Source organism: Pseudomonas sp. NMS19W (assembly GCF_051554255.1).
In the GTDB taxonomy this organism is placed as follows: Bacteria; Pseudomonadota; Gammaproteobacteria; order Pseudomonadales; family Pseudomonadaceae; genus Aquipseudomonas; species Aquipseudomonas kribbensis.
Genome location: NZ_CP136718.1, coordinates 2961969 through 3423341, shown reverse-complemented (window position 1 = coordinate 3423341; position 461373 = coordinate 2961969). Strand labels below are relative to the sequence as shown.

General features: G+C 60.2%; 366 protein-coding genes, 4 tRNA genes, 40 pseudogenes and 2 riboswitches (2 of these 412 running past the window's edge). Of the genes and pseudogenes, 195 read left to right on the top strand and 215 right to left on the bottom strand.

Annotated elements, in window-relative coordinates; translation table 11 throughout:
• The 3 genes in view from R1A29_RS15465 to R1A29_RS15455 are tightly spaced (each overlapping or abutting the next) and all read left to right on the top strand, a layout consistent with a single transcriptional unit that may run on beyond the window.
• Positions 1-14: the end of an ABC transporter ATP-binding protein gene (locus R1A29_RS15465; protein ID WP_438298803.1), read on the top strand. It extends 835 nt beyond the left edge of the window; 14 of the gene's 849 nt are visible here — the last part of the coding sequence; its start codon lies off the left edge, out of view; it ends in the stop codon at positions 12-14.
• Positions 11-973, top strand: a complete 963-nt coding sequence (locus R1A29_RS15460) for a HEAT repeat domain-containing protein (protein ID WP_438298802.1) — start codon at positions 11-13, stop codon at positions 971-973. The genes R1A29_RS15465 and R1A29_RS15460 overlap by 4 nt, the downstream gene beginning before the upstream one ends.
• Positions 970-1248 carry a DUF971 domain-containing protein gene (locus R1A29_RS15455; RefSeq protein WP_408984912.1) on the top strand — a complete coding sequence of 93 codons (279 nt, stop codon included), beginning with the start codon at positions 970-972 and terminating at the stop codon, positions 1246-1248. The genes R1A29_RS15460 and R1A29_RS15455 overlap by 4 nt, the downstream gene beginning before the upstream one ends.
• A 54-nt stretch (positions 1249-1302) precedes the next feature.
• On the opposite strand, the gene R1A29_RS15450 is transcribed toward R1A29_RS15455, so the two are convergent.
• A complete protein-coding gene (locus R1A29_RS15450; protein WP_438298801.1) occupies positions 1303-3057 on the bottom strand; it encodes an amidohydrolase in 1755 nt (584 codons plus the stop codon).
• Positions 3058-3160: 103 nt separating this feature from the next.
• Here R1A29_RS15450 and R1A29_RS15445 point away from each other — a divergent pair, with 103 nt between their 5' ends.
• From R1A29_RS15445 to R1A29_RS15410, 8 genes and pseudogenes are all read left to right on the top strand, one after another.
• The gene (locus R1A29_RS15445) at positions 3161-4078 is read left to right on the top strand and encodes a LysR substrate-binding domain-containing protein (protein ID WP_438298800.1); all 918 of its coding nucleotides are present in this window, start codon (positions 3161-3163) and stop codon (positions 4076-4078) included.
• A 38-nt stretch (positions 4079-4116) separates the two neighbouring features.
• Positions 4117-4733, top strand: a pseudogene (gene lexA / locus R1A29_RS15440) (transcriptional repressor LexA).
• Positions 4733-5350, top strand: a complete 618-nt coding sequence (gene imuA, locus R1A29_RS15435; RefSeq protein WP_438298799.1) for a translesion DNA synthesis-associated protein ImuA — start codon at positions 4733-4735, stop codon at positions 5348-5350. Before lexA ends, imuA begins: the two are co-directional and overlap by 1 nt.
• A gap of 7 nt (positions 5351-5357) precedes the next feature.
• The gene (locus tag R1A29_RS15430; RefSeq protein WP_438298798.1) at positions 5358-6773 is read left to right on the top strand and encodes a Y-family DNA polymerase; all 1416 of its coding nucleotides are present in this window, start codon (positions 5358-5360) and stop codon (positions 6771-6773) included.
• Positions 6770-9847, top strand: coding sequence for an error-prone DNA polymerase (locus tag R1A29_RS15425; protein ID WP_438298797.1), 3078 nt, complete (start codon positions 6770-6772; stop codon positions 9845-9847). Before R1A29_RS15430 ends, R1A29_RS15425 begins: the two co-directional genes overlap by 4 nt.
• Before the next feature lie 185 nt (positions 9848-10032).
• The gene (locus R1A29_RS15420) at positions 10033-10719 is read left to right on the top strand and encodes a CsgG/HfaB family protein (protein ID WP_167748751.1); all 687 of its coding nucleotides are present in this window, start codon (positions 10033-10035) and stop codon (positions 10717-10719) included.
• A gap of 29 nt (positions 10720-10748) precedes the next feature.
• On the top strand, positions 10749-11111 hold the full coding sequence (locus R1A29_RS15415) for a DUF4810 domain-containing protein (RefSeq protein ID WP_085710128.1): 363 nt from the start codon (positions 10749-10751) through the stop codon (positions 11109-11111).
• Positions 11108-11767, top strand: coding sequence for a DUF799 domain-containing protein (locus R1A29_RS15410; RefSeq protein WP_192551849.1), 660 nt, complete (start codon positions 11108-11110; stop codon positions 11765-11767). Before R1A29_RS15415 ends, R1A29_RS15410 begins: the two co-directional genes overlap by 4 nt.
• Before the next feature lie 38 nt (positions 11768-11805).
• Here the strand turns inward: R1A29_RS15410 and R1A29_RS15405 are convergent, their stop codons facing one another.
• The 7 genes from R1A29_RS15405 to R1A29_RS15375 form a co-directional block, all read right to left on the bottom strand.
• Positions 11806-12465 carry a flavin reductase family protein gene (locus R1A29_RS15405; RefSeq protein WP_114883506.1) on the bottom strand — a complete coding sequence of 220 codons (660 nt, stop codon included), beginning with the start codon at positions 12463-12465 and terminating at the stop codon, positions 11806-11808.
• An 11-nt stretch (positions 12466-12476) separates the two neighbouring features.
• The gene (locus R1A29_RS15400) at positions 12477-13964 is read right to left on the bottom strand and encodes an amidohydrolase family protein (protein ID WP_438298796.1); all 1488 of its coding nucleotides are present in this window, start codon (positions 13962-13964) and stop codon (positions 12477-12479) included.
• Positions 13961-15157: an amidohydrolase family protein gene (locus R1A29_RS15395; protein WP_438298795.1), complete on the bottom strand. Its 1197-nt coding sequence runs from the start codon at positions 15155-15157 to the stop codon at positions 13961-13963. The genes R1A29_RS15400 and R1A29_RS15395 overlap by 4 nt, the downstream gene beginning before the upstream one ends.
• A 259-nt stretch (positions 15158-15416) precedes the next feature.
• Entirely contained in the window at positions 15417-16469 is a 1053-nt protein-coding gene (locus R1A29_RS15390) for an extracellular solute-binding protein (RefSeq protein WP_114883500.1), read from the bottom strand.
• Between the two features lie 15 nt (positions 16470-16484).
• The gene (locus R1A29_RS15385; protein ID WP_438298794.1) at positions 16485-17273 is read right to left on the bottom strand and encodes an ABC transporter permease; all 789 of its coding nucleotides are present in this window, start codon (positions 17271-17273) and stop codon (positions 16485-16487) included.
• The gene (locus R1A29_RS15380) at positions 17270-18187 is read right to left on the bottom strand and encodes an ABC transporter permease (RefSeq protein WP_085710121.1); all 918 of its coding nucleotides are present in this window, start codon (positions 18185-18187) and stop codon (positions 17270-17272) included. The genes R1A29_RS15385 and R1A29_RS15380 overlap by 4 nt, the downstream gene beginning before the upstream one ends.
• A gap of 1 nt (position 18188) precedes the next feature.
• Positions 18189-19274, bottom strand: a complete 1086-nt coding sequence (locus R1A29_RS15375; RefSeq protein ID WP_248741851.1) for an ABC transporter ATP-binding protein — start codon at positions 19272-19274, stop codon at positions 18189-18191.
• A 139-nt stretch (positions 19275-19413) separates the two neighbouring features.
• Between R1A29_RS15375 and R1A29_RS15370 the strand changes: the two genes are divergently transcribed.
• The 3 genes and pseudogenes from R1A29_RS15370 to R1A29_RS15360 all read left to right on the top strand — a co-directional run bounded on the left by R1A29_RS15370 (position 19414) and on the right by R1A29_RS15360 (position 25006).
• Entirely contained in the window at positions 19414-20103 is a 690-nt protein-coding gene (locus R1A29_RS15370) for a GntR family transcriptional regulator (protein ID WP_085710119.1), read from the top strand.
• Between the two features lie 132 nt (positions 20104-20235).
• Positions 20236-22346 (top strand): annotated as a pseudogene (locus R1A29_RS15365) (ATP-binding protein).
• 29 nt (positions 22347-22375) lie between these two features.
• On the top strand, positions 22376-25006 hold the full coding sequence (locus tag R1A29_RS15360; protein ID WP_438298793.1) for an excinuclease ABC subunit A: 2631 nt from the start codon (positions 22376-22378) through the stop codon (positions 25004-25006).
• Between the two features lie 95 nt (positions 25007-25101).
• Here R1A29_RS15360 and R1A29_RS15355 read toward each other — a convergent pair whose 3' ends face one another.
• From R1A29_RS15355 to R1A29_RS15325, 7 genes and pseudogenes are all read right to left on the bottom strand, one after another.
• Positions 25102-27045, bottom strand: coding sequence for a response regulator (locus R1A29_RS15355; RefSeq protein WP_438298792.1), 1944 nt, complete (start codon positions 27043-27045; stop codon positions 25102-25104).
• On the bottom strand, positions 27035-27910 hold the full coding sequence (locus tag R1A29_RS15350) for a sensor histidine kinase (protein WP_438298791.1): 876 nt from the start codon (positions 27908-27910) through the stop codon (positions 27035-27037). Before R1A29_RS15350 ends, R1A29_RS15355 begins: the two co-directional genes overlap by 11 nt.
• The gene (locus tag R1A29_RS15345) at positions 27903-28913 is read right to left on the bottom strand and encodes an ATP-binding protein (RefSeq protein ID WP_438302052.1); all 1011 of its coding nucleotides are present in this window, start codon (positions 28911-28913) and stop codon (positions 27903-27905) included. Before R1A29_RS15345 ends, R1A29_RS15350 begins: the two co-directional genes overlap by 8 nt.
• A complete protein-coding gene (locus R1A29_RS15340) occupies positions 28910-29314 on the bottom strand; it encodes an anti-sigma regulatory factor (protein WP_085710114.1) in 405 nt (134 codons plus the stop codon). The genes R1A29_RS15345 and R1A29_RS15340 overlap by 4 nt, the downstream gene beginning before the upstream one ends.
• The gene (locus tag R1A29_RS15335; RefSeq protein WP_007959463.1) at positions 29311-29673 is read right to left on the bottom strand and encodes an STAS domain-containing protein; all 363 of its coding nucleotides are present in this window, start codon (positions 29671-29673) and stop codon (positions 29311-29313) included. The genes R1A29_RS15340 and R1A29_RS15335 overlap by 4 nt, the downstream gene beginning before the upstream one ends.
• Positions 29674-29676: 3 nt before the next feature.
• Complete coding sequence (locus R1A29_RS15330; RefSeq protein ID WP_438298790.1) at positions 29677-30528, bottom strand: STAS domain-containing protein; 852 nt, start codon at positions 30526-30528, stop codon at positions 29677-29679.
• A 239-nt stretch (positions 30529-30767) separates the two neighbouring features.
• Positions 30768-31288, bottom strand: a pseudogene (locus tag R1A29_RS15325) (DUF4142 domain-containing protein).
• A 205-nt stretch (positions 31289-31493) separates the two neighbouring features.
• On the opposite strand from R1A29_RS15325, the gene R1A29_RS15320 reads away from it, so the two are divergent.
• Positions 31494-31736 (top strand): YdcH family protein, encoded by a 243-nt coding sequence (locus R1A29_RS15320; RefSeq protein WP_085710111.1) that lies wholly within the window; start codon positions 31494-31496, stop codon positions 31734-31736.
• A gap of 313 nt (positions 31737-32049) precedes the next feature.
• Here R1A29_RS15320 and R1A29_RS15315 read toward each other — a convergent pair whose 3' ends face one another.
• The 4 genes from R1A29_RS15315 to R1A29_RS15300 form a co-directional block, all read right to left on the bottom strand.
• A complete protein-coding gene (locus tag R1A29_RS15315; protein WP_438302051.1) occupies positions 32050-33066 on the bottom strand; it encodes an SMP-30/gluconolactonase/LRE family protein in 1017 nt (338 codons plus the stop codon).
• A 56-nt stretch (positions 33067-33122) separates the two neighbouring features.
• A complete protein-coding gene (locus tag R1A29_RS15310; protein ID WP_438298789.1) occupies positions 33123-34268 on the bottom strand; it encodes a sterol desaturase/SRPBCC family protein in 1146 nt (381 codons plus the stop codon).
• A gap of 109 nt (positions 34269-34377) precedes the next feature.
• On the bottom strand, positions 34378-35241 hold the full coding sequence (locus R1A29_RS15305; protein ID WP_085710108.1) for a LysR family transcriptional regulator: 864 nt from the start codon (positions 35239-35241) through the stop codon (positions 34378-34380).
• A 253-nt stretch (positions 35242-35494) separates the two neighbouring features.
• Positions 35495-37213 (bottom strand): hydrogenase maturation protein, encoded by a 1719-nt coding sequence (locus R1A29_RS15300; RefSeq protein ID WP_438298788.1) that lies wholly within the window; start codon positions 37211-37213, stop codon positions 35495-35497.
• Positions 37214-37511: 298 nt separating this feature from the next.
• Here R1A29_RS15300 and R1A29_RS15295 point away from each other — a divergent pair, with 298 nt between their 5' ends.
• The 10 genes and pseudogenes from R1A29_RS15295 to R1A29_RS15250 all read left to right on the top strand — a co-directional run bounded on the left by R1A29_RS15295 (position 37512) and on the right by R1A29_RS15250 (position 51612).
• Positions 37512-38018: a sigma-70 family RNA polymerase sigma factor gene (locus R1A29_RS15295; protein ID WP_085710106.1), complete on the top strand. Its 507-nt coding sequence runs from the start codon at positions 37512-37514 to the stop codon at positions 38016-38018.
• Entirely contained in the window at positions 38015-38965 is a 951-nt protein-coding gene (locus R1A29_RS15290; RefSeq protein ID WP_438298787.1) for a FecR domain-containing protein, read from the top strand. Before R1A29_RS15295 ends, R1A29_RS15290 begins: the two co-directional genes overlap by 4 nt.
• A gap of 91 nt (positions 38966-39056) precedes the next feature.
• Positions 39057-41977 (top strand): annotated as a pseudogene (locus tag R1A29_RS15285) (TonB-dependent receptor domain-containing protein).
• Positions 41978-42226: 249 nt separating this feature from the next.
• A complete protein-coding gene (locus R1A29_RS15280) occupies positions 42227-42718 on the top strand; it encodes an antitoxin Xre/MbcA/ParS toxin-binding domain-containing protein (RefSeq protein WP_438302050.1) in 492 nt (163 codons plus the stop codon).
• Positions 42715-43218, top strand: a complete 504-nt coding sequence (locus R1A29_RS15275; RefSeq protein ID WP_438298786.1) for an RES family NAD+ phosphorylase — start codon at positions 42715-42717, stop codon at positions 43216-43218. Before R1A29_RS15280 ends, R1A29_RS15275 begins: the two co-directional genes overlap by 4 nt.
• Positions 43219-43334: 116 nt before the next feature.
• Positions 43335-45989, top strand: coding sequence for a TonB-dependent receptor (locus R1A29_RS15270; protein ID WP_438298785.1), 2655 nt, complete (start codon positions 43335-43337; stop codon positions 45987-45989).
• A gap of 114 nt (positions 45990-46103) precedes the next feature.
• Entirely contained in the window at positions 46104-47954 is a 1851-nt protein-coding gene (locus tag R1A29_RS15265; protein ID WP_438298784.1) for an extracellular solute-binding protein, read from the top strand.
• The gene (locus R1A29_RS15260; protein WP_438298783.1) at positions 47941-49005 is read left to right on the top strand and encodes a microcin C ABC transporter permease YejB; all 1065 of its coding nucleotides are present in this window, start codon (positions 47941-47943) and stop codon (positions 49003-49005) included. Before R1A29_RS15265 ends, R1A29_RS15260 begins: the two co-directional genes overlap by 14 nt.
• On the top strand, positions 49005-50027 hold the full coding sequence (locus R1A29_RS15255; protein WP_438298782.1) for an ABC transporter permease: 1023 nt from the start codon (positions 49005-49007) through the stop codon (positions 50025-50027). The genes R1A29_RS15260 and R1A29_RS15255 overlap by 1 nt, the downstream gene beginning before the upstream one ends.
• Before the next feature lies 1 nt (position 50028).
• Positions 50029-51612 (top strand): ABC transporter ATP-binding protein, encoded by a 1584-nt coding sequence (locus R1A29_RS15250; protein WP_438298781.1) that lies wholly within the window; start codon positions 50029-50031, stop codon positions 51610-51612.
• A gap of 52 nt (positions 51613-51664) precedes the next feature.
• Here the strand turns inward: R1A29_RS15250 and R1A29_RS15245 are convergent, their stop codons facing one another.
• Together R1A29_RS15245 and R1A29_RS15240 are read right to left on the bottom strand one after the other, a co-directional pair.
• Positions 51665-51982, bottom strand: a complete 318-nt coding sequence (locus tag R1A29_RS15245; protein ID WP_438298780.1) for an SCP2 sterol-binding domain-containing protein — start codon at positions 51980-51982, stop codon at positions 51665-51667.
• 48 nt (positions 51983-52030) lie between these two features.
• Positions 52031-52741 (bottom strand): histidine phosphatase family protein, encoded by a 711-nt coding sequence (locus R1A29_RS15240; RefSeq protein ID WP_438298779.1) that lies wholly within the window; start codon positions 52739-52741, stop codon positions 52031-52033.
• Positions 52742-52947: 206 nt separating this feature from the next.
• Here R1A29_RS15240 and sohB point away from each other — a divergent pair, with 206 nt between their 5' ends.
• Together sohB and R1A29_RS15230 are read left to right on the top strand one after the other, a co-directional pair.
• On the top strand, positions 52948-53970 hold the full coding sequence (gene sohB / locus R1A29_RS15235; RefSeq protein ID WP_438298778.1) for a protease SohB: 1023 nt from the start codon (positions 52948-52950) through the stop codon (positions 53968-53970).
• A 191-nt stretch (positions 53971-54161) separates the two neighbouring features.
• Positions 54162-59033, top strand: coding sequence for an NEL-type E3 ubiquitin ligase domain-containing protein (locus R1A29_RS15230; RefSeq protein ID WP_438298777.1), 4872 nt, complete (start codon positions 54162-54164; stop codon positions 59031-59033).
• Between the two features lie 20 nt (positions 59034-59053).
• On the opposite strand, the gene R1A29_RS15225 is transcribed toward R1A29_RS15230, so the two are convergent.
• Both R1A29_RS15225 and R1A29_RS15220 read right to left on the bottom strand, forming a co-directional pair.
• Complete coding sequence (locus R1A29_RS15225; protein WP_085730747.1) at positions 59054-59548, bottom strand: DUF934 domain-containing protein; 495 nt, start codon at positions 59546-59548, stop codon at positions 59054-59056.
• Complete coding sequence (locus tag R1A29_RS15220; protein ID WP_114883458.1) at positions 59532-61190, bottom strand: nitrite/sulfite reductase; 1659 nt, start codon at positions 61188-61190, stop codon at positions 59532-59534. Before R1A29_RS15220 ends, R1A29_RS15225 begins: the two co-directional genes overlap by 17 nt.
• 525 nt (positions 61191-61715) lie before the next feature.
• Between R1A29_RS15220 and R1A29_RS15215 the strand changes: the two genes are divergently transcribed.
• Entirely contained in the window at positions 61716-62789 is a 1074-nt protein-coding gene (locus R1A29_RS15215) for an ABC transporter substrate-binding protein (RefSeq protein ID WP_438298776.1), read from the top strand.
• A gap of 6 nt (positions 62790-62795) precedes the next feature.
• On the opposite strand, the gene R1A29_RS15210 is transcribed toward R1A29_RS15215, so the two are convergent.
• Positions 62796-63014: a DUF2970 domain-containing protein gene (locus R1A29_RS15210; RefSeq protein ID WP_438298775.1), complete on the bottom strand. Its 219-nt coding sequence runs from the start codon at positions 63012-63014 to the stop codon at positions 62796-62798.
• A gap of 99 nt (positions 63015-63113) precedes the next feature.
• Positions 63114-66823 (bottom strand): annotated as a pseudogene (gene metH, locus R1A29_RS15205) (methionine synthase).
• A 157-nt stretch (positions 66824-66980) separates the two neighbouring features.
• Here metH and R1A29_RS15200 point away from each other — a divergent pair.
• From R1A29_RS15200 to nfuA, 3 genes are all read left to right on the top strand, one after another.
• Positions 66981-69275, top strand: coding sequence for a fatty acid cis/trans isomerase (locus R1A29_RS15200; RefSeq protein ID WP_438298774.1), 2295 nt, complete (start codon positions 66981-66983; stop codon positions 69273-69275).
• Between the two features lie 97 nt (positions 69276-69372).
• On the top strand, positions 69373-70374 hold the full coding sequence (locus R1A29_RS15195; RefSeq protein ID WP_438298773.1) for an acyltransferase family protein: 1002 nt from the start codon (positions 69373-69375) through the stop codon (positions 70372-70374).
• Between the two features lie 89 nt (positions 70375-70463).
• Positions 70464-71048 carry a Fe-S biogenesis protein NfuA gene (gene nfuA / locus R1A29_RS15190; RefSeq protein ID WP_007959519.1) on the top strand — a complete coding sequence of 195 codons (585 nt, stop codon included), beginning with the start codon at positions 70464-70466 and terminating at the stop codon, positions 71046-71048.
• 51 nt (positions 71049-71099) lie between these two features.
• On the opposite strand, the gene cobM is transcribed toward nfuA, so the two are convergent.
• The 4 genes from cobM to R1A29_RS15170 form a co-directional block, all read right to left on the bottom strand.
• A complete protein-coding gene (gene cobM, locus R1A29_RS15185) occupies positions 71100-71846 on the bottom strand; it encodes a precorrin-4 C(11)-methyltransferase (RefSeq protein ID WP_438298772.1) in 747 nt (248 codons plus the stop codon).
• Between the two features lie 91 nt (positions 71847-71937).
• Positions 71938-72351, bottom strand: coding sequence for a cobalamin biosynthesis protein (locus R1A29_RS15180; protein WP_438298771.1), 414 nt, complete (start codon positions 72349-72351; stop codon positions 71938-71940).
• Positions 72348-73049 (bottom strand): CbtA family protein, encoded by a 702-nt coding sequence (locus tag R1A29_RS15175; RefSeq protein WP_114883447.1) that lies wholly within the window; start codon positions 73047-73049, stop codon positions 72348-72350. Before R1A29_RS15175 ends, R1A29_RS15180 begins: the two co-directional genes overlap by 4 nt.
• A gap of 11 nt (positions 73050-73060) precedes the next feature.
• Positions 73061-73258, bottom strand: coding sequence for a CbtB domain-containing protein (locus tag R1A29_RS15170; RefSeq protein WP_016983301.1), 198 nt, complete (start codon positions 73256-73258; stop codon positions 73061-73063).
• 121 nt (positions 73259-73379) lie between these two features.
• A riboswitch (cobalamin riboswitch) is annotated at positions 73380-73600 on the bottom strand.
• Between the two features lie 876 nt (positions 73601-74476).
• Positions 74477-74686, top strand: a riboswitch (cobalamin riboswitch).
• Positions 74687-74785: 99 nt separating this feature from the next.
• Between R1A29_RS15170 and cobW the strand changes: the two genes are divergently transcribed.
• The 5 genes from cobW to R1A29_RS15145 are packed head-to-tail and all read left to right on the top strand — an operon-like array spanning position 74786 to position 82989.
• A complete protein-coding gene (gene cobW / locus R1A29_RS15165) occupies positions 74786-75859 on the top strand; it encodes a cobalamin biosynthesis protein CobW (protein ID WP_438298770.1) in 1074 nt (357 codons plus the stop codon).
• A gap of 3 nt (positions 75860-75862) precedes the next feature.
• Positions 75863-79636, top strand: coding sequence for a cobaltochelatase subunit CobN (cobN, locus tag R1A29_RS15160; protein WP_438298769.1), 3774 nt, complete (start codon positions 75863-75865; stop codon positions 79634-79636).
• 2 nt (positions 79637-79638) lie between these two features.
• The gene (locus R1A29_RS15155) at positions 79639-80640 is read left to right on the top strand and encodes an ATP-binding protein (RefSeq protein WP_438298768.1); all 1002 of its coding nucleotides are present in this window, start codon (positions 79639-79641) and stop codon (positions 80638-80640) included.
• On the top strand, positions 80622-81305 hold the full coding sequence (locus R1A29_RS15150) for a vWA domain-containing protein (RefSeq protein ID WP_438302049.1): 684 nt from the start codon (positions 80622-80624) through the stop codon (positions 81303-81305). The genes R1A29_RS15155 and R1A29_RS15150 overlap by 19 nt, the downstream gene beginning before the upstream one ends.
• Positions 81306-81345: 40 nt before the next feature.
• On the top strand, positions 81346-82989 hold the full coding sequence (locus R1A29_RS15145; protein ID WP_438298767.1) for a phospholipase D-like domain-containing protein: 1644 nt from the start codon (positions 81346-81348) through the stop codon (positions 82987-82989).
• Positions 82990-82992: 3 nt separating this feature from the next.
• Here the strand turns inward: R1A29_RS15145 and R1A29_RS15140 are convergent, their stop codons facing one another.
• Positions 82993-84216, bottom strand: coding sequence for an NADH:flavin oxidoreductase/NADH oxidase family protein (locus R1A29_RS15140; RefSeq protein ID WP_438298766.1), 1224 nt, complete (start codon positions 84214-84216; stop codon positions 82993-82995).
• Positions 84217-84295: 79 nt separating this feature from the next.
• On the opposite strand from R1A29_RS15140, the gene R1A29_RS15135 reads away from it, so the two are divergent.
• Both R1A29_RS15135 and R1A29_RS15130 read left to right on the top strand, forming a co-directional pair.
• A complete protein-coding gene (locus R1A29_RS15135; RefSeq protein ID WP_085710079.1) occupies positions 84296-84706 on the top strand; it encodes a MerR family transcriptional regulator in 411 nt (136 codons plus the stop codon).
• Between the two features lie 295 nt (positions 84707-85001).
• On the top strand, positions 85002-86558 hold the full coding sequence (locus tag R1A29_RS15130; RefSeq protein WP_438298765.1) for a TerC family protein: 1557 nt from the start codon (positions 85002-85004) through the stop codon (positions 86556-86558).
• A gap of 5 nt (positions 86559-86563) precedes the next feature.
• On the opposite strand, the gene R1A29_RS15125 is transcribed toward R1A29_RS15130, so the two are convergent.
• The 6 genes and pseudogenes from R1A29_RS15125 to R1A29_RS15100 form a co-directional block, all read right to left on the bottom strand.
• Positions 86564-87640, bottom strand: a complete 1077-nt coding sequence (locus R1A29_RS15125) for a diguanylate cyclase domain-containing protein (RefSeq protein WP_432216793.1) — start codon at positions 87638-87640, stop codon at positions 86564-86566.
• A complete protein-coding gene (locus R1A29_RS15120; RefSeq protein ID WP_438298764.1) occupies positions 87624-88502 on the bottom strand; it encodes a DUF4434 family protein in 879 nt (292 codons plus the stop codon). The genes R1A29_RS15125 and R1A29_RS15120 overlap by 17 nt, the downstream gene beginning before the upstream one ends.
• Positions 88502-91661, bottom strand: a pseudogene (locus tag R1A29_RS15115) (NfrA family protein). Before R1A29_RS15115 ends, R1A29_RS15120 begins: the two are co-directional and overlap by 1 nt.
• A complete protein-coding gene (gene nfrB / locus R1A29_RS15110) occupies positions 91658-93832 on the bottom strand; it encodes a cyclic di-3',5'-guanylate-activated glycosyltransferase NfrB (protein ID WP_085710074.1) in 2175 nt (724 codons plus the stop codon). The pseudogene R1A29_RS15115 and the gene nfrB overlap by 4 nt, the downstream one beginning before the upstream one ends.
• Entirely contained in the window at positions 93829-94983 is a 1155-nt protein-coding gene (gene wecB / locus R1A29_RS15105) for a non-hydrolyzing UDP-N-acetylglucosamine 2-epimerase (RefSeq protein WP_248740611.1), read from the bottom strand. The genes nfrB and wecB overlap by 4 nt, the downstream gene beginning before the upstream one ends.
• A 176-nt stretch (positions 94984-95159) precedes the next feature.
• Positions 95160-95591: a thioredoxin family protein gene (locus R1A29_RS15100; RefSeq protein WP_438298763.1), complete on the bottom strand. Its 432-nt coding sequence runs from the start codon at positions 95589-95591 to the stop codon at positions 95160-95162.
• A gap of 314 nt (positions 95592-95905) precedes the next feature.
• Here R1A29_RS15100 and R1A29_RS15095 point away from each other — a divergent pair.
• The 5 genes and pseudogenes from R1A29_RS15095 to R1A29_RS15075 form a co-directional block, all read left to right on the top strand.
• A pseudogene (locus R1A29_RS15095) lies at positions 95906-96021 on the top strand (plasmid stabilization protein); the annotation flags it as partial.
• A 35-nt stretch (positions 96022-96056) separates the two neighbouring features.
• Positions 96057-96617, top strand: coding sequence for a CDP-diacylglycerol--glycerol-3-phosphate 3-phosphatidyltransferase (gene pgsA, locus R1A29_RS15090; protein ID WP_207986219.1), 561 nt, complete (start codon positions 96057-96059; stop codon positions 96615-96617).
• Between the two features lie 60 nt (positions 96618-96677).
• Positions 96678-96753: transfer RNA gene (locus R1A29_RS15085), tRNA-Gly, on the top strand.
• A gap of 47 nt (positions 96754-96800) precedes the next feature.
• A tRNA-Cys gene (locus tag R1A29_RS15080) sits at positions 96801-96874 on the top strand.
• A 195-nt stretch (positions 96875-97069) separates the two neighbouring features.
• Positions 97070-97156: transfer RNA gene (locus tag R1A29_RS15075), tRNA-Leu, on the top strand.
• A gap of 278 nt (positions 97157-97434) precedes the next feature.
• Here the strand turns inward: R1A29_RS15075 and R1A29_RS15070 are convergent.
• A complete protein-coding gene (locus tag R1A29_RS15070) occupies positions 97435-97773 on the bottom strand; it encodes a YceK/YidQ family lipoprotein (protein ID WP_438298762.1) in 339 nt (112 codons plus the stop codon).
• Positions 97774-98010: 237 nt separating this feature from the next.
• Positions 98011-98913, bottom strand: a complete 903-nt coding sequence (locus tag R1A29_RS15065) for a LysR family transcriptional regulator (RefSeq protein WP_438298761.1) — start codon at positions 98911-98913, stop codon at positions 98011-98013.
• Positions 98914-99036: 123 nt separating this feature from the next.
• Between R1A29_RS15065 and R1A29_RS15060 the strand changes: the two genes are divergently transcribed.
• Positions 99037-100455 carry an aldehyde dehydrogenase family protein gene (locus tag R1A29_RS15060; RefSeq protein ID WP_438298760.1) on the top strand — a complete coding sequence of 473 codons (1419 nt, stop codon included), beginning with the start codon at positions 99037-99039 and terminating at the stop codon, positions 100453-100455.
• 141 nt (positions 100456-100596) lie between these two features.
• Here the strand turns inward: R1A29_RS15060 and R1A29_RS15055 are convergent, their stop codons facing one another.
• From R1A29_RS15055 to R1A29_RS15000, 12 genes and pseudogenes are all read right to left on the bottom strand, one after another.
• On the bottom strand, positions 100597-101436 hold the full coding sequence (locus tag R1A29_RS15055; protein WP_438302048.1) for an NAD(P)H-binding protein: 840 nt from the start codon (positions 101434-101436) through the stop codon (positions 100597-100599).
• Positions 101437-101556: 120 nt separating this feature from the next.
• Positions 101557-102179, bottom strand: a pseudogene (locus tag R1A29_RS15050) (TetR family transcriptional regulator).
• A 150-nt stretch (positions 102180-102329) separates the two neighbouring features.
• Positions 102330-102613, bottom strand: a pseudogene (locus R1A29_RS15045) (hypothetical protein).
• 86 nt (positions 102614-102699) lie between these two features.
• Positions 102700-102930: a hypothetical protein gene (locus R1A29_RS15040; protein ID WP_085710047.1), complete on the bottom strand. Its 231-nt coding sequence runs from the start codon at positions 102928-102930 to the stop codon at positions 102700-102702.
• A gap of 120 nt (positions 102931-103050) precedes the next feature.
• Positions 103051-103281: a hypothetical protein gene (locus R1A29_RS15035; protein WP_438298759.1), complete on the bottom strand. Its 231-nt coding sequence runs from the start codon at positions 103279-103281 to the stop codon at positions 103051-103053.
• Between the two features lie 71 nt (positions 103282-103352).
• Positions 103353-104990, bottom strand: a complete 1638-nt coding sequence (locus R1A29_RS15030; RefSeq protein WP_438298758.1) for an ATP-binding cassette domain-containing protein — start codon at positions 104988-104990, stop codon at positions 103353-103355.
• A gap of 144 nt (positions 104991-105134) precedes the next feature.
• On the bottom strand, positions 105135-106163 hold the full coding sequence (locus tag R1A29_RS15025; RefSeq protein ID WP_438298757.1) for a DNA topoisomerase IB: 1029 nt from the start codon (positions 106161-106163) through the stop codon (positions 105135-105137).
• 72 nt (positions 106164-106235) lie between these two features.
• Positions 106236-107315 (bottom strand): molybdenum ABC transporter ATP-binding protein, encoded by a 1080-nt coding sequence (gene modC / locus R1A29_RS15020; RefSeq protein WP_438298756.1) that lies wholly within the window; start codon positions 107313-107315, stop codon positions 106236-106238.
• A gap of 3 nt (positions 107316-107318) precedes the next feature.
• Positions 107319-107999 carry a molybdate ABC transporter permease subunit gene (gene modB, locus R1A29_RS15015; protein ID WP_085710042.1) on the bottom strand — a complete coding sequence of 227 codons (681 nt, stop codon included), beginning with the start codon at positions 107997-107999 and terminating at the stop codon, positions 107319-107321.
• Positions 108000-108767 carry a molybdate ABC transporter substrate-binding protein gene (gene modA / locus R1A29_RS15010; RefSeq protein WP_114883351.1) on the bottom strand — a complete coding sequence of 256 codons (768 nt, stop codon included), beginning with the start codon at positions 108765-108767 and terminating at the stop codon, positions 108000-108002.
• Positions 108768-108943: 176 nt separating this feature from the next.
• The gene (locus tag R1A29_RS15005; protein ID WP_438298755.1) at positions 108944-110005 is read right to left on the bottom strand and encodes an NAD(P)H-dependent flavin oxidoreductase; all 1062 of its coding nucleotides are present in this window, start codon (positions 110003-110005) and stop codon (positions 108944-108946) included.
• Positions 110006-110113: 108 nt separating this feature from the next.
• Complete coding sequence (locus R1A29_RS15000) at positions 110114-112603, bottom strand: autotransporter (RefSeq protein WP_438298754.1); 2490 nt, start codon at positions 112601-112603, stop codon at positions 110114-110116.
• Between the two features lie 179 nt (positions 112604-112782).
• Between R1A29_RS15000 and acuI the strand changes: the two genes are divergently transcribed.
• Positions 112783-113766, top strand: a complete 984-nt coding sequence (gene acuI, locus R1A29_RS14995; protein ID WP_438298753.1) for an acrylyl-CoA reductase (NADPH) — start codon at positions 112783-112785, stop codon at positions 113764-113766.
• Between the two features lie 61 nt (positions 113767-113827).
• The gene (locus R1A29_RS14990) at positions 113828-114286 is read left to right on the top strand and encodes a GyrI-like domain-containing protein (protein ID WP_438298752.1); all 459 of its coding nucleotides are present in this window, start codon (positions 113828-113830) and stop codon (positions 114284-114286) included.
• Here R1A29_RS14990 and ada read toward each other — a convergent pair.
• The 5 genes from ada to R1A29_RS14965 form a co-directional block, all read right to left on the bottom strand.
• Complete coding sequence (ada, locus tag R1A29_RS14985; RefSeq protein WP_438298751.1) at positions 114283-115350, bottom strand: bifunctional DNA-binding transcriptional regulator/O6-methylguanine-DNA methyltransferase Ada; 1068 nt, start codon at positions 115348-115350, stop codon at positions 114283-114285. The genes R1A29_RS14990 and ada overlap by 4 nt on opposite strands.
• Positions 115351-115438: 88 nt before the next feature.
• Positions 115439-116095 (bottom strand): DNA oxidative demethylase AlkB, encoded by a 657-nt coding sequence (alkB, locus tag R1A29_RS14980; protein ID WP_438298750.1) that lies wholly within the window; start codon positions 116093-116095, stop codon positions 115439-115441.
• Between the two features lie 5 nt (positions 116096-116100).
• The gene (locus tag R1A29_RS14975; RefSeq protein WP_438298749.1) at positions 116101-116814 is read right to left on the bottom strand and encodes a 2OG-Fe(II) oxygenase; all 714 of its coding nucleotides are present in this window, start codon (positions 116812-116814) and stop codon (positions 116101-116103) included.
• Between the two features lie 91 nt (positions 116815-116905).
• Positions 116906-117082: a hypothetical protein gene (locus R1A29_RS14970; RefSeq protein ID WP_158593095.1), complete on the bottom strand. Its 177-nt coding sequence runs from the start codon at positions 117080-117082 to the stop codon at positions 116906-116908.
• A 28-nt stretch (positions 117083-117110) separates the two neighbouring features.
• A complete protein-coding gene (locus R1A29_RS14965; protein WP_039768744.1) occupies positions 117111-117413 on the bottom strand; it encodes a DUF1883 domain-containing protein in 303 nt (100 codons plus the stop codon).
• Between the two features lie 212 nt (positions 117414-117625).
• On the opposite strand from R1A29_RS14965, the gene R1A29_RS14960 reads away from it, so the two are divergent.
• Positions 117626-117982 carry a hypothetical protein gene (locus R1A29_RS14960; RefSeq protein WP_114883336.1) on the top strand — a complete coding sequence of 119 codons (357 nt, stop codon included), beginning with the start codon at positions 117626-117628 and terminating at the stop codon, positions 117980-117982.
• A 72-nt stretch (positions 117983-118054) separates the two neighbouring features.
• Entirely contained in the window at positions 118055-118285 is a 231-nt protein-coding gene (locus tag R1A29_RS14955; protein WP_438298748.1) for a hypothetical protein, read from the top strand.
• Between the two features lie 3 nt (positions 118286-118288).
• Here R1A29_RS14955 and R1A29_RS14950 read toward each other — a convergent pair whose 3' ends face one another.
• On the bottom strand, positions 118289-118585 hold the full coding sequence (locus R1A29_RS14950; protein ID WP_085710031.1) for a hypothetical protein: 297 nt from the start codon (positions 118583-118585) through the stop codon (positions 118289-118291).
• A gap of 139 nt (positions 118586-118724) precedes the next feature.
• Positions 118725-118913 (bottom strand): hypothetical protein, encoded by a 189-nt coding sequence (locus tag R1A29_RS14945; RefSeq protein WP_085710030.1) that lies wholly within the window; start codon positions 118911-118913, stop codon positions 118725-118727.
• A gap of 247 nt (positions 118914-119160) precedes the next feature.
• On the opposite strand from R1A29_RS14945, the gene galU reads away from it, so the two are divergent.
• Both galU and gorA read left to right on the top strand, forming a co-directional pair.
• Positions 119161-120000 carry a UTP--glucose-1-phosphate uridylyltransferase GalU gene (galU, locus tag R1A29_RS14940; RefSeq protein WP_085710029.1) on the top strand — a complete coding sequence of 280 codons (840 nt, stop codon included), beginning with the start codon at positions 119161-119163 and terminating at the stop codon, positions 119998-120000.
• 129 nt (positions 120001-120129) lie between these two features.
• The gene (gene gorA / locus R1A29_RS14935; protein WP_438298747.1) at positions 120130-121488 is read left to right on the top strand and encodes a glutathione-disulfide reductase; all 1359 of its coding nucleotides are present in this window, start codon (positions 120130-120132) and stop codon (positions 121486-121488) included.
• On the opposite strand, the gene R1A29_RS14930 is transcribed toward gorA, so the two are convergent.
• On the bottom strand, positions 121485-122489 hold the full coding sequence (locus R1A29_RS14930; RefSeq protein WP_438298746.1) for a DNA-binding protein: 1005 nt from the start codon (positions 122487-122489) through the stop codon (positions 121485-121487). The two genes, gorA and R1A29_RS14930, sit on opposite strands and share 4 nt — an antisense overlap.
• A 177-nt stretch (positions 122490-122666) precedes the next feature.
• Between R1A29_RS14930 and R1A29_RS14925 the strand changes: the two genes are divergently transcribed.
• The 3 genes and pseudogenes from R1A29_RS14925 (at position 122667) to ahpF (ending at position 125997) form a co-directional block, all read left to right on the top strand.
• Positions 122667-123605, top strand: a complete 939-nt coding sequence (locus R1A29_RS14925; RefSeq protein WP_438298745.1) for a site-specific integrase — start codon at positions 122667-122669, stop codon at positions 123603-123605.
• Positions 123606-123741: 136 nt separating this feature from the next.
• Complete coding sequence (gene ahpC, locus R1A29_RS14920) at positions 123742-124305, top strand: alkyl hydroperoxide reductase subunit C (RefSeq protein WP_003224621.1); 564 nt, start codon at positions 123742-123744, stop codon at positions 124303-124305.
• Positions 124306-124435: 130 nt separating this feature from the next.
• Positions 124436-125997 (top strand): annotated as a pseudogene (gene ahpF, locus R1A29_RS14915) (alkyl hydroperoxide reductase subunit F).
• Positions 125998-126056: 59 nt separating this feature from the next.
• On the opposite strand, the gene gloA reads toward ahpF, so the two are convergent.
• A complete protein-coding gene (gene gloA, locus R1A29_RS14910; protein ID WP_438298744.1) occupies positions 126057-126578 on the bottom strand; it encodes a lactoylglutathione lyase in 522 nt (173 codons plus the stop codon).
• Positions 126579-126720: 142 nt separating this feature from the next.
• Here gloA and R1A29_RS14905 point away from each other — a divergent pair, with 142 nt between their 5' ends.
• Positions 126721-127239, top strand: coding sequence for a DUF4946 domain-containing protein (locus R1A29_RS14905; protein ID WP_438298743.1), 519 nt, complete (start codon positions 126721-126723; stop codon positions 127237-127239).
• A 209-nt stretch (positions 127240-127448) separates the two neighbouring features.
• Here the strand turns inward: R1A29_RS14905 and R1A29_RS14900 are convergent, their stop codons facing one another.
• The 3 genes and pseudogenes from R1A29_RS14900 to R1A29_RS14890 form a co-directional block, all read right to left on the bottom strand.
• A complete protein-coding gene (locus R1A29_RS14900; protein WP_438298742.1) occupies positions 127449-127814 on the bottom strand; it encodes a histone-like nucleoid-structuring protein, MvaT/MvaU family in 366 nt (121 codons plus the stop codon).
• 235 nt (positions 127815-128049) lie between these two features.
• Positions 128050-129585, bottom strand: a complete 1536-nt coding sequence (locus R1A29_RS14895; protein ID WP_438298741.1) for an EAL domain-containing protein — start codon at positions 129583-129585, stop codon at positions 128050-128052.
• 115 nt (positions 129586-129700) lie between these two features.
• A pseudogene (locus tag R1A29_RS14890) lies at positions 129701-130574 on the bottom strand (LysR family transcriptional regulator).
• A gap of 77 nt (positions 130575-130651) precedes the next feature.
• On the opposite strand from R1A29_RS14890, the pseudogene R1A29_RS14885 reads away from it, so the two are divergent.
• Positions 130652-131598, top strand: a pseudogene (locus R1A29_RS14885) (DMT family transporter).
• Between the two features lie 246 nt (positions 131599-131844).
• Positions 131845-132921, top strand: a complete 1077-nt coding sequence (gene hppD, locus R1A29_RS14880; RefSeq protein ID WP_438298740.1) for a 4-hydroxyphenylpyruvate dioxygenase — start codon at positions 131845-131847, stop codon at positions 132919-132921.
• 67 nt (positions 132922-132988) lie between these two features.
• Here the strand turns inward: hppD and rarD are convergent, their stop codons facing one another.
• From rarD to R1A29_RS14865, 3 genes are all read right to left on the bottom strand, one after another.
• On the bottom strand, positions 132989-133870 hold the full coding sequence (gene rarD, locus R1A29_RS14875) for an EamA family transporter RarD (protein WP_438298739.1): 882 nt from the start codon (positions 133868-133870) through the stop codon (positions 132989-132991).
• 286 nt (positions 133871-134156) lie between these two features.
• The gene (locus R1A29_RS14870; protein ID WP_438298738.1) at positions 134157-135170 is read right to left on the bottom strand and encodes an aldo/keto reductase; all 1014 of its coding nucleotides are present in this window, start codon (positions 135168-135170) and stop codon (positions 134157-134159) included.
• 69 nt (positions 135171-135239) lie between these two features.
• Entirely contained in the window at positions 135240-136139 is a 900-nt protein-coding gene (locus tag R1A29_RS14865) for a LysR family transcriptional regulator (protein WP_438298737.1), read from the bottom strand.
• Between the two features lie 97 nt (positions 136140-136236).
• Here R1A29_RS14865 and R1A29_RS14860 point away from each other — a divergent pair, with 97 nt between their 5' ends.
• Both R1A29_RS14860 and R1A29_RS14855 read left to right on the top strand, forming a co-directional pair.
• Entirely contained in the window at positions 136237-136599 is a 363-nt protein-coding gene (locus tag R1A29_RS14860) for a hypothetical protein (protein ID WP_438298736.1), read from the top strand.
• Between the two features lie 550 nt (positions 136600-137149).
• Complete coding sequence (locus R1A29_RS14855; protein ID WP_438298735.1) at positions 137150-137509, top strand: DUF6124 family protein; 360 nt, start codon at positions 137150-137152, stop codon at positions 137507-137509.
• A 276-nt stretch (positions 137510-137785) separates the two neighbouring features.
• Here the strand turns inward: R1A29_RS14855 and R1A29_RS14850 are convergent, their stop codons facing one another.
• Complete coding sequence (locus tag R1A29_RS14850) at positions 137786-139096, bottom strand: MFS transporter (RefSeq protein ID WP_438298734.1); 1311 nt, start codon at positions 139094-139096, stop codon at positions 137786-137788.
• A gap of 170 nt (positions 139097-139266) precedes the next feature.
• Between R1A29_RS14850 and R1A29_RS14845 the strand changes: the two genes are divergently transcribed.
• The 5 genes from R1A29_RS14845 (at position 139267) to R1A29_RS14825 (ending at position 144702) form a co-directional block, all read left to right on the top strand.
• On the top strand, positions 139267-140391 hold the full coding sequence (locus R1A29_RS14845; protein WP_039768706.1) for a sugar diacid recognition domain-containing protein: 1125 nt from the start codon (positions 139267-139269) through the stop codon (positions 140389-140391).
• A gap of 91 nt (positions 140392-140482) precedes the next feature.
• A complete protein-coding gene (locus tag R1A29_RS14840; protein WP_438298733.1) occupies positions 140483-141622 on the top strand; it encodes a glycerate kinase in 1140 nt (379 codons plus the stop codon).
• 224 nt (positions 141623-141846) lie between these two features.
• Entirely contained in the window at positions 141847-142596 is a 750-nt protein-coding gene (locus tag R1A29_RS14835) for an MCP four helix bundle domain-containing protein (protein WP_438298732.1), read from the top strand.
• Complete coding sequence (locus R1A29_RS14830; RefSeq protein WP_438298731.1) at positions 142511-143473, top strand: methyl-accepting chemotaxis protein; 963 nt, start codon at positions 142511-142513, stop codon at positions 143471-143473. Before R1A29_RS14835 ends, R1A29_RS14830 begins: the two co-directional genes overlap by 86 nt.
• A gap of 41 nt (positions 143474-143514) precedes the next feature.
• Positions 143515-144702 carry a pyridoxal phosphate-dependent aminotransferase gene (locus R1A29_RS14825; protein WP_438298730.1) on the top strand — a complete coding sequence of 396 codons (1188 nt, stop codon included), beginning with the start codon at positions 143515-143517 and terminating at the stop codon, positions 144700-144702.
• 6 nt (positions 144703-144708) lie between these two features.
• Here R1A29_RS14825 and R1A29_RS14820 read toward each other — a convergent pair whose 3' ends face one another.
• The 5 genes from R1A29_RS14820 to R1A29_RS14800 all read right to left on the bottom strand — a co-directional run bounded on the left by R1A29_RS14820 (position 144709) and on the right by R1A29_RS14800 (position 149874).
• A complete protein-coding gene (locus tag R1A29_RS14820; protein ID WP_438298729.1) occupies positions 144709-145674 on the bottom strand; it encodes a 2-hydroxyacid dehydrogenase in 966 nt (321 codons plus the stop codon).
• Positions 145675-145695: 21 nt separating this feature from the next.
• On the bottom strand, positions 145696-146994 hold the full coding sequence (locus tag R1A29_RS14815; protein ID WP_085710007.1) for an MFS transporter: 1299 nt from the start codon (positions 146992-146994) through the stop codon (positions 145696-145698).
• Positions 146995-147058: 64 nt separating this feature from the next.
• On the bottom strand, positions 147059-148009 hold the full coding sequence (locus tag R1A29_RS14810; protein WP_438298728.1) for a sugar kinase: 951 nt from the start codon (positions 148007-148009) through the stop codon (positions 147059-147061).
• Positions 148002-148784, bottom strand: a complete 783-nt coding sequence (locus R1A29_RS14805; RefSeq protein WP_438298727.1) for a sugar phosphate isomerase/epimerase family protein — start codon at positions 148782-148784, stop codon at positions 148002-148004. Before R1A29_RS14805 ends, R1A29_RS14810 begins: the two co-directional genes overlap by 8 nt.
• A gap of 64 nt (positions 148785-148848) precedes the next feature.
• Positions 148849-149874 (bottom strand): LacI family DNA-binding transcriptional regulator, encoded by a 1026-nt coding sequence (locus R1A29_RS14800; RefSeq protein WP_438298726.1) that lies wholly within the window; start codon positions 149872-149874, stop codon positions 148849-148851.
• Between the two features lie 202 nt (positions 149875-150076).
• On the opposite strand from R1A29_RS14800, the gene R1A29_RS14795 reads away from it, so the two are divergent.
• Together R1A29_RS14795 and R1A29_RS14790 are read left to right on the top strand one after the other, a co-directional pair.
• Positions 150077-152929: a hypothetical protein gene (locus tag R1A29_RS14795; protein WP_438298725.1), complete on the top strand. Its 2853-nt coding sequence runs from the start codon at positions 150077-150079 to the stop codon at positions 152927-152929.
• 127 nt (positions 152930-153056) lie between these two features.
• A complete protein-coding gene (locus R1A29_RS14790; protein WP_438298724.1) occupies positions 153057-155381 on the top strand; it encodes an autotransporter outer membrane beta-barrel domain-containing protein in 2325 nt (774 codons plus the stop codon).
• A 77-nt stretch (positions 155382-155458) separates the two neighbouring features.
• On the opposite strand, the gene R1A29_RS14785 is transcribed toward R1A29_RS14790, so the two are convergent.
• The 4 genes and pseudogenes from R1A29_RS14785 to R1A29_RS14770 all read right to left on the bottom strand — a co-directional run bounded on the left by R1A29_RS14785 (position 155459) and on the right by R1A29_RS14770 (position 161121).
• A complete protein-coding gene (locus tag R1A29_RS14785; protein WP_438298723.1) occupies positions 155459-155965 on the bottom strand; it encodes a hypothetical protein in 507 nt (168 codons plus the stop codon).
• 168 nt (positions 155966-156133) lie between these two features.
• On the bottom strand, positions 156134-156775 hold the full coding sequence (locus R1A29_RS14780; RefSeq protein ID WP_438298722.1) for a DUF1345 domain-containing protein: 642 nt from the start codon (positions 156773-156775) through the stop codon (positions 156134-156136).
• A gap of 75 nt (positions 156776-156850) precedes the next feature.
• Positions 156851-159949 carry a multidrug efflux RND transporter permease subunit gene (locus R1A29_RS14775; RefSeq protein WP_438298721.1) on the bottom strand — a complete coding sequence of 1033 codons (3099 nt, stop codon included), beginning with the start codon at positions 159947-159949 and terminating at the stop codon, positions 156851-156853.
• Positions 159950-159964: 15 nt separating this feature from the next.
• Positions 159965-161121 (bottom strand): annotated as a pseudogene (locus R1A29_RS14770) (efflux RND transporter periplasmic adaptor subunit).
• A gap of 262 nt (positions 161122-161383) precedes the next feature.
• On the opposite strand from R1A29_RS14770, the gene R1A29_RS14765 reads away from it, so the two are divergent.
• Positions 161384-162085, top strand: coding sequence for a response regulator transcription factor (locus R1A29_RS14765; protein ID WP_007960391.1), 702 nt, complete (start codon positions 161384-161386; stop codon positions 162083-162085).
• 4 nt (positions 162086-162089) lie between these two features.
• Positions 162090-163392 (top strand): annotated as a pseudogene (locus tag R1A29_RS14760) (ATP-binding protein).
• A gap of 40 nt (positions 163393-163432) precedes the next feature.
• Here R1A29_RS14760 and pncA read toward each other — a convergent pair.
• The 4 genes from pncA to R1A29_RS14740 all read right to left on the bottom strand — a co-directional run bounded on the left by pncA (position 163433) and on the right by R1A29_RS14740 (position 165946).
• Positions 163433-164059, bottom strand: a complete 627-nt coding sequence (gene pncA, locus R1A29_RS14755) for a bifunctional nicotinamidase/pyrazinamidase (protein WP_438298720.1) — start codon at positions 164057-164059, stop codon at positions 163433-163435.
• A gap of 50 nt (positions 164060-164109) precedes the next feature.
• Positions 164110-164868 (bottom strand): anti-sigma factor family protein, encoded by a 759-nt coding sequence (locus R1A29_RS14750; RefSeq protein WP_438298719.1) that lies wholly within the window; start codon positions 164866-164868, stop codon positions 164110-164112.
• Positions 164865-165350 (bottom strand): RNA polymerase sigma factor, encoded by a 486-nt coding sequence (locus R1A29_RS14745; protein ID WP_114886697.1) that lies wholly within the window; start codon positions 165348-165350, stop codon positions 164865-164867. Before R1A29_RS14745 ends, R1A29_RS14750 begins: the two co-directional genes overlap by 4 nt.
• A gap of 62 nt (positions 165351-165412) precedes the next feature.
• On the bottom strand, positions 165413-165946 hold the full coding sequence (locus R1A29_RS14740; RefSeq protein ID WP_192551796.1) for a tetratricopeptide repeat protein: 534 nt from the start codon (positions 165944-165946) through the stop codon (positions 165413-165415).
• 158 nt (positions 165947-166104) lie between these two features.
• Between R1A29_RS14740 and R1A29_RS14735 the strand changes: the two genes are divergently transcribed.
• The 3 genes and pseudogenes from R1A29_RS14735 (at position 166105) to nudC (ending at position 168608) form a co-directional block, all read left to right on the top strand.
• On the top strand, positions 166105-166878 hold the full coding sequence (locus R1A29_RS14735) for a methyltransferase domain-containing protein (RefSeq protein WP_438298718.1): 774 nt from the start codon (positions 166105-166107) through the stop codon (positions 166876-166878).
• Positions 166879-166960: 82 nt separating this feature from the next.
• The gene (locus R1A29_RS14730; RefSeq protein WP_438298717.1) at positions 166961-167773 is read left to right on the top strand and encodes a crotonase/enoyl-CoA hydratase family protein; all 813 of its coding nucleotides are present in this window, start codon (positions 166961-166963) and stop codon (positions 167771-167773) included.
• Positions 167774-167779: 6 nt separating this feature from the next.
• Positions 167780-168608 (top strand): annotated as a pseudogene (nudC, locus tag R1A29_RS14725) (NAD(+) diphosphatase).
• Here nudC and R1A29_RS14720 read toward each other — a convergent pair.
• From R1A29_RS14720 to R1A29_RS14705, 4 genes are all read right to left on the bottom strand, one after another.
• The gene (locus R1A29_RS14720; protein ID WP_119428211.1) at positions 168576-169355 is read right to left on the bottom strand and encodes a TSUP family transporter; all 780 of its coding nucleotides are present in this window, start codon (positions 169353-169355) and stop codon (positions 168576-168578) included. The pseudogene nudC and the gene R1A29_RS14720 sit on opposite strands and share 33 nt — an antisense overlap.
• 108 nt (positions 169356-169463) lie before the next feature.
• Complete coding sequence (locus R1A29_RS14715; RefSeq protein WP_438298716.1) at positions 169464-169985, bottom strand: hypothetical protein; 522 nt, start codon at positions 169983-169985, stop codon at positions 169464-169466.
• A 212-nt stretch (positions 169986-170197) separates the two neighbouring features.
• Entirely contained in the window at positions 170198-170677 is a 480-nt protein-coding gene (locus R1A29_RS14710; protein ID WP_438298715.1) for a DUF1348 family protein, read from the bottom strand.
• Positions 170678-170729: 52 nt separating this feature from the next.
• Positions 170730-171296 (bottom strand): TetR/AcrR family transcriptional regulator, encoded by a 567-nt coding sequence (locus tag R1A29_RS14705; protein WP_438298714.1) that lies wholly within the window; start codon positions 171294-171296, stop codon positions 170730-170732.
• A gap of 205 nt (positions 171297-171501) precedes the next feature.
• On the opposite strand from R1A29_RS14705, the pseudogene pssA reads away from it, so the two are divergent.
• Positions 171502-172846, top strand: a pseudogene (gene pssA, locus R1A29_RS14700) (CDP-diacylglycerol--serine O-phosphatidyltransferase).
• 63 nt (positions 172847-172909) lie between these two features.
• Here pssA and efeO (R1A29_RS14695) read toward each other — a convergent pair.
• From efeO (R1A29_RS14695) to efeU, 4 genes are read right to left on the bottom strand one after another with little or no spacing between them, the layout of a single operon-like run.
• Entirely contained in the window at positions 172910-173734 is an 825-nt protein-coding gene (gene efeO / locus R1A29_RS14695) for an iron uptake system protein EfeO (RefSeq protein ID WP_085709988.1), read from the bottom strand.
• A 21-nt stretch (positions 173735-173755) separates the two neighbouring features.
• Complete coding sequence (gene efeB / locus R1A29_RS14690) at positions 173756-175054, bottom strand: iron uptake transporter deferrochelatase/peroxidase subunit (protein ID WP_438298713.1); 1299 nt, start codon at positions 175052-175054, stop codon at positions 173756-173758.
• 17 nt (positions 175055-175071) lie between these two features.
• On the bottom strand, positions 175072-176271 hold the full coding sequence (gene efeO / locus R1A29_RS14685; RefSeq protein WP_438298712.1) for an iron uptake system protein EfeO: 1200 nt from the start codon (positions 176269-176271) through the stop codon (positions 175072-175074).
• An 8-nt stretch (positions 176272-176279) separates the two neighbouring features.
• The gene (gene efeU / locus R1A29_RS14680) at positions 176280-177128 is read right to left on the bottom strand and encodes an iron uptake transporter permease EfeU (protein WP_248739800.1); all 849 of its coding nucleotides are present in this window, start codon (positions 177126-177128) and stop codon (positions 176280-176282) included.
• 216 nt (positions 177129-177344) lie between these two features.
• Here efeU and R1A29_RS14675 point away from each other — a divergent pair, with 216 nt between their 5' ends.
• The 6 genes from R1A29_RS14675 to R1A29_RS14650 all read left to right on the top strand — a co-directional run bounded on the left by R1A29_RS14675 (position 177345) and on the right by R1A29_RS14650 (position 184083).
• Positions 177345-178361, top strand: a complete 1017-nt coding sequence (locus R1A29_RS14675) for an AraC family transcriptional regulator (RefSeq protein WP_438298711.1) — start codon at positions 177345-177347, stop codon at positions 178359-178361.
• 141 nt (positions 178362-178502) lie between these two features.
• Positions 178503-180167 (top strand): AMP-binding protein, encoded by a 1665-nt coding sequence (locus R1A29_RS14670; RefSeq protein ID WP_438298709.1) that lies wholly within the window; start codon positions 178503-178505, stop codon positions 180165-180167.
• 15 nt (positions 180168-180182) lie between these two features.
• Entirely contained in the window at positions 180183-180944 is a 762-nt protein-coding gene (locus R1A29_RS14665; RefSeq protein ID WP_438298708.1) for an SDR family NAD(P)-dependent oxidoreductase, read from the top strand.
• 12 nt (positions 180945-180956) lie between these two features.
• Positions 180957-182147: an acetyl-CoA C-acyltransferase gene (locus R1A29_RS14660; RefSeq protein WP_438298707.1), complete on the top strand. Its 1191-nt coding sequence runs from the start codon at positions 180957-180959 to the stop codon at positions 182145-182147.
• Between the two features lie 20 nt (positions 182148-182167).
• Complete coding sequence (locus R1A29_RS14655; RefSeq protein ID WP_438298706.1) at positions 182168-183295, top strand: acyl-CoA dehydrogenase; 1128 nt, start codon at positions 182168-182170, stop codon at positions 183293-183295.
• A gap of 14 nt (positions 183296-183309) precedes the next feature.
• Positions 183310-184083, top strand: coding sequence for an enoyl-CoA hydratase (locus R1A29_RS14650; RefSeq protein WP_438298705.1), 774 nt, complete (start codon positions 183310-183312; stop codon positions 184081-184083).
• A gap of 225 nt (positions 184084-184308) precedes the next feature.
• Here the strand turns inward: R1A29_RS14650 and R1A29_RS14645 are convergent, their stop codons facing one another.
• The 12 genes and pseudogenes from R1A29_RS14645 to argH form a co-directional block, all read right to left on the bottom strand.
• A complete protein-coding gene (locus R1A29_RS14645) occupies positions 184309-185460 on the bottom strand; it encodes an acyl-CoA dehydrogenase family protein (RefSeq protein WP_438298704.1) in 1152 nt (383 codons plus the stop codon).
• A 3-nt stretch (positions 185461-185463) separates the two neighbouring features.
• Positions 185464-186570 carry an enoyl-CoA hydratase/isomerase family protein gene (locus R1A29_RS14640; RefSeq protein ID WP_438298703.1) on the bottom strand — a complete coding sequence of 369 codons (1107 nt, stop codon included), beginning with the start codon at positions 186568-186570 and terminating at the stop codon, positions 185464-185466.
• A 283-nt stretch (positions 186571-186853) separates the two neighbouring features.
• A complete protein-coding gene (locus R1A29_RS14635; RefSeq protein WP_438298702.1) occupies positions 186854-187216 on the bottom strand; it encodes a hypothetical protein in 363 nt (120 codons plus the stop codon).
• Positions 187217-187532: 316 nt separating this feature from the next.
• Positions 187533-188219, bottom strand: coding sequence for an HPP family protein (locus R1A29_RS14630; protein WP_438298701.1), 687 nt, complete (start codon positions 188217-188219; stop codon positions 187533-187535).
• Between the two features lie 158 nt (positions 188220-188377).
• The gene (locus tag R1A29_RS14625) at positions 188378-189556 is read right to left on the bottom strand and encodes an MFS transporter (protein WP_438298700.1); all 1179 of its coding nucleotides are present in this window, start codon (positions 189554-189556) and stop codon (positions 188378-188380) included.
• Positions 189557-189572: 16 nt separating this feature from the next.
• Positions 189573-190925 (bottom strand): MmgE/PrpD family protein, encoded by a 1353-nt coding sequence (locus tag R1A29_RS14620; protein WP_438298699.1) that lies wholly within the window; start codon positions 190923-190925, stop codon positions 189573-189575.
• 5 nt (positions 190926-190930) lie between these two features.
• Positions 190931-191812, bottom strand: a complete 882-nt coding sequence (locus R1A29_RS14615; protein ID WP_438298698.1) for a polysaccharide deacetylase family protein — start codon at positions 191810-191812, stop codon at positions 190931-190933.
• The gene (locus tag R1A29_RS14610; protein ID WP_432216701.1) at positions 191805-192653 is read right to left on the bottom strand and encodes a polysaccharide deacetylase family protein; all 849 of its coding nucleotides are present in this window, start codon (positions 192651-192653) and stop codon (positions 191805-191807) included. The genes R1A29_RS14615 and R1A29_RS14610 overlap by 8 nt, the downstream gene beginning before the upstream one ends.
• 249 nt (positions 192654-192902) lie before the next feature.
• Entirely contained in the window at positions 192903-193727 is an 825-nt protein-coding gene (locus R1A29_RS14605; protein ID WP_438298697.1) for an ABC transporter substrate-binding protein, read from the bottom strand.
• Positions 193728-193766: 39 nt separating this feature from the next.
• Entirely contained in the window at positions 193767-194531 is a 765-nt protein-coding gene (locus tag R1A29_RS14600; RefSeq protein ID WP_438298696.1) for an amino acid ABC transporter ATP-binding protein, read from the bottom strand.
• A 20-nt stretch (positions 194532-194551) separates the two neighbouring features.
• Positions 194552-195429 (bottom strand): annotated as a pseudogene (locus tag R1A29_RS14595) (amino acid ABC transporter permease).
• Positions 195430-195490: 61 nt separating this feature from the next.
• A complete protein-coding gene (gene argH, locus R1A29_RS14590) occupies positions 195491-196918 on the bottom strand; it encodes an argininosuccinate lyase (RefSeq protein WP_438298695.1) in 1428 nt (475 codons plus the stop codon).
• Positions 196919-197215: 297 nt separating this feature from the next.
• Here argH and R1A29_RS14585 point away from each other — a divergent pair, with 297 nt between their 5' ends.
• The gene (locus tag R1A29_RS14585; RefSeq protein ID WP_438301997.1) at positions 197216-198181 is read left to right on the top strand and encodes a LysR family transcriptional regulator; all 966 of its coding nucleotides are present in this window, start codon (positions 197216-197218) and stop codon (positions 198179-198181) included.
• A gap of 1 nt (position 198182) precedes the next feature.
• Here the strand turns inward: R1A29_RS14585 and R1A29_RS14580 are convergent, their stop codons facing one another.
• The 10 genes and pseudogenes from R1A29_RS14580 to arnB form a co-directional block, all read right to left on the bottom strand.
• Positions 198183-198701, bottom strand: a complete 519-nt coding sequence (locus R1A29_RS14580; protein ID WP_438301996.1) for a GNAT family N-acetyltransferase — start codon at positions 198699-198701, stop codon at positions 198183-198185.
• 62 nt (positions 198702-198763) lie between these two features.
• Positions 198764-200362 (bottom strand): ArnT family glycosyltransferase, encoded by a 1599-nt coding sequence (locus R1A29_RS14575; RefSeq protein WP_438302047.1) that lies wholly within the window; start codon positions 200360-200362, stop codon positions 198764-198766.
• Positions 200357-201738, bottom strand: a pseudogene (locus R1A29_RS14570) (UDP-glucose dehydrogenase family protein); the annotation flags it as partial. The gene R1A29_RS14575 and the pseudogene R1A29_RS14570, both read right to left, overlap by 6 nt.
• A complete protein-coding gene (arnF, locus tag R1A29_RS14565; protein ID WP_438301995.1) occupies positions 201735-202148 on the bottom strand; it encodes a 4-amino-4-deoxy-L-arabinose-phosphoundecaprenol flippase subunit ArnF in 414 nt (137 codons plus the stop codon). The gene arnF and the pseudogene R1A29_RS14570, both read right to left, overlap by 4 nt.
• Positions 202145-202489 carry a 4-amino-4-deoxy-L-arabinose-phosphoundecaprenol flippase subunit ArnE gene (arnE, locus tag R1A29_RS14560; RefSeq protein ID WP_065257283.1) on the bottom strand — a complete coding sequence of 115 codons (345 nt, stop codon included), beginning with the start codon at positions 202487-202489 and terminating at the stop codon, positions 202145-202147. The genes arnF and arnE overlap by 4 nt, the downstream gene beginning before the upstream one ends.
• Positions 202486-204135 (bottom strand): lipid IV(A) 4-amino-4-deoxy-L-arabinosyltransferase, encoded by a 1650-nt coding sequence (arnT, locus tag R1A29_RS14555; RefSeq protein WP_438301994.1) that lies wholly within the window; start codon positions 204133-204135, stop codon positions 202486-202488. The genes arnE and arnT (R1A29_RS14555) overlap by 4 nt, the downstream gene beginning before the upstream one ends.
• Complete coding sequence (gene arnD / locus R1A29_RS14550) at positions 204132-205016, bottom strand: 4-deoxy-4-formamido-L-arabinose-phosphoundecaprenol deformylase (RefSeq protein WP_085709968.1); 885 nt, start codon at positions 205014-205016, stop codon at positions 204132-204134. Before arnD ends, arnT (R1A29_RS14555) begins: the two co-directional genes overlap by 4 nt.
• Complete coding sequence (gene arnA, locus R1A29_RS14545) at positions 205016-207007, bottom strand: bifunctional UDP-4-amino-4-deoxy-L-arabinose formyltransferase/UDP-glucuronic acid oxidase ArnA (RefSeq protein ID WP_438301993.1); 1992 nt, start codon at positions 207005-207007, stop codon at positions 205016-205018. The genes arnD and arnA overlap by 1 nt, the downstream gene beginning before the upstream one ends.
• The gene (gene arnC, locus R1A29_RS14540; protein ID WP_114883231.1) at positions 207004-208026 is read right to left on the bottom strand and encodes an undecaprenyl-phosphate 4-deoxy-4-formamido-L-arabinose transferase; all 1023 of its coding nucleotides are present in this window, start codon (positions 208024-208026) and stop codon (positions 207004-207006) included. Before arnC ends, arnA begins: the two co-directional genes overlap by 4 nt.
• A complete protein-coding gene (gene arnB / locus R1A29_RS14535; RefSeq protein ID WP_438301992.1) occupies positions 208023-209171 on the bottom strand; it encodes a UDP-4-amino-4-deoxy-L-arabinose aminotransferase in 1149 nt (382 codons plus the stop codon). The genes arnC and arnB overlap by 4 nt, the downstream gene beginning before the upstream one ends.
• 373 nt (positions 209172-209544) lie before the next feature.
• Here arnB and R1A29_RS14530 point away from each other — a divergent pair, with 373 nt between their 5' ends.
• Positions 209545-210483 carry a site-specific integrase gene (locus tag R1A29_RS14530; protein WP_346428903.1) on the top strand — a complete coding sequence of 313 codons (939 nt, stop codon included), beginning with the start codon at positions 209545-209547 and terminating at the stop codon, positions 210481-210483.
• A 7-nt stretch (positions 210484-210490) separates the two neighbouring features.
• Here R1A29_RS14530 and R1A29_RS14525 read toward each other — a convergent pair whose 3' ends face one another.
• The 6 genes from R1A29_RS14525 to R1A29_RS14500 form a co-directional block, all read right to left on the bottom strand.
• Complete coding sequence (locus tag R1A29_RS14525; RefSeq protein WP_438301991.1) at positions 210491-211549, bottom strand: ABC transporter ATP-binding protein; 1059 nt, start codon at positions 211547-211549, stop codon at positions 210491-210493.
• Positions 211546-213141: an ABC transporter permease gene (locus tag R1A29_RS14520; RefSeq protein ID WP_438301990.1), complete on the bottom strand. Its 1596-nt coding sequence runs from the start codon at positions 213139-213141 to the stop codon at positions 211546-211548. Before R1A29_RS14520 ends, R1A29_RS14525 begins: the two co-directional genes overlap by 4 nt.
• A gap of 3 nt (positions 213142-213144) precedes the next feature.
• The gene (locus R1A29_RS14515) at positions 213145-214158 is read right to left on the bottom strand and encodes an iron ABC transporter substrate-binding protein (protein WP_085709962.1); all 1014 of its coding nucleotides are present in this window, start codon (positions 214156-214158) and stop codon (positions 213145-213147) included.
• A 202-nt stretch (positions 214159-214360) separates the two neighbouring features.
• A complete protein-coding gene (locus R1A29_RS14510) occupies positions 214361-215890 on the bottom strand; it encodes an ArnT family glycosyltransferase (RefSeq protein ID WP_438301989.1) in 1530 nt (509 codons plus the stop codon).
• Positions 215887-217599, bottom strand: a complete 1713-nt coding sequence (arnT, locus tag R1A29_RS14505) for a lipid IV(A) 4-amino-4-deoxy-L-arabinosyltransferase (RefSeq protein ID WP_438301988.1) — start codon at positions 217597-217599, stop codon at positions 215887-215889. The genes R1A29_RS14510 and arnT (R1A29_RS14505) overlap by 4 nt, the downstream gene beginning before the upstream one ends.
• A 293-nt stretch (positions 217600-217892) precedes the next feature.
• The gene (locus R1A29_RS14500) at positions 217893-218546 is read right to left on the bottom strand and encodes a histidine phosphatase family protein (protein ID WP_438301987.1); all 654 of its coding nucleotides are present in this window, start codon (positions 218544-218546) and stop codon (positions 217893-217895) included.
• Between the two features lie 315 nt (positions 218547-218861).
• Here R1A29_RS14500 and R1A29_RS14495 point away from each other — a divergent pair, with 315 nt between their 5' ends.
• A complete protein-coding gene (locus tag R1A29_RS14495; RefSeq protein WP_085709958.1) occupies positions 218862-220172 on the top strand; it encodes a sensor histidine kinase in 1311 nt (436 codons plus the stop codon).
• Here the strand turns inward: R1A29_RS14495 and R1A29_RS14490 are convergent.
• From R1A29_RS14490 to R1A29_RS14470, 5 genes are all read right to left on the bottom strand, one after another.
• Positions 220133-220681 carry a PqiC family protein gene (locus R1A29_RS14490; protein WP_438301986.1) on the bottom strand — a complete coding sequence of 183 codons (549 nt, stop codon included), beginning with the start codon at positions 220679-220681 and terminating at the stop codon, positions 220133-220135. The genes R1A29_RS14495 and R1A29_RS14490 overlap by 40 nt on opposite strands.
• A gap of 16 nt (positions 220682-220697) precedes the next feature.
• Complete coding sequence (locus tag R1A29_RS14485) at positions 220698-222353, bottom strand: PqiB family protein (RefSeq protein ID WP_085709956.1); 1656 nt, start codon at positions 222351-222353, stop codon at positions 220698-220700.
• 96 nt (positions 222354-222449) lie between these two features.
• On the bottom strand, positions 222450-223751 hold the full coding sequence (locus tag R1A29_RS14480; protein WP_438301985.1) for an NAD(P)/FAD-dependent oxidoreductase: 1302 nt from the start codon (positions 223749-223751) through the stop codon (positions 222450-222452).
• Entirely contained in the window at positions 223748-224836 is a 1089-nt protein-coding gene (locus R1A29_RS14475) for a polyamine ABC transporter substrate-binding protein (protein ID WP_438301984.1), read from the bottom strand. Before R1A29_RS14475 ends, R1A29_RS14480 begins: the two co-directional genes overlap by 4 nt.
• 90 nt (positions 224837-224926) lie before the next feature.
• A complete protein-coding gene (locus R1A29_RS14470; protein ID WP_065257395.1) occupies positions 224927-226285 on the bottom strand; it encodes a glutamine synthetase family protein in 1359 nt (452 codons plus the stop codon).
• 162 nt (positions 226286-226447) lie between these two features.
• On the opposite strand from R1A29_RS14470, the gene R1A29_RS14465 reads away from it, so the two are divergent.
• The 4 genes from R1A29_RS14465 to R1A29_RS14450 all read left to right on the top strand — a co-directional run bounded on the left by R1A29_RS14465 (position 226448) and on the right by R1A29_RS14450 (position 230929).
• A complete protein-coding gene (locus R1A29_RS14465; RefSeq protein ID WP_438301982.1) occupies positions 226448-227353 on the top strand; it encodes a helix-turn-helix domain-containing protein in 906 nt (301 codons plus the stop codon).
• Between the two features lie 270 nt (positions 227354-227623).
• Entirely contained in the window at positions 227624-228823 is a 1200-nt protein-coding gene (locus R1A29_RS14460) for an alpha-xenorhabdolysin family binary toxin subunit A (protein WP_438301981.1), read from the top strand.
• A 28-nt stretch (positions 228824-228851) separates the two neighbouring features.
• A complete protein-coding gene (locus R1A29_RS14455) occupies positions 228852-229895 on the top strand; it encodes an alpha-xenorhabdolysin family binary toxin subunit B (protein WP_438301980.1) in 1044 nt (347 codons plus the stop codon).
• Between the two features lie 188 nt (positions 229896-230083).
• Positions 230084-230929, top strand: a complete 846-nt coding sequence (locus R1A29_RS14450) for a hypothetical protein (RefSeq protein ID WP_438301979.1) — start codon at positions 230084-230086, stop codon at positions 230927-230929.
• Positions 230930-230942: 13 nt separating this feature from the next.
• Here R1A29_RS14450 and R1A29_RS14445 read toward each other — a convergent pair whose 3' ends face one another.
• A complete protein-coding gene (locus tag R1A29_RS14445) occupies positions 230943-231689 on the bottom strand; it encodes an anti-sigma factor family protein (protein WP_438301978.1) in 747 nt (248 codons plus the stop codon).
• Positions 231682-232194, bottom strand: a complete 513-nt coding sequence (locus R1A29_RS14440) for a sigma-70 family RNA polymerase sigma factor (RefSeq protein WP_438301976.1) — start codon at positions 232192-232194, stop codon at positions 231682-231684. Before R1A29_RS14440 ends, R1A29_RS14445 begins: the two co-directional genes overlap by 8 nt.
• A 154-nt stretch (positions 232195-232348) precedes the next feature.
• Here R1A29_RS14440 and R1A29_RS14435 point away from each other — a divergent pair, with 154 nt between their 5' ends.
• Positions 232349-233320, top strand: a complete 972-nt coding sequence (locus R1A29_RS14435) for a metallophosphoesterase family protein (RefSeq protein ID WP_432216676.1) — start codon at positions 232349-232351, stop codon at positions 233318-233320.
• A 14-nt stretch (positions 233321-233334) separates the two neighbouring features.
• Complete coding sequence (locus R1A29_RS14430) at positions 233335-233643, top strand: cupredoxin domain-containing protein (protein WP_438301975.1); 309 nt, start codon at positions 233335-233337, stop codon at positions 233641-233643.
• Between the two features lie 46 nt (positions 233644-233689).
• On the opposite strand, the gene R1A29_RS14425 is transcribed toward R1A29_RS14430, so the two are convergent.
• The 12 genes and pseudogenes from R1A29_RS14425 to R1A29_RS14370 form a co-directional block, all read right to left on the bottom strand.
• Positions 233690-234739 carry a hypothetical protein gene (locus R1A29_RS14425; RefSeq protein WP_438301974.1) on the bottom strand — a complete coding sequence of 350 codons (1050 nt, stop codon included), beginning with the start codon at positions 234737-234739 and terminating at the stop codon, positions 233690-233692.
• A gap of 30 nt (positions 234740-234769) precedes the next feature.
• Positions 234770-236586, bottom strand: a pseudogene (locus R1A29_RS14420) (hypothetical protein).
• Between the two features lie 3 nt (positions 236587-236589).
• Positions 236590-237882, bottom strand: a complete 1293-nt coding sequence (locus R1A29_RS14415) for a hypothetical protein (RefSeq protein WP_438301973.1) — start codon at positions 237880-237882, stop codon at positions 236590-236592.
• Between the two features lie 19 nt (positions 237883-237901).
• Positions 237902-238822 (bottom strand): hypothetical protein, encoded by a 921-nt coding sequence (locus R1A29_RS14410; RefSeq protein WP_438301972.1) that lies wholly within the window; start codon positions 238820-238822, stop codon positions 237902-237904.
• Positions 238823-238888: 66 nt separating this feature from the next.
• Positions 238889-241267, bottom strand: coding sequence for a hypothetical protein (locus R1A29_RS14405; protein ID WP_438301971.1), 2379 nt, complete (start codon positions 241265-241267; stop codon positions 238889-238891).
• Between the two features lie 10 nt (positions 241268-241277).
• Positions 241278-242420, bottom strand: coding sequence for a hypothetical protein (locus R1A29_RS14400; protein WP_438301970.1), 1143 nt, complete (start codon positions 242418-242420; stop codon positions 241278-241280).
• On the bottom strand, positions 242399-243844 hold the full coding sequence (locus R1A29_RS14395; RefSeq protein ID WP_438301969.1) for an alkaline phosphatase family protein: 1446 nt from the start codon (positions 243842-243844) through the stop codon (positions 242399-242401). The genes R1A29_RS14400 and R1A29_RS14395 overlap by 22 nt, the downstream gene beginning before the upstream one ends.
• Positions 243834-245066 (bottom strand): metabolite traffic protein EboE, encoded by a 1233-nt coding sequence (gene eboE / locus R1A29_RS14390; protein WP_438301968.1) that lies wholly within the window; start codon positions 245064-245066, stop codon positions 243834-243836. The genes R1A29_RS14395 and eboE overlap by 11 nt, the downstream gene beginning before the upstream one ends.
• On the bottom strand, positions 245063-245947 hold the full coding sequence (locus R1A29_RS14385; RefSeq protein ID WP_438301967.1) for a TatD family hydrolase: 885 nt from the start codon (positions 245945-245947) through the stop codon (positions 245063-245065). Before R1A29_RS14385 ends, eboE begins: the two co-directional genes overlap by 4 nt.
• 36 nt (positions 245948-245983) lie before the next feature.
• Complete coding sequence (locus R1A29_RS14380) at positions 245984-246739, bottom strand: EboA domain-containing protein (protein WP_438301966.1); 756 nt, start codon at positions 246737-246739, stop codon at positions 245984-245986.
• Complete coding sequence (locus R1A29_RS14375) at positions 246736-247626, bottom strand: UbiA family prenyltransferase (protein WP_438301965.1); 891 nt, start codon at positions 247624-247626, stop codon at positions 246736-246738. Before R1A29_RS14375 ends, R1A29_RS14380 begins: the two co-directional genes overlap by 4 nt.
• Positions 247623-249497 (bottom strand): 3-dehydroquinate synthase, encoded by a 1875-nt coding sequence (locus tag R1A29_RS14370; RefSeq protein WP_438301964.1) that lies wholly within the window; start codon positions 249495-249497, stop codon positions 247623-247625. Before R1A29_RS14370 ends, R1A29_RS14375 begins: the two co-directional genes overlap by 4 nt.
• Before the next feature lie 636 nt (positions 249498-250133).
• Here R1A29_RS14370 and R1A29_RS14365 point away from each other — a divergent pair.
• Genes R1A29_RS14365 through R1A29_RS14340 form a run of 6 tightly spaced genes read left to right on the top strand, consistent with a single transcriptional unit; the run spans position 250134 to position 255336 of the window.
• Complete coding sequence (locus R1A29_RS14365) at positions 250134-251306, top strand: acyl-CoA dehydrogenase family protein (protein ID WP_438301963.1); 1173 nt, start codon at positions 250134-250136, stop codon at positions 251304-251306.
• Complete coding sequence (locus R1A29_RS14360; protein WP_438301962.1) at positions 251303-252496, top strand: acyl-CoA dehydrogenase family protein; 1194 nt, start codon at positions 251303-251305, stop codon at positions 252494-252496. The genes R1A29_RS14365 and R1A29_RS14360 overlap by 4 nt, the downstream gene beginning before the upstream one ends.
• A gap of 14 nt (positions 252497-252510) precedes the next feature.
• The gene (locus R1A29_RS14355) at positions 252511-253293 is read left to right on the top strand and encodes an SDR family oxidoreductase (RefSeq protein ID WP_438301961.1); all 783 of its coding nucleotides are present in this window, start codon (positions 252511-252513) and stop codon (positions 253291-253293) included.
• Between the two features lies 1 nt (position 253294).
• On the top strand, positions 253295-253783 hold the full coding sequence (locus R1A29_RS14350; RefSeq protein ID WP_438301960.1) for a MaoC family dehydratase: 489 nt from the start codon (positions 253295-253297) through the stop codon (positions 253781-253783).
• A complete protein-coding gene (locus R1A29_RS14345) occupies positions 253780-254982 on the top strand; it encodes an acetyl-CoA C-acyltransferase (protein ID WP_438301959.1) in 1203 nt (400 codons plus the stop codon). The genes R1A29_RS14350 and R1A29_RS14345 overlap by 4 nt, the downstream gene beginning before the upstream one ends.
• Positions 254983-255336: a nuclear transport factor 2 family protein gene (locus R1A29_RS14340; protein ID WP_438301958.1), complete on the top strand. Its 354-nt coding sequence runs from the start codon at positions 254983-254985 to the stop codon at positions 255334-255336.
• 71 nt (positions 255337-255407) lie between these two features.
• Here the strand turns inward: R1A29_RS14340 and R1A29_RS14335 are convergent, their stop codons facing one another.
• Together R1A29_RS14335 and R1A29_RS14330 are read right to left on the bottom strand one after the other, a co-directional pair.
• On the bottom strand, positions 255408-255863 hold the full coding sequence (locus R1A29_RS14335; protein ID WP_438301957.1) for an SRPBCC family protein: 456 nt from the start codon (positions 255861-255863) through the stop codon (positions 255408-255410).
• Positions 255864-255886: 23 nt separating this feature from the next.
• A pseudogene (locus R1A29_RS14330) lies at positions 255887-256659 on the bottom strand (SDR family oxidoreductase).
• Between the two features lie 162 nt (positions 256660-256821).
• Here R1A29_RS14330 and R1A29_RS14325 point away from each other — a divergent pair.
• Genes R1A29_RS14325 through dmpG (R1A29_RS14310) form a run of 4 tightly spaced genes read left to right on the top strand, consistent with a single transcriptional unit; the run spans position 256822 to position 260427 of the window.
• Positions 256822-257664, top strand: a complete 843-nt coding sequence (locus R1A29_RS14325) for an alpha/beta fold hydrolase (RefSeq protein WP_438301956.1) — start codon at positions 256822-256824, stop codon at positions 257662-257664.
• A complete protein-coding gene (locus R1A29_RS14320; protein ID WP_438301955.1) occupies positions 257661-258452 on the top strand; it encodes a fumarylacetoacetate hydrolase family protein in 792 nt (263 codons plus the stop codon). The genes R1A29_RS14325 and R1A29_RS14320 overlap by 4 nt, the downstream gene beginning before the upstream one ends.
• Positions 258453-258470: 18 nt before the next feature.
• Positions 258471-259379 carry an acetaldehyde dehydrogenase (acetylating) gene (locus R1A29_RS14315; protein ID WP_085709925.1) on the top strand — a complete coding sequence of 303 codons (909 nt, stop codon included), beginning with the start codon at positions 258471-258473 and terminating at the stop codon, positions 259377-259379.
• 13 nt (positions 259380-259392) lie between these two features.
• Positions 259393-260427, top strand: a complete 1035-nt coding sequence (gene dmpG, locus R1A29_RS14310; RefSeq protein WP_248739751.1) for a 4-hydroxy-2-oxovalerate aldolase — start codon at positions 259393-259395, stop codon at positions 260425-260427.
• A 79-nt stretch (positions 260428-260506) separates the two neighbouring features.
• Here dmpG (R1A29_RS14310) and R1A29_RS14305 read toward each other — a convergent pair whose 3' ends face one another.
• The 3 genes from R1A29_RS14305 to R1A29_RS14295 form a co-directional block, all read right to left on the bottom strand.
• Positions 260507-260674, bottom strand: a complete 168-nt coding sequence (locus R1A29_RS14305) for a hypothetical protein (RefSeq protein ID WP_167748764.1) — start codon at positions 260672-260674, stop codon at positions 260507-260509.
• Positions 260675-260803: 129 nt separating this feature from the next.
• Positions 260804-261934: a helix-turn-helix transcriptional regulator gene (locus R1A29_RS14300; RefSeq protein WP_114883150.1), complete on the bottom strand. Its 1131-nt coding sequence runs from the start codon at positions 261932-261934 to the stop codon at positions 260804-260806.
• A 132-nt stretch (positions 261935-262066) separates the two neighbouring features.
• Entirely contained in the window at positions 262067-263110 is a 1044-nt protein-coding gene (locus R1A29_RS14295; RefSeq protein WP_438301954.1) for a Rieske 2Fe-2S domain-containing protein, read from the bottom strand.
• A gap of 143 nt (positions 263111-263253) precedes the next feature.
• Between R1A29_RS14295 and R1A29_RS14290 the strand changes: the two genes are divergently transcribed.
• Genes R1A29_RS14290 through R1A29_RS14280 form a run of 3 tightly spaced genes read left to right on the top strand, consistent with a single transcriptional unit; the run spans position 263254 to position 266115 of the window.
• Positions 263254-264093 carry an SDR family NAD(P)-dependent oxidoreductase gene (locus tag R1A29_RS14290; RefSeq protein ID WP_438301953.1) on the top strand — a complete coding sequence of 280 codons (840 nt, stop codon included), beginning with the start codon at positions 263254-263256 and terminating at the stop codon, positions 264091-264093.
• A complete protein-coding gene (locus tag R1A29_RS14285) occupies positions 264080-265006 on the top strand; it encodes an alpha/beta hydrolase (protein ID WP_438301952.1) in 927 nt (308 codons plus the stop codon). Before R1A29_RS14290 ends, R1A29_RS14285 begins: the two co-directional genes overlap by 14 nt.
• Entirely contained in the window at positions 265003-266115 is a 1113-nt protein-coding gene (locus R1A29_RS14280) for a 3,4-dihydroxy-2-butanone-4-phosphate synthase (protein ID WP_438301951.1), read from the top strand. The genes R1A29_RS14285 and R1A29_RS14280 overlap by 4 nt, the downstream gene beginning before the upstream one ends.
• 46 nt (positions 266116-266161) lie before the next feature.
• On the opposite strand, the gene surE is transcribed toward R1A29_RS14280, so the two are convergent.
• The 3 genes from surE to R1A29_RS14265 form a co-directional block, all read right to left on the bottom strand.
• Complete coding sequence (surE, locus tag R1A29_RS14275; protein WP_438301950.1) at positions 266162-267112, bottom strand: 5'/3'-nucleotidase SurE; 951 nt, start codon at positions 267110-267112, stop codon at positions 266162-266164.
• A gap of 75 nt (positions 267113-267187) precedes the next feature.
• Positions 267188-268567, bottom strand: a complete 1380-nt coding sequence (locus tag R1A29_RS14270) for a DUF1329 domain-containing protein (protein ID WP_085709917.1) — start codon at positions 268565-268567, stop codon at positions 267188-267190.
• Positions 268568-268590: 23 nt separating this feature from the next.
• A complete protein-coding gene (locus R1A29_RS14265) occupies positions 268591-270168 on the bottom strand; it encodes a DUF1302 domain-containing protein (protein WP_085709916.1) in 1578 nt (525 codons plus the stop codon).
• A gap of 273 nt (positions 270169-270441) precedes the next feature.
• On the opposite strand from R1A29_RS14265, the pseudogene R1A29_RS14260 reads away from it, so the two are divergent.
• Positions 270442-272186: pseudogene (locus R1A29_RS14260) on the top strand (FAD-dependent oxidoreductase).
• On the top strand, positions 272183-273052 hold the full coding sequence (locus tag R1A29_RS14255) for an SDR family NAD(P)-dependent oxidoreductase (RefSeq protein WP_438301949.1): 870 nt from the start codon (positions 272183-272185) through the stop codon (positions 273050-273052). The pseudogene R1A29_RS14260 and the gene R1A29_RS14255 overlap by 4 nt, the downstream one beginning before the upstream one ends.
• Positions 273053-273091: 39 nt before the next feature.
• Here R1A29_RS14255 and R1A29_RS14250 read toward each other — a convergent pair whose 3' ends face one another.
• The 6 genes from R1A29_RS14250 to R1A29_RS14225 form a co-directional block, all read right to left on the bottom strand.
• Positions 273092-274663, bottom strand: coding sequence for a FadD3 family acyl-CoA ligase (locus R1A29_RS14250; RefSeq protein ID WP_438301948.1), 1572 nt, complete (start codon positions 274661-274663; stop codon positions 273092-273094).
• 70 nt (positions 274664-274733) lie between these two features.
• The gene (locus R1A29_RS14245; RefSeq protein ID WP_305832900.1) at positions 274734-275480 is read right to left on the bottom strand and encodes an SDR family NAD(P)-dependent oxidoreductase; all 747 of its coding nucleotides are present in this window, start codon (positions 275478-275480) and stop codon (positions 274734-274736) included.
• Between the two features lie 100 nt (positions 275481-275580).
• Complete coding sequence (locus R1A29_RS14240) at positions 275581-276666, bottom strand: 2Fe-2S iron-sulfur cluster-binding protein (protein WP_438301947.1); 1086 nt, start codon at positions 276664-276666, stop codon at positions 275581-275583.
• A 13-nt stretch (positions 276667-276679) separates the two neighbouring features.
• The gene (locus R1A29_RS14235) at positions 276680-277435 is read right to left on the bottom strand and encodes a glucose 1-dehydrogenase (protein WP_438301946.1); all 756 of its coding nucleotides are present in this window, start codon (positions 277433-277435) and stop codon (positions 276680-276682) included.
• Complete coding sequence (locus R1A29_RS14230) at positions 277423-279102, bottom strand: FAD-binding protein (protein ID WP_438301945.1); 1680 nt, start codon at positions 279100-279102, stop codon at positions 277423-277425. Before R1A29_RS14230 ends, R1A29_RS14235 begins: the two co-directional genes overlap by 13 nt.
• Positions 279103-279111: 9 nt before the next feature.
• Positions 279112-279627, bottom strand: coding sequence for a flavin reductase family protein (locus R1A29_RS14225; protein ID WP_438301944.1), 516 nt, complete (start codon positions 279625-279627; stop codon positions 279112-279114).
• Positions 279628-279884: 257 nt separating this feature from the next.
• Here R1A29_RS14225 and R1A29_RS14220 point away from each other — a divergent pair, with 257 nt between their 5' ends.
• The 21 genes and pseudogenes from R1A29_RS14220 to R1A29_RS14120 all read left to right on the top strand — a co-directional run bounded on the left by R1A29_RS14220 (position 279885) and on the right by R1A29_RS14120 (position 303252).
• Positions 279885-281069 carry a flavin-dependent monooxygenase gene (locus R1A29_RS14220; RefSeq protein WP_438301943.1) on the top strand — a complete coding sequence of 395 codons (1185 nt, stop codon included), beginning with the start codon at positions 279885-279887 and terminating at the stop codon, positions 281067-281069.
• A gap of 124 nt (positions 281070-281193) precedes the next feature.
• Positions 281194-282315: an LLM class flavin-dependent oxidoreductase gene (locus R1A29_RS14215; protein WP_438301942.1), complete on the top strand. Its 1122-nt coding sequence runs from the start codon at positions 281194-281196 to the stop codon at positions 282313-282315.
• 402 nt (positions 282316-282717) lie between these two features.
• On the top strand, positions 282718-283614 hold the full coding sequence (locus R1A29_RS14210) for a VOC family protein (protein WP_438301941.1): 897 nt from the start codon (positions 282718-282720) through the stop codon (positions 283612-283614).
• 11 nt (positions 283615-283625) lie between these two features.
• Positions 283626-284507, top strand: a complete 882-nt coding sequence (locus R1A29_RS14205; RefSeq protein ID WP_438301940.1) for a CoA transferase subunit A — start codon at positions 283626-283628, stop codon at positions 284505-284507.
• A gap of 13 nt (positions 284508-284520) precedes the next feature.
• Positions 284521-285315, top strand: coding sequence for a CoA-transferase subunit beta (locus R1A29_RS14200; protein ID WP_438301939.1), 795 nt, complete (start codon positions 284521-284523; stop codon positions 285313-285315).
• A 24-nt stretch (positions 285316-285339) separates the two neighbouring features.
• Entirely contained in the window at positions 285340-286212 is an 873-nt protein-coding gene (locus R1A29_RS14195) for an enoyl-CoA hydratase (protein ID WP_438301938.1), read from the top strand.
• Between the two features lie 2 nt (positions 286213-286214).
• On the top strand, positions 286215-287282 hold the full coding sequence (locus R1A29_RS14190) for an NAD(P)H-dependent flavin oxidoreductase (protein WP_438301937.1): 1068 nt from the start codon (positions 286215-286217) through the stop codon (positions 287280-287282).
• A gap of 11 nt (positions 287283-287293) precedes the next feature.
• Positions 287294-288049: an enoyl-CoA hydratase family protein gene (locus R1A29_RS14185; protein WP_438301936.1), complete on the top strand. Its 756-nt coding sequence runs from the start codon at positions 287294-287296 to the stop codon at positions 288047-288049.
• A gap of 10 nt (positions 288050-288059) precedes the next feature.
• Entirely contained in the window at positions 288060-289226 is a 1167-nt protein-coding gene (locus R1A29_RS14180; protein WP_438301935.1) for an acyl-CoA dehydrogenase family protein, read from the top strand.
• Positions 289227-289236: 10 nt separating this feature from the next.
• On the top strand, positions 289237-290292 hold the full coding sequence (locus tag R1A29_RS14175; protein WP_438301934.1) for an acyl-CoA dehydrogenase family protein: 1056 nt from the start codon (positions 289237-289239) through the stop codon (positions 290290-290292).
• A gap of 24 nt (positions 290293-290316) precedes the next feature.
• Positions 290317-291465, top strand: a complete 1149-nt coding sequence (locus R1A29_RS14170) for an acetyl-CoA C-acetyltransferase (protein WP_438301933.1) — start codon at positions 290317-290319, stop codon at positions 291463-291465.
• A 25-nt stretch (positions 291466-291490) separates the two neighbouring features.
• Complete coding sequence (locus R1A29_RS14165; RefSeq protein ID WP_438301932.1) at positions 291491-292366, top strand: SDR family oxidoreductase; 876 nt, start codon at positions 291491-291493, stop codon at positions 292364-292366.
• 281 nt (positions 292367-292647) lie between these two features.
• Positions 292648-293316 carry a GntR family transcriptional regulator gene (locus tag R1A29_RS14160; protein WP_085709896.1) on the top strand — a complete coding sequence of 223 codons (669 nt, stop codon included), beginning with the start codon at positions 292648-292650 and terminating at the stop codon, positions 293314-293316.
• 79 nt (positions 293317-293395) lie between these two features.
• Positions 293396-294202: an ABC transporter substrate-binding protein gene (locus R1A29_RS14155; RefSeq protein WP_438301931.1), complete on the top strand. Its 807-nt coding sequence runs from the start codon at positions 293396-293398 to the stop codon at positions 294200-294202.
• Positions 294203-294213: 11 nt separating this feature from the next.
• Positions 294214-294987, top strand: a complete 774-nt coding sequence (locus R1A29_RS14150) for an amino acid ABC transporter permease (protein ID WP_438301930.1) — start codon at positions 294214-294216, stop codon at positions 294985-294987.
• Between the two features lie 2 nt (positions 294988-294989).
• Positions 294990-295768: pseudogene (locus R1A29_RS14145) on the top strand (amino acid ABC transporter ATP-binding protein).
• Between the two features lie 20 nt (positions 295769-295788).
• Positions 295789-296880, top strand: coding sequence for a polyamine ABC transporter substrate-binding protein (locus tag R1A29_RS14140; RefSeq protein ID WP_438301929.1), 1092 nt, complete (start codon positions 295789-295791; stop codon positions 296878-296880).
• Between the two features lie 25 nt (positions 296881-296905).
• Positions 296906-298515, top strand: a pseudogene (locus R1A29_RS14135) (gamma-glutamyltransferase family protein).
• Between the two features lie 118 nt (positions 298516-298633).
• Positions 298634-299149: a cupin domain-containing protein gene (locus R1A29_RS14130; RefSeq protein WP_438301928.1), complete on the top strand. Its 516-nt coding sequence runs from the start codon at positions 298634-298636 to the stop codon at positions 299147-299149.
• Between the two features lie 263 nt (positions 299150-299412).
• A complete protein-coding gene (locus tag R1A29_RS14125; protein ID WP_438301927.1) occupies positions 299413-301260 on the top strand; it encodes a Mu transposase C-terminal domain-containing protein in 1848 nt (615 codons plus the stop codon).
• A gap of 21 nt (positions 301261-301281) precedes the next feature.
• Positions 301282-303252, top strand: a complete 1971-nt coding sequence (locus tag R1A29_RS14120) for a TniB family NTP-binding protein (protein WP_438301926.1) — start codon at positions 301282-301284, stop codon at positions 303250-303252.
• Positions 303253-303351: 99 nt separating this feature from the next.
• On the opposite strand, the gene R1A29_RS14115 is transcribed toward R1A29_RS14120, so the two are convergent.
• Positions 303352-303768, bottom strand: a complete 417-nt coding sequence (locus R1A29_RS14115; protein ID WP_438301925.1) for a hypothetical protein — start codon at positions 303766-303768, stop codon at positions 303352-303354.
• A 91-nt stretch (positions 303769-303859) separates the two neighbouring features.
• On the opposite strand from R1A29_RS14115, the gene R1A29_RS14110 reads away from it, so the two are divergent.
• On the top strand, positions 303860-304111 hold the full coding sequence (locus R1A29_RS14110; protein ID WP_438301924.1) for a helix-turn-helix domain-containing protein: 252 nt from the start codon (positions 303860-303862) through the stop codon (positions 304109-304111).
• Positions 304112-304257: 146 nt separating this feature from the next.
• On the opposite strand, the pseudogene R1A29_RS14105 reads toward R1A29_RS14110, so the two are convergent.
• Positions 304258-305345 (bottom strand): annotated as a pseudogene (locus R1A29_RS14105) (site-specific integrase).
• A gap of 78 nt (positions 305346-305423) precedes the next feature.
• On the opposite strand from R1A29_RS14105, the pseudogene R1A29_RS14100 reads away from it, so the two are divergent.
• Positions 305424-306295: pseudogene (locus tag R1A29_RS14100) on the top strand (DNA-binding protein).
• A 205-nt stretch (positions 306296-306500) separates the two neighbouring features.
• On the opposite strand, the gene R1A29_RS14095 reads toward R1A29_RS14100, so the two are convergent.
• The 3 genes from R1A29_RS14095 to R1A29_RS14085 form a co-directional block, all read right to left on the bottom strand.
• Positions 306501-306929: a response regulator gene (locus R1A29_RS14095; protein WP_438301923.1), complete on the bottom strand. Its 429-nt coding sequence runs from the start codon at positions 306927-306929 to the stop codon at positions 306501-306503.
• A 431-nt stretch (positions 306930-307360) separates the two neighbouring features.
• Positions 307361-307678, bottom strand: coding sequence for a hypothetical protein (locus R1A29_RS14090; protein WP_262195810.1), 318 nt, complete (start codon positions 307676-307678; stop codon positions 307361-307363).
• 80 nt (positions 307679-307758) lie between these two features.
• A complete protein-coding gene (locus R1A29_RS14085) occupies positions 307759-308616 on the bottom strand; it encodes an SDR family oxidoreductase (RefSeq protein ID WP_438301922.1) in 858 nt (285 codons plus the stop codon).
• Between the two features lie 673 nt (positions 308617-309289).
• Here R1A29_RS14085 and R1A29_RS14080 point away from each other — a divergent pair.
• Entirely contained in the window at positions 309290-309577 is a 288-nt protein-coding gene (locus R1A29_RS14080) for a hypothetical protein (RefSeq protein WP_438301921.1), read from the top strand.
• Between the two features lie 39 nt (positions 309578-309616).
• On the opposite strand, the gene R1A29_RS14075 is transcribed toward R1A29_RS14080, so the two are convergent.
• The 3 genes from R1A29_RS14075 to R1A29_RS14065 form a co-directional block, all read right to left on the bottom strand.
• Complete coding sequence (locus R1A29_RS14075; RefSeq protein WP_438301920.1) at positions 309617-309853, bottom strand: hypothetical protein; 237 nt, start codon at positions 309851-309853, stop codon at positions 309617-309619.
• 262 nt (positions 309854-310115) lie between these two features.
• A complete protein-coding gene (locus R1A29_RS14070) occupies positions 310116-310364 on the bottom strand; it encodes a DUF6555 family protein (protein ID WP_085709512.1) in 249 nt (82 codons plus the stop codon).
• A 414-nt stretch (positions 310365-310778) separates the two neighbouring features.
• Entirely contained in the window at positions 310779-310964 is a 186-nt protein-coding gene (locus R1A29_RS14065) for a hypothetical protein (RefSeq protein ID WP_438301919.1), read from the bottom strand.
• Positions 310965-311762: 798 nt separating this feature from the next.
• Here R1A29_RS14065 and R1A29_RS14060 point away from each other — a divergent pair.
• Positions 311763-311981, top strand: coding sequence for a hypothetical protein (locus R1A29_RS14060; RefSeq protein ID WP_085709514.1), 219 nt, complete (start codon positions 311763-311765; stop codon positions 311979-311981).
• A 240-nt stretch (positions 311982-312221) separates the two neighbouring features.
• On the opposite strand, the pseudogene R1A29_RS14055 reads toward R1A29_RS14060, so the two are convergent.
• Positions 312222-312745, bottom strand: a pseudogene (locus tag R1A29_RS14055) (hypothetical protein).
• A gap of 190 nt (positions 312746-312935) precedes the next feature.
• Here R1A29_RS14055 and R1A29_RS14050 point away from each other — a divergent pair.
• The 9 genes and pseudogenes from R1A29_RS14050 (at position 312936) to cydB (ending at position 321317) form a co-directional block, all read left to right on the top strand.
• Positions 312936-314305: pseudogene (locus R1A29_RS14050) on the top strand (iron-containing redox enzyme family protein).
• A gap of 16 nt (positions 314306-314321) precedes the next feature.
• Positions 314322-315259: pseudogene (locus R1A29_RS14045) on the top strand (methyltransferase).
• Positions 315260-315378: 119 nt separating this feature from the next.
• Positions 315379-315603, top strand: a complete 225-nt coding sequence (locus R1A29_RS14040; protein WP_438301918.1) for a hypothetical protein — start codon at positions 315379-315381, stop codon at positions 315601-315603.
• Positions 315604-315791: 188 nt separating this feature from the next.
• Positions 315792-316915 (top strand): annotated as a pseudogene (locus R1A29_RS14035) (sensor histidine kinase).
• Positions 316916-317325: 410 nt separating this feature from the next.
• On the top strand, positions 317326-317574 hold the full coding sequence (locus tag R1A29_RS14030; protein ID WP_438301917.1) for a DUF6555 family protein: 249 nt from the start codon (positions 317326-317328) through the stop codon (positions 317572-317574).
• 3 nt (positions 317575-317577) lie between these two features.
• Complete coding sequence (locus R1A29_RS14025) at positions 317578-317817, top strand: hypothetical protein (RefSeq protein ID WP_438301916.1); 240 nt, start codon at positions 317578-317580, stop codon at positions 317815-317817.
• A 410-nt stretch (positions 317818-318227) separates the two neighbouring features.
• A pseudogene (locus tag R1A29_RS14020) lies at positions 318228-318604 on the top strand (Rho termination factor N-terminal domain-containing protein).
• Between the two features lie 322 nt (positions 318605-318926).
• Positions 318927-320300 (top strand): cytochrome ubiquinol oxidase subunit I, encoded by a 1374-nt coding sequence (locus R1A29_RS14015; protein WP_438301915.1) that lies wholly within the window; start codon positions 318927-318929, stop codon positions 320298-320300.
• Between the two features lie 15 nt (positions 320301-320315).
• Positions 320316-321317: a cytochrome d ubiquinol oxidase subunit II gene (gene cydB, locus R1A29_RS14010; protein WP_438302046.1), complete on the top strand. Its 1002-nt coding sequence runs from the start codon at positions 320316-320318 to the stop codon at positions 321315-321317.
• On the opposite strand, the gene R1A29_RS14005 is transcribed toward cydB, so the two are convergent.
• Both R1A29_RS14005 and R1A29_RS14000 read right to left on the bottom strand, forming a co-directional pair.
• A complete protein-coding gene (locus tag R1A29_RS14005) occupies positions 321299-321832 on the bottom strand; it encodes a cupin (protein WP_438301914.1) in 534 nt (177 codons plus the stop codon). The genes cydB and R1A29_RS14005 overlap by 19 nt on opposite strands.
• A 51-nt stretch (positions 321833-321883) precedes the next feature.
• Positions 321884-322360, bottom strand: a complete 477-nt coding sequence (locus R1A29_RS14000) for a hemerythrin domain-containing protein (RefSeq protein ID WP_423204015.1) — start codon at positions 322358-322360, stop codon at positions 321884-321886.
• 281 nt (positions 322361-322641) lie between these two features.
• Here R1A29_RS14000 and R1A29_RS13995 point away from each other — a divergent pair.
• The 5 genes and pseudogenes from R1A29_RS13995 to R1A29_RS13975 all read left to right on the top strand — a co-directional run bounded on the left by R1A29_RS13995 (position 322642) and on the right by R1A29_RS13975 (position 327597).
• A pseudogene (locus tag R1A29_RS13995) lies at positions 322642-324430 on the top strand (thiamine pyrophosphate-requiring protein).
• Between the two features lie 20 nt (positions 324431-324450).
• Positions 324451-324882: a DNA methylase gene (locus tag R1A29_RS13990; RefSeq protein WP_438301913.1), complete on the top strand. Its 432-nt coding sequence runs from the start codon at positions 324451-324453 to the stop codon at positions 324880-324882.
• Positions 324879-325603, top strand: a pseudogene (locus tag R1A29_RS13985) (DUF72 domain-containing protein). Before R1A29_RS13990 ends, R1A29_RS13985 begins: the two are co-directional and overlap by 4 nt.
• A gap of 140 nt (positions 325604-325743) precedes the next feature.
• Positions 325744-326883 carry a glutathione-independent formaldehyde dehydrogenase gene (locus tag R1A29_RS13980; RefSeq protein ID WP_438301912.1) on the top strand — a complete coding sequence of 380 codons (1140 nt, stop codon included), beginning with the start codon at positions 325744-325746 and terminating at the stop codon, positions 326881-326883.
• Between the two features lie 303 nt (positions 326884-327186).
• On the top strand, positions 327187-327597 hold the full coding sequence (locus R1A29_RS13975; protein ID WP_438301911.1) for a hypothetical protein: 411 nt from the start codon (positions 327187-327189) through the stop codon (positions 327595-327597).
• A gap of 73 nt (positions 327598-327670) precedes the next feature.
• Here R1A29_RS13975 and R1A29_RS13970 read toward each other — a convergent pair whose 3' ends face one another.
• Positions 327671-328240 (bottom strand): DJ-1/PfpI family protein, encoded by a 570-nt coding sequence (locus R1A29_RS13970; RefSeq protein ID WP_438301910.1) that lies wholly within the window; start codon positions 328238-328240, stop codon positions 327671-327673.
• A 209-nt stretch (positions 328241-328449) separates the two neighbouring features.
• On the opposite strand from R1A29_RS13970, the gene R1A29_RS13965 reads away from it, so the two are divergent.
• Positions 328450-329250 (top strand): GNAT family N-acetyltransferase, encoded by an 801-nt coding sequence (locus R1A29_RS13965; RefSeq protein WP_438301909.1) that lies wholly within the window; start codon positions 328450-328452, stop codon positions 329248-329250.
• Between the two features lie 247 nt (positions 329251-329497).
• Positions 329498-329809 carry a hypothetical protein gene (locus tag R1A29_RS13960; RefSeq protein ID WP_438301908.1) on the top strand — a complete coding sequence of 104 codons (312 nt, stop codon included), beginning with the start codon at positions 329498-329500 and terminating at the stop codon, positions 329807-329809.
• A gap of 240 nt (positions 329810-330049) precedes the next feature.
• Here the strand turns inward: R1A29_RS13960 and R1A29_RS13955 are convergent.
• A pseudogene (locus R1A29_RS13955) lies at positions 330050-330670 on the bottom strand (tyrosine-type recombinase/integrase).
• A gap of 277 nt (positions 330671-330947) precedes the next feature.
• Here R1A29_RS13955 and R1A29_RS13950 point away from each other — a divergent pair.
• From R1A29_RS13950 to R1A29_RS13935, 4 genes are all read left to right on the top strand, one after another.
• On the top strand, positions 330948-331319 hold the full coding sequence (locus tag R1A29_RS13950; protein WP_438301907.1) for an NUDIX domain-containing protein: 372 nt from the start codon (positions 330948-330950) through the stop codon (positions 331317-331319).
• Between the two features lie 103 nt (positions 331320-331422).
• Entirely contained in the window at positions 331423-332043 is a 621-nt protein-coding gene (locus R1A29_RS13945; RefSeq protein WP_438301906.1) for a tyrosine-type recombinase/integrase, read from the top strand.
• Positions 332044-332382: 339 nt separating this feature from the next.
• On the top strand, positions 332383-332991 hold the full coding sequence (locus R1A29_RS13940) for a PIN-like domain-containing protein (protein ID WP_438301905.1): 609 nt from the start codon (positions 332383-332385) through the stop codon (positions 332989-332991).
• A complete protein-coding gene (locus R1A29_RS13935) occupies positions 332949-333626 on the top strand; it encodes a PIN-like domain-containing protein (RefSeq protein WP_438301904.1) in 678 nt (225 codons plus the stop codon). The genes R1A29_RS13940 and R1A29_RS13935 overlap by 43 nt, the downstream gene beginning before the upstream one ends.
• 170 nt (positions 333627-333796) lie before the next feature.
• On the opposite strand, the gene R1A29_RS13930 is transcribed toward R1A29_RS13935, so the two are convergent.
• From R1A29_RS13930 to R1A29_RS13920, 3 genes are all read right to left on the bottom strand, one after another.
• Positions 333797-334498, bottom strand: coding sequence for a DUF2290 domain-containing protein (locus tag R1A29_RS13930; RefSeq protein WP_438301903.1), 702 nt, complete (start codon positions 334496-334498; stop codon positions 333797-333799).
• Positions 334491-336626 (bottom strand): DEAD/DEAH box helicase, encoded by a 2136-nt coding sequence (locus tag R1A29_RS13925; protein WP_438301902.1) that lies wholly within the window; start codon positions 336624-336626, stop codon positions 334491-334493. Before R1A29_RS13925 ends, R1A29_RS13930 begins: the two co-directional genes overlap by 8 nt.
• Positions 336627-337191: 565 nt before the next feature.
• The gene (locus tag R1A29_RS13920; RefSeq protein WP_438301901.1) at positions 337192-338160 is read right to left on the bottom strand and encodes an alpha/beta hydrolase; all 969 of its coding nucleotides are present in this window, start codon (positions 338158-338160) and stop codon (positions 337192-337194) included.
• A 74-nt stretch (positions 338161-338234) separates the two neighbouring features.
• Here R1A29_RS13920 and R1A29_RS13915 point away from each other — a divergent pair, with 74 nt between their 5' ends.
• The 8 genes from R1A29_RS13915 (at position 338235) to R1A29_RS13880 (ending at position 344635) form a co-directional block, all read left to right on the top strand.
• Positions 338235-338897: a TetR/AcrR family transcriptional regulator gene (locus R1A29_RS13915; RefSeq protein ID WP_438301900.1), complete on the top strand. Its 663-nt coding sequence runs from the start codon at positions 338235-338237 to the stop codon at positions 338895-338897.
• An 83-nt stretch (positions 338898-338980) separates the two neighbouring features.
• On the top strand, positions 338981-339244 hold the full coding sequence (locus R1A29_RS13910) for an acyl-CoA dehydrogenase family protein (protein WP_438301899.1): 264 nt from the start codon (positions 338981-338983) through the stop codon (positions 339242-339244).
• Between the two features lie 126 nt (positions 339245-339370).
• Positions 339371-340285 carry an AraC family transcriptional regulator N-terminal domain-containing protein gene (locus R1A29_RS13905; protein ID WP_438301898.1) on the top strand — a complete coding sequence of 305 codons (915 nt, stop codon included), beginning with the start codon at positions 339371-339373 and terminating at the stop codon, positions 340283-340285.
• 308 nt (positions 340286-340593) lie between these two features.
• On the top strand, positions 340594-341493 hold the full coding sequence (locus tag R1A29_RS13900) for an alpha/beta hydrolase (RefSeq protein WP_438301897.1): 900 nt from the start codon (positions 340594-340596) through the stop codon (positions 341491-341493).
• 65 nt (positions 341494-341558) lie between these two features.
• Entirely contained in the window at positions 341559-342497 is a 939-nt protein-coding gene (locus R1A29_RS13895; protein WP_438301896.1) for an alpha/beta hydrolase, read from the top strand.
• Positions 342494-343408, top strand: a complete 915-nt coding sequence (locus tag R1A29_RS13890) for an AraC family transcriptional regulator N-terminal domain-containing protein (protein WP_438301895.1) — start codon at positions 342494-342496, stop codon at positions 343406-343408. The genes R1A29_RS13895 and R1A29_RS13890 overlap by 4 nt, the downstream gene beginning before the upstream one ends.
• Positions 343409-343463: 55 nt before the next feature.
• Positions 343464-344006, top strand: a complete 543-nt coding sequence (locus tag R1A29_RS13885) for a hypothetical protein (protein WP_438301894.1) — start codon at positions 343464-343466, stop codon at positions 344004-344006.
• Complete coding sequence (locus R1A29_RS13880; protein ID WP_438302045.1) at positions 343895-344635, top strand: hypothetical protein; 741 nt, start codon at positions 343895-343897, stop codon at positions 344633-344635. The genes R1A29_RS13885 and R1A29_RS13880 overlap by 112 nt, the downstream gene beginning before the upstream one ends.
• Before the next feature lie 115 nt (positions 344636-344750).
• Here the strand turns inward: R1A29_RS13880 and R1A29_RS13875 are convergent.
• A pseudogene (locus R1A29_RS13875) lies at positions 344751-344861 on the bottom strand (4-hydroxy-2-oxovalerate aldolase); the annotation flags it as partial.
• Positions 344862-344866: 5 nt separating this feature from the next.
• Here R1A29_RS13875 and R1A29_RS13870 point away from each other — a divergent pair.
• Positions 344867-345118 carry a diguanylate cyclase domain-containing protein gene (locus R1A29_RS13870; RefSeq protein ID WP_438301893.1) on the top strand — a complete coding sequence of 84 codons (252 nt, stop codon included), beginning with the start codon at positions 344867-344869 and terminating at the stop codon, positions 345116-345118.
• Positions 345119-346362: 1244 nt separating this feature from the next.
• Here R1A29_RS13870 and R1A29_RS13865 read toward each other — a convergent pair.
• Positions 346363-347151: a DNA-binding transcriptional regulator gene (locus R1A29_RS13865; RefSeq protein WP_438301892.1), complete on the bottom strand. Its 789-nt coding sequence runs from the start codon at positions 347149-347151 to the stop codon at positions 346363-346365.
• Between the two features lie 135 nt (positions 347152-347286).
• Here R1A29_RS13865 and R1A29_RS13860 point away from each other — a divergent pair, with 135 nt between their 5' ends.
• The 12 genes and pseudogenes from R1A29_RS13860 (at position 347287) to R1A29_RS13805 (ending at position 359662) form a co-directional block, all read left to right on the top strand.
• Entirely contained in the window at positions 347287-347595 is a 309-nt protein-coding gene (locus tag R1A29_RS13860; protein ID WP_438301891.1) for an FAD-dependent monooxygenase, read from the top strand.
• A 37-nt stretch (positions 347596-347632) separates the two neighbouring features.
• Positions 347633-348946 carry a bifunctional 3-(3-hydroxy-phenyl)propionate/3-hydroxycinnamic acid hydroxylase gene (locus tag R1A29_RS13855; RefSeq protein WP_438301890.1) on the top strand — a complete coding sequence of 438 codons (1314 nt, stop codon included), beginning with the start codon at positions 347633-347635 and terminating at the stop codon, positions 348944-348946.
• Position 348947: 1 nt separating this feature from the next.
• Complete coding sequence (gene mhpB, locus R1A29_RS13850; protein ID WP_438301889.1) at positions 348948-349901, top strand: 3-carboxyethylcatechol 2,3-dioxygenase; 954 nt, start codon at positions 348948-348950, stop codon at positions 349899-349901.
• A gap of 16 nt (positions 349902-349917) precedes the next feature.
• A complete protein-coding gene (locus R1A29_RS13845; protein ID WP_114883079.1) occupies positions 349918-350796 on the top strand; it encodes an alpha/beta fold hydrolase in 879 nt (292 codons plus the stop codon).
• 14 nt (positions 350797-350810) lie between these two features.
• Entirely contained in the window at positions 350811-351599 is a 789-nt protein-coding gene (gene mhpD / locus R1A29_RS13840; RefSeq protein ID WP_438301888.1) for a 2-keto-4-pentenoate hydratase, read from the top strand.
• Positions 351600-351611: 12 nt separating this feature from the next.
• Positions 351612-352547, top strand: coding sequence for an acetaldehyde dehydrogenase (acetylating) (locus R1A29_RS13835; RefSeq protein WP_438301887.1), 936 nt, complete (start codon positions 351612-351614; stop codon positions 352545-352547).
• Between the two features lie 10 nt (positions 352548-352557).
• Positions 352558-353568, top strand: a complete 1011-nt coding sequence (dmpG, locus tag R1A29_RS13830) for a 4-hydroxy-2-oxovalerate aldolase (RefSeq protein ID WP_134826865.1) — start codon at positions 352558-352560, stop codon at positions 353566-353568.
• 84 nt (positions 353569-353652) lie between these two features.
• Positions 353653-354861, top strand: coding sequence for a 3-(3-hydroxy-phenyl)propionate transporter MhpT (gene mhpT / locus R1A29_RS13825; RefSeq protein WP_438301886.1), 1209 nt, complete (start codon positions 353653-353655; stop codon positions 354859-354861).
• A gap of 100 nt (positions 354862-354961) precedes the next feature.
• Positions 354962-356017 (top strand): amidohydrolase family protein, encoded by a 1056-nt coding sequence (locus R1A29_RS13820; RefSeq protein WP_438301885.1) that lies wholly within the window; start codon positions 354962-354964, stop codon positions 356015-356017.
• A gap of 91 nt (positions 356018-356108) precedes the next feature.
• Positions 356109-357361: pseudogene (locus tag R1A29_RS13815) on the top strand (OprD family porin).
• Between the two features lie 211 nt (positions 357362-357572).
• The gene (locus R1A29_RS13810) at positions 357573-358643 is read left to right on the top strand and encodes a VOC family protein (RefSeq protein WP_438301884.1); all 1071 of its coding nucleotides are present in this window, start codon (positions 357573-357575) and stop codon (positions 358641-358643) included.
• A gap of 65 nt (positions 358644-358708) precedes the next feature.
• Complete coding sequence (locus R1A29_RS13805; RefSeq protein WP_438301883.1) at positions 358709-359662, top strand: fumarylacetoacetate hydrolase family protein; 954 nt, start codon at positions 358709-358711, stop codon at positions 359660-359662.
• Here R1A29_RS13805 and R1A29_RS13800 read toward each other — a convergent pair.
• Positions 359663-360957: pseudogene (locus R1A29_RS13800) on the bottom strand (OmpP1/FadL family transporter).
• 112 nt (positions 360958-361069) lie between these two features.
• Positions 361070-362143 (bottom strand): amidohydrolase family protein, encoded by a 1074-nt coding sequence (locus tag R1A29_RS13795; RefSeq protein ID WP_438301882.1) that lies wholly within the window; start codon positions 362141-362143, stop codon positions 361070-361072.
• A 195-nt stretch (positions 362144-362338) separates the two neighbouring features.
• Here R1A29_RS13795 and R1A29_RS13790 point away from each other — a divergent pair, with 195 nt between their 5' ends.
• The 7 genes from R1A29_RS13790 to dmpG (R1A29_RS13760) all read left to right on the top strand — a co-directional run bounded on the left by R1A29_RS13790 (position 362339) and on the right by dmpG (R1A29_RS13760) (position 369585).
• Positions 362339-362944 (top strand): TetR/AcrR family transcriptional regulator, encoded by a 606-nt coding sequence (locus R1A29_RS13790; RefSeq protein ID WP_438302044.1) that lies wholly within the window; start codon positions 362339-362341, stop codon positions 362942-362944.
• 168 nt (positions 362945-363112) lie between these two features.
• Positions 363113-363982, top strand: coding sequence for an alpha/beta fold hydrolase (locus R1A29_RS13785; RefSeq protein ID WP_438301881.1), 870 nt, complete (start codon positions 363113-363115; stop codon positions 363980-363982).
• Between the two features lie 9 nt (positions 363983-363991).
• On the top strand, positions 363992-365002 hold the full coding sequence (locus R1A29_RS13780; RefSeq protein ID WP_438301880.1) for a VOC family protein: 1011 nt from the start codon (positions 363992-363994) through the stop codon (positions 365000-365002).
• A gap of 13 nt (positions 365003-365015) precedes the next feature.
• On the top strand, positions 365016-366767 hold the full coding sequence (locus R1A29_RS13775; protein ID WP_438301879.1) for a bifunctional 3-(3-hydroxy-phenyl)propionate/3-hydroxycinnamic acid hydroxylase: 1752 nt from the start codon (positions 365016-365018) through the stop codon (positions 366765-366767).
• Entirely contained in the window at positions 366764-367555 is a 792-nt protein-coding gene (locus R1A29_RS13770) for a 2-keto-4-pentenoate hydratase (RefSeq protein WP_438301878.1), read from the top strand. Before R1A29_RS13775 ends, R1A29_RS13770 begins: the two co-directional genes overlap by 4 nt.
• 58 nt (positions 367556-367613) lie before the next feature.
• Positions 367614-368555: an acetaldehyde dehydrogenase (acetylating) gene (locus tag R1A29_RS13765; protein WP_438301877.1), complete on the top strand. Its 942-nt coding sequence runs from the start codon at positions 367614-367616 to the stop codon at positions 368553-368555.
• Positions 368556-368565: 10 nt separating this feature from the next.
• Complete coding sequence (dmpG, locus tag R1A29_RS13760; RefSeq protein ID WP_438301876.1) at positions 368566-369585, top strand: 4-hydroxy-2-oxovalerate aldolase; 1020 nt, start codon at positions 368566-368568, stop codon at positions 369583-369585.
• 176 nt (positions 369586-369761) lie between these two features.
• Here the strand turns inward: dmpG (R1A29_RS13760) and R1A29_RS13755 are convergent, their stop codons facing one another.
• Positions 369762-370421, bottom strand: a complete 660-nt coding sequence (locus tag R1A29_RS13755) for a carbonic anhydrase (protein WP_085709845.1) — start codon at positions 370419-370421, stop codon at positions 369762-369764.
• Positions 370422-370636: 215 nt separating this feature from the next.
• Here R1A29_RS13755 and R1A29_RS13750 point away from each other — a divergent pair, with 215 nt between their 5' ends.
• The gene (locus tag R1A29_RS13750) at positions 370637-371203 is read left to right on the top strand and encodes a TetR/AcrR family transcriptional regulator (RefSeq protein ID WP_438301875.1); all 567 of its coding nucleotides are present in this window, start codon (positions 370637-370639) and stop codon (positions 371201-371203) included.
• An 81-nt stretch (positions 371204-371284) separates the two neighbouring features.
• Here the strand turns inward: R1A29_RS13750 and R1A29_RS13745 are convergent, their stop codons facing one another.
• The 3 genes from R1A29_RS13745 to R1A29_RS13735 are packed head-to-tail and all read right to left on the bottom strand — an operon-like array spanning position 371285 to position 377009.
• Positions 371285-372688, bottom strand: coding sequence for an efflux transporter outer membrane subunit (locus R1A29_RS13745; RefSeq protein WP_438301874.1), 1404 nt, complete (start codon positions 372686-372688; stop codon positions 371285-371287).
• Positions 372689-372692: 4 nt separating this feature from the next.
• On the bottom strand, positions 372693-375824 hold the full coding sequence (locus tag R1A29_RS13740; RefSeq protein WP_438301873.1) for a multidrug efflux RND transporter permease subunit: 3132 nt from the start codon (positions 375822-375824) through the stop codon (positions 372693-372695).
• Between the two features lie 27 nt (positions 375825-375851).
• The gene (locus R1A29_RS13735; protein ID WP_438301872.1) at positions 375852-377009 is read right to left on the bottom strand and encodes a MexC family multidrug efflux RND transporter periplasmic adaptor subunit; all 1158 of its coding nucleotides are present in this window, start codon (positions 377007-377009) and stop codon (positions 375852-375854) included.
• A 118-nt stretch (positions 377010-377127) separates the two neighbouring features.
• Here R1A29_RS13735 and R1A29_RS13730 point away from each other — a divergent pair, with 118 nt between their 5' ends.
• A complete protein-coding gene (locus R1A29_RS13730) occupies positions 377128-377694 on the top strand; it encodes a TetR/AcrR family transcriptional regulator (RefSeq protein WP_438301871.1) in 567 nt (188 codons plus the stop codon).
• On the opposite strand, the gene R1A29_RS13725 is transcribed toward R1A29_RS13730, so the two are convergent.
• Positions 377695-378306 (bottom strand): dTMP kinase, encoded by a 612-nt coding sequence (locus R1A29_RS13725; protein ID WP_438301870.1) that lies wholly within the window; start codon positions 378304-378306, stop codon positions 377695-377697. It abuts the gene before it with no gap.
• Positions 378307-378455: 149 nt separating this feature from the next.
• Here R1A29_RS13725 and R1A29_RS13720 point away from each other — a divergent pair.
• The 3 genes and pseudogenes from R1A29_RS13720 to R1A29_RS13710 all read left to right on the top strand — a co-directional run bounded on the left by R1A29_RS13720 (position 378456) and on the right by R1A29_RS13710 (position 383637).
• A pseudogene (locus R1A29_RS13720) lies at positions 378456-379590 on the top strand (aminotransferase class V-fold PLP-dependent enzyme).
• A 271-nt stretch (positions 379591-379861) separates the two neighbouring features.
• Positions 379862-382267 (top strand): glucose/quinate/shikimate family membrane-bound PQQ-dependent dehydrogenase, encoded by a 2406-nt coding sequence (locus R1A29_RS13715; protein ID WP_438301869.1) that lies wholly within the window; start codon positions 379862-379864, stop codon positions 382265-382267.
• Positions 382268-382350: 83 nt separating this feature from the next.
• A complete protein-coding gene (locus tag R1A29_RS13710; RefSeq protein ID WP_438301868.1) occupies positions 382351-383637 on the top strand; it encodes a carbohydrate porin in 1287 nt (428 codons plus the stop codon).
• Positions 383638-383648: 11 nt separating this feature from the next.
• Here the strand turns inward: R1A29_RS13710 and R1A29_RS13705 are convergent, their stop codons facing one another.
• Positions 383649-384329, bottom strand: a complete 681-nt coding sequence (locus R1A29_RS13705) for a DUF3313 domain-containing protein (protein WP_438301867.1) — start codon at positions 384327-384329, stop codon at positions 383649-383651.
• Positions 384329-384655 (bottom strand): hypothetical protein, encoded by a 327-nt coding sequence (locus R1A29_RS13700; protein ID WP_438301866.1) that lies wholly within the window; start codon positions 384653-384655, stop codon positions 384329-384331. The genes R1A29_RS13705 and R1A29_RS13700 overlap by 1 nt, the downstream gene beginning before the upstream one ends.
• 146 nt (positions 384656-384801) lie before the next feature.
• Between R1A29_RS13700 and R1A29_RS13695 the strand changes: the two genes are divergently transcribed.
• The 3 genes from R1A29_RS13695 (at position 384802) to R1A29_RS13685 (ending at position 388233) form a co-directional block, all read left to right on the top strand.
• Positions 384802-385527 (top strand): response regulator, encoded by a 726-nt coding sequence (locus tag R1A29_RS13695; RefSeq protein ID WP_438301865.1) that lies wholly within the window; start codon positions 384802-384804, stop codon positions 385525-385527.
• On the top strand, positions 385524-386858 hold the full coding sequence (locus R1A29_RS13690) for an ATP-binding protein (protein WP_438301864.1): 1335 nt from the start codon (positions 385524-385526) through the stop codon (positions 386856-386858). Before R1A29_RS13695 ends, R1A29_RS13690 begins: the two co-directional genes overlap by 4 nt.
• A gap of 79 nt (positions 386859-386937) precedes the next feature.
• A complete protein-coding gene (locus tag R1A29_RS13685) occupies positions 386938-388233 on the top strand; it encodes an OprD family porin (RefSeq protein WP_438301863.1) in 1296 nt (431 codons plus the stop codon).
• A gap of 10 nt (positions 388234-388243) precedes the next feature.
• Here R1A29_RS13685 and R1A29_RS13680 read toward each other — a convergent pair.
• The 7 genes and pseudogenes from R1A29_RS13680 to fdnG form a co-directional block, all read right to left on the bottom strand.
• Positions 388244-388339, bottom strand: a tRNA-Sec gene (locus R1A29_RS13680).
• A 6-nt stretch (positions 388340-388345) separates the two neighbouring features.
• Positions 388346-390265: a selenocysteine-specific translation elongation factor gene (gene selB, locus R1A29_RS13675; protein WP_438302043.1), complete on the bottom strand. Its 1920-nt coding sequence runs from the start codon at positions 390263-390265 to the stop codon at positions 388346-388348.
• Positions 390262-391671: an L-seryl-tRNA(Sec) selenium transferase gene (gene selA / locus R1A29_RS13670; protein WP_438301862.1), complete on the bottom strand. Its 1410-nt coding sequence runs from the start codon at positions 391669-391671 to the stop codon at positions 390262-390264. The genes selB and selA overlap by 4 nt, the downstream gene beginning before the upstream one ends.
• A gap of 48 nt (positions 391672-391719) precedes the next feature.
• Entirely contained in the window at positions 391720-392646 is a 927-nt protein-coding gene (gene fdhE, locus R1A29_RS13665; RefSeq protein ID WP_438301861.1) for a formate dehydrogenase accessory protein FdhE, read from the bottom strand.
• A gap of 3 nt (positions 392647-392649) precedes the next feature.
• Positions 392650-393303 (bottom strand): formate dehydrogenase subunit gamma, encoded by a 654-nt coding sequence (locus R1A29_RS13660; RefSeq protein WP_114882931.1) that lies wholly within the window; start codon positions 393301-393303, stop codon positions 392650-392652.
• Positions 393300-394235, bottom strand: coding sequence for a formate dehydrogenase subunit beta (fdxH, locus tag R1A29_RS13655; protein WP_438301860.1), 936 nt, complete (start codon positions 394233-394235; stop codon positions 393300-393302). The genes R1A29_RS13660 and fdxH overlap by 4 nt, the downstream gene beginning before the upstream one ends.
• A pseudogene (gene fdnG, locus R1A29_RS13650) lies at positions 394236-397302 on the bottom strand (formate dehydrogenase-N subunit alpha).
• A gap of 219 nt (positions 397303-397521) precedes the next feature.
• Here fdnG and R1A29_RS13645 point away from each other — a divergent pair.
• Both R1A29_RS13645 and R1A29_RS13640 read left to right on the top strand, forming a co-directional pair.
• The gene (locus tag R1A29_RS13645; RefSeq protein ID WP_438301859.1) at positions 397522-398676 is read left to right on the top strand and encodes a MalY/PatB family protein; all 1155 of its coding nucleotides are present in this window, start codon (positions 397522-397524) and stop codon (positions 398674-398676) included.
• A 141-nt stretch (positions 398677-398817) separates the two neighbouring features.
• The gene (locus tag R1A29_RS13640; RefSeq protein ID WP_438301858.1) at positions 398818-400161 is read left to right on the top strand and encodes a cation:proton antiporter; all 1344 of its coding nucleotides are present in this window, start codon (positions 398818-398820) and stop codon (positions 400159-400161) included.
• Positions 400162-400163: 2 nt separating this feature from the next.
• Here R1A29_RS13640 and R1A29_RS13635 read toward each other — a convergent pair whose 3' ends face one another.
• Genes R1A29_RS13635 through R1A29_RS13625 form a run of 3 tightly spaced genes read right to left on the bottom strand, consistent with a single transcriptional unit; the run spans position 400164 to position 406061 of the window.
• On the bottom strand, positions 400164-402083 hold the full coding sequence (locus R1A29_RS13635; protein ID WP_438301857.1) for a PAS domain S-box protein: 1920 nt from the start codon (positions 402081-402083) through the stop codon (positions 400164-400166).
• Between the two features lie 10 nt (positions 402084-402093).
• Positions 402094-404412 (bottom strand): ATP-dependent DNA helicase, encoded by a 2319-nt coding sequence (locus R1A29_RS13630; protein WP_438301856.1) that lies wholly within the window; start codon positions 404410-404412, stop codon positions 402094-402096.
• Positions 404409-406061: a VRR-NUC domain-containing protein gene (locus R1A29_RS13625; protein ID WP_438301855.1), complete on the bottom strand. Its 1653-nt coding sequence runs from the start codon at positions 406059-406061 to the stop codon at positions 404409-404411. Before R1A29_RS13625 ends, R1A29_RS13630 begins: the two co-directional genes overlap by 4 nt.
• Positions 406062-406259: 198 nt before the next feature.
• Between R1A29_RS13625 and R1A29_RS13620 the strand changes: the two genes are divergently transcribed.
• Positions 406260-406484, top strand: a complete 225-nt coding sequence (locus R1A29_RS13620; RefSeq protein WP_085709821.1) for a YgdI/YgdR family lipoprotein — start codon at positions 406260-406262, stop codon at positions 406482-406484.
• Positions 406485-406541: 57 nt separating this feature from the next.
• On the opposite strand, the gene R1A29_RS13615 is transcribed toward R1A29_RS13620, so the two are convergent.
• The 14 genes from R1A29_RS13615 to R1A29_RS13550 form a co-directional block, all read right to left on the bottom strand.
• Complete coding sequence (locus R1A29_RS13615) at positions 406542-406916, bottom strand: hypothetical protein (RefSeq protein WP_085709820.1); 375 nt, start codon at positions 406914-406916, stop codon at positions 406542-406544.
• A 163-nt stretch (positions 406917-407079) separates the two neighbouring features.
• Complete coding sequence (locus tag R1A29_RS13610; RefSeq protein ID WP_438301854.1) at positions 407080-408933, bottom strand: polyurethane esterase; 1854 nt, start codon at positions 408931-408933, stop codon at positions 407080-407082.
• 150 nt (positions 408934-409083) lie between these two features.
• Positions 409084-410772 (bottom strand): polyurethane esterase, encoded by a 1689-nt coding sequence (locus R1A29_RS13605; RefSeq protein ID WP_438301853.1) that lies wholly within the window; start codon positions 410770-410772, stop codon positions 409084-409086.
• A 57-nt stretch (positions 410773-410829) separates the two neighbouring features.
• Positions 410830-413916, bottom strand: a complete 3087-nt coding sequence (locus R1A29_RS13600) for an autotransporter domain-containing protein (protein ID WP_438301852.1) — start codon at positions 413914-413916, stop codon at positions 410830-410832.
• A gap of 91 nt (positions 413917-414007) precedes the next feature.
• Positions 414008-416959: an autotransporter serine peptidase EprS gene (gene eprS / locus R1A29_RS13595; protein WP_438301851.1), complete on the bottom strand. Its 2952-nt coding sequence runs from the start codon at positions 416957-416959 to the stop codon at positions 414008-414010.
• A gap of 330 nt (positions 416960-417289) precedes the next feature.
• Positions 417290-418651 (bottom strand): TolC family outer membrane protein, encoded by a 1362-nt coding sequence (locus R1A29_RS13590; protein ID WP_438301850.1) that lies wholly within the window; start codon positions 418649-418651, stop codon positions 417290-417292.
• A 2-nt stretch (positions 418652-418653) separates the two neighbouring features.
• A complete protein-coding gene (locus R1A29_RS13585; RefSeq protein WP_438301849.1) occupies positions 418654-420003 on the bottom strand; it encodes an HlyD family type I secretion periplasmic adaptor subunit in 1350 nt (449 codons plus the stop codon).
• Positions 420000-421787: a type I secretion system permease/ATPase gene (locus R1A29_RS13580; protein ID WP_119426346.1), complete on the bottom strand. Its 1788-nt coding sequence runs from the start codon at positions 421785-421787 to the stop codon at positions 420000-420002. Before R1A29_RS13580 ends, R1A29_RS13585 begins: the two co-directional genes overlap by 4 nt.
• A gap of 204 nt (positions 421788-421991) precedes the next feature.
• Complete coding sequence (locus tag R1A29_RS13575; protein WP_438301848.1) at positions 421992-422420, bottom strand: AprI/Inh family metalloprotease inhibitor; 429 nt, start codon at positions 422418-422420, stop codon at positions 421992-421994.
• A gap of 93 nt (positions 422421-422513) precedes the next feature.
• Positions 422514-423971, bottom strand: coding sequence for a serralysin family metalloprotease (locus tag R1A29_RS13570; protein ID WP_438301847.1), 1458 nt, complete (start codon positions 423969-423971; stop codon positions 422514-422516).
• 403 nt (positions 423972-424374) lie between these two features.
• Positions 424375-425460: a polyamine ABC transporter substrate-binding protein gene (locus tag R1A29_RS13565; RefSeq protein WP_438301846.1), complete on the bottom strand. Its 1086-nt coding sequence runs from the start codon at positions 425458-425460 to the stop codon at positions 424375-424377.
• A 56-nt stretch (positions 425461-425516) separates the two neighbouring features.
• Positions 425517-425861 (bottom strand): cupin domain-containing protein, encoded by a 345-nt coding sequence (locus R1A29_RS13560; RefSeq protein WP_085709811.1) that lies wholly within the window; start codon positions 425859-425861, stop codon positions 425517-425519.
• 29 nt (positions 425862-425890) lie between these two features.
• Entirely contained in the window at positions 425891-427297 is a 1407-nt protein-coding gene (locus R1A29_RS13555; RefSeq protein ID WP_438301845.1) for an NAD(P)/FAD-dependent oxidoreductase, read from the bottom strand.
• A 51-nt stretch (positions 427298-427348) separates the two neighbouring features.
• Positions 427349-428164: a helix-turn-helix domain-containing protein gene (locus tag R1A29_RS13550; protein WP_438301844.1), complete on the bottom strand. Its 816-nt coding sequence runs from the start codon at positions 428162-428164 to the stop codon at positions 427349-427351.
• Positions 428165-428428: 264 nt separating this feature from the next.
• Here R1A29_RS13550 and R1A29_RS13545 point away from each other — a divergent pair, with 264 nt between their 5' ends.
• On the top strand, positions 428429-428701 hold the full coding sequence (locus R1A29_RS13545; protein ID WP_122605514.1) for a DUF1652 domain-containing protein: 273 nt from the start codon (positions 428429-428431) through the stop codon (positions 428699-428701).
• Positions 428702-428758: 57 nt separating this feature from the next.
• On the opposite strand, the gene R1A29_RS13540 is transcribed toward R1A29_RS13545, so the two are convergent.
• Positions 428759-431233: a UvrD-helicase domain-containing protein gene (locus R1A29_RS13540; RefSeq protein ID WP_438301843.1), complete on the bottom strand. Its 2475-nt coding sequence runs from the start codon at positions 431231-431233 to the stop codon at positions 428759-428761.
• A gap of 279 nt (positions 431234-431512) precedes the next feature.
• Here R1A29_RS13540 and R1A29_RS13535 point away from each other — a divergent pair, with 279 nt between their 5' ends.
• Complete coding sequence (locus R1A29_RS13535; RefSeq protein WP_134826788.1) at positions 431513-432208, top strand: pirin family protein; 696 nt, start codon at positions 431513-431515, stop codon at positions 432206-432208.
• 61 nt (positions 432209-432269) lie between these two features.
• Here the strand turns inward: R1A29_RS13535 and pgm are convergent, their stop codons facing one another.
• From pgm to R1A29_RS13515, 4 genes and pseudogenes are all read right to left on the bottom strand, one after another.
• Positions 432270-433916: a phosphoglucomutase (alpha-D-glucose-1,6-bisphosphate-dependent) gene (gene pgm / locus R1A29_RS13530; protein ID WP_085709807.1), complete on the bottom strand. Its 1647-nt coding sequence runs from the start codon at positions 433914-433916 to the stop codon at positions 432270-432272.
• 109 nt (positions 433917-434025) lie between these two features.
• Positions 434026-435426, bottom strand: coding sequence for a PLP-dependent aminotransferase family protein (locus tag R1A29_RS13525; protein ID WP_438301842.1), 1401 nt, complete (start codon positions 435424-435426; stop codon positions 434026-434028).
• Positions 435427-435475: 49 nt separating this feature from the next.
• Complete coding sequence (locus tag R1A29_RS13520; protein WP_438301841.1) at positions 435476-436930, bottom strand: hypothetical protein; 1455 nt, start codon at positions 436928-436930, stop codon at positions 435476-435478.
• Between the two features lie 546 nt (positions 436931-437476).
• A pseudogene (locus R1A29_RS13515) lies at positions 437477-438500 on the bottom strand (zinc-dependent alcohol dehydrogenase family protein).
• A gap of 270 nt (positions 438501-438770) precedes the next feature.
• Here R1A29_RS13515 and R1A29_RS13510 point away from each other — a divergent pair.
• A complete protein-coding gene (locus R1A29_RS13510; protein ID WP_085709803.1) occupies positions 438771-439685 on the top strand; it encodes a LysR family transcriptional regulator in 915 nt (304 codons plus the stop codon).
• A gap of 48 nt (positions 439686-439733) precedes the next feature.
• On the opposite strand, the gene R1A29_RS13505 is transcribed toward R1A29_RS13510, so the two are convergent.
• The 3 genes from R1A29_RS13505 to R1A29_RS13495 all read right to left on the bottom strand — a co-directional run bounded on the left by R1A29_RS13505 (position 439734) and on the right by R1A29_RS13495 (position 441676).
• Positions 439734-440918 (bottom strand): sugar transporter, encoded by a 1185-nt coding sequence (locus R1A29_RS13505; protein ID WP_438301840.1) that lies wholly within the window; start codon positions 440916-440918, stop codon positions 439734-439736.
• Between the two features lie 150 nt (positions 440919-441068).
• A complete protein-coding gene (locus R1A29_RS13500) occupies positions 441069-441353 on the bottom strand; it encodes a hypothetical protein (protein WP_438301839.1) in 285 nt (94 codons plus the stop codon).
• 44 nt (positions 441354-441397) lie between these two features.
• On the bottom strand, positions 441398-441676 hold the full coding sequence (locus tag R1A29_RS13495; RefSeq protein ID WP_438301838.1) for a hypothetical protein: 279 nt from the start codon (positions 441674-441676) through the stop codon (positions 441398-441400).
• Positions 441677-441865: 189 nt separating this feature from the next.
• Here R1A29_RS13495 and R1A29_RS13490 point away from each other — a divergent pair, with 189 nt between their 5' ends.
• From R1A29_RS13490 to R1A29_RS13475, 4 genes and pseudogenes are all read left to right on the top strand, one after another.
• Positions 441866-442792, top strand: coding sequence for an HTH-type transcriptional regulator ArgP (locus R1A29_RS13490; RefSeq protein ID WP_438301837.1), 927 nt, complete (start codon positions 441866-441868; stop codon positions 442790-442792).
• A 192-nt stretch (positions 442793-442984) separates the two neighbouring features.
• Positions 442985-444238, top strand: coding sequence for a multidrug efflux RND transporter periplasmic adaptor subunit MexE (mexE, locus tag R1A29_RS13485; RefSeq protein ID WP_085709792.1), 1254 nt, complete (start codon positions 442985-442987; stop codon positions 444236-444238).
• Positions 444239-444253: 15 nt separating this feature from the next.
• A pseudogene (locus R1A29_RS13480) lies at positions 444254-447443 on the top strand (efflux RND transporter permease subunit).
• Positions 447440-448861: an efflux transporter outer membrane subunit gene (locus R1A29_RS13475; RefSeq protein ID WP_438301836.1), complete on the top strand. Its 1422-nt coding sequence runs from the start codon at positions 447440-447442 to the stop codon at positions 448859-448861. Before R1A29_RS13480 ends, R1A29_RS13475 begins: the two are co-directional and overlap by 4 nt.
• Before the next feature lie 58 nt (positions 448862-448919).
• Here R1A29_RS13475 and R1A29_RS13470 read toward each other — a convergent pair whose 3' ends face one another.
• The 3 genes from R1A29_RS13470 to R1A29_RS13460 are packed head-to-tail and all read right to left on the bottom strand — an operon-like array spanning position 448920 to position 452230.
• Positions 448920-449900: an HlyD family efflux transporter periplasmic adaptor subunit gene (locus tag R1A29_RS13470; protein WP_438301835.1), complete on the bottom strand. Its 981-nt coding sequence runs from the start codon at positions 449898-449900 to the stop codon at positions 448920-448922.
• 4 nt (positions 449901-449904) lie between these two features.
• Positions 449905-450105 (bottom strand): DUF1656 domain-containing protein, encoded by a 201-nt coding sequence (locus R1A29_RS13465; protein WP_096820375.1) that lies wholly within the window; start codon positions 450103-450105, stop codon positions 449905-449907.
• A complete protein-coding gene (locus R1A29_RS13460; RefSeq protein ID WP_438301834.1) occupies positions 450095-452230 on the bottom strand; it encodes an FUSC family protein in 2136 nt (711 codons plus the stop codon). The genes R1A29_RS13465 and R1A29_RS13460 overlap by 11 nt, the downstream gene beginning before the upstream one ends.
• 191 nt (positions 452231-452421) lie before the next feature.
• On the opposite strand from R1A29_RS13460, the gene R1A29_RS13455 reads away from it, so the two are divergent.
• The 3 genes from R1A29_RS13455 (at position 452422) to R1A29_RS13445 (ending at position 456786) form a co-directional block, all read left to right on the top strand.
• Positions 452422-453477, top strand: coding sequence for a tetratricopeptide repeat protein (locus tag R1A29_RS13455; RefSeq protein WP_438301833.1), 1056 nt, complete (start codon positions 452422-452424; stop codon positions 453475-453477).
• A 139-nt stretch (positions 453478-453616) separates the two neighbouring features.
• Positions 453617-455119, top strand: coding sequence for an ATPase domain-containing protein (locus R1A29_RS13450; RefSeq protein ID WP_438301832.1), 1503 nt, complete (start codon positions 453617-453619; stop codon positions 455117-455119).
• Positions 455116-456786 (top strand): ATP-binding protein, encoded by a 1671-nt coding sequence (locus R1A29_RS13445; RefSeq protein WP_438301831.1) that lies wholly within the window; start codon positions 455116-455118, stop codon positions 456784-456786. Before R1A29_RS13450 ends, R1A29_RS13445 begins: the two co-directional genes overlap by 4 nt.
• A 13-nt stretch (positions 456787-456799) precedes the next feature.
• On the opposite strand, the gene R1A29_RS13440 is transcribed toward R1A29_RS13445, so the two are convergent.
• The 5 genes in view from R1A29_RS13440 to R1A29_RS13420 are tightly spaced (at most 44 nt apart) and all read right to left on the bottom strand, a layout consistent with a single transcriptional unit that may run on beyond the window.
• Positions 456800-457177, bottom strand: a complete 378-nt coding sequence (locus tag R1A29_RS13440) for a response regulator (protein ID WP_007954537.1) — start codon at positions 457175-457177, stop codon at positions 456800-456802.
• Positions 457178-457221: 44 nt separating this feature from the next.
• Positions 457222-458436 carry a hybrid sensor histidine kinase/response regulator gene (locus R1A29_RS13435; RefSeq protein ID WP_305833009.1) on the bottom strand — a complete coding sequence of 405 codons (1215 nt, stop codon included), beginning with the start codon at positions 458434-458436 and terminating at the stop codon, positions 457222-457224.
• A complete protein-coding gene (locus tag R1A29_RS13430; protein ID WP_085709783.1) occupies positions 458430-459023 on the bottom strand; it encodes a chemotaxis protein CheB in 594 nt (197 codons plus the stop codon). Before R1A29_RS13430 ends, R1A29_RS13435 begins: the two co-directional genes overlap by 7 nt.
• A complete protein-coding gene (locus R1A29_RS13425) occupies positions 459020-459853 on the bottom strand; it encodes a CheR family methyltransferase (RefSeq protein WP_085709782.1) in 834 nt (277 codons plus the stop codon). Before R1A29_RS13425 ends, R1A29_RS13430 begins: the two co-directional genes overlap by 4 nt.
• Positions 459853-461373, bottom strand: the 3' portion of a protein-coding gene (locus R1A29_RS13420) for a response regulator (RefSeq protein ID WP_438301830.1). Its footprint extends 1965 nt past the window's final position; the window shows 1521 of its 3486 coding nt (coding positions 1966-3486); the start codon falls outside the window, past its right edge; its stop codon occupies positions 459853-459855. Before R1A29_RS13420 ends, R1A29_RS13425 begins: the two co-directional genes overlap by 1 nt.

The window sequence follows — 461373 nt, the reverse complement described above, 5'->3', positions numbered from 1 at the left end:
GATTTGCCCTGTGACCTCATTTTTTGCTGTGACCGATAACGACGACATTCTCGCCCTGCAACCACGTCTGACGGCCGATGACGCAGGGGTGCGCAGGATTGCCCTGATCGACTTGGCTGACCTAGAAGAACCGGACGGTCTGCTTTGGTTGGTCGAGCGCTTGGCCGAAGACCCTGCCGAAGAGGTGCGTGCCGAAGCGGCGCGTCTATTGGAAGCCTGGGAAGACGAACCGGTGGTGGAAGCGCTGTGCCAGGCGCTGACGGATCCGTCGCCGGCGGTGCAGGCCGCCGCTGCGCAGAGCCTGAGCCTGCTCAAGACCGAAGCGGCGGGCAGGGTGATTTTGCCGTGGACGGCTCATGCCGAAACCAGCGTGCGGATTGCCGCGTTCCGGGCCTTGCGCGAGTTGCGTTTTCCCGGCGCCGCATCCGCCGCCATTCGAGCGTTAAGCGATGCCGACGCCAGTGTGCGCCGCGAAGCCGTGGGTGTGCTCGGCTGGCTCAAACAACTCGACGCACTGCCAGCCTTGGCCCGCTTGGCGAGTGATGATCCGGACACCGAAGTACGCCGCGCCGCCACCGGTGCCTTGGGTCTGGCGAGTGGCGCAGATGTGCTGCCGGCCTTGCGTCAGGCTTTGCAGGACGACGCCTGGCAAGTGCGCGAAGAGGCCGCGACCACCCTCGGCAAAGTCGGCCACACCGATGCAGGTCCGGCCCTGATCGAAGCCTTGGGCGACGACTACTGGCAGGTTCGCCTGCGCGCCACTCGCAGCCTCGGCCGTTTGCGTTACGTGCCGGCCCTCGACGCCCTGATCGACACCCTCGGTCATCGCATCAGCAACCTGCGCAAGGAAGCCGCGCTGGCGCTGGGCGAGTTGAATGATCGCGGCGCCGTGGCCGCGTTGCAGGCCGCGCAGGACGACGGCGACCCGGAAGTGCGCAAAGCCGTGCGAATTGCCTTGAGTCAGCTGCAATGAATCCGCTGGCGATCGGCAATTCCCAAAGTGAGCACCGCTTGCGGCTGAGCTGGCCGGATGGCCGCGAGCAATTGCTCGACCATGCCGAACTGCGCCGCCAGTGCCCGTGCTCGCAATGCCGGGCGTTTCGCCTGCGGGGTTCGGCTCCGCTGGTGGATGATCGAGTGCGGGTGATCGAACTCAACCAGCAGGGTTACGGACTGCAACTGGTGTTCAGCGATGGTCATCAGCGCGGGATCTACCCGTGGCAGTACCTGGCACAACTCAATACTTGAGGACACCACGTCCCCTGTGGGAGCTGGCTGGCTCCCACAGGGAAAACAGTTCGGCTAGAGGGTAGGGGCGTAGACCTGACGACCACCGAACCAGGTCTGCAGCACCTTCGTGTCATGCAGGGCCTTGTCGTCGACGCTGAACACGTCGCGGTCGAGCACGATGAAATCCGCCTGTTTGCCGGGGCTCAGCGAGCCGATCTGTTGCTCCAGCCCGATGGTCCGCGCCGCGTTGGCGGTGTAGGCGTAGAACATGGTTTCGCGGTCCAGGCGTTCGTCGGCGTTGAGCACGCCCAACGGTCCGGTGCGGGTGATGGCCTGGGCGATGGCGTTGAACGGGTTCGGCGAAGACACCGGCCAGTCGCTGGCGCCGGCAATCGTCGCGCCCTGCTTGAGCAGTGAGTGCGCCGGGTATTGATAACGGAAGGCGAGGGCGCTGACGTACGGCTTGATCATGTCGGTGGTGTAGTCGTCGGCGCTGGCCCAGAGCAGTTGCATCGAGGCGATCACGTTCAGCGGCTTGAAGCGGGCGAACTCCTTCGGATTGACCATTTGCAGGTGGGTGATCGAGTGCGTCACGCCGCTCTGCCGATCCTTGCGTGCCTGGGCGATGCCGTTCAGTGATTCGCGCACGGCGCGGTCGCCGATGGCGTGGATGTGCACCAGCCAGCCGCGCTGGTCGATGGCGCTGACCAGTTCGCCGAAGTGCTGCGGATCGATCAGCAACTCGCCCTGTTTGTGCGAGTTGCTGTAGGGATCGATCATCGCCGCGCTCTGGGCCGGGTACTCGATCACACCATCGGCGAAGATCTTGATTCCCGGAAGCGTCAGATTGGGGATGCCCTGGAACTGCTGGCGAACCTTGTCGAGGGTGTCGAGGTCGGCCGGGACGCTTTTCGGGTTGGCCACCAGCAGCGCAGCAACGTGGGCGGTCATGCCGCCGCTGTCCGACAGGGCTTTATAGGCCGGCAACACGCCGACGGTTTTCTCGGTGGGCTTGAGGGCGAACACCGGCTCGCCCGGCGCGGCGTTGGCGGCCGGATCCATCCACGCGGTGATGCCAAGGCTGTTGTTGAAGCGCACCGCGGATTGCGCAGCCTTGAGCAGGTCGGCAGGGCTCGGCACCGGCATTTTCGAGGCGACCCGATCCCAACCGGCGTCGACCACAAAGCCGTTCGGCTCACCGTTGGGCAGTTTGCCGAGGGTGTCTTTTTCCGCGTCCGGCAGGGTTTTCAGCAGCGCGGCGTCGATTCCCGCACGTTTGAGCATCACGTTGTTGGCCCACGCGGTGTGGTGATCGCTGCCGGTGAACACCACCGGCACGTCGGCCCATTCGCCGTGGTTGAAGATTTTGCCCAGCGCTTCAGCCTTGGCCCAGTACGCCGAACTCATACCGGCCACGCTCAACACGTCGCCATGCCGGGCCTTGCCGTCGTCACGCCAGCCGCGCAGGCGCTTTTCCAGTTCGTCGAGTTCGACCACCTCGTCTTCCATGTTGGCCGAGACCATTTCCAGTCCGCCGAAAATCGCGTGGGAATGGCTGTCGATCAGGCCGGGCATCAGCACCTGGCCTTTAAGGTCGATGACTTGGGTGCCGGGCTCGATCAAAGCTTTGATCTGCGCATCCGTGCCGACTTTCAGCACCTTGCCGTTCTCCACGGCCAGCGCCTGAACCTGTGGTTGAGCGCGGTCGGCGGTGAAAATCTTGCCGTTGAGCAGCACCAGATCGGTGGCGGCCATGGCTTCCATCGAGGCAAAACTCACAGCGGCGATCAACAGGTTTTTGCTGAAATGCGGGATGAATCTTTTCATTGAACATTTCCTTGTTATTGCGTCTGATGGCCAGATTAGTGGCTGCCAACGCCCGACAGAACGCCTCCCTCACGAAAAACGTTTTTGCCTGAATGGAAAAAGCATGGACAAGCTGGGTGCACTGAAAATGTTCGTGGTCACTGCGCAGCTCGGCAGTTTCAGCCGCGCTGCCGAGCAACTGGGCAAGACCCCGTCGGCCCTGACCAAAGCGGTCAATCATCTGGAATCCGAACTTGGCGCGCGGCTGTTCGAGCGCAGCACGCGGCGGATTCTGCTGACGGAAATCGGCCGGCTCTATCTGGAAACCGCACGGCAGGTATTGCAACGGCTGGACGAAGCCAGCGAGGAAATCGAGCAGTTGCAGCACGGCCTGCGCGGCAGCCTGAAAATCACCGCGCCGCTGGCCTACGGTCAGGCGTTTCTCGATCAGGTGTGTGACGGCTTTTTGCAGCAATACCCGCAGATCAGCCTGCAAGTGGATTTGTGCGACGAGTTCGTCAATCTGCTGGAAAGCGGCTACGACCTGGCGCTGCGCGAGGGTCATGACGATTTACCGGGGCTGATTGCCCGGGTGGTTGGCAGCAATCGTCTGGCGCTGTGCGGCAGCCCCGAATACCTGGCGCGCAAGGGCTTGCCGGTCACGCCGCAAACCCTCGACCAGCATGAGTGGCTGTTGTACCGGCATCCATTGCTCAGCCGCGAATTCTGGTGGGCCGAGCGCGACGGCCAGCGCCTGAGCCTGGCGCAACCGGCGGCGCCGTTGTTGCGCAGCGACAATTACGACCTGCTGCTGTCCAGCGCTTTGGCCGGGCGCGGCTTGCTGCACACGCCGTTGTGGAGCGCCGCGCCGTACATTGCCGACGGACGACTGGTGCGGGTCATGGCTGATTACGAGATCGACCCGGACAGTTTCGGTCCGCACATTCTGGCGGTGTACCCGAGTCATCGGCGGGCGACGGCCAAGGTTGTGGCGTTTATTGACTACATCGCAGGGTTTCTGGCGGAGCGCGGTTTGAGCTGACTGGCGGTGCTTGTCAGGAAATTCCCACAAGAGTACAAATGTACTCCATGACGACTCTGACTCCCCGCCGTACCGCCATCCTGACCTTTATCCGCGAACGCATCGCCGAACATGGTCAGCCCCAAGCCTCGCTGAAATCAGCGAGGCTTTTGGTTTTGCCTCCCGCAGCGTGGCGCGCAAGCATGTGCTGGCGCTCACCGAAGCCGGGTTCATCGAGGTCAATCCGCATCAGGCCCGGGGTATTCGCCTGCTCGGGCAACCGCCGCGACCGGAACTGCTCGACGTGCCGGTGCTCGGCCGGGTGGCCGCCGGTGCACCCATCGGCGCCGACGTCGACATCCACAATCGGCTGATGCTCGATCCCGCGCTGTTCTCCCGCACGCCCGACTATATGTTGCGGGTTCAGGGCGACTCGATGATCGAGGACGGCATTCTCGACGGCGATCTGGTCGGCGTACGCCGCAACCCCGAGGCGCTCAACGGCCAGATCGTGGTGGCGCGGCTCGACGGCGAAGTCACCATCAAACGCTTCGAGCGGGTCGGCGATGAGGTTCGCCTGTTGCCGCGCAACCCGGCGTACCAGCCGATTGTGGTGCGTGACGATCAGGATCTGGCCATCGAAGGCGTGTTCTGCGGTCTGGTGAGGCAAGGCTGATGGGTGCCGTCGTTGCGCTGGATACGCTGTTCAATGGCGGCCAGGTCTGGAAGGGCCGGCCTGCGCCACCGACCGCCAGCCCGCAACCCACCGGGCATGCGGCGCTGGACGCCGCCTTGCCCAGTGGTGGCTGGCCGGAAGCGGCGCTGAGCGAAATCCTTTTGGCCGGGCCCGGTGTGGGCGAATTGCAACTGGTGTGGCCAACGTTGGCGCGGTTGTCGGCGGCGGGCGAGCGCATCGTGCTGGTGGCGCCGCCGTTCGTGCCGTACCCGCAGGCCTGGGCCAATGCCGGGGTCGATCTGCGGCAGTTGTCGGTGATCCAGGCCAGCGAACGCGATGCGTTGTGGGCGGCGGAACAATGCCTGCGCTCGGGCAGTTGCGGCGCGGTGCTGTGCTGGCCACGCAAGGCCGACGACCGCGCCTTGCGCCGTTTGCAGGTGGCGGCGGAAACCGGCCAGACCCTGGCGTTCGCGTGGCGGCCATTGAGCGAGGCGGTCAACCCGTCGCCAGCGGCGCTGCGCATTGCCATCGATGCCCGCCCGGCGCAATTGCGCGTGCTCAAATGCCGGGGCGGTCTGGCGCGCACTGCACCGATTGCCTTCGCCGTGGGGCATTGAGGTCGCCATGCGCTGGGTTTGCATTCTGTTCCCGCAATTGGCCCTCGACGCCGTGCTGCGTCAGCGCCCCGATCCCGAGCAACCCCTGGCGCTGCTCAGCGGCCCGGCCCAGCGCCGGGTGCTCCAAGCGGTCAATTCGGCGGCGCGGGCGCTGGGCTTGCGTCCGGGGCAGTCGATGACCGCTGCGCAGGCCATGAGCAAAGGGTTCGCCACCGTCGATTACGACGCCGCCGAGGTCGAACACTGGCAGCAGTTTCTCGCCGCCTGGGCCTATCGCTTCAGCGCCCAGGTCAGTGTGCATTACCCACGTACCGTGGTGTTTGAGATCGAATCGAGCCTCGGGCTGTTCGGTTCCTGGGCGCAGTTCGAAGCGCGATTACGTACTGAGCTGACGGAGCTGGGCTTTCGCCACCGCATCGTCGCCGCGCCCAACCCGGTGGCGGCGCGAGTGTTGGCCAACGCCTATGACGGACTGGTGGTGCCGGATGGTGAAGCCTTGCGCCATCACCTCGGTCAACTGCCGGTCGACCGTGTCGGACTTGATCCGGGCGTGGCCACGGCGCTGTCGCGCATGGGCCTGCGCCACCTCCATCAGGTGCAGAGCCTGCCGCGTCAGGCCCTGGCCCGGCGTTTCGAGGCGCCGATGCTCAAGCATCTGGATACGCTGTTCGGCGCACGGCCACTGGCGCTGGCGTTCTACCTGCCACCGGATCGCTTCGATGTGCGCATCGAACTCAATTTCGACGTGCAGTCCCATCAGGCGCTGCTGTTTCCCTTGCGCCGCCTGACCTCCGATCTGTCGGCGTTCTTGTGCGGGCGCGACAGCGGCGTGCAGCGCTTCGATCTGCACCTGGAGCACGCCGGGTTGCCGGACACGCTGATCAAGGTCGGTCTGCTCAGCGCCGAGCGCGACCCGGCGATGCTCTTCGAGCTGGCCCGTGGTCGATTGGAGCAGGTGCAGGTCGAGGCCCCGGTGCGCGGTTTTCGTCTGCGGGCCGAAGATCTGCCGAGTTTCGTGCCGCAGTTTCAGGAACTGTTCGACGACCGTCCGCAGCAGACCTTGCCTTGGGAGCAGCTGCGTGAGCGCTTGCGCGCGCGGCTGGGGGATGAGGCGGTGCAGGGCCTGCGCTTCCAGGCCGATCATCGCCCGGAGTGCGCGTGGCAGAACGTCGATGACAAGCAGCCTTGTGCTGCGCTGCCCGGCGTACAGCGTCCGGGCTGGTTGCTGGGTGAGCCGCAGTCCGTGCCCGAAGGCTCTGCGCGCATCCTCATGGGCCCGGAACGCATCGAGTCCGGCTGGTGGGACGGTGACGACGTGCGCCGCGACTATTACCTGATCCAGAACCGTGCCGGCCAGCAAGGCTGGGCGTACCGGGCAGTGGGTGAGGGTGGCCCGTTGTGGCTGCAGGGCTGGTTCGCATGAACGAGGGTTATGCCGAGCTGCACTGCCTGTCGAACTTCAGTTTTCAGCGCGGTGCGTCCAGTGCGCTGGAGCTGTTCCAGCGGGCGAAGAAGCATGGCTATCAGGCGCTGGCGATCACCGATGAATGCACCCTCGCCGGGATCGTTCGTGCCTGGCAGGCGGCGAAGTCCGTGGAGCTGCCGCTGATCATCGGCAGCGAGATCCGCATCGAGAACGGCCCGAAACTGGTGTTGCTGGTCGAGAACATCGAGGGTTATCAGGCCCTGTGCGGCTTGATCACTCAGGCCCGACGGCGCACGCAGAAAGGCCAGTATCAGGTGCTGCGCGAGGACTTCAGCGAATCGTTGCCGGGGTTGCTGGTGCTGTGGGTGCCGGATACGGTCGATGAAGTGGAAGAGGGCCGCTGGCTGAAACAGACGTTCGGCGAGCGGCTGTGGCTGACGGTGCAGTTGCATCGCGGGCAGAACGATCAGCAACGGCTGGCCGCACTGCTGAGTCTGGCAGATGAACTGCAGATTCCGGCCGTGGCCAGCGGCGATGTGCACATGCATGCCCGTGGCCGCCGGGCCTTGCAGGACACCATGACCGCGATCCGTCATCACGTCCCGGTGGCCGAAGCCGGGTTGCGCCTGCACCCCAATGGCGAGCGGCATCTGCGCAGCCTCGATGTGTTGAGCGAGTTGTATCCGCAGACCTTGCTGGAAGAGTCCGTGAAGCTGGCCCGGCGCTGCACGTTCGACCTTGGCCAGTTGCGTTATCAGTATCCGAAAGAGTTGGTGCCGGAAGAGCACAACGCCAGTTCCTGGCTGCGTCATTTGACCGAACAAGGCATCGCCTGGCGCTGGCCGAAAGGCGCACAGCCCAAGGTGCTCAAACAGATCGACGATGAGCTGGAGCTGATTGCCGAGCTCGGCTACGAGAGCTACTTCCTCACCGTGCACGACGTGGTGCGTTACGCCCGGGAGCAGAAAATCCTCTGTCAGGGCCGCGGGTCGGCGGCCAACTCGGCGGTGTGTTTTGCCCTGGGCATCACCGAGATCGACCCGGATCACACCACGCTGCTGTTCGAACGTTTCATGTCGAGGGAGCGCAACGAGCCGCCGGACATCGACGTGGATTTCGAGCACGAGCGCCGGGAGGAAGTCCTGCAATACGTGTTTCGTCGTTATGGCCGCCGTCGTGCGGCGCTGACGGCGGTGGTCAGCACCTATCACGCTGCCGGCGCGGTGCGCGATGTGGCCAAGGCGTTGGGCTTGCCGCCGGACCAGATCAACGCGCTGGCCGACTGCTGCGGCCACTGGAGCGATGAAACACCGCCCGTGGAGCGCCTGCGCGAAAACGGCTTCGACCCGGACAGCTCGATCCTGCACCGGGTGCTGAGCCTGACCGGGCAACTGATCGGCTTCCCCCGGCACCTGTCGCAGCATCCCGGCGGTTTCGTGATTTCCGAGCAGCCGCTGGACACCCTGGTGCCGGTGGAAAACGCCGCCATGGCCGACCGCACCATCATCCAGTGGGACAAGGATGACCTCGACGCCGTCGGGCTGCTCAAGGTGGATATCCTTGCCCTCGGCATGCTCAGTGCGATTCGCCGCTGTTTCGACCTGCTGCGCCGTCATCGCAACCAGGATCTGAGCCTGGCCACCATCCCGGCTGACGATCGCCCGACCTACGACATGATCAGCCGCGCCGACACCATCGGTGTGTTCCAGATCGAGTCCCGGGCGCAGATGTCGATGCTGCCGCGCCTGCGCCCGCAAAACTTCTACGATCTGGTGATCGAGGTGGCCATCGTCCGGCCGGGGCCGATCCAGGGCGGGATGGTGCACCCGTATTTGCGCCGGCGGAACAAAGAAGAAAAGGAAACCTATCCGTCGCCGGAGCTGGAGGTGGTGCTCAAACGCACCCTTGGCGTGCCGCTGTTTCAGGAGCAGGTGATGCAGATCGCCATTGTCGCTGCCGACTACAGCCCCGGGGAGGCCGATCAGTTGCGGCGCTCCATGGCCGCGTGGAAACGTCACGGCGGGCTGGAACCGCACAAGGAACGGCTGGCGGCCGGCATGAAGAAAAACGGCTACAGCCCGGAATTTGCCGCGCAGATCTTCGAGCAGATCAAGGGCTTCGGCAGTTACGGTTTTCCCGAGTCCCACGCCGCCAGTTTTGCCTTGCTGACCTATGCCAGTTGCTGGCTCAAGTGCCACGAACCGGCGGCGTTCGCCTGTGCGCTGATCAACAGCTGGCCGATGGGTTTCTACAGCCCGGATCAGATTCTTCAGGACGCGCGCCGGCATCATTTGCAGATCCGCCCGGTGGACGTACGCGCCAGCGACTGGGATTGCAGCCTGGAGCCGATCACCGGCGAGCAACCGGCGATTCGCATGGGCCTGCGCATGATCAAGGGTTTTCGCGAAGAGGATGCGCGGAGCATTGAAAAGGCTCGGGCGAGGGGCGCGTTTGCCGATGTCGCTGATCTGGGCGAACGGGCCGGGCTCGACAGTCGGGCCCAGGCGTTGCTGGCGGATGCCGGGGCGTTACGTGGGCTGGCCGGTCACCGCCATCGGGCACGCTGGGAGGTGGCCGGGGTGCAGAAGCAGCTCGGGTTGTTTGCCGGGTTGCCGAGTCAGGAGGAGCCCGATGTGCGGCTGCCCACACCGAGTGTCAGCGAAGATCTGTTCACCGACTACGCCACCCTCGGCACCACGCTGGGGCCGCACCCGCTGACGTTGTTGCGCGACGAGTTGCGGGCGCGGCGCTGTCGCAGTTCCCGGGAGTTGCTGGAGGTCGAGCACGGGCGACCGGTCAGCGTGGCGGGGCTGGTGACCGGACGACAGCGCCCGGCCACTGCCAGCGGCGTGACCTTCGTGACCCTGGAAGACGAGTTCGGCAACGTCAACGTGGTGGTCTGGCGCGATCTGGCCGAGCGTCAGCGCCAGGTGCTGGTCGGCTCGCAACTGCTCAAGGTCGATGGCCGCTGGGAGCGCGAAGGCGAGGTCCGGCATCTGATTGCCGGACGCTTGAGCGATCTCAGCCCGTTGCTCAACGGGATTCGGGTGCAAAGCCGCGATTTCCACTGAGCCTGCTGCTCGTTCCCACGCAGAGCGTGGGAACGAGCAGCAGTTGATTCGCAAGCCAATTCACTGGCGTCAAAAAAACCTGTCATCACTGATGGCACTTTGGCATAATGCCGGCCCTTTCCCGATCCCTCACGATTTTTGCCGTGCCGGGACACATCATTTTTCAGAAGGAATGCACAGTGAGAATGATCTCCCGGATGTTGGTCTCGGGCGTTGCGATTGCCGTCCTCGGCACCCTGGCCGGCTCGCTTTCCGGTTGCGCCACCGAAAGCTCCCGCGCACTGCCGGTGGCCAAGGTGGAAAGCGCCACTCAAGCCTGGACCGGTGTCCGTATCCCGATGGCCGTGGGCAAGTTCGACAACCGTTCGAGCTACATGCGCGGGATCTTCTCCGACGGCGTCGACCGTCTCGGCGGCCAGGCCAAGACCATCCTGATCACTCATTTGCAGCAGACCAACCGTTTCTCCGTGCTCGACCGCGACAACATGGGCGAGATCCAGCAGGAAGCGGCGATCAAGGGCCAGGCCCAGCGTCTGAAAGGCGCCGATTACGTGGTCACCGGTGACGTCACCGAGTTCGGCCGCAAAGAGACCGGCGATCATCAGCTGTTCGGCATTCTCGGCCGTGGCAAGACTCAGGTCGCCTACGCCAAGGTCAACCTGAACATCGTCAACATCAGCACTTCCGAAGTGGTGTATTCGACCCAGGGCGCCGGCGAATACGCCTTGTCCAACCGCGAAATCATCGGCTTCGGCGGCACCGCTGCCTATGACTCCACCCTCAACGGCAAAGTCCTCGATCTGGCCATGCGCGAAGCGATCAATCGCCTGGTCGATGGCATGAACGCCGGTGCCTGGAAACCGGGCAACTGATAGACGCCCATCGCAAGGAGCAACACACCATGAATCTGTCCCTGTCTCGGTCGCTGATGGCCTTGACCGCCAGCGCCTTGCTGGCCGGTTGCAGCAGCCCGCAAACCCTGTACCAGTGGGAAGGCTACCAGCCACAAGTCTACGAATACTTCAAAAGCGAAACGCCGAAAGAGGCCCAGGCCGAAGCGCTGGAAGCCGATCTGCAGAAGATCCGCGCCAGTGGCAAGCCTGTACCGCCGGGTTACCACGCACATCTCGGTCTGCTGTACCTGAGCATGGGCAAGGACGATCAGATGGTGCAGCAACTGCGCACTGAGAAGACTCTGTTCCCCGAGTCCGGCACTTACATGGACTTCTTGCTCAAGAACGCCAAGACCGGAGACGCCAAATGATCTCCCGTGCCTTGAAACTGCTGGCCGCCGGCCTGGCGCTGACCGTTCTCGGTGGCTGCGTCGCACCGAAAACCGTGGACTATTCGGCGTACAAGCAAGCGCGTCCGAAGTCCATTCTGGTACTGCCGCCGCTGAACACCTCGCCGGACGTCAAGGCGTCCTACAGCCTGTTGTCGCAAGTGACGTTCCCGCTGGCCGAGGCCGGTTACTACGTGCTGCCGATTACCCTGGTCGACGAGACGTTCCGCCAGAACGGCCTGACCACGCCGGATGATATCCATCAGGCGCCGGTCAACAAGCTGCAGGAAATCTTCGGTGCCGACGCGGCGCTGTACATCACCGTCAGCGAGTACGGTACGCGCTACATGGTGATCAGTAGCGAAACCGCCGTCACCGCCAGCGCCAAACTGGTGGACCTGAAAACCGGTGCCACCCTGTGGACCGGTGCGGCCCGGGCGTCGAGCGAAGAGGGTGGCAACAACAGTGGCGGCGGCCTGATCGGCGCGCTGATCACCGCGGCGGTGAAACAGATCGTCAACAGCTCCACCGATGCCGGCTACCCGATTGCCGGTGTGGCCAGCAATCGTCTGCTGTCGGCCGGACATCCGGCAGGCCTGCTGTACGGGCCACGGTCGCCGAAGTACGGCACTGACTGATCGACCTGTCACGGCGGCCCACCTCGGTGGGCCGCTTTTTATTTGCCAGGCCAGAACCGCTCGCCACCCCCCGGTGCCTCCGTCCACGCTTGCAACGAGCGGGTCGGCAGGTCGAAGTAATCCCGGGTCCGCGCATAACCATGGCCGCCCATGCGCCCGATCGCATCCAGCCCCAATTGATCGATGTACAGGGTTTTCGGGTCGATCAACTCGTCGCGCACGTGCGCCATCAACACCTCGCCAAAAATGATCTCCCGCGACTGACCGATGTTCAGCGCCATCATCCGCCGGCATTCCAGCGCCACCGGTGCTTCACCGATTCGCGGGCATTTGACCGAGGTGCCGGGGATCGCCGTCAGGCCGGCAGCGGTCAGTTCATCGAAGCCCGGCGCGAACGGAACGGCGCAGACGTTCATGGCTTCCACCAGTGCATCGTTGACGATGTTGACGGTGAATTCCTGGTTCATCTGGATATTGCGAGTGGTGTCCTTGGGGCTCTGGTCGCCGTAGTTTTCGACGCCGAGCGCGAGAATGGGCGGGTCCGCTGACAGCGCGTTGAAGAAGCTGAACGGCGCCGCATTGACCCGGCCTTCGCCGTCGATGGTGGTGACCAGGGCAATCGGGCGCGGTACCACACTGCCGATCAGGATCTTGTACTTTTCCCGTGGGCTCAGTTGGCTGAAATCGAAGCTGTGCATGGCAGAAATCTCTAAGGAAGTGGATCGATGGCGCTCAACGGCGCCTCGGCGCTGTAGTCGTCGGCGAAGGGAATGGCTGGCCGGAACAGGGTTTTCCAGTCCGGTCGGCCAAAGGCCCGGTAGCTGTGGCTGCGCATGAGTTTTTCGTATTGACGTTGGGCCTGGCGTTGCAGGGCCGGGTAATCGACGCCGTTGACCTGACCGTCGTGCATCACGCAGCGACCGTCGATGTAACTGGCGATGCAGTCGTCGCCGCGCCCGGCCAGCAGCAGGTTTTTCAGTGGATCGAACAGCGGGCCCAGATGCAGGCCGCGCAGGCTGAATACGGTGATGTCGGCTTTGGCGCCGGGTGCCAGGCGACCGAGGTCGTCACGGCCCAGCGCCTCGGCACCGCCGAGGGTCGCGGCGTTGTAGAGGTCGAGGCTGCTGGTCAGCGCCGGGCCGCCCTCCATCAATCGGGCGATGTTCAAACCGTGGCGCATGTTGGCCAGCAAGTCCGCCGGCCAGGTGTCGGTGCCGAGGGCGAAGTTGATGCCCTTGGCGCGATAGCGGCCGAACGAATTCAACGCCTCGCCGTCGCGGGCGAACACCAGCGGGCAGTGCACCAGACTCGCGCCGCCGTCGATGACCCGTTGCAGATCGTCATCGCCCGAGGTGTAGATGCCGTGGGGCAACAGGCTGCGTGGGCTGAGCAGGTCGAGTTGCTGCAACCAGCCCAGCGGAGAAGCACCGCGCAATTGCTCGACCATCGCCACTTCACCGGGCGCCTGACAGCAGTGCAGACGCATCGGTGCGTTCAATTCGCGGCTCAGGGCGGATGTGCGTTGCAGCAGCGCCGGGGTGCAGGTCTGGATGCGATCCGGCAGCAGTGCGCCGCGAATCCGTCCGCCATGGGCACCGTCGTAATCCTTGAAAAACCGTTCGGCCGCGTCCAGTCCAGCCAGGCCCCGAGCCTCATCCCAGTGGTGGGCGAGGGTGCCGTCGGCGCGCCAGTAACTCATGCCGCTCATGTAGCAGGGGCCAAGGTACGTGCGCAGCCCCAGTTCGCCCGCCACGTCGGCGACGGCGGCGAACTCGTCGTAGCTCTCCGCCCATTCGCGGTAGTACATCGAGGTGATCGGCATCGCCGTGGTGATGCCGTTGCGGATCAACTGGGTGAAGGCGTAGCGGTATTTGAAGACTTCTTCTTCCGGGCTGAACGACTCACGCGGGCCAGCCGCCAGATACTCTGCCGACCACATCCGGCCCATGGCGCGTTCATCGCCGTTGTCCAGGGTCAGCACCGTGGAGTCGAGGTCGCCGAGGGCGTCGAGGTCGATGAAGCCGGGGCCGATCAGCGCATTGCCGTAGTCGATCCACTGATCCACCGGCCCTTGGTAACCGCGCCCGACAAACTCGATTCGCGAGCCGGCAAACACCACTTCGCCGTCGCGCCACAGCACATGTTGCGTGCCGTCGAAACCGACCACGCAACCGGCCTTCAGGCCGATCCGTTTCACAGACGGCTGCCCAGCAAGCGACCGCCGCTGGCGATCAGTTCACCGCCGCGATAGACCTGACGCACTGGCCGCGCGACCACGGCTTCACCGAGGGTTTCGACCGGCATCAACAGAAAGTCCGCAGGCTTGCCGATGTCGAAGCCGTAACCTTCGACCCCCAACGCGCGGGCACCATTGACCGTCGCCGCCTCGAACGCCGCCGCCAGTTCATCGTCCTTGCCCAGGTCGAAACGGAACGCCAGCAACATCGCCCGTTCCAGCATGTCGCCGTTGCCCATCGGCGACCACGCATCGCGGATGCCGTCGGAGCCGAGGCACACGTTGACGCCAGTCTCGCGCAACGCCAGGAATGGCGGAACGGCACAGTCGGCCGGCGCCGAACTCATCAGCGAAATGCCAAGTGCAGCGAGGCGTTCGGCGACGGGTCTGACCTGGCTCCACGGCAGCATGCCGAGGCAATAGGCGTGGCTGATCATCACCCGGTTTTGCAGGTTGAAGCGCTCGGTGTAATCGGCGATCCGCGCAATCTGCCACAGACCCAGTTCGCCCTTGTCGTGCAGGTGAATATCGACGCCACGCTGAAATTCGCGGGCCAGTTTGAATACGAAATCCAGTTGCGCAATCGGGTCGTTGTCGATGCCGCAGGGGTCGAGCCCACCGACGTTCTCCACGCCCAGGGCCATGGCTTCACGCATCAGCTCGGCGGTGCCGGGGCGGCTGATCAGACCGGTTTGCGGGAACACCACCAGTTGCAGGTCGATCAGGTCGTTGTAGCGTTCGCGCAGTTGCTGCATGGCTTCGACATGACGCAGGCCGAATTCCGGGTCGATGTCGACGTGGCAACGCATGGTCAGCGAACCCCGGGCGATGCAGTTTTCCAGCAGCGCGCCGGCGCGTTCGGCAATCGGCGCTTTCACTTCGCGCAACACGCGGCGCTCGTTGCTGATGTAGTCCTTGAGCGTCGGGCCGGCGCTGTTCGGGCGCCAGGGTTGGCCGTACAGGGTCTTGTCGAGGTGGACGTGGCTTTCAACCAACGGGGCGGTGAGTAGCTGGTTCTGGCCGTCGATATCGGTGGCGGCCAATGGAGCATTGGAGGCCGGGCGGCGTTGGGTGAACTTGCCGTTTTCGATCAGCAGGTCTTCGGCGGGGGCGCCGTAAGGGCGGATGTTTCTGAGCCAGCGGGGGGCAGTCATTGGAACCTCGTTTGTTCTTTAAATTTTTCCCTCACCCTGGCCCTCTCCCGGAGGGAGAGGGGACCGAGTGGGGGATATTGATGAGCTACGCCGACCTGAACGAATGGCTCTGAATCCATAATCGACCAGGTCTTTCAGGTCGGCGGACAACGCAAGACAACTCAGTCAGTCCCCTCTCCCTCTGGGAGAGGGTTAGGGTGAGGGGCTCTTCCGGGTCGAACTGGGTGGTCGGCGTTCAGATAAAACCAGCGATCCACGATCAACCCTTAAGCTTCGACCAAATCCGATCCTGCAGCTCCCGCGCCTTATTGCTGCATTCCTTCTCCGGCCGCAGCCGCGAGGCGTATTCCTCGGGCATGTTGATCGCGTCCATGACTTTCCATTTCGCATCCAGCAACTGATCGCTCTGAATGCCGTTGGCATAGGCAATCGCGTTGGACACGGCAGCGGCGTTTTCGGGCTTCATCATCCAGTCGATGAAGATCTTCGCGTTGCCCGGATGCGGCGCGCTTTTCGGTACGGCGAAGTTGTCCTGGAACATCGCCACGCCTTCACGCGGGTACACGTACTTGATGGTGTTCTTCTGCAAGGTGGCGCGGGCCGTCGAGCCGTTCCAGTTCTGCATCATGATCACTTCGCCCGAGGCCATTCGGTCGACGGTGTTGTCGGAGCTGTACATCTTCAAAAACGGTTTCTGCTTTTGCAGCAGCTCGAGGATGCGCTTGGCGTCCTGCGGGTTTTCCGTGCATTCGTCGACATTCAGGTAATGGCTCGCGGCGTTGATCACGCTGCTGGAGGTGTCGAGGGCGGCGAGCTGGCCTTGCAGTTCCTTGCGTGGTTCGAAGAACTCTTTCCACGAATCGTCGAGCTTGCCCCCCGGCACCCGGGCGCTGTCATAGGAGAATCCGGTGGTGCCCCACAGGTAAGGTGCCGAATATTTGCGGCCCGGATCGAAGCTCGGGTCGCGGAACGGTCCTTTGACGTACTGGAAATTGCTCAGGGTCGGGGTGTCGATTTCCAGCAGCAGATCCTGCTTGATCAGCGTCTGCATGATCGACTGCGACGGCACGATCACGTCATACGCCGCGCCGCCGGCCTGCAATTTGGCGAGCAGGGTTTCGTTGCTGTCGTAGCCGTCCATGGTGACCTTGATCCCGGTCTCCTTTTCGAACTTGGCCAGCAGGTCCACCGGGTAGTAATCGGTCCAGTTGTAAAAGAACAATTCCTTGGGCTCGGCGGCGTGGGCGCCGAACGCGGTGAAACAACTCAGGGCCAGACCGGATACTGCCAGACGCATGTTTTTGACTTTCATGAGCGCGCTCCAGGTTTATTGTTGTTTGCCGCGTTGGCCGAGCCAGAAGGCCAGCACCACGAGAACGATGGAAATCACCAGCATCAGGGTCGAGATCGCGTTGATCTCGGGCGTCACACCGGCCTTGATCGCCGAGAAGATGTACACCGGCAACGTGGTCGAACCGGGGCCGGCGACGAAGAAGGTCATGATGAAATCGTCGAGACTGACCACGAACGCCAGCACCGAACCGGACAACACCGCCGGCCACAACAGCGGCAAGGTCACGCGACGGAACACTTGCCACGGGTTGGCGTACAAGTCGTTGGCGGCCTCCAGCAGGCTCTTGTCCAGATCGTTGAGCCGTGCGCGGATCGGCAGGTAGGCAAACGGAATGCAGAAGCCGATGTGCGCGACGATCACCGTCATTAGCCCGAGCTTGATCCCCAGCGCCATGAACAGCAGCAGGGTCGCCACGGCGGTGACGATCTCCGGCAGGATCAGCGGCAGGTTGATTCCGCCCTCGACCATTTTCTGTCCGAAGAACGGCCGGTAGGTCGCCAATGCAGCGAGCAGCGCAATCGCCGTGGCGCACACGGTGGCGATGGTCGCGACGATGATCGAGTTCAGCGCCGCGGTCTGTATCGACGGGTTGGCCAGGATCCGCCCGTACCAGGCGAACGAAAACTCGGTCCACACCGTCGCCGAGCGGTTGGCGTTGAAGCTGTAGACGATCAACACCAGGATCGGCACGTACAGATAGGCGAGGATCAGCAGGCTGATTTCCCGGGTCGCCGGGAGTTTTTTCAGGTGTAGAGAGATCATGCTTTCGCTCCCCGGTTCAGGGTTTTCGCCGCACTGCGGCTGTAGAGGGCGTAGAGCACCAGCGACAACAGCAGAATCCCCAGCAGCAGGAACGACAGCGAACTGCCCAGCGGCCAGTTGCGTGCGGTGCCGAACTGCTGCTGGATCAGGTTGCCGATCATCAGGGTCTTGCCGCCGCCAAGGATCGCCGGCGTGATGAAGGCGCCGAGGCTCGGCACGAACACCAGCAACGCACCGGCAATCACCCCGGGCATCGACAGCGGCAGGATGATCCGGCGCAGCGCATGCCAGCGGTTGGCGCCCAGGTCATAGGCGGCTTCCACCAGACGCCAGTCGAGTTTTTCCAGGGTCGAGTAGATCGGCAAAATCATGAACGGCAGGAAGCTGTAGACCAGACCGACGCTGACGGCGAAGTCGTTGTAGAGCAGGGTGATGCCGCCGGCGCTCGGGAACAGCGCGTTGAGGCTCTGGGCGACCCAGCCCTGTTCGCGCAGGATGATCAGCCACGCGTAGTTGCGGATCAGCAGGTTGGTCCAGAACGGGATGGTGATGAGCAACACCATCAGGTTGCGCCGGCGCGGGGTCAGGCTCGACATCCACAAGGCCACCGGAAAGCCGAACAGGAAACACAACAGCGTGGTGCCGCCGGCCTGGAACACCGAGCGCAACAGCGCCTGGGCGTAGACCCAGTTCAGTTCCAGTTCGCCGTCGAAACCTTCCTGGAAAAACAGCTGCACGTAACTCTGCAGTTGCCATTGGGCCTGCCAGTCGACGCCGCCGTAGGTGTTGCGCGGCAGCAGGCTGATGTAACCCATGATCCCCAGCGGTATGGCGATCAGGGCAAGCAGGGTCAACACCACCGGGCTGAGCAACAGCGCGCGGTTGAGGGAGGGGGAAGTGCTGCTGACGCTCATCTCAGGCCTCCATCAACAGGCAGGCCTGGGGCGGCAGGTGCACCGCCACGGGTTCACCGACCGCGCGACACGCGCTCAGGCCTTCGTTGTTTTCCCGCAGCATGACTTTGATGTCGTTGTTCAGTCGGCACTGGTACAGGGTCGCGGTGCCGACATACAGCACGGCCTCGATCACCCCGCGCAGATGATGCGGCTGGTCCGCCGTGACCAGTTGCGAACGCTCGGGACGAAACGCCAGTTGCACGCTGCTGCCATTCACACCTTGGGGCGGGCAGGGGATTTCCACCGGCATGCCGTTGGGCACGAAGAGGTTCTGGTTGTGCTCGCCGCGCTTGAGCTGGCCGGGAAGAAAGTTGATGTCGCCGATGAACTGGGCGACGAAACGGTGCTGCGGACGCTCATAAATGTCAGTCGGGGTACCGATCTGCAGGATCTTGCCGGCAGACATAACCGCAATCCGGTCGGACAGGGTCAGGGCTTCTTCCTGATCGTGGGTGACGAAAATGAAGGTGATCCCGGCTTCCTGCTGCACGCGTTTGAGTTCGACCTGCATTTCCTTGCGCAGCTTCAGGTCCAGCGCCGACAGCGGCTCGTCGAGCAACAGCACTTTCGGCTTCGGCGCCAAGGCCCGGGCCAGAGCCACGCGCTGTTGCTGGCCACCGGACAGTTCCGCCGGTTTGCGCCCAGCCAGGTGCTCCATTTGCACCAGCGCGAGCATCTCGTCGACCCGTCCGGGAATCGTCTTGCGATCAAGACCCTGCATCTCGAGGCCGAAGGCGATATTCTGCGCGACACTCATGTGCGGAAACAGCGCGTAACTCTGGAACACTGTATTGACCCGACGCTTGAACGGCGGCAGGTGATTGACCGTTTCGCCCGCCAGACGGATCTCGCCGTCGCTGACGTGTTCGAAACCGGCGATGGTGCGCAGCAAGGTGGTTTTGCCGCAGCCCGAGGGGCCGAGCAGGGTGAAGAACTCATTGTCGGCGATGTTCACCGAGACATTGTCGAGGGCTGGCGCGAGGCCGGGATCGTCGGAGTACCGTTTGGAGACATTACGCACTTCAATTGCTATTGGTTGACCCATAATGGTGCAATCCTCTAATTATTGTATGCAATATATGAATGCAATTTAGAAATACCCGGATTAATCTGCTTGTGCAACCCCCATTTCCCTGGCTGAGTCTTTCGCCGGGTCGCGTTGCCAGCATCGAAGGAGCTTTCAAATGACCGAAAAGAAAACGGAAACCACGGTCGACCGCGTCTACCAAGGGGTTTACGAGGCGATCAGCAAGCGTTCGCTGCGTCCGGGAATGAAACTGGGCGAGGCGTCGCTGGCGGAATTGTTCAATGTCAGCCGCACGTCGGTTCGCGCCGCGCTCAAGCAACTGGAGGCCGACGGACTGGTCACCACCGAGCCCAATAAAGGTGCGTCGGTGTCGCTGCCCAGCGATGAAGAGATCCGTTCGCTGTTCGAAACCCGGCGCCTGATCGAGATCGGCATCGTCACCGAACTGTGCCGGCGCAAGGACTCCGCCGCGATGCAGGACCTGCGCGAGCATTTGTTGCTGGAAGATGAAGCCCATGCAGCCGGCGACCACGAGCGGCTGATTCACCTGCTCGGCGAGTTCCACCTCAAACTGGCTCGCAGCCTGAACAACCCGGTGCTGCTCGACTGGTTCCAGAAGCTGATTTCCCGCGCCTCGCTGTACGCCGCCGCGCTGGATGACGACAGCCACGAAGCCTGCCGCGACGACGAGCACCTGCGGTTGATCGAGTACATCGAGGCCGGCAATCAGAGCGCTGCAATCGAACTGACCTGCATGCATCTGGACGGCATTCAGAAGGCGATTCTCGACGTGGCTGCGAAGCTCAAGACCGGCTACCACCCGCTCAAACACCTGATCGAAGTCTGAGCGTCGGGCAAGGGTGAAATCGGCTATACCTCTAATGAAACCATCGTTGCCCGGTGCGCTCGAAACAGACGGGCGCGACGCTTGACCGCGCAGCGATTGAACCGGATCAACCACAAGGCGTTGAAGCAGCCAATGCAGTTTTTATCCGATAGCCATGGGTGTGACGGCTGGCAAGGCGAGATGGCCGGGCGAATCCGTGCGTTCGACTGGAGCGGCACGGATCTGGGCCCCCTCGAAACCTGGCCGGCCAGCCTGTGCAACACGGTACAACTGATGCTCGCCTCGCCGTTGCCGATGGTCATGCTCTGGGGCCACGCCGGTTACATGATCTACAACGATGCCTATTCGCGGTTTGCCGGCGGGCGTCATCCGTACCTGCTCGGTGTACCGGTGGAGCTGGGCTGGCCGGAAGTCGCCGACTTCAACCGGCATGTGGTCGACACCTGTCTGGCGGGCGGCACCCTGGAATATCGCAACAAGGATCTGGTACTGCTGCGCGACGGCGTGCCCGAAGATGTCTGGCTCGACCTTTATTACAGCCCGGTGGCCAACGACGCCGGGGTTCCGGCAGGTGTCATGGCGATGGTGGTGGAAACCACCGAACTGGTGCTGTCCGAACGCCTGCGCCAGGCTGCCGAAGACGCCTATCGCGCCGACAACGAGCGAGTGCGCCTGGCGTTGAATGCCGGGGCATTGCTCGGTTCGTTTGTCTGGGACGTGAGAAACAACGTGCTGTCGGCGGACGAGCGCTTCGCCCGGACCTTTTCCTTCCCCCGGATCAGGACCTGACCAACCTGCCGCAGCATATTGCCGAGGCGCACATTCATCCCGATGACCGTCCCTGGGTGCAGGAGTGCGTCGAAAACTCGGTGCGCACCGGCGAGCCCTACAACGCCGAGTACCGGGTGATCCGCGCCGACGGCAGCCATCTGTGGGTGCTGGCCAGCGGCTGTTGCGAGTTTGATGAACGGGGCCAGCCGCACCGTTTCCCCGGCGTACTGATTGACATCCATGAACGCAAGACCGCTGAAGAGTCCCTGCTCAAATTCACCCGCAACCTTGAGCAGCGCGTGGCTGATGAAGTGGAAGCACGCCTCAACGCCGAAGAGCAATTGCGCCAGTCGCAGAAGCTCGAAGCCATCGGCGGCCTCACCGGCGGCGTGGCTCACGACTTCAACAATCTGCTGCAAGTGATCGCCGGCAACCTGCACCTTCTGGCGCGGCACGAGCCGAACAATGCCAATGTGCAACGCCGGGTCAGCGCTTCGCTGGCGGCGGTGGAGCGCGGCGCCAAGCTGTCCTCGCAACTGCTGGCGTTCGCCCGCCGTCAGCCGCTGTCGCCGGCGGTGTGCGATCCACGGCAAATCTTCGAAGGCGTCGGCGAATTGCTGCAACGGGCACTGGGGGAAACCATTCAGATTGACGTGCAGTTGCCCGTAGAACCGTGGCACATCAACGTCGATCGCAATCAACTGGAAAACGCCATTCTCAATCTGGCGATCAATGCCCGGGATGCCATGAAAGGCGAGGGCACCATCGTCCTCGGCGCCGCCAACACGTCGCTGGACCGGGCGTTCTGCGCCGGCAAGGGCATCGTGCCGGGGGATTTCGTGCGGGTCTCGGTCAGTGACAGCGGCGTCGGCATTGCCCCGCATATGCTGGAGCAGGTGTTCGAACCGTTCTTCACCACCAAGGCCGATGGCCAGGGCACGGGCCTGGGCTTGAGCATGGTGTTCGGCTTCGTCAAACAGAGCGGCGGGCATGTCGAGATCGACAGCCAGATCGGCGAGGGCACGCGGGTGCAACTGTATTTCCCGCGCAGTTTGCGGCCGCTGATCAATGAGACCCCTGGCGTGCGCCGTCAGCAGGCCGGTGGCAACGAAACCATTCTGGTGGTCGAGGACAACGAAGCCGTGCGCACTTCGGCGGTGGAGCTGTTGCGCGAAGAAGGCTATCGGGTATTGATCGCCGGGAATGGCGACGCGGCCATGCAGATGTTGCTGGAGGGCGCCCGGGTCGACCTGATCTTCACCGACGTGGTCATGCCCGGGCTGATCAAAAGCTCCGATCTCGCCGCCTGGGCCAAGGTGCAAATGCCGCCGGTGGCGGTGCTGTTCACCTCCGGCCACACCCGCGACATCATCTCGCGCAATCATCAGCTCAGCCCCGACACCCATTTGCTCGGCAAGCCTTACGGGCCCGAGGCGTTGTTGCAGATGATCCGCTCCGTGCTCAGTGCCTGAGCTTCGAATCCCCTGACCAAGGCTGGCCAATGACTTCCAAGCGCAGCTCAAATTCCGCCGCCGGCATGGTTCGCGTGCGCGGCGCCCGTGAACACAACCTGAAGAACGTTGATGTCGACATCCCCCGGGATGCGCTGGTGGTGTTCACCGGCGTGTCCGGGTCGGGCAAGTCGTCGCTGGCGTTCTCCACCTTGTATGCCGAAGCGCAGCGCCGCTATTTTGAATCGGTAGCGCCCTACGCGCGGCGGCTGATCGATCAAGTCGGCGTGCCGGACGTCGACTCTATCGACGGTCTGCCACCGGCAGTGGCGCTGCAACAGCAACGCGGCACACCGAGTACGCGCTCGTCGGTGGGCAGCGTGACCACGCTGTCGAGCCTGATCCGCATGCTGTATTCCCGCGCCGGCAGTTATCCGCCGGGCCAGCCGATGCTTTACGCCGAGGATTTCTCTCCGAATACGCCACAAGGTGCCTGCCCCGATTGTCACGGGCTCGGCCGGGTCTATGAAGTGACCGAAGCGTTGATGGTGCCTGATCCCGAGCTCACCATCCGCCAGCGCGCCGTGGCCTCTTGGCCGCTGGCCTGGCAGGGGCAGAACCTGCGCGACATCCTGGTGACCATGGGCATCGACGTCGATATTCCATGGCGCAAACTGCCGAAAAAGCAGCGCGACTGGATCCTCTTCACCGAGGAAACGCCCACTGTTCCGGTGTACGCCGGGCTGACGCCGGAAGAAACCCGCGTCGCCCTCGAACGCAAGATGGAACCGAGCTATCAGGGCACGTTCACCGGCGCCCGACGCTACATCCTGCATACGTTTACCCATTCGCAAAGTGCGCTGATGAAGAAGCGCGTTTCGCAGTTCATGCTCGGCAGCCTGTGCCCGTTGTGCGATGGCAAGCGCCTCAAGCGCGAGGCGCTGTCGGTGACGTTTGCCGGGCATGACATCGGCGAGTTGTCGCGGATGCCGCTGCTGCAAGTCGCCGAAGTCTTGAAACCGGTGGCGGACGCGAGCTGGCTGGAACACGCCGATGAAACCGGCGAAACCCTGACCCACAACCAGACCCGCGAAGCCCGCCAGCAACGCGTGGCCCATGGCGCCAGCGGTCACGCCAGCGCGCCAGACGTGCACCATACGCCCAACCTGTCGCTGGAAAAACGCCTGGCGGCGCAGCGCATTGCCGAGGACTTGCTGGAGCGGGTCAGCACCCTGACCGATCTCGGTCTCGGTTATCTGGCACTGGAACGCAGTACGCCGACTCTCTCGTCCGGGGAGTTGCAGCGCCTGCGCCTGGCCACGCAACTGGGCTCGCAACTGTTTGGTGTGATTTACGTGCTTGATGAACCCTCCGCCGGTTTGCACCCGGCTGACGGCGAGGCGCTGTTCGAAGCCTTGCAGCGGCTCAAGGCAGACGGCAACAGTGTGTTTGTGGTCGAGCACGATCTGGAAACCATGCGCCGTGCCGACTGGTTGATCGATGTCGGCCCGGCGGCGGGTGAAAAGGGCGGGCAGATTCTCTATAGCGGCCCGCCTGCCGGGCTGGCGTCCATCGATCAGTCGCAGACCCGGGCCTATCTGTTCGCCGAGCAACAGCGGTCAGCGCGAACTGCGCGCAAACCGTCGGGCTGGTTGAAGCTCGAGGGCGTCACGCGCAACAACCTGAATAACCTCAGCGTCGAGTTTCCGTTGGGCTGCTTTACCTCGGTGACCGGGGTCTCGGGTTCGGGCAAGTCGAGTCTGGTCAGTCAGGCGCTGCTGGAGCTGGTCGGGGCACAGCTCGGTCGCAGCAGTGACGCCGAGCCGGAAGAGCTCAATTTGGAAGACGATACCCCGACTGCAAGCACAGGCCAGGTCAGCGCAGGGCTGGAGTCGATCAAGCGTCTGGTGCAGGTCGATCAGAAACCCATCGGCCGCACACCTCGTTCCAATCTGGCGACCTACACCGGGCTGTTCGACAACGTGCGCAAGCTGTTCGCCGCCACCCCTCAGGCGCAAGAGGCGGGCTACGACGCCGGACAGTTTTCCTTCAACGTCGCCAAGGGCCGTTGCCCGACCTGCGAAGGCGAGGGGTTTGTCAGTGTCGAGTTGCTGTTCATGCCCAGCGTCTATGCGCCGTGCCCGACCTGCCACGGCGCGCGTTACAACCCCGAGACGCTTGCGATTCAGTGGCAGGGGTTGAGCATTGCTCAGGTGCTGCAATTGACCGTGGACGAGGCGGTGACGGTATTTGCGGAACAACCGGCGATCCGCCGCTCACTGGAAGTGCTGCGCGATATCGGCCTCGGTTATCTGCGCCTCGGACAACCGGCGACCGAGCTGTCCGGGGGCGAGGCACAGCGGATCAAGCTCGCCACCGAACTGCAGCGCAACCAGCGCGGCGCGACGTTGTACGTGCTGGACGAGCCCACTACCGGGCTGCACCCGCGAGACGTCGACCGCTTGCTGGAGCAACTGGACAATCTGGTGAGCGCAGGGCACACGGTGATTGTGGTCGAGCACGAAATGCGCGTGGTGGCGCAGAGCGACTGGGTGATCGACATTGGTCCGGGCGCTGGAGATCAGGGCGGCAGGATTGTTGTGGCCGGTACACCGCAGAAAGTGGCGGCGAGCAAGAAAAGCCGGACTGCGCCGTTTCTTGCCCGTGCTCTCAGCCGCTAGGCGTAGCGCCTCGAATATTGTCATCGCCAGCAGGCTGGCTCCCACAGGTTTCTGGTGCTTCATGTGGGAGCCAGCCTGCTGGCGATAGCGGTGTATCAGGCGCCGTCGAGCGTGCGGCGCACCTTGTCCAGCAGTTCGCTGATCTGGAACGGTTTGACCAGCATTTCCATACCGGCCCCGAGGAACACCTGACGGTTGATCGCGGTTTCCGCGTAGCCGGTCATGAACAGGATCGGCAGTCCGTCGCGCCAGCCCCGGGCGACGTCTGCCAGTTCACGGCCGCTCATGCGCGGCAGGCCGACGTCGGTCAGCAGCAGATTGATCGACGGATCGTTCTGCAGGCGCTCCAGCGCGGTTTCAATATCGCCGGCCTGGGTGCAGCGGTAACCGGCGTCTTCCAGCACTTCTGTAACGAACAACCGCACCGACGGCATGTCCTCGACAATCAGCACATGCTCGCCGGAACCTTGCGGATCCACCGCTGGTGGCACCAGATCGGCGGCCGTCGGGTCGCTGGTGGCCGGCAGCATGATGGTCACTTCGGTGCCGCGCCGGGCGACGCTGCGGATGTGCGCATCGCCGCCGGACTGCCGGGCGAAACCATAAATCGTCGACAATCCCAAGCCGGTGCCCTGGCCCAATGGTTTGGTGGTGAAAAACGGGTCGAACACCTTGTCGATCAAACTGTGTTCGATGCCGGTGCCGTCGTCGCGCACCGACAGTGCCACGTAAGAGCCATCGGTCAGATTCGGGTCGCCATGGGAGTACGCCGCATAGGTGCTGACCCAGATATTGCCGCCCTGAGGCAAGGCATCCCGGGCATTGATGACCAGATTGAGCACGGCGCTTTCCAGTTGGATCGGATCGACCAGGGCGATGGCCGGTTTGGTGGTCAGCTCAAGCTTGAGGGCGATGCGTTCGCCGATGGTGCGCACCAGCAATTCTTCGAGCGAACGCACGTGATCGTTGATGTCCACCGGCCGGGTGTCCAGCGGCTGTTGCCGGGCGAAGGCCAACAGGCGATGGGTCAGCGATGCGGCGCTCATCGCCGAATTCAGCGCGGCATCGGCGTAGAACTGCACCTTGTCGAGACGGGCGTCGGCGACGCGTTTCTGGATCAGTTCCAGGCTGGTGATGATCCCGGTCAGCAGGTTGTTGAAGTCATGGGCGATGCCGCCGGTGAGTTTGCCCAGCGCGTCCATTTTCTGCACTTGCAGCAGTTGCGCTTCGGCGCGTACCCGGTCGGCGACTTCCTTGGCCAGTTGCGTGGTGGTGTCGTCCAGTCGCGCCAGGTGCGAGCGTTCGCGGTGACGGTGTTCGGTGACGTCTTCGACGAACACCAGGCTCAGTTCCGGCGTACGGTACGGGGAAATCTGCCACTGGGTTTCGCGGATTTCGCCCTGCACGCGCATGTTCAGCGTGCCTTTCCAGCGCTCGCCATCCACCAGTCGCAGACGCAATTCCTTGAGGATGGCGCCCTGATCTTCGGCAAAACACTCGTCGAGGATCTGCGCGTCACGGTTGTCCTGGATCAGTTGGGCAAAGGCGTGGTTGCACTCGTGGACTTTCAGGGTTGCATCGATGACCGCAATCGGCGCCGAGACATTGACGAAAATTTCCCGGAAGCGCGCCTCGCTTTCGCGCAGGGCGTTTTCCGTGTCGCGCACCCGCAGCAGAGTGCGCAGGGTTGCCAGCAGCACGTCCGGGTCCACCGGGTGAATCAGGTAGGCGTCGGCCCCGGCGTCGAGGCCGGTGATGATGTCGCCGGTCTGGATCGACGCCGCCGACACATGGATCACCGGGAGCAGGGCTGTGCCGGGATCGGCGCGCAGTTCACGGACAATATCGAAGCCGCTCATGTCCGGCAGGTTGACGTCGAGAATCAGCGCATCCAGTGCCTCGCCGGCGATCAGCGCCAGGCCTTCGCCGCCGGTGCCGGCCTCCAGCACTTCGTAGCCGTGGCGCTCCAGACGCCGGCGCAGGGCGTAGCGGGTGGCGACGTTGTCGTCGACGATCAACAGGCGGATGTCATGTTTCATCGACGTTCTCCAGAGCGATCGCCAACGGGATGATCACAAAAAAGGTCGAGCCGACTCCCGGTGCGCTTTCCACGCCGACTTCGCCGCCCAGCAGCTCCGCAAAACGCTTGCACAGGGATAATCCGAGCCCGGTGCCGCGCAGGCGTTTTTGCAGCGGCGAATCGACCTGGGAGAAGTCTTCGAACAGGGTGCCGTGCAACTCCGCAGCGATGCCGATGCCGGTGTCGCTGACGGCGAAACGCACCTTGTCCTGGCCTTCAAGCCGTGCCGAGACACGGACCTCGCCGCGAGTGGTGAACTTCAGCGAGTTGGAAATGAAATTGCGCAGGATCTGCGCGAGCTTCTTGTCGTCGGTGTACAGGCGCGGCAGGCCCACCGGTTCTTCGAAAATCAGGTCCACTGCGGAGGCGTCGACAATTGGCCGGAACATCCCGCGCAACGCCGCGAACAGGTCGAACATGTCGAACCACGCCGGGGAAATGGTGATGCGTCCGGCCTCGATCTTCGCCAGATCGAGCAGGTCATCGACCATGTCGCTGAGTTCCCGGGCGGCGCTGCTGACGAACGCCACCTGCTTGTGTTGCTCAGGGCTGAGCGGGCCGTCGAGTTCGTCGGCCAGCAGGCTGTTGATGCTCAGGATCGAACCCAGCGGGGTGCGGAATTCGTGGCTCATGTACGACAGGAAGCGGCTTTTCAGGTCCGAGGCCTGGCGCAGTTGTTCGGCCTGGGTGTCGAGCTCGGCGTACAGGGCGAGGACGCCCTGATTGGTTTCGTCGAGTTCTTCGCGCAGCGCGGCGGTTTCGCTCTGCAACTGGGCGATCAACGCGCTCTGTTCTGCGCTGCTCAAGGTCGGGGACTCAGCCATGGGCGGCCTCCAGGGCAACGACCAGCACCGTTACATCGTCGCGGCCGCGACAGAAGTCGCGGTGCAGGACGGTGGCTATCACGGCGGGATGGCGATGCACCAGGCCGGGGTAGTCTTGAAGGTTCCAACGGGACTGCAAGCCGTCGCTGTACATGATCAATAGATGTCCATTCACGTGAGCATAGTCAAAGGGCCGGGCTTTCCGGTACTGGCCGCCGACGATCCCCGGGTGCGAGGCCAGTCCACGGGATTTGTCGGCGCTGACGAGGCTGGCGCCGATGTTGCCGATACCGGCGAAGCTCAGGCTGTCGCGCTCGGCATGGAACTGCGCAAACGCGACGGCACCGCCCCGAGTGCCGATCATTTCCCGGTGCAGGTCTTCCATCAGCATCTCCGGAGCGGCGAAGGGATCCAGGGCGAAGGCTTTCTCTCCGGCCCGGGCCGCGCGTTCGGCGTCCTCGCCGTGGCCCAGACCGTCAACGATCAGCGCGCTGATACTGTTGCGATCAACCGCCAGATGCCAGACATCACCGCATGCCGGGTCGTTGTGCAATGAGTGCTGGCTGACGCCGTAGCGCAGGTCCGGCGTCTGGTCATTGCGTGGATAAAGGCGTGCGAGCAGCACCGCGCCACGGGCATCGGCATGCACGTCGAAGACCTCGGTCTGCCGCGCCACCGCGCCCAGTCCGATGCCCTGGGTGCCGCCGGTGGAAAAGCCGTCCATCATGCAGGCCTCCAGATCGAAACCCTTCGCCCGATCCACCGCCAGCATCTCGATGCCGAATCCGTTGGCGCGGGGCAGGGCACGCAGGTGCAACTCGCCGACACCGGCGTGCTTGAGCACATTGCTCGCCAGTTCCGTGGCCACCAGCGCCACCCGCCCGGCATCACGTTCATCGAAGCCGTGAGATTCGGCGAGTTGCTGCGCTGTGCGCCGTGCATGGCCGATCTGACTGTTGTCTTCGATCAGCAAGACCTGGGTCAACGACCCGCTGATATTCATGTCCATCGGGTGATCGTTATTCGGGTGCCTTTGCCGGGTGCGGTGTCCAGTTCGAACTCGTCCACCAGCCGCTTGGCGCCGGTCAGGCCCAGGCCCAGACCGCTGCCGGACGTCCAGCCATCGGTCATCGCCAGTTTGATGTCGGGAATGCCCGGGCCTTCATCGCGGAAGGTCAGGCGCAGGCCGACCTTGTGGTTGTCGTCGAGGATCTGCCAGTCCATGTCGCCACCCCCGCCATACACCATGGTGTTGCGCGCCAGCTCGCTGACGGCGGTCACCAGTTTGGTCAGGTCGATCAGGCGCATGCCGCACTCGGTTGCCAGTTTGCGCGCCAGTTGCCGGGCGAGCACCACGTCCTGCTCGATGTTGATCGGTTGCGTACCGCTGCTGCGCACCGTCATTGCTGGCGTACTCGTTCCTGCAGCAGTTTCATGCCGCGCTCGACATTCAGCGCGGTACTGACGCCGGGCAGGTTGAGGCCGAGTTCGACGAGGGTGATCGCCACGGCCGGCTGCATGCCCACCAGCATGGTTTCGGCGTCCATGATTTTCGACAGGCCGGAGATCGTGCCGATCATCCGGCCGATGAACGAATCGACCATGTCCAGCGCCGAGATGTCGATCAACACTCCGCGCGCCGAGGTCTTGCTGATGCGCTCGGACAGATCGTCCTGCAGGGTGAGGGCGAGCTGGTCATGCATGTCGACCTGGATGGTCACCAGCAGGAAGTCGCCCATCTGGAGAATCGGGATACGTTCCATCGCTTAAACCGTCTTGGCGAGAGTGATACCCAGGCGGGTCAGGGCCAGCTTCAAGGCGTCAGCCAGGTTGGCCTTGGTCACCACGCCTTGCAGGTCCAGACCAAGGTGCACGATGGTCTGGGCAATCTGCGGCCGCACACCGCTGATGATGCAGTCGGCGCCCATCAGGCGGATCGCGGTCACGGTCTTGAGCAGGTGCTGGGCCACGAGGGTGTCGACCGTTGGCACGCCGGTGATGTCGATGATGGCGATTTCCGAACCGGTGTCGACGATGCGTTGCAGCAGCGATTCCATCACCACCTGGGTGCGTTGCGAGTCGAGGGTGCCGATCATCGGCAGCGCGAGGACGCCGTCCCACAACTTGACCACCGGGGTGGACAGCTCCAGCAGTTCCTCTTGCTGACGTTTGATCACCGCTTCACGGGATTTCTGGAAGGTGCGGATGGTATGCAGGCCGAAAGCGTCGAGCAGTTCGGAGATTTCCCAGAGCTGTTCGGCGAGCAGGGCCGGTTGATCCTGGTAATGGTTTTGCAGCAAGGCAAACAGCGGGCCTTTGAGCGAGAAAATGAAACTGGCGGTCTGTTGCGAGTCCTGACCGAGCAGGGCACGGCTGTGGGAGAGTTTTTCGAGGAACTGGCGGGTGGCCTCCCAGCCGGGGGCGGCAATGTTGGTTCCGCTGTCGCTTTCCAGCCCCGTGACCACCAGTTGCAGGAATTCGCTGGTCTGTTGCTGTATGTCGTGTTCCTTGAGATTGCGGGAGGCGCCGCTGGCCTGCAGTCCGTTGATCCATTCGCCCAGCAGTTGTGCCTGTTTGTTTTTCATCGCATCGAGTGTGCTGTTCTGCAGTGCTGCCATGTGCGTCGTGCTCCATTGCGAATTGGGGGCCGGCTCTTCGGAAAATGACCGGCGCGAAGTGAATGACCCTGGCCGTTCGAAATAGTTGTTCGTTCCTGTGAGGATATTTTTGATCCGGCGCAAGGAATACCCCGTTAACTCTAGTTGGCGTGGCCGGTGACGCCGATCTTTCGCACTTTTGAATGCCCAATAAAAAGAGGCCGCGTCCAGTGGAGGCGGCCTCTTGGCTTGCTTTGCGGTTATTTGGAAGGGTGTTTGGCCTGCAGTTCCTTGGCGGCTGCCAGGTGTTTTTCCAGGCCGGGCAGCATTTTCTGGGCGAAGCCCTTGAGTTCGGTGGCGCCTTTGACCTGGTCGTCGGTCACGGTGTTGGCTTCTTTCTTGAACAGCTCGATGGCTTCTTCGTGGGCTTTCACCTGATTGTTGGCGTAGGCGGCGTCGAAGGACTCGTCGCGCATGTCGAGGATCTTCTCCTTGGCCTGTTTCACGAGGGTGGTGGAATCCGGAACCTTGATGTCGTGGGCCTGGGCAATGGCCGCCAGTTCATCGTTGGCCTTGCTGTGGTCGGTGATCATCATGTTGGCGAAATCCTTGATGTCCGCCGACTGGCTTTTTTCAGGGCCAGGCGGCTGGTTTCGATCTCGGCGATGCCGCCGGCCGCCGCGTTATCGACAAAACTGTTGGAGGTCGCGGCGAAGGCGCTGCCCATGCCGGTACTCAGTGCGATGGCGAGGGCGAGATGACGCAGGTTGAATCCGTCCATTGGTGTTTCTCCACGCAGATGTTTTGGGGGTGTTACTCAATGGAGGGAAGCCTGCGGCGTAAGGTTTTATCGTATTTGCCTCAGGGCGACGAACGGCCACCGCTGGTCTGACAGGTGGTCGACAGAAGGGTACAACCAAGGCCATTCTGGTAATGGCTGACGCAATCGGTCGCGTCGGCTGCCGATCAATTGACGGAGGTGTTCCATGCCGGTGACCCATGACCTGTATCAGGACTTGAAGCTTACGAAGGAAGAGATCCAGCAACGACGCACCGAGGATCCACATCTGGACGCACTGATCAACAAGTACTCCCAGGCGGACGCCGAGGTCGTCAAGGCCGAGACGGCAGCCTCGGATGCGCCCAGTGATGACGCACTGAAAAAACTCAAAGAGAAACGCTTGCAGGTCAAAGACAAGATCGTCGAGCAATTGCAGGCTCGAACCTGACCGTCAGTCGCGCCATCGACCTTCGGGGGTGGCACGACTGGAACGACAGCCACGACGGGCACCTCGAATGTACAGAGTCTTCACTTAGCGACTCTTTGCGAGGTGCCTTATGAACAAACCCAGATTCCCCAGTGAAGAGCAGGGTGCATTCGACCCGGTTCCCACTCATCCCGAGCCGAACAGTCCGGCGCATACCGTCCGCCATCCGGAACAAAAGCGGAAGGACGACGAGGTACCGGAGGATGAAGACCCGGACAAATTCGATCGGTCCAGCAATTGACCGTCCGCCATCACCGGCAAGTCGATACGGTATTCACTTCAAGGCTGTATCCAGCGGCATCCGCGCCATGTGCGTGGCCTTCAGCGAGCCGAAATACAACCAGTCGCCATATTCGCGCGCCGTGGTGATCGGCGAGTAATTGCCGTCGCTCGCATCCTGCAAGTTCGCGATGACCTTGCCGTCCAGATCCAGCCCCAGCACAAACCCGCGTTTCTCCACCGGTTTGGGCACGACGGTCATCGCCCGCACGATCATCTTGCGCACGAACGGGTGTCCGGCGGTGCCATCGAGCAGCGGATTGCGCGGCGTGTACAGCGCCACCCAGAAACGGTTCCGGCCATTGAATGCAAGGTTGTCCGGCAGCCCCGGCAGGTTGTCGATGAACAGGTCATGGGTGCCGGCCTTCGGCCCGGTCAGCCAGTAGCGGCTGATGCGGTAGGCGCCGGTTTCGTTGACCAGCACATAGGCGTCTTCCGGGCCGAGGGTCACGCCGTTGGCGAACTCCAGCTTGTCGAGCAGGACGCTGGTCTTGCCGCTCTGAAAGTCATAGCGCAGCAGGCGCCCGTCACCGCCGTGCTCGATGATCGCCTCGCCGTCATGACCGTAGCCCCAGCGACTGCTGGCATCGCTGAAGTAGGCGTAATGCCCGGACTTGTCGATGGCCACATCGTCGGTGAAACCGAACTTCAGGCCATTGGCTTCAGTGGTCAGCGCGGTCAGCCGTCCTTGGGCATCAAGGGACAGCAAGCCCTTGACCCCGTCAGCAATCACCAGCAAACCGTTGGGGTGCCGCGCCAGACCCAGCGGACGCCCGCCGGTATCGGCAAGTACCTGACGCTGCTGGCCGTCGAGGCTGGTCCGCAGCAGGCGCCCGTCATGCAGGCCGGTGATCAGAAAGTCCTCTTCCAGCAGCAGCGCTTCAGGGCCTTCGATATCGCCCGGGCCGACCTGTTTCGCGCTTTTGAGGCGTTGATTGTCCGCGTAGACCCCTTCGGTCAGCGACGGCGCTGTTTGCGGCTTCCACGCCACGGGCTCGACTTTGGTCGGCATCAGCAACAGGAAGGCCAGAATTAGAATCACCAGCAGCAGGATCAGATGGCGCAGCTTCACACGTGAGCCCCCGCGAGTGCCAGATGCCGGGTCGCCGTATCGCGCAAGGCCAGCATCGAGGCCGCCGACTCACGTTCGATGCGGCGTTTGAGCAACAGCTGATTGGCGATGCGCATGCCCAGGCTTTCGAAGCGGTAATCCAGCGTGCGCACGAATCGCGTGCCATCGTTATGAGCCGAGCATTCGTAGGTCAGATGCAATGACAATCCATGATCGCCCTGTGCCCGGGCACACCAGCGTCGCCCCGGCAGGTACTCGGTGACTTCCCAGCTCAAATGCCCTTCGCGGCCACCGGCATGAATGTCTTCCTCGAAACGCGCGCCGGCATGCAACGGGCCGGCGGGACCGTCGATTTTCAGCGAAGACGGATGCCACTCCGGCCAGCGGCTGACAGTGGCGGCGTAGGCGAGGACGGCAATCGGCTCGCCGGCGATGTCGATCGGATGCTGCATGCGGGTCATGGGCGTTCTCGAATCGGTGAGGGGGACGGGTTCCGGCTCCCAGTAGAGGGTGCCGAACAGGTAATCCATCAACGGCAGGACGATGTTGAAATTGCGCTCCTGCATGCGTTCACGACGGTGATGCAATTCGTGCAGACGACGCATCTGGCGAATCCACGGCAGGCGGCTCAGCGGATGCTTTTCCGGCAAGTGCTCGCAGGCGTGAAACACCTCATAGGTCAAATAACCCAGCACCATGCAGCCGCCGAACAGACCGGTGACGTTGGCGTTGACCTGTGCGAACAGCCACCACAGGGGCAGGGTGATCACCAGCGTGTGCACCACGATCAGCCATGCCGGAAACAGGATCACCCGCCAGTCGCGGGCGCTGTCCCAGGTCATGTGGCCGGGGGTGAAGAAACTGTGATGGTCGCCGGCATGGCGGGCGTAGAACATCTTGGCGAAGGCTTTCTTGTGATGCCCGAGGTGGCGGTGCACCACGTACACGCCGAAATTGAAGAACAGCAAGGTCAGCGGCACCGCCAGCCATTCCAGCGGACGCACCTGCTGCACGCTGCTCCAGAACGCGCCGATGGCCAATACGCCGAACAGCAGCACGAAGGCACCGTGCAGCCACGGGTTGTACAGCGGATGAATCGCCGCGCGATAGCGGCTGCGAAATGCCTCGGTGGTCTGCCTCACTGCGGTCACCTGCGGATATTGTCGTTATCCCGGCAGATTAGCCGATCCCGCCGTTTGTGCAGGGTCTACCTTGAGGTCACAACTGCCATGCTCCGGTGCATAGCGGTCGTCAGCTCAACGGGTTCCAGCGCTGGGACCAGTCGTCGTCGGCCTTGATCACTTCGCGCAGCAAATCGAACGCCTGTTGCAGGGTCGCCGAATCACGGTCGCGGGAATAGACGAGGTAGGTCGGATAGCCGAATTCCGGGGCTTTGGTCACGACTTCCAGGGCGCCGCTTTCCAGGTAGGTGCGAACGACACGGGTGCGGAAGTAGCCGCTGCCGCCGTTCTCCAGAATATATTGCAGGGCCAGCGGGCCGAGGTTGAAGCTCAGGGCGGCCTTGGCTTTTTCCGGCAGTGCAGCATCGTGCTGACGGCGGAAATCGGTGCCCCAGTCGATGTATACGTAGGGAGCGGGGCGGTTGGGTGTCCGGACCAGAATCAGTTTCTCTTCCAGCACTTGCTCGACCTGCAGGCCCGGCCAGTATTCCGGCTGATAGACCAGCGCGGCGTCGAGCACACCGAGTTCCAGTTGACGCAGCAGGTTCTCACCGTCGCGGATGTCCATGCGCAGGGCATGGCTGGGGATTTTCTCACGCAGTTCGGCGGCCCAGCTGAGCATCAACGGGTTGCACAGGCTGACTTCGCCACCGATGTGCAGCACGTTGTCGTAGCCCTCGGGCAGCGGCAGGTCACGGCGTGCGGCTTCCCAGGTCTGCACCAGCTGATTGGCGTAGACCACGAACGCCTCGCCATTGGCAGTCAGCCGCGCACCGGCGCGGTTGCGCACGAACAGCGTGCTGCCCAACTGGCTTTCGAGTTTTTGGACGCGGGCGGTGATCGCAGTCTGGGTGACGAACAGCTTTTCCGCCGCTGCCGCGAGGCTGCCGTGGCGGACGATTTCCAGAAAGGTGCGGGCGAGGTCGATGTCCATGGGGGCGCCGGTGTCTGAGGTGCCCGCATTGTAAGTCAAAAGCCCCCTCACCCAAGCCCTCCCGAAACGTCGGACCGCCCGGAGGGAGAGGGGACTAACCGAGTTGTCTTGCGCTATACGCCGACCTGAAAGACCGAGTCGATTTTGGATTCAAAGCAAATCTTTCAGGTCGGCGTACTTCTTCAATATCCCCCGATCGGTTCCCTCTCCTGGGGGAGAGGGCTAGGGTGAGGGGGAAAGCAGGCGCCGCCGATCAACCGGCCAACTCAGCCTCCCGAACCCGCGCCCAATCCTCCACCAACCGCGCCGGCGTACAGCAAGTCTTGCGCTTGTAAACAAAATTCCGGCACTTCTCGGCAAACTGATTACGGTTGTACAGCATGTCTTCCTGCATCTCTTGCAGCTCGCTTTCGCGGCATTGGCGGATCAGCTCATGATCGACCCGCAGCTTGCGTTCACGCACCGCCGCATACGTCGGATCGGTCAGTACCGAATTGGCCCGTTGCAGCAACCACAAACCAAACTCGTCCGGGCAACGCGGACCGATTTCCTGGATCATGCCCAGTTGCAGCGCCTGGGCAGCGCTGACCGGCAGACAGGCCTGGGTCAGTTGTTCGGCCATGGCCGGGCCGACGGCGCGGGGCAGGCTGTAGGTCCAGTATTCCGAGCCGTACAGCCCCATGCTTTTGTAATGCGGGTTGAGCACGATGTCGGCGCGGGCGAACACGATGTCAGCCGCCAGGGCGAGCATCACACCACCGGCACCGGCATTACCGGTGACCCCGCTGACCACCAGTTGCCGTGCGCTGAGCAACTCTGCGCAGACATCGTCGATGGCCTGGATATTGGCCCAGGCCTCGGCGCCCGGATCTTCGGCAGCCTGAATCACATTCAAATGCACACCGTTGGAAAAACTGCCGCGTCCGCCCTTGACCAGCAACACTTGTGTGTCGCGGGACTTGGCCCAGCGCAGCGCCTCGACCATGCGTTGGCACTGCTCGGTGCTCATGGCGCCGTTATAGAACTCCAGTGTCAGCTCGCCGACCCGCCCGGACTCGCGATAGCGGATCGGCTGATAGGCCTCATCGCTGAATGGTGCGTTGGCAATCGACCAGTCCAGCACCGGCACTTGGGACAGTTGCCCGGCCAGCACATGCCGCGCCGGACGCTTGAAGGTTTCCTCGCCCGATTGCGGTTTGCGCCGCAGCGAGCCGATCCACAGGCTGTGATCACCGGTGGCCACCAGCACCGCATCGTCGTGTACCGCAAGGATTTCGCCGGGGATGCCGGTGCGCTGATCAAGGTGCGCGTCATACACGTAATACTGGCCGCCCGCGAGGCTGGCGAGCACGCCGGGCTGACCGTCCGCGGCGTCGATGCAGCGTTTGATGAAGCGCGAGCAGTCGTGCCAGCTGAAGGTGCGGTCGTCCTGTTTCATGTTTGGTTGCAGGCAGCCGCGAACCTTGGGATCGGTGTAATCCAGGGGCACCGGGACGAAGCCGTCGATGAATTTTTCCACCACTTCGCGGATGCAACGGATCGCCGCGTCGCTGACACGGCCGTTGTACAGCTCGGATTTGCGCAGGCCTGCCGGCAGGTTGAATTCGCAGGTGGCCCAGACCGGGCCGGCGTCCATTTCTTCCACCGCTTGCAGCGCGGTTACGCCCCAGGTTGGCAGCTCGCGCATGATCGCCCAGTCCAGCGCGCTGGCGCCGCGATCACCGACGATGCCGGGGTGAATGATCACCACCGGGCGTTGCGGATTGCTCCATAGCGCATGGGGCACACGGTCCTTGAGGAACGGGCAGATCACCAGGTCAGCGCCGCTGTTTTCGATCTGCTCGCACACGGCGGCTTCATCGGTGAACAGCACCACGCTCGGCGAATGGCCCGCCTGACGCAGGTCCAGCCAGGCACGTTGGGTCAGACCGTTGAACGCCGAAGACAAAAGAATGATGTTGAGTGATCGCATGATTGCTCTTCCTTGAAAGGTCAGCCGCAGGCTCCCGGTGAGCCGTCCGTGGCTATCGATGGAGGCGCAAGGTTAGAGAGAGGCGCGGGGGGCACCACTGATCGAGATCAACGTTGTGTCAGCCAATGTTGCCGTGGCGACAAAGCGTCTTATGCTCAATGGTTTGCATATCCTGATTTTTTATTGCTTCAAATGTCCGCGACGCTATTGCACAGTCGCAGCCCTGATCAACGCCGGACGATCCCGGCGTATCCATGGATTTTCGCAGCGGGTGGAGCCCGTTTTCAGGGAGTAAGGCATGGGGAGTCACAACCCGCATTACCAGCTCATCGGGCAAATGTTCCAAAAGGACTACCGATGGTTATGCGCCGCCGTCAGCCGTACCCTCGGCTGCCCGCACAGCGCCCAGGACATAGCTTCGGAAACTTTTCTGCGGGTGCTGGCATTGCCCGATCCGCTGGCCATTCGCGAACCTCGCGCACTGCTGACCACAATTGCCCGGCGTCTGGTCTACGAAGGCTGGCGCCGTCAGGATCTGGAACGCGCCTATCTGCAAAGCCTGGCGCTGGCGCCGGAGCCGGTGCATCCGTCGCCGGAGGAACGGGAACTGGTGATCGAAGCGCTGCTGGCGGTGGATCGCTTGCTCAACGGCTTGTCAGCGAAGGCCAAGGCTGCGTTTCTCTACCATCAGCTCGATGGCCTGACCTACAGCGAAATCGGCGAACGCCTCGGCGTCTCCACCAGTCGGGTGCAGCAGTACATGGTCGAAGCCTTCAAACGTTGCTATCAGGCGATGCAAGCATGAGACCGGACGAAACGCTGATCGATGAGGCAGCGCAATGGATGGCGTTGTTGCAATCGGGGGATGTCAGCCTGCAAGAGCGCGCAGCCTTCGACGCCTGGTGTGCAGCGGACCCACGGCATCAGCAGATCATCGAGCAAATGGGCGGCGGGCTGAATCTGTTGCGCCATGCGAACCTGCGCGGTTTGCCCCGTGAGAGTGTGCTGCACAGCCTGAATGCGCCCTCCAGCAGCCGTCGTCGGTTCATCAGCGGCAGCCTGAGCGTGCTCGGCCTCGCGGTGCTGGCCGGGCTGCTCGGGCGACGTTATGGCTGGTTGCCCGAGGCCGGCGAGTTGTCGACCGGAACAGGCGAGCGACGTGAATTCACGCTGGAAGATGGCAGCACCTTGATGCTGAACGCCCGCAGCCGCGTGGTGCCGCTGTTCGACAGCGCAGAGCGTCTGCTGGCCCTGCGCAGCGGGGAACTGCTGATCGATGTCGCGAAAAATCCGGCCCGGCCGTTTGTGGTCGAGACCGGACACGGACGGATGCGCGCCCTCGGTACGAAATTCCTGGTGCAGCGCGCTGAGGATTCGACGCGGCTGGTGATGCTGCATTCGCAGGTCGAAGTGGTCACTGCCGGCGGCGCGCGGCAAGTGGTGGAGGCGGGCGAAAGCCTGTTGTTCAACGAACGGGAAATCCTCGCGCTGGAGCGCAGCAAGGGACAGGAAAGCGCCTGGGTCCAGGGACGTCTTGAAGTGCGCGACCGCCCCTTGAGCGAAGTCATCGATAGCCTGCGCAGCTATCGTCGCGGGATTCTGCACCTCAGCCCCGAAGTCGCGGGTCTGCGCCTCAGCGGCCTCTATCCGCTGGACGACAGCGACCGCACCTTGCAGCTGCTCGAACGCTCGCTGCCGATCCGCGTGACCTGGCACAACCCGTACTGGGTCAGCATCGAAGCGCGGTTATAAAACCATAACTTCCCGGTCTATCCGCCCCCCTATAAAAAGCGCCGGCCCGCTGCTCATTCCCTGCAGACGCCTTCAACAGGGAAGCCCCTCGATGTTCTCATTCAAACAACAATCAACCCGTCTGACGCTGGCCGCCGCGCTGGCGATGGGCATCGTTCCTTCGGCCGTTCTGGCGCAAGACGCCGCCACTCAGGTGTTCACTTTCGACATCGCCCCAGGTGCGCTCGACGAGGTGCTGCTGGACATTTCGCGCCAGACAGGCGTGCCGATTTCCTTCAGCCAGAATCTGGTGCAGGGCAAGCGCAGCAGTGCGGTACGCGGCGCATTGGGAGGCCGGCAAGCGGTGGAAAAGGCATTGCTCGGCAGCGGTCTGCAAGTGGAGCAGGGCACTCAAGGCCTGAGCATTCGTCAGGCTGATGCCCCTAGCGTCGCACCGGTCAAGGCTGCCGCCGTGGCGCCCGCCAGCAGCGCCGATTACCGCATGGAAAAGGTCACGGTCACCGGCTCGCGCATCGCCCGCGCCCAGTCCGATGGGGCGACACCGGTCAACGTCATCACCCATGAGGAAATGGAAGCGCGGGGCTACAAGAACGTCTACGACGCCCTCGCCACGCAAACCCAGAACACCGGCATGACCCAGGGCGAAGACTACGGCAACACCTGGCAACCGGCCGCCAGCGCCCTCAACCTGCGGGGTCTTGGTCCGAATCACACACTGGTGCTGATCAATGGCCGGCGGGTCGCCGATTACCCGACTCCGTACGACGGCAAGGTCAACTTCACCAACCTGGCGAACATCCCCTCGGCGATCATCGACCGCATCGAAATCCTCAGCAGCGGCGCCTCGGCGATCTACGGTTCGGATGCGATTGCCGGGGTGGTGAACATCATCCTCAAGGACAAGATGAACGGCGTCGACGTCAACCTCAAGGGCGGCACCAGCGAGCGCGGTGGCGGTGACAATCAACGGTTGCAGATCAGCGGCGGCGGCAGTTGGGGTGACTTCGACGGCCTGTTCGGGCTTGAGCTGACCAATCGCGATCCGATCTGGGCCGATGACCGTGGCTTCATGCAGAGCGGGCCGTTGACGGATGTCGGTTATCGTCGCGACCTGAGCAACAACCGTTATCTGGGACCGGGCTGCGGTGCTTATCAAGGCACGTTCGATAACAAACTGTTCAACAACGGCGGGCGCTGCCGCACTGATCAGATGTACAACGATTACTGGACGATCCAGACGCAAAAAGAAAACTACGACGGTTACACCCGCGGCACCTGGCATTTCAGCGAAAGCGGTCAGGTGTTCGCCGACTTGATGTATGGCCTCGATCACATCCAGAACAACACCCGTGGCCCGACCTTCACGTCGCCGGACTTCATCAACCAGAACAGCGGCAATCTGGAGCGTTGGTATCGGCGTTTCGGTGAAGAGGAAATCGGCGGGCGCACCAGCAACAACAGCAAATGGCGCGACACCTCATGGACCGGCACGCTGGGGCTTTCGGACAAGATCGCCGACACCAGCTGGCACTATGATCTGGCGGCCAATCGCTCGGAATATAAAAGCGTGCGCACCACACGCTATACGCCGCTGTCGTCGATCCAGGATTTCTACTTGGGCCCGCAGCTCGGCACACGCGGCGGCTACCCGGTGTTCTCTCCAGATGCTTCACGTCTTGATCGACCGCTCACACCGCAGGAATGGCAGCAGTTTCGCGGTGACCTGACCCAGAGCAGCAAGTCGGTTTCCACCAGCTACAACGCCTCGGTCAATGGCGATCTGTTTGACCTGCCAGCTGGCCCGGTCGGATTTGCCGGCGTACTGGAAGCGGGCAAACAGGAATACCGCATCGACCCTGACGACCATCTCAACGATGGCAGTTTTTATGGCGTGACACCGGCGCAAAGCTCAGGGGTTCGCGCAAGCGCTATGCGGCGGGTGGCGAGTTCAGTATTCCGGTCACTGACACTGTGCTGGCGACAGCGGCGGGGCGTTGGGACCAATACAAATTCAGCGGCCGCACCGAGCAGCAGAAAACCTACAACCTCGGCCTGGAATGGCGGCCGATCACCAGCCTGTTGCTGCGAGGCAGTTACGGCACCAGTTTCCGCGCGCCGGACCTGAATTACATCTACCAGTCCGACAGCAACGGCTACTACCCGGCACAGATCGACTACTACGGTTGCAGTCAGGGCGTGGAGGGCGCCTGTGATCGTGGGCGGGTCGATTACACCCAGAGCGGCACGGCGGACCTGGCATCCGAACGCGGAAAGTCCTGGACGTACGGGTTTGTCTGGTCGCCGTCGCGCAACTTTGATTTCTCCACTGACTTCTGGCGGGTGGAAATCGACGACCTGCTGACCACTGTCGACGAAAACCGCCTGTTGCAGGAAGAGAACGAATGCCGCAACGGCACTCAGGACATCAACTCGGCCAACTGCCAATCGACACTTGCACGCGTCGATCGCAATCCCGGCAATGCCGCCATCGATCCCAATCAGTTGCAGCGGGTGCGGGTCAACGCGATCAACGCCGCCAGCGAGCGGGTCAGCGGTCTGGACTTCAAGAGCAACATTCGCTGGGGCGCCGGGCAGTACGGAGCGTTCAGTTCGGCACTTGGCTACACCCTGGTGCTGTCGCATTTTTACAAGGAATCCGACGAAGCTCCGACCCAGGACTTGCGCACTTCGCGCAGCAACTACGACTGGCGCAGCAAGGTCAACGCCAGCCTGACCTGGGATTATCAGAAGGCCACGGCGACCCTGATGGGCATCCGTTATGGCTCTGTCACCAACGGCGCGGGCGATGGCCGCCTGTCACCGTGGACGGTGTTCAATGCCAGTGCGCGCTATCGCTTGAACGACCGGGCAAGCGTCGGGCTGACCGTGAACAACGTACTCAATCAGGTCAAGCATGACGACTCGGCAGGCTGGCCGTATTACCCCACCGGCAACTACGACCCGTATGGGCGGCAGTGGTGGCTGGATGTGAGTTATCACTTCGGGGGATGAGACTTTTCGCCCGGAACGTCCTACGGAAACAAGCGGGTCTTGCGTGAAAACGAGGATATTTCCGACGACTTTTTCAGGTTGGTCGTCGGAAGCGTGATCTATAGCATCGGCTGTGACATTGAAGTCGTAAACGGCTTGGACGTTCAGGCCTCTGATAATGGATGGATCATGCGTACTGCACACCTCGAATACGAAACGCCTGCTTATTCCACCTGCCATCAATGGCGCGCTGATCGTGCCAGATGCCCCATGGAGGACGTCGCGTTGCCCAGTGCAAAGGTACCCCGGTTGACGGGTTTGAAGAAGGTCGCGGGCAAACCTGTCGAATTGCTCGTACATGGCCGGAACATCGGTGATGACGCCATGTTGATCGTTCACCTTACGAATGAAGGCTTTGAGTTGAAAGACGTCGTCGACATGCTTTCAACCTCCGAGCTTTATCAGCAAGGCGACGTGGTCAAACTCATCACTGGCAAGTCGGTCAGAACGATCCGGCGACTGCTGAAGGAGGATGAACCGATACGGCTTGACCCACAGCAGAGCGTCATCGCCTACCAATTTGCTCTGGTGCTGGAGTTGGCTATTCGGGCCTTCGGGGGGCAACCACGGGCGGAGGACTGGATGCAGAAACCCTCTACCTATTTTCACGGCCATGTGCCGCTGGAATTGACCCTGCATCCATTGGGTTTTCAGATGGTGGAGCAGTATCTGATGCAGCTGATCTACGGGGTTTACCCATGAACCCCTTGCCGTGGGACAAGCATTGGTATGCCTGGCGGCTGGATCCCGAGGTTTACGGAGGTACGTGGGACAGCGGGATCGGATCGAAGCTGAAAGGCGGTCGATGGAATATACCCGGACGACGCGTCGTCTACGCGTCAGTCGATCCGTCGTCGGCCATTCTGGAGGTGGCAGCCAACCGCAGTTTCGATGCTCTGGACCGCGAGCCTTATGTTTTGACGTGTTTTGAAGTCGTCAACAATGCGAAGGTAAAAATCGTGCAGCCTGAAGAGGTACCGAACCCTTACTGGCTGAGCCCTGCACAGCCTTCACCCAATCAGCAATTGTTTGCCGACGCGTTGCTGGCCGAGCACCCGTTTGTACTGATTCCCTCGGCGGCAACCCGGCATTCGTGGAACCTGCTGGTGAGCTGCGATTTGGCGGAGGGGCAGTTCAGGATGGTCTCGCAGGAGCGGTTCGGGCTGGATACCCGTTTGCTCAAGGAGATGGTTTTGAGTTGATGAGTGGGCTTATCTATTTGCATAACCTCATCACCCAACGGTCTAAACCGCGCCCTATAAATCCCTGTTGGTCATCGCACATCCCTGCATAAACCAAAACGCAGGGATGGCTGTTCATGATTCGATTTTCACCCGTTAAATCTCCGTTGAGCCTGGCCTTGCTGCTGGCGATCAACACATTGCCGGCGATTGCCGCCGACAGCAGTGCCACAGAACCGACCACTCAACTGCAACGGGTCGAAGTGACCGGCACTGCGATCCGCCGGGTCGATGCCGAAACGGCGGTACCGGTCACCATCCTTCGGGTGGAAGAATTGCAGAAGCAGGGTGTGACGACGACTGAAGAGCTGGTCAACCGCATCTCTGCCAACCAGTCCTCCGTAGGTTCAGGCCGTTCGGTGGGTTCGAGCAGCGGCGGGGCTTCTTATGCCGACCTGCGTGGTATCGGGCCGAACAAGACGCTGGTGCTGCTCAACGGCCGTCGCTTGAGCAACAACGCGACCAACGCCATCAATGGCTCGGGTGTGGATCTCAACACCATTCCGTTCGCCGCCATCGATCGGGTTGAAGTGCTGCGCGATGGCGCTTCGGCGTTGTACGGCACCGATGCCATCGGCGGGGTGATCAACTTCATCACCAAGACCAGCCTCACCGAGGGTCAGATCAGTACGAGTTACGATACGCCGACGCACTCCGGTGGCGGTGAAAGCCGCAACTTCAGCGGCAGCTGGGGGTTCGGTGATTTGCAGGACGATCGCTTCAACGTCTTCGGCGTCGTGAGCTACGACAAGCAGCAACGGCTGGCCGCTGAAGATCGTGGTTACACCTACAACTATCAGCCGGGGCGCGGGCTCGATTACACCTCCGGTACGGCGTCGCCCGCCAACTGGAGCCAGGGCAGTAACGCTACCAATCCATTGGCGGGGGCAGGCTGCAACGCGCCGGGACTGTTGTCGCGCAACGGAATCTGCCGCCAGAGTCTGTGGAATTACCTGGACCTGGTGCCGGAAACCGAGAAGACCTCGGCTTTCGCCAAAGCCACCGGCAAGCTGTCGGACGATCACAACGTCAGCCTCGAATATTTCTGGGCGCGCAACGAAAACCGCACCCAGATCGGTCCCGGCACCCTGATGGGTAATCAGGTCAATCCCGGCACGGCGTTTTATCCGGGCAACGGCATCACCCCCGGGCCGAGCGGTTTTGCCCTTGATCCGACGCAACCGGTGGACGTGAACTGGCGTGAAACGGCGGTCGGCGCCCGCCGCCACGAAGACGACAACACCGGTCAGCGCCTGCTGCTGAGTTTCGACGGCACGCTGGTTGGGTGGGATTACAACCTTGGCGCTTCGTACAACCAGAACAAAGTGGTTAACACGATCCGCAGTGGCTACGTGAATGACCGCGCCGTCAGCCAGGGGATCGCCAATGGCGTGATCAACCCGTTCGGGCCGCAGACGGCTGCCGGTTCGGCATTGCTGGCGGCCAACGCGGTGGACGGTGATTACGCAACTGCCGTGGGGCGGGTGAAGGCGATTGACGGCCGTGTCAGCCGCGAGATCGGCGACTGGTTCGGCGCCGGTCCATCGGCATTGGCGCTGGGCGGCGAGTACCGCAAGGAAGACTTCCATCAGGATTTCGCTGCGTTTGCCGGTGATGTGCAGAGCCTCGGCGTGGACCCCAATGGCAGCGTGTCAGGGGATCGCAGCGTCTCGGCGCAATATGCCGAGGTCAATGTGCCGGTGCTCGACAGCCTGGAGTTGTCCGCTGCCGTGCGGCATGACAAGTACAGCGATTTCGGCAGCACGACCAACCCGAAATACTCGTTCCGTTTCCAGCCGTTCAAGGAACTGGTGGTGCGCGGCGCGTATAGCGAAGGTTTCCGCGCACCGTCGCTGTATGAACTCTATAACCCGAATTTCACCACTTTCACCAACGCCAACTACAACGACCCGCGCCTGTGTGCCGGTGGCAATCCGAGCAATGGCGGGATCGCCAACCGCGACTGCGCCCAGCAGTTCAACCGGACCACGGGCGGCAACATGGACCTGAGCCCGGAAACCGCGCGCAACGTCACTGTCGGTTTCGTTTATCAGCCGTTCGATCGCCTGACCACCGGGCTGGATTTCTGGTGGATCAGCATCGCCAACCAGATCGCCGAGTTCCCCGAGTCCGCAGTGTTCGAGAACCCGGAACTGTATCCGGAGCGCTTGATCCGTAAGCCTGACGGCTCCATCGATCACGTCGTTACCGGTCTGGCCAACCTGGGGAAGATCAAGACCAACGGCGTCGACGTGAGCTTCGACTATCGCCTGCCGAGCACGCCATACGGTGATTTCGGCATCGGCCTGCAAGGCACCTACGTCAGCCGTTACGAGTATCAGCAGCAGCTCAAGGGCGATTTCATCGACAAGCTCGGAGATTTTCGCGGGGGTGACTTCGCGTCGGCCGGCGCGGTGGCCCGCTGGCGTCACAGCCTGACCGGCAGCTGGAATTACGGCCCGTTCGGCGCGAGCCTGACCAACCGCTACACCAGCGGTTATCACGACTCGGACCGCGAGACCCACGACTACGTTGGCTCCTACAACGTCTGGGACGTGGCCGGCACCTACACCTGGCGCAAGACCCTGGCAGTGACGCTGGGGGTAAAAAACCTGTTCGATCGCGAGCCGCCATTCAGTAACCAGACCTACACCTTTCAGAGCGGCTACGACCCGAAATACGGCGACCCGTTCGGGCGAACGCTGTACACGCGGCTCAACTACAAGTTCTGAGAATGACCAGACATGGCCGGTTTTAGTAACCCATCGTTCTAAAACCGACCCTATAAAAAGTGCCCGCCTGTTGCACAACACAATCAGGCAGGCACGCGGTTAAAGGATCTGCCCATGTTTTCCAGACTCACTTTGCTGGGCGTGTGTCTTCTGCTGAGCCCGACGATATTTGCGCAGCCTCAGCATGCCCTCACGGTCTACGGCGAAGCCCCGAAGTACGCCCCGGACTTCCAGCACCTGGCCTACGCCAATCCGGATGCGCCCAAGGGCGGCAGCCTGCGGCGTTCTTCGCTGGAAAGCGGTCCGTTCGATCACCTGATTCCCTACATCGACAAAGGCACCGGCGTCGCCGAAATCGACGGCTGGCTTTATGCGCCGCTGGCTTATCGCAGCAAGGACGAGCCTTACAGCGTCTACGGTCTGGTGGCGCAGCGGATGGAGCTGGATGCGGATCGACGCTGGGTACGTTTCTATCTCAATCCGCAAGCGCGTTTTGAAGACGGTACGCCGATCACCGCCGAGGACGTGCGCTACACCTTCGAGCTGTTCACCACTCAGGGCAGCCTTAAGTACCGGCAGCAGTTTCGCGATGTCGCCGAGGTGCAGGTCGAGTCGCCAACTCAGGTGCGCTTCGTCTTCAAGAACAACGACAGCCGCACCTTGCCGCTGGATCTGGCAGTGCTGCCTGTTTTACCTGAGCACTGGTGGCGTACCCGGGACTTTGCCGAAGGCGCCGGTTTTGAGATTCCGCCCGGCAGCGGTCCTTATCGGGTGAGCGCAGTGGATGCCGGTCGCAGTGTGAAATTTCAACGGGTCAAGGACTGGTGGGGCAAGGATCTGCCGGTCACTCGTGGGCTCTACAACTTCGATCAGTTGAGTGTGGAGTTCTTCGCCGACACCGACGTGTCGCGACAAGTGCTCAAGGCCGGCGGCTTCGATTACAACCGCGAATTCTCCGCCACCAGTTACACCATCGGTTATGCCGGCGCAGCGCTGGAGCAGGGCAAGTTGTTGCGTGAACACCTCGCACCCGGCGCGGCTCAAGGTGCCCAGGGTTTCGTGTTCAACCTGCAGAAGCCGATGTTTCAGGATCGCCGGGTGCGGCAGGCGATTGCCATGCTCTGGGATTTCGAATGGAGCAACCGGCAGATGATGCGCAGCATGTACCTGCGCCAACGCAGTTACTTTTCCCATAGCGCGCTGTCGGCCACTGAGTTGCCGGACGCCGAAGAACTGAAAATCCTCGAGCCCTGGCGCGGCAAGATCCCCGATGAGGTGTTCAACCAAGTGTTCGAAGCGCCGCGCACCGACGGCAGCGGCAACATTCGCGCGCAACAGTTGCAGGCGTTGAAACTGCTGGCGGCCGCCGGCTGGAAACCCCGGGGCGATCAACTGGTCAACGCTGCCGGCGAGCCGCTGCAATTCACTTTTCTCAACGGCCAGAAAGGCTTCGAGCGCCTGCTGCTGCCGTTCAAACGCAATCTGGCGCAGATCGGCATCGGCTTCGATATCCGTCAGGTCGACACCGCGCAATACACCAACCGGGTGCGCAGTCGCGATTACGACATGATCGTCGTCGGTTATCCGGTGAGCCAGGCGCCGGGCCGTGAAATGTTCAATTACTTCGGCTCCGACGGCGCCGATGATCCGGGCTCCAACAATTACATGGTGCTGCGTGATCCGGCGGTGGATGCGTTGCTCGAAGGCGTGGTACAGGCCGACAGTCGTGAAAGCCTCTTGCGCCATGCTCGTGCCCTGGATCGGGTGCTGCAGTGGGGCTATTACTGGATTCCCAACTATTACCCGCCGGGCATTTCCACGGTGTGGTGGAACCGTTTTGGCCGGCCGGCGATTGCGCCGCTGTATGACGCCGGTCTCGACACCTGGTGGGAAATCAGCCCTACGGCATTGACCGCCACACAGGTACAAAAACAGCAAAAGGAGTTCGCCCATGTGGGGTTATAGCCTGCGGCGTCTGCTGCTGATCGTGCCGACCCTGTTGGCGATTCTGCTGGTGAATTTCGTGATCGTGCAGGCCGCGCCCGGTGGACCGGTGGAGCAGGCCATCGCCCGATTGCAGGGGATCGGCGTCGGCGGAGCGGTGGGTGCCAGCCATGTCGAAACCATTGGCGGCGAGTCCCGCGCGACCCGTGGTCTGGACCCGAAACTGGTGGCCGATATCGAGCGCCAGTACGGTTTCGACAAACCCGCCAGCGAGCGCCTGTGGCTGATGCTCAAGAGCTACGCGCAACTGGATTTCGGCAAGAGCTTCTTCCGTGGCGCGACGGTCACTGAACTGATCTGGCAGAAACTCCCGGTGACCTTGTCGTTGGGGCTGTGGGCGACGCTGATCACCTACCTGGTGTCGATCCCGCTGGGCATCCGCAAGGCCGTGCACAACGGATCGGCGTTCGATGTCTGGAGCAGCGCGGCGATCATCATCGGTTATGCGATGCCGGGGTTTCTGTTTGCGCTGCTGTTGATCGTGGTCTTTGCCGGTGGTACCGCGCTGGACTGGTTTCCGGTGCGGGGTCTGGTTTCGGATAACTTCGCCGAGCTGACGCCATGGGGCAAGGTGGCCGATTACTTCTGGCATCTGGTGTTGCCGATCAGCGCGCTGGTGATCGGTGGTTTCGCGACGCTGACGATCCTGACCAAGAACAGTTTTCTCAACGAAATCTCGCGACTGTATGTGGTCACGGCCCGGGCCAAGGGACTGAGCGAGCGGCAGGTGTTGTACGGGCATGTGTTTCGCAATGCGATGCTGCTGGTGGTCGCCGGGTTGCCCCAGGCTCTGGTGACGGTGTTCTTCGGCGGTTCGTTGCTGATCGAGGTGATCTTCTCCCTCGACGGCCTCGGACGCCTGAGCTACGAAGCGGCGGTGTCGCGGGATTACCCGGTGGTGTTCGGTTCGCTGTTCATCTTCACCCTGTTCGGGCTCTTGATAAAACTGCTGGGCGACCTGTGCTACACGCTGGTCGATCCGCGTATCGACTTTACGGCGAGGGCTGCCTGATGCTGACACTTTCTCCCATCGGGCAGCGCCGCTGGGCGCGGTTCAAGACTCATCGTCGCGGCTGGTGGTCATTGTGGCTGTTTCTCGCACTCTTCGGATTGAGCCTTGGAGGTGAACTGATCGCCAACGACAAACCTTTGCTGGTGACGTTTAAAGGTGAATGGTTCTTTCCGGCCTTCAAGCGTTACACCGAGCAGGACTTCGGCGGCGAGCTGCCGTTCCAGCCTGACTATCGCAGCGCCCAGGTGCGTGAACTGATCGAGGGGCAGGGCGGGCGAATGTGGTTTGCGCCGATCCCGTTCGGTTTCGACACGGTCAACTACGACCTCACGGAACCCGCACCGAGCCCGCCCTCCGGCGACAACTGGCTGGGTACCGATGATCAGGCGCGGGATGTACTGGCGCGGGTGATTTTCGGCACCCGGGTGTCGCTGCTGTTTGCCTTGGCACTGACCGCCACCAGTGCGCTTATCGGTATCGCCGCCGGCGCCTTACAGGGTTATTACGGCGGTTGGGTCGATCTGTTCGGGCAGCGTTTGCTGGAGGTCTGGTCGGGGCTGCCGGTGCTGTATCTGCTGATCATTCTGTCCGGGTTCGTCGAACCGAATTTCTGGTGGCTGTTGGGGATCATGGCGCTGTTTTCCTGGCTGAGCCTGGTTGACGTGGTGCGTGCCGAGTTCCTGCGCAGCCGTGGGCTTGAGTACGTGAAAGCCGCGCGGGCGCTGGGTGTCGGCGATGCGCAAGTGATTGTTCGGCACATCCTGCCCAATGCAATGAGTGCGACGCTGACGTACCTGCCGTTCATTCTTACCGGGGCGATTGCGACCTTGTCGGCACTGGATTTTCTCGGCTTCGGCATGCCGGCGGGCAGCGCTTCGCTGGGGGAGTTGATCGGTCAGGGCAAGACCAATCTGCAAGCGCCGTGGCTGGGCCTGACGGCATTTTTTGCACTGGCTCTGATTCTTTCATTGCTCGTCTTCATCGGCGAAGCCTGCCGTGATGCCTTCGACCCGAGGACTTGATATGCGTGAACATTTGATTGAAATACGCGACCTTCGGGTCGCCTTCAAAGGCCAGGAAGTGGTCCACGGCATCGACCTCGACATCCGCCCGGGCGAATGCCTGGCGCTGGTGGGCGAGTCCGGTTCCGGCAAGTCGGTGACGGCCCACAGCATCCTGCAACTGCTCGACCCGAACATCACGCGAATCGATGGCAGCATTCGCTATGAGGGCGAAGAGTTGCTCGGCGTGCATGAGCGTTATCTGCGGCAATTGCGCGGCAACCGTATCGCGATGATCTTTCAGGAGCCGATGAGTTCGCTGAACCCGTTGCATAGCATCGAGCGGCAACTGGGCGAAAGTCTGGCGCTGCACAAAGGCCTGGCCGGGGCTGCGGCGCGGGAACGGATTCTGGAGTTGCTGGAGCTGGTGGGCATTCAACACCCCCGCGAACGCTTGAAGGCTTACCCCCATCAGCTTTCCGGCGGGCAACGGCAACGGGTGATGATCGCCATGGCGCTGGCGTGTGAGCCTCAGTTATTGATCGCTGATGAACCGACCACCGCCTTCGACGTTACCGTGCAGCGCAAAATCCTGCTGTTACTCAAAGAGTTGCAACAACGTCTAGGGATGGCGTTGCTGATCATCAGCCATGACTTGAATCTGGTGCGCACCATCGCCCAGCGGGTGGCGGTGATGCGCGCCGGCAAGATCGTCGAACAAGCGACTTGCGAGCAGTTATTCCGGGCGCCGCAGCATCCCTACAGCATCGAACTGCTCAATGCCGAGCCTGGCGGCGTGGCGCTGCACAGGGTCGGTACGGAGGATCTGCTGCAAGTGCGCGATCTCAATGTGCGCTTTCGACTCAGCGGTGGCTGGCTGCGCCGCAAGTCCTGGCTGCACGCGGTCAACGGCATTGACCTGAGCCTGCAACGTGGCCGGACCCTGGGAATCGTCGGTGAATCCGGTTCGGGAAAATCCACCCTCGGGCAGGCGATCCTGCGTCTGATCGATGCCGAGGGCAGTATCCGCTTCGAGGGTGAAGCGCTGGAACAGTTGAGTGGCAAACAACTGAGGCCGCTGCGCAAGCGCCTGCAAGTGGTGTTTCAGGACCCGTTCGGCAGTCTCAGTCCGCGCTTGTGCGTGGAGCAGATCATCGCCGAGGGTTTGCAGGTTCACAGTGACTTGAACGCGCAGGAACGCGAGCAGGCCGTGATCGATGTTATGCGGGATGTGGGACTCGACCCGGCGACACGTCATCGCTATCCCCACGAGTTTTCCGGCGGGCAGCGGCAACGCATCGCCATCGCCCGGGCGCTGGTGCTCAAGCCGGATTTGATCCTGCTGGACGAACCCACTTCGGCACTGGATCGCACCGTACAGAAACAGATTGTCGCGCTGTTGCGCCGGTTACAGGAGGAACACGGTCTGACGTATCTGTTCATCAGCCATGATCTGGCGGTGGTGCGCGCGCTGGCACACGATCTGATCGTGATGAAGGACGGCGAAGTGGTAGAGCGAGGGGAAACAGACGCGCTGTTCGGCTCGGCGCGGCATCCGTATACACAGGAGTTGTTGGCAGCGTCGTTTGCCGGTTTAAGCGCCTGAAACGACAAATCCCGCCATAGGGGCGGGATTTGTTCGCAGTCTGGCTGCCGACTTACGCCGGGAAAAGCTCGGACAGTTTCATCGACAGCATCATGTCGCCTTCAACGCGCAGCTTGCCGCCCATGAAGGCCTGCATGCCGTCGGTTTCGCCGCTGACGATGCCTTTCAGGGTTTCGCTGTCCAGCACCAGTGTGCAGTTGGCGTCGGCGTTTTCGCCTTCCTGGATGTCGCAAGTGCCGTCTTTGACGATCAGAGCGTAGTGCTTGTCTTCGTCAGTGATGTTGAAACCGAAGACCAGATCCAGGCCGACAGCAGCGGCTGGGTTGAACTTGGCTTGCATTGCTTTTACGGCATCAGCTACGGAGGTCATGGTTCGATCCTTTTTGGTTGATTGCAGCAGGGTCACAGTAATCCGGACTCAGCGGAAAGTGATGAGTTCCGGGGCCTTCAGCAGTTGCAGGTGTGCATGGCTGTTGAAGGAAGCCAGAGCCACCTCGCGACCGCGGAACTTCAGCTGGTTGAGCGAGGTGTTGACGATTTGCCAGTTCAGTTCAAAGGCCTGTCGGGCAGGCATTTGCGTGATCAGGTGGAGCAGGGCGGTGATGGTGCCACCAGAGGTGAACACCGCGATTTTCTGGGTGTTGTCAGCCTGATCGAGAATGCGGTTCAACCCGGCCTGGACTCGTTCGACGAACCCCAGCCAGCTTTCCAGACCGGGCGTGTCGTAGGTGCCGGCCAGCCAGCGTTCGATGATCAGGGCAAAGATGCGCTGGAACTCGCCACGGTTCTGTGCGGCGTTGCGCAAGATGTCCAGTGCTTCGGGCTCTTCGGGCAGCATGGCCGGGAGCAGGGCGCGGATCACGGCGTCGGCGTCGAACTCGTTGAAGGCCGGGTCGATTTCCAGAGCAGGAACCGGCAGACCGGCAGCGGCGAACTGTTCCAGTGCGCTGTTGGCCGTGTGCTGCTGGCGGCGCAGATCGCCTGACAGGCAACGGTCGAAGCTGACGCCGAGTTCGGCGAGGTGGCGGCCGAGGATCTCTGCCTGGCGCACACCCGTCGGCGACAGGACGTCATAGTCGTCTGCACCGAAGGAGGCCTGGCCATGTCGAATCAAGTAGATACTGCCCACGTCCGCGTCATCCCGGTACGTTGAAGGTTATCGCGAGGTTATGGGGATGATGGAGAGCTGTCAATGAAAAAACATACGCTTGTTTGAAATGCCCGTTACAGGGCTGTTTCCAGAGGTTTCACGGCTGGCCGACGAGGCGGTGCATGGGTATGCTGGAGTCATCCCCGCGCGCGTTTTTCAACGGCGCATCGTTTGAAGGAGTCACTGTGGAGTTTTTGACTGAATACGCCAGCTTCCTGGCCAAAACCGTCACACTGGTCATCGCCATTCTGGTGGTGCTGGCCAGTTTCGCTGCGTTGCGCAGCAAGGGCCGGCGCAAAGCCGCGGGCCAGCTGCAGGTCAGCAAGCTCAACGATTTCTATAAAGGCTTGCGTGAACGCCTGGAGCAAAGCCTGCTCGACAAGGATCAGCTCAAGGCGTTGCGCAAGGGCGAGGCCAAATCCGAGAAAAAACAGAAGAAGCACCCCGAAAGCAAACCCCGGGTGTTCGTCCTGGATTTCGACGGCGACATCAAGGCCTCCGCTACCGAGAGCCTGCGCCACGAAATCACTGCCTTGCTGACCCTGGCCACACCGAAGGACGAAGTCGTCCTGCGTCTGGAAAGCGGTGGCGGCATGGTGCACAGCTACGGTCTGGCGTCGTCGCAACTGGCACGTATCCGTGAAGCCGGCGTGCCATTGACCGTGTGCATCGACAAGGTGGCGGCCAGCGGCGGCTACATGATGGCGTGCATCGGCGAGAAGATCATCAGCGCGCCGTTCGCGATTCTCGGCTCCATCGGCGTTGTCGCGCAGTTGCCCAACGTTAATCGTCTGCTGAAAAAGCATGATATCGACTTCGAAGTGCTGACCGCCGGCGAATACAAACGCACCCTGACCGTGTTCGGCGAAAACACCGAGAAGGGCCGGGAGAAATTCCAGGAAGACCTGGACATTACCCATCAGTTGTTCAAGAACTTCGTCGCCCGATATCGCCCGCAGCTGGCGATCGACGAAGTCGCCACCGGTGAAGTCTGGCTTGGCCTCGCGGCGCTGGAAAAACAGCTGGTGGACGAACTCAAGACCAGCGACGAATACCTGGCGGAGCGGGCGAAAAAATCCGAGGTCTATCACCTGCACTACGCCGAGCGCAAAAGCCTGCAGGAGCGCATCGGCATGGCGGCCAGCGGTTCGGTGGACCGTCTGTTGCTGAGCTGGTGGAGCCGTTTGACCCAGCAACGTTTCTGGTAACGGGTTTTACGCTCGTGCGGCTATGCCGTGCGGGCGTATATCAACCTTGATACGCACACCTGTCCTATATATCTATTTCATTGTCTTGCATTGTTGTTTGATTGAATCTGAAAGCATCAGTTATTCGTGCTGTTTTCGAGTGTGGCTGCACCTTAGTCTGAGTGTTCCTATTCAGATCAGGGGTGTCGAACATGGATGTCGAAAACCGTCTTGAAGCAATGCCTGAAATGACGCCGGCCGAACAAGGCGTTTTCTTTGATTTACTCAAACAACAGATACCCTCCTGGCTGCTCAATGCACCAGTCGATGGTCGGAATGTTCTCTATAACAGTCTGAAATCCAGCTTTCAGTCTCGACAGATTCTTCTCGAACAGTTACAGGCACTGAAATCCCCCGAACGCTTTTGTGCGCCGTTACTTGCCAAAGCCATGTCAGACAGGCTGGGCGAACCATTCGAAGTCGCAGGCGCGGTGTTTCAGCATGTGCGTTCTACGTCGAGCCTATTGGGCTTGCGCAAGAAACTGACATTGCCTGTCGGCCGGGATCTGTTGACCGCAGCCTGCGAGAACTTCGAGCTGTCCGAAACGCTGCCCGGCAATTACCACGAGTTTTCGCTGCTCTACATTCCGGAGCAGGTAACGGGGAAAACGAGTCGCGTGCTGGCAATCAGGCCTCACGAGTTCGCCATCTTGTGTCGGGATCTCGATCTTGGGAAACAGTACCGGAAACATATAGAGACATTGTTTGGCGATGGCGCACGACCTGCAACTTTGCTTGATGCCTCCGTTGCCTGTTTTCGTGATCGATTTGAAGTCGATCGGCATATTGCATATTTACGCAGGCATATCAGTGTCAGTGTTTATCAAAGACTCAAATCGGTTGCAGTTTCGCAGCCTGGCGAGAATGCACTTGAATATCAGGATATTGAAATACTTGGCGTCACGCTGAGAGGACCTATGTTTATCGGTTCGATCATGGTGTCCGCAGGCGACGTTGATCGTTGCGTCGTTTACATACCGGAGGACCCTGATCACCCGTTGAAAGAGTACGCATCCTTTCTCGACTTTGAGATCAGCTTGAGCAAGCGCTTGAAAGACGCCGGTTTCCGAAGTTTTTTCATGCGCTTCGTCACGCTGCGGGATCGTCCGTCATTTCTCAGGGGCATCGATGTGCGACTGCTGAATGTCGGGCCGCTCCATCTTCCTTTCGATACCCCGTATTTGCCGCTTACGGTCGCGTACCCGGAAGGTAAAGCGAAAACGGAGCTCTTTCTTGCCCTCTTCGAACATCGGGCCGAACAGGTCCGGGCCGACGCCAGAGTGCTGGTCGTGTCCACGGACGATGAAGATGAAAAAACACGTCAGCAAAGGCTCGAGACCTATGAGTCCATCGGCGTCAATACATTGTTGTTCCTGGCCTCCTTTGTGCCGGTTCTTGGAGAGGTCATGTGTGCCGTGGCCGGCCTGCAGCTGCTCAATGAGGTTTACGAGGGCATCGACAGCTGGGCGCATGGCGATCAGGAGAGCGCGACGGATTACCTGTTCGACACCCTTGAAAACCTGATAGTCATGGCGGCCTTTTCGGCAGGCAGCGCAGTCGCAGGCAGAGCCTATCGAAGTGTCCGGACGTCAAGTTTCGTACAGGGACTGAGGCAGGTACCGATTGGCTGGATGTCCCGAAGGCTCTGGAATCCCGATGTGTCGGCATTGCGCATGCCCGAGAGCCTGCTTGATCGACTTCCGGCCGATGAGCGAGGCCTGATCTTGCACGACCACCACCGGTTACTGAAATTGGGCAGCCACGTCTATACGGTGCAACCTGTGCCAGGCAGCGGGCTGTGGGAAATCGGCAATCTGCAGGCATCGGCGCGTTACCGGCCCCCACTTGAGACCAACGGGGTCGGCGCCTGGCGTCATCACGGTGAAACACCGCAGGACTGGAGCTTGCTCACGCTGTTTCGTCGTACGGGGTATCGCGAAGAGGCGATACCGGATGCCCGAGCCCTGCAGATTCTCGCTGCCAGCAACGTCGACGAATCGGCGATGCGGCAGGCGATTATCAGCCGCAGCAGACCCATGGCGATACTGACGGACACTGTGCGCCGCTTTCAGGCCGACACCGAGGCCGGGCATTTCATGGCTTCGGTCGCGTCACCTTTGTCTGCGCAACAGGCAGACGCCGATCTGCAGTTGTATTTGCTGACCTCAGCGGGGCACTGGCCGCAGGACCTGGCGATTGTTGTCACTGACGCTCAGGATATCGAGGTCGCACGGTATGGGGATCTCAATGCCTCTCGATCTGTCACGGTAAAACAGGAGGCGCTTCGAAAAGCAGAGTTCTATTCGCCGTTGCTGGCTGCACTTGGCGAGCGCGAACGCTTGCATCTGCTGGGGGAGGCGACCGAAGACCCGGACCTGCAAGGCACATTGCTGGCCGAGCACCTGGGCGAACTCGCCACCTTTCAGCGGATCGCCTTGACGGACCGTCTGTACCGCCGAACGGACACTATCGAACAGCCGAAGGCCGAACAGGTCCGGGCCGCTTTTGCGGGCCTGCCGGCGAGTGTCGCCGATGAGCTGGTGCTGCATGCCAACGACAGTGAATGGCAACAACTGGCGGCGGGCAAGGTGCCGTTGCGCCTGGCCGAAGAAGCGCGACGCTATCAAGGGATTCTGCGTCTGAATCGTGCCTTTGAAGGTTTGTACCTCGACGCTGCCTGCGGTCGGGACGTGGACGGGCTGATTCTCGATACCTTGAGTCATCTTCCGGGCTGGCCGGGCGATGTGCATATCGAGATTCGCGACTGGGCAGCAAGTAACGGGGAAAGGGCCAGCATCGGCCCGCCAGATGCCCGGTACAAGGTCATTATCGAAGCCTACGCCGACCGGTATACGGGGCTGGATACTGAAGAAAACCTGGTATCAAGCTCACTGACGCGCACCCGCACGGATTTCTTCCGGGTGCTCTGGGAAAGCCTGCCGATTCACAGTCGCCAGGCGCTCGGGCCCGAAACGGGAGGTCAGGGATTGCGCCAGAAGATCACGTCACTGGCGCTGCAGCGACGCGAGCAAATCCGTGGGCTGCTGGGCATTGCAGCGCCTGACAGGCGTTACCGTTCACCGATGGGGCTTGCGGATCGGCCAGTCGAACGCTCTGTCCCTCTGACCGGCGGCACGGAGACTGTCGGGCGCCGGTCAGCTGTTCTGGTGCAACGCGCACGTGAGCTGTATCCGTCATTTTCGTCCGCTCAAATCGATCGGTTTCTGTTGTCCCTCGACAGCGATGACGTGTTGGCCATCAGAGCGCTGGATCACATGCGGGAGCAATACCACGCTATGGTTCAAGCGCTGGAGCATTGGACCCATCGCACGACTTATTATCAGGCGGGAGACGGTCCCAGGCGTCAGGTGCCCGCGCACAACAAGGCGCGGGCAACGCAAGCGATATTGCGCGCCTGGCGCAGGGAGTCTGCCGTTGCTTCAAACACCGGATACTTCCAGCATCCTTTGACGCTTGATGGCATTCCTCTGGGGGACTTGCCGGTCTTGATCGGTGACTTCAGCCATGTCGATGCGTTGCACATGAATGCCGTTGGCGCCGGTTCCGGGCTGAACAGTTTCCTGCACAATTTCCCGGGATTACGCGTGTTGAGTCTGACCGGCAATGAACTGACGCGCATTCCCCGGGCCATTGAAGCAATGCCCGGACTGACGGTGCTGGATTTGAGTGACAACCGGATTCGGTTGATTGAGCAGGCGATGAGCACCCTGGCACCCCTGGAGCATTTGCAGTCACTGGACCTGAGTTTCAACCCGACGCTGGGGCGCCCGCCACGGGTCGGTACACTGCGCAGATTGCGTCACCTGGGTTTGCGTGAAACCGGCATCAGCGAGTGGCCGGGCGAGATGGAGGGGCTGACGGCTCTGCAAACCCTCGACCTGCGCGACAACCGGATCGTCGAAATACCTCGGTCTGTATTCGATGCACCTGAAGCGTTGAATACAGGCACCCAGATCGATAGCAATCCGTTATCGGAGGCGAGTCTTCAGGCGATTGCGACCTATCAGCAGTCTCAAGGTATCAACCTGGGCGTGATCACGCCTGATTACGCCACTGCGCAGCACTCCGTCGCCGATGGTACAGCCTCGGGCTGGGTGATCGGTTTGCCCGCTGTGAGGGTGTCGCGGGTCAAGGAGGTGTGGTCGGCGTTGTCCGCTGATCCACAATCCAGGAGCTTTTTCGACGTTCTGAAGGCGTTGCGTGGTACCGCCGATTATTCACATTCGCTGGGTGAGCTGTCTCAACGAGTCTGGAGTTTGCTGGAGGCGGCATGTGAAAGTGACAGGCTGCGTCGCACGCTTTTTCGCATGGCCTGGGCGGGCAGGGTGAGCATCGCCAATGCCGCCGAGGTGTTCAATGATCTTGAAGTCAGAGCCCTGTGCGACCAGGCAGTGGCGGATCAATCACCGGGCGGGTCGGTGGAAGGGCGATTGGTTCAACTGTTGCGGGGGCGGTTTCGATTGCGGGAAGTCGAAAGACAAGCATCGATGGACGCCGCCCGACGAGCCCGATCAGGTCCGTTCACCCGCGAGCAGATGCTGGAACTCAGCCTGCTTTATCGCGTACGACTGGCGCAACGTCTGGAACTGCCTGCCCAGCCCGATGCGTTGAACACACGGCTCGATGTCGAGGTTACTGATGCGCAGATCGAGCATGTGTACCGGGAAGTGCAGAGGCTTGAGCAGACGACTCAATTGTCAGTGTCGATGAGCAATCAGGAGTTCTGGTCCGAGTACTTGAGGGCAACCCATGAGGGGGAGTTTTCGGCCGCTCTGGAGCGCTGCGCAGCGTCACTGGCGCAACTGGAAAGGCGCAACGAATTGTCCCGGCAAGCGGCTTCACGGCAGGTGACGGTGATTCTGGAGAATCTGAGAAATGAAAATACTGACGTGCTGAGAAGGCTGACCAACGAGGCGTTGGCTCGGCACCCTGACACGAGGCAGTCGACGGGGATGCCAGAACAGCAGCAGGAGAGCGTACAAGGAAATGCCCCGAACCCGTGATGAGGGTGCGGGGCATTCTCTCAACGACGACGGAACAGCGGTAGCGGTTCGTCAGTGGCGGCCTGATAGGTCACCGAGAAGTCCTTGAGGCTTTCAAGGGCGTCGTACGGGTCTTTGTCTGCGCGCAGGGCGAAGGCATCGAAACCGCAGCGGCGCATGTAGAACAACTGATCGCGCAGCACGTCGCCAATCGCCCGCAGTTCGCCTTTGAAACCGTAACGGTCACGCAGCAGGCGAGCGTTGGAGTAGTTGCGGCCATCGGTGAACGCCGGGAAGTTCAGGGCGATGACCTGGAACTGATCCACGTCGTCGCCGATTTCCTCGGCTTCTTCGTCGGCGTCCAGCCACACACCCAGGCCGCCATCGCGGGCCTTGAGCATGCGGGCGTGTTCACGCCACAGCTGCAACGGGACGATCAGGTCGTCGCAGTTGCTGATCTCGTCGATGTTGAAATCCTTGGGCAGCAGGTGCCAGGTTTCGTCGACGACCTCGTTGTTCTTAATGATTCGCTGCATAGACGCGTTCCTTGAAGAGGTCGATGCCAATACGCTGGTAGGTGTCGATGAAGCGCTCGTCTTCGGTGCGCTGTTCCACGTACACGTCGATCAGCTTGGAGATCACATCCGGCATGTCGTCCTGAGCGAACGACGGGCCGAGGATCTTGCCCAGGCTGGCATCACGGCTGGCGCTGCCACCGAGGGAGACCTGGTAGAACTCTTCACCTTTCTTGTCCACACCGAGGATACCGATGTGGCCGACGTGGTGGTGACCGCAGGCGTTCATGCAGCCGGAGATGTTCAGGTCCAGTTCACCGATGTCGAACAGGTAGTCCAGGTCATCGAAACGGCGCTGGATCGATTCGGCGATCGGGATCGACTTGGCGTTGGCCAGGGAGCAGAAATCACCGCCAGGGCAGCAGATGATGTCGGTCAGCAGGCCGATGTTCGGCGTGGCGAAACCGCCTTCACGCAACTCGCCCCACAGGGTGAACAACTGGCTCTGCTCGACGTCGGCTAGAATGATGTTCTGCTCGTGGGAGGTGCGCAGTTGACCGTAGCTGTAGCGGTCCGCCAGGTCGGCGACGGCGTCGAGCTGTTTGTCGGTGATGTCGCCCGGTGCAACACCGGTCGGCTTCAGGGACAAGGTCACGGCTACATAACCCGGCTTCTTGTGCGCCAGGGTGTTGCGGGTGCGCCAGCGGGCGAAGCCCGGGTGTTCCTTGTCGAGGGCGGCCAGTTCGGCGGTCTGGTTTTCCAGCGCCTTGTAGTCCGGGTCGACGAAGTGTTTGGCGACGCGATGCACTTCGGCTTCGGTCAGCGTGGTCTGGCCGCCGCGCAGGTGTTCCATCTCGGCATCGACTTTTTGGGCGAAGACTTCTGGAGTCAGCGCCTTGACGAGGATCTTGATCCGCGCCTTGTATTTGTTGTCACGACGGCCATAGCGGTTGTAGACCCGCAGAATGGCGTCGAGGTAGCTCAACAGGTCCTGCCACGGCAGGAACTCGTTGATGAACGCGCCAACCACCGGAGTACGGCCCAGACCACCGCCAACCAGCACGCGGAAACCGAGTTCGCCCGCGGCGTTGTGCACCGGCTCGAGACCGATGTCGTGGACTTCGATGGCCGCACGGTCGGAGGTCGAACCGTTGACGGCGATCTTGAATTTACGCGGCAAGTAAGCGAATTCCGGGTGGAAGGTCGTCCACTGACGAACGATTTCGCACCAAGGACGCGGGTCAATTAGCTCATCGAACGCAACACCGGCGAACTGGTCGGTGGTGACGTTGCGCAGGCAGTTGCCGCTGGTCTGGATCGCGTGCATCTGCACGGTGGCCAGCTCGGCGAGGATGTCCGGGATGTCTTCGACCGCCGGCCAGTTGAACTGCACGTTCTGGCGAGTACTGATGTGGGCGTAGCCCTTGTCGTAGTCGCGGGCAATCTTGGCCATCATGCGCATCTGACGCGAAGTCAGTTGGCCGTAAGGCACCGCCACCCGCAACATCGGCGCGAAACGCTGGATGTACAGGCCATTTTGCAGGCGCAGGGGGCGGAATTCTTCTTCGCTCAGCTCACCTGCCAGATAGCGTCGGGTCTGATCACGGAACTGCTTGACGCGGTCCTCGATGATCCGCTGATCGTACTCGTCGTATACGTACATATAAGTCCTGTTCTCAGGCTTTGGGCTACTCGGAAAACGCTGCGTTTTCGCTTGCTGGAGTCCGATGGTGCCTCGGCAATTACGCGCGCACGGCCGCGCACTCCCTAATGGAGCCGGGGCAATATACCCGTTTGCAGTTATGCGCAAAAGTGATGTTTGAGTATATGTAAAGAACCAAATCGCCTAACGAGAACGGGTGTCAACTAACCCACATTTGTCGTGCGGACAATCATCGTCTTAACTGTGGTCGAGTCTTTCTGCAATCACCGATAAAACCGACAAGAGGCGATGCAATGAGCAATCCAACCAAGGCAAGGAAAAGCGATAGCAGTGTCGATGCGTGGGCCATTCTGTTCCTGATCATTCTGGTCGTGGGCACAGCGGTGTTCTGGGTCAGTCATCAGTAAAACGACCCCTCCGGGCCCGCTTCCGACGATTGTCGGACAAAAAGCGGGATCAGGCGCTAATGGCCGGCGATTGAATGGCTATAATGCGCGGCCATTTTTCCCCGGGCCCGGATGTTTCATGTTCAAGTTTCTCCACATCAGTCTGCTTGTGCTGGGCCTGGCCTTTGGAGCCGGCGCGCGGGCAGAGTCTGTGCTGTTTCTGAATCCGGGCGCCACCGACGAAGCGTTTTGGGTCAGCTACTCGCAATTCATGCAGGCTGCCGCGCGAGACCTGGGCATCGATCTGCGAATCCTCTATTCCCAGCGCCAGCCCGAAATGACCCTGGCCCAGGCCCGGGTGGCGTTGCAGGGCCCTGATCGCCCCGATTATCTGATGTTTGCCAACGAGCAATACATCGCGCCGCAGATCCTGCGCATGGCCAACCAGAGCGGGGTGAAGCTGTTTATCGTCAATGCTGCCCTGACTCCCAACCAGCAGGCATTGGTCGGGGACCGGGCCGACCGCATCGGCAGCCTCGTGCCCAATGACGAGGAGGGCGGTTACCTGTTGATGAAGGAGTTGATCCGCCTGCATCCACCGGTGTCTCCCGGCGCCAGCATCGAGTTGCTGGCGTTCTCCGGCCTGAAGATCACACCGTCGTCGCAGTTGCGCGAGCAGGGCATGCAGCGGGCGCTGGCCGAACATCCTGAAGTCCGTTTGCGGCAACTGGTCTACGGCGGCTGGACACAGCAGCGCGCTTACGAGCAGGCCCGGCAGTTATTGGTTCGTTACCCCAAGGTGTCATTGGTATGGGCGGCCAACGACGAAATGGCCTTCGGTGCGATGCGAGCGGTTTCAGAGATCGGGAAAGTGCCGGGCAAAGACGTGCTGTTCAGCGCGGTCAATACCTCGCCTGCGGCGCTGCAGGCCATGATCGACGGACGCTTGAGCGCATTGCTCGGCGGTCATTTCACCCTGGGAGGCTGGGCGCTGGTGGAGGTGCACGACCATGCACAGGGCGTCGACCTGAGCCAGTACGGCGGCCGCGACCGGCAGATTCCCTTGCTGCAATTGATCGACAAGGATCATGCCCGCCGAATGCTGGCCATGGGCACGTCGCCGGATTACGGCGTGCACTTTCACAAGATGTCGGCGAAGGGCCGCCCGGCTTCGTACCGCTATCCGTTCAACCTGCAGACCCTGATGCACTGAGGCTGTTCAGGCGCCCGCCAGATGCACCACCAGTTGCACGATGCCAAACAGCGTCAGGGCGAACACCGCTGTGAACGCAATGCCCAGGAAGATGAAATAGCTGGGCTTGCCATGGGTGAAGTCCCTTGCCCGGTTCTTGCCGCTCTGCACGCCGAACGCCGCTGCCATGACGCTGTGCAGCATCTGCCAGAAGGTCGGTGGCTTGTTGTCGACTGGATCGTCCATAAATCCCTCGTCTGCCGTGTGTGTTCGACAAGCATAGCCAACCCATGAAAAAAGACCGCAGCCTGCGGGGCAGGCTGCGGTCTTTTGTTCGGGCCCGGGTTAGTTGTCGTAACCCAGGTTCGGCGCCAGCCAGCGTTCGGTCAGGCTCAGTTCCTGGCCTTTGCGCGAGGTGTAGCTCTGCACCTGATCCTTGTCGATCTTGCCCACGGCGAAGTATTGCGCCTGCGGATGGGCGAAGTACCAGCCACTGACCGCCGCCGCCGGGAACATTGCGTAGTGCTCGGTGAGGAACACACCGCTGCGGCCGGCGCGCATTTCCTGGGCTTCCGGGTCAAGCAGGGTGAACAACGTGGCCTTCTCGGTGTGATCCGGGCACGCCGGGTAGCCCGGAGCAGGACGAATGCCGGAATACTGCTCTTTGATCAGCGCCTCGTTGTCGAGGGCTTCATCCTTGGCATAACCCCAGTGCTCTTTACGCACCTGCTGGTGCAGCCACTCGGCGCAGGCCTCGGCCAGACGGTCGGCCAACGCCTTGACCATGATCGAGTTGTAGTCGTCGCCAGCGTCCTGATAAGCCTTGGCCACTTCTTCGGCGCCGATCCCGGCGGTGGTGATGAAACCACCGACGTAGTCGGTCACTTCGCTGTCCTTCGGCGCAACGAAGTCGGCCAGGGAGAAGTTCGGCTTGCCATCGGTCTTGATGATCTGCTGGCGCAGGTGATGCAGGCGCGCCATTGGCTTGCCGTCATCGCCGTACAGCTCGATATCGTCATCGTGCACCTGATTGGCCGGCCAGAAACCGAACACCGCTCGGGCGCTGATCAGTTTCTCGTCGATCAGCTTGGTCAGCATTTCGCGGGCGTCCTTGTACAGCGAAGTCGCGGCTTCACCGACCACTTCGTCTTCAAGGATGCGCGGGAATTTGCCGGCCAGGTCCCAGGAGATGAAGAACGGCGTCCAGTCGATGTACTCGGCCAGCACGTTGAGGTCGATGTTGTCCAGCACCCGGGTGCCGGTGAAGGTCGGTTTGACCGGTGTGTAGGACGCCCAGTCGAACTGCGGTTTTTTCGCGATCGAGGCGGCGTAGCTCAGGCGTTCGGTACGGGCGCTGCGATTGGACGTGCGCTCACGCACGTCGATGTACTCTTCGCGGGTCTTCTCGACGAAACCTGCTTTCAGCTCCTTGGACAGCAACTGCGTCGCCACGCCCACGGCGCGGGAAGCGTCGGTGACATACACCACCGCGTCGTTGCTGTACTTCGGCTCGATCTTCACCGCCGTGTGCGCCTTGAGGTGGTCGCGCCGCCGATCATCAGCGGCAGGTGGAAGTCCTGGCGCTGCATCTCGCGGGCCACGTGGACCATTTCATCCAGCGACGGGGTGATCAGGCCGGACAGGCCGATGATGTCGCATTTCTCTTCGCGGGCCACCTGCAGGATCTTCTCTGCCGGTACCATCACGCCGAGGTCGACGATGTCGTAGCCGTTGCAACCGAGCACCACGCCGACGATGTTCTTGCCGATGTCGTGCACGTCGCCTTTAACGGTGGCCATCAGGATCTTGCCCTTGGCTTCCGGCTTGTCGCCTTTTTCCAGTTCGATGAACGGGATCAGGTGGGCCACGGCCTGTTTCATCACGCGGGCGGATTTCACCACCTGCGGCAGGAACATTTTGCCGGCGCCGAACAGGTCACCGACGATGTTCATGCCGGACATCAGCGGGCCTTCGATCACCTCGATCGGGCGCGCGAAAGACTGACGGGACTCTTCGGTGTCTTCGACGATGTGGGTGGTGATGCCCTTGACCAGCGCATGCTCTAGACGCTTGTTGACGTCCCAGCTGCGCCATTCTTCGGTCTCGGCTTCCTTGACGCTGCCGTCGCCCTTGTACTTGTCGGCGATGGCGAGGAGGGCGTCGGTGCCTTCCGGCGTGCGGTTGAGGATCACGTCTTCAACGGCGTCGCGCAGTTCCTGCGGGATCTGGTCGTAGATCTCCAGTTGACCGGCGTTGACGATACCCATGGTCAGGCCGGCGCGGATCGCGTACAGCAGGAACACCGAGTGAATCGCCTCGCGCACCGGGTTGTTGCCGCGGAACGAGAACGACACGTTGGACACGCCGCCGGAGCTCAGGGCATACGGCAGCTCGTCGCGGATGTAGGCGCAGGCGTTGATGAAGTCCACAGCGTAGTTGTTGTGTTCTTCGATGCCGGTGGCCACGGCGAAGATGTTCGGGTCGAAGATGATGTCTTCCGGCGGGAATCCGACTTCGTTGACCAGAATGTCGTAGGAGCGTTTGCAGATCTCTTTCTTGCGCGCTTCGGTGTCGGCCTGGCCGGCTTCGTCGAACGCCATCACTACAACTGCCGCGCCGTAGCGTTTGCACAGTTTGGCGTGGTGGATGAACTGCTCGACGCCTTCTTTCATGCTGATCGAGTTGACGATGCCCTTGCCCTGAATGCACTTGAGGCCGGCTTCGATCACGTCCCATTTCGAGGAGTCGATCATGATCGGTACGCGGGAGATGTCCGGCTCGCCGGCAATCAGATTGAGGAAGGTCACCATGGCCTTCTTCGAATCGAGCATCCCTTCGTCCATGTTGATGTCGATCACCTGGGCGCCGGCCTCGACCTGCTGCAGGGCGACTTCCAGGGCTTCGGTGTAGTTGTCTTCGCGGATCAGACGGGCGAATTTCGCGGAACCGGTGATGTTGGTCCGCTCGCCGACGTTGACGAACAGCGAGCTGCGATCAATGGTGAACGGTTCCAGACCCGACAGGCGGCAAGCCTTGGGAATGTCCGGAATCTGCCGTGGCGCGTAACCGGCGACGGCTTTGGCGATGGCTTCGATGTGGCCCGGGGTGGTGCCACAGCAGCCGCCGACGATGTTGAGGAAACCGCTCTGGGCGAATTCTTCGATGACTTTGGCAGTGTCCACTGGCAGCTCGTCGTACTCGCCGAACTCGTTCGGCAGGCCGGCGTTCGGGTGCGCCGAGACGTGGGTGCTGGCCTTGTCCGACAGCTCTTCCAGGTACGGACGCAGTTCACGGGCGCCGAGGGCGCAGTTCAGACCGACCGAAATCGGCTTGGCGTGGGCCACGGAGTTCCAGAACGCTTCGGTGGTCTGGCCCGACAGGGTGCGGCCGGAGGCGTCGGTGATGGTGCCGGAAATCATGATCGGCAGTTCGATGTGCAGCTCTTCGAACACGCCTTGCACGGCGAAGATCGCAGCCTTGGCGTTGAGGGTGTCGAAGATGGTTTCGATCAGGATCAGGTCGGCGCCGCCCTCGATCAGGCCTTTGGTGGCCTCGGTGTAGTTTTCCACCAGTTCATCGAAGGTGACGTTGCGGTAGCCCGGGTTGTTGACGTCCGGCGACAGCGAGCAGGTGCGACTTGTAGGACCGAGGACGCCGGCGACGAAGCGTGGCTTGTCCGGGTTCTCGGCAGTCTTGGCGTCGGCGACCTTGCGCGCCAGTCGTGCGCCTTCTACGTTGAGTTCGTAGGCCAGCTCTTCCATGCCGTAGTCGGCCATGGAAATGCGGGTGGCGTTGAAGGTGTTGGTTTCCAGGATGTCGGCGCCGGCATCCAGGTAGGCTTTCTCGATGCCGCCGATCACGTCGGGACGGGTAATGACCAGCAGGTCGTTGTTGCCCTTGACGTCGGTCGGCCAGTCGGCGAAACGCTTGCCGCGATAATCCTGCTCTTCGAGCTTGTAGCTCTGGATCATCGTGCCCATACCGCCATCGAGTATCAGGATGCGCTCTTTGAGGGCTTGCTTGAGAGCTTGAAGGCGGACGCTGCGATCGGACATTGGGACTACTCGAAAAGACCATGACGAAGGAGCGGGATCATAACAAACCTGTGCGGATTTAGAGCATGTGGCACTTTTGCATGAATATCGCTCATGTTGGCACGGGCGTCATAACGGTAGAATCGCGGCGTTTTTATTCAGGATCAGGATCAGGGATATGTCGTACCGCGTCGTCAGCATGGTGTTGCTGTTTTTGAGCTTTGGCGCGGCGGCGCAAAGTCCTGCGATCTCGCCTTCGATTTCTTACACCCGCGATATCCAGCCGATCTTCACCGAGAAGTGCGTGGCCTGCCATGCGTGCTACGACTCTGCCTGCCAGCTGAACCTGGGCAGCGGTGAAGGCGCGGCCCGTGGCGCGAGCAAGATGCCGGTCTACGATGGCGAGCGCACTCAGGCGGCGCCGACCACGCGGCTGTTCTACGACGCTTTTGGCAAACGTGCCTGGCAGCAGAAAGATTTCTATTCGGTACTCGACGCCCAGGGCAGTCAGGCCGCGCTGATGGCGCGCATGCTGGAACTGGGGCACAAAACGCCACTGACACCCAATGCCAAACTGCCGGAAGACATCGTCCTCGGCCTGCAACGGGAAAACATGTGCGCGATGCCCGCCGAGTTCGACGGCTATGCCGGCGCCCACCCAAAAGAGGGGATGCCGCTGGCGGTCACCGGCCTGACCGATCAGCAATACCAGACATTGCAGCGCTGGCTGGCGTCCGGCGCGCCGATCGATGAGCAAGGCCTGGCGCCGAGCGCCAAGGAAGCGCTGCAGATCGTGCAGTGGGAAAACCTGCTCAACCAGCCAGGGGCGCGGGAAAGTCTCGTCGGGCGCTGGCTGTTCGAACACTGGTTCCTGGCGCACATCTATTTCAAGGATGGCGAGCCTGGGCATTTCTTCCAGTGGGTGCGTTCGCGCACGCCGACCGGCCAGCCGATCGATCTGATTGCTACCCGCCGTCCGAATGACGACCCGGGCACCCAGGTGTATTACCGCCTGTGGCCGGTGCAGGGCGTGATCGTGCACAAGACCCACATCACCTATCCGCTGAGCGCGGCGAAGATGGCGCGGGTCAAGAGCCTGTTCTACAACGGCAACTGGCAGGTGCATGCATTGCCGGGCTACGGGCCGCAGAGCCGGGCCAATCCGTTCGCGACCTTCGAGGCGATTCCGGCGCAGGCGCGGTATCAGTTCATGCTCGATAACGCCGAATACTTCGTGCGTACCTTCATTCGCGGTCCGGTGTGCCGTGGGCAGATCGCGACCGACGTGATCCGCGACAACTTCTGGGCGCTGTTCCAGGCGCCGGAACACGACCTGTACATCACCGACCCGAACTATCGCGGCCAGGCTACGCCGTTGCTGGCCATGCCGGGGCAGAACGACGACGTCGGCAGCGTCCTGAGCCTGTGGCACGACTACCGCAACAAGCGCAACAAGTACGAAGCCCTGCGCCGTGACAGCTACGCCGATCAACCGGCACCGAGCTGGTCGACCCTGTGGGCGGGCAACGACAACGCACTGTTGAGCATCTTCCGCCACTTCGACAGCGCCTCGGTGACCAAAGGCCTGATCGGCGAGGTGCCGCAAACCATGTGGCTGTTCGACTATCCGCTGCTGGAGCGCACCTATTACCAATTGGCGGTCAACTTCGACGTGTTCGGCAACGTCTCCCATCAGGCGCAGACACGGCTGTACTTCGACTTGATCCGCAATGGCGCCGAACAGAACTTCCTGCGCCTGATGCCGGCCGATTCCCGCGAGGATTACCTCGACGATTGGTACCAGAGCAGCGGCCAGTTCAAGATGTGGCTGGATTACGAGTCCATCGATGATGACAAACCGACCGCGCTGAAACTCGACGAAAAAGACCCGAAACACGATTTCGCCATGCAGTTGCTCGCTCGCTACGGCGACCTCAACGCACGGCCCGATCCGATCAACCGCTGCGTGGATGCCTACTGCTCGCGGCCGAACATCGACCCGGCGCTGCAAAACGCTGAACAGGCCCTGAGCCGCCTGACGGCGCGACCTGCAGCCGGTCTGAAGGTGATCGATCAACTGCCGGAAGCGACCATGCTGCGCATCGAGACTCGCAGCGGCAAACGCGAGGTCTACAGCCTGCTGCGCAACCGCGCCCACAGCAACGTGGCGTTCCTGCTCGGTGAGTCCCTGCGCTATCAACCGGGGCTCGACACTCTGACCATTTATCCGGGCGTGCTCAGCAGTTATCCGAACTTCATGTTCAACATCCCGGCGGACCAGGTGCCGGCGTTTGTCGATGCCATGGAAAGCGCGAAGGATGCGCCCCAGTTCGAGAAGATCGTCGAACGTTGGGGTATCCGTCGCAGCCATCCGCAGTTCTGGTTCTATTTCCATGACCTGAGCCAGTACATCCACGAAACCGACCCGGTGGAAGAGGGCGTGCTGGACATGAACCGGTATGAGAATCTTTGATCGACCTCTGAGGTTGTCCTACTGTCACAACTCATGGACGCACCGCAAATCCACTTTGGAAGCGGTGATCGGGATGTTGTGACCTGGAGCGACCTCAATGTTGATCTCAGTGCAAGCCCTGCGCGCACTGGCCGCCTGGATGGTGGTGGGTCATCACGTCATGCAGATCTTCTTCGATTTCGAGCCCGGCGGGCCGATTGGGCGAATGTTTGTCGATCAGGGCGCGGCCGGCGTGGACGTGTTTTTCGTCATCAGCGGTCTGGTGATGTTCCTCTCCACTGCTGATAAAAATCTGTCGCCGTGGCGTTTTATGGCTCTGCGACTGATGAGGATTGCGCCGGCCTATTGGTTTTATACGGTGGTGATGGCACTTTTGCTGGTTGCGTTGCCAGCGGCGCTCCCCGGCGAGCGCTTCGGCTGGCCGAACTTCATCTTGTCTTTGTTGTTCGTCGCCAGCGACAACCCCGGCGGTTTCGGTATCTATCCAACCCTGAACGTGGGCTGGACCCTGAATTTCGAGATGTTGTTTTATCTGTTGTTCGCCGGAGCATTGTTGTTTCCAGTCAGCACGCGGATCGCCGTGGTGGCGGTGCTGCTGTTTCTGGTCTGCAACGTACTCACAGGCCTGGGCTGGATCAGCGAGTTTTACCGATCGGACCTGGTAGTTGAGTTCTTGCTGGGGATGGGCGTCGGCATGCTCTATCGCCGTGGCTGGATCAGGCCGGGGCTATGGGGGCCGATATTCGCAATGCTGGTGGCGCTGGCGGCGATTCATGTGTGGATCGGTGAGTATCAGGCGCTGGCCTGGGGCGTGCCGGCTGCCGTTCTGGTCATGTCGGCCCTGTCGCTGGAGCGATTTGCCCGCCGCAGTCGATTGCTGAAGCTGATGGGGGACTGCTCTTACTCGGTGTACCTGATCCACACGCTGATTCTGATGCTCGGGCATTATCTGGCGCAGCGCTATTCGCTCAGTCCGTACATCGTCATTACGGTCTGTCTGATCTTGATTGGTGCGGGCAGTCTGGCCAGCTATAAATGGATCGAAAAGGCCGGATACCGGCACTTTCAGCGCTGGAGAGACCGTCCGTCACCAGCCTGAGGGGCGGGATTTTATTCCGACAAAAATACTGGGACTTTGTCCCGCGCGCCGATTGGCGTAAACTCCGCCCAAGCCTGCGAGGAGTTTCCATGACCGCTATTACCATTACCGACGCCGCCCATGATTACCTGGCCGATCTGCTGTCCAAGCAGAACACCCCGGGCATCGGCATCCGCGTTTTCATCACCCAGCCTGGCACCCAGTACGCCGAAACCTGCATTGCCTACTGCAAGCCGGGGGAAGAGAAACCTGAAGATACCGCGCTGGGGCTGAAAAGCTTCACCGCCTATATCGACTCGTTCAGCGAAGCGTTCCTCGACGATGCTGTCGTCGACTACGCCACCGACCGCATGGGCGGCCAGCTGACCATCAAGGCGCCAAACGCCAAAGTCCCGATGGTCAACGCCGATAGCCCGATCAACGAGCGCATCAACTATTACCTGCAAACCGAAATCAACCCGGGGCTGGCCAGCCACGGCGGTCAGGTCAGCCTGATCGATGTGGTTGAAGACGGTATTGCCGTGTTGCAGTTCGGCGGCGGCTGCCAGGGCTGCGGCCAGGCGGACGTAACCTTGAAGGAAGGCATCGAGCGCACCTTGCTCGAGCGCATTCCGGAGCTCAAGGGCGTTCGCGACGTGACCGACCACACGCAGAAAGAAAACGCCTACTACTAAGTAAGGTGTTCGCTGCGGCATGAAAAACGGCGCCCCGTGAGCGCCGTTTTTTTATGGCCGATACAAATGTGCGTGCCCCGCGCGATACAGCGACGACTCACTGAAATGATCGCTGCCCAACACCCGCCCGACCAGAATCAACGCCGTACGCCGAAAGCCTTTGGCCGCCACCTTCTCGGCTATATCCTCCAGTGTCCCGACGACCCAGTCCTGATCCGGCCACGTCGCCCGGTGGATCACTGCAATCGGGCAATCCGCGCCGTAGTGCGGCAGCAGCTCGGCGAGGATCTTCTCCAGATGATTGACCCCCAGATGAATCGCCATGGTCGCCCCGTGCTGCGCCAGACTGCCGAGTTCTTCACCGGCAGGCATCGCCGTCTTATCGGCATATCGGGTCAGAATCACGCTTTGCGAGATGTCCGGCAGGGTCAGTTCGGCGCCCAGTAGCGCGGCGCAGGCGGCGGTCGCAGTGACACCGGGGATGATTTCGAACGGGATTTGCAGCTCGCGCAGATAGCGAATCTGCTCGCCGATGGCGCCATACAGGCTCGGATCGCCCGAATGCACCCGCGCCACATCCTGGCCCTTGGCGTGGGCGGTCTTGATCAGGTCGATGATCTGTTCCAGATGCAATTCGGCGCTGTTGACCACGGTATCTGCCGAATGACCTTCCAGTACCGCCGCCGGCACCAGCGAACCTGCATAAATGATCACCGGGCAGCTGCGGATCAGCCGCTGGCCTTTGACAGTGATCAATTCCGGGTCGCCGGGGCCGGCGCCGATGAAGTAAACGGTCATCGTTGGATCCTGTGAAAGTAGGGCGGATCGAGGCTTCAAGAGCACTTCAGATGAACAATGCTCATGATCGAAAGCGGGGATTATCGGGAATTTACGCCGCGCCGGCCAATGCCAGGGTTGCCTGAGCGTACTTTTGCCGGGAAATCAGCAGTTTTGCCGGGGCCTGGATCAGTTGTTCGGCGAGCGCCAAAGCAGCGCTTTCCGCCACGCCGTAGCAACCGGTGCGTTCGAAGGCGATTTGTGAATGATGGCTCAGTCGTTGCTTATAACTGGCCAGTTCTTCGCTGCTGAAATACAGCAACGGCAGCGCCAGTTGTGTCGCCAGTTCCTGCAAGCCGGGTTCGTCACGTTTCAAGTCGATGCTGGCCAACGCCTTGACCGCTTCGAGTTCGATTCGATGGGCCTGCAGGGCCTGGTCGAGCAAGGCGCGCAGCGTGCTGGCCGGGCAGCCGCGCTGGCAGCCCAGGCCGACCACGAAGGTCGGCGCTGCGCTGTCATCGGTCATGCGTGGTATTGACCATCGCCTTTGCGGCGGAACAACCAGGCGCTGATCAGGCCCAGGGCCAGCCAGAACGCCACGTTGGTCAGCTGCGAAGCGATTTTGAACTGGGCTTCCAGTGCTTCCGGTGCGAGCATCGAGTGCACCTCCGGTTGCGGTGCGCCGATCACGTGCGGCACGGCAAGAATCGCCACGCCGAGGATCTTCAGCAGCCAGTTGCCGCCAAACGCGATCAGCGCCAGGCCGACAGCGGTCGACGCGGCGGTGCCGATCCACCACATCTGGCGCGATGCCAGGTCAGCGGCAGCAGTGCCCGGCAGCTCAGGTGGCAAGCCCATGGTCGGCGCGAGCACGAACGTCGCGTAACCCGCCAGTCCCCAGAGCAGGCCTTGCGAAGTCTTGGTCGGCGCACGCAGGGTGTACAGGCCCGCCAGCATCAGGGCGAAACCTACGGCTACCACCAGGTTGCCGCCGGTGGTGGAGACCACGCGCTGCCAGCCGTTTTCCGGTTCCCAGGCTTCGGCATCGTGGGTGTGGGCGGCGGTGCCGGCGGCGTGTTCGTGAACTTCGGCCACCGGCTCGGCCTTCTCGTAGGTTTCAGCCTGAAGAATCAGCGGTGAAACCCAGAAGCTTTGCAGCAAGGTCAGCAGCAGGGCGGCCAGAAGGCCGGTGAAACCTGCGGTCTGCGCAATACGCTTGATCATGTCGTCAGGCCTCAATGGCACGGGAACGCGGCGCTGTGGCGGGTATCGTGCGCGGCATTGTGCACCGCTTCGATGTGCGAGAAACCGGCGAAGTAGACCAGGCTGGCACCCAGGATCGACGCGAAGATCGCAGCGGTCAGGCGTTGGCTCAGGGTGGTGGTGCTGGAGATTTTGTCCGTGTTGCTGCCGGTGCTGCTGATGATCGACATGGCGCTTCCCTCTGGAGTGTCAGCGGGTGAATGGAGCGCATGAAAACCCCTGCGAGCGGGCACGCAGAGGTTCGAACAGCGCCCGCCCACCGCGGGTTTGTTATGTTCAGTGACGCAAAGTGCGCACTGTGTGTTGCGGGCCGGTCTCCGGGCTCACGAGGGGTTGGCGTCAGGCCGACCTGCAAGCGTCACCTTCCCATGCCCGTGGGCACAGTGGATCTGACACTCTCTCGCTTACCGTTGCGGGGGCAGCACCGGACTGACATGGCTTTAGAGTAAAGCACATGATTCACCGGTTTCCCGTTTCACCCTTTGCAGGGCACCCGTAACAAGTTGTGTAGGAGACCATGGGCGGGGGATTTGAGTCAATTGGGATTGGGGGCAGATCCGTTGCTGCGGTTATGGCTGCTTAGGGTTCCGCCCTTACGGCGGGTCACTTTTGGCAAACGCCCCAAAAGTAACCAAAAGGTCTCTACCCTGACGTACGGCCCCTCGCTGAGGCTCGGGGTTCCTTCGCTCCGGGATCGATCCGGGGGCATCGCCTCCGGTTTGCTTCGCTGCACCTCCTCTCGATGTGTTTGGCTTCGCCAAACGGTCGCTGCGCTCCCACCCCGAATCAATCCCTCCACTCAGCCTGCCGACGGGCCCTGCGATCAAAAGCGGTACTCGAGCTAACGCTCATCGTGGTGAGTGGGGAGGAGCGCAGCGTGTTCGGTTTTGGTTTTGCGGCGGGGCTGGCCCTCACCCCAACCCTCTCCCAGAGGGCGAGGGAGCCGATTGGTGTTCTTTTCAAAACCTGAGTTCAACGCGGTATCGCACGTCGGCGTATCTCTCCCAAACAACTCGGTCAGTCCCCTCTCCCTCCGGGAGAGGGCTAGGGTGAGGGGCTCTTGATCTTGCTTTTGCTCTCCAGCCCCTTCGACAGGCCGAGCGGAGGTGTTCATCAGGGGGTAGGCGCGCAGCGCCGTGCGGCGAAGCCGCATACATCGAGAGGAGGTGCAGCGAAGCAAACCGGAGGCGATGCCCCCTGATGGACACCGTAGCGAGGGAACACTGAGCCTTAGCGAAGTGCCGTACGCCGGGGCAAAAGCCTTTTGCTTACTTTTCGGCGTTTGGAAAAAGTGACCCGCCGTAAGGGCGGAACCCTAAGTGGCCATAACCGCAGCAACGGATATGCCCCCAAAACCAACCTCCCATTGACCCATCACGAACCCATGCGTAGCCTTGCGCTTTCGAGGTTCTTCGGCCCACGCCGAAGCTAAGAAGGGAACGCGGTCCAAGCCGCGGCTGCCCCCGCAACTGTGAACGGTGCTGTTCGCTGCCACGCCACTGCCAGCTCAATCCAGAGCCAGCGGGAAGGCGCAGCGAATACCGGGCCAAGGCCCGAACACCGTCAGCCAGGAGACCTGCCTCGTCACAGATTCTCACTTTCAACCGGGCGGGGTGATCCGGTGGCGAACTCTCCAGGCACGCACCCGCGTTGCCGGTCTCGTCCCGTATGCCCGCCACCTTGCCAAAGGGCATCCGATGAAAACACTGGCCAAACTCCCCGTCACCATCGTCACCGGCTTCCTCGGCTCGGGCAAAACCACCTTGCTGCGGCACATGCTCGACAATGCCCAGGGCCGCCGCATCGCGGTGATCGTCAACGAGTTTGGCGAGCTGGGCATCGACGGTGAAATCCTCAAGCAGTGCTCCATCGGCTGCACTGAAGAAGAAGCCACCGGTCGCGTCTACGAACTGGCCAACGGCTGCCTTTGCTGCACCGTTCAGGAAGAGTTCTTCCCGGTGATGCGCGAACTGGTGGCCCGTCGCGGCGACCTCGACCACATCCTGATCGAAACCTCGGGCCTGGCCCTGCCGAAACCCCTGGTGCAAGCCTTCCAGTGGCCGGAAATCCGCAGCGCCTGCACCGTCGACGCGGTGATCACCGTGGTCGACAGCCCGGCCGTGGCCGCCGGCACCTTCGCTGCGTTCCCGGATCAGGTCGATGCCCAGCGCAAACTCGATCCGAACCTGGACCACGAATCGCCGCTGCACGAACTGTTCGCCGACCAATTGGCCAGCGCCGACCTGGTGATTCTCAACAAGGCCGACCAGACCAGCCCTGAAGACCTCGCTCGCGTACGCCTCGAAGTCGCCGAAGAGCTGCCACCAGCCGTGAAAATCATCGAAGCCAGCAACGGTCGCCTGCCGCTGGATGTGCTGATCGGCCTCGGCGCCGGTTCCGAAGAACACATCGACAGCCGCCACAGCCATCACGATCACCACCACGGTGAAGGCGATGACGATCACGATGACCACGATCACGACGCCTTCGACTCGATCTCCATCGAACTGCCGCAAGCCGACGAAAGCCTGCTGCTCGACGCGCTGACGCAACTGGTGGTCCAGCACGGCATCCTGCGGGTCAAAGGCTTCGCGGCGATCCCGAACAAGCCGATGCGCCTGCTGATCCAGGGCGTGGGCACGCGTTTCGACAAGCACTTCGACCGTCAGTGGGGCGCCGATGAGGCACGTGTGACGCGTCTGGTGTTGATCGGTCAGGAACTGAACGCGGCCCAGCTCGAAGCGCAACTGCGCGCCGCGCTCAGCGTTTAAGCCATGCACCTGCTCAGGACCCAGCCCGGCGGTTTCGTGTCGGATGACAACATTGCCGACCTTGGACAAACCCCCGCCGAGCTGGTGATTCTGTGCAGCGGCGACTCCAGCCTGGCGCTGCTCGCCGAAGCAGCGCAGCAACTGCCCGACGATTACCCGAGCGTGCGCCTGGCCAACCCGATGCAGGTGCAGAACCATGCGTCGGTCGACCTGTACGTCGACGAAGTGCTGCGTCACGCCAAGGTCATTCTGATTTCGCTGCACGGCGGCATAGCTTATTGGCGTTATGGCGTCGAGCGGCTGGTCGAGTTGTCCGAGCGTGGTGTGCAGGTGATTCTGGTGCCGGGCGATGACCGTCCCGACCCGGAGCTCAGTGATTTGAGCACCGTGGGCGCCGAGGATCGCGACCGGCTCTGGCAGTTTCTGCGTCAGGGCGGCATGGGTAATGCGCTGGATTTCTTCCGCTGTCTGGCCAACCGCTGGCTGGCGCGGGATTACGTGTGGGGCGAGCCGCAAACCCTGCCGCGCACGGCGATTTACCACCCGAACAAAAACACCGCCGCACTGAGCGACTGGCAAGCCGATTGGCGGCCCGGTCAACCGGTGGCGGCGGTGTTGTTTTATCGCTCGCATTTGCAAGCGGCCAACACGGCGTTTATCGACGTGTTTTGCCAACGGTTGCAGGCTGCCGGACTCAATCCGCTGCCGATTGCCGTGGCCAGTCTGAAAGAGCCCGGTTGCCTGTCGGTGGTCGAGGACTGGCTGGATGAAGTCGAAGCCTCGGTGATTCTGAACACCACCGGTTTTGCTCAATCCAGCCCGGAAGCGCCGCATCTGCGGCCATTCCGTCGCAACATTCCAGTAATTCAAGCGATCTGCGCCCAGGACAACGAGCCTGGCTGGCGCGACAGCGAGCAGGGCCTCGGCCCTCGTGATCTGGCGATGCACATTGCCTTGCCGGAGCTGGACGGCCGGATCATCAGTCGGCCGATCAGTTTCAAGGATCTGGCCTGGCGCAGCGAGCGCAGTCAGTCTGACGTCGTGTGTTATCGGGCGCAGCCGGAGCGCATGGATTTTGTGGCCGAACTGGCGCGGCGCTGGGTCGATCTGGCGCGGGTGCCGAACGCTGAAAAGCGCATCGCGCTAATCCTCGCCAACTACCCGACCCGCGACGGACGCATCGGCAATGGCGTCGGCCTCGACACACCAGCCGCCGCGCTGAATATCCTGCGGGCGTTGCAGACCGAAGGTTATCCGCTGCCGGCCGAATTGCCGGACAGCGGCACCGAGCTGATCCGACAACTGCTCGGCGGCGTCAGCAACGACCTCGATACCCTCGATCAGCGCCCGTGCCAGCAAAGCCTGGCGATGAACGATTACCTGACGATGTTCAACGCGCTGCCTGAAGCCAATCGCGCGGCGGTGCAGGAGCGTTGGGGTTCGCCGCACAACGATCCGATGTGCCGTGACGGGCGAATGATGATCGCCGGCCTGCGCTTTGGCCTGACCTTCGTCGGCATTCAACCGGCGCGGGGTTATCAGGTCGTTCCGAGCGCGGTGTATCACGATCCGGATCTGGTGCCGCCGCACGCTTACCTCGCGTTCTATTTCTGGCTGCGTCAGACCTACGGCGCTCACGGTGTGATTCATGTCGGGAAGCACGGCAACCTCGAATGGCTGCCGGGCAAAGGCGTGGGCCTGTCGGAGAATTGCTGGCCGGATGCATTGCTCGGGCCGCTGCCGAACATCTATCCGTTTATCGTCAACGACCCGGGCGAGGGCGCCCAGGCCAAGCGCCGCACTCAGGCGGTGATCATCGACCACTTGATGCCGCCGCTGACCCGCGCCGAAACCTATGGCCCGTTGCGCAATCTCGAATTGCTCGCCGACGAGTATTACGAAGCGCAATTGCTCGACCCGCGCCGCGCCCGTGAATTGCAGCGCGACATTCTGCAACTGGTGCGGGACACGCAGATTGATCGTGAATTGCAACTGGATGCCGCCCTCGACAGCGATGCCGATGCGGCGGTCTGGCTGCCGCGTCTGGACACTTATCTGTGTGATCTGAAGGAATCGCAGATTCGCGATGGCCTGCACATCTTTGGTGAGTCGCCGACCGGGCGTTTGCGCATTGATACCTTGCTGGCGCTGCTGCGGATTCCCCGTGGCGATGGCAAGGGTGCGCAATCGAGTCTGTTGCGGGCGTTGGCCAAGGCGTTCCAGTTGGGTTTCGATCCGCTGGATTGCGCGTTGGCCGAGCCCTGGACTGGCCCGCGCCCGATGGAGCTGCAATCGCTGAGCGATGAAGTCTGGCGCACCGCAGGAGACACTCGCGAGCGTCTGGAGTTGTTCGCGGCGCAATTGATCGAGCAGTCGCTGGCGGGGGATGTGGCACAACTAGACGCTTCAGGCTGGAAAGATGTGCAGACGATCATCCGCGCGCTGCGCGAGGTGATCGCCCCGCGTCTGGACGCCTGCGGCCCGGCCGAAATGCGCGGCTTGCTCGATGCCCTGAGCGGCCGTTTCGTCCCGGCCGGCCCGAGCGGCGCGCCAAGTCGCGGCCGCCTCGACGTGTTGCCAACCGGGCGCAATTTCTATTCGGTGGACGTGCGCAACCTGCCGACCACCACGGCCTGGCGCATCGGCTTCCAGTCGGCCACGCTGATTTTGGAGCGACACCTGCAGGATCACGGCGATCATTTGCGTCAGCTCGGTCTGTCGGTCTGGGGTACCGCGACCATGCGCACCGGCGGTGACGACATCGCCCAAGCCATGGCGCTGATGGGCGTGCGCCCGGTGTGGGCGACGGGCAGTCAGCGGGTCGACGATTTCGAGATTCTGCCGCTGAGCCTGCTTGATCGGCCTCGGGTCGATGTCACGCTGCGGGTCTCCGGCTTTTTCCGCGATGCGTTCGCCAACCTGATTCGTCTGTTCGACGCCGCCGTGCAGGCCGTGGCGGAACTGGACGAACCGGACGACCTCAACCCGTTGGCCGCCAAAGTGCGTGCCGAACGCGAGGCGCTGCGACAGTCGGGACTGGATGAGGAGGCTGCGCGACGTCAGGCCGGCTGGCGGATTTTCGGTGCCAAGCCCGGCGCTTATGGCGCGGGCGTGCAGGGCGCAATCGACGGTCGTCTGTGGCAAAGCCGCGAGGATCTGGCCGAGGTTTACCTGAACTGGGGCGCCTACGCCTACGGTGGTTCCGACGAAGGCACCGCCGCCCGCGAGCAATTCGTCCAGCGCCTGAGCCAGGTGCAGGCGGTGCTGCAAAACCAGGACAACCGCGAACATGACTTGCTCGATTCCAACGATTACTACCAGTTCCAGGGCGGCATGCTCGCGGCCGTGGAAAGCCTGCGTGGTGAAGCGACGGCCAGCTATCACGGCGATCACAGCCAGCCGGATTTGCCGAAGATCCGCACCCTGAAAGAAGAGCTGAATCGAGTGATCCGCTCCCGGGCGGCCAATCCGAAATGGATCGACGGCGTCAAACGCCACGGCTATAAAGGCGCGTTCGAACTGGCGGCGACCATCGACAACCTGTTTGCCTTCGATGCGACCACGCAGTTGATCGGCGATCACCAGTACGCGTTGCTGGCCGACGCCTATCTGCTGGACCCGGCGACCCGGGAGTTTGTGCGCGAGCATAATCCCCACGCACTGCGCGACATGACCGAGCGCATGCTCGAAGCGCAGCAGCGCGGGATGTGGCAGGAACCGGGTGCTTACAAAGAAGCACTCGAAAACTTGCTGCTGGATATAGAAGAAGAGAGCTGAACATGACTGACATCCCACATTTCCCGCTCTCCGCCGTGGTCGGCGCCGATGATCTGAAACTGGCGCTGTATCTGACCGCCATCGACCCGAAGATCGGCGGCGTGCTGATCGAAGGCCCGCGTGGCATGGCCAAGTCAACTCTGGCCCGGGGCCTGGCGGATCTGCTGGCCAGCGGTCAGTTCGTCACCTTGCCGTTGGGCGCCACCGAAGAGCGGCTGGTCGGCACGCTGGATCTGGATGCGGCATTGAGCGACGGCCGCGCGCAGTTTTCTCCCGGCGTACTGGCCAAGGCTGATGGCGGCGTGCTGTATGTCGATGAAGTGAATCTGCTGCCGGATCATCTGGTGGATCTGCTGCTCGATGTGGCCGCCAGCGGCACCAACCTGATCGAGCGCGACGGCATTTCCCATCGGCATTCGGCGAAGTTCGTACTGATCGGCACGATGAACCCGGAAGAGGGCGAGTTGCGCCCGCAATTGCTCGATCGCTTTGGCCTGAACGTCGCCTTGAGTGGTCACACGGCGCCGGTCGAGCGCGGGCAGATCATTCGTCGGCGACTGGATTTCGACAGTGATCCGCAGACCTTCTGCGCACACTGGGAAGCCGAGCAACAAGCCCTGCGTGAGCGCTGTGAAAATGCCCGCAATGCCTTGGCGAATATTCCTCTCGACGATGAAGCACTGGCGCAGATCACCGAGCGTTGCTTTGCTGCCGGAGTCGATGGCCTGCGTGCCGATCTGGTCTGGCTGCGTGCTGCGCGGGCTCATGCGGCTTGGCGTGGTGCCGAAGCCATTGCCGAACAGGACATCGATGCGGTCGCCGAATTTGCATTGCGTCATCGCCGCCGCGAACAGCCTTCATCCAATGCGCAGCCTCCCGCGCAATCGCCGTCAGGCTCCCAGGCCGATCCGGCGCAAGGGCAGGGGCAATGGGGTGAAATGCCGGCGCCGGCCCTGGCCACCGGCGCGCGCCGCGAAGTGCCGGTCTGGCCAAAAAAGCCTTAGGCATTCGCCCCCGATCCGACGCGGGGGCGAATGCCAGACCCCGCGCCGGGCGCCTGGACAATGGCCGACAGGGCAAGCGTCACGCGGCTCGCAGTGGCTCGGTGAACTGGCCGGGAACATTGCTCAACGGTCGCCCGAAAGTACGCGCGGACCTGCTGTTTCAACTGCGCACCCGCACACCTCATGAACTGTGGCTGGTGATTGTCGATGCCTCGGCTTCTACCCGTCGTCATCAAGCGTTGAGCGATGCCAAAGGCGTACTCGCGCAACTGTTCGACGACGCTTACCGGCAACGGGCGCGACTCGCCTTACTGACTGCCAGCGGCTCCTCGCCGAAATGGCAGGTACAAGGTTTGAAAGCTTCCAGTGGATTGCGAGCGTGGCTGGATGATTTGGGTGCGGGAGGCGGCACGCCATTGCTGGCGGCGCTGAACGAGGCCGAACACTGGCTGACGGTGCGCCGCAAACGATTCCCCGCCGAACAACAGCGCCTGCTGGTGCTCACCGATGGGCGCTTGAAAGAATGGCCGGGATTGCCGGTGTTGGGATGTCCGGGCCTGTTGATCGACATCGAACGCGGGCCGATCCGGTTGGGCCGGGCCAGACAGTTGGCGACCGCACTGGACGCGGATTACCGGCATATCGACGACCTGCTGTCTGTCTGAGGTCTATGCTGCATCCAGCCCACATCACAAGGAGTGAATCATGCGCGTACTGGTTGCCAATCCTCAGGACGATTTTCGCGTAAAGGCTTACGCCGGCACCAACGGCGTGCTGCTGGCGATGGACCTCGCCGAACCCCGCCGCAAAGGCCTGCTGGGGTTTGCCATCGAGAAGCAGCAGGGCGACAAGCCGTGGCAGTTCCTGTTCAACAGCCTGACCTTCCCCGGCAAGGAACATACCTTCCCGCAGTTTCACGCCACGCCCAGTGATATCGCGCCGCTGCAGAAATTTCGCTGGGCCGATTACGCGGTCAATCCCGGTACCACGATGCATTACCGCGTACATCTTGCCTATGGCACGGCCAATGCGCCGGCGCTGGGGGAGTCGCTGGAGTTGAGCATTACTTCAGACGATGGTCATCCGGCCAATCAAAGCGTGATCTTCAACCGCGCCGTGGCCGCCAGTCAGGCGTTCCAGCGCAAGTTTCCGGATCTCGACGCGCAGATCAGCGCCAACAAGAACATGCCTATTGAAGCCTGGCCCGATGCTGCGCGGCAGTGGCTGGAAAATGGTCTGCTCGGGCGTTTACAGGGTTTTATCGAGCGCGCCCTAGACGGGCAATGGGCGCTGGACATCGCGATTTACGAGTATCAATTGCAAGCCATCATCGACACGGTGAACGCTGCATTCGATCGCGGTGTGCAGGTGCGGGTGCTGTATCACGCCAAGCCCGGTGACGAAGACACCACGATGAACGAGGCCAGCCTCGCCAAGTTGCCGGAAACCAGCAAGCGCGGGCGGGTGACCCACGATATTTTCCATGACAAGTTCATCGTCCTCAGTCGGATCGCTGGCGGCGAGCGGCAGCCCCAGGCCGTGCTGTGCGGCAGTACCAATTTCACCGCCAACGGTGTGTATCGTCAGGCCAACGTCGTGCACGTTCTGGACGACACCGCCGTCGCGGCCAGCTATCTGCAGACGTTCGAGCAGGTCTGGGCGACGCCGGCAGACGTCGGCGCCACCCGGGACTGGATCACCCAGCACAACCCGATGAACCCGACGCAACCGCTGTTTGTCGGGTTCTCGCCGCGCAGTGGTGGTGCCGATCTGCGCGAGTTCGTCGACATCATCAATGCGGCGAAGAAGGATGTGCTGTTCGTCACCGCGTTCACCTTGCCCGATGCGATTCTCAACGCTTTGCTCGGTCAGCCCCATGACGACATCCTGCGTTACGGCCTGCAAAACACCGCCAGTAGCATCACCGGATTCCACGCCGACCGGACGGCCGAGTTCGCCGCCACCGCGCTGCTCAACACCGGGCTGGAAGGCTGGCTGAAAGAGAACATGAAAGGCCAGAAGGGCAACCTGCTGGTGCACACCAAAGCCATCGTCACCGACTTCACCAGTGACAGCCCGACGATTATCAGCGGTAGCCACAACCTCAGCGCCGCGGCCAGCAATGGCAACGACGAGAATTTCCTGATCATTCGCGGCGACACCGAACTGGCGGACCGTTATGGCCTGGAATTGCTGCGCTTCTACGAACATTACCGCTTCCGCTATTTCGCGAAAAAACTGGCGCTGAAACAGGTACAGCCGCTGGCGGCGGATGACAGCTGGACCAACGACTACTACGTCGAAGGGGATTTGCGTCAGCTGTCTCGCCTGCGGTTTGCCGGGCGTTAGGGTTTATACGTCCATCGCCTGACGGTACTGCCGGGTGCGGCGACTGAGGTACAAGCGGTCGCGAATCAGCGCCCAGAGTGCCGACACTTCGGGATGCGGCTTGCGGCCCCGGCTCAGGCGCGCCATCTGGAAACGCACCACGGCCATGTTTGCCAGTGCGGCCAGCGGTTTGCGTTTCCAGCGGATCGGCGGCAGTTGCGGCTCGCTGTGCCGGCCTTCGCGCCAGTGTTTGACCAGGCTTGGTTCAATGGCCAGCGCGGTGGCGATGCCGGCCATGTCGATGCCGCTGTCGAGTACCTGTTCGACGATGGGCAGGCGCCGTATGCCACCGGTGACCATCACCGGCATGCGGGCCACGCTGGCCAGTTCGCTGGCCATTTCCAGAAAAAATGCCTCACGGGCCAGGGTGCGTCCGTCGCGGGCTTCGCCTTGCATCGCCGGGGCTTCGTAGCTGCCGCCTGACAGTTCCAGCAGGTCGATTGGCTGTTCGTTGAGCCATTCGATCACCTGACGAGCGTCGTCCGTGTCGAAACCGCCGCGCTGGAAGTCCGCCGAATTGAGTTTCACTGCAACGCAGAACTGTGGTGAAACGGCCTGACGCACAGCCTCGATCACCGACAGCAGCAGGCGTGCACGGTTTTCCAGCGAACCACCCCAGCGGTCGGTACGGCGATTGGTCAGCGGCGACAGAAACTGGCTGAGCAGATAGCCGTGAGCCGCGTGGATCTGGACGCCGGTGAATCCGGCTTTCTCGGCAAGCGCGGCACTCCTGGCGAAACGTTGAATGACCTCTTCGATGTCGTCCTCGGTCATCGGTTTGGGCTCGGCGAACAGTTTCGAGAACGAGCCCATTTCCAGTGCCACCGCTGATGGTGCCAACGCTTGCTGACCCATATTGGCGAAGGTCTGGCGGCCGGGGTGGTTGAGCTGCACCCAGACCTGCGCGCCGCCACTGCGGGCGATTTCAGCCCATTGACGGAAACGGTCCAGATGCCGCTCGTCTTCCAGCACCACGCCACCAGGGCCGGTCATGGCGCGGCGGTCGATCATGACGTTACCGGTCAGCAGCAACCCGGCGCCGCCTTCGGCCCAGGCCTGATACAAGCGGAACAGTTCACGGGACGGTGCCTGGTCACGATCCGCGAGGTTTTCTTCCATGGCGGCTTTGGCGATACGGTTGCCGACGGTCTGACCGTTGGGCAGTTTCAGAATCTGGAAGGGCGACATTGCTTGACTCCTCATCAGTGATGGAGAGAGGCTAAGCTTAAAGTTAACTTTAATGTCAAGCAGGCAATTCGAGGCTGAAATGAAAATTGGTGAACTGGCGCAACAGAGCGGGCTGAGCGCTTCGAGTATTCGCTTCTATGAGGCTCAGGGCCTGATTCCCAAAGTAGAGCGCTTGGGTAATGGTTATCGGCGCTACCCACCGCAAGTGCTGCAAACCCTGAACATCATCCGCAGTGCCCAGCAGGCGGGATTTTCCCTGGAAGAACTCAAGCAGTTGCTGCCAGCCGCCGGAACCGGCGAATTCAAGCATGAGGAGCTGGTGGAAGGCCTGACACGCAAGGTCGAGCAGATCGAAGTCATGCAGCAGCATCTGGCCCAAAGCAAGGCGCGGTTGCTGGAGGTGATCGACAGCATTCAATCCAAGCCCGAAGGCATGAGCTGCGGCGCGAATGCCGAACGGGTGCTGGCCTCGATCTACCCGGAATCCTGAGGCGGCGACGAAGGCGTACAGATTTTGAAATGATTTCCAGCTGTAGGAAAAGTCATCTGAGCCTGTACGCTTCAAGGCCTTTTTTCATTCAGGATTTGCATGAACACCCTCTCGGAGCCTCCCAGTTCTACTCAAAGAACCACGTTCCCTTCGCGCCATGGCGCGGTCTTGACGCACTCGCAGCATCCGGTTTTCCGACTCCCGACTATCGTTGATGGCGCAGCCTTCGAGCTTTCGCGCCGCACTTTGCCGTGCCCGGCAGCCTGAAATCACTGAAGAGAGATAGAGACAGAATATGGAATGGTTAGCGGATCCCACGGCATGGCTGGGCTTGTTGACACTGATCGTGCTGGAACTGGTACTGGGTATCGACAACCTGGTGTTTATCGCGATCCTGGCGGACAAACTGCCGCCGCATCAGCGCGACCGCGCACGAATCATCGGCTTGAGCCTGGCGCTGATCATGCGTCTTGGCCTGCTGGCGAGTATTTCCTGGCTGGTTACCCTCACGACACCGTTGTTCGAGGTGTTCGGCAAGAGCTTCTCTGGCCGTGACCTGATCATGCTGTTCGGTGGTGTGTTCCTGTTGTTCAAGGCGACCATGGAGTTGCACGAACGGCTTGAGGGTCACGTCGGCGAACGCTCGACCAACAACGCTTATGCGTTGTTCTGGCCGATCGTGGCGCAGATTGTCGTGCTTGATGCCGTGTTCTCTCTCGATGCGGTGATTACTGCCGTGGGCATGGTCGATGAACTGGCGGTGATGATGATCGCGGTGGTCGTGTCCATTGGCGTCATGATCGTTGCCAGCAAGCCGCTGACCCGTTTCGTCAACGCGCACCCGACAGTGATCATGCTCTGTCTGGGCTTCCTGATGATGATCGGTTTTGCCCTGACCGCCGAAGGTTTGGGCTTCCATATCCCGAAAGGTTATCTGTACGCCGCGATTGGTTTCTCGATCCTGATCGAAGTGTTCAACCAGATCGCCCGGGCCCGTCGCAAGCGCTCGATGCAGGGCTTGCGCCCGATGCGTGAGCGTACGGCCCACGCGGTGATGCGTTTGCTGGGAGGCCGCAAACTGGCGGTGGAAGAGGTCGGCGAAGAGATTTCCGACTTGCTGGACGATGGCGAAGCACCCAGTGCGGAGCTGTTCGACCGTCGCGAACGGGTGATGATCAGCGGCGTGCTGCAACTGGCCGAGCGTCCGATCCGCACGCTGATGACCGTGCGTGCGGATGTCGATCACATTGATCTGGCGGACGACGCAGCGGCGATTCGTACGCGACTGATGCATTCCTCCTACTCGCGCCTGCCACTGATTCGCAACGGCGCGGTGGATGAACCGTTGGGCTTCGTTCACAAGAAGGAGCTGCTCAAGGAATATCTGGCCGGCAACGAGCCAAATCTTGAACACGTGGCGCGCAAGACGCTGAACCTGCTCGACAGCTATTCGATCCTCAACGCACTGGAGCAGATGCGTGCGGCGTCGACCCACATTGCGTTCGTTGTAAACGAGTTCGGTGATTTTGTCGGCGTGTTGACCATGACCGACATTCTCGAATCGATCGCCGGTGAGTTGCCGGACGCCAGCGAAATCGCTGGCCCGGATGTGGTGGAAGAGCAGGGCGGGTTTGTGGTGAATGGTGCGATGAACCTGACGCGGATTCGCCAGCGCACCGGTTTCACGGCCGAACCGACCGAGGATTACCAGACCCTCGCCGGGTTGGTGATGAGTCTTCTGGATCGGCTGCCGATGAAGGGTGATCGCCTGGAACATGCCGGTTGGGGCATGACCGTGATGGCGGTCGAGGAGCGACGGGTAACGCGAGTGTTGCTCAAGCGTGAGGCCTGACGGCCTCACTGATGAAAGGTATACCGGTCTTTGCCGGTGTGCTTTGACTCATACAACGCTTCGTCAGCCTTGATCAGGGCCTGGTTGAGGGTATCGCCATCTTCGACCCGGGCCACACCGATGCTGATGGTCACCGGATGCCGGGTGGTTTGCTCACGAACCACCCGGCATAACTCACCGGCCAATGCCTCGACGTCCTCGCGGCGTACGCCCGCCAGATAAATCGCAAACTCCTCGCCACCCAGTCGCGCGTATTCGAACGGTGCCATTACCGCTTTGATGTCTGCTGCGATCCGCTTGAGCACTTCATCGCCGATGTCGTGGCCGTACACATCATTCACTTTCTTGAAGTTGTCGATGTCGATCATCGCCAGGTAATGGTCGTGCTCGCGAGGCGCTGCTTGCAGGCTCTTTTCGGCACGGGTCATGAACGAGCGGCGGTTGGGGATTTCAGTCAGCGTGTCGTTGTAGGCTTGATCCAGCAACAGCTTGGACATGATGTAGTTGTAGAGCTTGGTCTCGCGCAGCTTCAAAAACGTATAGATCGTCAACGCACAGAGAAACACACTGTAGGCGATGGTCATGACGCCTTTGAGTTCCAGCAGGCCGATACCGGTCCCCATGAAGGGGTTGAGTATCAGCCAGGTGACGACTTGCGCACCGAAGAACGACCAGCGACTGAGGGGCAGCACGGAGGCGCTGTAAAGCGTGGTGGCGGCAGCGAGCACCAGCCAGATGCCATGAAAGGTCGGCGGCAGACCGTCGATCACCAGCCGTATGCCCAGGGTGATGAGGAACACGAAGGTCAGGTTAAGCCAGTCGAAGTGACGGGCTTTGCGCGTAAACATCAACACCACAGCAAGTACGGCGAACGCTGCGATGAACACCATAGAGCGCCAGGTGAAGCCCTGATCGCCGAGGAAACTGACGATCAGATCGAAGGCCAGCCAGATGCCCATGCTGGCCAGATAGATCAGCAGGCAGAACGAATGCAGCCGCTCGAACTCATGCTGGATGAACTCGTCCCACAGTTCGGCGGGCGCGGTTCGCTTCAGGACTTCATCTTCAATGGTTTTGTACATTGCTGCCCGGATGCTTGCGCTGGTTGTCGAGAATCACCTGTCCCCACGGCCGGTATCGCAGGGAAAACACGGCACTTTGATGACAGCCGGTGGAGGCGGCATCCGGGGTTGCCGGCTCGGCGCGGAAAGCCTCGCCTTCACGGCTGACCTGGCGGAACGCTTCACGCACGATGCCGACGGAGCAGGGCAGTGCGCTGGCATAGCCGTTGCGCACCAGCACTGGCAGGCGTCCGGTACCCGCGCCGTCCTGCCACCAGACCTGTGCGCCGGCTGCTGTCAGATCCCCCAGCCATTGGGCGTTGACTGTCGGGGCCAGCTTGCCGGCACTGAAGGCGCTGACATGCAGCGGTGCGTCCAGTTTTGCGGCGAAATCCTTCAACTGACGCTGGAGCGTTGCCCGCCGGTCGGCTGCCAGAAAGTGCAAGTCATCCAGTTCCAGCGGCAAATACCAACCGCTGACCGGCAGCTTCCATTCCAGGCGCAACTTCTGTTGCTGCGCCAGCGATTGTCCCAGTTGCGCTTGCCAGTAGGCGCCGAGGCCGGCGCTGTCAAGTTCGTCGATGCGTTTGTAGTACGCCGGATCCATCGACAACCCGAGCACCAGTTGCAGGCCTTGCTGTAGGGCGAGTTTCAGGCTGTTGGCGAGCCATCCATTGGCGCCGCCAAAGTCCGAGTCACCGTACGCAGTCCATTGCACAATCACGGTTCGCGTGCCTTGCCGGGCCGTGTCCTGCCAGACTTTCTGCCACTGCGCCTGGGTCAGGCCGGCGTCGACATTCAGCGGCTGATAGAACACCCGTTCATCGGCCCGTGCGAGAGTGGCGCAGAGCAGCAGGAAGAAACACAACATCCATCGAGCCATCAGAAATTCCACTCCACGCCCAGCAGCACACCGTTGCCGCCTTCATACAGATTGCCGCCCAGCGACTGTTGATATTCGGTGCGTACCGTCAGTTTCGAGCGGTAGGCGTTGTAGCGGTCTTCGTCGTACCACCATTGCCAGCGCAGACCGACGCCCGTACGCAGATCCTGGCGCCAGTCGTTGCTCGGATCCTGGCTGGCAAATTCAAGGAAGCCGTAAGGCATGATCGTCTGGGCACCGCTGTTCGGCAGTTTCCACGCATGCCCCTGCTGGAATCGCGACAGCCACTGGTGATCGCCGGCCTTGGTCCACCAGGCGGCATCGAGGTAGAGGAAGCGCTCGTCCCAGTCGTTTTCGTCGACGCGCCAGTCGTTGCGGTACTTGCCCTGATCGAGGAATGAGGCCGTAGCGCGCAGCAGGTAGTCGGTGGAGGTGTGGCCGTCCTGGCGATGATCATTGATCTGATCCAGCAGTTTTTCCGGCACCAGCATCTGGCCGAGGCTCAGGCTGTGGTTGTCGTCATCGTTGAACTGGCTCTGTTTGTAGATCTCACCGTAGAAGTTGATGTTCTGCGTGCCCCACGGCTTGTAGCGCAGGCCGACGCCGGCGGCGAGGGACTCGGCGTAACGGGAGCGACCCTGCCCACCAAGCAGTACGCGACCGTACACCGACAGCGTGCTGCCGGCGCGGCTCGGTTCATCGCCGAGGGCGTGGTCCCACATCGCCAGTTGTACGTTTTGCGAGTCGGCGCGGCGGTTCGAACCTTTGCTCTCGTCCGGGCGCACGAAGTCATTGGTCGACACTCCGGCCGGCGACCAGGTGCTGGCAATCGTCCGGCTGTCACGGCGGGAGAGGGTTTCATGGGCCCGGCGCTGACGGTAGCGCCGGGCCTCCATGCTGCCGTCCTCGTCGTCAGCGGCTACCGGGTTCTGTTCCAGATCGATCACCCGGCGCAGTTCCTTGCGGGCCGAGGCGCTGTCTTCCACTTCGTCATAACGCCAGGCCAGGGTTTCGCCGAGTCGATAATCCTCGGGGAAGTCACGGGTGGCCTGTTGCAGGTAGGGGATTGCGGTGGCGCGTTCTTCGCGGGTTTCGGCGCCGGCCAGGCGCATGCCGTAGTCGGCGCGGTAACGCGGGTTGTTCGGATCGCGGCGCACAGCCTCGGCCAGCCATGCAGTGCTTTGCGGCAAGTCGCCGGCCTTTTGTGCGGTGACCGACGCTGCGTAGAAATGCCCGGCGTCCGGTGCTTGCTGCAAGGCTTTACGCTGACGCTCCAGCGCCTGGGCATGATCGCCACGGGCATCGGCGATGGCTGAACCGAGGGCCCACTCATTGGCGCCCCGCGTCGTGCTTTGCTGCCAGTAACCTTCAGCGGCCTGGCTGTCACCTGCATTCAGCGCACTGCGGCTGGCGGTAAGGCGGGCGTTGTCGCTCAGTTCTGTTGCGGGAATACTGCGCCAGATGGCCAGCGCTCCTGCGGAATCGCCTGCGGCTTCGAGAGCGTAGGCCAGGGGCAGCCGGCTGCTGCGGTCACCGAGTTTTTCCGCTTGCTGGTAATACACGACCGCTTCGCCCGGTCGATCCGGCATCGCACAACGACCCAGGGCACGGTAATCGCCGGCGACTTGCGGATGGTTGCCGATGGCTTGCTGAACGGCATCGCACTGGCCGTTTTCTGCGAGCTGCGCGAGCAATTGACCACGGGTGGTGCCATCCACGCGGGTGAGCAACGAAGCCATGCGCCGTTTTTGTTCTGGTGTCGTGGTTTTCGAAGCCGCATACAGACCGGCCAGACGTTGGAGTGCTGTGGCCGGCAAGCGTCCTTGATGACGGTCGAACGCGGTTTCCAGCAACTGTTGCGCCTGTGCGTGATCGCCATTGTTTACCGCCAGATAGGTGGCCTGGTTCAGCGAGTTCAGGTTGCCGGTCTGCCGGTAGTGAAGCTCCCACAAGGTTTGTGCTTCGGTCATGCGTCCCATGCGTTGCGACAGTTCCGCCCGACGTTTGACGATTTCAGGTGTTTGCGTCTGGCCGGCCAGCCACGCATCGACCTTGTCGCTGCGCCCCTGATCCTGCCAGACATTCAAGATTTGCTCCTGGCGGCGACTGTCCCAGGGCTGCGGCAGTCGGGTGGTTTGCAACAGGTCGGTGGCTTGCAGGCGTTGTGCGAGTATCAGCCAGGTTTGCGGGTCTTCGTCAGGTGTGCAGCCGCGAAATTGCTTGAGCGCTGCTTCCGGGTCCTGGCGCGACAACCATTCGGCGGTCTCCAGGCAAGGCCGCTGCAGGTCGTTGCTCAAGCGCTGCACGGTCGGCACGTCTTCGGTCTTGCGCGCCAGTTCCCACAGGCGCTGGCGTTGTGCCGGGTCGGCCAGATCGGAGTCCGGCAACGACTGAATCCAGCGTTGTGCCTGTTGCTCGTGGCCCATGGCAATGGCGCGGTCGACCATTGCGAGGCGGACTTTGCGTGCGGCCTCGGGGCTCGGGGCCTGTTGCAACAGTTGTTGCAACGGTTTTTTCGTCGAGGCGCTGCACGTAGGCATTGGCCAGACGTTGCCAGCCTTCGGCATCCAGCTGTTTGCGTGCTGCGAGCGGTGCGAGCTGATCGATGGTGCCGCTCCAGTCGCGCAGTTGCTCCGACCAGTTGGCCCGCGCCAGACGCAGGATATTGTCATCGCCCTTGGGCGACAGTTGTGCGAGCCAGTCGTGGGCCTTGGCCGCGCCGCCGAACTTGGCCAGGCTCAGGCTATATGCCTGCCACAGGCGTACGCGGTCATTCAGGCTGCTAGTGGCCATCCAGCTTTCAACCTGAGTGCTGGTCGGCGGATCCTGTTCGATCCAGGTCAGGCGCAGGTCAAGAAGGGCGTCGCTGTTGGCCGGCAACGCTTGCATCGCGTCTTTGTAGCGGCGTTGTTTGGCCAGCGACTCAACCAGCAGTGCCCGGGCCTCATCGTTTTTCGGGACCTTTTCCAGCAAGTGGCGCATCAGGCGCTCGACTTCTTTCCAGTTGCCCTTTTTCGCTTCGCGATAACTGCGGTCCATGTAGGGATAGCTGCGGAACTGTTCGAAGTCGCTCAGCGGTGCAGCCTGTAGCGGGTATGCGGTGCTCAGGCCCAGCAGCAGGCTGCCCATCAGCAAGGTGTGACGATGCACAGGCTTCATGCGACCTCCCGGACAATGCGGTAGGCGGCTTGCTGTTCACTGGCCTGGTCGGCCAGGGCCTGTTCCAGGACTTCCTGGGTGATCATGCCCCGGGAAATCAGGTGTTCGCCGAGCGACATCTGTTCGGCGTCAAAGTCGATCAGCGCCTGATTGAAAAGAGTCGGCGGCACCATGCCGCGTACCTGCAACAGATTGCCCAGCAGCACCTGATGGCGGCTGACCCGCTCCAGCAAGGCTTCATCGTCCTGATGGCGCTCAAGCACTTCGAGCATATGACGCACTTCCTCATTCTGGCGGGGACTGGCGTACCAGTAGCGAATCCCCAACGTGACGCGGCCCTGGGGTGCCAGACGGCTACGCACCGGGCGTTTCAATTGACGGCTGATGGCGCCGAGCGAGACCTGGCTGACCGGGCCTTCGGAGGCCAGAATCAGGGTGTCGCCTTCTTCGGCTACCGGCAGCACGCCGTAGTGCGATGCGACCCGGCGTGGCACGGCATCGATCAGGCGCTTGTCGAGCTTGAACGGGTTGAGCGGCGCCCACTCCAGATCCAGCTGTTCGGCCAGGGTTTGTACAAGCTGTGTGCTGTCGATGTATTCGCGCAACAGCAATTCGCGCCCCAGACGCCGGCGCACCGGGCTAGTGATCGCCGCTTCCAGTTGCTCTTCGGTCAGCAGGCCTTTCTCCACCAGTCGATGGCCGAGCGGGGTACGTTGCGCCTTGGTCAGTGCCGGGAATTCGTGGGTGGTCTTGTCCCAGGCCACGCGCCGCGAGTCGCCCATCTCCATCACCTGGCGCAGGGCGCGCAGGTTGGCGAAGAAGTTAACGAAGTTGCTCCACATCATGCGCGGCGCCGACAACAGGCCTTCCACCAATCCGTAGTAACGGGTAACGAACCAGCCACGCTGGAACAGACGGTTGAACAGCATCAGCCCGTTGAGCCACAGCAGCACCGAAAGCAACGAACTGTCGGCAAGGATCGACGGGTAGCGCCAAGAGTCCGGGGAAATCACCGTGACCGCCCACATCGCCAGCAGCACCAGGAACAGCAGGTTGACCAGAAAACTCAGCAGGTAGGCGATCAAGCCGCGACGGTCACGCCACAGGAAGTAATTGAGCAGACCCTTGCGGCTCCAGCCGAGGTTCTTGGTGCCCTGAAACACGATGCCGACGATCCATCGCGACTTCTGCCGGATCGCGTGCTGCAGGTCCCGTGGGAAATGTTCCCGCACACAGATCACCTGAGAGAACTCGCGGTTCATCCCGAACACCCAGGGTTGTTCCAGCGCCAGTTTCGGATCGCTGACCGAATAGCGGGCGAAGATGCATTTCATGCCTTTCTGCTTCAGACGGAAACCGATGTCGTAGTCTTCGGTGAGACTCTGCACATCGAAGGCAATGCCGTCGCCGTCTTCCAGCAGGGCGCTGATGGCTTTACGGCTGAAGCAAGTGCCAACGCCGGCGCTGGGTACCTGGCCGGTGAGGGCTTCGCGGACGATGACGTCCTTGCCGTGGTTTTCGGCGAACTCATCGACGTAGTGGCCGGCAGTGAAACCCTTCCATTCTGGTGCGTAGGGGTAGACCGGAATCTGGATCAGGTCCTTGTTCGGCAGCAGGTAGTTGTAGAGGCGCAATTCCATCGGCGAAATCACGTCTTCGGCATCGTGCAGGATGAACCCGGCGAACTGGATTTTCGCCTCGCTCTCGAAGCGCAGGATCGCGTCGATGATGTTGTTCAGGCAGTCGGCCTTGCTGGTCGGGCCAGGTCGGGCGCACACCACTTTGTGCACGTTGGGGTAGTGCTGGCAGACCGCGTCGACATCGGCCTGGGTCTCGGCGTCGTTGGGGTAGGTGCCGACGAAAATCTGATAGTTCTCATAGTCGATGGTCGAGGCGGCCAGCCGCGCCATCTCGCCGACCACGCCGACTTCGTTCCACGCCGGCACCATGATCGCCAGCGGCTTCTCGGGAATCGAATACAGGCGTTCCTCGTCGGCACGTTTGAATTTCTCGTAGATCCGCCAGCGCCGGATGAACTTGCGGCTCCAGTACACCAGATCGATGAACAGGTCATCGAGGCCAAGGATGAACATCAGCAGGGCGAGGATGATCGCCACATACTTCAGACCAAACAGCACATACGCAAAGAAGTCGACCCAACCCAGACTCATACGCCGTTACCCGCCGCCGAGCGTGCGCTCAGCCAGGCGTGCAGGCGTTTGGCGATGCGTTCACTGGCGTGGCCGTCACCGTAGGGGCTGTGGACGCGGCTCATGCGTTGGTAGGTTGCTTCGTCATCGAGCAACTGGCTGGCTTCCTTGACGATCTTCGCGGTGTCGGTGCCCACCAGCAACACCGTGCCGCCCTCGAGCACGGAGGGGCGTTCGGTGACGTCACGCAATACCAGTAGCGGTTTGCCGATGGCCGGCGCCTCCTCCTGGACACCGCCGGAGTCGGTCAGGATGAAGTGCGCACGGCCCATCAGCCAGACGAAGTTCGGGTAATCCTGAGGGGCGACCAGATAAATGTTGGGTTTGTCGGCGAGCATGCCGTACACCGCGCTTTGCACCTGCGGGTTGAGGTGTACCGGATAGACAAATTGCACATCCGGGTAGCGCAGGGCGAGGTCGGCCAGGGCCTGGCAGATGTTCTGGAAACCGTCGCCGAGGTTTTCCCGGCGATGGCCGGTGATCAGCACCATGCGACGGTTGTCGTCGAGCACCGACAACGGGGAATCCGCCGCCGGCCGCCACTGGCTTTGCTGCTGGTGCGTGCGCATCCACAGCAGCGCATCGATCACGGTGTTGCCAGTGATTTCGATGTTGTCTTGAGGCACGCCTTCGCGCAGCAGATTGGCTTCGGCCTTGCCGGTCGGCGGAAAGTGCAGGTCGGCAATGACGCCGGTCAGGCGCCGGTTGGCTTCTTCCGGCCAGGGCGCGCGCAGGTTACCGGTGCGCAAGCCTGCCTCGACGTGGCCGATTGGCAACTGGCGATTGAAGGCGGCGAGGGCGGCAATGAAGCTGGTGGTGGTATCGCCGTGGACCAGCACGATGTCCGGTTTGACCCGTTCGTAGGCCTGATCGAGTTGTGCAAGCAGATGTTGCGAGAGACCGTTGAGGGTCTGGCCCTGGGTCATGACTTGCAGGTCTTCATCGACCGTCAGTTCGAACGCGTCGAGCACTTGCTTGAGCATCTCCCGATGCTGGCCGGTCGAGCAGATGTTGAGTTTGATGTCGGGCCACTGACGCAGAACCCGGGCCAGCGGGGCCATTTTGATGGCCTCCGGGCGAGTACCGAAAACCATCATGACGTTAAAGGACATTAGACCCCTCCTGGGACGAAGCAAGGCCGTGGCCGATTGGCCAACAGCACCTATCTCTTTCTGAGAAATAAAGAAAAGCAGCCGGATGGGAGCTTGTCCAATCCGGCCTCGAGGCTAGTTGTTACAGATCAATTGGAACGAAAGTGCCATTATCTGATGGCTCTTAGGTGGCACTTTCAGGAAAAGTTCCATCGTTTTGCGCGGGGGATGGTGCAGAGGGTACGCAGGGTGTGGCGAAGCCAGCTCAGGTCATGGGCTGGTTTGCGTGGCGGGGCGGAATATCTGGTTTTGCCGAGGAATTGGGTGAAATCTTGCAGGAGGGATTCATCCGTGCCGATGCCTTTAAGTTTTTTGACCAGTACGCCTTCCTTGTAAAACAACACCGTCGGAGTGCCCGTGACATCGGGATGTCGACACGACTGTGCGGTATCGAGCATGAAGATATCCATCCAGGGCCGAAAGGGCTTGGCGATCTCGAGAAAAACGGGACCGGAAAACACACAGGCACCGCAATGCTGGTTGAAGAAGTACAGGACGACGAGGCGCCTGGCTTTCAAGACCTTCCGGTACGTCGGAGGCAGCGCTGAATATCGAGTCGGCTTCGTCATTGGAGCCTCCTGATCAATGAATCTGAAAGGCCTTTGACGTTAAAGCAGGGCAAAACGGCGGTCTACTGTCAGAAATTACAGGTAGGTCCTACAAAGGATAATTTCGTCCTACTTTGCTGCCAGAGCATTCCCTCAGAAGACTCAGATCCGCAGACGCCAAGCAGTTGGTATCGTTTTTCAGGCGTTTATCAAAGGAGCTCCTGATGGGCAGCGATGCAGGTTTGAAAGCAGTTTCCGTAGCAAAAGGATTGAAGTCAGATGCGCCCTGGAGTGCTATTTTCAGCACTCTGAAAAGCACTCCGAGGCAACCCTTCATGACACATATTGTCCTTTCCCAAGTCGTAGCGAGCATTTCCGAACTGAAAAAAATCCCATGGGTACTGTCGCAGCAGGCGGAGGTGATTCAGTTGCAATTCTCAACCGCAGTGAGTAGAATGCCCATTCACCTCGTAGCCAGTTGTGCCGATGAATATCCCTAATCTGATTACCGTTCTCCGTGTCCTGCTTATCCCGATCTTCATTTTGCTGTTCTATCTGCCTTACCAGTGGAGTTATCTGGCTTCAAGTTCGGTCTTTGCCTTTGCGGCAGCAACGGACTGGCTGGATGGTTATCTGGCGCGACGCCTGGAGCAAAGCACTCCGTTTGGTGCGTTTCTGGATCCCGTCGCTGACAAGTTGATGGTTGCTGTTGCACTGGTGTTGCTGGTGCAAGAACACGGTAACTTGTGGCTCACACTGCCGGCGGCCGTCATCATCGGTCGCGAGATCGTCGTTTCGGCGCTGCGTGAGTGGATGGCCGAGCTCGGTGCGCGGGCCCATGTGGCGGTGTCGAATTTGGGCAAATGGAAAACCGCTGCACAAATGCTTGCGTTGGTGATCCTCCTGGCCAACCCCAAGATTTTCAGCTTCTGGGTTTTCATCGGTTATGCGTTGCTGATGGTATCGGCAGGCCTGACTCTGTGGTCGATGGTTCAATACCTCCGGGCTGCCTGGCCGCATCTGAAGACCGATGTTGAAAAGAAATAAAACTTTTTTGAATCAAAGGGTTGACGGCGCTTCTGATTTCTATAGAATGCGCCACACCAAGCGGGAATAGCTCAGTTGGTAGAGCACGACCTTGCCAAGGTCGGGGTCGCGAGTTCGAGTCTCGTTTCCCGCTCCAAGTTTGTACAGCGTTTGTTGTTGCGCTACTGACAACAAAAGCTTTGAGGCCGAGTAGCAAAATGGTTATGCAGCGGATTGCAAATCCGCCTACGCCGGTTCGATTCCGACCTCGGCCTCCACTATAAACAAGCTCCGTAGATCCATGATTTACGGAGCTTTTTTTATTTTCATCGTGCTGAAAGATTTAGTCTTTAAAACAGCCTTTGCGAACTTGCTTCACCGGGGACTGATGTATATATTTCCCCCTCTGCTGCACGGGCAACAATCTGTCAGGATTGTGATTCGGCATCAGAGCCGCGTAACACCGCGCTACCGCCCGAATGGCGAAACTGGTAGACGCATGGGACTTAAAATCCCCCGCTCGTAAGGGCGTGCCGGTTCGATTCCGGCTTCGGGCACCATCTAAAATCAAGGGTTTGCGGGCGAAAGCTGATGCAAGCCCTTGTTTGTTTTCGGGCCGCAATTTTGAATGTCGTCCCGGCAATCTGATCTATTCGGCGATCGCTGTCAGCGCGTTCGGCGTTATCAGCCGCGATCTTAATGGTCATCCGGTGACCGCGGGTAAAAGCCAGGCCGTACCATCCGTTGAGCTGCGAACTCTGCTTGCGTTGCGATAAGGCGCAGGGTGGGGGGAGTGTAGAGCCCAGTGAGTCGCCACACTCTTCTCCAGTAGGCGTTGTTATTCGAAATTGGCCTTCCTGATATCCCCATGCTTGTTTTGCAAGTAAACGGTGTATGGCAGCACAAGAGTGTCTGCGACTGCTGACATCCCCAAGTCCAGGAGGATTAAGGCTGCAGCAGGATGCCCATCAAAACCACTGCTGTGTCGTGGCTCCGCATCCAGGGTGCAGTAATCAAAAATCGCTCCACCGTAAATGCGCGAAACAGAATCGCAGTGTGAATGCCAGCGCGCCAGTTTGTTACTGGCTACGGCATCATCCCGGAAGGTCGTGTTGATCGTTCCGCATCCCGACGCCGAAGCGGCTGCGAACATCAACAGAATGTTTCGGAACTTCATATGATCGACTCCTTTCGAAAAAGCTGAATGGTAGCTGGGTCAGCAGAGTCGAACCTTCAACAATGCCGAGAACCGCGACACGCTACGTGAAAATGCAAATGGTGTCGCGCCGTTCGGTAATGGTGACTGCTGAGTTAAGCAGCAGCGGGGCGCGTAGCCTTGGGTGACGGATATGACGACCCCGATGTGCCGCAGATTAGTGCGGTGTGTCTTTACTCTTTTTTGGCGCCACTTCTTTCAGTTGGTCGAGAGGCGCAATTCCTGAGCCAGATCGATCAACGCACGCAGGCGCGCAGGTACAAAACGTCGACCCGGGTAATAAAGCCTCAGTCCTCCAAACGACGGGCACCACGGTATCAGCAAAGGTGTCAGGGCACCGCTGGCGAGTTCTTCCTGGATGAACCACTCGGAAATGAAACCAATGCCAAGTCCCGACAATACGGCCTGTTTGATGGCCAGCAGCTCATTGGACGAGAATCGCACGGGAAGATCCATCTGTATTTTCTGCCCGTCGTGCTCAAGCTCCCACTGATAGAGACCGCCGTGAGCCATACGCATGCCAATGCTCTGGTGTGCAAGCAGATCTCGCGGATTCTCCGGTACGCCATATCGCTCCAGATATTCGGGTGTGGCCACCACGAGCATCCGTATGTCGGCTGACAGCGCCACGGCAATCATGTCTTGCGGCACGGACTCTGCCAGGCGAATCCCGGCATCGAAACCACCGGCGATGATGTCGACCATGCTTGATTCGCTGACAATATCGATACGTACTTCGGGGTAGCGCTGGGCGTAATGCTTGAACAAAGGCTCCAGCAGCAGATAGGCCGCACCATGCGGTGCGTTGATACGCAACGTGCCACTGGGTTTGTCGGGGCCGACACTGGCCTCTTCATCAGCACTTTTAATTTGTGCCAGCGCAGGGGCAATGCGCTCCACGTAACGCTGCCCGATGTCGGTCAAGGCTACGCTGCGCGTGGAGCGATTAAACAGACGGACCTTCAATCGTGATTCCAGACCCGCCACTGCGCTGCTCACTGCGGTGGTGGACATCCCCAGTTCCTGCGCTGCAGCGCGAAAACTGCTGCGTCGCGCAACGGCCAGAACCACCTCCAGCTCGGTCATTCCTGTTCTGTGCATTAATTGTCCTGAAAATAGGGATGCTTCATAACGAAAAGGGTAGCTTATCGGAATAATCTGCGCTCCCTAGACTTCACTTCACCAAGACTCGTTTCAGGCGAGTCCTATGAGCGAGGAGCCGTCATGCAACGCATTGAACATATCTACATCAACGGCGAGTTCGTTATTCCGCAGGGGCGTGAATGGTTCGATCTCCATAATCCAAGCAACGAAGAGGTTATCGGCCAGGTGCGTCTCGGTGATGCTTCGGATGCCCAGCGCGCCATCGCGGCCGCCAAAGCAGCGTTCCCCGCCTGGTCCCGCAGCCGTCGGGAGGATCGTATTGCCGCATTGCAGCGCATGCATCGGGCGGTGGCGGCAAGGGAGGATGAGTTATTGGAGGCGATTGTCCTAGAATACGGCGCGCCCGTGGTACGCGGTCGCTGGATGGCAACTTATCCGGCTGATGTGATTGCGCAGGCGATCGAAGCATTGCAAGCATTCGAGTTCGAGGAACATGCCGGTATGGCCAAGGTCATTCTGACGCCTGTGGGCGTTACCGGTCTGATCACGCCCTGGAACAGCAATGCCGGCTTTATTTGCAACAAATTGGCCACCGCACTGGCGGCAGGTTGTACAGCCGTCATCAAGCCCAGCGAAATGAGCGCGTTGCAGACGCAGGTCGTGCTCAAGGCGCTGCATGAAGCGGAACTGCCACCGGGTGTATTCAATATCGTCAACGGGCGGGGAGATGTGGTTGGTGAAGAAATCGCCCGTCATCCCGATGTTGCCAAGATCTCGTTCACGGGCTCGTCAGCTATTGGTCAGCATCTGATCAAGGCCGGCGCCGATACCATGAAACGCGTAACGCTGGAGTTGGGCGGCAAGTCGCCCACTGTGGTGCTCGACGACGCGGATTTTCCCGCGGTCATACCATTGGTGCTGCAAGCCGGATTCTTGAACAGCGGACAGGCTTGTATCGCGGGGACTCGAATTCTTGTGCCGCGCAGCCGTCTGGCAGAATTCGAGACCGTTGCGAAGGAAGGCGTGTCACGGTTTCAGTCGGGAGATCCGCGTGCCCCTGATACCGACATTGGGCCAATGGTGAGTCAGAAGCAGTGGGAGCGGGTACAGCGTTACATTCGTATCGGCCAGGAAGAGGGCGCGAGGTTACTGGCAGGTGGCGAAGGTCGCCCGGAGGGGCGGCATGCCGGATGGTTCGTCAAACCCACGATTTTTACCGATGCTGACAACCGGATGCGCATCGCTCGAGAAGAAATCTTTGGTCCCGTGCTGACGATCATCCCTTATGAAGATGACGCGGAGGCAATCAGTATTGCCAATGACACGGATTATGGGCTGAGTGCCCTGGTTCTCGGAAAAAGTCCGGAGCGCTGTGCAAGCATTGCTCGTCAGATCGATTCGGGGCGCGTACTCATCAATACTCTGGCTCACGAACCACGCGCTCCCTTCGGAGGCTTCAAGCATTCCGGCCTCGGGCGGGAAATGGGTCGCTGGGGAATGAGTGAGTATCTGGAACCGAAGACGTTGATCACAGGCTAGTCGCTGAACTGACGACGGGACCGAAAAGGGCACGCAGCTTCGATAAAAGTAAGGCGTTAAATCAAGGGCTTGCATGATGTACTTCATGTAAGCCCTTTTCTTTGCTTGCGAAACGGTGCGTTCTTTCAGCGCATTCTTCCTTCACTGTGACGTGTTCCAGATCCCGGTCGACGCGGTGCGTTCGGCATAGGCGCTGAAATCTTTTGCCGGTCGCCCCAGCGCTTGTAGCACGCCATCGGCGACGGGGGTGTTGCGCCCGTCGAGCACGGTGGTGAAGAGATAGAGCACCAAGTCAACCCACGGCGCCGGCAGTTGCGCAATCTCCAGTTCTTTGCGGTAGAGCTCGACCGGTACTTGTGTGAACTGAATATTGCGCCCTGTGGCTGTGCCGATTTCCTGCACCGCTTCGGCAAAGGTCAGAGCCTTTGGCCCGGTTAGCTCATACAGCTTTCCAGTATGTCCGGGGCGTGTGAGGGCTTGCACGGCGACATCGGCAATGTCATCGGCATCGACAAAAGGCTCCGCGACATGACCCACCGGCAGCGCCAATTGGCCCTCGATGATCGGTTCCAGAAAATGCGCCTCGCTGAAGTTCTGGAAGAACCAGCTGCAACGCAGGACGGTCCAGTCTATGCCGCTGTTTTTCACGATTCTCTCTGCGTCCTGCGCTTCGACTTCACCGCGTCCAGACAGCAGCACCAGGTGCTTGATTTGGTGTTCGGAAGCCTGCATCACAAATGCCTGCAATATTTCCAGAGCACCGGGCATGGCGAGGTCAGGCTGGTAGGCAATATAGACGGCGCGGACACCCTTCAAGGCTGCGCTCCAGGTTGAAGGATTGTCCCAATCAAATGGAATAAGTGCATGGCGTGAGCCGGGGCGAACCGGAAACCCCAGTTCAGTCAGACGCTGGCTCACGCGGCTTCCGGTTTTGCCGGTGGCGCCAAGAACAAGAAAAGGTTGGTCTTCCGAGCGTGTCATGATCATCTCTCCGATTAAATGTGAGGTGTCCTCACAAAAAATACGATAGATGCTCATATTAAGCCGTCAATAAAATCGGCCTCTCGGCCGACGACAGGTCATGAGATGAAAGCTGCGGGCTTAAGTCGGGGCGTCAGCGACAGGTTGAAGCAGTTCGCGAAGCGACATGCGCTTGAAGGCTTCCACCAGGCGTCGGCCTTCCTCCGGCGAGCAGGAAATGGCCAGGCGCATGGTCGATTCGCCCAGTTGCCAGACCAGAAACGCCGCATCACTCACCTGTTGCGGATTGGCATTCGGAAAAGCACGGAGCATCGCCCGGGTCAGCATGTGTGCGGCAATGCGACTTTCCTGCAGTTCCAGATCCAGTAGCTGCTTGTCTGTCTGCATGCCCGACCAGATATCGCGCATCACCGGTTCTGCCGTAATGATCCGGTAGTACAGATCCAGCAGATCCGAATAGGCGGATTTCAGGGTGGGGGCGTCATGGACTGTTTCAGGGCGGCCTCGATGCATCGGCGGCTCTCGGCGTTGTAGCGTTGTGCGAGGCTCAGGATGATCGAACTCTTGTCGGGAAAGTACTGATAAAGCGAGCCGATGGAAATTTCGCAGAGCGCTGCGATTTCGCTCATTTTCAATTGATCGCTGCCCTTGCTGGCAATCAATCGAGTGGCCACACCGAGAATTTTCTCCTGGCGTTCACGGCTGCGTTTCTGCGAAGGGTTGCGTCGCGGCGAGGGGTGGATCCGGCGCTGTCGGCAGGTTCAAAAGATGCTTGCACAATGAGTTTCCAAAACAGGGACGGACAAAAACTCACCATAGCATCGGCAGATCTACACAGGGATAAACACTTTCGCAAAAAGGGCCGGGCAGGCCGGCCCGTTGTGAGGGGTTGTCTACACGAAAGCCTGGCCGGTAAAGCCTCGTGGCAGCCGCTGAAGCCCCGCCATGGCCGTCAGACGGTCGATCCATTCCGAGCGCCAATTGATGCATGATGTGACGTCTTGGCATGGCGCGCGGCCCGACGCGCAGCATTGCGCTGGTCCTTGCGCGCCTCCTTGTAGGCTTCAGTGTTGCGGCAGCTGCGGCATTTGACGCGATTGAGTTCGGAACTCGCGCTGAGATTATTGCCTTTGTGACCACAGGCAAGATGCCCGTCGATTTTGAAGTGAATGACCATGAGACGCCTCCTTGGTGACGTGTAAAGGGTTTGACCTTTCACCACCAAGGACGTTCTTTTTAACTGGCCTCACGCTAATCGATGGATTAGCGGAAACGTGGCAGCGGCCGATCGACAGGTTTGAGCGACGACAGGGTGCTGCGGATCAGCGGAGTGTCCTTTTCGATGTCGTTCAGACGGTCGCGGATGCGCAGGGCGGTCGGGTGCCCGCCTTGATGATCGACCCAGTCGGCGATCTCTTTGCACGCCGCGGCAAGTCGTGCCTCCCGGGCCTCGAGCAAGGTGAGGAGAGTGGTGATGGACTCTCTTTCGGACATGGAACACCTCCGTTCAGTAAACCGCTCTGAGGCAGCAAAAAGCCCGCGAAGCGCGAGCTCTCTGCCGTTGGGGCGCTGCTCCTTCAGCTCGTTTGAGTATAGACCCGTAAATGACAGCTATCAGTCGCAAGACTCATTGACGGTCACCCGGACACTGGCGGCATTGAGTCGCTGGCATTCTCGCCGGGCGTCCTCTTCCAGATCGTAACCATCCCCGATGAAACCGCCGGTACGCGTGTCGTTGATGCGATACCAACTGGTGGCCTCGGCGGGTTCGTGGAGACTTTCTCCTGCGCGGCGACCGTGAATGATGATCTTGTTGCAACGCTTCACGACGAATATGTCTTCCATGGCGTCACCGCAGCTGATTCATATCAGATCAACTATAGAAGGCCTGACAAATCGTGCAAAAAATAGGCAGGTCAGCTCGTCGGTTGAAGTAGCCACCCGGAACGATGCCAGTTCAGAGAGTGAGTTGGTTGCAGCGCCTTGAGGAAGTCCTGGTCGTGCGAAATGGCAACTATCGCTCCCGGAAATGTCTGCAAGGCTCGTTCGAAAGCTTCCACCGAGGGCAGGTCCAGATGATTGGTCGGTTCATCCAGCAACAGCAATTGCGCGGGCTCTGCTCTCCACAATGCCAGCGCCAGTGCGGCTTTCAGGCGTTCGCCACCGCTCAATGAAGCGCAACATCCCGTGGCGCGACGAGCATCCAGTTGCAGGTGAGCGAGGTTGCTGCGCAGCGTGCCTTCGTCCAGTCCCGCGCCCTGCATCATCAGCTGTTCGGTGATCGAGCGCTGATCGTCCAGTTGGGCTAGTTGCTGATCAATAAACGCGAACGGCACGTGAGTCGTGACGACCCCGTCGACAGGCGCCCATTGCCCGGCCAGTACTTTCAGCAGGGTCGATTTGCCGCACCCGTTGGGACCGCTGACAGCGATTCGCATCGGACCACGGATCGCCAGGCTAAGGCGGCTCGTTGCTGCTGCGCGGGGCAGCCATGGCAATCCGGCTTCAATCAGCGTGCAGACCTGGCGATTGCTCGGTACGGTGCTTCCGGGCAGGTTGACCAGCACACCGTCTGCGGGCTGTACCTTGGCGTATGCCTCCCGTACCTGGGCATCGAGCTCGGACTTGCGTGCCTGATGACCCTGCCTGACGTGTCCCATGATTTCCCGGGCGGCGCCTTTGATCGCCACGTATTCGAAACTGGCAATGTTGGCGGTTTCGGCTTTGCGTCGGGAATTGGCTGCATGGCGTTGTATCGTGTCGTGTTCACGCCGCAACCGCACGTGCTCACGCTGGCGCTCGCTTCGGGCTTGATCGAGACGTGCTTGTGCCGCTGCTTGATGGATCCGCTGGTGCTCACGGAACGCCGAATAATTGCCGCTGAAGTCATTTGCCTCCACGCCATTCAATTCGACAATCCGTTGCATGCCATCGAGCAGTTGCCGGTCATGGCTGACGACGATCAGCCCGCTGTGCCAGCGCTCCAGTGAGTTCATCAGCCATTGCCGTCCCGATGAATCCAGATGGTTAGTCGGTTCATCAAGGACCAGCAACGAAGCCTGACTCAAAAACGCGCCGATCAGTGCGACTCGTGCTTGCTGGCCGCCACTGAGTTGTTCGGTCAAGTCAGTGAGTGCGACCTCGGCCAGCCCGGCGTCATCGAGCAAGCGCCGCAATCGCTCCGCGAGATCCCATTGTTCGCCAATGAGGTCGAAATCCTCCACTGATCCACAGCCTCGGTTCATTCGTTCCAGGGCCTGAAGAATGGCGGCGCTGCCGGTGGTTTCGGCGACCGTCTCGTCAGGTGCAGCGACCAAGGTTTGCGCTACGTAGGTTGTGGCCACTGTGCGCGTCACGCTGCCGGTGGTGGGCTGCCATTGTCCGGCGATCAAGCGCGCCAGCACGCTTTTACCGACGCCGTTGCGTCCGACGATGGCAGTCGGCGTGTGATCGAACTTCAAATCGAGTGCATCGAAAATCGTCTCGCCATTGGCGAACTGGAAACCCAGCTGATTCAGGGAGACGAGGGCAGGCGTACGCGAGACGTGAGTCATCGGCACCTCCAAAAAATGTCGTGAAAACAGACAAGCGCCCTGAGAGGCGTGTCGCGATTACATTTTTGAAGGCTTAGTTGTTCACTTTCTGCGGTCGTCCTTGGGAGGGGAAGCTCGATAGCCTAGTCGAGACGTTCGACCGCTTCAAGCCATGTCAGACATGCGTTCAAGAAATAGCGCCAAGGCGACTTCTTCCTTGCGCAGACCTTTGCGGATCCTCGGCTTTGGCAGCTCCGCCAGTGCGCCCAGCATGAAATGCTCCACCACGGCCGGATGGATATAGCATTTGCGGCACACCGCCGGGGTGTTGCCCAGTTGCCGCGCCACACCTTTGACCATCTCCACCACATGCCGCTTGGCTTCGGCTTCCGATTCCCATTGCAACTCGCGGAGCACCGCCAAAGCGAGGGCGCTGCCGGCCCAGGTCCGGTAATCCTTGGCGGTGAAGTCCGCGCCGGTCAGGGTTTGCAGGTAGGTGTTGACGTCGGAAGAGCTGACGGTGTGCCGTTCGCCCTGTTCATCCAGGTACTGGAACAGGTTCTGCCCCGGGATTTCCAGGCAGCGCTTGATGATCCGCGCCAGGCGCCGGTCTTTCACGGTGATCTGATGCTCGATGCCGCTCTTGCCGCGAAACTGGAACAGGATCGCGCTGCCGTTGATCTCGACATGCCGGCTGCGCAGTGTGGTCAACCCGTAAGAGCGATTGTCTCGGGCGTATTGAGTGTTGCCGACGCGGATCAATGTAGCATCGAGCAGTGTGATCACCGTAGCCATGACTTTGTCGCGGCTGAACCCCGGCGCGTCCAGCAGCACTTCCAGCTGTTTGCGCAATTTCGGCAGCGCCATGCCGAACTCGCGCAGTCGCGAGTATTTGTCGGCATCGCGGACTTCGCGCCAGCGTGGGTGATAGCGGTATTGTTTGCGCCCGCGAGCATCCCGGCCGGTGGCTTGCAGATGGCCACGAGGGTCCGCGCAGATCCACACATCGGTGTAGGCCGGCGGCACAGCCAACGCATTGATGCGTTTGATTTCGTCAGGATCGCGGATGCGCTGGCCGGTTGCGTCGAAGTAGCAGAACTTGCCGCGCAGTTTCTTGCGGGTGAGTCCCGGCTGGGTGTCATCGACGTAATGCAGGTCCGGAGGCAACACATCGGTCAGCGCGGTATCGGGCATGGCGGGGTTCCTGGGCGGTAATCGGGCTGTTACAGCGATTGACCGCAGGCCCCGACAGTCGTGCCGACCGATTTATGCCAGAACCGCGACAGCCTTGATCTGAGCCCATAACGGCTGACCCGCATGCACACCGAGCTGATCCCGTGAGAAGCGGGTAATACGGGCCAGCAGCGGCGTGCCGCCCGCATCGAGGCGAATCAGCACATGAGCGGCATTGTCGGCGGGCATTTCGCTGACCACCGTGACCGGCAACCGATTGAGGATGCTGCTGTGCTCGGTGTTATGCAGGGTCAGGCTGATATCGCGAGCCTGCACTTTGCAGCGCAGCGCCTGGCCGATCTCCATGGGGGAGTGAGTCACGCGAATGCTCAACAACGTGTCGGGCAATTGCAGGCAAAGCAATTGGTAGTCGTGATCGTAGGAAATGACTAGCCCCTCGATCACGACGCCAGCGTCATCGCCCATTGCCAGAGGCAAATCGAGGCGCGCCAGGGTTTCGCCGATAGGGCCGCTGGCCAGCGCTTTACCGTTGTCGAGCAGCACCAGATGATCGGCCAGTCGCGCGACTTCATCCTGTGCGTGACTGACATACAGAACCGGGATATCGAGCTCGTCGTGCAGCCGTTGCAGGTAAGGCAGGATTTCGCTTTTGCGCTGACTGTCGAGGGCGGCCAGCGGTTCGTCCATCAACAGCAGTTTCGGGCTGGTCAGCAGTGCCCGGGCAATACCGACGCGCTGACGCTCACCGCCGGACAGATGCTGAGGATGACGCTCCAGCAAATGGCCGATTCCCAATAGTTCGGTGGCTTGCGCCATGTCGACCCGGCGCTGATTCCTGGCAATCCGCTTGAGTCCGAATTGCAGGTTGGCCAGCACCGAGAGATGCGGAAACAGGCTCGCTTCCTGAAAGACATAGCCGAGCGCACGTTTGTGCGGCGGGACGAAAATGCCTTTCTCGCTGTCCTGCCAGACTTCGTCGTTGATTTGCACAAAGGCGTTCGAGGCCCGTTCAAGTCCGGCGATGCAGCGCAGGCAGGTGGTCTTGCCGGAGCCTGATTGTCCGAACAATGCGGTCACGCCACGACCGGGCAGGTGCAGGTCAACATCCAGGCCAAAGCCTGAATAAGTGAGTTTCAAGCGTGCTTCAATCATCAATCAACTCCAGCCTGCGCGGGACTTGCGGCTGGAATAGAGCGCCAGCAACACCAGAAACGAAAACACCAGCATTGCCCCGGCGAGCCAATGGGCCTGTGAATATTCCATGGCTTCGACATGGTCGTAGATCTGCACCGAGACCACTCGGGTCTTGTCGGGAATATTGCCGCCGATCATCAGAACCACGCCGAATTCGCCAACCGTATGGGCGAAACCGAGGATCGCCGCAGTAACGAAGCCGGGGCGCGCGAGCGGCAGGATGACGCTGAAAAAAGTGTCCCAGGGATTGGCGCGCAAAGTGGCGGCCACTTCCAGTGGGCGAGTGCCGATGGCGGAGAAGGCGTTTTGCAACGGCTGCACCACAAAGGGCATGGAATAGAGCACCGAACCGATGACCAGTCCAGTAAAACTGAAGGTGAGCGTGCCAAGCCCCAGCCACTGGGTGAAATGCCCAAGAAACCCATTCGGTCCCATTGCCAGCAACAGATAGAAACCAATGACAGTCGGCGGCAACACCAGGGGCAGGGCGACGATGGCCCCGATGGGGCCGCGCAGCCAGGAACGGCTTCGCGACAACCACAGGGCAATCGGAGTGCCGATGACCAGCAGGATCGCGGTGGTCAGGGACGCCAGTTTCAGGGTCAGCCAGATCGCCGCGAAATCGGCACTCGTCAGCGACATTTACAGCTGATAACCGTAGGATTTGATGACCGCAGCGGCTTTCGGGCCTTTGAGGTAGTCAACCAGTGCCTTGGCAGCGGCGTTGTCCTTGCCTTTGTTCAGAATGACGGCGTCCTGCTTGATCGGGTCGTGCATGCTCGCCGGAACGATCCAGGCCGAACCGCTGCTGACCTTGCCGTCCTTGTAGATCTGCGAAAGCGCGACGAAGCCCAGCTCGGCATTGCCGGTGGAAACGAACTGGTAGGCCTGAGTGATGTTCTGGCCTTCGACGATCTTGGCTTTGGTCGCTTCAGTCAGTTTCAGTTTTTCCAGCACCTGGGTGGCCGCCAGGCCATACGGCGCGGCTTTCGGGTTGGCGATGGACAGGTGTTGGTATTCGTTTTTCTTCAGGACGTCGCCTTTGGCATCGACGTAACCTTCTTTGGCCGACCACAGCGCCAGGGTGCCGATGGCGTAGGTGAAGCGCGAACCTTTGACGGTGTCGCCTTCCTTTTCCAGTTTTTCAGGCGTGGTGTCGTCAGCGGAGAGGAATACCTCGAACGGCGCGCCGTTTTTGATCTGGGTGTAGAACTGCCCGGTGGCACCGTAGGCTGCGACCAGTTTGTGCCCGGTGTCTTTTTCGAAATCGGCGGCGATTGCCTGGATCGGTGCAGTGAAGTTGGCCGCGACGGCAACTTGCACTTCATCCGCCTGAACAGCGCCGACGGCGAATACCGCAAGCAGGGAGGCCAGGCAGGTAGGGGCAAAACGTGAGGCACGAATGGTCATGTAACAGCTCCGTTGTTGGCAGGTGCAGTGGGCAGTTGTTGTTAGAGGGGTAGACTGCGCCGATGCGAGGGGGTGAATCGCTATATAGCTGAATATATAGCGAAATGCTTCCAAACGGAAAGTGCTGGTTTCAGGCGGGCAGGTGAGGGCATGGAGTCCCTCAGTCTGCCGTGCCCTTACCGAGCCAGTTTCGCGAGCGCTCCTTCGGCCAGTTGCCGGGTCAATTCAGCGCTGCTCAACTCCTTGCCCAGTGTGAATGCCTGGCCCGCCCAGAGGTTGCTGAAGTCGGCCTCGTCCTTGGCGCGCAAGGGCATCAGAGCACCGCCGGCCAGCGGAAACGCCGGTGCCTTGGCGGACATCGGACCCACTTCGCGCATCACGCGATTCAGGATTCCCCGTGCCGGGCGCCCGGTGAACAGGTTGGTGATCGCTGTTTCACTGTCTTTTGCCGTGCGCAGCGCCTTGTGATGAGAGGCGCTGACTTTGGCTTCCGGGGTAAACAGATAAGCCGTGCCGACCTGCACGGCCGATGCGCCGAGCATGAAGGCCGCTGCCACGCCTCGCGCATCGGCGATCGCACCGGCAGCAATCACCGGCACTTTGACCGCGTCGACAATTTGCGGCACAAGGGCAAACGTTCCGACCTGGCTGCTCAGGTCATCGCTGAGGAACATGCCCCGGTGCCCGCCGGCCTCATAACCCATGGCGATGATTGCGTCGCATCCGTTCTGCTCCAGCCAGATGGCTTCATCGACGTTGGTGGCCGATGACAGGATTTTCGCGCCGGTGGCCTTGACCCGGTCCAGCAGGGATTTTTCCGGCAGTCCAAAGTGGAAACTCACCACTTCCGGGCGAAACTCTTCAAGCACTTCGCAAGCGGCCGCATCAAACGGCGCACGGTTGGATACCGGCGTCGGAGCGTCGAAATCGACACCCAGTTCGCGGTAGTAGGGTTCCAGCAGATTCTTCCAGTCCCTTGCCCGCTGCTCATCGGCGGCCGGTGGCTGGTGGCAGAAGAAATTGACGTTGAACGGTTTGTCGGTGCCCTGACGGATGGCCTTCAGTTCTTCACGCAATTGCTCGATGCTCAACATAGCCGCCGGCATCGAACCCAAACCGCCCGCATTGCACACGGCGATCACCATCGACGAGTTGGTGGCACCGGCCATAGGGCCCTGGATAATCGGCAGTTCGACGCCGAGCAGGTCAAGAATGCGCGTATCTGGCCATTGGTTCATGGAAAAGACTCCGAAGGACAAAGCAGGGCAGAGAAGCTGAAGCCGGTTTTTTTACCAGCAAAACCGGGTTCAGGGCCAGCCGAGATTTGTAGTCTTGCGGGATTCGGCTCAGCGTCGATGAAATCCGCCACCACCGCCTCCACCGAATGAATGGTTCATGAACTGCGAGGAGTTGTGGAAGTTGTTCAGCCGTTGATTGCCAACGTTACGCGCCGCCGAATCGCGGTTGAGGTTCTGCAACTGAGCATTGTTGTTGATCGGCGCTCGTGTCGCGCCACCCTTGACCATCGACTGCCAGCCATCATCGGTTTTCTTGTAGACGTTACCGTCATGCCCGGCGTAAACGTTGTCGCCAACCCGCGCGGCGCCGCTGTTGCGCCCATGGATTCCGCCGTACTGCGTGGTGTTTCCGGTGTTCGGGTTGTAGACGGCGCCACGATTGGCCGTAACCTGCGTGCCATTGCGAACATTGCCTGCCGTTACCCGGCCTCCGGCAATTGCACCGCCGTTGGGCCCGACCACTTCACCACTGCGGCCGGCTGCATAGTTGCCGGTGTAGACATTGTGTACCGCACCGCGCTGGCCCGCAGTCGCAATCCCGGTCCGTGAGTTATAGGAAGATCCGACCTGACCGGCCCAACGGTTACCGGTCCAGGCGTTGTAGCCCGCGCCATAGCGGCTGACCGTCGCCCGGTCGCCCCATTGCCGATAGATGTTGCCGGTAGTGCCGGCCCAGCCGCCTGGGCCCCAGGCAACAGCGCCGCCGTGATATCCGTAGGCTGCGCCTCCCCAGGCCAATGGCGCCGGATACAGGTGTGGCCCCCACGCGTAACCCCAGCCGTAATTGCCCCACCATGGGTAGGCGCCCCAGCCCCAACCCATGGCGACAGTGCTGCCGCCCCAACTCCAGCCGAAGCCGAAACCGAAGGTCCAGCCTGTCCACGGTGTGTAACGGATGGCGACGCCAAAACCGTAAGTCACCGGCGGCCCGTACCAGACAGTGCCCACCCAGGGTGTGTACGGATAGCCCGTGCCGTAAACCACGACGCCGGTCGCTGGATCCAGCGTCGAACCTTGATAGCCCGGCGTGTAACCGACCACCACTGTATCGCCGCTGGCCTCATAGACTTTGACGTAGGTGAGGTAATGCATCGGCGAGTTCGGCGGTATCGAATAAATCACCGCCGGTACCGAACTGGCGACGGTCCATGGCCCGGCCACCGCTGTCGCGACGAACCAGATGCCGTTCTCCACCGCATACCAACTGTTTTCATCGACCCGGATGATCGGCGTCGCGCTGTTGATCACATACTGAAGCGGGGTGCCGCTGATGGCTTTGAGTTGAGGCTCACCATCGAATCGCGGGGCAGTCATTTTGACCGCGCTTTTCTTGATCGCCGACGTCTGCGGGATCGTGGCGGCAATGGCCGCTTCCTTCGCCTGCGGTGTCCCGGCCACCGAGGCTTTGACGTTTTCTTTCGGGCTGTCGTCAGGGATGTTGGCGAAGTCTGCCGGCAGCTTGTCCGCCGGGGTAAATGTCCAAGGGCCGTTCATGTCAGCGGCACGGAACCAGCGGCCGGAGATCAGCACATAACTGTTCTGGTCGCCGATTTCCTTGAAGATATGCCCGGTGGTGTTGCTGACATACAGCAATTGCGTGCCCTGGATCGGCAGCCACTGTGGCGCACCGTCGGTGACGATCAGCTCGGTCGGGGTCGTGGCCACGAAGATCTTCGGCTGCGGCGGCCTGGCCAGACTCGGTACCTTGTCCTTGGGATCGCTTTGCCCGGTGAGCAGATCCACTTGCCGACTCTCGATCGCGGCTTTCTTGGCTTTCTCCAGATCCGCCAGAGGCGAGGACAGCAGGGTGTACGGCCCCGTCAATTGATCGGCAACCATCCAGCCGTCGAATACGTGCAGATAATGTTTGCCCTGGCCGTCCTTGAGCAAAAGAGGGCGGGTGTTGATGACTCGTTGCAGTCCGGTGCCGTCCACCGGGCGATACGCGGCGTCACCGTCGATATAGACGAGCATGGCCGGAACATCCGAACTGATGATGGTCGGTGGCGTGTTTTCCAGTGGCGCCGTGTCGGCTTTCTGTTCGGCGGCCAGTACGCCGACGGCAGCCTCCAATTGATCCAGGGAGATGGTTTTCTTGCGTTTGGCCGCATCGTTTTGCAGTGTCGTAATCCAGGTGTCGGCCTGGCTGGAGTCGGCAGGGAAGTCGGCCTTGATGATCTTGTACTGGTCGAGCATGACCCAGCGAGTCGCCTTGTCGACCAGCGTGTGAGCGCTGAACTGGACGATCCCGTAAGTCGCCTTGCTGTCGGCATCGGTCGCCTTGCTGTCGGCATCGGTCGCCTTGCTGTCGGCATCGGTCGCCTCGACGGCGGCGCGGGCTTGCAAGGTGTAGCCGTCCCAGCTGTCGAGCTGGGGCTGGTACACGGTGAGTTTTGACTTGCCGCTGGTGATGACTTGCGGCCAGGTCGGCTCAATGGCAGCGGCGTCTGCCGGCTTGGTCACAGGCGCCGCCCACGCGCTGTTGAATGCCAATAGACAGAGCATCAGCCAGGCAAGAAAAGGGCGGGCGCGGGACATTGTCAGCTCCATCGACAAAGGCTTCTCGGGGATAAACGGAAGCAGTCGAAAAAGCATAGTCGCCCGATCCGGAATCACCCGGCGGATTCAGCGATTGGCGGAAAGTCGAGTGGGGCAAAATGTTGCAGTGTGCTATTTGATTGCCACGATCCCCCGAATCCTTCCCCTGAGAGGCAGTCATGTTCAACGGCATTCTGATCGACAAAGACGACAGCGGTTATCGCGCCAGCCTGCAGAAAATCGACGAGCAGCAGCTGCCCGAAGGCAATGTGACGGTGCGCGTCGCGTACAGCACGCTCAACTTCAAGGACGGGCTGGCGATTACCGGCAGCAGCCCTGTGGTGCGCAAGTTTCCGATGGTGCCCGGGATCGACCTGGCGGGTACGGTCGAAGTCAGTTCGCATCCCGACTTTAAGGCTGGCGATCAGGTGTTGCTCAACGGTTGGGGCGTGGGCGAGAACCACTGGGGCGGTCTCGCCCAAAAGGCGCGGCTCAACGGCGACTGGCTGATTCCGTTGCCAAAAGCTTTCACCGCAGCGCAAGCCATGGCCATTGGAACGGCGGGCTACACGGCAATGCTGTGCATCATGGCGCTGGAGCGCAATGGCGTGACGCCAGAACAGGGCGAAGTGCTGGTCACCGGCGCCAATGGCGGGGTCGGCAGCTTTGCCATTGCCTTGTTGCACAAACTTGGCTATCGCGTTGTGGCGTCCACCGGGCGGGTGTCGGAGCATGAATATCTGCAACAACTGGGCGCCAGCGAAATCATTGATCGTGCGACCTTGTCCGAGCCAGGCAAACCCTTGGCGAAGGAGCGCTGGGCGGCGGTGATCGATTCGGTCGGCAGTCATACGTTGGCCAATGCCTGTGCGAGTACCCGCGCCGAAGGCACCGTCGCGGCGTGCGGTCTGGCTCAGGGCATGGATTTCCCGGCGTCGGTGGCCCCGTTCATCCTGCGTGGCGTGACGCTGGCCGGCATCAACAGCGTGACCCAGCCCAAGGCCCGCCGAATCGAAGCCTGGGCGCGTCTGGCCAAGGATCTGGATTTCGCCCTGTTGCCCCTGATCAGCCACGAAATCGGACTCAACGAAGCGATCGAGGCTGCCCCGAAATTGCTCGCCGGACAGTTGCGCGGACGGGTTGTCGTGGACGTCAATCGCTGACACATTAAGCGCCATCGCGGACCTGCCGGGCCGCACTTCAAAAAAAGGGAGTGGCACTTCGATGGATTTACAACAACAGCACGTTGAGTCGTTCACGGTTTCAGGTTTGCGCGTTCGAACCACCAACGCCGCAGAACACAAGGCCGAGACCGCGAAAATCGGCCCGATGTGGGGCGAGTTCTTCGGCAGGAACCTGGCGCAGGTCATTCCCGGCAAACTGACCGAGTCGCCGATTTACGGGGTGTACTCGGCCTACGAGTCGGATGCCTCGGGTGCCTTCGATGTGACCGCCGGCGTTGCTGTCGTTGATAAGCAAAGCGATTTCGAAACAATCCGCATCGAGAGCGGCGAGTATCTGGTGTTTCAGGGGCAGGGGGCATTGCCCGACGCCGTCATCGCCACCTGGGGCCGGATCTGGAAACACTTCGAAACCAACCCGCAGATCCAGCGCCGCTACGCCACCGACTTCGAGGCCTACCTTGGCCCCGAGTCGGTAGCCATCTACATCGGCATTCGTTAAGACTGCGTTTCCCGGGACAACAGCTCACGCTTGCGTTCCACACCCCAGCGGTAGCCCGAGAGATTGCCGTCACTGCGCACCACTCGGTGGCAAGGAATCGCCACCGCGAGGCTGTTGGCGCCGCAAGCCTGGGCTACCGCCCGAACCGCTTTTGGCGAGCCAATGCGTTGGGCGATGTCGGCGTAACTGGCGGTGCTGCCGACCGGAATTTCGCGCAGTGCCTGCCAGACCCGTTCCTGAAAAGCGGTGCCCCGCACATCCAGTGGCAGGTCGAGGCCGATGGCCGGTGCTTCGATGAAACCGACGACATGGGCGATCAGTTGTTCGAACTCGGCGTCTGCCCCGATCAGGTTCGCCCGGCGAAATTGGTCCTGCAGGTCACAGACCAGTTGATGAGGATCGTCCCCCAACAGAATCGCGCAGATCCCCCGGTCACTCTGTGCCACCAGAATCGCGCCGAGCGAGCATTGGCCCACCGCAAAACGAATGTCGTTGTTTTGCCCGGCGGCCCGGAAGTCGCCGGGTTTCATGCCCAGCAACTGGTCTGCGGATTCGTAGAAGCGGCTGTTCGAGTTGAAACCAGCGTCGTACAGCGCGTCGGTTACCGAGTTGCCGTCTGCCAAGTGCTGTCGCACTCTGCGGGAACGATGCGCGGCGGCGTAACCTTTGGGTGTCAGGCCGGTGGCGGCTTTGAAGACCCGATGGAAATGGAAGGCGCTAAGGCCGGCGGCTTCGGCCAGTTCGTTGAGTGCCGGCAGGGTTTCGGCGCTTTCGATCTGCCGGCAGGCCGCGGCTACGGTCGCGGCATGTTGCGCGGCCACGTCGCTCTGGTCCTTGCTCGCCCGTTTGCTGGGGCGATATCCCGCCGCTTCAGCTTCTTCGGCCGTGTCGAAGAACTCGACATTCTGCGGCTTCGGCAAGCGCGCCAGGCTGCTCGGACGGCAATAGATGCCGGTGGTCTTCACGGCATAGACAAACTGGCCGTCCGCCCGTGGGTCGCGGGCGACGACAGCGGCCCAGCGTGGATCGTCTTGAGTGTTCAAAGGGGTCGAAAGCGTTTTCATGATGGAGAGTCCGTTGACCTGTTGAATTTCAGGTTAACCAGTGCCGCCAACCGTAACACTCCGGCCCTTGCGGTCAAATTCCTTGAAGTTATCCAGCGGTGCGAAACGTCAGGTTGAAACGCTGTTCGCCCAGTTGCGGATGCCGGCCGTGTTTGATCGGCAGGATGCCGTGATAGCGCAGCCGGTCGACGCCGCCCCAGATCACCATGTCGCCATGCAACAGCGAAATGCGCTGACTCTTGTCGCTGCGGGCGAAACCGCCGAACAGGAACATGGCGGGCAACCCCAATGACAGGGACACGATAGGTGCGGCGTAGGAATGTTCGTCTTTGTCCTGATGCAAAGACATTTTCGCGCCGGGAACATAGCGGTTGATCAGGCAGGAATCCGGTATGAAGTCGGAAAATCCGACTTGCTTCGCCGCTGCCTGGGACAACTCGCGAAAGACTTCAGGCATCTGTGGCCACGGCTGATGGCTGATCGGATCTTCGGACGAATAGCGGTAACCGCTGCGATCGGTGATCCAGCCCAAAGTGCCGCAGCTGCTGGTGGCAACGGACATGCTGAAGCCGCCGGGGGTCATCATGTGCCGCAACGGGGCACGTCCGATGACCGATTTCAGCGCCGGCAGCAATTGCTCGATACGGGACAGGGCGAAGCCACGCAAGACCCACGATTGCTCTCCAATCTGCTCGGAGCGGTGTGGCTGCTCGGTGTCGGCGAAGAGGTCGAAATTGCTGTGCATGATGGTCAGGTTGCGTCGTGGAAGATGATGCCGAGAGTATGCCGTTTTCCGCTGTGCAGGCGACTCACGCCGTGACGCATGGTGACGCGATAATCGCCGCGCACGCCTTTGACCGGGCGCTGGTTGACGGCAAAGATCAAGGCGTCACCTTTTTTCAGATCCATCACCAGCGGGCGAGACTGCATTCTTGGACGTTGCTCGGTCAGGACGAATTCTCCTCCGCTGAAGTCTTCTCCCGGTTCCGACAGAAGAATCGCCACTTGCAGCGGAAAGACATGTTCGCCGTACAAATCCTGATGCAGACAGTTGTAGTCCAGCGGGCCGTATTGCAGCAAGAGCGGGGTAGGCCGCAGTTGACCGGCGGCGTGACAGCGCGCAAGAAACTCGCTGTGCAGGGGTGGAAATCGTTGCGGCAAACCCATTCGTTCGTGCCAGCGGTTGGCCAGGCGAACAAGTCGTGGATAAAACGTACTGCGCAGGTGCTCCACCAGCGGTGGTAACGGATAGCGCAGATATTTGTACTCGCCGCGCCCGAACCCGTGACGGGCCATGATGACTTGCGAGCGGAACGGTTCGCTTTGAGGGTAAAGCGCACTCAGGCGCTCGCAGGTTTCCGGGCGCAACAACGAGCGGATAACGGCACAGCCGTCCTGATCCAGCTGTTGTTCCAGCGCGATCCAGTCGAGCGTATCGAGGGGAGAGTCGGGTGACATCGGCATGCTGATTCCTTGGTGCTTGTCCAGGCGATCAGTCAGGCAGCCCGCGACGCCGGAACACTCCGGCGCTTGCGGTCGAATTGTCACCCGTGTCTTACAAGGCCTTGCTGACGCTGATATCGCTGATCACATCGCCGCTCTGGCCATGCAGGGCATCCAGCGCAGCCTTGGCTTCTTCCGGCGTGCCGTTTTCCAGCTGGGCGAATTCGAAGCGGCGCTCGCCGTTGAGTTTGTACTTGATGACGTATTTGGTCGTTTGAGCCACGGTCATGCTTACCTGATTATATTGAGGGAGGCGATCAGCTGAGTTTCGAGCTGGAACGACGGATGATCTTGATCGAGTGCGTCAGGGTCGGCTTGCGAGTCACGCTGATTGCGCGGCGGCTGACGGTGTCGATGGTGATATTCCAGAAACCGGTGCTCGGCGCCGTGATGCGGGCCGGGAAGGTGTCGAATGCGCCGCCGTGGTAGGTGTGACGGCCGCCGTTCTTGAAACTGCGGAAGTTGGCGTCGTTCATCAGACGGATGTTGCAGGTTTGCGAGCATTGGATGACGACGATGTCGTCTTCGTTGAGGTGCTCGCGCTGGTGAATAAATTTCATGGGCGCCTCCAGAAGGGCTTTTTCTACAAAATCAAAACGATAGCAAGGTCGATTGGCGGCAGTTTATCAGTCCGGACAGGTTATTATCCGGCCGTCGGGCGCTGCTTTGACAATTAAAAACAGTTATTCGCGATTCCATGTGCGTTAAATGCAATGAGCCTCGGAGAAAATTGGCATTCGTGCTGTCCGACGGTCTTTATAGGAGATTCTGTATGAAGTGGGGTGTGGTCATTGTGCCGTTGGCATTGGCGATGGGTGGTTGCGCAAGCGTTTCGGAGATTAACGAGACATTGCCGACCATGAACGTCATTTCCGGCAAGAAGCCCCACGAATATGCGCAGTGCCTGGCTGACAAGCTGGCGCAAAGCCGCGGGGCCCTGCAAATGGAGCCGCACAAGGACGGGGTTCGGGTGATCGTGCCGGGGAAATTGTCATCCGGCCCGGCGGCGGTGTTTGACATCGAGGATCGTTCCGGCGGCAGCAGTATCAAGTTGCATGAGCGCATGTCCAATGTGCCGATACGCCCTCGGGATGTACGCAATGCCGCCACGGCGTGCATTTCCGGCTGATAAACTGTCAGTCATCGGTATTGATGCCGTCCAGGTCACGCCTGGGCGGCATTGTCATTTCTGGAGATGTGCATGAAGCGGGAGCAGGTGCGCGAGCGCCATAAAGAAGGGCTGATTGCGGCCACGCATGTGATTCAGAACCCGGCGAATCCGGGTGAGTGGATCGTGTTTTTCAAGAAAAGCGCCGGGCGCAGTTATTTTCTGGTGGATGAAAACGACGAAGTCGAATCGTTTGGCCGTGTGGATGACCTGATTGAGGTCGTTCGCGGGCTGGGGATCAAGTTCGCCGAAATCCACATGTAAAACCTACTTGCAGACCACTACGACGCTGCGAGTCTTGTAATTGCCGACGTCGACACCCAGGGTTTTGTCGCTTTCCTTCGGCGCAGGCGTACCTTCCGTCCCAACGATGCGGTAGCCGGTTCCGGCGCAGGAGGCATCGGCTTTTTCATAGCAACTGGCCCAGGAGTTCGCCTCGCCGGAGCAGTCAATGCTCAGGCCTTGTTCGCCATTGTTCAGATAAGTCGTTTCGGACGTGGCGCAGCCGGCCAGGGCCAGAAGCGCAATCAGTGGCAGCATGCGGTGCAGGGTACGGGTGTTCATGGCGATGTCGTCTTCGGAAGGAGAGGGCTAGACGCTATGACAGCGCCGGTGTGAAAAGGTTATAGCGATTGGCCACATCTTTGTGTGCGGGCCAAAAAAAGCCCTGCGCAGTGGCAGGGCCGGTATTTGTGGTCGCCGATCAGTCTTGATCCTTGCCGCGACGCTTTGGTGCAGGAGGCGTGTAATCAAGCACCGCGGCCACTTCAACCGCCATCGCTTCAGTGGGCAATGGGCCGGACACATCTTCGCCGTTGGCGGCGGTGATATGCCACTGGCCATCTTTTGCCTTGGCGACGGTGTACCCGTTGATGATTTTTGCTGCGGACATCTAGCGGCCTCGTTGGCTGGTTCAAAGGCGTCATGATAGCGGGAAATGGGCGAGCGGGCGCGGGCCGATGCGGTGTTCCTGAATCTTTGGGCTACGCTGAATGCGCAGCTTCTGCGTGCGGATTGAACTATCCGCCAGAATATTTCTCTATGTTGACATCGGTTAGCCAGTGCGGGGCATTGTAAGGTGCACGCCGCCTGATTAGACTGCGCCGAAACTCGTACACACAGCCCTTTCAAGGACTTATATGATCAAGAAATGCTTGTTCCCAGCAGCCGGTTACGGTACTCGCTTCCTTCCAGCGACTAAGGCCATGCCCAAAGAAATGCTGCCGGTGGTAAACAAGCCACTGATCCAGTACGGCGTCGAAGAAGCTCTGGATGCTGGTCTGACTGAGATCTCCATCGTGACCGGCCGTGGCAAGCGCGCCCTGGAAGACCACTTCGACATCAGCTATGAGCTGGAAAACCAGATCAAGGGCACCGACAAAGAGAAATATCTGGTCGGTATCCGCAAGCTGTTGGACGAGTGCTCGTTCTCCTACACCCGTCAGACTGAAATGAAAGGCCTGGGTCACGCGATCCTGACCGGTCGTCCGCTGATCGGTGACGAACCCTTCGCTGTGGTGCTGGCGGACGACCTGTGCGTCAACCTCGAAGGCGACGGCGTACTGACCCAGATGGTCAAGCTGTACAAGCAGTTCCGCTGCTCGATCATTGCCATTCAGGAAGTCGATCCGGCTGAGACCAGCAAGTACGGCGTTATCGCTGGCGAGATGATCCGTGACGACATCTACCGCGTACACAGCATGGTCGAGAAGCCAAAGCCGGAAGACGCGCCGTCGAACCTGGCGATCATCGGTCGTTACATCCTGACCCCGGACATCTTCGACCTGATCGAACAGACCGAGCCAGGCAAGGGTGGTGAAATCCAGATCACCGACGCCCTGATGAAACAGGCCCAGAACGGCTGCGTGATGGCCTACAAGTTCAAGGGCAAGCGTTTCGACTGCGGTGGTGCCGAGGGTTACATCGAGGCTACCAACTTCTGCTTCGAAAACTTCTACAAGACTGGCAAGGCCTACTGATAGCGCCTGACCTGTCTGTACGAAAAAGCCACCTTCGGGTGGCTTTTTCATTTTCCGCCCCTATATCGGCAGGAGTGCTTGCCCAAAGGACGACGGCAGGTATGCTGATCGCCTGCCGAGGAGATAGAAATGGCCTACGATTTTGACCTTTATGTAATTGGTGCCGGTTCCGGCGGTGTACGTGCTGCGCGTTTTGCTGCCGGTTTTGGTGCGAAAGTGGCGGTGGCCGAGAGCCGTTATCTGGGTGGCACCTGCGTCAACGTCGGCTGCGTGCCGAAGAAGCTGCTGGTGTACGGCGCGCATTTTGCCGAAGACTTTGAACAGTCGTCCGGTTTCGGCTGGAGCCTGGGTGAAGCGGATTTCGATTGGGCGACTCTGATCGCCAACAAGGATCGCGAGATCAATCGCCTCAACGGTATTTATCGCAATCTGCTGGTCAACAGTGGCGTGACCCTGCACGAAGCGCACGCGAAGATCGTTGGCCCGCATGAAGTGGAGGTCAACGGCGAGCGCTACACCGCGAAAAACATTCTGATCGCCACGGGTGGCTGGCCGCAGATTCCGCAGATTCCGGGGCATGAGCATGCCATCAGCTCCAATCAGGCGTTTTTCCTGAAAGAGCTGCCCAAGCGCGTCCTGGTCGTCGGCGGCGGATACATCGCCGTCGAATTTGCCGGCATCTTCCATGGTCTGGGTGCGGATACCACGTTGCTGTATCGCGGTGATTTGTTCTTGCGCGGCTTCGACGGTTCGGTGCGCAAGCATCTGCAGGAAGAGCTGACCAAGCGCGGCATGGATCTGCAGTTCAATGCCGATATCGAGCGGATCGACAAACAAGCCGATGGCAGCCTCAAGGCTACTCTCAAGGATGGTCGCGTACTGGAAGCAGATTGCGTGTTCTACGCCACTGGCCGGCGTCCGATGCTGGACAATCTCGGGCTGGAAAATACCGATGTGCAGCTCGACGAAAAAGGTTTCATCAAGGTCGACGAGCAGTACCAGACCACCGAGCCGTCAATTTTGGCGCTGGGTGATGTCATTGGTCGCGTTCAACTGACGCCGGTGGCGCTGGCTGAAGGCATGGCGGTGGCGCGACGCCTGTTTAAGCCGGAGCAATACCGGCCGGTGGATTACAAGATGATCCCGACAGCGGTGTTCAGTCTGCCGAACATTGGCACCGTCGGTTTGACCGAAGAAGAAGCGCGTGAAGCGGGTCACGATGTGGTGATCTTTGAAAGTCGCTTCCGCCCGATGAAGCTTACCCTGACTGAATGCCAGGAGCGCACGCTGATGAAGCTGGTGGTCGATGGCAAAACCGACAAGGTGCTGGGTTGCCACATGGTCGGGCCGGATGCCGGAGAGATCGTGCAGGGCCTGGCGATCGCATTGAAGGCTGGCGCCACCAAGCGTGACTTCGACGACACCATCGGGGTGCACCCGACGGCGGCCGAAGAGTTTGTCACCATGCGTACGCCGGTCGGCGCTTAAGTCTTTTTCGGTTCTGCTGCGTCTGGCGCTGCCGCAACGGTGGTGGCCAGGCGCAGGCTGTCTTGCGCCTTGGTCAATTCCTTCTCCAATGACTGATTGAGCTGCGACTGCTCGTCGACGCTCTGCTTGAGTGTCTGGCTGTCCAGCAGCGCCACGCGCAAGCGCTCCTGGAGGAGGGTGCGCTCGCTGTCGACACGGGTCGCTTGCTCCAGCAATTGATCCTGACGCTGATTACTGTGCTTTAGCTGATCCTGCAGCAGGCTCAGTTCACGCAGCGTGCCACGGTTCTCGGTCAGCAGGCGTTCGTTGTCGCGGTGCAATTGAGTGATTTCGTCCTGGCGCACCAGCGCACTTTGCTGCGCCTGACGCAACTCCATCTGCAATTGTTGAACCTGACTTTCGTGACGGCTCTGTTCCTGTTCGCGCTGCTCTTTAACGGCATTGCGGTAGTGCTCAAGCGCGTCTCGGGCATGCAGGTGCTTTTCTTCCAGCGAGCGGATCTGCTCGTCCTTGTCCTGCAAGCGCAATTCGAAATCTGCCAGTGCCTGGTTCAGGCCGGCATTACGTGTCTGTTCGGTTTGCAGCATCGAGCGGGTGTCGCTCAAGACTTCGGACTCTTTCGCTAGCGCTGCACCCTGGATGTCGTGCTTCTTCTCCAGTTGCGCATGGTCCTGGCGCAGCTGATTCAGCTCCGTTTCCAGCGCCTGGCGTTGTTGCTCGTACTGTTCGCGCGCCTGATCGATCGGCTCCTGTGCCTGTTCTTTCAGGCGTTGTGCCAGGCGCGTGACAAGCGCCAGGAGCTCGTCATCGATGGGTTCTGCCGAAGGATCCGCCGGCTGGCTGCCGTCATCCAGCTCCTTCAGATAGCGATGAATCGTGGTTTTCGATCCGGTGTTGCCCAGCTCGATGCGTACCGCGTCGATGCTGGGGTGTTCGCCACGGGCGAGGATCGCTGAGCGCGCGATCTGGACTACTGCTTTGTTAACGCCGCCACGGGCCATATGTGCTCCTACGATTACGTACTGTGGTACATGCCACCAAAGTACGCAGTGTACCATGCTGAAGATAAAGTTAAATGTTTCAAGATAAACGGACGGGATATACTGGTATTACCCCGTGTGAAGCGCCAGAATCCGCTTTTCAATCTTCAAATCAGTACATCTGCGAGAAAACAGCCCATGAGCGATATCGATCGCTATCTGCAAGCCGCCACCCGTGACAACACCCGCCGCAGCTATCGCGCGGCCGTCGAGCATTTCGAAACGGTTTGGGGCGGGTTTCTGCCCGCGACGGCGGACAGCGTCGCGCGCTATCTGGTGGCTCACGCGGGCGTGCTGTCGGTCAATACGCTGAAGCTGCGCCTGTCGGCCCTGGCGCAGTGGCATAACAGTCAGGGGTTCGCCGATCCGACCAAGACGCCGGTGGTGCGCAAAGTATTCAAGGGCATCCGTGCGCTGCATCCCGCGCAGGAAAAACAGGCCGAGCCGTTACAGCTGCAGGATCTCGAGCAGACCGTTGCCTGGCTTGAGCAGGAAATGAAAGAGGCCCGAGAAAAACAGGACCGGCCGTTGCTGCTAAGAGCCTGTCGAGACCGTGCACTGATTCTTCTGGGGTTTTGGCGGGGCTTTCGCAGTGACGAACTGTGCCGGGTGCAGATCGAGCATGTGCAGGCCCACGCTGGCAGTGGCATTACCCTGTACCTACCGCGCAGCAAGGGCGACCGGGAGAACCTCGGTCAGACCTATCAGGCCCCGGCGTTGTTGAAGCTTTGCCCAGTGCAGGCTTACATCGACTGGATCACTGAAGCTGCGCTCGTACGCGGCCCGGTGTTTCGCGCCGTCGACCGCTGGGGCAATCTGAGTGAGGAGGGCTTGCACGCCAACAGTGTGATTCCGTTGCTGCGCCAGGCCCTCGAACGCGCCGGGATAGCCGCCGAGCGCTACACCAGCCATTCGTTGCGACGTGGCTTCGCAACCTGGGCCCATCAAAGTGGCTGGGATCTCAAGTCGCTGATGAGTTACGTGGGCTGGAAGGATATGAAGTCCGCCATGCGCTATGTTGAAGCGAGCCCCTTTCACGGGATGGCCCGGATTACGGATAAGCCGTTGTCGTCGTAGATATCGTTTTCTTCTATTAATACAGTCAGCTAATAGCGAAAACAAATCAGCAGCATCAGGTTTGCCAATGAGCCATCCGTCGAGTGAGTGGGTAGGATTCACCCATCGAATTCACAACCCTGACGGAGAGTCATCAATGCCTATCATCAACAGCCAAGTAAAACCGTTCAAAGCTACCGCGTTCAAAAACGGCGACTTCGTACAAGTCTCGGACGCTGACCTGAAAGGCAAATGGTCCGTAGTGTTCTTCTACCCGGCCGACTTCACCTTCGTTTGCCCAACCGAGCTGGAAGACCTGGCCGACAACTACGCTGCCTTCCAGAAACTGGGCGTAGAAATCTACAGCGTTTCCACCGACACCCACTTTGCCCACGCTGCCTGGCACAACACTTCGCCAGCCATCGGCAAAATCGAATACACCATGATCGGCGACCCGACCCACGTCATCTCCCGCAACTTCGACGTGCTGATCGAAGAAGCTGGCCTGGCAGACCGTGGCACTTTCGTGATCAACCCTGAAGGCCAGATCAAAATCGTTGAACTGAACGATGGCGGCGTTGGCCGTGACGCTTCCGAGCTGCTGCGCAAAATCAAGGCTGCTCAGTACGTCGCTGCTCACCCAGGCGAAGTTTGCCCGGCCAAGTGGAAAGAAGGCGAGGCCACTCTGGCTCCGTCCCTGGACCTGGTCGGCAAGATCTGAGTCTGTGACACACGCAACACAGGGCGGGACTCCGCACCTACTCAAGTAAGCTGCACCGCCCAATAGAAAAGCCCGGGCGAGATTCGCTCGGGCTTTTTTTCGCCTCAAATAAAGTCAGGAGATCGCCCGTATGTTGGACGCCAATCTTAAAGCCCAGTTGAAATCGTACCGGAACGGGTCACCCAGCCGATCGAGATCGTTGCTTCTCTCGACGACGGTGCGAAATCCCGTGAAATGCTTGACTTGCTGAAAGACGTTGCCAGTCTTTCGCACCAGATTACTTTGATCGACAGCGGCGACGATGCACGCAAACCGTCGTTCTCGATCAACCGCCCGGGTGCCGACATCAGCCTGCGTTTCGCCGGCATCCCGATGGGCCATGAATTCACTTCGCTGGTGCTGGCCCTGCTGCAAGTCGGCGGCCACCCTTCGAAGGCCAGTGCCGAAGTGATCGAACAGATCCGCTCGCTCAAGGGCGAGTTCAGCTTCGAGACTTACTTCTCGCTGTCCTGTCAGAACTGCCCGGACGTGGTCCAGGCGTTGAACCTGATGGCCGTGCTGAACCCGAACATCCGCCACGTCGCCATCGACGGCGCGCTGTTCCAGGACGAAGTCAACGATCGCAAGATCATGGCCGTGCCGAGCATCTACCTGAACGGCGAAAACTTCGGCCAGGGCCGCATGGGCCTGGAAGAAATCCTCGCCAAGCTCGACACCGGCGCCATCGAACGTCAGGCCGAGAAAATCAGCGCCAAAGAGTCTTTCGATGTACTGGTGGTCGGCGGTGGCCCGGCCGGTGCTTCGGCAGCTATTTATGCAGCACGTAAAGGCATTCGCACTGGCGTTGCGGCTGAGCGTTTCGGCGGTCAGGTGCTGGACACCATGGCCATCGAAAACTTCATTTCCGTGCAGGAAACCGAAGGCCCGAAGCTGGCGACCGCGCTGGAAGAACACGTCAAGCAGTACGACGTGGACATCATGAACCTGCAACGCGCCGACAAGCTGATTCCAGGCAAGAACGGCGCGCTGCATGAAGTCCACTTTGCCAGCGGTGCAACCCTTAAGGCCAAGAGCGTGATTCTGGCGACCGGCGCACGGTGGCGTGAAATGAACGTGCCGGGTGAGCAGGAATACCGCAACAAGGGCGTGGCGTACTGCCCGCACTGTGACGGCCCGCTGTTCAAGGGCAAACGTGTGGCGGTGATTGGCGGCGGTAACTCCGGCGTCGAAGCGGCCATCGACCTGGCCGGTATCGTGTCCCACGTGACGCTGCTGGAGTTTGATGTACAGCTGCGTGCCGACGCCGTATTGCAACGCAAGCTGCACAGCCTGCCGAACGTCACCGTGATCACCAGTGCGCTGACCACGGAAGTCACCGGCGATGGCCAGAAGGTCAACGGCCTGCGTTACAAGGATCGCAAGACTGAAGAACTGCGTAGCGTGGAACTGGAAGGGATCTTCGTGCAGATCGGTCTGTTGCCTAACACCGATTGGCTCAAAGGCACCATCGAACTGTCGCCGCGCGGCGAGATCATCGTCGATAACCGTGGTGAAACGTCGATCCCCGGCATCTTCGCTGCCGGTGACGTGACCACCGTGCCGTACAAGCAGATCGTGATTGCGGTGGGCGAGGGCGCCAAGGCTTCCCTCAGCGCTTTCGATCACCTGATCCGCACTTCGGCTCCGGCGTAAATCCCGGACCGAAAAAGAAAAACCCCATCAGCGATGATGGGGTTTTTTCTTTTCAGCGTTTACAGCGGCGCCGGCTGAATGATCTCGACCCAGTAGCCATCCGGGTCCTTGATGAACGCCAGGCTCTTCATGCGGCCATCGCTCAGGCGCTTCTGGAAGTCGCAGCCCAGTTCTTCAAAGCGTGCGCAAGCAGCGACGATGTCCGGCACCGAGATGCAGATGTGGCCGAAACCGCGCGGGTCGGTGTTGCCGTTGTGGTAGGCGAAATCGGCGTCGTTTTCGGTGCCGTGGTTGTGGGTCAGTTCCAGGATGCCGGGAATCGACTTCATCCACTCGGTGCGCGCAGCGGCGTCGGCCGGGATCTGCGATTTGTCGACTAGGGCGAGGAAGTACAGGCTGAATTCCGCTTCCGGGAAATCACGCTTCTCTACCAGCGAGAAACCCAGCACGCGGGTGTAGAAGTCCAGCGACTTGGTGATGTCCTTGACGCGCAGCATGGTGTGGTTGAACACGAAGTTGCGGGTTGCGCTGTCCGGGGTGGCGGTGACGCCAGGGAAGGTGTTCAGTTCTTGCAGGCTCATGGGCCCTCCGTAACAAATTGGGGCGAGTGAATGGGCGCAATGATACGCATGCCTTGCGGCATCGCCAAACCGAAAGCGCGGGCTTGCCCTGCGAGCGGGCGAGCCTCAGACTTTACAGCTCAATCTGCGAGTGCCTCTGGTAATGATCCGACCGTTCAAATCGCTGTTCGTTTTCTTTTGCTTGTCCTTCGTCACTGCAATGGCCCTGGCTGATGCGCCGACCATTACCTGGCCGTCTGGCTGGCAAGTAGAGGCATTGCCCGAAACGACGCCTGAAGTCACCCGTCAGCGGGCAGTAAAAATCGATGCCGATGGCAATCAGGTGATGGTGATGGAGTTGACGATGACACGCGTGGAAACAGGTCATCAGGTCAACCTGCAAGGCGTACTGCTGGAGATGCGCAAGTCGGTGCAGAAGGATTTTTTCCAGAGTGGTTATCAGAGCGTTTGCAACAAGGTTCATACAAGCACGCTGGGTTCGTTGGCGGCGCTTGAGACCAATTGTACTGTCACTGAAAACGGCCGTCATGTGTTGTCGCAAACATTGGTCGGTGCAGTGGAGGCGGGCAAGGCCTATGTACTTTCGTATGCCGGCCAAGCGGAGGTTTACAAGGCCAGTGTGGATGAAATTGCGGCCGCGAGAAACAGCCTGAAATTTTAGTCGGCTGTTCGGTGATCAGCGGGACGTTAGATACCTGAAGTAATTAAATATAAAGTTGTTTGGCTCGCAGCGTTGCAATATCCGGAAGCACAGTTTCAGTAGGGTGCGGTGGCCTGGGCTCCAAACTATTTCAACAAAAAATGTTGCATTTGTTAGATATTGTCCAAAAAAAAGCCCTGCATTTGCAGGGCTTTTATGTTTGCAAGGGATTAACCGCGCAACCAGGAATCAACGGCGGCTGCACCGTATTGTTCCTTCCAGGCCTTCAGGCCGCGATGGTTGCCGCCCTTGGTCTCGATCAGCTCGCCGGTGTGCGGGTTCTGATAGACCTTGACCACGCGAGCGCGGCGGGTTTTAGGAGCGGCGGTCAGTTGCAGACCGGATTTGGCCGGGTTCGGATCGAGGATGGCGATGATGTCTTTCAGGCCTTTGCCGTAGGTTTTCATCAGGCCCTGGAGCTTTTCTTCGAATTCGATTTCTTTCTTGAGCCCGGCATCGTTCTTCAGCGACTCCAGCTGCTTGAGCTGTTCCTGAAGGGCCTTTTCAGCTGCACGAAATTCAGCGAGTCTGGACAATATCTTTACTCCAATAGTGTGTTTGGCTGATACCAACCGCAAACAAAGCTATAAGCCAAGAGCCTTGAAGCGACTCGGTGATAGTGGCTCACCTGCCAATCTTGCAACAGGTAAGAAAAATTGTAGTAGTTAATGCGACGAGAGTAAATCCTGACGTTTTCTTTATGTAAAAAACTGCGATGTCTTGTATCAATTTGGTGCGTACGGTCGACGAGTCCGGATTTATCGCGCCAAGTTAATGGTGAGTTAATGCTTCAATGAAGTCTGCGGCCGACATGGGCTTTCCGAACAGATAGCCTTGCAGAAAGTTGACTTGATGCGCCGCCAGGTAATCGCACTGGGCTTGTGTCTCCACACCTTCGGCCACAATGCCGAGGTCGAGTTTTGCGCAGAGTTCGATGATGCTGTCCAGAATGTGTCGTGACAGAGCATCTTTATCGATCATGGCGACGAATGTCTGGTCGATCTTGAGAAAGTCGACATTGAATGTTCTCAAGTAACCCAGGCTCGAATGCCCGGTGCCGAAGTCGTCGATGGCGATCTTCACGCCCATGGCGCGCAGTTGTGCAAACAGTTGATGGGTGATGTCGGTGGGCTCGATCAGCTCGCGTTCTGTCAACTCCAGGACCAGGCTGATGCTGCCGGGGGCGAATGCCGCCAGAAACTCGCGGCAGTCTTCCAGCAACTCGAGATCATGGCAGTGACTGGCCGTAATGTTGATACCGATGTGGAACGGGGCCTCGAATGACGCAGACAGCGGCCCGAGCACCACAGCGGTCTGCTGCATCAATGAACGGGTCATCGGTACGATCAGCCCGGAATGTTCAGCGAACGGTATGAACAGGTCCGGACGCACCAGGCCTTCCTTGGGATGATTCCAGCGCATCAGCACCTCGCAGCCCGACCAGCGTTTGCTGTCGCCGTAGACCACCGGTTGGAAGTAGGGAATGAACTCTCCGGCTTCCAGCGCGCGCAGCATTTCGTGACTGGGGGATGTTGCGCGGTTCTGCACGATATAACCGATTGCCCCGGACACCGCGCCAAAGAAAATCAACAGGCTGAACAGCGGCGGGTATTCGTCGCTCATGTAGTTCCAGGTTTCATCTTCAGGGAAACCGGCGCTCACCGTGTAGGCATAGTGCGGAGAGTTCAACGTGCTCTGGGCCACCGGCAACTCGGGAAGGGCGCCTTGATGCACTTTGCCGTCGGCAGAAAGCCAGTTATTGCCAACCTGCAGCAATAACAATGTCTGCCGGCCGATCAGGCGCAGGATATTGCTCAGGTGGTAGCCGTCCAGCGTCGTCAGTGCGCCGCCCCGACCATCGCTCAGTCGATACACCAGCAGCGCCGTATCAGGCGTAACCGGGTTGCCGTTCATGAGCCATAACTTGCCTTGGGTGTAGTCCCCCGGATTGACGGCTTCCTTGAAGTCGCCGAACAGCGAGCTGCAATAGAGGTTGTTGTCCCACACCAGATTGGTCGAACGCACGAACGGGCGGCGGGTGACTTGTTCGCGCAGGGCCAGTTTGACGTCCTCGCAGGTCTGGCCTGCCAACGGCAGCAGTTCCCGGGCGGATTGGGCGGTGTTGTCGAGCATCAGGTCGAACTGGCGCAAGGCTTCCTCGGCGGTTTGCCGGGAGCTCTGCTCCAGCGTGCGCTCGGCCTGCATGTGCAGAATGAAAGTGCCGATGATGATCGGCAGCAAACCGCACAGCAGCGTCACGATGATTCGGGTACTGCGTTTGCGGCGGGGCCTGGCGGTCAGAGGCATGAGTGCATCCTGTTGCGATGGTGTGGGGCTCTCGACGGCAGGCGGGGCAAGGGTGCACCTTCTGGAAAGCGTTGGGTCTGTGCCCATGATAGATGGCCGTTGGCGCTTGCGCCGCTCAGCGGTAATCCAGTGCAGTCGCCAGTTTGATGAAAGCGAGGGTCGCGGGTGATGCCTGGCGCTGGTCCAGCACGGCCAGGCCGATGTGCCTCGCCACTGCGGGCGACAGTGGCCTTTTTCACGTATTGCGGATTTGGCTCGTTGGGCAGCGAACCTTCGGCAACGATCGTGATGGCGTCGCCCCGGCTCACGGTATCGAGGGTGCTCAACAGTTGCGAGCAGCGGTAGCGGATATTTGGGCTCAACTTCGCCGCGTTGAACAGTCGCGAGACCAGTTCCGAAGAACCAGCTTCGGTGAGTACGAACGGGTCGTTGCACAGGTCTTTAAGGCTCGGTTGCGCCTGTGCTGCCAGAGGATGGCCGAGCGGAAGCAGGGCGACCATCTGGTCCTCCATCAGGGCGAACGTATCGAAACGTTCTTCGGGCAATACCACGAAACCGATATCGATCCGTCGCTCGTCGAGCCACTGGAGTACCTGCCGGTCCGGCCCCTCGTCGATGTGAACCTCGATGCCCGGGTGCGCCTGACGGAAATGCTGGAGGATTCGCGGCAGCAACCTGATCGATGAAGTCGGGCCGAACGAGCCGATACGCAAGGTGCCGCTTTTCAGCCCGCGCGCATCGGCGGCTTCCTGGCGCAATGTGTTGGCCAGCCCGAGCATCGCCCGTGCGCGCAGCAGCAATTGCCCGCCAATGTCGCTGAGTTCCACTTGCGATTGATGCCGGCGAAACAATTCGACACCCAGTTCCTGCTCCAGTGACTTCAAGGCATGGGACACCGCCGACTGGGAAATCCCCAGACGATGGGCGGCGAGGGTGAAGCCGCGCAGTTCGGCCACCAGAGAGAAGATTTCGAGCTGGGTCAAAGTCATGAGTAAAAGCTCATTTTACGATGATCGACAATTACTCGAATGATACGGCATCCGTCAGTTTCGTCGCCGAGAGCGTTATGAATAGTCATGAATCAATCCGTCCGGTGGCCTCGGACATGCCCGTCTATCTGTACCTCGCCATGGTCAGCATGATCTGGGGCGGGACCTGGGTGGCCGGGCGATTTCTCGCTGGCAGCCTGAGTCCGATCCTCGCTGCCAGCCTTCGGTTCTTGCTGGCCAGTGTCGCGTTGCTCGGTTTTTTGTGGCTGGCGCGGATTCCCCTCGCAAGGCCGAATGCGGGGCAATGGCTGCAACTGGCATTGCTGGGGTTCTTCGGGATCTTCTTCTACAACCTGTGCTTCTTTTACGGCTTGCAATACATCAATGCGTCGCGGGCCTCGCTGATCGTTGCGTTGAATCCGGCGGTGATTGGCCTGGCATCCTGGGTGCTGTTCAAGGAACGTCTGAGTCGATTGAAAGTCATCGGGATCCTGATCTGCATCGGCGGCGCTGGTGTGGTAATCGTCAGCCGTAATCCGCAGCTGCTGGCCGCGACACCGGACGCCTGGATCGGCGATCTGCTGATTTTCGGCTGCGTGTTGAGTTGGGGGTGTATTCGTTGTTTTCCCGCAGTCTCAACCAGAGCATCGGCCCGTTGCAGACGGTGACCTTTTCGATACTGCTCGGCACGCTGATGCTCTGGGCGCTGGCCGCCGTTCGTGGCGAAGTGAGCGGGGCGGCGGTGGCCAATCTCGGGATGACACAATGGCTGAGTCTGATCTACCTCGGGGTGTTGGGCTCGGCGCTGGCCTACATCGGTTACTACGACGGTATCCGCAAGATCGGCGCGACCCGCTCAGGCGTGTTCATTGCGCTTAACCCGCTGACCGCCGTGCTCGCTGGCGCCGCCCTGCTGGGCGAGCAACTGACGCTGCCCATGTGCCTGGGCGGCGTGCTGATTCTGGCGGGCATCTGGCTGTGCAACAAACCCCTTGCACCGGGCCGAAAAAAGCGGATTTTATAGAGAGGGCAGACAACCCTATTTACGCTGTGTAGAATCGGGTTACGCATACAATAATAATCGTCTTCTGGCAGCAGAAGCCTCGCCCGCAAGAGCCTTGGGTCGACAATGAAGATATTCGGGTTTCAACTGATCTACGGTGACTTCCTCGCCCGCAGTGTGCGTGGCATCTCCTGTGCGCCACCCACCGGTCTCAGCATTACTGACAAATAACTCTGGTTAATTGATAAGAATGATGAGGCGCCAACCATGGCAGATTTATACGAAAACCCAATGGGCCTGATGGGCTTCGAGTTCATCGAGTTCGCATCGCCGACGCCTGGCACCCTGGAGCCGATCTTCGAGATCATGGGCTTCACCAAGGTCGCGACCCACCGCTCCAAGAACGTGCACCTGTATCGCCAGGGCGCGATCAACCTGATCCTCAACAACGAACCTCACAGCGTGGCTTCATACTTCGCGGCCGAGCACGGTCCGTCCGTTTGCGGCATGGCGTTCCGGGTCAAGGATTCGCAGAAGGCCTACAACCGCGCGCTGGAACTCGGCGCCCAGCCGATCCACATCGAAACCGGCCCGATGGAGCTCAACCTGCCGGCGATCAAAGGCATTGGCGGCGCGCCCCTGTACCTGATCGACCGTTTCGGCGAAGGCAGCTCGATCTATGACATCGACTTCGTGTTCCTCGAAGGCGTTGACCGCAACCCGGTCGGTGCCGGCCTGAAGATCATCGATCACCTGACCCACAACGTGTATCGCGGCCGCATGGCCTACTGGGCCAACTTCTACGAGAAGCTGTTCAACTTCCGCGAGATCCGTTACTTCGACATCAAGGGCGAATACACCGGTCTGACCTCGAAAGCGATGACCGCGCCGGACGGCATGATCCGCATCCCGCTCAACGAAGAATCGTCGAAGGGCGCCGGGCAGATCGAAGAGTTCCTGATGCAGTTCAACGGCGAAGGCATCCAGCACGTGGCGTTCCTCACTGACGATCTGGTCAAGACCTGGGATCAGTTGAAGAGGATCGGCATGCGCTTCATGACCGCGCCGCCGGACACCTACTACGAAATGCTCGAAGGCCGCCTGCCGAACCACGGCGAGCCTGTGGACCAGCTGCAATCGCGCGGCATCCTACTCGATGGCGCATCGGACAAAGACGACAAGCGTCTGCTGCTGCAGATCTTCTCGGAAACCCTGATGGGCCCGGTGTTCTTCGAATTCATCCAGCGCAAAGGCGACGATGGCTTCGGCGAGGGCAACTTCAAGGCACTGTTCGAATCGATCGAGCGTGACCAGGTGCGTCGTGGCGTACTCGCTACCGAGTAATCCGCTTCAGATGTAAAAAAGCCCGGCCTGCAATTGATTGTGCAGGCCGGGCTTTTTATTGCGCGTCTTACGGGCGCCGCTGGCGCATCAAATGCTTGAACCCTTCAAACACCAGCACCACCACCGCGAGCCAGATCGGGATGTAGGTCAGCCATTCACCGGGCTTGATGCTTTCGCCGAGCAGCAGCGCCACACCCAGCAACAGCACCGGCTCAACGTAACTCAACAGGCCGAACAGGCTGAACGGCAGCAAACGACTGGCGATGATGTACACCACCAGCGCCGACGCACTGATCAGACCGAGCAACGGAATCAGCCACGCCAGCGCCGGGTACTGATCGAACACGCCGAAACCCTGTTCACCGCCGCGCACAAACCAGTACGCCACCGGCAGCATCAGGGTCATGTCGACCCACAGGCCGCCGAGGTTGTCGGTCTTGAGGTATTTGCGCAGCACGAAGTACAGCGGGTAACCAACGACCACCACCAGCGTCGCCCAGGAAAAACCGCCGACCTGATACAGCTCGTTCAACACGCCGAGGCTGGCAAAGAACACCGCGACTTTCTGCAAGTACGACAGGCTTTCGCCGTAAGCGATGCGCCCGGTCAGCACCATGGCCAGCGGCAAGAGGAAGTAGCCCAGCGATACATCGAGGCTGTAGCCATTGAGCGGCGCCCACATGAACAGCCACAACTGCACACCCAGCAACGCAGACGACAGGATCAGGCCGCCGATCAGCTTCGGCAGCGCAGGGATCCGGCGCAGCAACTCCAGCACCCGCCGCCATTCGCCGGACAACAACATGAACAGGGTCATGCAGGGCACGGTCAGCAACATCCGCCAACCGTAGATTTCCACGCCGCTCAACGGGGTGAGCAACGAGGTGTAGTAATACATGACGGCAAACAGCGTCGAGGCTGTTACCGAGAGAGCGATACCTTTAGACAAACTGTCCTCGCGGGGGTGATGGTCAAACGGGGCGCGCAGGATACGTGGTTTTTGTGGTGAATATTGGTCGGGGTGGGCAATATTTTCTACATGAGTTCAAAAGCCCCTCACCCTAACCCTCTCCCGGAGGGAGAGGGGACTGACCGAGGTGTCTTAAGAACTACTGCGACCTGTGAGACCCAATTGATTTCGGATTCAGTCAGCACTATCAGAAAGAAGAATAGGCTGAATATCCCCGAATCGGTTCCCTCTCCCTCCGGGAGAGGGCTAGGGTGAGGGGACGATCTCAAGCCGAACGCGGTTTACGGCCCGACACAAAATGGCTCACATCATTAAACCCTGGCGTAGACGCATGCCCCGGCGTCACCAGCGAATCGATAAACGCTTCATCCTCCGCCGTAATCTTCACCGCCTGCGCCTTGGTGTACGCGTCCCACTGTTCTTCCGTACGCGGCCCGACAATCGCCGACGTCACCGCGCCGTTGTTCAGCACCCAGGCAATCGCAAACTCGACAATCCCGACCCCGCGTTCCTTGGTGTATTGCTGGATCTGCTGGGCAATGCGCAACGACTCCACCCGCCATTCAGTCTCCAGAATACGTTTGTCCTGACGCCCGGCACGGCTGTTGGCCTCCGGGGTCACGTCCGGTGCGTACTTGCCGCTGAGCACACCACGGGCCAGCGGGCTGTACGGCACCACGCCGAGTCCGTAAGTCTGGGCGGCGGTGATTTGTTCGGTCTCGGCCTGACGGTTGACGATGTTGTACAGCGGCTGGCTGATCACCGGGCGATCGACTCCCAGCTTGTCCGCCACACGAATCACCTCGGCAATCCGCCAGCCGCGATAGTTCGACAGGCCCCAATAACGGATCTTGCCCTGGCGAATCAGATCGCCAATCGCCGAGATCGTCACTTCCAGCGGCGTGTTGTGGTCTTCGCGGTGCAGGTAATAGATGTCGAGGTAGTCGGTGCCGAGCCGGGTCAGGCTGGCCTCCAGACCATTGAAGAGGTGCTTGCGGCTCAGGCCGCTGCGGTTCGGCACGCCATCTACCGGGCCGAAACCGACCTTGGTCGCCAGCACCCATTCATGACGATGACGGGCGATGGCTTCACCGACGATCTCTTCCGAGCGGCCGTTGGTGTAGACGTCGGCGGTGTCGATGAAATTGATGCCCTGATCCCAGGCCTTGTCGATGATGCGCAGCGAGTCTTCCGCGCTGGTCTGTTCGCCAAACATCATCGTGCCGAGGGTGAGGGTGGACACCTGCAACCCCGAGTGACCCAGTGTGCGATAGCTCATGCCGAAATCCTTTTGTCGGTGGGAAAGCTTCCATCAAATACCAGAAGCGTCCGGCGCGGCAAAGTGAATTTATCGGCGCAATGCCTCGCAGCGCTCGCGCAAAAACGCCTGCAACACCTTCACCCGTTCCGACACCTGCACCCGGTGCGGGCACAGCAGATTGAACGGCACGCTCTCGCCGAGCCAGTCATCGAACAGCGTCACCAGCCTCCCGGCGCGCACGTCTTCGGCCACATCGAGCCAGGCCTTGTAAGCGATGCCGTGGCCTACGAGTGCCCAGCGGCGGGCGACTTCGCCGTCATCGCTGAGGTAATCGCCGCGTACTTCGACCTCGACGGTTTCGTCGTCGCGATGGAAACGCCAGGTGTTATAGGGCCGGCCGTTGCGCAGGTAGAGCAGGGCGCTGTGTTCGCTCAATTCGGCGGGGTTTTGCGGTGTGCCGTGACGCTCCAGATACGCAGGGCTGGCGCAGGCCACGCGACGATGCTCAGGCAGAATCGGCAACGCCACCAGCGTCGAATCACTCGGCACGCCAAAGCGCAGCGCCACATCCACCGTCTCGCGAAACAGATCTGCATGCCGGTCGTTGAGCAGCAATTGCAGCTGAATGTGCGGGTGCTCGCGCTTGAAGTCGTCCAGCCACGGCAGCAACACATTGCGCCCGAAGTCCGACGGTGCCGCCAGTTGCAGCACGCCGCTGAGGCCTTCGGTCTGTTGCTTCAGCGCCTGTTCGCCCTCGGCCAGTGTGGCCAATGCCAAGCGCACGCTTTCCAGATAGCGCCGGCCTTCTTCGGTGAGGCGCATGCTGCGGGTCGAGCGGGCGAAGAGGCGGATGCCGAGGCGGGTTTCCAGGCGTTTCAGCGCGATGCTGGCGGCGGCCGGTGTCAGCTCCAGCGCCCGTGCGGCGGCGGAAATGCTGCCGGAGTCGGCGGTGCGGACGAAGATTTCCAGATCGAGGATCGAGCTCATTAGTAAAAATCCGTTGAAGATCCTTGGCGTTTTGCGGGATTTTTCCGGGATTGGCAAGCGCAGATACTGGAATCCTGAATAACCGCAGGAGACAGACATGACGTGGACATTCGATCATCTGGCCTTCAACACCGCTGACGGCCAAGCGCTGCAAGACGCTTTCGATGCGCTATTGGGACTGAAACCGGGGCGGAGGCCGCCGTTTCCTTTTCCCGGGCGCTGGTTGTATCAGGATGGGCAGGCGCTTGTGCATGTGATTGAGCAGCCCGCGCTGGATGAGGCGGCGTTGAGTCATATTGCGTTTCGTACTGATGAAGACGCGGCGGTGGTTTTGGAGCGGGTGCAGGGCAGTGGGTTGCCGTATCAGGTGGCGCAGGTGCCGGAGGATGGGGTCTGGCAGATTTTTGTGCAGATGCCGGGGGGATTGGTTTTGGAGTTGGATGCGAAATCTAGGTTTTAGAATCAAGAGCTCCTCACCCCAGCCCTCTCCCGGAGGGAGAGGGAGCCGACCGAGGTAATCTCACGAGGTACATCGACATGAAATACCGAGTCGAACTCAGGTTTTGAAAAACATACAAATCGGCTCCCTTTCCCCCTCGCCCCCCTGGGGGAGAGGGCTGGGGTGAGGGGGTGACGCTCTTGGTCACACCGCAGTGTTTAAGCCATGCGTTTAAAGGACACTTCCAGACACGCACCCCAGGCTACACAACCTTGCGCCGTTGCCTACGACTGCGCCAGAATCCGCCGGCTTGTGCGCTTATGGGCCGGGTTTTATCGTTATCTCGTCGCTGAAAAACAGCGATGGGGTTTGGTAGCCCGGTTCTGACTTGTTGCGCAACTCACCGTATTCGGACGCTTATCCGTCCGTGCTTTTATGGTGGCCATGCGCGGGGCGCTTTCGAGCGCGCCGGTTCTCCAAGTCACCGGTCTACCAACCCGTGTACGGCCACCACCTCTTCGTTTGGTAGCGAAGTTTGATGGCTCCATTTTTCTGATTTGGAGATTCAAACGTGATCAAACCAACACCCAACCCACCCGAAGCCGATTCAACGTCCCCCTACGAAACCCTCGACTCCAAGAAATTCCACGAAGCCGCCGAACGCGCCCTCGATCACTACCTCAACCCGTTCCATCCCAGAAAGCCGCTGCTCAAACCCAACACCCGCTACCTGATCGCCCCCGGCATCCCGAGCGAAGAACTGTTGGCCGACGCCTGCGAAACCCTGACCTCCGCCAAAACCATGGCCAGCGATTTCGCCGGGATGATCGATGCGCCGCAGCGGCATGTGCTGCTGGGGATTGGTCAACTAATCATGTTGGCAGAACTGGCGGTGAATCGGGTGCTGGATAATCTGGAAGTAGAGAGCTGAAAATCAAAAGCGCTCTCACCCTAACCCTCCCGAAACGTCGGACCGCCCGGAGGGAGAGGGGACTGACCGAGGTGATCTCACGAGGTACGCCGACGCGAAACATTGAGTCGAACTCAGGCACTGAAATGTACATAGATCGGCTCCCTTTGCCCTCGCCCCCCTGGGGGAGAGGGCTGGGGTGAGGGGGCGGCGTTTTCAGCGACACTGCACAACAAAAGTCATACACCTGAATAGAAAACGGCCCGAAATGGGCCGTTTTTGTGTGTCTGCCAATAATCAGGCCCGCAACGTCCGCGTCATCCGCAACGCCAGCAGACTCCCGCCAACGATCACACCCGCCAGCAGATACAGCGCCGCATCAGTCGACCCGGTGCTGTCCTTGACCCAACCCACAAGGTAAGGGCTCAAGAACCCGGCCATCTGGCCCATGGAGTTGATCAACGCCAGACCACCCGCCGCAGCACCCGCGCTCAGCATGGCAGTCGGCACCGGCCAGAACATCGGCAAACCGGTCAGCGCGCCCATGGTCGCGATGGTCAGGCCGAGAATCGCAATCGCCGGATTCGCCGCGAAGTTCACCGCAATCAGCAGGCCGACAGCGCCCATCAACATCGGCACCACCAAATGCCAGCGACGTTCTTTACGCAAGTCCGCCGAACGCCCGACCACCAGCATGAACAGCGCCGCCAGCAGATACGGAATCGCACTCAACCAGCCAATCACCAGGTTGTCGCTGAAGCCGAGGTTCTTGATGATTGACGGCAGCCAGAAGTTGATCGCGTACACGCCGCTCTGGATGCAGAAGTAGATCAGGCCGAAGGCCCAGATCGCCGGGTTCTTGAACACGGCGATCAGCGAATCGGAAGTGGTTTTCGGTTTGTTCGCCAGGTCTTCGGCCTGATCCGCTTCCAGCACCGAGCGCTCATGCGGGGTCAGCCATTTGGCAGCGGCGAAATTGTCGCTCAACAGGAAGTAGGCGAGTGCGCCAAGGATTACAGTCGGAATGCCCTGCAGCAGGAACATCCACTGCCAACCGGCCAGACCGCCCTGACCTGCGGCGAAGTGATTGAGGATCCAGCCGGAAAACGGGCTGCCGAGCAGGCCGGACACCGGGATTGCCGACATGAACAGCGCCATGATCCGGCCACGGCGGAAGGTCGGGAACCACTGCGAGAGATACAGCACAACGCCCGGGAAGAACCCGGCTTCAGCCGCACCGGTGAACAAGCGCAGAGTGTAGAACTGGGTCGGCGTGGTGACGAACAGCAGGCAGGTCGACAGCGTGCCCCAGGTGATCATCATCAGCGCGATCCAGCGCCGCGGGCCGAATTTGGTCAGCGCCAGGTTGCTCGGTACGCCGCACAGCACGTAGCCGATGAAGAAGATACCGGCACCGAGGCCGTACACGGTTTCGCTGAATTTCAGCGCGTCGAGCATCTGCAGTTTGGCGAATCCAACGTTGACCCGGTCGAGGTAGTTGAACAGGTAGCAGATGAAGATGAAGGGAATCAAACGCAGGGTGATGCGTTTGTAAACGGCATTTTTATCGTCAGCGATGGTCTGGGCGGCAGCGGCGCTCTGCGACATGGCGGCTCTCTCTTTATTATGATTTTTTGCGATGCAAAGGGTAACGTTGATCGCCCTGAGAGTCTCGGTCACCTTTGGCCGGATTGTCTTTGTGCCTGAGCACAGGGTTTGCCGGCAGACCCTGTGCGGGTGAACAACCGTCCGCGCCTGTTTTCAAGGATTTTCCCCTTATGTTCGAACTCGATCACGACCTCGCCCAGGACATCGTCGACCGGGCCATGGCCATTTTGCCGTACAACGTCAACGTCATGGACAGCCAGGGGCTGATCCTCGGCAGCGGCGAACCGGAGCGGATCAACACCCGCCACGAAGGCGCGCAACTGGTGCTGGCCAACGGGCGGGTGGTGGAGATCGACGCGCAGACCGCCGTGCATTTGAAAGGTGTGCAGCCGGGGATCAATCTGCCGTTGCTGCTCGATCAGCGTTTGATCGGCGTACTCGGCATTACCGGCGAGCCGGAGCAACTGCGCACTTACGCCGAACTGGTGCGCATGACCGCTGAAATGCTGGTGGGTCAGCGCAACCAGCAATCCGAGCAGCAATGGCGGCGGCAGCGTTGCGATGACTTGCTCGCGTTGCTGTTGAGCGAGGCGGGGGATTCGCCAAGGCTGGTCGATGAAGCCCAGCAACTCGGGCTCAAGCCGCAACTGACACGGGTGCCGTATCTGTTCGAGTTGGGTCTGGAACACGGGCCGGGGCAAACCGTCGAGGCGCTAAGTGCCTGGCTGATGTCGCGCTATCCGGACAGTTGGTGCGTGAGTTCGGCCAAGTCGTCATTGCTGTGGTGCCGGCCGGCGAGTCAGAACGTCGAGCATGATCGCCTGCTGGAAAAACTCGATGGCCTGGGCTGGAACATCCTGCGCATTGCGGTGGGCGGGCAGGCCGATGGACTGGCCGGGTTGCGCCGTTGTTACCGGCGGGTGGGCGATCTGCTCGCTTACGGTCGCGAAGTGCTGCCGCGTTCACGGCTGCTGACCCTCAATCGCTATCGCTTGCCGGTGATGCTCTGGCGCCATCGTAACGATGATGCGCTGGATGAATTGCTCAAACCATTGCGCAAAGTGATCGCCAAGGACAGCAACGGCCAGTTGCTCGCGACCCTGCGCAGCTGGTGCGATCACGACGGCCAGAGCCAGGCCTGCGCCGATGCCTTGGGGATTCACCGCAACAGCCTGCGTTACCGGATGGAGCGGATTGCCGAGTTGAGCGGGGTCGATCCGCTGAAGCTCGACGGCATGCTGGCGCTGTATCTCGGGGTGCAATTGCTGCCGCAGACCGACGATTTGTCGAAATGAACAATAAACGCCTGCGCCACTTGTGCAGCGGACAGGCGTCAACGTTTCAAGCGACTGGCAGCATGAGGGGCATTGGAACTGGAGAATTCGCATGAAAATCGTCATTGCCCCCGATTCGTTCAAGGACAGCCTGAGTGCCCAAGGCGTTGCAGAAGCCATTGCGCTGGGCCTGGCGCAGGTCTGGCCGCAGGCGACGCTGGTCAAATGCCCGATGGCCGACGGTGGCGAAGGGACGGTGGAGTCGATTCTCGACGCCTGTGAAGGCGAACTGCACCGCACCCGTGTGCGTGGCCCGTTGGGAGCGGCGGTCGAAGCCGCGTGGGGCTGGCTGCCGCACAACCACACCGCGATCATCGAAATGGCCGAAGCCAGCGGCTTGCAACTGGTGCCGCCGGGGCAGCGGGATGCGTGCATCAGCAGCACCTTCGGCACCGGTGAGCTGATCCGTGCAGCGCTGGACGCCGGCGCACAACGGGTGATTCTGGCCATCGGCGGCAGCGCCACCAACGACGGCGGCGCCGGCGCGATGCAGGCGCTTGGCGTGAAACTGCTGGACGCTCAAGGACAATCGCTGGTGCCGGGCGGTCTGGCGCTGGCGCAACTCGCACGACTGGACCTGAGTGAGCTTGACCCGCGTCTGGCACAGGTGCGTTTCGACATCGCTGCCGACGTCAACAATCCACTGTGCGGCCCCCACGGCGCCTCGGCGATTTTCGGCCCGCAGAAAGGCGCATCCCCGGTGCAAGTGCAGCAACTGGATCAAGCCCTCGGTCACTTCGCCGAACTCTGCGCGCAAGCCTTGGGCAAAGATGTTCGCGATGAGCCAGGAAGCGGTGCGGCGGGTGGACTGGGTTTTGCGGCCAAAGCGTTTCTCGGCGCACGGTTCCAGGCCGGGGTTGAAGTGGTCGCGGAACTGGTCGGGCTGGCCGATGCAGTAAAAGGTGCGGATCTGGTGATCACCGGCGAAGGGCGCTTCGATGCCCAGACCCTGCGCGGCAAAACCCCGTTTGGCGTGGCGCGGATCGCCAAACAACATGGCGTACCGGTGATCGTGATTGCCGGCACCTTGGGCGAGGGCTATCAAGAACTTTACGAGCACGGCATCGACGCAGCATTCGCCGTCACCAGCGGCCCGATGATGCTGGAACAAGCCTGCGCCGAAGCGCCGCGTCTGTTGCGCGAACGTGCCACGGACATTGCCCGCGTCTGGCGCATGGCGACTCCGGGCTGAACTGTCACCCATCATCTAAAACGTCGGGTGTTTCAATAGCGAAACACTCGCAACACTTTGAAAAATATTTCTTCTTTACACGCAAACTTCCTAAAGCCTGGCCGATACAGCGATCAGGCGCACAGAAGATTTCCCAGCACAGTGACGCCGGACTGAAACCCGCTCTCGCGGGGCAGTGATTACGGCATGGACGCTCGCAGTTTCAATCATCCGAGAGTCCTACTATGTCCTTGCGTAATCTGAACATCGCGCCCCGTGCCTTCCTCGGTTTTGCCTTTATTGCCCTGTTGGTGATCGTGCTCGGCGTGTTCGCCGTCAATCGCATGTCGGTCATCCGCCAGGCGTCCGTCGAGATGCAGACCAATCAATTGCCCAGCGTCGCTTACCTTGGCGTGGTGACGGAAAACGTCCTGCGCCTGCGGATCCTCTCTTTCCGGATTCTGGTCAACCGTGATGCCGCCGGTCTGCAGGAAGCACAGACCCGCATCGGCGTTCTCGTCGATAAAGTGCGCAGTGCCCAGGCTGCCTACGCCGCATTGCCGGCCGATAGCGATGAGAAGGCACATTATCAAGCGTTCGCGACGACACTGGACAACTACCTGCAAGCGCAGAACCAGATGATGGAGCTGTCCCGCCAGGACAAGGTCGAGGACTTGCGCACCCTGATCAACACGAAGATCAAGGACGGCACCGACCTGATGGGCGAGCAGCTCAACAAACTGATTGCGATCAACGCCGCCGGCGCCAAAGGCGCTGCACAAGAGGCGGGCGAGCATTACGACAGCGCCATCACCGGTGTCGTCATCGTGGCGGTCGTCGCTGCCGTGGCTACCGTGCTGCTGGCCTTGTTGCTGACCCGCAGCATCGTCACCCCGCTTGAACCGTGCCGTGGCCGCTGCGCAAACCATCGCCGGTGGCAACCTGACCAAAGCCATCGAAGTCGACGGCAAGGACGAACCGGCGCGTCTGCTTGAAGCCTTGGCCGTGATGCAGACCAACCTGCGCAAGACCATCGAGCAGATTGCCGGTTCCGCCACGCAACTGGGTGCCGCTGCCGAAGAACTCAGCGCCGTGACCGAAGAAGCCTCCCGTGGCCTGCAACAGCAAAACGATGAAATCGAACAGGCCGCCACCGCCGTCAACGAAATGACCGCAGCGGTGGAAGAGGTCGCACGCAACGCAGTGTCGACCTCCGAAGCCTCGAACCAGTCGACCCACGCCGCCCGCGAAGGTCGCGATCAAGTGGTGAAAACCGTCGATGCGATCCAGACCATGACCCGGGACGTGCAGAACACCGCGCAGATGATCGAAGGCCTCGCCGCACAGGGCCGTGACATCGGCAAAGTGCTGGACGTGATCCGCGCCATTGCCGAACAAACCAACCTGCTGGCACTCAACGCTGCCATCGAAGCGGCCCGTGCCGGTGAAGCCGGGCGTGGTTTTGCCGTGGTGGCGGACGAAGTTCGTGCCCTGGCCCATCGCACCGCGCAATCGACCCAGGAAATCGAAAAAATGGTCGCCGGCATCCAGAACGGCACCGGTGAAGCGGTAGAGTCGATGCAGCAAAGCAACCAGCGCACCCAGACGACCCTGGAAATGGCCCGTGCTGCCGGCATCGCGCTGGAGCAGATCACTCAATCGATTCACCAGATCAATGAGCGCAATCTGGTGATCGCCAGTGCTTCGGAAGAGCAGGCGCAAGTGTCTCGTGAGGTGGATCGCAATCTGGTGAATATCCGTGATCTGGCCACGCAATCGGCGGCCGGGGCCAACCAGACCAGCGCCGCGACCCACGAACTGTCGCGTCTGGCGGTGGATTTGAATGCGATGGTGGCGCGGTTTGTGATTTGACCTAGGGTGAAGGCTGGAGACCGCGCAATCAGGAGACGTACATGCGCTATTCAGCCTTGACCCAACGAATCGCCGGGGAGGGAGCAGCGGCCTGGCGGATTCACGACCGAGCGCTGGAGCTGCGCGCCGAAGGGGTCGATGTATTGCTGCTGTCGGTGGGTGATCCGGATTTCGATACGCCGTTGCCGATCATCCACGGCGCCATCGACAGCCTGTTGGCGGGCGATACCCATTATTCCGAAGTGCGCGGCCGCCTGGAGCTGCGCAAGCGGATCGCCGAGCGCCATCGGCGAAAAAGCGGCCAGGACGTGGACGCTGACCATGTGATTGTGCTGCCGGGCGCGCAATGCGCGGTGTATTCGGTGGCGCAATGTCTGCTGGATCCGGGCGATGAAGTCATCGTCGCCGAGCCCATGTACGTTACCTACGAAGGCGTGTTTGGCGCTTGCGGCGCGACCGTGGTGCCAGTGCCGGTTCGTCCGGAAAACGGCTTTCGTGTCGATCCGGTGGATGTCGCGGCGCGCATCACCCCGAAGACTCGGGCCATGCTGCTCAACAGCCCCAACAACCCGTCCGGCGCCAGTCTGTCGCTGCTGATCTGGCAGGAGCTGGCAGCGCTGTGCATCCGTCATGACTTGTGGCTGATCAGCGATGAGGTCTACAGCGAATTGTTATACGAAGGCGAGCACGTCAGCCCGGCGAGCCTGCCGGGCATGGCCGAACGTACCGCGACCATCAACAGCCTGTCCAAATCCCACGCCATGACCGGGTGGCGCATCGGCTGGATGATCGGGCCCAAACCGTTGGCCGAACACTTGGTGAATCTGTCGTTGAGCATGCTGTTCGGTCTGCCGGACTTTGTGCAGAAAGCCGCTCAGGTCGCGCTGGAAAAGGATTTGCCTGAAGTGACGCAGATGCGCGAGGAATACCGGTTGCGCCGTGATCTGGTGTGCGAGCGGTTGCGCGGCTGTCCGGGTTTGTACCCGATCAGGCCGGATGGCGGGATGTTCGTGATGGTCGATGTACGCCAGACCGGGATCGGCGCGCAGGGTTTTGCCGAACGGCTGCTGGAAGGGTATGGGGTTTCGGTGCTGGCCGGTGAAGCGTTCGGGCCCAGTGCGGCGGGGCATATCCGCATCGGGCTGGTGGTGGATCGGGTGAAGCTGGCGGATGCGTGTTCACGGATTGCGTTGTGCGCTGCGCAGCTTCTGCAAGTGCGCAGCGCCTGATTTCGATCAGAGTGGGTTCACCAGATTGGCGGGTCTTTCTCCCGCCAACGCCGCCAACAGATTCTCCACCGCACACCGCGCCATCGCCTCGCGCGTCTCATGGGTCGCCGAACCCATGTGCGGTGTTGCCACCACGTTGTTCAACTGCAACAACGGCGAGTCATGATTCAGCGGCTCGCGCTCGAACACATCCAGCCCGGCCGCGCGAATCCGGTTATGGCACAAGGTGTCGATCATCGCCGCCTCGTCCACCACCTTGCCCCGTGAAATGTTGATAAAGATGCTCTCCGGACGCATCAACGCAAACTGCTCGGCGCCGATCAAACCTTCGGTCTGCGCCGTCAGCGGCAGGGTCAGACAGATGAAATCCGCCTGCTGCAATAAGTCCTCAAGACTGCGGTACTGCGCATCAAAACGCGCCTCGACCGCCGGTTTGCGCGACTGGCTGTGATAGATCACCGGCATCCCGAACCCGAAATGCCCGCGCTGGGCCAACGCCTCACCGATCCGACCCATACCGATGATGCCCAAAGTCTTGCCGTGGACATCGGTGCCGAAATGCGCCGGGCCGATGCTGCGGTGCCAGTGACCGCCGCGCACCATGTTCGCCAGTTCCACCACGCGCCGGGCGGTGGCCAGGATCAGCGCGAAACCGGTGTCGGCGGTGGTTTCGGTGAGCACGTCCGGGGTGTTGGTCAGCAGGATCCTGCGCCGGGTCAGGTAGTCGATGTCGTAGTTGTCGACGCCCACCGAAACGCTGGAAATCGCTTCCAGCTGCGGCGCCAGATCGAGCAGCGCCGCGTCCAGTTTGAGGCTGGCACCGAGCAGACCGTGGGCGGCGGGCAGGGCGTCGCGCAGTTTCATCAGGCCAGTGGCGTCGAGGCTGTCGATCAGTGTCACATCGACCTGTTCCTCGAGGCGCGCCATCAACGCCGGCGACAGTTTTTTGTACAACACAACCTGCTTTTTCATCGCAGTCATCTCTCTATCAATTCAGGAATGGGCCGGCAGCGGACGCGGTGCGACGCGCTTGGCCGTCACCCGGTCGCTGGCGCCGGGCTTGAGAAAAATCGTCAGCACCACCGAGAGCATCAGCGCACCGCTCATCAGCAGGTACGAAGCGCCGGGCGAACCGGTGGAGCTGTTCAGGTAACCGACCAGATACGAGCCGCCGAACGAACCGAGGGCGCCCATGCTGTTGATCAGCGCCATGGCACCACCGGCAACGTTGGCCGGCAGGATCTCCGGGACGATGGCGAAGAACGGGCCGTAAGGTGCGTACATGCAGGCGCCGGCGATCACCAGCAGCGTGTACGACCACCAGAAATGCTCGGCACCCAAGGCGTAGGAGCCGTAGAACGCCACCGAGGCAATCAGCAGTGGCGGCCAGACGAAGCGTTTGCGTTTTTGCAGTTTGTCCGAGCCCCAGGACACCAGCAGCATGCCGATCACTGCCGCCAGATAAGGCAACGCCGAGAGCCAGCCGGCCTCGATCATGTCCATTTGCGCGCCGGCCTTGAGGATCGACGGCAGCCACAGCACGAAGCCGTAGACGCCGATGCTCCAGCAGAAGAATTGCAGCGCCAGAATGATCACCTTCGGCGAACGGAAGGCTTCGGCGTAGTTTTTCACCGCTTTGATCCCGACCTGTTCGGCGGCGAGAGCGCTCTCAAGATCGTGCTTTTCCCGGTCGCTGAGCCACTTGGCCTGGGCCGGACGATCATCGGCGAGCTTCCACCAGATGAATGCCCAGAGCACCGCCGGCAGCCCTTCGATGATGAACATCCAGCGCCAGCTGAAATGCTGCACCAGATAACCCGAAACCACCGACATCCACAGCATCGTTACCGGGTTGCCGAGGATCAGGAAGGTGTTGGCCCGGGAGCGTTCGGCGCGGGTGAACCAGTGGCACAGGTACACCAGCATCGCTGGCATCACCGCCGCTTCGACCACGCCGAGCATGAAGCGGATGACGATCAGCCAATAGGCGTTGGAGACCACCCCGGTCAGCGTGGCGAGCCCGCCCCAGAAAATCAGGCTGACGAAGATCAGCTTCTTCACACTGTGCTTTTGCGCGTAGATCGCGCCGGGTACCTGGAAGAAAAAGTAACCGAGGAAGAACAGCGCGCCGAGCAGCGAGGACAGGCCCGGCGTGATCATCAGGTCGGCGGCCATTCCGGACGCGGCGGCGAAACCGTAATTGGCGCGGTCCAGGTACGCCAGGCTGTAGGTGATGAATACGATCGGCATGATGTACCACCAGCGGCGGGTGGCGAGGGTTGCGGTTTTCATGGTCTTGCTCCTGAGCTTGTTGTTTTTGTCGCAGCAGGTTCAATAGATTGGTTGTTGCGTGTGCTCACGCCGCAGCGTGGGAACGATCAGCGGTGAGCTCGGATCGGGTCGGCAACCCTTCCATGTCACCTCGGCTCTGCACCGCCCGGCTGCCGATCCAGTTGGCGCGTCTGACGGCTTCGGGAAAACTCAGGTGCTCCAGCAGGGCACTGATCATCCCCACCGCAAATCCGTCTCCGGCACCGACCGTGTCCACGACTTGTGCCACCGGTACACCGGCGACAAACCCCTGATCCAGATGCGTGCGGTAATACGCGCCCTGTGGCCCGAGCTTGATCGCCACGGCCTCGGCACCTTGATCGAGATAGAACGCGGCGATGTCCGCCGGGTCTTCAAACCCGGTCAGCAACCGGCCTTCGCTCAACCCCGGCAACACCCAATGGGCGAGGGCGGCGAGGCGGTTGATCTCGGTGATCATCTCCCGCTCACTGGCCCACAGGCTCGGGCGCAGGTTCGGGTCGAACGACACACTGCGCCCGGCGTTGCGCATGCGAGTCATCAGCTCATGGGACATTTCCCGTGCCGATGCGGAGAGCGCCGGAGGAATGCCGGTGGCGTGCAGATGCCGGGCGCCGAGCAGCACAGGTGTGATCGACTGCGGCGACAGGTGACTGGCGGCCGAGCCGCGACGGAAGTACTCGACCGTTGGATCGCTGCCGTCATCGTTGCGGGATTTGAGCTGGAAACCGGTCGGGTGCGCGTTGTCGACTTCGACATGGCTGCAATCCAGTCCTTCGCGAACCAGAGTCTCGACTACAAATCGTCCCAGCGAATCGGCACCGACCCGGCTCAGCCATGCAACGTTGAAACCCAACCGGGACAAACCGATGGCCACATTGCTGTCCGCCCCGGCAATCCGCCTGTGGAACTGGTCGACGAATGCCAGATCACCGCATTGTTCGGCGACAAACATCGCCATGGTTTCGCCGAACGACAGAATATCGATCTCAGACATGAGCAGGCTCCAGGCAGGATTGGCCGAGGCGGGCGAGGGCGGCGACGTGTTCGGTGGTGAGTTGCACCAGGTCATCGCCCTGTAACGGGTATTCGGCGGCGCGCATAACGCCTTGGGCCATGTGCCGCAGCAGTTGTTCCCACAGATGCAGGTCGGTGGGGGCCGGCGGCACCGCCACCAGTTTGCCGTCGGCACGGCGGGCCACGGCTTTGCAATGTACGTAACCGACGTGACGGCCCAGCAAGCGTGCGGCGCTGGTGGCGGACTGGTCTTGCCACTGCCAATTGCCAATGTCGAAGGTCATTTTGATCGGCAGGTTGTGCTGCTCGACGGCGGCGAAGAAACGCTGGAACGGTTCGATGCGACCGCCGTGCAGGGTCTGATCATTCTCTACCAGCAACTGCACAGGGCTTTGCGCGAGGATTTGCGCCAAGGCTTGCAGATCACCGTTGTCGGTGAAGAATCCAAGGGAAACCTTCAGCCATTTCGAGCCGAACGCTTCGGCGTTTTGCAGTGCGGTGATGAGTTCGGGATTGGGGCGGGACTGACCGGCCAGCCACAGTTCGGTGGGCGAGGAATAGATGCTTTGCAAGCCTTGAGCTTGAGTGGCGGCGGCGAGCTGCTCTGGGACTTCGTTGGTCAGCAGCTCTTCGCGCCATTCGATGCGATTGGCGCCGGCGGCGGCCAGCACTTCGATGAACGAGCCTTGTCCGCGACGGCGAACGAGGTCGGCGCCGTAGCTGGAGAGGCTGATGGAAACGTCAGGTTTATTCATTGTTATCTACCTCTGAAACCGGTTTCATTTTTGATCAAAAAATTTTGAGTGGCCCCGTAGGGCCTTATTCCGCCTTATTGCGCGTTGAGCCGCGCTCGATCAGCACCGGCGCAAAATCCAGCGTCCGCGCCACCTCGATATCCCCACGCAACCGCTTGAGCAAACACTCAAACGCCCGCGCTCCAATCTCCTCTGTGGGCTGGGCAAGGGCAGTAATCCCACTGCCTACCAACGGATACCAATCCAGATCATCCAGCGCGATCAACCCGACATCCTCGAACAACCGGCAGCCAAATTCGCGCAAGGCCAGGGTGCAGGCCAGCGCCGCCACGCCATTGGCGCAGAACAGGGCTTTCGGGCCGTTATCAGATGTCTTGAGAAAGGTTTGAAGATCGGATGCAAGGCTCGAGCCGGTCTCCAGCACCGCGCCAAGCATGTCTTCGCGCTGGCCAACCTGCTGCTGAAAGCTGCTGACCCGCTCGATCCGTGAACTGGTGCCATCATGGGGTTCAGTCACCAGCAACACATCGCGATAGCCGCGCTGTTGAAGATGTTCCAGAGCCATCTCGATGGCCTGCGGATTGTTCAACCCGACCATGTCACTGTCGAGCCCGTCGACCTTGCGATCCACCAGCACCAGCGGCATTTCCTGCTTCAACTCGTCCAGTTCATCCCGGTGATGGCCAAGGGTGTTCACGATCAGCCCTTCGATGTTGTACGAGCGCAACAGTGCCAAGTGCTGGCGTTCCTGCTCGTCATCGCGGTCGGTATTGCACACCACCAGGCTGTAGCCGTGTCGGCGGCAGGCGGTTTCCACCCCGTGCATCACGGCAATCGAATAAGGGTTGCGGATATCGGCCACCAGCATGCCGATCAGGCGCGTGCGACCGCGCTTCAGGCCCCGGGCCATTTGATTGGGGCGGTAACCGAGTTCGGCAATCGACTGCTCGATGCGCCGGGCAATGGCATCGGAGAGCAGAGCGCGGTCATCGCCGATAAAGCGCGAAACGCTGGCCTTGGAGACGCCAGCGTGTTCGGCAACGTCGAGCATCGTGACGCGGCTGCGCTGGGCGGCGGAGAAGTCGTTCATGTAGGTGGACCTTGTTTTTATCCGGCTTGAAACCGGTTTCAGGAAACCTCATTGGTCCGGATTCGTCAACCGGCAATCGCTGGGAAAGGAGACAGGAATCTGACGAGCGGTTGTTTTACCTGTCAGATCTGACAGTAGGCCGATTCCCTGAACTGGCGCTTAATTGATTCCAGTACCGCTCTGGAAATCAACGGGGAATGACATGTCCGGCAATATTCTCGTCTATGACCGTCCTCAGGTTCGTGATGTCCCGGAAAGCGATCCTGCCGGGAACCTTTCGCCTGATCACCTGAAGAATGGCATTGAGGTCATTATTCCGGTCTGGCCGCAACAGTCCCCACCCGGAGAGCAAGACACTCTGATTGTTCGACTGACACGAAACGGTGTTGTCGAGTTCATTTCTACAACGACTTATACATCGCCTATTACAGTGCCCGAGATCATTATTCCCATTGGTCCACAGTATCTGATCAATGATGGCGTCGTGGAGCTGTCTTATGAGACACAAAACTTTGCGGGTAACCCCGCTTACTCTGATCCTCGAACTTTAACCATTGATCACACTCCCGTTCCGGTCAATCTGCCCGCGCCAAAGTTCCCCGCAGCCAATATATGGGGGTATCTGAATTGCAGTTCTAACCCTCCAATCTGGATCTGGATTGAGGTCAAGGTACCGCCACTGCCGTCTTTTTGTCAGATTGGTGATGTCTGTGCAGTGGAATGGTTCGGGTATTTAACTTTGAATGGCAGTGGTGTTGTCATTCCGGGTACTTATAAACGAATCGAAAAAAGATTGTTGAGCTCTCAGGAAATTGCTGCTGGTTTTTCCGTTGTGGTAGAGCCATTTGTACCGCATATAGAGCCCATGAAAAAAGACGCATCGGGCAAGGCCGTTTATTCAATTTATCGTGGCTTCAAATTGCTCGGCAAGTCACGCGCTGGAGTGGTCAAGATTGACCGGACAATTCCCGGTCAAAGCTTGCCGTGCGGCCCTTTAAAGCATTGGTACAACGCGTCAAACCATCGCACCGACTTTCGCGACTCGCCGGATAAGGTGCCTTTTTGCATGAGAAACGGAGATCAATTCATGAATACCCGAGTAAGAAATACGGCCTTAAGCAAACAGGTTCGGTTGCAAGGTAGCGGCACATTGGCTTTGCCCAGTGCCACTATTCCCGACAGGATTCCTGGCGATGGGCGTATTCCGATTTCGAAATTGAATGCAAACCTGCCGTATTCGATTCCTCAGCCACCTGACGAATTCGAGGGCGATACGCTGGACGTCAATCTGTACGTCAATGGTAGTACAACCCCTGTCACGCTTTTATTCGATCATGATCTGGGTCCGGTTGCCAATCGCACCTGGCCGCTGCAGCTCGAGATACCACTGGCCCGGCTTGTAGAGTTGTCAATACCGGAAACGCCCACCGAATATGATCTTGAATACATCATCTGGGCCGGAGGCACTAACCCGACTGAAGCCGATAACATTCAATACCGCATTGACAGGAACGCACCTTACAAGGTCAAGTCGCCACCCTCGGACCTGTCGCCACCCGCGATCGTTTTTCCCGCAGATTTGCCACCCAGTCAGGAGATTGATGATGCCTATCTGGGCGCCCACCCTGGCGGTATCGACGTCAGAATCACGCTCGCAAGCTTCAATGCCGAAGCGACAGACGTTTGTGATATCTACTTTGGCATCACGACCGACCCGGACTATGCCACACCCATTCTGAAAGATGTGCTTGTTCCGGCGAGCGGGCTTATCAACATTCCTCTCAGTATTCTCCAAGCTCTGAAGGATGGGGTGAATGCGCTGACTTACACGGTCAAGGATCTGGCGGGCAATGTCAGTCGCAGGTCAAGAGTCGATACGCGAGTGGTCAGGCACCTTGCTCCCCCTGTGGCGGAGAAACCTGTTGTTCCGCTGGCAGATGGCACGGGTGGCGATACCCTGATTGATGTGGCGGATTGTGTAATCGGGGTCACCGTCGAAGTACCCGTTCCGCAACCCAGCGCGCCTTCCGACTCCATCAGGGTCTATTGGGGCAATACGCAAGCAGGTCCCGAGCAACCTGTGGGCAACAATACGACGCTGGTTTTTCCGGTGGATTTCTCAATCATCAAAGCAGAATACGGTGTCACTGACGGGCCGGTTCCAACGAATGTCCGTTATGAAATGTTCCGGGGCGCTGGCGCGCCGATTGCCAAGGAAGACACCGATATCGAAGTTGATATTTTCCAGGATGGCCCTCCAAACCCCGATGAGCCGAGTGACGTCAACCCAGCCTTTGATTTGCCACGACTGGTTTCTTCTCAAGGCGTCGATAACGTCCTCGACGATAACGACCATGGCAAGGATGCGGAGATCTTCGTAAAGCTCTATGACGCCCCTCCGACCGAAGCCGCGCAGTCAGTCACCGTGTTTTATGACGACACAGCGTTAACGCCGGATATCCTGTTGCAGCCTGGCGATGAGGGAACGGAAGTGGGGCCTGTTGTGGTGCCATGGAGTCTTATCGAGTTGAAACAAAACGCAACTATCAAGATCAAGTGGAGACTTTCCCGGATCGGCGGGAACAACCCGCCGTCCTCGCTAGATCAGGATGTTGATGTAAACATCACAAAAATCGACTTGCCGGCCCCGGTGGTAAACGGTCTGGTAAGGAACCGGATTTCCTGCCAGACATTGAACTTCCCACCGAATGGGGATGGTACTGCTCGACGCAATCTAAAAGTGACTGTGCCGCAAAGTCCTTCAATGATTGTCGGGCGCACAGTGACTTTGACTTGGGAAGGGTTCTCGGATGTAAACGCTACCGTTCCTATTCCGGGAACCCACGTGCAAGTTGTTGACGAACCGGTTCCGGACCCGGTTGCAGATATGGTGTTCGAAATCGGTGATTACGCTACGCATCTGAAACCTGTATCAGCAGGCTGGGGCAAACTGACCTACACGATCTCCGGCGTTTTACCGGAATCGACACCTGCCATTCACGCCGTATTCCTGCTCAATAACGAAGGTAAATATTGTGAAGAGGTCAATCCTTGATTGACGCGTGAATCAATGGGGGCGTGCTTTCGTTTCACGCCCTCATGTTCACATCTGCGTTTTGATTTTCGAAAGCATAGATTTATCGCTCGTGAAAAAAGGATAAGTCCTACAGATAACAAAGTAATTGCTCTATAGCCTTGCGCCCCTTCAGAAACGAGATGCCGGCATCTCGTCGTTTTCGATCGTTTATTTTTCGGAGCAGGTGGCCAGTATGTATTTTCGTTCGTTCCATGGTTTTTCATTGAAAGGACTGTGCTTGCCATTCTTAGTGATCTCTCCCTTTACCGGTGCAGCACCCGTAGTAGGGGGTACCGCAAACGTCAATACAGGAGATGCCATCGAACGCTGGGATCTCACTCAAAATGCCACGCTCAACGTCAACAATGCCGAGACCCTGGCAATCACTGCCGACCGCTCGACGGTGAATGTCAACGCTGGTAGCCGAACTCAGGGTATCAGTGCCACCAACAACTCCACGGTCAATCTGAGCGGCGCCAACCTATCGAGCGTGGGTGCCCGAGCGGGTTTGCAGCTTGTCTCAAGTCTGGGCAACGTCGACAACAGCACGATCAATGCGGACAGAATCGGTCTGTCGGTGGCGCGCGCGTTCGGCACGCAGGCGGGTTCGACAGTCAATGTCACCAACAACAGCACCATCACCGGCGTGACCGCTGGTGCCCTGGCCACCTCCCACAGTCTGATCAATGTCGCCGACTCGACCCTTGAGGGAACCGGATCTTCCGGTTATGGCCTGTGGCTGCAGAGTGCTGATGCCGTTGCCAGAAACAGTACCCTCACGGGCGCTCAGAATGGTGTCTTGATCGCGCTGGATGTCACAGGCGTAGCACCCGCCACGTTGAATCTGGACAACACCACTGTTCAGGGTAAAAACGGTTCTGCCATTCTGGTGGATTTCGGTAATGTCGAGCGGACCACCGCGACATTGACACTCTCCAACTCCAGACTTCTGGCGAGCAACAACACCTTGGTTGAGGCCAGGGGCGGTTCCGATGTTTCGATGACCGTCAACAGCAGCACACTCAACGGCGATATCGTGACGGAGGCGGGCAGCACGTTCGGGCTGACCTTGCAGAACAATTCGGTGCTGACTGGCCGGCTTGAAAACGTGGCCAGCGCCACGATCAACGACAACTCACAATGGGTGCTGGTGGATAACAGCCAGGTCGGAAATCTTGTGCTCAATGGTGGCTCCGTCAAGTTCGGGGCAGACAACGCGTTCTATCAACTGGATGTGACCAATCTGTCCGGCAACGGCCGTTTCATCATGGGTACCGATCTGGCGACTGGCCAGACCGATTTGCTCAACGTCACCGGCACGGCCAGCGGTTCGCACGAATTGCTCATTGCCAGCAGCGGTACGGAACCGCCTGCGGGTCAGCCAGTGACGGTGGTCAAGACCAACGGTGGCTCCGCACAATTTTCGCTGCAGGGCAATGTCGTCGATCAAGGCGCGTATTCCTACGCATTGGCCAAGAGTGGCAACGACTGGATTCTCGACCCGACCTCTCGCATTGTCAGCCCGGGCGCACGCTCGGTACTGGCACTCTTCAATACGCCTCTGCCGACCTGGTATGGCGAGCTGACCTCGTTGCGCAGCCGGATGGGTGAGTTGCGTTTCAATGACGGGCAGGGCGGCGCCTGGGGACGGACCTATGGCAATCAATATCAGATCGCGGACGGATCCGGTGTCGGCTACCGGCAGAATCAGTTGGGGTTCACCCTGGGGGTTGACACCACCCTGCCGGTAGGGGACGGTCAATGGCTGGTTGGTGTGATGGGCGGCCACAGCAAGTCCGACCTCGATCTGGATGCGGGCACGTCGGGCAAAGTCGACAGTTACTACCTGGGCACTTACGCCACCTGGCTGGATGCTGGCAGCGGTTATTACGCCGATGCTGTGTTGAAAGTGAACCGGTTTCGCAACGAGGCGAAGGTCAGCCTGAGCGACGGCGCCCGGGCCAAAGGCGACTATGACAACACGGGGGTAGGTGGATCGGTGGAATTCGGTCGGCACATCAAGCTTGACGACGGTTATTTCGTCGAGCCTTTCACCAAGTGGTCGGCCGTGGTCATTCAGGGCAAGGACTTTTCGCTGGACAACGATTTGCAGGCAGACGGTGGCCGCGCACGTTCACTCCTCGGTGAAGCGGGTGTGACGGCGGGTCGCAACTTCAAACTGAACAATGACGTTGAAGTGCAACCTTATCTGCGGGTGGGTGGCGGCTATGAGTTCGCCAAAAACAACGAAGTGAAGGTCAATGACAACGTGTTCAAGAACGATCTTTCCGGGGCACGTGGAATGGTCGGAGCCGGTGTCGCGGCATCGGTATCGAAAAACCTGCAAATGCATGCCGACTATGAATACAGCGACGGCAAGAACTTCCGTCAACCCGCCGGATTGACCCTGGGCTTGCGATACGCGTTCTGATCGCCATGCTGGAAATGAGAAAAGGAGGCTTTGGCCTCCTTTTCTTTTAGACGGCTGACCGGCCTGGCGTCGATCAATCAGCATGGGCCCCTGCGGGATGACGGTGGACGCGGAATTCGCCGCGTAGGTGGTGTTGGCAGGGCTTCAAAGTCGACTCGCAGATTGACGGTCCTGGTTGTGTCCTCATCCCGATTTTCGAGTGTGGCGTTAATAATGCCACTGAAAATGGATTTGTCAGCGTCGAATGCGAGTTCGGCTATTCCATTGTTGTTGGTATAGGTGACTGGTTTGTCGGGTGTAGAACTATCGACAAAAAGTACTTGGACGGTGGGAGAGTCGGGAAACAATCCATATTTGCCGTCCGCGAGACCCTTGGTAAAAGAAACCTTGAGTTCCTTGGTTTCGTATTCCGGAGCTGTCCCCCTCTGTGTGGCCTGCATGACGTGCGCCTCACCAAGAGGCGGGGGGTAGTGGGCCTCGGAAAGTACAACCAAACCGGCCTCGAAAGATTCCGTTCCGTTGATTGTTCCTTTACATGTTCCTGCCTTCACTGATTGGTGTGTCACTTTTGCTATTGCGTTCATAAAACCAGCCTCCGCTGCCATGAAAAGTGATATCTCGCCACTCAATACAGGCGGGATAGCCTATGAGATGCCAGCAGGGCGCCGCTGTAAACTGTCAGACTTGACAGGTATACATCGCCTTTTTTATGTGATTTTTTTTGCGTCGACTCTTGCGTTTGGGGATGGCCTTCAACCAAACAGCCCCGCCGCAATATTGATCGAAAACCCAAGGATGGCGGTATTGAACACAAATCCGATCAACGATTGTGCCAGCACGATCTTGCGTATCTCCCGCGTGGCCACGCCGACGTCTGCCGTTTGCACCGCCACGCCGATGGTGAACGAGAAGTACAGAAAGTCCCAATAGTTAGGCGTCGTCAGGCCTTCGGCAAAGCGCAGTGCCGGTTCCTTGCCGTCCCAGGTGTAAAACAGCCGGGCGTAGTGCACGCAGAAAATCACCCCGATCAGCAGCCACGAACCGATCACGGTCAACGCGGTAAAACCGTAATGCAGAAGTTTGCGGATGGTTTCCAGATCCTTGCTGCCGGCCAGTTCGACGGTAATGGTGGCCAGGCTGGCCAAAGCGGCGATGCAGACAACAAACAGTACCAGCCCGGCATTTTCATCCTCGACTTCGGCGATACGTTTGACGTCCGGCGCTTTGGCGCGGATGGTCAGCCAAAGCATCAGGATCAGGTAGGTCCAGACCCCGGCGTTCCAGCCAATGAGGATTTTGCTGATGACGGATTCCGCCGGGGCCAGGAGGCCTGCGGCAAGGCCGAGCAGCGCGGCAGCGGAAAGGCGAGGGTGGGTGCGGGCGAGGAAGCGCATGGGGACTCGATGGGCCAGGGTGGTTCAGACACCTTAGCCCAGCGCGGCGACCTGTGGCCACCGCGCCGGGAGCAATCAATCAGGCTTGGTGAACCGCCGCACAAGCTTGATCACGACAACAAAGAACACTGGCACGAAAATCACCGCCAACGTCGCGGTAATCATCCCGCCAATTACTCCGGTACCAATCGCCTGCTGGCTCGCCGAACTCGCGCCCGTGGCAATCGCCAGCGGCACCACGCCCAGAATGAACGCCAGTGAAGTCATGACAATCGGCCGTAAACGCAGACGCGCCGCTTGCAACGTGGCATCAACCAGATCGTGACCTTCGTCATACAGACTCTTGGCAAACTCGATGATCAGGATCGCGTTCTTCGCCGACAGGCCGATGATGGTGATCAGGCCGACCTTGAAGAACACATCGTTGGGCATCCCGCGCAACGTCACCGCCAGCACTGCGCCAAGCACACCGAGCGGCACCACCAGCAGCACGGACGTCGGAATCGACCAGCTCTCGTACAACGCCGCCAGACACAGGAACACGATCAGCAGCGACAGACCGAGCAGAATCGGCGCCTGACTGCCGGACAAACGTTCCTGCAATGACAGACCGGTCCATTCCTGACCCATGCCTTTAGGGCCTTGCGCTACCAGCCTTTCGATTTCCGCCATGGCTTCGCCGGTGCTGTGGCCGGGTTTCGGCTCGCCGGAAATCGAGATCGCCGGGTAGCCGTTGTAGCGGGTCAGCTGCGCCGGGCCTTGGGTCCATGTGGCTCGGACAAATGCCGACAGCGGCACCATTTTCCCGGCGTCGTTGCGTACGTGCATCTTCAGCAGGTCATCGACCTGACTGCGGCGGTCGCCTTCGGCCTGCACCACCACCCGTTGCATGCGCCCCTGATTGGGGAAGTCGTTGACGTACGAAGAACCGATGGCAGTGGACAGCACATTGCCGACGTCGGCGAAGGAAATGCCCAGCGCGTTGGCCTGCTTGCGGTCCACTTCCAGCTGCACTTGCGGCGCTTCGGCCAGAGCACTTTCACGCACGTTCATCAGAATCGGACTTTTCTCGGCGGCTTCCAGCAATTGGGTGCGTGCCTCCATCAGGGCTGCATGGCCGAGGCCGCCGCGATCCTGCAGGCGGAACTCGAAACCGCTGGAGGTGCCGAGGCCGTCGACCGGCGGCGGCAGTACCGAGAATGCCATCGCGTCCTTGATCTGGCTCAGGGCAATGTTGGCACGCTCGGCAATGGAGCTGGCCGAGTCGTCGCTGCCGCGATGCGACCAGTCCTTGAGCGTGGTGAAGGCCAGTGCGGCGTTCTGCCCGCTGCCGGAGAAACTGAAACCGAGAATCACCACACTGTCACTGATACCCGGTTCGCCATTGTTGTGCGCTTCGAGCTGCTCGGCGACCTGCACGGTTCGGTTCTTGGTCGCGCCCGGTGGCAGCTGGATGTCGGTGATGGTGTAACCCTGATCCTCGACCGGCAGGAACGAGGAGGGCAGGCGTGCGAAGCACAGGCCCAGACCCACCAACAGCACTACGTAAATCAGCAGATAACGCCCGGTGCGTTTCAGCGCGTAACCGACCCAGCCCTGATAGCGATCAGTCAGTTGCTCGAAGCGGCGGTTGAACCAGCCGAAGAACCCGGTCTTCTCGTGATGTTCGCCCTTGGCGATCGGCTTGAGCAGCGTTGCGCACAATGCCGGGGTCAAGGTCAGGGCAAGGAAGGCCGAGAACAGAATTGAGGTAGCCATCGACAGCGAGAACTGTCGATAGATGACGCCCACCGAGCCCTGCATGAACGCCATCGGAATGAACACCGCCACCAGCACCAGCGTGATGCCGATGATCGCGCCGGTAATCTGCCGCATCGCCTTGCGTGTCGCCTCTTTGGGCGACAGGCCTTCGGTGGCCATGATCCGCTCGACGTTCTCCACCACCACGATGGCATCGTCCACCAGAATGCCGATGGCCAGCACCATGCCGAACATGGTCAACACGTTGATCGAGAAGCCCAGCGCGAGCATGGTCGCGAAGGTGCCCATCAACGCCACCGGCACCACCAGCGTCGGGATCAGCGTATAGCGGATGTTCTGCAGGAACAGGAACATCACCGCGAACACCAGCAGCATGGCTTCGCCGAGGGTGTAGACCACTTTGGTGATCGAGACCTTCACGAATGGCGAAGTGTCGTAGGGGATCTTGTATTCCACACCGGTCGGGAAGTAGCGCGACAGCTCATCCATCTTCGCCCGGATCAGCGTTGCGGTGCTGAGGGCGTTGGCGCCCGGCGACAGTTGCACGCCGACGGCGGTGGACGGTTTGCCGTTCAGGCGCGTACCGAACTGGTATTCCTGGCTGCCGATCTCGACCCGCGCCACATCCTTGATGCGCACGGTGGAACCGTCGGGATTGGCCTTGAGCACGATGTCGGCGAACTCTTCCGGTGTCGACAGCTGACCCTTGACCAGAATCGTCGCGGTGATTTCCTGGGTGCTCGGGTTCGGCAGATCGCCGATGCTGCCCGCCGAGACCTGGGCATTCTGCGCGACGATGGCGGCGTTGACGTCCGCCGGCGTCAGGTTGAAACCGATCAGCTTCTGCGGATCGACCCAGATCCGCATCGCCCGCTCGGCGCCATACAACTGGGCCTTGCCGACGCCGTCGATACGCTTGATCTCGTTCATCACGTTGCGCGCCAGGTAATCGCTGAGCGCTACGTCATCGAGCTTGCCGTCGCTGGAAGTCAGGGTGATCAGCAGCAGGAAACCGGCGGAGACTTTCTCCACCTGCAAACCTTGCTGATTGACCGCTTGCGGCAGGCGCGACTCGACCACCTTGAGGCGGTTCTGCACATCGACCTGCGCGAGTTCCGGGTTGGTGCCCGGCTGGAACGTCGCCTTGATCGTGGCGCTGCCGAGGCTGCTCTGGGATTCGAAATACAGCAGGTGATCGGCGCCGTTGAGCTCTTCCTCGATCAGACTGACCACGCTTTCGTCGACGGTCTGCGCCGAGGCGCCCGGGTACACGGCATAGATTTCGATCTGCGGCGGCGCGACGTCGGGGTATTGCGCCACCGGCAATTGCGGGATGGCCAGCGCACCGGCCAACAGGATGAACAACGCGACGACCCAGGCGAACACCGGGCGGTCGATAAAGAACTGCGGCATAGAAGAGCGTCCTGCTTACTGACCAGAGGTCTGGGCAAGTGGAAGAGGGTGTCGTCGATCTGCACGGTTTCGCCGGGGCGGGCGTGCTGCAGGCCTTCGATGACCACGCGGTCGCCGGCCTTCAGGCCACCGGTGACAATCCAGCGGTCGTTCTGCACGGCGCCGAGTTGCACCGGTTGCAGAGCGACGCGCATCTGATCGTCAACGGTCAGCACTTGCGCCACACCGGCGCTGTCGCGTTGCACCGCACGTTGCGGCACGGTCAGGCCATGCTGGATCACGCCTTGTTCCAGACGCACGCGAACGTAGCTGCCGGGCAGCAGATCAAGGTCGGGGTTGGGGAATTCGCTGCGCAGAACGATCTGCCCGGTGCCCGGATCGACCGTAATGTCGCTGAACAGCAATTTACCCGGCAGCGGATAGAGGCTGCCGTCGTCCTGGATCAACGTGGCCTTGACCTGATCCTGACCGACCTGCTGCAACTGGCCGGAACGGAACGCCCGACGCAACTCGTTCAATTCACGGGTCGACTGGGTGAGGTCGGCGTGGATCGGGTTCAGTTGCTGGATCAGCGCCATGGGCGTGGTTTCGTTCTGGCCGACCAGCGCGCCTTCGGTGACCAGAGCACGACCGACGCGGCCGGAGATCGGCGCGGTGACGGTGGCATAGCCCAGATTCAGCTTCGCACGCTCGACGGCAGCCTTGTTGGCGGCGACGTCGGCGGCGGTTTGCCGGGCGTTGGCGCGGGCGTTGTCGTAGTCCTGAGCGCTGATGGCCTTGTCGTCGATCAACTGGGCGTAGCGCTGCTCCTGCAGTTTTGCCTGGAACGCGTTGGCTTCGGCCTTGCGCAGGGCCGCTTCGGCGCTGTCCAGGTCGGCCTTGAACGGTGCCGGGTCAATGCGGAACAGCACGTCGCCCTTTTTTACGTCGCTGCCTTCGCGATAGGTGCGTTGCAGCACCACGCCGGCCACCCGGGCGCGGACTTCGGCAATGCGTGGCGCGGCAATGCGCCCGCTGAGTTCGCTGCTGATCGACAGGGGGCGTGCCTCAAGGGTTTCGACCCGCACGGTGGCCGGCGGCGCCTGTTCCTCGGTGCTCGAGGATTTACCACAGGCACTCAGCGTCAGCGCCAATGCGATCAGGCCGAGCCCGGCCAGCAGATTCTTCGACATGTACAACCCCCAATATTGATCTGCGCATCCTACGGACAGTCGCCGAGGGTAGCGGTGAAGCTTTGTAGGCGCTGTGTGAAATTGTGTAAGGGTTTTGCTCAGGGACGAGTGAGGGCGTATATCCTTTACGCCTTGAAATTTATTGCGACAGATAAAGCATCGCGAGCAGGCTCGCTCCCACATTTGGAATACGGTCCCTTGTGGGAGCGAGCTTGCTCGCGATAGCAGATGATGAGTCGCCACAGCACTTTCTGGATCATCAATGCCCAACATCCTCCTGGTCGAAGACGACACCGCCCTCGCCGAACTGATCTCCAGCTATCTCGAGCGCAACGGCTATTCCGTCAGCGTGATCGGCCGAGGCGACCATGTGCGCGAGCGGGCGCGGCTCAATCCGCCGGACCTGGTGATTCTCGACTTGATGCTGCCGGGCCTCGACGGTTTGCAGGTGTGTCGCCTGTTGCGCGCCGATTCGGCGACGCTGCCGATCCTGATGCTCACCGCCCGCGATGACAGCCACGATCAGGTGCTGGGCCTGGAAATGGGCGCCGACGATTACGTGACCAAACCTTGCGAGCCGCGAGTCTTGCTGGCCCGAGTGCGCACATTGTTGCGGCGCAGCAGCCTCGGCGAGCCGATGACTGCCAACGACCGCATCCTGATGGGCAATCTGTGCATTGACCTGTCGGAACGCACCGTGACCTGGCGCGAGCAACCGGTCGAGCTGTCCAGCGGCGAATACAACCTGCTGGTGGTGCTGGCCCGTCATGCCGGCGAAGTGCTGAGCCGCGACCAGATCCTGCAGCGCCTGCGCGGTATAGAGTTCAACGGCACCGACCGCTCGGTGGACGTGGCGATTTCCAAGCTGCGGCGCAAGTTCGACGACCACGCGGGCGAGGCGCGCAAGATCAAGACCGTGTGGGGCAAGGGTTATCTGTTCAGCCGTTCCGAGTGGGAATGCTGAGTCGATGTTCAGAATCCTGTTTCGCCTTTATCTGGTGACGATCGTTTCCTACAGTGCGGCAATCTATCTGGTGCCGGATCTGGTGGTGATGGCGTTCAGGGATCGCTTCGTGACTTACAACCTCGACTATTCCCGGGGCCTGCAATCGCTGATTACCAAGCAGTTTCGCGCGGTGCCGCAGGATCAGTGGCCGGCGGTCGCCGCGTCGATGGACAAGGACTTCCAGCCGCTGCACATCGTCCTCGCCCGTATCGATAACGCTGACTTCACCCCGATCGAGCAAGAGCGCCTGCGTCGTGGTGAAAACGTGGTGCGCATCGGCGACTGGGGCTGGCGAACGCTGGCGGTGACACCGTTGAACGGGGAGATTGCCGTGCAAATGGTGGTGCCGCCGGATCCGATGGACGTGAACTTGCTGTACTGGAGCATCAACGTTCTGATCGGTGCGAGTTTGCTGGCGTGCCTGCTGCTCTGGCTGCGGCCGCACTGGCGTGATCTTGAACGCCTGAAGGGCACCGCCGAGCGCTTCGGCAAAGGCCATTTGAGCGAACGTACGCAAATCGGCTCGAGTTCGAACATCGGCAGCCTGGCCAACGTCTTCGACACCATGGCCGGTGACATCGAAAACCTGCTCAACCAGCAGCGTGACCTGCTCAACGCGGTGTCCCACGAACTGCGTACGCCGTTGACCCGACTGGATTTCGGCCTGGCGCTGGCGCTGTCCGATGATTTGCCGCAAACCAGTCGCGAACGCCTGCAAGGTCTGGTGGCGCACATTCGCGAACTGGATGAGCTGGTGCTGGAGTTGCTGTCTTACAGTCGCCTGCAAAATCCGGCGCGCTTGCCGGAACAGGTCGAAGTGTCGCTGGACGAGTTCATCGACAGTATTCTGGGCAGCGTCGACGAAGAGCTGGAGTCCCCGGAAATCGTCATCGATGTGTTGCTGCACAATCAGCTGGAGCGCTTCTCACTTGACCCGCGCCTGACCGCCCGCGCCATTCAGAACCTGCTGCGCAACGCCATGCGTTACTGCGAAAAGCGCATTCAGATCGGTGTGCAGGTCTGCCCGAAGGGCTGTGAAATCTGGGTGGATGACGATGGCATCGGCATTCCGGAAGACGAGCGGGAGCGGATTTTCGAGCCGTTCTATCGACTGGATCGCAGCCGTGACCGGGCCACTGGCGGGTTTGGCCTGGGCCTAGCCATCAGCCGTCGGCGCGCTGGAAGCGCAGGGCGGGACGTTGACGGTGGAAGGTTCGCCGTTGGGTGGAGCGCGGTTCAGGCTTTGGCTACCAACCCCGGCGTGAAGCTGCTCGTTCCCCCGAACGTCGTGGGAACGAGCACCAGTCAGAGCAGTTCAGTGGACTGGATCAGTCCGACCCCGGCCACCTGCATCCGCTCCATCGCCGTCGCCAGTGATCCATTCATATCGATTGCCCGGCACGCATCCAGCACCACAAACGTATTGAAGCCCGCCGCCCGTGCATCCAGGGCGGAAAACATCACGCAGAAATCCAGCGCCAGGCCGACCATGTACACGGTGTCGATGCCGCGTTCCTTCAGATAACCCGCCAGCCCCGTGGTGGTCGCCCGGTCCGCTTCAAGAAACGCCGAATAGCTGTCGATGTCCGGATTGCAGCCCTTGCGGATGATCAGTTGAGCGTGGGGCAGGTTGAGTCCCGAATGAAAATCGGCGCCGCGTGAGCCCTGAGTGCAGTGATCCGGCCACAGGGTCTGTTCGCCGTACGGCAGTTGAATCACCTCGTAAGGCTGGCGGCCGGGATGGCTGGAGGCAAACGAAGCGTGGCCGGCCGGGTGCCAGTCCTGGGCAATGACGACTTGCTTGAACTGTTCGGCGAGGCGATTGATCAGCGGGACGATCAGGTCTCCCTCGGGCACGGCCAGTTGGCCGCCGGGAATGAAATCGTTCTGTACGTCGATGACCAGCAATGCAGTACGTGGGGAAATCGGCATCTTTCAAGCCACTCCTTGAAATCACCCGGACAGGATAGTGACAACTTCATTCACACGCTCAGCCGGTTTTTAAACATTTTCGCCATCTCTTCCAGCTCGGCGGCCGGATTATGGCCGATCAACATCCAGGCGTGTTCACGTTCGGTCCAGTACACCACGTTCATCCCGTGCCGGCGTTCATGGGCCAGCGCCTGACTGCCACTGTTGGTTCGTGTGACGCACAGTGCCAGCGGACCATGATTGGCGTCGAGCCAGGTCATCTGCGCAATCGGCACGCCGTCATATTCGAGCAGTTGCGCACGTTTGAACTGCGCGCCGGGCAGTTTCAGCTTCGCGGGCGACAAACTCAGGCCCACTCGAGCGTCAACCGTGTGCAATTGCGCCAGTTGCGAGGCTTCGTCGGTGGCCAGATGTTCAAGGGTCTGCGGTACATACAGCGCCATGTAATCGCCCACCAGCTCGCGCCAGCCATGCGATTGCTGCGCTTGCCAGCCGAGGAACAACCGATCCGCCGCGACGCCGGCGAGCACCATGCCCAAAGCCGCCGCGCCGATGAACCAGCGACGACTGAAGCCGGGCCGTTGCGGGGAGGGCGCGGCATCCAGTCGGGCTTGCAGGCGATCGAGCGGTGCCTGTCGGGCCAGCTCATCGTAGGCGTCGCGATAGGGCAGGTTGCTGCGGCTCAACCACTGCAAGCGCAGGTTGAGCAGTGGATCATCGGCAATGAGGCTGTCGAGCTGGCTGCGTTGTTCGCGGTCCAGTTCATCGTCCAGATACGCCACCAGTTGCTCGTCGGAAGGCGTATTCATTGCCGGTCTCCTGCGGGGGTGTTCGGTACCGCATGCAGCGGTGGGTATTCGGCCAGTTTTAGGCGGGCGGTGGCGAGGCGACTCATGACTGTGCCGATCGGCACTTGCAGGATCTCGGCGACTTCGCGATAGGACAGGCCTTCGACGTAGGCGAGATAGACCGTTTCGCGCTGGGTCTCCGGCAGCGCATCGACGCGACGGATCACCTGCGCCGCCATGACGTGGGTCTGCGCGGCGTATTCGCCGTCGAAGGTGAGCTGGCTGTCGGCGTCCACCACGCCCTGGCCCTGGCGCACCCGGCGGGCGCGCACTTCATTGAGCCAGATCGAATGCAGGATGCTCAGCAGCCAGCGGTCCATGCGCGTGCCGGCCACGTACTGGCCCGAACGTTCAAGCGCCCGCACGCAGGTGGCTTGCACCAGATCCTCGGCCACGTGCCGGTTGCGCGACAGCAGCAAACCGTAGCGCCACAGGCGCGCCAGGTGTTGTCCGAGTTCGGCTCTGAAGGCCTGATCGCTGAAAATGTTCGCCTCCGCGTGTCGTGTCAGGTTTTCGATGAATCGTTGATGGCTTCGGCCAGGTCCCGGTATTCCTCGCAGGTCGTGCCGCAAATCTTCTGGATATGCTGCAACTGTTCCTGCGCCAGATCGACCCGACCCTTGATGACATAAGCCTCGCCCAGGTATTCGCGGACTTGCGCGTACTGCGGATCAAGTTTCACCGATTGCAGGTAATAACCGATGCCTTCGTCGGTGCGGCCCAGCTTGCGCGTGGCGTAACCGCGATAGTTGAGGGCCTTGGCGGTGTTCGGCTGTTTCAGGGTGTCGAGCAAGGCCAGGGCTTCTTCATATCGACCGTCCTTGGCCAGGCGATAGGCGTAGTCGGTGCGGTCGGCGTCCGGTACCAGGCTGCTGGTCTGCGTCACGCATTTCTGCGTTTTGCTGTCGTACACCTGACCTTTCGGGCAATTGGGCTTTTGCACCGGCTCGTCTTCATCACCGTGGGCCAGGGCCAAAGGGCTGGACAGCATCGCGGCCATCAGCAACGGGGCGGCGAACATAACGGAACGGATAGTCATGGGCAAGGCTCCATAGTGGGGTCATGTGTCACGTTGAACACCGCAAGGTGAAGTTTTATTCATTGCTTTGTCAGGTGCCATTCAAGGAAAGCTCAAAGTCGCGGGCTATGCTCGTGTCGTCTGTCGTCAATCCGCCGTTCTACCCCGGGAGTTGCGCCATGAAAGATCAGGTTCACCACTCCGCTGCCGCCGGTTACAAGACCGCAGCGGAAACCTACGTCAAAGGTCGGCCGGACTATCCGCCGGCGGTCACCGATTGGCTGACGGCAACCCTGGACCTGGATGGCCACAAGACGGTTATCGACCTCGGCGCGGGCACCGGCAAGTTCACCGGACGATTGGTGGCGACCGGTGCTCAGGTGATAGCTGTTGAGCCGGTGGCGCAGATGCTAGAGAAGCTGTCTGCCAACTGGCCCGATGTACTGGCCGTCAGCGCCATGGCGACGGACTTGCCGTTGCCTGACGACTCGGTGGATGCCGTGGTCTGCGCCCAGGCCTTTCACTGGTTCGCCAGCACCGAGGCCCTGGACGAAATTGCCCGGGTGCTCAAGCCTGGCGGCAAGCTCGGGCTGATCTGGAACCTGCGCGACACCCGGGTCGGCTGGGTGCCCAAGCTCGATGCCATCGTCAACGCCCGGGAAGGCGACACGCCGCGCTATTACACCGGCGCCTGGCGCAAGGTGTTCCCGCATCCGGCGTTCGGGCCGTTGCAGGCCGAGCATTTTCACCATGGTCATACCGGCTCGCCGGAAGATGTGATTTTCAACCGGGTGCGTTCCACCAGTTTCATCGCGGCGCTGCCGGATGCAGAGCGGGCCCGGATCGATGAACAGTTGCGGGCGTTGGTGGCGTCCGATCCCGAACTGCGAGGCCGGGATGTGATGACCGTGCCCTACGAGACTGCCGCGTTCGTGGCGGTGAAGGGCGGCTAGAGTCCTGCATTTGGCCGAACCGCCGTTCTGAGGCCTTGATATAGTTCAGGCCTCATTTTCAGACCGGTAAAGGATTTCTGCCATGACTCAATACACCGCCTTCAGCGTCGAACTGGCCGACAACATCGCTCATGTGCAGATCAACCGGCCGGAAAAGATCAACTCGATGAACGCTGCGTTCTGGAGCGAAATCGTCGAGGTGTTCCAGTGGATCGACGACACCGACGAAGTGCGGGTGGTGGTACTCAGCGGTGCCGGCAAACACTTTTCCTCGGGCATCGACCTGATGATGCTGGCCGGCGTGGCCAATGAACTGGGCAAGGACGTCGGCCGCAATGCGCGCCTGCTGCGCAAAAAGATCCTGACCCTGCAAGCCTCGTTCAATGCCGTCGACAACTGCCGCAAGCCGGTGCTCGCGGCGATCCAGGGTTATTGCCTGGGCGGTGCCATCGACCTGATCGCGGCCTGCGACATGCGCTACGCCGCGGAAGACGCGCAATTCTCCATTAAAGAAATCGATATCGGCATGGCAGCTGACGTTGGCACTTTGCAACGGTTGCCACGGATCATCGGTGACGGCATGCTGCGTGAGCTGGCTTACACCGGTCGTACCTTTGGCGCCGAAGAGGCCCGCAGCATCGGGCTGGTCAATCGCGTCTACAGCGACAAGGACGGCCTGATCGAAGGCGTGATGGACATTGCCCGGGACATCGCCGGCAAGTCGCCGATCGCGGTCACCGGCACCAAGGAAATGATCAGCTACATGCGCGACCACCGTATCGACGATGGTCTGGAGTACGTTGCCACCTGGAACGCCGCCATGTTGCAATCCACCGACTTGCGCGTGGCCATGGCCGCCCACATGAGCAAACAGAAACCCGAATTTCTGGATTGAGAAACCATGACACCTCGCTGGACCACCGCAGTACTGGACACCGATCAACCCGGCGGCTGGGCCGTCGCGCGCAGCCCCGAGGGCTTTCTGTTCGATGACAATGGCGCGCTGTTCCCCGGGAATGGCTCAAGCGCCAGGACTTGTCGATCCTCGCCGAGCACGGTATCGGTCACCTCGATGGCGAGCCGGTCTACCTGCTGGAATTGCGCAGCACCAGCGAGGTGCCGGGTTGTAATGGAAAGGCTTGCGGGCGTTCATGCTCGACGGCGATCACACGATCTACAAAGTGCTGGGTTACGCGGCGCAGATCGGGACGTGGGCCCGTGAACACCGGTTCTGCGGCAACTGCGGTCAGCCCATGACCCAGGTGCCACGGGAACGGGCGATGTATTGCCAGCCGTGCGATTTGCGCAGTTATCCGCGCATTTCACCGAGCATGATCGTGCTGGTGACCCGTGGCGATGAAGTGCTGCTGGCGCGTTCACCGCGTTTCGTCACCGGGGTTTACAGCACGCTGGCCGGGTTTGCCGAGCCGGGTGAGTCGGCCGAGGATTGCCTGATTCGCGAAGTGCGAGAGGAAGTCAGCATCGAAGTGAAGAACATCCAGTACATGGGCAGCCAGTGCTGGCCGTTCCCGCATTCGATGATGCTGGGCTTCCATGCCGAATACGCCGGCGGCGAGATTGTCTGTCAGGAAGACGAGATCGAAGACGCCCAGTGGTTCAACGTGCACGATCTGCCGCCGTTGCCGGCGTCAAAATCGATTGCACGTTACCTGATCGACGTCTACGTGGCGCGGCGCTTAGGCCACGCTGAACCAGTGCTGCCAGGCTAGACGCACGGTCAACCCCAGCACCACGGTGATGAATACCGGACGAATGAACTTGGCGCCGCCGCTGATCGCGGTGCGCGCCCCGAAGAACGCGCCGACCATTACCGACAGTCCCATGCTCAGGCCGATGATCCAGTCCACCTGCCCGGAAAACACGAACACCGACAGCGCCGCAATGTTGCTGACGAAGTTCATGCTGCGCGCCACGCCGCTGGCCTTGACCAGATCGATCGGGTAGAGCAGCAGGCTGCTGACGGTCCAGAACGCACCCGTACCTGGTCCCGCAACGCCGTCATAGAAACCAAGGCTGAAACCCTGGCTCGATTGCCACTTTTTCTTGATCGGTGCGTCGCTGTCCAGCGGCGCCTTGGGCGTGCCGCCGAACAACAGGTACAGGCCGCAGGCGAAGACGATCACCGGCAGCATCTTGTTCAGCCATTCCGCAGGCAGATAGTGAGCAACGATGGCGCCGGTCAGCGCGCCGACCAGCGTGCCGATGATCGCGTGCATCCACTGCCGTGGGTGGAACAGCTTGCGCCGGTAGAAGGTGAAACTGGCGGTGGCCGAACCGAAGGTCGAACTCAGTTTGTTGGTGCCCAGCACCAGATGTGGCGGCAGACCGGCGGTGAGCAGCGCAGGCGTAGTCAACAGGCCGCCACCGCCGGCGATGGCGTCGATGAATCCGGCAATGAAAGCGACAAGGGCCAGAACGGCCAGGGTAGTGAGGTCAACGCTGAGTTCGAAAGGCATGGAATCGGCTTATTTCGGCAGGGCAGGAACGGGCGGTCATCATAGCCGTAACCCCCGTTCATCGCGACTGTGATCCTTATCGATCAAGTGGTGCCTGAATGTAAGTCGCTACATCGTCGAGAACCAGACATTGTCAATGAAATACGGCCCTTTGTTTCCAAAGAAATCGTTGGTAATGGCGAAGTGAACACTTAACCACTCGTAACCGGGCTGGATAGTACCTTTGAGCGTCAGCGTTCTTGTTTGCGAATCGACATAGCGCACTTCGGGCCATAGTTCATGCTCACCAGTGTTGCGATTGGTTGCCCAAAGCGTGTAGTAGATGTGCGCGTGAAACAGAGGATTGGGGGTTTTGTCGAGGACTGGGAGGTGAATTCGTCGATCCTTGGTGTCTTGCAACGGGGCGGCATCGGGAGCCTGGATCTGGAAACTGAAATCGAACTCTCCCGGATGAATTTGAAAGGTCTCGGTTGCCAGACTCTGACCCTGGTTTCTACCACCGACCAAGCGTGCGGCATAGTTACCGTTGTGGCGTTCGACGGATATAGGTGTGTCGTAACCTTGTGGAATCCATTTGCTGAAATCACCGGTACTGAAATCACCATTTGGAACCATGTTTTTCTGGCTCATATCAGTCGCTCACTGTCATGGGTAGAAGAGAGGCCGTTAATTCGGCCAAATCTGGCTGCATGGCAATGATTTGATAGATCCTCTGTGGCCGCTACTGTCATTACTGACAGTCCATTAGTACCTTTTGCGATAAAAGCGACTGACTTCTGTTTCTGAGGAAAAGCATTAAGTGGAAGCATCCGTGCTTCCACCGGAAGTAGCGAAGTCCGCAGTTACAGACCCAGCTCCGACAACCCCGGATGATCATCCGGGCGCCGGCCCAGCGGCCAGTGGAACTTGCGTTCGCTTTCCTTGATCGGCATGTCGTTAATGCAGGCATAACGCTGGAACATCAGCCCGTGCTCGTCGAACTCCCAGTTCTCGTTGCCGTAGGAGCGGAACCAGTTGCCCGAGTCGTCGTGCCATTCGTAGGCGTAGCGCACGGCGATGCGGGTGTCGGAGTAAGCCCAGAGTTCCTTGATCAGGCGGTAATTCAGTTCCTTGGCCCATTTGCGGGTCAGGAAGGCCTTGGCTTCTTCGCGGTTGTTGGCGAATTCGGCGCGGTTGCGCCATTTGGTGTCCAGGGTATAGGCCAGCGACACCCGCTGCGGGTCGCGGGAGTTCCATCCATCCTCGGCCAGACGAACTTTTTCAATGGCCGATTCACGGTTGAAGGGTGGCAATGGCGGACGTACTTCGGCTGCAGTAGACATGTTTGTCTCCCGATCAAATTAACGATTTAACAACTTGTCGCTTATTGAGGCTTTACAGGTCCAATAACTTTCGCGCCATGCATTGCGCATTATCGGCGGCACTGTGATCACCCATCACAAGCGCTACGGTAATGGCGCCGTCAATCAGGATCAGCAACTGTCTGGCCAGCAGTTGCGGGTCCTCGGCACCATGTTCGGTACACAGCTCGCACAGGTAGTCGAGCAGCTTCTGTTTGTGGTCTTTGGCGACCTGGCGCACCGGATCCTGCGGATCGCCGGTCTCGCCACTGGTATTGATGAAGGCGCAGCCCCGGAAGCCTTCCGAGGCGAACCAGCCCTTGAGCACGGTAAACAGGTTGAGCAGGCGATCGGCCGGGGTTTCGGCCTGATCGACGGCACTTCTGTACCAGTGCATCCAGCGCACGTCGCGGCGTTGCAGGGCGGCGACGGTCAGCTCCTCCTTGTTGGCGAAGTAGCGGTAGATACTCTTTCTGGAGACACCGGCGGTTTTCACCAGAAGATCCATGCCGGTGGCCGCGATGCCACTCTTGTAGATCAACTTTTCGGTGACATCCAGAATGATGTCGCGGGTCGTGTCGTTGCTAGTGATTTCGTTCATGTGGCGAACAGTAGAACGATCGTTCTCCTTGGTCAAGCGCTGATTTTGAAATGGCTTTCGCGAGCACGCTCGCTCCCACATTGGAAATGTGATTCACGTGGGAATCAGGCTGCTGGCGACGAAGTTATTACAGACACTCACAAGACCCGAAGGAGTTGATGGTGTAAGCTCTCGGGTTCTTCGGATTCGACCCATTGCGAGCCCTATGCCGTTGCTTTTCAAACGCTCTCTCGCTGCCCAAGTTGCGCAGCTTTCCGCTGACCGCCGAGGCCGTGACCATTCTGTCCGGCGCCGCCGAGTTCCGTCGTTGCCTGCTGGAGAAAATCGCCCAGGCGACCCAGCGCATCTACCTCGTCGCGCTCTATCTGCAAAACGACGAAGCCGGTCAGGAAATCCTCGATGCCTTGCACGCCGCCAAGCTCAAGCGCCCGGAGCTTGAAATCGTTGTGGTCGTCGACTGGCTGCGCGCCCAGCGTGGCTTGATCGGTGCCGGCAAGCAGCCGGGCAACGCCGCCTGGTATCAGGAGATGACCCGTACCCACCAGAGCGTGGTGCCGGTCTACGGCGTGCCGGTGCAGACCCGCGAGCTGTTCGGCGTGCTGCACCTGAAAGGCTTCGTGATCGACGATTGCGTGGTCTACAGCGGTGCAAGCCTGAACAACGTTTATCTGCACAAGTTCGACAAGTATCGCTTCGACCGTTATCACGTGTTGCAGAGCCGCGAATTGGCGGACTCCATGCACCACCTGGTCAAGCACGGCCTGATCGAATCGAAAGCGGTGCATCGCCTCGACCTGCCGCACCTGCCGACCACCCGCAGCCTGCGCAACGACATCGGCGATCTGCGCAGCCGTCTCAAGTACGCGGCGTACGACACCAGCGCCGGCGGCACGGCGCATACCGGCCTGTCGGTCAGCCCATTGCTCGGCGTGGGCAAGAACAACCCGCTGAACCGGGTGATTCTGGAGCTGATCGCCAGCGCCCAGAAGCAACTGACCATCTGTACGCCGTACTTCAACCTGCCGCTGGGGGTGATCCGCGAGATCAACCGGGCGCTGGCCCGTGGTGTGAAGATCGATATCGTGGTCGGTGACAAGACGGCCAACGACTTCTACATTCCGCCGAGCGAGCCGTTCAAGGTGATCGCCGCGCTGCCGTATCTCTACGAGATCAGCCTGCGCCGTTTCGCCAAGCGTCATCAACGTAATATCGACAGCGGCCAGTTGAACCTGCATCTGTGGCGTGAGGGCGACAACAGCTATCACCTCAAGGGCATGTGGATCGACCAGCGCTATACGCTGCTGACCGGCAACAACCTCAATCCGCGGGCGTTCCGTCTCGATCTGGAAAACGCGCTGCTGATCGATGACCCGAAAGGCGAGTGGCTGGAGCCGCGTCGTCTTGAGCTGGAAAACATCTTCGAACACACCACGCGGATCGAGCGATTCCAGGACCTGGAAGCCTTGCCGGACTACCCGGCCGGGGTCGCCAAGTTCCTCAAGCGCGTGAGCCGGGTGCGGGTCGAGCGGTTGCTGTACCGGATTCTGTAAGACCGGAAAACAAAAAATCCCCCGAATGCAGAGCGCGTTCGGGGGATTTTTTGTGCGTAGAAATCAGTTCAGACCGAGCTTGCCACGCAAGGTCGACAGGTCTTCAGCCAGGGTATTGACCGGACCCACCAGCGCCTTGCGGTCGTTGTCCTTCACTTTGTCGTAAGTTTCGAAACCACCGTCCTTGGTCTTGTACTTGGCCAGGATCTTGTCCACGGTGGCGAAGTTCTTGTCGACTTTGGCCACGAAGGCCTTGTCCTGTTTCTCGATCTGCGGACGGAACAGGTCGACGATTTTCTTCGCGCCGTCGATGTTGCCCTGGAAGTCATAGAGGTCGGTGTGGCTGTAACGGTCTTCCTCACCGGAGATCTTGGTGGCGGCGACTTCTTCCAGCAGGGCGGCAGCACCACCGACGACTTTCTCGGGCGGGAAGGTCAGGCCGGCAACGCGGGTCTGCAGGTCCTGTACGTCTTTATCCAGTTTGTCGGCCAGATCGTTCAGGCCCTGGGTGCTCTTCTCCGAGAACAGCGAGTACTCGAGGCGGTGGAAACCGGTGAAGTCTTCAGCCTTCACGCCTTTCTCGTGGTCGTCGACGCGGGAATCGATGGACGCATCGAGGTCACTGAACAGCTCGGCAATCGGTTCGATCGACTCGTAGTAGACGCGGGTCGGTGCATAGAGCTTCTGCGCGGTGGCCAGGTCACCCTTTTTCACGGCGTCGGTGAATTGTTTGGTGTGGGTGCCCAACTGGTCCAGTTGCTCGGTGACGTAGATCTTGTAGTCCGAAACCGGCCCGACCAGATCCAGCGGTGCAGTCGCCGCGAACGCCGACAGCGGGGTGTTGAGTAGACCAAGGGTCAGCAATAACGCGATGGGCGTCTTTTTCATGGGGGCGGCTCCTGTTGAATGCTATGCAGTTGTTTTTGGTTGGGTAGCGTTGAGCAGCGAGCGACCGATGAAATCCTTGTCGCCCGTAACACCCGGCAGGGTGAAGAAGTAACCGCCGCCGACCGGCTTGAGGTATTCCTCTAGCGGCTCGCCGTTGAGGCGGGTCTGTACGGTGATGAAGCCTTTTTCCAGGTCGGCCTGGTAGCAGATGAACAGCAGACCCATGTCGAGCTGGCCGTTCTTGTTCACGCCGTTGGAATAGTTGAACGGCCGACGCAGGATCAAGTTGGCCTGGCTCGCGGCGGTGCGCGGGTTGGCCAGGCGGATGTGCGCGTCGAGCTTGGTTAGCTTGCCTTCCGGGTCCTTGCTGTAGTCCGGGACTTCGCTCTCATGGCTGGCGCCCATCGGCGCGCCGGTGGTTTTCACCCGGCCGATGATGCTTTCCTGTTCCTGCAACGGTGTGCGGTCCCAGCGCTCGACGAAGTTGCGGATGATCCGCACTGCCTGATAACTGCCGTGGGCCGCCCAGGCCGGTTCGTCGCTGCCCGGCTGCACCCAGACGATGCGATCCATGGCTTTGCCGTCGTTGGAATCCGGGTTGGCCGAACCGTCGCGGAAACCCAGGAAGTTACGCGCCGATTGCGCTGGCACACCGGGTTTGGCCGGGGCTTGCGGCGGCACGCTGCCTTCCTGTTTCCAGCGCACCAGCAGCAGGTCCGGCAGGTTCTTCACGATGTCGCGCAGGGCGTGGATGTTGGTGTCGGCGGTGTTGGAGCAGAACTGCAGGCTCAGGTCGCCGTGGCAGCAATCGGCTTCCAGCGCATCGTTGGGGAAACCGACCATGCGGATCAGGCGCTTGGGTTTGGCAGCGGCGAGGCCAAAACGCTCGTCGAACAGCGACTCACCCACCGACACGGTGATGGTCAGGTTGTCCGGGGTGACCACCGGGCCAAGGATGCCGGAGTCCGGCGGCGGCAATTTCGGGTCGATCTGCGCCACCGGGCCGCCCTTCATCAGAAACGCGATGCGCTCGTTGAGGGTGCGGAACAGGCGTTCGAGGTCTTCACGGTCGCTGGCCAGCACATCGAACGACACCAGCATGCCGGATGCCGGGCGCGGGGTGACGATGCCGGTCTGGTGCACACCATGGAAGTCGTGGTGATCCTGGGTCTTGTCGCTGCTCGGTGCTTCGGTGACTTGTGCAGGTGCAGCGGCCATTGCCGGGCAGCTCAGGGCGGTGCCGGCCAGCGCGACGCCGGCGGCGCCCATGCCCATCAGTACGCGACGGCGTTGCAGGTTGAAGTGTTCGGAATCGTTCATCGGTATTCGTCTTCTACTTACAGGCCGGAGAGGCCGAGGGCGGGATCGATGCCGTCGAGAGCGTCGGCCAGGGTCTTGGCCTTGTCGGCGATCTGTTTGCGTTGTTCACCGCTGACGGTGTCGTAACTCGCGTAGCCGTCCTTGACCTTGAAACCGTTCAGGGTGTTGTCGAAGTCAGTCAGCGCGCTGTCGATTTTCGGCAACAGGTCGGCGGCGGATTTCGTCAGCAGCGGTCGCAGCAGTTCGACGACTTTGTGCGCGGTCTCCAGGTTCGCCGCGAAGCCGTTGAGGTCGCCGTGGCTGTAGCGTTCCTCTTCGCCGCTGGCGGCGCGCACGTCGGCCAGGGTGTTGAGGTTGCGCACGAGGATTTCCACCAGTTGCTCCGGCGGCAGCGATTGGGCCAACAACTGTTGTTTCAGCGTGTTGACGTCGCCCAGCAGGCGCTCGGCAATCGGCGACAGACCGTCGAGGTTGCGTTGCTGGAACAGCGCGTACTCGATGCGATGGAAGCCGACGAAGGCCGGATCCTGCTCGCGTTTCTCGAAGTAATCGGCACGGGCGTTGATGCTGTTGTCCAGCTCGGCCAGACGTTGTGCCGCCGGGGCCAGACGCTGATACGCCGCACGGGCCGGCAGGTACGCTGCTTGGGCCTGGGCCAGATCACCGCTGGTGATCGCCTGATTCAGCGCGGTGACGGCTCTGATCAGCGCGCTGCCCTGGGTGGCCAGATAAACCCGGAACTCCGACAGCGGCCCGACGAAAGCGACCATCGATGGCTTGGCCTTGGCGGCGGCAACCGAGGCAGCGGTCGGCGTCACATGCAGCACGCCGCGCGGGTTGCTCAGCAGGCCGCAGGTGATGGCGTAATCGCCGGGTTGCAGGTTGGCGTTGATCACCTGGCTCAGGCCCGGCGCGATGTTCTCGCGCTCTTCGATCACCAGCACGCCGTCGAGGATTTCCCATTCCACCGCCCGGTCGGAGCGGTTGACGATGCGGAAGCTGGCGCGGCCGGCCGGCACGCTCAGCTCGTTCGGTTCGCAACTGCCGGGGTGGATGTTGACCACCACTTCGTCATGGTTGTGCTGACGTTTGGCCGCAGCCATTTTCGAGGCGTAGTAGAACAGGCCGCCGGCGGCGATCATCACGACCACTGAACCGGCCACCGCCCAGCGCAAGGCACGGGGAGGGGAGGCCTGAGGGATATTAGGCTTTGACATGGAGGCCCTTATTGGCTGGAAGCGGAATTCGAGGCGGCGGCTTTGGGCGCCGGGGCGGGAGCCGGATAGAAGAACATCACCAGCGCCACCACCAGGTAGATCAGGTACGCGCCGAGGGTGCTGACGGTCGGTGCATCCTGATAGCCGAACATGCCAGCCAGCACCGAGCCCAGCGGGCCGTCCATCGGCAACGTCGCGCTGAAGTCGAAAAGCACGGTTTGCAGGTGATTCCAGACGCCGGCTTCATGCAGTGCCTGCACCGAGTTGGAGAGGATGCCGGCGGCGACCACGAGGATGAACAGCCCGGTCCAGCGGAAGAACGCCGACAGGTTCAGGCGCATGCTGCCGCTGTAGATCAGGAAGCCGACGACAATGGCCAGGATCAGGCCGAGCAGGGCGCCGATCGGCGCGCCCGGGCCTTCGCTCTGCTGGAACACAGCGAGCAGGAAGAACACGGTTTCCAGACCTTCCCGGGCCACGGCGAAAAACACCATGGCGATCAGGGCGATGACCTGATGCTTCGATGCCGTCAGCGCATGATCGAGAGATGCCTGCAGCGAATGCTTGATCGAACGCGCCACTTTGCGCATCCAGAACACCATGGAACTGAGAATGCCCACGGCGACGAGGCCGACCACGCCTTCGAACAGTTCCTGCTGTTTCTGCGGGAATTCGGCGCTGACCAGCTCCAGGCCACCGCCTACCAACAAGGCCAGCGCAGCGGCAAGAAACACGCCGATCCACACCGCCGGCATCCATTGGCCACGACCGGTCTGTTGCAGGTAGCTGGCGATAATGCCAACGATCAGCGCGGCTTCAATGCCTTCACGCAGCATGATCAGAAAGGGAACGAGCATTCGGCATCCACTGTGTAACGAAATGAGGTTACAAGTTGTAACATAATGAAAGTCATTCTCACATGTCAGTCATTGACATTTACCTGAACGGTAGCTGAACAGGCTTGAAGATCAACCATTCTCAAATGCGTCACGGCCATTCCGGATGAAGCGAGCCGTGTCCGGGCTGCTGCGTTAAGATGCCAGCCACTCGAACAACAGGATTTGCCTCGATCCATGTCGGAAAAAGACACCATCGCCATTCAACTGGTGCGCGAAGCACTGCAGCAAAGTTGTGCCCCGGGCGTGGCCACGGAAGAAGTCTTGAACAAGGTCGGCATCGATCCGGCGCTGCTGGCCACCGATGACGCCCGCGTCCCGGCCAGCCAGTACGCACGGTTGTGGCGACTGCTGGCGCGGCGCGGCGATGACGAGTTCTTTGGCATGGACCCGCGCAAGCTGAAATCCGGCAGCCTGGAGTTCCTCTGCCGCAGCGCGATGGCCCAGCCGAATCTGGCGGCCGGTTTGAGTACCGGTCTGAATTTCCTGTCGCTGATGCTTGAACGCATGCCGGCGCAACTGGTGCATCAGCAAAGTCTGGCGGAGATCGTGCTGCTGGAGGACGACCCCGAGCCGCGCCGCGCCTTCACCTATTTCACTTACTGGATGATCGTCCACGGCGTGGCGTGCTGGCTGGCGGGGCGGCGAATTCCGATCCTCGCCATCGAACTGCGTTGCCCGGCGCCGGATTTCTGTGATGACTACCGGGTGATGTTCTCGGAAAACCTGCGCTTCGACCGGCCGCGCACGCGGATGATTTTCGCCGCCGAGGTGCTGGATCTGCCGATCAAGCGCAGTGCCGAGGAATTGAAACGCTTTCTGGCCCATGCGCCGGCGAACATTCTGGTGAAGTACCGCGATCCGGAAAGCCTCGCCAGCCGGATCAAGCAGGATCTGCGCCAGCTGCCCGCCGAGCAGTGGCCAGAGACCGAATTCCAGGCGCAGCAGTTGTGCATGTCGGCCTCGACCCTGCGCCGGCGTCTGGCAGAAGAAGGGCAGACCTATCAAGGCCTCAAGGACAGCGTGCGCAAGGAACTGGCGATCACCTGGCTGGCGGAGCCTTCGATCAGTTTTGTCGACATCGCCACACGCCTGGGATTTGCCGATGCGAGCTCGTTCTACAAGGCGTTTCGCAAGTGGTCCGGGACCAATCCGGGGCATTACCGCAGCCTGATTCTCAACGAAGCGGTCTGATTCTCGAATCGACGCAAACCTTGGCCAAACCAGTCATCCACTTTGAAGGCTTTGGCCATTGCCGCAACCGGCGTGCGGCGCGAGTATTCCTCTGATGTTTACGGTTCCCCGACCTAATAAAAACACAGAGGGATTCTGGCAATGCGCGATTACTTGTCTGCCACCGAACAGTTCAATTATCAGCACACCGTGGACGCCGCACTCAGCGGCTCGCTCGAGGCGCTCAATGCCTGCGTCGAATGTTGTGACCGTCACGCCTTGCCGGGGCGCATCGCGCTGTTCTGGGAAGGTCGCGATGGCGCCAGTGCGACCTACACCTTCAGCGACCTGCAGGACAAGGCCGCGCGTTTCGCCAATTTCCTGCGCGCCCAAGGCGTGCAGAAGGGCGACAAGGTCGCCGGCCTGCTGCCGCGAAATATCGAACTGCTGATCACCGTGTTCGCCACCTGGCGCATCGGCGCGGTGTATCAACCGCTGTTCACCGCGTTCGGCCCCAAAGCCCTCGAACATCGCCTGAACAGCTCCGGCGCCAAAGTCGTGGTAACCGACGCCGTCAACCGGCCCAAGCTCAGTGAAGTCGCCGAATGCCCGACACTGGTCACCGTCGGCGGCCCGAAAGGCCAGGGCATCGTCCGTGGCGATTTCAGTTTCTGGGCCGAGCTGCCCAATCATTCCAGCGTCTGCGAACCGGTGATGCTCACCGGTGAAGACCCGTTCCTGCTGATGTTCACCTCGGGCACCACCGGCCCGTCGAAAGCGCTGTCGGTGCCGCTCAAGGCAATCGTCGCGTTCCAGAGCTACACCCGTGATGCCGTGGATCTGCGCCCGGAAGATGCGTTCTGGAACGTCGCCGATCCGGGCTGGGCCTATGGCATTTATTTCGGCGTGACTGGCCCGTTGTCCATGGGACATCCGATCACTTTCTACGATGGCCCGTTCACCCTCGAAAGCACCTGCCGGGTCATCAACAAATACGGGATCACCAACCTCACCGGTTCGCCCACGGCCTATCGCCTGCTGATTGCCGGCGGCGATGAATTCGCCAAATCGATCAAGGGCAAGCTGCGCATCGTCAGCAGCGCCGGCGAGCCGTTGAACCCGGAGGTAATCCGCTGGTTCACCGACAACCTCGGCGTGGTCATTCACGATCACTACGGCCAGACCGAACTGGGCATGGTCCTGTGCAACCACCACGGCCTCGAACATCCGATCCACCTCGGCGCCGCCGGGTTTGCTTCGCCGGGCCATCGCATCGTGGTGCTCGACGATCAGTACAACGAACTTGGCGTCGGCCAGCCCGGGATTCTCGCCATCGACCGCACACAGTCGCCGATGTGCTGGTTCGCCGGCTACGAAGGTGCGCCGACCAAGGCCTTCGTCGGCGACTACTACCTGAGCGGCGACACCGTCGAGTGGAACCCGGACGGCAGCATCAGCTTTGTCGGCCGCAGCGATGACGTGATCACCACTTCCGGCTACCGGGTCGGCCCGTTCGATGTGGAAAGCGCACTGATCGAGCACCCGGCGGTGGTCGAAGCGGCCGTGGTCGGCAAACCGGACCCGGAGCGCACCGAACTGGTGAAAGCCTTTGTCGTGCTCAACCCGCAATACCGCGCGGAACCTGCGCTGGCCGAAGAACTGCGCCAACACGTGCGCAAGCGTCTGGCCGCGCATTCGTACCCCCGTGAAATCGAATTTGTCAGCGAATTGCCGAAAACCCCAAGCGGCAAATTGCAGCGCTTTATCTTGCGCAACCAGGAAATCGCCAAGGCTCAAGAGGCCGCGGCGCACAACGTTTCAGCTTGAATCAGGAAGTCAGTCATGCAGATCGAGAACAAGGTTTTTATCGTCACCGGCGGCGCGTCCGGCCTGGGTGCCGCCACCGCTGAATTGCTGGTGAATGCCGGCGCCAAAGTGATGCTGGTGGACATGAACGCCGAAGCTGTTGCCGCTCAGGCCCAGCGCCTCGGCGCGCAAAGTGTCGTGGCCGACATCAGCAACGAAGCCGCCGCCGAAGCCGCCGTGCAGGCGACCGTCAAAGCCTTCGGCAGCCTCAACGGGCTGGTGAACTGCGCCGGCATTGTTCGCGGCGAGAAGATCCTTGGCAAGAACGGCCCGCACGCGCTGGCGAGCTTCGCGCAGGTGATCAACGTCAACCTGATCGGCAGCTTCAACATGCTGCGCTTCGCAGCGGCAGCGATAGCCGAAAGCGAGGCCAATGCCGACGGCGAACGTGGCGTGATCATCAACACCGCGTCCGTTGCTGCGTTTGACGGCCAGATCGGTCAGGCCGCGTATTCCGCGTCCAAAGGCGCCATCGCCAGCCTGACCCTGCCTGCCGCCCGTGAACTGGCGCGCTTCGGCATCCGCGTGATGACTATTGCTCCGGGCATTTTCGAAACCCCGATGATGGCCGGCATGACCCCGGAAGTGCGCGATTCGCTGGCCGCCGGCGTGCCGTTCCCGCCGCGTCTGGGCAAGCCTGCGGAGTACGCCGCGCTGGTGCGGCATATCATTGAAAACAGCATGCTCAACGGCGAGGTGATCCGTCTCGACGGTGCCTTGCGCATGGCCGCCAAGTAAGGAGGATTTCCCATGACCATCTCCAACGATCCGATTGTCATCGTCAGCGCCGTCCGCACCCCGATGGGCGGTTTTCAGGGCGAACTGAAAAGCCTGACCGCGCCGCAACTCGGCGCGGCAGCAATCAAGGCTGCGGTCGAGCGCGCCGGTGTTGCCGCCGATGCGGTCGATGAAGTGCTGTTCGGCTGCGTACTGCCGGCAGGACTGGGCCAGGCGCCTGCGCGTCAGGCTGCACTGGGCGCCGGGCTGGATAAATCCACCCGCTGCACCACCGTCAACAAGATGTGCGGCTCGGGCATGGAAACTACGATTCTGGCCCACGACATGCTGCTGGCCGGCAGCGCCGATGTGGTGATCGCCGGCGGCATGGAAAGCATGTCCAACGCGCCGTACCTGCTGGACCGCGCCCGCGCCGGTTACCGCATGGGCCACGGTCGGGTGCTGGATTCGATGTTCCTCGACGGCCTCGAAGACGCCTACGACAAGGGCCGTCTGATGGGCACCTTCGCCGAAGACTGCGCTGAAACCAACGACTTCAGCCGCGAAGCCCAGGACGCCTTTGCCATCGCCTCGACCACCCGCGCCCAGCAGGCGATCAGGGACGGCAGCTTCAAGGACGAAATCGTTCCGCTGACCGTGACCGTCGGCAAGGAACAAGTGCTGATCAGCAACGACGAGCAGCCGCCAAAAGCCAAACTGGACAAGATCGCTTCGCTGAAACCGGCGTTCCGCGAGGGCGGCACCGTGACCGCAGCCAACTCCAGCTCGATCTCCGACGGCGCCGCCGCGCTGGTGTTAATGCGCCAGTCGCAAGCGCAGAAACAGGGTTTGAAACCATTGGCGGTGATTCACGGCCACGCAGCCTTCGCTGACACCCCGGGTCTGTTCCCGGTGGCACCGATTGGCGCGATCAAGAAGCTGATGAAGAAAACCGGCTGGTCGCTGGACCAGGTCGATCTGTTCGAGGTCAACGAAGCCTTCGCCGTGGTCGGCATGGCGGCGATGACCCACCTGGAAATTCCTCACGACAAACTCAACATCCACGGCGGCGCCTGCGCTCTGGGCCATCCGATTGGCGCGTCCGGCGCGCGGATTCTGGTGACCTTGCTCTCGGCCCTGCGCCAGAAAGGCCTGAAACGCGGCGTCGCGGCGATCTGCATCGGTGGCGGCGAAGCCACGGCGATGGCGGTCGAGTGCGTCTGAACCCGAGTTAAGGATTTGCCATGATTCCCAATGACGACCAACAACAAATCCGCGACATGGCCCGGCAGTTTGCCGAGGAACGGCTGAAACCGTTCGCCGCCGAGTGGGATCGCGAGCACCGCTTCCCGAAAGAAGCCATCGGCGAAATGGCCGGGCTGGGGTTCTTCGGCATGCTGGTGCCGGAGCAGTGGGGCGGTTGCGACACCGGTTACCTGGCCTACGCTATGGCCCTGGAAGAAATCGCCGCCGGCGACGGCGCCTGCTCGACGATCATGAGCGTGCACAACTCGGTGGGTTGCGTGCCGATCCTCAAGTTCGGCAACGACGACCAGCGTGAGCGCTTCCTCAAACCGCTGGCCAGCGGCGAGATGCTCGGTGCTTTCGCGTTGACCGAGCCTCAGGCCGGCTCCGACGCCAGCAGCCTGAAAACCCGTGCACGGCTGGAAGGCGATCACTACGTGCTCAATGGCTGCAAACAGTTCATCACCTCCGGGCAGAACGCCGGGATCGTGATCGTGTTTGCCGTCACCGACCCGAGCGCCGGCAAACGCGGGATCACGGCGTTCATCGTGCCGACCGACTCGCCGGGCTACAAAGTCGCCCGTATTGAAGACAAGCTCGGCCAGCATGCCTCGGACACCTGCCAGATCCTGTTCGAAGACGTCAAAGTGCCGGTGGTCAACCGTTTGGGTGAGGAGGGCGAGGGCTACAAGATCGCCCTGGCCAACCTCGAAGGCGGCCGCGTCGGCATCGCTTCGCAATCGGTGGGCATGGCCCGCGCCGCGTTCGAAGCGGCCCGTGATTACGCCCGCGAGCGTGACACCTTCGGCAAACCGATCATCGAGCATCAGGCCGTGGCGTTCCGTCTGGCGGACATGGCCACCCAGATCGCCGTGGCGCGGCAGATGGTGCATTACGCCGCCGCTCTGCGCGACAGCGGTCAGCCCGCGCTGGTCGAGGCGTCGATGGCCAAGCTTTTCGCCTCCGAAATGGCCGAGAAGGTCTGCTCCATGGCCTTGCAAACACTGGGCGGTTACGGTTACCTCAACGACTTCCCGCTGGAGCGCATCTACCGCGACGTGCGGGTCTGCCAGATCTACGAAGGCACCAGCGACATTCAGCGCATGGTCATTTCGCGCAATCTTTGAGAAGGAATCTGCACATGAGTTACGAAACGATTTTGCTGGAAACCCATGGCCGCGTCGGCGTCATCACCTTGAATCGTCCGCAGGCGCTGAATGCCCTGAATGCGCAACTGGTCAGCGAAGTGAACCGCGCCCTCGATGGCCTGGAAGCCGATGCGAACATTGGTTGCATCGTCATCACCGGTTCAAAGAAAGCCTTCGCTGCCGGCGCCGACATCAAGGAAATGGCCGAGCTGACCTACCCGCAGATCTACATGGACGACCTGTTCAGCGACAGCGATCGCGTGGCCAACCGCCGCAAGCCGATCATCGCGGCGGTCAACGGCTTCGCCCTTGGCGGTGGCTGTGAACTGGCGCTGATGTGCGACTTCATCCTGGCCGGCGACAACGCCAAGTTCGGCCAGCCGGAAATCAACCTCGGCGTGCTGCCGGGCATGGGCGGCACCCAGCGCCTGACCCGCGCCGTGGGCAAGGCCAAGGCCATGGAAATGTGCCTGAGCGGGCGTTTGATCGACGCGGTGGAAGCCGAGCGTTGCGGCATCGTCGCGCGGATCGTGCCGAGCGATGAACTGCTGGATGAGGCGCTGAAAGTGGCTGCCGTGATCGCCAGCAAGTCGCTGCCGATTGCGATGATGGTCAAGGAAAGCGTCAACCGCGCGTTTGAAGTCAACCTGACCGAAGGCGTGCGCTTCGAGCGCCGGGTGTTCCATGCGGCGTTTGCGACGCAGGATCAGAAGGAAGGGATGGCGGCGTTTGTGGCCAAGCGGTCGCCGGAGTTCCAAAGCAAATAACGCGGCGCCCTCAAAAGCCCCCTCACCCTAACCCTCTCCCGGAGGGAGAGGGGACTGATTGGGGGATATTGAAGAGATACGCCGACTTGAAAGATCGCTTGTGAATCCATAATCGACGCGATCCTTAAGGTCGATGTATGAAGCCAGACACCTCGGTCAGCTCCCTCTCCTGGGGGAGAGGGCTGGGCGGGCGGCGTTCCGATGAGGGGAAAGGGGCCAACACAGTCACAACTGATAGTTCTTCAACTCCCGCGCAATCACCATCCGCTGTATCTCGCTGGACCCCTCGTAAATCTGGGTAATCCGCGCATCCCGGTAGTACTTCTCCACCGGGTAATCCTCCAGATACCCGTATCCGCCATGAATCTGAATCGCTGACGAGCACACCTTCTCAGCCATTTCCGATGCAAACAGCTTGGCCTGCGAAGCCTCCGACAGACAGGGTTTGCCCGCCGTGCGCAACCGCGCCGCATGCAGGATCATCAAGCGCGCCGCGTTGATCTGCATCTGCATGTCCGCCAGCAGGTTGGCGATGCTCTGGTGTTCGACGATAGCCTTGCCGAACTGCACCCGATCGCGGGCGTAACCCAGCGCTGCTTCAAACGCCGCACGGGCGATGCCCAGTGCTTGCGCGGCAATGCCGATGCGTCCGCCCTCAAGGTTGGACAGGGCAATGGCCAGGCCTTTGCCGCGCTCACCCAGCAGGTTCGCTTCGGGAATACGGCAATCGTTCAACGTCACCGCGCAGGTGTCTGAAGCGCGGATGCCCATCTTGTGTTCGGTGCGGTCGACGATGAAACCCGGCGTATCGGTCGGCACCAGAAACGCCGAGATACCGCGCTTGCCCAGATCCGGATCGGTGACGGCAAACACAATCGCCAGTTTCGCCCGTTTGCCGTTGCTGACGAATTGCTTGGCGCCGTTGATCACCCACTGGCCATCGCGCAGTTCGGCGCGGGTGCGCAGGTTGTGCGCTTCAGAGCCGGCCTGGGGTTCGGTCAGGCAGAAGCAGCCGATCACTGCGCCGCTGGCCAGGTCCGCCAGCCAGGTCTGTTTCTGCTCTTCGCTGCCGTAGTTGAGCACCGGGCCGCAGCCCACCGAGTTGTGGATGCTCATGAACGCGCCGGTGGCGCCGTCACCGGCGGAAATTTCTTCCACCGCCAGCGCATAAGCCACGTAGTCGACGTAAGTGCCGCCCCATTCTTCCGGCACCACCATGCCCAGCAGGCCCAGTTCGCCCATCTTCGCCACCAGACCGTCATCGATCCAGCCGGCCTTTTCCCAGGCATGGGCGTGGGGGGCGATTTCGCCACGGGCGAAGTCCCGGGCCATGTCGCGGATCATTACCTGGTCTTCGGTCAATTCGAGATCGTGCATGGCTCAGCTCCCGCTCTCTTCGAAACCGTGGAAGAAACTCGCGACGTGCTCGGCGTGCAGCGCGGCAAGGGTCGGCGGGTTCCAGCGTGGTGATTTGTCTTTGTCGATCAGCAAGGCGCGCACGCCTTCGATCAGGTCTCCGCGTTCGAACCACTGGCGATCCAGATGTAGCTCGAGGGCGAAGCAGTGCTCCAGGCTCAGGTGCCGACCGCGCCGCAGCATCTCCAGGGTCACGCCCATGGCCAGCGGCGAGCGGGTTTCCAGCAGGTCGGCGGTGGTGGTTGCCCATTCATGGCTGTCGGCGACGGTCACGGCGCGCAGTTGCTCGACGATGCTCGGCACGTCAGGCAAGGCGAAGAAGTGGTCGATGGCCGGGCGCAAGGCTTCCAGCGGCGCGTCCGGCAGGGTTTGCACGGCGTGGCGGGCCAGCAGGTTTTGCAGGTCTTTCAGCGGCGTGTCGTGCCACTCCAGGTGATCGAGCTGTTCGTCGAGGATGCCGAGTTTGCTGCTGTCCAGATACCAGTCGGCGAGGCCGCAATACAGCGCATCCGCCGCCCGAATCTGCTCGCCACTGACGCCCAGGTAAATCCCCAGCTCGCCGGGAATGCGCGGCAGGAAATAACTGCCGCCGACATCCGGGAAATAACCGATGGCCACTTCCGGCATCGCCAGACGGCTCTTTTCGGTGACCACCCGCAGATCGGCGCCTTGCACCAGGCCCATGCCGCCACCGAGGACGAAACCGTCCATCAGCGCCAGCACCGGTTTGCGATAGTGGTGGATCGTCAGGTCGAGGGCGTATTCCTCGACGAAGAAATCTTCGTGCAGCGTATCGCCGCTTTTGTGGCTGTCGTACAGGGAACGAATGTCGCCACCGGCACAGAAGGCTTTCTCACCGGCACCGCGCAGTACCACGGCGTGAATATTGGCATCGGCGGCCCAGGCATCCAGGTGTTGCTGGAGCTGGCGCACCATGTCGAGGGTCAGAGCATTGAGGCCGGCGGGGCGGTTGAGGGTGAGGTGACCGATGTGATTGCGAACCTCGGCCAGCACTTCGTTTTGCGTGGCATCCATGGACGAAGTCCGCGGGGATGAAGCCTGAGCAGTCATCACTAACTCCCTGCTTTTATTGTCTTTATTCGAGAAGCCCGCGCGCGGGCGTTAACGGATCGTAACAGTGCAAATTTGCCGTGTACAACGGGGATATGTGCATGGGGTGTCTGCATTTTTGCCTTGGTCGGCGCCACAGCAAGTGCAGACAGGAAGGATGTTCAGGGTAGCGGATGAAGGGCGGTGTGATAGTCACGAACAAGAAAGGTTCGTGCGGGGGGATGGCGCAGCGGTATTTCGCAGCTTTCCCCCGACTGCACGGTGATGCAGGCGGGGGATTGGTTCATTTGTACCGGCCTGCCAGGTATTTCATTGTATCTGCCTCCCAATTCACGTCGCTGTCGAGTTTGAGGAACAAGTCAATTACCGCTAATGCGTAAGAGTTAACGAAGTTGCCATTAACCGTATTCACGTTCGACAGTGGTCTAACGGCTGATATGAATCCGTAGGTTTGCTCCGTGGTCGCCGAATTGTAGATTTTCCCCAAAGTGATTGCATCGGGATCGTTGTCAGGCAATCGGGCCAACATGAAACCCGAGGTGTAATTACTCCACTGAACGTTGTTCACCCCTGAATAACTCAACATGTCCAGTACCCATGAATACTTGCGTCTTTGCGGACAGAACATTATTACGATTGTAGCCATCTCATGTTTCTCCTGAACCTGTCTAATCCATTATTCGTTTTGGTTTGCTACCGCGCAGGCGGGGCACCACAGACAGGAGAGCAGCTCAGCTTGCTATCCGCATGTACCTCATGGCTTTTTCTACCGTTAGCCCGTCCATTTCGCGCGTTTCCATCGTGAACCCTGCGATTTTTTTTGAAACTGTCGTAAATACCAGTCTTTTATATCGTGACGGGATTAGAAACTGTTTTGCTATAGCCAGACACGTTTGATGGCTGGTAACGCATTATGGCGGCGCCCGACAGGTAAAGGACGCATAGGAAGAGTGGTGCTGGTTTCAGGAAAACACCTGGCCAATGCTCCGACGCTTGGCATGCAATTCACTGGCATGAATCAACTGCTCCAGATCCTCCGGCGTGACATCGATGAACGCCTCCATATCGGCCAGCGCCAATTTCAGATCCTCGGCCGTGATGGACTGAATATCGACCGGTGCCACGGCCGGCGCCGGTTCGGCGGGGCGTTTCGGGTAGCGGATTCGGGTCAGGTTGTTGTAGGCCAAAGCGGCCAGCAGCATGCACGCGGCGCTGAGCATCACCGGTTCCAGGGCTTTCCAGTCCATGGCGATGGTCGTCGGATCGGCCAGCACCATGGTCAAGGCCACCGCACCCGCCGGCGGGTGCAGGCAGCGCAGCCAGCACATCAGGATCAGCGCCATGCCCGCCGCCAGGCAAGCACTGCCCAGCGTTCGGCCAAGGACATGAGCCACCAACAACGCAACGACGCCCGCACACAGGTAACCGCCAATGATCGACCACGGTTGGGCGAGGGCGCCGGAGGATACGGCGAACAGCAACACCGCCGACGCACCCAGCGGGCCGATCAGGTGGTAGGCCACTTCGATGCCGAACACCTGACTGCAGGCCCACACGCTGAACAGCGTGCCGAGTGCCATGCCGATGGCGGCACGGCTCCATTCCGTGGGGCGGGTGTTGATGGCAGCGGGCAACCAGCGAGCGAGCATGAAGAAGCGATCCTTTGAAGAAAACCGAAGGCAAAAAAAGGACTTGTCCGTCAATCCGGAAAGTCCTTCGAAGCGTTCCAACTATTGGGGGAGGAACGCGCACAGTGTGCCAAGCAATCTCGATGCTGACAAATTCATATAAATGCATCTTCAGTGCATTATTTATGAAGTAAAGCCACTCGCCGCCCGCTCATGAAGCACAGGAATCCGCCCATCGCGGTCAGCGCGCTGAGGGCGTAGAACATGGTCGGCGCCGGCGTGTGCATCAGCAGGAAACCGCAGATCACTGGACTCAAAGCACCGCCCAATGCTGCGAGGTTCTGCGCGCCGTAATAACTGCCGCGCAATTCTTCCGGGGCCAGGGTGTCGACGAACAGGAATTCCGACGGGTAAATGATCATCTCGCCGAGGGTGAAGATGAACATGGCGATACACCAGCTCACCAGGCTGTCGGCGAGGCTGAAGCCGATCAGGCCGAGGATGAACAGACTGGTGCCGGCGGCGATCCAGTAGCGCAGTTTTTCCCGGTTGAGGAAACGACCGATCTGGTATTGCAACAGGATCACCGCGATGGCGTTGCAGGCGAGCAGGGCGGCCATGGTTTGCAGCGCACGCTGCGAGTCTTCGACCACCAGCAGGTATTGCGACAGGTACAGCGTGAAACGCCCGTGAACCACGGTGCTGAGCAGACAGCCGCAGGTGAACATGATCAGCGTGCGATCGTTTTTCAGGGTAATCAGGGTTTTCAGGAAGCTTTGCGGCTGGCCGATGGCGGCGACCGGGCTGGCGTCCCTGGGAATCCCGATCATGAGGAAGATGCTGCCGAAGGCTATGCCGGCGGCAATCAGGAACGGTGCAATCGGGTACACCCCGGCGATCACCACACCCAGCATCGGGCCGGTGGCGTAGCCGATGTTGGTCAGGGTGTAGCGCAGGGAAAATGCCTTGGCCCGCTGACCCATGGGCAGGTTTTCACTGAGGATCGCCTTGGAACCGATCAGGAACAAAGCCGAGGCGGTTTCGGTGATGACCAGGGTGGCGGTCGTCAGGTACAGGTCTTTGGCGAAGGTCAGCAGCACGAAGCCGATGGCGCTGGAGAGCATCGCCAGAATCAGCAACCGGCGTTTTTCCAGCCGGTCGATGATGTAGCCGCCGTACAGCGCGAGCAGGGTGGCGATGAACACCGCGATGCCCAGCAACAACCCGACGTCCTGTTGGTTGAGGCCGAGTTTGTTGCTCAAAAACAGAGTGAGCAAAGGGCTGGTGATGGCGCGGCTGACGACGATGGTCAGCGAAACGATCATCAGGCGGCGGATAACGAGCGAGTAGGTGGCCACGGAAAATCAAATGTCCTTATTCGGTTAACAGGTGCTCGAGATCGCGCACGGAATCCAGCGTTTGCAGTTGCCGCAAATGCGCCAGTAACGGCTCGGCTTTTGCCAGTGAAATCACCCGCAACGCCAGACTGAAAAACTTCTCCTCCAGCGCCGCCTCGCTCAGCGGATTGCCTGGCGCGCCCAGCGGCACCTCGACACACAGGCTCGCCTGACGGCCGTCGCGGGTTCGAACAATGACCACCGGCTCGCCATCCTCCGACAGACGCTCATCCACTTCAAGGCGAATGCGCGTCAGCCATTGAGCAATGCGCGGATCGTTGCGCGGCTGTTCATCGTAAGCCTCAAGCCGACAGTGCCCGTGTACCAGTAGCGCGGCGAGGGCGTAGGGCAGGCTCATCTGCGCGGCGGCCAGACTGCGGGTGTCGCGACCGCCGCACATGTCGATCAGAAAGCCGCACAGGTTCACCTGGATGTCTTCCACCTGATCGGCGCCGATCTGCAATTGCTCCAGCAACAAACCGAGTGCATCGATCGCCGAATGGGTGCCACGGCACGCGGCGTGGGGTTTGATCGAACAGCGCGCGAGTTTCCAGACATGGCCCAATTCAGCATCCAGCGCATCCGGTTGCGCGCTACCCGGCGCGAGGGTCTTGAGAAAGCCACCCCAGACATCATCGAACAACACCGACGGCCCACTGACGCCTTCGCGAGCAAAACGCGCCGCGAGCAATCCACCTTCTGCAGCGCGTCCGCTGTGCAGTTTCTTGCTTTGCGAACCGTCGTGGATGAACGCCCACAACCCGCCGCTGAAACTGCCGGCAATGCCCAGTGCCGACACGGTTTGCCCGACATCTAGCGCAAAGATCCGTGCACAGGCCGCCGCCGCGCCGAACACGCCGCAGGTGGCGGTGGAATGCCAACCGGCGCCGTTGTGGGCCGAATAACTGCCGCAGGCTTCCAGCACCCGTCGGCCGATTTCATAGCCGATCACCACGGCGGTGATGAACTCGCGACCGTCCACCGGCCGATCCACCAGCGACAGTGCCGCCATCACCGCCGGCAGCACCACCGCGCCGGAATGATCGCAGCCGCCGGTGTCGTCCAGCTCCAGCGCATGGGCGCCGATGCCGTTGAGCAACGCCGCATGCCCGGCGCCGACACGCAGTGATGAACCCCAGACCAGTGCGGTGCCCGGTTCGGCGCCGAACACCTGCCGTGCCTGAAGCGCGACCGCACTGTCGGCCCCGGCCAGCGCCGCGCCAAAGGTATCCAGAATGTGCCGTTTGGCTTGTTCCACCAACGCCGGGGGCAGATCTTCAAAGCGGGTCTCGACGCAAAACTGCGCCAGCCGCTGCATGCGTTCAGTCATACGAGTTAGTCCCGATAATGGCGCTCATACACTGACGCCGGGTGATCCTGCGCGACCGGCGCTGCCGATTGCTTCCACCATTGTGCGACTTCGGCGCCGGTGGCGATCCACACGTCGTCATGCTGCTGAATGCCTTGCAGCAATTCACGCAACACACCGATACGCCCCGGCGTGGCGATGATTTCCGGGTGCAGGCGCAGCACATAGCACAGGCCGAAGCGGTGGAACCCGGCGAAGTCCATTTGCAGGTTGCCCAGGGTGTGGCTGTAGGAGGCGATCCGCGATTGCGCCGGCGGCACGGCCGGGCTCAGGTTGAAGGCAAAATAGGGTTCGTCTTCGAGTTCGTAATGCAGCGGCAGCTCGACCACTTCGGGCGCGGTCGGGTGACAGAACGGCAGGTCATCGCCACGCCATGACGAAGACCAATGAATGCCGTGATCTTTCAAGGCCTCAATGAAGTCCGGCGCGCCGTTACCCGCAGGAATCCGGAAACCGGTCGGACGTACGCCGGTCAAGGCTTCCAGCGCTGCGCAGCCTTTGGCGACTTCCGCACTTTGTGCCGCCAAATCCAGCGTGTCGTAATCTTGATGACGGTAACCGGCGCAGGCGATTTCATGACCGTCAGCCTGTATCGCGGCAATGTGCTGCGGATTTTCCTCGGCGACGATGCCGGGCACGAACCAGCTGCTGTGCACGCCGAGTTCCCTGAACAGGCCGAGCAGGCGCTCGACACCCCGTTGCGTGCCGTAGCGCCACACCGAGAGCGTCTTGTCACGCCCGGCAACTTCCGGGGCCTGAGTGAGAATGCCGTGGATGTCGTTGTAGTCGACAGTCAGCACCACCGCGCAGCGTTTGCCGGCGGGCCAGAGATTGTTCGCGTCAGCCATGGTGATGCTCCTTCAGCCACCAGCGGGCGACGTCGCGGCAGGTGGCGAACCACACGTCATCGCGCTGGCGCATGTGTTCAAAGAGTTTCTCCAGCAACAGGATGCGCCCTGGTTTGCCGGTGATTTTCGGGTGGAACAGCGTGGTCAGACACAGGCCTTCGTCCATCGCGCCGTCGTACTCGCGTTGCCAGTTGTCGAGGGTCAGTTCGTAGCTGGCGGTGCGGTCGAGCCCGGACGGGAAGTTCGGTGCGCGGGTGTAGGCGAGCGAGGCGTAGTCGTCCATTTCCCAGCGGCCGGGGATCTCCACCAGCGGCGTGTCGTGGCCGGGGACGTTGACCAGATACGGGCGATCATCGCCGCGCATGCTGCTGGAATAGATGACACCGTTGTCGGCCAGCATCGCCGGGGTTTCGGCGCGCCAGTCGCCGGACGGGGTGCGAAACCCCTCGGCGCGGATGTGCAGGTACTGCCAGAAAATATCGCGAGACTTGTTCATCACAGCCTGCTGCTGATCCAGCGTGAGGGCGTAGAAGGACTCGTGTTTGTAGCCGTGGTAGGCGACTTCATGACCGCGTTCGACGATGGCCTGGCACTGTTTCGGCCAATTTTCCACGACCCACGCGGGGACGAAGAAGGTGGTCGGGATCTTGAAGGTGTCGAGCAGATCCAGCAGGCGTGGCAGGGCGCGGTAAGGGCCGTAGCCGCCGAAGCCGAAGTACTCGGGTTTGCGCCAGATCGAGCCGTTGAGCATCGCATCGCCGGTCGGGCCGTCGAGGTCGAAGGCCAGGGCGAGGCAGGCTTTGTGCTGGTCGGGCCAGGTGGGTTGTTGAGGGGCGGACATGGGTGTGGCGCTCCGATGGTATTGACAAGCTTTCCCTCACCCCAGCCCTCTCCCGGAGGGAGAGGGAGCCGATTGAGGTGTTCTTCAGGGTTACATCGACCTGAAAAACCGAGTCGAACTCAGGTTCTAAAAAATCAAGTCGAAGTCAGATTTTGAACAGCACCCAAATCGGCTCCTTTCCCCCTCGCCCCCTTGGGGGCGGTCCGACGTTTCGGGAGGGCTGGGGTGAGGGGGAAGCGATCTTGAACGTTACTTGCCGGCGTTGACGGTCACCGTCTGAATGGCACCCAACTCCAGATCCCACTTCTTCAGAATCGCGCCATAACTCCCGTCATCCACCATGCTCTGCAACGCCACCTTCACCGCTTCACTCAGCTCAGGCTTCTTCTTGCTCACACCCAACCCGGTGAACTGCACGGAGATCGGCTGGCCGACCGTTTTGTACATGTCCTTTTCCTGGGTCTTGAGGTACGACAGGGTTTCGCTGCCCTGCATCGCCGCGTCAATGCGGCTCTGGCGCAGTTGGGCGCGGGCGTCGGCCGAGCCTTCGGTGCCGATCACGTTGATTGCCGGTTTGCCTGCGGCCTCACAGTGCTCCTTGCTCCACGCGGCGATTTCCGCCGGAAACGTGGTGCGGCGGCTGGTGCCGACTTTCTTGCCGCACAGGTCGGTGATTTCGTTGGTCGCGGTGTTCTTCTGCAAGGTGTAGAACTGCGGGCCGCTGGTGAAGTAGTCAACGAAGGTCACACTGGCCTGGCGCTCGGCAGTGTCGGTCATGCCCGACAGCACGATGTCCACACGGTCGGTGGTCAGGGCGTTGATCATTTGCTCGAAGCCGGTTTCCTGCCACTTGATCTTGATCCCGAGGCGCTCGGCCAGGGCGTTGCCCAGATCGTAGTCAAGGCCGGTGAGCTTGTTGGTGGCCGGATCCTTGAAGTCCATCGGCGGATAGTTGGGCATGATCGCGACGACGATCTCGCCTTTTTCCTTGATGCCGGCCGGCAATTCGGCGGCGAAGCTGATGCTGGAAGCCATCAGGCCTGCGAGTACTGCTGGGATAACGAAGTTCTTCATGGACGTTCTCTTATGAGTGTTGTGAAGGCCAAAGGGGCCTCAGGTTCGAACGGCAGAAATGAAGCTTTGGGTGCGCGGGTTTTGCGGACTTATTAGTATTTCTTCGGGGCTTCCAGCCTCCACGATCTGCCCGCCGTCCATGAACACCATGCGGTTGGAAACCTCCCGGGCGAAGCCCAGTTCATGGGTGACGACGATCATGGTCATGCCGGTCTGCGCCAGATCGCGCATCACCGACAGCACCTCACCGACCAGTTCCGGGTCGAGTGCCGAAGTGGGTTCATCGAACAGCATCAGCTTGGGTCGCATGGCCAGGGCGCGGGCAATCGCCACTCGTTGCTGCTGACCGCCCGACAATTCGATCGGGTAGCTGTCGCGTTTGTCGGCCAGACCGACCCGGGTCAGCAGTTCCAGGGCTTCTTCGTGTGCCTCCTTGGGCGAACGCTTGAGCACCTGGCACGGGCCTTCGATGATGTTTTGCAGCACAGTCATGTGCGGAAACAGGTTGAAGCGCTGGAACACCATGCCGGTGGCCAGGCGCTGGCGGGCGATCTGCGATTCGTTGAGCTCGTGCAGCTTGTGCCCGACGACGCGGTAGCCCACCAGTTCGCCATCGACCCACAGACCGCCCTTGTCGATCTTTTCCAGCTGATTGACGCAGCGCAGCAGGGTGCTCTTGCCCGAGCCGGACGGGCCGATGATGCACAGCACTTCGCCTTGCTCGACCTCGATGTTGATGTCCTTGAGCGCGTGGTACTGGTCGTAATATTTGTTCAGGGCCACAGCCTTGACGATGCTTCTCATGTTCGATTCTCCTGCGCGGCTTACGAGCGCTTGCCGGCGCCGCGAGCGAAACGACGCTCCAGACGGCTTTGACCAAAGGACAGGACGGTGACGGTGGCCAGGTACCAGATACCGGCGACGATCAGCAGCTCCATGACCCGGGCGTTGGCGTAGTAGATGTTCTGGGCGTTGTAGAGCAGTTCCGAGTACTGGATCACGCTCGCCAGCGAGGTCATTTTCACCATGCCGATGAATTCGTTGCCGACCGGCGGAATGATGATGCGCATGGCCTGCGGCAGGATGATCCGGCGCAGCGCCTGCAGGCGCGGCATGCCGATCGACTTGGCCGCTTCGTACTGGCCGGTGTCCACCGACAGCAGGCCGGCACGCACCACTTCAGCGGTGTAGGCGCCCTGGTTGATGCTCAAGCCGAGCAGGGCGGCCACGAACGGCGTCATCAGACTCACGGTGTCGAGTTCGAACAGGCCGGGAATGCCGATGGTGGGGAAGATCAGCGCCAGGTTGAACCACAACAGCAGTTGCAGAATCAGCGGCGTACCGCGAAACAGCCAGGTGTAGGTCAGCGCCACGTAGCGCAGGATCGGGTTGGCCGACATGCGCATGATCGCGGTAATCACCCCGAACACGATGCCCAGCGCCATGGCCAGCACGGCCATGATGATTGTGTTGAGCAGGCCCCACATGATCGCTTCGAAGTCAGGAACTGGCCGATGTACGACCATTCGATTTTGCCTTCGGCGAAGGCCCGTACCAGGCCAATGATCGCGATCACAATCAACGTGGCGAAGAAGATTCGCCCGTAATAGCGCCGTGGCACATGCTGGTACTGGGTGATGTCGAACTGGTTTTCCGCCAGTTTGCGCTCCGCCTGGAGTCGTTCTGCCTGAGTCTGGCTCATGGTGTTTCTCCGTACACTGTACTTTTCGATCAACCCCCTCCCGGTAGGAGAGGGATCCGGCTCAGAGGCGGAAGCCTTGGTAGTTTTCGGTCCACTGTTGTTGCGCAGCGAGGGCGGTTTTCAGGCGGCCGATCTGTTCGCGCACCTGTTGCGGCGCGGTGCCGCCCCAGCCGCTGCGGGCAGCGATGGCGGCTTCCAGGGTCAGGCTGTCGCGCACATCTGCCGTCAGGCGCGGGTCGATCTCGGCCAGCAGCGCCGGCGAGGCTTCCCACAATTCGAGGTTGTGTTTTTCGCAGGCCTGCACCAGCGCGCCAGTGATTTCGTGGGCTTCCTTGAACGGCACGCCGCGCACCGCCAGCCAGTCGGCGACTTCGGTGGCGAGGGTGAACCCCAGCGGTGCCTGACGCCGCAACTCCTCGACGTTGACGGTCATGGTCGCGACCATTCCGGCCATCGCCGGCAGCACCAGCAGCAGGGTGTCGACGCTGTCGAGCACGCCGTTCTTGTCCTCGCTCAGGTCGCGGTTGTACGACAGCGGCAGGGATTTGAGCGTCGAGAGCAGGCCGGTCAGGTTGCCGATCAGGCGGCCGGCCTTGCCCCGTGCCAGTTCGGCGATGTCCGGGTTTTTCTTCTGCGGCATGATCGAACTGCCGGTGGCGTAAGCGTCATCCAGATCGACCCAGCGGAACTGGCGCGACGACCACAGGCAGAACTCTTCGGCCAGACGCGAGATGTTGATCCCGAGCATGCTGGCGATGAACAGGAATTCGGCGACGTGATCGCGGCTGGCCACGGCGTCGATGGAGTTTTCGCAGACCCCGGCATAACCCATTTCCTTGGCTGATTGCTGCGGCTGGCGAGCGATCGCGGAACCGGCCATGGCCGCGGCACCGAGTGGCGACAGCGAAGTGCGCGCGTCCCAATCCACCAGTCGCTGCACGTCACGCAGCATCGATTGCGCGTGGGCCAGCAGGTGATGGGCGAACACGATCGGCTGCGCCTGCTGCAAGTGGGTAAAGCCCGGGCAGATGCTTTCGACGTGCTGTTCAGCCTGATCCACCAGCGCCGATTGCAGAGCCAGCACTTCCACGGCCAGGGTACGCACGTGATCCCGCAGGAACAGGCGCAGATCGTTGGCGGTCTGGTCGTTGCGCGAGCGGCCCGCGCGTAACTTGCCGCCCAGAGCGCCGAGGCGTTCGGTCAACAGGCGCTCGATGAAGGTGTGAACGTCTTCGTCGTCCAGCGTCGGGGCGATGCGCCCGGCAGCGAAATCGGCACCGATGCCGTCCAGGGCTTCGATCATCGTGCGGGTTTCCTGCTCGTCGAGCAGGCCGGCACGTTGCAGTTCCCCGGCGTGGGCCTTGGAGCCGGCCAGATCGTACGGCGTCAGGCGGAAATAGCGCTCGGGGCAACGGGAGAGGGCCGCCAGGGCTGCGGACGGGCCGCTTTTGAAACGGGCACCCCAGAGACGGTCGGTGGTTTGAGACATTTGTTGTTTTCCTCGTCGGTAACGCGAACTGAAATCGGTGTGCCGGGCCTTTCGAACACGCTGAAAAGTCAGCGCGCGGAATCAGGCCAAAGCAGTTTTCAAGAGGGCAGTTGCAAAGAGACAAGAGCTGATCGAAGTGTCAGCTTTTAATGTTTGGCGATCAGTGAGTTGGCACTGATGTTCGGGATTTTTTGGCGGTTGCCAAGGCTTGTTTTCTGTGATCATTATTATTAGCCGGCGATGTTTTTGTTGTTGGACACAGATTGTTGAACATTGCGCCAGAGGTAAATCAGCATTATGGAAACCCCACTTTCCAATTCCGGAAACCCGCCGCTGAAAACGGCTCACCGAGCGCCACTGGCCCTCAGCGGACTGGACTTCAAACTGCTCAAGGTGTTCAAGGCCGTGGTTGAAGCGGGAGGCTTCAGCGCCGCGCAAAACGAGCTGAACGTGGGCCTTGCGGCCATCAGCAAGCAGATCTCCGACCTGGAAATTCGTATCGGTATGCGCTTGTGCACCCGGGGTCGTGAAGGGTTTCACCTGACCGAAGAGGGGCGTCTGGTGTATCAGGCGTCGATTGATCTGTTCGCATCGGTCGACAACTTCCGGGATCGGCTTAGTTCAGCGCAGAACGAACTTATTGGCGATCTTGGAGTGGGCGTTATTGATAATACGATCAGTGACCTTAATTCACCGTTAGTTGCTGCGCTTAAAAAGATAAATGAAGAGTCGCCGAAAGTAAGATTTCAACTTCAATCCACTCAGCTGGATGAGGTGGAAAGAGGCGTGGTAGAAGGGCGCCTGGTGGCGGGAATAGTGCCGGTTTATCAAAAACGGGAAGAGTTTGATTATTACCCGTTATATGAAGAACGTTCGGAGGTTTACTGCGCTGTCGGCCATCCATTGTTCGACATGCCGGAAGCTCAAATGAACAGCGACGTGCTGCAGGATTACGAGTGCATCAACCACCGCTACGCGATCCATCGCGACAAACTCAATTTTGCCCGCTACGACAGTTTTTCCGCTTCGGCGACCCAGGTTGAAGCCGTGGCGCTGCTGATCAAGACCGGGCGCTTTGTGGGCTTCCTGCCCCGGCATTACGCGGCCACGCTGGTGGCGGCGGGGCAGTTTCGCGCAGTGCTGCCGGAGCGAATCAACATCGCCACGCCGTTCAATCTGATCCTGCGTCACAACACCGTGCGCAGTCCGTTGGTGAAGGCGTTCGCTCAGGCGTTGGGCGTTGATCTGAAAGCGCCGCTGTAATTCAGCCGAGCATCAATCGCATCGCGCAACGTCGCTCACCGGGCAAACCGTGGGCGATTTCGTCGCTGAGTATCTCGATCAAACGCGGCCCGGCATCCACTTCGTTCAATGGCACAAAACCCATTCGTTGATAGAACGGCGCATTCCACGGCAGGTCGCGGAAAGTGGTCAACGTGACCGCCTCAAGTTGCTGCCGTCGCGCGTGTTCAATCACGCCCAAGAGTAACTTGCGACCGATGCCCTGGCCCTGAAAGTGTTGGCTGACGGACAGCTCTTCAACGTGCAACTGGTTGTCGATTTCAACGGCCCTTAAAAAACCGGCAAGTTGTCCGACAGTATTTTCTGCAATCCATACATGTCCCTGCTCGATGGCCTGCAAATGCTGCGCGGCGTCGGGTACGTCGCTGTCGGCCAGCCAGGCCAGTGCAGGATCCAGACGAAACAGTTCGGCGGCCGAACGTTCGATGGCGGGGAGGGTGGCCGCGTCTGCGGGCCGGGCGGGGCGAATGAGAAAGGTCATGCGGGTACTGCCGATGGCTGCGATCCTGGGAAGCTCCGCAAGATCGCAGCCTTCAGCGAGGTCTACAAGGGTTTCAGGTACAACAGCACGTAATCGTTCTTGTCGAAGCGACCGCTCAGTACCGGTTGCAGGCTGGACAGCGGTGTGCCTTGCAGTGACTGCATATCCTTGCTGTCCATGATCAGCCAGGCCGGACCCTGGAGTGCTTCCAGTTGCTGAACGGTTTCGGTGAACTGCGGTTGCAGGTCCTGCTCGACGTTGACCATGAACTTGATCGCCTTGGCGTCCTTGCCCATGCCGTGCAGCACCAGCGGGGCCGGGTTCTGTTGAACCTGGGCGAACGCCGCACGACTGAAAGAACGGGTGTCGTAGAGCGCGCGTTCCACCGGCTCGAACACGGCGGCATAGACTGTCCACAACGCCAGTACGGCGCTAAGGGCCAGCACTTCGGCACGCCAGCGCGGCTTCCACAGTCGCGACAACGCCAGCAGTTGCAGCACGCCCAGCACGATCAGCACCGGCATGACACCGGTCAACAACTCCGGAAATTTGCGCCGGGCAACCAGCAGGGCAACGATCAGCAACAGCGGCGTCAGCAGCCACAGGGCCTGAATGATCCCGCGCAGCCAGGCGAATACCCGACCGTGAGCCACCTGGAACGGATACGCGGCGATGATCGCGGCCATCGGCAACATCGGCAGCAGGTAACGCGCCTTCTTCGCCTGTGGAATCGACAGGCCGACCATGACGATCAGCCCGGCCGCCGCGCAATATTGCACCAGGCGCAAGGCCGGTCCGCGCTGATGCGGTTTGCTCAGCCACGCCGCCGCCAGAACCAGCAGCGCCAACGGGTATGCCAGTGCGTAGTTGCCCAGCGAACTGGTGAAGTAGTACAGCGAACCGCTGACACCTTCACTGCCATCCATGCGCCCCATGAACTGCATGCGGATCACGTCTTGCAGGAAAGCCTCGCCGCCGCTGAGCTTGGCCAGCCACAACAACAGGCCGACACACGCCGCGAGCAGGATCGACGCCAGCACACCGAACACGAACAGCCGTGTCCACTGACGGTTGAGCAGGTAATAACTGCAGAGCATGCCGGTCGGCACCACCAGCCCGATCGGCCCGCGAATGCCGAAACCCAGCAGCAACAGGACGAAAATCAGCGGCCAGCGCCGGCCGGAGCCGAAATGGTCGTGCGCGTAACCCAGGTAGAACACCGACAGCGCGACGGCGGCCAGCATCAGGTCTTGCGACACCGCGCGGACTTCCGTGATGAAGGTGCTGGTGAGCATCAGCAGCGCAATGCTGATCAATGCCCAGCGCTGCGAATGCACCGCCAGCAAGCGGTACATCAACATCACGATCACCCCGCCGGCAATGGCGCTGGGCAACCACGCGGTCAGGGTATTGATCGCGCCGAAAGGCAACGCCAACAGCCAGATGAACAACGTCGATAACGCCGAATAATCGGCGTACGGCTGGCCGTAGGTGGTCGGGAATACCGTCGGCCCGTGTCGCAGCATCTCCTGGGCAAACAGTACAAAGCGTGAATCAAAGCCAATGGGTGCCTGTCCATAAACCCCGGCAATAAACAACAACAGTGCCAGCAGCCCTGCGATCAGGGACTGCCGGCGGATGGCAGGCGACAACGTAATCAAGCGACGTCCGCAGTGTTGGGCCATTGTTGCAGCGGGATCGGCAACTTGCGCGAGTCCCCACGGCCGATCGGGAAGTACTTGAAGCCATTGCGCGACAGACGATCGGCGTCGTACAGGTTACGGCCGTCGAAGATCACCGGATCCTTGAGGCGTTGCTGGATCAGGTCGAAATCCGGCGCCTTGAACTGTTGCCATTCGGTGCAGATGATCAGCGCGTCGGAACCGGCAAGCACCGATTCAGGGGTGCCCATCAGCATCAGTTTTTCTTCGTTCGGGTACAGATGCTGGGTTTCCTGCATCGCTTCCGGGTCGAACGCGCGAACGCTGGCGCCGGCGGCGAACAGCGAATCGAGCAGCACACGGCTTGGCGCGTCGCGCATGTCGTCGGTGTTCGGTTTGAACGCCAGGCCCCACAAGGCGAAGGTCTTGCCACGCAGATCACCCTTGTAGAACGCATTGATGCGATCGAACAGCTTGTGCTTCTGACGTTCGTTGATCGCTTCGACCGCTTGCAGCAGGTCGCTGGAGCAATGGGCCTGTTCGGCACTGTGGATCAGCGCGCGCATGTCTTTGGGGAAGCACGAACCGCCGTAGCCGCAGCCCGGATAGATGAAGTGGTAACCGATGCGCGTATCCGCGCCGATGCCCTGACGGACCGACTCGATGTCGGCGCCCAGGTGTTCGGCCAGTTCGGCGATCTGGTTGATGAAGCTGATCTTGGTCGCCAGCATGCAGTTGGCGGCGTACTTGGTCAGCTCGGCGCTGCGCAGGTCCATGAACATGATGCGGTCATGGTTGCGGTTGAACGGCGAGTACAGGTCGCGCATCACGTCGCGCACTTCATCGCCTTCGCAGCCGATGACGATGCGGTCCGGACGACGGCAGTCGGAGACCGCCGAACCTTCCTTGAGGAATTCCGGGTTGGAGACGATATCGAACTGCAGCGCGCGACCGGCCTTGTCCAGCGCGGCCTGGATATGGGCGCGCAGGGTGTCGCCGGTGCCGACCGGTACGGTGGATTTTTCCACCAGGATCAGCGGTTGCTCGCGATGACGGGCAACGGCATCGCCCACCGAAAGTACGTATTTCAGGTCGGCCGAGCCGTCCTCGCTGGACGGTGTGCCCACGGCAATGAAGGCGACGCGACCGTGAAGCACGGCGGTTTTCTCATCGGAAGTGAAATGTAGACGACCGGAATCCAGGCCTTCACGGACCAGGCTCGACAGGCCCGGTTCGAAGATGCTGACGTGACCCTGGCTGAGCAGCTCGACCTTCTTCTGATCGATATCCATGCACACGACATCATGGCCGACCTCGGCCAGAACCGCGGCTTGCACCAGGCCGACGTAACCGCTTCCAAATACTGTGATTTTCATGGAGCACTCCTCAAATCGGGCGCTTGTGCCGGACGAGTGTTGATAGTGATGACACCGAGCATGACCAGTGCCACGCCCAGTGATTTGGTGAAACTGAAGGATTCGTTGAACAGCGGCAGACTGGCCGCCAACAGATACACCAGCGCATAGCTGATGCTCAGCAGCGAATAGGCCCGGCCCAGCGGCAGGTCACGCAGGGCGGCGAGCCAGCAGAGCATCGACAGTGCGTAGGCGAGAATGGCCGTGAACACCACCGCCAGTGCCGTCAGATCGACACTGCCGCTGCTCAAGGCCGACAACCATTGTTCCGGCTGCGGCAGGCGCGTCATGCTCCAGCGCATGCCCAACTGGGCGCCGCTGACCAGCAAAACGCTGCCCAGCGCAAAGCCGATTCCGCGTCCCTGACTCATGACTGTTGCCCCAGCAGTGCCACGCCGCCGATCACCAGCGCCACGCCGATCCAGTGTTGGCGATCGATCGGTTCGCGAAACACGAAACGCGCGATCAGGGTGATCAGCACAAAGTTGAGGCTGAGCATCGGGTAAGCGATGCCCACTTCGAGGCGTTGCAACACCAGCAGCCAGACCAGCAGGCCCGAACCGAGTGCGAACAGCGCCAGCCACAGCCACGGCGAGCGCAGTTTGTCGGCCCAGGACGAATCGACCCCGCGCCAGCTCTCCACCGCATACTTCTGTGCAACCTGGCCCAGGCACGTCAGCAGACACGCCGTCAGCAACAGCAACCAGCTCATGACGGATCCTTGGGCAGGACAATGATCACCAGGTTGCCTTGCTCATAACGGGTGCCGTCCTTGGGCAGCAGGTCGACTTCATGCAGCTCGTCGTCGCCCTTGACCCGCATGACCACCCCCACCGAGCCGGTGCGGCGGGCATCGCGTACCCACTGCTGGACTTCATCGGTGGTGATCCGCTGTTCCGCGCCTTCGGGATAGCTCAGGCCGTACTTCAGCTCGCCCACGGTGTTGTACAACGCCACCTTGGGTTGCTTCAGGCGCCAGGCCAGTGCCGAGGCGGCACCGAGATCGTTGCTCAGCAGGTGCGTGGTGCCGGACAGTTCGTCCAGGTGATGCAGGATGAACTGGTCCGGAGTCTTGTTGGCCACCACCGACTTCGGCAGCGCGGCCGGCAGCACGCCGATCAGCAGCAGACTGCCGAGCGCCGGAGCGGCCCAGCACTGCAGCGGCAGAAACGCCTGCGCAAGGTTGGCGATGATCCAGCCGATCAGGGCAATGAACACCAGCACCATGCTGTGCAGCTCATGGTCGTACACCGGTTTTTTCAGTTGCAGGTAAACCAGTGCGATCAGCGTGACGACACCCAGCACCAGGTTAAGCAAACCGTTGATGCTCAAGGCGCGGCCCTGTTCCAGACGCAAACGGTCGGCCAGGGCATGACCCAGCAACAGCGCCAGCGGCAGCAGGCACGGCAGGATGTAGGTCGGCAGCTTGCCGTTGGCAGTGCTGAAAAATGCCAGCGGCATCACCAGCCACAGCAACAGGAAGGCAATGCCCGGTTGGGTACGGGTCTGCCAGGCTTGCTTGAAGGCCGGCACCAGCATGCCGACCCACGGCAGACTGAAGGCAACCAGCAATGGCAGGTAGAACCACCACGGCGCGTCGTGTTGAGCATCGTCACCGGCAAAGCGGCGGATGTGTTCGTGCCAGAAGAAGAACCGCCAGTAATCCGGTTCCTGACTGTGCACGGCCAGCACCCACGGCAGGCTGACGACGATCGCCACGGCAACCGCCACCGGACCGTAGATCAGCAGTTCACGCCAGCGTTTTTGCCAGAGCATCCAGGGCAGGGCGATCAGCACCGGCAGCAGCCAGGCGAGAAAACCCTTGGTCATGAACCCCATGCCGCAGGCCAGCCCCAACACAGCCCAGCTGATCACGCGTTGCCGGGTGCTGCGGCTGTCGACGGCAAACCACAGGGCGACGAGGCTCAGGTTGACCCAGAAGGTGAATTGCGGATCGAGGTTGGCATAACCCGCCTGGCCGGCAACCACCGTGAAGCTCATGTAGAGCAGGGCGCAGATGAAGCTTTTGCTCGGCTCGTTCCACAGGCGACGGGCAACCAGGAAGCACAACAGCACGCTCAAACCGGTGCTGAGGGCCGAGGCGAAACGCACGCCAAACAGGTTTTGCCCGAACAGTTCCTGGCCCAGCGCGATCATCCAGTAACCGGCAATCGGTTTCTCGAAATAACGCAGGCCCATGAAATGCGGGGACACCCAGTTGCCGCTCAGCAGCATGTCCTGGCTGATCTGGGCGTAACGGGTTTCATCGGGAATCCACAGGCCATGGGTGCCGAGCGGCAGCAGGTAGGCGAGCAGAAACAGTCCGATCAGCAGCGGCAGTGCCCAGCGCTTGCTCATGCCCCTTGTACTCCCAGCCAGCCTTCACGGCCTTCGAGGACGCCACGCTGCACACGGCCGACAGGCAATGTGTTGAGAAACTCGGGCAACAGATCGCCCAAAGGCTTGAACTCGATTTCTCGCTGGCGTGCATCGGCCAGCAAACGGCGAAAATCGTCGGCCATCAGAATCCCTTCTACTTCGGCATGAATGGTGTAGTTGTTGAGGTTGTCCGGGCGGAACCGGTCAAGGATGAAGGCGTTGAAGTCCTTCGCCGCCACGGTCGGGCCGACCACCTCGTCGAAGGTCGGCATGTCCACCGGAATCTGCGGCGCACCCACTGAACCATCGGCCAGCAGCGGTCGAAACAGCCGATTCCCGCGGCAATCGCTGTTATAGCGAAAACCGAAAGTCTCTTTGGCTTCGACCACACGCTCGTCCGCGCGCCAACCGGCGGCGGCAGAGCACTGGATTTTTTCGCCGATGATGTCGCTCAGGGTGTCGACGCCGCGACGGATCTGCTCGATCAGTTGCGCGTCGCTCCAGGTGCCGGCATTGGCCTGCCAGCCGTGGTGATCCCAGGCGTGCAGGCCGACTTCATGGCCGGCGTCCCGGGCCTGACGCATCAGGTGCCCGAGGTCGCGACCGATCGGTTTGCCCGGCCAGGCGGTCCCGGCCAGCAGAATGTCCCAGCCGTAAAGGCCGGCGGCGTTGGAACGCAGCATTTTCCAGAGGAATTGCGGACGGATCAGGCGCCACAGATGTCGGCCCATGTTGTCCGGGCCGACACTGAAGAAAAACGTTGCCTTGACCTGCGCTTCGTCGAGGATTTCCAGCAACCGGGGCACCCCTTCACGGGTGCCTCGGTAGGTGTCGACATCGATACGAAGACCTGCCTGCATTAACGCTTGTCCGCGATTTCGAGCATGGCTTCACGCAGGAAGAAGTCCAGGGTGTTGCCGATGGTCTCGCGCATTTCCACGGTCGGCTCCCAGTTCAGCAGGCGCTTGGCGTTGGCGATGCTTGGCTTGCGGTGTTCCACGTCCTGGTAACCGGCACCGTAGAACGCCTTGCTTTCCACGTCGCGGAAACCGGCGAACGGAGGGAAGTTGCTGCGCAGCGGGTGAGCTTCGAACTGACGCAGCAGTTCTTCGCCCAGCTGACGGATGCTGGCTTCGTTTTCCGGGTTGCCGATGTTGATGATCTGGCCGTTGCAGACATCGTTGTCGTTGTCGATGATGCGGGCCAGCGCCTCGACGCCGTCGGCGATGTCGGTGAAGCAGCGCTTCTGCTCGCCACCGTCGAACAGACGGATCGGGGTGCCTTCCACCAGGTTCAGGATCAGCTGGGTGATGGCGCGGGAGCTGCCGATACGGGCCGAGTCCAGACGGTCCAGACGCGGACCCATCCAGTTGAACGGACGGAACAGGGTGAAGTTCAGGCCCTTGGCGCCGTAAGCCCAGATCACGCGGTCCAGCAGTTGCTTGGAAACCGAGTAGATCCAGCGCTGCTTGTTGATCGGGCCGACGATCAGGTTGGAGCTGTCTTCGTCGAAGTTCTTGTCCTGGCACATGCCATAGACTTCCGAGGTCGACGGGAAGATCACGCGCTTGTTGTACTTGACGCAGTAGCGAACCAGTTTCAGGTTCTCTTCGAAGTCCAGTTCGAATACGCGCAGCGGGTTGCGGGTGTATTCGATCGGCGTGGCGATGGCCACCAGCGGCAGGACCACGTCGCACTTCTTGATGTGGTACTCGATCCACTCGGAGTGAATGCTGATGTCGCCTTCGACGAAGTGGAAGCGAGGATGGTCGCGCAGACGGTCGATAGCGTCGGAACCGATGTCCAGACCATAGATTTCGTAGCGGTCGTCACGCAGCAGACGCTCGGACAGGTGGTTACCGATGAAGCCGTTGACGCCCAGGATCAGCACGCGGGTGCGACGTGGCGCACGGCCGGATTCGGCGCCGCGCAGCAGCGAGCCGTCTACCAGACCCAGTTCGTTGGCCAGTTGCGGGCCGCTCAGGTACAGGCCGTTGTCGTTGCGCTGACCGGCGTTGATCACCAGCGAGTCTTCACCACAGGCGATACGCAGCGGATCGACGCTGATCACACGGCCTGGGGCCTGACCTTCGTTGCCCTTGACGACGTCGGCGCTCCAGACGATCAGCTTGTGCTCGCCCACGGCGCAGAAGGCGCCCGGGTACGGACGGGTCACGGCGCGAACCAGGTTGAACAGCTCTTCGGCCGGTTTGGCCCAGACCAGTTTGCCGTCCGCCGGAGTACGACGGCCAAATACGGTGGCCTTGGATTCGTCTTGCGGGGTTTCGGTGATCTTGCCTTGCAGCATGTTCGGCAGAGTGTCGCGCAGCAGGTCGCTGGCGGCAGTGCGCAGTTTGGCGTGCAGGGTCAGGCCGGTGTCGCTGCGCTCGATGGCAACGCGTTGCTGGGCAACGATAGCGCCGGCATCAGCGCGCTTGACCATGCGGTGCAGGGTGACGCCGGTTTCGGTTTCGCCGTTGACCAGCACCCAGTTGGCCGGAGCGCGACCACGGTAGCGTGGCAGCAGCGAGCCGTGCAGGTTGAACGCGCCTTTTTTGGCCAGTGCCAGCAGCGGTTCGCTCAGCAGGTTGCGGTAGTAGAACGAGAAAATGTACTCAGGGTCGAGCTTGGCGATGCGCTCGATCCACAGCGGGTGGTTGGCGTCTTCCGGGGCGTGGACCGGGATGCCTTTGCTGGCGCACAGCTGTGCGACCGAGGCGTAGAAGGCGTTTTCTTTCGGATCGTCGGCGTGAGTGAACACTGCTGCAATGTCGTAGCCGCTGTTAAGCAGGGCTTCAATGCCGGCGCAGCCAATATCGTGGTAAGCGAAGACAACAGTTTTTGCACTCATGAGAGAACCTGATCGGAAGTGGAATTGGAAGTAAGGCCGTCAACGGTGACCGCAGGTGCCGGGGAGGCCGGCTGGCTGCGCAACACCTTTTCAATGAAGAAGCGCGGGCGGGCGCGCACGTCGCTGTACATGCGTCCCAGGTATTCACCCAGCAGACCCATGCCGATGAACTGGCCACCGGTGAACACGAACAGCACCGCAAACAGTACGAACGTGCCGTCACCGGCCCAGCCTGCACCGAACGCCAGGCGCAGGACGATCAGCGCAACGGCGAACAGTGCGCCCAGACCTGCCATCGCGAAGCCGACGATGCTCAGCAGACGCAGCGGCGTGGTGGTCATGCAGGTGACCAGATCGAACATCAGGTTGATCAGGCGCATCGGGCTGTATTTCGAGTCGCCGTGTTCACGCTCGGCGTGGGCCACGACGATTTCGGTGGTGTGGCGGGCGAAGCTGTTGGCCAGAATCGGAATGAACGTGCTGCGTTCGCGGCAGGCGAGCATCGCGTCGATGATGGTACGGCGGTAGGCGCGCAGCATGCAGCCGTAGTCGCTCATGGCCACGCCGGTGGAGCGTTGCACCGCGAGGTTGATCAACTTCGACGGGTAGCGGCGCAGGGCCGAATCCTGGCGGTTGCCACGCACGGTGCCGACGACGTCGTAACCCTTTTCGGCTTCGGCCACCAGACGCGGAATTTCTTCCGGCGGGTTCTGCAGGTCAGCGTCGATGGTGATCACCACGTCGCCCTTACACTGCTCGAAACCGGCCATGATCGCGGCGTGCTGGCCATAGTTGCGGTTGAGGATGACCGCCACGAACGGGCTGTTTTCGCGCCCGGCGGCCTCTTCCAGCATGTTGGCCGACTCGTCGCGGCTGCCGTCGTCGACCAGCACGATTTCGTAGTCATGTTTGAGTTGGGCGCAGGCCGCCTCTGTGCGCCGAAGCAGCTCAGGCAGACTGTCCTGTTCGTTGTAGACCGGGATGACGATCGACACGCATTTAATCGGGTAAGGTCTCACGAGCGTTTGTCCATAAGAGTGGCGATGGCGCCGACAACACGATCCAGATCCTGGTCGGTCATGTCGGGGAACAGCGGAATCGAGCACAGCCGCGCCGAGTTCCATTCGGTGTTGGGCAGATACAGGTCAGGGTCACGCTGGCGGTACCAGGTGTGCAGGTGGGTGGCGATGAAATGGATGCCGGTGCCGATGCCTTGCTCCTGCAAACCTTTCATGAAGGCTTCGCGATCCATCCCGCAACGTTCGCTGTCGATGCGCAGGATGAACAGGTGCCAGGCGTGTTGCTGGGCGTATTGCGGAATCGCCAGCGGTTGTACCGGCAGGCCTTCGAGCTTTTGCAGGTACTGACCGGCCAGCTCGGTGCGGCGGGCGTTGATGGCGTCCAGACGCTCCAGTTGCACCAGGGCAATGGCGGCATTGATGTCGGCCAGGTTGTACTTGAAGCCCGGCTCCATGACCTGGGCCTGGGGCTTGCGGCCACCGGTCAGACGGTCGTAGGCATCGACGCCCAGACCGTGGAACTTGAGCATGCGCACGCGGCTGGCCAGGGCTTCGTCGTCGGTGACGAACATCGCGCCTTCGGCGCAGGTCATGTTCTTGATCGCGTGGAACGAGAAGATCGCCGTGCCGTGGGAGCCGACGTGGCGGCCCTTGTAGCGGGTGCCGGCGGCGTGGGCAGCGTCTTCGATGACGGCGATGCCGTGCTTGTCCGCCAGTGCATAGAGCGGATCCAGATCGAACGCGGCACCGGCGTAGTGCACCGGAATGATGGCTTTGGTGCGTGGCGTAATGGCGGCTTCGATGCGGGCGGCGTCGGTCATCAGGGTGTCGCGGTCGACATCGACGAACACCGGGGTGGCGCCCAGCAGGGAAATCATGTTGGCGGTGGAGACCCAGGTCTGCGACGGCGTGATGACTTCATCGCCGGGACCGATACCCAGGGCCAGCAGGGTGATGTGCATGCCGCCGGTGGCGGAGGAGAGAGCAACGGCGTGCTTGCAACCCACGTACTGCGCGAACTGTTCTTCAAGTGCCTGGTTTTTCGGCCCGGTGGTGATCCAGCCCGAGCGCAGAACCTGCTCGACGGCCGCAATTTCTTCATCGCCGATACTCGGGCGAGAGAAGGGGAGAAACGCCTGACTCATGGACACCTCATTGCGAAAAAAATGGACAGATCCATCTGTTCATCGGATCCAATCCCAGCGTAGACGCAAAAAACGGGTTTTGCATCAACGAGTTGCTTGGTAAGCATGACGTCGGGGGTTGGTTGACTTTTCAGGCGTTGCCCGGCAGGTTGGGCGGTACCGACTGAGGACCTATCTAGCTAAGGTTATTCCCGATTTTGTGAAAGGAATATGAAAAACCGGTCGGCGAATCGTTTATCTGAAATTCATACAGCCGCTGTTCAGATTTCCGCGGTTTTATCGGAAAAGTCCTACTACAAGACTCTTCCTTACTTCAAGTTCATTGCAGTTGTTAGTTGTTGTGCTGGACTGTTTTTTACCCAAGGCCTTTCGTTTGAGCAGCTTATCCATTACCTCTTCAGAATCTATCGCAAGTAACCCTTTGTCCTTGTATTTGGCGCGTTTGGCACCTTCCAGCCAACTCACCATGCGGTACGTTTTACAAGATGCCGCCGATCGCCTCGGCTTTGAAGACATGAATGTCGAGGACATTCCCTGGCATGCCCTGCAACCCGAGGATGTTGTCGCGTTAGTCGCGGCATTGCGCGCCGATAACTATGCCCCCAACACCTCTTCACTCTATGTAAACGCCATTCGTGGCGTCATGAACGAAGCCTGGCGCATGAGCCTGATCAGCCAGGATCACCTGTTGAAGATGCGCTCGGTCAAGGGCATTGCCGGTACGCGGCTGTCTCAGGGGCGCAACCTGAAGCGCACGCTGATTCATGAATTGATGGAAGTCTGCGCGGCCGATCCGCGTCCGCAGGGGCTGCGTGATGCGGCGGTGATTGCACTGTTGTATGGCACCGGCATGCGTAAATCCGAGTCGGTGGATCTGGACCTGAACCAGGTGGACTTCACTGAACGCAGCTTGTGTGTCACCGCCAAGGGCAACAAACAACTGATCAAGTACGCACCGGCCTGGGCGTTCGCGAAGCTCAATGCCTGGCTGGAGTTTCGCCGTTCAGAACTCAAGGAAGGCGAGAGCGACGATACGTTTCTGTTCAACCGCATCCGCCGGGGCAGCCACATCACCCGGGAGCGCATCACCAAGCACGCAATCTATTACATCGCCCGTCAGCGCGGCACTCAGGTCGGGGTGAAGATCATGCCCCACGATTTCCGGCGTTCGTTCATCACCCGGGTGATCGAAGAGCACGATCTGTCGATCGCCCAGAAACTCGCGCACCACAGCAATATCCAGACGACCGCCAACTATGACGTGCGCGACGACAATGAACGGCGTCGCGCCGTGGATCGTTTCGACCTGTAGTCGAGTGTTACGACGCGGCGAAGACGTGCGCCGCCCCTAGAATCGACAGTTGTACCGCGCTGCCGGCCGGCGGCGCGTGCATCCCGGTGCTGCGTACCAGCAGCGAACGACCGGAATCTTCATTGGCTGCGGCACGCAACTCGACCGTCAGGGTGCAGGTGTTGCCGCCGAAATCGCGTTCGGTGACCACGGCATTGCAGCCCTCCGAGTCGGCGGGAAGGTCGGACAGCTGAAGCTGTTCCGGGCGCAGCATGATCTGTGCGGGACCGGAGAAACCGTTGCTGTTCACCGCGATCCGCCCAAGATCGCAATGGGCCCAACCGGCCTCGATCTGCGCCGGCATGACCACTGCTTCGCCGAGAAACCGTGCGGTCTGCTCGTCGTCCGGATAGCGGTAGAGGTCCATCGGATGACCTGACTGCACCAGTCGCCCGTCACGCATGACGGCTAACTGATCGGCAAACGACAAGGCTTCTCCCTGATCGTGGGTGACCAGAATCGTCGTTACGCCGCTCTCTTCGAGCAGACGGGCGACCATTTTGCGCATGGCACCGCGCAGGCCGGTATCGAGGGCGGAAAAGGGTTCATCCAGCAGCATCAGGCGTGGTTGCTGGGCCAATGCCCGGGCGAGCGACACCCGTTGCTGCTGGCCGCCGGATAATTCATGGGGCCAGCGGCTGGCCATGTTGGCGTTCAGGGCCACGCTGTCCATCAACGCCTGGATGCGTTCGGTTCTGGCGCTGCCGGTTTCGCTCAGTCCGAAGCCGATATTGTCGGCCACGGTCATGTGCGGAAACAGCGCACCGTCCTGCGGAACATAGCCAATCTGGCGCTGGTAGGCAGGCACGGCGTGGGTGCTGTCGACGAGCGTCTGGCCGTTGAGCGTCAGGCTGCCGGCATCGGGAAATTCGAACCCGGCGATCATCCGCAGCAGCGTGGTCTTGCCGGAGCCAGACGGGCCGACGATCACGGTGCGACTGCCGGTCGGAACGGACAGGTTGATGGTGTCCAGCGCGGTTTGCGCGCCGAAGGATTTACTGAGATTGATGATGTCGAGAGCGTTCATCGGCCGGCACTGCGCCTGGATTGGTGATAGAGGATGGCCGTGAGCGGCAGCGAAAGCACCACCATCAGCAGCGCGTAAGGTGCTGCGGCGGCGTAGTCGATTTCGCTGGTCATGGCCCAGAAACCGGTGGCCAGGGTGCGCGTGCCGTTGGGCGCGAGCAACAGGGTTGCGGTCAATTCATTGGTGATCGCCAGGAACACCAGCGCTGCACCCGCCGCCGCACCGGGCGCGGCCAGGCGCAGGGTGATCAGCCACAAGGCACGCAGCGGCGAGCGGCCGAGGCTTTGCGCGATGTTTTCCAGCTCCACGGGTGCCTGGGCGAAACCGGCACGCAGGCTGACCAGCGCCCGCGGCAGGAACATCAACAGGTACGCCAGCAGCACGGTGATGGTGGTCTGATAGATCGGCCGGGCGAAGTGGATCGTCACGGTGACCAGTGCCAGCGCCACGACAATTCCCGGCAGGGAACTGGTGATGTAGTTGCAGCCTTCCAGCACACGTTGCAGTTTGCCGGGCGCGCGGATCGACAGCCAGGCAATCGGGATCGCCGCCAGACTGGTCAACAGCGCACCGGCCACGCCGAACGACAGGGTCTGAAGCAAGGCCGGCAACAATTCTTCGCCTTGCCAGACTTCAGCGCCGCCAGCGATCAACCACCTGCCCAGCGTCAGCATCGGGACACCAAGGGCCAGCAGGCAGGTCAGGGTTTGCAGACACAGACCCAGAGCTGCGATGCCGGGTTTGAGACGCACGGTCTTTTGTTCCCGGGCGCTGCCGGAACCGACCCGGGCATAACGCGCATGGCCACGAGCGGCAGATTCCACGGTCAGCATCGCCAGGCAGCAAAGCGCCAGAACGCTGGCGAGCATGTTGGCGGCCGGGCCGTTAAAAGTGGATTTGAACTGATCGAAAATGGCCGTGGTGAAGGTGTCGAAGCGGATCATTGCGTACAGGCCATATTCGGCCAGCAAGTGCAGGCCCACCAAAAGCGCACCACCACAGATCGCCAGCCGCAATTGCGGCAGTACCACCCGGAAGAACACGGCCCACGGTTTCAGGCCGAGGGATTCGGCCACGTCTTCAATCGCCGGGTCGAGACGACGCAACGTCGCCGCAATCGGCAAATAAAGGAACGGAAAGTAAGCGATCACAGACACCAGCACGCCGGCCGGCAGTCCATTGATCGACGGAACCAGACTGACCCATGCATAACTGTGCACGAACGCCGGCACCGCCAGCGGCGCAACCGCCAGTACTGACCACAATCGGCGACCGGGCAGATTGGTGCGCTCGGTCAGCCACGCCAGGGTCGTGCCCAGCACAATGCAGATCGGCAGGGTGATCAACACCAGCATCACGGTGTTGATCAGCAATTCGGCCACCCGAGGGCGGAAGATCAAGGTTTCGATGGTCGCCCAGCCGGTGTACCACGACACGCCGGCCACAAAGCCGATCGGCAGTAACGACAGCAATGAAACACCGATCGCCAGTACGACCACCCAAGGGCTCCCGCGCCCGTTGAGGGCGCGGGTCCTGCGTGAAAGATTGGCGGAGGGCGCCGCAGCGATCCCCGCCGGCAGAGTTTCAGGCATCAATTAAAGCAGTCCCGCCTGAGTCATCAGTTCGACGGCTTTCTTGCTGTCGAGCTTCGATGCGTCGACTTTCGGTGCGTCCAGATCCTTCAACGGCACCAGTTTCGGGTTGGACGCCGAGTCCTTGCCCACGGCGTACTCGAAGGAATTGCCGGTGCGCAGCACTTCCTGGCCTTGCTTGCCGGTGATGTACTGGAGGAATTTCTGTGCTTCTTCCTGGTGTTTGCTGGACTTCAGCACGCCACCACCGGAGATGCTCACGAACGCGCCCGGATCCTGATGCTTGAAGTAGTGCAGGGCGGTGTTCTTGCTGTTTTCGCCGGTCTTGGACTGATCGACGAAAGCGTAATAGTGATAGATCACGCCGCTGTCGACCTGGCCGGCGTTCACCGCTTTGAGCACGGAGCTGTTGCCACGGTAGGCGGTGAAGTTGGCTTTCATGCCCTTGAGCCATTCCAGGGTGGCGGCTTCGCCTTTCTGTTCCAGCACGGCGGCGACGATGGCCTGGAAGTCGGCACCGGCAGGGGACGCAGCCCAGCGGCCTTTCCACGCCGGGGTCGCCAGATCCATCAGGGATTTCGGCAGATCTTTTTCCGGCAGCTTGGCCGGGTTGTAGACAAAGACTGTCGAGCGAGCAGCGATGCCGACCCACTGGCCATGGGCCGGGCGATAGGCCGAGCCCACCTGTTCAAGAGTGGCCGGAGCTACAGGGGCGAACAGCTTTGCATTGTCCACCAGCACCATGGCCGGGGAGTTTTCCGTCAGAAACACGTCCGCTGGAGAGGCTGCGCCTTCCTGCACCAGCTGGTTGCCCATTTCCGTGTCGTCGCCGTTGCGGATCGTGACCGGGATCCCGGTTTCCTCGGTGAAGCCGGCGACCCAGGCCTTGGTCAGGGTTTCATGCTGGGCGTTGTAGACCACGATGCCGACGGAGTCGGCCGCAAACACCTGACCGGCTGCGAGCAGCGCGGTTGCCAGAGTTGCGTGCTTGAGAAAGGACGGAAGGGATGGACTCATGACGGAGCAGCTCCTGTTTTTTAGACGTTATGGGCAAGCATTCGCCGAAAAACTTCAATGCGAATGATTTGCATATGTTGGCTGGCTGGCAATGTAGAGAGGCAAATGAGAAAAAAACGTCAAACAAACCGTTAATACATGTCATTGCCATTCAGGTTAGCAGTCACTGGGCGGGGACGCCGGGCGAACCCGGCGTTGTCTTTCAGGAGCCTTGGGGCAGGTAGGCGACGCTTTGATCCTCGCGGCCATGGAACACTTGTTCGCCGCGGGTCGGGGTGGTCGTGATGACTTGATGGTCCTGACCGAGCCTGGAGAGCGGCACGGGTTCGCCGGTGCGGTACTGGGCGACGAAGATCGTACGCTTCGGATCCCAGTGCTTGCCGCTGGTGCGTTCCAGCCATTCGAACATCGCGGCAGCATCGCCGTCGCGAGGGAAGTCGCGGGTTTCCGGCACGTAGTAGAACGGTTCGCCACCGGTCTGCAGGTACATCGGAACCTTGTTGTCCACCTCGACCATGACGAAGTGCCATTGGCTCAACGGCGCACGCTGGCTGGCTTGCAGGCGCACGGTTTCGCCGAACTGGATCGCGCCGCCACCGCTGTTGGTCCAGGGGTAGAGCACGCCGAGAATCCCCAGCAGCAATACCGTGGTCACGGCAAAACCGATTTTCAGTCCGCGCCCGCCAAACGGGCTCTCGGCGTTGCGCGCAGCCATGCGCCGGGTGATCCACCAGGCCCCGAGCAGTTGCGCGAACGGCACCAGTGGCAGCACGTAATAACTGCGCCGACTGCCGCTGGCGGTGAAGAACAGCATCAACAACCCGAGACCCTGAATCAGCCAGCGGGTATCCGGTTCGATGTGTTTCCAGTTCTTCGCCGCGACCCACAGGGCAATGATCCAGCACGGTGCCCAGGGCAGGGTGTAAATCGGCAGGTACAGCAAATAGGTGTAGATCGGGCCGATGTTGTCGAACGGCTGAAAAAACCGCACGACGTTTTCCCGCAACACCAGCCCCAGCCCGCTTTCCCCGTAGTTCGGCGCGCCGTAGAGGTGGGACAGCAGGAACGGCGTCATGTAGAACGCCCCGGCAATCACCAGCGCCGCGAGCAGGCGCAGGTTCAGATGGCGTTTCCAGCGGCCCTCACTCAGCAGGTGCGGCAGCAAAACCAGCCCCGGCAGGATGAAACCGATCAGGCCTTTGAACAACGACGTCAGGGACAGCAGGACGCAGAACACCAGGTAACGCGAAAACCGCGTGTCGTCCGGCCCGCGCCAGTACCACCAGACCGCCGCCAGCACACCGCAAACCGTCAGGATGTCGGCAGTGGCGACCCGCGCCCAGAACACGAAATAGAAGGTGGTCGCCAGCATCCAGCCGGCGATCAGCCCCGTGCCTTTGCGAAACAACTGCTCGCCCAGCAGATACACCAGCCAGACACTGAGCCATGCCGACACCACCGAAGACAGGCGCAGCGACCAGTGATCGAGACTGCCGGTCAACCAGGCGGTCGCGGTGATCAGCCAGTACGACAACAGCGGCTTGTCGTAGTAGGGATCACCCTTGAGGTACGGGTCGAAGTAATCACCGCTTTGCATCATCTGCAGCGCGATGTTGGCCCAGCGGGTTTCCGCACCCCAAAGTTCGCGACTGCCCAGACCGAGCAGCAACATTAGGGCGCTGGCGGCCAGCAGGAGCAGCAGGGCGCCCCGGTCGTTATTGCGCAAGGTCATGGCTGGCGCTGCGGAAAGATGAAGATTTGCAGATTGCCGCGACGATAATGCTTGCCGTCGACCGGCAGCAATTCGACTTCCTGCTCTTCCTGGGTACTGTTGACGCGCAAGACCACACCGACCGCGCCTTTCTTCCGCGCTTCGGTCATCCACTGGCCGACGCCGTCCATGGTGACTTTACGTGCTTCCATGGCCGGGTCTTCGAGGCCGTATTTCAGTTCACCGATGGTGTTGAACAGGTCCACCTGCGGACGCTTCAGACGCCATGCCAACGCGGAAGCCGCACCCAGATCGTTGCTCAGCAGCGACGCGGTTTCACTCAGTTCCTGTTGATGCTCGGCAATGAACTGGTCGGGCATCTTGCTGTTGACGATCTGCCCCGGCATGGCCGCCGGCAACAACGCCACCAGCAGGCCGATGCCCAGCGCCGGCATGGCCCACAGCGTCAGCGGACGCAGCACTTGCAGGGCGTTGGCGATGATCCAGCCCACCAGCACGATATAGGCCAGCGACAGGCTGAACATCTCGGTGTTTTCGTAGATTTCCTTGGTTGCCTGCAGATAAAGCAGTGCCACCAGCGCCGAACTGGCGATGACGGTGTTGATCACACCATTCAGGCGCAGGACGCGGCCACTGTGCTGATCCAGCCAGTTGACCACGGTCTGGCCCATCAACAGGGCGATCGGCAGCAGGCACGGCATGATGTAGGTCGGCAGCTTGCCGCTGCTCAGGCTGAAAAACGCCAGTGGCAACAGGAACCACAACGCCAGGTAGGCGGTTTTGGCTTCACGCTTTTCGCGCCAGGTGCGCAGTAGCGTCGAAGGCAGCAGAACGGCCCACGGCAGGGTGGAGGCAAACAGCAGCGGCAGGTAGAACCACCATGGACGGGCGTGCTGCGCGGCATCGCCGGCGGCAAAGCGACGGATGTGTTCGTGCCAGAAGAAGAATCGCCAGAAATCAGGTTCCCGGTAATGAACCGCCAAGACCCACGGCAGGCTGATCAGCACGCAAACCACCACGGCAACCAAGCCGTAACGCACCAGTTCGCCGAAGCGGCGTTGCCAGATCATGTAGGGCAGGGCGATCAGCACCGGCAACAATAAAGCCAGGAATCCTTTGGTCATCAGGCCCATGCCGCACGCGACACCGAGCAGCGCCCAGCCGCCGAGTCGGGCGCGAGGGGGCTGGCTGTCGATGGCAAACCACACGGCGACCATGCTCAGGTTGACCCACAAGGTGAACTGCGGATCGAGGTTGGCGTAGCCGGCCTGGCCGGCAATCAGCCCGAAGCTCATATAAAGAAGGGCACTGGCAACGCTGATGCGCGGGTTGTTCCACAGCCGGCGGGCCATGAGGTAAGTCAGCCAGACGCTGACGCCGGTACTCAGGGCCGAAGCGATGCGTACGCCGAACAGGTTTTCACCGAAGATCGCCTGGCCGATCGCAATCATCCAGTAGCCGGCAATCGGTTTTTCGAAATAGCGGATACCCATGAAATGTGGCGCGACCCAGTTGCCGCTGAGCAGCATTTCCTGGCTGATCTGGCCGTAGCGGGTTTCATCGGGGATCCACAGGCCGTGGGTCATCAGCGGCAACAGATAAAACACCACAAAAGCCAGAATCAGGCCGGGAATGGCCCAGCGCTCGAAAGTCGTGGTGGGAGAGAAATGACGGGCAGCGTGTCGCAGCGGGTTGTTTTCAGACGTCATGACAAAGCCTTGGTGCCAAACGAAGTTCTTGTGTCGATGGCCTGCCCGGCGCGTTCCTGAGCGGGCGGGTCATCGTGTTGAATGAATGCAGGTGTGCGATCGGGGGACGGGCGTTTCCTGTATCCAGAGAGCTGCCGAACCTCCAGGCCGGAGTTCTCGCACTATAGCCAAGCTTAAAAAAAACCGTTGTCCAGTAAATCGGGGGCAGATACATCTTTCATTACAAATTAATGAAGTCCGTTCCTGATTAGTTGAAAAAAGTGCAACCTTGTCGGTCCGCCCCAACTAAAGCATTAATGACTATTGAGTTGAGACCAGGCATCGGCATTCATGATGCCCAATACTTTAAGTTGGCCTTTGTCATCAATGCGTGCAAACAGGGTACTACCGTATTCGGCGGCGACGGCGTGAGGAAAACCGGTCTGTTTTTCGAAATCGCTGATGCATCCGCTGTGGGTGACCAGCACCAGATTGTGCTTGGCAACCTTGTGCGCCACGACGTCGTTGCGCAGAGAAGAACCGCAGGACTCGAGCCAGATCTGGGCCGTGGCGTCCTGACCGAACATGGCACGCGCGGTCTGCACGGTACGGGTCAACGGGCTGGTGAACACCTGCGCCTGCTGCATGCCCAGACCCGCGAAGCCTTTGCCTACAAGCGCTGCAGAGTCGTTGCCGGCCTGGGTGATGCCGTCGGCCGGGCCCAGGCAGAGGTTGTCGGAACGGTCGCAACGTTCGGCATGACGCACCAGTGCAACCACTTCGCCAGCCTGCCAGGCCTGGGTCCAGTCAGCCCGGGCAGCCTTGCCGGCGTTGCCCAGATCGACGGGCGAGCGGGTCACCCAGACGAAGCCGCTGACCAGTCCGATCGCGACCACTACACCGATGCCGGTCAACAGTTTTCCAAGTCCAAGCGTGCGGCGCTGTTTATATGTCGCTGTTAATTGCATCTGTCGCTCCACGGCATGCCCCTTGACGTCGCAGGCGAGTTGGGCCGGCGATTTAACCAACTTTTATAGTTATGTACTTGAATAATGGCTGAACATTACGTTCATGCACGTCGGGGGGCGGTGAAGAACATGTGAAAATTTCGCGAGAGTCGATAAAACCCAACTAATCCGGTGTTTGATAACCAGACTCAAATACCCTTTTTTACCGGCCAGTCTTAACAAATGTTTATGTTTGCGGTGAAGCTGCGCAGGTTCGGTCAATGTCGCTGTTTTTGACCGTGAAGTCTGAATTCAGCAGTGGAGTCATCGACCCGAATGGATCTCAAGCAAAGCCTGACGAAACGGATCGTCATCGTGTTCGCTTTGATGAGCGCTCTCGTCGCCGGGGTGTTTGCGCTGGGCATTGTCGCCGCCGTGCACGTCGTCGAGCACCGGCTGGCCACCAGCACCTTGAGCGGCGGTCTGCATCGCCTGCTGGCCATGGAGGACATCAATCGCTGGAGCCATCAGCCGGAAAAGAGCGAGTTGTTTTTCTTCGAAGGCGGCCCCGGCCCGATGGCGCTCATTCCTTCACTGGCGGCACTGGCTCCCGGTTTTCAGGAAATCAGTTTCGATGGCGATGACTTCTTTGCCATGGTCGAGGTGGTCGGTGGACGCAAATATGTGTTGTTGCGCGATCAGGAAAGCCTCGAGCAGCGCGAGCGACTGTTGTTCATCGTCGTCACCGTCGGTTTTGTCCTGAGTGTTCTGCTGGCGCTCGTGCTTGGTCGGTTGCTGGCACGCCGGGTCATGGCACCAGTAATTCGTCTGGCGCGTCAGGTGCGCCATCGCGATCAGCTGCTGGTGCTGGCGCCTCCGCTGCACCCGGACTATGCGGCAGATGAAGTGGGGGAACTGGCGTTGTCGTTCGATCAGACCCTGGGCCGTCTGCGCGAAACCCTGAGCCGCGAAAAACTGTTCACCAGCGATGTCAGCCATGAATTGCGTACGCCATTGATGGTGCTTTGCGGCTCTTGCGAGTTGTTGCTTGCCAATCCGTCGCTCGATGCCCGTTCAACCGCACAGGTCAATCGCATCGCCCGGGCCAGCCACGAAATGCGCCAACTGGTGGATACCTTCTTGATGCTGGCTCGCGCCGAGGACGATACCGGCAGCGATATCTGCGTCACGCTCAAGGACGTCGCGGATGCCCAGAGCGAGATCTGGGGCCGACTGATTCGTGAAAAGGGCCTGGAGTTTTTCTACGAGGTGGAGCAGCCGTGCATGGAACGCTTCAACCTGACGTTCCTGCAATCGGTCATGGGCAACCTGTTGCGCAATGCCTGGCACTACACCGATCACGGGTTCGTCCGGTTGACCCTGACCGGCAACGGTTTTGTGGTGGAAGACAGTGGCATTGGCATCCCGGAGGAACAGCGTCAGGCGGTGTTCCAGCCGTTCGTGCGTGGTGATGAGGGCCGTGGCGAAGGCCTTGGCCTGGGGTTGTCGCTGGTGCAGCGGATCTGCAAGCGCCAGCATTGGCGGGTGCAGTTGAGCAGCGGCCAGTCCAGCGGCAGCCGCTTCAGCGTGGAATTGAAACCGGCGGCTCAGGACGGCGGGCAGCTGCGCGCATTGCCGGCGGCCTGACGGATCAGCTCGGCGAGGCGTTTGACGTTGTTCTGCTGAGCGTTCACCAGATCGTCGATGCTCGATCCGGAAGGCGTCTGCAGAATCGAGCGGCAGGTGAGCAGACCGCTGTCGCCCGCATCGACCGGACGCAGGCGCCATTTCACGTCCATCAATCCGTATTGCCCGGGAACCGAATCGAAACGCTGCACATCGATGCGCACCGACGTTTTGCGCGCAACGCCAGCGTTGCTCAACTGATCCACCAGCGCACTGCGCAGCTCGTCACCGAGGCTCGCGCCCCACCATTGGGTTTCCAGAATCGCCAGGCCGCTGTTGCCCTGGCGGATGACGATTTGCGGGCGGTCGACCTGGGGCGGCACGCTGATGCTTTCAATCGCGATGTCCTGTCCCGATCGGCCAGGCATCGGCTGTGCCGGGGTCAGGGTGTGGAAGCTGATCGGGTCGCTGCGACACGCACCCAACAGCAGGCACGCGGCGAGCACGGTGAACTTCAGCGGTAAAGCCATGGCAAAGCTCCTGTGCTCAATTGCGCGGCGGTCCTTTGAGATCCAGTGGCGCAGCGTTGTCGGGGCGACCACGAATCAGCGATTCCGGATGGCGACCGAGGTAATCCGACAGTTCACGCAGCGAACGCGACATGCGCCCGAGTTCGTCGAGGGTCTGGGTGAGTTTTTCTCGCTGCGGCGAATCTTCGGCCAGGGTCGAATTCGCCGATTGCAGCGTTTTGCTGACGTCGGCCAGAGTGTTTTGCACACTGGGCAGCGTCTTGGCATTGAACTGGGTCAGGCTTTTGCGCAGCTCGACGAGGTTGCCGTCGAGATTGCCGGCAATGCGCTCCACCGGCAGTTTGTTGAGCTTGTCGACCATCGCCTCGAGTTTTTCCTGCAACTGTTCGAGGCTGCCGGGAATGGTCGGAATGACGATCGGACGCGCCGTCGGGTCAAACGCAACTTTTTCGGCTTTCGGGAAAAAGTCCAAAGCGATGTACAGCTGGCCTGTAAGCAGGTTGCCGCTGCGGGCCTGGGCGCGCAGTCCGTTGTCGACGAAGGTGCCGATCAGGCGCACGGCGGCGGCTTCGTCTTCCGGGTTGTGGTTGAGCACCTTGAGCATCTTTTCGTGGGCCCGTCCGAGGCGTTGCGGGTAGATCACGATGCCGACGTTGACCGGGAAGCTGCGTTTCTTCTCGTCATAGTCCAAGTTGATGCTCACCACGCGGCCGATTTCCATGCCGAGGAATTCGACCGGCGCATCGACCTTGAGACCGCGCATGGCCTGATCGAAACGCAGGCTCAGGTACTGCGGTTTGCCGGCGGGCGGGGCGAGGGCGGTTTGCTGGTCGTCGAACAGGTCGAAGGTTTTTTCATCCGCTGCTGCCACATCGTTGGGGCTGTAGTCCGGCGCGCGGAAGGCAATGCCACCGACCAGCAAGGTCGAGAGCGATTCGGTCTTCACCGCAAAACCATTGGCGCCGACGTTCACGTCGATACCGCTGGCGTTCCAGAACCGGGTGTTTTCGGTGACGAAGGCATCGTTTGGCGCGTGGATGAACACTTCGATATTGACCCCTTTACCATCGGGATCGAGCGCGTAAGCCACGACCTGGCCAACCGGAATCTTGCGGTAATAAACCGGGGAACCGATGTCCAGCGAGCCGAGATCCGAGGAATGCAGGTTGAAACGTCTGCCCGGTTCGCCATAGGTGATCGGCGGCGGGTTTTCCAGGCCATTGAAATTTTTGGCGCGTGAATCTGACTGGCCGATGTCGGCACCGATGTAGTCACCGGACAGCAGCGTATCGATGCCCGACACGCCGCCGGCGCCGATACGTGGGCGTACCACCCAGAATTTGGAGTCTTCGCGGGTAAAGGTTTCGGCCTGCTTGGCCAGTTTGATCGTGGCGTTGACGCTCTTCTGGTCGTCGGCCAGCTCGACGTCCGAGACCTGGCCCACCACCACGTTGCGGTATTTGACTTCGGTCTTGTTGGCGGTCAGACCGCTGCCGGTCTTGAAGGTGACGACGATGGTCGGGCCTTCCTGCATCAGGTTGTGCACCACCAGCGAAATGCCCACCAGTACCGCGACGATCGGCACGATCCATACCAGCGAAATGCTGAAGCGCCGGGTCTTGACCGGTGCCTGGCCGGGTGCTCGCGGTTGATCGGCGGCTGACGACTCCATCCATGACCTCCAGAGTGTGTTGGGCACTGAGCGTCAGGAACGCAAAAGCACTTCATCAATATAGAAGTGCTTTGCGATAGAGCAAATCGGCGAGCCTCAGCCCAGCATTTCCCGCAGGCGATACCAGAACATGCCCAGTGCCAGCAGCGGCGAGCGCAACGCCGGGCCGCCGGGGAAGGTCATGTGCGGTACGCCGCTGAACACGTCCATGCCCTGACTGTGGCCGGCATGAATCGCTTCGCCCAACAGTTTGGCGCACCAGTGGGTGACGTTCAGGCCATGGCCGGAGTAACCCTGGGCGTAGAACACGTTCGGGTGCTGCTTGAGCCGCCCGACCTGCGGGAAGCGATTGGCGGTGATGCCGATCTTGCCGCCCCACTGAAACTCGATACCCACGTCCGCCAGTTGCGGGAACACCTTGAGCATCTTCGGTCGCATGTAGGCAGCGATGTCCGCCGGATCCCGCCCGGAATAATGGCAGGCACCGCCGAACAGCAGGCGCCGGTCCGTCGAGAGCCGGTAATAGTCGAGGCCGACTTTCTGGTCGCAGAGCGCCAGGTTCTGCGGGATCAGTTCGGCGGCGCGCTCTTTGGACAGAGTCTCGGTGGCGATGATGTAGCTGCCCGCCGGCAGGACTTTACCGCTGAGCTGTTGCTCAAGCTCATCCAGATGCGCGTTGCAACCGAGCACCAGACTGCCGGCGCGCACCGTGCCTGAAGCGCAGCGCACTTTTACTGTCGCACCGTGGATGATTTCCAGCACCGGGCTCTGCTCGAAAATCCGCACCCCGAGAGATGCCGCCAGACGTGCTTCGCCCTGCACCAGATCGAGCGGGTGCAGATGGCCCGAGCCCATGTCGATCAGGCCTCCTTTATAGACACCCGAATTGACGACTTGCCGACGCATGTCTTCAGGGCCGACCAGTCGCGTTGCATGGGCATAACCCGAAGCCGCGAGACTCTCCTGTTCTGCCTTGAACGCCTCGAACTGCGCCGGGGTGTTGGCCAGTTCGCAGAAGCCCCAGCGCAGGTCGCACTCGATGGCGTGGTCTTCGATGCGTCGGCGCACCAGCTCCACCGAGTCGACGCCGGCCTGTTGCAGGTAGCGCACGCCTTCCGTGCCGACATGACGGGCAAAACCCTCGACTTCATGGCCGATGCCACGGATCAACTGGCCGCCGTTGCGCCCGCTGGCGCCCCAACCGATACGCCGGCCTTCGAGCAGCACCACCGAGAGGCCGCGCTGGGCCAGCTCGATGGCGGTATTGACGCCGGTGAAGCCGCCGCCGATCACGCAGACATCGGCGATCAGGTCGGCTTCAAGCGCAGGGTATTGCGTGCTCGCCCGAGCCGAAGCGGCGTAGTAGGAGCGGGCGTGTTCCTGGGTGTACTGATTCATTTGTTCGACTTCACTTTGCTCCAGGAGCGGGTCATCAGACGCATGATCGACTGGGGCGGGGTGGTGGAAATGTAGAGTTTGTCGAGCACTTCCTGAGGCGGATACACCTCTGGATTGCTGACCAGTGCCACGTCCATGTATTGCTTGGCCGGCGGGTTCGGGTTGGCGTAGCCGACCGAGGCGCTGACCTTGGCGATCACTTGCGGGTCGAGCAGGTAATTGATGAAGGCGTGGGCTTCCTTGGTGTTGCCGGCATCGGCGGGAATCGCCAGCAGGTCGAACCAAAGGTTCGCGCCTTCCTTGGGAATCGCGTAAGCGATGTTCACGCCGTTCTTCGCTTCCTTGGCGCGGTTGGCGGCCTGGAACACGTCGCCGGAGTAACCGAAAGCCACGCAGATATCGCCGTTGGCCAGGTCCGACACGTATTTCGACGAGTGGAAGTAGGTGATGTACGGGCGGATGCTCAGCAGTTTGGCTTCGGCTTTCTTGAAGTCTTCAGGGTTTTCGCTGCGCGGGTCCATGCCCATGTAGTTGAGGACGGCCGGGAACACTTCGTCCGCCGAGTCCATCATCGACACGCCGCACTGGGTGAGTTTTTTCAGGTTCTCCGGCTCGAACAGCACCGCCCAGGAATCGATGTGGTCGACGCCCAGTACCTGTTTGACCTTGTCGACGTTGTAGCCGATGCCATTGGTGCCCCACAGGTACGGCACCGAGTGTTCGTTGCCCGGATCATTCTTTTCAAGCAGGGCTAGCAGTTTCGGGTCGAGGTTCTTCCAGTTCGGCAGTTGCGAACGATCCAGTTTGAGGAAGGCGCCAGCCTTCACCTGACGGGCGAGAAAGTGGTTGGAAGGCACGACTACGTCGTAACCGGTGCGACCGGCGAGCAGTTTGCCTTCCAGGGTTTCATTGGAGTCGAAAACGTCGTAGATCACCTTGATGCCACTGCCGGCCTGAAAGTCGGCGAGGGTGGTCGGGCCGATGTAATCGGTCCAGTTGTAGATGCTGACCTGGGGTTCGGCCTGGGCAACTGCACTGCAGGCCAGGGCCAGGGCGGCGGGGATCAGGGATTTCAACAGACGCATATCGACACCTCTTCGAGTTGGATTTTTTATGCTCGTAAAGTCGGTAGGGATCGCTCCCGGACAGTATCCGGGAGCGAGCAGGTCGCAGGCTTAAACGCTCAGCAACAGGAACTCACGCTCCCAGGAACTGATCACGCGCTTGAAGTTTTCATGCTCGGCACGTTTCACCGCCACGTAGCCACGCACGAACTTGCTGCCCAGGTACTCGGCGACGGTGTCGCACTCTTCCATCTGGGTCAGGGCCTCTTCGATGGTGATCGGCAGACGCAGGTTGCGGCGCTCATAGGCGCGGCCTTCGACGGCAGCGCTTGGCTCGATGCCCTCGACCATGCCGATGTAGCCGCACAGCAGGCTCGCGGCAATCGCCAGATACGGGTTGGCGTCAGCGCCGGGCAGACGGTTTTCCACGCGCATCGCCTCAGGCCCGGAGGTCGGAACCCGCAGACCGACAGTGCGGTTTTCTTCGCCCCATTCGACGTTGACCGGCGCCGAAGTGTCCGGCAGGAAGCGGCGGAACGAGTTCACGTTCGGTGCGAACATCGGCAGCACTTTTGGAATGAGTTTCTGCAGACCACCGATGTGATGGCGGAACAGGTCGCTCATGCTGCCGTCGGCATTGGCGAAAATTGGTTTGCCAGTGGCGATTTCCACCACGCTCTGGTGCAGGTGCATGGCGCTGCCGGGTTCATCGCCAATCGGCTTGGCCATGAAGGTTGCGGTGACGTTGTGCTTGAGTGCGGCTTCACGCAGGGTGCGCTTGAACACGGTGATCTGGTCGGCCAGATCCAGCGCGTCGCCGTGGCGGAAGTTGATTTCCATCTGCGCCGGGCCGTCTTCGTGGATCAGCGTGTCGAGATCCAGACCTTGCAGTTCGCACCAGTCGTAGACGTCTTCGAACAGTGGATCGAATTCGTTGGCGGCATCGATGGAGAACGACTGACGACCGCTTTCGGCACGACCGGAACGGCCCAGCGGCGCCTTCAACGGCAAGTCCGGGTCTTCGCAGCGCTGGGTCAGGTAGAACTCCATTTCCGGCGCGACAATCGGCTTCCAGCCCTTGTCGGTGTACAGCTGCAGGACTTTTTTCAACACGTTGCGCGGCGACAGTTCGATCGGATTGCCGAACTTGTCAAAGGTGTCGTGGATCACGATGGCCGTTGGCTCGATGGCCCATGGCACCACGTACACCGCATCGCTCACCGGTTTGCAAACCATGTCGATGTCGGCCGGGTCGAGCAGGTCGTAGTAGATGTCGTCGTCGACAAAATCCCCGGTTACCGTTTGCAGCAGCACACTTTCCGGCAGGCGCATGCCTCGCTCATGCAGGAACTTGTTGGTCGGTGCAATTTTGCCGCGGGCGATGCCGGTCAGGTCGCTGACCACGCATTCCACTTCGGTAATCTTGTGATCTTTCAGCCATGTGAACAGCTGATCGAAAGGGGCATTCATAAAGACCTCGTCGTTGGTTTTATTGACGCGGGGGAAGTGCGATTTCATCTTTCGCAGGCTTCCCCTGTGGCGCGTTGACGACTATCTTGGGCGGGCCTTGCCGTTCCATCTATCCACTTTCAGCAGCACCAAAGCGCACCAAAAGAGTGCGCAAGGTCTCCCATGACAACGTGTAATCCGCTACAGGTTCAAGCTTTCAACACCGCCGATGTCGCCGAGCAGATCCGCGCTACACCGGGCTGGGTCCAGCATTACCAACAGATGTCGCCGGGGCATTTCGCCGGGCGAATCCGCTATCTGGACCTGGAAGGCGTGGAGGTCTACGAAGAACAAATGAACACCCGGGTCGAGCAGAATTTCAGTGCACCCTCGGGGTCTCTGGCGTTCTGTTTCGATCGCAGTGACAACTCGCTCTATCTGCTGAACGAAGAGAGCCGCAACATCTGGATCACCCCGGAGAACTACCAGGAAATCGCCGTGGTGTTCGGCCCCGAGTTCGTCCGGCGCAACGGTCTGGACGTAACCAGGCTGGAAGGTCTGTTCATGGCACCGCTCAACGGCGCGCAAAACGCACTGTTCAGCCGCTGGTTGAGCTCGACCCTCACGAAGTTGTCGCAAACCCTTGATCAGCCAAGCAAAGAAGCACTGACCCAGCAGTTGCTGGAGGACTGCCTGTTTATCCTCGACAACGCCAGGGTGTGTCTGGACAGCGGTGGTTTGCAGCGTCGCACCGAAGAGCGGCAAACCATGAAACGCGTGGGAGAGTGGGCGGCGGACTCGCCGGAAGAAACCCTCAATCTGCTGGAGCTGGCCCAAGTGGCCGGGGTGTCGTTGCGACAATTGCAGCAGACGTTCAAGGCCTACACGGGGATGTCACCGACCCACTGGTTGCGTTTGCGCCGGCTCAACAGTGCCCGCCGGGAACTGCTCAAAGGGGCAGCTTCAGGCACCACGGTGGCCGAAGTGGCGATGAACTGGTCGTTCTGGCATCTGGGGCGGTTTTCCAACAGCTATCGGGCGCTGTTTAATGAACTTCCCAGTGAGACACTCAAGCGTTCGAGCAAATAAAACGCACTATGAAAAGTGCACTTTATTGCGTTGAGTATGGATAGCTGTGTGTTTAACGGCTCAAAAGCAATCATTGTCTGTAAGACCCATCTGATGTCTGTTGCTCGATGTTTCATGTGTACGAGTCTTCTGATTTAAATCAATACAAATCAAAGGTTTGCGAAGGTTTTATCGAATCAGTCGGTTTCTTCTGCTCCTTCAGAAAAGTCATCTAGCGTTCTGCGGGCCGGTGCAATGGTTGCACCGGTCGTATGAATAGAGGCATTCAAGATGGCTGTTCCATTGAAAGAATCGGAAAGCAGTAACAACCTGCCGCAAGCGGTACTTCATTTGATCTCCGGACAATATCCGGGTGTTGCGCGCGACGCCGGGTTATTGACCCGGGAAGATGTGATCAAGATCAAACAGTACGTGAAGAAGGGCCTGTCGCTGCCCGGTGACTTGCCGGAAGTCGAGTCGTACCTCAAGTACAAGAAGATCGATGTTGCGGGTCTTGAGCCAGCCGACATCCAGGTACTGTTCAAAAAGATACGCATTCATGCCGCCAGTTGGGATGCGGTGGAAACCAAGATCCTCCAGCAGAGCAGCGATCTGGCTGCGGCCGCAAAAAACATCGTCAGCAGCGGCGGGGAAATCATTTCCGTGATCAAGGAAATGCCGATCATGGAGCGGGTCAGGACCACCCTTGGGCAAATGAGCGGTAATGACCTGGCCGGCATCACGTACACCTCGGACGACGGCGAAGTGGCCTCGGCGGTGACGGAAATCATCAAGCTGATGAAGGTCGACATTCAGCGTCAGCAGGGTGCAACGCGGGAACTCAAGGACCGTATCTCCAACTTCAAGATCGAACTGTCCGGTGGTGACTTGTCGACCGGCAAGCGGGTGTTCGGCCTGCAGTCGGAAGTGAAGGGCAAATATGACTTGATGAAGCGCAACAACCTGGTGGAATCGATCGCCAGCACCCAACAGACGATCAAGGAAAAGAAGGAGCGGATCGCCCAGCTCGACAAGGACTACGACTATTACGTCGGCATGTCGTTCTCCGGTGTGTTGCCGATCTTCTGGCCGATTTCCGGCTCGATCTTCGGCCCCAAGGCCGAGACCGCGCGCAAGGAGCGCAACGCCCTCAAGGCCGAGGTCGATACGCTGGAAGAAAGTGTCAGCGGCAAGCAAAGCCTGCAGAGCGCCATCGAGAGCTCGATGTCGAATTTTGGCGACATCGGCATTCGCATGGCCGGCGCAGAAGCTGCTCTGAACATCCTCAACACCATGTGGCAAACCATGCTCAGCAAGATCGATGCATCGGCGCAGCAGTTTGAAGGAATCAACGATGCCTTGCGCCTGACCACGTTCGTTGCCGAGTTCGCGCTGGTGATCGACCCGTGGCGTGACGTGAAAAGTACCGCCGGGGAGTTGCTTGCAACCTTCAATGCCGCGCTGGACGAATACAAGAAATCATTCAACTGATTGACCATCCGCTTTGAGGATTATTGCCATGAACGGCGTTACACCCATCAATACCCCGCATATCCCGACGGTCGACGTGAAGAGCATCGTGCAAACCATTCGCGACATTTCGACTTTGGCGCGTTTTCGCAATGTTCATTCCGATGTTCTGCAGGAACGCGCGCAACAGGTTGCCGCATACCTGAACAACACCGATCAGACCCTGCGCGAAGCGATTCCCGTGCTGTTGACGGCATTGAGCAACGCATCCGGTGACAGCTATTTCTCGGCGCTCGAAGAGTTGCGTGACACCCTCGGCCGGGATGACCTGACGGCCGAAGACCGGACCCTGCTCAATGCAGAAATCCGCAATATCAAAGGAATCGTCGAGGCAATGTTCGAGCGTGTAGAGGCGCGGTTTGCAGAGTGCGCCCAGCGTCTGGATAACGATGTGCGCAGTGTCTACAGCGTCGAAATCGGTGAACGCGCCAACGAGCCACTGAATGTTGCCAAGCAACGCAAGGCGAGCATCCTGGCACACCTCGATGAACATTGCCGCAGCAAGGCAGCCTGCATCGAACAGCGCGACACCCTGGTCAAGGCTCAGGAGGTGATTCGCGAGTTCAACCTGGCCGAGATGTACAAAAACGCTATTCCTTCGGGCAAGGCGCTCGACAGCATCGATATGGCCAACCCGAAGAAAGAGGCGGTGAAGCAGGGCATCGAGCTGGTGCGTAAAGTGCTGGGTGTAGTGTCCGACGGCATCAAGTACAGCGAGCTGGCGACTGCCCGGAACAATCTGGACAAGGAAATCCAGAACATTTCCCAGGCAATGAATGCGCTCAATACCGATCTGCAAGCGGCAGAAGACGTGCTGTCGGATGCCAGTGCGATCGTCGAGATCAGCCGCCAGCGGCGGGTCGCGGGTGAGGAGATCACCGCAGTGGCGAATGTCTGGAAAGGCTTTGCCCTGGCACTTGAGCGCCTGAAGAACAGCGACTACTCGCGCAGCGATCTGTCTTCGTTGATCAACCGGTACAAGACGCATCTGGTCACGCTGAGTGCGGATTACAACGCCCTCATGATCAACTGAGGGCCGGGCGCAGTCGGTCAAGCGACTGGCTGCGTCCGCTTTATCCACGCACTTGCCGCACGCAACAGGCAATAGCACATCGGCTCAACATTTCAAAAGCTTCAGCATTGTGGAAAGGGGCCGATACCTGGGTGGAACGAGCTTCGCCGCTCTTTAACATCACTCGTCAGATCAAGGATCGACCGCAAATGCAGGATATTCCCCACCGGAGTCAAACATTGACGCCTGCCGATTCCGAGCCCCCGACACTGGATCAGTCCGCAACAGTGCGGGCGCTTTGTTTGTTGGCCCTCACTGCATTTTTACTGGTCATCCTGGCCGTTTGTACGACCTTTTCAAATACGCCTTACCCAACGATATTTATCCTCGCAATCAGCCTGGCGATTCTTGTCAGTTTCTACATTCTGATGAGCCTGATCGAGATGAGGCTTGCCAGGAAATTGATGCACTTGAAATCAAGCTTGCTGATTTGGGCGGTATTGCTGGGTGGTTTAGGTTTTTTTGCCAGGATCGATGCGCAAGCCGACATCAATGGGATTTTCCATGTCGACCCGTCTTTACTGCCAATGACACTGGCCGCAGCGTCATTCATGCATGCTCTGGCAAAGCTCGAGCCGTTGTTTTACTTGATCTCTGTGTTGTCGTTCCCAATCTTCATTCTGTGTTGCGAAGCGAATCGAAAGGGTAAACGCACGGCGGGTCACGCCATTTGCCACCTTTCAAACTGCCTGGTGTTTTTGATCACAGGCTTGCTGGTTTCAGAGGTGATGGCGAAAGAAGAGCGGCGTCGTGAAGTTCTCTATCGCTTTGCTCATCTGGCGGACTTCAACACTTTTTCCCCCTGCAAAAACGTACAGCCCGACGAGTTTGATGTGCTGTACCTCGATAGCAGCAGAAAGCGGATACTCACGGCTCCCAAAGTCACCACCAGTGAAAATATCGAACCTGAGAAGTACATGTTGTTGAAGTATGTTCAAGTTCCGAAAACGTTCAGAACGTTGGAGTGTGAATACAAGGTTCCCGGCAAAAGCTGAGTTTTTTGAGGGATTACGCACCATTCCTGAGCAACTGGGCGAGCGCCTCCAGTTCACCTTTCTCAACATCGGACACCAGCACGAAACGCATGTGGCCAGCCTGCCAGGAAACCACGTTGAAACCACGAATCGTCTGGCTCTGCGTTGGCTTGTCGGCTTCCGTAGTCGGCAGGATAAACACATTGATGATGTGCTTGGCCCGGCCGTAACTCAGGGCGGCGGTGGTCTGGTGTTGCAGGTAATCCAGCCGGCCGCCGAGCAGTGGAAAGCCTTGCGCCGAGTAGTCGACCACAGGTGGCGAGAAATCGAGTTTGCCGGTGAACCAGGGTTTCACGGTGTGGCGGTCCGACGACACCACGTCGTTCAGGTGTTGGCCCATCAACGAGCGCACATGGCTGGAGACCGCCTCGTCCATCAACGGCTGTTCGCTGCCTGGTGTCGCGACATAAAGCACCATTGCCAAGGCCAGGGCGGTTGCGGAAAACGCCGGTGCAAACCATTTTCTCCAGCGTTCGAACGGGCTCGGCGATGCGGGAGCAACAGCGTCCAACACGCTGGCGACCAGTGACTCCGGGGCCGCGTAATACGGCGCATGGCGTTTTACGCTGATCTTCAGCACCTTCGCCTCCACATACCGATGCTTGCACGCGGCGCACAGGGCCAGATGCGCAGTCACGTTTGCGGCCATCGCCGGATCAAGTTCCTGATCCAGATAGCCATGCAGTTGCGTCTGGCAAGCCGTACAGTCGAATTCATTCATCGTCGTGCCACTTCAGTAGTTCGAGCTTGAGCATCACACGGGCCCGGGCCAGCCTCGACATGACAGTGCCGATGGGAATATCGACCACCAGGGCAATGTCCTTGTAGGGCAAGTCTTCGAGGTCCTTGAGCACAATGACCTCGCGAAACGCCGGCGGCAAGGCGCTCAGTGCCTGCTGGATCAATGCTGCGTTTTCCGTGTGAATGGCCAGCAGTTCCGGGCTCTGGCCGTTGCTCAGTGCGCCGTCGATATCACCCGTTTCGTCATCGATGGCGACCCAGCGGCGCCCGGCCGAGGCCTTGAGCCAGGTGTAGCTTTCGTTGCGCACGATGGTCAGGAACCAGGCTTTGGCGCTGCCATCGGCAAAACGCTGCAGAAACCTGAAGGCGCGCAAGGCGCTTTCCTGCACGACATCCCGTGCAGCGGCGTCGTTGCCCGTGATCCAGCGTGCGAGGTTGTAAGCCGCGTCCAGGTGCGGGGCAATCAATTCCTCAAATCGCTTCATAGAGACTTCCGCACCGTCACACCCCTATAACTGTGAAGGATCGTGTTTTATTCCCTGAAAAATATTTGTTTTGTGGCGTGGAATAAACCTTCGTCCCGCAAGGTTCTTCCTGGTGTCAGCTACATCACTGTAGTCCGCCAGCGAGGACCTACCGATGGACAATCAAACAAAACATCCACTGCGCACCGACGGTTTGCTGAGCAACCCGGACCGGCGAACGCTGCTCAAATGCTCGGCGTGGGCCGGGGCCGGGGTTCTCTGGGCCCTGAGTGGCGGCATTCCCAGAGCCTTTGCGATGGATGAGGCGGGCAACGTCAGCGATCCCAAAGCGTTGGCCAGCACTTTTCATTTCGTGCAGATCAGCGACTCGCACATCGGCTTCAACAAGGAAGCCAATCCGGAGCCGGTGAAAACCCTGCAAGTGGCGATCGATAAGGTCATCGCACTACCGAAACGGCCGTCGCTGATCCTGCACACCGGCGACATCACTCACCTGTCCAAGGCCGAGGAATTCGACACCGCGGCGCAAGTGCTCAAAGGCCTGCCTTCCACCGTGCATTACATACCCGGCGAACACGACACCCTCGACGAGGGCGGCGGCAAGCTCTATCTGGAGCGTTACGGCAAAGGTACCAAAGGCAACGGCTGGTACAGCTTCGATGACCATGGCGTGCATTTCATTGCGCTGGTCAACGTCTTTAACTTCCAGGCCGGACATGAAGCCAACCTCGGCGCCGATCAACTGGCGTGGCTGGCCGATGATCTGCGCGCGGTATCGACCAGTACGCCGATCGTGGTGTTTACCCACATTCCGTTGTGGACGATCTATCAGCCCTGGGGCTGGGGCACCGAGGATGGCGATCAGGCGATTGCGATGCTGCGTAAGTACGGCTCGGTGACGGTGTTGAACGGGCATATCCATCAGGTGATCCAGAAGGTCGAAGGCAACATCACCTTCCACACCGCCCGTGGCACAGCCTACCCACAACCGGCACCCGGAGCGGCACCGTCACCGGGGCCGATGACCGTGGCGGCCGATCAGTTGCGCAACTATCTGGGAATCACCGAAGTGCGCGCGACACAGGGCGATCATCCGTTGGCGCTGATCGATTCGACATTGGTTTAGGGGAGGGCGATCCAATGAAAGCGCGAGTGTTGGCAGTGCTGTGCCTGTTTTTGTCGATGCCGGTCTGGGCACAGGAAGTAAAGGTCGATATCAAGGAGTTCATGTTCGGCCCCAAGGACCTGACCGTGGCCGTCGGCACCAAGGTGACGTGGGTCAATGACGATCAGATCCCGCACACGGTGGCTGAAACCCACAAGGTGTTCCGCTCGGGGGCGCTGGACACCAATGACAGTTTTTCCTGGGTGTTCAATACGCCGGGCGAGTTCGAGTATTTCTGCGTGCTGCATCCGCAGATGATCGGCAAGATTGTGGTGACTCAATAAACAAACGGCGCGGCTCTGACAGGGCCGCGCCTTTTTTTACCAGTTTTCAGAGCTGCACCCGACGCAGCCTGCCGCTCAATGCAACCACCTTGTTATCCGGCGTGGGCAACGGTCGCCCCGTCAACCCCATGCCTTCGCTCACCAGCACCGCGTCCTGCACCATGCACAGGTTGGACGGGGTATCCAGATCTCGGGCGAGCACGGTCACTTCGCTGGTTTGCAGGTTGCAACTCAGCAGTCGCCCGCTGAACCGGGTAAATCCGCCATGCAGGGTTTCGCCACTCCAGTCAGGCGGCAGCGGTTGTTGCAGACGGCTGCAAAGCTCCAGCACCAACACGTTTCCTTGTGGACACAGCGCCAGCCCGGTGGGCAGTTGCAGGCCGCGAATCAGCACTTCGATCCTGCCGGTGTCGGGCCAGACCCGGATCACCTGGCCGGCCTGATCATCAAAGTCGATGCCTTTACGGGCCGGATCGCTTTGCAACTCCCCGGAGAACAGGCTGATCAGCACCGCGTCTGTCGTCGGTTCGTACACCAGCGTGACGGGGACGGCTTCCTGGCCCATGTCCAGATCGGGCAATTCGACCAATACCTGTTCATCCTCGCCGCGGCTGAATTCCACCAGTTGGTTGGTATCGGGTTTGACCGCCAGCCAGCTGCGGCGGGTCGGGTGATAACACAGCGCATTCAGATTGCCCTGGCTGTGAAACACCGGCTCCGGCGGGGTGTATTGCAGGTCCAGCAGTTTCGAACCCGCGACATAATCGGTCTGGCTGACCAGACAGCGCCCGTCGCCGCATGCGATGTCCGACAGGCCCATGATTTCATCGCGCAGCATGCGGGCCTGCATGTTCATCGAGCGAAAGCCTTGCGCCAGTATTTCAGGGGCTAAAAACGTGCCGGGCTTGAGCGGATCCGGTCGCAATCGGCTGATGCGGCCGCTGAACGTCTGGTCCGGCAGGCCTGACCCAGCCTCGACCAGCAGCAGGCTGCCATCGCTCTGCAGGCAGGCGCCACGCGGGTTCAGCAGGCCTTCGGCGATGAGGGTGCTGGGGCGCAGCGTCTCGCGGGGGCGCGCAGGAATATGAACAGTCATAGGTATCTCTCCATGGGCTGATGGGCGCGATTACTGCGGCGGCTGCCACGGCTCGCCCGTGAGATAGGCCCGCAACAGCGCCCGCTGACAGGGCGACATCGACCTCACCACGGGCATGAACAGCGTGGTGCCTTTGTAGGCATCCGAGGTCCGCGCGAGGATCGGGTTCTTCGCGCCCATGATCGCATCCGGCTGGTTCAGCGGGATGTAGCGGGACATGGCCGGGAAGGCCAGGTAGTGAAAACGCAGGACGTTCGGGTACATCTGTTCCCAGGTGATGGTGGTGCCTCTGGGGATGCCGAAGTCGGTCTCGGCGTATTTGCGGAAGTTGGTGAAGTAGGTGCCGCTGTCCTGGCCGTTGACGGTGTAGGTCAGGGCGACGAAGCCTGCGAGGGGCGCCGCTGCGGGTTTTACGTTGACGGAGAAGGTGACGGACAACTGGCCGGGGCTCACCGTCAGCGCAGGGGGAAATAAAGGAAGTCGCAGTAGCGCTGTTGCGTGTAATACGGTCCCGAAGGCCCGGCGGTGAGATCGATTTCAGTTGTGCTGGGCACCGCCGCCCCCAGATACCGGACCTGCAGCGTAATCGACAGGCCCTGCGGGTAGTCCTCGGTATAGACACTGCGCTGATCGGCGTAGATCCGATAGACAGACTCCGTGGCCTGCAACGTAGTCCCGGCGACCGTGCCGGGGGCGCTGATGCCCAGCGGCGAGGATCTGACCGCCGACTGTTGGGCCGTATTGAGCGGCAGATCGACAATGCCGCCATACACGTAATAGTCGAACAGGGGACTGCTGGTCGGATCGAGAGTGCCCAGGGTGGTCTCGCCGGCTGCCACGGTGACAGTGCCGTAATTGCCGTTAGGCCCGATAGGGCTGGTGATGTCATCGCGGACGGCCCTGAACGTCTGTTTCGGAATGATGTTGACCATGTCGACGCTCAGCATGGCCGGGTTGCTCAAGTCGGCATAGCCGGTGCCGCCCGTGCCCTGATTGACGATCTGACGGCCCGCCTGACAGTCCAGCGGCTCATTGGCGAACGCCGGCGCCAATGTACCGATGACCCGGCCGATGCTCGGGTTCGGGGTGTCTCTGCCGGCAGCATAATCGGCTTGCAACTGGGGCGTGGTCATCGTCGGGCACATTTCGAACATCACGAAGCGCAGGACGATACCGGTGGCGCCCGGCGCCTGGATGATTGATCGCAAACCGGCGCTGTTCTGGTTCCAGCTGACAATACTGCTCAGCGGGAAGGTCAGCTGGAAGGTGCCACTTATACGGCAGGAACCGGGTGCATCCAGCTCCTTCGGCGTTGGCTGCAGCACCCGCTTGCCGAGATCAAGGCTGCTGCAGACTGCGTTGTCGTGAATCAGCAACTGGATGTTGCTGCTGCCACCGATTTGCAGGCCGCCGACAAATATCTGGGTGGTGGTGGTCGAGGTGGGGTCGAGGTCCACCATCATGGGGCCTGAAACCGGCTTCTGTCCGGTCACCGGATCCACGGAACCCAGCAGATAGACCGGCTGGCCCACCATATCCCCGGTGGTACTGACGCTGCCCGGGCTGCCCTGAGAACTGATCAGCGCATTCTGCATGTCGACGACATGCTGCCCGTAATGATTCCAGCCACCGGCGGTGTAGTAGTCGCCCGTAGGCGCATTGATCATGCTGTTCAACTGATCGTCGGTAAAAGACCGGGCCCCCGATGCCAGGGTCGAAGTGGTCAGGTCAAAGATCGGCCAGTTGTCATCGCCGTCATAAGGAATGGTGGGTGAATTGTTCGGCAGGCTGACATCCGTGCGGATACCACCCCAGAAATTCAGTCGCGGGCCGTTGAGGATGCTCATGATTTATTTCCCGTCCTTGATGGTTTTGCCGAGCGGCGAATTGGCGAATTTGAACAGGTAGGAGTAATCCGACTTGTAGGGACTCTTGACCGGCGTCGCCATGGAATGGCAGTTCATGCAGCTGCTGTTGGGCTGGATGTAGCTTTCCATGGTCACGTTGGCCGAAAGTGCCGGCGTCGGCTGGCCCAGCGGGTTGCTTGGGTTGTCAGGCATCAGCGGGCGTTGGGTGGTGATGAGCTGGTAGTACTTCAACACGCTGTTTTGCAGCCCCGGATCGGCCTGGTAACTGGCGTTGATCTGATTGGTGATGTCGGCGATCGGCGTGACCCGGTTCAGCGGGTTCGGGGTCTGGAACGTGGTGCCGGGTTTGGGCACGCAGACCTGGTGCGGGCCCTGGGTCTGCCAGTCGCAGGGTGACTGGTTGAGGGACGCGGCAGGCGCAGCGGCGTTGAAATAGGAATAGGCCGTGCCCGCCACAGGCTGATCGACCCATTGGCCGTTCACCAGTGCCTTGGGCGGAACGTTGTCGACCTGCTCGAACGTCGACCAGATCCACTGCGGATAGCCGTTGGCCTTGGTGATGATGTGCAGGCCGACCAACCCCAGAAACGCTTCGGTGACACCGTTCTTCCGGCCCTGCTCATCGAAGGTCGCCACCCGGGCAAGCATGGTCAGGTAACGGCTGGCGTTGTCATGGGCGGTGAGGATGCGCCAGCTCGACTTGATCTCGATGACACCCCACGGGAACGTGATGTTGTTGGCTTTGGAGACGACATCGGCGTTGTAGAAGTTGTTGTTGACGATGTAGTTGTAGGACGTCTCGTTGGCCGAAATGTCGTAGTAGGTCGGGTTTTTCGCCTGATCGATCAACCAGCCGCCAACCGCTTGATCGACGGCGTTCACCTGCGCGCTGTTTTTCAAAGAGGCGATGTTGATGATGTTGAAGCTCTTTGCGATCTGCGGGGAATTCCACGGCCCCGGATTGGCGGCGTTCGGCAGAAAGATTTCCCCCACGGTCTTGTAGGTCTGCCAGACGGTGTAGCCGGCCGCACCGGGCTGCTTGGTGCAATCGGGATTGCCGCGTTGCCCGCTTTTTGCCGGCCAGCTCAGGGCGATGAACATCTGCCAGCTGTATTGATCGAACTGGTCCTGACCGGCCGTGGCGGCCGGTGCGGTACTCGGCGGCTGGCAGTTCAACTGGCTGGCCTGCATCGATGGCATGGCTTGTTCCCTGGCCAGCGCCGGGAGGCTGGCCAGACCCAGCAACATCACGGAAAAACAGAGTGTGGTTTTCATGGCGATCCTTCGTCGTTGATCACGGTTTACGCTGCATGAGCTTGTTCCATTGCGCCTTCTGGCCGTTGCTCTGCGAAGGCGGCGGCTCGAACAACTGGCAGGGCGGCGGATTCGACGGGCACATGGCGGCAACCTGCGCCCAGGTCTGTTTCGGGTCCGGTTTAGCGATGCGGAAATCGGTGTAGTTCTGGCTGACGATCGGTGCGTTGGCGACGCTTGTATCGCCGGAAAAGAAGAACGACTGCGGCGGCCGGTAGGGCGGTTGTCCCGACATCTTTTTGTAGAAGGCGTAGCCGAACAGGATCGGGCCTTGCGGCGAGTCGAGATCCAGGGCGTAGGCCTGCACGCTGCCATCGAGGTTTTTGCTGCGCTCGGCGCTGTAGGGCAGGTGTTCGATGAAGTCTTGCCGTGGCGGATGATTCATCGGCGAAAACATACAGCAGGCCGGCATGTCTTTCGGGCGGTCTTGCGGATAGGTCAGGAAGTACGCCTTGTTGCCAAGGGATACGAACGAGCAGGTGTAGTTGTTGTTCTTGATCGGGAAGATCGGCAGACAATATTTCTCGTAGTGCTCCATCATCGCGCCGAAGCCGTCGCCGTCCGGCGGGATGTACGTCGTGTCGTAGTAGCTGGTCCCCCGGGAGACGGTGTAGTCCGCAGGCTTCAGGGTCGTTGGCGGGTTGCTGTAGGGCGGCGGGTTGTTTTCGTAGTTGTGCATCACCCGGTACATGGTCCAGTTACTGATCCAGAACGCCGGAAAGAACGGATCGGAAGGCTCACCCGGATTGCGTTTGGCGATGCAGTTGCCGTTTTGTTCATTGCACCCCAGCGTGTTGTGTACGCCATTGGTGAAGTAGACGGCGCCGCTGTCCTGGGCGAATGCAGAGGGGCAAAACAACAGGATCAACAGCAACAGACGGTTCAAGAGGCTGACGTTCATGGGTCACTCCCTCGGCAAGGCGCACTGCGGGCGCGAAGCCCGCAGTGGCTCATCTTTCCTGATGGATCAGAGGTCGTCGTAATCACTCATGTTGAGTTTCACGGGCGGGAAGTTGCGCTTGACCAGTTTCTGCGCCCACAACTCCAGCACGGCGCGACGGCTTTGCGAAAGGTCGCGGGTGATGGGCATCGCGAGGGTGCTTTCTTCCTGGTACTCCTTGCTGATCAGCCGGATCAACTGATCGACAGCGCCTTCGACGCGGGTCTGGGAGTTGAGCGGCATGAACTTGTTCATGATCGGGTACAGGTAGTAGAAGGTCTTCAGGACCCTTGGGTAGATGAATTCCTCCCAGATTGCGGTGGGCGCGTTCTTGTTCCTGTAGATGTCATTCCAGTGATTGACGAAGTCCTGTTGCAGCTGTATGTCCAGAGGCAGGACGCGTAGAGGGGCGAGGAAGTCGATCTGGGCCTCGTTGAGCGCAAAACTGAAAGGGATGGCCGGGTCGTTGGTGCCGTCCTTCACGAAAAAGCGCAACGTCGGGAAGCCGGGGGCGAGTGCCCTGAAACTCACCTGGGCTTTGCCGTCGGGGCCGGTGGTGGTCGTTACGTAGGAGTAATTCACCTGGGCGGACTGGTCGTTCGCAAGTGTTCCCGTGGTGTAGACACCGGCGTCGAACTGCAGGCATGGGCTCAGGGGCACCGTAATCGGCTTGCTCGAGCCATTCATGAACGCCTGATAACCGATTGGCGTCCCGGTTTGCTGGTTCACGTTCTTGAGGGCGGTGAGTCGGCGCCCACTGCCGGTGGCCAGATAATTCGGTGAGGGGCGCGCGCCTTGGAACTGCTGAAGATTCGACTTGTTCTGGCTACGGTCTTCAGGGTGGTCGTAGAACAGTGTGAAGTCGGGGTTATTACTGAACGTCAGGTAGTAGTCGCTGGTGGTCACGTTGTACGGATTGCCGTACTCCGCCACAAACAGTGTGGTGTTGGCGGCCGGCTGACCGTTTTTCTGCACCATGATGGTCAGCGTCTTGTGGTCGTTCACATCCACGAAGGTGCCGCTTTCTATCACCTCGGCGGTCCAGACTTGCTGGACGGCGGCCTTCACGGATCCTGTGGAGTTCTGTTGTTGCAACTCCAGCGGGCCGGATTGCAAGGTCGTCGCTTGTGTGGCGTTGAGAGGGATATCCAGCAGGCCCGAACGTTTGTCGAAAGCCGACTGCTGATACTGATCGAAACCGATGTCGACCACCGGCACGAAATTCCCGTTCTGCGATACGCCCAGCTTGAAGTCGCCGGCCTGGAACTTCTCGGCCGTCAGGACATCGGCGTTCTTGTCCAGCGGATAGAACGGGAACGTGTTGGCCAGATCCAGCGACAGCGTGTTGTTGGTGATCTGCGCCGAGGTCACCCCCAGATTGGTGCCTTTCGGCTGAGGCATGCCGGGGCGAGTGACCATGATCTTCTGGTCGGTGACCAGACGCTGACCGGCGGGCGCCGTGGGGTATTCGTGGTCGAACCACAGACCCAGGGTCGCGACGGTACGGTTGTAGGCGGGGTTGAAGAAAATATCGGAAACGTTGTCCAGCCCCTTTTGATACATCGCTGTCATACGGGCCAGCGCCGATGGGTCATTGTTGCGGGTGTTGATGTACGGGAAGTCGTTGAACACACCGTTCCTGTCGTAACAGGTGAGGTACGTGGCGAACCTGAACATCAGGCCCTGAGCGTTTTGCGCCTCCATCTGTTGCTTGAGGTTGTTCAGCAGGACGGAATCGCCAATGACCCATTCCAGATTGTCCCTGGGAAAGCAGGTCTGCCAGGTGGTGGTGACATAGGCCAGACCACCGAAGTCGCCGGCCCAATTGAACGTCAGGAAGCGGTCGAGCATCCGGTATTGACGGTTCAACGTCAGGCCACAGGTGGCATCTCCCAACTGCAGCTTGTCGAAGTACAGCGCCGTGAACGTGTTCTGCCATGGGCTGATATCGACGAAGCGCGCGGCCGTCGGGGTATTGCTGCCAAAAGGATTGCCGAGCAACTGGAAGTCCCTGCCGACCAGTGCGTCCTGAGCAATGTAGGTGTTGGCCTGCAACTCGCCGCCAATAATGGTCGAGCGGGTGCTCTGGTAACTCACCGTCCCGCAGGCGTTGTCGCCAAACAGGTCCCATTCGGCGGGTATGAACGGAAAGGTGCCTGAGCCGCCATTGGTTGGAACCTGCTGCACATAGGGCGGCAAATCCTTCTGCTGCACCGGTGAAATGATCCAGGGCATCAGGGTGGTAGGAGCGTTGGCCTGGGTGATGTCAAAGTAGTTGGTAAACGGCCAGTTGATATCCATCTTCACCGCGTCATACAGCGGCAGCACATCGTTGTTGTTGGCCGTTGGCGGGTTCCAGAACATATGGCCGTTGAGGTAGATCCGGGGGAAGTTCAATACGCTCATGTCATGCTCCTTAGCGTTGCCACTGGGCGCGCTTCAGCGACCAGACAAAGTCCAGTTTTTTGTAGCCTTCGAAGTCGGAGGCCGGCAGCGGAGTGGTCGGGTAGACGATGCCGCCATCCTGTTTCATGGCGAAGTTGTAGTAGCCCTTGTCGTTCGAGTAGGCCGCAGTGCCGTGGCAGGCCAGGCAGGACGAGGTGTTCTGGAACGCCGACTCCAGTTGCGAGTTGGCCAGCACCTGAGTGACGGGCTGGAACTCGACCCCGATCAGTTCGTACTTTGATAGCGTCGGGTTGCTCGCCTGGAAGCTGACGTTCACCGGTTTGGCGGCCGGAGTCGGCCCGGTGGTGTTGGTCATCGGCGTCGGTGTGGGGTCGTTGGTCACCGTGTATTTGCTGTTGTTGACGTTTTCGAAGGTGGTCCAGACCCAGTTGGCGTCCAGCTTGTTGACCACGTGCAGCCCGCTCAACGCCGCATAACCGACCTGATAGGTGCCGTCATCCTGCTCGTAATAAGCCTGGCCGATGTAGTAACCATCGTTGGCCAGGGTTTGCCGGTAGGTGGTGTCCGAGCCGATCCACAGCCACGCGGCCTTCAACTCCCACGCGGTGGCGGGGAAGTCCAGGTTGCCCGGCAGCGCGGCCTGACCGTTCATGTTGTAGACCTGACGCTGCACGATGTAATCGAAGGTGTCCTGACCCATCAGCAGTTGAAAACGCACCGGGTTGCCTCGCTGAGAAGCAGGCACGGCGCCGCCCATGTGCAGCGCCAGACCATCGACCTGTTGCGTGGCATTGAGGTTGTGGAAGGTCCGGTTCAGGTCCATCCCCAGCGTTCGGGCCTGTGTCAGCACCTCGGTCGGAGGCGGCACGGGACTGGCGTAGGCACCGGGTGCAGCGCCATCGGGCAGGTAGACCTGATCCGAAGGTTTCATGGTTTCCCACACCCGGTTGCTGGCCTGGGTGGGGCTGAACTGGTTCAGACAGACAAACCAGTTCCAGGCCATGGTTTCGGGACTCTGCTGGAACGCCGCCCGGGTCTTGGCGATGTCGGTTCCAAACTTGAGGAATTGATTGCAATCGAAACTGTTGGTGTCCTGTGCCTGAGCCAAACCGGCCAGTGCACTGAGAACGGTTAAAGAAATGGCTCGCCGCATGGAAGCTCCTTGGCATTGGCCGAGTGGTGGTAGAGGTGCCCCAGGAAATGCTGAAGGAGCAGTTGTTTCACTGCCGTGGCCGCCAGGGTTTGCGGCAGCGGCAGATCGCAATTGGTGATGAGCAGCGGGCCGGTGTCCTCACGCTCGGGCAGGCGGCCGTGACTGCCACGGACCAGTCCGGTGTCCAGTGGAATCAGGTCCATGTAGTAGCGAAAACCGAGTTTTTTCTGCAGCAGTCGCCGCGCGACTCGCAGTTTCGGGAAGCGAATGGCCGGGTCGATGAACAGCTCCACCGGGTCATAGCCCGGCTTGCGGTGGATGTCCACAGTGCGGGCAAAGTCCGGGGCCTTGCGATCGTCGAACCAGTAGTAGTAGTCGAACCAGTAACCGGCTGCGGCGACGGCCACCAGCTCGCCGCTGCGCGGGTGATCCAGCGCAAAGGCTCGTTGCTCGGCCTTGTCCAGCACCTGCTCGATGCCGGGCTGGCGCTGCAGCAACGCTTTGACGCGGGCAATGTCCCGGGCGTTTTTCACGTAGACATGGGCGATCTGGTGATCGGCCACGGCAAAGGCTGCACTGGCGCCGGGGTCGAGCAATTCCCAGGTCAGCGACTGGCGTACTTCCAGCAAACCTTCCGAGCGCAGCACGCGGTTGATGGACACCGATTGGCTGACCGCTTCGATCCCGTATTCCGACAGCAACATCACCGCCGCGCCTTGTTGATCGGCGAACGCCAACAGACGCCCGACTTCCTTATCGATGGCCCGCACCTCATCGGCAATCGACGGATGATCGGGACCCACCCGCTGCAAGCTGTAGTCGAGGTGCGGCAGGTAGATCAGTTGCAGGTCGGGCCGATTGAGCTGGAACTCGGCGATGGCGCAATCGACGATCCAGCGGCTCGACGCAATGCCCGCCGCCGGCCCCCAGAACCCGGGAAAGGGAAACTCGCCGATCTGCCGTTCGATGGTTTCGTGCAACGAAGCCGGTGACGAATACAGGCCGAACAATTTGCGTCCATCGGCGGGGTAGTGCGGACGCGGGGTGATGGCGGCGTCCACGTCGGCGTACATGTTGTACCACCAGAACAACTGACTGCAGCGAAACCCGGGGATCTCGCGCTTGAGTGTTTCCCAGACCTTTTCCCCCTGGATCAACGCATTGGGCTGCAACCAGAACTTCACTTCGGCCTGATCGCGAAAGTACCAGCCATTGCCGACGATGCCGTGTTCGGACGGCGGCCGCCCGGTGAGAATCGAGGCCTGCACGGACGAGGTGACAGCCGGAAATACCGGTTGCAGGCTGGCCATTTTTGCGGTTTTGAGCAGGGCATTGATGTTCGGGGTCGCGTCGCCCAGCAACGCCGGCGTCAGCCCGACCACGTTGATCAGCAACAGCGGTTGGCGCGGTTGTTCAGAGGGCATCGGCGTACGTCTCCTGCGCTTGTGGCTGCAACAGTTGCCGTTGGCGCAACTGCTCCTCGACCCATTTCAGTTCCGCCGCGATGCCCTGCAGCTGGGCGTGTTCGGTGGTCGGGCGCAACTGGGCGGGGAGGACGCCCCAGCTGTAGGTTTCCACCTCCAGCACGGGGCGAAACTCGCGATGGTCGGCGAGATAGTCGAAGGTCTGCGCCAGGGCGATCTGACTGCCGCTCAGCTCGGGCAACACCAGCTGTTCGCTGAACAGCGGGATATGGAAATGAATACGTAACTCGGAAAAGAGATCCGGGTGCTTCGCGCAATCGTCGAGGGCGGCAGGTAGATCGGCCCAGGCCACCAAACGGTCCTGCGCGTCCAGCGCCTTCACCTGATGCAGGTAGGTGGTTTCGCAAAAGTCGCTCAAGGTCTCGAGGACCTGTTCGCGGCGGCTGTCGTCTGCGGAGGGCAGGCGACAGACCAGAGCATTGGACAGCTGGATCTTGCCGATCGGCACCCGCGCCTGACGCAGCCTCACCAGCGAGCGATAGCAGTCTTCGAACATCACGGCCTGGTGGCAGACGTCAAAACACAGCGCCAGATACTCATGGTGCGGATCGGTGGTTTGCCAGCGGCGGAAGAAGGCGATGGCCTGATCGGTGTTTTCCAGCACGCAGTCCGGTTCCATTTCCAGACAGAACACGATTTTCTTGCCGGTCTCCCGATGCAGCCTGGCCAGTGAGGTCGTGAGTTCGCGCAGCTGAAACTCGGCACGTTGTTGCAGGGTCGGGCTCCAGGTGGCCGCGTACCCCAGCGGCACGGTGGAAATCACCCCTTGATGACAGTCGGCCGGCAACGCCTGCGCGAGGATTTGCGCCAGTTCAAGGCTGTACGCCAGGCGCTTCGGCTCGGCCCAGCTCGGCAGGTAAACGGCGGCTTTCACCGCACCGTCATGAAACTGCCCGTAGGGAAAACCGTTGAGCGAGGTCAGTCGCAGTCCGCTGCGTTGCAGCAGGCCGAGGAACTCCGCACGTGCGGTTTTCTGCTGTAACCCGGTGGCGGCGAGGGCGCTGATCCACAGTCCACTGTCCTGTTGTTTCAGCCCGCGTTGTGCGCGCACGCCCTGAAAGTGCTGTTCGATGGAGGCCTTCAGCCTGGCCAGGTCATGGGTCGGGTGCACATTGCTGCAATACCCGACCTGCGCGGCAGCCCAACCCATGCCGGCACTCATTTGATCACCGGCTCCTGCCCGCGCAGGGCAGAATTGTCCTGCCATTGCCGGCGCTGATCGATGGGCAGCGGGGTGCTGATCAGGGTTTTGTCCAGTTGGCCGCTCTGGGCGAAAAAGTCCACCGGATTATGGAACAGCACTTGTTCGACCTGGGCCTCGCTGAAACCCGCCGCCAACATTGCCTGACCGGTTTTCGGCACCTTGAGCGGATCGCTGATACCCCAGTCGGCCGCGCTGTTGACCACCATTTTCTCGGTGCCGTACTGCTGGAGCAGGGCGACCATGCGCTGTTCCGACATTTTGGTATTGGGGTAGATCGAGTGGCCGCGCCAGCAGTCGCTGTCCAGCACAAGCGGCAGCGTCAGTTCGTTGAGGTGATCGATGATCACCAGATTTTCGTTGATCCCCACCTCGCGAATCACCGCCAGCGTGCGCTTGGTGCCGCCGATCTTGTCGCGATGCGGCGTGTGCACCAGCACCGGCAGGTTGAATTGTCTGGCCAGTTCCAGTTGTGCGGCGAGAAAGCGGTCTTCCTCGGGCGTGATGTCGTCGTAGCCGATTTCACCGACCGCCACCACGCCGTCCTTCACCAGATAGCGCGGCAGAATCTCCAGCACTTCATTGGCCACCGACAAGTCATTGGCCTCCTTGGGGTTGAGGCCGATGGTGCAGAAGTGATGGATGCCGAACATGCTGGCGCGAAAGCGCTCCCAGCCCAGCAGGGTGTCGAAGTAATCGATGAAGCTGCCGACACTGGTGCGGGCCTGACCCTGCCAGAAGGCCGGTTCGATCACCCCGGAGATACCGGCGGCAGCCATGTTCTGGTAGTCGTCAGTGGTGCGGCTGACCATGTGAATGTGCGGATCGAAATACTTGGGCATGGTGAATCCTCGTCAAGGGAAAGGAGACGTTGGGTATCAGTTCAGGTGGGCGTGCCATTCCGGCGGCAAACGTTGCTGCTGGTTCAGCTCGACCAGTCGCTGACGCTGCGCCGGGGTGAGCCGGTCGAAGGCGATCGCCAGGGGCAAGCCGACGGACACCGCCCGGTCAGCCGCGAGTTGCTCTTCCAGCAGGTCGAGAGCCAGTTGATTGAGAGTGAGACTGTGCCGCTGGCTCAGGCCGGTCAGGCGTCGCACATCGAGCCCCATGCCCAGTGCTTTCAGCACCAGTTGGTGGAAGGCCCGTTCCGGGTAATGACGTGACGGGTAGGGCGTATCGAGGGCGAGGGCGGCAAACACCTGGCTGTTACTGGTGCGCCCGGCCTGCAACGCCAGTTCCACGCAGTGACCATGGCTGTCGAGCCAGTCGAAGGCTTTGAGGGTGGCGATCTTTTCCTGATCGTCGCCCCACAGAAAAAGCTGGCGCAGCAAGGACAATTGTCCGCCCTCGGAGGACTGTTCAAGGACCTGTGCCAGCAATAACGCACGTGCCAGCTGGATCAGATTCCAGTGGCTGTCGGGCAGTGCCCGGTCACGCAAATGACGCTTGCACTGGCCACTCAGGAGCGATGCGGTATTGGCGTCCGGTCGCCGGGCCAGTTGTTCCTGTGCCTGACGCCACCAGTGCAATTCGCTGTCATCGAGCTGCCCGCTCAGGGCCTGATGGTGTTCGGCAAGGCAATCGCGGCGCATGCCGAGGGCCGCCGTCGGCGGCGCGGTGACGTCCATGTTCATGTCGGTTTGATCCAGCGTTGGAAGTGTGGGAGCAGGAAAAACACCAGAACACACAGCAGGCTGCCCAACGGCTGGTTGGCCACGGCCATCACCAGCGCATCGAACAGTGGCAGCGCCGCGAGGCCGGCCCCGATAAAGGCGCGGACCTTGCGCTGCTGCGGGTCGGCAAGGTGTTGCCGGTAATGCCAACCCAGCCAGCCGAGCCAGAGCAGCAACACCGGCCAGAACCACAGGTTGTCGGCGTAGATCGCCAACGCGAGCGGACTCAACATCAAAAGCAGGGGCAAGCGGCTGAGCAACTGGTTGTTGTGCTCATTGCGCGCCAGGTAAGTCAGCCCGCTGATGTAGACGCCCAGCAAAATCGCGCAGAGCCAGATCGGCTCCGGCGGCACCGCCAGACTGGCCGCCGCCGTGAGGTACAGCGCCGAGCGACAGGCGCCCATCAACCACACGCTGTGGGCGTATTTTTTGTGCAGCACGTTGTAGCCAATGATGCAGCCCACCAGCAGGGTGACGCTGGCCAGCAGCCAATGCGGCTGATCGATCAGTTGACTCAGGCCCAGCACCGAAGCGGCCGCCAGTGTCAGCAACAACACGGTGGCGAGGCGCACTTGCTGGCGACTGACCAGCCCCAGCGTGATGGGCCGAGGATTGTGGTGTTGCTGATCCCAGTCGGCATCCAGCAGATCGTTCAGCAACATGCCGGCCAGATACAGCAGCGACAGGGTAAACAGCAGCAGAATCCACACCAGCCACGAGGGCGGCGCCAGTGCCCCGGCGCTGCTGGCCAGCAGGGCGGCGGCCAGGGTGTTGGTCCACACCGTGGGCAGGTTGGACACCCGGCCGAGGGTCAGCCAGGCCTTGAGGCTTTGCGGCGTCTGGCTCATTTCGCGAAGCCCTCGCTCAGGTCGAGCACCGGGATGCTGCGGGCGGACAGTTTCTGCAGCGCCCGTTCCATTCGCGCGTCGTCGATTTCATGCAGGTCCACCGACTGGCCGATTCCGCTGAGCATCGGGATCGAGAGTTGTCCGCCCAAGTGCTGGCGGAATTCTTCCAGCCCGAGCAACACCGGTGAGCGACCTTGCGCATCCTTGAGTGTCAGTTCCGGCGGGCACAGATTGAAACCGAGCCGGGTCAACAGGCTCATGACTCGTTCACTGTCGGTATCGCTCAGCAGCCCGAGGGCATTGGCGTAGAGCCCGTCGAGGGCCATGCCCACCGCCACGGCTTCGCCATGGCGCAAGCGGTGGTGACTGAGGTTTTCCAGTTTGTGTGCGGCCCAGTGCCCGTAGTCCAGTGGCCGGCCGTTACCGCGCTCGAAGGGATCACCGGCGCCGGTGATATGCGCCAGGTGCAGTTCGGCGCAGCGGCGGATCGCGTAACGACTGGCCGGATGATCGAAGCGGGCGAGGGCGTCGGCCTGTTGCTCCATCCATTCGAAGAACGTCCGGTCCTTGATCAGCGCGACTTTCACCGCTTCGGCCAGCCCGGCGATCTGGTCGCGGCGGGTGAGGCTGGTCAGCAACTGGAAGTCATTGATCACGGCGGTGGCGGGGTAGAAGGCGCCGAGCAGGTTTTTCTGGCCGAAGGCATTGATGCCGTTTTTCACACCGATGCCGGCATCGTTCTGCGCCAGCACAGTACTCGGCACGCGGATCAGGCGTATGCCGCGATGGAAGGTGGCGCAGGCGTAGCCCACGGAATCCAATACCGCGCCACCGCCAAGGGCCAGCACATAACAATGCCGGTCCAGCCCGTGTTTCAGCATGTCGGCGTAGAGCTGCTGCAACACCTGTGAATCCTTGCTCAGTTCACCGGCCGGAACCGCAATCGGCGGCGCCTGCAAATGCAGGTCCGCTGCATGGGCGGCAAAGTAGCCTTCGATCTGAGCCAGCAGGTGCGGCGCGCTTTTCAGCAGTTGTTCATCGGCGAACGCCATCACCGTCACCCGGCCGTTTTGCCGGGCGGTGAGTTGTTGATGCAGGCAGGGGTTGGAAGAATCGAAGAGGTGATCGGTGAACACCACCGGGTAGTCGTAACTGACCTCGAACCGCCCGTGCAGCACTTGCCCGGCGCCGTGTTTGCGCAAGGCCTTGAACAGGCTATAGCCGGCGATGAACAGCCCCGGCAACACCATGCTGGCGAGAATCGTCACCAGTAACGCGTTCTCCTCGACGAGGAATGTGCCGATGGCGCTATAGGCCAGAGCCAACCCGGCGTTGGCCAGGGTCGTCACCAGCAGGAATGCCCGCAGCGGATAACGCTGCATGCCGGCGGCCACCACCGAGGTTTCCGCCAGTACCGGCACGCCGCGCAGGCAGATCAACGACAGGGTGCCCAGTCGATAAGCCATTTGTCCGGGCTTGCGCTGATGCAAGCCGAGACGACTGGACAGCATCCGGAAATAACCGGCCCCCAATGCGTAACCCAATCCGGCACCCAGACACAGGCCAATGAAGATCACCAGATAACCGCCGACGCTGCCCAACATGGCCACGGCCAGCAGCGCGACCACGCTGGAAGGCACGGGCAACACGACGTCCAGCGCCAACAGGGCGATCAGCAAAAGCGCCAGGTTGAGTTGCTGGGTGGGGGAACTCGGCAGGTACAGGTCGAGATGATTGAGGAAGTCCTGGATCTGCTGTTCGAACAACAGGAAGCTGGCAATCACCAGTACTGCAAAGCAAAACAGTGACAGCCAGAAATGTCCGGCCGACGCATTTTTCGAGAGCGCACGATACCAACGGCTGTGCTTCATCAAGCATCCCTCTTGATTGTGATGACTGAGTTCCGTTCAGCAACTAAAGCAGCGTCTTGTTTGTTTCAGAAGAATGAACGCTCCCGCCGGGAGGGCTGTTTTTATTATTCGATTGATAGCGCTTGCGAAGATATTCATGAACCTAGACGGTTGTTGTGGTTTTGCAAGTCGATTGGATGATGGCGTTTTTCGGAGGGTATTTAGTGGGTGAGAGAGTGTCGTAAGGTGTCGGGACTTGCCTGTAGGTATTTTTAGCTTATTCAACAAGATGAGCGCTTTTGTTGAAGTGTTTTCAATGCTGTTTAAATCGCCAGATGAGAAATAATTTCAACTGAGTTTGTTAGCAAGCTACTTAGATGATGGCCAAGTGGCATTATTTTTTGTTATTTGAGTTATTGCGGCTGGCTATAAGTGCTTTTGATAGTTGAGTGATTTACTCGGTTAGTTGGTCCTTGAACTTGCAAGTTAACCTCGAAAGAAAGATCCGGATGAAAGCCGATTCGTTCAAAACTTTCGACAACCTCCATTCGGACTAGGCAAGCCTGACGATTCTGCCGTGCACCACCCGGACCAGACTCGCTGCTCAAAGGGGCACCACTTCACGGGTGCTCCGCCAGACGAACAGAAGGCGCCGCGATGGAGTTTGCATTCAGCGACGAACAGGAAATGATCCGCGAATCCGCCGAAGGTTTTCTGGCGGATGTCTCGGATTCAGCCGCCGTGCGCGCGGCTATGGTCAGTGAACGGGGTTTCGACGAAGCGTTGTGGCAGCGCCTGTGCAGCGAAATGTACTGGCCGGCGATTCATATTCCCGAAGCCTACGGCGGGCTGGGGCTCGGATTTGTCGAACTGGGAATCCTGCTGGAACAGATGGGCCGGCGCTTGCTGTGTTCTCCCTTTTTCGCCACAGCCTGCATGGCCACACCGGCGCTGTTGCTGGCCGCTGACGATCAACAAAAGCAGCGCTGGCTGCCGTTGATTGCCGACGGCAGCGTGACCGCAGCGTTGGCATTCAGCAGCGCCAATGGCCGGGCTGCCGAAGACGTGCAGGCCACGGCGGTGAAGGAGGGCGACGGTTTTGTGCTCAACGGCACCCTCAATCATGTGCTCGACGGGCATGGCGCTGACCTGCTGATCATCGCCGCCCGGCTTCCGGGAACCGTTGGCGAGGCAGGCATCAGTCTGTTCGCCGTGGATGCCGATCACCCCGGAATCGAGCGGCAGATGCTGCCGACGATGGACCAGACCCGTCGCCAGGCCCGCATCCGGCTCAATGGCGCGTACCTCGACGGGCAATGCCTGCTCGGCGAATTCGGCGCAGGCTGGCCGCACCTGGAGCGCGTGCTGCAACTGGCCTGCATCGCCCTGGCCTGCGAACAGACCGGCGGCGCGCAACAGGTGCTGGATCTGAGCGTCGCTTACATGCAGGAACGCCAGCAGTTCGGCCGGCCGATCGCCAGTTTTCAGGCCCTCAAACACCGCGCCGCCGACATGATGCTGCAAGTGGAATGCGCCCGTTCGGCCAGTTATTACGCGGCCTGCGTCGCCCAGGAAGTGCTCGACCCCGAAGGCGATCCGCAGGTGGCCGCCGAGTTGCCGACAGCGGCTGCGCTGGCCAAGGCCCAGTGTTCGGAAACGTTCTTTCACTGTGCCTCGGAAGCCATTCAGTTGCACGGCGGGGTCGGCTTCACCTGGGAATACGACGTGCACCTGTATTTCAAACGCGCCCGCGCCAGCGAGAGTTTTCTCGGACTGCCGGCCTGGCATCTGGAGCGTATCGCCGAGGCGATTCTGGGGGAGCAGCCATGAAGATCAGTTTCAGCGAACACGATGAACGCTTCCGTCAGGAAGTGGCCGACTGGTTGCGCATCAACCTCAGCGGTGAGTTCGAAGCCCTGCGTTTTCGCGGCGGCCCGGGCGACGAGCACATGTTCCCCGAGGAACGCAAAGCCTGGGAGCGCAAACTCGCCGAGGGTGGCTGGACCTGCGTGGGCTGGGCCCCGGAACACGGTGGCCGTGGCCTGTCGATCAGTCAGCAAGTGATCTTCCACGAGGAATACGCCCGCGCCGGCGGTCCCGGACGCATGGGCCATATCGGCGAAGGCCTGGCCGGCCCGACCATCGCGGCCTTCGGCAACGTCGAACAGCAGCAGCGATTCCTGCCGGGCATCGTCAACGGCACGGCATTCTGGTGCCAAGGCTATTCGGAACCGGGCGCCGGCTCGGACTTGGCCAACGTCAAGACCCGGGCAGTGCTGGACGAGGACAGCGGCACTTGGGTTATCAACGGGCAGAAGGTCTGGACCTCGCTGGCCCATGAATCGGACTGGTGTTTTGTGCTGGCCCGCACCGAGCCCGGCAGTGCCGGCCATCGCGGTCTGTCATTCCTGCTGGTGCCGATGGCGCAAGCCGAAATCACCGTGCGACCGATCGAGCAACTGACCGGCACCTCGGAATTCAACGAAGTGTTCTTCGACGACGCCCGTACCGATGCTGCCAACATCGTCGGCCAGCCGGGCGAGGGCTGGAAGATCGCCATGGCGCTGCTCGGTTTCGAGCGCGGGGTGTCGACCCTCGGCCAGCAGATGCAATTCCAGAATGAACTGAACGAGATCATCGGCATCGCCCGGGCCAATGGTGCCGCGCGCGATCCGGCCTTGCGCCAGCGTCTGGCTCAGGCCTGGAGCGGTCTGCGGATCATGCGTTACAACTCGCTGCGCATGCTGTCGGGTGCGCAGGACGGTTCGCTGCGCAAGGAAGCGACCATCTACAAGCTGTTCTGGTCAACCTGGCACGCCAGCCTCGGCAAGCTGGCGATGGACGTCCTCGGCGCCGACGCCGAACTGCTTGAAGCCGCGCCGTATCAACTCACGCGCCTGCAATCGCTTTACCTGTTCAGCCGCGCCGACACCCTCTACGGCGGCAGCAACGAGATCCAGCGCAACATCATCGCCGAGCGCGCTTTGGGCATGCCCAAAGAGCCGCGCCTTCCTGTGTGATCAAGGAGTTTTCCATGTCTGTTCCTCACTATGTCGCCGGTCACGGCCTGTTGCGTGGCAAGTCGGTGCTGATCACGGCAGCAGCCGGTGCCGGTATCGGTTTTTCCGCTGCGCTGCGAGCCGCCGAGGAAGGCTGTCGTGCCTTGATGATCAGCGACATTCATGAAGGCCGGTTGGCCGAAGCGGTGCTGAAAATCCGCGAAGCCACCGGTCTGCAGCAGGTTTTCGGGCAAGTCTGCAACGTCGCCGACGAAGCCCAGGTGCAACAGCTGATTGCCAGCGCCGAGCGTGATCTTGGGGGCGTCGATGTGCTGATCAACAACGCCGGCCTCGGTGGCTCGGCGTTGCTGGTGGACATGACCGATGAGCAATGGAGCCGTGTTCTCGATGTGACGCTGACCGGCACCATGCGCATGACCCGCGCCATGCTGCCGAAGATGATGGAGCGCCGCGCCGGGGTCATCGTCAATAACGCCTCGGTCCTTGGCTGGCGGGCGCAGAAAGAGCAGGCGCATTACGCGGCGGCCAAGGCCGGGGTCATGGCGTTGACTCGCTGCGCAGCGGTCGAGGCCGCCGACTACGGAATCCGCATCAACGCGGTGAGCCCGAGCATTGCGCTGCACGATTTCCTGCGCAAATCCGCGCCGCAGGCCGTGCTCGAGCAACTGGCGGCCAACGAAGCCTTCGGCCGTGCCGCCGAGGTCTGGGAAGTGGCCAATGTGATGATGTTCCTCGCCAGCGACTACAGCTCCTACATGACCGGCGAAGTGTTGTCGGTTTCCAGCCAGAGGGCGTGACATGCCGCGTATTTTTGACACGCCTTTCGCTCTGCGCGACGCGGTGGGTGAAGAGCTGGGCGTCAGCGACTGGCTGTTGCTGGCGCAAGACCGCATCAATCTGTTTGCCGAAGCCACCGGCGATCATCAGTGGATTCACGTCGATCCGCTCAAGGCCGCCAGCGGTCCCTTCGGCGGCTGCATCGCCCACGGCTATCTGAGCCTGTCGCTGGTCAACCTGTTTCTGCCGCAGATCGTCGAGGTTCGCGGCATCGCCATGGGCGTCAACTATGGCTGCGAGCGCGTGCGTTTTCCCACGGTGGTGCCGGTGGGTGCCCGTGTGCGAGGGCGTGCGCAGTTGATGGCCGTCGACGAGGTCAAGGGCGGCGTGCAGGCGACCATCCGTGTCAGCGTCGAGATCGACGGCGAAGAACGCCCCGGCTGCGTGGTCGACACCATCAGCCGCTACTACCCGCAAGATTCAGCAGCACCTTCGAGGAATCCCGCATGAAAGAAGCCGTCATTGTTTCGACCGCCCGCACCCCGATCGGCAAAGCCTTTCGCGGTGCGTTCAACGACACCGAAGCGCCGCTGCTCGGTGGCCACGTGGTGCGCGAAGCCGTACACCGGGCCGGCATCGAGCCCGGCGAAGTGGACGATGTGATCATCGGCGCGGCGGCGCAGCAGGGTACGCAGTCCTATAACCTCGGTCGCCAGTGCGCGATTGCCGCAGGCTTGCCGTTTTCCGTGTCGGGCATGGCTGTCGAACGCCAGTGTTCGTCGGGATTGATGAGCATCGCCATGGCTGCCAAAAGCATCATGTGCGACGAAATCGACATCGCGGTGGCGGGTGGCCTGGAGTCGATTTCGCTGGTGCAGAACAAGCACAAGAACCTCTATCGCAACCAGTCGGGTGCAGTGCTCGAACGCGATCCGCACGCTTACATTCCGATGATCGAAACCGCCGAGATCGTCGCCGCCCGCTACGGCATCAGCCGCGAAGAACAGGACGAATACAGCTACCACAGCCAGGTACGAACAGCCCTGGCCCAGAGTGCCGGGCTGTTCGACCGGGAACTGGCGCCGATGACCAGCCGCAAGGCGATTTTCGACAAGGCCACCGGCGAAACCCGTTTCGAAACCCTCAGCCTGCAACGCGATGAGTGCAACCGCGTCGACACCACCCGCGAGAATCTCGCTGCACTTGAGCCGGTCTGGGCCGGCGGCGAATGGACCGAAAAGGGCCGTTTCATCACTGCCGGCAACGCCTCGCAGTTGTCCGACGGCGCGTCGGCCTCGGTGTTGATGAGCGCCAAACTGGCCGAGAAGCGCGGGCTGGAACCCTTGGGGATTTATCGCGGGATGGCCGTCGCGGGCTGCAACTCCGACGAAATGGGCATCGGCCCGATCTACGCGATTCCGAAGCTGCTCAAGCGTCAGGGCCTGACCATGGACCACATCGGCCTGTGGGAGCTGAACGAGGCGTTTGCCTGTCAGGTGCTGTATTGCCGCGACACGCTGGGCATTCCTCAGGAACGGTTGAACGTCAACGGCGGGGCGATTGCGCTGGGGCATCCGTTCGGCATGTCCGGTGCGCGGATGGTCGGCCACGCCTTGATCGAAGGCCAGCGCCGTGGCTTGCGCTACGTCGTGGTGAGCATGTGCATCGGCGGCGGCATGGGCGCTGCGGCCCTGTTCGAGGTGGTCTGAATGATCAGCGCTCAGCAGATTCAAACCACCATGGCCCGTTATGTGGAGTTGGTGGATGCCGGTGACATTGACGGGATTCTTGCACTGTACAGCGAGGGTGCCACGGTCGAAGACCCGGTCGGTCAACCACCGATTCAGGGCCTCGCGGACATCGAGCGTTTCTACCGCCAGGGGCTGGGTGCGAGCCAGGTGTCGGCCACGCTGACCGGCCCGGTTCGCGCGACGTTGAACGGGTGTGGGGCGATGCCGTTTCGGGTCGACATGCAGTGGGCGGGGCAGCCATGCTCGCTGCATGTGATCGATGTGATGGAATTCGATGACGCCGGCAAGATCCGCTCGATGAAAGCCTATTGAGCGAAGCCAACATCGGGCCGCAGCCCTGATTTCAGTTGCAGGCTGCGCCATATCGCAGCCTGCAACCCGATTCATTGCGCGAGGCCGTTCTCGTAATAGACCTTGAGATTCTCGGCAATCTGCCGCACAACCTTGTTAAAGGCCTTGCCCAGCAGTTTTTCCATCAGCCTGCCGCCGCGCAGGCTGTAGTGCATTTGGGTGGTCATGCGGCTGAACTCACCCTCACGCTGCAAGGCATAACTGAAACTGGCTTCGCGAAACGGGAAGGGCGCACCGGCGCTGGCCTTGTGCAGCACCAGGACAAAACCGACCCCGTCCTGCCATTGCACCACGCTTTCATCCAGCCACTGGCCGCCCTTGCGAAACACCCGGCGACTGGCGCCAAGCCCTTCGACCGGCCCGGGATGCAACTGGCAACCGGTAAGTCCCGGCACATAGTGAGGCGCCAGGCGCAGATCCCGCAGTTTGGCCCAGGCGGCGGGCAGAGTAAGTTCGAGCAGAACGCTGTGGCAGGCAGTTGCCGGCATGCTGGATTTCCTTTTTGTTGAGCTCAATGAGATTGGGCAGCGTCGAGAAACGCCGGGCGTTCGCCACCACCATGCACGGTGATGTCCGCGCCACTGACATAACGCGCCAGGGGGAGGCGAGGTACAGGCAGGTGTCACCGATGTCTTCCGGCGCCGCCAGGCGTTGCAGCGGAATGGTTGCAGCCACACGGGCAATACCGGCCTGATCGCCGTAATGCAAGGCAGCCTGTTCAGTAAGGATCAACCCGGCCGTGATCGCGTTGACCCGCACTTTCGGCGCCCATTCCACGGCCAGCGAGCGGGTCAGGTTCAGCAATCCAGCCTTGGCCGCGCCATAAGCCGCTGTGCCCGGTGAAGGCCGAACCGCGCTGACGCTGCAGATATTGATGATCGCACCGCCGTCGGCCTGCGCCTGCATCACCCGATTGGCCTGCTGACAGAGATTCAGCGGGGCCAGCAGGTTCAGGCGAATGATCGCTTCGCTGAAACGCGGCGAAGCGCTGGCGGCATCGGCATTCGGTGAACCGCCGGCATTGTTGACCAGCACGTCGAGCCGGCCAAAACGCTCGACGATGGTGTCGATCAGCCGCGCGGACTGCTCGACATCGCGCAGATCGCACGGCAGGAAAACCGCTTTGCGTCCCGCACTCGCCGGCAATGACTCCGGCGCCTCGCGACCGCAGATCACCACCTCGGCACCGCCGTCGAGAAACCGCTGAGAGATGCCCCGGCCAGCGCCTTTGCCGCCCCCGGTGACCAGCACCACTTTGCCGCGAAAATCCAGCGCATCCAGCATGCAAAAGCCTCGTTCTGTCAAAGATCAATGCCCTCGATGCTAGGGGCGCGGGGCCCGGTGGCCAACGTCCGAAAAGACTAGGACGGCTAGTCCTGTCGGACGATGTTGAGGGACAGGCCAGCGGAAATAATCCGGCCACAACAATAGCCGGGAGCACACCTTATGAGCGCAATGGCGCAAGGGCACTTCGTTACGCTGCCGCAGGGGTTGCGGCTGCATTATCTGGATATCGGCGGGGAGGGCACCGGCAGCGCCGAAACGGTGGTGTTCATCCACGGCAGCGGGCCCGGTGCCAGCGGCCACAGCAACTTCAAACAGAACTACCCGCTGTTCGTCACCGCCGGTTATCGCGTGATCGTGCCGGACCTGCCGGGTTATGGCGCGTCCGACAAACCGGACACCCTCTACACCCTGGACTTTTTCGTCAGCGCCCTGAGCGGGCTGCTCGATGCCCTGGATATCCAGCGCTGCATTCTGGTGGGCAACTCCCTGGGCGGCGCCATCGCCATCAAACTGGCCCTGGACCAGCCGCAGCGGGTCAGCCGACTGGTGCTGATGGCACCGGGCGGGTTGATGGATAAGGAACAGTATTACCTGCAAATGGAAGGCATCCAGAAAATGGGCGCCGCGTTTGCCCGAGGTGAACTGCACGATGCCGACGGCATGCGCCGTTTACTGACCCTGCAATTGTTCGACGAGTCGTTGATCAGCGCCGAGACCGTCAACGAACGGGTCGACGTGGTGCGCGAGCAACCGGTCTGTGTGCTGTCGACCATGCAAGTGCCGAACATGACCGAGCGCCTGAAGGAGTTGCAGTGCCCGATCCTCGGCTTCTGGGGCATGGACGACAAGTTCTGCCCGGTGTCGGGTGCGCAAACGATGATGCAGCTCTGCCAGAACATTCGTTTTGTGCTGCTCAGCGAATGCGGGCATTGGGTGATGGTCGAGTACCGCGAGCTGTTCAATCGCGAGTGTCTGTTCTTCTTTCAGGAAGGCCAGCGATGAGCGCGCAATTGCGTCGCCAGTTCGGCGAAGAGTTGTATCAGGCGTTGCTTGCGGGCAACACCGTGGCCCCGCTGACCGAGCGCTGGCCGTCGATCAGCATCGAAGACGCCTACCATGTTTCCCTGTATTGCATCGAACGCCGGGTCGCGGCCGGTGACCAAATCGTCGGCAAGAAGATCGGCGTGACGTCGGCAGCGGTCCAGCGAATGCTTAACGTGCATCAGCCGGATTTTGGTTTCATCACCCGGCAGATGTCGTTCGGCAATGACGCGAACATTTCTCTGTCGGCGAACCGGCTGATCCAGCCCCGTGCCGAGGGCGAAATTGCTTTCCGGCTCAAGCACGACCTGATCGGCCCCGGCGTGACCGAGGCCGATGTGCTGGCGGCGACCGAGTACGTGACGCCGTGCTTCGAGATTGTCGACTCGCGGATCCACGACTGGCGCATCCGCATCCAGGACACCGTCGCCGACAACGCCTCCTGCGGTGTATTTGTGCTGGGCGATGTCCAGGCCGATCCGCGAGCGCTGGACCTGCCGAATCTGCACATGCGCGTATTCAAGAACGACGAACCACTGAGCGAAGGACTGGGCTCGGCGGTGCAGGGCAACCCTTTGACGGCGGTCGCCTGGCTGGCCAACACCCTGGGCGCCTTCGGCATTCCGTTCAAGGCCGGAGAGCTGATTCTCTCGGGTTCTCTGGTTCCGCTTGAGCCTGCCCGTGCGGGCGACCGTTTTTCTCTGACCATCGATGGCCTGGGCGCTGCCCGGGTGTCTTTCTGCGCCTGACCCGTGGGGTTTAACCGGATGAACAAGAAACTCAGAGCGGCCATTATCGGCCCGGGAAACATTGGCACTGACCTGCTGATGAAAATGTGTCGATCGGAATGGATCGAGCCGGTGTGGATGGTCGGTGTCGACCCCGAGTCCGAGGGCCTCAAGCGTGCCCGCGAACTGGGGGTGAAAACCACCGCCGAAGGTGTCGACGGATTGCTGCCCCATGTGCTCGACGATGACATTCGCATCGCTTTCGATGCGACCTCGGCCTACGTCCACGAGCAGAACAGCCGCAAGCTCAACGAGCTGGGGGTGATCATGATCGACCTCACGCCGGCGGCCATCGGCCCGTTCTGCGTGCCGCCGGTCAACCTCAAGGAGCACGCAGCGTCGTTGGCGATGAACGTCAACATGGTCACCTGCGGCGGCCAGGCGACGATCCCAATGGTGGCAGCGGTGTCGCGGGTGCAATCGGTCAGTTACGGCGAGATTGTCGCCACGGTTTCGTCCGGCTCGGTCGGCCCAGGCACCCGGCAGAACATCGACGAGTTCACTCGCACCACAGCCGGCGCAGTCGAGAAGATCGGCGGCGCCCGGCGCGGCAAGGCGATCATCGTCATCAACCCGGCCGAGCCGCCGCTGATGATGCGCGACACCATCCATTGCCTGACGGACGACGAGCCGGATCAGCAGCGGATTCGCGCCTCTGTGCTGCAGATGGTCGAGGAAGTGCAGCGCTATGTACCGGGTTACAAGCTGATCAACGGCCCGGTGTTCGATGGCCGCAAGGTCTCGATTTTCATCGAGGTGGAAGGCCTCGGGGATTTCCTGCCCAAATCCGCCGGCAACCTCGACATCATGACCGCCGCCGGCCTGCGCACCGCCGAAATGTTCGCCGAAGAAGCCCACAAGGGCGCCCTGCAACTGCCCGCCCGTTAAGTGGAGAATGACCATGAATCTGCAAGGTAAACGCGTTCGTCTGCACGACATGAGCCTGCGCGACGGCATGCACGCCAAACAGCACCAGATCAGCCTGGACCAGATGATCGCCGTGGCCACCGGCCTCGATGCGGCCGGCGTGCCGCTGATCGAAATCACCCATGGCGACGGCCTCGGCGGTGCGTCGCTGAACTACGGCATGCCGGCCCACAGCGACGAGGAATACTTCTCGGCGGTGATTCCACGACTGCGTCAGGCGAAAGTCTCGGCGCTGCTGTTGCCCGGCATCGGCACCCTCGATCATCTGCGCATGGCCCATGAGCACGGCGTGTCGACCATCCGCGTCGCCACCCACTGCACCGAGGCCGACGTCTCCGGCCAGCACATCGGCATGTCGGCAAAAATGGGCCTCGATACGGTCGGTTTCCTGATGATGGCCCACATGGTCAGCGCGGAAAAACTGCTGGAACAGGCGCGGCTGATGGAGAGTTACGGCGCCAACTGCATTTACTGCACCGACTCGGCGGGCTACATGCTCCCGGACGAGGTCAGCGAGAAAATCGGCGTACTGCGCGCCGGTTTGAACGCCGGCACCGAAGTGGGCTTTCACGGCCACCACAACCTGGGTATGTCGATTGCCAACTCCCTGGCCGCGATCGAAGCGGGGGCTGCGCGTATCGACGGCTCGGCGGCGGGGCTGGGCGCAGGTGCGGGCAACACGCCGCTGGAAGTGTTCGTTGCGGTGCTGGAGCGGATGGGCGTGGAAAGCGGCGTCAACCTGTACGGGATCATGGACGTCGCCGAAGACCTGATCGTGCCGATGATGGATCAACCGATCCGCCTCGACCGCGATGCCCTGACGCTGGGATACGCCGGGGTCTACAGCTCGTTCCTGCTGTTCGCCAAACGTGCGGAGAAAAAGTACCTGGTGGCCGCCCGCGAATTGCTGGTGGAGCTGGGGCGGCGGGGCACCGTGGGCGGTCAGGAAGACATGATCGAAGACCTGGCGCTGACCCTGTCCCGGGCGCGGGGCTTCCTGCCGAGCTGATCCTCGACAGACAACAAAAAGCACCGGCGCTGCTTGCAGGCCGGTGCTTTTCTATTTGAACAGATCTATGGGCGCAGATTTATGGCAGCAGATTGCGCACCAGCGGCGGGTAGCAGTTCACCGCCGTGCCCGAACAACCCAGAAGCGCGGCGCTTGGTCGATAGGCTTCGTTTCTGAACAACTGACACAGGCTGACGGAACTGCCGACGCAGACGATCAGCAGCAGGGCGCAGGTGGAATTTCGCATGGCGGGCCTCATACGGATTTTTATTGTTGTAGAGGCAAGGTAAGACGGCGGGAGATCTTCGGCTTCGTCTGAATGGACTAGTTGTTTGCAAAAGCCATCGCCCGGGCGGGCGATGGCGCGGGAGGCATGTCAGCCGAGGGTCGCCACGCTGCGCAGGATCAGGCGCACCAGCATGGTCTGGCGGGTCACGCCGGTCTTGGAGAAGGTCGAACGCAGGTGGGCGCGCGCGGTGTTGCGGCTGATGCCCAGTTCTTCCGAGGCTTCATCGAGGGTCAGCCCGTTGGCCAACAACATGGCGAGCTGGGTTTCGGCGGGAGTGAAGTCGAACAGGGCGCGGACGATCTCCTGGGGTGCGGTGGACTGCTGCTCCGGGTCGCTGATGAAGATCACCACCGTCGGGCACTGTTTGCCTTCGCTCCACTCCGACAGCGGCACCGAACGCACGATGATGCCCAGATCGGCGCGCCCGGACGGCCGCTGCACGCGCAACGCTTCGACCATCGACGGGTTGCTGCTTTTCTGCGAGAGCAGCGACTGCTTCACCAAACGGCGAAACTCTTGGGTGTCGCGGTCAGTACCGACCTGCAGGCCGTCGTTGACCAGTTTGATGCCGTCCTTTTCCTGGATCAGCCGGTCGGCGACCTGGTTGGTCTGCAGCACTTTGCCGGCCTCGTCGAGGATGATCGTGCCGACCGCCATCTGATTCACCGCACCGGCGTAGAGGTTGCGTTCGACCTCGATGCGGTTGAGCTGCATGTGAACCTTGATCGAGCGCTCGAGGTGCGGAATGAAATGCGCGAGCAGGGTTTTCTCTTCATCGCCAAACGGCTTGTCATCGCGGCCACGGCTGATGCGGATCCGGCACTGGGCGCCGTCGCAGGTGTTGATGTCGGCGCCGAGGATATGGAACACGTCCACCGCTTCGAGGAAGTTCTTGTAAAACTCGGATTTCTGCCAGTCATCGCTGGAGACGAATTCGGCAAGGGTCACCACCTGGCGGTTGGGCAGGCCGACGAAGGGGTCGAGGGTGAAGAAGTGCGTGTTGTACGAAGCGACCGCTTCGGTGGAGGTGCCGGTGGTGTTGACCATCAGTCCGTCCACATGGGTGCTGGGCGGCCGCAGGATGAAGGTCACGTATTTGCTTTCAAGATGAACGTTGAGCTGGTTGAGAAAGGTCGCCCAGGGAATGGTTTCCAGCGGCCCCTGATACAGGTTGCCGATGAGATCGCTGAACGTGTCGAGGCTGAGGCTCTGCTGCATGGGGAACCCGTTCTTATTATTAGTGGTTTGCGGTGCCCGAGAATAAGCGCCTGTATCGACCACTTGCAACGCCCCGGCACCAGGCCTGACCGGCGGCGGCCGGTCAGGCGCAGGATCGCGAAAACCCGCTGATCAGGCGGGTTCGCGGGCCCGCACGATGAACTCTTTGTGCTCCTTCACCTCCGCTGAAAGCAGCGCAACGTCGGTGTAGAACTGCTCGTACCAGCGGCGCAATTGATAGACCGGGCCATCGCCATCGCAGAGCAGCGGGTTGTCGACGCGGGTCTTGCTGTGCCAGATCGACACGTCTTCGTAAAAGGCAGCCTGGGCCTGTTGCACATAGGCCTTGGCCATCGCCTGATTCTGTTCTTCGCTGAGCCCCGGGATTTTTTTCACCAGCACGCCGTAGCGCAGGGTGAAACTGTCGAGGTCGATCGGCACATGGCAGTTGAGCAGGATCGAATGGATCGGCTGGCCGTTCATGGCACCGGTCATTTCGGTGATCTGGTAGGCCGGCCCGTAATAGGTGGCCACGGTGCTCAGCACGCTGTCGCCGGACAGCCGCTCGCTGCGGGCACTCATGATCTGGGTGGCGAGGTGGCCTTCGAACACATTGCTGAAGGCCTCGACCGGGGCGCCGTGCACCGTGCCGAAGTGCGCCATGTCGGCGACGTTGTCGATCAGTTCGCGGCAGTTGGTGTCGATCTGCAATTCGGCGACTTCCCACTCGGCCCATTCGTTGCTGAAGCAGGCATCGATGCGCGGGATGCGTTGCTCGGGCAGCGGCGGGTTGCCTTCAGGGTCATTCCACACGAACAGCAGATGGTTTTCTTCCATCAGCGGCCAGCTCTTGAGTTTGGCCCGAGGCGGAATGCGCTTGGCGTAAGGAATGTCATCGCACACGCCATCGGCGCCCCAGCGCCAGGCATGGAAAGGGCAGCGAATCGAATTACCTTCGACGCAACCGGTGCTGAGGTCGGCGCCCATGTGCGGGCAATAACCGTCGAGGATATGCAACTCGCCGTCCTCGCCCTGAAACGCCACCAGACGGGTGCCGAACACGTCCAGGCGGTGGGCCTTGCCGTCGCGGTAGCGGGCGGCCAGGCCAAGGCAGTGCCAGCCGCGTGCGTAGCGGTCTTCCAGCAGTTTGGCTTCGATACGGTGCAGGGTACTCATCTTGTTATTCTCCCAGGTTCACGGGTTTGAGCTTGCTGGAGATTCTGCCGCCCCTGTGAAAGCAGGCATCGTCTGAATGGACGATGGCCGGCCGAGCGGCGCCCGCTCTACTGACGTCATCGGACGTTTGTCAGGAGCAGGCAATGAATCAGCAATCAGGGCCGGTCGCGGTCATTACCGGTGCCGCCAGTGGCATCGGTCGGGGGCTGGCCGAACATGCGGCCAGGTTGGGGATGCGTTTGGTGTTGGCCGATCTCGATGGGTTGCGGCTGGAAAAGCTTTGTGCAGAACTGCGAAGCGGCGGAGCGCAGGTGGTCGCCTGCGTCACCAACATCGGCGATCTGGAACAGGTGGAGCATTTGCGCGATGTCGCCCTCGACCGGTTTGGCGGGGTCGATCTGCTGTTCAACAATGCTGGCGTGATGCAGACCGGCTACAGCTGGGAAATCACCGCGCAGCAGTGGCAACGGATGCTCGACGTCAACCTCTGCGGGGTCATCAATGGCATTCGCTGTTTTGTGCCGTTGTTCCTGCGTCAGGGCCGTGCGGCCCATGTGATCAACACCGCGTCACTGGCCGGTCTGCTCAGTAGCCCGTTGATGGCGCCTTACAACGTGACCAAGCAGGCGGTGGTCGCACTGTCGGAAACCCTGCATTACGAACTGAGCATGCTCGGTGCTCCCGTGTCGGTTTCGGTGGTGTGCCCGGGGCCGGTGGCCAGTGAAATCATGGCCTCCAATCAAGTGGTCGACGGCGCCGGTTTGTCGTTCAGCCAGTTGCTCGACAGCAGCATTCGCCAGGGCATGACGCCTGCCGAACTCGCAGAACAGGTGTTCGCCGCCATCGCCGAAAAACGCTTCTGGGTCTTTCCCCACAAAGGTTTCAAGGTGGCGCTGCAGCAACGGGTGCACAGCATCCTCGAAGAGTCCAACCCACAATTCAACATGTCCGATGTAGAGGAAGATGCCCATGCCGCTCGATAAACAGATCGCGCTGATTCTTCAGCAATTCAGCGACCTGCCGGCACCCGATTACAGCCAGCTCGATGCGGCGCACTACCGGCAGTTCTGCGACAACATGCAGCCGGCGATTCCCGGCGTGCCAATGGCCGAGGTACGCAACTTGCGGGTCGAGGGGGCGATTGGCGAACTGGACGCGCGTCTGTATCGGCCGTCGGAAGAAAGCAATCTGCCGTTGCTGGTGTATTTCCATGGCGGCGGTTTTGTCGTCGGCAACCTCGATACCCACGACAACCTGTGCCGCTCGCTGGCCCACCTGACCGACGCCGTGGTGGTGTCGGTGGCTTATCGACTGGCGCCGGAGCATCCGTTCCCGGCGGCGCCGCTGGATTGTTACCGGGCGACCGGCTGGCTGGTGGAGCACGCGGCGCAACTGGGCGTCGATGGCAGTCGGCTCGCGGTGGCGGGGGACAGCGCCGGGGGCAATCTGGCACTGGCAGTCAGTCAGTTGGCGGTGCAACGGCAGGGGCCGAAGATCCGCTATCAATGCCTGTTCTATCCGGTCACCGACGCCGGTTGCGACAGCCATTCCTATCGGGAGTTTGCCGATGGTTTCTTCCTCACCGGCGCCATGATGAACTGGTTCTGGCAGCAGTATTTGCAGGAAGACGGGCAGGGCGAGGACCCGCTGGCCTCGCCATTGCGCGCCGGGAGCGTGGCGCATTTGCCGCCGACGACCCTGATCACCGCCGAATTCGATCCGTTGCGTGATGAAGGCGAGGCATTTGCCGAGCGCCTGCGTGCAGCCGAAGTTCCGGTGCGGGTGCAGCGCTGTGAAGGGATGATTCACGGTTTCATCAGCATGGCGCCGTTTGTCGAAGGTGCCGCCCAGGTGTTGTCCGAAGCCGCTGCCGACCTGCGCGAGGCGCTGCAATGAGTCTGGCGTTCGACAGCGTGCCGCAGCTGCTCGAAGCCATCGCGGCGGGGCAGATGGTGGTCATCACCGATGACGAGAACAATGCCGAAGGCTCACTGCTGATGGCCGCCGAACGGGCGGACGCCGAAGCGGTGACGTTCATGGCGGTACAGGCGCGCGGCTTGATCTGCCTGGCACTGACCGAGCAACGTTGCTGCGAACTGGGACTGGACCTGATGGTGCCCCATTCGCGGGCGCAGCATGGCGTGGGGTTTACCCGGTCGATCGAGGCGGCTACCGGTGTGTCCACAGGGATCAGCGCCGCTGACCGGGCGCGCTCGATCCAGGTGGCCGTCGACCCGGCCAGCGGCCCGGCGGATCTGGTGCAACCGGGGCATATCTTTCCGGTGCAGGCCTTGCCCGGTGGCGTCATGCAGCGGGCCGGGCATGTCGAGGCCGCGTGTGACCTGACTCGCCTCGCGGGCCTGCAACCGGCGGCGACGCTGGTGGGGATTCTCGACGAGGACGGTGAACTGGCCCGTGGCGAGCAGTTGCACGAATTCGCCCGCCGCCATGGCTTGCGCATCGGCAGCATTGCCGAACTGATTCACTACCGCATCCTTCACGAAGGCACGATCGAACGCGGCGAGGCCTATCCTTTGCTGACCCGTCACGGTGAATTCCAGGTGACGGCGTATCAGGACACTTATCAAGGCGCGCTGCATCTGGCGCTGGTCAAGGGCCGGATCGACAGCACTCAACCGGTTCTGGTGCGGGTGCAAAGCATCGAAACCCTGCGCGATGCCCTGGGCTGCGAAAGCGAAAACGGACCGCAGCAATGGACCCTTGAACGTTCGCTGGCGAGTATCGCGGCGGCCGGCAACGGCGTGCTGGTGTTATTGGCGCAGAAGGAAACCGCTGACGGTGTGCTCGAGCAATTGCGCCAGCGCAGCGGCGGCAAATCCCGCCCGCCGCATTTTCCGCACCGTACGCTGGGTATCGGCGCGCAGATCCTGCGGGATCAGAACGTGCGCAAGATGCGTTTGATGAGTTCGCCGGTGCCTTACAAAGCGGTGTCGGGGTTTGATCTCGAAGTCACCGAGTTCGTGCCGTTCCAACCCGTTGTCTGAAACCGTTCAACCCCTGGGGGTGATCACCTGCAGGGGTTGTGTCGTTTCAAGGCTGGATGCTTTTGAGCATTTTCTTCGCCTGATCCTGCACCGCCGGCGGCGCGCTCATATTGCCGGCGATCACCGTAATCACTGCATGCCCTTGCCACAGCTGATACGCATCGGCCTGCTGCTGAATGGCCGTAGGTTTTGGCGGCGCAACCAGGTTGACGTGAACCGTACCGTCGGCGCCGCGCTGTGAGGTGAAGTTCACCCGGTCCCAATTGCCGATCGGCGCAAAACTCACGCCTTTGACTTGATTGGCAGGCAGCGCCGGGTAGTTGAGGTTCAGCCCGTTGACGCCCGGTAGCCCGAGCACATTCAGTTTGCAGCGGTGTTTGGCGCAGTTCCGATGGGCCTGCTCGATGACCTTCACCGCAAACTTCGCGGTGTCGTCCATGGCGCCCAGGGTCTTGCGGTAACCGGCCTGCTGGTCGCGCATGATCAGGTCCATGTCGATGGCCGTCGACACCGCCACCGCCGGAACGCCTTTGAACATGGCCCGGACAGCGGCGTTGAGGGTGCCGGACATCTGCGTCAGCGGGCCGACGTTCTCACCGAAGTTGATGCCTGACACCACCAGATCCGGCGGCGTGTCTTTGAGCAACACATCCAGCCCCACGTTGACCGCATCCACCGGCGTGCCGATGGCCGAAGTCTTGCCGCTCGGCGGGGTGTAGCCCTCGGGCGGACCGACGCAAAATCTGCCGGGCGCCAGTTCAGTCACCGCCAGGGCCTGGCCGGGCACCACGACGCTGGCAGCGCTGATGCCGCTGCTGTCGTTCAACGGGCCGACCAGCGTAACGGTGTGGCCGGCAGCGGTCAGTGCGCGATACATCGCGTCGATGCCTGGAGCGCGGCAGCCGTCGTCGTTGGTCAGCAAAATGTTCAGGGCATTGGCCTGCATCGACAAACCGAGGCCGGCCACGGCAAGGGCCGCAGTGAGTAATCTGTTCATGGGCAGTTTCCGTAAGGTGCAAATTGAGAAAAAAACAACGCCCCGACCGAATGAATCGGTCGGGGCGTGGCGGGTTCAGCGGGTGCCGAGTTTGCGCAGGTTGCCAGGGGTGAATTCGTCTTCGGAGAAGGCGGTGGCATTGAGCTTGGCGGGTTTCTGATCGACCAGCAGGCGGTCAACCAGATAGGAGCCGGCAATCAGGTCATGGTAGATGCCGAGGCGTGCGTGGTAGCGCTGAATGTCGTAGGCGTAGACCGAGGTCTGCATGTTGGTGCGCCACAACTGGCCACGGGCATCGTAGTTGTCGGCCATGGTCGCGGACCAGGTGTCTTCATCCAGATACAACACACGCTTGGCGTAGACGTGGCGGGCGCCTTCCTTGAGCGTGGCCTGCAGCACCCAGACCCGGTGTTTCTCGTAGCGCATGTACTGCGGATCGACGTGGCCGGTGGTCGACAGGATCTGATCCGCCGTCACGCTAGGGTCGTCGATCTTGTAGTTGTGGTACGGAATGTAGAGTTCTTTTTTGCCGACGATGGTCCAGTTGTAGCGGTCCGGCGCGCCGTTGAACAAACGGTCTTCGTCGTACACCCGGAAGCCGCCGGCACCGGTCGGCGAGTCATAGCCGACGGTAGGCGCACGGCGTACCCGACGTTGGCCGGGGCTGTACTGCCAGGCCTGACGCGGCGAGGCCGTGGGGTTGATGAACTCATGACCGACCACGATTTCGCCTTTCTTGCGCACCGGTTCCAGGGTGGTGATCAGGAAGTTGGTCAGGATGCCGTTGGCGGAGTCGAGGTTCTTGTCCGGGCTGGACCAGATCGAGAAGATCTTGTAGTTGACCTCTTCCAGCACTTTTTCCTTGTTGGCGTACACCACCGCCTGACCGTAGTTGGCCTCTTCGGTGTTGGCCCGGCCCTGCAGGGTGTGGTTGAACATCAACTCGCTGCCGTTCTTCGGAATCGGAAACGGCGAGGCCCCCCAGGCGTTCTTGGTGTCGTTGTTGTCGTTGTCGAGCTCGGCGGTCACCGCGTTTTTCTTGATCAGGTCTTCCAGACGCTGATCGGCGCGGAAGTCGCGATGGCTCGGGTACACCGGGATCTTGAAGGTGTCCGGGTAGCGCTTGAGCAAGGCTTTTTCGCCGTCGGACAGGTTCTCGGCGTACTTGTCCATGTTCTTCGAATCGATGATGAACAGCGGTTTCTCCGCCGCGTACGGGTCCGGGTACGGCGTGCCGGGGCCGGCAAATTTCAGACCCGGTGGCAGACCGCGCCACTTGCCGCTCCAGGCCGGGATGCTGCCGTCGGCGTTGCCGGCCTTTTCCGCGCCCATCGGGGTCAGGTCCTGGCCCAGTCGCGCAGCCTCTTCGGGGCTGACCTTGGCGTAGGCCAGGCCACTGCCGAGCAGGCCGACGGTCAGCGCCGTGCTCAATAACGTTTGGGTGAATCGAGACATGCTGTGCTCCTCCGACAGGGGAATCAGAACCGGTATTTGAAGTTGAGGGCGACGTTGTCGCGGTCGGCCAACGGGCTGTTGTTGGCGTTGCCCAGGTAGGCGTTGTAACGGGCTTCGACGGTGAAGTTGCCCAGATAGCGCCACGAGCTGCCGATACTGGCGCGGTCGTCGCCTTCGCCCTGGTTGATCGAGCCGACAATCGAGCTGTCGCCGTGGGCCGCAGTGCTGTAGGTGATCGGCACGGACATATCCCAGCCGCTGAACACGTCGTTGTAATCGAAGCTGACCTGCGCGGTGTAACCCCAGGCTTCGCGGTCGTAGACCAGACTGTCGGTGCCCGGCAACGTGAAGCCCGGCGCCAGTGTCACGGGCTGCGACTTGTCGTTGCTGATGACCGTGTTGTAGACGACCTCGCCGGTCAGCGTGGTGTTGTCGGCGAAGGAGGTCGGGCCGAGCACGTAGATCATCGACGACTGCGCTTGCATCGTTTTGCCGCGTACGGCGCTGGAGAAACCGTTGTTGACCATCACCGGCGCGCCGTCGCGGTAGCTGACTTCGCCGGCCCAGCTGACGTCGCCGATCACCGTGGAGAAACTGGCGCCGAACAGGTCGATGTTGTCGAAGTACACCGCACGGTAGCGACCCAGCTCGGACTGGAAGTCCAGCGACGGCGTCTTGTCGTGATAGCGCGAGTAGTAAATGCCGAACTCGGTGTTGTTCAGCGATTCGGCGGCGTAGGTGAAGGCCACACCGTACTGGCCCTGATTGCTCGGCTTGTCGTTGGCCAGACGCGTGACGAAACCGCTGGCGTCGTTGTAGCCGCCTTCGTCGATGTAGTCGGTGGTGGAGAAGTAGCTGCCGACCCCGAACAACTGGGTCTTTTCCCATTTGTATTGGTAGTAGGCCTGGATATCGAGGCTGTCGGTGAGGCTGAACTGGGTGAACAGTTGGCCGACCGGCAGGAGGATTTCCTTGACCTCGACACCGGGCGTGGTCGACTTGGTCGCGTCCACCGGGCTCTGCGCCGCCGAGATGCCGGGGTAGAACAGGCTTTCACCCCAGCTCACCACCTGATTACCCAGCCGCGCATTGAGGTTGTGCCCGCCCAGATCCCAGGTGCCGTAGGCGTAGTAATCGAGCATGCGCAGTTCATTGCGGTGCTGGTCGATGGTGTCCTGGGAAAAACGGTCCGGCCGGCTGCAATGGCCGCCGGCAAAGCAGTTCGAAGTGCCGGTGTTGTTGTCGTTGTCCTGATCGTAGACGTTGTCGTAGAACCCCGTGGCCCGTACGAACACGCCGTAGTCGTCCTGCCATTTGATGTTGGCTTCGGTGAGGAAACCGGCGCGGTTGTTGATCAGGCTGCCTTTGGCAAACGCATTGTCGCCGTCGTTGGCATCGGCGTTGGCCGTCAGTTTGTGATCACGACCCTCGGTCCGCCAGGCGAGGCTGTAGGTCAGTGTGGTGTCCCAGTCGACGCTCAGATCTTCGCTCGGCTGGAAGGTCATCGCGCTGGCCTGGCTGCCCAGTCCACCGGCCAGCAACAACACGGCCAGTTGTACGCGAGGGTGAAGCGATTGTGGGGCGATTATTGTTTTTATCATGTCGTCCTCATGCCCAGGTCAGACCTGCCCGACCTGCATTTCAGGGGGAGTGGTGCCGTGGGCGACTATGCGGTCACCGATCTGACGCAACATCGTCCAAGCGGACTAAGCGATTTGCACGGGGCGATTTGCACAGGGGCAGGACGAACATTCCTTAGTCCCATCGGACGATGACCACCCGGCACACGCACTCAACAATCCCGAGACCGACTGCGCCGGACGAAGATCCGGCCGGCGGTTTTTGCCTTGAAGGCGCTGAGCAAGGGTGATCGCATGAAAGCTGCCGAGATCAAATGGGATGAGTGCTGCGATGTGCTGGTGGTGGGTTCCGGAGCGGGCGGGATGACCGCCGCGCTGCGCGCTCACGACCTGGGACTGAACGTGTTGCTGATCGAAAAGAGCAACGAGTACGGCGGCACCTCGGCGGTGTCCGGCGGCGGGATCTGGATCCCCGGCAACCACCGGATCGCGGCCCTGGGCGGCAGTGACAGCGCCGCCGAAGCGATTGCCTATATCCGCGCGGTGACCCACGGCGAGATTGACGACGGGCGTATCGAAGCCTACGTCGAGCACGGCAAGCAAATGGTTGAATACCTCGAACAGAAGACCCGCGTGCGCTTCGAGGCCCAGGCCAGCTACGCCGATTACTACCCGGAAGTCGAAGGCGGCAAACCCGGTTATCGCTCCATGGACCCGCAACCGTTCGACGCCGCCGAGCTGGGTGAAGAATTCCTGCGTATGCGTGCGCCATCCCCCGGCACATTGATGATGGGCCGCATGGCGATGACCATGAAAGAGGCGCAGGTCCTGCTGTGCCGTGGCCCCGGCTGGTTGCGCCTGACGCTGAAGGTCATGTGGCGTTACTGGCGCGACCGCGAGGGCCGGCGTCTGTCGAAGCGTGACCGCTACCTGACCCTGGGCAACGCCTTGATCGGCGCCTTGCGCTGTTCGTTGCAGGATCGCGGCAAATCGCTGTGGCTGAACTGCGGGCTGGAAGAACTGCTGATCGTCGGCGACCGGGTCGGTGGTGCGCGGGTCAGCCGCGATGGGTTGCGGTTGAACGTCAAGGCGCGCTACGGCGTGATCATTGCCGCCGGAGGATTTGAGCGTAATCAGGCGATGCGCACGCAGTATCTGCCGCAACCGTCAAAGACTGACTGGAGCGCCACGCCGCCACACAACACCGGCGACGGCATTCGCGCAGGACAAGCCATTGGCGCCCGCACGGCGCTGATGGAGCACAGTTGGTGGGCGCCGACCACCCATGTTCGCGGCGAGGAGAAACAGCGGGCGATGTTCGTCGAGCGGACGTTGCCCGGTTGTGTAATGGTGAACTCGGCGGGCGAACGCTTCGTCAACGAGGCCGCGCCCTACACCGATATCGTCGAGGCGATGTACGCCAGCAACCGCGAAGGCGCCGCGAGCGTGCCGTGCTGGATGGTGTTCGACGCCGAGTTTCGCCGCAAATACCCCTGCGGCGCGTTGTTGCCGGGGTATGCCCAGCGCGACTGGCAACTGCCCGAACATCTGCGTGATTACTTTTTCAAGGCGCCGGATCTGCAGACCCTGGCGAACAAAATCGGCATCGATGCGGCCGGGCTGTTGCGCACCGTGCAGCGTTTCAACGGTATGGCGGTGCGCGGGTATGACGAGGATTTCCACAAGGGGAGTCGCTGTTCGACCGCTATTACGGCGATCCCCATGTAACGCCCAATCCGTGCCTGGCGCCGTTGTTCAAGGGGCCGTTCTACGCCGTACGCATCGATGCCGGCGACATCGGCACCAAGGGCGGCTTGCTCACCGACGTTAACGCCCGCGTCCTGCACGAGGACGGCCAGCCGATCAAAGGCCTGTACGCCATCGGCAACAGTGCCGCGTCGATGATGGGCCGCACCTATCCGGGGGCCGGTTCCACCATCGGTCCGGCGATGACCTTCGGTTACCTGGCGGCCAACCACATCAAGCGCCAGAGCCAGAAGAGCGGGGCAGCGATCAGTCAGTTCGGGAGCGTCAAATGAATCGGCAAGTGGCAGTGGTGACCGGCGCCAGTCGCGGCGTCGGTCAGGGTATCGCCCTGGCACTGGGTGCGGCGGGCATGCGGGTTTACGTCACAGGGCGTGCGCCGGAAGCTGCAGGTGCGCATCTGTATGGACAGGCCCTGAATAGCTCGCTGCACGACACGGCCGCCGCGATTACAGCGGCGGGCGGAGAGGGCGTCGCGGTGGTTTGCGACCACGCCGACGATACGCAGGTCGCGGCGCTGTTCGCCCAGGTCGAACGTGAGTGCGGGCGGCTGGATCTGCTGGTGAACAATGCCGCGTTCATCCACGACCAGTTGATCGAACCGGGGCCGTTCTGGGAGAAACCGCTGGATCTGGTGCGCATCCTCGACGTCGGCCTGCGCTCGGCGTACATCGCCAGCTACCACGCCGCGCCGCTGTTGTTGAACAGCCCGCAGGGGCTGATCTGCTTTACCTCGTCCTTTGGCGGCGGTTGCTACATGCACGGCCCGGCGTACGGTGCGCAGAAGGCCGGTTGCGACAAACTGGCAGCGGACATGGCCATCGATTTCGAGGGACGTGGCGTGGCGGCGTTATCGCTGTGGCTCGGGCCGCAACTGACCGAGCGCACACGGATTGCCGGCGAACAGCATGGCGAGCAGTACAAGGCTTTTCTGACGCACGCCGAAACCCCGCAATTCAACGGCCGGGTGATTCACGCCTTGCTCAATGATCCGCAGTTGATGGCGCTCTCGGGGCAGACGCTGATCACTGCCGAAATCGCTGCCGGATACGGCATCAGCGAAGACGGCGGTCGCCAGCCACCGTCCCATCGCGCCCTGCTGGGCGACCCGCGTCAGCAGCATCCGGCCCGGGTGATCTGAAGGTCATTCCCCCAGTGGGTGTCCACTGGGGGAGAGAAATCAGCTCAACGCCCACTCCCGCAACACATTCTTGGTCACTTTCCCCGCCGCGTTCAGCGGCATGCTCTCCAGCACCTGCACACGGCGCGGCACCTTGTAGTTGGCCATCTGCTCACGGCACCAAGCGAGGAACCGGGCCTGCTCGATCTCGACACCCGGCGCCGGCAGCAGAAAGGCCATGGCCACTTCGCCCAGACGCTCATCCGGAATGCCGATCACCGCTACCTGCGCCACGCCGGGATAACCCAGCAGGCAGTGTTCGATTTCCGCCGGATAGACGTTGAAACCGCCGGTGATGAACATGTCCTTGAGGCGGTCGGTGATGCGCAGATAACCCTGTTCGTCGAGCACGCCGATATCGCCGGTGTGCAGCCAGCCGTCGGCATCGAGCACTTCCTGACTGGCCTGCGGATCGTTGAAGTAGCCCTGCATCAGGTTGTAGCCGCGCACCTGGATTTCGCCGGGAACGTTCACCGGCTGGCTGCGACCGTTGGCGCCGATGCAGCGCACTTCCACTCCCGGCATGGCCCGGCCGCTGGTGGATGCGAGCAATTCTAGCGAGTCTCCTGGGCGGCAGATCGTAGCGAAACCGCAGGTTTCGGTCAGGCCATACGCGGTGACGATGGTTGCGAATCCGAGTTCATCGCGCATGCGGCGGATCATTTCCACCGGAATCGTAGCGGCTCCGGTGACTGCAATGCGCAGGGAAGTCAGGTCGAATGCATCGCGCCGCGGGTGGGCGAGCAACGACTGATAAAGGGTCGGCGGGCCGGGCAGCACGGTAATTCGCTCGCGCTGCACGCATTCGAGCACCGCCTGCACGTCGAAGATCTGTTGCGGCACGATGGTGCAGCCGCGCATCAGCGCCGCCAGCCAGCCGGCCTTGTACCCGAAGGAATGGAAGAACGGATTGACGATCAGATAGCGATCGCCTTCGCGCAGACCGACCACTTCACTCCAGTCGCGCACCACCTGCAGGGTTTGCCCGTGATTGCTCATCACGCCTTTGGGCTTGCCGGTGGTACCCGAGGTGAACAGCAGATCGGAGAGGTCCTGCGGGCCGAGCGCTTGTTCGCGTGTTTGCAGCGTTTCGGGTGAAACATCGCTGGCCAGAGCCAGGAACGCGTCCCAGCTCAGCGTTTTTGAGTCAACGCTGCGCAAAGTGACGATCTGGCGCAGCGCCGGCAGCTCTTCGGCGGCGAGCATGCGCGGGTAGTCGGCACCGAGGAACTCGCCAATGGCAAACAGCACGCAGGCCCCGCTCTGGCGCAGGATAAAACCGGCCTCACTGCCTTTCATGCGTGTATTGAGCGGCACCAGCGCAGCCCCGACGCTTTGCAGCGCAGCGGCGGCGACAATCCATTCCCAGATATTCGGTGCCCAGATCGCTACGCGGTCGCCGGGCTGGACGTTCAACGCCAGTAGCGACCGGGCAGCCTGGCTGCGCAGTTGATCAAGTTGCCGGTAGCTGATCGAGCGCCCGTCATCCTCGATGGCCGGGCGGTCGACATAGTTGCGGGCAGCGTTGGCGAACAGTTGGACGATGGTCAGTGCGTTTTCGACAGGCAGCATGGGGCCTCCTCGGCCAGAGGACAGGTGCGGAAGAAAAGGGGTGTGCCGGGCAGGCGCCCGGCAAGGAAAATCAGGCGGCGGGCGGGGCGAAGCGGCGGCCGGCAGAGAAACCGCCGTCCACGGCGATCATCTGGCCGCTGACAAAGGACGCTTCGTCCGAGGCCAGGAACAGCGCGACGTTGGCCACTTCTTCCGGTTGCCCGGAGCGATTGAGCATATGTTGCGAGGCGAAGAACGCGTGGAAGGCTTCGTGCTCGCGGACCATGCTGGTCATCGGGGTTTCGATCAGGCCGGGGCACAGGCCGTTGACGCGAATATTGGCATAACCGAAGTCGATCGCCATCGAGCGCGTCAACTGGTTGATGCCGCCCTTGGACACGTTGTACGCGACGTTGCCGTCGCAACCCTGCAGGCCGAAGATCGAGCCGATGTTGATGATCGAGCCGCTGCGCCGGGGCTCCATCGATGCCAGCGCATATTTGCTGGTGAGCATGGTGCCGGTCAGGTTGATGTCCAGCACCCGTTGCCAGTTGGCGGTGCTGGTCTGGGTGACGCTGCCCTGGTCGGCGACGCCGGCCGCGTTGACCAGTACATCGATGTGGCCGAAATGGTTGATGACTTCCTGCATGACCTGTTGCACCTGCGCTTCATCGCGCACATCCAGGGTCATGAACAGGCCCGGAAAGTCCGCCGGGGCGTTGCCGATGTCCAGGCCGACAACCTGCGCGCCTTCGGCGGCAAAGCGCCGCACGCAGGCCAGGCCGATCCCCGATGCGCCGCCGGTAACCACCGCGACCTTGTTTTGCAAACGAGCCATAACTGCACCTCTTTTATTGTTTTTGGGCCAATGGGCTGGCCGAGTCTAACTGCAGATCGCGTCCGGGAGATCGTCCGTTGAGACTATTGTCGACGGGCGCTCAATCCGGGAACTTCAAGCGCACCCGTGCGCCGCTCGGGCGGCTCTGGCAGGCCAGGGTCCAGCCTTCGGCCATCTCTCTGGGGCTCAGCACGTCGTTGCGGGCCATCCGGGTTTCGCCTTCCTCGACCACGCACATGCAGGCACCGCAAAAACCTTCTTCGCAGGAGGAAGGCACATCGAGGCCGGCGGCCTTGCAGCTTTGCAGCAGGGTGTCGCCGGGCTGGCAGGCAATTTCGTGTTGCTGGCCGTCGAGCACGATCACCAGCGATTCACAGCGCGAGCCGAGGGAGGCTTGCCGGGCGGCGGCGTCTTCAGCCAGCAATTCGTCGGGATCGGGCGGGGAGACGAAGCGCTCGACGTGGATGCGTTCAGCGGCTTCGCCGAGTTCCAGCAAGGTCCGTTCGACGGTGTCCATGAACGGACCCGGGCCGCAGATGAAGTAATCGCCGCCGGCAGACCCTTTCAGCAAATGGCGCACCTGGTCGGCGGTCAGGAAACCTTGCACCGAATCCAGCGCGTGCAGCACTTGCAGTTGTTCCGGATGGGTCTGGGCCAGTTGCCGCAGCTCATCCTTGAAAATCACCGACGCTTCATCGCGATTGGCGTAGACCAACTTGATCGGCCGCCGGCTGCGTTGCAGCGTCGATTTGAGAATGGAAAACACCGGGGTGATGCCCGATCCACCGCCGAACAGTACCAAGGGTTTGTCGTCATCCGGCTGATGCTCATCGAGGCAGAAATGCCCGGCCGGCGGCAGCACGTCCAGCCAGTCACCGACCTGCACTTCGTTCATCCGGTTCGACACCCGGCCGCCTTCGACCCGTTTCACCGTGACCTTGGGGCGCTCATCGATCAGCGGCGAACTGGCCATGGAATAGCAACGGGTCAGCAGCTTGCCGGCACAGGGCACGCGAAACGTCAGGAACTGCCCCGGTTTGTAGGCAAAGCGCTCACGCAGGTCTGGCGGGATGTCCAGCACCAGCGAGCGGGCATCGGCGGTTTCATCAATCACCGCGCACACTTGCAAGGAATGACTGGTTGCCGTGGCCTGGGCCGGTGTCAGGTTCTGTTGTTGCGTGCCCATGTTCACCTCGGCCTCAGAGCCCGCTGATCAATTGGGCGTTGTCGACGCGGATCTCGGCACCGTTGACGAAACGCGACTCGTCGGTGGCGAGGAACAGCACCACATTGGCGATATCGGCCGGCGCGCACATGCGGTTCATCGGGTCCTGATCGAGGTCTTGCTGGTTGATCGCCACGCCACCGGTGAGGGCCTGGGTCATCGGCGTGTTGACGCCGTCCGGGTGCACGCTGTTGCAGCGAATGCGGTAACCCTGCTGTTTGCAGTGCAGGGCAATCGAGCGGGTCATCGCCGCCACCGCGCCCTTGGATGCCGAATAGGCGCAGAACATCGGCATCGCGCCCAGTGCGGCTACCGACGACATGTTGATGATCGAACCGCCACCGGTTTCCTTCATCGCCTGGATCGCGTACTTGCAGCCGAGGAAGTAGCCGTCGCCGTTGATTTTCTGCACCTTCTGCCACAGCTCCAGCGTGGTGTCTTCGATGCTGCCCAACGCCAGGATGGCGGCGTTGTTGACCAGCACGTCGAGGCGGCCGAAGTGTTCCAGGGTGGTCTTGATCACGTTCTGCCAGTCGCTTTCGCTGGCGATGTCGTGACGGATGAACAGCGCGTTGCTGCCGATTTGCGCGGCCACTTCACGGCCGGCACTTTCATTGAGATCGGTCAGCACCACCTTGGCGCCTTCGCGGGCCAGCAGCAGGGCGTCTTCGCGACCGATGCCGCTGGCGGCGCCGGTGATGATGCAGACTTTGCCTTCTACACGTTGCATTGTTGTTCTCCTGAGCGTGTGGTTTGAGCAGCAAGTTGTTCGGCTATGTGGGCGGCGGCGCGCCGGCCGGAATAAATGCAATCGGCCAGGGACAGGCCCGAGACATACAGATTGGAAGCGACCCCGACCGCGTTGCGCCCGGCGCTGTACAGGCCGGCAATCGGCTGGTCGGCGTGGTTCAGCACCTGACCGCTGATTTCGCAGACTTTCAGCCCGCCGAGGGTGATGACGGGGCAGGGGAAGAGGCGGCTGGCGAAGGACAGGTCGAGGGCGTACCACGGGCCTTGGTCCATGTCGGCGAGCATCGCTTGCGATTTGCCGAACGGATCGACGATGTCTCCGCGAGCGGCGCGGCTGTAGGTGTTTACGGTGCGTTGCAGGTTTTCGGACGGTAATCCGCAACGCTTGGCCAGATCCGCAAGGCTGCGGCTGCGTCTGGCGTTGAACAGCAGATTGAGCAGCACCGGCAAACGCTGGAAGGCCCAGACTTTGCCGGGGCCGACCTGGCGCAGCGCTTCGCGTACCAGCGCCCGGTCGAGAATCAGAATGGCGCGACCGTCCTGTTCTTCCACCATTGAATGGCCGAGGGTCGCGCCGTAGATTTCTTCGTTGGCGTAACGCTCGCCGCGCGCATTGACGATCAGGCCCCGGGCCCAGGCCAGCGGCGGGTTGATAAAACGCCAGGCGCTGATTTTGTCCATCCGCGCCACGCGGCCGCCGGCACTCTGGCCCAAGGCAATGCCGCTGCCGTTGCAACCGGTGGTGCCCAGCGGCAGACCGGGCAGATAGCGCGACGCATGCTGACGGACCCATTCACGGTTGAAGATGAAACCGCCGCTGCTCAGCAGCACAGCGTGGTCAGCGCGAATCAACTGGCGTTCGGCACTCGCGAGTTCAATGCGCCGCAAACGAGCGCGTAACCGATCGGCCACTGCCGGCGCGTACATGTGAATCGCCGTGGCCCAGCGTGACAAGCGGGCATGTTGTCTCGCTGCCCGACTTCCCGGTGGCAACTGCCACGCTTCGACGCCGACCACGCGGTCATTGGCATCAATTACCAGACGCCGGACTTCGCACTGGCTGCGCAGGCGTGCGCCGAGGCGCAAGGCGCTGGCTTTCAGTGGGGCAAACAGACTTGCTCCCGACAGGCCGGGGCCTTTGGTGCGGTGACCGCGCGGTGCCGGTTTGGCGACAGCGGCATAGGCCGGGACGGCTTCGTTGCCGGAGTAGTAAAGGTAGAACTGGTCGCTCGGGTAGGACGTCTTGTGCGGCGGCACGCTGGATTCGAATGCCACACCCTGGCGTTCGAGCCAGGCCAGTTGCTCGCAACTGCCTTCACAGAAATCGCGCAGGGTCTGCGGGCTCACGGCCTCGCCGACTTCCTGGCGCAGGTAGTTGAACATCGCGTCGTGGCTATCTTCGTAGCCAGCCTGACGCTGATACGGCGTGCCGCCACCGGCATACACGACGCCGCCGCTGATGGCCGTGGCACCGCCGCCGGCGAAGCGATCGAATGCCAACACCGACAAGCCGCGACTGGCCGCTTCAATCGCCGCGCAGGCACCGGCACCGCCAAAACCGACCACCAGCAAATCGCAGCGATCGTCCCAGTCCAACTGCTCGCCGCTGTTCACGCGCAATGGCGACAACTGTTGTTGAGCGTCCATGGCCAGGCCTCAACCTGCAGCAGCTAAAGCAGAGGCCGGGTTGGCGGTGGTGGTGTAGCTGCCGTCGAGGTAGACCAGCGGGGTGATGGCGTCGCTGGTGTGGATTTGCAGGATGCGCCCGATGAACACGGTGTGGGTGCCATAGCTGAAGTGGCCGTCCTGACGGCAGAGGATCGCTGACTGGGCGTCACTCAGATACGGAATGCCGCCGGGACTGGTCAGCCAGTTGCCCTGATCGAAGCGCGCCTCGCCCTTGATCGAACCGCTGCAGCGATGGGCCAGACCTTGTTGTTCGATGCCGAGGATGTTCACGCAGAAGTCCGCGCCGGTGGCCAGCGCCGCGTGGGAAGAGGCGGTCTTGTTCACGCAGATCAGCAGCGACGGCGGCTCGGTACTGAGGGAATCCACCGCCGTGGCGGCCATGGCGAAACGCTCGGAGCCGTTGCTGGTACTGATGATGGTGACTGACTTGGCCAGACGGCGCATGGCCTGGAGCATGTCGGCTTTCAGATTGTCGTCGTTCATCGCACTCGTCCTGTGGTTGTACTGGAGTGCGATGGATTTTTGCGCTGGCGTGCCCGTGCAGCATCGTCCGAGGGGACTAGGCCTTTGGGTAGTCCGCGTACGTGCCTCGGATCATCAGCGACATGGTCCGTTTGAGGGATGCCCGGCGCTTTTCACATTGTTTGAATGCCGCACAGGAGGCAGACACCGCAAGTGCGGCACGTGCCTCGCTGCACGCGCGCCCCGGCGGACGGGGTGAACAATGGAGAACAATAAAAATGCTCAACCAAGACCTGATTCGCCAGCGTCTGAGCCAGCGTGCCCGCGAGCTGGTACCGATTCTGCGTGAGCGCGCCCTCGACGCTGCGCACGCCGGCCAGTTGCCGGAACAGACCCTGAAGGATTTTCAGGACGCGGGGTTCTTTCGCATCCTGCAACCGTCACGCTGGGAAGGCTATGAACTGGAACCCAAGGATTTCTTCGAAGTGCAGATGACCCTCGCCGAAGGCTGCATGTCTTCGGCCTGGGTGCTTGGCGTCGTGGCGATTCATAACTGGCAGATGGCGCTGTTTGACGACCGTGCGGCGCAGGATGTCTGGGGCAATGACTCCAGCGTGCTGATTTCTTCTTCCTATATGCCGGTGGGCAAGGTCGAACGGGTGGAGGGCGGTTTCAAACTCAGTGGGCGCTGGGGGTTCTCGTCCGGCAGCAAGCATTGCGAATGGGCGTTTCTCGGGGCTCTGGTCCCGGCGGAGGAGGCCGGAGGCGCGCCGGATTACCGGACGTTCCTGGTGCCGCGCAGTGACTATCAAATCGTCGATAACTGGAACGTCATGGGGCTGGAAGCCACCGGTTCTCACGACATCCGGGTGGAGAACGCCTTCGTTCCCGAATACCGCACCCATCGCGCGTTCGACGGTTTCATGCAGAACAGCCCCGGAAATGCGGTGAACACCGCGCCGCTGTTTCGCCTGCCGTTCGGGCAGATTTTCGTGCGAGCCGTGTCGTCGGCAGCCATCGGTGCGCTGCAAGGCGCGGTGGATCAGTTTATCGAACACAACCGTGCGCGGGTCGGGGTCAACGATGGACGCAAGATGGTCCAGGACCCGGCGGCGCAATCGGCGCTGGCCAACGCCATGGTCTGTGTCGACGAATGCAAGACCGTGCTCTATCGCAACTTCGCCTTGATGCTGGAGCGGGCGCAAAAAGCCGAGCCGCTGAGCATGCCCGAGCGAGTGAAGATGCGTTACGACTCGGCATTGGTGGCCGACAAATGCGCGAAAGCGGTGGGCGAGCTGATGTTCAACAGCGGCGCCTCGACGATTTTCCGCAGCCACCCGATCAACCGCGCGTTCCGCGACATTCACACCGGTCGCGCCCATGTCGCCAACAGCCCGGCGAAGTACGCCTGGAACCTCGGCGCCGTGAGCATGGGCCAGGACAGCAACGACTTTTTCCTCTGACCGCACTGCGCTGAATCGGCTAGTCCGTTTGCAGGATTCCGGCGCCCGGGCTTTCCCTGAGCATGAGCGCCAAGGCGTCGCTCACCCGCGCCGGTTGCGCATCCAACAAGTACAAGGATCAACCATGAAATTTTCCCTGATTTACGAAGCCCAGACGGTGGATTCCAGCCGTGAAGGCGATCGCAAGATTTTCGAAGACACCGTCGAGCAGGCCGTGCTGGCCGACAAACTGGGCTTCGATACGTTCTGGTGCGTGGAGCACACCGCACTGAGCAACTACTCGCACATGTCTGCGCCGGAAACCATGTTGGCGTTCGTCGCCGGCAAGACCGAGCGCATCGGCATCGGCCACGGCGTGGTCTGCCTGCCGCCGGCGATGAACCACCCGGTGAAAGTCGCCGAACGCATCGCCACCCTCGACCTGCTGTCCAAGGGCCGGGTGCATTTTGGCGTCGGCAAGGGCGGCACCCAGCAGGAGGCCGGCACCTTCGGCTATGACCTGACGACGTTGCAGCCGCAGATCGACGAGATGATGTACCTGATCCCGAAAATGTTCGTGTTCGATGAGATCGAGCATCAGGGCGATTTTGTGCAGATCCCGAAACGGCCGATCCACCCCAAGCCTTATCAGGATCCGCACCCGCCGATGTACCTGGCCTGCACCAACACCGAATCGCTGAACAAGGCCGGCAGTCGCGGCATGGGCGCACTGGTGCTGGGTTTTGGCGGCCCGGAAGAAATCGCCAAGAAGGTCGAGGTCTATCACCAGGCCTGGGACAACCGGGACGTGAAACATCAGGTGGGCTTCCGTCCCAACCGTCATATCGCGGCGTTGTGCCCGGCAATCGTGCTGGAAAACAACGAAGAAGCGCGGCGTATCGGCATCCGTGGCCAGCGTTATTTCATGGAGTCGCTGGGTTACTGGTACGGCGGCGGCGAGCGTCCGGACCCGGAAAAGTGGAAGGACGACACCTTTGTCGATGGCAACGGGCAGAGCGTGATCAAGTCGCGGTTTGCCTCGGAAGAGGTCAGCGTCGATTTCTCCGACCCGACCATGGCGATGATGAACCCGAACCATGCTTACGGCACTGTTGAGGATTGCATTGGCTATGTGCAGCGGTTGATCGATGCGGGCGCCGACGAGATTCTGTTTATCTGCCAGATGGGTACGGTGCCGCAGTGGGCGCAGTTGGAGACGTTGAAGAATATTGGGGAGAAGGTGATTCCGCATTTTCGTAAGGGTTGAAATTGATTTGTATCGGACGGCCAGCCCTCACCCCAGCCCTCTCCCGGAGGGAGAGGGGGCCGACCGTGCTGTCTTGCGTCATACATCGACCTGGAAAACCGTGTCGATTATGGATTCAGTAAAACACTTCAGGTCGATGTACCTCTTCAACATCCCCCAATCGGTCCCCTCTCCCCCCGGGAGAGGGCTAGGGTGAGGGGCGCTTTTAAGGGCTGGAACGGAATCCGGCCCCCATTTCCAACGGGTCCCCAAGGCCCGTTTTTTTATGCCTTCGTTGCGCATGTGCGCTAGTCCCATTGGACGATGTTTCCCCCCGGCGAACCCGTTTGAATAGGCCTCAATACAGTCTCCCCGGCAATCGCCGTCGGGCGGCTCGGCCTGAGAACAACGAGGAGTGCATCCATGGATATCCGTGGTCTGGGTTACGTCACCCTGTTATCCAGCGATCTGGCGCAGTGGCGGCAGTACGCAAGTCAGGTGCTCGGCATGATGGTGGCCGGCAGCGATGACGATGAGCGCCTGTACCTGAAAATGGACGAGCGCCACCACCGGATTCTGGTGGAGAAAAGCACCGAGAACGGCTTCGGCGCCTGCGGTTGGGAAGTGTCGGGTAAAGCGGCGCTGGAGCAGGCCGTCATCGAGCTGGAACGCGCCGATGTGCAAGTTACCCGTGGCACCGAGGCTCAGGCCCGGGACCGCAAAGTCCAGGAACTGGTGCACTTCAGCGATCCGGACGGCAACCGCCACGAACTGTTCTGGGGCCCGTTGCAGGACTTCGCGCGCTTCGTTTCACCGGTCGGCGTGAAGGGCTTCGTCACCAATGAACTGGGCATGGGCCATGTGGTGCTGCCGGCGCCGAGCTTCGACCGTTGCCGGGATTTCTACGAACAGGTGCTCGGTTTCGGCCTCTCGGACCTGATGAAAGTCCGCTTCACACCGGACCCGGCCGAGCCGCAAAAACGCATTCACTTCCTGCATTGCAATAACGGCCGCCACCATTCGCTGGCGATTTTCGAATGCCCGATGCCTTACGGTTGCGTGCACATGATGGTCGAGGTCAACGCCCTGGATGAAGTCGGCCGGGCCCTCGACCGGGTACAGGCCAACGGCGTGAAAATGTCCGCCACTCTTGGCCAGCACACCAATGACCAGATGATCTCGTTCTACATCAAGACCCCGTCCGGGTTTGACCTGGAGTACGGCTGCGATGGCCTGGTGGTCGACTGGGACCAGCACACCCCGTTCGAAAGCACCGTGGTCAGCCACTGGGGCCATGACTTCAGTGTCGGTCGCCAATGAGGAATACGACGATGGACAAGCGAATGACCACGGCCGAAATGGTCGGCCAGCTGCGTGACGGCATGACCATCGGCATTGGTGGCTGGGGTCCGCGACGCAAGCCCATGGCACTGGTGCGGGAGATTCTGCGTTCCGACCTTAAGGACCTGACCGTGGTCGCCTATGGCGGCGCGGACGTCGGCATGCTCTGCGCGGCCGGCAAGATCCGCAAACTGGTGTTTGCCTTCGTGTCACTGGATTTCATTCCACTGGAACCGTACTTCCGCAAGGCGCGGCAGGACGCGGCACTGCAAGTGATGGAAATCGATGAAGGCATGCTCCTGCTCGGCCTGCGTGCCGCTGCGATGAAGGTGCCGTTCATTCCGACTGCCGTGGGGTTGGGCACCGATGTGCTGAAGCACAATCCGCAAATCAAGTTGATCGACTCGCCTTATGCCGACAACAAGCAATGGGTCGCCATGCCGGCACTCAAGCTCGATGCGGCGCTGATTCACGTCGACCGCGCCGATGCGCGTGGCGTGTGCCAGATCAGCGGTCCCGACCACTACATGGACGACTTGCTCGTCCGGGCCGCGACCCACAGCTACGTGACCTGCGACGAGCTGGTCGACAGCGACTACTTCCATGCCGATCCGGCGCGGGCGCATCAGGTGTTCTGGGAACGCAATCTGACCACTGCCGTGGCCCACGTGCCAGGCAGTGCGCACCCGTCTTCCTGCGCGCCGCTGTACGGCTTCGATGTCGCGCACTTCAAGGCCTACAACGCGTCGGCCCAGGCTGGCGAGGGTTGGCAGGACTACGTCCGCGACTATGTCGACTGCACCCACGAACAGTACCTGGACAAGGTCGGCGGCCTGAACGCCATCCGCAAGCTTCCTTTGCCGGTCTACTAAGCGAGCCTGAGACATGACGACTTCTGCAACGACTTACAGCCTCGCCGAGCTGATGATCTGCGCCGCTTCCGAAGCCTGGCGCGATGACGGCGAGGTGCTCGCCACCGGGATCGGGGTGATTCCGCGACTGGCCGCTTCATTGAGCATGCTGACCAGCAATCCGCAGCTGCTGATGACTGATTCCGAAGCCTACATGGTCGCCGAGCCGGTGCCACTGGGTGCACGCAACGGCTACGAGCCAAAGCGCGACAGCTGGATGGGCTTCTCGCGGATTTTCGACAACGTCTGGAGCGGCAAGCGCCACGCTCTGGTGGGCCCGACGCAAATCGACCGCTTCGGCCAGGCGAACATTTCCTGCATCGGTGATTACGCCAAACCCAAGGCACAAATGCTCGGCGTGCGTGGTTTTCCCGGCAACTCGATCAGCCATGCCAACTCCTTCTGCGTGCCCAGCCACAACCGTCGGGTGTTCGTCGAAGGCGAGGTCGATATGGTCGCCTCGGTCGGCTACAACCCGGCGCGTCTGGCCCGGGGCTGGTCGCTGGACGAGATTGATATCCGCCTGATCGTCACCGACCTGTGCGTGATGGACTTTCTCGGCCCGCAACGACAAGTGCGGATTCGTTCGCTGCACCCCGGCGTGACCGTGGAGCAGGTGCAGGACAACACCGGGTTCGAGCTGCATGTGCCGCAGGATTGCCCGACGACAGCGGCACCCACCGCCGCGCAGCTGCAACTGATCGAGCGTCTGGACCCGCACAACCTGCGCGCCAGCCAGCTCAAAGACAACCCGCCGGGCCAGCGCTGAGTCGCACCGTTTCGGAGAAAAGTGATGGCTGAACATAACGATAATAATGCCGCCGACGTGGTGCTCTACGAGGTACGCGGGGAGGTGGCGCTGGTCACCATGAATCGCCCCGAGTACCACAATGCCCAGAACTCGCAGATGACCTACGCGCTGGACGCGGCGTTTCGCCGTGCCTGCGATGACGACGAGGTGAAAGTCATCGTGCTGCGCGGGGCCGGCAAGCACTTTTCCGCCGGGCATGACATCGGTACGCCGGGGCGGGACGTTCACAAGACGTTCGACCGCGCGAGCCTCTGGTACGACCACACCAACAAACCCGGTGGCGAGTTTCTCTACGCCCGGGAGCAGGAAGTCTATCTGGGCATGTGCCGGCGCTGGCGCGACATGCCCAAGCCGACCATCGCCATGGTCCAGGGCGCGTGCATTGCCGGCGGGTTGATGCTGGCGTGGGTCTGCGACCTGATTGTGGCGAGCGAGGATGCGTACTTCGCCGATCCGGTGGTGCGCATGGGCATTCCCGGGGTCGAGTATTTCGCCCATGTGCATGAACTCAATCCGCGTATCGCCAAGGAATTTCTGTTCCTCGGCGAACGCATGCCGGCGGCGCGCGCCTACCAGATGGGCATGCTCAATCGGGTGGTGGCTCGCGAGTCCCTCGAACAGGAAACCCTCGACATCGCCGGGCGCATCGCCCAGATGCCACGCCTGGGCCTGCAATTGAGCAAACAGGCGGTGAACAACGCCGAGGACCTGATGGGCAAGCGCGCGACCATGGACATGGTCTTCGGCCTGCACCATTTCGCCCATGCCCACAATGAACTGGTGTCCGGCGACCGGCTCGGCGGCTACGACGCCAAGGCCATGGCCAGCTCGCAACGCTCCACAGGTGGGGCGTGAATATGGCGATCTCGTTGAATACCCGGCTGACCGAGTTGCTCGGCTGTCGTTATCCGATCATCCAGACCGCCATGGGCTGGGTAGCTGACCCGAAACTGGTCGCCGCCACGAGCAACGCCGGCGCCTTCGGTTTTCTCGCCGGCGCGACCATCGAGCCGCAGCACATGGAGGCGGCGATCCTTGAAACCCGACGCCTGACGGATCAGCCATTCGGGGTCAACTTCCATATGTACCAGCCCAACGCCGACGAGATTGTCGAGTTGGTGCTGCGCCACAAGGTGCGGGCGGTCAGCTATAGCCGTTCTCCCGGTAAGCAGATGATCCAGCGCCTGAAGAATGCCGGTGTGGTGTGCATTCCCACGGTCGGCGCGCTGAAACACGCGCAGAAAGCCGTGGAAATGGGCGCCGATGCCGTGACCGTACAGGGCGGCGAGGGCGGGGGGCATACCGGTTCGGTGCCGACGTCGTTGCTGCTCGATCAAGTGGTCAATGCGGTGTCGGTTCCGGTGGTGGCGGCCGGTGGCTTCAAGGACGGCAGGGGACTGGTGTCGGCCCTGGCCTACGGCGCCGAAGGTATCGCCATGGGCACGCGGTTTCTGATGTGTGCCGAAAGCCCGGTGCCGGCGCAGACCCTGGCGCGTTATCTGGCAATCAAGGACCCGGCGGCGATCATCGTCAGCCGAGCCATCGACGGCATGCCGCAACGGATGATCCGCAACGAACTGCTCGACCGACTGGAAACCAGCGGCGTGTTCAAACGCTGGGTGCTGGCGGTGCGCAGCGGTCTTGCTTACCGCCGCCACAGCGGCATGAGTTTGACTCAGTTGCTTTCCAGCGCTCTGAAAATGCGCAGCAACGGAGACCTGACTGCCGCGCAAAGCATCATGGCCGCCAACGCGCCGATGGTCATTCAGAAAGCCATGGTCGACGGGCTGCCGGCCGAAGGTGTGTTGCCTTCGGGGCAGGTCGCGGCCTCCATCGACAGCCTGCCGAGCTGTGCCCAATTGATCGAGCAGATCGTTCGTGACGCGGAATTGCGTCTGGACGAACTCTGCCGTCGCGTGTCGTGAAAGGAAAAAATATGCAGCCATTCAGCGTCAGTATCGATAACGGCATTGCCGAGCTGGTGTTCAACCAGCCGCCGGTCAACGCCTTCAATTGCCGGACCTGGGCCGATATCGCCCGTGAAATCGAAGGCCTGGGCACCGACAACCGGGTGCGGGTCATCGTGATCCGCGCCGAAGGTCGCGGCTTCTGCGCCGGGGTCGACATCAAGGAACTGGCCGCCGACGGCAACCTGATCGTGGCGGTCAACAAGGGCAACTACGACAGCTTCAAGGCCATTCACCGCAACCCGAAACCGGTAATCGTGGCGGTGCACGGTTTTGTGCTCGGCGGTGGCATCGGACTTTGCGGCGCCGCCGACATTGTCGTGGCCTCCGAGTGCGCCACTTTTGGCGTTCCGGAAGTTGACCGTGGCGCCATGGGCGGTGGCGCGCATTTGCAGCGGCTGTTTCCGGTGCAGAAGGTCCGGCACATGTATTTCACCGGCGAGCCGATCAACGCGACCGAAGCCTGGCGCCTCGGGGCGGTGGAACGTGTGGTCAAGCGCGAAGACTTGCGTGAAACGGCATTGCAGATCGCCCGCACCATCGCCGCCAAGAGCCCGGCCATGATCAGCCTCGCCAAAGAAGCACTGAACGGCATCGAGGACGGCAATCTGGAAGACAAGTATCGCTGGGAGCAGGGCTTCACGCTTGAAGCCTATCGCTCACTGGATTCACAGGAAGCACGGGACTCGTTTATCGAGAAACGTGATGCCCGGTTCAACGGCTGAAGGTGCGCACATGGATCTGACTTATACCCCGGCCCAACAGGCCTTCCGCGCCGAAGCGCGCGCGTGGCTGACGGCCAACGTGCCGCGCGAGCCGCTGCAATCATTCGACACCGAACAAGGTTTTGCTCAACACCGGGCTTGGGAAAACCGCCTCAACGACGGGCGCTGGGGCATGGTGACCTGGCCGGTGGAGCTGGGCGGGCGCGGTTGCGACTTGATCGAGTGGCTGATTTTCGAGGAGGAGTACTACCACGCCGAGGCGCCTGCGCGGGTCAATCAGAACGGCATTTTCCTGCTCGGCCCGACGTTGATGGAATACGGCAGCGAAGCCCAGAAAGCGCGCTTTCTGCCGCGCATGGCCACCGGGGAAGACATCTGGGCCCAGGCCTGGTCCGAGCCGGGAGCGGGTTCCGACATGGCGGCGATCCGTTCTCGGGCCGAACGGGTCGGCGACCACTACGTCATCAACGGCCAGAAGACCTGGTCTACCCGCGCCGTATGGGCCGACTGGGTGTTCGGGATCTTCCGCACCGATCCGAACTCGCAGCGTCATCATGGCCTGACGTTCATTCTTCTGCCGCTGGATACGCCGGGGATTACGGTACGGCCGATTCCTCAGCTCAACGGTTTGCCGGGCTTCGCCGAAATCTTCTTCGACGACGTCAAGGTGCCGGTGGAAAACGCCTTGGGTGGCGAGGGCATGGGCTGGCATGTGGCGATGTCCACCGCCGGTTTCGAGCGCGGCTTGCTGCTGCGTTCGCCTGCACGCTTCCAGGAAACGGCGCGGCGTCTGGTGCAGTTGTATCAGGCCAATCGCGAGCAGGCCGACCGTGACCCGGCGATTGGTGAGGCGGTAATGCGCGCCTGGCTGGACGCCGAGGCCTACACCCTCAACACCTACCGCACCGCCTCGCAACTGGTGCAGGGCGGCAAGATCGGGCCGGAATCCTCGACCAACAAAATCTTCTGGTCGGAACTCGATCAGCGCATGCACGACACCGCCATGAGCATCCTCGGCCTGCGTGGCGAGCTGCTGCCCGAAGCCCCGGCGGCGGGCGATGTCGGCCACTGGCTGGAAGGTTTTCTGTTTGCCCAGGCCGGGCCGATCTACGCCGGCACCAACGAGATCCAGCGCAACATCATTGCCGAACGCATGCTCGGCATGCCGCGTGCTTGAGGAAGAGACCATGGACTTTAATTTCAGCCGCGACCAACTGCTGTTCCAGGACAACGTCAGGCATTTTCTGATCAACGAGGTGACGCCGGAACGTATTCGCGAACTCTGGCAGACCGACAGCGGGCGCAGCGATGAACTATGGGGGCAATTGGTCGAACTGGGGCTGACTGCACTCACCGTTCCCGAAGCGTTTGGCGGAATGGGCATGAACGAACTGGACTTCGTGCTGCTCGCTCAGGAATGCGGGTATGCAGGATTGCCCGAGCCGTTGGTGGAAACGATGCTGGTGGGCGTGCCGCTGCTCGCCGGACTTGATGAGCGCCACGGGGCACTCAAGCAGGACTGGCTCGGGCGCATCGCGGAAGGCAGCGCTCGACTGGCGGTTGCCGAACCGGGTAATCCGCTGGTCAGCGATGCCCATGTCGCCGATTTGCTGTTGCTGGCCCATGGCGATGAGGTGCATGCGGTGGAACCGGGTGCGGTGCAGTTGACCCGCAACGTGTCGGTTGATCCGGCTCGGCAGTTGTTCCAGGTCTCCTGGACTCCGTCGCCGGCGACCTGCGTGGCCTCCGGCGAACAGGGGCAGCGACTGTGGGCGGAGGCGGTTGATCGTGGCGCGCTGGGCAGTGCTGCGCAGATGCTGGGGCTGGCCAAACGCATGGTCGATCTTGCGGTGGACTACACCTTCGAGCGCAAACAGTTCGGCAAACCGGTGGGGTCGTTTCAGGCCGTCAAGCATTTGATGGCGAATGTCGCGGTGCAGATCGAGTTCGCCAAGGGGCCGCTGTATCGCGCGGCCTGTTCCGTCGCCGAGCAGTTGCCGAACCGCTCGGTGCTGGTGTCCCACGCCAAACTGGCGACCTCCGAGGCCGCGATGCTGGCGGCGAAAAACACCATTCAGGCCCACGGCGCCATGGGCTACACGTGGGAAGTCGATCTACATCTGTTCATGAAGCGTGCCTGGGCGCTGGACAAGGTCTGGGGGGATCGTGGCGCTCACAAAGAGCGCATCCGTACAGCCTTGTTCGACGGACGTTGCGCACTGGGTGCCGGTCAGACGTTCTGACGGCAACACTTACCGAGAAAAATCATGCCTGAAGCTTATATTGTCGACGCCCTGCGCACGCCTACCGGGCGGCGCAAGGGTGGTTTGAGCCATATTCACGCGGCCGATCTGGGCGCTCACGTCTTGCGCGCGCTGGTCGAACGCAACGGCATTCCCGATGAGGATTACGACGACGTGATCTTTGGCTGCGTCGATACGATCGGCCCGCTGGCCGGAGACATTGCGCGCACCAGTTGGCTGGCTGCCGGACTGTCGCAATCCGTGCCTGGCACCACGATTGATCGCCAGTGCGGCTCGTCCCAGCAAGCGGTGCACTTTGCCGCGCAAGCGGTGATGAGTGGCACCCAGGATGTGGTCATCGCCGGCGGCGTGCAGACCATGACGCAGATCCCGATTTCCTCCGCCATGATCGCGGCCGAGCCTTTGGGCTTCAGTGATCCGTTCAGCGGCTCCGAAGGTTGGGTACGGCGCTACGGTGCGCAACCGCCGACGCAGTTTCGTTCGGCGCAGATAATTGCCGAGAAGTGGGGATTGTCTCGCGAGCAACTGGAAGCGTATTCGCTGGAGTCCCATCAACGGGCATTGCGCGCCATTGAGGAAGGACGGTTCCTGCGGGAAATCGTGCCGCTGGCAGACGTGGTTCACGATGAAACGCCGCGTCAGACCAGCCTGGCGAAAATGGCCGAACTGGATTTTCTGTTTGGCTGCGACCGGGTGACGGCGGCGGTGTCCAGTCAGACCTGCGATGCGGCGAGCGCGATGCTGATCGTTTCCGAAGCGGCGCTCAAACGCTATGGACTGACGCCGCGTGCGCGAATCCACCACCTCAGCGTGCGCGCCGAAGACCCGATCTGGATGCTGACGGCGCCGATTCCGGCCACGGCTTATGCATTGAAGCGCGCCGGCATGAAGCTCGAAGACATTGATCGGGTGGAGATCAACGAAGCCTTTGCCTCCGTCGCCATGGCCTGGCTGAAAGAAACCGGCTATCCCCACGAACAGACCAACGTCAACGGCGGCGCGATCGCCCTCGGCCACCCGTTGGGCGCCACCGGCACGCGCTTGATGTGCAGCCTGCTGCATGAACTGGAGCGCAGCGGTGGCCGCTTCGGTTTGCAGACCATGTGCGAAGGCGGCGGGCAGGCCAACGTGACCATCATCGAACGTTTGTGAATGAAGTTTTGAAGGGAGCAGCACCATGCAGATCTGTAAAAACCGCGTCGTGATCATTACCGGCGCCGGGGGAGGGCTGGGGAGGGCGTATGCGCTGGCGTTCGCCGCCGAGGGCGCGAAAGTGCTGGTCAACGACATCAACCGTGAGGCCGCACTGGCGGTGGTGGATGCCATCGAGTCCCAGGGCGGTATGGCGGTGGCCAACAGCAACGACATCACCCGTTATGACGATGCGGCGTTGATTGTGCGCCAGGCGATCGAGACCTTTGGCGGGCTGGACGTGGTGGTCAACAACGCCGGCATCTGCCGTGATCGCATGTTCACCAGCCTGAGCGAATCCGACTGGGATGCGGTGATGGCGGTGCACCTCAAAGGGCATTTCTGCATTTCCAGCCACGCTGCGCGTTACTGGCGTGAGCAGGTAAAGGCTGGCCAGACCGTGAGCGGGCGGATCATCAACACCAGCTCCGGAGCGGGTTTGCAGGGCTCAATCGGTCAGTCCAACTACGCCGCAGCCAAGGCCGGCATCGCTGCGCTGACACTGGTGCAAGCCGCGGAACTGGGGCGCTATGGGATTACCGTCAACGCCCTGGCCCCGGCGGCGCGTACCGGCATGACCGAAGAGGTGTTTGCCGACGTCATGAAAAAACCGGAAGAGGGCTTCGACTACTTTGCACCGGAGAACGTCGCGCCGTTGGTGGTGTGGCTCGGCTCGCAGGAATCCGCAGAGGTGAACGGGCAGATGTTTGAAGTGGAAGGCGGCAAGCTGTCAATTGCCGATGGCTGGCGTCGCGGGCCGGAACTGGACAGGCGGGGCCGTTGGGCCGTGGGTGAAGTCGGCGGGGCGGTCGCGCAACTGCTGAACCGGGCGGTGCCGGCTGCGAAGGTGTATGGCAGCTGAGATTCGATTCCTGGCACTCGTCTGCTGTTATGGCAGGCGAGTGTGCTGCCGTTTTCCATGGGTGTTACTCAGCTACCGTTCTGCACCTTTTCCGGGCTCGCAATGAGCCAATAGGTAGCAAATCCCGATCTTTGTGCCGGCAATTGTGATGGTTGTGCACGGCGAATTTTCTCCTTAATTCATTCGAATCAAACGCTTAGCGCTGTGCAGCAGGTTTTGGCACGCATTCTGCTTTTATGTATCCGTGGATAATTGGATACAAAAAGACAAAAGGTGCCGCCATGCAATTCGCTCCCGCCTACGATCAGCGCCAACCGATGACCGCCGAGGAGGAGGCCTACAACTTTCTTCTGGAAGGCATCTGCGGCGGCCGTTACCGCAAGGGTGACCGGTTGATCGCCGAGGACATCGCCGGCGAAATCGGCATGAGCCGGATGCCTGTGCGTGAAGCCTTTCGACGTCTCGATGCACAGGGGCTGGTGACGCTAAGGCCCAATCGCGGTGCGATTGTCAGCGGTCTGGATGTCGAGGAAATGCACGAGGTCTTCGAGATGCGCAGCGCGCTGGAAGGGCTGGCGATTCGAGTCGCCGTGCCGAAGATCGGCGAGCGTCAGTTGACGGCCCTGGAACGACTGCTCGATGAAATGGATGACTACCGCGACGAGAGTGCGGCCTGGGTTAGCCGTCATCGCAAGTTCCATGAATACCTGTGCAGCCTCAGCGGACGACCGCGTCTGGTGAAACAGATCAGCGCGCTTTACTCGCTGATCGAAGCTCCCATGCGCCTTTGGCTACAACACGGTGAAAAGCCGTTGAGTGCACGCGAGGAACACGTGGTGATCCTTGATGCGATTCGCGCCGGTGATGCGGTCAAGGCTGAAGCGGTGGTGCGCGAGCACATCGAAGGCACGGTCCCCGAACTGATCAAGTTTCTGCAATCGGAACGATAACCACAGAGCGGGCAACGAACCCGCCGATGTTTTGACTTTGAGTACTGCCCTGTTACTAACCGAACTGGAGTGTCTGGTCATGCATACGTCTCGCCTGTTGTTGGCTGCAATTTCCCTAGGGCTCTTTACGCAGTGGGCGGTTGCCGCACCCACCGTGCCGGAACGCTTGCTCAAGGTCGACAAACTCACCTATTGCTCGGGCATGGATTCGCCGCCTCTGGTTTCCTTCGATGAAGCGCAAAAGCCCAAGGGCCTGACCGTGGATCTGGGCCTGGAAGTCGCCAAACGTCTGGGGGACAAGAAAGTCGAGTGGCGGGTGATCCCGTTCTCCGGATTGCTGCCGGCCTTGCTGGCCAAGCAGTGCGACATGATCGTCGACCAGTTGTTCGACAAGCCCGAGCGCCGCGAGGTGATCGACATCGTCAACTACATGTATTCCAGCCAGGCGGTGGTAGTGCCCAAGGGCAATCCGAAGGGGCTCAAGACGCTGCCCGATCTCAGCGGGCACAAGATCGCGGTGCTCAATGGTTCGACCATCAAGACCTTGCTCGACACCGAGAATGAAAACTTGACCAAGGCCGGCAAGCCACCGATGAAACTGGTGGTCTACAACACCGACACCGATGCATTCCAGGCGCTGCGCATCAGTCAGGTCGACGCTTACGGCACCACGGTGGAAACCGCTGGATATTACGCCGCCATGGCCCCGGATCTGTTCGAGGAGGGCGTTCCAGCCTTCAGCCGGATCCTCACCGGCCTGGGCATTCGCAAGGACGATCCGCAATTGAGCGCCGCCGTGCAGCAAGTGGTCACCGACATGCGCAGCGATGGCAGCTACAACCAGCTCCTGAGTAAATGGCACGTCTCCAGCGACACCCTTGATTGAGGTAGGCGTTGATGAATTTCAATTGGGATGTGTTCTGGCAGTACCTGTTGCAGCCCAGCGGGGTCTACCTCACCGGGCTCTGGCTGACGTGCCTGATCAGTGTGCTGGCCATGTTATTGGGTTGTGTTTTGGGATTGGCGGCGGCGTTGCTGCGTTTATCGAAGAGCCCGTTGCTGCATCTGCCGGTGCGCTTTTATGTGTGGTTGATGCGCGGGACGCCCTTGCTGGTGCAGATCGTCTTTCTCTACACGGCGCTGGCGGCGGGCGGGATTTTCCGCTTCGAAGACATTGAGCTGTTCGGTCTGGTGGTCCCCGGCAATATCCAGGCTGCGATCATCGCACTGGGCCTGAACGAAGGCGCGTACATGGCCGAGATCATTCGTGCCGGTATCGGTGCCGTCGACAAGGGGCAATATGAGGCCGGGCGTTCCCTGGGCATGACCTTCGCCAAACTGATGCGGCGGATTGTCTTGCCGCAGGCGTTTCGGGTCATCGTGCCGCCGCTGGGCAACGAGTTCAACGTGATGCTTAAAAACACCACGCTGGTCAGTGTGATCGGTGTGCAGGAGCTGCTGCTCAGCACACAGATGGTGACTTCGGCGACTTTCCGCGTGTTCGAGTTGTACCTCGTGGTGGCGATCTATTTCCTGTTGCTCACCACGCTTTGGGGCTTCTTCCAGCGCTGGCTGGAGACACGTTTCGGCCAGTCGGACCGACCTTCGTCGCCGCCGGCATCCAGCCGGATGTTCGGTCGCAGCACGCTGAAACTGCTGAGGGGACGTTAAGCATGGCGCATCACAGTGACGAACTGATCATCGAAGCGATGAACATTCACAAGTCGTTCGGCAACCTCGAAATTCTCAAGGGCATTTCCCTGCAAGTCCGGCGCGGTGAAGTGGTGGTGCTGATCGGCGCCTCGGGGTCGGGCAAAACCACGTTTATCCGCTGCATCAATTTGCTGGAAGACATTCAGTCCGGGCAGATCCGCGTCAACGGCCAGTCCATGGGCTATCGCACCAAGGCCGATGGCAGCCTGGTGCGGGATTCGAGCGCAACATCGCCCGTCAGCGGCGGGACATCGGCATGGTGTTCCAGCGCTTCAACCTGTTCCCGCACATGACCGCGCTGGAAAACATCATCGAAGCACCGATTCAGGTGTTGGGTGTGCCGCGCAAAGCGGCGGAGGAACAGGCGCGGGCACTGCTCAAGCGTGTCGGATTGGCCGAGAAGGCCAACCATTACCCGTCGATGCTTTCCGGTGGCCAACAGCAGCGGGTGGCGATTGCCCGGGCCCTGGCCATGAAACCCCAGGCGATGCTGTTCGACGAACCCACCAGTGCCCTGGACCCGGAAACCGTCGGTGAGGTTCTGCAGGTGATGAAGGAACTGGCGGAGGAGGGCATGACGATGGTGGTGGTCACCCATGAAATGGGTTTTGCCCGTGAGGTCGCCAACCGTGTGGTGGTACTCGACCAGGGTGAACTGATCGAGCAGGGACCGCCGGAACAGATTTTCAGTCACCCCACTCATCCCCGTACCCAAGTCTTTCTCAGCCGCGTGCTGTGAGACCCACAAGGATATTGACGATGCGTTTATCGAGCGTGTTTGCGGCCCTGTGCTGCGCTGCGGTGGTGCCCTTTACTCAGGCTGCCGACCCGGTGGTGAAGGTCTACAACTGGTCCGACTACATCGGCCCTGACACCCTGAAGAACTTCGAAAAAGACAGCGCCATCAAGGTGCAGTACGACATCTTCGACACCAATGAAATGCTCGAGGCCAAGCTGCTTTCCGGGCACTCGGGGTATGACGTGGTGGTGCCTTCCAGCCAGTTTCTGTCCAAGCAGATCCGGGCCGGTGCCTATCAGCCGCTGCAGCGAGAGTTGCTGGATAACTGGAAGCACCTCGACCCGCGCTTGATGCAGCGTCTGGAAGCGGCCGACCCGGGCAATCGTTATGCCGTGCCTTATATGTGGGGCACCGTGGGCATCGGCTACAACGAGGAGAAGGTTCGCGCGGTGCTGGGCAAGGACGTGCCGCTGGATTCCTGGGCCATGGTGTTCGATCCGCAGAACCTTTCCAGGCTTAAAAGCTGCGGCGTGGCCTTTCTCGATGCGCCGGTAAAGATCATTCCTCAAGCCATGCTTTATCTCGGGCTGGACCCCAACAGCGTCAAGCCGGACGACTACAAGCAGGCGTCGAAACTGCTGATGACCTTGCGGCCGTCGGTGACCTACTTCAACTCATCGAAGTACACCGCGGACCTGGCCAATGGCGATATCTGTGTGGCGATCGGTTACTCCGGCGACGTGATGCAGGCCCAGACCCGGGCTCGCGAGGCCGGGAAAAACATCGATATCCGCTACGTCATTCCCAAGGAAGGCGTGAACCTGTGGTTCGACATGCTGGCGATCCCCAAGGATGCCGGCAACGTGGCCAACGCTCATGCGGTGATCAACTATCTGCTGCGACCCGAGGTGATTGCGTCGGTCAGTGACTATGTCGGGTATGCGAACCCGAACAAGGACGCCACGCCGTTGATGGACCCCAAGGTCAGCGGCAACCCGGGGATTTACCCGGGCGATGAGGTGATCAGTCACACCTTTGTCTCCGCCGATCTGCCGGAAAACATCCAGCGCCTGATGACCCGCGAATGGAACCGGATCAAGTCCGGCCAATGAATCCTTGTTTTGAAGAGTCTTTGCCATGCTGAATTTTTCTGCTCACGAGTATCCGTATCCGTCGCAACGCCAAAGCGTGTTTGCCCGTCGAGGAATGGTGGCGGCGTCCCAGCCGCTGGCCGCTCAGGCCGGTATCGAGATGATGCAAAAGGGTGGCAATGCGATCGACGCTGCCATCGCCACGGCTGCGGCGCTGACCGTGGTCGAGCCTACGGGTTGCGGTCTTGGCGGTGATGCTTTTGCTCTGGTCTGGTTCAAGGATCAGTTGCATGGACTCAATGCCAACGGCCATGCGCCGGCAGCTTTGAGCATCGAAACGGTCAAGGCGGTCGGTCATGAACAAATGCCGCTGTATGGCTGGACGCCGGTGACGGTGCCCGGCTGTCCATCGGCGTGGGCTGAGCTTTCTCAACGTTTTGGCGTGTTGCCGTTCGCTGACTTGCTGCAACCGGCGATCAGCCTGGCGCGGGATGGTTTTCCGCTGTCGCCAGTGGTTGCCCATCAGTGGCAGATTGCTTTGGACGAATTCAGTCCCCATCGCGACGAGGTGCTGGACGCGTGGTTCGACACCTTTCTGATTGAGGGCAGGGCGCCGGGGGCAGGGGAGCTGTTTCGCAATCCGGCACAAGCGCGGACGCTTGAAGAGTTGGCGCAGAGCCGCTGCGAGAGTTTGTATCGTGGCGCATTGGCCCAACGGCTGGATGCTCATTCGCGGGTGACTGGCGGATACCTGCGAGCCACGGATCTGGAACATTACCGTGCACAGTGGGTGGAGCCGATCCACGTCAACTATCGCGGTGTGGATGTCTGGGAAATCCCGCCAAGCGGCCAGGGTCTGGTTGCGTTGATGGCGCTGAAGATTCTTGAAGGTTTCGACTTTGATCATCGTGACAGCCAACAGACTTGGCATCGTCAGCTGGAGGCCATGAAACTGGCCTACAGCGATGGTTTGCACTACATCACCGATCCACTGCACATGCGCGTGGCGGTGGCCGATCTGTTGAGTGATGACTACAGTGCACGGCGTCGCGGGCAGATTGGCGATAAAGCCCAGCCACCCAAGCCTGGCGATCCTCACTCCAGCGGTACCGTGTATCTGGCGACGGCCGATGGGCAAGGCAACATGGTGTCGTTCATCCAGAGCAATTACCACGGCTTTGGTTCGGGTGTGGTGCTGCCCGACAGTGGCATTGCCCTGCAGAACCGAGGGCAGGAATTCAGCCTTGATCCGGAACATGCCAACCGCCTGGCGCCGGGCAAGAAGACGTTTCATACGATTATTCCGGGGTTCCTGACCAAGGACGGAAAGGCACTTGGACCGTTTGGTGTGATGGGTGGGTACATGCAGCCTCAGGGGCATGTGCAGATGGTCATGAATCTGGTGGATTTCGGGCTGAACCCGCAGTCGGCGCTGGACGCTCCGCGCTGGCAATGGTTGGGGGGATGAAGGTGGGGATCGAGCAGGGAGCTTCGAGGGATCTGGCCAATGCCTTGATGCGCCGGGGGCATGAGGTGCAGATCGCCTGTGATCTGACGGATTACGGCCGGGGGCAGATCATTCTTCGTGATCCGGTCAGTGGCGTGTTGTGTGGCGGGACTGAGCCGAGGGCGGATTCGCATATTGCGGTTTGGTAAGTCAAAAGTAGAAGTGCAGCGAATGTCTTCGAATGTGAGGCTATTAATAGGTTAACTACACTAAATGACCGTTTAGTCGAGTTATTACAGGCTGTATTGAAAATCGTTGGAGCAGGTCATGAATCCACGCTCGATTACTGCGTCAAACCTGATCGCATCACTGGACCTTGAACCTCACGTCGAAGGCGGATTCTTTCGCAGAACCTATCAGGCCGACCACCGGGATATGCTCGAAACAACGGGCGGTCCACGTTATTTGATGACGTCGATTTACTACCTGTTGACCGAAGATTCACCGGTCGGCCAGTTTCATTTCAACCAGTCGGACATCCTGCATTATTTCCATCTGGGCGATGCCATCGAGTACAGCCTGATTCATGCCGACGGCTCGCTGCAGACGCTGGTGATGGGCAGCGACATTCTGGCAGGACAACATCTACAGCTGCACGTACCGGGCGGAATCTGGAAAGCCTCCAGACTGCTGAATGGCGAGAACGGATTTGGCTTGATCAGCGAAGCGGTTTCGCCAGGATTTGATTTTGCGGATATGGAAATGGGGAATCGGCGGAAACTCACGGCGGAGTATCCGCAGCATCGAGCGCTGATTGAAAAGCTGACGCGTGACGAGGATTGAGAGCCGTACATTTGAAATGGATCGTGTGATCACCTGGCATCAAGCGCATGGTGCCTTGGAGAGAGATGTTGGAGATTGAAATCGGGTGTGCTTGTCGAGATTTTGAAAATTTGCAAAGAATCTAAGTCATTGAAATTTATAGTATTTTTATAGAGCAAGAAAACGTTTCCACTCAAAGTTTGATTTTTTCGCATATTTAACTAGGTTTAAAGGAAATTTTTGCACGTTAAAATGTGTTTCGCACTTTCGCATAGGTCGTACGAATGGATGGGGTCAGCGTAAGGCGCGGTGCTTTAGTGTTTGCAGGCGAGAGAAAGCTTGAAATATTGGAGCTCTTGACATCAAGCAAAATTAAGGCGCGGGATTTAGTCACGCACGAGGTCGTAACTATCTCGCCAGGAGATATTGATTTCGAGTTCGAGCTTAAACGCTCAGAGTCGGTATCAGACCCATCAAAGAAACCTGCAACCAAACCGACAATCGATGCGTTTAGTGAAGATGAAATGAGGCTTGCGGATCTTCGTTATACTACGCTTTTGCCGTTTTTATCACAAAAGCCTCTTCCAAAAATCGATCTGGAAAATGCAGCAAAAACTTTAAATGTGAGCGTATCCCAGGTTTACCGTCTGATTGCTTTAATGGATTCGGATAAGGGTTTCGTTAGCTTGATACAAAAGAGAAGGGGGCGTACCACGGGTGCCAAGCAGATAAGTGGCGTTGTGGAGGATGTTATTCAGGTCGCTATAGATGAGCACTACAAAGGCACGGGAGTTACGGTCGAATCCATACATGAAAAAATTAAAGAGCAGTGTATGGCTCGAAATCTTCCCATACCTAGTCTCGGCACCGTATCCAATAGAATCAAAGAAAGGTCTCCTCGAGAGTTATTGACAAATACTCTAGGAAAAAAAGCGGCAGACCAAGAACTATCGGTGCGGGGCGGAAAGATTCTCCCAGCAGCTCCATATGAATTGATACAGATCGATCATGCCCTTGTAGATTGCATTATTGTTGATAGAGAGACCCGTGAACCTCTAGGGCGTCCTTGGGCAACCTTGGCAATCGATGTGTACACCCGCGCAGTTGTTGGCGTTCACTTATCTTTGAGTCATCCGTCTTCAATGTCGGTGGCTCTATGTGTCGCGCATACTATTTTGCCGAAGAATCAGTGGCTCAAAGCATATGAGTTGGACGGGGCCGAATATCCATTTTATGGAGTGCCAAAAAGAATTCACGTTGACAACGCGAAAGAATTCAAATCAAGTAATTTAAAGAACAGTTGCCGCTGGTACGGCATAGACCTGACCTACAGGCCCAAAGGCGTTCCCCATAATGGTGCGCATATTGAAAGGCTGATTGGAACCTTCATGAGAAGGGTTCACTTACTACCTGGTGCAACGATGTCTTCTGTGAAGGAACGGGGAGATTATAATAGCGAAAAAAATGCCGCCCTTTCATTTCCTGAGTTCCGCGAATGGTTCATCAGGGAACTCGAAATATATCACAAAAGAAAACACTCGGCTATCGGCTGCTCGCCATTGCTCCAATGGGAGCGTCATTACAGAACAGATGATGGGGTGCTGCATTATCCCAAAATTATTGAAGATAGACGCAGGTTGCTTATCGACTTCATGCCCATTAAAAGGCGGTACATTTCTCGCTCCGGCATCAAGCTGAACAATATCGAATACTATTCTGCAGCGCTTAAAAGATTCGATATAAAGACTCGCTGCCAAGTACGGTACGATCCTGAAGCTATAAGAAAAATTTGGGTTTTACCAGAAGGCGAAAGTCATTATATAGAGCTAACTTATTCCGACCTCAGATTTCCAAATGTTTCCCTGGCGGAATTCCAGCACGCTCGAAAACAGCTTGCGGCCGTGAGCGATCGTCGGGTAACAGCGGCTGAAACATTTGCCCTTATTAAAAGAAATGATGAACTAGTCGGGCGCGCGGTCTCGCTTACAAAGCAAGCTAGGAAAATGAATGAGCGAAAAATAAACCGCAAAGAAGACCTAGGTCACCCACTGAACCGGGAGTCCGTTGTACAAGGCACACCGATAAGTGTGGACTACGCCCGTAAACCCACCGCATTCGATATTGAAGACTGAGATATCCTAGGAGCCTGTACCATGAAATCTGGGGTTTCATTCGATCACATTTCATCCTCTCGTCGCCAGGCGGTGGCGTGGAGCGACGATAAGCGGGTTAGCCTCATTTACAGCGATTGTTGGGTCAACTATCCCGAGGTAAAAACCGTCAGAGGAGCCGTTCGCGCAGTTTATGGAATGCCGCCTAAAATCCAAGCGCAGTGCGTGCTGATATCTGGTGACCCTGGAATGGGCAAAACGAGTTTGTTCTCACGCATAGAATCGGACTTAGAGACCGCACTGAAACGCTCGGAAGACCCGCGTGGATATATCTCTTTTACGGTACCTCCAGATCCTACTTTGTCTGGATTTGAAGAGTCGATCGAGAAAGCTCTAGGGGTTTCCATTGGTCGGATGCGCGGTGGCGTTTTCCCAACATCCTTCACCCGGGCTTTCGAGATCAGAAGAGTCAGGATGGTGTTGATTGATGAAATTCACAATCTCCTCAATGCGAACAGGGTCGAACAACGGAAGAATCTTGCCTTTTTCCGGGCGCTTAGCAGCCCGCCTTTGTCACTGTCCATCGCTGCATTCGGAACAGATGACGCCCATCACTCGATCAGCAGTGACGATCAGTTAGCTCGACGCTTTCAGAGTTATAAGTTGCCGCGCTGGAGTGAAAATGAAAATTTTCGATCTTTTCTCGCAGCTTATGAAAGCTTTTTGCCCCTGAAGAAACCGTCCGAACTCTGGGGAGCAAGTAAAGCAAAGTACCTTATCAAGGAAACGGGCGGGATCACCGACGCCATTGTCAAACGCATTACACGGGGCGCAGTCTGGGCAATATTGGATGGTAAAGAAAGCATTGATATGAAGTGCCTTGAGAAAGCAGCGGAGATCCCCCTTATTTCGAGTCCTTCGATGATGAGGTCTAATCAAAGCTGCTCCGGGCTAATCAAGCCGCTTGCAAGCGAGTCAATCTCAGGTTGGATTACTAGGGGGCAATACTCAAAAAACTCTTCACCTTTTGATGATGCAGCGGATGCAATTAAGAAATGGGGGGCAGCTGATGCAGACCACAGTATCTCGCCAAAGTTACGCAGAGAATTATCGAAAATATTGGGTGTCAATTCTCTGCTCTTCGATTACCTATTCTTGGATTATGGATCGTGGTTAAAACAGCCCCCTGATTTGCGGGTGGACATGTGTGAGATGTGCTTGCTTGAAGATTTTTCCACCTACCGGCGACCGACGAGCAGGAGCATGTGGGCTTACAGCTGGTTCAATGTTTGCCCTGTGCATGGCAATTTAATAAGGGACGTCGGCAGCGCCAAGCCGTCTCAAGGAATTGCTAATGCACTAGACCAATACTTTGGGCCCACTCCTCAATTCTTACCAATCGCTAAGCAGGCTTTACTTTCCGTTCGCAAACACAACGCGATTGGCTCTAGAACATTCAAAAAGCTTAGTCTGATGGCCTACTACTTCCAGCAATGGTACATATCAGCCCTGAAGAAAGGGAAGGTGCACATACCTGGAGCTCAGTCCGTAGTCCCTTTGGCTGATTTTGAAATATTTATGTCTGACCTAATCGCGATTATTGGAAAAAAACGCAGTTACCCCTATCACGAAAAGTCCTATATCGCACGGCTACTCGACATAAAAGGGGAATGTTCGTTAAGTGTACGACTATCGCCATCCGCAGGACCGGAGGCATGCTTGTGTTTTGATGTCAAAGAACACCCTTCCGACGTCCGCATGGCGATGTTTGGACTACTGGGTATGTTTATAGGCGTGCCTCACTGCGTCCGACGATGGCAGCAGGGAGAAAACTTTCAGGCACGAAACGATAATCTTGAGCGACTCTGGTGGGGTATGCACAGTGAACTCGGACAGAATTTGGGGTACCTGGAGTGGCTAGAAGGCCGCTCGCGCAATTGGAATATCGCCATCAAGGATAGGTATAGCCATTTACTCGTGGACTTGTGGCAGAAAAAGCGAGCAGGCTCTTGATGCATCATGCTCGCAACCCCTGCGACCGCCTGCTAATCGCTGCCTACTGATCCCTTATCAGGCATTCTGGAGGGCGTGGCATCTGTTCACTCACCAATGTCAGCCAGCGACGTAGAGCATCGGTATAGTCGAATTGTGATCAATGCTTCTCACGCCTTCTTCGTAGGAGGCGCCATCGGTCAGCGCTACAGTAACAGTTTGGCGCGTCCGATCAGGGTGGGTTGTGATGGCTTGGACGGGCACCATCGACCATTGACCGGCGCCATCATTTTTGGGCATTACGCTCATCACACTTGTCACTGCAGCGTTGTTAGGCAAGTCGTGCATGAGCTGAAGAAAATGGTCTACGCATGACACCAAAAATACCCGCTGGAAGTCGAAGCCCTCCTCGGTTTGCTTAAGGCAAACGTGTAGCCAAGGCGTGGCTAATTCTCGCTCGACGATTGCCCACTGCTTGGAGCCATCCCCAAATTGCAAACCGCTTCGGAGCTCTGCGCCTGGATGAGTCACGAACATTCAGACCACCTCAAACGAGAAAATGAACACTATAGATTGTAGTCCTTTAGTGTTCAATGTCGCCTCATCGTTCCTTTTGCAGGTTACGCAAATGGAACTCAACAAGGCTCTCGGGCAGGCTCTAAAAAATGCTCGACTAAGAAGGGGTTTTACCCAGGAGGACTTTGGCGCGATCAGTAGCCGGACCTACATCAGTTCCCTGGAAAGAGGCATCAAGGCAGTGACCGTGAGCAAGCTCACGGATATTGCTCAAGCAATGGATGTCCATCCGCTGAGCATCCTCGTCGAAGGCTATATTCTTCAGTCAGGCGAGAGCCTGAGACGTAGTCCTGGAAAGGATTAGGGCGGAACTTGCCGGAGCACCATGACACCTACAGAAGGCGCCGCGTCGCTAACCGGCCTACCTTTCTACTGGCAGGCAGTAGCGCTCATCAATGCGCCCGCCGATTTCGCGAATCATTTCATCCCGTTGCGCAGTTGTGTTCTTGGTCAGGCTTTCGGGCTGAGAAGATCTGTGGCCCGGCTGTCCAGCAGAGCCCCCGCCTGGAAGTAACCCATCACCGTGGTCACGCTGCGGTGTTCGGTCATGGCCATGACTTCACCGAGCGGCACCCCTGACGGCCGGCCTCGGTGACAAAGCCCGAGCGCAGGCTATGTGCCGCCCAATCGCCCTCCAGACCCGCCAATTTCGCCCGACGCTGAACGATGCGCGCGATCTGGTCGGCCGACAATCCCGTACTTCCCACCGTATTGCCTTTATACACACGGCGAAACAGCGGGCCCGACTCGGCTGGCGCCGCGGTTAGCCAAGCGCCCAGCGCGGCGGCGGCCGGCCCGCGCAGCGGTTTCTCGCGACGTACGCCACCGGTGTCGGTCTTGGTGACGCCCAGCGCGTACACCCAAGTGTCGGCATCCAGTCGGCGCACATCGCTGACCTGCAGGCCCACCACTTCCGAGCGCCGCCGGCCGCCACCGCTCCACGCGAGCAACAGCAGGGCGCGGTCACGAATACCACGCAGACCATCGTCGCAGGTGGCGAGCAGAGCCAGCAGCAGCTCAAGGACGACCGCGGTTTTCTTGCGTACGTTGACGCCCTGGCGCGATTGCACCTTGCGTGCTTCGCGCAGCAGGGTTTTTAAAGCCGGCGCCTCGGTCGGGCTGTCCCACCCATTGATCCGGTGCCATTTGCCGAGTACCGCCAGGCGATGACTGACCGTATTGAACGCCAATGGCCCCGGCTTGCTCTTGATCCGAGCGGCCACCAGCGCCGCGTCGATGCCGGGTGGTAACAGGTGCGTCCAGCCGCCGTCGGCCAGCGGCCGCGCCAGGTGATCAAGGACGAACTGTATGGCTACGGGGGCGGTGAGCGGCGCATCGCCCAGCGCTTGGCCATAACGCAGCTGCAGCCAGGCCGACCAGTAGGCGAGGGCGCTCCGATAGCTGCGCACGGTATTGGCCGCGGTGCCGGCGGCGATAAACGCCGCCGCGGCTTCCTGGGCGTGCAGCGCCAAGGATTGCGGGTCCAGCGGCGTTTCGTCGACCAGTGTCAACTGATCTGTAATATTTAATACGTTCAACGTATGATAATTCCATTATTCAGAAAATAACGTCGGATAACATTCTATTATCAGACCTAATATACGCCGAGGTGAGTCATGGCAATAGGGGTACCGGAGCATGAGGTGTTTGCCGCCGCGGACGCGGTGCTGGCTCGCGGGGAACGACCGACAGTGGAACGGGTACGCCTGGAACTGGGCCGCGGCAGCCCGGCGCGTGTCGGTGGGTTGCTCGATCAATGGTGGGCGCGTCTCGCCGAGCGGCTGAGCGGCGAGACCCGTCTGCCGACGCTGCCGAGCGAGGTGTCACAGGCGTTTGTCGTTGTATGGCAGCAGGCGATTCACCTGGCACAGGGCGTCGCCGAACGGGGTTTGGCCGAGCAGCGCCAAGTGCTGGACGTCGAACGCGAGCGCATGGCCGCGGCGGAAGATCAAGCACGTCAGGACATGGCCAAGGCGCGCCAGCAGGTGGCTGAGGCGGTGGCGGGGCGTCAAGCCACCGAGTTGCGTTTGGCTGACTTGGAACTGCTGCTGTCCCAACGCCAGACCCAGATCGAGGACTTGCAACAGCAGCGGGAAAGCCTGGCGCTCGAGCGGCGCGAGGCCCAACAGCATAATCAGGCACTCCAGCAGGAACTGCAGGCGTTACGACTCAAGGCCGAGCAGGAGCGTGTTGCGCAAGAGACCTACGTACGCGGGGTTGAGGATCGGGCTCACCGCGAGATTGATCGCGCGCGGGAGGAGGGCAAGGCGGTTACAAATCAGCTAACAGCCGCCAGCCGAAAGCGTGACGACCTGCAGCGAAAACTGGAGCTGTCTCAGAGCGAACTGAGCCAAGCGCAGCAACGCGCCACCGCGCAGTTGGCTCGGGCGGAGACCTTGAGCAGCAGCTGATTCATATGCGCCAGGTGTCCGAGACGAAGCGCAAGCCAAGAGTCAGAAAAAGCTCCGTTAGTAATCTCAAGGGCTGAGGCGTATTTTCTCCAAGGAATCTCGGTCATTGGCCAACAGCTGACGCTTACCGACACGCCTGATCAGCGGTGATGGTCAATCGAGCGCGCCCGATGACACCCCCTACCAACACCACCCGATGACATAGATAACTGTCACGACCCAGAGGATGGTCAGCACCACGTGGAGGGTAGTGAAAACAGCATCGCTCATGGCGTGCGCCTTTTAGTCTGGTTGAACAATCGGAGGGGTCATTTGGGCGGGCAAGAGATTAAGAAGAGTTGCAATGCAGGCCACCAATTGATCTGGCGACCAGGGTTTTTCCAAGTACACCGTTTGACCAGGTAGCACGTCAGGATCCAAGGCATAACCCGAAGTGAGAATCGCGCACACGAATGACCACTGATTGCGAACCATCGATAGAAATTCAGCGCCTTGAATTTTGCCCGGCAAACCGTGATCCACAATCACCAACGGGCAGAAGGCGTGACGCGCTTGAAGGTAGGTTAAGGCGTCGTCAGCGGTGGCAAAACTGGCAGATTGTGCACCTATCTCCGATAAGATATCGGACAACAGTAAGCGGATGATTGGATCGTCTTCGACGACTAAGATAGTGCCAGAAATGGGCAGCATCGCTTCCCAATTTGTGTTCATCGTACCGGCCCCAAGAATGGTAGGCCGCAGGTGCGACGAACACTGAGAATTATCAGCTTAGACCCATTAGCGCGAGTCCGCTATGGCAACGAAGCGACTATTGCCTGAACGAGGACATTCGCGGCGCTTAAGCTTCAGAGACGCTTGAGCGCGTCACAGATTACTTCCAGATCGTCCCAAGGCCGCCCCTGCTTAGCAGACTGCGAACACCCGGGTTCATGCATGAAGGGTTCTATCCGCTTCATCTCCGGTTGGCGAGCCTGGAATGTCTTGCAAAACACGACACCACCCGAAATTCGCCAGCGGGTATTCCATTCAGTCAGGTCATCGCTAGCCGACATAAGCCACCGTTTTAGACTCTTCGCTCCCCTCTGGTTATAGCATTGTGATCGTAATTCTATGCTGAGAGTGACGAATGGTGTTCGGGCGCCTCAACGACCGGCGAGCAGTTCAGGCTTTGGGAGCATCGTTACTACAGGAAAAGGTCGGGGGCGGTGATCGGTCGTTGCATCATCCGCAAAGTCCTCATTCACCAATCGAAGATGCTCAGTAGCCTCCTGGAATTTTTCCTCTGCCCTTTGGCGCAGGAGGTGGTATTGCTCAAAAGTATCGATATTGGGGTGGGCTTGACTGATCAGATCATGGGCTTGGGCGTTCAGCGCGTGCGCCTGCCGCACTATTCGCTCATTTTGTTCTAGAGCAAATTTACGACACGCACGGGCCTGGATCTGTTGAAGGCTGCTTTTCATGGAGCGATTTCCTTTGAGTTGGTTACTTAGAGGGTGCGGGCCAACAGCCACTACACCCGTTCCCGCAAGGATGTCGACGTTCAGAGAATCGGTTTACCTCCCGTTACCCCAAATCGCGAACCGGAAACGTAGCTCGACTCATCGCTCGCCAGTAACACATAGATCGGCGCCACTTCGACCGGTTGGCCCGGGCGGCCTAGCGGTGTCTGTTCGCCAAAATGACTCACTTCATCCGGAGGCATGGTCGAAACAATCAGCGGGGTCCAAATAGGTCCCGGCGCGACGCTGTTGACGCGGATGCCTTTCTCACCAAGCAATTGTGCGAGACCCGCTGTGAAATTGGCGATGGCTCCTTTGGTCGTGGCATAAGCCAGCAAAGTCGGCTTGGGCGCATCGGAGTTTATCGAGCTGGTGTTGATGATCGAGCTGCCTGCTGACATGTGCGGAACGGCTGCCTGACAGATCCGGAACATCGCAGTGATGTTGATATCGAAAGTCCGGACCCACTCATCGTCCGAGATGTCAGCCAGGTCGTGATGAGTCATCTGGTAAGCGGCGTTATTTACCAGCACGTTGATTCGTCCAAATTGCTCGACTGTTTTACTGACGATGTCGCGGCAATGCTGCTTCTCTGCCAAATCACCCGGCAATAACACACACTGACGACCGGCGTGCTCCACCCAGCGTGCAGTTTCCTGGGCGTCTTCATGCTCATCCAAATAGGCGAGTGCCACGTCGGCCCCTTCACGGGCAAAAGCGATGGCCACGGCCCGACCTATGCCACTGTCCGCCCCGGTAATCAACGCCACTTTGCCGGATAGGCGGCCTGAGCCTCGGTAACTTTCTTCCCCGCTATCAGGGTAGGGATCCATGGCCCGTTGCGAGCCAGGGACAGATTGCTGCTGAGGGGGAAACGGAGGGCGGGGATATGAGGGCATCTGAATAACTCCCGAGAATGGCTGGCATTGGCTCGTCTTCCCCCGGCCTAACGGTGGAGAGAGGACACTTCATGGAGTTGAGAGAAGGGCGCAGCAGTTAAAGTTGATAGTTGTTTCCGTTTCCGCGACGAGTGGTCCGCGCTGACCTTCCGAAGGGCCGCTTCTGATCAAAAGCTACCTGCCGATGGGCGCACTTATCTTTCGCAGACAGGCTTGCAAGTGAGAGCCGCGTAGGTCGATTTTCATTGCCCGCTCATCTGTTCGAACGCATTCGGTGACGCCCCTAGCTTCCAACGAATACGACCCAGTCTTTCTGGGTTTTCATTGGTGAGGTGGTTATGTTTACCGAGTCGAATTACGAAGACCACACGCAAGCTTCTGTTCCTTCCAAGCCTGAACCTGGAACAGATGAGCCGGAACTTGATCCTCAAGATCCCAACAAGTACGACCCTCTGAAGAATCCATCCGATGATCGTCCAGAGAATTGGAAGGATCCCGCGGAGCGAGTGACGCCAGAAGCGGATGAGGAGACGCCGCTATCTGATGACAGGAGATAAGAGAAGCCCGGCAGATAGCCGGGCTTTTTTTACCAGCCATTCGTCAACTGCTGGGCACTCATCTTGCGGGGTGGTTTCTCACGCTTACGCAAACCCGCGAAACACGGAGAGGCATCATGGACAGTGACGAAAATGCTCTTGGTAAACAAACGCGGCGGACCGTGCTGCACACGACGGACAATCAAACCGGGCAGGCCCCAACGCGCGATGAGCCCGAGGTGCCAATGCCACCCGATGACGAAGCGCCAATGGAGGAGGACATGTCCGACGTCGAGGCGGCGAATTCGGTGGCAAGCGAGCACCCTGAATCTGGTCGCGACGCTGGTACAGCGGATGCCGACGATCAGAACCGGGAAAAAGAGTCACGCAATCGGCCGGCAAGTGATCCTGAAGCAGGCGCCTGAGGCAAAAGCATCCCTTCGCCCCCCGCGCACGGGAAGCGTTTACTTCTGCCTGCTGAGCTTGGCCCTTGCCTCATCCCAGGCCTTTTTACCCTCCAAAACCTTGGCATCTGCGGCGTTTCTCGCGTTCTGAAACTTGATCATCGCTTCAGGTGATTCCGCTGCATGGGTCAACAGTTCATAGGCGATGGTATTGAGCCGATCCGCTTCTTGAAAAAGCTCATTACTGCGGTCGGTCGCTGCGTACCAGTCGGATGTCGTGATTGAGCTGCATTTCATGTGTCCCTCGTATTCGCTTCAGTTGCGCCTTGTCGATTTGAAAAGCGCCTTTGTAGGGTGGACTCTTAGGGTATTGCCAGATTCCATTCGAACTGCGGTTTGGGGGCGATCGGCTGGGTGACTCTCCAAGAAAATTTCGACTTTCTGTCGGCGAAATACCTTACAGAGACGATAACGTCGGACATAGGAGGTCTTCTCTAGGGTGTAGATTATTTTTGTAACGTGTGATCGGGTCGAGATTTCGGCTTCGCTGCCGCGCCGTCTAGATTTCTCCCCATGTGACGGCGGCGGATGAACGCCACTTCACATCGGTGATGCCGAATCGTTCCGCCATGGGTTTTGAAAAGCGTTTGAGAGGAGGGCGTCCCGGCTTCGGTATAGGGGCAATGCCGGCGTCGCAGCTTGCCCATTGCCAAGCCTCGGCATTGTTCATCAGCTTGGTTCGAATGACGAAAGACTTCGACACACCATAGAGGTCGTACTCAATGACATAAATATCCGCTTGGCTCACAAGTCCGCTCCTGTTGGCTGATGAGCTAGTGATATTTGTGGTGGGAAAAGATTCAAAGAATTGTCTGACAATTCATAATTGGCTGATTTGAATCACGCCCCTGCGTGGTATTCACTACTACACGGCGCCTCTCTCTCCGCTGGGGCTTTTTCCTGGTGCCCTGATGGGGAAGCCCCGTGATGCCAAACGAATCAGATACGCGGGAGTTGGCGCTTGCGTGGAGGAGCCAGCAAGCACAGAACCTCTGTGCAGTTGCGCGGCCTTGTGCCGTGGCTGCGATTCGGATCACCTACGGCGGTGATACTCGTCGCCAGGTGTTTTCTGAGTGGCGAACATCCGCAATATCACGAACCCTGGGACTGACGCCAAGCGACCAGGTCGGACGCCTAAATAGAGGAGCCCCAGCGAGCATTCCTATGCTTCGATTTGCTCGGGGCAGTTGAGTTGCTCATTCAGCTCTTGGCAATGACTTTCTGCCTGTGCAGCTTGTAGGAAGTTCTGATTGATCGCCTGGCCCGTACGGACATCGACGACACGATAATAGAAACCGTTCAAAACGCCGTTGGCAGGTCTCTTTTGCACGATGAACACTTCTTCCATGCCGGCACTCCTTTTAATCAATCTTTACACCTAGTAGCTTGAATTTCATTTTCCAGTGAAGCGGATGAGTGGGGTTTCGCTTTATCGATTACCGATCCGCACCTTACCGTGAGAGCTTGCGCCGTGGCCTAACACCTATTCCGGAACCAGCTTTCGTGATATTTCGCCGTTGAGCCTCATGCACTCGGCTTCGGCCGCGCTGCGTGATGCATAACAGTTTCCCAGTCGACACTTATTTTCGTTGTCGTAGATATTGAAACTGAGCTGATCGATTGAGCGATAAGAGGCGGTCGCACGATACGACGGACACGACCTGAAGGGATCTGCCGGAACGACCGCATATCTAAAAGTCACGGGGTGTACCTCAGTAAACGATGCAGGTCGGATCGTTATGCGTAGCTGGCCGTTCCCTATGAGTCAACGCCAACGGTGGATATCCGATGAACAGTCGGTTGCTGATTGTCCTTCACAACTCAGGCTCTCTCATGGGCAAACCAATACTACCCAAGTCGCTGCTTGAGCTGTCTGCTCCGCCGATTCCATGCAGCTCGGCCGCTATTACGGGAAGGGTACTGGGTAGACTGCTTCAGCTGTCCCTCGAATTCTCAAAAAAGCGAGACAGACAGTCTCTTGGTCGAACATTTCGAGCAATCATTCATCTGAGCCAATCCGCGGTCGTTTCAACCATAAGTGGACAGCATCAATGAATCCCGGAAAGTTTGTTAGGATTCGAATGATTACCGCCGACCAAACGCGCGCCCCCAACTATGCTTGGTCTTTTCGGCTGGAGTCGATGACATGTCCCACGAATACTCGTTATCCGACCTTCTGGAAAGGATGTACCAGAATCAACTCGGTCTGGAGGCTGCTCTGATGGAGCTGACTCTTCTTGTTGAACAGCAAGGCTTTACGGACGTTGGAGACAACGTTCGCAGCGCACTGTGGGGGATTGGTGAAAACGCCGGTCACATCAAGCAGGGGCTGGCCAGGCTAAAATCGAGGAGCAAGGATAACTAAGCCGGACGGGAAGAATATTGGGAGCCGCCCGTTCTATTCGTTCCATTTGCTTACTTTCATCGCGACCGAAGGTGGACGATACGGTGCTAGCCGTTAAGAGCCCAATGTCTCACTTCTTGGAAAAGGCATGAGCCATGCTTTGAAGGCATTCCTGGCAATGGTTCTTCCGAGGGAAGTTTCCAAGCAAAGCCCTTTCCAAAGTATCGTTCAGCTCACCCGCTAGAGAGGCAATCGCTGCAGTCAGGCAACTTGGATAAATACTCCCCAGGACCCAAGTAGGACCCAGAATGACGCAAAAATCCATGGCGTACGGACCGAGAACAACAGTGCTTTTCGATAGCCCTTGTGCGTTGATTCGCGCTCGCAGAACAGTGGCGATTCGTCATAGGCCATACCCATCAAGGGCTCGCTGCGTAACAGCTCGCTCTGCTTGTAGTACCAGTGGTCGATGATGTCGTAAGCGGCGCGAATGCCGGGCCATGCATTGAGTGAACTCAATACGCCCAGTAGCGCGAGAAAGGGGGCACGACGAGGGTGAACAGCTTGCCCCACTCTGGATTGAGATTGCCCATGCTGGAGGCGAAGGCAATGACCAGAAACGACTGAGCAGCGAGGTAGGCGTCGGTTCGATTGGCCAAGATGCTGGTCTCGTACTGGATCTCCCGGCGGTAGAAATCCAGCCGTTCTTTCGGCGAGCCGAACATCTTGGCGTTATGTTCCGTGAGCTCGCTATCACTGGTTTGACTCGTCAGTATTCTTGGCACGAGAAGCGTCCTGGTATTCGCATTCGCAGACCATTGTGAGATATAGGTCTGCGAAAGGTTCACTTTGAGCGCTGACCTGAAGTGCCCTTCACGCCATGCTTGTGCCTGCGAAAATAAAAGGAATTTTCCTTCGTGCATTTCCTCTCCTGTCTATGACGTCCGATCTGCGGTTCCTACGGGGGAGAACTTCATGACATCCATAGAGTGCCTGAGCGAAACACAAGTCGCATCTCGTGATGGGATAACCCGATCTAATCGCGAGATCTATGAACTGCTGCTGAAGGAAGAGCCTGAGGCAGATGCCGTTGCCTCAATGTTTCTCCAGCGAAACCTGGCAAGTACCAACACCATTGCCAATGAATTGCCAGAAGATCCGGAGCAATTGTTTGCATGGTCGCAAAGCCGTTGCGCTGCCGTTGCTGAACAATATGCGTACTATCTCGGGTCACGACGGACTGGGGCAGGGCGCCAGTATTTCCAGAACAAATCCCATGCCCTGTACTTTTTGCAGCATATCGGCCCAACGAAACTGGTCGATGGCGCCTGGTTGGCGGGGGTGCTGCAACACGTGCAGGACATACGCTTCGATCACTTGCTGGAGATTTATCTCGAGGAGTTGGGTGATGGCGTGCCGAGCCAGAACCATGTCCGGATCTACCGTCAGCTACTGACCGAGCATGCCTGCGACGATCTGTCTGGCCTGGGTGATGAATGCTTTCTGCAAGGCGCGCTCCAACTGGCGCTGGGCCGTTGCGCCGATTCAATGCTGCCGGAGGTCATAGGCTACAACCTCGGCTATGAGCAACTGCCGTTACACCTGTTGATCAGCGCTTACGAACTGCATGAACTGGGCATCGACCCACATTACTTCCGCCTGCATGTGACCATCGATAATGCCAGCACGGGGCATGCTCATCGCGCGGTCCAGGCGCTGCACGACCTTTTGCCGCCGGGGGAGCATCGGGCCGCGTTCTACAGGCGTGTAACCCAGGGCTATCGCTTGAACGACCTTGAGCAGGCTCGGTAACCGTCATTCAGGCTTTCGACCTGCAGCGCGAAGTAATGACAATGCTGGACCGCAAAGCCGTGTTCGGCCGACATATGCATTCCGACTACTGCCGGATCGAAAATCGCACCGTCAATCAATGGCTGGCCACTCCAGGGCAGATGGCGGCCTTTCTTGATGCATTGATCCGTAAAGGCTGGATCAAGCGGGGTGAGGATCCAGTCGAAAGCCGTTTCTGGCAGTTGATCGACGGTAGCCCTGCTGTGATGTTCGGTGTGTTCAGTAGTTACGAAAAACAACTGGTGCATGACTGGATCGCCGACGGATGGCAGAACGCTAAACAACGTGCGCGAGCGCCAGTCAAGGCCGTCGATGATCTGGCTGAAGCAGTCAGTGATAGCGAAATCCAAGCCTTGCAGAAGACTCTGCAAGCGCAGTCACCGGTTGAACAGATAAAAACCCTGACCCCATGGCTCGCACCGCAGCGACATTGGCATCCAGCAGGGCTTTTTGCCACCCGCCGCTTCATTGAACTGCGAAAAGTCATTCGCTGAACATTCAGGGGGCCTCATGTCGGTACAGCAGCGAGTCGACTGTGGATTGATCAAACTGGGGCTGCGCTTGCGGCAGGAAGGTTACCGATTCATCACCCCGACACCGTTGACGCATGAGAGGGTCATGCAACAGGCAGATAGATGTCTGGCCAAGGATCCGCGTGATGTTTTTGGTTGGTCGATGCCCTTCGAACAAAGGCTTTTCGGAGCCGAACGATTTCAGGCACTGGAGTGCGCGGGAGTTCTCGAACAACAAGACGGGCTTTGGCGTAGCACCGTTCGTTGGTCATCGTTGAACGACCTGTTGTTTGTTCACTCGTCTTTTCCAACCAAACAAAATGACGCAGTGTTTTTTGGGCCGGACACCTATCGATTTGCCCGGGCTATCAATGCCTACCTGCAACAGCGCACGACACCAGTCAAACATGCGGTAGACATCGGCTGTGGCGCCGGCGTCGGCGCGGTGCTGATTGCCCAAGCTTATCCGCAGGCTCAGGTGATCGCGGTGGACATCAATCCGCAAGCGCTGCGGCTGACAGCGGTCAACGCCGAACTGGCCGGCACGGATAATATTGCCATTTACTACAGTGATCTGCTGGCCAGTGTCGAAGGGCAGTTCGACCTAGTGGTGGCCAATCCTCCATACATGAACGACCAACAGCAGCGCGCCTACCGCCACGGCGGTGGTGCCTTGGGTGAAGCGCTGTCGGTGCGTATTGTGCGCGAGGCGCTGCCACGACTAAGTCAGGGGGGACGCTTCTGCTTTACACCGGCGTTGCCATGGTCGCTGGCGAGGATCCTTTTCTGGCGATGATCGGATCAATGCTGGGCAGTGACTTCAGTTGGACTTATGTTGAACTCGATCCGGATGTCTTTGGAGAAGAACTTCTAAAACCCGAATATGAAAAGGTCGAGCGCATCGCGGTAACGCTGCTAACGGTCAGTCGAAACTAAACGAGACTTAGTGGTCAGCCGAGCAGCAACCCTCCTCAGGAAACCGCTAGTCGCTCAAAGGGAACGAGGAGAAAGTACTTCCGTCAACTGGAAATATAAGCTCAAGAGGTCACCTCTAAATGTTCGCCGAGAAAAAGAAAAAAGCACTGACGGAGTGGCTGCAACTGGCAAGAAATCCCGAGCCTCAAATGTCGGTTGAGGAACAGTATGACGAGCTCCTAAAGATGGCTGACGAAATGGAAGAAGCAGGGCTAGTTTCAGCCAAGGAGTGGAGACAGCTGATCCGAGACGCTGGCACCATTTTTGACTACGAGAGAGATATATTTGAGAGCGAAATGAAGTGAACGGCCGCATTCGACCACAAGCGATCATCCAGATATTCAGCGTCCACAATCTTCCTTTGATCCGCTAGATATTGTGGCTCATCACGCTTAGACACATCCGGTCTAGTCGTATCTTTATCTATTAACCTCAGTGTCCTAGGCTTGCAGATGCGCCTCCGAGCGTGACCTTTCAGCAGCGGGAGAACGGCATGAGGCTTTCGACGTTCATTTTTTCAAACATGGAGTCGATCTTGGTTGAGTGGGAGCGTTTCGCTCGAACGGTGGTTACTCCTGTGCCAATTCCGGATCAGAAAGGCCTCAGAAATCACGCTCAGCAAGTACTTCATCGCGTTGCATCAGACATGCGTAAGTTTCAGACAGAGCAGGAGCAGATTGATAAATCGCAGGGCCGAGCGCCACCAAATGATGAAGAGACACCAGCGCAAACCCACGCCGTCCTGCGATTGATGGACGGCTTCACGCTTGACCAGATGGTTTCGGAATATCGTGCGCTGCGTTCAACGGTACTAAGGCTGTGGCTGGCTGAAGTGTTTTCGGGTGAAAGTCACCAGTTGCAGGACATGATCCGTTTTAATGAAGCGATAGATCAGGCATTGGTTGAGTCCATTGCTGCCTATGGTCGAGCCGTCGAGACCACGCGAAAAATGGTATTGGGCGTACTTGGTCATGATTTGCGCAGCCCCTGGGTGCCATCATGATGTCCGCAGATTTGCTTCAACAGTCCAGCGAAAACACCAATCGGCGTTCGCACTTGGCGAACCAAATTGGTATCAGCGTGCGCCGAGCCAATCAGATTGTTGATGACCTGCTGGATCTTGCACGGTCCAACCTCGGTAATGGAATTCCGGTAAACAGGCAGAAGATTGACCTTAGTGTCGTTTGCCAATCCATCCTGGCTGAGGCCGCCGCTCGCTTCCCCGATACTGAAATAGCGCTGACTGACACCGCCACCGTTGTAGGTCAATTTGATCCGCTGCGGATAGAACAGGCTTTTTCCAACTTGGTGAACAATGCTGTTCAGCATGGTGACCGTCAGCAGCCTATTCGAGCGTCACTGAAAAAATCTGCAAGAGAAGTGCATTTCACGGTGCAAAATTTTGGTGATCCCATCCCCGCAAGCGCAATGCCTTTTCTGTTCACGCCAGAAGGGCGTTACTCTTCGTTTGCCGAGAACGAAAACGGGCCGTCAGCGGGCTTGGGGCTAGGACTGTTTATCGCCGCAGAAGTCGTGAAAGGTCATGGCGGAGAGATAGGTGTCGAGTCATCATTGGAGCTGGGTACGACGTTCACTGTGACGCTTCCTCTTGCCTGATCTAGGCAGCACGCAGGCCCCGTGCGTTTTAATGCTTGATCTCACCAAGTAACCCACTCATCGACGTGAGTTGTCGCTACCCGCCGCCGCGTGAAGATCTTCCCAAGGTTTCATTCCAGTATGGGCGTTGGGGCAAGTGGTCGCATGCTCAAAGGCGGCACCTTTATCGCATTCGGCTTGAGTAGCGCCACATCCCCTGCAAACCACCACCCCGTTTCGCAGCCTCCAGCGTTGGCTCCACGAAACAAGCAAGTCAGCCGCTGACATAGGATTGCTCCGAAATCTGTACGGTCTCTCGAGGTTTGTACAATAAATTTGGCGTTTGTTTCAACGATGTCAATTGGTCAGCAAATGTTCTGAATTATTTGCATGCTCCCATGATCCTTTGCTTATGAGCATAGGAGAGTGTCGTGAGCAAAGTCAGTTCGTGGATAGTTGAATACAAGTGTCATGGCATTCCCACGTCTTTCGTAATTCGTGCCGGCGAAATGAGTAATGCACATGCTTGGCACTGGGCGTGCTGTGATGCAGGAGTCGCTCCGATACCCAAACCCGGCGAACCACCGTTGAAGCGCATGTCCAAGCCAACGGCTGAGCGCTTCGGGGTCACAGCTGTCCTCTGGCGAGAACTTGATCCTCTCGTGTGGGACGAGGTTTAGAACATGAAGCATTCATTGACCAGGCAAAACGCTGACTGTAGCTGGGATGCGGAAATAGCACTCAACACGCAGATGTTTCGTAATGCGGATATCTTGGATGATGCTGCGTTTCTGATCATCGAGGTCGGCACAACCAGTAGCGAAATCTGGCAGCGGTTTTCCCAAGCCAAAGCTCTAGCTGATGAGAAAAGGAATGCTGCGTATCACGTCTGGATACGTATCAAACGGCAGATGGTGGACTGATTGTTATTGGCATCGTGCAGTTTGTTTTTTCTGTGCGAACGCATGATGGCCAATTGCAGCCCCACACACGATCGGTTGGGGATGAGGGAGCCATGATTGGCCGGTTAGCGACCGTCCAACATTTGCATATCCACCCCAACGAAAAAACAAACCTTTGACCCGTCTCGGACTCCACCTTATAGCGACACTGACGTCGTGCAGCCTCCAGAGTAAACCTATGAATACTCTATTCCTAAAGCAGATCAGCTTATCCCTCGCCTCCGGCAAGGCTGCGTCGCCAACAATAGCGGCGTCCTCACCTAGGGGCGCCAATGCCTGAAATCATCCGTTATCAATGGCACATGCTCGCGCCGGCTGTGAGCGTAGCGATGAGCATGGAAAAACCAGTCAACCGAGAGGAGGTCACCGCCATGCCGCGTGGAGATAAAGACAAGTACACCGACAAGCAGAAGCGTAAGGCCGAGCACATCGAGGAGAGCTACGAGGCCAAGGGCGTTTCAAAGGATGAATCCGAGGCACGCGCCTGGGCCACAGTCAATAAGCAGTCCGGCGGCGGCGAGCGCAAGGGCGGCTCTGGACAGAAAACCAGCGAGACAGCCAAGAAGAAAGCCCGAAAGTCTTCTGGCAAACGTGCCGCCGCCACTCGCAAGGGGAGCCGCGGCCCAGTCAGCAACTGGAAGATATGACCAAGGCCGAACTCATGGACCGAGCACGCAAGCACGGCATCGCGGGGCGCTCGACCATGCGCAAAAGCGAACTTGTCGAAGCTTTGCACAAAGTCGGCTGAGCCTGAAAGAGAGAGCGTCGCGTGCAGAGAGGGAGTGACCCGGTGGACAAGACTGTGGATCAGTTCGGCCGAATCGACATCTAATGCTTATGCCACAGAGTCCCCTTCACTGCATTTACTCAACGGCCGAATACTAAAACCGGAAAGCGCAGGGTTATTTAGAACGAGTAGGGTGAGCGGCGCGAATGGGCCTGACATCCTTCAGCTCTTTTTCAGGATAAGGTCGAGATATTGGAATCATCGGGCCGCTGAACAGGTCAACCGGCAAATGCATCAGCGGACGCCGTCATGCTCATTTCAGCCCATACCCTCGGCAAGTTTCATGAACGCGATTGATAGCGCCCTGATGGTCGCGCGGGCGCAGTTTGCGATCACCATCAGTTTCCATATCGTCCTGGCGGCGCTGACCATCGGTCTGGCGAATTTCCTGATGGTGCTAGAGGCCCTGTGGTTACGCAGCGGCAAGGTTGTCTATCTGGATGTCTACCGCTACTGGCTGAAAATCTTTGCGCTCAATGTGGCGGTAGGCACGGCGTCGGGGCTGATTCTGGAGTACCAGTTCGGGCTCAACTGGTCGCGATTATCGACGCAGGCGGGCGATATCCTCGGCCCCTTGATGTTCTACGAGGTGCTGGCGGCTTTTTTCCTCGAGGCCGGTTTTCTGGGAATCATGCTGTTCGGCTTGAACAAGGTCGGCCCGCGTCTACATTTCTTCGCCACCTGCGCCGTTGCGGCGGGCTCTTTGATCAGTGCGTTCTGGATTCTGTCGGCCAATTCGTGGATGCAGACACCCGCCGGTTATTCGATCGCCACCGATGGTCGGTTCATCGCCCAGGACTGGTGGGCGATCATCTTCAATCCGTCCTTTCCATACCGGTTCGTGCACATGACCCTGGCCACGCTGCTGGGTACGGCCACGCTGCTGGCCGGGGCCAGCGCCTGGCAGTTGCTGCATGCACCCGAGAATCCAAGGGCCCGGCTGACCTATTCCATGGCGCTCTGGGCACTTGCAGTGCTGATCCCGGTGCAGATCGTGGTCGGTGATCTGCATGGCGAGCACAGCCTCGAGTACCAGCCGCAAAAGGTCGCCGCCATCGAAGGTACATGGACGCGTCCACCCGAGGGCGCGGGCGAGCCTTTGCGTCTGTTCGCGATCCCTGACATAGACCAGCGGCGTAATCATTGGGAGGTGGCGATCCCGCGCATTGCGTCCTTGTATTTGCACCACGACTTGAGCAGCACGATCCCGGCGCTCGATGAATTTCCGGCGCAGGACATCCCGCCAGTGCCGGCCGTGTTTTTTGCCTTTCGCGCGATGGTCGGCTTGGGCCTGTTGATGCTGGGGCAGGGCGTCATCAGCTTGGTACTGCGTTGGCGCGGTCGCTTGTACGCGGCGCGCTGGATGCTTCGAGTCAGTGTCTGGATGGCGCCGGCGGGAATGCTGGCGATGCTCTGCGGCTGGGTGGTCACCGAAGTGGGACGTCAGCCGTTCACCGTTTATGGTCTGCTGCGCACGGCCGACAGCCTTTCGTTCGTGTCCCGGGCGCAAGTCGTCAGCGCCACGTGGACCATTTTGCTGTTCTATCTGGTGACATTCGGGATCGGCCTGTGGGTGCTGCTGCGTCTGTTGCGTCAGCCGCCCCGCGAGCACGAAGAAGGGCCGCAACCTGCTCTCACACGGGAAACCGGCAAATGATGAGGCTTGAAGCGTATGTTCGGTACTGACTGGCTGACACTACTCTGCGCGGCAGCAGTCGGATTCTCCGTACTGAACTATGTGCTGCTGGACGGCACGGATCTGGGCACGGGCACCCTGATGGGTGTGACTCGCAGCCGTCAGCACCGCCGGGCCATGGCTGTGAGTATTTTGCCGATCTGGGACGCTAACGAAACCTGGCTGGTGCTCGGCGGCGGTGGCTTGCTCGCCATGTTTCCCAAGGCTTACGCCATTCTGCTGCCGGCGCTGTACCTGCCGTTCATTCTGATGTTTCTGGCGTTGATTGCCCGGGCGATGGCGCTGGAGTTTCGCGATCATGCGCCCAATGACCGCATCAAGCGCGGAGTGGATGGTTTATTGATGCTCGGCTCGATTGTGGCTGGCGGCTGTCAAGGGATCGTGCTGGGCACGCTGGTACAAGGTGTGCCCGAACAGAACGGCCAATACAGCGGTGGCGGTTGGGAGTGGCTGGCCCCGTTCCCGTTGTTTTGCGGCGCGGTGCTGGTGATCGGCTACACATGGCTGGGCACAGGCTGGCTGTATTGGCGATGCGAAGACGAACTTCAAATCCGCGCGCGGCGGCAGGCAAAGTGGTTGGCCATGCTGACCGTGGTCTTGCTGATCGTTCTGGTTGTCTGGACATCGACATTGCACGCGCACTATGCGCAACGCCTGGGAAATCCTTGGGTATGGCTACCAACAATGGTGACCCTGATGCTGTTGCTGGCCGGATTCTGGAAGGCCTTCGCAACCCGACGCGACTATCTGCCGCTGTTCGCTGCCCTGGCCATTTTCGTCCTGGCATTCGCCTTGATGCTCGTCGCCCTGTTTCCGCTGATCATCCCGCCGCAATTGACCTTGCAGGCTGCTGCGTCGAGGCCGGTCAGTCAGGTGTTCATGCTGATGGGGTTCGCGTTGCTGATCCCGGTGACGCTGTTTTACAACACCTACGGTTTTCGCGTGTTCAGCGGCAAGATTCATCCCGCCGAAGATTGACTCGTCCAATGCGCGGTCAACGCTCCAGAGCGGCCCTGAACAGGGTCGGTGGCAGGGAATGGCAGTGTTTCGATCTGCTGCAACTGAGCTTCGCTGGGCGATTCCCGGCGAATGTCCGGATGCTGGCCAGGCGGGTAGGCGCCGACCACCAGAAAATCGTCGCTGGCATTCAGGCTACAATGACCGGTGCCTGCCGGCAACAACAGGACATCGCCCGCGCTGACCATGAGTATCTGCCCGTCCGGGCCGCCGATCATCAAGCGAGCCTCGCCGCGGGCGATGCCAAGCACCTCATGGCCTTGGGTATGGTAGTGGTGATAGTCAAAGACAGTGGAACGCCACTGTGGCGGCCAACCGTTGTCGGCAAAGGTTTTCTCGAATGCCGACGCTGGATCTTCACCTTGGATGGCAATGACACCGGAATACACCAACACGGGCAGACGCGGATTGTTAGGCACCCAGCCATTGCGCGGTAGCACCAAGGCTTGCACCGAATCGGTTTCAGCTCGGGTCATGACTGCTCTCCCGAAAAAGGGCCTGATCGTCAAATCAGGCCCTGTGGCTGGTCATGCCGCTATATGGCTGGCGGACCATTCTTTTTTACAGGCGCTTTTCATGGCCTCCATCTGCTCGCCAAGTTCATCGAGCCGGGCTTTGCCGAGCAGTTTCCTGGCTTGAGGAAACATCTCTTTTTCCTCTTCCTCGATGTGGTGTTCCAGCAGCTCCTTGACGACTTTTACCCGGCCGGCGAACTCCGGGGTGCCGGGATCGGTTTCCTTGAGGTCGGGCAATACGAGTGAATCCACGGTGCGATGTTCTTCCTTGGCCTCGTAATACATCACGTCCTGTTCCTTGCTGCCCGCTGCCTTGAAGGCCGGATAGAGGATTTCCTCTTCAAGGCGGGTATGGATGGTGATTTCCATCTCCAGCTTGTCCAGAAGCTCTACCCGTTTCTTGGTGGCCCGTTCGGTGGAATCGCTCAACTGGCCCAGGATGCCTTTCACTTTTTCATGGTCAGCTTTCAAAAGATCGATAGCGTTCATTTGGCTGTCTCCGGTTTAAGGATTTGCGGCTGGATCATTGTTATGTGCTCAGGCTTAGTCGCATTTAGCGTGCCATTTGCATCGTGGATATAAATGTCCTTCAAGTCAGTGACTTGAGGCACACCCCCTGTAAGTCGGATTGCACTCTGCAAGGTTCACCCTTTGCCAGGCTTGCAATCAGCCCATGTGTCACTTGATGGATGGGCTCGACATTCAGACGAACTTCGCTGTCCGGCGGGCTGTCCAGTTCTTTACATGCACTGGATGAAGGCTGGAACGACATGACGAGGACCGTAGGAGATTTTCTGGTCGAGAGGCTGAGCGAGTGGGGCGTTACGCGGATCTTTGGTTATCCGGGCGACGGCATCAACGGCGTTTTCGGTGCACTGAGCCGGGCGCAGGGCAAGATCGAATTCATTCAGGCGCGGCACGAAGAGATGGCCGCGTTCATGGCCTCGGCGCATGCCAAGTTCACCGGAGAGCTGGGGGTGTGCATAGCCACATCAGGCCCCGGTGCCTCGCACCTGATCACAGGGCTCTACGATGCCCGCATGGATCACATGCCCGTGTTGGCGATTGTGGGCCAGCAAGCCCGTGCGGCACTCGGCGGTCACTATCAGCAGGAGCTCGACTTGGTGTCGATGTTCAAGGATGTGGCCGGTGCCTTCGTGCAACAGGCGTCAGCCCCGGCACAGATTCGCCACTTGATCGACAGGGCGGTACGCACCGCCGTCGGTGAGCGGCGCGTGACGGCGATCATCCTGCCCAACGACTTGCAGGACATCGAATATGAACCCCCGGGACGAACCCATGGCACCGTGCATTCCGGAGTGGGTTATACAAAACCGAAAGTCGTGCCTTATGACTCGGATCTGCAACGCGCCGCCGAGGTGCTGAATGCAGGCGAAAAAGTGGCGATTCTGGTGGGCGCCGGTGCGTTGCAGGCAACTGACCAGGTCATCGCCGTGGCGGAAAAAACTCGGTGCTGGTGTCGCCAAGGCGCTTCTCGGCAAAGCGGTACTGCCGGACGAATTGCCTTGGGTCACGGGCAGCATCGGTTTGTTGGGCACCGAACCCAGCTACAAGCTGATGACTGAATGCGACACCTTGCTGATGATCGGCTCGGGTTTTCCATATTCTGAGTTTCTGCCAAAGGAAGGCCAGGCACGCGGGGTGCAGATCGATTTGCAACCCGACATGCTCAGCCTGCGCTACCCCATGGAGGTGAATCTGGTGGGCGACGCCGGGGAGACCCTCGCCACATTGTTGCCTTTACTCAAGCACAAAACCTCACGCAAATGGCGCAAAAAGGTCGAAGGCTGGCGGGCTTCCTGGGAGAGAACCCTGGAAAAACGCGCCATGGCCAAGGCCGATCCCGTCAATCCGCAACGAGTGGTGTTCGAACTGTCGCCACGCCTGTCGGAGCTTTCGATCATCACCAGCGATTCCGGCTCCTGCGCCAACTGGTATGCCCGTGATCTGAAGGTGCGGCGCGGCATGAAGTGCTCCTTGTCCGGCGGACTGGCCTCAATGGGCGCCGCTGTGCCTTATGCGATCGCGGCCAAATTCGCTTTCCCGGAGCGTCCGGTGATCGCTCTGGTGGGGGATGGCGCGATGCAGATGAACAACATGGCGGAGCTGATCACCGTGGCCAAGTATTGGCGGCAATGGGCAAGTCCCAAATGGATCTGCGCCGTCTTCAACAATGAGGACCTCAATCAGGTGACCTGGGAACAACGGGTCATGGAGGGGGATCCGAAGTTCGAAGCGTCGCAAAGCATTCCCGATGTTCCTTATCACCTGTTCGCCATTTCCATTGGCTTGAAAGGCATCTTCGTCGATCGCGAAGAGGACGTAGCCGCTGCATGGGAGCAGGCGCTGGCTTCGGATGTTCCCGTGCTGATCGAGTTCAAGACCGACCCCAACGTTCCACCGCTTCCACCGCACATCAAGCTTGAGCAGGCGAAGAAGTTCGCCACCACGTTGCTCAAGGGGGATCCGGACGAAGCGGGGATTGTCGTGCAAACCGCCAAACAGGTGTTGGGGGCTGTGCTTCCACGCAAAAAGTGAATTCAGTCAGGAGCAGCCTCATGCCCAAATTGATCAGTGCACAGGATCTGCAGATTGATCTTTCGACAGCCAACGAGCAGGGGCTGTTCAAGTGGCTGATCGCCAGTTTCCTAATGGGAAAACGTATCCAGGCCGGGATCGCGGCGGAGGCTTACCGCGTCATCGTTGAGCGACATGGTTGCGATACGCCACGCAAGCTTGCTCATCATTCGCACCGAGAACTGGTACGAATGCTCGGCGAAGCTCACTACGTGAGATACGACGAATCAACGGCATCGCGCCTGTTGGAACTTGCCGGAAAACTCAACGATGAGTACGCAGGCAAGGTATTGAACATGCTGAAGGCGAAGCCCGATCGTCAAGAGTTCGAAAAACGCTTGTCTGCCTTTGATGGAGTCGGACCAAAGACTGTCGAGATCTTCATGCGCGAAGCGGGCAGGGTACTGTTTTGAGTCATTCGCGCATTTACATCGGTTGCGCGGGATGGAGCATAGGGCGTGATTTCGCTGCGCAGTTTCCTGCCCAAGGCACGCACCTGCAACGCTACGCCCTCAGGCTGACAGGCGTTGAAGTCAACAGCTCTTTTTACCGCCCACATCGTAGAACGACGTACGAACGCTGGGCGCAGTCCGTACCTCGGGATTTTCGTTTCAGTGTGAAAATACCGAAACGCATCACCCATGATTTACGCTTGGCCGGATGTGAAGCCGAATTGGAGACGTTCCTTAAGCAGTGCTCGGGGTTGGGCGACCGTCTAGGGTGTCTGCTGGTTCAACTTCCCCGTCGCTGGTCTATGAGAAAACTGTCGCAGAGCAATTTTTCAGCATGCTGAGGGAGAGGTACACCCAGCCCGTCGTATTGGAGCCACGCCACGAGTCGTGGGTGAACGCCAAGCAGTTGTTAACGAGATATGAGATCGCACAAGCAGCGGTCGACCCTTCGCGAATCAGCACCGACAGAACGCCCCAAGGAGCATCCGTCGTAAAGTATTGGCGCCTGCACGGCTCTCCAAGGATTTACCACAGTCCCTACGGTCCGGGTTACTTGGAAACGCTTGCTACTCAACTGCAGGCGGCTCAAGCCGAAAGCCTCTGGTGCATCTTCGATAACACTGCAAGCGGTGCGGCACTCGCCGATGCGCTGGCGTTGTCAGGTCTTCTTGACGGCAAATAGTTCAGACTTTCCGGCAAAAAACTCTGCATATCACCACTCGTCACTTCAGCCTTTCAAATGTTTGAACATCCCTTTGCCTGTCTCTGACAGATAAGACTGAGCAGACGAAATTTCACTTCGTTTGCCAACGGGAGAACAACATGAAAGCCATTGTCTATAACGGCCCGCGTGACGTCAGTGTGCAAAACGTTGCCGACGCGAAAATTGAAAAGCCGACCGATGTCTTGGTTCGGATCACGACGACCAATATCTGCGGTTCAGATCTGCACATGTACGAAGGGCGGACTTCAATGGAAACCGGTCGGGTTTTCGGACACGAGAATCTGGGTGAAGTCATTGAGGTGGGTGCAGCCGTAGAGCGGGTAAAAGTGGGGGATCGAGTCTGTCTTCCCTTCAATATAGGTTGCGGTTTCTGTGAGAACTGCGAGAGGGGCCTGACCGGTTTCTGTCTCACGGCCAACCCCGGAAGTGCAGGTGCTGCCTACGGTTTTGCCGATATGGGGCCATATCAAGGAGGGCAGGCAGAGCTGCTTCGTGTGCCTTATGCGGATTTCAACTGCCTGGTACTACCCGAAGATGCCCAGGAGCGGGAAGACGATTACGTGATGCTGTCCGACATTTTCCCCACCGGCTGGCATGCCACTGAGCTGGCTGGGCTGCTGCCGGGTGAAAGTATCGCCATTTATGGTGCCGGCCCGGTCGGTTTGATGGCTGCTCACTCAGCGATGATCAAAGGCGCGTCGCAAGTCTTTGTTGTCGACAATCACCCTGACCGGTTGAAACTCGCCGCCCAGATCGGCGCAACGCCAATCAACTCGGTGGAGAAAGAGGCTGTGGATCAGATTTTGAATCTGACCAATGGCAAAGGCACGGATCGTGGCTGTGAATGCGTTGGCTATCAGTGTTGCGACCGACATGGCCATGAAGCCAATCACCTGACCATGAACAATCTTGTTGCTTCCACCAAGGCCACCGGCGGAATCGGTGTCGTCGGCGTGTTCGTACCGCAAGATCCGGGGGCTAAAAACGAACTCGCCAAGCAAGGCAAGATGGCTTTTGACTTCGGCACATTCTGGTTCAAGGGTCAGCAGATCAAAACCGGCCAGGCCAATGTCAAAGCCTACAACCGTCGATTGGCCGAACTCATTCACCACGGTCGCGCCAACCCCGCCCGGATTATCTCTCATCGTCTGACACTTGCCGAAGGTCCGGAGGCCTATAAACACTTTGACGACCGTGATAAAGGCTGGACAAAGGTCGTACTCAAACCAAGCGCCTGAGCTTCTTAGTAGAGTGGAGACATCCATCACGTCTCCACTGCCATAGCCTGGATCCTGGAGCTGAACCATCATCTGCACTAAATCACACTTTGGATACGCTTTAATCTCGGCCATGGCGAACACACACTCCTGGTTTGAGTCATATGCTATCGCCAGCTATCGGCCAAAAGCAGCCGCCCACACATGGCCTTTTCCAGCCCAAAAAGATAATAATCGGAGCGGAGACGGTCTATTGAAAAATTGGCTATATGGCTGAATACGCCTCTTCTTCAGCATTCCATTATCGACATCAGAGTAAGACTCATGGGCGCGCCCATCATTATCGGCAACAGCTATGACCTCTGGGTCAGCAACAGCATGAAAGATACTTTTTGCGAGGTAATCACTGCTGTCGCGGCCTTGGAAGGCCATGATGTGAAGGCCATATATGAGGAGGCACCAGGTGTGGCCGGCACCTATGGTGTTCCAGGCGTGGGTATCCTTCTCGACGAGTTCTTTCTATATCTTGGCGGATTTTCCGGGGTTCGACGCCACCTCGATGTTTGCCGAGTACGGCTAGACGAAGTCAGAGAATCTTGCGGACTGTCGCCAGTTGGTGCCGATCGCATGGCACACGTACTGGCATGGGCCGCATACCATATGGATGGCAACCCGATCCCTGTAGGCGGCTCTTTTTATGGGAGCTGGCCTCCTGACGCAGCTGAAACAAGGTAATACCCGCCTGCTTTCGCCCAAAAGGGGCTACTCGAATACATCACCTGATCAGCTGTTTTGTAGGTCGAAGCGGTCACCGATGTTCCGCTGCCAACATTGATCTGAACTGAGAAATGATCTCTGAAGATAGCCCGGCACCTTCGAACACTGCGCAGGTGAAGCTAACGGGTGCAGGGCCTGGAGCAGTTATAATGCGGTCTGCAACCACAGCCACCGGACTGTTTTGATAAAGCATGCGCCCTTCATAACCTATGGCATTTTGTTCTAAGAAGTCAGCGCTGTTCGAGGTATGAGGAACCGTGTCGAGAAGCCCGGCCCTAGCAAGTGCCAGCGTTCCCCCACAGATACCGGCAATTGTTGCTCCATTTGAACGACTAGCATGAAGAAAGCCTCGAATATCCGGTGTTTCTGCACTTTCCCAGACCGTTCCTCCAATGACGACGACAACGTCCGGTTTCCAGTCCAGACATTGCTGCAAACTGCTATCGACAGTTACAGCCAATCCACCCTGCGAGCAGAACTGCCCCGTAGCAGAAGCGAAAAACCTGACGTCTATCCCGTAAAACGGGGACGCAGTTCCAGCAATGAAAGCATATTCCCAGTCCGCAAATCCGGGTGTCAGTGTCAATCCCACACGTGCCATCAGTCAGAATCCTCCATGAATGCCAATAACATTGGGCGACAACAAACTTACATCAAGGGCAGCTTTGGGTCGATTGCGGTCTGTCACGAAGGGCAGTAGTCGACCCAAAGCAACAGTGGAACTGAGCCGGGCACTGGTACGTGCCTGGACGCAAGCGTATTGTTCGACGCGCTTCACCTCTCTTGAAGTTTTAAAAAAGGATGACGAACATGGATGTTGAACTTGCTCATAAGATTGAGGCCGCAGAAAGCGAATATCTACGTTCACGCGTTGAGAGCTTGGCAGTGATAAGCGGAAATCCTTATGGTGCGCGTGTTTTTTTCAACGCAGACTTTCCGTGCTTTCAGGTGAACGCATCGCCAAGCCCAATGTTCAACCGCATTTATGGTGACATCACCAGCGATCCCCAAGCAGTGTTGAATTTACTCAATGAGTCAGCGGAGCGATCGACTGTAACTCCTCTTATCGGGAAATCTTCGGCGTTGGAGCAGTACGTTGTTGTGGGCGACGCGCGGCTTGAGCGTTTGAGGGGCTGGACTCATTTGCAATTAGCTTGTGCTATTGAAAAGGTGGTTTTGAGTCGTCACTCATTCGAAATTGAAGAGGTCACATCGAAGACTCTGGCTCTATTCGCAGAAGTGCATGCGGGTGGCTTTCATACCAAGCCGGAGCATCGTCTTCTGAATCAGGCTTCCTTTGCAGGGCTGGTGCCTGACGGACGTCTGAAAATCTACGTATTGAAAGCAGAAGGGATGGTGGTAGCTGGGGCTTCGATGTACCTGGCCAGCAATGGCGTTGCCTACCTTGGAACGGCGGCGACACGAAAGGATGCCCGGGGCCACGGCTACCACCGAGCACTGATTTTTCACCGAATAGAGCAAGCAAAGAAGCATGGCTGTCATTGGGTCGCTGCGACCGCGCTGGCCAGCTCCCAGAGCCGCCGAAATCTGGAACGTGCCGGGTTAATGGCATCCCATGCCCAAGCACTGTACCGCCTGATAGACAGCTGAGATATACGACTGAGAATGACCGTCCGCTTTTGGCCGAACGCAGCCCTTAATGAGAGGCAGCAGTCGGCCACGAGTAAATCATTCGAGGAATCTACGAAGATGAGGGGGCTATTTATTGGCTGGAAGAGCCCGCCCCTCCAGGCTTTCAGGGACGAGCTGATAGAGAAGCGACTTGAGAGGCGGGCATCTGAACCCTAGACTAGTATTCAATTTTTATCGACTCACGTTTTCTGCGGTTGGCAGTTGAATGCGTTTATTAAATAGTCTACGGCCTGGAAAAACCTTAGGCTCAGTATTTTTTCTGGGATCTGGTATGCATTTTTTTGCCGCCGCTATCATCGGTTTCGCACTTGTTTTCTGTTTAGGCGCTATTTTTGGCAAAGATGATCACGATGTATGTGACGCTGCCTTAGAAAAACTCACATCACTGGGCGAACAGAATTTCACCGTTGGGTTGCAAGATGAATACCGGAAGGTCATAGACGCACACGCTTCCGGTGAGTACAAAACCTGTGTAGATCTGGCTAGCAAAGCTCTTGAGAATTTGAAGCAGGGGTGACGAGGCCGCAACCGGAGCATTAGGCCCAGTATGCTGATGGTCAGGATGCCGAAATACTAAAACCCTTTCACAAGTTTTTCACAGCCCTATCTCTAGGTTGGAGAAAGCTCCTCGTGAACTTTCAGCCCGCGCTCCCCACGTGGGCTTTTCTTTTTCCGCAGGCCAATAAGCTTGACGGCATCCGAAGGTCCGCCTTTGGCCGGTTAGCGGCGGTCAGGGCTCAACCGTCGCTATGCATATTCAGACCTCGGTCTGTTCCGCCATCTCTAGGGCGTCGTCGACTTCAATTCCCAGATATCGAACGGTGCTCTCCAGCTTTGTATGGCCAAGCAGCAGTTGAACCGCTCGCAGATCCTTCGTCCTGCGATAGATCAGCGATGCCTTCGTACGCCTCATTGTGTGAGTGCCATACATTGCTGGATCAAGGCCAACTGCTTCCACCCAGCCTTTGACGATACGTGCTTATTGACGTGTTGATAGATGGTCTGAGGTATGCAGCTGGCTCGGAAAAAGGCAGTCCTCGCTCCGGAGTTGGGCCTGGCGTATCCACGCCGCGATAGCAAACCGTGTTTGTTCGGTGATCTCGAATTGCACTGGCCGCAGCGTTTTCTGCTGCATTACGATGGCGCGTGGTGATGCGTGCTCGCCATGGGCGACGTCGCGCACACGAAGTTTGATTAAGTCGCAGGCCCGAAGCTTGCTGTCGATGGCCAGATCGAAGAGCGCAAGATCACGGGTTCGTTCTGCAATTTGCAGCCTTACCCGGATGGCCCAGATATCCCTCAGTCTGAGTGGAGCTTTCTGCCCGACCAGTTTTCCTTTGTTCCAAAGCTGGTGGCTGCAGGTAGCGAAGATGTTCATGACGAGTCCTCCACGTGTCGAAGGACAAGGATGGCTGACCAGAGAAAGGGTCGCTAACCGGCCATAAGCGGTCATCGCGCCCTAAGGGCAAGTCGGTAACAGCCGCTTGTCGACACACCTTCGGTACAAGCTAATCTTCAGGGATATGAGCTTTCATCGGATGCCGTAATCAAATTCGCAATCTAAATATTGTGACGATTTTATGACATCAGAGTCCTATATCTAAGAAACTCTTTTGCACCCGCCAAGATTTAGCTGCGCTGCAGTGGAGGCCGACATGAAGGCTAGGGCTACAGTGATATGCCGAAAGGATGACCGCGTCCTTTACGTTCGAAAAAGAAAATCCAAATGGGCGCTTCCCGGCGGAAAGATCGAGTCAGGAGAAACTCCTGCTGAAGCCGCCGCGCGGGAACTTGAGGAAGAGACCGGACTGGTTGCTGACGAACTAATCTATCTCGCACGATTCGAGAAAGACGGCACTGTCCACTTTGTCTTCATTTTCATGCTTGAGTCTGGTGAAAAGCCATTTCCGAAAAATGAGATTGCCGCATGTAGATGGAACTCTCGGAGGCGACTTCACACTATCGAGTCAAGCCCCGTGACCAGGGCCATTGTGAAAAATTTCGCTGACTTTCAACCAAGGCTCTGAGTCTCGGCTAATTTTCTACGCATCCCGACAGGACGTGTTTTGACGATTAGCGACCGTTGCTCTTGTCAGCCATCCTTGTCCTTCGACACGTGGAGGACTCGTAATGAACATCTTCGCTATCCGCAGCCGGCAGCCCTGGAACAAAGGAAAGCTTGTTGGGCAGAAAGCTCCACTCCGATTGAGAGATATCTGGGCCATCCGGGTGAGGCTTCAAATTGCAGAACGAACTCGCGATCTCGCGCTCTTCGATCTGGCGATCGACAGCAAACTTCGGGCTTGCGACTTAATCAAGCTTCGTGTGCGCGACGTCGCCCATGGTGAGCACGTATCACCGCGTGCCATGGTGATGCAGCAGAAGACGCTGCGACCAGTGCAGTTCGAGATCACTGAACAAACACGGTTTGCTATCGCGGCCTGGATCCACCGGGCCCAACTCCGCAGCGAGGATTGCCTTTTTCCGAGCAAACTGAATCCCTCAGACCATCTATCCACACGCCAATACGCACGTATCGTCAAAGGCTGGGTGGAGGCCGTTGGCCTTGATTCAGCCATGTATGGCACTCACACAATGAGGCGTACGAAGGCATCACTGATATATCGCAGGACGAAGAATCTGCGAGCGGTTCAACTGCTACTCGGCCATACGAAGCTAGAGAGCACCGTTCGATATCTGGGAATTGAAGTCGATGACGCGCTTGAGATGGCGGAACAGACCGAGGTATGAATATCCATAGCGACGGTCTAGGCCTGACCGTCGCTTGTCGGTCACAAGCGACCGCTACCGGCCTGAAGCGGACATCGGCAAGCGACTGCCTACAGCTAGAAGCGGGCATCGGCAATCGACCGCTGTCAGCCATAGGCGGATGTGCTCAAGCGAACGTCTAGGGCCAATGTATGCTTGTCAGGTATGGCGATTGGTGAAAAAAATAACTTGTTGGAATCATCTAGCTATCCCGAGTTTGTATAGCTCAATCCAGATTGGAAAAATTTATCGATTTTGAGGTTGATAGTTTGATTGCGGAAGATGCTACAGTGCTTGGCATGACTTTGTAAGGAATTCATGATGAGAAGCGCATTCCCCGGCCACTTCGCCAACAAATCTAAGGACATACAGCTGCTTTGGGAAGAATGTATTTTTGTTTTAGATGCCAATGTGCTTTTAAGTCTTTACCGCTTTTCAGATGCTACTAGGTCGGAGCTATTTCAAGTATTCTATTCTTTACAAGAGCGTCTATGGATACCCAATCAAGTCGCACAAGAATACTTGGAGAACAGGCTTTCAGTTATTGCTGACCAAGTTAAAACTTATGACGACTCAATAAAAAAAGTTGAAAATATAAAGAAAGGGCTAGAAAATCAAAATATACCTCCGTTTGTTACTCCGGCTTTGCTTTCTAAATCAGAAACCGTTTTTAAAAGTCTTCTCGGGGAGTTTGATGAAAATAGAAAGCTACATGAAAAAAGGATTCATGACGATGAGATAAAAGATGAGCTTGAGCTTCTCTTTGATGGCAAGGTAGGAGCGCCATTTTCTAGGCAAGAAATGGAAGGCATAATTGAACAGGAAAAGCAACGCTACGAAGAAAGAATCCCTCCAGGGTTTAGTGATGCTAAAAAAGGGGGGAGTCTTTGCTATTTCAAGACAGGTGCAGGCCATATGGCGACTATGTAGTCTGGCTTCAGATGATTGCAAAATCAAAGGTAAGTAAAAATTCTATAATTTTCATTACCGGAGATGTTAAAGAGGATTGGTGGCTTAGCAGTCAGGGGAAAACTGTTGGTCCGCTCCCTTCCTTAATTCATGAATTTGAAGCTGAAACAGGTTCTGCTTTTTATATGTACACACCCCATAAGTTTCTAGAGATGGCGAATAAATACCTTGAGCAGGAGGTTTCTCAAAATGCTGTTAACGAAATAAAAAGTGCAGAAGAGGCGGACCTGTCTGACAAAAAGAACTCCGAGGAGTCTTTCTCGGTAAAAAGTGCAATCCTTAAAGGATATTTATCCTCTTCTGAGCCGTATTTAAAATGGATAAATAAACGGCATGAAATCAATACAAACATTGAAATACTGAGGCGTGAGCTTGACAAGAAACGTGAGGCCGCAAAAATACTGGCTGGAAGGAAACAAAAAGCGGAGCTCCAACCTGACTCCGAAATTTCAGCTTATCTGGATAATGAGATTTTTGTTAACTCTACTGAGATAAAATACTTAGAGCAAGAGCTTCAGTATTCTAAGATAATGCTTGATGAATGTGAGAGACACATTTACACAATTGAAGAGAAGGCTGCGCTTTCGATAAGATAAACGCGCGCCTAAATTTTAGTCGAAGGCTTCAGCGGTAAATTGCGGCACGTCTGAGTTTTCACTTCTGAGTTAGTGCTGGTGTTCATGAGCTTTCTAACATTAACTGCGATGAACACCAGTTAGCGGCCGGCAGAGGGGGGGCGAAGTTCCTTATAAACTGAGGTCTAATTCTATGAAAAAAAGAATGCTTGCTCTTCTATTTTTTCAAATAGATCGTCAGGAACAATATGACAGTTTTGGCGTTCTCGAATCAAAGCGCGCTCAAAGGAGTTACTGACGTCAGGATCATCATCATCACCAAATGCTCTCCACTCTTCTCCGTAATATTGTTTGAAAACCAACATTGAGAAGGCGAGAGGGGTCAACGTTCTCCTGAGCGGCCAGCGATTTTCAGAATGAAATCCAATATGAAAATGTGAGCATGGATGAAAAAAACGTTTGCGTTGATCAGGAGCGTTTTCGTATCTCCACATTGGCTTTCCGTTCAAGATCTTCTTGCTATCTAATAGACTAAGATACTGCTCATGGGAAATAAGATCATTATCCAAAAGTTCAGTGATCTTTTTAAAGGATGCGGTTTCTGACTCTTTTCCTGATATGAAAGGGTTAGGATAGTACGCGTAGCGCGCATACCCGTCACGCTCCATGCTGAATTGGAAATACGAGTAGTCAGACAAAATTATATTATGGTGGGATAAATTCATTGCTGTTAGATAGACATCAATATACGTGCTGTCCGTCGAAAGGATTTTATCTCGAAATTCAATATTTAATGGAAGTAGATTTGGATTGCTGAAAGCTGCGGCCAATCCAAGTTTGTCCGCCAAGTCCCAGCTTCTGTGGATTCCCGATTGAATATCTTGTCTATTCATCATCGTAATCCAAATCGGCATCTTCCTCCGACAATCCTTCCCTACGAAGGCTCTCTAGGTATTCCGCTCTTAGTTTTTTCGCCTTAATAGAGCGCTGACTAAGATCTCTTTGAATCATGTCTAGTTTGGATAGGTCAGGCATTATAAAACGCAAGGTGGGGAAGTTTTTCTCTGCCTCAGACATCTCTTCAATGATTTGACTTGTCGAACCTTGCATCCCTGAAACACGAAGCCATGCTTTAGTGCGTGTGAGTGCAGTGAAAAGCTTGTTACGATCTCCTCTCGTTTTGAGTGTTATCGCATCAACTCCGATCACGAATACTACAGCTGCCTCATTCCCTTTTGCCCTATAAATCGTGGAGAGAGTCACCTTGTTAGGTATCGTAAAGGGCGGGTCTGAATATGGGTCAGCGTGAATGTTGTTCGATGCGATTCCTATTTCAGCAAGCTTTGAGGAGAGCTGTTTGAAATAGCCTTTCATGTGGCGATCATCAAGGGCGACAATCATTATATCTTCAGGATTTAAACCTTGTTCTAAAAAAACAGATATCGACGCTATTACCCAATCTGTTTCATCATCCAGCGATTGTGCGTTGTAATGCTCTATTAGTTCAGGTAAGTCGTCTCCGGCCAGGCTAACTGGGCTATTTTCAACCGGGCGCACCACTTCTACTTCAGCGTTGGCATGATAGTTTGGCGAGATTACTTCATAACCAACATCTTTCCAGTGATCAGCACTTTCTAGCAGCTGCACGATATTGGAGTAAATCCCAAATCCGAGTGCGTGAGCAGTGATGAGTACTTCGCGCTGATTACGATAGCACTTGCTTAAAACTGTGTCATTGGTGAACTTGAAAGGCAGCCCGGTTGCCGCTCGCTCAAGCGATATACGCGGCTCACCATCGTGATCTATACCAAATAACTCAGCAGCGCTTCGCATTCTGATCTTCATTATATTTTGAAGATCGTCATATGCCCATACTATGTTTTTTTTGTCTCGCTGGCCTTTCGCAAGCCGAAAACTTAACTCATAAAATGCAGCTGGAAAGTCTTGTCCTTCATCGATCAGGATATGGTCGTAATATTCTTCGATATTATCTCTTTGCATTAAATCCTGGCATGCAAAATCAAAAGGGTCTACTCCATAAGGAGCGCCAGAGCGTGCGGTATTAAAGGTAAGTGGTGTTCTTCCGGCTCGCAAGCAAGCATCGGAATAGGCACCGCTGGTATTAGAGCCACCCCATCCATGTAGTATGTGGATATTATTCCAGTCCGGATCAACCTCTTTGTAGTGCCTGTAGAACTTTGTGACCAAATTTTTTATGGAGGACTTTAAACTTTTCGTATAGAACGTTAGAAGAATTTTATCATTTGGTCTATTCATATGAAGGTGGGCGGCCTTCATAGCCAAAATAATAGTTTTCCCTGAGCCGGCGAGGCCTCGTATTCGCTGGGGGCCGTTGATTGTTATCAAAGCAGCAGAACGCTGTTTTTGATCAAAGTTCGCAATTTCAGACTCAAGCTTCGCAAGTGCGCTAGCTGCGCGCTGCTGCTCAGGATTTTCAACAAGCCGCTTATTCGACCGAGTTAGGGCTTTAGCTCCTTCAATGACAGAACGGGCTTCATCGTATGCCTCTGCATCTAAAAGATCTTCTTCAAGATCTTGAATCACTTCATTCAATGAGTCCATTGATGAAACAATTTCAGAGTCGCTAGAATCGAAAATTCTCTCTGCTAAGTTACTGTCGCAAAATATTATGGGTGTAACGTTAAGCGACAGCTGAGATCTTGACTTTCTTAATGCTTTACTTTTTAAAAGTCTTCCAATTAAAATGCTGCAGAATTGATTAAGTGACTCGTCAACTGCTAGCAAACTACTAGTACTATCACGATCTGCTTGGGTCGCGGTAATCACCCTAATAGCAAGGATTCCACGACTGCGGCTTAGTACCAGAATGTCTGGTTTGTGATCTGCGCCATCGTAGTCTGAATAAACGGGAAAGTCATAATAAAGCGCAGATGGCGAGGAGCTGATAGCGTTTTCAGAGTTCTTGAGCGATTCAATAAGATCTTTGCCGAGCGGGTCTTCTTGCAATCTTTCCGTCGTAACTAGGATATCTACTGCCATGTCAGATGGTCCTTAAAGTATTTTTTTGTAGGCAATTATCTTTTTGCTGAGACCTGCTATGTGCGGCTTTTGACACATGCGTCAAGACTTTAGCGCAGTGAGCGTAAAACGCCAAACCCCACGAGATGTACAGTCGAAGTCTCATAACCTTACCTGGAAGCGGGGGGGACTGACTTCAATCCCACTGAGCTAATCCTAACGGAAGTCCATGCCTGACCATTATCTGTTGCTTTTGAATGTCCACTCATGGCCGTTCGCGGCCAGATGCGAACGTCCGCTATTGGCCGATTGCTGCCTGTCGCTAGCATCTGCTCTGGCCGAAAGCGGTCGCTCCCGAGCTGCGTTTTTCAACCGAAACGGACGCTCAGCACATCTAGCAATATGTTTTCTGAGCATCCTGCCCTGAATGCATCGCGTAACTGATTTGAAGAGTAGTTTCATTCCTTGAACAAAGGTCTGAGTGATTCCAACCTTCATTACATACTTACAGTCATTGAAACTGCCCCAAACACCGAGTTAGGTGTGATGTATGAGCCCCTACAGTTCGGTAGTCGCGATCGAGTCATCAGCCAGCCGAGCACTCGACGCTTTGCGCCGCTAAGGTTCGCTCCACAAACGCAAGAATCGCTTCGTTCATCTGCGTCAAGCCTGGTTCCTCCAACGGGTAATGTCCGGCGTCGTCTAGCATCCGGGTCGTCACCTTGACACGGCCAAGGCGTTGCAGGAATGGCTGGCTCAGCGCGAGTGGCGTCCAGCGGTCGGCTGCGGGCTGGGTCAGCAAGACAGGGCAGACATCAAAGGTTTCCGGCTCCATGGCGGGCGTGTATCCGAGGTAGGAACTCAAAAAGCGCAGGCTGGCCCAGTTGCCGGCCGAGGTGTGATCTTTCAGGCAAGCCTTCAATGCAGCTCGGTCATTGACCAGTGTGTACATCTTGCTGGCCAGCCACATCGGCATTTTCAGCCCTGCCAGCGGCGTGCGCGCCAGAAGGTGGATCATCGGAATGCCAAGGCGCCCCATCAGGGGAGAAAGAGCGGTCTGCTCCCGAACTCTCGGAACGCGCTGATCGAGAAATGTCATCCCGATAATGCCGGCGACGTGCCGGTTCATGGCGGCGGCGTGATAGGTCAGCATCCCTCCCGCGCTCAGACCGTATAGAAAAATAGGACGCGGGTCGCGGGCGCGTTCGTATTCTATGAAGTCATTGGCCAGCTCCACCCACGTGTCATAGCGGACATTCGCCTCAGCCGCGACCTTGGTCTCACCGTAGCCAGGCATGTCAATGGCCACGGTCTCCAGTCCCTGCCGGAAAAGCGGGAGGCCGGTGATGGTGGACATTTGCCGGCCATTGGTACCAACACCATGAAACAGGATGACTCGCGCCGGGGCCGCGGGGTTGGTGTAGCGATCAAGGTGAACGGTATGCCCACGCCATGGCCAGCACTCTTCTAAAGGAGCGTTGCTCGCGTCGATGCGGTATCTGGGTGGAAGGAATGCCTGAATGGCCTGCCATTGGGTTTGTTCTGTGTAGCTCATCGACGGCCTCGCGCTGGACAAGGAAGAGTGGAATACCTATAAATACAACATTTGTCACGTTTGAAACATAACATATGTCTGATTTGATGAGCATGCAAGACCCCTCGTCGCCATCCAAAAGTAAAAGGGAGGGGCGACTCCCTCAACAGGCGCGTTCGCAGACGCGTATCAGCAAGGTGCTGGAGGCCGCCGAGCAACTGCTCCGTGAGGTGGGGCCGGATATGGCATCGATCCCTGAAATTTCCAAACTGTCGGGTGTGCCAAGGGCCAGCATCTACCAGTTCTTTCCCGACAAGTACGCACTCTTCGCCCATCTGGCGGCGCTGCAGATGGAGCGCATCGGCGAACTCGTCCTGGCGATGCAACCGCAGGAGGGCGAAGACTGGAAAGTGGCAATCGGCAGAGTGGTGCGTGGTGTGGCCGGTTACTACAACGAGCATCCGGCGGCGGCCGCTTTGCTCTTGCGCGGCAATTTCACTCCTACTGACCAAAAGGCCCATGAGGAGAAAGACGCAATAATCGGCAAGCTTCTGCGTCAGTCCTTGCAGGCTCAGGGCGCGCTCAACGACTTGCCGCTGCAACCGGATGCCGCGAAGCTGGCGGTCGAGATCGCATTTGCCTGCCTGCGTTATGGCTACCAGACTGAGGGCCGCATCAGCGAGGCAATCTGTGTCGAAGCAGCTCAAGCCACGATCGCCTATCTGTCTCGCTGGGAATCGCGCCAATCTCAGACCTAGCCGAGCGTTACCTGAAGCAGGCGATCCGTGGAGAAAAAATCGGCGCATTCGCCACGACCGAACCACTGGCAAGAGCATTGCGGATGGACTTGGGCACCGAATTCCCCGAACCAGAGGCGGCGATGGCGAAGTTCTATGCCACCGAGGCTGCCGGCGACACGGCGCATGATGGCGTGCAAATTTTCGGGGGATACGGCTTCTTGCGCGAACAGTCCCAAGACAGCAGCCATTACAAAGTCGAGGAGATCTACCGGGACAACAAGATCAGCGAGATTTACGAAGGGACGAACGAAATCCAGCGGATGGTGATTGCCCGGCAGATCTTTGGCAAAGGGCTGGTGGGCTGATACGCGATGGCTGCACGCGCATCGGCCGGACAATGACGGAGCCGATGCGCGCAGGCGCAGCCGTGAGTCAGTTTCAGCGTTATGATTTGTCCCTATGTAAGGCGGCAATCGCGTAAGGAACCACCGATGACTCACCTTCAACCCGACGATCTGATCGAGGCGGACCTGACGGGCCTGGCATCCTTGATTGCGCGACAGGCCACCCATGCCGGGGATTTCCCCACCCGGTTACCGGCGTTGAGTCTGCACCGTCGCACGTCCCCGACAGACCCCATGCCGTGCATCTACGGCCTGGGCCTTGGCGTGGTGGCCCAGGGCAGCAAACAGGTATTGCAGCAGGAAGCCGTGCTGCATTTCCGCGCGGGGCAGGGGATGTTGACCAGCATCGACCAACCGGTGGTGTCCCATGTTGCCCAGGCGTCGGTGGCGAAGCCTTTTCTCGGGATGATGCTGACGCTGGATGTCAGCCAGATCATGCGCGTCGCCTCCGAGCTGCAACTGCCGCCTCCGCCAAAGGCAGGCACCCATCAGGCCATCGTCATTGCCGAGCTGGACCACGGACTGGTCCGGGCCCTCGAGCGTCTGCTGGGCTTGCTGGAGGAACCGGAGCTCTTCGACCATCTGGCGCCTCTTGTCCAGCAGGAGATCATCGTCCGGCTGTTGATGGGTCAACATGGCATGGCTTTGCGTCACCTGATTGCCACGGGTTCGCCGATGCAACAGATCGCCAGGGTGGTCGCCTGGCTGAAGCAGAACCTGGCCGAACCCATGCGCATCGACCATCTGGCCGAGCGGGTGCACATGAGTCCTTCCACTTTTCGTCATCACTTTCGCACGCTGACGGGTGTTAGCCCGCTGCAGTTCCACAAGCAATTGCGGTTGCAGGAGGCCAGGCAGTTGATGATCAACCAGCACCTGGACGCGGGGCAGGCAGCGGGGAGGGTGGGGTACGAAAGCGCCTCGCAGTTCAGTCGCGAGTACAGCCGGGCCTTCGGCGCGCCGCCGCAACGGGATATCCGGCGTATGCGCCAGCCAGGCTGACCTGACTGCATAACAGGCAATCGAGCAAGGCATCAATTTCCCCGCCGGCAGCAGGCCTTTGGCCTTGTACGCCCGTAAACACGAGGTTCTTGCGAGCTTTCGGGAGAGCTTGATGAATCCGCATTCTCCTTGAATCGTGCAAGCAAGGAATCGGAATAGGCAAAAACACCTGCAGAGCCCTTCCTATACTGGACTCCAACGAAGGGCAGGCAACCTGCACGACTCAGTCGAAGCGAAAATACCTCGCCCTCCGCAACCCGGCAATCGCGCCAACTGGCGCTACGCGCTGCTCTATCGGAGGCAACACCATGCAAAACGTCCAGTTCAAGAACCGCAACATCGAGATGGCTGGTCACCTCTACTTGCCTGCTGCATTCGTTGAAGGCCAACAATACCCGGCGATCATTACTGTCCATCCAGGTGGCGGCGTGAGAGAGCAGACGGCCGGCACTTACGCCCGGCTGTTGGCCGAGCAAGGTTTCGTCACCCTGGCGTTCGATGCGTCCTATCAAGGTGCCAGTGGCGGCGAGCCGCATTTTCTCGATGAACCCATGAATCGCGTGGCCGACGTGTACAGCGCAGTCGACTACCTGACCACCCTCGGTTTTGTCGATGCTCAGCGCATCGGCGTGCTGGGCATCTGCGCCGGTGGCGGCTTCGCGGCCAAGGCGGCGTCGGTCGACCGCCGGATCAAGGCCCTGGCCACCGCCAGTGCGGTCAACGTAGGGACTGCCACTCGTAAAGGCTGGGAAGGCAAGGGTTCCATCAACGATCTGTTGCCGGTCCTGGATGCCCTGGCTGGACAGCGCACGGCAGAGGCGGCGGGTGCCGATCCCGTTTATGCCCCTTACGTACCGCAACTGGGTGATACCAGTGCGCCCCGTGATCTTCAGGAGGCGGCCGACTACTACCTCACGCCTCGTGCCCAGCACCCGAACGCACAGAACAAGATGCTGATGAATGGTCTCGGCGCCTGGGTCGCGTTTGATGCGTTCGACCTGATCGACCAGTTACTGACCCAGCCGGCACTGATCATCGCCGGCAGCGAAGCCGGCTCGCTGTGGCACAGCCAGGAGCTGCATGCCAAGGCGCTGGGACAAAAGGAACTGGTGGTGCTCGACGGTCTGGCTCACATGGATCTGTACGACGGTCCCGGGGTCAACACGGCCATGGAACACCTGGCGCCGTTCTTCCGCACCAGCCTCTGAGTACGGCGGGCGGCGCCGTTCTAGCGCCGCTCTCTATCGTTTCCGATTTACTCCTGGAGAATCACATGAGCACTGTCACTATCAAGCACGTTCGCTATCAGAATCTGGGCTGGGAAACCGCAGCGGATTTATATCTACCACCCGATTTCGATGCCTCCAGAAAATACCCGGCGATTGTCAGCATCCACCCGATCGGCAGTTGCAAGGAACAGACCTCAGGCAACGTCTACGGCGCAGGTTTGGCCAAAGAAGGGTTTGTGGTAATTGCTTTCGATGCCAGTTTCCAGGGCGAGAGCGGTGGTGAGCCACGCTTCATCGAAGACCCGTCCATCCGCGTTTCGGACATCCGCTTCGCCATCGATTATCTGGTCACGCTGCCCTACGTCGATGCGGCGCGTATCGGTGCCATCGGTATCTGTGGCGGGGGCGCGTATACCGTACACGCGGCCAGTACTGACCACAGGATCAAGGCGCTGGTCTCGATAACCGGGGTCAACTTCGGGCGACTGATCCGTGAAGGCTTCAGCAACTTCGATCCGGTCACGGCGCTGCAAGCCATGGCAGCCCAGCGCACCGCAGAAGCCCGGGGCGGCGCCCGGCATGTCATCAACTATCTGCCGGCATCGGTGGAAGAGGGACGCAGCGCAGGCATCACCGATATCGACGTGCTCGAAGCGACCGAGTACTACAAGACGTCGCGCGGACAGCAGCCCAACGGCGCCACCAGCGGCCTGTTTTCGTTCAACAGCGCAGCCTTTGGCTGGGATGCATTTCTGCATGCCGAAGTGCTGCTGACCCAGCCTCTGTTGGTGGTAATCGGGGACAAGCCCGGCGGTTTCGGAGCGTACCGCGATGGCTGGGAAATCTACGGTCGGGCCGCCTCGGCCGACAAACAGATTTACGTGGCAGAAGGCTGGTCGCATTACGACCTGTACGACAAGCCCGAGCCTGTCGCACTGGCCATGGCCCAAGCTGTGCCGTTCCTGCGCAAGCATCTGCAGTGAAGCCTGATTCCGAATCATCGCGGCTGTCCTCCAACGAAAGCCGCGACCTGGCCATTGCCATTGCCCGCATAGCTCCGTCGGACGGTGACTACGAGACGGCCATTCCCGGTCTGACTCTGCATCGCCGTCGGGCGCTGACCCTGCCGATGCACTGCATCTACGGTCTGGGACTGGGGATCACCGCCCAGGGCCGGAAGCAGGTCGTGCTGGGCGATCAGATCCTGAATTTCGGTCCGGGTCAGTCGTTGCTGACCGCTGTCGATCTGCCCGTGGTCTCAACAGTGGTGGAGGGAAGTCACACCGAGCCGTTCCTGGGCCTGATGTTGCAACTGGCACCTCAGGACATTTTGCAGTTGGCCACTGAAATGCGCCTGCCGGCGCCTGCCCGCGATTGTGATTTCTGCTCGATCGCCGTTGAGTCTTTGACCGAGGGGTTGCTGGATGCCGTGCTGCGTCTGGTGCAGTTGCTGGCCGATCCGGTGCTGTTGCCTTGTCTTGCGCCGCTGTTAAAGCGTGAGATCGCTTATCGGTTGCTCGCCGGCCCCCACGGTTCACAGTTGCACCATCTGATCAATCAGGGAGCACCCAGCCAACAGATCGCCGGCGCCATCAACTGGCTCAAGCGCCATTTCGTCGAGCCGCTGAAGATTGAACAGCTGGCTGCCGGCTGTCATATGAGTCCTTCCACGTTCCGCCAGCACTTTCGCTCGATCACCGGCTTAAGCCCCCTGCAGTACCAAAAGCAACTGCGTCTGCAGGAGGCCCGTCAGTTGATGCTGACGCGAAACCTGGATGCAAGCGTGACGGCATTGCGGGTCGGGTACGAAAGCGCCTCACAGTTCAGTCGTGAATACGCCCGGCTGTTTGGTCAGCCCCCTCAACGCGACATCCGCCGCTTGCGCCTGAACTGAATCACCCCCATTGCCATCGGCTGACCTCATAGGTCGGCTTTGTCTGGAAAGCATCATGAAACCGAATTACCCCGAAATTTTTCGTCCGCTGCGTTTCGCCAACGGTCTGACGATCGACAACCGGCTGGCCATGGCACCGATGACCACCTGGTCTGCCAATCCGGACGCCAGCATTTCCGAGCAGGAACTCGCGTACTACCGTCGCCGTGTGAAAGGCATCGGGCTGGTCATCACCGGCTGCTCCCATGTCTGCCCTGAAGGCATCGGTTTCGATGCCGAGTTCGCTGCCTGGGACGATCGTTTTCTGCCGAGTCTGCGGCGTCTTGCTCAGGCCGCAAAAAGTGGCGGGGCGCCCGCCGTACTGCAGATTTTTCATGCGGGCAGCAAAGCCATCGTGGAGCAAACACCCTCAGGTGAGATTGTCAGTGCCAGCGCGGTCAGGGCTCCTGCCGGGCCGTTCAACAGTGGTATTCCAACCCCCGCGCACTGTCTGAAGCGCAGATCCTCGAAACGATTGAGGCATTCGCCCAAGCCACCCGACGAGCCATCGAGGCGGGTTTCGACGGCGTGGAGCTACATGGTGCTCATGGTTTTCTGATCCAGAACTTTTTGTCCCCGGCCTCCAACCAGCGCAGCGACCAGTGGGGTGGTTCGCTGGAGAACCGTATGCGCTTCCCTCTGGCACTGGTTCAAGCGGTGCAGCAGGTGGTTCGTGAACATGCACCGCGCCCGTTTCTCATCGGTTATCGAATTTCGCTTGAAGAAGCTCAGGAGGGTGGCTTGCGCATCGACGATGCGTTGGCACTGGTGGAGCGTCTGGCACAGGCGGATATCGACTACTTGCATGTGTCTCTTTACGACCTGCTCAACGCCACACCGGCCCGTCAGGAAAATGAGGCGCAGGAAATGCCTTCGGCGCTGACGATCGTACGTGCCCTGGAACAGATCGGAGGTCGATTGCCCGTGATTGCGGCCGGTCAGATCACTACGCCGGCGCAGGCCGAGCGCGCTTTGGCGTTGGGCCTTTCAATGGTTGCGATTGGCCGGGGGCTGGTGATCAACTCTGACTGGGTCACCCTGGCCCGTGAAGGCAAGGCCGAGCGGATCGCTCAGCAACTGGATGTGCGAGCAGTCCCAGACAGCGCGATACCCGATGGCCTGTGGCGCGCAATCAGCGCCACGCCGGGCTGGTTCGCGCTGCGCACTGCAGAGACACTGAGCGACTGACCGGAGACGGCAGATTTTCAAGATTTCGAATGGGTGTGTCGTTTCGCACCGATGAAGGCGCCTCGGACAAAACTTGAGTAGAGGCGCCATTCATTCCGAGATTGTTGCACCGATGACGCTTGAGCAGATCCGGCGCGACATCGACGATAATGTCTTCCTGCCCACCAACCATGCGACGTCTGCCCAGTTCGACAAAAATGTCCATGGTCTTGAGGCCGTACCTGGCGGGCGGTGGCAATAGAAACCTCCAGCGATGCGTTGCCGAATACAGAGATTGAGATTCTTGCAAAACGTCTATTGAGTGTAGCAAATGCAAACCTCATAGACGACTTTCCCGATACGCAGATCGGCGTAAGCATCGGAATTGCAGAGTTTCCTAGAGATGGTAAAGATGCAAACAGTTTAATTCTGGCTGCTGACTCTGCAATGTTGAATGCTAAAAGCTTGGGTAAGTCACGTTTTCAGTGGGCAATTCTTCCTTGATAAAGAAGAACAATGATAAGTATTTATAAGGGAGCGCGCTTTTCCGCATGCGGAGAAAACCAGGGCGAGATGTGGGAAGTGGGCGAGCAGTGCTTGTTCACGCAGACTAATAACTCAACTAAATAGATGTTTAGTTGAGTTAGCGACGTGACTCCACGTAAAGGTCGTTGTTGCCATTGGCGGTAGACCACCTTCAAGAGCACATATATCTCCTCAGACATGCGGTGTTAGGGCGCTTTGATGTGATCCATTCTAATCTTGCGGGGTGCCAAAAACTGGAAGGCTGCGGCTGATAGACCAGCGCAGGCATAATCAGTGTAACCGTTCCAACCGGCAAATTCCGGAGTTGGAATAGCATTGCGGAGCTTTAAAATCCCCGGCGTGCCAGGCAAATAAAGACTAACACTCAGGGTCAAAAGCACTCTGTAAACTTATTTTCTGACTTGTTAACCACCGTAGTTAACAAGTCAAATTTGTGGTTAACAACGTTACCGGACTGGCATTTTTCTAAGCTTTTATCTGGCCAGGTTCAAGAGAGCCTCCAGGGTGTTTAATGGGAGGAAAGCTCAGCAGCCTTCAAGCGCATGGTGTTCACCGCCCAACCTGTCAGCATTTGCAAGTAGATCAGGCGGCGCTTTTTCATGTGTGACAGTCCTTGAAATCGGCGCACCAACTACACGATGAACGCCTCAGATTTCACACAGCGACGTGTATTCGGATGGGCTCTCCGCGTAAGTAATACCGTAAACGAGCGAGCTGGTCCCAAAAAAGCTCCTTCAATCAAACGAATAGGCGAATCCGCATTCGGTGCGCGATCACGCTCATCAAGGGCGGCATTTCTGGATCCGCTGCTCATGACGTAGAATCATGAACGATGACAGTCACAAAGGCCGCGCCAGAGCCTCTAGCGCGCTGATGATTGCTGGACAAGTGATCTGCAAGCAAATCCGTGAACGTGAGGCGAAAGGCTCGATTTAAAAGATTACTTCCCATTGGGCCGCACGGAATGGGCTCTGAAGCCTGCAGAAGTAAAGTCTTTCCCTGGCAACGAAGCACCCACGTAAGGGATTTAGCTCTCAAAATGAAAGGAGATTACTTCCGAGAGCTATTAGCTGATTCTTCGCATTTTTACCTAATGTCGACAGTGCTACCGGGCTGGTCTCGTAATACTTTGTTACGTGTAATGTATATTATGTTAAATGATGTGTCAGAGTGGAACTTTACGGAACCTGCTTTATGGTCTGTCACTCCGATTCGCCACCCAACTCAACCTGGATCTTTCGCACCACACTGTGCATCGCTGGCAGGTAACGCCGAGCCGCTTCCTCCACCGACATCGCCTTGGCGATGTACACCAGGTTCAGACAGCCCATTAGCCGCGCCTCATGGGTGATCGGAATGGCGATGGCGGCGATCTTGCGCTCCTGGCCCCAGTGGGAGTTATTTTCGCCGTATCCCTTGCTTACCGTATGCTCAACCAATCGCTCAACAAACCGCCGGTCCGCTGCCAGCGCGGATTGCTCGTCTTCGCGGCTGATCATCAACTCAATCAGTTCTTCACGTTCAGCCGGCGGGCAAAAGGCGAAGTAGGCACGCCCGGTGGCGGTCATCAGCAACGGCAGACGCCGCCCGACCATGGAACGGTGGAACGAAAGGCGACTGAAGCGATGGGTAGTCTCGCGAATCACCATGGCATCGCCGTCCAGGGTGCACAGATCGGTGGGCCAGACTACCTCCTGCAGTAGCTCGCCCAACAGCGGTGCCGCGATGGAGGAAATCCACTGCTCATCGCGAAACCCCTCACTCAATTCCCGCACTTTCAAGGTCAGCCGATAGCTGTCGTCGGACTCGCTACGCCGCACGTAACCCTCGGCCTGCAAGGTCTCCAGCAAGCGCCTGACGGTGGTGCGGTGCAGCCCACTCTGCTCGGCCAGTTGAGCCGTGCTGGCGCCGCCGTCGAAGCGATTCAGGCCGTTGATCAGGGCCAGCCCGCGCATCAATCCACGCACGGCCTTGTATTCGGTCTCGCTCATCGAATCGCTCCGTTCTGCTTGTAAATCAACGTTGTGCACCTGGTGCACACTAACAAGGGTTGTCGTTGTCGACCAGCCCGACCATTTCCATACTGCGCCCAACAAGAAATCCAAAAGCGCTGTAGGGAGATATCCATGAGTTCTGCACCCACGCCTACCCCATTGGAGCTGAGCACCGACGTCGCCATCGTCGGCGCCGGTCCCGTCGGCTTGATGATCGCCAATTACCTTGGCCAGTGTGGCGTGAAAGTCACTCTGGTGGAAAAACTCGACAGCCTGATCGACTATCCCCGCGCCATTGGCCTGGACGATGAAAGCTTGCGTACCTTCCAGGCGGTGGGCCTGGCCGACGCCGTGCTGCCCCACACCACCCCTTGGCACGCGATGCGCTTCGCTTACTCCCAAAGGTCGCTGCTTCGCCGATATCCAGCCCAAGACCGATGAGTTCGGCTGGCCACGACGCAACGCCTTCATCCAGCCCTTGGCCGACCGCGTGCTGTTCGACGGCCTGCAACGCTTCGATAACGTCAAAGTGCTTTTCAGTCGCGAACTGGAGAGCTTCGAACAAAGCGACAGCGCCGTTGTGCTCAACCTCAAAGATCAAAACGGTCGCGGCGAGCGCCTGCATGCCCGCTACCTGATCGGTTGCGACGGCGGCAACAGCCTCGTGCGGCGCAGCCTGGATATCAGCTTCGAAGGCAAGACCGCGCCGAACCAGTGGATCGTGGTCGATATCGCCAACGATCCGCTGGGCACTCCTCACGTCTACCTGTGCTGCGACCCGGTGCGCCCTTACGTTTCCGCTGCCCTGCCCCATGGCGTTCGGCGTTTCGAGTTCATGGTCATGCCCGGAGAGACGGAAGCCGAGCTGAGCAAACCGGAAAACATGCGCAAGCTGCTCCGCAAAGTCTTGCCCAACCCGGACCACATCGAGCTGATCCGCAGCCGCGTCTACACCCACAACGCCCGTCTGGCCGGGCGTTTCCGTCAGGGGCGGGTGCTGCTGGCCGGCGATGCCGCGCACATCATGCCGGTATGGCAAGGCCAGGGTTACAACAGCGGAATGCGCGACGCGTCCAATCTGGCATGGAAACTGGCGATGGTGATCCAAGGCCTGGCCGCCGATAGCCTGCTCGACAGCTACGAACAGGAACGTCGCGACCACGCCAAGGCAATGATTGATTTGTCAGTGCTCGCCGGTCACGTACTGGCGCCGCCCAAGCGCTGGCAAGGTACCTTGCGCGATGGTGTGTCCTGGTTGCTGAACTATCTGCCGCCGGTCAAACGCTTCTTCCTGGAAATGCGCTTCAAGCCGATGCCGCAATACACCAAGGGCGCGCTGATCGCCGCGCAAGACAGCGCCTCGCCGGTGGGCAAAATGTTTATCCAGCCGCAGGTGCTCACCGAAGCCGGCGAACGGGTGCTGCTCGACGAAGTGATCGGCAAGCATTTCGCAATCATTGCCTGGGGCAGCGATCCGACCTGGGGCCTTTCGGCTGCGCAAATCGAACAGTGGCAGGCGCTGGGTACGCGCTTCATTCAGGTACTGCCGGACGTCCAGCTCAAGGCCGCCAGCGATGCCGGCAAACACGTGATTCGCGTCGGTGACAGCACCGGCCGGATCCGCGAGTGGTTCGCCCACGGCGCCTCGTCCATTGCCCTGGTACGCCCGGATCGTTTTGTTGCCGGTTTGGCCATTCCGCAAACCGTGGGTCAGGCCTGCGATCAGTTGATCCTTGCGCTCAAGGCTCTGCCGCAACCGGCCGCGACTTTCGTCGCCAGCAAGGTGGCCTGAGATGAGCGCTTATCTGCACTGCATGTCCCACACGCCGCTGGTGGGGTTCGTCGACCCCGAACCGCACGTTCTGGCCGAAATTGACGGCATGACCGCCGCGGCCCGTGAGCGTATTGCCCGCTTCGCCCCAGAGTTGATCGTGCTGTTCGGCCCGGACCACTACAACGGCTTTTTCTACGATGTGATGCCGGCGTTCTGCATCGGTATGGCTGCCCATGCAATCGGCGATTTCGGTACGGCTGCCGGTGAACTGGACGTGCCCAAGGCGCTGGCTGAATCGTGCGCCCAGGCGGTGCTCAATGCCGGGGTCGACACCGCCGTGTCGTATTGCATGCAGGTCGACCATGCCTTCGCTCAACCACTGGAATTGTTGCTCGGCGGCTTGCAAGGCTGTCCGGTAATCCCGGTGTTCATCAATTCGGTGGCGGTCCCCCTGCCCGGTTTCAAGCGTGCCCGTTTGCTCGGCGAGGCCATCGGTCAATGGGCCAAAACGTTGAACAAACGTGTGCTGTTTCTGGCCTCCGGCGGCTTGTCGCACCAGCCACCGGTGCCGGAGCTGGCCAAAGTCGATGCGCGTATGGCGGACCGACTGATGGGTAGCGGCCGCGATCTGCCTGCCGATGAGCGCCTGGCCCGCCAGAACCGGGTCATCCAGGCCGCGAGGGATTTCGTTCAGGACCAGCACTGCCTGCATCCGCTCAACCCGATCTGGGACCAGGGCTTTCTCGACAGCCTCGAACAGGGTCGCCTGAGCGACTTCGATGGGCTGGGTAATGACGAACTGTCGGCACTGGCCGGCAAGTCCACCCACGAAGTGAAAACCTGGGTCGCGGCGTTCGCCGCCCTCTCCTCCTTCGGCCCGTACCAGACCGAAGACCGCTACTACCGACCGATCCCTGAATGGATCGCCGGCTTCGCCAGCCTCGGCGCACGACCACAGCACAACCATCACTGAATTTCGAGGAACTGCCATGACTGCCACTGGATTCACCGAAGCTTCCACCAGCCGCTTTGCCCGCATCAAGGAAGGCGACCTGGACCTGCAACTGCATTACAACGATGTCAGTCCAATCCCTGAAAATCCGGGCGCCGAAACCGTGGTCATGCTCCACGGCTCTGGTCCCGGTGCCAGCGGCTGGGCCAACTTTCACTGCAACATCGAGCCCTTGGTCAACGCCGGCTACCGGGTGATCCTGATGGACTGCCCTGGCTGGAGCAAAAGCGATCCGGTGGTCTGCGATGGCTCGCGCTCGGACCTCAATGCCCGCGCCCTCAAAGGCCTGATCGACGTGCTGGACCTGGACCGCGTGCACATCATCGGCAACTCCATGGGGGGCCACAGCACCGTGGCGTTCGCCCTCGCCTACCCGCAACGCATCGGCAAACTGATCCTGATGGGCGGCGGAACCGGTGGCCCGAGCGCCTTCGTCCCGCAACCCACCGAGGGCATCAAGCTGATCGGCACGCTGTACCGCGAGCCGACCATCGACAACCTGAAGAAGATGATGAACGTCTTCGTCTTCGACGCCAGCAGCATCACCGACGCGATGTTCCAGACCCGCCTGGACAACATCCTGGCGCGCCGCGACCACCTGGAAAACTTCGTCAAGAGCAGCACCCTGAACCCCAAGCAGTTCCCGGACTTCAGCCATCGCCTGCACGAGATCAAGGCCCGCACCCTGATTGTCTGGGGCCGCGAGGACCGCTTCGTGCCGATGGACACCGGCCTGCGCCTGCTGGCCGGCCTGCCCGACGCGCAACTGCACGTGTTCAACCGTTGCGGCCATTGGGCCCAGTGGGAACACGCCGACACCTACAACCGCCTGGTGCTGGATTTCCTGACCCATTGATGACCGAGGCCACCATGACCCTGACTCAAGCCACACTGGAGCAACTGGCAAGCGACCTGTGCCAGGCCCAGGCCCACGGCGAAGCCATCGCGCCTTTGCGCGAACTGATCGGCGAAGACAATGCAGACGCCGCCTACGCCATCCAGCGCCTGAACATTGCTCACGCGGTGGGCAATGGCAACCCCGTAATCGGGCGGAAGATCGGCCTGACCAATCCCAAGGTCCAGCGGCAACTGGGTGTGGATCAGCCTGACTTCGGCACCCTGCTCGCCGACATGCGCTATGACCACAACGACCGTGTACCGATCGGTCGCGTGTTGCAGCCGAAGATCGAGGCGGAAATCGCCCTGATCCTCGAGCGTGACCTGCCGAGCACCGAGACCACTTTCGCCGATGTACTGGCCGCCACCGGTTGGGTCGCTGCGGCACTGGAAATCGTCGGCAGCCGGATCCAGAACTGGAACATCCGCTTCGTCGACACCGTGGCCGACAACGCCTCCAGTGGCTGTTTCGTCCTCGGCGAAAGCACCCGCCAGATCGACGGCCTCGACCTGCAGGCAGCCACCATGCGCATGACCCGCAACGGCGAGGAAGTATCCAGCGGCAGCGGCGCCGAATGCCTGGGACATCCACTCAACGCTGCGGTCTGGCTGGCTTGCACCATGGCCCGCCTGGGCGATCCGCTGCGCGCCGGCGACATCATTCTGACCGGCGCACTCGGGCCGATGGTCGCGGTCGCTGCCGGTGACCGTTTTGAAGCCGAGATCGACGGTATCGGTCGTGTCGCGGTCGACTTTGCATAAGGGGCAACAACCATGAACAAACTCAAAGTCGCGATCATCGGCTCCGGCAATATCGGCACCGATTTGATGATCAAGATCCTGCGTAACGCCAGGCATCTGGAAATGGCGGTGATGGTCGGCATCGACCCTGCCTCCGACGGCCTCGCCCGCGCCCAGCGTATGGGCGTGGCGGTGACACACGAAGGTGTCGAAGGCCTGGTGCGCATGGACGAGTTCAAGAACATCGATTTTGTTTTCGACGCTACCTCGGCTGGCGCCCACGTGAAGAACGATGCGTTCCTGCGCTCGGTCAAACCCGGCATCCGCCTGATAGATTTGACCCCGGCAGCCATCGGTCCGTATTGCGTGCCGGTGGTCAACCTGGAACAAAATCTGGCTCAGCCAAACGTCAACATGGTGACCTGTGGTGGTCAGGCGACCATCCCGATGGTCGCGGCGGTGTCGCGGGTGGCCAAGGTGCATTACGCCGAGATCGTCGCCTCGATCGCCAGTAAATCCGCCGGCCCCGGCACCCGTGCCAACATCGACGAGTTCACAGAAACCACTTCCAGGGCCATTGAAGTAATCGGCGGTGCAGCCAAGGGCAAGGCAATCATCGTGATGAACCCGGCCGAGCCGCCGCTGATGATGCGCGACACCGTGTTTGTGCTGTCCGAAGCCGCCGATCAGGCGCAGATAGAGGCTTCCGTTGAGGAGATGGCGGCGGCAGTGCAGGCCTATGTGCCGGGCTATCGCCTCAAGCAAAAAGTGCAGTTCGACGTGATTCCCGAACACGCGCCGCTGAACATTCCGGGCCTCGGACAATTTTCCGGGCTCAAGACTTCGGTGTTCCTACAAGTCGAAGGCGCTGCCCATTACCTGCCCGCCTACGCCGGCAACCTCGACATCATGACCTCCGCTGCCTTGGCCACCGCCGAGCGCATGGCGCAGTCGATGCAAAAGGCTTGAGGAGAATTTCATGAACGGCAAAAAACTCTACATCTCCGACGTGACCCTGCGCGACGGCAGCCATGCCATCCGACATCAGTACTCGCTGCAAAATGTTCAGGACATAGCCCGCGCACTGGACAAGGCCAGGGTCGATTCGATCGAGGTGGCCCACGGCGATGGCCTGCAAGGGTCGAGCTTCAACTATGGCTTCGCCGCACACACCGATCTGGAATGGATCGAAGCGGCCGCCGACGTGATCCAGCACGCGAAGATCACCACCTTGCTGCTACCCGGTATCGGCACCGTGCATGACCTCAAAGCCGCCTACAACGCCGGAGCCCGGGTGGTGCGCATCGCCACCCATTGCACCGAAGCGGATGTCTCGAAACAGCACATCGAGTACGCCCGCGAGCTGGGCATGGACACCGTCGGTTTTTTGATGATGAGCCACATGATCCCGGCCGAGCAGCTCGCCGCGCAGGCCAGGCTGATGGAAAGCTACGGCGCGACCTGCGTGTACATGGCCGACTCCGGTGGTGCAATGAACATGCAGGACGTTCGCGATCGTTTCCGCGCGTTCAAGGCGGTGCTCAAGCCGGAAACGGAGACGGGGATGCATGCCCACCACAATCTGTCGCTCGGCGTGGCCAACTCGATCACCGCTGTCGAGGAAGGCTGCGACCGCATTGACGCCAGTCTCGCCGGTATGGGTGCCGGCGCCGGCAATGCGCCGCTGGAAGTGTTCATCGCCGCCGCCGAGCGCCTGGGTTGGAACCACGGCACCGACCTCTACACCCTGATGGACGCCGCCGACGACATCGTGCGTCCGTTGCAGGACCGGCCGGTGCGGGTCGATCGCGAAACCTTGGCCCTCGGTTACGCCGGGGTCTACTCCAGCTTCCTGCGCCACGCCGAAATTGCCGCCGCCAAATACGGCCTCAAGACCCTCGACATTCTTGTCGAGCTGGGCAAGCGGCGCATGGTCGGCGGCCAGGAAGACATGATCGTCGACGTCGCGCTGGACCTGCTCAAACGCTGACCCCTGTACCACCCCGGCCGACCGTCCACGCAGCGGTCGGTCGGTTCTGCTTTGCCCATTACAACAATAAAACGGGTACTTCCCATGACATCGCTGAACGTGACAACCACCACGCTGTACATGGCACGGACCATTAGTCTTTGCTTCCTCGTCGCCCTGATGGAAGGCCTCGACCTGCAAGCCTCGGGGATCGCCGCCCAAGGCATGGCGGCAGCCTTCCAGCTGGACAAACTGCACATGGGCTGGGTCTTCAGCGCCGGGATTTTCGGTCTGTTGCCCGGTGCATTCCTCGGTGGCCTGCTGGCCGATCGCATCGGCCGCAAACGGGTACTGATGGCCTCGGTGGCACTGTTCGGGCTGTTCTCCCTGGTCACGGCCATGGCCTGGGACTTCAACAGTTTGATGATTGCCCGTTGCCTCACCGGCGTCGGCCTCGGTGCTGCCCTGCCCAACCTGATCGCCCTGACCAGTGAAGTGGCCAGCCCGCGTCTGCGTGGCACTGCCGTCAGTCTGATGTACTGCGGCGTGCCGCTGGGTGCGGCACTGGCAGCCAGCATCGGCATCGCTGACCTCGCCGGCGGCTGGCAGGTAGTGTTCTACGTCGGTGGCGTGGTGCCGCTGTTGATCGTGCCGCTGCTGGGGCTGTATCTGCCGGAGTCGGCGCAGTTTCGCAACGCCCGTGAATCTGCTCCGACCGGAGTGGTCCGGGGTCTGTTCCGAGAAGGAGCGGCGCTGCCGACGCTAATGATCTGGGTCAGTTACTTCTTCACCCTGATGGTGGTGTACATCCTGATCAACTGGTTGCCCAGCCTGTTGGTCGGCCAGGGCTTCAGCGGCCGCCAGGCCAGTTGGGTCATGCTGGCACTGCAGTTTGGCGCGGCCTTCGGCACCTTGTCGCTGGGTTGGGTGATGGACCGGTTGCCGGCCTGGGCCCTGTCCGCGCTGATCTACGTCGGCATTCTCGGTTCACTGATAGCGCTGGGTCTGGCCAGTCGGTGGGAAAGCATGCTGGCAGCCGGTTTCGTCGCCGGTTTCTTTGCCACCGGCGGTCAATGCGTGCTGTATGCCCTGGCACCGCACTTCTATCGTCCGTCGATCCGTGCGACAGGCGTCGGCAGCGCCGTCGCCATCGGCCGCCTGGGTGCCATGAGTGGCCCTTTGGTCGCCGGCAAAATGCTCGCACTCGGCACCGGCACCACCGGGGTGATGATGGCTTCGGCACCCGGCATCGTCATCGCCGCCCTGGCGATGTTCTACCTGTCGGTACGGCGCAACGGCGCTCAAGTCGACTAACCCCCTTTTTCGAACCCCGCGCAAGAACAGTACGGGGTTGTTCCATAACCCTGAATTGAACACAACCCTGTTCAAATTCGTCGCTGACAAGGAAACCGCCATGAAACGCAGAGACTTCCTGAACGCTACAGGCGTAGCCATTTCCACAGGTGCTGTCATGTCCGTAATGCCTGCCGTCGCTTCTACCGCTGCACCGTTTTCGGATGGAATGATCAACGCGAATGCCCGGCGCATTGACGTACACCATCACTTCGTTCCGGATTTCTGGGCGGCCGATCTGGCTAAAAATGGCGGCGATCCGTCAGGCTGGAAAATGCCAGCCTGGAACCCCGTCTCGGACATCGAGTTCATGGACAGCCTGGGCATCGACATGGCCATGCTCTCGCTCACTGCGCCGGGTGTCGCAGGCTGGAAGGGACAAGCGGCCCTGGACATGGCGCGTCGCGTCAATGAATACGCCGCGCAACTTGCCAGTGATCATAAAGGGCGCTTTGGCAGCTTTGTGACCCTGCCGATGCAAGACATCGAAGGTGCCTTGAAGGAGCTGGAACACGCCATGACGGTGTTGAAAGCCGAAGGCGTGATTCTGCTTTCAAACTACGACGGTCTCTACCTGGGCGACGCCCACTTCGATCCTGTCTGGCAGGCTTTGGAAACCTACAAGGCTGTGGTGCTCATCCACCCAACTCAACCCAGGCTGGAACTTATCCCTGGCATTCCGGGCCCCACGGCCGATTATCCTTTTGATACGACCCGCGCGGCACTGAGCCTGCTGGCGAATCGAGTACCTGCCAAATACCCTGACGTCAAAATCATTCTGTCCCACGCTGGCGGTTTCATTCCCTACGGGGCTGATCGATTTGCGCAAAGCCTGGGCAATCTTGGCTTGGGATTTACCCCTCAAGAACTGATCAGCCAGATGCAGAACTTCTATTTCGATACTGCACTGTCCGCCAGTGCGACCGTGCTGCCGAGCCTGATGGCGTTCGCGCGCCCCGGCCATGTGCTTTTTGGCAGTGACATACCCTATGCAATCAACGACAAGGTGAAATGGTTCACACGTAACCTGGACACTTACCAGGGTTTCTCCAAAGGTCAGTCAAGTGCCATCAATCGTCAATCCGGCCTGACGTTATTTCCCCATCTAAAAAACTGAACACGCAATAAATCCACCTCGCCGACCTCGTTTGTCGGCGAGGCGGATTCGTTCGCCTTTCATTCAGTACACGCCTATCAATAACAACAAAATGAAGGCCAAAATGAACAAATATTTTGTACTGACGACCCTCGTCGCCATGAGTTCATCCTTGCAGGCAAATGACTTTATCAGCGATAGCTCTGCAAAACTGACGTTACGCAACTTCTATTACGATAGGGATTATCGCGATGGCAGTGGCCAGTCCCAGGCACAAGAGTGGGCACAGGGTTTCATATTCAACTATGCCTCGGGCTATACCGAAGGCACGATCGGTTTGGGTTTGAATGCCGTCGGAATGCTCGGCGTGAAGCTTGATTCAGGCCCTGGTAGAACCGGCACCGGAATACTGGCGTATAACGCCTCGACTCACGAAGTTGCAGATGATTATTCCAAATTCGGCCTGGCTGCCAAGGCGCGCTACTCAAAGACAGAGGTGCAACTGGGCACACTGCAACCCTTGATGCCTGTGTTGCTGGCTAACACCATGCGGTTGTTCCCGCCTTTACTGCGGGGGGCTACCTGACGTCCAAAGAAATGGATGGGTTAACCTTGCATGTTGCGCATCTGGATCGCATCAAATATCGCGACTCCACTGATTTTGAACCCATGGCAATCGCCAATCCCAACCGCCGATTCAAGGCCGGGGCGACCTCAAACGATTTGAATATTGTCGGGGCTGACTACAACTGGTCGAAAACCCTTACTACCCGCTATTACCACGCCACGCTTAACGATCTGTATGAGCAGGACTATATCGACCTGGTGCATTTCCTGGACCTTGGGCACAGCCGTTTAAAGACCGATTTACGTTATTTCAACAGTCGTGAAAACGGCAATGAAAAAGCAGGGGCCGTCGATAACCAAACGCTGAGCAGTATGTTTACCTGGCTGGCGGGTGCTCATTCCCTGGGCGTGGGTTACATGCAACTCACGGGCGATACGGCCCTGCCCTACGTTTCAGGTACGAGTGTCAACGTCAACACCGAAGGCGCATTGGTCTCCGAGTTCGTTAATCCCAACGAGCGTGTGATGCAAATTCGGTACGACTACGACTTTGCGGCTTTAGGCATTCCCGGGCTGCGCGGTATGTGGCGCTACATCAAGGGCGATCACATTGAACTGCCAGGCGATGCCGTCGGCAGCAAAGAGCGTGAACGTGGAATAGAGCTCTCCTACGTGATTCAAAGCGGCACGTTCAAGGATGTGGCATTCAGGATTCGTCAAGCCGACTACAACAGTGACTTTGCGCGTAACGTCGGCGAGTTGAGAGTCAATGTAGATTACTCTGTCCAATTGTGGTGAGTATGAAACGGGAGCTTTCGGGCAAAAGCAGACAGTCAATGTTCGCGGGTCTGATTTCTTGAGATCAGAAGAGACCTTCACAAAATCGATCTCGGCCTGGTCCGGAAAATTTATGTTTTCCGGCTCCCACCAAGGCGACATATTTGACTCAAATTGAACGATCGTGTTCAACTTGCGCTGCGCCACACTCTCGCGTCCAGAGGCTCCCATAGTGAAGCTCAATCCCGCACAGCCAGCACGCCACGACGCTCCCACCGTACGCGCTCGCGCACTGACTCATCTGATTTTCGAACGGCCGGATCTGGAACGGACCGAGCGCTTTCTTCAGGACTTCGGACTGCTGACGGTTCTGCACAATGCGGATCTGCTGCTTTTGCGTGGCACCGGACCGACGCCCTATTGCTATCGCGTACACCGCGGCAAGAAGCCACGTTTTATTGGTTTCGGTCTGAGCGTCGATTCCCGTACCGACCTGGAGCGTCTGAGCTTGCTACCGCAAGCATCACCCATCATGCCGTGCGATCACCCCGGCGGTGGCGAACAAGTCACCTTGCGCGATCCGTCCGGTTTTCTCATTGAGGCCATTCATGGTCAGTCGGTGGTTGGCGCCCGGCCCCATCGCCCGGCCTTGCCGCTCAACCTCGGGGATAGCGTGGTGCGCGTCAATGCAACCCAGCGTCCGCCAATGGTTCCCCCGGAGATCATTCGCCTTGGCCATCTCGTGCTGGAAGTGGCGGACTTCCAGCGCACCTGCGCCTGGTACACACAACACTTCGGATTCATTCCCAGCGACGTGCAGTTGCTGCCTGACGGTTCGCCGGCGGTGGCCTTCCTGCGTCTGAATCTGGGCGACACGCCAGCCGACCATCACACGCTGGCCTTGGCCCAGGGATTCATGCCGGCCTACAGCCATAGCGCTTATGAGGTGGTCGACCTGGACGCCGTCGGCATGGGCCAGAAGGTTCTTCGGGATCGGGGTTGGCGCCATGCCTGGGGTATTGGCCGGCATATTCTTGGAAGCCAGATCTTCGATTACTGGCAGGACCCGTTCGGCGACAAGCACGAGCACTATTGTGATGGTGACCGGTTCACTGCCGACCAGCCCACAGGTCTGCACAGTGTCAGCGCAGCGGCGATGTCCCAGTGGGGCGAATCCATGCCCAGAAGTTTTACCAAACCGAAACTGACACCGGCGAATGTTCTTTCCTTGTTCCGCCATCTTCGCCGCAGTCCAGATCTGAGCGTGCGCAAGCTGATCACACTGGCACGCCTGTTCGCCTGATTTTGCAGCGTCGCAAACCACACGAGGTTGGCGCTGGCCCCCTCCTCCCCCCAGGAGTCGTTGTCATGGCTGTGCAGGTTGTCCGTTTCGAATATCAGAACACCGTCCAATGGGGACGTATTCACAATCAGCGCATCACGCCCGTTTCTGGGCAATACGCGACAACCGGCGAGTTCATCCGGCAAGTCAGCATCGAGCAGTTGCGCGACCTAAAGAGCCCGACACTCGAACTCAATCAAGTGCGGCTGCTCTCCCCGGTCACCCGCAACCAGCAGTTTGTCTGTCAGGGTGCCAACTACCGTCAGCACATGATCGAGTCCGGGATGGATCCGGACGCCAAGTCGTACAACATGATGTTTACCAAGGCAGCCAGTTGCATTTGCCCGGCCGACAGCGACCTGATCAAGCCACGCCATGTCCGCTTTCTCGACTACGAGATTGAACTGGGCCTGGTCATGCGCAGCGACATCAACGGCCCGGTCCAGATTGACGACAGCAACCTGCACCAGTTCGTGGCCGGGCTGGTCATCGTCAATGACTATTCGGCGCGGGACATCCAGATTCCGCAGATGCAGTTCTACAAAGGCAAAAGTTTCCGCACCTTCGGCCCGGTCGGACCTTATTTGTGTCTGTTGGAAGCCAACCAGATGCATTACCTCAAGACCCTGCAGCTGCGCCTGACCGTCAACGACCAACTGCGCCAAGACGACAATACCGCGAACATGGTTTACACCCCTGCGCAGACCCTGACAGAACTGTCTGCCGTGCAAGACCTCGCGGCCGGAGACCTGATTGCCACAGGCACTCCGGCCGGCTGTGCGCTGGCCATTCCATCACCCGCCACCCAGCGTATTGCCGCCCTGCTGCCCGAGGCCCTCAAGTGGAAACTGTTTCTGAAGGCCCAGGCCCGTCGCGAGCGCTACCTCAAGCCGGGCGACAGGGTCGAGGCGCGAATCCGCAGCGCGGACGGCATTGTCGATCTGGGTGTCCAGCGCAATCTTGTCGTCGAGCAAGACTGATCAGAAGCTGTGATTCAACTGCAGCCCGAGGCCGTTGACCGTGCTCTGGTAGGTGGCGCTGTAACCCGGACGCAGCCCACCCTGGGACGTGTCCTGTGAAACCTTCACCGAATCTTCGTGGATGTAGCCGTACCCCAGATCCAGAGAAGTCTGATCGGTCATCTGCCAGTTCAGGCCAACCGTGAAAATCTTCCGGTCTCCCGTTGGTGCACGGGTGGACGTGTACTGATTGGGCATCGGCGTCGGCTCATAGGCGATCCCGCCACGAACCTTCCATTGCTTGTTCAGGCGATAGGACATGCCGGTTGAGAACGACCAGGTATCACGCCACTTCAGGGTTTCGAGGATCGTATCGAAAGGGCCATAGGCCTGTGGCACGCCGGAGTTCAGCACCCTCAATTCCTGCACGCGGCTCCAGCGGCTCCACAACGCGCCGGCGGAGACATCCAGTCGATCATTGATGCGCCAGGTCGCCGAGGCATCGACCGTTTCCGGTGAAGTGAAATCCAGGCTCGCGTCATATTTACCGTTGAGCCCCGGCAGCCCCAGCGCAGGGATCGGTGCCAGCAATCCATTGGCACCTGAGACCTTGGTCTTTCCGCTCAGCTTGTAATCGACTCTGGAGTGATAGGTGAGCCCCAGGGTCAGGTCGTCGAGCGGGTCGAACAGGATGCCCAGACTGAAGCCCATGGCCGTGTCGTCGCCGGTGACTTTGACAGTCCCGTCGCCCTGCCCGCCCACCGCGCTGTTGGCGATCTTGCTTTCGAGCAGCCCGTCGATGCGGTTGATCGTCGGTCCAAAACCCACAGACAGTCGATCATTGATCCGGTAACTGACCGTCGGCTGCAAAGTGACGACCTTCACCTGGGTCTGCGAACTGCGGTAGCGTCCTGGAAGCTGCTTTCGTAGTCCGTGCTCCCGCCAAACGGGGCGTAGACCCCGAACCCAACGTGCCAGTCCTCATTGAGTTGCAGCGTGTAGAAGCCCGATGGCACGACGATCGGATCGGGCACCATATCGCCGTGCGAGGTGCCCGACACCGTGGTATTGACCTGGCTGATGCGCGAACTGACATCGATGAAACTGAGACCGCCACTGACGTGTTCACCCACCAGGCGGGACATGCCGGCGGGGTTGCCGTAAACGATCGAGGCGTCCTGGACATCAGAAGCCCGACCGGAATACGCCTTGCCTCCCGAGCTGATGCTCTGTTCGTTGATTTGCAGGCCGTTGGCCAGGAGTTGAGTGGAGGTGAGGCAAAGCCCCAGCACACAAAGCTGATTTCTTATTGTCATGATCTGGCTCTTGTTATTTTTTTTGGTGGGCGCGAACACCCGAGGCACGCGGATGGATCGTTGGATTCAATGATGAGAAGCGTCGCCGGCCATCCATGGCGACGGGTTTGGTTCAGCGTTTGCGCATCCGCTCGGCCAGCGCACCGATCGGTCGGGTCATGCTGCGTCGCAAGCGTTGAGAGAAGGATTCGCCCTCATAGATCGGTGCGGGGGTGACCACTTCATTGGGCTGGCTGTACTGCGGAAAAAGACTGAGTGCATGGGCCCGGTTGATGCCATGCATGATCGCCGGCGACCACATCTCCAGGCTTTCCAGCGTCCGGCACTGCAGCGCCGTGGCGGGAGCCGGGGCGAAGGGAAAGTCACTGCCGAAAAGAATGTGTGACGGTTCCACCAGTTCCTTGAGCGCCGCCATGGAATAAGGTGATGGCGACAACGCCGTGTCGAAGTAAAAGCGACGGATGTAGGTCATGACCCCTTGCGGCGCGTGCTGCTGAAATTCCGGCAACATGTTAGCCAGCGAGACACGCCAGGCCACAAACGGCAGGAAGCCGCCGGAGTGGGACAGAATCCAGCGAATGCCGGGATAGCGCTCCATGGTCCCGCCGAGGATCAGATTGACCGCCGCGCGCGTGGTATCGCAGAGAAACTCAATGAGAAATCCCGGGGTCTGCAGGCCAATGCTTTCGCTGGTCTGGTGCATGTTGGGATGGATGAATACCACGGTTTTTCTACGGTCGAGCTCGGCCATCAGTTCGTCGAAGCGTGGATCGCCCAGAAACACCCCGTCGGTGCTGCCCAGCAAAACAATGCCCTCGGCCTTGAGTACGTCCAGCGCATAGACGGCTTCACGGCAGGCGGCCTCGGTGAACGGCATCGGCAGCACCGCGAAGTTGCCGAAGCGGCTCGGATAGCGTGTACGCATCTGCGCGGCGAACTCGTTGCAGCGTCGCGCCAGCTCGCTGGCCTGTTGGACCCCGTCACCGAAGTGGACGCCGGGCGCAGACAGCGAGGTGATTGCCCGTTCGATGCCGTTCGCATCCATCACCTCAATGGATTTTTCCGGGGTCCAGTCTGGCAGCGGCGCTCCCGCAACGGAGTGCAGCCCTCTGGCATTCATCGCATCGACGAATGCGGGTGGAATGATGTGATGGTGGACATCGATACGGCCTTGCTTGATTGACATGCTGACTCTCTTGTTTGGGCTTCGACCGAGCGCCTGCGGCCATTGGGTAAAGGGCTGTGCTCGGTGGGCGTACAACTTTCTAGATCAATATTGAACATTAGCGTTCAATTATGTCAATGATCGGCAAACGCTGATTTGCTTTATTTTGAACGCGCTTGTTCAATGTCCGGAATCTCTCCGTTGGAGCTCATTGCTTTGAAACTCAGTCCCGTGCAGAAGCGCATCCATGAGGCTGCGATCCGGCTGTTTGTCGAGAAACGTGTCGAAGAGGTCAATGTCAGCGAACTGGCACAGATCGCCGGGGTAGCGCGCGGCACGATCTACAACAACCTCAACTCGGTGGAGACACTGTTCGAAGATGTCGCCAGCCAGCTCAGTGCCGAAATGAACGACAGGGCCGCGCGCAGTACAGATCCCCATGCGTCCCCTGCCGTCCGCCTGGCCACCGGTATCCGCCTGTATATCCGCCGCGCCCATGAAGAGCCGCACTGGGGAGCCTTCATCGTGCGCTACGGGGCCAGCAATGAGACGCTGCAACAGATGTGGAGCGGTCCGCCCATGCACGATGTGCTCAGCGGCCTGAGCAGTGAGCAATACAGCTTTCGACAGGAGCAACTGCCTTCGGTGATGGCAATGATCGGTGGCGGCGTGCTGGGGGCCACGATGCTGGTACTTCAGGGTCACAAGACCTGGCGCGACGCGGGTTCCGATATGGCCGAATTCGTTCTCAGGGCGCTCGGCGTGCAAGCCGATGAAGCGCGCGGCATCGCAACACAGGATCTGCCCCTTCTCGCAGCCTGAAGTCCTACGCTGATTTTTCTTGAGCCAGATCCCTGGGGAATCTGGCTTTTTTATTGCCCGCAAAAAGACAATTGAACACTATTGTTCAATTCTAATCTTGAGTGTTAGAGTCTGTCGCAAGCACTGACCCACCGCCAGGGCCGAAGTGCCTTACGCCAGGAACTGACAATGAACAATAAAGAACCTCTTCCTGCCCTGACCTCACGCACGGTACAAGTGGGTCGTCGGCAGATTTTCATCAGCGAAACGGGCGTCGGCCATCCCCTGCTGATGCTTCACGGTGGCGGAGCGGGAGCCTCGGGGCTCTCCAACTACTCGCGCAATATCGAATCGCTTGCCCGGCAGTTCCGCGTCATTGTGGTCGACATGCCCGGTTACGGCCGATCCACCAAAGGTGTGGATCGCAAGGACCCCTTCGGCGATCTGGCGGAGGCGATGCTCGGCCTGCTCGACACCCTGAACATCAGCAGCGCCCACGTGGTGGGCAACTCGTTGGGTGGTGCCTGTGCCTTGCGCATGGCGCTGGATGCACCCGGCCGGGTGTCGGCTCTGGTGCTGATGGGCCCCGGTGGCGTCAATACCACTCGCAGCCTGCCGACACCGGGTCTCAAGCTGTTGCTCGACTACTACAACGGCGAAGGCCCGACGCTGGCCAAGATCACACGTTTTATCCGCGACTACCTGGTGTATGACGGCAGCCAGGTCAGTGACGAGATGATCCGCGAGCGTTTTGAGGCGAGTATCGACCCGCAGGTCATTGCGGCCCCTCCCCTGCGTCGGCCAACGGGCATTCCCCGTTTCTCGCGCTGGGACTTCACCCGCGATTCACGCCTCCAGCATTGCCAGGTTCCGACCCTGGTGCTCTGGGGCGCGGACGACAAGGTCAATCGCCCCAGCGGCGGCGAGGCGCTGCGCAGTCGCATGCCGGATTGCAACCTCTACCTGTTCAGCCGGACCGGTCATTGGGTGCAGTGGGAACGTGCGGACGAATTCAACTCCGTGACTCTGGCGTTCCTCGCCAGTCGCACCGCGCGCTGAGTTGTCGTCATGAATAATCAAGCAACGATCAGTCGGACAACGCCGGACATCTTCGGCGCCAGCAGCATGGGCTATGCATTGATCGAGTCCCGCCACCTGGCGCGTTGGCGTGAGCTGCTCCAGCACGGCATCGGCCTGCACCTGGCCAGTTCGGACGAGCAAACCCTGGCTTTTCGTATGGATCAACACCAGCGGCGGATCATTATCCAGCGCGGTCCGCAGGAAGATTTTCTTGCCGTCGGCTGGCAATTACGCGACCAGTCCACTCTCGACGAAGTGCTCAAGCGCCTGCAACGCCTCGGTATCGAAGCGCAACCCAGCCAGCCGGAAGAAGCCGCACAACGTGGGGTGAAAAGGTTCTGGCGGGTGCTCGGCCCCAAACGCATGGCCGTCGAGCTGTTCTGGGAGCCGCTGCTGACCGACAAGCCCCTGAACATGCTCAGTGCAGGTTTCATCACCGGTTCCGCCGGAATGGGCCACTTGGCGATCACCTCGCGCAAACCACAGCAGATGCAGCGCTTCTGGCAGGAAATATTTGATGCCAGAGCCAGCGACCACATCGTCGAGCGGATTGCCGGAGTGACCCTGGACATTGACTTCTTCCGGGTCAACGAACGTCACCACTCGATTGCCATCGCCCGCTTGCGTGGCCTGCCGATGGATCCGATTCGTACCCGCGTACAGCACATGAACATGCTGACCACCTCGGTCAGTGAACTGACCAACGCCTATTTGCGTTGCCGGACCCTCGGTTTCGAAATGGCCCACGAAATCGGAGAGCACCCCAACGACCGTGAGCAATCGTTCTACGTGATGAGCCCCAGCGGTTTCGAGCTGGAACTGGGTTGCAACGCCAGGGTGGTCGATGAGGCTCTTTGGCGCACAACTTCCTATCAAGGCATCAGCCTGTGGGGGCATCGCCCGGAGAAAAGCGGTGCCTGGCACACGTTGACCACCAACCTGGCGAACTTCGCCCGTGGCACACGTTCGTTGCTCAAGCCCGAATATTCACCGCTGTAAGAGAGATATCGTCATGAATAACAAAAACGAGTCTGTAACGAGCGTCGACGTGATTATTTCCGGGCTTGGCCCGACGGGCGCCACGCTCGCACATCTGCTCGGCAAGCGAGGTCTGTCGGTGCTTGTGCTGGAACGCGAGCCACTGTTTTATGGCAACGCCCGGGCGGTCTATACGGACGACGAGTGCATGCGCGTCATGCAGGCGGCCGGCGTTGCCGCCGAGCTTTCAGCCAACATGCAAGTCGATACGCCCGCTCAGTGGGTGCTGGCCAATGGCAAGATCCTCGGCCAGTACTGGCGCCTCGATCGCCCCTATGGCTGGCCGATCATCAACTTCCTTTACCAGCCCTGGCTGGAAACCACGCTGAGCGATCTGCTCGAGCGTTACCCCAATGTGCGGGTTGCCCGTGGTCGTGAACTCACGCAGTTCACACAGGATGAACATGGGGTGACCGTGACCCATCAGGCCACCAGCACCTTCCGCTTCAGTGATGCGACGGATGCCCGGCAGGCATCTGAAGTCGATCCCGACCCGCAAACCATTCGCGGGCGCTATCTGGTGGGGGCTGACGGCGGCCGCAGTACGGTACGTGAGGCATTGGGCATCGGCATGAGCGGCAAAAACTTTCCCGAACCCTGGCTGGTGGTCGATCTGGAGATGAAGGAAGGCGAGGATGCCTTGCGTCATCTGCCCTACTTCAGTTTCATCTGCGACCCTGATTGCCCGACAGTCTGCTGTCCTCAGCCCGGCCGTTTCCATCGTTTCGAATTCATGCTGATGCCCGGCCAGACTCGCGAACAGATGGAAGACCCGACAGTGGTGCGCAACCTGATCAGCCGTTACGTCGACCCGGACAAGTTCGAGGTCAAACGCAAGCTGGTCTACACCTTCAACGCCCTGGTGGCGAAGGATTGGCGCAAGGGCCGGGTATTGATTGCCGGCGACGCCGCCCACATGACACCGCAGTTCATGGGCCAGGGCATGAGCTCCGGTGTGCGTGATGCCTACAACCTGGCCTGGAAAATCGACGCCGTGATCAAGGGGCAAGCCGGTGAGCGGCTGCTCGAAACCTATGGCAGCGAACGCTTCCACCATGCCAAGGCGATGATTGATATTTCGGTGCAGATGAAGGACTTCGTCTCGATGTCCAGTCCGGTTTCCAGCCTGATGCGCAACCTGCTGGTCAAGACCGTCCTGGCGACACCATTTCTTGGCCGCTATGTTCGCGAAGGCCGTTTCAAACCGGCCCCGACCTACGCCCCTGATAGTTATCTGGGCATGCCGCGCCGTCATCGGCGCTCGCCTGAAGGGCGGATGATTCCGCAACCCGAAGTCCGCACCTTCAAGGGCCAGCGCGTATTGCTCGATGACCTGCTGGGCGACGGTTTTGCCTTGATAGGACTTGAAGTCGATCCACGCGTCCATCTGAGTCAGGCGTCGCGGAAACTGCTGGATATCCAGAACACGCGCTTCGCCACCCTCTTCCCGTTTGGCGCCCGTCCACAGGGCGCCGATACCGATCGTTCCAATACCAGTGAACTGCTCGAACTTGAGGATGTGCAAGGTGAGATGGTCGCGTGGTTCAAGCGCTCGGGGTTCTCCAGTGGAGCCGTCGCCGTGGTGCGCCCGGACAAATTCACCTTCGCCATGGTCGAGGCCGCGGATCTGGATCGGGCCATCAACGAACTCAAGTTCCAGCTGCAATGGAGCCCCGGTGCTGAAGTCGTCGCAGACGAGCCTCGACTGCTGAGGAAAATCGCATGAGCCAGCTCCCTTTGAAGTCTCTGCAAGACGCCGCCGCAGCCCTGGCCAGAGCACGGGAGCAAGGCGAGCCCTGTGCACGGATCTCGTCTACTTTCGGTATCGATTCGTTGACCGGCGCCTATGCAGTACAGGAAATCAACACCCAACGGGCCCTGGCCCAGGGGCGACGTCTGGTCGGCCGTAAAATCGGACTGACCTCGGCTGCCGTGCAACAGCAACTGGGCGTCGATCAACCGGATTTCGGCATGCTGTTCGCCGATATGGAAATCGCCGATGGCGGTGAAATCCAGATCAGTCAGTTGATCCAGCCCAAGGCCGAAGGCGAGATTGCGTTCGTTCTGGGCCGCGATCTTCCATATGAAGATACGACCCTCGCGGAACTGCTGCGGGCAGTGGAGTACGTGGTGCCTGCGCTGGAAATCGTCGATTCGGCCATCGAGAACTGGAACATATCGCTGGTGGACACGGTGGCGGACAACGCTTCATCGGGGGTGTATGTGTTGGGTAAACAGCCGACCCCACTCGCCTCGCTGGACCTTCGGCTGGAAGGCATGCTGCTGGAAAAGAATGCCGCCACGGCGTCGATCGGTGTCGGCGCTGCGTGCCTTGGCAATCCGGTGGACGCCTGCCTGTGGCTGGCTCGCACCATGGCCCGGATGGGCCGTCCCTTGCAGGCCGGCGACGTGCTGCTTTCTGGCGCCCTGGGGCCAATGACACCTGTCGTGGCCGGGGACAGCCTGCACTTGCACTTGACCCGACTTGGCCAGATCCGTTGCCGCTTCATCTGACCTGCCCGTCCTTCTGCGCCGGGCTGTCGTGGCCTGGCCCTTCTGAGAGATTGCTCCCATGAGTCAAACCAAACTCAAGGTCGCCATCATCGGCTCCGGCAACATCGGCACCGACCTGATGATCAAGATTCTGCGCAACGCCAGACACCTGGAAATGGCGGTGATGGTCGGGATCGACCCTGCATCCGACGGCCTCGCCCGCGCCGAACGCATGGGCGTCGCGACCACCCACGAGGGGATTGAAGGCCTGACCCGCATGGACGCGTTCAAGGACATCGACTTCGTCTTCGACGCCACCTCGGCCGGTGCCCATCTGGAGAACGAGAATCTCCTGCGCTCGATCAAGCCGGGTATCCGCCTGATCGACCTCACTCCGGCGGCTATCGGCCCTTACTGCATTCCAGTGGTCAACCTGGAGGAAAATCTGGATCGACTCAACGTCAACATGGTCACCTGCGGCGGTCAGGCGACCATTCCAGTGGTCGCCGCCGTATCCCGTGTTGCCCGGGTTCACTACGCCGAAATCGTCGCTTCGATCGCCAGCAAATCGGCCGGCCCCGGCACCCGCGCCAACATTGACGAGTTCACAGAAACCACCTCCAGGGCCATCGAAATGGTGGGTGGGGCGTCCAAAGGCAAGGCGATCATCATCATGAACCCGGCCGAACCGCCGCTGATGATGCGTGACACGGTGTTCGTGCTGTCCGAAACCGCCGATCAGGCGCAGATAGAGGCTTCCGTCGAGGAGATGGTGGCGGCCGTCCAGGCCTATGTGCCGGGTTATCGCCTGAAACAGAAGGTTCAGTTTGACGTCATTGCCGAATCGGCACCCCTGAACATTCCGGGGCTGGGACGCTTCAGCGGCCTCAAGACCTCGGTATTCCTTGAGGTCGAAGGCGCCGCCCATTACCTGCCTGCCTACGCCGGCAATCTCGACATCATGACCTCCGCTGCCTTGGCCACCGCCGAGCGCATGGCGCAGTCGATGCTCAACGCCTGAGGGGCCCGACATGACATTCAATCCCGGCAAGAAAATCTACATCTCCGACGTGACCCTGCGCGACGGCAGCCATGCCATCCGACATCAGTACTCGCTGCAGAATGTTCAGGACATTGCGCGCGCACTGGACAAGGCCAGGGTCGATTCGATCGAAATCGCCCACGGCGACGGCCTGCAGGGTTCGAGCTTCAACTATGGCTTTGCCGCCCATACCGATCTGGAATGGATCGAAGCGGCTGCCGATGTCATCGAGCACGCCAAAATCACCACCCTGCTGCTGCCGGGGATCGGCACGGTGCACGACCTCAAGGCCGCCTATGATGCCGGCGCACGCGTGGTGCGCATCGCCACGCACTGTACGGAAGCCGACGTTTCGAAACAGCACATTGAATATGCTCGCGAGCTGGGCATGGACACCGTCGGTTTCCTGATGATGAGCCACATGATCGCCCCTGAGCACCTGGCGGCCCAGGCCCGGCTGATGGAAAGCTATGGCGCGACCTGCGTGTACATGGCCGACTCCGGTGGCGCGATGAACATGCAGGATGTTCGCGAGCGCTTCCGGGCTTTCAAAGCCGTTCTGAAACCGGAAACCGAAACCGGCATGCACGCCCACCACAACCTGTCGCTGGGCGTCGCCAACTCGATCACCGCTGTCGAGGAAGGCTGCGACCGGATCGATGCAAGTCTCGCCGGTATGGGGGCCGGCGCCGGCAACGCGCCGCTGGAAGTGTTCATCGCCGCCGCCGAGCGCCTGGGTTGGAACCACGGCACGGACCTCTACACGCTGCTCGCCGCCGCCGACGACATCGTTCGCCCGCTGCAGGATCGGCCGGTGCGGGTCGACCGTGAAACCCTGGCACTGGGTTATGCCGGCGTCTATTCAAGCTTCTTGCGGCATGCCGAAAATGCCGCCGCCAGGTACGGCCTCAAGACCCTGGACATACTGGTCGAACTGGGCAGGCGTCGCATGGTTGGCGGGCAGGAAGACATGATCGTCGACGTCGCGCTGGATCTGCTCAAGCGCTGAACCGAGCAACACTCCCGAAAGGAATGGCGCCTCTACTCGAGTATGGTCCGAGGCGCCGTCATGGGGAGCCTTTCAACTCGCCCAATTGAACTCTTGAAAAGCAGGCTCGCCCCGACCAAATCCCGGGGCTGGTTGGCCAGGACGAAGCCATCTCCGTCCTGACTCGTCCCTCTGCGTTACACCTGATCAACGTTGCGCGCAGCGACGGCAACGGTGGTCGGTGAGTCAGAAAGTTTGATGAAGCGGCGAGTGGCGCCATCCAGCGCATCGATGCAGCCCGCCTCGATGTCATAGACCCAGCCATGCAGGTTCAAACGCCCCTGCTCGAGCGCCAGTGCCACCGATGGGTGAGTGCGCAGGTTCGCCAGTTGTGCGATCACGTTTTCACGCACGAGGCCGTCGAGCTTGTCACGCGGCGTATCGAATTCATGCGCGGCGTTGATCGCTTTCGCGGCGTCCGAATGGCGAAGCCAGTTGGCAACGGCTGGAAGATGATCCAGACAGGTGCAGCGTGAAATCGCGCCCATCGCCCCGCAATCCGAGTGGCCGCAGATCACGATGTCCTTTACGCCGAGCACGGCAACCGCGTATTCGACGGTGGCCGAAACACCACCCGGTTCAGGCCCGTAAGACGGCACGATGTTGCCGGCGTTGCGGATCACGAACAGCTCGCCCGGTTCGCGCTGTGTGAGGAGTTCAGGTACTACACGACTGTCCGAGCAGGTGACGAACAACGCCTTGGGGTTCTGTTCTGTCGCGAGCTGCTTGAAAAGCTCGACACGCTGCGGATAGACCTCGCGCTGGAAACGCAGAAAGCCATCAATGATGTCACGCATGGAATCCTCCAAATCAAAATGCCGGATACCGACACGAGCACTCGACATGCCCTCGCGCCGCAATGGGGGTCATTATTGCAGACCTCGCGCGCATTGGATGTACTCAATCAGCGGTGGACGATGTCTGGCCGCGGTTTCGGGGGAATTTCAACTGGTCGGGTACAGGCCTTTTCCTGCACAATCCCACGCATTGAAATTCGCTCCGAGACTCACTGATGTCCCTGACTCCCCAAGACGAACGACTCATCAAGGCACTGGCCCTGGCCATCGTTGATCGTCCACGCGCGACGCTCAAGGAACTGGCTGAAGCCGCCGGCGTCAGCAAGGCGACGCTGCACCGCTTCTGCGGCACCCGTGACAATCTGGTGCAGATCATGGAAAGCCACGGTGAGACCGTTCTGAACCAGATCACCACCACGACCGACCTGTTGAATGGCGATCCGGTGCAAGCCCTGCGCGGTCTGGTGAATGAGCATCTGGCACATCGAGAAATGCTGGTTTTCCTGCTCTTTCAGTATCGCCCCGACACGTTCACCGACACCGATGAAGGCAAACGCTGGCAGTTCTACCTTGATGCTCTCGATGCCTTTTTTCTGCGCGGCCAGCAGTTGGGTGCGTTCCGTATCGATATCACGGCGGCGGTCTTTACCGAGCTGTTCCTGACCATGATCTTCGCCATGGTCGATGCCGAGCGCCGTGGGCGTGCCGCCAGTGCCAACTCGGCCAACGTCGTGGAACAGATGTTCCTGCATGGCGCTGCCAACCCTGCCCGTCTTCAATAGCATTTCACCCGCAAAAAAGCCCCGCGACCTTTCGATCCACGGGGCCAAAGGGTTGGATGCGCCAACCCGAAGGAGCTCCTTTCAGGACTTGTCCGGCGACCAGCCTCCGCCCAACGAACGAAACAGATCGACCAGGGCAATTTGCCGCTGAGTGCTGACCTCGATAGATGCCGTTTCGTTGACAAAGCTGGTGCGCTGGGCATCGAGGTAGCGCAGGTGACTGTCGATGCCACCTTCATAACGCGCCTTGGCCAGTTTCAGGGTTTCGCTGCTGGTGTTGGCCAATGCGCGTCGGGCTGCTTCTTCCCGGCGCAAGGTGTCGGTGGCGGCCAGTGCATCGGCGACCTCGCGAAACGCCGTCTGAATCGTGCCCTCATAAGCCGCCACCGCCGAATCTTTGCGCGCTTCCGCCAGACTCAGGCCGGCACTGTTGCGCCCGGCGTCGAACAACGGCAGCGACAGGTTCGGCACAAAACTCCAGGACCGTGAGCCTCCGTCAAACAAACCGGACATCTGCGCGCTGGACGTGCCGAAGCTGCCGGTCAGGCTGATGCGCGGAAAGAACGCCGCCCGTGCAGCGCCGATGTCGGCATTGCGCGCCTGCAGTCGATGTTCGGCGGCGAGGATGTCCGGTCGGCGCTCGATCAACGTGGAAGTAGTGTCAGGCGCAATGTCCTGAACCAGCATCGGCTCCGTCGACAGCCGTTCAGGAATCGACTTCGCCGCATCCTTGGTGCCGAGCAACAACACCAGCGCGTTGAAGGCCTGCTGTTTCTGCCGCAGATTGCTTTCCTGTTCGGCGCGTGATTGCTCTACCAGCCCCAATGCTTCCTGATAGTCCAGCGCTGTGGCCGTACCGTTCGAGCGGCGCTGACTGATCAGCGCGAAAGAATATTCGCGGCTGATCAGGGTTTGTTGGGTCAGATCCAGACGACGCTGGGCGCCATCGTGAATCAGATAAGCCTGGCTGACTTCGGCAATCAGGGCGATTTGCGCGGCGCGGGCCGCTTCTTCGGTGGCCAGGTACTCTTGCAACGCGGAATCCGTGAGGCTCTTCACCCGGCCGAACAGATCCAGCTCGTATTCAGGCAGCGACACGCCGACCTGATAACTGCTGGCAACCCCTGCCCGGCCATTGCTGGCCAGGTCCGCCGGCAAGCGCTGGCGATTGCCGGAGGCGCCGGCATTCAAGCCCGGAACCCGGTCCGCCCGCTGAATGCGGTATTGCGCCCGGGCCTGCTCGATGTCCAGAAGCGTCTGGCGCAGCGAGCGGTTGTTATCCAGGGCGATCACCACCAAACGACGCAACTCGGGATCGACAATAAAGGTCTGCCACGCCAGTTGATTGATCGGACTGCCCTGCTTCGTCGTCTCTACCGTCCAGTGTTCCGCAACCGGCGCAGCAGGACGCTCATAAGTCGGTGCCAGCGAGCAACCGCCCAACAGCATGGCGATCACCAGCGTAGAGAATGCTGAAATACGCATGGAATCACTCCTGAGCCAAAGCGGGTTGTTCGACAGGCGCGGGTTTGCTGCGCAACCGCGACAGCACCCAGACAAAACAGATCGGCACGAACAGCACACCCAGCAGCGTCGCGCTGAGCATCCCGCCGATCACGCCGGTACCGATTGCACGCTGACTCGCCGCCCCTGCCCCGGTGGCCAATGCCAGCGGCACCACACCGAGAATGAAGGCCATGGAAGTCATGACGATCGGACGGAAACGCAGGCGCGCGGCCTCGATGGCGGCGTCACGCAAGCTGTAGCCCTTCTCCCACAGTTCCTTGGCGAACTCGACGATAAGGATCGCGTTCTTCGCCGCCAGACCAATGATGGTGATCAGGCCCACCTTGAAATACACGTCGTTGGGCATGCCGGCGACCATCACCGCCAGCACCGCACCGATGGCGCCGATCGGCACGATCAGCATCACTGTCAACGGAATCGCCCAGCTCTCGTAGAGCGCCACCAGCAACAGGAACACCACCAGAATCGCCAGCGCGAACAGTTGCGTCGCCTGACCGCTGGAGACCTTTTCCTGATACGACAGCCCCGTCCACTCGTAGCTGAACCCTGCCGGCAATTGCGCGGCGATTCGTTCCATTTCCGCCATGGCTTCACCGGTGCTGTAACCCGGCCCGGCGTCACCGACAATGCGGATCGACGGATAACCGTTGTAGCGCACCAGTTGCACCGGGCCTTCCTCCCAGTGGGTGGTGACGAAGGCGCTCAGCGGCACCAGATTGCCGGCGCTGTTGTGCACGTACAGTTTGAGCACGCTTTCCGGGGTCATCCGGTCGCCCTGCTCGGCCTGCACCACCACACGCTGCTGACGGCCAGAGTTGGTGAAGTCGTTGATCACTTCAGAACCGAATGCGGCGGACAACGCACTGCTGATCGACTCGAAACTCACGCCCAGGGTGCGGGCCTTGTCACGGTCGATCACTACGCGCAATTGCGGCGACTCGGCCAGGCCTTCCATCATGGCGTAGAGGATTTTCGGGTTGCCGTTGGCCTGACCGAGCACTTGGTCACGGGCGGCGAGCAAGGCTTCACGACCCAGTCCGGCGCGGTCCTGCAGGCGCAGCGCGAAACCACCGGAGTTGCCCAGACCGTCAATCGGTGGCGGTGGCACCGCCATCACGGCGCCGTCGTTGATCACGGCAAATTGTTCGTTCAGCGCCATGACCTCGGCCATCGCCGATTGATCCTCGCCACGCAGCGACCAGTCCTTGAACACCGGGAATGCCAGCGCCGCGTTGTCGCCCATCCCGGAGAAGCTGAAGCCTGAGACCAGGAACATCGACTGCACCGCATCACGGGAGGCGAGATAACGTTCCAGTTGTTCGCCGGTCGCTTCGGTGCGGGTACGGGTCGCGCCCGGCGGCAGCTGGACGTCGACGATCATGTAGCCCTGGTCTTCCACGGGCACAAAGGATTCCGGCAAACGCAGGTAGAAGTAACCGAGCATCGCGATAATGCCCACGTACACCAGCATCATGCGGCCGGCACGAGCGACCAGTCCGTTGTTGAGGATCGAATAACGCTCGGTGAGCCGCGCAAAACCACGGTTGAAGGCGCCGAAGAAGCCGCGCTTTTCATGGTGCCCTTGCGGAATCGGCTTGAGCAATGTGGCGCACAGCGCCGGCGTGAAGGTCAGCGCGAGGAAGCCCGAGAACAGGATCGACACCGCCAGCGACACCGAGAACTGCTGGTAAATCACACCCACCGAACCGGACATGAACGCCAGCGGCATGAACACCGCCGACAGCACCAGGGTGATACCGATGATCGCGCCCGATACCTGCCCCATGGCTTTGATCGTCGCGTCGACCGGCGACAACCCTTCTTCGGCCATGATCCGCTCGACGTTCTCCACCACCACAATGGCGTCGTCCACCAGAATGCCGATGGCGAGGACCATGCCGAACATGGTCATCATGTTCACCGAGAAGCCCAGCAGGTACATCATCACCAGCGTGCCGAGCAGACATACCGGCACCACAATCGACGGAATCAGCGTGTAGCGGATGTTCTGCAAAAACAGGAACATCACCAGGAATACCAGCACCATCGCCTCGATCAGGGTGTGGATCACCTTCTCGATGGCAACGTCGACGAAACGCGAGGTGTCGTAGGGAACGGAATACTCCACGTCGTCCGGGAAGTACGCCGACAGTTCGGCCAGACGTTCCTTGACGGCGGTTGCGGTCTGGATTGCGTTGGCGCCGGGGGACAACTGGATCGCTGCGGCCACGGCCGGTTTGCCGTTCAGGCGCGAGTTGAAGTTGTAGCTTTCCTGGCCGATTTCCACGCGGGCGACGTCGCCCAGTTTGACCGTCGAGCCGTCCTCGTTGGCACGCAGGACGATGCGGGCAAATTCTTGCGGATTATCCAGCGTGCCTTTCACCGCCAGGGTCGCGGTCAGTTCCTGCTGGCTGCTGCTCGGCGTGCTGCCGAAGCTGCCGGCCGGCACCTGCACGTTTTGCCCGCGAATCGCGGTGCTCACGTCGTCGATGGACAGGCCGTAACCCACCAGTTTCTGTGGGTCGAGCCAGATGCGCATCGCAGCTTCGGATGAGAAGAATTGCAGCTTGCCGACGCCCGGCACCCGGCGCAGTTCGTTGTTGATGTTGCGCGCGGCGTAGTCGCCCAGTGCGGTCGTGTCGGTGTGTTGGGTGCCTTCCTTATAGTTGAGCGCGTAGATCAGCAGGAAACCGGCGCTCGCCTGTTCCACCTCCAGGCCTTGGGTCAACACGGCTTGCGGCATGCGCGACTCAGCCTTTTTCAGGCGGTTTTGCACGTCGACCTGAGCGAGCTGCGGATCAGTGCCCGGCTGGAACGTCACCGCAATTTCGGCGATGCCGTTGGAGTTGTTGGTCGACTCGAAATACAGCAGGTTCTTCGCACCGTTGAGCGACTCTTCGATCACGCTGGTGACCGAGTCCACCAGCACTTTCGCCGAGGCACCGGGATAGGTCGCCGTGACCTTGATCTGCGGCGGCGCAACGTCGGGATACTGCGCCACCGGCAGCATCGGGATGACCAGCAGGCCGGCCAGAGAGATGAACAACGCCACCACCCAGGCGAAGTTCGGGCGTTTGATGAAAAACTTGGACATCGGGAAATCCTCGCGGCGACGGCGCCCTTATTGTTTCGACTCAGACGACTGAGCCACGGCCTGAGACTGACCCGGTACGACCTTGGCCCCCGGTTGCAGTCCGGCAAGACCACCGACGATCACTTGATCGCCCGCCTTCAGGCCTTCACTGATCTGCCAACGCGAACCCTGCATGGCGCCGGTCACCACACTGCGTGCTTCGACCCGCTCGTCTGCGCCGACCACCATCACCTGAGCAGTGCCATCGCTGCCACGTTGCACCGAGCGTTGCGGCACGAGAATGGCCTGGCTATCGGTGCCCTGTGGTGTTCGCACACGGACATACATGCCCGGCAACAGCACGCCGTCGCTATTGGCGAACTTGCCGCGCAACGACACCTGCCCGGTGCCGCGATCCACGGCGATATCGGTAAACATCAGCGCACCCTGACGCTCATAGTTGGTGCCGTCGACACGAATCGACAGTGCCTTGTTGTCGTCGGCGGAGAGTTTTCCGTCCTTGAGCGATTCGCGCAGACGCAGCGCGTCGGCAGCCGATTGGGTGAAGTCGACATACACCGGATCCAGTTGCTGAATCCGCGCCATCAACGTCGCGTCCCCCTGCCCGACCAAGGCGCCTTCGGTGACCAGCGCACGGCCGACACGGCCGGAAATCGGTGCCGTCACCGAGGCATAACCCAGGTTCAGCCGGGCGCTTTGCAGATCGGCCTGGGCCGAACGCGTGGCTGCCTGAGCGCTGCGCAGATCCGCCATGGCGCTGTCGAAATCCTGTTGGCTGACTGCTTCGATCTTCACCAGCGGTTCATAACGCTTGACCCGGGCCTGAGCTTCAAGTGCAACAGACTGGGCGCGGGCCAGTTCACCTTCAGCTCGGGACAACGCTGCTTTGAGCGGTGCCGGATCGATCTGAAACAACAGATCTCCGGCTTTCACATCCGCGCCTTCTTCAAAACGCTTCTGCATCACGATCCCCGGCACCCGAGCGCGCACTTCCGCAACGCGCATCGGCTCCACCCTGCCCGGCAGCTCAGACGTCAGCGCCAAAGGCTCGGTCTTCACCGCCACCACTTCTACCGGGCGCGCCACTTCCGCCACCGCCGCCTGTTCACTTGCCGGCCCACACCCGGCCAACGCAATGGCGACTGCCAGCGAACCCGCCATTCCTACCGCACGCAAATTGCCCATAACTCACCCAAGGCTTGATCGAATTTGGCGCGAATGCTACGTTTCAAATCCTAATGAGTCAATAATGTCTCATGTGAGTATTTTGTGAATCTTATATGAACACCGCTCAAGGCCTCAGATGAATTCGATTTCCCATGATGAACAGCTGCTCAAGTCGCTGACCCTGGCCGTGGCCAACCGGCCGCGGGCGACGATGAAGGAACTGGCGCAACAGGCAGGCGTGAGCAAGGCCACCCTGCACCGCTACTGCGGAACACGGGAAAATCTGACGGCCAAACTGGAGGAACACGCCGAGGGCACGTTGAAGCTGATCATCGACAACGCCGACCTGCAGCACCTGGAACCGCTGGAGGCGCTGCGCCGATTGATCCGGGAACACCTCGCCCACCGCGAGCTGCTGGCCTTTCTGATGGCGCAATACCGCCCCGACTTTCTCGACCTGGAACAAGGTGGCAGGCGCTGGCTGTTTTATCTGGAGGCGCTGGACGGGTTCTTTTTGAGAGGCCAGCAGGCGGGGCTGTTTCGCATCGATATCACCGCGGCAATCTTTACCGAGTTGTTCATATCGCTGGTCTACGGACTGGTGGATGCCGAACTGCGCGGGCGTGCGGCCCATGCGGATTCGGCACGGACGCTTGAGCGGATGTTTTTGAATGGGGTACTGGCTGCTCGGCGTCTTTCTTGATCAGCCAAACAATTTACGGATTTCGGAAACCACCTGCATCGTGGCGTCTTCGATCGTGCCTTCATTGCGGCACAAAGCCCAGCCGTGATCGGCGGCCGCTTGCTCGAACATCTCCGTACACGCGACATGCTCCGCGTGCTTCTGGATCACCGTACCGCCCAGTCCCCTGGACCGTGCCTTGGCCCTGGCCCATGAAATATCCGGTGCGGTGACGACGCCGACATGCAGGTCTGGCACCTGCACGTTTCGCTCGATATTCAACCGGAGAATCTCTGCAAACGGGACGGTATGGCGAAACGCGGCGTCAGACGGATACCAGCGATCGATCAGGATAATGCTGCCCGGCGGTTGTTCCGTCAGCACGTGCCGGGAAATCCAGCGACGGCTATCAGCAAAGCGCTGACACACAGCCCACTCCAGATCCCGGGAGTGATTTCTGGCGAGTTCGTTGACGAGGGCCATGGTGGCCCTCCGGTGCGGATCGCTTTTTCTCTCGCACAGTCGGATGACTTTCTTGTTGTCGGCCCTCAGTACTGCCGTCACCGCTTCCAGTAATGTGGTTTTGCCGGTTCCTTTTGGCCCATCCAGAGAAACAAACAGCGGACGATTCATTTTTCACACAACGATTGAGGCATTGATGACCACTCTATCCTCATTTCTGCATTTCACTCAGCTCATCCCTGCCCTTTGCCTAAACTTGCTTCCCGATGATGTTCGCCAGACCTTTTGACTGCCAGGGAATCACAGAAGGAGTCACCCCCATGTCAAAGCTATACCCGAGTATCGATCCTGAGGGGTTGGTCGAGTATTCGGTGGTCTACACCGACCGCTCGCTCAACCACATGTCGCAGTCATTCCAAGGCGTCATGAAGAACATTTCCAGGACCCTGAAGCAGGTCTACAACGCCGAGGGCGTTGCGGTGGTTCCGGGCAGCGGCACTTTCGGCATGGAAGCGGTGGCGCGACAGTTCGCCACCGGCCAGCAATGTCTGGTGATACGCAATGGCTGGTTCAGTTATCGCTGGAGCCAGATCCTTGAGACGGGCAACATCCCGGCGGCGACTACGGTGCTGAAAGCCCGACCGGTCGAAACGGGTCGCCAGGCTGCCTACGCCCCGCCGCCTCTGGACGAAGTCCTGGCAGCCATTCACACGCATAAGCCACAGATTGTCTTCGCGCCCCACGTTGAAACCTCATCGGGGATTATCCTGCCCGACGAGTACCTGCGGGCCGTCGGCGACGCCGTGCATGCGGTGGGTGGCCTGTTCGTGCTGGACTGCATCGCTTCCGGCACGCTTTGGGTTGATATGCACAAATGTGCCGTCGACCTGCTGATCAGCGCACCGCAGAAAGGCTGGAGCGCCTCGCCTTGCTGTGCCCTGGTGATGTTCAGTGCCTTGGCCCTCGAGCGCATCGAGCACACGCAAAGCAGCAGCTTTGCCTGTGACTTGAAGAAGTGGCTGCAGATCATGCAGGCCTACGAACAGGGCGGACATGCCTACCATGCGACCATGCCCAGTGATTCCCTCGCGCGGTTCAACGACGTAATGAACGAGACCCAAGCCTACGGTTTCGAAAAAGGTCCGCGGCGAACAACAGGCTCTGGGTGATCGGGTTCGCGCCATGTTGACCGGCAAAGGCTTCAAAAGCGTGGCCGCCGTCGGCTTTCAGGCCCCGGGCGTGGTGGTGAGCTACACAGATGATGCCGATATCAAAAACGGCAAGAAATTTGCCAGCCACGGCCTGCAGATCGCCGCCGGGGTGCCGTTGCAATGCGACGAACCGGCCGACTTCCAGACCTTCCGTATCGGTCTGTTCGGGCTGGAAAAATTGCACAACATCGAGCGTACGGTCAGCACCCTTGAGCAGGCACTGGATGAGGTGATGGCTCACTAAGTCCACTTCTCGCCCGTAGCCAATAGCGTTCCCGCCGATCCTGTTCGGCGGGAACCATCAAGCCGCGATCAACCTGTCATAAATTCCATATCTGCTGGCAAATAAAAGACTTTTCCACCGTTTCAATAGTCCCTGAGGACCCGCGAGGGCAAGGCCAGCGTCGATTGGTCGCACCAATGAGCGCAAAAAACCCTTTCATTCTGAATTAGTGATTTAACTAGGTAGTTACCTAACGATATACTGCCCGCCTCATTTCAACGGGACATTCAACGTGAAGCAGAGTCAACGCCTCTCGGGCATATCAACATTCATTCTGGTTGGGCTTGGGGTGATCATCGCCCTGCTCGGTCTGGCACTGGCGGCTGGCGGTGTGAAATTGGTCAGCCTGGGAGGCTCCTGGTACTTCCTGGTGGGTGGTCTGGTCATGGCCCTGTCCGGTCTGCTGATCGCTCGCCGCAAGCCTGCCGGCGCCTGGCTGTTTGCGGCGTTTCTGGTCGGGACTGCGATCTGGGCAGTGAGTGACGCAGGACTGGTGTTCTGGCCGGTGTTCTCGCGCCTGTTTATGTTCAGCGCCGTAGGTCTGGCGGTTGCGCTGGTTTACCCGATGCTGAAACGTGCCAATGGTGGCGTTGCGGGTCGTGGTGCTTACGGCGTTGCCGCTGTTCTGGCAGTTGGCCTGGCCGTGGCTGCCGGCAACATGTTCGTCGCGCACCCGACCGTCGCCCCTACCGGCACCGGCCCTGGCCTGACGCCAGTCGAGCCGGAAAAGGCGCAGAAAGACTGGGCACACTACGGCAATACCGAAGGCGGCAGCCGCTTCGCTGCGCTGGACCAGATCAACCGCAGCAACGTCGACAAGTTGAAAGTCGCGTGGACCTATCACACCGGCGACATCGCCGAGAGTGACGGCAACGGCGCCGAAGACCAGTTGACTCCGCTGCAGATCGGCAACAAGGTGTTCATCTGCACCCCGCACAACAACCTGATTGCTCTGGATGCCGACACCGGTAAGGAACTCTGGAAAAACGCGATCAACGCCAAGTCCAAAGTCTGGCAGCGTTGCCGTGGCATGGCCTACTTCGATGCCAGCGCAGCCGTCGCCAAACCGGCCAGCTCGCCAGTCACCGAAACCCCGGCCGCTCCTGCCGCCAACTGCACCCGCCGTCTGCTGACCAACACCATCGACGCCCGTCTGATCGCGGTCGATGCCGACACCGGCGAGTTCTGCCAGGGTTTCGGCAACAACGGCCAGGTGGATCTGAAGGCCGGTCTGGGTGATGTCCCGGACAGCTACTATCAACTGTCCTCCGCGCCGCTGATGGCCGGCACCACCGTGGTCGTTGGCGGTCGCGTGGCGGACAACGTGCAGACCGACATGCCGGGCGGCGTGATCCGTGGTTTCGACGTGATGACCGGTGCAATGCGCTGGGCCTTCGACCCGGGCAACCCGCAGGATAAAAAGGCCCCGGCCGATGGCAAGACCTATGTTCGCAGCACGCCGAACAGCTGGGCGCCGATGTCTTACGACCCGGCAACCAACACGGTCTTTCTGCCGATGGGCAGTTCCTCCACCGACATCTATGGTGTTGAACGCAACAAACTCGACCACACCTACGGTGCTTCGATCCTGGCGCTGGACGCCAACAGCGGCGAAGAAAAGTGGGTCTACCAGACCGTGCACAACGACCTCTGGGACTTCGACCTGCCGATGCAGCCAAGCCTGATCGACTTCACCAAGGACGGCAAAACCGTACCGGCGTTGGTGATCGGCACCAAGGCCGGGCAGATCTACGTGCTGGATCGCGCCACCGGCAAGCCGCTGACCGAAGTCAAAGAAGTACCGGTCAAGGCTTCGAACATTCCGAACGAACCGTACTCGCCAACCCAGCCGAAATCCGTGGGCATGCCGCAGATCGGTGCCCAGCACCTGACCGAATCGGACATGTGGGGCGCCACCCCGTATGACCAGCTGCTGTGCCGGATCGATTTCAAGTCGATGCGCTACGAAGGCCTGTACACCGCGCCGGGCACCGACAAGTCCCTGAGTTTCCCGGGCTCGCTGGGCGGCATGAACTGGGGCAGCATCTCCACTGACCCGGTGCACGGTTTCATCTTCGTCAACGACATGCGTCTGGGCCTGTGGATTCAAATGATCCCGTCGCAGAACAAAGGTGAAGCAACCTCCGGTGGCGAAGCGCTGAACACCGGCATGGGCGCTGTTCCGCTGAAAGGCACGCCGTACGCGGTCAACAAGAACCGCTTCCTGTCGGTGGCCGGCATTCCGTGCCAGGCACCGCCGTTCGGCACCCTGACCGCGATCGACATGAAGACCCAGAAAGTCGCCTGGCAGGTTCCGGTCGGCACCGTTGAAGACACTGGTCCACTGGGCATCCGCATGCACCTGCCGATCAAGATCGGCCTGCCGACCCTCGGCGGCACCCTGTCGACTCAAGGTGGTTTGATCTTCATCGCCGGCACCCAGGACTTCTACCTGCGCGCCTACAACAGCGGCAACGGTGAAGAAATCTGGAAAGCCCGTCTGCCGGTCGGCAGCCAGGGCGGCCCGATGACTTACGTGTCGCCGAAAACCGGCAAGCAGTACGTGGTCATCACTGCCGGCGGCGCCCGTCAGTCGACTGATCGTGGCGACTACGTCATGGCGTACGCCCTGCCGTAAACCGCTGCGCCCTCCTTCATTTCACAGCGCGCGGCACCTTCGGGTGTCGCGCCGTTTCATGTCTTTGGCTCTGGATTTCAGCAATGTCATTCGTTGTTCGTTTTTCCCAAACGGGTGTTCTGCTCGCTCTCGCCTGCAGCACCGCCCTGCCCGCTTTCGCTGACACCGATTCGAACGTGTTTACCCGCAACACCCTGACCGGCGACTGGGGCGGCCTGCGTCACCAGCTCGACGAAGACGGCGTCAAGTTCACCGGCGACTACACCGGCGAAACCGCCTACAACGCCGACGGCGGTCTGCATCGCTCCGCCCGTTACTCACAGAACATCAAGCTCGGCGCGCAATTTGATCTGAGCAAAATCTATGGCGTCGACAACGCCGGCAAGGTCCAGCTGACCATCAACGACCGGCGCGGCAACAGCGCCTCGGAAGATCTGGTCGGCAACCGTCTGCCAATCCAGGAAAACTACGGCGGTCTCTACACCCGCCTGACCGAACTGAGTTACGAGCGCACCCTGTTCACCCCGGCACTGAACGTCAAACTCGGCTACATGGCCATGGGCAACGACCTCGGCGGCCTCGACAGCGGCATTCTCTGCAACTTCATGAACGCCGGTTTCTGCGGCCATCCGCTGAACATGTCCGGCGGCAGCGGCTGGACCAACTACCCCAACGCGCACTTGGGCGTGCGGGTGAAATACGACCTGTCGCCAGAGTGGCAATTGCGCGTGGCCGCGTTCAACGTCGACCCCGAAAGCAACGGCAACTCCAGCCGCGCCTGGCACCTGGGACCGAAACACACCACCGGCACCGTGGTGCCTGTCGAACTGGTCTACAAACATGCGGGCACCCTGCCTGGCGAATACAAGCTCGGTTATTACTACGACAGCTCCGACGTGAAACGCATCGGCAGCGACAAGGAAGTGTCCGGTCGCGGCGGCCATTACCTGCTGATCGATCAGGCCGTGTGGAGCTCGCCAACCTCCGAAGGCCGCAGCCTGCACGCCTTCGGCCAATACTCGGCGGCCAGCGAAGCGGCTTCGCCGTTCAGCAAGTGGTATGGCGCCGGCGTGGTGCTGTACAAACCGTTCGAAGGCCGCCCGCGCGACACCGTCGCCCTGGGTTACGGCCGCGCCGTGCAGAACCCGCGCAGCCGCGACGTGCAACAAGACGCCGCGCTGGCCAACGGCACGCCGCTTTCCAATATCGACGGCGCCGAACAACTGATCGAACTCGGCTACGGTTACCAGGCCACCCCATGGCTGACCCTGCGCCCGAACCTGCAGTACATCATCGAGCCGGGCGCGTTTTCCGGGCAGGACATCGACAATGCACTGGTGGTGGGCCTACAGGTAAAAGCGGCGCTGTGACGTACCGGCGGTCACCGCGCAGTCACCTTGCGCGCGGCGACACAGGTCTGGCTCAAATCGCTGGCCCAACCGTCGAGCACGCCTTTGACGTTCTCGGCGGTCATCACCTGTTTGTCGTTTTCCAATGGCACGCCCGTGCCCTTGCGTACGACTTTCGCCACCACCTCGCCGGTCGATCCGTCCTCGATCGACACTTCCGTGGCGATCTCGCTGTCCTGATCACGAATGCCGGCAGCGGTGCTCACGCCGGCCGCAACCAGCGTGATCGGCAGCCATTCGTAGTACCGCAGGCCCTGGGTGCTGGTGGCGACTTGCGTGATGGCGGGCCGCACAACCAGCGTGTTCGGGCCGGGCGCGGATGCCAGCGGCAGCGTTTTGCCCAGTTCCTGCCGGAGGGCCGCGTCGTAGTAGCGGGTCACACCGGACAACGTGCTCTGCGGGATTCGCCCCGTGGGCTGAACCTGCGGATAGAACTGGCTCGGCGCCAGATACACCCGGGTGTAACGGCCGGTCGCCAACGCCGGGCTGACCCAGCTCAGAACCGTCTGACCCGACGGCGTCTGCTGCTCCTTCAACATGCTGTAGTCGTTGAGAAACCCGGAGTACATTTCCGGTTCGACTTTTTTGCTGCTGCAGGCCGACAGGCTCAAAGTCGCTGCCAACAACAGCACCAGCGAATGACGGTTTCTCATCAATGCGCGTCCCCTGCGGTCTGAATCTGGCCGAACGGGGTATTTTCAGAACACTCGATGCGCAACTGGCCGTGGGTCATGATCCAGTGAATGAATTCGCTCGTGGGGATGGAGTGGATGTATTCCACCCAATGACTGTCGGCCGGGCTGAAGCGCTCGAAGTAGCGGCGCATGACGAGTTGGCTCTGGTCCGGAACGATTCCCAGGCAGGTTTCCTGGAAAAAGATCGGCGCGTTGAACACGCTGCTTGTGGTGCGCTGGGTCAGAATCAATGGGCGCACGGCGCCATGCCCCTGAGTCGAATAAGCGCTTTTCATATCCTTCATATGAACCCCCTTGGATGGAATGCCGGCAGAGTGCCCGAGGTTTTTTGCCCAAGGATGTCCGGCTGATGTCCGTCCGGAAGGAATGTTGCAGGATTGAAATAAATGACCCCGCGATCGAAATGGTTTTAGATGCCCTCTTTTGATTCATGGATCCTGCAAACGTGAGCAGACTGCTGATCGTCGATGACGACGTGGAAATTCTGTCCCTGCTGAAGAAGTTCTTCGTTCAGCACGCCTATGAAGTCGACGTGGTAACGGATGGCCAGGCCATGTGGGCGGCCATTGACCGGGCACGGCCGGACACGATCATTCTCGACCTGATGCTGCCGGGTGAAGGCGGTTTGAGCCTGTGCCAGAAAATCCGCGCGCAGATGGGGATCCCGATCATCATGCTGACGGCCATGGCCGAGCTGAGTGACCGGATTGTTGGTCTGGAACTGGGGGCCGACGATTACCTGACCAAACCCTTCGCGCCCCAGGAATTGCTGGCCCGGGTGCGCGCGCTGCAACGCCGCGCCGGCGAACACGGCCACCGCACCAGCGAGCCGGCACGCCCGGTGATGACCTTCGCCGGTTGGCACCTGGACATTACCTGCCGCGAGCTGCGCTCACCCGAGGGCGTGATGATTCCGATGTCCGGCGGGGAATTTGATCTGTTGCTGGTCTTTCTCGAACATCCGCAACGCATCCTGACCCGCGAACAACTGATCGACCTGACCCACGGCCAGGGCCACGACGCCTTTGATCGCAGCATCGACGTGCAGGTCAGCCGCTTGCGGCGCAAGATCGAACCGGACAGCAAACGCCCCGATCTGATCCGCACCGTGCGCAATGGCGGCTATATGTTCACCGCCAAGGTCAGCCGCTCATGATCAGTCGAATCCTGCCGCGCGATACGCTCAGTCGCCGCATCGCCCTGACGATTGTCGCGGCCATGCTTGCCTCGCTGGCTTTCAATGCCCTGTTCGTGCAGGTGGCGGGCATCTGGGCCCGTCCGCCCATCGAACGCACCGGATTGCTGGAACGGATTGCTGCGAGTGCGCGGGTGATCGAGGCCGCGCCCGCGCAATTGCGCCCGCAACTGGCGAGTGCCGCCAGCAGTCCTTCGCTGGAAGTGGTGTGGAACGCGCAGCGCAGCGAATTCAAACTGCCCGGCGACGGCGCCGCGGTCGAGACCTCGAAGATTCCGGCGCTGGAACAATTGCTGGGCAGTCACCGGGAAGTCGAAGTGTTCAACCCCGATGACTGGCCGCCAGGCAGTGCCCAGGCGCACTATGTCGCCCTCATTCCCTTGACCGATGGCAGCTGGCTGTCCTTCACGCCGCCGGAGCGTAGCTGGGGTCTGACCCTGAACGCCCGGATCGCGGTGATTGCCTCACTGGGCCTGATCGCCACCTTGCTGGTTGCCTGGATCGCCACACGCCAACTGGCCAATCCGCTGCAACGCTTTGCCGGGGCCGCCAGGCGTTTTGGCGTCGACCTGAACGCCCCGCCCATCGAGATCGAAGGGCCCCACGAAATCCGCCAGGCCATCATCGCCTTCAACGCGATGCAGGCGCAGATCCAGCATTTCATCGGTGAGCGCACGCATATGCTCGCGTCCATCTCCCATGATTTGCGCGCGCCGTTGACCCGGATGCGCCTGCGCAGCGAATTCATGGAAGACCTGGACCATCAGCAGAAACTGATTCGCGACATCGAAGAAATGCAATCGATGATCAACGCCGCCCTGGCGTTTTTCCGCGAAGGCACACAGCTTGAACAACCCACGGCGTTCGATCTGTCGGAACTGCTGCAAACCATCCTCGACGATTACCGCGACCAGCACATCCTCATCGACTTCAACGGCCCGGCCCACCTGGTCTACGACGGCCGGCCGCTGAGCCTGAAGCGAGTGATCGTCAACCTGCTGGAAAACGCCGTGAAATACGCCGAGCGCCCACGCATCGCACTCAGCCGCAACGCGCACTCGATCTGCATCGAAGTCTGCGACGAAGGACCGGGCATTCCCGAAGAGGCGTTGCAACGAGTGTTCGATCCGTTCTTCCGCCTCGAAACCTCGCGCAACCGCGAAACCGGCGGCGTCGGCCTCGGTCTCTCGGCGGCCCGGGCGATCGTTCGCGAACAGGGTGGCGAACTGACCTTGAGCAATCGCAAGGGCTCGGGGCTGGTGGCGAGGATCGATTTGCCGGTGGTCGATTGACTCAGCACATCCGCTCAATCATTCAGAAGTAGCCCGCACGACAATCCGGCGACATTCCACCATCGCCGGTCACTGACACATGAAAGGTTTCTCGCCCTCGGGTATCACGCTGGCCTTGCTGCTGGGCGGTGTCGCCAACACAGCATGGGCCAGCGGTTTTCTGGATGACGCCAAGGGCGAAGTGCTCAGCCGCAATTTCTTCCTGAGCAACGACTACCGCTCGCCCTCGCCCAGCGGCAAGAACTACAAACAGGAGTGGGCTCAGGGGTTTATCGGCACTTTCGCATCCGGTTTCACCGACGGGACGGTCGGTTTCGGCCTTGATGCGCATGCCTTTTACGGGCTGAAACTGGACGGCGGCCGGGGACATTCGGGCACCGGTCTGTTGCCGGTGGACAGTGACGGTCGCAGCGAAAGCGAGTATTCCAGCGCTGGCGGTGCACTGAAATTCAAAGCCTCGCGCACCACCCTCGCCTTCGGCGAAATGACCGTCGAAACGCCGGTGTTCGACACCTCGGACAAACGTCTGCAACCGGAATACGCCACCGGATTCCTGCTCAACAGCCGTGAAATCGACAACGTCAATCTGGTGGCCGGACATTTCACCGCGTTCAAGAATCAGGACAGCTCATCCGGCCAAGGCGACTTCCAGGGCTATGGCGCCAATACCAAGGCCGGCGGAATCAGCTTCATCGGCGCAGACCTGTTCAGCGGCAGCCCGGTCGGTGGTGCGCTGTACGCCTCCGACCTCAGCGAAACCTGGCACCAGTACTACGCCAACCTGCATTTCAAACAGTCCGGCGTGGTGCTCGACGCCAACGTCTATCACACCCGTGATACCGGGCAGGCACTGGCCGGGGAAATCGACAACACCGCGTTCAGTCTCTCGGGCAAATACGTCTTCGGCCCGCACGCGGTGATGCTCGGCTGGCAACGCATCAACGGTGACACACCGTTCGATTTCGTCGGTGGCGATTCGATCTATCTGGCCAACTCGATCAAATACGCCGACTTCAACGGCGCCCACGAGCGCTCGTGGCAGGCCCGCTACGATCTCGATTTCGGCGCGTTCGGCATTCCCGGGCTCAACTTCATGACCCGATATGTCTCCGGCAGCCACATCGACGGCACCCACGCGCCCAAGGGTGGCGCCTACAACACGTTCGACCCGGACAGCGGCCAGTACCAGCCACAGCAAGGCGACGGCGGCAAGCACTGGGAGCGCGATATCGATCTGCGTTACATCGTCCAGTCCGGCGCGGCCAAGGACCTTTCCGTGCAGCTGTCCCACGTCTCGCACCGGGCCAACAGTGCTCAGGCGGGGGATGACATTGACCGGATCTACGTGGTGATTCAGTACCCGCTGGGGTTCTGAATGCAGAAAATGGCGGAAGGCAGCCGGAGTCGAACCTGCCCGGGAACGGATGCCGTCCCCAACCGGGTTTGAAGCCCGGCCGCGCCACCGGGCGCGATTGCCTTCCTTGAACTCAGTCGGCGCCGGGACTGGCCAGCGCGTTGTCGAAGCGGATCTGTCGACCCTCGCCGAGACGCCGGGTCAGGCCGAGGCGGTCGAAGTATTCGAGGATCTGGATACTGCGTTTGCGTCCCAAGCCTAGCGCATCGCGGAACGCCGTGACTTGAATCGGCGGATTTTCTTCACCCAGACGCAACAACACAGCCGCCATCTGCCGCAAGGTGATGTCGGTAAAGAACAAGTCCCGCACCACCTGATGCACCACGCCCAGCCGCGCCAGTTTGCGTAACAACAGCCGGACCGTGGCGTCTTCCTGAGCCACCGCTTTGGCCACATCGCGCACCCACGGCGGGTCGAATCCGGCCTGTTCGAACAGCGGCTGCAACGCCTGCCACAGGGTTTCATCGTCGGCATTCAGGCGCACCTGATGGTCCGGCAGGTGAAGCCACGGGCCGCTGGCGGTGAACGAACCGGCGCTGCGCAGTTCTTCCAGCAGGCTGATGAAGGTCGTATGCTCGATGTTCAGGCCGCTGAAGCGCCGCAGTCGATCACGGTCCGGGCCCATCTGATCGGGCTCCAGTTCATGGAAGCGCGCCAGTTGCTCCAGCAAGGTGAACTTGAGAATGCCCCAACGCTGGGCGTTGAACAGCACCTGGCCCTGACGGGTTTCGATCAGACGGACGTTGTCCGGCAGCGACCAGCCCTCACGCGGACGGTTGAACTGACGCTCCAGACGCTGCGAATCAATGCCGCTTTCGCTGTACTCCAGCAGTGTTGGCAGCGCTTGCTCCAGACTGGAGCTGATCGCCAGCGCCCGCAATTGCGCCAGACGCCCGGAGCTGCGCCGTTGCCGGGCCGGGGCGAACGGATCAAGCAACTGGCCGCCGCCGAGCGTGCGCTGGGCACTGGGATCGCGCAGGATCAGTCGGTCGCCCTTCACGCCGTGTACCGGGACATGGGTCAACAGTTGTGCGAGCATGCGTTCGCCCGGAAGCAGCCGGGGTCCTTCGAGCAATGCCACGCGGGCGATCACATCTTGCGTGCCGAGGTGCAGATGCACGGGCTGGAAGTGTTCGAAGGTGCGTGTCTCATCGGGCAGCAGCTGGAAATCGATGTCCAGGCGTTGAGTCGGCGCGAACAGTGCTTCGGCGAGCAGCCAATGCCCGCGATGGATGTGCCCGAGCTCCAGGCGATCAGCGCTGATGTTCAGGGCTACACGCTGGCCGGCAAACGCCAGTTCTGCGGGTTGATTCTGCGCATGCAGCCCCCTCACCCGCACCGTTTTGTCCGACGGCCCGAGGATCAGTCTGTCGCCCACCGCGACCATTCCCGACAGCGCCGTGCCCGTCACCACAATCCCGGCACCGGCGACGCTGAACGCCCGGTCGATGGCCAGACGAAACCCACCCTCGCGCCCCCGCTTCAACACTTCACTTTGCGCCTGCAGCAACGCTTGCCGCAGCGCATCGACGCCTTCACCCGTCACGCTTGAAACCGCGAGCATCGGCGCGCCTGCAAACGGACCGAGCGCCAACAGATGCTCGATTTGCCGGCGAACCTCCACCACCCTGCCCGCCTCGACCCGATCGCACTTGGTGATCGCCACCAGAGCCCGTGGAATGCCCAGCAACTCGACAATCGCCAGATGCTCGCGGGTCTGGGGCATCACACCGTCATCCGCCGCGACCACCAGCAACACCAGATCGATGCCCTGGGCGCCGGCCAACATGTTGTGAGTGAATTTCTCGTGGCCCGGCACGTCGATGAACCCGGTCAGCCCCGCTCCGGGCGCCAGTTCGGCATAGAGATAACCGAGGTCGATGGTCATGCCCCGCTCGCGCTCCTGCGGGCGGCGGTCGCCGGCTTGCCCGGTCAGCGCCTGGAGCAACGAAGTCTTGCCGTGGTCGATGTGCCCGGCGGTGCCGACGATCATGTCTGCAACGGCCCGAGTTGCGCGAGCCACGCTGGTTCGTCGTCGAGTTGCCGCAGATCCAGCCACAGCGCGTCATCGTCGAGGCGTCCGAGCACCGGGATCGGCAATTCTCGCAATGCGCTCTGCAGATTCAGCAGCGAGCGCCCGCGTAGGCGTTTCGACACTTGAGGGCGAGCGCACAATGCCGCGCTCGGCAGCCGCGCCGCCACCGGTTGGCTGCCGCTGCCGATCATGCCCAGTGTCTTCTCCGCCGTGACCGCCCAGGTTTCACCGAGCACCTTGGCCAATGCCGGTTGCAGGCGTTCGGCCTGAGCCAGAATGTCATCTTGCGAGCGGGTCAGCAGGCGCAAGGTCGGCAACCGCTCGGCCAGGCGATCCGGATCGCGATAGAGCCCGAGCACCGCTTCCAGCGCCGCCAGCGTCATCTTGTCGACCCGCAAGGCCCGTTTCAGCGGGTTCTTTTTGATTTTCGCGATCAGATCTTTACGCCCGACAATAACGCCCGCCTGCGGCCCGCCGAGCAGTTTGTCGCCGCTGAAGGTGACGATGTCCGCGCCATCGAGCAAGGCCTGGCGCACTGTCGGTTCCGCCGGCAGGCCCCAGCGGGTCAGGTCCAGCAGGCTGCCGCTGCCGAGGTCTTCGAGCAGCGGCAAACCATGACGATGGGCCAGCTCCGCCAATTCAGCCGTCGGCACCCGGGCGGTAAAACCCTCGATGCTGTAATTGCTCGCATGCACCCGCATGATCAAGCCGCTGCGCGGGCTGATCGCCGCTTCGTAATCCCGCGCATGGGTGCGATTGGTGGTGCCGACCTCGTGCAGACGCACGCCGGCCCGGGCCATGATGTCGGGGATGCGGAACGCACCGCCGATTTCGATCAGTTCGCCCCGCGAGATGATGCCTTCCTTGCGCGCGCCGAGGCTGTTGAGGGTCAGCAGCACCGCAGCGGCATTGTTGTTGACCACGGTGACGGCTTCGGCGCCGGTCAGCTCGCGGATCAGGCCTTCGATCAGGTCGTCACGGTCACCGCGCTTGCCGCTGGCCAGGTCGAATTCGAGGTTCAAGGGATAACGGGCCGCCAGTTGCACGGCGTCGATGGCCTCTTCCGGCAACAATGCGCGGCCCAGATTGGTGTGCAGCACCGTGCCGGTCAGGTTGAACACTCGCCGCACCTGACTGCGCTGTTGCAATGCCAGACGCTCGGCAATCCTGCCGGCCAGGGCTTCAGGGCTGATCTCGACGGCGGAGAGCTGTCCCGCCACGACCGAATCGCGCAAGTCGTCGAGCAACTGACGCAACATCGCCAGCAGCGCCTCGCGCCCGTGTCGCTCGGCCACGGGCTGGAAGGCGTTGTGACGCAACAGACTGTCGATGGATGGCAAACGCTGGGCAACACTGGCAGGCATCAGACGCTCCGGATAAAAAGCCGTTGCGCCAGAGTGTAGACGCTCGGCTCATTCGTCTCCGGGTGCCAGCAATAGATTCGGTGCCAGTCGCTGATAGCCGTCCTGGGCCAGACGCATGTCCAGCAGCAGACTGCTCAGGTCCGCCGACAAGGCTTCGGCCTCGGCATCGTTTTCCAGATACAGCAGTTTCAGATAGCTGTTGCATCCCGGGCAGACCTCGGCCCGCAGCGGCGCCTGATTGGCGGCGTGGCGATCGTCTTCCAGGCTCAGGTATTCCAGCCCTTTGCTCTGCTCGCAATACACGCATTTGACCCGCACCACATGCCATTCGCAGGCGCACAGCGAACACACCAGATAACGCAAACCGTTGTGCTTGCCACGATGACGGATCACCCCGGCCATGGCTGGCGAACCACAGGCCGGGCACTGACCGAGGCTGTTGCCGGGCGCAAGTTGCAAGTGCGGTGCGCTGAGCAGCCAGTGGCTCCAGGCTGTTTGCAGCGCCGCGCCAAGAAACGGCACCAGCGCCGCCGGCACCAGCGAATACTGGCCGCTGACCAGCGCCACCGCCCAGGCCCGCAACTGGCCGGAGCTGGCGACCCGCAACGACGTGACCGCATCGGCGACGGCAGGTTGTTCGGGTGCACCGTAGCGTTGCAGCAAGGCATCGAGATACGCCTGCCAGCCGTCCTCGCGGATCAGGGTGTCGGCGGCAAACGGCGGCATGCCGTGCTGCCGGCAGACTTCAAGACGTTGCTCATCAATCGGGGCGTTTGAAGGCGGATCGTCGAGGACTTGCTGCTGCACGCGGCACAGTCCGGCGATCAGGCGCAGGTAGTCGGCCAGCGGATGACCGATCGCCAGGTGTTCCAGACGTTCGGCGCGCAATGCGAACAGGTTGTGCGGCGGCAAGTGCAGAAACGGCGGCGCACTGGCCGCCGCTTCGATTTCCCCGGGTTCAAGAATGGTTGGCAAGTGTCAGCCCTTTTTGGTGACCGGTCGCTCCGGCGGATCCTGGGATTCCACTTCGCGATACCAGAGTGCGTGATGTTTTTTCGCCCAGGCGCGGCTGACCCAGCCGTGCAGCATCGCGTCCACCGAGCCCTTGATCCAGATGCCGGCATAGATGTGCACGATGATGCTGAGGATCAGCACAAACCCGGCCAGTGCATGCAGCAACATCGCCCAGCGAATCGTGGTGATGCCGAAGTAATGACTGAAGTACGCGCGCCAAATCACCAGCCCCGTGAACAACAGCCCGAGCATGCACAGCAGTAAAGTCCAGAACAGCATCTTTTGCCCGGCGTTGTATTTGCCCACCGGCGGTACGGTCTCTTCGTCGTTGACCAGCACCCGGTCGATGCGCCGCAGCCACTTCCAGTCGTTGTCGATAAAGAAGTTCGAACGCCAGAAACGGAACACCAGGCCGAGGAAGAACACGAACATCAACACGCCCATGAACGGATGCAGAATCCGCGTCCACGGCCCGCCGCCGAACAGGTTGGTCAGCCAGAACATCGACGGATGAAACAGCGCCAGTCCAGAAAGCCCCGCCATAAAGAAAAGAATCGCCACCAGCCAGTGGTTGGTGCGCTGGTTGGCGGTGTAACGCAGGATCGTCTTGTTGCTCATGGCCGGTCCTCCCCGCGTGGATCGAAGGTGTGCACCGCCGGGTCGACCACGTGGACCGAGTTGTCGGGCGGTTCCGGATGGTCATCCTCTTCGGTGCGGTTCGGGCCGATACGCACATAGTGGAAGAACCCGGCCAGCACTGCCGCACCCATGGCCAGCAGGCCCAGGGTTTTGCTGATGCCTTTCCACAGGCCCACCAGCGGACTGATGGCCGGATTTTCCGGCAGGCCGGCGTAGATCTTCGGCGTGTCGGCATGATGCAGCACGTACATGACGTGGGTGCCGCCGACGCCTTCAGGATCGTACAGACCGGCGTTGTCGAAACCACGGCTCTTCAGGTCGACGATGCGTTCGGCCGCGTGGGTTTTCATGTCTTCCTTGCTGCCGAAGACAATCGCCCCGGTCGGGCAGGTTTTCACGCAGGCCGGCTCCAGTCCCACCGCTACGCGGTCCGAACACAAGGTGCATTTGTAGGCCTTGTGGTCTTTCTGCGAGATGCGCGGAATGTTGAACGGGCAACCGGTGATGCAATAACCGCAACCGATGCAGTGGTCCTGATCGAAATCGACGATGCCGTTGGCGTGCTTGATGATCGCCCCCGGGCTCGGGCACGCCGCCAGACAACCGGGTTCGGCGCAGTGCATGCAGCCGTCCTTGCGGATCAGCCATTCAAGGTTGCCGGCGTCGGTTTCGTGCTCGGTGAAGCGCATCAGCGTCCACGACTCCGCGCTCAGATCCTGCGGGTTGTCGTAGGTGCCATGGTTGTGACCGACTTCGTCGCGCAGCTCGTTCCATTCCGAGCACGCGACCTGACAGGCCTTGCAGCCGATGCATTTGGTGGTGTCGATCAGCTTGGCGACTTCCTCCTGATTGCGCACCGAGGGTGCCGGGGTCGTGGTGGCCGAGCGGGCGATGATGTCTTGGCTGGCCATCTATATTTTCTCCACGTTGACCAGGAATGACTTGGATTCCGGGGTCTGTGTATTGCCATCGCCGAGGAACGGCACCAGGGTGTTGGTCAGGTAGCCGTGACGCGTCAGGCCGGTGAAACCCCAGTGCAGCGGGATGCCGATCTGATGCACGACCTGGCCGTTGACCTGCAACGGCCGGATCCTTTTGGTCACCACCGCTACCGCTTCGATAAACCCGCGCTTGCAGCTGACCCGCACCCGGTCACCGGCAGCGATGCCCTTCTCTTTGGCCAGCACTTCGCCGATCTCCACAAACTGCTCCGGTTGGGCAATCGCGTTTAACCGACAGTGTTTGCTCCAGAAGTGGAAATGCTCGGTCAGCCGGTAACTGGTGGCGGCGTACGGGTAATCCTTGGCCACGCCGAGGCTGTCCCACACCGAATCGAAGATCCTGGCCGCCGGGTTGCTGGTGGCTTTCTTGTTTTCGGGGTGCAGCGGGTTGATACCGATCGGCGTTTCGAACGGCTCGTAGTGCTCGGGGAATGGCCCTTCGTTCATCTTGTCGACGGCGAAGAACCGCGCCACGCCTTCGGGGTTCATGATGAACGGGTTCATCCCGGCTTCCGGTGGCACGTCGGCCTTGTAGTCCGGAACGTCGGTGCCGCCCCAGGCCTTGCCGTTCCACCACACCAGGCGTTTTTTCGGGTCCCAGGGTTTGCCCTGCATGTCCGCCGAAGCGCGGTTGTAGAGAATCCGCCGGTTGGCCGGCCAAGCCCACGCCCAGCCTTGGTGTTGATGCATGCCATACGGATCGGCATTGTCGCGCCGGGCCATCTGGTTACCGGCCTCGGTCCAGCTGCCGCAGAAAATCCAGCAACCGGAGGCGGTGCTGCCGTCATCCTTGAGCTGGGCGAAGGCGGCCAGTTGCGAATTGCCCTTGATCGCCGCGCCCGTGGCGTCGGTGAAGTCGGTGGTGGCGTAGCCGTTGACCTCCTTGGCGATTTCTTCCGGCGACGGCTCTTCCGGAATCTTGTAGGGCCAGGAGAGTTTGAGGATCGGATCGGGATAGGCCCCGCCCTCGGTCTGGTAACGCTGACGCAGGCGCATGAACAGCTCGGTCATGATCCGCACGTCGGTGCGTGACTCGCCGGGGCCGTCGGCGCCTTTCCAGTGCCATTGCAGCCAGCGGCTGCTGTTGACCAGCGAGCCGTCCTCTTCGGCAAAGCAGGTGGTGGGCAGGCGAATGACTTCGGTCTGGATGTCGGCGCTTTTCACATCGTTGTACGGCCCGACGTTTTCCCAGAACTGCGAGGTTTCGGTGGCGAGCGGATCCATCACCACCAGCCATTTCAGTTTGGCGAGAGCAGCCATTACCCGGTTCTTGTCCGGCAGTGCGGCAATCGGGTTGAAGCCCTGGCACATGTAACCGTTGACCTTGCCCTGCCCCATCAGGTCGAACACCTTGAGGATGTCGTAGTTGGGGATGTCGAGTTTCGGCAGGTAGTCGTAGGCCCACTGGTTTTCGGCGGTCGCGTTGGCGCCGTACCAGGCTTTCATCAGGCTGACGTGGAACTTGCTGTAGTTCTGCCAGTAGGACAGTTGTCCCGGCCGCAACGGCAATTGCGTGCGTTTCTTGATGTAGCTGTTGTAGTCCTGTTCTGCGTCGGTGGGCAGGGTCAGGTAACCCGGCAACGAGTTCGACAGCAACCCGAGGTCGGTCAGGCCCTGAATGTTCGAGTGCCCGCGCAAGGCGTTGACCCCGCCGCCGGGCATGCCGACGTTGCCCAGCAACAGTTGCACCATCGCTGCGCTGCGGATGATCTGCGAGCCGATCGAGTGCTGGGTCCAGCCCAATGCGTAAAGGATGGTCATGGTCTTGCCCGGTTGCGAGCAAGTGGCGATTTCCTCCCAGATTTTCTTCATTGCATCGACCGGCATGCCGCAGATCTGGCTCGCCAGGTCGATGTTGTAGCGGCTGTAATGCTGCTTCATCAGTTGATAGACGCAGCGCGGGTCCTGCAGGGTCGGGTCGACCTTGGCAAAGCCGTCCTCGCCCAGTTCGTAACCCCAGCTGGATTTGTCGGTGTAGCTGCGTTTGGCCGCGTCGTAACCGGTGAACAGCCCGTCCTCGAAGCCGAACCCGGCTTTGACGATGAACGACACGTCGGTGTAGTTGCGCACGTACTCGTGCTGGATTTTGTCCTCGGTCAGCAGGTAATTGATCAGCCCGCCCATGAACGCGATATCGCTGCCGGTACGAATCGGCGCGTAGTAATCGGCCACGGACGCGGTCCGGGTGAATCTCGGGTCGACCACAATCAGCCGCGCCGCGTTGTGCGCCTTGGCCTCGGTCACCCATTTGAAGCCGCATGGATGCGCTTCAGCGGAGTTGCCGCCCATCACCAGGATCAGATTCGCGTTGGCGATATCGGTCCAGGTGTTGGTCATGGCTCCACGGCCGTACGTCGGGGCAAGACTTGCCACCGTCGGGCCGTGTCAGAACACGCGCCTGGTTATCGAACCCCAGCATGCCGAGACTGCGCACCACCTTATGGGTGATGTAACCCGCTTCGTTGGACGCCGCCGACGCTGCGAGGAACCCGGTGGTCAGCCAGCGGTTCACCGTCTGCCCCTGGGCGTTCTTCTCGACGAAATTGGCGTCGCGGTCGGCCTTCATCAGGTCGGCGACGCGGTCGAGGGCTTCGTCCCAGGTGATCCGTGTCCATTCGCTGCTGCCGGGCTTGCGCACCTGCGGGTACTGCAAGCGGCCCGGACTGTGAATGAAGTCCAGCAGGCCGGCGCCTTTCGGGCACAGGGTGCCGCGGTTGACCGGGTGGTCGGCGTCGCCCTCGATATGGATGATGTTTTGCGCAACGTTCTTCGCGGCATCGCCCTGGCTGTACATGATCAAACCGCAACCGACCGAGCAATACGGGCAGGTGTTGCGGGTTTCATGGGTGTGGGCAAGCTTGAAGTGGCGCACCTGCTCGGCGAAGGCCAGCGTCGGGGCCATGCCCAACGCGCCCAGGCTAGAGCCTGCAAGGCCGATACCGGCGACCTTGAAGAACTGACGACGGCTGAGATCCATCGTGCACTCCTGATCAGGTGGAACCCGGTACTTGAGCCGGGTTTTTTCTGGACAATCACGGTGGCGGCAAGCGAGTGCCGACTTTTTCACTGTAGACAACGGCGCCGTGGTCTGTGTGAAAACCGACCGTCGGCCATTCGTCGGTCACAAGTTCGCGCCCGCAGGGGATGGAGGTTTATCATCGCCGGCACGACCCATCTCCGCCCTCAGAGACCGCGCATGACTTTCGATTTTGATCAGGTATTCGACCGCCACGACACCGGCAGCACCAAGTGGAGCCGCTATGCGGCCGATGTGTTGCCGATGTGGGTCGCTGACATGGATTTCGCGGCACCGCCGGTGGTCATCGAGGCGCTGCAACAGCGTCTGCTGCACCCCTTGGTCGGCTACAGCGTCGCCCAGGACAATTTGCGCGAGGCCATCGTTGCCGACCTCTGGAACAAGTTCGCCTGGCGGGTCAAACCGCAGGAGCTGATCTTCCTGCCGGGCGTCGAATCGGGTTTCAACATGGCGCTCAAGGCGCTGGTGCAACCGCAACAGAATGTCGTGGTGCAAACCCCGAACTACCCGCCGCTGCGCCATGCACCGGGCCATTGGGGCCTGAACAAGGTCGAGCTGGAATTCAACGCCCAGGCCGACGGCACCTACGCCACGCCACTGGATGCCTTGCGTGAATCCCTGACCGGTGGCGGCGCCCTGCTGCTGAGCAACCCGCACAACCCGATCGGCAAGGTCTTCGACCGTGAAGAACTGCAAGCGGTGGCCGACATCTGCATGGCGCAGGACGCCTGGATCATCTCCGACGAAATCCACGCCGAACTGTGCTACGACGGTCGCGTGCACATTCCGACCGCGTCCCTGAGCCCGGAAATCGCCCAACGCACCATCACCCTGATGTCGGCGAGCAAGGCCTACAACATTGCCGGCCTCAAGACCTCGTTCATGATCATTCAGGACAGCGCCCTGCGCGAGCGCGTCAACCACGCCCGTTGCGGCATGGTCGACAGCGTCAATCCGCTGGGCATGGAAGCCACCCGTGTGGCTTACAGCGAGGCCGGGCCGTGGCTAAAGGAACTCAAGCAATACCTGCAAGCCAACCGTGACTGGCTGGTGGACGCGGTTCGCAGCCGTCTGCCCGGCGTAACGATCAACGTGCCGCAGGGCACGTACCTGGCGTGGCTCGATTGCTCGGCCCTTGGTCTGGACAATCCGCAGCAGTTCTTCCTCGAACAGGCCCGCGTCGGACTCAGCCCGGGCATCGACTTCGGTGACCAGAGCCAGCAATTCGTGCGCCTGAACTTCGGTTGCCCGCGTTCGCTGCTGGAAGAAGGCATTGCGCGGATGGAGCGTGCGCTGGTCAAGCGCCAGGCCTGAATCATCGCGTCAATCACGGCGGGCGCCGTGCAAGTCAGCGCCCGCCGCCTCTCCCCCGAGAAAAACTGAACCGTCGCCGCGAGCACCTCTCCATACTTCATGGCCCTGTCGGGTCGCGATGGTCAGGGCGGGCCGCGAACCATGACATTCATTATCTGGGTAACGGTGCTGGGCGCCGTCCTGCTGATGCTGGCATTGACCTCATCGTACCTGCGCTGGATGCCGGTCACGACGTCGGCCGTGTGCCTGTTGCTCGGCATCGGTATTGGCCCGAGCGGGCTCGATCTGCTGAAACTGCCGCTGGAACATGCCGCCTCGTGGATGGAGCACCTGACTGAAGTCGCGGTGCTGTTTTCGCTGTTCGTCTGCGGTTTGAAGTTGCGGCTGCCGTTGCGCGACAAGCGCTGGCGGATAGCGTTCGGTCTGGCAGGCCCGGTGATGGTGCTGACGATCATCGGCGTCAGCCTGCTGCTGCATTACGGTCTGAAACTGTCGTGGGGGCCGTCGTTGCTGATCGCTGCGATATTGGCGCCCACCGACCCGGTGCTGGCGGCGCTGGTGCAGGTCAACGATGCGCGGGATGTCGACAGCGTGCGCTTGGGACTGTCCGGCGAGGCCGGCCTGAACGACGGCGTGGCGTTTCCCTTTGTGATCCTCGGGCTGTTGCTGCTGCAAGGCGATGGCCTGGCCGCGCAATGGAGCCACTGGGTGTTGCGCGATCTGCTCTGGGCAGTCCCTGTCGGTTTACTCACGGGTTACTGGATGGGCCGCGGCCTTGGCCGCGCCACCCTCGCGTTACAGACGCGCAATGAAGACAGCACCGTCAGCCCGAACGATTATCTGGCACTGGCCTTGATCGCACTGGCTTTTGTGGTGACCGAGTCCTTGGGCGGCTACGGCTTTCTGTCGGTGTTTGCCGCCGGACTGGGCCTGCGTCAGGAGGAAGTGAAGTCCACCGGCGCCCATCAGCCGCCGGCCGAGCATCTGGTGCAACCGGTGGTCGGCCACCAGAACGTCGAACCGCAACACGCCGTGCATGGCGACACAGAAGGCCTGGAAGGCAGTCAGGTGGCTGCCGGGATCATGATGGGCGACATGCTCGCTTTCGGTGGTCTGGTGGAACGGGCCATGGAAGTGTTTCTGGTGACTTTGCTCGGCGTGGTGCTGGTCACCCATTGGGACTGGCGGGCGCTGTGGGTCGGCGCGGTGCTGTTCTGTGTCATCCGCCCGGCCTGTGTGGCGTTGATGCCATGGGGATCGTTGCTGGTGTGGCGTCAGCGGATGTTGATCGGCTGGTTCGGCATTCGTGGCATCGGCAGCCTGTTCTATCTGTTCTACGCCTTGAACCACGGTCTGGGCGCCACAATGGCCGCGCAGTGTACCGATCTCACCCTTTCAGTCGTGGCCCTGAGCATTTTGCTGCACGGCATCAGCACCCAGCCGCTCCTTGCCCGTTACGAACAGCGTAAACAAGCTGACGCCTGACCTCACTTCATCGACTGGGCGATAATCTCCACCAGTTGCATCTGATTGAACGGTTTCGACAGCCGTGGCAGTTGCGCCGCAAACCCTTCGAGGCGCTCGGCGTAACCGGTGGCCAGGATGATCGGCAGGTCCGGCTTGAGCACGCGCACGGCGTGGGCCAGTTGCGCGCCGTTCATTTTCGGCATGGCCATGTCGGTGATCATCAGGTCGATCACTTCCCCTTGGTCAAAAAGTTCCAATGCCTGCGCACCGGAGGCTGCTCCGATAACCCGGTGTCCCAGATCCTCCAGCAACAGGCTGGTGCTGGTGCGCACCAGACTGTCGTCGTCCACCACCAGCACGCTGAGTCGCGGCACCGACGCCATGGTCGGCCTCGGGCTCAGGGGCTTGGCCGCCATCCCGTCGACGGCGACCGGCAGCCAAAGCTCGGCGCAAGTTCCTTGCCCCTTCACGCTTTTGAGAATGAAACGGCCGCCCAACTGTTCGATGAAACCATGCACCATCGACAACCCCAGCCCGGTGCCCTTGCCGAGGCCTTTGGTGGTGAAGAACGGATCGGTCGCCGAGGCCAGCGTCGCGTCGTCCATGCCTTCACCGGTATCGGTCACGCTCAGGCAGACATAGCGTCCCGCCGCAAGGCTTGCCTGACTCTCCTGCAAAACCACTCGCGGCTCGGCACCGATGACCACACTGCCGCCCTCGGACATCGCATCGCGGGCGTTGGTGGCCAGGTTGAGGACCGCCAGTTCGAGCTGGTTGGTGTCGGCGAGCACCGCTTCAAGATCGTCGGGAAACTGCGTTTCGATGCGAATCCCCGGCCCCAGTGAACTGCGCAACAGTCCGGTGATGCCCTGCACCAGTTTCGGGATGTCCACCGGTTCGGTCTTGAGTTCCTGGCGCCGGGCGAAGGCCAGCATGCGCTGGGTCAGTGACACGCCACGCAGCGCACCCTGGGTGGCGTTTTCCAGCAGACGGCTGACTTTCGGGTCGTCGCCGACGCGTTTAAGCACGATTTCCAGATTGCCGAGGATCACTGTCAGCAGATTGTTGAAGTCATGGGCGATACCGCCACTGAGCTGACCGATGGCCTGCATCTTCTGCGCCTGGAACAGCGCTTCGCGGGTTTGCTCCAGTGCCAGTTGCGCCTGGTGGGCTTCGGTCACGTCACGGGTGATCTTGGCAAAACCGAGCAACGTCCCGGTTTCGCCGCGAATCGCATCGACCACCACGTGGGCCAGAAACCGCGTGCCGTCCTTGCGCAGACGCCAGCTCTTGTTCTCGAACCGGCCTTCGCGCACAGCGGTTTCCAGCGCCCGTTGCGGCTCGCCGATCTCACGGTCTTCCGGGGTGTAGAACATCGAAAAATGCTTGCCGATCACTTCGTCCGGCGCATAGCCCTTGATCCGTTGCGCGCCGGGGTTCCAGTTGGTCACGCGGCCTTCCGGGCTGAGCATGTAGATCGCGTAGTCGGTGACGCCCTGCACCAGCAGACGGAACTGCTGTTCGCTTTGCTTGAGGGTTTCTTCGGCCATCTTGCGGTCGGTGAGGTCGCGGGTGATTTTCGCGAAACCGAGCAGTTGCCCGTCCGGACTGTAGATCGGATCGATCACCACGTGGCACCAGAAATGCGTGCCGTCCTTGCGCACCCGCCAGCCTTCGCCTTCGAACCGGCCTTCGCGGATCGCCGTGTCCAACGCACGCTGCGGCATACCGACGGCGCGGTCTTCATCGGTGTAGAACCGCGAAAAGTGTTCGCCGAGGATCTCGGCTTCCTCATAACCCTTGAAGCGTTTGGCCCCGGAGTTCCAGCTGGTGATGATGCCGCCGGGGTCGATCATGTAGATCGCATAATCGACCACGGCATCGATCAGCAGGCGAAAGCGCATTTCTTCGATCGCAGCGGACTTCTTGTTCTCGCTCATCAGGCTTGGCTCAAAGCAGGTTTTCAATAACAGGAGTATGCGTCAAACCGGCGGATTGAAAAGCTGCATCTGCATGATCGAGCTGCCACCAGCGCGGCAACAGCTGCTGGATGCGGCTCTCGGCAAAGCGGTCGTCGATCAGCATGACCACGCCGCGATCCTGCTGGGTGCGGATCACTCGCCCGGCAGCCTGCACCACTTTCTGCATGCCGGGAAACAGGTAGGTGTAGTCGTAACCGGCGCCGAAGATCGCTGCCATGCGCCGTTTCATCTGTTCATTGACCGGGTTGAGCTGTGCCAGACCCAGCGTGGCGACGAAGGCGCCGATCAACCGGGCTCCGGGCAAATCGATGCCTTCGCCGAATGCACCGCCGAGGACCGCGAACCCGACGCCCTGGCTGTGGGCCGTGAACTGATCGAGAAACGCCTGCCGCTGCGCTTCGGCCATGCCCCGTGATTGCTGCCAGATCGGTATGTGCGGATGCCGTTCAGCGAGCAACTGCGCGACCTGTTGCAGGTAATCGAAGCTGCTGAAGAACGCCAGATAATTGCCCGGACGCTCGGCGAACTGGCGAGCGATCAGTTCGACAATCGGCTCCAGTGACGCCTGACGATGGGTGAACCGGGTGGAAATCTGGCTGACGATCCGCACCTGCAACTGTTCGGCGCTGAACGGCGACTCAACGTCGATCCACACCGTGTCGGCCGGAGTGCCGAGCAGGTCGGCGTAATAGTGACGCGGGCTGAGGGTGGCGGAAAACAGCACGCAACTGCGGGCCGCTTTCAGGCGCGGGCCGAGCAGCGCGGCGGGCACCACGTTGCGCAGGCACAGTTGCGACAGCGGACGTTTGCGGTCGAGGTCGCGCTTGCTGATGTCGAACAGATAGTTCTCGTCGAACAACTCCGCGACCCGGCCGAATTGCAGCATCTCGAACCAGGCATTCTGCAAGCCGCTGTCGAGCCCTTGCGGGTGATCATTGAGGTAATCGCCAATGCTCGCGCTGCACGACGTAATGGCCTGCAGCAGTTTTTCCGGCGCCTTGTCATAGGCCTGATACGGCGCCAGTTGCGCGTTGTGCAAGGCATTCCATTCACGGTTGACCCGTTGCAGGGGCTTCTTCAACGCCTCGGGTGCGGTTTTACGCACGCTGTTGAAGATCCCCTGATCGAGGGTGGCGCTGTACATCTGCCGCCCGCGCTCGACCAGGTTATGAGCCTCGTCCACCAGCACCGCGACTTTCCATTGATTGAGCTGGGCCAGGCCGAACAGCAGCGCGGTGAAGTCGAAGTAATAGTTGTAGTCCGCCACCACCACATCGGCCCAGCGCGCCATTTCCTGGCTCAGGTAATACGGACACACCGAATGTTGCGCAGCGACTTCACGGATTGCCGCCTGATCCTGCAACTTCAATTGACTGGCGGCTTCACGGGCCGCCGGCAACCGGTCATAGAAGCCTTGAGCCAACGGGCAGGATTCGCCGTGACAGGCCTTGTCGGGATGCTCGCAAGCCTTGTCCCGGGCGACCATCTCCAGCACCCGCAACGGCAGGGTTGTGTGGTGATCGAACAGCACCTGCGCCGAATCCAGCGCCAGTTTACGCCCCGGTGTCTTGGCGGTGAGGAAATACACCTTGTCCAGTTGCTGCGGCGCCAGGGCCTTGAGCATCGGGAACAGCGTGCCGAGGGTCTTGCCGATGCCGGTGGGCGCCTGGGCCATCAGGCAGCGGCCGGTGCTGACGGCTTTGAATACCGACTCGGCAAGATGTCGCTGGCCGGGGCGAAATTCGGTGTGGGGAAAGCCCAGTTGCTGCGCCGCCTGATTGCGCGCTTCGCGGTGGGTCATTTCCTGCTCGGCCCATGCCAGGAACAAACCGCACTGTTGTTCGAAAAACTCGCGCAATGCTTCAGCGCTGAAGGCTTTGACCAGACAGGTTTCCTTTTCGCTGACGATGTCGAAGTACACCAGCGCGAGGTTGATCTGCTCCAGCTGCAACCGGCAGCACATCAGCCAACCGTAGATCTTCGCCTGCGCCCAATGCAGCGCGCGGTGATTGGCCGGTTGTTTGCTCAGGTCGCCACGGTAGGTTTTGACTTCCTCCAGGCAGTTCTGCGTCGGGTCGTAGCCGTCTGCCCGGCCCTTGACCTTCAAGGTGCGAAACTCGCCTTCCAGCGCCACTTCACTTTGATAGGCGTCATTGCGCCGCGAGGCGACGGTGCGGTGACCGGCGATGCCCTCCAGCGCGGTGGGCGACGGGGTGAAGCGCAAGTCGAGGTCGCCGCTCTTGGCGGTGAACTCGCACAGCGCCCGCACCGCGATGCTGTAGCTCAAGCGCCCTGCTCCGCCCATTGCACGTAACACACCGCCACCGGCATCTGGTGCGTGTGGCAGAACTCCAGCCAGCGCAGTTGATTGTCCTGCAAGCGGTCGCCGGGGCCTTTGACTTCGATCATCCGGTAGGTCTTGTGCTGCGGCCAGAACTGGATCAGGTCGGGCATGCCGGCGCGGTTGGCCTTGATATCCAGCAACAGGCGATTGAACCAGTGTTTGAGGTGTTCGGCCGGCAGGCAGGTCAGCGCTTGTTCCAGCAGTTCTTCGTTTAGTGCGCCCCAGAATACGAACGGCGACTGAATGCCCCACTTGGCGGCAAACCGGTTGCGAATGGTGTCGGCATAACGGCCATCATCGAGTTCCGCCAGACAGGCCTCGAACAACTCGGCCCGCCGTCCCTGGAAATCCTCGTGAAGCAAATCCGCCGGCCCGCGCTGGAACGGATTGAAAAACGCCCCCGGCAGCGGCGCGAAAATCGCCGGCCAGCACAGCAGGCCGAACAGCGAGTTGATCAGGCTGTTCTCGACGTAATGCACCGGGCCGGCGTCTTCATGCAGGTGCGCCTGCACGTGATACTCCACCGACAGCGCCGGATCGAGCCGAGGCAGGTGCAGATCCAGGCGCTCCACAGGCCTTGGCGCCACGCGCTTGAGCGATGGCCCGCCGAGTTTGCGCCGCAGCCGTGGCAGCGCCCGTTGCAGGCCCTGGTGTTCGGCGGCGCTTTCCGGCGCCTGTTCGGCCAGCGTGCCCAGCTCCAACGCCAGGGCATATTCGCCGCAGCGTTCCAGCACCCGGATCATCCGCAACCGAGCGCCGGGATAGGCACAGCCGCGATAAAGGCTCAGGGCCAGGGCAAATTCGGCGATGCGTTCGCAATGCTGGCCGATCTGGAACAGCAGCTTGCCGAGCCGACGCTGCAACCACGGGTTGTCGAACTGCAAATTGCTCAGTTCTTCGGCAATCGGCTCCAGCGCCTCGCCCGCCTCGAAACGCTGCTGGCAATCGTGCAGGAACAGGCAGGCATCGACGTCGGCACGGCTGCGCAAGCCTCGGGAATCAGCACTGAGCTCGACTTTTTCGTAGGTGTAGATTCCAAGGTCGGCGAGGACAAACTCCGACCAGTCCTGATACAGGTTGCCGAAGAACATCAGGCGAAACCGGTCACACAGGCCCATCAGCGTCAGGCTGAACAATCGGTCTGCAATCACCGGGCACCAGTCATGCCAGCAGCGAGACTCAGGAAACTGCTCGTGCAGAATCGGCAACCAGTCGACCTTGCGCCCCTTTGGATCATCGATGGCCGGGCCGAAGGCTTGCACGACTTCAGCCTTCAGCAGCAGATCAAACAGCTCCGACATCGACAGCAGCGCCTGTTCATCGAGCCAGCCATGATCGAGCAACGGCTGCGCGGCCAACGCGATGTCGCCAATTTCCGCATAACTAAGCTTGCCCACCCGAAAATGTACGCCCTTGCGCATCACCATCCGCACCAGCAAACCCTGGGAGCCGCGCGGCAGTGACTTGAAGTCGCGGATGAAGGCATGCTCCGTTTCGCTCATCACGTCGGCATAACGAAGCTCAAGCCAGTCAAGCACTTGCCGGAAGTTGTTGAGGTAATAGAACGGATCGTCGAGGGGGCTGGAAGTCACGGTGATAACGGGCCATGGCAAGCGAATACTGGTTATGCGTACAGATACCAGTTCTGCCCCGACGGGCGCAAACGGAAAAGGATCAGTGGCATCCGCGATTGAGGTTTTTTCGCCAGTCCATCGAACTTTTACCGGGGATTTGGCACCAACCGCGTTAGAGGACCGACACTGGTCGAAATGAATGAGGAAATACCGGGTATGAATTTCAAGACGTTGTTTATGCCGATGACCGTCGTAGCGCTGATGGCGCTGGCCGGTTGCTCCACCCCGACCGTGGTCACCTTGCAGAACGGTACGCAATATCTGACCAAGGACATGCCGAAGACCAAGTCCGAGGACGGTTTCTATGAGTTCCGGGACATTTCCGGCGCGAAGATCCGGGTCAAGGCCGACGAAGTCGCCACAGTGCGCAAGGAAGACTGACGATTACCCCGACAAAAAAGGCTGCAATCCTGTAGGAGCGCAGCCTTTTTTGCCTTCTTAGCGGGGTAACGCCATCCCCGGAAGGGAGCCGTCGCAGTTCAGCGCCCGTTCACCGCGCCGGACCATTTCTTCCTGCAGGCGCTGGCAACGTTGGCGCTCCTGCTGCGCCATGCGGTCGATGCTCAGGTTGCCGGTCATTTCAGGCTCATTGTTCTCGCCGATGCGAACGGTCACGAACGGTTGTTCGGGCTGGATATGAAAGCGGCTTTTCTCTTCGACCGGTTCGCTGTTCTCGGTGGGTGCCGGTTTCGGTAATTCATCGGAGCTGACACCGTAGCGGCTCAGAATCGAGCTGTGAGGCAAATCGGCCCAGACATTGGCCGACAGCAGCGCCAACCCGACAATACCGATATACCCCTTGAAACCTTTCACGTTTGAATCTCCTGTACTCAATGGCGGCTTGCCCATACATGACGAGTGCGCATGCGATGGCTTTAGTCCGCATTTCCTGTTGGTGCAGGGGTTTGAGTCAGGTAGTGGCCAATGAGTCACTTTTGACAGGGAGAGGGAAAGAATTCCCTCTCCACAGTCACCCTCAGGCGATCACGATGCCATCGGCACTGAGACTGCTCAGCGAAACGCCGACCAGCGTCACCGAATCAGCGCCAAACTTCAGCACCGTATCCTGCCCCACCGACGAGGCATGGGCGCGGAAGTCATCGCCGGGCAACACACCCTGCACGCCGAGGAACACCAGTTTGTCGTTGCCGTTGAAACCCACCACTCGGTCCTGGCCGAACGCGCCGCTGAACAGGAAGGTATCCGCCCCACCACCCGACTCCATCAGGTCATTGCCGGCACCGCCGACGAACACGTCGTTGCCCGCGCCACCGATCAGGTGATCGTTGCCGTCCAGGCCAAACAGCCAGTCACCGCTGGCGTGGGCCTTGAGGGTGTCGGCGCCACTGGTGCCCTTCACGCTCGATTCGTACTGGGTGACGTTGTTGCCGACCTTCAGGCCATCGGCGATCACGCTGTGGGTCACGTCGTCCTTGAACAGGCCCCAGAGGAAGCCCGGCTCCTTGGTGACGATGCTGCCGATGTCGCGGGTGATGCTGATTCCACCGTTGGCATCGCGGATGTACAGGTTGCCGGCGCCGTCGTTGGCGAAGTCGAACTTGTTCACCGACTGCTGCAGCTCAAGGGTGTTGTTGCCTGAACCGCCGAGGATGATGTTGTAGCCGCCGCTGTCGCGGAAGGTGTCGTTGCCGGCACGGCCCTCCAGATAATCGTTGCCGCTGCCGCCCTGGATCAGATCGTTACCGTCGCTGCCGATGATGAAGGTGCTGCCCTTGTGGGGCTCGGCGTTGCGGTTGAGGTCCTGCACCCAGGTGTTGGCCCGCGCCGGGTCCGACAGGTTGGCGACGATAATCGTCGAGTCACGGCTGGTGAGGTCGTAGAATTTCGACTCGATGACCCTGTTCATGCCGTCGCCGTAAGCCGTCGGCAGGTGCGAGATCCAGGTCGGGATGTTGACGATCGAATACGGCAGCACGTTCCACACATTCGAGGCGTAGTGGTCGTTGAAGCTGACGATGTTGTCGGTGGCCGAGACTTTCGACGCGTCGTGAACGCCAAGCGATGCGCCGGTGAAGGTCGAGCCGTCGAGGGCGCGGAATACCGGGTCGTTCTCATAGCCGACATTGAGCACTTTGTCAGTGCTGCTCTGGGTCGGCGAGGCGTAGGCGATGTAGTTGGAGTCCTGGAAGAACCCACCCCACTTGCTGCTGCTCAGGTCCGCCGTGCTGTTGACCGCCAGGCCGCCGAGGCTGTGGCCGCTGACCAGTACGTCCTTGCCGCTGAGGCCGTTGGCCTTGGCGAACGCCACCACGTTGTTCATCAGGTTGCCGAAGGCTTCGCCGACGTAGTTCTTGGCGTAGTCCTTGGGACCGAACGCGGCGAGCAGGTCATTGATGGCGTCGGCGATGGAGTCGCCAATCAGGATTTCCCGTGGCCCACTGGTGCCGCGAAAGGCGATGCCGATTTCCGTGAGATGGCCCTGAGCGTCGTACTTGCCGAGGATTTCCACCTGGGCACTGGTGTAGCCGGGCTTTTCGCCGAAGAAGGTTCCGCGCACGTCGGTCTTGCCGTCATAGCCCAGTTGCGACGCAGTGATGGGCGTCCAGCCAGCCTTTTTCACGGCATCGAGGGCGAGTTTTTCCGAGTCGGGGTTCCAGGGGAGTCCGGGAATCACCCCTTGAGAATCAGTGCCGCCGATCAGCGCGCTGATCAGTGTGGCCGGCAGACCGAGGCCGAAACCGTTGTGCTGATAGCCGACCGCGAAACCGTTGTCGAGGTTGTGATAGGAGTACAGCGTGATCGCCATGGCATCGCTGAACAAGGCCTTGGAGTCCGCTGTGGTGAAGTTCTTGTAGTCATACACACCCATTGCTGTTGCCTCTCTCTTTGTTGGAATTATTCAGAGATAGCTCACAACCAGAATGCCCCTCCCGGGGCGCTCCGGAGCATTTCGATACAACACTTCTGTCTTGCAGCCCCCATGGACACCGCCGCAATGCGCAGCGGTGTCCGCAGGGGATCAAGCGAACACGAAACTCGAGTCCGACAGGTTAGCCACCCCCACGCCGATCAGCGTTACGGCATAGTCGCCAATCTTCAGCACGGTATCGGCGCCGGACTGCGAAGCATGTTGCTTGTAGTCGTAGCCCTGCCCCGCGCCCTGCACGCCCATGAACACCAGTTTGTCGCTGCCCTGGTAGCCATGGATCGAGTCGAAGCCGAACGCGCCGCTGAACAGGAAGGTGTTATTGCCACCCACCGCATTCATCACGTCGTTGCCGGCGCCGCCGACGAAGGTCACATGGGCCTTGTCGCTGAACAGATGATCGTCGCCGCCCAGACCGAACAGCCAGTCGCCGTCAGCGGTGGCTTTCAGCGTGTCGCCGAGTGCACCGCCGTTGAGCGAATGGTTGTACTGGGTCAGTTCGGCACCATTGGCCAGGCCTTTGCCGGTGACGGTCCAGGTGATTTCCTTGCTGCTCCACATCGAACCGGACTCTTTGCTGACGATTGCGCCGATGTCACGGGTCATGCTGATGCCGCCGTAGGCGTCGCGCACGTACAGCGTGCCGTCGCCGTCGTTGGCGAAGCTGAAGTTCTGCAACGGCTTCTGCAGGTCAAAGGTGTTGTGCCCCTGGCCGCCGAGCAGGATGTTGTAGCCCCCGTCATCGCGGAACAGGTCATCCCCGGCACGGCCTTCGAGGAAGTCGTTGCCCGCCCCGCCCTTGAGCCAGTCGTTGCTGTCGGTGCCGATGATGAAGGTGCTGCCGGTGTGCGGCTCGCCGCTGCGGCCCAGATCTTCGACCCAGGTCTTGCCCCGGGACGAGGCTTCCAGATTGGACACGATAATGGTCGAGTCCTGGCTGGTGAGGTTGTAGAACTTCGAGTCGATCACCCGGTTCAGGCCGTCTGCATAGCCCAGCGAGCTGTGGGCCGACCAGTTCAGCGGATTGACGATGCTGAACGGCACCAGGTTCTGCGCGGTGGATGCGTAGTTGTCGTTGAAGTTGACGATGTTGTCGGTGGTCGAGTCGTGCGGCTTGTCGTGTTTGCCCATCGATGCCGTGCTGAACGTGGTGCCGTCGAGCACACGGAATACCGGGTCGTTCTCGTAGCCGATGTTCAGCACGTTGGTACCGGTGCTGCTCTGGGTCGGCGAAGCGAAGGAAATGTAGTTGGCGTCCTTGAAGAAACCGCCCCAGTCGCCCGCGCTCAGCTCCGCTACGCTGTTGACCCCGAGGCCGCCGAGGCTGTGGCCGCTGATCAGCACGTCCTTGGCAGCGATGCCATGGGCCGAAGCAAACGCGGCCACGGATTTGAGCAGGTTGTCGAAGGCGTTCTTCGCGTAGTTCTTGGCGTAATCCACCGGCCCGATGGCGGCCAGCAGGTTGTTTTTCATATCGCCGAAGGTGTCGCTGTAACTCAGCCCGCCCGTGCCGCGAAAGGCCACGCCGATACCGATCAGCTTGCCGGCGGCGTCGTATTTGCCGAGCACTTCCGCCTCGGCGCTGGTGAAGCCGTCCTTCTCGCCGAAGAACGTCCCCTTCGCATCGGTCTTTCCTTGATAGCCCAGGGCCGTGGCGCCAAGCGGCGCCCAACCGGTGCCGGGCAAAGGCTGCCCGGTCGGCGTGTAGGAATACAGCGTCAGCGCGATCGCATCGCTGTACAACGCTTTGCCGTCGGCTTTTTTGTAATCGAACAATCCCATGTCGTGCTCTCTCTTCCTTTCAAAAACGGCAGTTCTCTGCAGAACTGCCGCTACACCTTAGAACTGCCAGTCCAGCGTCAAGCCCACACCGTGGTCCTTCTCGTTCGAACCGATCAGTCCGTTGTAGTCCAGGTTGACCCGGACATCGCGATTCAGCGCCAGACCGGCACGAACGCCGACCACCGCTGCATCTCGATCCATCGACACACTTTGCACGTTGAACGCGCTGTTGCCATTGACGAAGGCCAAGTGGCTGTCGGAATCCACGCTGCTCAGATTGTGCTGCCAGCCCAGTGTCGCGCCCAGTTCCAGCTGATGTTTGTCCGACAGGGCAAACATGCGCTTGGCGCGAACGCCGAGGGTCGACAGCACGGCGTCGCGGTTGTCTTCACCACCCTTCAGTGCGGCGGCATCACCTTTCTCGGTGAAGCTGTCGCTGTTCAGGTGCACGTAAGCCAGATTGGCGAACGGCTCCAGGTTCATCGGCTGCAGACCGAGATCGTAGGCGGCTTCCGTGAACAGTTGTGCGGTGGTCGCATCGCGTTTGGTTTTCTGCTTGCCGCTGACACCGGCGAATTGCAGATCACGTTTGACGTCGATGCGATGCCAGCTGTAAGCCGCACCGGCGGTCAGGCGCAGGGCATCGATCTGATGCCCCAGGTATGTACCCAGGTGATAGCTGTCAATCGATGCCGACGAGTGCGTGCCGCTGCCCATGTTCAAAGAACTGTCGCTATAACCGGTAACGAAACCCAGGCGAGTATCTTCAGTAATCAGGCCATCGACACCGAGCAACAGACCGCCAATGGAGCTGTTGGAATTGGCATTTTCATGGCCGCCATCGGTCTTGCCCCAGGCACCGAGCACCTTGAACCAGGCATTGCTGCGGTCATCGGTCGGCGCACCGGCGTCGAACAGATCCCGTTCGCGCAGGCGCTCGCCCACCGCATCACGCAGGTAACGGCTGTCGTTGATCAGCAATGTGCCGATGGCCGGGTGAATCTCGCCGGACAGTTGCTGGAACGCATCCTGCGCAACGGCGGCAGTCGGCGACAGCAACAGGGTTTCGAACAACGCATTGCCGGCGCCCAGACGTTCGGCGGCCGCACCGACGGCGCGCTGGTTCGGGGTCAGGCCGACGCTGGCGAACGAAGCACCGTTACGTCCCACCTCCAGTTGCACACCGTTTGCCGAGTAATCGAGCGTGCCGCCAAGGAACGCATAACTTGGCAGGACCTGACCGAAGCGTCCCTGAATGCCACCCGCTGCCTGCAGGATGTTGAACTGGCTGCCGAGCAGGGATTTCACTTCGGTGGTGGTCAGCAAGGTCGGGCTGTTTTCCAAAGACAGCGCCACGGTTGCACCTTCGATGGTTGCCGTACCGCCGGCCACCACACGGTCGCTGCTGGTGGGCGAGACTTCCACGGCATAGGTCGAGTTCGGTTCGAAGGTCACATCCCCCGCCACGTTCAAGGTGCCGATGGAGTTGCCCGGCGCCACGATACCGCCGCTTTTCGCGGTCAGCGCAGCGATGTGCCCGTTACCGCCCAAAATGCCGCCGTCGTTGACCGTGACCGCCGATTGCAGCGAGCCGTTGATCGCGAGTCGGCCACCATTCACCAGGGTCGGGCCGGTGTAGGTGTTGGCGCCGGTCATCACCAAAGTGCCGATCCCCTGCTTGGTCAGACCGCCGTGGCCGGAAATGTCGTTGCGCCAGGTGTCGAGCCCGCAAGTGATGTCGGTGCACACGCGTTCGGTGGGCTTGCCGGCGTCGATGATCGCGCCGATCCCCGGCAGATCCGCCACGAACTGGCTGGAGCCGTAGGCCCCCTGAATGCGGAACTCTGTCGGGATGTCCTGTTCCGTGACAAACATCGCCGGACCGTCGATGGCCTTGCGCAGGTTGATCATGCCCCAGCCGTACAAAGCGTCGATGCCCGGCGCGCCAAGGTCGGTGGCCGTGGTGCGCAACACGCTGGCGACCTGGGCACCGGTCATGTACGGGAAACGCTCCATCAGCACCGCCACAGAACCGGCGGCGTGCGGCGCGGCCATCGAGGTGCCGTTGTAGTTGGCATAGCCGGTGGTCAGGTTGTCGGCGTTGGTGCCACCGATGATCGAACTGTAGATCTGCGTACCCGGCGCCGAAACGCAGAAGCTCGCGGTGTAACCGCAGCGCGAGGAAAAGGTACTCATGATGTACGGGTTGGCGCTGGCCTGATCCGGGTTTCTTTGCAAAGCAGAGACGGTCATCCAGTTCGGCGCGATTTCCGGCACGAAGTAACCGAGGCCTGCGATGGCATCCGGGTTGTTCAGGTTGTAATCGTTACCGGCAGCGAAAATCGTCACGATGCCGCTGCGCGCGGCGGCGATTGCACCGTCATAGGCACCGCCGGGCTTGGTGCCGAGCAGCGTGCGGATTTCGTTGAACTGCAATTGCGCGTCGTTGACGGTGAAGTGCGGATACGCCGGGTCGCGGCCGCCGAGGTCGAAGCGGTCGGTGATGCCGATGCCCCAGCTGTTGTTGATGATCCGCGCGCCACTGGCGATCAGGGCATCCCAGCCGGCCTTGTACACCGCGCCGTCGTTGCCACGCACGATGCCGTCTTCCGGGCCCGGGTCGCCGTTGTCGGCACTGATGATCTGCGCACCGAACGCCACGCCGTGCATCGGCCCGCCATCACGACTGCCCGCCGCGATACCGCCGACGTGGGTGCCGTGAGCGCCGAGTTTGCCATTGGAACCTACCGAGGGTGAACCGTCATATAGAAAGGCATCCCCGGCTTTGACCGGGATGTACGGGTCGGTGTATTCGCGGATACCACTGGTGACCAGGGTCACGACTTTGTTGGCTCCGGAAAACTCCGGGTGCGCGGCATAGACCGGCTGGTCGAAGATCCCCAGTTTCACGCCTTTACCGGTATAGCCGGCGGCGTAGGCGTAGTCCGCGCCGATCGCGCCAAGGCCCCAGTCCGCCTTGAACTCGGCGCTGCGCCAACTGGCCGGGTCCCCTGCCCGACCGTTTTCCACGTAGGGCGCGGCGTGTGCGCTACCCCAGGTGGCCATGGCGCAGAGCAAGGCGCAGTTGAGGGTTTTCAGGCGAAAGCATCCACCCGATTGCGCGGGGGTGTTGTTGTTTTTCATCCAGCGACCTTCCTTAGTGATGTTGCACAAAATCCGTCTATTGAATTGATCGTTCCCACGCTCTGCGTGGGAACGATCATCTCTTGATGAGTCAGAACTGCCAGTTCAGGCTCAGGCCGACACCGTGACTTTTCTCGCGGCTGGCCAGTTGTCCGTTGTAATCAAGGTTCACCCGCACGTCGCGGCTCAGGGCCAGGCTGGCCTGCACGCCGACCAGCGCGGCGTCGCGCACCAGCGGCGAACTTTCGACGCTGTACGGCGCGCTGCCGCTGGCGAAGCGCAAATGCTGTTCGGATTCAATGTCGGTGAGGCTGTGCTGCCAGCCGAGACGGCCACTGACATCGAGTTTCTGCGAGCCCGACAGGCTGATCGTCTTGATCGCCCTGACGCCGAGGGTGCTGAGCACCGCGTCACGCTGGTCGCCATTGCTTTTCAGCGCGGCAGCATCGCCCTTCTCGGTGAAACCGTCGCTGTCCAGGTGCACGTAGGCCAGGTTGGCGAACGGCTCCAGAGCCAGCGGTTGCACGTTCAGCCGATAGGCCGCCTCGCCGAATACCTGAGTGGTGGCGGCATCGACCTTGGCTTTCTGTTTGGCGCTGACGTCGCCGTATTGCAGGTCCCGTTTCACGTCGGCGCGATGCCAGCTGTAGGCCGCGCCGGTGCTCAAACGCCAGGCGCCGATGTCATGCCCGGCATAGGCACCGAGGTGGTAGCTGTCGACCTTGGCTGATGAGTGTGTGCCGGAACCCATGCTCAACGAACTGTCGCTGTAACCGGTGACCAGACCGATACGGGTCTGCTCGTCCAGCGCGCCGTCGACACCGGCCAGCAGGCCGCCAATCGAGGAGCTGTAACCGGCGGTGTCGTGTCGCGAGTCGGTTGTGCCCCAGGCGCCCAGGGCCTTGATCCAGCCGTTGCTTTGCGCGGCACTCGCGTCGTGCAGGCGTTCGCCGATGGCGTCGCGCAACTGACGGCTGTCGTTGATCAGCACCGAACCGAGGGCCGGATAGATTTCCCCGCTCAGTTGCTGGAAGGCTTGCTGTGCATCACTGGCGGTGGCGGACAGCAACAGGCTTTCGTACACGGAGCTGCCGGCACCCATGCCTTCGACGGCGCTGGCTACGGCTCGCTGGTTCGGCGTCTGGCCGACGCTGGCAAAAGACGTGGCGTTACGCTCGACACTCAGCGTGATCCCGTTGCCGGTGGACGCGAGGCTGCCACCGATGAACAGGTAGTCGGGCACCACCGCACCGAACTGACCCTGAATACCGCCCGCCGCTTGCAGAATGTCGTACTGATGACCGAGCAGGCTTTTCGCTTCGGCGGTGCTGAGCAAGGTCGGGCTGTTTTCCAGCGACAGGCTGACGGTGGCACCGCTGATGGTCGCGGTGCCGCCGGCAACAATGCGGTCGCTGGCCGTCGGTGACAGCTCCACCGCGTAGGTCGAGCCCGGTGCGAAGGTCACGTCACCGGCCACATTCAAGGTGCCGATGGAGTTACCCGGTGCCACACGACCGCCGCTGTTGGCGTTCAGTGCGCCGATCCGCCCGGAACCGCCGAGGGTGCCGCTGTCATTGACGGTGACCGCCGACGTCAGCGAGCCGTTGACGCTCAGCAGGCCGCCATTGACCGTGGTCGGGCCGCGATAGGTGCTGTCGCCGGTCAGGATCAAATGCCCGGCGCCGGACTTGATCAGGCTGCCCTGATACACCCGATTGGCAGCCGCCGCCTCGCGGGCCGTGCCGACGGCGTAATCCGTCTGGTCCTGTTGGCTGGCGCCGACCGGAACGCCGTTCTGCCAGCCCTTGTCCTGTAGGGTCTGCTGCCAGGCGTTGTGTTCGGCGAGGTCTTCGCTCTGGCGCTGGATCAGTGCCGTGTCGGAGATGTCGTTGCTCCACACATCGCGTTGCCCGGTGGCCAGATTTGCGTCGAACGCGCCGAGCAACTGCCCCGGCCCGCCCATCGCCCGTTTCAGGTTGGCCACGCCCCAGCCGACCCGCTCGGTCGGTGCGTCGGTCACCGAGCCGTCGAGTTGGGTGGCGGTAGTCAGCAGCACTTCCAGCGCCTGCTGGTTGTTCATGTACGGGTATCGCTCCATCACCAGTGCCAGAGCGCCGGTGGCATGGGGCGCGGCCATCGAGGTGCCGGACTTGATCCCGTAGCCGCCGTCGGGAACGGTGCTGTCGATCTTCGCCCCCGGTGTGGTGATGCACCAGTATTTGGCGATGCCGCACTGGTTGTATTTCTGCTGATTGCTCTGATCCAGCCCCGATACCGCCAGCCAGTGGCCTTCCAGATCCGGCTGAAAGTACGGCAGCGCCGAGCGCACGCTGGCGTTGGGATAACCACTGTTGCCGGCACTGAACACGTTGATCACGCCGCGGCGCGACACGTCGGCGGCGGCATCGAGCCAGGTGCCCTTGTTCCAGTGCTGGGCGTAAGCCGCGTGCAGGTCTGCCAGGGTTCGATAGCTGACATCCGGCGGCTGGCTGCCCCAACTGTTGTTGATCGCCCGTACACCGGCATCGGCCAGGGCGTCGTACGCCGCTTTGAAGTAGCGGGGGTCGGGATTGGGGCCGAACAGGAAACTGTCGTTCTTGTTGGTGTTGCCGACGTAGATCTGCGCATTGAACGCCACGCCGTGCATGCCGGTGCCGTCGCGGGAAGCGCCCATGGTGCCGACCACGTGAGTGCCGTGGGAGTCGTTGTTCGGGTTGAGCGTGCCGTTGACGCTGAAGAGCGAACCATCGACATAGCTGCCGCTGGCCAACACCGGGTGATAACGGTCGCTGGCGAACTCGGGATGGGCCGCGTCGAAACCCGAATCCAGCGCGCCGATCTTCACGCCTTTGCCGGTGATACCGGCGGCGTAGGCCTGATCGGCCTGCATCCGGTCCAGTCCCCAGTCCCGCAGGAATTCGGCGGAACGCCAACTGGCTGGATCGCCGGGTTGACCGGACTCGAGGTATTGGGCCTGAGCCTGGCTGACAGAAATTGCGAGCAACAGGGTGCCGACCGATGCCGGCTTGAAGCGTACGTCCATGTTCACCACTCGTTTTCTTATTTTGAGTTTTTTTGTCCCAGTGCTTCAGGACGTTTTGCAGCGTTCCCCCACCCTCACCCCCAGCCCTCTCCCCCAGGAGAGGGAGCCGACCGAGGTGTCTTTCGTCATACATCGACCTGAAAAATCCAGGCGATTATGGATTCACAAAACTCCGTCCAGCTCGGTGCAAATCTCCAATACTCCCTAACCGGGGCGATGTTGGATTCGGTAACGCTCGATCAGGTCGGTGTATTTCTCAAATATCCTACGGTCAGTCCCCTCTCCCCCTGGGAGAGGGTTAGGGTGAGGGCTATACCAAAGCCATGCACATCAACGTCGAGCCACCCCAAACGCCTCATCCACCCGAGCCAGATCCTGCTCGCTCAAGGTGCCCGCGTAGTAATGCAACTTGGTCCAGGCCATGAGGTAGTCATAGCGTGCCTGGGCCAGATCGCGGCGGGTGGTAAATAGTTGTTGTTCGGCGTTCAGCGCGTCCAGATTGGTCCGCTCACCGCCGAGAATGCTTTGTTTGGTCGACACCACCAGCGCTTCGGCCGAGGTCAGGGCTTTCTGATAGGCGCGCAGTTTGTTGACGCCGGACAGGCACGCACTGAACTGGCGCCGCAACTCGATGAGCGTTTCGCGGGTCTTGCCGTCCAGTTCGTACTCGGCCTGCTCCATGTTGCGACTGGCTTGACGGGTCGATGCCGATACCCCGCCACCGGCGTACAGCGGCACGTTGACTTCGAAGCCGATGGTATTGGTCTCGTAGCGCTGGTTGTAGGTGTTGCCGCTTTCCGATTCGTTCTTGCGCATTGCCGCGTAGGCGCTGACTTTCGGCAGATGCCCCGCACGGTTGCGTTCGACTTCATAGCGCGCCACTTCCACGGCCTGGCGTTGCGAGGCCAGGTTCGGGTTGTTGCTGATCGCCAGTTCGTGCCAGGTGTCGTAGTTGGCCGGCATCAGGGCGAAGGTCTGGAAGTTCTGATCCAGCGGCGCCAGATCGGTGATGTTCACCGCTTGCTCACCGATCAGTGCTCCCAGCTCACGCAACGCGGCATCCTGTTCGTTGCGCGCTTCGATTTCCTCGGCGGTCGCCAGTTCATAGCGCGATTCGGCTTCAAGAATGTCCGTCCGCGTGCCTTCGCCCTGCTTGAACATGTGTTCGTTCTGCTGGAACTGCTGTTCATAGGCCTTTTTCTTGGCCTGGGCGATATCGATCTGGTCCTGGGCAAACAAGGCCTTGGTGTAATTGTCCAGCACCCGCACCAGCAGTTCCTGACTCTTGCCACGAAAGTTCTCGTCGGCAAACAGCGACTGCGCCACGCCTTTGCGATAGGCCGCGTAGGCTTCGTAGTCGAGTAACGGTTGCTGCAGGGTAAGGGTCGAGCCGTAACTGTTGTAGTTGCGTTCGTCGGTTCGATTGCGGGCGCGCTCGTCCAGCGAGGTGGCCTTCGAGGTGTTATGGCCCTTGTTGTAGTTGTAACCCAGTTTCGGCAACAACCCGGCGCGGCCGATGGCCCGGTTTTCAAGGCCTGCATCGCGCTCCTTGATCGCGCCGAGGAACACCGGGTCGTTGCGTAATGCCTGTTCGTAGATTTCGAACGGCCCCATGGCCGCCACCGCACTGTTGCCCGCGAGCAGCGCGAACGCTGCCGCCAGCATGGAAAGCTTATTCATACAGCCGAACATCCTTATTCTTCAGTCAATGCGGAGCCGGCCCGGTCGAGCAGCGGTTTGAACAGGTAGTTGAGGAGTGAACGTTCGCCTGTGCGCACGAACATTTCCGCCGGCATGCCGGGCTTGATCACCAGGCCGTTGAGCTTCTCCATGGCCTGATCGCTGACGCTGCTGCGCAACACGTAATACGGCGCGCCGGTTTTCTCATCGACCATCTGGTCGGCGGAAATCAGGCTGACTTCACCGGGAACGCGGGGGGTCTTGCTCTGATTGAACGCGGTGAAGAGGATGTCCACCGGCAGGTGCGTGCCGACCTTGTCGATCAGGTTGATCGGCAGGTGCCCTTCGACCTCCAGGCGCGTGCCTTGCGGAACGATCTCCAGCAGGGTTTCGCCCTGACGCACCACGGCGCCTTCGGTATGCACACCAAGATTGACGGCGATGCCGTCCGAGGTCGCAAGAATCTCGCTGTGTTGCAGGTCGAAACCGGCGGACGTCAGTTGCTCGGACAGAGTGACGCTTTTCAGTTGCGCGTCGGCCAGTTGGCTGCGGACTTCTTTCTGGTATTCCTCGCCATGCTGTTGCAGTTTCAGGCGCGACTCGAGAATGCCCTGCTCCACCCGGCCGCTTTCACCGGTGTTCTCGGCCAGTTGCTGCTGCACTTGCGACAGCTGACGCTGGTATTCCATCAAGCGGTTGCGCGGGATGTAGCCGTTGTCCGCCAGCGGTTGCAGGTTGCTCAACTGCTGTTGCAGGGAGTCAGCCTGAGCGTTGAGATCGGTGCGGGCGCGGCGCATGCCGGCCAGTTGCGAAGTGGCGCCTTCGATGCTGGCGCGTAGCGCAGCCTGCTCGCGGGAGAACGCTTCACGACGGCTGCTGAAAAGTTGCCGCTGGCCTTCCAGTACCAGGGCCAGACGCGGGTCCGCGTTGTCGCTCAACTCTGGCGGAAACGTCACCTGCTTGAGGTTGTCGCGCTCGGCCTGCCAGCGCGCCAGGCTGGCCCAGGCCATGCGGTACTGGGCCTGCAGCGATTGCACGTCGGCGGCGACCTGCGTCTGGTCGAGGCGGAACAGGGGCTGGCCCTGCTTCACGATCTCGCCTTCGCGCACCAGGATCCGGCTGACCACACCGCTGCTCATCGACTGCACGGCCTTGCGCTTGCCGGAAACCACCACCGTGCCTTGCACCGGAATCCCTTGATCCAACGGTGCCAGTGCTGCCCAGGCAAAGAAACTGCCGGCGCCGGCCAGCGCCAGAATCCAGCCCATGCGGGCGAAGAACTTCGCGTCGCGCTCCGGGCGCTCGGTGATGTAGTCGTGTTCCATGCTGGCTTCGTTTTGCGTATTCATGCTCGCGCTGCTCATACACCCGAATTCCTTGTCGTGGGCTGGTACTGCCGGCTCATGCTGAGCCCGCCCGGTGCCTGCGCGGTTTTTTCAGTTTGTTGTTGCGGCTGTTGCTGCTGGTTGCCGGACAATGCCTTGAGCACGTCATGGCTCGGACCGAAGGCTTGCAACCTCCCATCGTTGAGCACCAGCAGCTTGTCGGCCTGGGCCAGCACCGAAGAACGATGCGTCACCAGCACCACCGTGGTGCCTTGGGCCTTGAGTTGCACGATGGCGCTGGACAATGCCGCTTCGCCGACGGTGTCGAGATTGGAGTTCGGCTCATCCAGCACCACCAGGCTTGGCGTGCCGTAAATCGCCCGCGCCAGGGCCACACGCTGTTTCTGGCCGCCGGACAGACCGCTGCCGTCCTCGCCCAGTTGCGTGTCGTAGCCTTGCGGCATGCGCAGTATCATTTCGTGAACCCCGGCCTGTTGCGCGGCGGCCACGACTTTCTGCGGATCGGTCTCGCTGAAGCGCGCGATGTTCTCGGCGATGGTGCCGCTGAACAGTTCGATATCCTGCGGCAGGTAGCCGATGTAAGGACCCAGCTGATCGCGGTTCCAGCGATGGATATCGGCGCCGTCCAGACGCACCGTGCCACCAAGGGTCGGCCAGACGCCGACCAGTACCCGCGCCAGGGTCGACTTGCCGGAGCCGGAGGCACCGAGTACGCCCAGCACTTCACCGGCCGCCAGATTGAAATTGACCATGTGCAAGGTCGCGGCACGTTGCCCGGGCGGGCCGGCGCTGACCTGTTCGAACGTGATCTGACCTTTCGGCGCAGGCAGTGCCATGGCGTCGTCGCTTGGCGGGAACGATTGCAGCAGGGAGTCGAGTCGGCGGTAAGCCAGCTTCGCCCCGCTCCATTGCTTCCACACAGCAATCAGCTGATCGATCGGGCTGAGCACGCGGCCCATCAGGATCGAACCGGCGATCATCATCCCGGCGGTCATGTCGCCCTTGATCACCAGCAAGGCACCCAGGCCCAGTACCAGCGATTGCAGGCACAGGCGTAAGGTCTTGCTCAGGGAGCTGATCACCGCGCCGGTGTCACTGGCCTGGTTCTGCAGGCCGAGAAAACGCGAATGCACCTGGAACCAGCGCTTGCGCAGCGAGCCAAGCATGCCCATCGCCTGAATGGTTTCGGCGTTGTGCAAGTGGCTGGTGGCCAACTGGCTGGACTTCTGCGAGAAACCGGCGGCTTCGCCCAGTGGTTTCTTGGTCATGTATTCGTTGAGGCACGCCAGGGCGATCAACAGCAGCGCGCCGGCCGTGGCAAGGACGCCGAGCCAGACGTTGAACAGGTAAATCACAAACAGATAGACCGGGAACCACGGTGCATCGAAGAACGCGAACAGCGCAGGTCCGGTGACGAACTGGCGAATGTGGGTCAGGTCGCCCAGAGACTGGCCGGCGTTGCCCTCGCCCTTGAACAGGTTGCGCTCGAACGCGGCTTGATAGACCCGCAGGTTGAAACGGCGCTCCAGCTGGCTGCCGATGCGAATCACGATGAAGCTGCGCACCACTTCGAGCAGACCGATGAACGCAAAGAACCCCACGACCATCAGCGACAGCATCGCCAGGGTGGTTTCGTTTTGCGAAGACAGCACTCGGTCATAGACCTGAAGCATATATATGGAGGGCACCAGCATCAGCACGTTAATCAGTGCGGTAAAGCATCCGACGCTGATCAGAATACTTTTATAGTCACCCAACGCCTTGAATAAGGGAGCGGTGGCCGGGGCCTTCGCCATCTTCATTGATTATTCCTGAAATGATATTCCCCGCCGTGCTTGGCGAGACTTCAATTAATTGCCCGCACCGAGGACGGGACATACACCGTCAGTATTGGCTTACACTTCAATAACAACTTTCGCGATTTAAACTGGCGTCAGCGTTATTGCAGACTCGCTTATAACTGTAACGGGGTGCCTTATATTTAAACTGTGAGTCGGTTCCGGTGATCAGGGCTGCTTGGCAGCTCGTTCGAGTGTAATCACCAGGCCTGACTTCAAAGTGCTCAGATAAAGCCCATCACGTTGTCGGCTGAAAAACTGAATTCTTGAGCCTTCCTTGCCAGTGATCGAAAGACCGTCCGGATCGGGAAACCAGCCGATGGCACTGTCCTGCAGCCACGCGCTCAGGCAGTCGGCGCCCTTGCCCAGCGTCTGATTGGATTGCAGATCGATCAGACAGATGTTCGACGGCTTGTCTTGCAGCGCCTGCGCTTCGGGAGCGTCGCTGCGAGCGGTCAGTGTCGCTTGCCACTGCCCGGCAAATACCGATGGATCTTCGAGTCTGAGGCTGCTTGCCATGGTTGTTTCTCCAGAAATCATCATCAGCATCGGCAACAGGCACGCTGCCGCTTTGCGGGTAAAAGCGAATTGGATCATAGGAAATTTCACTCCGGCGTGTAGCCTTGCTTACCGGCCAAAGCGATGCAAGTAAAGAAAGCGGCGCATCACGCGCCGCTTTCCTTTTTTACATCACGCTACGATGTCGCTGATCGCCGCCTGGCCAACGGTGCTGACCTGGAAGTCCGCCACGCCGTGCCCGGAGAAGTCCACCGACAGCAGGCTGTTGCCGCCCGAGGAGGTCAGGATGGCATCGCCCGCCGCACCGGTGAAGGCGCTGACGAAGTGCAGGCCTGAACCATTGGTGATCGCGCTCAGGTCGATTTTGTCCAGACCGCTGACAAAGTCGAGGATCTGATCGATCGCACCCGGCTTGGAATCGGAACTGGCCGCGAACACGAAAGTGTCCGAACCCGAACCGCCCCACAGCTTGTCGGCACCGCCGCCGCCCCAGATGATGTCGTTGCCGGCACCGCCCTTGAGTTCGTTGGCTGCGCTGTTACCGATGATCAGGTCGTTGCCCGAACCGCCGATGGCGTTCTCGATGGTGACGCCCTTGGCAATGGACACGTTGCCCACCAGGCCGCCAACGTCGGAGAACGAGGCTTCATTGAGGTTGATCTTCTGGTTCTGGGTGAAACCCGAGAAGTCGAAGGTGTCCTTGCCGCCCGCATCCCACACCGAGAACACCAGCTTGTCCGACGATGAAGTCGCGCTGAGGAAATCGCGACCGGCGTTGGAGTTGAAGCCGTAGGTGGTGTCACCGGTACGGGTGGTCAGGTTGGCGCCGTAGAGCTTCTGGATTGCTGCGATGTCATCCATCAGCGGGCCGGAGGCATAGGCTTCGACGCCACCCTTGCTGAAGTTCTGGCTGGTGTTGCTTTCACTCCAGTAACTCATGAGGCTGTAGCCGCGGGTGTCTTGCCCGTAGGAAGCATCCTTGTACGTCGGATTGCCTTCGCCGGCGTTATAGTCGCCAGGGTGAGACAGGCCCAGGGTGTGGCCGATTTCGTGGGTCAGCGTCTGACGCCCGTAATTGTTCACGCCCGGGTTCTTGTTGACGTCGTATCCACTGCCGGTCAGGTACCAGGACTGACCGTCATAGCCTGGCTCGGTGCCTGGCAGGAAGGCGAATGCCGCCGCGCCTTCCTGACCGCCGCTGTAGTTACCGAAGGTCATGTGGCCGTCGCCACCTCTGGCGGCTTCGGTAAAGGTCACGTTGGCGACATCGGCCCAGGATTGCATGGCGAGCACCGCCTGGGCTTTTTGCAGGGCACTGAACTGACTGAAACCGGTGACACCCAGGCCGCCGAAGTTGGCAGTCTTGGAGGTCAGAAAGGTGTAGGTCAGTTCGATCTTGCCGCTACCGTCGAGATCGTGCCAGGAGGCACCGTCTCGCAGCAGTTGAGTCGCGGCTTGATCCACCGAGAAGGAGGGTTTGCCATTGACCGTGAGGTTACCGCCACGATCGTACTGATGGCTGAAGCTATTGATCTGGTTGAACGCCGAGCTTGGCGCCGCCAGTGGTGCCGCGTTCAGCTGAAAAGCCTGTTCGGCGGTATCAATAGCGTTAGCTTTTACTTTCGACATAAACACACTTCCTTGTTTAGCAATGGAACAGTTTTTGTCCGATAGCGACAACCTCTGGCGAGATTGTCCTATCACTCGCCCAATGAAGGCGTAAGAAACCTGACACAATTTGAAATCTGTCGTCTAGCGATTTTTCGAGATCAAATTGAACTATTCCGGGAAAGTCCCGTAAACAAAGCGCGTGCCGCTGAAAGAATGTTGTAAGTGTGGTGAATTTGCCTAATTGTCTGACGATTTCTTATTTAAATATTAAATATCGGTAAGTTGCTTTTTGTTAGCCGCGTCTCACTTTCCTGCACTTTATTAGTGCAGTGCCAGCGAAGTGACATCAAACAAATAAACATATGCAGCGGGCGTCATATGCCTCTGACGGAGCAGGAGAAAACCCGCTCCGTCAGTTTTTTCAGCTACCGGTACGAATCTTGTTCCAGACACGCGTGCGGATCCGGTCGATGTTCAGCGGCATGGCCTCCAGTGCGAACAATTTGCCCATCATTTCCGGGCTCGGATACACCTTGGTGTCGTTCTTGATGACCGGGTCGATCAGGCTGTCGGCCTGTTCGTTGCCATTGGCGTAATGCACGTAGTTGCTGATGCCGGCCATGACGTCGGGCTGCAGCAGGTAGTTCATGAAGGCGTAACCGGCCGTGGCGTCCGGGGCGTCGGCGGGCATGGCCACCATGTCGAACCAGATCGCGGCGCCTTCCTTGGGAATCGCATAGCCGATATCGACGCCGTTCTTCGCCTCTTTGGCGCGATTCTCCGCTTGCAGGATGTCGCCGGAGAAACCGACCGCTACGCAAATATCGCCGTTGGCCAGGTCGCTGGTGTATTTCGAGGAATGGAAGTAGCTGACATAAGGCCGCACTTTCATCAGCAGCGCTTCAGCCTTCTTGTAGTCCTCGGGGTTCTTGCTGTGATGCGGCAGCCCCAGATAGTTCAGCGCTGCCGGCAGCAATTCCGGGCCATTGTCGAGGATCGCCACGCCGCACTTCTGCAGCTTTTCCATGTATTCGGGCTTGAAGATCAGGTCCCAGGAATCCACCGGTGCGTTATCGCCCAGTACGGCCTTGACCTTGGCGACGTTGTAACCGATGCCGGTGCTGCCCCATAGATACGGGAAGCCGTGTTCGTTGCCCGGATCGTTGGTCTGCAAGGCCTTGAGCAATACCGGATTGAGGTTCTTCCAGTTCGGCAACTGGCTCTTGTCGAGCTTCATCAGCGCCCCGCCCTGAATCTGCCGCGCCATGAAATGGTTGGACGGAAACACCACGTCGTAACCGGATTTGCCGGTCATTAATTTGCCGTCGAGGGTTTCGTTGCTGTCGTAGACGTCGTAAGTGACGCCGAGACCGGTGGCTTTTTCGAAGTTTTTCGCGGTGTCCGGCGCAATGTAGTCGGACCAGTTGTAGACCTTGACCGTTTCCGCTGCCTGAGCAAGGGAAGCGGCGAGCATCAAGGGGGCGAGAGCGAGGGTCTTTCGGATCATGGATCGATTCCTGTATTGGCTATTGTTGTTGGCAGGCAATCAAAAGGATCAAAGCGTCAGAAAATCAGGACGTAGGTCTTGCGCACGGTCTCCTGGATGTCCCAGATGCCGAGCGTGTTGGCCGGCAACATCAGTGCGTCGCCACCTTGTATGTGCAGGGTTTCGCCGCCATCGTCCGGGGTGAACGTGCAGCGACCGGAAATGAAGTGGCAGAACTCCTGGGCGGTGATCTGCCGCCGCCAGCGCCCGGGCGTGCATTCCCAGACACCGGTTTCGACGCCGTCGTCGCGCTCGACACTGGTGGTTGATGCCACCGCAACCGGCGTGCCGAGCGGCACGGCCACCGGGTTGGATTCGTCCAGTTGCAACGTGGCGGTGTTCTTGAATTGGGTGATGCTCATCGCGTTACCTATTTGGAATTGAACAACGTTTAGTGCATGAAACCTTCCATGAACCCGGCCACCCGACTGGCAAGTTTGCGCCGCCAGGGCGCGGTTGCCGGGTTGGCCAGGGTCTGGTCTTCGTGAACGAAGCTTTTGATAATCGCGTTGTAGCCGAGCCAGCGGCACGGTTCCGGCTCCCAGGCCCGCAGCGCATGGATCCCGCCGTCCGGCAGCACCCAGGGCTGATGCACCAGTTCGGTATCGCGCTCGAGAATCAGATCGGCCAGGGTGCGGCCACCGAGGTTGGAAGCACCGACGCCCTCCCCGCCATAACCGCCGGACAGCGCAATGCCGCTGGCCCGGTCGCAGAGCATGTGCGGCTTGAAATGCCGGGACATGCCGAGATTGCCGCCCCAGGCGTGGGTGATCGTGGTGTTTTTCAGTTGCGGGAACAGCTCGCCGAACAGATAACGCCGCAGCTCCACTTCATCCCGGGTCAGATCGAAGTTGTGGCGTAACTGGCCGGCGAACTGATAGCCGCCACGGGCGCCGAAGATCAGCCGGTTGTCGGCGCTGCGCTGGCCGTAGGTGACCTGGCGGCTGAACTCACTGAAAGCCTGGCCACGACTCAGGCCGATTTCGTCCCAGGTTGCTGCCGACAACGGTTCGGTGGCGACAATCAGGCTCTGCACCGGCAATTGATAACGACCCAACGGCGGTAGCGTCACCGAATAACCTTCGATGGCGGGAACGATCCAGCGACTGCGCACGCTGGCTTTGTCGGTGCGCAGACTGCCCGGCTGCCAATGGGTCACGGGACTGTTTTCGTAGATCTTCACGCCCATGCCCTGAACGGTCCGGGCCAGGCCGCGCACCAGTTTTGCCGGCTGAATGGTTGCCACGTGCGGGGCGAAGATCCCGCCGTAAGGTTTGGCGACGCGAATCTGCTGCGCCAGTTGCTCAGGATTGAGCCAGCGATAATCGTCGTCGGTCAGGCCTTGGGCGTGCAGTTTGTTCAGATACTCGCGCAGGCTGGCTTCCTGCTCGGGATAGCGCGCGGCGCAGTACAGCACCCCACCCTTGCGGTAATCGCAGTCGATACCCTCTCGTTCGAGGACGACTTCCACTTCATCGGGAATGCTGTGCAGCAGATCGAATGAGGCGCGGCGTTGTTGTGGCGACAGGCCCGCCAGCAGGCGATCCTCGCCCAGCAGATTGCCCATTAACCAGCCACCGTTGCGGCCGGACGCGCCAAAACCGGCGGTTTGCGCCTCGACAATGGCGATGTCCAGGCCTGGCGCGTGTTTCTTCAGGTAGTACGCGGTCCATAACCCGGTGTAGCCAGCGCCGATGATCGCCACGTCGACGTCAAGGTCTTGTTCCAGCGCCGGGCGCGCCGTGAGCGGCTCGTCGAGTTGGTCCATCCACAAACTGATAGTGCGCCACGCCGGCATGCAAGACTCCGCCAATCCAGATTTCGATGGCGTCGATCCTAGTGGCTGACCTCAGGGACTGTCTTGCGCGCGTGTCCGCAAAGAAATTTGTTTGGCATAAGCCTTGGGCGACTGGCCGGTGTGCTGGCGGAAACAGCTATAAAACGCCGAAATCGAGTTGAACCCGGCGGCGAACGCCAGTTCATCGATGCGCAATGGCGGTGTGGCGTTGTCCAGCGATTGCAGCAAATGCTGGAGTCGCGCCTGATTGACGTAGCGGTAAAAGCTCTGCCCCAGCACCTGATTCAGCAGATAGGAAATCTGGTTGCGGCTGTAACCGCACTCCTTCGCCACCCGTTGCAGATCCAGTTCGGGATCGAGGTACGGCTGCTGACGCTGGAAATATTGCTGCAGGTCTTCGGCCATGAAACTCAACTGACGTGGCGACAGGCCAAGTCGACTGACCGCCGGCCGTTGGCTTGGCGTTGCCGAGTTGGCCGTTTGCTCGCGTACCAGCGAGGCATATTCATTGACGCGCCAGATCCTGGCGTCCTTGACCGTGATCGCTTCACTGGAACGAAAGGACACCAAGCCATTACCGCCACGCAGGGTCACTTCGTATTGAATGAACGCGGTGTTGCCGTCGATGCGGATACGGTCGCAATGCTCCAGCGCCTCGTCGGATTCCCGGGGCATGCTGACGCGCACGTACTCGCGCAGCTCATCGAGACCGAGCACCCGGTTCTGGAAGAAATCGTTGTACTGAATATCGGGGTGGTACAGCGCCATGACACCGTCCAGGTCCCGGTGTTTCCAGCACAGGTGATAGCGCATGACGGTATCGGCCGTGGCCCGGGTCTGTTCCGGACCGTCATCATCGGCGTGCATAGGCGACTCTTGGAAAAAGAACCGAGCTTGCCCAACTTCTTACGAACCAGCAATAACCGAACCGTGATGGCACTTTGGCGAAGATTGTTCTGACAGTGACTTACATCAAAAAAAGCCCGGGCAATCGCCAAACGGCCTGAAAAATCTCACAGGCTTTTCACATTCAGATGCTACTTTTAATGACAGTCACCGGTTGAGCCAATGAAGGCTCTTCCCACCTAACATGAGCAAACGGAAGCGCTCGATGAAGAAGGCGGGCAATACATGAACAAAGGTTCAAGCAAAGTCACATTCCCCAATGCCTGCCAGCTGATGCGCTGGCATTTTCATCCCATGGGTTTCGAAGCCACGATGGATGCACCGGGCAGCATGATTGCCCGCCTGTTCGATCGGGCCAGCGGCGAAACCATGATCGCCATTGCCGGCATTCCTTGCGCAACGGTGATGAATGCAGCGGATGTCGAACGAATAATCGAAGCCGTCGAGGACGAACTGGAAGCCTTTGTTCCTCCGGAGTCCCTTAGAAATTACGCCTAACCCATTGATTTAAAATAAAAAGCCCGCTGCTCGCGGGCTTTTTTGTGCGCGATCGGTTCAGGCGGTTTTCTTTTCCGGCCGGTGATCGACGAAGAACGGCTTGCCCTTGGCGACCCGGTCCGACGCACGCGGCATGTTCACCGCCTGGGCATCCTGCGGCTCGACGTACCAATAGCAATGACTCACTGCCCGGGTAATGCCGACATAGGCCAGACGCAGAATTTCGTCCTTCTGCGCCGTATCGTAAGGCTCGTTATCACCGGCCTTACCCAGCCCGGCCATGCGGTAGACCTGATTCTTGTAGGGCGAACTGGTGAGGTGCTGGCAGTCGCCCAGCAGAAACACCGCATCGGCCTGCAAGCCTTTGGCGCTGTGATAGGTCAGCTGCTTCAAGCGTCGGGATTCGTACGGCAAGCTCGAATCAACATTAACTACTGACTGAATATGCTGCTCTATCAATGACTTATCGCTACCTTTTCGATAGAGCATCAAGATCGAGTCGCCATTTCTGTAATGTTCCGCCAAGCGCTGGCCCAGCGCCTGATCATCGCGCTCCAGCACGTTGACCGGTTGCAACGGCTTCTCCTCGCCGCTGGCCTTGGCTTTCTTGCCGGGAATTGCCGGTGCGGCACGGACGATATGCTCGGCCGCGTCGATGATGTGCTGATGGCTGCGATAGTTGTCGCTGAGCATCACCCGTGTGGTGCTCGGCGAGGAAAACTCCTTGTTGAACTCCATGAAGTAGCTCGGCGAACTGCCGCGCCAGCCGTAGATCGACTGCCAGTCATCGCCCACGCACAGCAAGGATGAGCGTTGCGCACCGCGTCCGACGTGCATGGCCGGGCCACGGCTGCGGATCTCTGCAAGACTGGCGCGAATCCACGAGACGATCTGCGGTGAAACGTCCTGAAACTCGTCGATCATCAGGTGCGACATGGGGCGCAGCAGTTCATCGCTCAGTAGCTTGAGGTTTTCCGGCGAGTGCTCGCTGAACAGCGCGAACATGCGGTTGTAGGTCATGATCGGTGGCTTCTGATCGAGCAAGTGATCTTCCAGTGCGCGCCAGAACAGGCTCAGCGCCTCGAAGAAAAACCGGTCCGGATCATCCTTGCCGAAACTCATGCGGCCAACGGCGTCCGGCACATCCAGGCCCAGGTTCTCGATAAATCCGGCGGCAGCGACAAAACAGTCCAGCAACGGCGCGGATGCGAGTTCTCCCTTGACCTTGTAATCGAAGCCGGGACCCGCACTGGCATCACCGGCCAACGTGGCCAATACACGCTTTGACGCCTCGTAACTATCAAGCCAAATCAACGGCTTACGACAGAAAGCTTGAAACAGGGTGCGCTTAACGGCCCATTCTGCGCGCACCGTCAGCTTGGCATTGGGACGGCAGACTTGCGGGTTTTCCTTGGGGTCGAAACCCAGAATGACCCAGGCATCGAGACTCGGAATATAGCCATGGCAGTGAAAGGTCGCGCCGTTGATCTCGAAGGTCTGACGGTTCGGCTCGACCCCCTTGATCGGCCAGGCACCGGCGCGAAACCACAGGTCCTCGATCACATCGCACAGTTCTTCGTCACGCTTGGCCGCCAGTTCGGTCACTGCCATGCGCTTTTGCACGTCCGGGTGATCGCGCTCCAACTCTTTGAGCTGCAAGGCATGCCGGGACAGTGGCTGGATCAATTGCCGGAAACGCTCGTCCTCGGTGTAGAGGCGGTGATAGCAGGCGTTGAGCTGCTGGCGCTGGGCGTCGTTGATCCGCAGATCGAACGGATTGCTGTCGACGTCATCGTCCCCGCCCTGTGGCCTCAGACTGAGGTTTTCAAACGCCTGCAAACGCTCGAAGCCCGGCAGGCTGCGCACCATCGGCAGAATGCGCGAATGGAAGGTGCGCACCAGATCCCGGGCGGTCTTCTGGCTCAGGGAATGCCCCCAGAGGGCAAACAGCTCGATCAGTTTGCTGATGAAATCCTTGCGCGACTCCCGGGTGAAAGTCACCACGGTCATCGAATCCAGCTCAAAGCCCAGGTAGTGCGTCAGCAGCAGGATGCGCAACACCAACGTGGTCGATTTGCCGGCGCCAGCCCCGGCGACCACCGACGTTGACGGCGTATCACTGAAGATCATCTTCCACTGCGCCACGCTCGGCTGAGCGTGGGCCGGCAGCAAGCGGGCAACGTCAGCCTTGATGCGCCTCTTCAGCTCGGCAGTCAGTGGCAGACGCCAGTCATCGAACAGGTGATTGTCGATCCCTGGCGCGCGATGCTCGGTGCTGCGGCTGTCGCGGATCAACAGGACCTGACGCCCCTCTTCCAGCCCCTCGGCCTTGCCCTCCTTGTAGCCGTAATCGAACCCGGCGCTGTGCCCGCTGCGAAAGCCATCGGCCTGACCGTGCAGCCACGATGCCCGATGCTGGGCGCGCAATTGCGTCAGACCATGCCCGAGGAAACGCGCCGCCAGGCGTTTGAACCACGGCATCTCGGCCAGGGGACGAAGTTCGGGAGGAAGATCGGGGGTGTGCTGCGCCACGCTGACGGACTCCAGAGGCTGAGGCTGTTGAGCGCTATGGTGTCTGCATTTGCCGTTGAGTTCTAGCGAAATGCTTACGGGTCATTAAGTTAGGCGATGAACTGAAGGCTGCATGAGAGCGTTTCGAGATTTATAACATCAGTCAATTCGATAAAAATGCAGCACTTTTTACGCTTTTTCTCGATCATTGGTTGATAGATGATGCTCGCCATCAATCACCGGTCTCGCTTCGTGGCTGCGGCCGAAACGCCCCATGACGAACCTTTTGAGGAGAAGATCATGCTTGAACTCAGACCCTTCAGCTCGCTGGGCGGCGCCCATCACGGCTGGCTGGATGCCCATCACCATTTTTCGTTCGCCGAGTACTACGATCCACAGCGCATGAGCTGGGGCAACCTGCGGGTGTGGAACGATGACATCATCGCCCCGGGCACCGGTTTCCCCACTCACCCGCACCGCGACATGGAGATCATCACCTACGTGCGTGAAGGTGCGATTACCCACCAGGACAATCTGGGCAACAAGGGTCGCACCGAAGCCGGCGACGTTCAGGTGATGAGTGCCGGCACCGGGATCGCCCATAGTGAATACAATCTGGAAGCGACCCCGACCAAGATATTCCAGATCTGGATTCTGCCGACCGAAACCGGTGCACCGCCCTCCTGGGGCGCCAAACCGTTCCCCAAAGGTGAGCGCGAAGGCTTCGTGACGCTTGCCAGCGGCAAGGACGGTGACGATGAAAGCCTGCGCATTCGCGCCAACGCACGTTTGGTCGCTGCCACCATCAAGGCCGGGGAAACCGCCGAGTATCGACTCGATGCCGGACGTCGCGCTTATCTCGTACCGGCCACTGGTGTGATTGAAGTCAACGGCTTGCGTGCACAAGCTCGAGACGGTGTCGCGGTGAGCCAGGAGCCGGTGCTGACCGTCACGGCCATTGAAGACAGTGAAATCGTGTTGGTGGATCTGGCCTGATCGGCTGGATTGTGGGCAAAAAAGGGCGACCTCATGGTCGCCCTTTTTTATTCAGCACTGATCACTTGGTGGAAATTGCACCATCGACCAGGGTCTGCGCTTCGGCCACCAGTTGCTTGAGGTGGTCGTCGCCGATGAAGCTCTCGGCGTAGATCTTGTAGATATCCTCGGTGCCCGAAGGACGTGCGGCGAACCAGCCGTTCTCGGTCATCACTTTCAGACCGCCGATGGCCTGATCGTTGCCCGGCGCCTTGCTGAGGATACTCTGGATCTTCTCGCCCGCCAGTTCAGTCGAAGTGACTTGCTCTGGCGACAACTTGCTCAGCAGGGCTTTCTGCTCAGGGTTGGCCTTGGCGTCGACACGTACCGAGAACGGCTCGCCCAGCTCTTCGGTCAGTGCACGATAGGCCTGGCTTGGGTCGCGACCGGTGCGTGCGGTCATTTCAGCAGCGAGCAGGGCCGGGATCAGACCGTCCTTGTCGGTGCTCCAGACGCCACCGTCCTTGCGCAGGAACGATGCACCAGCACTTTCCTCACCACCGAAACCGAGGGAGCCGTCGAACAGACCGTCGGCAAACCACTTGAAGCCGACCGGCACTTCGTACAGACGACGACCCAGACGCTTCGCCACACGATCGATCAGACCGCTGCTGACCACCGTTTTACCCACGGCCGCATCGGCGCGCCATTGCGGACGGTTCTGGAACAGATAGTCGATCGACACGGCCAGGTAGTTGTTCGGCGCCAACAGGCCACCGGACGGAGTCACGATGCCGTGACGGTCGTGGTCCGGATCGCAGGCGAACGCGACGTCGAAGCGTTCCTTGAGGCCGATCAGGCCTTGCATGGCATGGCTGGACGATGGGTCCATGCGGATCTGGCCATCCCAGTCGACGGTCATGAAACGGAATGTCGAATCGACTTCCTTGTTCACCACATCGAGGTCCAGACGATAGTGCTCGGCGATGGCCGACCAGTAGCGCACCCCTGCTCCGCCCAATGGATCGACACCCAGACGCAGTTTGGCACCACGGATGGCATCGAAGTCGATGACGTTGATCAGGTCGGCAACGTAGGTGTTGACGTAATCGTGGCGGTGCGTGGTCGGGGCTTTAAGCGCCTGCTCGTAACCGATGCGTTTAACGCCTGCCAGCTTGTTGGCCAGCAGTTCGTTGGCCTTGGCTTCGATCCACTTGGTGATGTGGGTGTCGGCCGGGCCGCCGTTGGTTGGGTTGTATTTGTAGCCACCGCTTTGTGGCGGGTTGTGCGACGGCGTGATGACGATGCCGTCGGCGAGGCCGGTGGTGCGGCCGCGGTTGTAGCAAAGAATGGCGTGAGACACGGCCGGCGTCGGGGTGTATTCGTCGCCTTCGGCGATCATCACGGTCACGCCATTGGCTGCCAGCACTTCCAGGGCACTGGCCCCGGCCGGCGTGGACAGCGCATGAGTATCGATGCCGACAAACAGCGGGCCGGTGATGCCCTGGGCTTCGCGGTACAGGCAGATTGCCTGGCTGATGGCCAGAACATGCCACTCGTTGAAACTCAGGTCGAAAGAGCTGCCCCGATGCCCGGAAGTGCCAAATGCCACACGCTGGGTGGAAATCGAGGCGTCGGGTTGACCGGTGTAGTACGCCGTTACCAGTCGCGGGATGTCGACCAACAACTCTGCCGGTGCCGGTTTGCCCGCAAAAGGACTGAGTGTCATGCAAAACCTCTGAAATAGAGTGGTACAGGAAATTACAGCGGAGTTTACTGGCAGTTTGACCGTAGTGCGACGGGATCTATCCGGTACGTCCCCGATGTTTTTTAACACCTCAGTCAGCCGGGGCCAGCCGTAATGCATCACCGAGCAATCCCACGACCCCCGCCAGTTCAGACCCGCTGCTGCCGATGGCACTCAGGCGCATATGTTGCCCGTGCATGCCCTGCGTGCTGAACAGTTCCCCCGGCGCAATCAGTACATGCTGTTTTAGCAGTCGCTGGAACACAGCGCCCATCGCCACCCGGCGGGAGGATCGTACCCAGATCGTCGCACCGCCCTGCGGCTCGGCGATATGCAATGCATCACCCAGGCCTTCTCGCAGCAGCTCGATCAACTGCGTCCGACGTTCCTTGAGCAGGCGTTTGAGTACCGGCAGGTGTTGATCGACCCGACCGCTTGCGTACAGACGGGCAATGGCTCTCTGGCGAATCGGCGACAGGCGAAATGAACGCAACAGAAAGTGCCGTTGCAGATCGGCCCGCCACTGGCGGGCGAGCACAAAGCCATAAGGCGCTTCGACACCGATTACCTTTTCGAACGTGGAGAACACCAGAAGACGATCAGGATCCAGCAGGTCCCGCAGAGGACGCCGCTCGCTGTCATCCCTCAGTTCGCTGTAGCTGTCGTTCTCCAGCACCCAGATGCCATGACGTCTGAGCAGCGCGGCGATCACCTCCAGATTGTCCTGAGGAGCCAGGCTGCCATGGGGCATGTTCAATTGCGATGACAGCAGGACCAGCCTTACTGGCTCGGTTTCCAGCAGAAGCGCCAATTGCTCTGGATCGAACACCCCGCCGGGCCGCACGGGCAGCTCGATGATTCGCACATCGGCTGACTGAAGCAGGCGCAATATCACCCAGTCACAGGGCGACTCCACCACCACGGTAGCGTGGCGCAACTCGAGAACGGCAATCAGGATCTCCAGGACCCCTCGTGCATCGGCACCGATGTAGACATCTTCGGCGTGCCAGCAATGGCTCGGCGAGGAGGTATAACGTGCAGCGAGCAACGTACGCAGTTCCAGCTCGCCGCATGGCTGGGCCAGTGCCTGCGGTTGGCGGGGATACTGACGCATGAGCTCCCGCTCGAGCATCAGCAAAGGTCCGTCCAGAGGCTGCACCGATGCCGGATCGTCGGCGCTCAGCACACGCATTCCCGAATATCTGGCATTGACGTAAACGGTTTCCAGCAAGTCGCTCCCCCGACCGGGCGGCATCACCGTGGCTGCAGCCCGGGCAAAATAGCCGGACTTGGCGACGGAATAGACCCGTCCCTCCTTTTCCAACAAGGCATACGCGTACTGAATGGTTGAAATCGACACTCCCAGTCGTTCGGCCAGTTGCCGTAGGGATGGCAGTCGGAGAGCCCCTTCTCCACCAGGCTCTTCGATCAATTGGGTGAGGTATCGATAGACAGCCTGGTAGGCGAAATCGGTTTCACGGGCGGCGTTCATGAGAGGACATCCGCCGACATGCATTCGCCCCCGGGCGATACGCTCACACTCAACCTTCCGCGGAGCGGTCGCCGACGGCAACCTTGACGTCGGAGGCTTCCGCGGCTGGCGAAACCTGCTCACCCATGGAAATGGAGTCCATGGCATACAACCGGCTGATCAAGTGTACGGGCAGACCACTGACTTCCGTCATCCATTGCAGAACCTGGTCCGGCGCATGCAGGCCTTGCATCGCCCGGTGCAAATCCGACATCGCAATCAGCATGCCGGGATGACAGGTGCGCAGAAACCGTTCAAGGCCGGCCCCTCCCTCGATGAAAGGTGTGAACAACAGGCAGATGAGCTGCGATTCGTTGAGTCCGAAGTTTCTTTGCAGCGAAGCCACCGCCTGTGCCCGGTGTTCGGACAGATCGGACAGGTTGCCGAATGACGCCAGAAACCGTTCGCACACTTGCTCGGGAACGTTCCTGCGGCGCATCGACGCCAGGCACCGCTGCAGATACTCCGATACGCCGGCCTCGTAGTTGCGCCCATCGACATAACAGGCATGCAGCCCGCTCAGGTAGGCCGTGACCACAGGATCCGCGGACTCGCCCGGGCCCGCCTCGCACTGCAGCTCGTCGGCCTGATAACCGAGAAAGTCGCTGAGCAGCGGCCAACGCTCTTCCATCTTGCCTACCACGATGTCGTCGATACCGATGTAACTGGTGCGCCGACAGGCCTCGAACTGACCAAGCGGCCGCCAGGGCCGCAGGTCGGCCTCCGGGTGGAGTTCCCGATAGTAATCGCCTCCCATGCCATCGAGCAGGTTGAACAACTCATCGAAACCGCTGCCCCGCTTCGGCAAGGCACCGATGCCGGCCTTGCGTGCCGCACGATCAAGACCGAGCAGAAACGCCTCTTGACTGCGCGCAGAGTCACTGCTGAGCAATGCATCGACACCGTTATTCCAGCGAGCGACCTGGCCGAGGAATTCGGCCGTCGCCAGGTAACTGTCGTCCCACAGGACCAGATCTTCATTCCAGACACGACGATGGCCAACCATCAGTAAATTGATGCGGTTTGCCTCGCGCCCCGTTTCCGATACGGGCTCCTGATGATTGAAGGGCAAGACCTCTCGATGATCGACCATCAGCAATTCGACTCTGGGGTCGTCATAAAGAAACAGCGCACTGAAGCTGCGATGCATGTTGTGCAATGCCGCAGGCGGTACGACGCCACCGCGCAATGTCGCAACCCGTAGCTGAAAGGTGCCCGGGGCTCGTCCGGCGATGCTCAGTTGCGCGGCACGCAACAAGGCCAGGCTGTAACAACAATCACGGGTGCCGGATTGAGTTGCCAGCACCTTGAACTCGCCTATGCGATCCATTCCGCCGGCGGCCACCGCCAGGCGCTGAATCAGCAACTGCAATGCCGTGCGCTCGGCACGGGAGAAAAAACTCAGCAATCGTTGCAATACTTGCTGGTAGACATAGTTCATTGCCTGATCATGGATCGTGCTCATCAGTACTTCACCCGATATCAAAGGTTAAATATTGCGCCACCACAAACATCAGGCAGGCAATCATTCTTCATTAATTAATAGACGCTGAAATGCTAACACCTAAGGTTTTGTAGTTATTTGAAACAGTTGCACCCGCAACAATCAAAAAACGCCAACGGCGCAGCGCAAGCCCCCGTATTTACTGGACTTCCTCTGGATGTAAGTTTTCTTAGGAAAATTCTTACAATGCCCTGCGCATGATGAGCACAAGAAAAAAAGAACGGATTACATAGCCGCCCTACAGCAATTAAACAAGAATTGGAACATCGGTTATAAACTGTCGTTTGGTATTGCGCAGAGCAAACAGAATGCACAGACATCGCTCATTCCTTGAGATGAAAGTAGTCATTCAATTATCAGGGTCTGGAGGGCGATTAGAAGATACAGATCAAGAGTAAAAACCAGTTCAGTTGCTGAACGTCCCCAGGCATAGCGCCCAGGGTTTCTCATGGTCTGAAGGAAGAAACACACAAGAGTCCGTGAGGTCACGGACTCTGAGGGGAAAAATCAAGCAGGTTCGACTTGTAGGGCAACGCGCTCACGGCAAGGGCATTCGTCCATGTAGCGGTGTGCTTCGACAAACTCGTTGAACGGGAAGACCCGGGTCTTGAGCGGAAGCAGCACGCGGTCGGCCGTCAGCTGGTTGATGTCACGCAGGGCACGTTGCAGCGCGACGTGATCCTGGACGATGCCCAGTTCCGGCTTGCCGGTGAAGGTTGCCAATGCAGTGCACGAAGAACTGAATGTTCTTCTGGAACGCTGCGCACGCCGGAAATGGCGTCTGGTTGCCACCTTGCAGACCATACAACACCAGACTGCCGCGAGGTGCCAGTACATCGCCCAGCAGCGACATCTGCGGGCCGCCGAGACCGTCGAACACGACGTTGACGCCGCGGTTGTCGGTGATCTTGTTGATCCGCATCAACAGGTCTTCTTCTTCGGTGACGATGACTTTCTCGGCACCGAGGGAAAGCAGGTATTCGCGCTCTTCAGCGGTTTTCGTGGCGGCAATCACGCGCACACCCAGCGCCTTGCCCAGCTGGACAAACGACGGACCGGCGCAATGACTGGCGTCAGTGACCAGGGCAAACTGCCCGGGTTTGACTCGCGCCAGATCGACGTAACCGAAATAGGCGATCAACAGCGGCGTGTAATGCACGCTGGCCTCGATCGGGGTCAGCACGTCCGGATAACGGGTCAGCGCTGTACGCGGCAGAACGATCAGTTCGCCGTAGACCGGATAGTCATTGGGGCTCTCGGCCGGGAAACTGGCCACCTTGTCACCGACGATCAGGTCTTCGACACCGTCGCCAATGGCCGTGACCACACCCGCCATTTCATGGCCCAGGCCCGAAGGCAGGCGAGCCTGTGACGACGCCAGGTTCTGACGCCAGAGCGTGTCGTACCAGCTGATGCCGATCGCCTCGACACGCACCTGCACTTCGCCAGGACCTGGCTGAGCGGCCGCATGCTCTTCGCATTTGAGCACCTCGGCCGGACCAAACTTGTGAAAACGGATCGTGCGGGACATCGCAAACCTCGTCAAAGTAACCTCTAATGCCCTGAACTCTATCTGGGCTTTCCGGCCAAGACTATCAGTGGCTATTAATAGTCGACATGCCTGTCATTGATTCCGCAGTATGGCCAGCATTGAGAAAATCCATGAAAAAACTGCCACTGCCTTCTCAGTAAAACTGAATTACCCGGTGCAGACTACCAGCCTTTCCCCGTAATATTCATGCCGGCCATTGTTCTCATATGGCTGCCCTCGTCAAGCTTGATGACTCTGCCAGGACTCCAGATGAATCGTAATGACCTGCGTCGTGTCGACCTGAACCTGTTGATCGTATTCGAAACCCTGATGCACGAACGCAGCGTGACCCGCGCGGCGGAAAAGCTGTTTCTCGGCCAGCCGGCGATCAGCGCGGCGCTCTCGCGCCTGCGTGGTTTGTTCGATGACCCGCTGTTTGTGCGCACCGGACGCAGCATGGAGCCGTCCGCCCGGGCGGTGGAAATCTTCGCCCTGCTCTCGCCGGCCCTGGACTCGATTTCGACAGCGGTCAGCCGCGCCGCCGAATTCGACCCGGCCACCAGCACTTCGGTATTCCGGATCGGCCTGTCGGACGATGTCGAATTCGCCTTGCTGCCCATGCTGCTCAAGCGCCTGCGCGCCGAGGCACCGGGAATCGTGCTGGTGGTGCGCCGCGTCAACTACATCCTGATGCCCGGCCTGCTCGCCTCCGGCGAAATCTCCATCGGCGTCAGCTACACCACCGACCTGCCAGCCAACGCCAAGCGCAAGGTCTTGCGCCGCAGCCAGCCAAAACTGCTGCGCGCCGACACCGTACCGGGGCCGCTGAGCCTGGACGACTACTGCGCCCGCCCCCATGCGCTGGTGTCGTTCGCCGGCGACCTCAGTGGCTTTATTGATGAAGAGCTGGAAAAGCTCGGACGCAAACGCCACGTGGTGCTGGCCGTGCCGCAGTTCAACGGCTTGAGTACGTTGCTGGCCGGGACCGATATCGTCGCGACCGTGCCGGATTACACGGCGGATGCGCTGACGTCTGCGGGCGGGGTTCGGGCGGAAGATCCACCGCTGCCGACGCGTACGTTTGAACTGCACATGGCCTGGCGCGGGTCGCAGGATAACGATCCGGGAGAGCGGTGGTTGCGGTCGCGGATTCAGATGTTTTTTGGGGATCCGGATAGCCTCTGAAGTCCTACCGAAACCGCTTTGCTATCGGTAGCAAAGCGGTTCAGGAGCTCAAGCAGAAGCCCCGGACCGAGCTAAACGGTAGCTCGACAGGCAATACAGCAACAACGCCAACCCCGCCAACATCCCGCCCACAACCCCGACATAAGCAAAACCAAACTGGCTCCCCACCCAGCTCCCCATCAGGGCCCCGCCGCCAATGCCGATGTTGTAGATCCCCGAAAACAGCGCCATCGCCACATCGGTCGCGTCAGGCGCCAGCACCAGAACTTTGGACTGCAACGCCAGACCGAACCCCATGATCGCCATCCCCCAGAAGATACTCAGCGCGCACAGGTATGAGACCTTGCCGTTCAATGGCAGCAACAACGCCAGGCACAACGCGAGCAACGACACGGCGACGATCAGAAAGCGCTGCGGGCTGTACCGGTGCAGCCCGCTGAACAGCAGCGATCCGAAAATCCCCGCGCCGCCGAATAACAGCAGGATCAGCGTCACGGTCTCGCCACTCATGCCCGCCACTACCTGAACGAAAGGCTCGATGTAGCTGTAGGCGGTGAAGTGAGCTGTCACGACCATGGCCGTCAGGACATAGATCGCCACCAGCGCCGGTCGCTTCAACAACAACGGCAAACTTTTGAGCGACCCCGAGTTCTGGCTCGGCAACAAGGGCAAGACCCTCGCCAGCCAGAACACCAGCGTAGCGGCCAAGACTGCGATCGCGATGAAGGTGGTTCGCCAGCCCATCGCCTCGCCCAGAATCCGGCCGAGGGGAATACCGAGCACCATCGCCAGGGATGTGCCGGTCGCCAGCAGGCCCAAGGCCTGGACCTGTTTGCCGGGCGGAGCCAAGCGCACGGCCAGAGAAGCTGTGATCGACCAGAACAATGCATGGGATAACGCCACGCCAATCCGGCTCAGCAGCAGGACAGCGAAGCTGGTCGCCACACTCGACAGAATGTGGCTGACGATGAACATCGCAAACAGCACGATCAACAGCTTGCGCCGCTCGACGTTGCGCGTCAGCAGCATGATGGGCAGCGACGTCAGCGACACCACCCAGGCATAGATGGTCAACATCAGGCCGACCTGAGCCGACGTCATGTCGAAGCTGCTGCCAATCGAACTCAACAGGCCGACCGGGACAAATTCGGTGGTGTTGAAGACGAATGCTGCCAGTGCCAGCGCAATGACCGCATACCAATTGCCGCTGCTGGTCGTCGTAGAGTTGCTCATTTGAAAGTCGCGTCCATCTGTCGGTTTTGCGTACACCAATTGCCGGAAAGCCTCAGACGACAGGTGGTTCGATGGCGACTCTACTATAAAGAAACGCGGACGGGTTCATCGTGGGGGCGAAACTCTCGGCGCTCTGGAGGCGAGCGTGCGTCATTGCCCGGCATAGCCTTTGACCCGCATGCAATCATTGGTCAGATCAATCTGTTTTTCAGCGATAACGATGCCATCCCCCACGGCGCTACCCATGCCGTGAGTCTTGTCGTTTGCTGCCGGCGTCGAGTGGTAGCTGGCCGTTGCGGCTTTGGCCTGGTACTGGCATTCAGCTTTGTCATGCTGGATGTCAGAGGCGCTTGCGCCCGGCCTGGACCAATCATGAACAGAAGAGGCACAAGCGCTCAAAAGCATCGCGAACAACGTAAAAATAACGAACCTCATGGCTTTCTCCATCGGTGAAAGGATTCTGATTGCGCTGTTTGCAATCACTTGCAGACGAACGTCACGTGGGCGACTTCATTCTCGGGATCCAGCGGCAAGCGAGATTGAACTTCGAACTCGCCGAGTTGCTTGCCAAGCGATGCGCACTTTTTGCAGGCATTGTCCAAGGCCAGCTGACGAGCCCCTGAGTGGGTGTGCCTCGATAGCAGAGCACTCGCTGACGCCTGATATTCGTAGGGGCCGAGCTTCAAGTCGTGGGACTGCCAGATATAGTTGCCGACCAATGCGACAGCGCTCACAGCAATAATCATGTTGAGTTTCATGGCAGGCATCGGTCGCTGGACATTTCATTCCTCATAACGCTTACCTCGTGTGGTCAATAGCGCGACGTTTGTGCGGGTCTGAATGGGTCAGATCGCCGTGATGGAATGATTGAGCAGTTCGGTACCGAGATGAAGAAAAACGAAGTATCTTTCAGTGCGGATTAGAAAAACTTAACGAGACTGGCGGCCATGCAACTCGATGCGAAACAGATGCAGGCGTTCCTTGCCGTCGTCGACAGCGGCAGTTTCGAAAAGGCCGCGGAACGGCTCAACGTGACACCGTCGGCGGTGTCGCAACGGATACACGCACTGGAAGTTCGCCTCGGCAGCTCGGTTGTGGTGCGCGGGCGACCGTGCGAACCCACACAGGCCGGACGCAAGCTGATGCTCTATCTCCGCCGTGCAACGGTGCTCGAAGAGGAACTCCTCAACGACCTGACCGGTGACGAAAAAGACCATCTGCGGGTTGTCATAGCCGTCAACGGTGACACGCTGGCGACCTGGTTTTTCCCTGCTCTGGCCGAGATATTCGTCAGCGAAAAAATCCTGCTCGACGTCGTGATCGACGATCAGGACCACACCTATGCATTACTGGAAAGTGGCCAGGTCATTGGTTGCATCGGCACGCGCTCACAGCCGATGCGAGGATGTTTTGCAGAATTGTTGGGATCGGTACGCTACCAATTGGTGGCATCGCCCGCCTTTCAGGAGCGCTGGTTTGCAAAGGGTCTGACACGAACGGCTGCGCGCAAGGCGCCCGTTTTCGCTTATTCGCGCAAGGACACTTTACAGTCTGATTTCATGCGGTCGCGTTTCGGTCTGCAGGCAGATGCTTATCCGACCCATTACCTGTCACTTCCCGAAGCACGCCTCAAAGCCATTCGTCGTGGCCTCGGATACGGGATGGTGCCGTACATGCAGGTGAGCGACTTGCTGAAAAACCGGGATCTGGTGGATTTGGCGCCGGGTTATTTCACTGATGTCGAGCTTTATTGGCACGCCTGGGATCTGCAATCACCGCGCATGGAAATGCTCTCCGAACGTGCGGTACATGCTGCGCGACGCATCCTGAGCAGCAAAACATCGGTCAATCGCTCAACCATGCCGAAAAAGTGAACCGTTGCATTCAAGGCAACACAGATTTGTCATCGGCCATATTGATAGCCCCCTAACGAAAGGTGCATGCTAGAGGGCTTCGCTTGGCCTTATATCATTCCGAATGATAGTTACCTTCGTGTCATTCGATTCGTTTGCTATCTACCTGCCGAGCATCATCCGCCCATCTTCAATACATTGGCGGATGCATCCATGGAACAATCACTCAAACATTTGCGCTTCCCGTTGGCTCTGTTGGCCGTGATGGTGATGAGCGCCTGCGGCAAGACTCCAGAAACCGCCGCCGCCATGCCTGCTGCCAAGGTCAGCGTGGCCAAGGTGCTGGAACAACCGGTCAACGAGTGGGACGAATTCACCGGGCGCCTCGAGGCGCCGGAAACCGTTGAAATCCGTCCACGGGTCTCCGGCCAGATCGACGAGGTCGCCTTCACCGAAGGCGCACTGGTCAAGAAAGGCGACCTGCTGTTCCAGATCGACCCGCGTCCGTTCCAGGCCGAGGTTCGCCGCCTTGAAGCCCTCGTAGCCCAGGCTCGCGCCAACGCCACTCGCAGTGAAAACGAAGCCGGCCGTGGCGAACGCCTGCGTGCCAGCAACGCCATTTCCGCCGAACTGGCTGACTCGCGCACCAGCGCTGCACAGGAAGCACGTGCCGCTGTCGGCGCCCTGCAAGCACAACTGGATCTGGCCAAACTGAACCTGAGCTTCACCCGTGTAACCGCCCCAATCAGTGGCCGCGTCAGCCGGGCCGAGATCACCGCCGGTAACCTGGTGACCGCCGACACCACCCCGCTCACCAGCGTGGTTTCCACCGACAAGGTCTATGCCTACTTCGACGCGGATGAGCGTGTATTCCTCAAATACACCCAACTCGCCCGTCAGGGTCAGCGCGGTGCGACCACTCCGGTGTACATGGGCCTGTCCAATGAAGACGGCAATCCTCACCTGGGCCAGATGAACTTCGTCGACAACCAGGTCAACCCAAAGACCGGTACCATCCGTGGTCGCGCCGTGTTCGACAACAGCGACGGCACTTACACCCCGGGTCTGTATGCGCGTCTGAAACTGGTCGGCAGCGGCACCTACAACGCCATGCTGATCAACGACGAAGCGGTCGGCACCGACCTCGGCAAGAAGTTCGTGCTGGTGATGGATGGCGACAACAAGACCGCCTACCGCGCCGTCGAACTCGGTCCGAAGATCGAAGGTCTGCGCATCGTGCGCAGCGGCCTGAACAAGGACGACACGATCATCGTCAAGGGTCTGCAACGGGTTCGCCCTGGCTCTCCGGTATCCCCTGAAGTGATCCCGATGGCCAGCGAGCAAACCATTGCCGCTCTCGCTCAACAACGACAAGCGCTGGAAGCCAGCAACCTGCCCAAAGTCGCACCTGCCAAAGGCGCGTCGGGATCGGTTGTGAAACTGGCTGCTGCGACCCCACGCGGTTAAGGGACGACAACTCCGATGAATTTTTCCCAATTCTTCATTTCACGGCCGATCTTCGCAGCGGTGCTTTCGCTGCTGATCCTGATCGCCGGCGCTATCTCGCTGTTCCAGTTGCCGATCAGCGAATACCCGGAAGTCGTGCCGCCCACCGTGGTGGTACGTGCCAACTTCCCGGGTGCCAACCCAAAAGTCATCGGTGAAACCGTGGCCGCTCCACTGGAGCAAGCCATCACCGGCGTCGAGAACATGCTGTACATGTCCTCGCAGTCGACCGCCGACGGCAAGATCACCCTGACCATCACCTTCGCCCTGGGTACCGACCTGGACAACGCGCAGGTGCAGGTGCAGAACCGCGTGACCCGGACCGAACCGAAACTTCCAGAGGAAGTGACGCGTATCGGTATCACCGTCGACAAGGCCTCGCCCGACCTGACCATGGTTGTGCACTTGACCTCGCCGGACAAACGCTACGACATGCTGTACCTGTCCAACTACGCAATCCTAAACATCAAGGATGAGCTCGCTCGCCTCGGTGGTGTCGGTGACGTGCAGCTGTTCGGTATGGGCGATTACTCGCTGCGTGTATGGCTGGACCCGAACAAGACCGCTTCGCGCAATCTGACTGCCACTGATGTGGTGACCGCGATTCGTGAACAGAACCGTCAGGTCGCCGCCGGCCAACTGGGCGCCCCCTGCCCCGAATGCCCAGAGCTTCCAGCTGTCGGTCAACACTCAGGGCCGTCTGGTTTCCGAGGAAGAGTTCGAGAACATCATCATTCGCGCCGGCGACAACGGTGAAATCACTCGCCTGAAGGACATTGCCCGCGTCGAACTGGGTTCCAGCCAGTACGCCCTGCGGTCGTTGCTGAACAACCAGCCGGCCGTGGCGATCCCGATCTTCCAGCGTCCGGGCTCCAACGCCATCGAAATCTCGAACGAAGTTCGCGGCAAGATGGAAGAGCTGAAGAAGAGCTTCCCGCAAGGCATGGACTACAGCATCGTCTATGACCCGACGATCTTCGTGCGCGGCTCCATCGAGGCGGTGGTCCACACCCTCTTCGAAGCGCTGATCCTCGTGGTTCTGGTGGTGATCCTGTTCCTGCAGACCTGGCGCGCCTCGATCATTCCGTTGGTGGCGGTGCCGGTATCGTTGATCGGTACGTTTGCAGTGATGCACCTGTTCGGCTTCTCGCTCAACGCCCTGTCGCTGTTCGGCCTGGTACTGGCGATCGGTATCGTGGTGGACGACGCCATCGTGGTGGTGGAGAACGTCGAGCGGAACATTGAACTGGGACTCAACCCCTTCGATGCGACCAAAAAGGCCATGGGTGAAGTGACCGGCCCGATCATCGCCACGGCGCTGGTGCTGTGTGCGGTGTTCGTACCGGCGGCATTCATCTCGGGCCTGACCGGTCAGTTCTACAAGCAGTTCGCACTGACCATCGCGATCTCGACCGTGATATCGGCCTTCAACTCGCTGACCCTGTCACCGGCGCTGGCCGCTGTGTTGCTCAAAGGTCACGACGCACCGAAAGACCGCTTCTCGCGGGTGCTGGACAAGATCTTCGGTGGCTGGCTGTTCCGTCCGTTCAACCGCTTCTTCGACCGCGCCAGCCATGGCTACGTCGGCACGGTGCGCCGGGTTATCCGTGGCAGCGGCATCGCTCTCTTCGTGTACGCAGGCCTGATGGTGCTGACCTTCTTCGGTTTCTCCAGCACACCGACCGGTTTCGTACCCGGCCAGGACAAGCAATACCTGGTGGCCTTCGCGCAACTGCCGGACGCCGCGAGCCTGGACCGTACCGAAGACGTGATCAAGCGCATGTCCGACCTGGCACTGAAACAGCCGGGCGTAGAGAGCGCCGTAGCGTTCCCGGGCCTGTCGATCAACGGCTTCACCAACAGCCCGAACGCCGGCATCGTGTTCGTGACCCTGAAACCGTTCGACGAGCGTAAAGACCCGAGCATGTCCGCCGGTGCGATTGCCGGGGCCCTGAACGGCCAATACGCGAACATCCAGGAAGCGTACATGGCGATCTTCCCGCCGCCGCCGGTACAAGGTCTGGGCACCATCGGTGGTTTCCGCCTGCAAATCGAAGACCGGGGCAACCTGGGCTACGAAGAGCTGTACAAGGAAACCATGAACATTATTGCCAAGAGCCATAACGTTCCGGAACTGGCCAACCTGTTCACCAGCTATACCGTGAACGTGCCGCAGGTCGATGCCGCCATCGACCGGGAAAAAGCCAAGACCCACGGCGTGGCCGTCAGCGACATCTTCGACACCCTGCAGATCTACCTGGGTTCGCTGTATGCCAACGACTTCAACCGCTTCGGGCGCACCTATCAGGTCAACGTTCAGGCCGAACAGCAGTTCCGTCTCGAATCCGACCAGATCGGCCAGCTGAAAGTACGCAACAACAAGGGCGAAATGATCCCGCTGGCGACCTTCATCAAGGTCAGCGACACCTCGGGGCCGGATCGCGTGATGCACTACAACGGCTTTATCACTGCTGAAATCAACGGTGCCGCAGCCCCGGGCTACAGCTCCGGCCAGGCCGAAAAAGCCATCGAGAAACTGCTCAAGGATGAACTTCCGAACGGCATGACCTACGAGTGGACCGACCTGACCTATCAGCAGATTCTGTCCGGCAACACCGCGCTGTTCGTGTTCCCGCTCTGCGTATTGCTGGCGTTCCTGGTGCTCGCCGCTCAATACGAAAGCTGGAGCCTGCCACTGGCGGTGATCCTGATCGTACCGATGACCCTGCTGTCGGCCATCACCGGCGTGATCATCTCCGGCGGTGACAACAACATCTTCACCCAGATCGGTTTGATCGTACTGGTGGGCCTGGCCTGTAAGAACGCGATTCTGATCGTCGAGTTCGCCAAGGACAAACAGCAGGAAGGTCTCGATCCGCTGGCCGCTGTACTGGAAGCCTGCCGTCTGCGTCTGCGGCCGATCCTGATGACCTCGTTCGCGTTCATCATGGGTGTGGTGCCACTGGTGTTCTCCAGCGGTGCCGGTGCCGAGATGCGTCACGCCATGGGTGTGGCGGTGTTCTCCGGGATGCTCGGGGTGACCTTCTTCGGTCTGCTGCTGACGCCAGTGTTCTATGTACTGATCCGCAACTTCGTGGAACGCAGTGAAGCCCGCAAAGCGGCCAAGGCGCAGAATCTTCCACAGCAACTGGAGGCGCACCAATGAGTCTGAAAGTCTTCCTGCCGAGCCTGCTGGTACTGGCCTTGAGCGCCTGTGCAGTCGGTCCCGACTACAAGACCCCAGCCACGGAGGCGGCCAACATCACGGCCGCCACCGACGGCGCCGCCGGCCAGAAGAACTTTGACCGTTCGAAATTCGAAGGCATCTGGTGGCAGCAGTTCGACGACCCGACCCTCAACCAGTTGGTGACTCAATCGCTGCAGGGTAACCGTCAACTGCGCGTCGCCTTTGCCCGCTGGAAAGCGGCACGGGCGATCCGCGACGACGTCAGCAACGATGCGATGCCGACTATCACCAGTCGTGCCAGCAGCAATCTGGGCAAGGGACAGATTCCCGGCCAGACCACCCAACGGGTCAACAGCGAACGCTATGACCTGGGTCTGGACATGGCCTGGGAGGTCGATCTGTTTGGTCGCATCCAGCGCAACCTGGAAGCCAGCGAAGCCGATCAGCAGGCTGCCGAAGCCGATCTGTACCAGTTGCAAGTCACCATGATTGCCGAACTGGTGGACGCGTACGGTCAACTGCGTGGCGCCCAGCTGCGGGAAAAGATCGCCGTGGCCAACCTGGAAAACCAGCGGGAGTCGCGCAAGATCACCATCAGCCTGCGTGACGCCGGCGTGGGCGATCAGCTCGATGTCGAGCGCGCCGATGCCCGTCTGGCCTCGGTCGAAGCCAGCGTGCCGCAATTGCAGGCGGAGCAGGTCCGGCAGAAAAACCGCATCGCCACCCTGCTGGGTGAACGTCCGGACAAGCTGACCGTCGACCTGAGCCCGAAAGACTTGCCAGCGATTGCCAAGGCATTGCCGATCGGTAACCCGGGCGAACTGCTGCAACGTCGCCCGGACATTCTCAGCGCCGAACGCAAACTGGCTTCCGCTACGGCGCGTATCGGTGTGGCAAAGGCCGACCTGTTCCCACGGGTCAGCCTCAGCGGCTTCCTCGGCTGGACGGCCGGGCGTGGTTCGCAGATCGGTTCCTCGGCGGCCAACGCCTGGGCGCTGGGCCCGAGCATCACCTGGGCGGCGTTCGACCTTGGCAGCGTGCGGGCCCGTTTGCGTGGTGCCGACGCCGATGCCGAAGGCGCACTGGCGACCTACGAGCAGCAAGTGCTGCTGGCCCTGGAAGAGTCGGAAAACGCCTTCAGCGATTACGGCAAGCGTCAGCAACGGTTGATCTCGCTGATCCGCCAAAGCGAATCCAGCCGCAAGGCTGCCGATCTGGCTGAGATCCGCTACCGCGAAGGCACCACGGATTTCCTGGTGCTGCTCGACGCCCAGCGTGAACGCTTGAATGCCGAAGACAGCCAGGCCCAGGCCGAAGTCGAGCTGTATCGCGGCATTGTCGCGATCTACAAGGCTCTCGGTGGCGGCTGGCAACCGGAAACGGTCGCCAGCAAGTAACAGTTTTTTAAAGAGCTCCTTTGGTTGGCCGCAACCAACCAATTTTTTGCCCCGCGTATCATTCGGTCGCGGGGCTTTTTTGTGCCTGTCTTTCGTGATTCTCCAAAACGGTGACGGTGGCTGTGGTACCTGCCCTGAGGCGAACCTTGCCTGCATAGTCGGGGTCGATGCCAATTCGCACCGGCACCCGTTGTGCCAGCTTCACCCAGGTGTAACTGGGGTTGATGTTGGCCAGCAATCGACTGCCCGGCGCGTTTTCCCGGTCGGCGATGGCGAAGGCGATGCTTTGCACGGTGCCTCCGAACTTCTCACCGCTCATCAACTCGATCCGTACCCTGTCGCCCTCCTCGATCCGTGGCAGCTTGGTTTCCTCGAAATAGCCACTGACGTAGAACGAGTCGCTATCCACCAGTGCCAGCAATGCACCGCCGGCCACCGCGTAGTCGCCCTGCCGGGTCAACAGGTTGGTGACGTAGCCGCTGACCGGCGATTCGACACGGGTACGCTGCAAATCCAGTTCCGCCTGGGTCAGTGCCGCAATAGCCAGTTGAACGTTGGCTTCAGCCAATCCCAGATTCGCTTGATTACGCAGGAGATCAGCCTGGGCCACGGCCACGTCGGTGCTGGACTTTTCCCACTCTTCACCCGAAATCGCGAAGCCCTGTTTTAGCGTGCGCCTGCGCCGCTCCTCACTTTCGCGTTGCTTGAGCAAGGCCTCGCTGGCCACGATGGACGCCCGGGATTGACCCAGGGTGGCCTTGGCCACCTCCACCGAACGTTTGGCATGCTCGACCGCCAGGCTGTAGCGAGCCGGGTCGATTTCCAGCAGCAGTTGCCCCTTTTCAACGTGCTGATTGTCCTGCACCGCCAGACTGACGATGCGCCCCGAGACATCCGCCGACAGGGTCACCACGTCTGCCCTCACCCGGGCATCCCGCGTCCAGGGCGCGCGGGTGTAATGCTCCCAGGCGAACCAGCCGAGCACGATGGCCAGCAGCACCACAGCCAATGTCGTCAATCGAGTGAGCAACGTCTTCAAGGCATCAGGCTCCCATCAGCAATATCAATGTGGCGCAGACACAGGCGTACAGAGCGCCCTCGAACAGCGCTTCATGCCAGACCAGCCGCAGCACGCCGAGGCGGCGCAGTACCCAGTCCAGCAATAGAAAGACCGGTATGGCGAGGATCAGCGCCTGGGCGATAGGCGGCAGGTAGACGCCGCCGACCTCGAAATCAATGGGCAAGGACGGGTTCTCCTTCAGGGACGTTGTGCTGCAGATATTCACCGTGACGCTCAAGGAACGAGACGACGATCAACAGCGCCACACGCATGCGGAATACAGACCACAGGTGCTCGTGTGTGGCGGCATGCAGGTCATCCAGCTCGTCACCGAGCGCATGCAGCGTAGTCAGCAAGGCTGGCAAGTGCACATCCGGGCGGCCAGCGACGAAGCGGCCGGTCTGGCGCAAAGCGACCGTCAGTTGCCGGCCGAAGGTGTCTGTCAGTAAAGCGTTGCCCTGCACCTGCTGCCTGAGCTGGTGAATGGCGACACCGAGCGCCACACAGGCGAGACTGATTTCATAGCGTCGTTGCATGTCCGGATCATTGGCTGCCGGCAACAGACCCAGCATGGTGGTCAGGCGGTCAACCATGCGGCTTTCGAACGCGAATTGCTCTGCGTCCGTGGCAGGCGATTGGGTCAGTTGATACACCTGCTCCCGTGCTTCGTTATAGAACCGACGGATTCGCAACACTGGCCGGAACGGAAAAATCCACGCATAGACGATCAGGGCCAGCATCGCCGCACTGACATAGGCACCGGCAAACTCAAACCATTGAATGGCAGTGTTCTGCCCGGTTCCGACGTTCTGCGGGCCGAGCATCAGGAAACTCGACAAGCCCAGCCCCATGCCAATGCCCGCCGTGGCCGGGCTGGCCAGTCCTACCGCGATGACGTAAAGCAGCGGAGCCAGCAATATCGCCAGCCATTCGAAGTCGTTGACCGCCGGCACCAGCATGAACTGATACAGCGCCGAAACCACCAGTGCCAGGCCCAGTCCCCGGGCGTAGCTCTGCGCGGCGATCAAGGGGCGCGGGAACGTTGCCATCAGTGAACACAGGATCCCCACCAGAATCATCCCGCCACGGGCACCGTCCCAGGCAGTTTCGATCCAGATAAGCCCGGCCACCAGCAATGCACTGAAGGCCCGGATCGCATTCATCGTCGCCAGGGTGAAATCCAGGTGCAGCGGGCTGGACTGGCCACGGAACATGCAACTGGCCTCTCGGCCTTCCTGTATGGCTTCGCTCAGTTCGAGGATCTGCTCCAGTTGTTGCAGCAGCCGCGCCTGCTCCCAGCGAAGGGCCCATGCCAGCGAACGTAAGGTCGCACTCATGTCCTCGGTCAACTGTTCAGCCCGGTAGGCCAGCGCTTCGAACTGTTGTTGCAGGACAACCAGCTGATGCCTCATGTCTTCCGGCAGTGAACGCCCGTATTGTGCCAGTTGATCGAGAAAGGCCAGTTCATCGGCACGCAAGCGCTGGACCTCCAGCGGCAGATCCCCGTCCCAGCGTTCGGTCAGCAACTGCCGCTGATGACGCAGGGCTGTCAGGCGCGAAGTCAGCAGCATCAGTTGATTGCCCAGCATCAACACAAGATTGTTGGCACTGCGCAGACGCGGTGCATCGAAATACAGATGACGGCGCAAGCCTTCCAGGGCGCTGATTTCGCCGAGCAGTTGCATTTGCCGGCGCTGGAATTCGGATTCGCTTTCTTCGGTACGAATCACCGCAGCGGCATGGGTGGCGACCAGTTTGATCACCTGATCGACTTTGGCGAAGTAGTTGCGCGAAACCGCCTCCGGACGGGCCGTCAACAGGCTGACGACACAGACGCAGGCCACCGCCAGCAGGGTTTCGGTCACCCGGGTAACCGCCAGCAGGAAGGTGCCGTCCTGGTCCGGAATGGCCAGCAACGCCACCACCACGGCGGTGTAGCCACTGAGCACGAACGCCTGGGAACTGGTGTAGCGCAGCAAGGTGCCGCCGGCCGTGCACAGCGCCAGCCACAGCGCCAGGGTTGTGATGAAGGGCAAAGGCGCCTGAGGGAAAATCGCCATGATCAGCACCGCCACCGCCGCGCCCAGCGTGGTGCCGATGACCTGACCGAAACTGCGGGCCAGCGCCATCCCGGCCAGTGGCTGACTGATGATGACCACCGCCATGATCGACCATTTGGGCTGATCCAGATCGAACAGGAACGCCAGGTACAGCGTCAGCAATCCGGCTGCAATGGTGCGCAGGGCAAACAGCAACACTGCCTGACCGGGATGGATCACTGTCCTGAAATAATTGAGCAAGGCTTGCATGAACGCACTCGTCAAAGGAACTTCACCAAGCGTAGTCACTGCATCGAAAGCTCGACGGCTTCCAGGGCCGACAGATGTTGTAGGGATATTCATCCTCAGTCGCGTGACATATCGGGCAGAGTGTTTGACTCAAGGCGTCAGCTGACCGAAGCTTGCCCCTCTGCGTCAATATGAAAGCTTCGGATACCTGCATGCCTCAGTCCCGCCGCTACGTGTTCATCAGTCTTGGCCTCGTGCTTGTCCTTCTGGTTGCCTGGCTGTCGCTGCGCAGCACCGCTCCCGTGGTGCCGGAAGCCATCAAGCATGGCTACAGTGAAGCGCTGGCCGCCGCCCGGGCCGGCCAGCCGGGCGCGGCGCGGCTTTTGTACCAGCAACTGGGACGCCCGGATCTTTCAGTCAAGCGACGCGTCTGGCTGCATGCCGAGCTGCCGAACTACCCGAGCCCGCAAGCGTTGAAACTGGCCGATGCCGATCTGCAGAACGAATCCCCCGACGTACGAATGGCAGCGATCAGGAGCGTGACCGGTCTGGTGCCGGGTGGCCAGCGCAGTCTGTTGCTCGGCCCGTTGCTCGACGATGAGGACCAGAACGTTCGCTTTGCAGCAATCAACGCCCTGCTCGGCCTGTCCCCGGACCAGTTGGGCCTGTACTTCGCGCCGTTGCAGCAAGGCATCGACGTGTGGGAAGAGGCGCTCAAGCATCAGCCGGAAAGCGCTGCCAACCATGCGCAACTGGCGCGTCTGTACCTGCACAATGCCGAGCTTAAACAGGCGCAGGAAGCCCTCGAGCAGACCCTGCGTCTGGATCCCGCCAACCTGCCGGCGCTGGTGATGCAGATCGAGGTGCTCGACCGCCAGGGCCAGAGCGACGCCGCCCGGCAACTGCTGGCCCGACAGCTGAAGGCCCAACCCGATTCCGCCTACCTGCAACATGCCCTGGGTCTGTGGCTGCTCCATCACGATCAACGGGAATTCGCCCTGCTCGGCCTGTCCAAGGCCGTGGAGCTGGAACCCGACAACAAGGACTATCGCTACGACCTCGCCACCACGCTGCACAGCGCCGAGGAACTCGAAGCGGCGCAGAAACAGTTACAGGAAATCGTTCAGCGCCACCCCGCCGACCGCAAGGCACGGGTGCTGCTGATCAGTTACTGGAAAGAAAGTGGTCAGTTACAGAACGTGCAGGTTCTGCTGGCCCAGCTTGAGCAGATGAATCCGGACGACCCCTCGTTGCAGCAGGGTCTTTGAACGACTTCTGACAGCTTCCATGACACACCCGGAAAGAATTTCGGAACCGCCCTCTCGGCAAAGGGTCAAGTAAACAGGCAGCCCGCAAAGGCGTACACCGCCCGCTGCCTCGTTTCCCCTAGTCATGAGAGGGTATTTTTTGTCTACATCCAACGAGTTGATCAGCGCAAAAGCCGCCACGGGCATTGAAGGTCTGGACGACATCCTGGCCGGTGGTCTCTCTCGCAGTCATGTTTTCCTGCTGGAGGGCGAGCCTGGCACCGGTAAAACCACGGTGGCGTTGCACTTTCTCCTCGCCGGTGCCCGTGCCGGAGAGCGTTCGCTGTACATCACGCTCTCCGAAACCGAGCGCGAACTGCGCCAGGGTGCGGCATCCCACGGCTGGGACTTGAATGAAAACATCGAGATTTTCGAGCTGACACCGCCGGAAAGCCTGCTCAATGCCGAGCATCAGCAAAGCCTGTTGTACTCCTCGGATCTGGAACTGGGTGAAGCCACCAAACAGATTTTCGAAGTGGTCGAACGCTTCAAACCGACCCGGGTGGTGTTAGACAGCCTGTCGGAGATCAGACTGCTGGCGCAAAGCTCCCTGCGCTATCGCCGCCAGATTCTGGCGATCAAGCACTACTTCGTGCGCTATGACGCGACGGTACTGCTGCTGGACGACCTGACCACCGAATCCCTCGACAAGACGGTGCACAGCGTGGCCCACGGTGTCATCCGACTCGAAGAACTGACTCCCAACTACGGCGCCGAACGCCGACGCGTGCGGGTGATCAAGTATCGCGGCCAGAAGTATCGCGGCGGTTTTCACGACTTCACCATCATGGGCGATGGCGTGCATGTCTTTCCGCGTCTGGTGGCAGCCGAACACCGCGGCGACTATCCCCGCCTGCAACTGACCAGCGGGATCAACGAAATGGACGCGCTGCTGGGTGGCGGCATCGAGACCGGCTCCAGCACGCTGATACTTGGCCCGGCCGGTACCGGCAAATCGCTGATCTCGATGATCTTCGCTGCCGCAGCGGTAACGCGTGGCGAGAAAGCGGCATTATTCATTTTCGACGAAGAACTGGGCCTGCTGTTCGAGCGCATGAAAAATATCGGCATCGACCTCAAGGCCCTGCAAGCCACCGGTAATCTGCTGATCGAGCAGGTCGACGCCGCCGAGTTGTCCCCCGGTGAGTTCTCCCATCGAGTACGACGCTGTGTCGATGAAGCCGACATCAAGACCGTGGTGATCGACAGTATTAACGGCTATCAGGCCGCCATGCCGGAAGAAAACGCGCTGGTCCTGCACATGCACGAACTGCTGCTGTACCTGAACCGCAAGGGCGCTGCGACCTTCATGACCGTCGCCCAGCATGGTCTGGTCGGCGACATGCAGGCGCCGGTGGACATCACCTATCTGGCCGACACGGTCATTCTGCTGCGCTACTTCGAAGCACTCGGCAAGGTGCGTCGGGCGATTTCGATCATCAAGAAACGCACCGGCAGCCATGAGTCGACCATCCGCGAATACCGGATTTCCGCCCAGGGCATGACCATCGGCGAACCACTGGAAGCCTTCCAGGGTGTGCTGCGCGGTGTGCCCACGTACCTCGGCGCGAGCAATCCGCTGCTCAAGGAAGACAACTTGTGACTGTCACCGTCCCGCTGTCCGAACGGGCGCTGATTCTGGCGCCCCTGGGTCGCGACAGCCAGATTGCGCTGATGATCCTCAACGAGGCCGGGTATGGCGGCCTGATCACCCCGGACCTCGCCAGCCTGTGCAGTGAACTTGAGCCCGGCGCGGGCCTGTTGTTGATCGCCGCTGAAGCCTTGTGTGGTCCGGAACTGGAAACCCTGTTGCAGTATCTGGAACAACAGCCCGCCTGGTCGGATCTGCCAATCGTACTCCTCACTCATCACGGCGGATCCGAACAGGGCCCCTCTTCCCGGCTCAGCGAACTGCTTGGCAACGTGACCTTTCTTGAGCGTCCCTTCCACCCGGCGACGCTGGTCAGCCTGATCTCTGCCGCGTTGCGCGGTCGACGACGACAGTACGAAGCCCGCGACCGTCTGATCGATCTGAGCGAAAGCGAGCGGCGTCTGCAATCGACCCTCGAAACCCTTGAGCAACAAGTCGAGGAACGCACGGCGCAACTGCGGCACAACGAAGAAGCCCTGCGCCAGTCGCAGAAGATGGAAGCGGTCGGTCAGCTCACCGGCGGGATCGCCCACGACTTCAACAACATGCTGACCGGGATCATCGGCAGTCTGGAATTGCTGCGCCGGCGTCTGGCCCGTGGCCGGACAGAGGATCTCGACAGCCTGATCGATCTGGGCGTGACCTCCGCCAACCGCGCGGCGGGCCTGACTCACCGTCTGCTGGCGTTTTCCCGCCGCCAGTCGCTGGATTCCAAAGCGGTGCAGATGAATGATCTGGTGCAATCAATGGGCGAGCTGCTGCAACGCAGCCTGAACGAAAGCATCCAGCTGGACATGCGTTTGCACGAGCAATTGTGGGTGGCCGAGGCCGACCCCAATCAACTGGAAAGCGCCCTGCTCAACCTGGTGATCAACGCCCGCGATGCGATGCCCGACGGCGGCAATCTGGTGGTCGAAACGGGCAATCAGGTGCTGGATCGTGATTTCACCGCGAGCTACAGCAATCTGCAACCCGGCGACTATGTCGTCTTGAGTGTCACCGACAACGGCTGCGGCATGCCGCAGAGCGTGATCAACCGCGCGTTCGATCCGTTTTTCACTACCAAACCGATTGGTCAGGGCACCGGGCTGGGTCTGTCGATGATCTATGGCTTCAGCAAGCAGTCCGGCGGGCATGTGTCGATCGACAGCGAAATCGATCAGGGCACCACGGTCAAACTCTATCTGCCGCGCTTCCAGGGTGAGTCCCTGCCCCACACCCCGATGGATGCGGAACAGACTCCGGACGCCCTGGAAGGCGAAACCGTGCTGATCGTCGAAGACGATCCCGCCGTGCGCGTACTGGTCAGCGCCGTATTGAGCGAGTTGGGTTATGGCTTTGTCGAAGCCAGCGACGCCGACGGTGCCGTGCCCATCCTGGACTCGGCGCAGCGCATCGATCTGCTGATCAGCGACGTCGGTCTGCCAGGCATGAACGGCCGGCAACTGGCGGAAATCGGCCGACAATACCGGCCGGAATTGAAAGTGCTGTTCATCACCGGCTATGCCGAGCACGCCGCGGTGCGCGGCGGATTCCTCGACCCAGGCATGCAGATGATCACCAAACCCTTCACCTTCGATCTGCTGACGGCGAAGGTGCGGGAAATGATCAAGAGCTGAGGCGATTGACGCCTCAGGCCAGCAGCTCCTGAATCTTCTCCTGCAACACGTCCAGATCGAATGGTTTCTCCAGGATCGGCGCCCGGCGGGTAATCGGGCTGCCGGTCTCGCGGATTTCCTGCGGATAGCCGCTGATGAAGATTACCTTCAGATCAGGACGCAATTTGACGGCGGGTTCGGCGATCTGCACGCCGGAAATTCCGCCCGGCAAGCGAAAATCGGTAATCAACATGTCCAGATGCGGCTTGCTCGCCAGAATCTCGAACGCCTGCTCGCCGTTTTCGGCCTGCAATACGCGATAGCCCTGGCCTGACAAATAATCGGTCAGGACCATCAGGATCACCGGTTCGTCCTCGACGACGAGTACTACATCTTGTGCATCTACGCTCATGGGAAGCCTTTGTTCGGTCAATAGCTGCTGATACGACCGTGTGGTCACTCAGAGGTTGCGTTTGTTTCGCCGTTTTCCTGGAGCGGCAGACAAACGCGAAACAGGGCGCCCTCGTTGATCCTGCTTTCGACGACGATGGAGCCGCCGTGGGCGGCGACGATCTGCTCGGAAATGAACAGACCCAACCCGAGACCGGCGACCACCGTCTTGGCGGAAACCCGTTCGAACTGTTGAAAAATGCGCTTCTGATTCTCCTCGCTGATGCCGATGCCCTGGTCCGCAACTTCGACCCGCGCCTCATTACCTTCGCGATAGACCCGCACCTGCACCGGGCTCTTGCCGCCATAACGCAAGGCGTTGGTCAGCAGGTTCGACACCACTTGCTCGATGCGGAACTCGTCCCACTGCCCCTCCACCGGATCTGTCGCGGTAAAGCTGACTTCAGTCTCGGCCGCTTCGATCTGCTGGGCGAAATTCTGCAGCAGGTTGCCCACCAGTTGCGAAAGATCGAAGCGGCTCGGTCGGATCGACAGCTTGCCGGTACGGATCCGCGACACGTCGAGCATGTCCTCGATCAGGCGGATCAGGCTTTTGATCTGACGCTCGTCGCGGTCGACCATGGCGTGCATCTTGTCGAGGGTGAACGCGGCGGCGTTGTCCCGGGCCAGGTGCATCTTGCGCAGCTGCGTTTCGAGGATAAGGCCGTTGAGCGGCGTGCGCACTTCGTGGGCGACGATCGACATGAAATCGTCACGCATGCGCACCGCCTGCTCCAGTTCGCCCTGGGTGCTTTGCAGTTGCTGCAACAACGCTTCCTGTTCGCGACGGCTCTGCTCCAGCGCTTCGACCTGTTGTTTCATCGCCTTGCTCTGGCGATAAAGGTCGACGAAGACGTTGACCTTGCTCTTCACCGCATGGATATCCAGCGGCTTGTGCAGGAAGTCCACCGCGCCACTTTCATAACCCTTGAACGCATAGTTCAGCTCACGGCCGGCAGCGCTGACGAAAATGATCGGGATGTTCTTGGTCTTCTCGGTGCCGCGCATCAGTTCGGCCAGTTCGAAGCCGTTCATGCCGGGCATCTGCACATCGAGAATGGCCATGGCGAATTCGTGTTGCAGCAACAGCGACAGCGCTTCGTCTGCTGAAAGCGCTTTGTAAACGGTGCGGTCTTCGCGTTTGATCAGCGCTTCGAGAGCCAGCAGGTTCTCGGGCAGATCGTCGACGATCAGCAGTTTTGCCTGGATATTACTCAGCATGCGATTCGTTCCAGCTCGACAAGCAAACGGCCGATGCCGCGTATGGGAAGTATGTGATCCGGTTGATGAGTCTTCAATGCGGCCTCGGGCATGGTCGCCACCAGCGCGTCCTGCGGATCCTGAACGATGGTCAGCCCGCCCTGGCGTTTGACCTGGGCAAGACCTCTTGCGCCGTCGTGATTGGCCCCGGTCAGCAGCACGGCAGCCAGCGCCGGTCCGTAGACATCGGCAGCGGACTCGAACAGAAAGTCGATCGATGGCCGCGAATGGTGCAAACGGTCCTCCAGGCTCAACGACAGGCTGCGATCCTGCTCCACCGACAAGTGATAACCCGGTGTGGCGAAGTACACCGTGCCGGGACTGATGTCCTGTTTATCGATGGCCTCGGTCACCGGCAACGCCACGCGCCGGGCGAACACCTCGGCGAGTTGGCTGCGTCGTTCTTCCGGCAGATGCAGCACGATGATGATCGGCAGACCGAAGCCTGCCCGCAGCGAACCGAGCAGGGTCAACAAGGCCTCGACGCCACCGGCGGAAGCCCCGACCACAATCGCCTCGACCCGAGGCAAATCCGCTGCACTGTTCATGATTTGCGGTAGATCCGTTCTTGTTTCACCAAGGGTTCGAACTGGTTGGAGTAGCCGGAAAAATCCAAAGTTTCCTTGCTGCCCAGCACCAGAAAACCACGATGGCACAACGATTCATGGAACAACCCGAATGCCCGATCCTGAAGTTTTTTATTGAAATAAATCAACACGTTACGACATGAAATTAATTGAGTTTCGGAGAATACGCTATCCGTTGCCAGGCTGTGATCGGCGAAGGTCACGTTCTCGCAAAGGCTCTTGTCGAAAATCGCGTAACCATACGCAGCCGTGTAGTAGTCGGCAAACGAGCGCTGACCGCCGGCCTGCTGGTAGTTGGCGGTGTAGGCGCGCACGTTCTCCATCGAAAAGATCCCCTGCTTGGCCTTGTCCAGCGAGCGCGGGTTGATGTCGGTGGCGTAGATGATCGTGCGATCGAGCAGACCTTCTTCGCGCAGCAGGATCGCCATCGAGTAGACCTCCTCACCGGTGCTGCACCCGGCGATCCAGATCTTGATCGACGGATAGGTCTTGAGCAGCGGCACCACTTCCTGACGGATCGCCAGGAAGTGCGACGGATCGCGGAACATCTCACTGACCGGAATCGTCAGCAGTTGCAGCAGTTGCATGAACGCCGTCGGGTCATGCAGGACCTTTTCCTGCAGCGCCGAAATGGTCGCGCATTCGAACTGGCTCAGCGCATGTTGCACCCGGCGCTTGATCGAGGCGCCGGAATAATCGCGAAAGTCGTAGCTGTACTTGAGATAAATCGCCTCGATCAGCAACCGCAGTTCGATTTCACTGTTTCGTTCAATGTGATTACTACGTTCCACTAAATGCGTTCCATCTTCGGCAACCACACGCGAATCAGCGAGAACAGGCGATCCAGATCGATGGGCTTGGCCAGGTAATCATTGGCGCCCGCCTGCAGGCAGCGCTCCTGATCGTCCTTCATGGCCTTGGCCGTCACCGCGATGATCGGCAGCTTGCGCCAGCGCGGATCCTTGCGGATTTCCATGGTGGCTTCAAAACCATCCATTTCCGGCATCATCACGTCCATCAGCACCAGATCGATGTCCTCGACTTCTTTCAGTTTTTCAATCGCTTCACGGCCGTTCCGGCCGATCACCACGACTGCACCCTTGGTTTCCAGCGCGCTGGTCAGGGCGAAGATGTTGCGTACATCGTCGTCCACCAGCAGCACTTTGCGGCCCTCGAAGACCTTGTCGCGGCTACGCGCGGTCTTGAGCATCTTCTGCCGTTCATGGGACAACTGCGATTCGACTTTGTGCAGAAAGAGTGTGACCTCGTCCAGCAGGCGCTCCGGCGAGCGTGCGCCCTTGATGATGATCGAACGCGAATACTTGCGCAGATCGGCCTCTTCATCGCGGGTCAGGTTGCGTCCGGTGTAGACGATCACCGGCGGGAACGAGCAGATGTCTTCGGTGGACATGCGCTTGAGCAGATCGTTGCCGAGCATGTCCGGCAGCTTAAGGTCGATGATCATGCAATCGAAGATCGTCGTGCGCAGCAGCTCCAGCGCATCCTGCGCCAGGCCGACAGCGGTGATTTCAATGTCGTCATCACCGATCAGACGGGCGATGCTTTCCCGTTGCAGATCGTCGTCCTCGACCAGCAGCACGCGTTTGACCTTCTGGGTCAGCTTGGCCTCAAGACGCGCGAACACGTCCTTGAGCTCTTCGCGGGTGGTCGGTTTGACCGCGTAACCGATGGCACCCATGTGCATGGCAGCCTCGACACGATCCTCGACCGAAATCACGTGCACCGGGATGTGGCGGGTTTCGGCGTGTTCTTTCAGGCGTTGCAGGACGGTCAGGCCCGAGTGGTCCGGCAGGCGCATGTCCAGCAGGATCGCATCCGGTACGAACTCTTTCGCCAGGTCATAACCTTCATCGGCACCGTGGGCGACCAGACACTGATAACCCAGCTCGTGGGCCAGGTCGTACAGGATATGAGCGAAGTTCGGCTCGTCTTCCACCACCAGAATGCAGCGGGTGTCGAACGGCGCTTTGTTGCGGTCGTCATTGAAGCGCGGGATATCCGCGGAGGCCACCGGCGAAACCGCCACCACTGGCGCGGCAACCTGTGCGGGTGGGGTAAACGTCAGCGGTGCGATCGCCGCTTCACCGTCTTCGCTGTATTGCTGCGGCAACACCAGGGTAAACACGCTGCCCTGCCCCGGTGCACTGCTGACGCTGATTGAACCACCCAGCAACATCGCCAGATCCCGGGAAATCGACAGCCCCAGACCGGTGCCGCCGTACTTGCGATTGGTGGTGCCGTCAGCCTGGCGGAAGGCCTCGAAAATGCTTTCCTGCTGGTCCTGCGCAAT

Coding starts and splice junctions, on each gene's coding strand:
- R1A29_RS15455 (WP_408984912.1), top strand. CDS start 970: ATGAATCCGCTGGCGATCGGCAATTCCCAAAGTGAGCACCGCTTGCGG.
- R1A29_RS15450 (WP_438298801.1), bottom strand. CDS start 3,057: ATGAAAAGATTCATCCCGCATTTCAGCAAAAACCTGTTGATCGCCGCT.
- R1A29_RS15445 (WP_438298800.1), top strand. CDS start 3,161: ATGGACAAGCTGGGTGCACTGAAAATGTTCGTGGTCACTGCGCAGCTC.
- imuA (WP_438298799.1), top strand. CDS start 4,733: ATGGGTGCCGTCGTTGCGCTGGATACGCTGTTCAATGGCGGCCAGGTC.
- R1A29_RS15430 (WP_438298798.1), top strand. CDS start 5,358: ATGCGCTGGGTTTGCATTCTGTTCCCGCAATTGGCCCTCGACGCCGTG.
- R1A29_RS15425 (WP_438298797.1), top strand. CDS start 6,770: ATGAACGAGGGTTATGCCGAGCTGCACTGCCTGTCGAACTTCAGTTTT.
- R1A29_RS15420 (WP_167748751.1), top strand. CDS start 10,033: ATGATCTCCCGGATGTTGGTCTCGGGCGTTGCGATTGCCGTCCTCGGC.
- R1A29_RS15415 (WP_085710128.1), top strand. CDS start 10,749: ATGAATCTGTCCCTGTCTCGGTCGCTGATGGCCTTGACCGCCAGCGCC.
- R1A29_RS15410 (WP_192551849.1), top strand. CDS start 11,108: ATGATCTCCCGTGCCTTGAAACTGCTGGCCGCCGGCCTGGCGCTGACC.
- R1A29_RS15405 (WP_114883506.1), bottom strand. CDS start 12,465: ATGCACAGCTTCGATTTCAGCCAACTGAGCCCACGGGAAAAGTACAAG.
- R1A29_RS15395 (WP_438298795.1), bottom strand. CDS start 15,157: ATGACTGCCCCCCGCTGGCTCAGAAACATCCGCCCTTACGGCGCCCCC.
- R1A29_RS15390 (WP_114883500.1), bottom strand. CDS start 16,469: ATGAAAGTCAAAAACATGCGTCTGGCAGTATCCGGTCTGGCCCTGAGT.
- R1A29_RS15385 (WP_438298794.1), bottom strand. CDS start 17,273: ATGATCTCTCTACACCTGAAAAAACTCCCGGCGACCCGGGAAATCAGC.
- R1A29_RS15380 (WP_085710121.1), bottom strand. CDS start 18,187: ATGAGCGTCAGCAGCACTTCCCCCTCCCTCAACCGCGCGCTGTTGCTC.
- R1A29_RS15375 (WP_248741851.1), bottom strand. CDS start 19,274: ATGGGTCAACCAATAGCAATTGAAGTGCGTAATGTCTCCAAACGGTAC.
- R1A29_RS15370 (WP_085710119.1), top strand. CDS start 19,414: ATGACCGAAAAGAAAACGGAAACCACGGTCGACCGCGTCTACCAAGGG.
- R1A29_RS15360 (WP_438298793.1), top strand. CDS start 22,376: ATGACTTCCAAGCGCAGCTCAAATTCCGCCGCCGGCATGGTTCGCGTG.
- R1A29_RS15355 (WP_438298792.1), bottom strand. CDS start 27,045: ATGAAACATGACATCCGCCTGTTGATCGTCGACGACAACGTCGCCACC.
- R1A29_RS15350 (WP_438298791.1), bottom strand. CDS start 27,910: ATGGCTGAGTCCCCGACCTTGAGCAGCGCAGAACAGAGCGCGTTGATC.
- R1A29_RS15345 (WP_438302052.1), bottom strand. CDS start 28,913: ATGAATATCAGCGGGTCGTTGACCCAGGTCTTGCTGATCGAAGACAAC.
- R1A29_RS15340 (WP_085710114.1), bottom strand. CDS start 29,314: ATGACGGTGCGCAGCAGCGGTACGCAACCGATCAACATCGAGCAGGAC.
- R1A29_RS15335 (WP_007959463.1), bottom strand. CDS start 29,673: ATGGAACGTATCCCGATTCTCCAGATGGGCGACTTCCTGCTGGTGACC.
- R1A29_RS15330 (WP_438298790.1), bottom strand. CDS start 30,528: ATGGCAGCACTGCAGAACAGCACACTCGATGCGATGAAAAACAAACAG.
- R1A29_RS15320 (WP_085710111.1), top strand. CDS start 31,494: ATGCCGGTGACCCATGACCTGTATCAGGACTTGAAGCTTACGAAGGAA.
- R1A29_RS15315 (WP_438302051.1), bottom strand. CDS start 33,066: ATGCCGACCAAAGTCGAGCCCGTGGCGTGGAAGCCGCAAACAGCGCCG.
- R1A29_RS15305 (WP_085710108.1), bottom strand. CDS start 35,241: ATGGACATCGACCTCGCCCGCACCTTTCTGGAAATCGTCCGCCACGGC.
- R1A29_RS15300 (WP_438298788.1), bottom strand. CDS start 37,213: ATGCGATCACTCAACATCATTCTTTTGTCTTCGGCGTTCAACGGTCTG.
- R1A29_RS15295 (WP_085710106.1), top strand. CDS start 37,512: ATGGGGAGTCACAACCCGCATTACCAGCTCATCGGGCAAATGTTCCAA.
- R1A29_RS15290 (WP_438298787.1), top strand. CDS start 38,015: ATGAGACCGGACGAAACGCTGATCGATGAGGCAGCGCAATGGATGGCG.
- R1A29_RS15280 (WP_438302050.1), top strand. CDS start 42,227: ATGGAGGACGTCGCGTTGCCCAGTGCAAAGGTACCCCGGTTGACGGGT.
- R1A29_RS15275 (WP_438298786.1), top strand. CDS start 42,715: ATGAACCCCTTGCCGTGGGACAAGCATTGGTATGCCTGGCGGCTGGAT.
- R1A29_RS15270 (WP_438298785.1), top strand. CDS start 43,335: ATGATTCGATTTTCACCCGTTAAATCTCCGTTGAGCCTGGCCTTGCTG.
- R1A29_RS15265 (WP_438298784.1), top strand. CDS start 46,104: ATGTTTTCCAGACTCACTTTGCTGGGCGTGTGTCTTCTGCTGAGCCCG.
- R1A29_RS15260 (WP_438298783.1), top strand. CDS start 47,941: ATGTGGGGTTATAGCCTGCGGCGTCTGCTGCTGATCGTGCCGACCCTG.
- R1A29_RS15255 (WP_438298782.1), top strand. CDS start 49,005: ATGCTGACACTTTCTCCCATCGGGCAGCGCCGCTGGGCGCGGTTCAAG.
- R1A29_RS15250 (WP_438298781.1), top strand. CDS start 50,029: ATGCGTGAACATTTGATTGAAATACGCGACCTTCGGGTCGCCTTCAAA.
- R1A29_RS15245 (WP_438298780.1), bottom strand. CDS start 51,982: ATGACCTCCGTAGCTGATGCCGTAAAAGCAATGCAAGCCAAGTTCAAC.
- R1A29_RS15230 (WP_438298777.1), top strand. CDS start 54,162: ATGGATGTCGAAAACCGTCTTGAAGCAATGCCTGAAATGACGCCGGCC.
- R1A29_RS15225 (WP_085730747.1), bottom strand. CDS start 59,548: ATGCAGCGAATCATTAAGAACAACGAGGTCGTCGACGAAACCTGGCAC.
- R1A29_RS15220 (WP_114883458.1), bottom strand. CDS start 61,190: ATGTACGTATACGACGAGTACGATCAGCGGATCATCGAGGACCGCGTC.
- R1A29_RS15215 (WP_438298776.1), top strand. CDS start 61,716: ATGTTCAAGTTTCTCCACATCAGTCTGCTTGTGCTGGGCCTGGCCTTT.
- R1A29_RS15210 (WP_438298775.1), bottom strand. CDS start 63,014: ATGGACGATCCAGTCGACAACAAGCCACCGACCTTCTGGCAGATGCTG.
- R1A29_RS15200 (WP_438298774.1), top strand. CDS start 66,981: ATGTCGTACCGCGTCGTCAGCATGGTGTTGCTGTTTTTGAGCTTTGGC.
- R1A29_RS15195 (WP_438298773.1), top strand. CDS start 69,373: ATGTTGATCTCAGTGCAAGCCCTGCGCGCACTGGCCGCCTGGATGGTG.
- nfuA (WP_007959519.1), top strand. CDS start 70,464: ATGACCGCTATTACCATTACCGACGCCGCCCATGATTACCTGGCCGAT.
- cobM (WP_438298772.1), bottom strand. CDS start 71,846: ATGACCGTTTACTTCATCGGCGCCGGCCCCGGCGACCCGGAATTGATC.
- R1A29_RS15180 (WP_438298771.1), bottom strand. CDS start 72,351: ATGACCGATGACAGCGCAGCGCCGACCTTCGTGGTCGGCCTGGGCTGC.
- R1A29_RS15175 (WP_114883447.1), bottom strand. CDS start 73,049: ATGATCAAGCGTATTGCGCAGACCGCAGGTTTCACCGGCCTTCTGGCC.
- R1A29_RS15170 (WP_016983301.1), bottom strand. CDS start 73,258: ATGTCGATCATCAGCAGCACCGGCAGCAACACGGACAAAATCTCCAGC.
- cobW (WP_438298770.1), top strand. CDS start 74,786: ATGAAAACACTGGCCAAACTCCCCGTCACCATCGTCACCGGCTTCCTC.
- cobN (WP_438298769.1), top strand. CDS start 75,863: ATGCACCTGCTCAGGACCCAGCCCGGCGGTTTCGTGTCGGATGACAAC.
- R1A29_RS15155 (WP_438298768.1), top strand. CDS start 79,639: ATGACTGACATCCCACATTTCCCGCTCTCCGCCGTGGTCGGCGCCGAT.
- R1A29_RS15145 (WP_438298767.1), top strand. CDS start 81,346: ATGCGCGTACTGGTTGCCAATCCTCAGGACGATTTTCGCGTAAAGGCT.
- R1A29_RS15140 (WP_438298766.1), bottom strand. CDS start 84,216: ATGTCGCCCTTCCAGATTCTGAAACTGCCCAACGGTCAGACCGTCGGC.
- R1A29_RS15135 (WP_085710079.1), top strand. CDS start 84,296: ATGAAAATTGGTGAACTGGCGCAACAGAGCGGGCTGAGCGCTTCGAGT.
- R1A29_RS15130 (WP_438298765.1), top strand. CDS start 85,002: ATGGAATGGTTAGCGGATCCCACGGCATGGCTGGGCTTGTTGACACTG.
- R1A29_RS15125 (WP_432216793.1), bottom strand. CDS start 87,640: ATGTACAAAACCATTGAAGATGAAGTCCTGAAGCGAACCGCGCCCGCC.
- R1A29_RS15120 (WP_438298764.1), bottom strand. CDS start 88,502: ATGGCTCGATGGATGTTGTGTTTCTTCCTGCTGCTCTGCGCCACTCTC.
- nfrB (WP_085710074.1), bottom strand. CDS start 93,832: ATGAGTCTGGGTTGGGTCGACTTCTTTGCGTATGTGCTGTTTGGTCTG.
- wecB (WP_248740611.1), bottom strand. CDS start 94,983: ATGTCCTTTAACGTCATGATGGTTTTCGGTACTCGCCCGGAGGCCATC.
- R1A29_RS15100 (WP_438298763.1), bottom strand. CDS start 95,591: ATGACGAAGCCGACTCGATATTCAGCGCTGCCTCCGACGTACCGGAAG.
- pgsA (WP_207986219.1), top strand. CDS start 96,057: ATGAATATCCCTAATCTGATTACCGTTCTCCGTGTCCTGCTTATCCCG.
- R1A29_RS15070 (WP_438298762.1), bottom strand. CDS start 97,773: ATGAAGTTCCGAAACATTCTGTTGATGTTCGCAGCCGCTTCGGCGTCG.
- R1A29_RS15065 (WP_438298761.1), bottom strand. CDS start 98,913: ATGCACAGAACAGGAATGACCGAGCTGGAGGTGGTTCTGGCCGTTGCG.
- R1A29_RS15060 (WP_438298760.1), top strand. CDS start 99,037: ATGCAACGCATTGAACATATCTACATCAACGGCGAGTTCGTTATTCCG.
- R1A29_RS15055 (WP_438302048.1), bottom strand. CDS start 101,436: ATGACACGCTCGGAAGACCAACCTTTTCTTGTTCTTGGCGCCACCGGC.
- R1A29_RS15040 (WP_085710047.1), bottom strand. CDS start 102,930: ATGTCCGAAAGAGAGTCCATCACCACTCTCCTCACCTTGCTCGAGGCC.
- R1A29_RS15035 (WP_438298759.1), bottom strand. CDS start 103,281: ATGGAAGACATATTCGTCGTGAAGCGTTGCAACAAGATCATCATTCAC.
- R1A29_RS15030 (WP_438298758.1), bottom strand. CDS start 104,990: ATGACTCACGTCTCGCGTACGCCTGCCCTCGTCTCCCTGAATCAGCTG.
- R1A29_RS15025 (WP_438298757.1), bottom strand. CDS start 106,163: ATGCCCGATACCGCGCTGACCGATGTGTTGCCTCCGGACCTGCATTAC.
- modC (WP_438298756.1), bottom strand. CDS start 107,315: ATGATTGAAGCACGCTTGAAACTCACTTATTCAGGCTTTGGCCTGGAT.
- modB (WP_085710042.1), bottom strand. CDS start 107,999: ATGTCGCTGACGAGTGCCGATTTCGCGGCGATCTGGCTGACCCTGAAA.
- modA (WP_114883351.1), bottom strand. CDS start 108,767: ATGACCATTCGTGCCTCACGTTTTGCCCCTACCTGCCTGGCCTCCCTG.
- R1A29_RS15005 (WP_438298755.1), bottom strand. CDS start 110,005: ATGAACCAATGGCCAGATACGCGCATTCTTGACCTGCTCGGCGTCGAA.
- R1A29_RS15000 (WP_438298754.1), bottom strand. CDS start 112,603: ATGTCCCGCGCCCGCCCTTTTCTTGCCTGGCTGATGCTCTGTCTATTG.
- acuI (WP_438298753.1), top strand. CDS start 112,783: ATGTTCAACGGCATTCTGATCGACAAAGACGACAGCGGTTATCGCGCC.
- R1A29_RS14990 (WP_438298752.1), top strand. CDS start 113,828: ATGGATTTACAACAACAGCACGTTGAGTCGTTCACGGTTTCAGGTTTG.
- ada (WP_438298751.1), bottom strand. CDS start 115,350: ATGAAAACGCTTTCGACCCCTTTGAACACTCAAGACGATCCACGCTGG.
- alkB (WP_438298750.1), bottom strand. CDS start 116,095: ATGCACAGCAATTTCGACCTCTTCGCCGACACCGAGCAGCCACACCGC.
- R1A29_RS14975 (WP_438298749.1), bottom strand. CDS start 116,814: ATGCCGATGTCACCCGACTCTCCCCTCGATACGCTCGACTGGATCGCG.
- R1A29_RS14970 (WP_158593095.1), bottom strand. CDS start 117,082: ATGACCGTGGCTCAAACGACCAAATACGTCATCAAGTACAAACTCAAC.
- R1A29_RS14965 (WP_039768744.1), bottom strand. CDS start 117,413: ATGAAATTTATTCACCAGCGCGAGCACCTCAACGAAGACGACATCGTC.
- R1A29_RS14960 (WP_114883336.1), top strand. CDS start 117,626: ATGAAGTGGGGTGTGGTCATTGTGCCGTTGGCATTGGCGATGGGTGGT.
- R1A29_RS14955 (WP_438298748.1), top strand. CDS start 118,055: ATGAAGCGGGAGCAGGTGCGCGAGCGCCATAAAGAAGGGCTGATTGCG.
- R1A29_RS14950 (WP_085710031.1), bottom strand. CDS start 118,585: ATGAACACCCGTACCCTGCACCGCATGCTGCCACTGATTGCGCTTCTG.
- R1A29_RS14945 (WP_085710030.1), bottom strand. CDS start 118,913: ATGTCCGCAGCAAAAATCATCAACGGGTACACCGTCGCCAAGGCAAAA.
- galU (WP_085710029.1), top strand. CDS start 119,161: ATGATCAAGAAATGCTTGTTCCCAGCAGCCGGTTACGGTACTCGCTTC.
- gorA (WP_438298747.1), top strand. CDS start 120,130: ATGGCCTACGATTTTGACCTTTATGTAATTGGTGCCGGTTCCGGCGGT.
- R1A29_RS14930 (WP_438298746.1), bottom strand. CDS start 122,489: ATGGCCCGTGGCGGCGTTAACAAAGCAGTAGTCCAGATCGCGCGCTCA.
- R1A29_RS14925 (WP_438298745.1), top strand. CDS start 122,667: ATGAGCGATATCGATCGCTATCTGCAAGCCGCCACCCGTGACAACACC.
- ahpC (WP_003224621.1), top strand. CDS start 123,742: ATGCCTATCATCAACAGCCAAGTAAAACCGTTCAAAGCTACCGCGTTC.
- gloA (WP_438298744.1), bottom strand. CDS start 126,578: ATGAGCCTGCAAGAACTGAACACCTTCCCTGGCGTCACCGCCACCCCG.
- R1A29_RS14905 (WP_438298743.1), top strand. CDS start 126,721: ATGATCCGACCGTTCAAATCGCTGTTCGTTTTCTTTTGCTTGTCCTTC.
- R1A29_RS14895 (WP_438298741.1), bottom strand. CDS start 129,585: ATGCCTCTGACCGCCAGGCCCCGCCGCAAACGCAGTACCCGAATCATC.
- hppD (WP_438298740.1), top strand. CDS start 131,845: ATGGCAGATTTATACGAAAACCCAATGGGCCTGATGGGCTTCGAGTTC.
- R1A29_RS14870 (WP_438298738.1), bottom strand. CDS start 135,170: ATGAGCTATCGCACACTGGGTCACTCGGGGTTGCAGGTGTCCACCCTC.
- R1A29_RS14865 (WP_438298737.1), bottom strand. CDS start 136,139: ATGAGCTCGATCCTCGATCTGGAAATCTTCGTCCGCACCGCCGACTCC.
- R1A29_RS14860 (WP_438298736.1), top strand. CDS start 136,237: ATGACGTGGACATTCGATCATCTGGCCTTCAACACCGCTGACGGCCAA.
- R1A29_RS14850 (WP_438298734.1), bottom strand. CDS start 139,096: ATGTCGCAGAGCGCCGCTGCCGCCCAGACCATCGCTGACGATAAAAAT.
- R1A29_RS14845 (WP_039768706.1), top strand. CDS start 139,267: ATGTTCGAACTCGATCACGACCTCGCCCAGGACATCGTCGACCGGGCC.
- R1A29_RS14840 (WP_438298733.1), top strand. CDS start 140,483: ATGAAAATCGTCATTGCCCCCGATTCGTTCAAGGACAGCCTGAGTGCC.
- R1A29_RS14835 (WP_438298732.1), top strand. CDS start 141,847: ATGTCCTTGCGTAATCTGAACATCGCGCCCCGTGCCTTCCTCGGTTTT.
- R1A29_RS14825 (WP_438298730.1), top strand. CDS start 143,515: ATGCGCTATTCAGCCTTGACCCAACGAATCGCCGGGGAGGGAGCAGCG.
- R1A29_RS14820 (WP_438298729.1), bottom strand. CDS start 145,674: ATGAAAAAGCAGGTTGTGTTGTACAAAAAACTGTCGCCGGCGTTGATG.
- R1A29_RS14815 (WP_085710007.1), bottom strand. CDS start 146,994: ATGAAAACCGCAACCCTCGCCACCCGCCGCTGGTGGTACATCATGCCG.
- R1A29_RS14810 (WP_438298728.1), bottom strand. CDS start 148,009: ATGTCTGAGATCGATATTCTGTCGTTCGGCGAAACCATGGCGATGTTT.
- R1A29_RS14805 (WP_438298727.1), bottom strand. CDS start 148,784: ATGAATAAACCTGACGTTTCCATCAGCCTCTCCAGCTACGGCGCCGAC.
- R1A29_RS14800 (WP_438298726.1), bottom strand. CDS start 149,874: ATGAACGACTTCTCCGCCGCCCAGCGCAGCCGCGTCACGATGCTCGAC.
- R1A29_RS14795 (WP_438298725.1), top strand. CDS start 150,077: ATGTCCGGCAATATTCTCGTCTATGACCGTCCTCAGGTTCGTGATGTC.
- R1A29_RS14785 (WP_438298723.1), bottom strand. CDS start 155,965: ATGAACGCAATAGCAAAAGTGACACACCAATCAGTGAAGGCAGGAACA.
- R1A29_RS14780 (WP_438298722.1), bottom strand. CDS start 156,775: ATGCGCTTCCTCGCCCGCACCCACCCTCGCCTTTCCGCTGCCGCGCTG.
- R1A29_RS14775 (WP_438298721.1), bottom strand. CDS start 159,949: ATGCCGCAGTTCTTTATCGACCGCCCGGTGTTCGCCTGGGTCGTCGCG.
- R1A29_RS14765 (WP_007960391.1), top strand. CDS start 161,384: ATGCCCAACATCCTCCTGGTCGAAGACGACACCGCCCTCGCCGAACTG.
- pncA (WP_438298720.1), bottom strand. CDS start 164,059: ATGCCGATTTCCCCACGTACTGCATTGCTGGTCATCGACGTACAGAAC.
- R1A29_RS14750 (WP_438298719.1), bottom strand. CDS start 164,868: ATGAATACGCCTTCCGACGAGCAACTGGTGGCGTATCTGGACGATGAA.
- R1A29_RS14740 (WP_192551796.1), bottom strand. CDS start 165,946: ATGACTATCCGTTCCGTTATGTTCGCCGCCCCGTTGCTGATGGCCGCG.
- R1A29_RS14735 (WP_438298718.1), top strand. CDS start 166,105: ATGAAAGATCAGGTTCACCACTCCGCTGCCGCCGGTTACAAGACCGCA.
- R1A29_RS14730 (WP_438298717.1), top strand. CDS start 166,961: ATGACTCAATACACCGCCTTCAGCGTCGAACTGGCCGACAACATCGCT.
- R1A29_RS14720 (WP_119428211.1), bottom strand. CDS start 169,355: ATGCCTTTCGAACTCAGCGTTGACCTCACTACCCTGGCCGTTCTGGCC.
- R1A29_RS14715 (WP_438298716.1), bottom strand. CDS start 169,985: ATGAGCCAGAAAAACATGGTTCCAAATGGTGATTTCAGTACCGGTGAT.
- R1A29_RS14710 (WP_438298715.1), bottom strand. CDS start 170,677: ATGTCTACTGCAGCCGAAGTACGTCCGCCATTGCCACCCTTCAACCGT.
- R1A29_RS14705 (WP_438298714.1), bottom strand. CDS start 171,296: ATGAACGAAATCACTAGCAACGACACGACCCGCGACATCATTCTGGAT.
- efeO (WP_085709988.1), bottom strand. CDS start 173,734: ATGAAAAAGACGCCCATCGCGTTATTGCTGACCCTTGGTCTACTCAAC.
- efeB (WP_438298713.1), bottom strand. CDS start 175,054: ATGAACGATTCCGAACACTTCAACCTGCAACGCCGTCGCGTACTGATG.
- efeO (WP_438298712.1), bottom strand. CDS start 176,271: ATGTCAAAGCCTAATATCCCTCAGGCCTCCCCTCCCCGTGCCTTGCGC.
- efeU (WP_248739800.1), bottom strand. CDS start 177,128: ATGCTCGTTCCCTTTCTGATCATGCTGCGTGAAGGCATTGAAGCCGCG.
- R1A29_RS14675 (WP_438298711.1), top strand. CDS start 177,345: ATGTCGGAAAAAGACACCATCGCCATTCAACTGGTGCGCGAAGCACTG.
- R1A29_RS14670 (WP_438298709.1), top strand. CDS start 178,503: ATGCGCGATTACTTGTCTGCCACCGAACAGTTCAATTATCAGCACACC.
- R1A29_RS14665 (WP_438298708.1), top strand. CDS start 180,183: ATGCAGATCGAGAACAAGGTTTTTATCGTCACCGGCGGCGCGTCCGGC.
- R1A29_RS14660 (WP_438298707.1), top strand. CDS start 180,957: ATGACCATCTCCAACGATCCGATTGTCATCGTCAGCGCCGTCCGCACC.
- R1A29_RS14655 (WP_438298706.1), top strand. CDS start 182,168: ATGATTCCCAATGACGACCAACAACAAATCCGCGACATGGCCCGGCAG.
- R1A29_RS14650 (WP_438298705.1), top strand. CDS start 183,310: ATGAGTTACGAAACGATTTTGCTGGAAACCCATGGCCGCGTCGGCGTC.
- R1A29_RS14645 (WP_438298704.1), bottom strand. CDS start 185,460: ATGCACGATCTCGAATTGACCGAAGACCAGGTAATGATCCGCGACATG.
- R1A29_RS14640 (WP_438298703.1), bottom strand. CDS start 186,570: ATGACTGCTCAGGCTTCATCCCCGCGGACTTCGTCCATGGATGCCACG.
- R1A29_RS14635 (WP_438298702.1), bottom strand. CDS start 187,216: ATGGCTACAATCGTAATAATGTTCTGTCCGCAAAGACGCAAGTATTCA.
- R1A29_RS14630 (WP_438298701.1), bottom strand. CDS start 188,219: ATGCTCGCTCGCTGGTTGCCCGCTGCCATCAACACCCGCCCCACGGAA.
- R1A29_RS14620 (WP_438298699.1), bottom strand. CDS start 190,925: ATGACTGAACGCATGCAGCGGCTGGCGCAGTTTTGCGTCGAGACCCGC.
- R1A29_RS14615 (WP_438298698.1), bottom strand. CDS start 191,812: ATGGCTGACGCGAACAATCTCTGGCCCGCCGGCAAACGCTGCGCGGTG.
- R1A29_RS14610 (WP_432216701.1), bottom strand. CDS start 192,653: ATGTCCGCCCCTCAACAACCCACCTGGCCCGACCAGCACAAAGCCTGC.
- R1A29_RS14605 (WP_438298697.1), bottom strand. CDS start 193,727: ATGAAGAACTTCGTTATCCCAGCAGTACTCGCAGGCCTGATGGCTTCC.
- R1A29_RS14600 (WP_438298696.1), bottom strand. CDS start 194,531: ATGAGAAGCATCGTCAAGGCTGTGGCCCTGAACAAATATTACGACCAG.
- argH (WP_438298695.1), bottom strand. CDS start 196,918: ATGTCTCAAACCACCGACCGTCTCTGGGGTGCCCGTTTCAAAAGCGGC.
- R1A29_RS14585 (WP_438301997.1), top strand. CDS start 197,216: ATGGAAACCCCACTTTCCAATTCCGGAAACCCGCCGCTGAAAACGGCT.
- R1A29_RS14580 (WP_438301996.1), bottom strand. CDS start 198,701: ATGACCTTTCTCATTCGCCCCGCCCGGCCCGCAGACGCGGCCACCCTC.
- arnF (WP_438301995.1), bottom strand. CDS start 202,148: ATGAGTCAGGGACGCGGAATCGGCTTTGCGCTGGGCAGCGTTTTGCTG.
- arnE (WP_065257283.1), bottom strand. CDS start 202,489: ATGAGCTGGTTGCTGTTGCTGACGGCGTGTCTGCTGACGTGCCTGGGC.
- arnT (WP_438301994.1), bottom strand. CDS start 204,135: ATGAGCAAGCGCTGGGCACTGCCGCTGCTGATCGGACTGTTTCTGCTC.
- arnD (WP_085709968.1), bottom strand. CDS start 205,016: ATGCAGGCAGGTCTTCGTATCGATGTCGACACCTACCGAGGCACCCGT.
- arnA (WP_438301993.1), bottom strand. CDS start 207,007: ATGAGTGCAAAAACTGTTGTCTTCGCTTACCACGATATTGGCTGCGCC.
- arnB (WP_438301992.1), bottom strand. CDS start 209,171: ATGAGTCAGGCGTTTCTCCCCTTCTCTCGCCCGAGTATCGGCGATGAA.
- R1A29_RS14525 (WP_438301991.1), bottom strand. CDS start 211,549: ATGAACGCTCTCGACATCATCAATCTCAGTAAATCCTTCGGCGCGCAA.
- R1A29_RS14520 (WP_438301990.1), bottom strand. CDS start 213,141: ATGCCTGAAACTCTGCCGGCGGGGATCGCTGCGGCGCCCTCCGCCAAT.
- R1A29_RS14515 (WP_085709962.1), bottom strand. CDS start 214,158: ATGAGTCCATCCCTTCCGTCCTTTCTCAAGCACGCAACTCTGGCAACC.
- R1A29_RS14510 (WP_438301989.1), bottom strand. CDS start 215,890: ATGACCTTGCGCAATAACGACCGGGGCGCCCTGCTGCTCCTGCTGGCC.
- arnT (WP_438301988.1), bottom strand. CDS start 217,599: ATGACGTCTGAAAACAACCCGCTGCGACACGCTGCCCGTCATTTCTCT.
- R1A29_RS14500 (WP_438301987.1), bottom strand. CDS start 218,546: ATGCAATTAACAGCGACATATAAACAGCGCCGCACGCTTGGACTTGGA.
- R1A29_RS14495 (WP_085709958.1), top strand. CDS start 218,862: ATGGATCTCAAGCAAAGCCTGACGAAACGGATCGTCATCGTGTTCGCT.
- R1A29_RS14490 (WP_438301986.1), bottom strand. CDS start 220,681: ATGGCTTTACCGCTGAAGTTCACCGTGCTCGCCGCGTGCCTGCTGTTG.
- R1A29_RS14485 (WP_085709956.1), bottom strand. CDS start 222,353: ATGGAGTCGTCAGCCGCCGATCAACCGCGAGCACCCGGCCAGGCACCG.
- R1A29_RS14480 (WP_438301985.1), bottom strand. CDS start 223,751: ATGAATCAGTACACCCAGGAACACGCCCGCTCCTACTACGCCGCTTCG.
- R1A29_RS14475 (WP_438301984.1), bottom strand. CDS start 224,836: ATGCGTCTGTTGAAATCCCTGATCCCCGCCGCCCTGGCCCTGGCCTGC.
- R1A29_RS14470 (WP_065257395.1), bottom strand. CDS start 226,285: ATGAATGCCCCTTTCGATCAGCTGTTCACATGGCTGAAAGATCACAAG.
- R1A29_RS14465 (WP_438301982.1), top strand. CDS start 226,448: ATGACAACGTGTAATCCGCTACAGGTTCAAGCTTTCAACACCGCCGAT.
- R1A29_RS14460 (WP_438301981.1), top strand. CDS start 227,624: ATGGCTGTTCCATTGAAAGAATCGGAAAGCAGTAACAACCTGCCGCAA.
- R1A29_RS14455 (WP_438301980.1), top strand. CDS start 228,852: ATGAACGGCGTTACACCCATCAATACCCCGCATATCCCGACGGTCGAC.
- R1A29_RS14450 (WP_438301979.1), top strand. CDS start 230,084: ATGCAGGATATTCCCCACCGGAGTCAAACATTGACGCCTGCCGATTCC.
- R1A29_RS14445 (WP_438301978.1), bottom strand. CDS start 231,689: ATGAATGAATTCGACTGTACGGCTTGCCAGACGCAACTGCATGGCTAT.
- R1A29_RS14440 (WP_438301976.1), bottom strand. CDS start 232,194: ATGAAGCGATTTGAGGAATTGATTGCCCCGCACCTGGACGCGGCTTAC.
- R1A29_RS14435 (WP_432216676.1), top strand. CDS start 232,349: ATGGACAATCAAACAAAACATCCACTGCGCACCGACGGTTTGCTGAGC.
- R1A29_RS14430 (WP_438301975.1), top strand. CDS start 233,335: ATGAAAGCGCGAGTGTTGGCAGTGCTGTGCCTGTTTTTGTCGATGCCG.
- R1A29_RS14425 (WP_438301974.1), bottom strand. CDS start 234,739: ATGACTGTTCATATTCCTGCGCGCCCCCGCGAGACGCTGCGCCCCAGC.
- R1A29_RS14415 (WP_438301973.1), bottom strand. CDS start 237,882: ATGAAAACCACACTCTGTTTTTCCGTGATGTTGCTGGGTCTGGCCAGC.
- R1A29_RS14410 (WP_438301972.1), bottom strand. CDS start 238,822: ATGAACGTCAGCCTCTTGAACCGTCTGTTGCTGTTGATCCTGTTGTTT.
- R1A29_RS14405 (WP_438301971.1), bottom strand. CDS start 241,267: ATGAGCGTATTGAACTTCCCCCGGATCTACCTCAACGGCCATATGTTC.
- R1A29_RS14400 (WP_438301970.1), bottom strand. CDS start 242,420: ATGCGGCGAGCCATTTCTTTAACCGTTCTCAGTGCACTGGCCGGTTTG.
- R1A29_RS14395 (WP_438301969.1), bottom strand. CDS start 243,844: ATGCCCTCTGAACAACCGCGCCAACCGCTGTTGCTGATCAACGTGGTC.
- eboE (WP_438301968.1), bottom strand. CDS start 245,066: ATGAGTGCCGGCATGGGTTGGGCTGCCGCGCAGGTCGGGTATTGCAGC.
- R1A29_RS14385 (WP_438301967.1), bottom strand. CDS start 245,947: ATGCCCAAGTATTTCGATCCGCACATTCACATGGTCAGCCGCACCACT.
- R1A29_RS14380 (WP_438301966.1), bottom strand. CDS start 246,739: ATGAACATGGACGTCACCGCGCCGCCGACGGCGGCCCTCGGCATGCGC.
- R1A29_RS14375 (WP_438301965.1), bottom strand. CDS start 247,626: ATGAGCCAGACGCCGCAAAGCCTCAAGGCCTGGCTGACCCTCGGCCGG.
- R1A29_RS14370 (WP_438301964.1), bottom strand. CDS start 249,497: ATGAAGCACAGCCGTTGGTATCGTGCGCTCTCGAAAAATGCGTCGGCC.
- R1A29_RS14365 (WP_438301963.1), top strand. CDS start 250,134: ATGGAGTTTGCATTCAGCGACGAACAGGAAATGATCCGCGAATCCGCC.
- R1A29_RS14360 (WP_438301962.1), top strand. CDS start 251,303: ATGAAGATCAGTTTCAGCGAACACGATGAACGCTTCCGTCAGGAAGTG.
- R1A29_RS14355 (WP_438301961.1), top strand. CDS start 252,511: ATGTCTGTTCCTCACTATGTCGCCGGTCACGGCCTGTTGCGTGGCAAG.
- R1A29_RS14350 (WP_438301960.1), top strand. CDS start 253,295: ATGCCGCGTATTTTTGACACGCCTTTCGCTCTGCGCGACGCGGTGGGT.
- R1A29_RS14345 (WP_438301959.1), top strand. CDS start 253,780: ATGAAAGAAGCCGTCATTGTTTCGACCGCCCGCACCCCGATCGGCAAA.
- R1A29_RS14340 (WP_438301958.1), top strand. CDS start 254,983: ATGATCAGCGCTCAGCAGATTCAAACCACCATGGCCCGTTATGTGGAG.
- R1A29_RS14335 (WP_438301957.1), bottom strand. CDS start 255,863: ATGCCGGCAACTGCCTGCCACAGCGTTCTGCTCGAACTTACTCTGCCC.
- R1A29_RS14325 (WP_438301956.1), top strand. CDS start 256,822: ATGAGCGCAATGGCGCAAGGGCACTTCGTTACGCTGCCGCAGGGGTTG.
- R1A29_RS14320 (WP_438301955.1), top strand. CDS start 257,661: ATGAGCGCGCAATTGCGTCGCCAGTTCGGCGAAGAGTTGTATCAGGCG.
- R1A29_RS14315 (WP_085709925.1), top strand. CDS start 258,471: ATGAACAAGAAACTCAGAGCGGCCATTATCGGCCCGGGAAACATTGGC.
- dmpG (WP_248739751.1), top strand. CDS start 259,393: ATGAATCTGCAAGGTAAACGCGTTCGTCTGCACGACATGAGCCTGCGC.
- R1A29_RS14305 (WP_167748764.1), bottom strand. CDS start 260,674: ATGCGAAATTCCACCTGCGCCCTGCTGCTGATCGTCTGCGTCGGCAGT.
- R1A29_RS14300 (WP_114883150.1), bottom strand. CDS start 261,934: ATGCAGCAGAGCCTCAGCCTCGACACGTTCAGCGATCTCATCGGCAAC.
- R1A29_RS14295 (WP_438301954.1), bottom strand. CDS start 263,110: ATGAGTACCCTGCACCGTATCGAAGCCAAACTGCTGGAAGACCGCTAC.
- R1A29_RS14290 (WP_438301953.1), top strand. CDS start 263,254: ATGAATCAGCAATCAGGGCCGGTCGCGGTCATTACCGGTGCCGCCAGT.
- R1A29_RS14285 (WP_438301952.1), top strand. CDS start 264,080: ATGCCGCTCGATAAACAGATCGCGCTGATTCTTCAGCAATTCAGCGAC.
- R1A29_RS14280 (WP_438301951.1), top strand. CDS start 265,003: ATGAGTCTGGCGTTCGACAGCGTGCCGCAGCTGCTCGAAGCCATCGCG.
- surE (WP_438301950.1), bottom strand. CDS start 267,112: ATGAACAGATTACTCACTGCGGCCCTTGCCGTGGCCGGCCTCGGTTTG.
- R1A29_RS14270 (WP_085709917.1), bottom strand. CDS start 268,567: ATGTCTCGATTCACCCAAACGTTATTGAGCACGGCGCTGACCGTCGGC.
- R1A29_RS14265 (WP_085709916.1), bottom strand. CDS start 270,168: ATGATAAAAACAATAATCGCCCCACAATCGCTTCACCCTCGCGTACAA.
- R1A29_RS14255 (WP_438301949.1), top strand. CDS start 272,183: ATGAATCGGCAAGTGGCAGTGGTGACCGGCGCCAGTCGCGGCGTCGGT.
- R1A29_RS14250 (WP_438301948.1), bottom strand. CDS start 274,663: ATGCTGCCTGTCGAAAACGCACTGACCATCGTCCAACTGTTCGCCAAC.
- R1A29_RS14245 (WP_305832900.1), bottom strand. CDS start 275,480: ATGGCTCGTTTGCAAAACAAGGTCGCGGTGGTTACCGGCGGCGCATCG.
- R1A29_RS14240 (WP_438301947.1), bottom strand. CDS start 276,666: ATGGGCACGCAACAACAGAACCTGACACCGGCCCAGGCCACGGCAACC.
- R1A29_RS14235 (WP_438301946.1), bottom strand. CDS start 277,435: ATGCAACGTGTAGAAGGCAAAGTCTGCATCATCACCGGCGCCGCCAGC.
- R1A29_RS14230 (WP_438301945.1), bottom strand. CDS start 279,102: ATGGACGCTCAACAACAGTTGTCGCCATTGCGCGTGAACAGCGGCGAG.
- R1A29_RS14225 (WP_438301944.1), bottom strand. CDS start 279,627: ATGAACGACGACAATCTGAAAGCCGACATGCTCCAGGCCATGCGCCGT.
- R1A29_RS14220 (WP_438301943.1), top strand. CDS start 279,885: ATGCTCAACCAAGACCTGATTCGCCAGCGTCTGAGCCAGCGTGCCCGC.
- R1A29_RS14215 (WP_438301942.1), top strand. CDS start 281,194: ATGAAATTTTCCCTGATTTACGAAGCCCAGACGGTGGATTCCAGCCGT.
- R1A29_RS14210 (WP_438301941.1), top strand. CDS start 282,718: ATGGATATCCGTGGTCTGGGTTACGTCACCCTGTTATCCAGCGATCTG.
- R1A29_RS14205 (WP_438301940.1), top strand. CDS start 283,626: ATGGACAAGCGAATGACCACGGCCGAAATGGTCGGCCAGCTGCGTGAC.
- R1A29_RS14200 (WP_438301939.1), top strand. CDS start 284,521: ATGACGACTTCTGCAACGACTTACAGCCTCGCCGAGCTGATGATCTGC.
- R1A29_RS14195 (WP_438301938.1), top strand. CDS start 285,340: ATGGCTGAACATAACGATAATAATGCCGCCGACGTGGTGCTCTACGAG.
- R1A29_RS14190 (WP_438301937.1), top strand. CDS start 286,215: ATGGCGATCTCGTTGAATACCCGGCTGACCGAGTTGCTCGGCTGTCGT.
- R1A29_RS14185 (WP_438301936.1), top strand. CDS start 287,294: ATGCAGCCATTCAGCGTCAGTATCGATAACGGCATTGCCGAGCTGGTG.
- R1A29_RS14180 (WP_438301935.1), top strand. CDS start 288,060: ATGGATCTGACTTATACCCCGGCCCAACAGGCCTTCCGCGCCGAAGCG.
- R1A29_RS14175 (WP_438301934.1), top strand. CDS start 289,237: ATGGACTTTAATTTCAGCCGCGACCAACTGCTGTTCCAGGACAACGTC.
- R1A29_RS14170 (WP_438301933.1), top strand. CDS start 290,317: ATGCCTGAAGCTTATATTGTCGACGCCCTGCGCACGCCTACCGGGCGG.
- R1A29_RS14165 (WP_438301932.1), top strand. CDS start 291,491: ATGCAGATCTGTAAAAACCGCGTCGTGATCATTACCGGCGCCGGGGGA.
- R1A29_RS14160 (WP_085709896.1), top strand. CDS start 292,648: ATGCAATTCGCTCCCGCCTACGATCAGCGCCAACCGATGACCGCCGAG.
- R1A29_RS14155 (WP_438301931.1), top strand. CDS start 293,396: ATGCATACGTCTCGCCTGTTGTTGGCTGCAATTTCCCTAGGGCTCTTT.
- R1A29_RS14150 (WP_438301930.1), top strand. CDS start 294,214: ATGAATTTCAATTGGGATGTGTTCTGGCAGTACCTGTTGCAGCCCAGC.
- R1A29_RS14140 (WP_438301929.1), top strand. CDS start 295,789: ATGCGTTTATCGAGCGTGTTTGCGGCCCTGTGCTGCGCTGCGGTGGTG.
- R1A29_RS14130 (WP_438301928.1), top strand. CDS start 298,634: ATGAATCCACGCTCGATTACTGCGTCAAACCTGATCGCATCACTGGAC.
- R1A29_RS14125 (WP_438301927.1), top strand. CDS start 299,413: ATGGATGGGGTCAGCGTAAGGCGCGGTGCTTTAGTGTTTGCAGGCGAG.
- R1A29_RS14120 (WP_438301926.1), top strand. CDS start 301,282: ATGAAATCTGGGGTTTCATTCGATCACATTTCATCCTCTCGTCGCCAG.
- R1A29_RS14115 (WP_438301925.1), bottom strand. CDS start 303,768: ATGTTCGTGACTCATCCAGGCGCAGAGCTCCGAAGCGGTTTGCAATTT.
- R1A29_RS14110 (WP_438301924.1), top strand. CDS start 303,860: ATGGAACTCAACAAGGCTCTCGGGCAGGCTCTAAAAAATGCTCGACTA.
- R1A29_RS14095 (WP_438301923.1), bottom strand. CDS start 306,929: ATGAACACAAATTGGGAAGCGATGCTGCCCATTTCTGGCACTATCTTA.
- R1A29_RS14090 (WP_262195810.1), bottom strand. CDS start 307,678: ATGAAAAGCAGCCTTCAACAGATCCAGGCCCGTGCGTGTCGTAAATTT.
- R1A29_RS14085 (WP_438301922.1), bottom strand. CDS start 308,616: ATGCCCTCATATCCCCGCCCTCCGTTTCCCCCTCAGCAGCAATCTGTC.
- R1A29_RS14080 (WP_438301921.1), top strand. CDS start 309,290: ATGGACAGTGACGAAAATGCTCTTGGTAAACAAACGCGGCGGACCGTG.
- R1A29_RS14075 (WP_438301920.1), bottom strand. CDS start 309,853: ATGAAATGCAGCTCAATCACGACATCCGACTGGTACGCAGCGACCGAC.
- R1A29_RS14065 (WP_438301919.1), bottom strand. CDS start 310,964: ATGGAAGAAGTGTTCATCGTGCAAAAGAGACCTGCCAACGGCGTTTTG.
- R1A29_RS14060 (WP_085709514.1), top strand. CDS start 311,763: ATGTCCCACGAATACTCGTTATCCGACCTTCTGGAAAGGATGTACCAG.
- R1A29_RS14040 (WP_438301918.1), top strand. CDS start 315,379: ATGTTCGCCGAGAAAAAGAAAAAAGCACTGACGGAGTGGCTGCAACTG.
- R1A29_RS14025 (WP_438301916.1), top strand. CDS start 317,578: ATGAAGCATTCATTGACCAGGCAAAACGCTGACTGTAGCTGGGATGCG.
- R1A29_RS14015 (WP_438301915.1), top strand. CDS start 318,927: ATGAACGCGATTGATAGCGCCCTGATGGTCGCGCGGGCGCAGTTTGCG.
- cydB (WP_438302046.1), top strand. CDS start 320,316: ATGTTCGGTACTGACTGGCTGACACTACTCTGCGCGGCAGCAGTCGGA.
- R1A29_RS14005 (WP_438301914.1), bottom strand. CDS start 321,832: ATGACCCGAGCTGAAACCGATTCGGTGCAAGCCTTGGTGCTACCGCGC.
- R1A29_RS14000 (WP_423204015.1), bottom strand. CDS start 322,360: ATGAACGCTATCGATCTTTTGAAAGCTGACCATGAAAAAGTGAAAGGC.
- R1A29_RS13990 (WP_438301913.1), top strand. CDS start 324,451: ATGCCCAAATTGATCAGTGCACAGGATCTGCAGATTGATCTTTCGACA.
- R1A29_RS13980 (WP_438301912.1), top strand. CDS start 325,744: ATGAAAGCCATTGTCTATAACGGCCCGCGTGACGTCAGTGTGCAAAAC.
- R1A29_RS13975 (WP_438301911.1), top strand. CDS start 327,187: ATGGGCGCGCCCATCATTATCGGCAACAGCTATGACCTCTGGGTCAGC.
- R1A29_RS13970 (WP_438301910.1), bottom strand. CDS start 328,240: ATGGCACGTGTGGGATTGACACTGACACCCGGATTTGCGGACTGGGAA.
- R1A29_RS13965 (WP_438301909.1), top strand. CDS start 328,450: ATGGATGTTGAACTTGCTCATAAGATTGAGGCCGCAGAAAGCGAATAT.
- R1A29_RS13960 (WP_438301908.1), top strand. CDS start 329,498: ATGCGTTTATTAAATAGTCTACGGCCTGGAAAAACCTTAGGCTCAGTA.
- R1A29_RS13950 (WP_438301907.1), top strand. CDS start 330,948: ATGAAGGCTAGGGCTACAGTGATATGCCGAAAGGATGACCGCGTCCTT.
- R1A29_RS13945 (WP_438301906.1), top strand. CDS start 331,423: ATGAACATCTTCGCTATCCGCAGCCGGCAGCCCTGGAACAAAGGAAAG.
- R1A29_RS13940 (WP_438301905.1), top strand. CDS start 332,383: ATGAGAAGCGCATTCCCCGGCCACTTCGCCAACAAATCTAAGGACATA.
- R1A29_RS13930 (WP_438301903.1), bottom strand. CDS start 334,498: ATGAATAGACAAGATATTCAATCGGGAATCCACAGAAGCTGGGACTTG.
- R1A29_RS13925 (WP_438301902.1), bottom strand. CDS start 336,626: ATGGCAGTAGATATCCTAGTTACGACGGAAAGATTGCAAGAAGACCCG.
- R1A29_RS13920 (WP_438301901.1), bottom strand. CDS start 338,160: ATGAGCTACACAGAACAAACCCAATGGCAGGCCATTCAGGCATTCCTT.
- R1A29_RS13915 (WP_438301900.1), top strand. CDS start 338,235: ATGTCTGATTTGATGAGCATGCAAGACCCCTCGTCGCCATCCAAAAGT.
- R1A29_RS13910 (WP_438301899.1), top strand. CDS start 338,981: ATGGACTTGGGCACCGAATTCCCCGAACCAGAGGCGGCGATGGCGAAG.
- R1A29_RS13905 (WP_438301898.1), top strand. CDS start 339,371: ATGACTCACCTTCAACCCGACGATCTGATCGAGGCGGACCTGACGGGC.
- R1A29_RS13900 (WP_438301897.1), top strand. CDS start 340,594: ATGCAAAACGTCCAGTTCAAGAACCGCAACATCGAGATGGCTGGTCAC.
- R1A29_RS13895 (WP_438301896.1), top strand. CDS start 341,559: ATGAGCACTGTCACTATCAAGCACGTTCGCTATCAGAATCTGGGCTGG.
- R1A29_RS13885 (WP_438301894.1), top strand. CDS start 343,464: ATGAAACCGAATTACCCCGAAATTTTTCGTCCGCTGCGTTTCGCCAAC.
- R1A29_RS13865 (WP_438301892.1), bottom strand. CDS start 347,151: ATGAGCGAGACCGAATACAAGGCCGTGCGTGGATTGATGCGCGGGCTG.
- R1A29_RS13860 (WP_438301891.1), top strand. CDS start 347,287: ATGAGTTCTGCACCCACGCCTACCCCATTGGAGCTGAGCACCGACGTC.
- mhpB (WP_438301889.1), top strand. CDS start 348,948: ATGAGCGCTTATCTGCACTGCATGTCCCACACGCCGCTGGTGGGGTTC.
- R1A29_RS13845 (WP_114883079.1), top strand. CDS start 349,918: ATGACTGCCACTGGATTCACCGAAGCTTCCACCAGCCGCTTTGCCCGC.
- mhpD (WP_438301888.1), top strand. CDS start 350,811: ATGACCCTGACTCAAGCCACACTGGAGCAACTGGCAAGCGACCTGTGC.
- R1A29_RS13835 (WP_438301887.1), top strand. CDS start 351,612: ATGAACAAACTCAAAGTCGCGATCATCGGCTCCGGCAATATCGGCACC.
- dmpG (WP_134826865.1), top strand. CDS start 352,558: ATGAACGGCAAAAAACTCTACATCTCCGACGTGACCCTGCGCGACGGC.
- mhpT (WP_438301886.1), top strand. CDS start 353,653: ATGACATCGCTGAACGTGACAACCACCACGCTGTACATGGCACGGACC.
- R1A29_RS13820 (WP_438301885.1), top strand. CDS start 354,962: ATGAAACGCAGAGACTTCCTGAACGCTACAGGCGTAGCCATTTCCACA.
- R1A29_RS13805 (WP_438301883.1), top strand. CDS start 358,709: ATGGCTGTGCAGGTTGTCCGTTTCGAATATCAGAACACCGTCCAATGG.
- R1A29_RS13795 (WP_438301882.1), bottom strand. CDS start 362,143: ATGTCAATCAAGCAAGGCCGTATCGATGTCCACCATCACATCATTCCA.
- R1A29_RS13785 (WP_438301881.1), top strand. CDS start 363,113: ATGAACAATAAAGAACCTCTTCCTGCCCTGACCTCACGCACGGTACAA.
- R1A29_RS13780 (WP_438301880.1), top strand. CDS start 363,992: ATGAATAATCAAGCAACGATCAGTCGGACAACGCCGGACATCTTCGGC.
- R1A29_RS13775 (WP_438301879.1), top strand. CDS start 365,016: ATGAATAACAAAAACGAGTCTGTAACGAGCGTCGACGTGATTATTTCC.
- R1A29_RS13770 (WP_438301878.1), top strand. CDS start 366,764: ATGAGCCAGCTCCCTTTGAAGTCTCTGCAAGACGCCGCCGCAGCCCTG.
- R1A29_RS13765 (WP_438301877.1), top strand. CDS start 367,614: ATGAGTCAAACCAAACTCAAGGTCGCCATCATCGGCTCCGGCAACATC.
- dmpG (WP_438301876.1), top strand. CDS start 368,566: ATGACATTCAATCCCGGCAAGAAAATCTACATCTCCGACGTGACCCTG.
- R1A29_RS13755 (WP_085709845.1), bottom strand. CDS start 370,421: ATGCGTGACATCATTGATGGCTTTCTGCGTTTCCAGCGCGAGGTCTAT.
- R1A29_RS13750 (WP_438301875.1), top strand. CDS start 370,637: ATGTCCCTGACTCCCCAAGACGAACGACTCATCAAGGCACTGGCCCTG.
- R1A29_RS13745 (WP_438301874.1), bottom strand. CDS start 372,688: ATGCGTATTTCAGCATTCTCTACGCTGGTGATCGCCATGCTGTTGGGC.
- R1A29_RS13740 (WP_438301873.1), bottom strand. CDS start 375,824: ATGTCCAAGTTTTTCATCAAACGCCCGAACTTCGCCTGGGTGGTGGCG.
- R1A29_RS13735 (WP_438301872.1), bottom strand. CDS start 377,009: ATGGGCAATTTGCGTGCGGTAGGAATGGCGGGTTCGCTGGCAGTCGCC.
- R1A29_RS13730 (WP_438301871.1), top strand. CDS start 377,128: ATGAATTCGATTTCCCATGATGAACAGCTGCTCAAGTCGCTGACCCTG.
- R1A29_RS13725 (WP_438301870.1), bottom strand. CDS start 378,306: ATGAATCGTCCGCTGTTTGTTTCTCTGGATGGGCCAAAAGGAACCGGC.
- R1A29_RS13710 (WP_438301868.1), top strand. CDS start 382,351: ATGTCATTCGTTGTTCGTTTTTCCCAAACGGGTGTTCTGCTCGCTCTC.
- R1A29_RS13705 (WP_438301867.1), bottom strand. CDS start 384,329: ATGAGAAACCGTCATTCGCTGGTGCTGTTGTTGGCAGCGACTTTGAGC.
- R1A29_RS13700 (WP_438301866.1), bottom strand. CDS start 384,655: ATGAAGGATATGAAAAGCGCTTATTCGACTCAGGGGCATGGCGCCGTG.
- R1A29_RS13695 (WP_438301865.1), top strand. CDS start 384,802: ATGGATCCTGCAAACGTGAGCAGACTGCTGATCGTCGATGACGACGTG.
- R1A29_RS13690 (WP_438301864.1), top strand. CDS start 385,524: ATGATCAGTCGAATCCTGCCGCGCGATACGCTCAGTCGCCGCATCGCC.
- R1A29_RS13685 (WP_438301863.1), top strand. CDS start 386,938: ATGAAAGGTTTCTCGCCCTCGGGTATCACGCTGGCCTTGCTGCTGGGC.
- selB (WP_438302043.1), bottom strand. CDS start 390,265: ATGATCGTCGGCACCGCCGGGCACATCGACCACGGCAAGACTTCGTTG.
- selA (WP_438301862.1), bottom strand. CDS start 391,671: ATGCCTGCCAGTGTTGCCCAGCGTTTGCCATCCATCGACAGTCTGTTG.
- R1A29_RS13660 (WP_114882931.1), bottom strand. CDS start 393,303: ATGAGCAACAAGACGATCCTGCGTTACACCGCCAACCAGCGCACCAAC.
- fdxH (WP_438301860.1), bottom strand. CDS start 394,235: ATGGCCAGCCAAGACATCATCGCCCGCTCGGCCACCACGACCCCGGCA.
- R1A29_RS13645 (WP_438301859.1), top strand. CDS start 397,522: ATGACTTTCGATTTTGATCAGGTATTCGACCGCCACGACACCGGCAGC.
- R1A29_RS13640 (WP_438301858.1), top strand. CDS start 398,818: ATGACATTCATTATCTGGGTAACGGTGCTGGGCGCCGTCCTGCTGATG.
- R1A29_RS13635 (WP_438301857.1), bottom strand. CDS start 402,083: ATGAGCGAGAACAAGAAGTCCGCTGCGATCGAAGAAATGCGCTTTCGC.
- R1A29_RS13620 (WP_085709821.1), top strand. CDS start 406,260: ATGAATTTCAAGACGTTGTTTATGCCGATGACCGTCGTAGCGCTGATG.
- R1A29_RS13610 (WP_438301854.1), bottom strand. CDS start 408,933: ATGGGTGTGTATGACTACAAGAACTTCACCACAGCGGACTCCAAGGCC.
- R1A29_RS13605 (WP_438301853.1), bottom strand. CDS start 410,772: ATGGGATTGTTCGATTACAAAAAAGCCGACGGCAAAGCGTTGTACAGC.
- R1A29_RS13600 (WP_438301852.1), bottom strand. CDS start 413,916: ATGAAAAACAACAACACCCCCGCGCAATCGGGTGGATGCTTTCGCCTG.
- eprS (WP_438301851.1), bottom strand. CDS start 416,959: ATGGACGTACGCTTCAAGCCGGCATCGGTCGGCACCCTGTTGCTCGCA.
- R1A29_RS13590 (WP_438301850.1), bottom strand. CDS start 418,651: ATGTTCGGCTGTATGAATAAGCTTTCCATGCTGGCGGCAGCGTTCGCG.
- R1A29_RS13585 (WP_438301849.1), bottom strand. CDS start 420,003: ATGAGCAGCGCGAGCATGAATACGCAAAACGAAGCCAGCATGGAACAC.
- R1A29_RS13580 (WP_119426346.1), bottom strand. CDS start 421,787: ATGAAGATGGCGAAGGCCCCGGCCACCGCTCCCTTATTCAAGGCGTTG.
- R1A29_RS13575 (WP_438301848.1), bottom strand. CDS start 422,420: ATGATCCAATTCGCTTTTACCCGCAAAGCGGCAGCGTGCCTGTTGCCG.
- R1A29_RS13570 (WP_438301847.1), bottom strand. CDS start 423,971: ATGTCGAAAGTAAAAGCTAACGCTATTGATACCGCCGAACAGGCTTTT.
- R1A29_RS13565 (WP_438301846.1), bottom strand. CDS start 425,460: ATGATCCGAAAGACCCTCGCTCTCGCCCCCTTGATGCTCGCCGCTTCC.
- R1A29_RS13560 (WP_085709811.1), bottom strand. CDS start 425,861: ATGAGCATCACCCAATTCAAGAACACCGCCACGTTGCAACTGGACGAA.
- R1A29_RS13555 (WP_438301845.1), bottom strand. CDS start 427,297: ATGCCGGCGTGGCGCACTATCAGTTTGTGGATGGACCAACTCGACGAG.
- R1A29_RS13550 (WP_438301844.1), bottom strand. CDS start 428,164: ATGCACGCCGATGATGACGGTCCGGAACAGACCCGGGCCACGGCCGAT.
- R1A29_RS13545 (WP_122605514.1), top strand. CDS start 428,429: ATGAACAAAGGTTCAAGCAAAGTCACATTCCCCAATGCCTGCCAGCTG.
- R1A29_RS13535 (WP_134826788.1), top strand. CDS start 431,513: ATGCTTGAACTCAGACCCTTCAGCTCGCTGGGCGGCGCCCATCACGGC.
- pgm (WP_085709807.1), bottom strand. CDS start 433,916: ATGACACTCAGTCCTTTTGCGGGCAAACCGGCACCGGCAGAGTTGTTG.
- R1A29_RS13525 (WP_438301842.1), bottom strand. CDS start 435,426: ATGAACGCCGCCCGTGAAACCGATTTCGCCTACCAGGCTGTCTATCGA.
- R1A29_RS13520 (WP_438301841.1), bottom strand. CDS start 436,930: ATGAGCACGATCCATGATCAGGCAATGAACTATGTCTACCAGCAAGTA.
- R1A29_RS13510 (WP_085709803.1), top strand. CDS start 438,771: ATGAATCGTAATGACCTGCGTCGTGTCGACCTGAACCTGTTGATCGTA.
- R1A29_RS13505 (WP_438301840.1), bottom strand. CDS start 440,918: ATGAGCAACTCTACGACGACCAGCAGCGGCAATTGGTATGCGGTCATT.
- R1A29_RS13500 (WP_438301839.1), bottom strand. CDS start 441,353: ATGAGGTTCGTTATTTTTACGTTGTTCGCGATGCTTTTGAGCGCTTGT.
- R1A29_RS13495 (WP_438301838.1), bottom strand. CDS start 441,676: ATGAAACTCAACATGATTATTGCTGTGAGCGCTGTCGCATTGGTCGGC.
- R1A29_RS13490 (WP_438301837.1), top strand. CDS start 441,866: ATGCAACTCGATGCGAAACAGATGCAGGCGTTCCTTGCCGTCGTCGAC.
- mexE (WP_085709792.1), top strand. CDS start 442,985: ATGGAACAATCACTCAAACATTTGCGCTTCCCGTTGGCTCTGTTGGCC.
- R1A29_RS13475 (WP_438301836.1), top strand. CDS start 447,440: ATGAGTCTGAAAGTCTTCCTGCCGAGCCTGCTGGTACTGGCCTTGAGC.
- R1A29_RS13460 (WP_438301834.1), bottom strand. CDS start 452,230: ATGCAAGCCTTGCTCAATTATTTCAGGACAGTGATCCATCCCGGTCAG.
- R1A29_RS13455 (WP_438301833.1), top strand. CDS start 452,422: ATGCCTCAGTCCCGCCGCTACGTGTTCATCAGTCTTGGCCTCGTGCTT.
- R1A29_RS13440 (WP_007954537.1), bottom strand. CDS start 457,177: ATGAGCGTAGATGCACAAGATGTAGTACTCGTCGTCGAGGACGAACCG.
- R1A29_RS13435 (WP_305833009.1), bottom strand. CDS start 458,436: ATGCTGAGTAATATCCAGGCAAAACTGCTGATCGTCGACGATCTGCCC.
- R1A29_RS13430 (WP_085709783.1), bottom strand. CDS start 459,023: ATGAACAGTGCAGCGGATTTGCCTCGGGTCGAGGCGATTGTGGTCGGG.